The sequence below is a fragment of the Afipia sp. GW823-FHT06G09 genome (assembly GCF_058794875.1).
Genome location: NZ_JBXAHF010000004.1, coordinates 226,255 through 679,466, shown reverse-complemented (window position 1 = coordinate 679,466; position 453,212 = coordinate 226,255). Strand labels below are relative to the sequence as shown.

The following is a 453,212-nucleotide window of genomic DNA, read 5'->3' as shown; positions in this document are numbered from 1 at the left end:
AGACCATTGCTTCAGATTCCGCTGCGCAAGCTCGATCGGCTGACCCCCGAACGGACGGAGCTTGATCCTCACGAGGTGGCATCCCGCGACGAGATTCGCGCGCTTCAGCGCGAACGGCTGGCATGGTCACTGCGTCACGCCTACGAGAATGTGCCGCACTATCGCGCCAAGTTCGATGCTGCGGGAGTCCGGCCGGACTCGTTCAAGAACCTTGAGGATCTCGCGAAGTTTCCGTTCACGATCAAGACCGACCTGCGCGACAACTACCCCTTCGGAATGTTCGCCGTCCCTGAAACCAAGGTCGCGCGCATCCACGCCTCGTCCGGCACGACCGGAAAGCCAACAGTTGTCGGATACACCAAGCGCGATATCGACACGTGGAGCGACGTGGTCGCGCGCTCGATCCGTGCCGCAGGTGGCCGCGCCGGGATGAAGGTCCATATCGCCTATGGATATGGCCTGTTCACCGGCGGCCTTGGCGCGCATTACGGCGCGGAGCGCCTCGGCTGCACCGTCATTCCCATCTCCGGCGGCATGACCGAGCGTCAGGTTCAGCTCATCAACGATTTCAAGCCCGAAGTCATCATGGTGACGCCCTCCTACATGCTGGCGATCCTCGATGAATTCAGGAAACAGGGCCTCGATCCACGCAAGTCATCGTTGCGCATCGGCATTTTCGGTGCCGAGCCGTGGACCAACGCGATGCGCGAGGAAATCGAGGAAGCATTCGACCTGCACGCCGTCGACATCTATGGCCTGTCCGAGGTGATGGGCCCCGGCGTCGCCAGCGAATGCGTTGAGACGAAAGACGGTCTCCACATCTGGGAAGACCATTTCTATCCCGAAGTCATCAATCCGGTGACCGGCGAAGTGCTGCCCGACGGCGAGAAAGGCGAACTTGTCTTCACATCGCTGACCAAAGAAGCCATGCCCGTGATCCGTTACCGGACGCGTGACCTGACGCGATTGCTGCCGGGGACGGCGCGCTCGCTGCGTCGCATGGAGAAGGTCACCGGCCGCTCCGACGATATGATGATCATTCGTGGCGTCAACGTATTCCCGACGCAGATTGAGGAAAAGCTGCTCGCGATTCACGATCTGTCGCTGCACTACCAGCTCGTTCTCACCCGCGACGGCCGCATGGACAACATGGAAATCCAGGTCGAGGCGCGGCCCGACGCAAGCTTTCCCGCGCGCGAAGCAGCCACGAAGCAGTTGGCCCTGTCGGTGAAGGACACCATCGGCATCACGGCGCGCGTCACCGTACTTGATCCCGGAAGCATCGAGCGTTCGGTCGGCAAGGCCAAGCGTGTCATTGACAAACGGCCAAAGGAATAAAGCGTCTCATGGCACGCAGCCGCGCCAACGATTACGACGACAAACGACAGGCGATCCTGGATCGCTCCGCAGAGCTTTTCTCGGCGCACGGTTACGACCGTGCCTCGATGAACAAGATCGCTGAAGCCTGCGGCGTGTCCAAGGCCAATCTCTATCATTACTACAAGGACAAGGAAGGACTGCTGTTCGACGTCATTCGCTTTCATCTCGAGGAGCTGCTCGAGGTGGTCGAGACCGCGGATGATCCGGGCGCTGCGCCGGAAGCAAGACTACGTGGCCTGATAGCTGCGTTGCTGGAAGCCTACCGGGATGCCGATTCACAGCACAACGTCCAGATCAGCAGCATGCGGTTTCTCCCTGCGGAGCGACAGGCCAAGCTCAAAGCCATGGAGCGCGACCTCGTTCGAATTTTTTCCGCCGCTGTGGCCGGTGTCGCGCCTCATCTCAAAGGCACGAAGATGCTCACGCCGGTTACGATGTCGCTGTTCGGCATGGTGAACTGGCACTACCTCTGGTTCAAAAGCACAGGTTCGGTCAGCCGCGACGAGTATGCAGACATTGTCACCAGGCTGATCTCCGACGGAGCGCGCAATGTGCTCAAGCCGCCCGCCAAGACATCGAAGCGCACTGCGGCGGCTGAATAGGCCGATTATTCACCCGGTGCTGCCAGCACCCAACATCGAAGTGATCCCATGAAACTCGACAGCTACGTCAACGGACAGTGGGCCGCACCGGGCCGCGATCTTATTGAGGTGCGCAGCGCCGTCACTGGCGATGTTGTTGCCGAGGCCACCAGCGGTGGGCTCGACATGCACGGCATCCTCAGCTACGCCCGCAACACAGGCGGAAAGAACCTCCGGCGGCTGACCTTCCATCAGCGTGCCGATATGCTCAAGAAGCTCGCGCAGTATCTGACCGAGCGGAAGGATCAGCTCTACAAGCTTTCATTCCAGACCGGAGCAACGCGCACGGACAACCTCATCGATGTCGATGGCGGCATCGGCACGCTGTTCGTCTACGCCGGGAAAGGCCGGCGCGACCTCCCGAATTCGACCTTCCTGCTGGATGGTTCTGTTGAGCCCATGGGCAAAGGCGGAACGTTCGCCGGGCAACACATCATCACGTCGCTGCAGGGCGTCGCGGTACACATCAACGCCTTCAACTTCCCCTGCTGGGGTCTGCTTGAAAAGCTCGCGCCTGCGCTGTTGGCCGGCGTTCCTGTCGTGTCGAAACCAGCGACTGTCACGTCCTACGTCGCCCATGCGCTCGCACGCATGATCGCGGAATCCGGAATTCTTCCCGAAGGCGCGTTCCAGTTCATTGTCGGTTCAACCGGCGACCTGTTCGATCACCTGACCTGCCAGGATGTGGTGTCGTTCACCGGCTCAGCCGATACATCCGAAAAGCTGCAGCGGCATCCGGTAATCGCACGCGAGGCCGTGCGCTTTGTCGCCGAACGGGATTCGCTCAACGCCGCAATCCTCGCACCGGATTCCGGCCCCGGAACGCCGGAGTTCGATCTCTTCATCAAGGAAGTCGCCAAGGAAATGACGGTCAAGGCCGGACAGAAGTGCACGGCGATCCGCCGCGTGCTCGCGCCGTCGGCGTATGTCGAGCCTGTGATCGAAGCGCTGCGCGAGCGTTTGGACAAGGTCGTGATCGGCAACCCCGAGCAGGACAACGTGCGGATGGGTCCGGTAGTCGGCCTCGATCAGCGCCGCGACGTGCTCAGCCACGTCAAGACATTGCGGACTGAAGCACAGCTTGTCGCGGGTGATCCGGATAACTTCGACGTTCAGGGCGCGGATGTTGTTCGCGGTGCGTTTGTGCCACCTATCCTTCTGCACTGCGCAAACCCCATTCAGGCGACGAGGGTTCATTCGGTCGAAGCGTTTGGCCCGGTCAGCACCGTGATGGGCTACAGCGATCTCGAGGAGGCTATTGCGCTGACCAATCGCGGCGGTGGCAGTCTTGTGGCGTCGGTCTACACCCATGATCCGAAGGTGGCATCGGACCTCGTATTCGGCGTCAGCAGCTTCCACGGACGGCTTGTCATCATCGATCGCGACTGCGCGAAGGAGCAGACCGGTCACGGCTCTCCTATGCCGCAAATGGTTCATGGCGGCCCCGGACGAGCGGGTGGCGGCGAGGAACTCGGCGGCGTACGCAGCGTGCATCACTACATGCAGCGCACCGCTCTTCAGGGCTCACCCCGCATGCTGACCGGCGTAACCGGAAGCTGGACGAAGAATGCTCCGATCATCGAGAAGGACCGGCATCCGTTCCGGTTTCATTTCGAGGACCTCGATATCGGCCAAACCTTCTACTCGAAGGAACGCACGATCACGCTTGAGGACATCGAGCACTTCGCCCATTTCACCGGCGACACCTTCTACGCGCACATGGACGAGGAAGCGACCAAAGGTCACCCGTTCTTCCCGGGCCGCGTCGCGCATGGCTATCTGCTGCTGTCCTTCGCCGCGGGATTGTTCGTCGATCCGGATCCGGGTCCGGTGCTGGCGAATTACGGGCTCGACTCGCTTCGCTTCATCAAACCGATCCAGCCGGGCGAAACCATCAAGGTGAGGCTTACCGCGAAGGACAAGTCTCCGCGCAACAAGCAGTATGGCGAAGTGCGCTGGGATGTCGAAATCCTCACTGACAAGAACGAGTCCGCCGCAACCTACGAACTTCTCACCATGAACGCTGTCCGGCCAACGGCCTAAAAATAACCTCCAGGGAGAAACCCATGATCCTCGTCACCGTGATGTATCCGGCCGGAGAAGCATTCGACACCGATTACTATCTCAAGACACACATGCCGTTGGTGAAGGACCGCTGGGGCCCGCTCGGGCTCAAAAGCGCGCAGGCGATCAAAGGCGTGGCGAAGCCCGACGGCAGCGCGCCGGATTATCAGATGACCGCGCTGCTGACCTTCGGATCGATGGACGACTTCAAGGCCGCAGGCAAAGCTCACGGCAAGGAAATCTTTTCGGATATTCCGAAATTTACCAAGGCGCAGGCCGTGGTGCAGATCAACGACATCGTGTTCTAAGCCGAGGACCGCACGTGTCGGCAACGGCGCATACCGATCAACACGCCCCTCGTCCGGTTTCAGACGAGGACGCCGCAATTGCGCACGCCTTCTCCCTGAAGGACCTTCCCGACGCGTTCTACGACAATCCCTACCCGACCTATCGCGCGCTGCAATCCGCGGATCCGATCCATCAGATGCCGGACGGCTCGCTGTTCCTGACCCGGCATCGCGATCTCGAAGCGATTTACAAAGACACGACGCGCTTCAGCTCCGACAAGAAGGTGGAGTTCGCGCCGAAGTACGGCGACGGCTCGCTGCTGTTTCAGCATCACACTACGAGCCTGGTGTTCAATGATCCGCCGCTACATACCCGCGTTCGCCGCCTGATCGCCGGTGCTCTCAATCCGCGCGCCATCACGGAGATGGAGCCGGGGCTCATCTCCCTCGTCGACCGGCTGCTGGACAACATGCAGGCGCAAGGCAAGGCCGATCTCATTGAAGACTTCGCCTCCGCCATCCCGGTCGAGGTGATCGGCAACCTGCTGGCTATTCCTCACGAAGACCGCGCACCGCTGCGCGGCTGGTCGCTGGCGATCCTTGGCGCGCTGGAGCCGTTCCTCACGGAAGAAATTCAGGCACGTGGCGAACAAGCCGTCGGGGAATTTCTCGATTATCTCCGTCGCCTCGTTGCCGATCGCCGCGCGCGCCCCGGTAATGCCGAGCACGATGTTCTGACGCGCCTGATTCAGGGCGAGACAAGCGGCGACAAGCTTGGCGAAATCGAGCTTCTGCAGAACTGCATTTTCATTTTGAACGCCGGTCACGAGACCACCACCAACCTGATCGGAAATGGACTTGAATTGCTGCTGCGGTTTCCGGATCAACGGCAACGCCTGATCGATGACCCCTCACTCATCAAGACGGCGGTTGAAGAATTCCTGCGCTTTGAGAGTTCAAACCAGCTCGGCAATCGCCGCGTGGTTCGGGATGCCGAGATCGACGGCGTCACACTCCCGGAGGGAGCCCTCATTACGCTCTGCATCGGCGCGGCCAATCGCGATCCGGAGGTATTCGCCGAACCGGAGCGCCTCGACATTACCCGCGCGCCAAACCGCCATCTCGCCTTCGCATCCGGTGCACACGCCTGCGTCGGCCTCACCCTCGCCCGCCTCGAAGGCCGCATCGCGATTGGCCGTTTCCTTGCTCGCTTCCCGAACTTTACAGCCGCTGGCCCGGCGCATCGTGCAAGGCGCGTGCGGTTTCGTGGTTTCACAACGCTTCCCGTTACACTCGCCTAAACATCCAGATCAGGAATTTTGCATGACGACGTTCGACAAGACCGCCGCCCTTGAGCTTTTGAAATCAGCTCCTGCACCATGGGTGCAGGATTTGGACCTCACCGTGGAAAGCGTCACTGCCGACGAAGCAGTGCTGCGGATGCGCTTTTCGGAGAAGCTCTGTCGCGATAACGGCGTGGTCTGCGGACAGGCGCTAATGAGCTTTGCCGATACTGCGATGATCATCGCTGTCGCGTCGGCAGCCGGTGGCTATTTCCCGATGACCACGGTGGATCAGAGCATCCACTTCATGCGCCCCGCGATGCGCGCGGACGTTCTGGCGGAAGCCCGCGTGGTGAGGCTGGGCAAGACCATGGCCTTTGGCAGCATCACGCTGCGAACCGATGGCGACGAACGGCCTGTCGCGATGGCGCAGACGGCCTACGCGCTCATGCGCGACGCCAAATAAATTACATCTGGTCGTAATCGACCACGACACGACTTGAGACCGGATGGGCCTGGCAGGTGAGCACAAAGCCTGCTTCGAGCTCCCAGGGCTCGAGCGAATAGTTCACGTCCATCGTCACTTCGCCTTCGACGACCTTCGCACGGCATGTCGAGCACATGCCGCCCTTGCATGCGTAAGGCAAGTCCATGCCCGCACGCAGCGCGGCGTCGAGGATAACCTCACCCTCAGCAATCGGCACATCCTTGCGCTTACCGTCCACGATCAGTGACGCAACAGCTTTGGGAGGTGCTTCCGGCGCGACCTGAACCTTCGGCCGCGGCTTGCCGCCGAATTCCGACACAAAGCGCTCGACGTGAAGGCGTTCCTTGGGAATGCCGCAATCAAGACAGGTCGCCTCAATCTCTTCGCTCATGGCGAGGGGACCACAGACGAACACATGATCGACCGCTGCCGCAGGCACCATCGCACGCAGCAATACCTCGACTTTCTCGCGGTCGAGGCGACCATAAAGAATGGGCAGGTCCTGCTCTTCCTGCGACAGCACATGGAACACCGACAGGCGCCCCATAAAGCGATCCTTCAGCTCTTCCAGCGCTTCCCGGAATAGGATGCCATTGGTGGTCCGATTGCCGTAGAACAGAAAAAAGCGGCTGTTGGGTTCGCGCGCGAGAATGCCGCGCACAATGGACATGATCGGCGTGATGCCGGAGCCGGCGGCAAAGCCGACATGGATGCGCGCCTGATCCGGCGCATGCGCCACACCGAAGCGGCCGGTAGGTGTCATCACGTCCAGCTCGTCGCCGGACTTCAATTCATCAAGCGCCCAGCTAGAGAACGTGCCGCCATCGACCTTTTTGACGGCAATACGGAGTTCATGATCGTCAGGGCTCGAGCAAATCGAATACGAGCGCCGGACTTCCTCACCATCCATGGTCGTGCGCAGCGTCAGATATTGTCCCGGCGCGAAGGCGTAATCGCCGGCCAGTTCGCCTGGAATGGCAAACGTCATTGAGACCGCATCGGCGGTCTCGCGCCTCAGGTCCGCCACCGCCAGACGATGGAATTTCGGAACATGCGACATTACAGCCTCGCTCAATGGCATTTGAAATAGTCGAACGGCTCCCGGCAGGCCTTGCAGCGCCACAGCGCCTTGCAGGACGTCGAGCCGAATTCGGAAAGTACTTCGGTATTCACGGAGCCGCACTGCGGACAGGCGACTTCCTGCTCGCCGAATAGCGCACGGCGGCCACCACCGGCTTGCGGCGGCGCAATGCCATACTCCTTCAGCTTCCGGCGGCCCTGCTCGCTCATCCAGTCCGTCGTCCAGGCGGGCGAGAGCACTGTGCGCACCTTCGAATTGCGGATGCCTTTGCGCTCCAGCGCCAGTTCGATTTCGAGCGCGATCATGTTCATTGCCGGACAGCCGGAATAGGTCGGCGTGATGGCAACTTCGACCGTGCCGTCCGTCACCGTGACATCGCGCAGCACACCAAGATCCGCGATGGTCAAAACCGGAATCTCCGGGTCGACCACCTGCGCTGCGGCATTCCATGCCGTCTGGCGAAGATCATGGCTGGTGCTTGCGGCTACCATGTCGCGTTCGGAAAGGTTCGTTGCATCGATTGCAGTTCGCTGAGCAGATGCCCAAGGTGCTCCGTGTGATTGCCGGAGCGGCCGCCCTTCTGCATCCAGTCGCTTGACGGACGCTTGAGCGTCGCAACGCCGAGAACATTGGAAACGGTGTCGGCCCAAATACCTCGCAGGGTTTCGGGATCGATCGCAATGCCGGAGGAAATCAGTTCCGCGTCGCTCTGGTCGGCATGGAACAGTTCGCCCGTGAAAGCCCAAAGGTCATCAATCGCGGTCTGTGCGCGGCGATGGCTCTCGTCGGTGCCGTCGCCGAGGCGGATCATCCATTCCGAAGTGTGGCGCAAGTGATACGCGCTTTCCTTCTCGGACTTCGCGGCAATCGCGGCCAGCGTCGCATCTTTCGAGTTCATCATCGCGCGCCAATACGGATCGGCAAAAGCCGAATAGAAGAATTGCCGCGTGATGGTGCGCGCGAAATCACCGTTCGGTTGTTCCACAAGCAGCAGATTGCGGTACTGGCGCACATCACGCAGATAGGCGAGCCTGTCCTCGTCGTTACCCGCGTCTTCGACCTTGGCGGCGTAGGTGTAGAGTTCGCGCGCCTGCCCTATCAGGTCGAGACCCATATTGGCCAGCGCCATGTCCTCTTCCAGCATCGGGGCGTGACCGCACCATTCCGACACACGATGGCCGAGGATCAGCGCGTCGTCGGCCCGGCGCAGCGCGTAGAGGACCAATGGACTTTCAGTGACTTTGATCGAAGAAGCGGTCATGACGTAATGTCCTAGCTAAATCCGCTCGTCATTGCGAGCGAAGCGAAGCAATCCATGTATGGAGCGTCTCAAAGCTGGATTGCTTCGCTTCGCTCCTCGCAATGACGCGTGCGCCAATACGCCGTGTCACATATGGCCGACTTCGTCGGGCACGTCGTAGAACGTCGGATGGCGGTAGATCTTCGACATTGCCGGCTCGAACATCATCCCCTTCTCGGACGGGTCGGACGCAATGATCGCATTCGACGGCACGATCCAGATCGAAAGTCCCTCGCCGCGCCGTGTGTAGATATCGCGCGCCGCCTGAAGCGCCAGCGTCGCGTCAGCCGCATGCAGCGAGCCGACATGCTTGTGCGCAAGGCCGTTACGGCTGCGGATGAAAACTTCCCAAAGCTGGGTGTTCTGAGTGGTCATGACAGCCTCCAGCCGATTACGCCGCAACCGCAATGCGGCGCGCCTGTTGTTTTTTCGCATAGGCAGCCGCGGCTTCACGGACCCATGCGCCTTCGTCGTGCGCCTTGCGGCGCGCAGCCATGCGATCGCGGTTGCACGGGCCGTTACCCGACAGGACCTGCTTGAACTCGTTCCAGTCGATCTCGCCATACGCCCAGTGCTTGGTCTCCTCGTTCCACTTGAGATCGGCATCCGGAATCGTGAGACCGAGATAATGCGCCTGCGGCACGGTCGCATCGACGAACTTCTGGCGCAGATCGTCGTTCGAGAACCGCTTGATCTTCCATGCCGTCGACTGGTCGCTGTGCTGGCTAAGTTGATCCGGCGGACCGAACATCATTAGACACGGCCACCACCAGCGATCGAGCGCGCTCTGCGCCATGGCCTTCTGCTCTTCGGTGCCGCGCGACAGCGTCAGCATGATTTCGTAGCCCTGGCGCTGATGAAAGGACTCTTCCTTGCAGACGCGGATCATGGCGCGCGCATAAGGACCATACGAACAGCGGCAGAGCGGAATCTGGTTCATGATCGCCGCGCCATCGACCAGCCAGCCGATGGCGCCGATATCGGCCCAGGTCGGCGTCGGATAATTGAATATGGATGAATACTTCGCCTTCCCAGCGAGCATCGCATCGACAAGCTCTTCGCGCGAGGAGCCAAGCGTTTCAGCTGCAGCATAGAGATAGAGCCCATGACCGCACTCGTCCTGCACCTTGGCCAGCAGCGCTGCCTTGCGGCGCAGCGTCGGCGCACGGGTGATCCAGTTGCCCTCGGGCAGCATGCCGACAATTTCCGAGTGGGCGTGTTGGGAAATCTGACGCGTCAGCGTCTTGCGATACGCGGCGGGCATCCAGTCGTTCGGCTCGATCCGGTCGTCGGCATCAATGCGCGCCTGAAATTGCGCTGCACGCTCCGCGTCCTCAACGTGAATGACTTCACCTTCGGATGCATTGAGTGCTTGCGTGTACATCGCCGTTTCCTCCTAGGAGACACCAGCCAATATATAACACAAAAATAACTCATCAAGTTATTTTTGTAACATATCGCGCTGGACATCCGAAAACCTGCGGCGAAGTTCCGGCCCCGGGGAACGCAGCGGGCCGGTGGCACTTTCGCCATGGGCGTCGAGCCAGGATTCTGAAGCCGGCAGAAAGGCTTGATAGAGCCTCGCACAAAGCTGGCGCGCCTCGAGAGCCGGCCAGGCTGACGGCAACAGGCCGGCGGGGAGCAGAGGATCGCGGAGGATCACCCGCCGGTAGTGATGGATCAGAAGGATCCGCGCGAGGATGGCGTCCGCGGGAGAGATCTTGTCGGCACCGCCGATCCAGCCTTCGAGCGGCGCAAACGTCTTCACGAACTCACGATACGATTCCGCGGTCCGCTCCAGCGACCAGCTCGCGGCCGCCAGCTGCCGTCCCGTCGCGTTGTCAGCCGAAACTTCAAGCCGGATCGCACCTTCGACAACGGATGGCACGGGGGCGTCCGAGGGAGCGACCCAGACACCGGGCATCGGACTTCCAAAGCCGGCCTCGGCCAACGCCGATCGCGACGCCTCGCGGTCCGCGCCGTTTCCGATCAGCAGGAGCTCAAAGCGCCCCGCCCAATTCGACGGATGTGGATTGTAGACGTGCTCCACGGCCGTCTCGAAACGCTCACGCCCGCTCTTTGCAAGCTTGTAGAAACTCTTCCGGCCAGCCCTGTCCCGATCCAGCCAGCCGTCGGCGGCAAGACGGGACACAGCCGTACGGACCACGCCGCCGTCGGTCCCCAGCATGTCCAGGAACTGGAGCAGCGTTCCAAGCCACACCGATCCGCCGCGCGGCAGAATGGCATCGCCATAGAACGTGATGATGAGAGAACCGGTGCGCGAAGGCTCGCGTTTGAACCGGCTGACGATACGGGAAAGCGAAGGGTGACTCATGGAAACGCAGCATAGTGCATTCCATCGGGCGGGCGAGCCCCGGATGGAAGCGACTTGCGCCCGAGTCATAAAGGAAGATGAATACTCTCGCTGCTGACGACTCTTAATCCAATAAATAAGCCAGCTTATCTAAAACATTAACTACAGGCACAGGCTCATATCCGCATCGCGGAGCGCCTTTACGGCCCATCAGCCGCGTTCAGATGTGGAAATGCCAAACCAGCAGAACGACGCCCAGCACAGCGGCGCCGCTCAGCGCCCAGCTTGCTATATAAGCGGCATCCTCAAGGCCCGGGGTACCGATATGCTCGGCGGGACTTACGTGGATTTGTTGCCAGTGGTCAGCCATCGCAGCCTCCAATGAAGCCTCCCGGAAGAGACAATGGCGGGCAGGACCAAACGGTTCCGCGAGATCGCAGATTTCACGTTGCTAGTGGTGACATGGAATTAAGTGGCGCTCCCTAGCGGAATCGAACCGCTCTCTCCACCGTGAAAGGGTGGCGTCCTAACCGATAGACGAAGGGAGCATTAGTCGCGCAAAACCAACAGGTTAGCAATGTTGGGGCGAACGCCGGACCCAACCCCCGAGGAAATTTGGCCGACGCGGGGGAACGTATAATGGCGTTTCGCGGCTGCGGCAAGCCGCGAGATACCCCGCTTGAGCGCTCTCCGCAACTTCATGCACACTCGGCCGAAAGCCTGCCGGGACTGTCCGGCAAAGCCGCCGGAGCCAGACACATGACCCGCAAGCTGATCGACATTTCCGTCCCCCTCCAGAACGACGTGCCTGCGGATCCCCCCGGCGGCCATCCGACGATCCAGTACATCGATCACCAGCAGGGGTTGCCGCGCATGCTGTCCTTCTTCGACGGCCTGAAGAAGGAAGACCTCCCCGACGGTCAAGGCTGGGCGGTCGAACAGGTCAACCTCTCGACGCACAACGGCACTCATCTCGACGCGCCCTATCACTTCCATCCGACGATGAATCGCGGCGAGCGCTCATGGACCATCGATGAGGTGCCGCTGGAGTGGTGTTTCCAGCCCGGCGTCAAACTCGACTTCCGCCACCTCCCCGACGGCTATGTCGCCACCGCCGCCGATGTCGAGAACGAACTCAAGCGCATCGGGCACACCCTCAAGCCGCTGGAGATCGTCGTGGTCAACACCAGCGCCGGCGTGAAGTACGGACAGCAGGACTACGTCACTTCCGGATGCGGGATGGGATACGAAGCCACGATGTACCTGCTGGAGCGCGGCGTGCGCCTCACCGGTATCGACGGCTGGAGCTGGGATGCGCCGTTCGTTTACACCGCGAAGAAGTATGCCGAGACGAAGGACGCCAGCCTGATCTGGGAGGGCCACAAGGCCGGCCGTCACATCGGGTACTGTCACATCGAAAAACTTCACAATCTTGAGCAGTTGCCCTCGACGGGGTTCACTGTGTCCTGCTTCCCCGTGAAGATCGAACGCGCGTCCGCCGGCTGGACGAGAGCTGTAGCCATTCTGGATTGAGTGAAACGAAAGGCCCTTAACAACCAGCCCGCCGCAGGACTAGTCTTGAGCGGGCCGGTGAGACCGGATCAGGAATGGAGATCATCAATGACGATGCCTGAGGATGTCGCCCGGCTCCAATCGCAGATGAGAGAAGCAGTTAAGGCAAACTGGAAAGCCTTCCTGATCGAAGGCATCGTGCTGGTGATCCTGGGAATGGCAGCAATTGCGATCCCGCTTATCGCCAGCATCGCGGTCACGATCTTCCTGGGCTGGCTGTTCCTGATCAGCGGCGCCGTGGGTCTCTACCTGACGTTCACCACGCGCGACATGCCCGGCTTCTGGTGGTCGTTGCTCTCCGCAGTTCTTGCGCTTGCTGCCGGCATCATCCTGATCGTTCAGCCCGTAGCGGGAACGCTGACGCTCACCCTCGTGGTCAGCGCCTATTTCATTGCCGAAGGCATCACCACCATCATGTACGCCCTCGCCCACCGCAAGGAATTGTCCGGCCGCTGGGGATGGCTGCTGGTGTCCGGTCTCGTTGATCTTGTGGTGGCCGCACTGATCATTGCCGGGCTTCCCGGTTCAGCTGCATGGGCCATCGGATTGCTGGTCGGCATCAATCTCGTCTTCGGCGGCACATCCCTGATCGGAATGGCGCTCGCGGCGAAAAATATGTGATGCTCAGAGGCTGCGAATTTAGCAGCCTCTGCAAATGCTCTTGATCTTGCGATCGAGCGCCTTGTCCTCAGCGGACTCGGTGTAGTTCTTTTCCTGATTGGAGGGCACATCGCTCGCACGCGGCTGACGATGTCCGACGGGTGCCGGGGGAACGCTGCCCGAGCTCGTTGTCGCAGAGGGACCGGTCGTCGTCCCGCTTTTGCTCTGAGCCATTGCGCCTGACGCCGCTAACAGCAACGCCATCATGGCGATCGGGATGGATTTCCTCATATCACACCTCCACCAGTAACGATTCCTCAGCGTGGGTGTAGTCTACCGGGAATGAGAGGGATTTTCTATCGTTGCGCAATTACGTCTGCCCTGCGCCGCACAATCCTGTGTCTTGCGAATATCCGCCATCAATCCGAGCAGCCAAATACCTGCGGTGACCAGGACGACAAAAAAGCCGAGCATCACAGCGTTTTCAACGCCGCGATGGCCGTCATTTTCAGGAGGTTCGGGCTCGGTCATCTATTCCGGTGGCGGATAAAGGTGCACGTCGCCGCAGTAATCCACGACACGATACCGCCGGTCGTGCCCGCCTTCACCCGCCTGTGACAGATATTGTGGTCCTATCGGCGCCTTGCCATGACCGCCGGGAATATCGAGCACATAATCGGGCTGGCACAAGCCTGACACACGCCCCCGCAGCGACAGCATCAGCTTTTGCCCTTCCTCAAGCGTGGTGCGGAGGTGAGCCGTACCCGGCGCAAGATCGCCGTGATGCAGGTAATACGGCTTGATGCGGCATTCGACAAAGCTGCGCAACAGCGCCTCCAGCGTCGCAGCATTGTCGTTCACACCGCGCAGCAGCACTGACTGGCTAACCATCGGGATGCCGGCGTCGATCATTCGCGCACAGGCAGTGCGAGCATCCCCCGTCAGTTCACGCGGATGATTGGCGTGCAACGCGACCCATGTCGTCGCGCCCATCGCCTTCAGCGCATCGACAGTCTCGTCAGTGACCCGGCCGGGATCGGCGACCGGCACGCGGGTGTGAATGCGGATGATCTTGACGTGATTGATGGCGGCAAGATCCGCCATGATTTCCTTGAGCCGCCTCGCCGACAGCATCAGCGGATCGCCGCCGGTCAGAATGACTTCCCATATCTCCGAATGGGCGCGAATGTAATCCAGCGCCTTTGAATAAACATCGTCGGAAAGAGCGGTCTCCTTCCCCGGTCCCACCATTTCGCGGCGGAAGCAGAACCGGCAGTACACTGCGCAGACATGCACCAGCTTGAACAGCACGCGATCGGGATAGCGATGCACGATGCCGCCGACCGGCGAATGCGTATGGTCCCCGATCGGATCGGCGTTCTCGCTCGGAAGCGTGACCAGTTCGTCGGCGGATGGAACGTATTGGCGCGCGATAGGATCGTTCGGGTCCGACGCATCAATCAGCGCCGCGACATCCGGCGTGACCGCCACGGCGTAACGCGCGGCGACTTTGTCCAGTTCGGACAAGTTTTCGGACGGGGCAAGTCCATGCTCAATCAGGTCCGCAGCGGTTCGCAAGGTTGCAATAGCGCGACGGGTCATGCGTCACCTTCCCGCGGTGTCCACACCACCTGATCGATCCGGGTCGCACCGCTTGCGAGCATCACGAGGCGATCGAAGCCCAGCGCCACGCCGCAGGCCTCCGGCATCTGCGCCATCGCGGCGAGAAACTCCTCATCGAGCGGATAGCGTTCGCCGTAGCGGCGCTCCTTCTCGTCCATCGCCGCGGTGAAGCGCGCGCGCTGCTCCTGCGCATCGATCAGTTCGCCGAATCCGTTCGCAAGCTCCACACCGCAGGCATAAACTTCAAATCGTTCCGCGACACGCGGATCGGATGCTTTGACCCGCGCCAGGGCCGATTCCGGCGCGGGGTATTCGTAGAGGATGGTCAAGCGGCCCTGCCCCAGATGTGGTTCGACATGCTCGACCAGCACTTTGCTGAAGATATCCGACCAGGTGTCGTCATCGGTGACGCGGACATGACTCGCCGCCGCAGCGGACAGCGCCTCGCGATTGGCTCGTCCGTCAGGAATCGTTGCGAGCAGATCGATCGACGCAAAGCGCATGAACGCATCGGCGACGGTGAGCAGATCCGGTTCGGCAAACGGATCGGCCACCTTTCCCCTGAACGAAAACGTGCCGATCCCGGTGGTCTGAGCGGCATGCGCAATGGCGACCACCGTATCGGCCATCACCGCCTCATAGCCCTCGTTGGCGCGATACCATTCCAACATCGTGAATTCCGGCAGATGCAGTGGACCGCGCTCGCGATCCCGGAACACCCGGGCGAACTCCACGATCTGCTTCTCTCCCGCCGCCAGCAATTTCTTGCAGGCGAATTCAGGCGACGTCCGAAGGAAGTATCTCGACTTCTCGCCAGAGGCCGAGGTCAGATCCGCCGCGGGGGCATGGAGATGGGTCTCGTTCCCGGGCGATTTTTGAAGGATTCCGGTTTCGACCTCGACGAATCCCTCGTCCTCGAACCAGTCCCTCAGGGCGCGGGAAATCGCGCTGCGCGCCTGCAAAAACGGCTTGCGGTCCACATGGCGGCCGGGTGTCCACCAAGGGGAGGATTCCTGGTCTATACTCATGGGCGAAAAGCCCGATTCCGCAGCAAAATGCTGGCTTTACCGGTCCAAATCGGTATGTTGCGGCCCGAAACTGCCTTGCCGGACCCTGAAGCGCCGTTCCGGCGCCGCGACCGGCCCTGAACATTAGGAAACCTATCTGTGAAAGTCATCGCCAGTTCGATCCGCAAGGGCAACATCATTGAGCAGGACGGCAAGCTATATGTCGTTCTGAGTGCGGAGAACATCCATCCCGGCAAGGGAACCCCGGTCAGCCAGATCGAAATGCGCCGAATCAGCGACGGCACCAAGGTGTCCGAGCGCTACAAAACCACCGATCAGGTCGAGCGCGCATTCGTCGAAGACCGCGACTTCAATTATCTCTACGAAGACGCCGACGGCTTCCATTTCATGAACAACGAAAACTACGATCAGCTTCTGGTTCCGAAGGACGTGGTCGGCACGCAGGCACCGTACCTGCAGGAAAACATGACCGTGAAGCTTTCGATTTTCGAAGGCAATGCAGTTGCGATCGTATTGCCGCAGCGTGTCACTCTTGAGGTCGTCGAGACAGAACCGGTGACCAAGGGACAGACCGCGTCCTCCTCCTACAAGCCGGCCATTCTTTCCAACGGTATCCGCACGGGCGTTCCGCCGCACATCGGCACGGGAACGCGCATCGTGGTCCTGACGGAAGACGGTTCTTACGTCGAGCGCGCCAAGGACTAAGGGCAGATCTCGCGAGGATGTATTGAGGGCAGCGGGAGCAGTTACAGGCGGAAGAAACGCATCGGGGAAGCTCTGGTGCTTTTTTCTGTTCGTTGCCTCGCTGTACCTCCTCGCTCACCCCACTCGCGCCGCCGAATTCAAAACGCCCGCGATTTCGTTCGTCACGCCGGACTGGCCAGCGGCCGTCAATCAGCTCAGGACCGAGATCGACTCACAGCTGGTGGCTGTCGATAACTTCAACTTCCCGTCGCGAAACCAGCCGTCGCAGTTCAATGCACAGCGCATTACGGCGATCTCGCAGATCAATGCGGTCACATCGCCTATTTTCTCCGGGGTCGAACTCAGTCCCGTCCCGGTCCTGTTGCCGTTCGATAGCGCACTCTATCTTGCGGATCGCCAAGGCGGCGCAATCAACCTTCTGATCCCGCGTTATCAGGCTGGTTTCCGGGCCGCCAGCATGTTCGAGGCCGGCTTAGCCGGCTACGACGCTGTCTTCCTGCTCGACCGGGGCGCCGGCGACAACATGCCGTCTCGTGTGTATCTGGAGCCCGTCGAGGTCCAGATCACCGCATCGCTGTTGACCTATGACATCAGCGACCCTCTGGCTGGCAAAGGCGAGCAGGTAAAATCACTGGCCACGCAATATCCGAACCTTCGCCGCGTGATCCGCGAAGGCTATGTGCGTTATGCGTTTATGCGCTTCGGCGTTCCCTACGTGGTATCGATTCAATGCCTCGATAGCGTTGCGCGCAGCCGGCGTCTGTCCTGCCGTGAGGCCTCGCCGGTCGCCGAACGGTTCCTTAAGGCCTTGCGGATCGCTGGCGGCACGCCCCGCGATCCACGTTCGAACATCGCCTCATATGTCTCGGAGCGTCCGATCGAATACTCGGCGGATTTCACCTATCGCCCCCCGGGCGAGATCATCGCCAACAGCGGATATCGCGGACAGGGCGGCCACGAGGACTTTACCGTTTACTCGCAGATCCGGTTTCCCATTGAGAAGGCTCCGGCGTTCGCCAATTCGCAATCCTTCATGAACTGGGGCGACTGCAACCTCACGGGGCGGGTGTCATTCGCGCCAACGAAAGGTGATCAGTACCGCTGCAGGCGCAACGACAAGCCGCTGGTATTCGATGAATCCGCCAAGGAGAATTACAGCTACCCCTGGCAGGACAATTTTTGCGAGACGCGCGACTTCGAGGTCGGACAGTGCGCCAATGGCATGGGCCATCAGGGCCAGGATATCCGCCCCTCGTCCTGTCACCTGCGCAACGATGGCGCGGATCGCTGTATCCCCGACCTGTTTGCGACGGTCGCGGTTCGCGACGGCGTGCTGATCAGGTCGCCCAGGCAACAGGCGGCATTTCTGCTGGTCAACACGCGCAACGAACACATCCGTTTCCGTTACATGCACATGAACCCCGCCCGGCTCGATGCGGACGGCGTCCTGCATGGACGGCGCGTCAGCGAAGGCGAAAAGATCGGCGTGGTCTCGAACTATCAGGATCGCCCCGGCGGAACGACCAACCATCTCCATTTCGACGTGCAGGTGTTCACACGCGACGGCTGGCTCTGGGTCAATCCCTACGTCACGCTGATCTCATCGTACGAGCGCTTGATCGGCGGGCGTGGCCGCGAATTCATCCAGCCGCCGCCGGAGGCGCCGGCGATGGCGCATGCCTTGCCGCCCGCAGAGCTTCCGGCAGGTGCCATCAAGGAAGGCGAAGGCCGCTAGGTATCCGGTTCCGCGGCAGTTTGGCCTTTGGCCCGGCTACCAAAGCCGCGCTAGACTGGCTGCATGACGCAAAAAGATTCTCCGGGGGCGACCTCTCTGACGCGGCGAACGCTGCTTGGCTCTGCGATTGGCGCCGGCGCATTGATCGCCAATCCGCTTCGGGCTCTCGCAGCCCCGCCTGGTTTCGATCAATGGCGTGAGGGCTTTCGCGCCCGCGCGCTGGCACGCGGCATTTCCGAGGGCACCTATATTCGTTGCCTCAGCCGGGTTGAGCCGGACATGAGCGTGTTCGAGAAGATGCGCAAGCAGCCCGAGTTCAACGAGCAGCTCTGGCAGTACATCAACCGCCGCGTCTCAGACTGGCGTTTGTCCGCGGGAAAGGTCGCGCTTCAAAAATACAACGCTCTGTTCAGCCGGATCGAAAAGGACTTTGGCGTCGAACGCGGCACGCTGCTCGCGCTGTGGGGCGTCGAGACGGCGTATGGCGATCCGCTGGTGCAGCAGAACCATATGCGGCCGGTGTTTCCTTCGCTCGCCGCGCTGGCGTGGAACGAGCCTCGTCGCAAAGCCTATTGGGAAACCGAGCTCATCAACGCGCTGCGTATCGTCGACAAGCACTGGAGCACGCCGGAGGAAATGCGCGGCTCGTGGGCCGGCGCGATGGGGCACACCCAATGGATGCCGGAGGTCTGGCTCAATGTCGGATTCGACTATGACGGCGACGGGCGGGTCTCGCCCTTTGGGCGCCCAGACGACGCTCTCGGCTCCAGCGCGCGCTATCTCGTCAACCGTGGCAAATATCGACGCGGCGAGCATTGGGGCTATGAGGTGAAAGGCGCGAGCGGCGGCAGTGGCAACAAGAGTTACGCCCAATGGGCGGCGGCAGGCGTCAGCCGCGCGGATGGCAAACCGTTTCCACGTCCTACAGACATGGCGCAATTATGGGTGCCTGTGCAGGGCGGACCGTCCTTCCTGCTCGGCCCGAACTTCTACGCGGTGAAGAGCTACAACCCCTCGATGAACTATGCGCTTGCCATTGTGCATCTCGGCGACCGGATTCTCGGTGCCGGGCCATTCGTACAGCCCTTCCCCGGATCGGAGCGCGCGCTGACGCTCGCCGAGGTGCAGGAAGTCCAGACACGCCTTACCAACGCCGGGTTCGACACCGGCGGTACCGATGGCCGCGTCGGCAACGACACCATGAAGGCCGTCAAGGATTTCCAAACCAAAACGGGACTGCTGCCCGCTGACGGCTATGCCGGACTGAAAGTGCTGGCGCGGCTGCGGCAGGGGTCGTAGTTCCTGTCATTGCGAGCGAAGCGAAGCATCCACCTTTGAAGAATGGATTGCTTCGTCGCAAGCGCTCCTCGCAAACGACGAGATTATCGAATAACGTTCGGTCCCGGATCGGGTACCGCCACATCCGTCACACGCATCTGCACGCGCTCGGAGCCCTGCCAGCGGTCAACCGTGAGCGATCCCGCGACATGCAGCAACTGACCGCGATTCTCGATCAGCGCATTGCCGAGCTTCTGGCCGATCGAACGAAATGCAATCCCGTTGACGAACGCGCCGTCGCCCGACTTGAAGCGCAGACGCAGATGCGCCTGCCCGACTTCATCCGCGAAAACCAGTTGATGTGACGGCAGTGCAATCAGCGGTTCGGAATTGCCCGCCCCGAACGGACCCGCGCGGTTCATGGTGTTCACAAAATCAGTCGTCACCGCGCGAGCGCTGACGGCCCCGTCAATGAACAACTCATTTGCGTGCCGCGCATCCGCCACCGTCGCTGCGAGCGCAGTCTCGACGAAGGCGCGGAATTCCGCGAGCCGCTCCTTCTTCAGCGTCACGCCCGCCGCCATGGCGTGGCCGCCGCCTTTCAGAAGAATCCCTTCATGCACCGCCTCGCGCACCACCTTGCCGAGATCGACACCGGGAATGGAGCGGCCCGATCCGGTGCCGATCCCGCCCGGCTCCAGCGCGATGGCGAATGCGGGACGTGAAAACTTCTCTTTCAGTCGCGACGCCACAAGACCGACCACGCCCGGATGCCAGCCCTCGGACGCAGTTACAATCACCGAACCTTTGTCGTCCAGACCAAGCGACGCCAGCGCCTCGGCCTCGGCCTGCGCCTCGGCCATCTGCTCGATGACGCGGCGTTCGGTGTTGAGGCGATCGAGTTCGGCGGCAATCCGCGCCGCTTCCGAGATATCGCCTTCCAGAAGCAGCCTCACGCCGAGGTCCGCCTGCCCGATACGGCCGCCGGCATTGATGCGCGGCCCCAGCATGAAACCGAGATGCCAGGCTTCCGGCGGGCCGCTGAGCCGCGCAACGTCCATCAGCGCGGTATGACCGACATGATCGCGGCGGCGCAGGGCGATCAGCCCCTTCGCGACGAAGGCGCGGTTGAGACCAGTCAGCGCCGCCACGTCTGCGACGGTGCCTAGAGCAACGTGATGGAGCGCATCCAGCAGATTGGGTTCGGGCCGGACATCACTCCAGAAATCGCGGGCGCGCAGTTCGCGGTTCACCGCAACCAGCGTCACAAAGACAAGGCCGACTGCGGCGAGATGTCCGAGCCCCGACAGATCATCGGGGCGATTGGGATTGACCAATGCATCGACAACCGGAAGCTCGTCACCGCACTGGTGATGGTCGATCACCACCACATCCATGCCGAGACGCTTGGCTTCCGCCAGCGGTTCGATGCTCGTGGTCCCGCAATCGACCGTGACCAGCAGCGTCGCGCCCCTGCCCGCGAGACCGCGCACCGCCTCCACATTGGGGCCGTAACCTTCGAAGATGCGGTCGGGAATATGGATCAGGGGATCCAGTCCACAGTGGCGCAGATGCCATGTCAGCAGTGCCGCCGAGGTCGCGCCGTCGACGTCATAGTCACCGAAGATCGCGACCTTCTCGCCGCGCGAGGCGGCGTCGGCGATGCGCTTCGCCGCAGCTTCCATCTCGGTAACTGTGAGCGGATCAGGCAGCAGCTTGCGGATGGTCGGGTCGAGAAAATCCTCAACGGCATCGATGTCGATGCCGCGCCCGGCGATAATCCGCGCCAGCATTTCCGGCACCTGATAGCGCTGCGTAATGGCCAGCGCCTTCGCCGTGCCGCGCGGATCGAGCCGATCCCGCCACGCACGGCCGGTCGCAGACTGCCTCACGCCGAGAAAAGCGGGACTGTCCTCAACAGGCAATGCGGATGCAGGGAGCGTCATGATGCCTTCCGCAGGTAAGCACGAAGCGTCAGCGTTCAATGATTCGCCGTAATCGACCTAGCAGCCGAGCTTGTCGGCCAGATCGTTGAAATCCTTAACCACGTAATCCCAGTTTCCATCAGCCTTGAAATCGCGGTTCTGGTGCGGACCATACTCCGTCACGCGCGGCACGAATGCGGTCTTCAGGCCGAATGACTGCGCCGCCTCGAGATCGTTGTTGTGCGCGGCTACGAGCATCACCTCACCTGGCGTCAGACCCAGAATCTTCGCCGCGCCCAGATAAGCTTCTCGGTCGGGCTTGTAATGACCGAAGACCTCCGCGCTCAGCACAAGATCCCACGGCAAACCGGCGTGCTTCGCCATGTTGGTCAGAAGAGCGACGTTGCCGTTGGACAGGGGCCCGATGATGAACTTCGTCTTGAGGCGCGTCAGGCCGCCGACGCTGTCCGGCCACGGATTGAGGCTATGCCAGCCGCGGGTGAGATAGTCGAAATCGGCCGAGGTCAACCCGGTAATGCCCAGCTTCGCAGCCAGCGGTTCGATCGACTGCCGCTGCAAATCATCAAGGATCACGAAGCCGCGCTCGGGATGCTTGCGGACCTCGTCCATCGACGGCATGTACGCGGCGCGCCAGCCGTCGACCAGCGCAGTCCAGTCGCCCTTGAGGCCCTTTGCCTTGCCCCACGCGGAAAAATTATCGATCAGGCTGGTCCGCCAGTCGACTACAGTACCGAAGACATCGAACAGCAGCGCCTTGATCTCGGACATCGGACCTCTCAGAAAATCTTGCGGTACTGCATGAAGCCCGACCGGTCGGCGACTTCATCGTAGAGGATTTGTGCACGCGCATTCTCGAACTGGGTCAGCCAGTGCACCCTGCTCGCGCCGTCGGCCTTTGCCTTCTCGTAGACGGCTTCGATCAGCTTGCGGCCGACACCGTGGCCGCGTGCACCTTCGTTCACAAACAGATCCTGCAGATAACAGTAGTTGCCGACGGTCCAGCACGAACGATGGTAAAGGAAATGGACGATGCCCGTCAGCTTGCCGTCGACGAACGCGCCAAGCACATACATCGGCTCAGCGTCATCGTGAAACCGCTGCCACGTCACAGCCGTTGTCTCGGCCGGAACCGAGGCCTTGTAGAACTTGAGATAGCCGTCCCACAACGGCTCCCACGCCTCGCGCTCATCCACGCGAAGCAGCCGGATGACAACGCGCTCGGTCATGGGATTTCCCTGCTTAGTCGAGGTGGAACTTCTCGAACTGGCGATGCTCGCCCTTGATGATACGGACCGTACCGGTCACGGAGCGCATCACGACGGTCTCGGTCTCGATGACATTCTTGCGGAACTTGACGCCCGACAGCAACGAACCATCGGTCACGCCGGTTGCAGCGAACAGACAGTCGCCGCGCGCCATGTCCTCGATGCCATAGACCATGTTGTGATCCTGGATGCCCATCTTGGTCGCGCGTTCGCGCTTCTCGCCGGTATCGAGAATAAGGCGGCACTGCATCTGGCCGCCAATACAGCGCAGCGCAGCCGCAGCCAGCACGCCTTCCGGCGCGCCGCCAGTGCCCATGTAGATATCGACCCCGGTGTTGTCGGGATCCGCGGTGTGGATGACGCCGGCAACGTCGCCATCGGTAATCAGGCGAACAGCCGCACCGGTGGAGCGGATCGCATTGATGATATCGGCGTGGCGCGGACGATCCAGCACCAACGCAGTGATCGCCGACGGATGAACGTCCTTGGCACGGGCGAGACGGCGGATGTTCTCGGCTGGCGGTGCGTCGAGATCGACCACGTGTTTAGGATAACCCGGACCAACCGCAATTTTTTGCATATAGACGTCCGGCGCATTCAGAAGCGTGCCGCCCTCCGCCATCGCCATGGTCGCAATCGCGCCCGGCATGTTCTTGGCGCAAAGGGTCGTGCCCTCGAGCGGGTCGACAGCGATATCAACTTCCGGACCGGCGTCGGAGCCGACCTTTTCGCCGATGAACAGCATCGGCGCTTCGTCGCGCTCACCCTCGCCAATCACCACCGTACCCTGGATTGGAATCTTGTTGAGTTCGCGCCGCATGGCGTCCACCGCAGCCTGGTCGGCAGCCTTTTCGTTGCCGTGGCCCCGGAGCCGTGCGGCGGACACCGCAGCGCGCTCAGTCACGCGAACGATTTCGAGTGTGAGAATGCGTTCCAGCAGAAGCTGCGGCGGAACGGAAATCGTAACGGACATAGGCTAACTCCCAAGACAACAAACGTGGCGATGGACCCGGCTGACCGGACCCTATCAGTTCTTTTCGATGCGGATGACCTGCGGACGGCCGGTTATCACCCGATCTTGCTGGACGGCATGCAGGGCCTGGCGCACCGCATCTTCAGTGGTTGCGTACGTGATGAGGATGACCGGCACCGGGGATGGCTTGCCGCGTGTATTTACCGGCTCGACTGCGCCATCAGGATGACGCTGGACGATCGATTCAATGGAAATTTTCTGCTCGGCAAGACGCGTCGCGATGGTCGCGGCAGTTCCCGCAAGATCGCGCGCCATCAGGCGAATGTAATAACCGCCCTCATGGCGCTTCATCGGCGCCTTGGTCGTGGTTTTCAGTTTCTCGACCGGCCGCCCGAACGGCGCCGCGTGAATTCCTCGCGCCACATCCGCAATATCCGCAAGCACGGCAGAGGCGGTCGCAGCACCGCCGGCGCCAGGGCCCACCAGCGTGATCGGCGGAATTCCCTCGCCGTCGATGGTCACGGCGTTCGTGACGTCCATCACCTGCGCGATCGAGGATGACTTCGGCACCATGGTCGGATGCACGCGCTGTTCGATGCCGGACTCGGTGCGCACCGCGACGCCAAGCAGCTTGACGCGATAGCCAAGCTCTTCGGCGGCGCGCAGATCTTCCGGCGCAATCGATGAAATGCCTTCGACGTAGACAGCGCTCTGATTGACTTTGGTGCCGAATGCGAGGCTCGCGAGAATGGCGAGCTTCTGTGCGGTGTCGTGTCCGTCCACGTCGAACGATGGATTGGCCTCGGCGTATCCGAGCCGCTGCGCATCCTTCAGGCATTCCGCGAACGACAATCCTTCGCGTTCCATCCGCGTCAGGATGTAATTGCACGTGCCGTTGAGAATGCCGTAGACGCGATGAATGTCGGTGCCGGCAAGGCCTTCGCGCAGCGTCTTGATGACGGGAATTGCCGCGCCAACTGCGGCTTCGTAGTTCAGCGCGCCCCCGTGTTTTTCCGCCAGCGCAGCAAGGCGCGATCCGTGCTTGGCGATCAGCGCTTTGTTCGCGGTGACCACCGATTTTCCGTTCCGGAGCGCCGCTTCGATCGCCGACAGGGCCGGCTCGCCGGCCCCGCCCATCAGTTCGACGAAGCAATCGATCTTCGGATCACTGGCCAGGGCCAGCGGGTTCTTTGCCCATTCGATCCCGCGCAGATCGAGACCGCGCTTCTTTGCTTTCGAACGTGCGGATACAGCGACAACCTTGACGCCACGGCCACACCGCGTCGACAAGGCCCTGCCCTGACTTTCGATCAGGCGGACTACCTCGGCACCCACGGTGCCGAGGCCCGCAATACCCACCTTGAGTGGTGCGACCATCTTACTGAAAACCTGCCGGAAAATTATCGCCGATTGGCGAGCGGAACCACGTTGTGCAACGATTCAACGCCAGTTTCAAGGAAGCGCCGGATATTGCGGGCTGCCTGGCGAATACGCTGCTCGTTTTCCACCATCGCGATGCGGACATAGCCTTCGCCATGCTCGCCGAAGGCGACGCCGGGCGACACGACGACACCGGATTTTTCCACCATCAGCGTCGCGAACTGCATGCTGCCGACCTCGCGGAACTTCTCCGGCAGAGGCGCCCAGGCGAACATCGAAGCCGCGGGCGGCGGAATGTCCCAGCCTGCCCGGCCAAAGGTTTCCACCAGCACGTCGCGGCGCTTGCGGTAGGTGTCGCGCATTTCCTTGATGCAGTCCTGCGGACCGTTTAACGCTGCGGTCGCAGCGACCTGCACCGGCGTAAACGCACCATAGTCGAGGTACGACTTCACACGGGTCAGTGCCGCAATGATCCGCTCATTGCCGACGGCAAAGCCCATGCGCCAGCCGGCCATGGAGAATGTCTTCGACATCGAGGTAAATTCGACGGTGACGTCGATCGCGCCCGGCACCTGCAAAACCGACGGCGGCGGCACGCCTTCGAAATACAGCTCTGCATAGGCCAGATCGGACAGAATGAAGATCTCATGCTTCTTCGCGAACGCGACCAGATCCTTGTAGAAATCAAGCGACGCGACATAGGCCGTCGGATTTGACGGATAACACGCGATCATCGCGATAGGCTTGGGGATCGAGTGAATGATCGCTTTCTCGAGCGCGCTGAACAGCTCCGGCGTCGGCTCGGCAGGAACAGAGCGAACCACACCCCCCGCCATCAGAAAGCCGAAGGCGTGGATCGGATAGCTCGGGTTCGGTACCAGCACCACGTCACCCGGTGACGTGATCGCCTGCGCGACATTGGCAAAGCCTTCCTTGGAACCAAGTGTCGCGACGACCTGGGTTTCCGGATTGAGCTTCACGCCAAAACGGCGCTCGTAATAGGCGGCCTGCGCACGGCGCAGGCCGGTGATGCCCTTCGACGCCGAATACCGGTCGGTTCGCGGCTTGCCGAGGGTCTCCTTGAGCTTCTCGATCACATGCGGAGGCGTCGGGAGGTCCGGATTTCCCATGCCAAGGTCGATGATATCGGCCCCGGCGTTCCGCGCGGCCGCCTTGGCCCGGTTGACTTGCTCGAACACGTAAGGCGGCAGACGACGGATACGGTAAAACTCTTCCATGGGTTGGGCTCCGAAAGCCGGTAAAACCGGCGATAACGACGAGATCAGTAACGTGTTTTGCACCGAAGTGGAATTCGGTACGGCGGTTAGAAGACGCGGAATTTCAGCATATTAAGCGGATTCGAGCGCAATGCGGGGGACCCCGCACCAGAATTTGCATTTTTGCGATTGAATCGTGGTCTTTTTAGCACCAACCGGGGGTTGCGGCGAAGTGCAAATCTTAATTGCTGCGCCGCTGGGCGGCCTGGGCACCGGACGCCTGCCTGTCCCGGGCTGACAGCAAATCCTTCTCCAGTTTGTCCTGCTGGGCCTGATCCAGCACCCTTTCCTGCCGTGGAGCAGGAATATCATGCACGGGGAGATATTCGGCCGGGGCCGCGGGCCGCGCAGGCGTGTTGGCGGGCAGCCCAACCAGGGGCGCATCAGCGATCGTGGATGCGCAACCGCCCAGCGCAATGCCGAGCAGCATCACGCCCGCCCAAACCGGTGAGCGCCGAAGCGGATGCGTGTGGCGTCGCACAGAAATTGTCGCGTCCCCTGATTTAAATCGGCACGATTCCTGCTCTGTGAAATGCAGGCGATCTGAACTCAGCATCGGCGGAAAGCGTTAACTCCCGACCAACAGCCGCTGCGAAGCAGATCGCGTTCATGAGGCCCTAATATGACCGAAGTATTAATCATGTCGCAGCGCAGCACATGCAAATCAGCAGGCCCATCCGAACTATGCCATGATGATGTTGCGAACTCACAGCGTTCGCGGTTTGAAACAAGAGTTTAGAAGCAAGCGATGAGTGACACTCTGCTAAGCACCAAGTCCGGAGACTCCGGCGCCGCGAAAAGCTTCGATCCGGAAGCCTTCTCCGCAAATCTTGCGCGTGCTCTTGAATCAAGCGGCCGCGCCCTCTCCGCCTATCTGAAGCCTCGCGAAAACGGCGAAGCCAAAGATCGTCCGCCGGGCGAGCTGAATGAGCTGGTGAAGACGTTCACGTCCGTGGCGGAGTACTGGCTCTCCGACAAGGACCGCGCTGCCAGCGTTCAGGCGAAGCTGGGCAAGGCCTACCTGGATCTGTTGACCAGCGCCGCACGCCGCCTGTCCGGCGAGGCGACATCGCGCGCTGCCGATCCCTCGCCGCGCGACAAGCGCTTCCAGGACCCCGAGTGGAAATCGAACCAGTTTTTCGATTTCGTGATGCAGGCTTATTTGCTGACTACGCAGTGTGCCAACGATCTGGTCAAGAACGCCGACGGCCTCGATCCGCATACCCGCAAGAAGGCGGAATTTTACGTTCAGCAGGTCACAAACGCGATTTCGCCGTCTAACTTCGTGCTGACCAATCCGGAAGTGTTGCGCCAGACGCTGTCGAGCAATGCCGACAACCTCGTCCGCGGCATGACGATGCTGGCGGAGGATATCGAGGCCGGTCACGGAACGCTCAAAATCCGCCAGTCCGCGGCCAATCTGGAGATCGGCAAGGACCTCGCGCTGACGCCGGGCAAGGTGATCTATCAGAACGAGGTGATGCAGCTCATTCAGTACACGCCGACGACCGAAACCGTTCTCCGCACGCCGCTGCTTATCGTGCCGCCCTGGATCAACAAGTTCTACATTCTCGATCTGAATCGCGAGAAGTCGTTCGTTCAGTGGTGCGTCAATCAGGGCATCACGGTGTTCCTGATCTCGTGGGTCAACCCCGACAAGAAGCTCGGCGGCAAGACCTTCGAAGACTACATGCGCGAAGGCCCGCTGACGGCGATGGACGTCATCGAGAAAGCCACCGGCGAAATGCGTGTCCACACCATGGGCTACTGCGTCGGCGGCACGCTGCTCGCAACGACGCTGGCATGGCTTGCGGAAAAGCGTCAGGTGCGCGTGACCTCGGCGACCTTCCTGGCCGCGCAGGTCGATTTCACCCATGCAGGCGATCTGCTGGTGTTCGTCGACGAGAGCCAGATTTCAAATCTCGAACGCGACATGAACAGGGCTGGCGTGCTCGAAGGCAGCAAGATGGCGATGGCCTTCAACATGCTTCGTTCGAACGATCTGATCTGGTCGTACGTGGTCAGCAATTATCTGAAGGGCAAGGAGCCCGCCGCCTTCGATCTGCTGCACTGGAATTCGGATGCCACCCGCATGCCGGCGGCGAACCATTCGTTCTATCTGCGCAACTGCTATCTCGAAAACCGGCTGTCCACCGGCACGATGGCGATCGACAATACCCAGCTCGATCTCTCCAAGGTGAAGGTGCCTGTCTACAATCTCGCCACCAAGGAAGATCACATCGCGCCGGCCGAGTCCGTGCTTTACGGCTCGCAATTCTTTGGCGGCCCGGTCAAATACGTCCTCGCCGGCTCAGGTCATATCGCGGGCGTGGTCAACCCGCCGGAGATGAACAAATACCAGTACTGGACCAACGACCGCATCGGCGATGTCACCCTCGCCGACTGGATCAAGGATGCGCAGGAGCATAAGGGGTCCTGGTGGCCGGACTGGCGATCGTGGCTCGAGTCGATCGACGCCGAGCAGGTGCCCGCCCGCATTCCTGGCAGCGGACCTCTGGAAGCCATTGAAGACGCACCGGGAAGTTATGTCCGGGTCCGCGCCTGAGCATAACGTCTGCCGCGGCGTTGGCCTCGCATCGCCAATCGTCTATGACTTCACACGTTATTTGCTTCGTCGACTCGTCCCGTACCATGACGGGACGATGAATGCATTTCCACCCGCCTCCGGGCAGGTCTTGCAAGATTGGAAGGACAAACGTCGATGACACGTGAACTGTTCTGGCTGACGCTGACCGTTATTTTCACCGGCCTGCTGTGGGTGCCCTACGTTCTCAACCGCTGCCAGGTGCGCGGCCTCGGCGGCGCAATGGCCAATCCGTCGCGCAACGACAAGCCGCTCGCCGAATGGGCGAACCGTCTGCTCTTTGCACACGACAATGCCGTCGAGAACCTCGTGGTGTTCGCCCCGCTGGTCCTGATCCTCAATGCTATCGATTATTCGAGCAAATGGACCGTGCTTGCGTGCGCCGTCTACTTCTGGTCGCGCGTTGCCCATCTCATCGTGTACACGCTCGGCGTGCCTGTTCTGCGCACGCTGACATTCCTGATCGGCTTTGCAGCCCAGGCCATGCTGGCGCTCGCGATCTTCAAAATCCTCTGATCCGAATTCGACGAGACAAAAAAAGGGACGGCTCATCGCCGTCCCTTTTTTATTGCCCGCTGCGCCTCACTTACGGAAACATCGGCGGCTGATCGATGCCCATCGTCTCCGGCAAGCCGAGCACCAGATTCATGTTCTGCACCGCCTGCCCCGACGCACCCTTGGTGAGATTGTCGAGCGTCGAAACAATGATCGCCCGTCCCGCGATCCGATCCGCCGCCACGCCGATGAAGGTCATATTCGAGCCACGCACATGCCGCGAATGCGGGGTCTTGCCGAACGGCAAAACGTGAACGAACGGCTCCTTCTCGTACTGGTTCACCAGAATCTCGTGAAGGTCCTGCGCGATCTTTCCCCTGCGGCCCCGCACATAGATCGTCGAGAAGATTCCCCGGTTCATCGGGAGGAGATGCGGCGTGAACGATACGACGACCTCCTTGCCGGCGGCCTTTGAGAATTCCTGATCGAGTTCAGCCATATGCCGGTGCTGGCCGACGCCATAAGCATTGAAACCCTCGGAGACCTCCGAGAACAGCATCTCTTCCTTCGCCGAGCGCCCTGCTCCGGTCATTCCGGACTTCGCGTCGATGACGATTTCATCCGGCTCGATCGCCTTGGCTTTCAGCAGCGGGATCAGCGGCAACTGGGCGCAGGTCGTGTAGCAGCCGGGATTGGCGACCAGGCGGGCCTTCTTGATGTCGCGCCGGTAGACTTCGACAAGCCCGTAGACGGCTTCCTTCTGAATTTCGAGCGCGTGATGCTCGTGACCGTACCACTTGGCATAGGCGGCCGGATCTTCCAGCCGGAAGTCCGCCGACAGATCGACGATCTTGATATCCGGCGCCTTCGCGAAGACGTCCTTCAGTACCTTCTGCGTGGTGGCGTGCGGCAACGCGCAGAACACCAGATCAAGTCCGGCCTTGGCCCAATCGACCTCATCGATTGTCACCAGCCGCGGCAGATCATATGGCGCGAATTGCGGAAACACGTCGCCCATCATCTGCCCGGCGCGCCGGTCGGCCGTCAGGACCGCGATCTCCACGCGGGGATGACGCAGCAGCAGCCGCACGAGTTCTGCCCCGGTGTATCCGGAGGCGCCAAGGATGCCGATTTTCTTCTTCGTGCTCATGGCGCGATCCCTTCGTGCACAGTGCTTAACGTTTCGTCTTCGATGGAGGCAAAAGCCTGCGGGCGCATGGCGCGCATCGCAGCCGACAGTTTCTGCGCGCTCGCCGACTTCTGTAAGGCCAAAGCGCGTGTCACCGCAACATGGTCTGCATCCGATTTATGCTGGTTCAGTTTGAAACTGCCCTCGACATTTTCGACCGCCATAACCAGCCCCACGATCGCTTTCATCATGGCCTCGCGCCGTCCCGCCGACATCTTGTCCATGGTCCACGGCCGCTTCGGCGCAAGATCATTTTCGAACCGGGCACTGGCCTGGCTCAGATGATCGGGCAGCTGCTGTCCCGTCATTACCCGCACCGGACCTGTCATATGAACCGCTTCATAGAGCCATGTCGGCACCTGATCGGGCGAAACGTACCAGTCTGGCGACACATAGGCATCTGCATCGCTCACGGCGAACAGCCACGGCGTCACGCCATCGGCGAGACCGATCAGCGGGTTGTGGCGGGCGAGATGAAAGCAGACCAGCGGCGTACCGTCGCTGCCATACTCGATATGGAACGGCACCGGCGACGCGAGCGGCTTCCGGCCGTCGTGAGCGCAGGCCAATCCGAACCCGCGTGCGGCGGCGAACGCGAGGCAGGCAGCGCGGTCAACTCGAAAGGCGGGTGGAACATACATTGCAAACTCCTGCTTCTGCGAGGAGCCGCCTGAGATCAAACCGCGTGTTTGGGGAGCAAAGCGTGCCGCGGACTGTCTCCGGCGGCACGAGGGGTGATCTTAAACGCAATCAACCGCCCATACCGCGAGAATGCGGCGGCGGCGGGCAGCGATGATGGTTGCGCTCAAAATCATGGGCGCGGATATAGGTCCGCGCCCATTCTCCGTCAAGGAAATATCTGCCGTCAGATCGACGGGTTCCACGGGGCCGGTACCCAGCGATAGCCGGAGCCGTCCTTCTCGATGTTGGCGAGCCCCGGAAACGGATAGTGGAAGCCCTGCACACGCATCCGGTCCGCCGCGAGCATGTCATAGACCTTGCGCCGGGTGGCTTCGGCCTGGGGCCCATCCTGGTCGAACGATGCCTGCCAGCCCGGATTACGCACGAACAGGTCGGGGATGTTCGTGACATCCGACTGGATAAACACCTTGTCCGCGCCGGACGACAGCACATACGACGTGTGACCCGGCGTGTGGCCGATGGTCTCGACTGCGAGCAGGCCGGGCGCGACATCCTTGCCCCACTCATAGGGCGTGACCTTCTTTTTCAATCCGGTCTCGAAGACGCGCCGGTTGTTCTTGAACAGGCCCTCCATGCGGCCCGCCGGCGCGCGGCTCATCTCGCCGTCGTCCATCCAGAACTTCCACTCGACAGACGGAACGAGCACTTCGGCATTCGGAAATGCCGGCTGGCCGTCGGCGGTGAGCAATCCGTTCACATGGTCGCCATGGAAATGCGAAATCACCACCATGTCGATGGCCTTGGAATCGATCCCGGCGGCCGCAAGGTTGCTGGCGAACTGGCCGGCGGAGCCCCTGCTGCTTGCGAACGCAGCAGGTCCGTTGCCTGTATCGATAACCACCAGCTTGCCGCCCGTATTGATCACGAGTGGTCCGAAATAGACCGTGACGGAGTCGCGAGGGCGAAATGCTTTTTCGAGCGAGGCATTCACCTCCTCTTTCTTTGCGTTCGTCACAAAGTTGTCAGCGAGCGGAAATGTGAGGGCCCCGTCAGAAACCACCGTCACTTCGGCGTCGCCAACCTTGTAGCGGTAGAAGCTAGCGTTCTGCTTGCCGGCAACGGGTGCTGCGGCCTTCGCGGGATTGGAGGACAACAGCGGAGCCGCAGTGAGAGCAGCAGCGCCAGCCAGTGCGTGACGTCGTGTCAAATCCATCGTGTTTCTCCCGGTTCATGAAATTCAGAATGCCGCTGTTTCGCGGTCGTTAGCGTGCCGTCCTGTTGCAAATCATTCGCAGCACACCCACACACGACAACCGGCGCGTCAATTTAACACCGGTGCGCGACAGCTATTCCCGATCACGAATAGTTTTGAAATGCGCTGTCACATGAGCATTTTGACGCCCATGATTCCGGGCGCCATCAAAAGAGCGGACCACACGAACGCCGAAGTAAAATTCGCGAACTGGAAATGCCAGTATTCCATTTCCACAACGCCCGCGACCAGGGGAACGGTTGCGCGCAGAGGTCCGGAAAAACGGCCGATGAAAATACCGAGCACGCCCCATTTTTTCATGAAGCGTTCCGCGCGCGGCAGCATGTCGGGAAAGCTCGACATCGGCCACATGTGGGCAATGCGGTCGTGGAATCTCACTCCAATCCAGTACGACAGCCAATCGCCGCATGCCGCGCCGAGTCCCGCAGCGATCCAGATCGGCCAGAAGTTGATTCCGCTAACACCGATCAGCGCACCGATGGAAACCAGTGCGCCCCAAGCTGGAATGATAAGCGAGAGAAAGGCCAGCGACTCCGCAAAGGCGAGCCCGAAGACAATGGGCATTGCCCACATCTGATGGTCGCGGACAAACTCAGCGAGCCCGCGGGTCATTTCCTCGAACGTCATGCGAAATCCCAAATCCGGCTTATCGAATCTGCCGGTTCCCCCTCATTTCGAATACCACGGCGGCAGCTGCCATGTTTGGGAACCGCCTGCGTCACATTTGCCGCCCTAACCGTGGCATAGTAACAGCCAACGATTCGCTCCCCGATCACGATATATCAAGACTTAAGAAGCATGGCTAAATCACTGAATAAAAAAGAGAAAACAGACGCCGACCTGTTCGCCTCTTCAGGCAAGAAGCCGGGCGCGCCGGCGAAGGCTGCGGCCAAGCCGTCAGGCGCCGAGGCCGGGTATACCGCGCGCGACATTGAAGTTCTGGAGGGCCTTGAGCCCGTCCGCCGCCGTCCCGGCATGTATATCGGCGGCACCGACGAGAAGGCGCTGCATCACCTGTTCGCCGAAGTCATCGACAACTCGATGGACGAAGCGCTGGCCGGCCACGCGACTTTCATTGAAGTGCATCTCGGCGCTGACGGATATCTCACCGTCGTCGACAACGGACGCGGCATTCCAGTTGATCCGCACCCGAAGTTTCCGAAAAAATCCGCTCTCGAAATTATCATGTGCACGCTGCATGCCGGCGGCAAGTTCGACTCCAAGGTCTATGAGACGTCTGGCGGCCTCCACGGCGTCGGCGTGTCCGTGGTGAACGCCCTCTCCTCGCAGCTCGTGGTCGAGGTCGCGCGCAACCAGAAGCTCTACAGGATGACGTTCGAGCGCGGAAAGCCGAAGGGCAAGCTCGAAGAACTCGGCAAGATCAACAACCGCCGCGGCACCAGCATCCGCTTCAAACCCGATACGGATATTTTCGGCGCCAAGGCCGTGTTCAAGCCGCAGCGCCTGTTCAAGATGGCGCGCTCAAAGGCGTACCTGTTCGGCGGTGTCGAAATCCGCTGGCGCTGTGACAAGGAACTGCTCAAGGGCGTCGATGATGTTCCTGAGGAAGATACCTTCCATTTCCCTGGCGGCCTGAAGGACTATCTCGCGGCAGCGATCCATGCCGACACACTGGTGCACCCCGATATTTTCTCCGGCAAGTCCGGCCGCAACGGCGCTCATGGCGCCTGCGAATGGGCCGTCGCCTGGACGGCCGATGCTGACGGATTTCTGTCGTCCTACACCAACACGGTTCCGACGCCCGACGGCGGCACGCATGAAGCGGGTTTCCGCAGCGCGCTGCTGCGCGGCCTGAAGGACTACGCCGAGCGCATCGGCCAGGGTAAGAAAGCGTCTTCCATTACGTCCGAGGACGTCATGGTCGGTGCCGCCGCGATGCTGTCGGTATTCGTCCGCGAGCCTGAATTCCAGGGCCAGACCAAGGACCGTCTAGCAACCGCCGAGGCCCAGAAGATCGTCGAACAGGCCATCAAGGACCCGTTCGATCACTGGCTAACCGGCAATCCGCTGCAGGCCAACAAGCTGCTCGAATTCGTGGTGGAGCGCGCCGACGAGCGGCTGCGCCGCCGAGCCGAGAAGGAAACCTCGCGCAAGACCGCGGTGAAGAAACTGCGATTGCCGGGCAAGCTGGCGGATTGCACCAACAGCGCCACTGAGGGCTCCGAACTCTTTATCGTCGAAGGCGACTCCGCAGGCGGCAGCGCCAAGCAGGCGCGCGATCGCAAGACCCAGGCGATCCTGCCGCTGCGGGGAAAGATCCTCAACGTCGCATCCGCGACCAAGGACAAGCTCACCGCCAACGCCCAGCTCGCCGATCTCATTCAGGCGATCGGAGCGGGGATCGGCGCGCAGTATCGCGAAGAGGATTTGCGCTATTCGCGCATCATCATCATGACCGACGCCGACGTGGACGGCGCGCATATTGCCTCGCTGCTGATCACGTTCTTCTATCGGCAGATGCCGCGCCTGATCGACGAAGGCCATCTCTATCTCGCCGTGCCGCCGCTCTATCGCCTCACCCACGGCTCCAAGACGGTGTACGCACGCGACGAAGCGCATCGTGATGAACTCCTGAAAAAGGAATTCCACGCCAACGCAAAGGTCGACATCGGACGCTTCAAAGGCCTCGGCGAGATGATGCCGGCGCAGTTGAAGGAAACCACGATGGACCCCACCAAGCGCACCATGTTGCGTGTCGTGCTGCTGCCGGACGATCGTGAAGGCACCGCCGATTCCGTCGAGCGCCTGATGGGCAGCAAGGCCGAAGCCCGCTTCGCCTTCATTTCCGACAAGGCCGAGTTCGCCAGCGAGGACCTGCTGGACGTGTAAGCCCGCCAGTGCAACCAATCCGGCGCGAAGGCGTAGTGTTCATATGAAAACGCTATTCCTCATCGTCGGAACGCTGGCGCTTGTCACCGGACTGCTCTGGATCGGCCAGGGCACGGGTTACGTGAACTGGCCGCGGTCCAGTTTCATGGTCAGCCAGATGCAATGGGCTTACTATGGCGCCGCGCTTGGCATCGCCGGACTGCTGATGATTGTGATTTCGCAACGCCGCTAGGCGACATCAGTTTGGTATGATTTGATCTCCGCAAGCGACGAAGACCCGCAGCGGAGACACCATGCAAAAATCCCCCTTCGATCTCACCGGCAAGATTGCCATCGTCACCGGTGGCAATGGCGGCATCGGCCTCGGGATGGCCCTTGGCCTAGCTCGTGCGGGCGCAGGTATCGTCATCGCCGGACGCAACAAGGACAAATCCGAGGAAGCCGTGCGCGACATCGAGGCGCTTGGCGCCAGCGCGCTGGCAGTCTCCGTCGATGTGACCGACATCGCATCCGTCGGGGCCATGGTTGAAGCCACGCTCGCGCAAATGGGGCGGATCGATATCCTGATCAACAACGCGGGCATGAGTGTCCGCCAACCCGCCCACGCTCTCAGTCTGGATGACTGGCAAACCGTGATGAACACCAACCTCACGAGCGCCTTCATCTGCGCGAAGACCGTCTATCCGGCGATGAAGCAGGCCGGCGGCGGGAAGATCATCAACATCGGCTCCATGACATCGATCTTCGGCGCAGCTTACGCGCCCGCCTATGCCGCGAGCAAAGGCGGCATCGTGCAGTTCACCAAATCGATCGCGTTGTCGTGGGCCGCCGACAATATTCAGGCCAACGCCATTCTGCCCGGCTGGATCGACACCGCCCTCACCCGAACCGCGCGCGCGCAGGTTCCGGGGCTCAACGAGAATGTGCTGAACCGGACGCCCGCGAAACGCTGGGGCAACATCGACGATCTCGCCGGAGCCGCTGTGTTTCTCGCGTCGCCTGCATCCGATTTCGTCACGGGCGCCGCGATCCCGGTGGACGGCGGTTATTCAGCGCAGTAATCGCTCGCCCGCTTCGGGCGAATGCACATGTTCAGGGCGAATGCCGATGCCAAGCAGTCGTGCCGTCAGCCCCTGCAACCATGGCATTGCCGTGATCAGCCGGGCGACAAACGGCGGCTTCAAGTCCTCGCCCGACAGCGCCCGGTTGATGACGTTGTCCTGAATGACCGTCTGCATGGTCTGCGTCATTCGCGCGGGAAACAGGCGGCGTCGCTGAACCTGCTCAAGGTCTGCGAGCGAAGGCCCGCCACTCTTGCCGAATTTGTCGAACAGAAGATTTGCTGCGGCAACTGCGTCCTGCACCGCGAGATTGACGCCGACACCGCCGACGGGTGACATCGCATGCGCAGCGTCGCCAATACAAAGCAGGCCGGGCAATGCCCAGCGCGTCAGCCGGTCGATCCGAACCGTCAGCAGTTTCACGTCGTCCCAGTTCCGGACGTCGCCAATTTGCGGTCGCAGGATGGGTGCAAGAGACGCCACGTTGTCGCGGAATGCATCGAGCCCGCGCGCCTTAATCTCATCGATCTTGCCCTTTGCAATGACGTAGGCGCACTGCCAGTAGTCGTCGCGGTCGATCGTCACGATCATCTGACCGCGCTGCAACCGCGCAAAAATGCCGTCGCTATCGGCCTTCGATTTTCCCACGCGAAACCAGAGCACATCGATGGGCGCACCGATATTTTCAACCGTCAGGCCGGCCTGCTTGCGGATGATCGAATGCCGGCCATCGCATGCGACAGTGAGATCGGCCGAAATCTGAAGCGTTCCGCCCGGGACCTTGGCAACAACGCCGGTCATGCGCGAGCCGTCCCTGACCAATTCAATCGCCTCGGTATCTTTCAGGATTTGAAGCGACGGGAAACGCGCGCCCTTGGTTTCGAGAAAATTGAGGAAGTCCCACTGCGGCATCAGCGCGATGAAAGGGCACGCGGTGTCCAGCCGCGTCAGGTCTGCAATCTGGATCGGAATTTTCCCGAACATGCCTTGCATGTGCGTGAGTTGCTGATGCGGAATCTTCAGGAAATCGTAAAGGAGCCCGAGCTCCTGCATCACCTGCAATGTCGAGGGATGAACCGTGTCACCCCGAAAGTCGCGGAAGAAGTCGGCGTGCTTTTCAAGAACGACAGTCTTGATTCCTGCACGGCCCAGCAGATAGCCCAGCATCATCCCTGCCGGACCTCCTCCGACGATGCAGCACTGTACCGTCAGAAACCGTCTGGCGGGTCCACTCGCGCTTTCGAAGGACATCGACGTTCCCTTCTTACCGCCGGAAGTTCTTGATCTCCGAGAGACTGCCGTCCTGATAGGTCAGTTCGACTGAAACGGATTTCGTCGACGCTGGGATCTTCATATACGACGCGGCGTTTTCAGGGATAGCCGACGGGTCCTTGGGATTGCATGGCGGAATCTTGACCACCTGGTTCGGCACCGTCGTGTCGATGCCGATGCGCATTTCGCGGATCGCGCAGCGATACGACAAAATCTGCGAGTAGTAGACCAGCGGTCCGCTGTAGCCGCCGAACGCGAGCCAGTTATTCGATGTCATGTCCAGCAGCTTTCGATGGCTCGCGATCAGCGCGGCCTCGGGATCGAACTTGATTGGGAAAGGTCCCTGCATCTGACCGGTCGGATCGACGTAACGGACCTGAATCGTCGCAGCCGGAGCATCGTTCGGCAGTTCGATCGACGGATTCGGCATGCGGCGCCGGGTTCGCGGATCGAGCGCGTCGGTGAACCCCGTCTCCTTGAATTCGCCGCTCTCGCCTAACCGCCAGGAAATCGCCAGCGTCGGATCGGCAATGGAGAATGCAATCGACCATCCGCCATTGTGGCGCATGAAACTCGCAATCGGGGCATTGCCGTTGTCGATCGCCACCGGAGGCGTCGGCTGTACCGGCAGCGCCGCGACCTGTGTTTGCGCCTCGACTGCGATGGCACGTTCGCTGTCCTTGGCTGGCCTCAGGATGAAATCACCGACGATCTGATCGTAGTAGGCCGGGGTCTGCATCCGGCTTGCTGCCGCCGTCATCTGACGTACATCGGACTGCGTCCGTTTGGCGATCTGCACCAGATTGAGTCCGGGCTGCGCCAGTTCGCGCACAAAGCTGCGGGTAAAAACCGAGTTCGGATTCGGATCGTTATCGTTCAGACGATCAAGCGCAGTCTGCTTGGCACCCGCCGAGAAGATCACGAACACGCCTTCCGGCGGTGAAATCGGAGCCAGTCCTCCGCTTCCGCCCAGCGCACGCGTGCCTGTCGCCTCAAAAGGATTGTTGCGGCAGGCATCGAACACGAAGATCGAGGTCCTTGCACCGCGGGCCTGAAGACGCGAGATCACACGCTCGGCTGCGAACGCACCGTCGCGGATCAGTTCTTCCTGCCCCTGCGTGACCGCAGCAATGTCGGTCGGCAGCAGATAGTTCTGACCGTTGATCTCGAAGCCGTGCCCCGCGAAGAAGAAGAATGCCGTGTCTCCGGGTTCGACAACCTTGTCGAACGCCAGCATCGTTTCGCTGAAAGCCTGCCGGGTCTGGTTTTCGGCGAACAGCACGTTGAAACCGAGTTGCTTGAGCGCATCGCTCATGGTGCGCGCATCGTTCACCGCTTTCTGCAGCCGGGGCACGTTGCGGTAGTCGTTGTTGCCGATGACCAGCGCCACCCTCTTTTCGGCATGAGCAGGGGCAATAAACGCCGCCGTCAGCGCGACAAGGCCGATCAGCAGTCTCCGAATCCGATGGCTGGTCATGGTCCCTGTCCCTGGCCGCCCCACGGGCAAGGGCCCGGTTCCGGCGGTTAGTATGTCATAGTCGCCTGCTACAAGAAGGCGGTTCATATGGCCCGATTCCAGGCCTCCGAAACCCTTCAACTTGTTGTCGGATTAAGGTTTTTCGCGGTTTTTGCCCCTAAATTCATTGACTTTCACCGTTTCAGGCCTATGTTCCGCTGCAACGCGGTCAGAATCGAGACGTGGTTTCCTGGCCAGCCGCCTGTCGGCAAATATCTCCCTCCCCGTGCCCTTAAAGCGTGCCGTTCCGGGGTGAGGCGCGACAGAAATTTCCAGAGTCCGAACGGCGATTTCGACTCGAGGCTCAATGTCCTTTTCCAATCTCGGCCTGTCCGACAAGGTTCTCGCTGCTGTTGCGGCCACCGGTTATACGACCCCTACTCCCATTCAGGAAAAAGCGATCCCCCACGTTCTCGCCCGGCGCGACGTGCTCGGCATCGCCCAGACCGGCACCGGCAAGACTGCCGCTTTTGTGCTCCCGATGCTGACGCTGCTCGAAAAAGGCCGCGCACGGGCTCGCATGCCGCGCACCCTGATTCTTGAACCGACCCGCGAACTCGCGGCGCAGGTGAAGGAAAATTTCGACAAGTACGGCGCCGGCCAGAAACTGAATGTCGCGCTGCTGATCGGCGGCGTCTCGTTCGGCGACCAGGACACCAAGCTGATGCGCGGCGTCGACGTGCTGATCGCCACACCCGGCCGCCTGCTGGATCACACCGAGCGCGGTGGCCTGCTTCTCACCGGCGTCGAGCTGCTGGTAATCGACGAAGCCGACCGCATGCTCGACATGGGCTTCATTCCCGACATCGAACGTATCTGCAAGCTGGTCCCGTTCACCCGGCAGACCCTGTTCTTCACGGCGACAATGCCGCCGGAAATCCGGCGCATCACCGAGACTTTCCTTCACAATCCCGAGAAGGTCGAAGTCTCCAAACCCGCCTCCACCGCGATCACCGTGACTCAATCGCAGGTCGGCGTGGGCCGCGAACCGCACGAAAAACGCGAAATGCTCCGGCAGTTGCTGCGCGACGCCAAGGACCTCAAGAACGCGATCATCTTCTGTAACCGCAAGCGTGACGTGGCGGTTGTTTACAAATCGCTTCAGAAGCACGGCTTCAGTGTTTGCGCCCTTCACGGCGATATGGACCAGTCGGCTCGCACAGCCTCCCTCGACCAGTTCCGCAAGGGTGAACTACCGTTGCTGGTGGCCTCCGACGTCGCCGCCCGCGGCCTCGACATCCCTGAAGTCAGCCACGTCTTCAACTTCGACGTTCCCCATCACCCCGACGATTACGTCCACAGGATCGGCCGCACCGGCCGCGCCGGACGCCTCGGGACCGCGATTTCAATCGTCAGCCCGGCGGACCAGAAGTCCGTCGTAGCGATCGAAAAGCTGATCGGCCAGCCCATCGCCCGCGCCGATGTGGCCCCCGTTGCAAGCACCGAAGCCGCGCCATCGCCCGTCCGCGAACAGCAGACCGAACGTGCGCCCGACGATCGCAAGCCGCGCCGCGACTCACAGCGAAGCCGTGGCGGCCGCAACAAGTCCCGGAAGCCTGACGGCGCCGATCGCAAGCCCCATGCCGCCGAAAAGCCGGCCCAGGCCCCATCCATTGGACGCGCGATGCCTGCGGCAGCAGCCCGGGAACAGCATGCCGAGGCGGCGGACCATTCACATCTGCCCGCGTTCCTCCTGCGGCCCATCCGCGCCCGCGGCTGACCACAACCAATTGACCCGTCTGCGGATTGGAACCGTTTACGGGTCATTCATTCTCGTCCCTTAACGTGCCTCCAATACTTTTAGCCATTTCGTTAAAGGGCGGGCAGAAGCTTGCCTTGAAGGGCACGGAACGTGATTGGCCTGTTGGAAGAATATGAACGCACCATGGCGTTCGCTGAAGTTGCTTTGGGCCAGATTCGATCCCTGCGCCAGAACGCGGTGCCTCGCAACTACGAGATTTGGTACATCTACGCGACTGGTTACAATTCCGCCCTCAACAAGATCATCAACGAGACGCTGTCGCGCAACGGCAAATTGACCGAAGCCGATCTCGAGCAGATCTACGAAACCTACCTTTCCCAGAACCGGACCACCGAGCGGATCGACACGGTCGGAACACGCGTCATCAACGAAATCGACGACGTGATGAATCTCATCACGGACGCACTGGGAATGACCTCGACATTCGGACGAAGCCTCGAAGGCGCCACCCAGAAGCTATCCAGCGCCCGGGATCGCGAACAGGTCAAGATCGTGGTCGAAGCGCTCGTGGCATCGACCCGGGAGATGCAGGAAACCAATAAAGCTCTGGAAGCGCGTCTCGCAACGTCCAAGCAGCAGATCAGCAGCCTCCAGCACAGCCTCGAAGCCATCCGCACCGAGAGCCTGACCGACCCCCTCACCTCGCTGGGAAACCGCAAGTTCTTCGACCGCGCCTTAGAAGGCGCCGTAGCGCACGCGGCCGAAAGCGGCGAGCCGTTGTCCCTGCTGATGCTGGACATCGACCATTTCAAATCGTTCAACGACAATTATGGCCATCTCACCGGTGACCAGGTGCTGCGCCTCGTCGCGATGTCGCTGAAACAAACCACTAAGGGCCAGGACATCACCGCACGTTATGGCGGCGAGGAATTTGCCGTGGTGCTGCCCAACACCGCTTTGCGTCAGGCTCTGACAGTTGCCGACAACATCCGCCGTGCCGTCATGTCCAAGCAACTGAAGAAAAAGTCGACGGGCGAAATCCTCGGCCGCGTGACGATCTCGGTTGGCGTATCGATGCTTCAGCCCGGCGACGATCGCGAGCGGCTGATCGAGCGTGCGGACGCCTGCCTCTACGCAGCCAAACGCAATGGCCGCAACCGCGTCATCTGCGAGGCCGATCCCGAATTCTCTCCGGTCGACCGTATTCAGGTCGCCTAGCGCTTTTTCACGGACGACCGTTTCGAGTTCGTTTTGCGGCCCGCAGCTTTCTTCACTGCGGGCGATTTTGATTTTCTGACTGTATTCGGTTTCCGGGGGGCAGCCTTGGGCGGAGCTTTCCGCTGGCCTGGGCGCTTCTTCACACCAACTTTCCTGGCAGCAGCGCGCTTCGCTGCCCCGACAGCTTCGCGCGCCCAGACCGCCAGTTCCTCGGGATCATCGTAAAGCCGCTCTGGCAAGTGCCGGTAGGACTTCACGACGACCGTCTTGTTCCGGGTTTCATACTGGAATGGCTTTGCGCCTTCGGCCTCGTAACGCGCGACTGTCTGCTCGTCGACCCTGAAGATGATCCCGGCGCGCAGCGCCATGGCGAAGTTCACATCGTCAGCGACGATGCCGTAACCGCTGAACATCCTGCGCAGGACGACCGGCCCGAACTCAGAGAAAAGATCGATGAGATAATCGCTATCCATCGCGTCTTCCGCAAAAGCTTGCCCTCGGGCTCGACCCGAGGGTGGTATCGGTTTTGCGACCAGAATACGCGAAAACTAAAAAGCCGGACCGAATGAATTAGCCGACTTTGGCAGGCGTCAACTGAACCGACTCGCCGCAGCCGCAGGCGCTGACCTGATTGGGATTGTTGAAGATGAACTGCGCCTGCATCTTGTCGGCCTTGTAGTCCATCTCCGTGCCGAGCAAAAACAGCACGGCCTTCGGATCGACCAGAACCTTCACGCCCTTGTCTTCCACGACCTCGTCGGTCGGACGGACCTCGTGGGCATATTCGACAGTGTAGGACTGGCCGGCGCAGCCGCCGTTCTTGATGCCGACACGAAGGCCGACAATTTCCGAGTCCGCGCGCGCGGCGAGTTCCTTGACGCGCGACGCAGCCGCTTCCGTCAGACGCATCACCTGCGGACGGGGGCGCACAGCTGGCTTGGAAGGCGCGGGAGCATTTGGCATCATACCGGTCATTTGTTCATTCCTCGTGGCGGTTCAAGGCCGCCCTGAAATGCAGATAGATACTGAAGCTAACTGAGTCGTCTCAACTCACCACATATTGAGGACGAGGCGCGCCTCGTCTGACATCCGGTCGGGGGTCCAGGTCGGCTCCCAAACCACGTTGACGCTAACGGGGCCCACACCAGCAACGCTGGCCACCGCGTTCTCAACCATGGTCGGCAGCTCGCCGGCGGCGGGACAGTTCGGCGTCGTCAGCGTCATCTGTACATCGACGGAGCGGTCGTCCTTGATGTCGACCTTGTAGATCAGGCCGAGTTCGTAGATGTCCGCCGGAATTTCCGGATCGAAAACCGTCTTCAGAGCCGCCACGATGTCCGTGCCCAGACGCTCGGTTTCCTCAGGCGGAAGCGCCGACTGGGTGTCGAATTTCAGGGCCGCTGGTTCAGCGGCCTGGATGGTGTCGTTCATGCGAATAGCTCCCGCGCCTTGATGAGCGCCTGTGCCAGCTGGTCGACTTCAGCGCGCGTATTATACATGCCAAATGAGGCACGGCACGTCGCCGTCACGTTGAATCGCTCCAGAAGGGGCATGACGCAATGGGTGCCTGCCCGCACCGCAATGCCGCCCCGGTCGATTACCGTCGCCACATCATGTGGGTGCGCGCCCTTCATTTCGAAAGATATGACAGGTCCCTTCCCCTTTGCGGTGCCGATGATGCGCACCGAATTGATCTCGCGCAGCCGGTCGGTCGCATAGGTCAGCAGGTCGTGCTCGTGGGCCGCGATGCGATCCTTGCCGACCGAGTTGACGTAATCGATGGCGGCCCCGAGCCCGATGGACTCGACGATGGCCGGGGTGCCTGCCTCAAACTTGTGCGGCGGATCGCCGTAGGTCACCCAGTCCTTGGCGACCTCGCGGATCATCTCGCCGCCGCCATTGTAGGGGCGCATCGCGACCAGATGATCATATTTCGCGTACAGCACGCCGATCCCGGTCGGACCGTAAAGCTTGTGGCCAGTGAAGACGTAGAAATCGCAATCGATGTCCTGCACATCGATGTTCAGATGAACCGCGCCCTGACTGCCGTCGACCAGCACCGGAATGCCCCGCGCATGCGCGAGCTTCACGATGTCTTTGACCGGAACAACAGTCCCGAGCGCATTCGACATCTGCGTGATCGCGACCAGCTTGGTCTTGGGCGTGAGCAGCTTCTCGAACTCGTCGATCAGGAAGTTGCCCTCGTCATCGACCGGTGCCCACTTGATCACTGCGCCATGGCGCTCGCGCAGGAAATGCCACGGCACGATGTTGGAGTGATGCTCCATGATCGAGAGCACAATTTCGTCGCCGGCCTTGATGTTCGGCTCGCCCCAGGACGACGCCACGAGATTGATCGCTTCGGTGGCATTGCGTGTGAAGATGATCTCTTCATTGCGCTTTGCGTTCAGGAACTGCGCCACCTTGGTGCGGCCGCCCTCATAGGCGTCCGTCGCAGCGTTGGCAAGATAATGCAGGCCGCGATGAACATTGGCGTATTCGGACTTGTACGCCTCGGTCATGCGATCGAGAACTGCCGTCGGCTTCTGCGCCGAAGCCGCGTTGTCGAGATAGACCAGCGGCTTGCCGTAAACCTTCAGCGCAAGCGCCGGGAAATCCTGGCGGACACGCTCGACATCATATGAGCCGTTGGCAACTGCCGGATGCATGATCAGCCTCGCGTCGCCAGCCATCGCCCGGCAGCCGCGACCGCAAAGTCGCGAAGGTTATCGTCCGCGATCGACTCGATCGCTTCACCGACAAAAGCCGCGATCAGAAGCGCCTGTGCTTCTTTCTCGGGCAGGCCGCGCGCGCGCAGATAGAACAGCAGGCTCTCGTCGAGAGCACCCGCGGTTGCGCCGTGACCGCAGGTCACGTCATCCGCGAAGATTTCGAGCTCAGGCTTGTTGTCCGCCTCCGCTTCGTCCGACAGCAGTAGCGCACGGGTCATCATCTTGCCGTCGGTCTTCTGCGCGTCGGGACGCACGATGATGCGGCCCTGGAAGACCGAATGGGCCCGATCGTCCAGCACCGAGCGGAACACTTCGCGGCTGGAGCAGTGCGGCACCGCGTGATCAACCACGAGCGTAGTATCGCCATGCCGGCGCGCGCCGAGCAGATTGACACCGTTGGTGGTCAGTTCGCTGCCTTCGCCGGCGAATGTGATGAAGCCCTGATAGCGGCTGACATTGCCGCCATTGGTCAGATTGAATGTATTGAGCTTGGCCTTGGCGCCAATCGTGAAGATGCCGGTCGAGATGTTGGCGGCATCGAGCGCATCCTCCATCAGCCGGACATGCTGAAGCTCAGCCTCGTCACCGATCCAGATGACGACGGAATCGTGCGTCTGATAGGACTTCGCGCCTTCCGCGGCGACGAAGCTCTCGACGAACGTCACGTTTGCACCCTTCCCGACCTTGAGCAGCGAGCGCGTGACAAGCGACGTGCCCGAGTCCGTGGCCACATGAACGATATGAATCGGTTTTGCGAGCGCAGCGCCCTCGGCGACATCGATCACGACACCATCCGTCGCGAGCGCGGCATTCAGCGAAATCATCGCATCCGACGCCACGCTGGTTTGCAGCAGATCAGCACGGACCTTGTTGCCGTCGTCTTCCAGAACTTCACGCAGCGTTCGCAGGTGGACACCCGCTTCCAGCGCCGTCACGTCCGACAACTGCGGCGCGAACACGCCATCCACCAGCACAAGCTTCTGGGTGCTGTCGATGCCGAGCGACTTCACCGCCTTGGCCGCACGCGCGAGATCGGCCTGATCCGGCGCTGGTGCCAGCGGCGCGATCTCGCGCAGCAGTGCACGCAGATCGGTGTACTTCCATTCCTCGATGCGCCGGTGCGGAAGGCCGAGACGCGCAAAGTCTTCGAAGGCGTTTTGCCGAACCTCGGCAACCGGGCCCGACCCGGGCAGACGGCTCCGCGCCGCGGCGAACAGTTCGCCGAGCGCATGGTCCGTCGTGGGCTTAACCAGTGCAACGTTCATGATTGGACCCGCTTACGCTGCCTTGTCTTCGAACTGGGCGTAACCGGACTTCTCCAGTTCCAGCGCCAGTTCCTTGCCGCCGCTCTTGACCACGCGGCCCTTCGACATGACGTGGACGAAATCCGGCACGATGTAGTTCAGCAGACGCTGATAGTGGGTGATAACGACCATCGCGCGGTCCTTTGAGCGCAGCGCGTTGACGCCGTCAGCGGCGACACGCAGTGCGTCGATGTCGAGACCCGAATCCATCTCGTCGAGGATGCACAGGCTCGGCTGGAACAGCGCCATCTGCAGCACCTCGTTGCGCTTCTTCTCACCGCCGGAAAAGCCGACGTTGACGCCGCGCTTGAGCATATCGATCGGAACGTTGAGCGACTTGGCGATCTCGCGAACCTTTTTGAGAAATTCAGGCGCCATCAGCTCGGTCTCGCCGCGCGCCTTGCGCTGCGCATTGAGCGCCGTATGCAGGAAATTCATTGTGGTGACGCCGGGAATTTCCACCGGATACTGGAACGCGAGGAACACGCCCTTGGCGGCGCGCTCGTCGGGATCCATCTCAAGCAAATCTTCGCCCTTGAACAGGATTTCGCCAGCGGTCACGTCATAACCCGGCTTGCCGGCGATGACGTGGCTCAGCGTCGACTTGCCGGAGCCGTTCGGGCCCATGATGGCGTGAATTTCGCCCGGGTTCACGTTGAGGTCGAGACCGTGCAGAATCTCGTTATCTTCCACCTGAACCTTGAGGCCTTTGACTTCGAGTAACGCGGTCATCCAACACTTCCTTCCAGCGAGATCGAGATCAGCTTCTGCGCCTCGACCGCAAATTCCATCGGCAATTGCTGCAACACGTCCTTGACGAAGCCGTTGACGACCAGCGCCACCGCTTCTTCCTGGCTCAGTCCGCGCTGCACGCAATAGAACAGCATGTCTTCGGAAATCTTCGACGTCGTCGCCTCGTGCTCGAACAGCGCCGACGAGTTCTTGGCTTCGATATACGGCACGGTGTGCGCGCCGCACTTGTCGCCGATCAGCAGCGAATCGCACGCGGTGAAGTTGCGCGCGCCCGTCGCCTTGCGATGTGCGGTGACGAGGCCGCGATAGGTGTTCTGCGACACGCCGGCGGCGATGCCCTTCGAGATGATGCGGCTGGTCGTGTTCTTGCCCAGATGGATCATCTTGGTGCCGGAATCGACCTGCTGGTAGCCGTTCGAAATCGCGATCGAATAGAACTCGCCGCGCGAATTGTCGCCGCGCAGGATGCAGCTCGGATACTTCCAGGTGATCGCGGAGCCGGTTTCGACCTGCGTCCACGAAATCTTGGAGTTCTTGCCGCGGCAATCGCCACGCTTGGTGACGAAGTTGTAGATGCCGCCCTTGCCTTCCGAGTTGCCCGGATACCAGTTCTGCACCGTCGAGTATTTGATCTCGGCGTCGTCATGGGTGACGAGCTCTACCACGGCAGCATGCAACTGGTTCTCGTCGCGCTGCGGAGCGGTGCAGCCCTCGAGGTAAGAAACGTAAGCGCCCTTGTCGGCGATGATCAGCGTACGCTCGAACTGGCCGGTGTTGCGCTCGTTGATGCGGAAATAGGTCGACAGCTCCATCGGGCATTTCACGCCCGGCGGCACGTAAACGAACGAGCCGTCGGAGAATACGGCAGAGTTCAGCGTCGCAAAATAGTTGTCGGAGGTCGGCACCACAGTGCCGAGATACTTCTTCACCAGATCGGGGTGTTCGCGGATCGCTTCCGAGATCGGCATGAAGATCACACCGGCGGCCTTAAGTTCGGCCTGGAACGTCGTCGCGACAGACACCGAATCGAACACGGCATCGACGGCGACACGGCGCTCGCCTTCAGGGCGCACAACGCCGGCCAGCATCTCCTGCTCGCGCAGCGGAATACCGAGCTTTTCGTAGGTCTTCAGAATTTCCGGATCGACCTCGTCGAGCGAGGCCAGCGCCTTCTTCTTCGGCGCGGAATAGTAATAGAGATCTTGGTAGTCGATCTTTGGATAATCGACGCGTGCCCAGGTCGGTTCTTCCATCGTCAGCCAGCGTCGGAACGCCTCCAGACGCCACTCGAGCATCCACGCAGGTTCGTTCTTCTTGGCGGAGATGAATCGGACGGTGTCTTCGGAAAGCCCTTTCGGAGCCTTCTCGGATTCAATGATGGTCTCGAATCCATAACGATATTGGTCGACGTCGATCTGGCGAACCCGATCAACCGTCTCTTGTACGGCCGGCATTTCAATCCTCCGCTCGCGGTTTCAAGGACCGCGGTGGACCGCTTAAGTTGTATGTAGCTTGAACACACGCACTGCGCGAATGTTAGAACCGTTCAAGCCCGATTTCATGAGCTTTACCTAATACACCTGAGAGCTTTCTCCAAGCCTCTAGGCACCGATCTATGTCCGCTTCTGTGCTGTCCCAGCCCAGACTGAGGCGAATAGCTCCACGCAGAAGCGCCGGATCGACCTTCATCGCCTGGAGAACGTGCGAGGGCTGAACTTTCCCGGAGGAACAAGCCGACCCTGACGATACCGCGATGCCCTCGAGATCGAAACCAATGACCGCCGTTTCAGCTTTCAGTCCGGGGGCCGACACCAACGTGGTGTTCGGAAGCCGTGGCGCGGTATCCGAAAAGATCACGGTGTCCCGATGGTCCCTGAGGCCGCTTTCAAGGCGCGCCTGAAGGGCTTTCATGCGCGCCGCGTCAACGTCCATGGAACCGGCTGCGGCTCTCACGGCAGCTCCAAAGCCCCCTATTCCGGCGACATTCTCGGTTCCGGCCCGGCGGCCCTGCTCCTGTCCGCCGCCACGTACCAGCGCGTTCCATCCTTCCAGTCCGTCGGCGACGACAACCGCCCCGACGCCCTTGGGGCCGCCGATCTTGTGCGCAGAAACCGTGAGAATATCCGCGCCGAGCGCCTTGATATTGATTGGTATTTTTAGAAATGCCTGAACCGCATCGACATGCAGGATGCCCCCGGCCTCATGAACCAGCGCCGCGACCTGGGGAACCGGCTGGATCGCCCCGGTCTCGTTGTTCGCCAGCATGACCGAAACCAGAGCCGGCGGGCCATTCGCGAGCAAAGCTGCAAGACTCTCCAGGTCGATCACACCCGAGGGGAGTACCGGCGCACTCCCGATAGCGTTGGGTGCGAATCGTCCTCCCGCGAGTACCGACGGATGCTCGATGGCCGAGACAATCAGCCGCTGCACCGGTTCCCCACGGCCTCGGCGCAGCCCAGGCGTCAGCGCCAGCATGTTCGCCTCAGTGCCGCCGGACGTGAAGACAACATTCCGCAGATCCGCGCTGACGGCGGCAGCGACCGCTCCGCGCGCGTCCTCGATAAGCTTCCGGGCGGCACGGCCCTCGCTGTGCACGGACGACGGATTGCCGCTGACGTCTAATGCAGCCGTCATCGCCGCGCGGGCTTCCGTCCGCAGCGGCGTGGTGGCATTCCAGTCGAGATAGACGCGATCACGCATAACGTCTGACGATCCAGTCCGGTCCGAAGGGCGCTTTACCGCACAATCGCATGAAAATAATCAGCAATCCGGACCTCCTAGATAGTTCCTGCAGGCTCAATATGCTTGCTTTTTGCCCCTTGCCCCATGCTAGAACGCGGCAGCCGTTCATCGCGCGTACCGCGCGCCCTGACAACATTCGAGAGACATATCGTTGCTTAAGGCCAGCCGGCCCGCACAACGACGCTTCAAAGGAACTTTGATGCCTGAGGTCATTTTCACCGGCCCTGCCGGCCGTCTTGAAGGCCGCTACCACCCGGCGAAGCAGAAGAACGCGCCGATCGCCATGGTGCTGCATCCGCACCCGCAGTTCCAGGGCAATATGAACCACCCGATCGTGTATCAGGTTTATTACGCGTTCGTGGCGCGCGGCTTTTCGGTACTGCGTTTCAACTTTCGCGGCGTCGGCCGCAGCCAGGGACAATTCGATCACGGCACCGGCGAGTTGTCGGATGCCGCATCCGCGCTCGACTGGGCACAGACCATCAATCCCGAAGCGCGTGCCTGCTGGGTTGCCGGCTTCTCGTTCGGCGCCTGGATCGGCATGCAGCTTCTGATGCGCCGTCCCGAAGTCGAAGGCTTCATCTCGATCGCGCCGGAGCCCAATCGCTACGACTTCTCGTTCCTCGCGCCCTGCCCGTCGTCCGGGCTGATCGTCCATGGCGACAAGGACATCGTCGCTCCTGCGAAAGACGTCACGACGCTGGTCGAGAAGCTCAAGACGCAAAAGGGAATCGTGATCGATCAGCAGGTCATTCCCGGCGCCAACCATTTCTTCGTCGACAAGATGGAGCCGCTGATGGAGTCGGTGACGTCCTATCTCGACATGCGGCTCGCCAACGTCCGCTGAACATCCAGCCTCTCGATACAAAAATGGCGCGGACAGCATCCGCGCCATTTTCATTTACTGGACCTGCGCCTTTAAGCAGCAGCACGCCGGTCCAGTTGGGAAAGATACGACTTGTGCTTCTTCATGAAGGCTCGCAGCAACTGGGGATATTCGGCGCTCACGGCCCCGGCCACTGACGGACGCTCGCGCAGACTTTTGCGCCAGCGCGCAATCTTCGGCTTGTCGGCGAGAATACCGAAGTCGCCGATCTGATCGATCGTATCGAAATAGCGGAATACCGGGGCGAACACCGCATCGACCAGCGAGAACTGATCGCCATCGAACCACGGACCCGCGACAAGCCGCGCTTCAAGACGTGCGAACTTCTCGGTGGCCTGCTTCACCTTGACGTTGAACGCCGCCTCATCTGTGACCGTTTCCAGTCCCCAGATGTCGCCCAGCACCGCCGAGCCGAACTCCATCCACGCACGATGTTCGGCGCGGGTCAGCGCATCCTTCGGATGCAGCGGCTTGGGCTGGGTTTCCTCGAGATATTCGAGAATGACGGCGGATTCGAAAACCACCTTGTCGCCAACCTGAAGCACCGGCACCTTGCCGAGCGGCGAAATCTTCAGGAACCAGTCGGGCTTGTTGTCGAGATCGATATCGATCCGCTCGAACGGCACACCCTTCTCCGTCAGGGAGATCACCGCACGCTGGACGTAGGGGCAGAGCTTATGGCTGATAAGCTTGAGTTTCTCGGTCATGTCATTTTCCTCCACTCATGCGAGCATGGTGGCGGTCGGTCGCTTTCAACATCCGAGGTTGTCTGACGCATGTAGCGCCAAACGCCATCACGAATGATTTGAACTGCGAAAATAAGCTCGGCGACCAGCATCGCGATTCCCTTCCATGCACCTGCATCAAATTAAATGCGGGCGCATGAAATTGTCAAGGTCCATGCAAGTGCATGAAGTCACGGTTTCGCGAGAACACCACCCGTGAGAGGCACGGCCACTCCGGTCGTTCCCGGAAAGGTCAGCGGCAACCCTTTGAGACTGCGAACAGCCATGTAGGCGAAGGCCTGGGCCTCGATGGCATCTCCGGACCATCCGAGTTCGTGACCACGCGTGACAGCGGCGGGCGCCAGTCGCTCGTTCAGCGCCCGCATCAGGGTCGGATTGCTGGCGCCGCCGCCAACTACAATCCAGCCTGCGGGAACCTGAGGCAGCATCGGCGTGATCGCCGCGATCGAAGCCGCCGTGAAAGCGGTCAGGGTCGCCGCTCCGTCCTCCGTGCTCATACCGTCGACGGTCAGTGCGGCAAAGTCATTTCGATCGAGTGACTTCGGCGGCGGCGCAGTGAAGAACGGACGGCTTGATGCTTTTGCGATCCATGCACCATCGGGCCTCCCCTTGGCCGCAGTGCGCCCATCGCGGTCCACCGCTTCGCCTGTCCTGCGCAGCATGAAGTCGTCCAGCAGCGCATTGCCGGGGCCGGTGTCGCACGCGATCAATGTCTCGCCGTCAATGTAGGTGATGTTGGCAACGCCGCCGATGTTCACGACCACTGTCGGAGTTGAACGGCCAAGCATCCGTACCAAGGCGCTGTGATACACCGGCACCAGCGGCGCACCCTGCCCACCCGCAGCGACGTCAGCGGCACGAAGATCGAAAACGACCCGTATTCCGAGCATTTTCGCAAGCTCGTTGCCGTCGCCGATCTGCACGGTCAGTTTCTGTTCGGGACGGTGCAGAACTGTCTGCCCATGGAAACCAACGACATCGATGTCGCCGCGCGACAACTTGTTCGTTCGCAGGAAATCTTCCACCGCAGCGGCATGCGCGCGTGTCACCAATTGCTCGGCGTCAGCCAGCTTGCCGGGACGCGCGTTGCGTTGGGTAACAGAGACAGCGTCGGCGAGCGCCTGCCTCAGCAGATTCCGCTCGCCGTCGGCATAGGCGCGATAACCGGTCGGGCCGAATGCACCGATACGCTCACCGTCAGTCTCAATCAGCGCGACGTCGACCCCATCGAGGGACGTGCCGCTCATCAACCCGATCGCCTTCAGCAACGACTCACCTCCGGGCAGAAATGCCCTCATTTACGCGTATTTCCAGTCCAGGCGATGCAGACTTTGCCGAATACGCTTGGTTGAATCCAACACCGGACCTGATACACCACAGGCCCAAATAAACGCTAAATAGCTGAATCTTTAAAGAGTGCCGCCATGAGCGCCTACACGTCCGATTTCCTCAACGTCCTTCAGACCCGGGGCTTCATCCATCAGATCTCGGATGCCGCTGGTCTCGACGCGCTTGCCGCCAAGGGCGATGTGACGGCCTATATCGGATACGACTGCACGGCATCGTCCCTGCACGTCGGGCACCTGCTTTCGATCATGATGCTGCACTGGCTTCAGCAAACCGGCAACAAACCCATTGTCCTGATGGGTGGCGGTACCACACGCGTGGGCGACCCCTCCGGCCGCGACGAGACGCGCAAGCTTCTGACCTACGAGCAGATCGACGCCAACAAGGAAAGCATCAAGGGAACCTTTACGAAGCTTATCAAGTTCGGCGCGGGCAAAACCGATGCGGCGATGGCCGACAATGCGGAATGGCTGACGGCGCTCAACTACATCGAGATGCTTCGCGACGTTGGCCGGCATTTCTCCATCAATCGCATGCTGACCATGGACTCGGTGAGGATGCGGCTCGAGCGCGAGCAGGAATTGTCGTTCATCGAATTCAACTACATGATCCTGCAATCGTACGATTTCGTCGAACTGTCGCGGCGTTACGGCTGCAACCTGCAGATGGGCGGTTCCGACCAGTGGGGCAACATCGTCAACGGCATCGACCTCGGCCGCCGAATGGGCACGCATCAACTCTACGCACTGACCTGTCCGCTGCTGACAACATCATCGGGCGCCAAGATGGGGAAGACCGCCGCCGGAGCTGTCTGGCTCAATGGCGACCTTCTCAGCGACTACGACTACTGGCAGTTCTGGCGCAACACCGAGGATGGCGACGTCGAGCGCTTCCTGAAGCTGTTTACTCTCCTGCCGATGGATGAGATTGCGAAACTCGCAGCGCTCAAGGGCCAGGAAATCAACGAAGCCAAGAAAGTGCTCGCGACCGAAGCGACGGCGCTCATTCGCGGTCGCGAAGCGGCGGATGCTGCCTCCGAGACCGCGCGCAAGACCTTCGAGGAAGGCGCCATCGCCAGCGATCTGCCGACGCTGGAAATCTCGCGCGCCCAACTGGATGCCGGCGCGCCGGTGCTCGGGCTGTTCGTCAAGGCAGGCCTTGTGGCGTCCAACGGCGAAGCGCGGCGTCAGATCAAGGGCGGCGGCCTGCGTGTCAACGATGTCGCGATCGTCGATGAAAAGATGGTCCTGACACCGAAGGAGTTGACGCCGGAAGGCGTGATAAAGCTCTCGATGGGCCGCAAGAAGCATGTGCTGCTCAAGCCGGTCTAGGAATCCGGCGGGTGCCTAATCCTGGCGCTGCATCGTCATCATGGTTGCTGACATGGTGGCGATGAGTTTCTCACGTTCGTCGTCGCTGGCATAAGCATGGCCTTCCGAGACGACCAGCGTGCGCCCGGGTTTCACAACCTTGCCGACAAAGCGGAACGTTTGCCCTCTGGCGGGCGCCAGAAGGTTGATCTTGAACTCGACGGTGAGAATGTCCGCTGTTGCAGGCATGAGCGTATAGGACGCCAGCCCGCACGCAGTATCGAGCCCCGCAGAAACGATCCCGCCGTGCAGGAAACCGTTCTGCTGCGAGAATCTCATGTCATACGGCATCCGCAGCTCAAGGGTTCCCGGCCCGACCTTGAACAAGGTTATTCCAAGCGTGGTCAACGCCGGTTGACCTGCGAACGTCCTTCGGACACGCGCCTCAAAATCGGGATCCTGAACCTGAAATGCGGTCACTGCTGATGCGGCGTCGTAAAGTCGGTGGGAACACCCTGCCGGCCGGTGTTGAAATCGAAGATCTTGCGGAACACACCGGGGGCCATTGCCGAAATCGGATTGACCCGGAGAACCGGGGCTCCGGGCGTTCCTACAACTTCGTAGGTGATGCCAATCAGGCCTTCATTGCTGCCGCCGCCGAGAAACAGTCCGACGATGGGAATCTGCCCGAACATGTTGTTCAGGCCATAGAGCGGAACGAAGGTCCCACTCATCTTCACCTGATTGACCGGATAATCGATGAGACCTTCGATGGTCGCACCGATTGTCGGGCCGCGAAGCACGCCATCCTTGACCCGCAACTGACCGCTCTGACGGGTAAACTCGGCGCGCATGCCGGAGAACCCGACGCCCTGCGAATTCGCGCCCGGCGCGTTCGCGACCGCACGATCGAGCGCCGCTTCACCCTTGATCGTGAAGTCGCGGACGTTCAGCAATCCTTCCTGGGGTGACGTATCCGATGTCGGCGGATCGACCGCCACCCACATCTTGCCACCATTCATTTTTGCATAGGTGTCGGTGAAACGGAAAAACGCTCCTGCGTCGTTCGTCTCGAGATACATCACATCGCGCCCCTGCGCCCGCCCGCGCAGATCGCCGATCACGGGCGTATCGCGTCCCAGCTTGCCATTGAGCGAAAACGCTCTGATCGCTCCGCCGCGGCGCGTGAGCTTCAGGTCAATGCTGCGAACCGCCTCGCCATAGAATCCCGCGAGCGCGCCAAGCTTGGCATCGATATCGATGTCAAAATTCTTGGATTTTTCCTTGGCGTTCTGATCCCTGCCCGACATCGCGCTCTTGATGAAACCACGGCCATCGAACACTTCGCCGCGCATTGTCACCTTGAGCATTCCGTCCGGCTGGCGCTCGGCCTTCAGGCTTGCCTTGTCGCCCTCCGACGGAGCAAAGGTCGGGAAGGATGCATTGACGAGGTCGTTCTTCTCGTCGATTTCCAGCGAGCCCTTGATGGACGTGCCGTTGCCCTCGACGACGATATCCTCGAAGCGAGTGCCCTGAGGTTTCTGAACGACGTTGAAAGTCATCTTGGTGGTTTTGCCGGCGACCTTGGTCCAGCCCGGCAGCAGATTGTCGATCCGCGCCGCGGTCAGGTCCGCTTCGACGCCGAAGCGGTTGTCTCGATTGTCGCCCTCGCCGCCCGCAATCTTTCCGGTCAGCTTGATGGGAATGGCGCCGCTCAGGCTCTGTCCCAGATCGACGCCAAGGCGTGCACGCGCCGCATCGTCGAGCGTCGCCGAAACGCGCACATCGGCATCGCCTTCGTTGTTCTTGCGATAGTCGAGAGCCGCCGGCTGCCCGCCGATCTTGACGTCGCCTCTTACCCGATAACCCTGATTGTCTGCGACAACCTTGAGTGAGCTTGCTTCGAGCTTCTGGTTCATCGCAAGCTTGTCGACGGCCAGCGCGCCAAGGTCGAGATTGATCGAATAGGTGGTGTCAGCCTTGGTCAATGCGTTCTTCAAAGGCATCGCAAGCGTGACGATCGCGGACACCGTTCCCTTGCTCGAATTGGGATCGATGACCGTGTCGCCGACATCGCGCAACCGATCCGATTGCAGAATCTCGGCAGCTGCCGGAACCGGTCCATCAACGCGGAAGCGGACCTTGGTTGGTGCAGGCTTCGGCGCAAGATCCGGCACCTCGAATGTGAGATCGGAAATGTTCAACCGTCTTCCGGCCGGCGTATCGACCGCGCCCTGTCCGACATTGATGTTGACGGTGCGGCCGCTGACACGGCCCTTCATGTCGCCATCACGAACGAGCGGCAGATCGTCAACCGGGCGAATGGTGAGACCGGTCGCCAGAAAATTCACCGACAGGCCATCGTCCGGAATTGGCGGGCCACCGCGCACGAGCGTATGGACAGGCGCATTCACGGCAACATCGAGCCGCTGGACCGTCCCCCGATCCACCCGCTCCGTGATCCATTCACGCACTTCCGGCACGATCAGGACGGGCCAGATGCGCTTCAGCACGGCGACAGGCATCGGCGTCGCCGCCATGCCCAGCCTCAAACGCGCATCGCCGGAATAATCGAGGCTGCCCGATCCAGCGATGCCTATCTCGCCGTTGCTGATATCGCACTGGGTCAAGAGCACACGCCGGTTTTCAGTATCGAACCGTAGTCGGACGGCGATGCGGTTGAAGATCGAGGGCGCTTCTCCGTCGTTACCGGCAAGCAGAATGGTTCCGCCGCTCAAGCCTAGCTGCCAGTTCGGTATGCTGTCGTTGGGAGGCTCAAGATGCGCGAGCAACGTGATGCGATTGGCGCCCGAGTTCACATGAAATGGCGCGACCATGACGCGGCGCCCGGCATCCCATTCGACGCGCGCGTCTGCGTGGTCGATCATCATCGGATAGTCCGGTACGTTAAGATCGACGATCGTGCCTTTGCCGGCGACAATCTCGCCCCGGAAGTAGGTTGGGAGCCCGTCGCGGCCTATTTCGCCTTTGAACTCGCCGCTGAGCGGCATGTCCGCCGCATAGGTAAAGTCCTTCAGCCGGGCGGCGAGCAGCAGATTGTTGGTCGGGACCTTGTTTGCGCTAATATCGATCGAGCGCACACCGTTCGACGGCGCACCCACGGCCACTTTCAGTTCCCAGCCGTTCTTGCCTTCTTCCCCGACGCTGAAAGCAGCGCCACCGCCGAGCGGTCGCCGCAGGCTGAGGCTGATGTTCTTGAAATTGAGAACGCCTCCATTGCGCTGATCCTCGACGGTCAGCACACCATTGCGCAGTCCGATTTCGTTGAGGCTCTGACCGTCAAGCCCTTTGGCGCTGAGACTGTCCAGCCACTCAAGCGCGGCGAGCAGCCCCCCTGTACCATTCGAAGCAGCGGCCGATGTGGCCGGAACCGTGGACGGCGCGGGCGATGCCTGGAATGGTAGCGGCGGCGGGGCGGAAACGGCTTGAGGCTCGGGCTTAACGGGGACCTTGCCGGTCGCGAGCGGACTGTTGCTTTGACCGGTTGAAACAATCACGCGTCCGTCAGGTGTGATCCTGACGGCAAGCTCGGCTCCAACAAGACGAAGCGTCTCGGCGCGCAAACGCCCCATCAGCAGCGCCGTACCGGACAGTCTCACTTCGGCTTTTGGAGCGCTCGCAACGATATTGCTTGCCCGATCCCGCACAACGATGTCGCGCAGCCGGACTGCAATCCTGATCCGTCCGGCACGCTCGATCTGCGTGCCTCCAACTTCCACGGTGTGGTCGCGGCCGATATTCTCCTCGATCGCCGCTGCCAGCCACGGCGTGACGATATCAAGATTGACCGGACCGGCGCCAAGCCGCAGCCACAACGCTCCAAAGCCCGCGGCGAATATGAGGCCGAGCGACATCAGGACGACGGCAGTGCGTCCGATCCACACCCTGCCTGCGATCCTGCGGCGCAGTCCGCGAAACCAGTCCGTAACGCGATGAATTCCGATGCTTGGCCGATTGAGGAGCTTGATCGCCCGATCACACGCCGCATCGTCATGGTGATTCCATCCGGAATCGTCCCAATGCCGGTGCTCGTCTGCAGCCTTCGCGAAGGCTTTCTTGGGCTCTGATCTCGGCATTGCCTCTCGGTGTCGATAGTCAGCCTGGTCGAGCCGCCGGGCGTCAAAGCGTCAAATTGGAGACTCGCTCCGTCGATGTGCTGCCAGACTAAAAGCCCGGTCTTAGTTTTCTGTATCGTCCGCTATTCGGCCGCCGCCGTGGAAAGTCGTTAATTCTGTACTGGTTATTCACCATACCTCGGGGACGTCAGATTTGCCCAGCCGAAGAAGGCGGCTTTAATGATCCGATTGCGAGTCTCGCGAATCCCAAAATACCCCGCTGAAAGCGACGAAAGGAAGGCGTATGTCCAAGAAAACGCGTAAGAAATCGTCCAAATCGACATCAGGGCCCAAGGGCGGAAAAGCCAAGACCGCCAAGCGGGCCCCCTCCAGAAAGGGGGGTGCAGCCGCCACCCGGAAAGTAGCAAAGAAAGCCAAGGCGAAAACCGGGGCGGCACGACGCCCCGCGACAAAAAAGACCTCAGCCGCTGCCTCCAAGCGTTCCCGCCCGAAGCGGGCGCCTGCGAGGAAGACCGCAGCTCCCGTCGTCCGCAATGCAGGGGCCCTCGCCGAGGGGCAGCTGGCGCCGGCGTTTTCGCTGCCGCGCGACGGCGGAGGGTCCGTATCGCTCGCGGACTACAGCGGGCGCAAACTGGTGATTTTCTTCTATCCCCGCGCCGACACGCCGGGATGTACCCTTGAGGCTATTGCCTTCAGCCGGCTCGCCGATGCCTTCGCCGAAACACGGACTGCCGTTCTTGGCGTTTCGGCCGACCCGATCGCCGCACAGGAGAAGTTTCGCGACAAGCATGAACTGACAGTTCCGCTGGTGTCGGATGAAAAACTCGGAATGCTAACGGCCTATGGCGTCTGGGGCGAAAAATCGATGTATGGCAAGACGTTCATGGGGATTTCTCGGACAACGGTTCTGATTGATGGCGATAGCCGGATCGTCAAAATCTGGCGCAATGTGAAAGTCGATGGCCATGCCGACGAGGTCCTCGCGGCGGCGCGCCTCGCCTAGCAATCCCATTCCGTTTCCCGAAAATTAACCATGAACGGTTCAAATCGGTGCCTGTAATTGAGCCGTCCGGAGCAGTTTTCGGTCGGTGCGGGAGTACCGATGTCGAGCCGTTCCGCCCACTATTCCGAGCCGCAACACCACCACGGGCATGATCATGCAAGGGCGCCTCAGCGGCGTCCGGCGCATGGTCATCACCGACCCGACCGCAATGGCTACACCATTGTCCATCACGGCAAGGCCGTGCGGTTCGGACCAGTCGTGTTCTGGATCGTGGCCGGATCCATCGTCATCATGGGCGCGTGGTCGGCGGCGACGGCCACCTATTTTGCCTTCCGCGATGACGTTCTGACCCGCCTGATCGCCCGCCAGGCGGAGATGCAGTACGCCTACGAGGACCGCATTGCGGAGCTGCGTGCGCGCGTCGATCGCACCACCAGCCGTCAGCTGCTCGATCAGGAACAGTACGACCAGAAGCTCAACCAGATCATGCGGCGGCAGGCGTTGCTGGAGCAGCGTGCCGCAGCGCTCAATGCAATGCCGGATACCGCCCCTACCGGTTCGATCAAGCCGGCGGCGCGCGGACCGCAGTCGACCGACGCCGGCTCGACCACAGGAATGCCCAAACCGTCGCCGATCAACGATACGGTGATCTTCGTTACACCGCCCGACCGCGAAGCGCGGCTTGAATCCCGAACGCCACCGGCTGCCCGCCCGCGCACCGAATTTGCCAAGGCTAGCGGTGTCGACAACGTCCTGTCGAACCTGCAGACCGCACTCGACAAGGTCGAAGGACGGCAGACCGCGACCCTGAACTCCGTCGAGGAAGGTTATGAATCGCGGATGCGCCGGATGCGCAGCGTGATTACAGATCTCGGTCTCGATATGGCGCAGCTCGAGGCTGCAACTCCCAAGGGTGGAATGGGCGGACCGTTCATACCGGTGAAACCGCCGTCAACCGCCGAGGCATTTGAACGCCAGCTTTACCGCATCAACCTGACGCGTGCGCAGGTCGATAAACTCACCCGTACCCTGTCGCTTGTGCCTTATCGCAAGCCGGTTGTCGGCAATGTCGAATTCTCATCCGGATTCGGCGTGCGCAGTGATCCCTTCCTCGGTCGCCCCGCGATGCACAGCGGACTGGACTTTCGCGCTTCCACCGGTGATCCGGTTCGCGCCACTGCGAACGGCAAGGTTGTCAATGCGGGATGGAGCGGCGGTTATGGCCGCATGGTGGAGATAGATCACGGCAACGGCCTGTCGACGCGTTACGGACATCTGTCGGCTATCAACGTCAAGGTTGGCGAGCGTATCGCAATCGGCCAGGTGATTGGCGAGGTTGGCTCCACGGGGCGATCCACCGGCCCTCACCTGCATTATGAAACACGGATCGACGGCGATGCGGTGGACCCGCAGAAGTTTCTCCGTGCCGGTGTCCGCCTCAGTCAGGGATAGATCGGGCTCGATTTATCCTGACCGGCCGAACACACGGAAAACGCGCCCATCGATCACCAGCAAAGCGCTTGCGATAACAAGTGCGCCGACAATTTCGCGGGCTTCAATTCTTTCGTCGAGGAAGAAGTAACCGAGCAGGATTGCGCTGATCGGAACGAGAAGCGTCACAAGCATCACATTGCTGGCGCCCGAACGCTCGATAATCTGAAAGAAGAGAATAAACGCGAGCGCGGTAGAGAGCGACGCCAGTCCAAGAACCGCCAGCCATGTGGTCAGTCCCGGCATCTGTAACTGCCATGGCCGATCGAAGATGCTCGCCAGAACGAGCATCATCAAGGCCCCTGAAAGCAATTGAAAGGTCGCGGCTCCGATGGGCGGAGCACCGCCCAGTTTGCGCCTCGCCCACAGGGCGGAGAAACCGAAACAGGTCGTAGCACCAAGGCAGAGCGCGATGCCGATGCTCTGCCGCGAACTGATGTCGAATTCATATCCTTTCAGGATAGCAACGCCGCACAGACCGAGCAGCACTCCGGCAACACGCCGCAGGATCAGCCTCTCCTCGCCGAACGCCGCCGCTACCAGAACGGTGAAAACCGGAGTGGTGGCATTCACCACCGCCGCCATGCCACTTGGGATGTAGGTTTGGCCCATCACAAGCAGAGAAAACGGCATGACATTGTTGATCAGCGCCATCACCGCGTAAGGCCACCATCCCGCTATGCCCGCCGGAAACGGGATGCGGTTGGCCCAGAGCACGGGCAGAAGGATCAGGGTCGCGACCGACAGACGAATGAAAACCAGCGTGAGCGGCGGCAATTCCTTCAAAGCCACGCCGGTAAAGAAGAACGTGCCGCCCCAGAGAACCGACAGAAAGATCAGCCGCGACCAGTCGCGCTCATCCATCCGCAGGTCGGTTTCGGGAAGTCTTTCCTGGACCACAGCCATGGCAAAGCCATACGCAGAGGCCCGGGGCTAAACCACCCGTTTCGCGACAACCCGGTTCTGCGTTTAATCCACGTCCTCGATGGCGCCCGGCGTAGTGCCGAAGGCCTTCTGGGCCAGCGTCGCCGCCATGAAGTCATCGAGATCGCCGTCGAGCACGCCGGACGTGTCGGAGGTCTGCACACCGGTGCGCAGATCCTTCACCATCTGATACGGCTGCAGCACGTACGATCGGATCTGGTGGCCCCAGCCGATATCGGTCTTGGCAGCCTGATCGGCGGCGGCCTTCTCTTCGCGCTTCTTCAGTTCGATTTCATAAAGCCGCGCGCGCAGCATGTCCCAGGCTTGCGCCCTGTTCTTGTGTTGCGAACGGCCGGCCTGACAAACCACGGCAACGCCGGTCGGAATATGTGTCAGCCGCACCGCGGATTCGGTTTTGTTGACGTGCTGGCCGCCAGCGCCGCCCGAACGCATCGTATCGGTGCGCACGTCCGATTCCTTGATATCGATCTTGATGCTGTCATCGACCACCGGGAAAATGGCAACGCTTGAGAACGACGTGTGCCGCCGCGCATTGGAATCGAACGGCGATATCCGCACCAGCCGATGCACGCCTGCCTCGGTCTTTAGCCAGCCATAGGCATTGTGGCCGCTGATCTGGATTGTCGCGGATTTGATACCGGCTTCTTCGCCTTCGGTCTCTTCAAGGTATTCGACCTTGAACCCATGCTTCTCCGCCCAGCGCGTGTACATACGCAGCAGCATCGAGGCCCAGTCCTGGCTCTCGGTGCCGCCGGCGCCGGCGTGGACTTCGAGGTACGTATTGAATCTGTCGGCTTCACCGGACAACAGCGCTTCCAGCTCCTGCTTCGCGACGTCCTTTTTCAAAGCCTTGAGCGCGTTCTCGGCTTCCAGGACGACGCTCTCGTCCTTCTCGGACTCACCAAGCTCGATCATGCCGGTTTGGTCTTCGAGCTCCCGCTCGATCTTGCCGATGCCGGTGAGCTGATTCTCGAGCGAGGTCCGCTCCTGCATCAGCTTCTGGGCTTTCTGCGGATCGTTCCAGAGATTGGGATCTTCGGCGAGAGCGTTCAGTTCGGCGAGGCGAGCCGTGGCAGCATCAACGTCAAAGATGCCTCCTCAGCAGCCCGACTGACTGCTTGATCTCTTCAACAAGGCGTTCGATTTCAGGACGCATGACAATTCCAGCTTGCGGAAAGACCGCGATTCAAAGGACGTGAGGGATGTAACGGCTGACGGTGAGCAGCGCAACTTTATCAGGTTGCGTTAGTACAGGCCGCCGGTCCCCGGCCGGAAGATGGCCCGGTCTGCATCCGGCGAAACGCCGGGTGAGCGCCCGTCTGCGTCGGCCACGCCGATAACCGAGTAGTTGTCGGGCGGCGCTGTTCCGGGCTTGAAGGCTTCGAGGATGGTCCGGCCGCTGTCACCCGGCCCGGCGCGCATGCCGCTCTTGGCATCGACGCGGATCAGCTTGATACCGGCAGGCACGCGGAAGGGCACAGCAGGCTTGTCGGCAAGCGCCAGCTTCATGAAGTCTTTGACGACCGGCGCTGCAAGATGTCCGCCGGTGCCGCCTCGGCCGAGATTTCGCGGCTTGTCGTAGCCGATGTAGACGCCGACCACGAGATCGGGCGAGAAGCCGATGAACCAGGCATCCTTCTCGTCGTTGGTCGTGCCGGTCTTGCCGGCGATCGGCTTGCCCACTTCACGCAGGACGGTCGCGGTGCCGCTTTGCACGACGCCTTCCATCATCGACGTGATCTGATAGGCGGTCATGGAATCCAGAACCTGCTCACGGCGGTCGACCAGCGAAGGCTCTGGCTGGTTTTTCCAGCCCTCGCCGGCATCGCAGCCGCGACACTCACGCTGATCGTGCTTGAAGATGGTGTGACCATAACGATCCTGAATGCGATCGATCAGCGTCGGCTTCACGCGCTTGCCGCCGTTGGCAAACATCGAATAGGCGGTGACCATGCGCATCACCGTCGTTTCGCCTGCGCCAAGCGCGTAGGACAGATAGTTCGGCAACTCGTCATAGATGCCGAAGCGCTTGGCGTACTCGCCGATCAGCGGCATGCCGACGTCCTGCGCGAGACGCACCGTCACCGTGTTCAGCGACCGGATCAGCGCGTTCCTCAACGTGGTCGGCCCGTAGTACTTGCCGGTGGAGTAGTTTTCCGGACGCCAGACACCCGCGCCCTGCCCTTGATCGATTTCGATCGGTGCGTCCACAACGACGGTCGACGGCGTGTAGCCGTTGTCCATCGCGGTCGAATACACGATCGGCTTGAAGGACGAGCCCGGCTGGCGATACGCCTGCGTCGCGCGGTTGAACTGGCTCTGGTCGAACGAGAAGCCGCCGACCATGGCCACGACGCGGCCGGTCCACGGATCCATCGCAACCATCGCGCCGGAAACTTCAGGCACCTGACGCAGCCGGTACTGCCCTTCGACCTTGTTGCCGTCCTTGTCGAGGAGTGGATCGACATAGATCACGTCGCCGGGTGCAATTACCTGCGTCACCGCGGTCGGCGTCTTGAAGCGTGTCGGACCAGCCGCTGCCTTTGCCCACCTGACGCCGTCCAGCGAGATCAATCCGGTTTCGCGAGTCTTGGAGACCGCGCCGCCAAGCTCACGGCCGGGTTGAAAGCCGATACGGGCCGATTGGTCGCTGGTCTCAAGCACCACGGCCATCCGCCACGGCGAAATATCGGAGAGCGATTTGACCTCGGCCAGTTTCACGCCCCAGTCGCCGACGAGATCGATCTTGTGCGGTGCGCCGCGCCAGCCCTGAGCCTCGTCGAACTTGACGAGCCCGGCGACCATTGCCTTGCGCGCCATCATCTGAAGTTTGGGATCGAGCGATGTACGGACAGAGAGGCCGCCTTCATAGAGCTTCTTCTCGCCGTACCGCTCGAAGATGTCGCGGCGGACTTCTTCAGCGAAATACTCGCCCGCGAAAATATGCGCTGCGTTGGAACGCGATGTCACCACCAGCGGCTCCTTGCGGGCGGCAACGGCATCGGCCTGCTTGATCCAGCCGTTTTCGGCCAACCGGTCGATCACGTAATTGCGGCGCTCGATGGCGCGATCGCGGTTACGTACAGGATGCAGGCTCGAGGGCGCCTTCGGCAACGCTGCCAGATAGGCAGCTTCCGCGATGGTGAGTTCGTTGACCGACTTGTCGAAATAGACAAGCGATGCAGCCGCAATGCCGTAGGCGCTGAGGCCGAGATAGATTTCGTTCAGATACAGCTCGAGGATCTTGTCCTTGGTGTAGGTGCGCTCGATGCGCATCGCCAGCAAGGCTTCCTTGATCTTGCGGTTGAACGAGACTTCGTTGGTCAGAAGGAAGTTCTTCGCGACCTGCTGTGTGATGGTGGACGCACCCTGCGGGCGGCGGTTGGAACCGTAATTCTGTGCGTAGAGAACCGCCGCGCGGGCCATGCCGGTGAAGTCGATGCCGCCGTGCTCATAGAAATTCTTGTCCTCTGCCGCGAGGAACGCATTGATCACGGGTTTCGGAATCGCCTGGATCGGCAGATAAAGCCGGCGCTCCTTGGAGTATTCGCCGAGCAGCGAACCGTCTGCCGCGTGAACACGCGTCATCACCGCAGGTTCGTAGTCCTGCAACTGCGAATAATCCGGCAGGTCCTTCGAAAAGTGCCAGATCGCTCCAGCGACTGCGGCGACGCCGACAAGGAACACGATCGTTCCAGCCGCAAACAGAAAGCCCATGAACCGCAGTAGCAAGCGCATCGTCAGTATCCGTCTTTAAACATCTGGCGCGATCACCCGAGGCACACGACCGGGCTTCCAAACCGAACTATACCATCCGCTATCCGTGCGTGGATCGATTCTGGTCTCTTCCTGGCCCGATTTTCTATAGAGCCGCCGCTGTGGCCAAACTAGGGCCTCGGCAGCAATTACCCTGCGAATTCAATCTGAACGGGCTTAATTGGAAGGACCCGTGGAAACCACGCGCTTTCCGAAGAATGCGTCAACGGCTTGGGCGACGGAACCGACAGTGCGGGACCGCCAGCTTTCGGAGACCAGATGCTGGAGATCATCCTTGTTGGAGACGTAGCCGAGTTCGACCAGCACAGACGGAACGTCGTGCGCCTTCAGGACCTTGAACCCCGCTGATTTCAGCGGGTGCTTGTGCATGCGGGCGACGCTCTTCATCTCGTTTACGAGGGTACGGGCGAAGCGATTTGAAAACGTTCGAGTCTCTCGCTGGGTCAATTCGATCAGGATATCGGCCACTTCCGCCGGCTCCTCGGTCAAGTTGATGCCCGCGATGGCGTCCGCTTTGTTCTCGGCCTCGGCAAGTTTCTCGGCCTCCGCATCGGAGGCGCGCTCCGACAGCGTATAGACGGTCGCGCCCTGGGCATCGCCCTCCCGCTTGGGCAAGGCATCGGCGTGAATGGAAACAAATAACGCCGCCGTATTGGCGCGGGCGATCTTCACCCGTTCCCCGAGAGGAACGAAGGTGTCGTCGTCACGCGTCATCACGACCCGAAACTTGCCGCCCTTCTCGATCCGATCCCGCAGCGCCTTGGCGAAATCCAGCACCAGCATCTTTTCGCTTTCGCCGGTAGCTGCCTGTGTGCCGTTGTCGACGCCGCCATGGCCGGGGTCGATCACGATGACCGGACGGGAATCGGTGACCTTTGCGGCCTTGGTCGTACCTGTCGTTTCAACCGCGGCCCCACTGGCGTCGGCGACGATCGCTGGCCGCAGTTGCACCTTGTCCTCGCCCGGCGACGATGCCTTGAACGCCGATCGTTCCACCGCAGCCAGTTCGACCACGAGACGCGCAGGCTGCCCGTTCGCCGGATCGATGACGTAGGTCTTTTCAATCCTGGCTGGACCGGTCAGGTCGAAAACCACCCGCGATCCCCCCGGCATCACAAGGCCGTAGCGAAAAGCGCGGATCAAACCCCGCCCTTCCTTTCCCACACCGGCGGGGAGATTGAAGGTGACCTGCGGAATATCGACGACGACACGATACGGATCACCGAGCACAAACGCCCGGGCATCAACCTTGCGGTCGAGGTCGAGAATAAAACGGGTCTGCTTGTCGTCGCCCGCCACGCGCACGTCGGAGGCGATTGGAAAGGCGGCCGCAACCGCTGGCTGCGGCGGCTGAGATTCGACTGCGATCGCCTCGGGAATCGGCAGGCACAGGAATGCTGCGGCGCACACCTGCGCAACCACCCGAAATGCGCGATAATTCATGTGGCTCGTCAACGAATCCGCAGCCTCCGGACACCTCATACCGCAATAGAACCGCGCAGTTAACGGCTCCTTACCGAGCGGGAGACGATTACCCGAGTGTGTTGCAGCGCTGTGACGCTTCCCTTGCCAGAAACGACCATTCGACGTATGTAGGAGAGGCTGACGGTTTAAACTTGCGGTTGTGTCGCGTTCAGCTTCCCGGTGCAGCGCCAGTTCCTCGTATTCAATCAGAGGTTCCAGCGTACCTTCCGACCCTCCACAGCCAGCGCAGCGCGCGGCTGATACGGAACGGCGGTTACCAGCCCGAGCGGCTACTTTCATAACCGGCGACCGTTGCCGCAAGGCAGCGGACCATCGAGAGCCAGCGCGCGCACCTTGCGCCGCGTTTGGCACTGCCAGCAGCAAAACCGCTGGCAACGTCGGCGGCAGGATACGGCGGCGCCTTTGCCGCCACATTGAATTAGACGGGCCGACGCTTGATGCGCCAGACTCTATTGCCGAACGGGATCAGTCAGAAGATCCCATCGACGCCAGCATCGATACGACGCGAATCTTTTCCGCGTCGCGTTTCGCTGACGTTGCGATCGGCACGGTGCCTCGGGCGGCGTTTTGGCCTTCCCCTCACCCCCGAATCAGGTGGACCGTTACGTGACCCGGCTACGCGCCATGCGCTGGCCGCCGAACGCACCGTTCGCCGTCAAGAGCTCAAAAATGCCCAACAAAATGTTGATCGATGCGACCCATCCGGAAGAGACCCGGGTGGTCGTGGTCCGCGGCAATCGCGTCGAGGAATTTGATTTCGAGTCTGCCCAGCGCAAGCAGCTGCGCGGCAACATCTATCTCGCCAAGGTCACGCGCGTCGAACCGTCGCTGCAAGCCGCGTTCATCGAGTACGGCGGTAATCGCCACGGCTTTCTGGCCTTCAGCGAAATCCATCCCGACTATTATCAGATCCCGGTGGCAGACCGTCAGGCGCTGATCGAGGCCGATGAACGCGCGCACCGCGAAGCCGAAGAAGAATCGGAAAACCGTTCCAGCCGCCGGCGCTCCCGCCATCGCAACTCCCGGCGCCGCGACCGTGGCGAGCGCGTGCAGAGCGAGATCATCGAGGGCGCAAGCCCCGAGATCGACACGCAGCCGCACGCGGATGCCTCGCAGGTCGGCGATCATGCACCGGATCACGGTCACGATGACATGCATCACGATCATGACCACCAGCATGATGGCGTACATCACGCCGAACACGATCATCAGCATGGTGAGGCTCATGACGTTGCGGCCCTCCCGGCCGGAAACGAGAGTCACGACGAGCATCATGCCGACGCCGCGCCAGTCGCCGCATCGCAGGAACTTCCGGCTCAGGAATCGTCCGCGCCGGTCGCCGCTCAAGACGACCATACCCATGACGATTATTCCCACGATCACGCGCACGATGATCATGAGCACGACGATCATCAGCACGAGCACCATGCCCACGATGAGGCCCATGAGGCGCCTATCGCTCCTCACGACGACGACGAACACCACGCAGACGATGCGGATGGCGACGACGACGAAGACGGTGAGGACGCCGAAGAGGAAGTCGTCGAGTCGGTCGGCGGCGACGACGTGCTGGAAGAAGTGCCGGAACGTGCATTCCGCCCGCGCCGCCAGTACAAGATTCAGGAAGTCATCAAGCGCCGCCAGGTGATGCTGGTTCAGGTCGTGAAGGAAGAGCGTGGCAACAAGGGCGCCGCGCTGACCACCTATCTCTCGCTTGCCGGCCGCTATGCCGTGCTGATGCCCAACACCGCACGCGGCGGCGGTATCAGCCGCAAGATCACCTCGGCTCAGGATCGTTCGCGCCTGAAGGACGTGGTCCAGGATCTCGATGTGCCGGAAGGCATGGGGATCATACTGCGCACCGCCGGCGCGTCCCGCACCAAGCCGGAGATCAAGCGCGACTTCGAATACCTGATCCGGATGTGGGAAACCGTCCGCGACACCACATTAAAGTCGCAGGCTCCTACCCTCGTTTACGAGGAAGGCTCGCTGATCAAGCGCTCGCTACGCGACCTCTACAACAAGGAAATCGACGAAGTCCTTGTTGCCGGCGAGTCCGGCTTCACCGAGGCCCGCGACTTCATGAAGATGCTGATGCCGAGCAACGTTCGCGCGGTGAAACAGTATCGCGACGGCCAGCCGCTGTTCTCACGCATGGGCGTCGAGAGCCAGCTCGATGCGATGTTCTCTCCGACGGTGACGCTACGTTCCGGTGGATACATCGTCATCAATCAGACCGAAGCGCTGGTCTCCATCGACGTGAACTCCGGCCGCTCAACCCGCGAGCACCATATCGAGGATACCGCCCTCAAGACCAATCTCGAAGCCGCCGAGGAAGTTGCACGCCAGTTGCGTCTGCGCGATCTGGCGGGTCTCATCGTGATCGACTTCATCGACATGGATGAGAAGCGCAACAACCGCGCGGTCGAGCGCAAGCTGAGCGACTGCCTGCGGCAGGATCGCGCCCGCATCCAGGTCGGGCGCATCTCGCATTTCGGCCTGCTCGAGATGTCGCGCCAGCGCATCCGCGCCAGCGTGCTGGAAAGCTCCACCGAGCCCTGCCCGCATTGCGGCGGAACCGGTCATGTCCGCTCGGTCTCGTCCGTTGCGCTGCAATTGCTGCGCGGCCTCGAAGAAACCCTGATGAAGGGACCGACCCACAATCTGACGGTGCGCACGCGCACCGACGTTGCGCTCTATGTGCTCAACCACAAGCGCGGTCACCTGCGCGATCTCGAAAGCAGCTTCAAGGTCACGCTGGCGGTCATCGCCGATGCGACGATCAGCGGGCAGCAGTCTTACGTGATCGATCGCGGCGAAGCCGTTCATACGCTTGAAGCCGCCAAGGCTATCCTTGCAGCGCAGCTCGCCGCATCCCCGGCCCCGGTCGAGGACACCTACGATTACGAGGATGACGAAACCTTCGAAGCCGAGGCCGAGTTTGAAGGTGATGATGAGGACAGCGCAGAAGCGCAATCCGCCGACGCAGCTCCTGCCGCCGAAGGCGAAGAAGGTCCGCGCCGTAAGCGCCGCCGCCGCAGGCGTGGCCGTGGTGGAGAAGCGCGCGATGGCGCACAGGCCGCCGACCGCGGCGATGCGACCAACATCGCGTCGCAGGATGACGCCATCGGCGAAGCCAGCGACGGCGACGAAGGCGACGACGAGCAGGACGATCAGAACGGAGAACCGCGCGCCGAGCAGAACGCGAATGGCGAACGCCGCCCGCGCCGCCGCGGACGCCGCGGTGGACGCCGTCGGCGTGGTGGCAATGACCTGAGCGGTGCAGAAGGTGCTCAGCCGGGCGAAGGACAGGTATCGACGATTGCCGACGACCTGGGACCGCTGCCAGAATCCGAATCTGCCGAAGCTGTGGCCGATCTGTCCGCACCAGCAGAGCCGGTCCGCGAGGAGCATCCCGCACCAGTTCCGGCTCCGCAGCCTGAACCGGTAGCGCAGTACAACGCGCCGCCGGAAGAAACCGAGGCAGCTCCACGCAAGCGCTCGACCGTCCGCGAGAAAGTCAGCTTCTTCTTCGGTGAAACGCCGAAGGAGCCGGAGCCCGCTCCTGTTCAAACGCCGACATCGGCACCTTCGACTGAACCGGCGCCATCTCAACCGCAACCCGAGACCGCCCAGCCGCGCCGCGCGGGCTGGTGGTCGCGCCGCGGCGAGTAACGGCCGAATACAGGATATGAATAAACCGCCCGCTTCACAGCGGGCGGTTTTGCGTTTGGGCCCGTTGAAACCGGCCTATCAGCCCCTGGCGAGCCAGCGCGTGATGCGTGTCACGGCTTCACTGATCTCCTGCGTCGAGCGCGAATAGGAAAAACGCACAAAGGACTTTCCGTGGAACGGGTCGAAATCAACGCCCGGGGTTGCCGCGACATGCGCCTGCTGCAGCATGGTCTTGGCAAACTCGAAGCTGTCGGCGTTGAACTTCGAAACGTCGGCATAAAGATAAAACGCCCCGTCTACCGGCAAAAATTCGGTCAGCCCGACTTTCGGCAGCCCTTCAATCAGGATTCGCCGGTTCTCCTCATAACCGTGCTTGATAATATCCATTTCCGCGCAACCATCGAACGCGGCTTCAGCCGCGATCTGCGACAGCGTCGGTACGGATATCGACAGGTTCTGCTGCAACGTCTCGACCGAACGCACCAGCACTTCCGGCACAACGATCCAGCCCACGCGCCAACCGGTCATGCAGAAGTACTTCGAGAACGAATTGATGATGATCGCCTCGGACGAAAGCTCGGCGGCCGTCACCGCCGGAAACGCGTAGTCGAGCCCGTGATAGATCTCATCCGAGATGAAGCGGATGCCTGCGCTGTCCGCTGCGGCGATCAGGTCCGCCATGGCCTCACGCGTCATCATGGTGCCGGTCGGGTTTGCGGGACTGGCGACCAGCACACCCTTCAGCGGTGTCTTGCGGTGGGCCTCCAGCAACATCTCTCCGGTGAGAGCGTGCCGTGTGGCATTGGTCGTTTCGATCAGAACGGGCTCACATCCGAGGGCACGCAAAATGTGCCGATACGGCGGATAGCCGGGAGACGTGATGGCAACACGATCGCCGGGCTCGAACGCCGACAAAAACGCGAGCACAAAGGCTCCCGAAGAACCCGTGGTGATGACGATGCGCCCGGGATCGACGTCCTGCTTGTAGGTTTCGCGGTAGTGGCGTGCGATTCGCTGACGCAGCGAGGAGATGCCGACAGCGGCGGTATAATCGATCTTCCCGACATCCAGGGCTGCGCGCGCAGCCGCGATCGCGGTCTGCGGCGCGGGAGCCGCAGGCTGGCCAACCTCCATATGGATCACGTGGCCGCCTTGGGCCTCGATCCTGGCGGCGGCCGCCATCACATCCATCACCATGAACGGCGGAACATTGCCGCGGCTGGAGGGTGTCAAAAGGCTTTTTGCCTTGTCTGTAAGCGTCACATCCAGTGTCCTGAATCCGAAGTTCGCCTCGTTTGCATCACTCTCCATAGCGAACTTCGGATTCAAAAGGACACTGGAAAATTACAATTCTAGTGTGGTTTTGGTTCGCAAGTCCGCAAATGTGCGCGCTGTAGAAGTAATGCGGACTTGCGAACCACCACACTGGCATGAAATCTGCTATTCTCGGGAACCGCGGCATGCAAGGAAAGCATGCGGCAACGTGCCGTTGTACCGCCGCATTCGGCGTCTTGTTAGACCGTGTTTTTAGCACCCTACAGGCCGCCGCTCCATTGCCAAGCTCGCTGACCAAGCCATGACAAATGCCCTCTTGACCGCGCCAGCCACCCGCTCGCCGATCCGCGCCGTTCTGCGGCGCGCGACCGCAGTCGTCACTGCGGCGGCACTGCTCGCCGGGTCATGGCCGGTGCATGCACAGCAAGGGGGGCCTCCTCTTCTACGCGACGCCGAGACCGAACAGCTTCTGCGCGACTACACGCGCCCGATCCTGCGCGCGGCGGGGCTGGAGAAGCAAAACATTCAGGTCGTCATTATCAACGATCCGGCATTCAACGCCTTCGTCGCCGACGGTCGCCGTATTTTCGTGAACTACGGAGCGTTGCGCGAATCCGATACACCGAACCAGATCATTGGCGTGCTGGCCCATGAAACGGGCCACCTTGCCGGCGGACATCTTGCGAAACTGCGCGAACAGATTTCGCGAGCACAGACCCAGTTGATCATCGCCATGCTGCTTGGCCTCGGCGCCGCCGTCGCAGGCGCGCGTTCCGGTGCAGGAAGTGCCGGCGCTGCTGCAGTCGCCGCGCCTCAGGCCGCGATCATGCGCACGATGCTGTCCTACCAGAGGCAGCAGGAAGAAAACGCGGACAAGGCGGGCGTGAAATTCCTCAACGCCACCGGCCAGTCATCCAAGGGGATGTACGAAACGTTCAAGCGATTCTCCGAACAGGGCCTGTACGCTTCGCGCGGCGCCGATCCTTACAATCAGTCGCATCCGATGCCAGCCGAACGCGTCAGGGCGCTGGAGGAACTGGCGAAATCGAGTCCATATTGGGACAAGAAAGACGACCCCGCGTTGCAGCTCCGCCACGACATGATGCGCGCCAAGGTGTCCGGCTTCATGGAGCGCGCCGATACCGTCTACCGCCGCTATCCGTCATCGAACGATAGCCTTCCCGCACGTTACGCCCGCGCAATCGCTACCTATCGTCACGGCGATCTGCGCAATGCCCTCGCCCAGATCGACTCCCTGATCAAGGTCCAGCCCAACAATCCTTACTTTTACGAGTTGAAGGGTCAGGCGCTGCTTGAGGGGGCCAAGCCCAATGAGGCCATCGCGCCGCTTCGCAGGGCGGTTCAACTGTCCAACAATGCGCCGCTCATCGAGATGTTACTTGGCCAGTCCTTGGTGGCATCGGACAATAAAGCTTACGCTGAGGAAGCCATCAAGATTCTGCGGGCAGCGCTCGTGCGGGAACCGGAAGCGGCGCTCGGCTATACGCAACTCGCAATGGCTTATGGCCGCAAGGGCGACTATGCAGAAGCCGATCTCGCCTCGGCCCAGGCAGCCTATCTGCGCGGAGACCAGAAAACGGCGCGAGATCTCGCCTCGCGCGCAAAGACTCGGTTTGCCATCGGCACCCCCGGGTGGGTCAAGGCCGACGATATCGTTAATACGAAGCCGATAAAGAATTGAACGGTCCACACAGTCACGAAGGAATGCTCATGGTTTCGCTCCGCTCTCTTGCTCCGTTCGCCTTCGCGCTGGTGCTGGGTCTGCCCGCCGTGTCGTATGCGCAGTCGTTCAGCGACGCGCAGAAGAGCGAGATCCAGAAGATCATTAAGGACTATCTCGTCGCCAATCCTGAACTGCTTGAGGAGATGTCGGCCGAATTGCAGAAGCGGCAGGCGGCCGCAGAATCGGAAAAGCATCGCGCCGCTGTTCAGAAAAATGCTGACGTGATCTTCAACTCGCCGCGCGGTGTCGTTGTCGGTAACCGGGACGGCGACGTGAATTTCGTCGAGTTCTTCGATTACAACTGCGGTTATTGTAAACACGCGATGGCCGACATGCTCACCCTGATGAAGTCGGACTCGAAGCTGCGTGTCGTACTGAAGGAATTCCCCGTTCTCGGACCGGGCTCGGTGGAGGCAGCGCAGGTCGCGGTCGCGGTCCGCATGCAGGACCCGAGCGGGAAGAAGTATCTGGACTTCCATCAGAAGCTGCTGAATGGGCGCGGACAGGCCGACAAGGCGCGCGCCATGGCCGCGGCCAAGGAAGCGGGTCTCGATATGGCCAAGCTCGAAAAGGACATGGCCAGCCCGGAGGTCAACGCGACGCTGAACGAGAACTTCAAGCTCGCCGAGGAAATGGGCCTCAACGGCACCCCGAGCTATGTGATCGGAAAGGACGTCGTGGTCGGTGCTGTCGGCGCGGCGGGTCTCGCCAAGAAAATCTCGGAAGCGCGCTGCGGGAAGGCGACCTGTTAGGCCGGGCCGCCCTGAGGCGGAGCATCCGCCTGGACAATCGTTAAGATTGGTTAACCAGTGATTTCAGAGTGTTCCACCAAGCTTTTCAGGTGATTTCTGAATGATTTGGCGGGGGATGGCGAAGCCGATCAGGCTTCCCTCCCGGCCCTATGTTGCCTATAAACCGCCCCAAGCTGCGCGCACCCGCATTATTTCGCCGACATTGCTGGATTTGGTTTTCGGATGGCAAAGACGATCTATGTGCTTAACGGGCCGAACCTCAATCTGCTCGGCACCCGCGAGCCGGAGACCTATGGCCATCACACCCTCGCTGACGTGGAGAAGCTCTGCCACGACAGCGCCGCCAGCTACGGCCTGACGGCCGATTGCCGCCAGTCCAACCGCGAGGGCGAACTGATCGATTTCGTGCACGAGGCGGGTGCGAAGAAGGCCGCCGGTATCATCATCAACGCCGGCGGATATTCCCACACCTCGATCGCACTCCATGACGCGCTGGTTGCCGTCAAACTTCCAACGGTCGAAGTCCACGTCTCCAACATCTACGCGCGCGAGAGCTTTCGTCACCATTCCTTCGTCGCATCAGCTGCCGTGGCAACGCTGTGCGGCTTCGGAATCGATGGCTATCGCCTCGCAATCAGCGGCCTCGCCGCGAAGATCGGCGCCAAGGCGAAAGCCTGATACGCCTGCCTGTCATTTACTGAGAAAGCTTCGGATTACACATGGCCTCCTCGCCGAAAGAACCATCTGCCCCAAAGGAAAAACCGGCCGACGAGCGCGAACTCATTCGCGAACTGGCGATGCTGCTCGATGAAACCAATCTCACGGAAATCGAGATCGAGCGCGCTGGCTTGCGTCTGCGGGTTGCACGCAACATCAGCATCGCGGCACCGGTGTCTTATCAAGCTGCGCCTGCTGCTGCCCCGGTTGCCGCGGCAGCTCCCGTTGTAGCTGCAGCCGCTCCTGCCGATATTTCCAAGCACCCCGGCGCAGTCCCCTCGCCGATGGTCGGCACCGCCTACCGCGCTTCCGAGCCCGGCGCGAAGCCGTTCGTCGATGTCGGCAGCAAGGTGAAGGTCGGCGACACGCTCATCATCATCGAAGCGATGAAGACGATGAACCAGATCCCGTCGACACGCGCCGGCACGGTCACGCAAATCCTCGTCGAAGACGGCCAGCCGGTCGAGTTCGGCGAACCGCTCGTCATTATTGAATAATCTCACCGTCAGGCGCTGCGATGTTCGACAAGATCCTGATTGCCAATCGCGGCGAGATTGCATTGCGCGTGCTGCGCGCATGCAAGGAGCTCGGCATCGCGACCGTCGCAGTTCACTCGACTGCGGACGCGAACGCAATGCATGTCCGCCTCGCCGATGAAAGCGTCTGTATCGGACCGCCGCCCGCGAAGGACAGCTATCTGAACGTGCCAGCGCTGCTCGCTGCATGCGAGATCACCGGTGCCGACGCCGTTCACCCGGGCTACGGCTTCCTGTCAGAGAATGCGCGTTTCGCGGAAATTCTCGCCGACCACAATCTGCATTTCATCGGCCCGAAGGCCGAGCACATCCGCCTGATGGGCGACAAGATCGAGGCCAAGAAGACCGCCAAGCGCCTCGGTATTCCTGTTGTGCCCGGCTCTGACGGCGGCATCGGCCCCGGCGATGACGCCATGGGCATCGCCAAGAAGATCGGATTTCCGGTTCTGGTGAAGGCAGCGGCTGGCGGCGGCGGCCGCGGCATGAAAGTCGCGCAGACTGAAGCCGATCTGATGCTCGCCCTGTCCACCGCGAGCAACGAGGCCAAGGCCGCGTTCGGCGACGGCTCGGTCTACCTCGAAAAATATCTTGGCAAGCCGCGCCACATCGAAATCCAGATTCTTGGCGACGGCCGCGGCGGCGCGATCCACCTCGGCGAGCGCGATTGTTCGCTGCAACGCCGCCACCAGAAGGTCTGGGAAGAAGGCCCCTCGCCGATCCTTAGCGCAGCCGCACGCGCCAAGATCGGTGAAACCTGCGCCAAGGCGATGCGCGAGATGCAGTATCTCGGCGTCGGCACCATCGAATTCCTTTACGAAGACGGCGAGTTCTATTTCATCGAAATGAACACACGCATTCAGGTCGAGCATCCCGTCACCGAAATGATCACCGGGATCGATCTGGTCATCGAGCAGATTCGTGTCGCCGCAGGCGGCGACCTGCCCTGCGCGCAGGAAGATATCGTCATCAACGGCCACGCGATCGAATGCCGTGTGAACGCCGAGAACCCGGTTTCCTTCCGGCCTTCGCCCGGCAAGATCATGCAGTACCATCCGCCGGGCGGGCTTGGCGTGCGGATCGATTCAGCCGTTTATCAGGGCTATGTCATTCCGCCCTATTACGACTCCCTGGTCGGCAAGCTGATCGTTCATGGCAAGACCCGTGGCGAATGCCTGATGCGGTTGCGGCGCGCGCTCGACGAGATGGTGGTGGATGGCGTCGAAACCACATTGCCTCTGTTCCGGGGGCTGGTACGGGAACCCAGCATCATCGACGGCGACTACCACATTCATTGGCTTGAGCACTATCTGGCCGCCGGCGACACCAAGTCGTCCTGAGGTTCCGGACCTGAAATTTTGAGTTCCATCCATGGAACTAAATTCCTATTTGCGCGTGATATTTCACGTACGCTAGGAATAGGGTTTCAGGGGTAGCAATTTGAATTTTCAGCGTTTTATTTATCCCGGCAACACCGCAGGGCGAACGTGACACGGGATAAGGCCCGTCGGCGCACGCTCTGGCAGATTGCCTTGCTATCCGCGGGCTTTCTGGTGCTGGTCGCGATCAGCGTCATTTCCATCGTTCTGGTGAACAAGGCGCGCGACGACAGCCGCTGGGTGGTTCACACCGTCGAAGTCGAAAATCAGATATCGACCGTCTTGCTGGATATCCGGCGCGCAGAAAGCGCCGCCCGAGGTTACCTCCTCACGTCGCAACCGAAATTTCTGGCGGAGCACGAGGCTGCTATCCAACGCATCTTGCCGGGTGTCGAGACGCTCATAAGACAGACCAGCGACAGCCCAGTTCAGATCGAGAACAGCAAGCAATTCCGCGAATCCATCGAATTGCGTCTCACGGAATTCACCAAAGCTGTCGACTTCGTGAAAAGGAACGACATTCCGGGCGGCGTGGCAATGTTGCGCGACGGTAGTGGCACTGCCGTTCAGCGCATAACTGAGATCGCCACAGCCATGCGCGCGGAGGAAGACCGTCTTTTCCAGGCACGAACCGCCGCAGCCGACCGCAGCCAGACTCTCGCAGCGGTTGTCACAACAGCCGGTTCAGGCCTGGTGCTCCTTTTGGCTGGCGCCTCACTTTTTCTGGTGCGGCGATCGACGCGTGCGCGCGACGAAGCCGAGCGGCAACTGCGCGACAACAATCTTAACCTCGAAGCGACTGTTGAAACACGCACCGCTGATCTTCGCGAAGCGAATGAAGAGATCCAGCGCTTTGCCTACATCGTAAGTCACGATCTGCGCTCGCCGCTTGTGAATATTATGGGTTTCACAAGCGAGCTCGAAGAACTGCGCACCGACATCTTCACCCGTATCGCAAAATACAGCCGTGCCGCTGCGGCGGCGCCGTCAGTCCCCGAGCCCATCGTCGGTGTAGATCCGGCGACAGCGCCGGAGCTTCAGGCGGAAGACAAACAGCTTGCCCAGGATTTCTCAGAAGCGCTCGGATTCATCAAGTCGTCCATCGGCAAGATGGATCGTCTGATCTCCGCCATACTCAATCTGACACGCGAAGGTCGGCGCGAATTTCATCCTGTAGAGGTCGATACCAGAGAACTTATCGAGACAATCATCTCGTCCATGGCGCATCAAGCGTCTGAGGCCAATGCGCAAATCCGCGTCGAGCCGCTGCCCAATATTGTCAGCGATCGCCTCGCATTGGAACAAATCTTCTCTAACCTCGTTGACAATGCTCTCAAGTACCTCAAGCCGGGCGTGCCGGGCGACATCCTGATCAAGGGGCGCCTCAAGCTCGGTTTTGTCATCATCGAAATCACTGACAACGGACGTGGTATCGATCCAAAGGATCACCAGAGGATCTTCGACCTGTTCCGACGGGCCGGTCTTCAGGATCGTCAGGGACAAGGCATCGGTCTCGCCCACGTCCGTGCATTGGTGCGCCGCATGGGTGGCACCATCAACGTCTCCTCAGAACTTCACAAAGGCAGTACTTTCACGGTTACATTGCCTGCGAAGTGGAATTTCGGAACTCAAGGAAAAGAAGAATGAGTCTGCCAGTTAAAATCATCATGATCGAAGATGACGAGGGCCATGCCCGCCTGATTGAGCGCAATATCCGGCGCTCGGGTGTCAACAATGAGATCTTGCCGTTCACCAACGGTACAGATGCGGTGAAATACCTGTTCGGCAAGGACGGCTCAGGCGTCGATCATAAGGATCAGGCGCTTCTGATTCTGCTCGACTTGAATCTGCCCGACATGACCGGGATCGATATCCTCAAGCGGATCAAAGAAAACAGTCACGTCAAATGCGCGCCGGTTGTCGTACTGACAACCACGGACGACGAGCACGAAATCAAACGCTGCTACGAGCTGGGCTGCAACGTCTACATCACCAAGCCCGTGAATTACGAAAGCTTTGCCAACGCGATCCGCCAACTGGGATTGTTTTTTTCAGTCATCAAGGTTCCACCTGTCAAAACATGAAACCTGCAACGCCTCTTCTTTTGTACATTGACGACGATGCCGATCTTGCGCGGCTGGTCGAGCGCGGGCTGAAGCGGCAGGGTTTTGCCGTCGAGCACGCGGCTGACGGCGCGAGCGGCCTTGCGCGCATCAAGCAAGGCGGGATCGATGTCGTCGCGCTCGATCAGCACATGCCCGGTCTCGACGGTCTGGAGACGCTTGCCGAAATTCAGAAGATCCCCGATGCGCCGCCGGTCATTTTCGTGACCGCATCGCAAGACAGCAAGATCGCGGTCACCGCCCTCAAGGCAGGAGCTGCCGATTATCTGGTCAAGGATACGCAGGGAGAATTTCTCGCGCTGCTCGACGTCGCTGCACGAGGCGCTATCGAACAAGCGCTTGTGCGCAAGGCGCGCGACGATGCAGAAGCGGAAGTTCATGCTTCGCGGGACCGCTACGCGGCGCTCGCCGCCGAGCGCGAGGTCCTGCTGCGTGAAGTGAATCATCGTGTCGGCAACAGCTTGCAGATCATCGCGTCGTTGCTGCATCTTCAGGCTAACTCGAGTGCCGACGACGATGTGAAGGCCGCGCTGACCAATGCGATGGGACGCGTCGCCGCGGTCGCGCAGGTTCATCGCCGCCTCTACACGTCTCAGGACCTCAAGACGGTCATGCTGAACCAGTATCTCGAAGCCTTGCTCGAGGACCTGCGGCGTTCCGCTGAAGGCAACCGGATGTCGCGGCTGACGATGAAAGCCGACCCCGTCGAGATCGACCCGGATCGCGCCGTTGCGATCGGCATCATCGTCAACGAACTGGTGATGAACGCCGTCAAGTACGCCTATCCGGACGGTGCCGGTCCGATCCATGTCGAACTCCGGTCGTGCAACGGCGGCCTTGAACTGTCGATCACCGACGATGGCGTCGGCTTGCAGGTAAAGCAGGATCCCCGATCCACCGGCATGGGCCAGCGCATCGTGAGTGCGATGGCGCAAAAGCTCGAAACCAAGGCCGAGCGCGATCCATCCCACGCTGGAACACGTATCGTGCTGCGGCTGAAGAGCGCCGTACAGCCGCAAATCAAGCAGGTTGTCGGCGCGGCTTGACGGTCGCGGAAGGCCGCACAACCTGCTATGATTGCGCATGAGTTCTCGCGACGCCGCATCGTCCGAAATTACGCCGAGTGTGTTGCTGCGCGCGTATGCCTGCGGCATCTTCCCGATGTCCGAAAGCGCCGACGACCCTACGATTTTCTGGGTCGAGCCGGAGAAACGCGGCATCATCCCGCTGGACGGGTTCCGCGTCGCGTCGCGCCTTGCGCGTACCGTTCGCTCCGACGTCTTTCGCGTCACCGTCAATACGGCTTTCAAGCAGACCATTGCCGGATGCGCCGCGCCACAGCCTGGCCGCGACGATACGTGGATCAATGGCCGTATCCGCGACCTCTACACATCGCTGCACGAGATCGGTCATTGCCACAGCGTCGAAGCCTGGCACGGCGATCAACTGGTCGGCGGGCTATACGGCGTCAGCCTTGGCCGCGCATTCTTCGGGGAGAGCATGTTTCACACCGAGCGGGATGCGTCGAAGGTGGCGCTGGTCCATCTCGTGGCCCGCCTCGTCGCCGGCGGATTCGTTCTGCTCGATACGCAATTCGTGACAGACCATCTGCGCACCTTCGGTGCAGTCGAAGTGCCGCGGCGCAGATACCGCACCATGCTCGATGACGCGGTCACGGGACAGGCCGATTTCTTCGCGCTTCCCGCAGACAGACCCGTTACCGGCGCTGAAGCGTTGGCGTGCCTGACCTAAAGCCGATGGGCCTGAACGAGGTTACCGCTGGAATGGCGGGAATGGATTCGGCGGCGGCAGCGGCCGCTGCACGGGCGGTTGCTTCGCCGGCCGCTTGGGCTGCTGCTGGGGCGGCGGAGGTGGCGCAGCTTTCGGCGCTTCCTGTTGAGCCACCGTTGCCGACGGACCTTTACAGTCGGTCAGCCAGATATCGTAGATCGGGTGCTCGACGCCGTGCAGACCAGGGCTGGCTGCGAACATCCAACCCGAGAAGATTCGCTTCACCTCGCCCTGCAAGGTGATTTCATCGACTTCGACAAAGGCGTCGGTGTTGGCCGCCTCGGTCGATGGCCGCGTGTAGCAGGCCTGCGGCTTGACGCGCAGAGCACCGAACTGAACGGTCTCTCCGATGTCGGCGTCAAATTTGATGATGCGGCCCGTGATCTTGTCGAGACCCGCAAAAACCGCCTGCTTGTTGACGATCTTCTGGGCCGGCGGTTCGGTCACGACCTCGTCGCCCGGCTGCAATGTTGCAGCCGTTGGCGGAGCGCTGCGCGGCTGCTTCTGACCGGGCGGCAGACCCGGCAACGGGTTGACCGCAGCGTTGTTCGGCGTGCCCTGTCCGGGTACGGCGGGCTGAGATGGAGCGGCCGCCGTTCCTGGAGGTGGCGGCAGCGGCTGGGTCTGGACATTTCCCGGCAGAGGCGCGCCCTGCCCCGGGGGCAGCGGACGGTTCGGTGTCGGAAGCAGACGGCCCTGCGGAGGAAGATCGGGCACCTCTTCCTCTTCCGGCTCCTGAATGGGCTCGCCGCGCTGCTGCACATTGGCAGGCGGGCGCGGCCTGTCGGAGAAGATATTGCCGATCTGGGCGTGCACGGGCGTTGCCGGCAGCATCAACAGGGTGGCGCTCAAGGCTGCGACAGAGAATGTGGTGATGGTTCGGAGCATCTTGCGCAGCTTCACAGGAGCACGGTGCCACAGGGTGCGAAGCGATTTCCGGAAAACATCGTGCTCCACACCTGTCGGAACGATCACATTCAAGATCATAAACTGATGCGGCCCCAATATGCGATTCAACCGAATCGTGTCCCGCCATTCTACAGAAAACGGGCCGCGCGCAGATCATCGGTTAACACGCCGAATACGGCGGGGAAAGGGCGAGCCATTCACACCGCCCGCCGAACCCAGACGGCTCGTTTGCCCCGGCGTTACTGTCCGGGGGTCCAGGACTGATAATCGCCCGTGGCCTTCGGCCGGCGACCCGCAGCGAGTGTCGAGCCCGATGGGCGATAAGCTGCCGGCGTACCGGTCATGTTCGGGCGGTGCGGCTTTTCCCACTCGCGCGGCTTGTAATCGGTCTCGGTCGGCGGCGTGTCCACAGTGTGGTGCAACCATCCATGCCAAGCGGGCGGAACGCGCGTCGCTTCGGCGTACCCGTTGTAGATTACCCATCGGCGCTCGAAGCCCAGCGTCGGATCGATCTTGCCGCCACGCGTACGGTAGTAGGTGTTGCCACCCTCGTCCTGTCCGACCACCTCGCCGAACCGCCGCGTCCAGAGCAGCGTGCCGAATGTCGTGCCACTCCACCACGTGAAAAAGCGTAGGAAAAACAGCTTCATGGCGAGAATCCGAAATGGGCGCGCAGTGCGCGCGATGGCTGTTTGATGCCATCCGGGGTCCCAATTGTCCAGTGCTAACAGCAACTTGGTGCGATGCGTGAACCTCCGGGGCGCTGAAGCGTTGATAGCCCTCACCGCTCATCCCCCGCCGGAATCCTCACGATGATCGACGTCATCAAAGACGGCTATGCCGAGATCCTGAACACGCTCTGGCTGCTGCCGAACTGGCTGACGGCGTCCACACTCGTGATCGGAGGAATCCTCGTCGCGCTGATCGCCAACGCCATGATCGTTCATTCGATCAGAAGCACGCTCGGCGTACGTCATCCCAAGACCCGGTCGCTGCTCACCCGCAGCAAAGGGCCGCTTCGGCTTGCTTTGATCGTCCTCGCTCTGTCGCTCGTGGTCAGGGTTGCGCCCATTGGAGAGCGCGCCGCGATCGTCTTCAGCAACGTCCTCAACGTCGCCTTCATCGCGTTATTGGGATGGACCGCACTTATAGCAGCCCAGATCGGTTCACAGGTTTACCTGCGGCGCTTCAGCCTGGAGGCCGAAGACAATCTGCTCGCGCGCAAGCATGTCACGCAGGTGGGCATCCTCAAGCGTGCCGCCGACACCCTGATCGTGATCATGACGGTTGCGGCAGCGATGATGAGTTTCGAGCAAGTCAGGCAATACGGCGTTAGTCTGTTCGCCTCGGCAGGCGTCGCAGGTCTCGCGATCGGTATCGCCGCGCGTCCCCTGCTCGCCAACCTGATTGCCGGCGTCCAGATCGCGGTAGCGCAGCCGATCCGGCTCGACGACGTCGTCTTTCTCGAGGGCGAATACGGCACCATCGAAGAAATCACCACGACCTATGTTGTCATCAAGCTTTGGGACTGGCGCAGGATGGTGGTGCCGCTGAGCTACTTCATCGAAAAGCCATTCCAGAACTGGACCCGCGAGACCTCCGCGCTGATCGGCTCGGTGTTCCTGTATGTCGACTACACCGTGCCGGTGGAAAAACTCCGCGAAAAACTGATGGAGGTGGCCCGCGCCTCGCCGCTCTGGGACGGCCGCGTCGTCGTGCTTCAGGTCAGCGACGCCACCAGGGACAACACGGTCGAACTGCGTGCGTTGCTCAGCGCACGAAGCGCGCCTGCGGCGTGGGATTTGCGCTGCGATGTGCGCGAAAAACTCATCGCATACTTGCAGGAGGAGTACCCCGGATCGTTGCCGCGCCAGCGCCAAGAGTTCGTGTCGCGCAACGAATCGGATCAGGGCCCGCTATCGCCTCACACAATGGTATCGCATCACCGCGCAGGCTGAAGCTGCGACACCGTTTGGTCGCAATCCATTCATGCTCCATTGGGTTTGCTCGTGCGAACGTGAACCTGAGACTTTTGAAAGCCCGGAACATCTCATGTGGGCTTCCGTTCTTTCATGAAGTTCACCCGGAGTTCGAACAGATGATCAATCTCAAAGTTTTCGGTACGGCGGCTCTTCTTGCGATCACCCCTGTGATCGTCGCCTCGAGCGCTGATGCACAAGTCCGCTTCAACGGCGGCGGCGCCTCCCGTGGCGGAGCGCCTGCGATCGGTGGCGGCGGAGGTTTTCGCGGCGGTGGTGCAGGCATGGCCCGCCCAAGCTTCAGCGGCGGTGGCATGGCGGCACGCCCGAACTTCGGCGGTGGACCGCGTGTCGGCAACTCCGGCATTCGGTTCTCCGGTCCGCCTTCCGCGGTCCTCGGAAATCGCGCGATCTCGGGCCGTCCGGTCGCCCAGCTTGGAGGTGGCGGCCAGTGGAACGGCGGCCGTCATTGGCACGGGCACAGGCCTTGGCGTGGTCCCGGCTATGGCTTCGGAGCAGGCCTGGCGCTCGGCGCAATCGGCTCATCGTATTATTACAACGACCCGTATTACTACGATAACTCCTACGCATACGCGCCGGATACCTACGTAGACGATGAACAGTATGCAGCCGCTCCGGCGGCTGACGGCGATGCGGCTTACTGCGCCCAACGCTACAAGTCCTACGACCCGGCGTCAGGCACGTACCTGAACTACGACGGCAACCGCTATCCCTGCCCGTAAGCCATTGCGAAATATCCGACTTCCGGCCTCTGGGGTCGTGTTCCTGAAATGGAACCGCCCCAGAAGCGCCTGAATCCAACCCAACATTGACATTCTCTGTATGGAGCAGCGCATCCCGCGCAGCTCCCGATGCAGAGTGATCGATGCGGGCTTGGAGTGAGGAAGATGATCACCTTTAGGAATGGATGCGCAGTCGCAGCCGTTGCGCTGGCGCTTCCAATGGCCGCGATGTCATCCGGCCATGCTGCACCGCTGGCGCCGAGCCAGTTTCTCGCGGCGGCTCATGCCGGCGTCGACAATTCGCTGATTACTCAGGTTCAGTGGCGGCGGCGCGGATATTACTACGGCGGTGCTGGCCTCGGTGTCGGGCTTGCCGCCGGTGCGCTGATCGGCGGCGCTATCGCCGCCGGTGCAAATCCCTATTACGGACCGGGATACGGGTATGGCTACGGTGGCCCGGCCTATTATCCTGCGCCCGCCCCTGTGGTGGTTGCGCCGGGCTATGGCGGCGACGCGGAAGCCTACTGCATGCGGCGCTACCGGTCTTATGATCCGGCATCCGGCACGTATCTGAACTATGACGGCAACCGCTACCCCTGCCCGTAAACTTGAACAGCAGTTGATTTGAAAACGGCGATGCCATGCATCGCCGTTTCTTGTTGGTGCTGAATGATGCTGGCTGACGTCGTGCCTAAAACGAGACCTTGACGCCGCCTCGGCCCGTGATGGTCTGGCTCTGGTCGGACATCGCGGTGAATTCAGCTGCGCCGAAGACGGAGACGCCAGAAGCGTTGCGCCAGTCGAAGCCCGCCCCCGCGTAGAAGCCGACAATATTGCCCTTGCCGGGCGTCGCGAAGGCGAGGCTTTGTCCGAGCAGAACAGTGCTGATGTTGCTGTCGCCCACGCGCTGCAAGGCAATGATGCCCGCGGAGCCGCTTAACTGAAGTTGCTCGGTGGGCGTGGCATTCGTCGTATGCATCAATTTCAGTTCGCCCCGCTCTTCGAAATTGTGCGAGGTGCGCGAAGCCACCGTCAAATTCGTGCTCGACCCGCTTTCCTGATATCCGCCGAAACCGGCTGCGAGATAGCGCACGCGCGCGGACGGCGTCAGTGTCAGATTGTAGCCCAGCGATTGCTTCAGTCCGTAGGCGATTTCAGGACTGACGAACCAGCCATTGTATTTGCCCGCGGCGTATTCATAGCCGCCGGGCACAAGGTTATTGGCAATCGTGCGCTTCACGTCGTTGTTACTATAGCCACCGAGCAGCGAGAAATCCAGGAACGCGCGGCCCATCGCATAGCGGCCATAGAGCCCGCCAAAAAAGATATCGCTCGAGGTGTCGCCGGAATTCAGATCGATGGTCGACTTGATCGCGCCCCCGCCGATGAAGCCGCCGAGGCGCAGATCGGGTTGCACCGTCTTGTCGATGCCGAGCACACCGCCATAGAAGTAGCTTACAGAGCGCAGGGTCGGCGCATCGGCCTGCTGAATGCGCTGGCCGCCGAAACCCTGCGCCCAGATACTCATGCCGTCCGCCGCGGTGAAGCTTGGGTTGCTCAGAAGCACACGATCATTGCTTGCATAAGCCAGCGCAGGAATACCCGAGAACGCATCGTTGGCCATGTCCCGCGCGACGTTACCCGACGGGGCGAAACCGATCGCCGTCGTCGCGCCACCGCCATTCATCGGCGCTGGGTTTGTAAGACGGCTGGTAACCAGCGACGTGATGGTGCGCGTCACATCGACCACATTGCGATCTGCATTGGCAAAGGACGTTGGGTCGAGAACGGCAATTGTATTGCCGTTGATGACATAAGGCGCTCCCCCGGTGATGTTCACAACCGCTCCGGTGTCGGTAAGACCACCGAAGATCCCGCACCCGCAGCCCGGCCCGCCGAACGTCAGGACCGAGGAGATGTCGTGGCCGCTGAGAATGTTGACCCTGGTGCCGACGGCGAACGGATCTGTCACATCACCGTTGAGAATGATTTGGCCGACGATGCGCGAACCCGGCAGGATGTTCAGCGTTGTTGGCGTGGCGGGATCAAACTGGGTCAGATCAAGCGCAACGCCGGTTGGGCTAAGGCCATAGGTGCCATCGATCAGACCTGCGTTGCTGAACACGACCGTGCCGCCACCGCCGCCATTCGCTACATCGACTTCACCAAAAATCCGGCCTCCATTGTAACCGGTGACCGTCCCGTTGTAAGCGCCAACTCCAACGCCCAGGAAATCGGTATAAATCGTGCCGTAGTTGATGAACGTTGCGTTGCCCGTGCCGCCTGTGTTGCCGGCAAGAGTCAAAACATCTCCTCTAATCGTTCCATAGTTGATGAGGGTTGCGTTGCCGTCACCTCCACCAAGTCCCGTGGTCGTGATTACTCCGCCATTCACGTTACCGTGGTTTATCGTTGTCGCGTCACCACCCATGGCCGTCGCGTTGAAAATGCCGACCGGGGGGCCGCAGCAACTTCCGCTAAACAGCACCTTGCCGCTGTTGATGACGGTCGCGTTGCCTCCGTCGGCGGTGACGTTTGCTATCGAGTCAACCGTGCCCGAGTTGAGCGATGTCGCGTTGCCGCCACCCGAACCGGAGCCACCGTTGTTGGTCTGCGTACTGAGAAGGCCGCCGATTACGCCGGAGTTGTTGGCGGTCGCATTACCTCCGCCGTCCGCGGTGGTGGCAACACTTCCGCCGACAGTGCCGGAGTTGGTCGACGTGGCATTCCCCGCGCCGGTCAGCGTGCTGATGTACGTCCCGATGATTCCCGAATTGTTCGATGTCGCATTTCCGAGGCCGCTGGCTGAGGTATCAAGCATGTCGGCATTGATACCGGAGTTCGTCGCGGTGACATTGCCGTCAACGCTGGTCGTGGTGATGCCATTACTCAGACCCGAACTCGTTGTCGCCAGATTGAACGTGCCGAGTTGGTCCTGAAGAAACGGAACGGCTGTCGCGCCGGTATTGGTACAGGTGACGTCGCTCGCGCCGAGTGTCCCGACGCAGGCAAATTGCGCACGCGCGTCCGTCGATGGCAGGGTTGCCGCGGCCATGATCGCAGCCATGATCGCGATGACAGGCAATCGCATCGCACGCGCATTCTGCACACGCGTCTCCAACGCCCTGTCCGCAACAATCGACGCCACGCCCCAACCCCATTACCCGGCGGCAAGGTCAGCCGCCGATTGCCCGCCGGGAACCTAACAGGCTCAGGTTCCAGGGGCTGTTACATTTGGGATACAGCGCTGATTTATGAAGTATTAACGGCGCTTTCTGCGCGCATTGAGACACCACCGTCTCAGGATCGCGACGCCAGAATGACGCCCCCGATGGTGAACCCGAGCGCTGCAATCTGGGCGACACCGAGCGGCTCGCCGAGCGCCGCGGCAGACACCAGCACACCGATGACCGGCACCAGCAGAGTCCCGATGGCGGCAACCGATGCCGGCAATCGCTGGAGCGCGGCAAACCAGCAGGCGTAGGCGACGCAGAACTGGACCACGATCGAATAGCCGAACAAGGTCCAGCCAAGGGATGACAGCGCCATGAAGTGCGGCTGTTCGAGCAGGAGACCCGCCAGCCCCACCGGCAGACAGCCGATCAGGATCTGCCAGACTGCCGAGGTCAGCGGCGGCAAGCCGAGCGGCCAGCGTTTGCCAAACACCGTGCCCAGCGCGAACAGGAATGCACCGGCCAGCGCCAACACAATGCCAGGCAGCTTGACGTAACTTGCGGCAATGCCCCCGCCACCCATCAGTGCGATAAGTCCGGCGATTGCCATTGCCATGGCGACGACGCGCAATAGCGAAATCCGCTCGCCGAGAATCGGCCATGCCAGCGCCGAGGCCCAGACCGGCATTGTATAAGCCATAACCGCCGCTTCGCTGGCCGGCAGATAGACCAGCGCCAGACCCATCAGCGCCATCCATGCCGTGACGTTGAGCAATGACAGCAACACCAGACGCGGCCATTTCTCGCGCGGCACGCTCAGCGGCTGACGAAACACCCGCGCCAGCAGTGCAAGCAGAGCAGCGCCGATAATTCCCGACAATCCGCGCACCGACAGCGGCGGCAATTCCATCAACAGATGTTTGGTGACGGGCCAGTTCAATCCCCAGCCGACCGATGTCGCGACTAGTAGGAGGTAGCCGACCGTTCGCGTTCGCCGTTGCGCGGCGACTCGTTCTTCCGGGGACATTTTAGTCAGCGCTTCCGGTGGTGTGCGGCTATCCACAGGTTTGGTCCCTCAGCTCGAATTCCACACCATGTGGATGACGGGGAGAAAGACCACGCACGCGGCACGCGATCCACCCGAAATCCGCAAAATACGCGCATACCAAAGGCGCGATTTTGGAGGCCCGCGACAAACCTTGGAGGAACTCACAAAGCGGTGAGATTTCGGCTTCCGAATCCACAAGGACTCACCGATACTTCCCGCAATGCGAACCAAGCCGGCGACGATCCATTCCGCTGGAAATCCGCATTTTCCACCATATTTAGTATTTGATTCAGGTTTCGACACTAATCCTTGACGTGCCGGATGGAGTCGGCCTAGCTTTGGGACTGTTCGGCGCGGGGGTTTTCAGTCCCGCCGGGCACCTCCCGAAAAGGGTCGAGAAGGCAGCTCCGTCAGACCGGTCGAGGTCGCGGGACGTGGATTTGTCTGCCCTTTTTTCGGAGCCGGAGAGCCATCCGGGCGTAATGGCAAAACCGCGGCAAACCGCGGCGCAAAAGGCGAGTTTGGGGCGTTCGGGCAAGGCCGGTTTTGGGGACCGGATCGTGCCCGCCAGAGTTAACAGGCCGCGGCTTCGGACCCGAATACGGGACGACGTGAACGGCAAAAAACTGCGAACGAACCAGTTCGCAAATTGAAATCTCCGGCTTACCGTCAAGGGACGGGAGCGCCGGCAAAGGACGGGGCACTACCATGCGCATCGAACGCCGCTACACCAAAGCCGACCAGTCACCCTACGCCGCCATCGACTTCCGGCTGACGACGAGCGAGATCCGCAACCCCGACGGCTCGGTGGTGTTCCGCCTTGAGAACGTTGAAGTGCCGGAGTTCTGGTCGCAGGTCGCCTCCGACGTTCTCGCGCAAAAGTATTTCCGCAAAGCCGGCGTTGCCTCGCGCCTGAAGAAGGTCGAGGAAGAAACCGTTCCGTCGTGGCTGTGGCGCTCGGTGCCGGATACCGAGGCGCTCGCCCTGCTCCCCGAATCCGAGCGCATCGGCGGCGAGCATTCCGCCAAGCAGGTGTTCGACCGTCTCGCCGGCTGCTGGACCTACTGGGGCTGGAAGGGCTCGTACTTCTCGTCGGAAGAAGATGCCAAGGCCTTCTACGACGAACTGCGCTTCATGCTTGCCAAGCAGATGGTCGCGCCGAACTCGCCGCAATGGTTCAACACCGGACTGCACTGGGCCTACGGCGTCGATGGTCCCGGCCAGGGCCACTACTATGTGGATTGGAAGACCGGCAAGCTGACCAAATCCAAATCGTCCTACGAGCATCCGCAGCCGCATGCCTGCTTCATCCAGGGCGTGGACGACGATCTCGTCAACGAAGGCGGCATCATGGACCTGTGGGTCCGCGAAGCACGCCTGTTCAAGTACGGCTCCGGCACCGGCTCCAACTTCTCGCGCCTGCGCGGCGAAGGTGAAAAGCTCTCCGGCGGCGGCCGCTCAAGCGGCCTGATGTCCTTCCTCAAGATCGGCGACCGCGCAGCGGGCGCGATCAAGTCCGGCGGCACCACGCGCCGCGCGGCCAAGATGGTCGTGGTCGACGCCGACCATCCGGATATCGAGACCTACATCGACTGGAAGGTGAAGGAAGAGCAGAAGGTCGCCGCGCTCGTCACCGGCTCCAAGATCAACCAGAAGCATCTCAAGGCCATCATGAAGGCCTGCGTGAACTGCGAAGGTTCAGGCGACGACTGCTTCGATCCCGAGAAGAACCCGGCGCTGCGCCGTGAGATCAAGTTCGCGCGCCGCGCACTGGTGCAGGACAATCTGATCAAGCGCGTGATGCAGTTCGCCAAGCAGGGCTACACCGACATCTCGTTCGACACTTACGACACCGACTGGGATAGCGAAGCGTATCTCACCGTCGCCGGCCAGAACTCCAACAACTCGGTCTCGCTGAAGGACGACTTCCTGCGCGCGGTGGAAACCGACGGCGACTGGAACCTGATCGGCCGCACCAACAAGAAGGTGACCAAGACGCTCAAGGCCCGCGACCTGTGGGAAAAGATCGGCTACGCCGCCTGGGCCTCGGCCGATCCCGGCCTGCACTACAACACCACGATGAACGACTGGCACACCTGCAAGGCCAGCGGCGACATCCGCGCGTCGAATCCGTGCTCGGAATACATGTTCCTCGACGACACGGCGTGCAACCTCGCCTCCGCGAACCTCTTGACGTTCTACGACACGCAGACCCGCCGCTTCGACGTCGAAGCCTACGAGCACCTCTGCCGTCTCTGGACCGTCGTGCTCGAAATCTCCGTCATGATGGCGCAGTTCCCGTCGAAGGCGATCGCTGAACTCTCCTACGAGTTCCGCACGCTCGGCCTCGGCTACGCCAACATCGGCGGCCTGCTGATGACCATGGGCCTCTCCTATGACTCCAAGGAAGGCCGCGCGCTGTGCGGCGCGCTGACCGCCGTCATGACCGGCACCAGCTACGCGACCTCTGCCGAGATGGCGAAGGAGCTTGGCCCCTTCCCCGGCTACAAGAAGAACGCCGCGCACATGCTGCGCGTGATCCGCAACCATCGCCGCGCCGCCCATGGCGAAGCCTCCGGCTATGAAGCGCTGTCGGTCAATCCGGTGCCGCTCGATCACGCAAGCTGCCCGCAGGGCGACATCGTGACCCGCGCCAAGTTCGTCTGGGATCAGGCGCTCGAGCTCGGCCAGCAGCATGGCTACCGCAACGCGCAGACCACGGTGGTCGCGCCGACCGGCACCATCGGCCTTGTGATGGACTGCGACACCACGGGCATCGAGCCGGACTTCGCGCTGGTGAAGTTCAAGAAGCTCGCCGGCGGCGGCTACTGGAAGATCATCAACCGCGCCGTGCCGGAAGCGCTGCGCGCCCTCGGCTACCCCGAGAACGAGATCGCTGAGATCGAGGCTTACGCCGTGGGCCACGGCTCGCTCGGCCAGGCCCCCGGCATCAATCGCTCGACCCTGAAGGCCAAGGGCTTCACCGATGAAGCGCTGGACAAGGTCGAGAAGGCCCTGCCGACCGCGTTCGACATCAAGTTCGCGTTCAACAAGTGGACCTTCGGCGAAGACTTCCTGCGCAACGAACTCAAGCTCGATGCGAACGCGATCAACGCGCCCGGCTTCGACCTGCTCGCCGCGCTGGGCTTCACCAAGCGCGAGATCGAAGCCGCCAACGTGCACATCTGCGGCGCGATGACGGTGGAAGGCGCGCCGCACCTGAAGGCCGAGCACTACGCGGTGTTCGATTGCGCCAATCCCTGCGGCAAGATCGGCAAGCGCTATCTCTCGGTGGAAAGCCACATCCGCATGATGGCGGCCTCGCAGCCCTTCATCTCGGGCGCGATTTCCAAGACCATCAACATGCCGAACGACGCCACGGTGGAGGATTGCAAATCCGCCTACCTGCTGTCGTGGAAGCTCGCGCTGAAAGCCAACGCGCTCTACCGCGACGGCTCGAAGCTGAGCCAGCCGCTGAACGCGCAGCTCATCTCCGACGATGACGACGAGGACGATGCGGTCGAGGCGCTCTACGAGAAGCCGATGGCGGCACGCACCGCCCAGGTCTCGGAGAAGATCGTCGAGAAGCTGGTCGAGCGCATCGTGGTCATGCGCGAGCGCGAGAAGATGCCGGATCGCCGCAAGGGCTACACCCAGAAGGCGGTGGTCGGCGGGCACAAGGTCTATCTGCGCACCGGCGAATACGATGACGGGCGCCTCGGCGAAATCTTCATCGACATGCACAAGGAAGGCGCGGCGCTGCGCTCCTTCATCAACAACTTCGCCATCGCCGTCTCGCTGGGCCTCCAGTATGGCGTGCCGCTGGAAGAATATGTCGACGCCTTCACCTTCACCCGCTTCGAGCCTGCGGGCCCGGTGCAGGGCAACGACTCGATCAAGTTCGCGACCTCGATCCTCGACTACGTGTTCCGCGAACTGGCGGTGAGCTACATGTCGCGCTTCGATCTCGGACATGTCGATCCGAGCGACATGGGCTTTGATGCGCTGGGCAAGGGCGTCGAGGAAGGCAAGGCGCCGGAGCCGCATGGCGCGACCAAGTATCTGTCGAAGGGCCTCACCCGCTCGCGCACGGACAACCTGGTTGTGATGCGCGGCGGCGCGGCGGCGATCTCCGCCAACGACGACAGCGCACCCGCTGGCGGCGCGAAGGTGACGGCACTCTCCGGCACGCATGTGGGCGACAGCCTTGAGGGCGCAGCCGCGCTCAAGGTGGCGGAGCCCGCGCGCGACCTCTCGCCGACGGAAAAGCTGGAAGCGCAGCAGTGGAGCAAGGCCGGTTCAGCGGCAGCCGCTGCACCGACCAAGGCCGAGCGCCGCGCGGAAGCCAAGGCGCGTGGCTATGAGGGCGACATGTGCACGGAGTGCAGCAACTTCACGCTGGTGCGGAATGGCACGTGCATGAAGTGCGACACGTGCGGAAGCACGACGGGGTGTTCGTGAGGTATTGCGCGATATAATTTCGATCCCGTCGATTTATAATCGACGGGATCGCGTTATTTATAATCATTCACTTAGAGAAACCTGATGCAGTGCCCGCATTGCAGTATTCATTTTCATGAAAATTGGAACCAACAATATTTCGAACGTCATAGCTCTGTATTGCGCAGCAAAGATAATTTGTATTGGTACTACCGCTCGGCGATATGCCCAGGCTGCAAAGACATAACCATCGAAGTCGCGCGCCTAAACAAAGACGATATAGTTGTAGGCAGTTGGCGACAAATTTATCCAGTCGGCGCAAACCGAGGACCAATTTCACCTACCGTACCAAAAGAAATTGCCGATGATTATGTTGAGGCTTGCACCGTTCTGCCGCTAAGCGCCAAAGCATCAGCAGCTTTATCGCGTCGATGCTTGCAAAATATGTTGCACGCGAACGGCTACATCTCAAAAGATCTTGCAAAAGAAATAGACCTTCTCCTCGCAGAAACGGATCCGAGAAAGGCGCTCCCTCACAAATTGAGGGAAACGGTAGACGCAATACGAAACTTCGGAAATTTCTCCGCTCATCCAATTGATGATAAAACGACACTCCAAATTATCGACGTTGAGCCTCACGAGGCAGAATGGTGCCTCGAAACAATTGAAGAACTATTTGAGCACTTCTATGTAGGGCCGGCTGCTGCAAAAGAAAAAAAAGCTGCGCTAGATGCCAAATTGAAAGCAGGTGGAAAACCGCCTTCAAAATCCTAGATTCGTCATTGCGAGCGGAGCGAAGCAATCCATCTAAAATCCTCAGCTAGCAAAAGCTGGATTGCTTCGTCGCTATCGCTCCCCGCAATGACGATCTTTCACAACCTTGCCCCACGCGCCCACCATCCCCATCTACAGCGGACCGGCACACGCACGAGTCCCCCGCCTCCATGAAGAAAATCGGCTTTCTCTCCTTCGGCCACTGGTCGCCGTCGGCGCATTCGCAGACACGCTCCGCTTCCGACACGCTGCTGCAATCCATTGATCTCGCTGTCGCCGCCGAAGAGCTTGGCGCGGACGGCGCGTATTTCCGCGTGCATCATTTCGCGCGCCAGCTCGCCTCGCCCTTCCCGCTGCTGGCCGCCGTCGGCGCAAAGACCCGCACCATCGAGATCGGCACCGCCGTCATCGACATGCGCTACGAGAACCCGCTCTACATGGTCGAGGACGCGGGCGCGGCTGATCTCATCGCGGGCGGACGCCTGCAACTGGGGATCAGCCGCGGCTCGCCCGAGCAGGTGATCGATGGCTGGCGCTATTTCGGCTATCAGCCCGCAGACGGCGAAACCGACGCCGACATGGGCCGCCGCCACGGCGAGGTGTTTTACGACATGCTGCGCGGCAAGGGCTTCGCGCAGCCCAATCCGCGCCCGATGTTTCCCAATCCGCCTGGCCTCCTGCGGATCGAGCCGCATTCGGAAGGCCTGCGCGACCGCATCTGGTGGGGCGCGGCCTCCAACGCGACCGCGCAGTGGGCGGGCAAGCTCGGCATGAATCTTCAAAGCTCGACATTGAAGAAGAACGAGACCAACGAGCCTTTCCACGTGCAGCAGGCCAAGCAGATCCGCCTCTATCGCGAAGCCTACAAGGAGGCGGGCCACACCCGTACGCCCCGCGTCTCGGTGAGCCGCAGCATCTTCGCGCTGATGAACGATCGCGACCGCGACACTTTCGGAAACGGTGGCGATGCCGGCGACCAGATCGGCTTCATCGAGGCCGACATGCAGGCGATCTTCGGACGCGGTTATACGGCAGAGCCGGACAAGCTGATCAAACAGTTGAAGACGGACGAGGCCATTGCCGAGGCCGATACGCTGCTGCTGACGGTGCCCAATCAGCTCGGCGTCGATTACAATGCCCATGTCATTGAATCGATCCTGAAGCATGTGGCCCCGGCGCTGGGCTGGCGCTGAGCGGATGCGACGTCATCCCCGCATCGCTTCATGCGGGCTACGCGCGCAAACGCTTTCACCGCCTCCCGAACTTCCCTCCGCCGGCGGCAAGCCGTAACGTCCTTTCTCCGGCTTGCGCCAGATCAATTCGGGGAAGCGCGCACCGGTCTAGCCTCCGAGTCCTGCGATGATCGCAGTGATCCGGAGGATGCTATGTCCACAGCCCTTCAAGCAGCCCTGTCGTGCGCAGCCATCTTCTTTCTCGCCTTCGCCGCGATCTGGGCGTTCTGGTTCGTCGAACGGTTGCGGGGCGACTCCGCACCGAACATCGATAAACTCACCGGCGATATCGTGAAGCGCGGCAGATCGCGCGCCTGACATGGATGAAGCGAAGCGGAGTCCGGGGTCGCGCTCTCCCGCGCAGATTCCGTATTGTGCTTCGCTTCACGCCGTATCGTGCGGCCCTGCAGCAATTCCCGCACCGCACATAAACGTCCGCCGATACGTCAGCCCTGCTGCTGGAACGCCTCGGCGCTCCGCGTATTGTCATCTCCAGAGGCGAGCGGAGTGACGCGCATGCGGCTTCATCTCGGCGACGAGAAACATGAAACGCAGCTGTGTCTGGCGTTGGTGATCGCGATCATGATCCTTACGGGGTCCGCGATCCTGTACATGGGTACACACTATCAGGTGACAGCGCAGACCGTGAAGCGTACCCCGCTCGCCTCGCCTTTCTGAACCCGCCGCACGATCCTGCTGCGCGCGGCGCGGCAGTGCGCACCTTTCCATGTAGTTCCCGGCTGTGTAGCATTCGCGGATAACAAAAGCCGCGGCTGGCTCACCGGCCAGACATCGCGGATATGGAAAGGAAACGCTGAATGAAGTCCCTCGTCCGCGCGCTGGGTGCGCTTGTCGTCATTACCGCCTCTGCCAGCAGCGCATCGGCCCAAACTCAAGGCTGGCCGAACCGGCCTATCCGCATGGTCGTGCCTTATACGCCCGGCGGCTACACCGACATGATGGCGCGCCTTGTCTCGGAGAAGGTCGCAGCCTCGCTCGGGCAAAGCATCGTGATCGAAAACAAGCCGGGCGCCAACGCCGCCATCGGCACCGACACCGTCGCCAAGGCCGCGCCCGACGGGTACACCTTCGGCACTGTGATCGCGGCGCATTCGGTCAATCCCTCGCTCAAGGCCAACCTGCCCTACAACACGGAAAAGGATTTCACCTACGTCTCGCTGATGAGCGTGGCGCCGCTGATCATTGTCGCGACGCCGTCGCTGCCCGCGAAGAACATGCAGGAGCTGATCGCGCTGGCGAAGGCGAAGCCCGGCCAGCTCAATTTCGCCTCCAGCGGCATCGGCTCCGCCGCGCACCTGACCATGGAAATGCTCAAGAGCCGTGAGGGCATCAATCTCCAGCATGTGCCTTACAAAGGTACCGCAGGCGCGCTGCAGGATCTGGTCGGCGGCCAGATCAACGTAATGTTCGATATCATCGGCCCCCTGATGGAGCAGGTGCGCGCGGGCAACGCGCGGGCGCTCGGCGTCGCGGCGAAGGAGCGCGTGCCGGCGGCGGGCGACACGCCGACGCTGATCGAGCAGGGCGTGAAGGATTTCACCTCCGGCACCTGGGCCGGCATCGTCGCGCCTGCGGGCGTGCCGAAGGAGATCGTGGACCGCATGTCCGCCGAGGCCAAGAAGGCCCTCGCCGATCCCGACCTGAGGAAGAAGCTCGAGCAGCAGGGCATCGTCGCCATGGGCACCTCGCCAGAGGAGTTCAAGGCGTTCGTCGGCGAAGAGATCGCGCGCTGGAAGCAGGTCATCACCGCGGCGGATATCAAGGTAGAATAGCGGTTAAAGGGCGGCCGATGCAAATCAGCCGCCCTTTACACGTTCTATCTCTTAGCTTCGTTTAATCTCGTGCCGTGCGGTGTCGCATCTCTTGCGGCACCACGCAAACAAGCGAGACTTACTGCGTTTCCAGCTTGAGCGTGCGCGCCATTGCGCTGAACTTCTCCTGCTCCTTGCGGAAGAATGCCTGCGCTTCATCGACGGTCATCGGCGGCATCTGCCGCGAACCCTGAATGTTCACCCGGTCCATATATTCCGGGCTCGCGACCCAGACATTCGCCGCGTCGTTCATGCGCTTGATGATCGGCTCCGGCGTGTTCGGCGGCGCGAACAGTGCCGACGAAATCGTGTATTCGAAATTCTTCAGGTTCCCTCCGCTCTCGCTGATGGTCGGCACATCCGGCAATTGCGGGCTGCGCTTGTCGCCTGCGACCGCGATGGCTTTCACCTTGCCTCCCTTGATCAGTTCGAGGACAGGACCGCCCAGCGGCGCAAACGTGAGATCGAGATGCTGGCCGGTAATGTCCGCCATGACCGGCGCGACGCCCTTGTACGGAACCTCGAGGAACTTCGCATTGGTCCGCACCTGGAAGTCGGCACCGACGATATGTGCGGTCGAGCCCCTGCCCCAGTGACCGAGCGTCAGCTCCTTGTTTCCGGGCTTCGTTGAATAGGCGATCAACTCGTCAAGCGACTTGAACGAATGCGCCGAGCTGGACACGAGGATGAAATCCGACGTGCCGACCAGCCCCAGCAGCTTGAAGCTTTCCGGCTTGTATTTCGCAGACACGATCGTGAACGGCGCGGTTACAAGATCCGACACCGTCGTTCCGAGCAGCGTGTATCCATCGGCGGTGGCGTTGAGCACCGCCGTTGCGGCGATCGAACCGGCAGCGCCCGCGACGTTTTCCGTCACCATTGTCTGGCCGAGGTTACGCTCCAGAATCTGGTTCGCCGCGCGGATCGCCGCGTCGGCAGGTCCGCCCGCAGGGAAAGCGGTCTTGATCGTGACGGGGCGCGTCGGGAAGTTCTGCGCCATGGCCGCAAAGCTCAGGCAGACGGCAAACACTGCGAGCAGCAGACCGTTCGCAGAACGTCTGAAGGATTTAAGGTACATGTCAGCTATCCCTTGTTCGTGTCCTCGGGGTTCGTGCTCTTAGAATCTTGCCTTCAACTTCGTATTTGAGAAAAAATCATCATCGGGCGTCGCATGACATCCAGCGCGGAAGCTGATCAGGAGCCGTGGAATGCCGGATTGCTGCTTCCCGGCGGCCGCTCCATCTCAAACATGCGATCCTGCGTTACTTCCACATAATCGCCACCCCGCCCTGCGCGCAGGATCGGGTTCGCAAGTGCCGTTTGATAAACGCCGTCCTTGATGAGCGCCTTGTCGATGTAGACCGCGACCACCTCGCCGAGAACGAGCCACCCTTCGACCGCTTCGCCCTTCCAGTTCTTGAATTTGACGATCTCGGTCACCTTGCATTCCATCGCGGCACGGCTTTCCAGCACGCGCGGCACCTTGACGTGACGGCTGGGCGCCGTGGTCAATCCGGCGACATCAAACTCGCTGACGCCATGCGGGACCGGCGCAGACGTCTTGTTCATCTGATCGCCCAGTTCTTTCGTCACCAGATTCCAGACGAACTCGCCCGTGTCCGAGACATTTTTGACGCTGTCCTTCCAGGAGATCGATGCAAAGCCGAGGATCGGCGGATCGTAATTGAACGCATTGAAAAAGCTGTAGGGCGCCAGGTTGAGTTGTCCCTGACCGCTCAGGGACGAGATCCAGCCGATCGGGCGCGGCGCAATGATCGCGTTGAACGGATTGTGCCGCAGCCCGTGCCCCTGCGAGGGCTCGTAATAATGCATGTGATCGCTATCCACGATTGCCCCCGGATCATTCATTGAATGACAGCGGACCGCAGGCGGCCGCACGGGACATCGCAACCAGCATGGCTGGGCGAGCGTTCATATCGTTTCCTCCGTAGCCCTTATGATCCCATTCACAAGAGCCGTAAGCCGGCTCCGAGAGAGGTTTATTATAGTTTGAACGCTACAGTTCTTTTTTGGAACGTGTCAAGCTCTCCCCGCACGTCGCATCGAGCGCATGACGGGATGACGTGTCTTTCTTCGCGGAAGCCGGCTGGAAAGCTGTCCCTTACACACTATGCCGCGGCCGGGCGATCTCGCCGCGTGTCGTGGCGATGCCCATCTCGAAGCTGTCGGCGATACGGCGGGCGCGGACGATGAAGGTCTCGGCCAAATCGCTCTCGAAAATCTCGCGCGCGGTCTGCTCGAACAGCCTTAGCCAGCGATCGAAGTGTTCACCCCTGAGCGGCAACACGAGATGCGGACGCATGGGGCGGCCGTTATAGCGGCCGGTCCGCAGCACCATCGACGACCAGAAATCGCTGATCTGCGCGATGTGATGATCCCAGTCCTTTACCGCCGCATTGAAGATCGGGCCGATGAGATCGTCCTCGCGCGCGCGGCCGTAGAACGTCGCGACAAGCTTCGCGATGTTCTCTTCGGTCAGCTCAGGATGGAAGGCGTGAATGGCCGGATTGGCGGGTAAAGTCATATGCCCGATGTAAGCCGCTCCACGACCGGAGGCAACCGGCGCAACGCACACCTGCCGTTACGGAAGGGCTGCGCTACTTGCAGATCTTGTCGCGCCGCTTGTCCTGAAGCCGCCGTTCGCAATAGGTCGTGCAGTGCTTCCCGCTGATCTTGGTGCAATAGGCGACGCACTTGTCGTAGTTGCAGCCCCACGCGTCAGCGGCGCGGGCGGTGTCCGGCACGGACGCGAAAATCATCACGATAACAGAAGCAACCAGCATTCGGACGAGCGACATGTCGACCTCCGCATCAAACCTGAGAACCGGATCAAGACTATACCAGATCGGCCCCGCGCGAACTATCCAAACAGACAGCCGATACATCTACCAACCGTACTTTCCGTTTGACCGGCATTTGCTCCCGGCGGAGACTGATCCACCATTTCCTGCCGCGTGAGACTATTCATGCCCGATCCCGTGGAGAGCACACCGAGACCGAACCGCTCGTGGTGCCGAACGCTCGCGCTGTGTGCCGCAATGGCCGCCGCTGTAATCGTGACACTGTTCGCCGCCGGTGCGCCCGCATCCGCACGCAGCAAATCCAATCAGATTCAATACGAATATGTGCCACCGAAAGACCCCGCGCATCAGGCCATTTACGACCAGATGAAGCAGGGCCGCGCCCTCGAGAACTTGCAGGAGTTGCTCAGTCCGCTCCGCCTGCCCTATCCGCTGAAACTCACGGTCGCGGGCTGCGACGGCGTCCCGAACGCCTGGTACAGCAACGAGGTGGTCAAGGTCTGTTACGAATTGCTGGCGGAGTTTCTGAAGCACGCATCGAAGCAGGAGCTTCCCATGGGAATTACCCGCGCCGATACCATTCTCGGCCCGGTTCTCGATGTCTTCCTGCATGAGACCGGCCATGCCGTCTATGACATGCTGCAGATCCCCATCCTTGGCCGTCAGGAAGACGCCGCCGATCAATTCGCCGCCTATGTCATGCTCCGGCTCGGCAAGGAGGAGGCGCGCAAGCTGATCCTCGGCGCGGCCTACGGGTACAATATCCAGATGCCGCAAGGCGTGCGGGTCACCATGGAGGTGGATGCATTCTCGAACGAACACTCTCTGCCCGCGCAGCGCGCCTATAACGTCCTATGCATTGCTTACGGCGCTGACAGCAAGCTGTTTGCCGATGTGGTCGAACTGGAGTTCCTGCCAAAGAAGCGTGCCGAGCTTTGTCCCTATGAATACGAGGACCTCACCTTCGCCATGACCAAGCTGATCGGTCCGCATATCGACAAGCGGCGTGCCGCAAATTTCCACGAGGTCTGGGCGCGAACCGTCACCGAGCGGCGCGCCCGTCTCGCACGACCATAAGACAGCGACCGGACGACCGCGCCGCCACTCGCGCGCGAGAGAGAAAAATTTTCCGGGACAGATTTTCCGCCTCCGCTGTTTGAAACAGCCTTGCGGCACTTCAGCATTTGATCAGGATCAAGGGACGCGTATGGTTTGCCGTGCAAAAGCCGGTGAGCACCAAGGAGCCAACGATGTCCGCATCTGAAATCGCAAACCGTCACTTCGCGGCAGCCATTGCCGAAGCCGCAGCGTCAGGACAGGACAGTGACGGGGTGTGCCGTGCGCTGCTGGGGCTGGTCGTCTCGAAATATCTGGAAACGCGCGGCGTGGCCGATGTCCAGTCGGAGTTGCGCTTTCTTGCCGACAACTGCGATCCGGACACCGACTTCGCCTTCATGCGTCCTTAAGATGACGCGGTGGGTTTGGCCCGCCCTGACTCAGGCCTTTGCGTAGTTGTAGAAGCCTTGGCCGGTCTTGCGGCCAAGATGACCGGCGTCGACCATCTCCTTCAGCAGCGGCGCGGGCCGATACTTCGGATCGTTGAATCCGTTGTAGAACACCTCCATCACCGACAGCATGGTGTCGAGGCCGATCATGTCGGCCAGCGCCAACGGTCCGATCGGATGGTTGCAGCCGAGTTTCATGCCGGCGTCGATCTCTTCCGCAGACGCGATGCCTTCCGACAGCGCGAAGATCGCCTCGTTGATCATCGGGCACAGGATGCGGTTGACCGCAAAGCCGGGGCTGTTCTTCGCGGTGACCGCCACCTTGCCGACGCGCTGCGCGAACGCGAGTGCCTTGGCGTGGGTGTCATCGGAGGTCTGGAGGCCGCGGATCAATTCGAGCAACTGCATCACCGGCACCGGATTGAAGAAGTGCATGCCGATGAAGCGATCCGGGCGATCGGTCGCTGCCGCCAGACGCGTCACCGAAATCGACGAAGTGTTGGTCGCGACCAGTGCACGCGGCTGCAGGTTGGCGCAGAGGTCCTTCAGGATCTTGATCTTGAGGTCTTCGTTTTCGGTCGCGGCTTCGATCACCAGATCGCAGGACGACAGCCTGGACTTGTCGGTGGTGCCGTTGACCCGCTTGAGCACGGCGTCGCGGTCGGCCGCAGTCATCTTCTCCTTCTTGACGAGACGGTCGAGGCTGCCCCCGATGGTCGCGACGCCGCGCGATACGGCCGCGTCGGAAATGTCCACCATCACGACCTGAAGGCCCGCCGCCGCACAGATCTGCGCGATGCCATTGCCCATGGTGCCGGCGCCGATAATGCCAACCGTTTCAATCATATCTCGCGTCCTTTCAATGCTTCAATTCAAGGGCGCAGACTCTCAGGAACCGTCTGCGCCGTCCATGGGCCGGGTATCTACTCTGCCCCGCCCGGCGGCGCTACAGCTAACATCCCGCAGGAACGCCCGCGCTTCCTGTGATTACGTCGGCAATGGCGTCCCCGCCTGCTCGGCCACCATGAATGCGGCGTACCACTCCGGCCAGTTGGCATCATGCTGGCCGCCGGTGCGCTTCTCGTGTTCTCCATGCGCTATCGCCGCGCGGGTCAGTGCTGCCGCCAGTTCAGTTGGTGATTTGAAGACCGTGTCCCCCGCCTCCACACGGCCGGGCAGCCGCGTGGTGATTTCCTGAAACAGCCAGCCGTTGCCGTCCGGATCGTTGAACGAGGCATATGAGCCATAGCTGCTGCGATTTGGGGCCGGGCCGCTGACCCGGTGCCGCCCCGACAGGAAAGGCTCATCCGTGCCGGTGTGCCGCGCGCCGACGCCGTGAAACACCTCACTGACCTTGACGCCCCGGTCAAGCAGGTCGTTGCGAGCAGCATCGATGTCGGAGACGATCAGATACAACCCCTGCGCGGAACCGGGAGCCGCCGCAGTGACATTCTTTCCGAAGATGACCGAGCACTCCGAGCCCGGCGGCGTGAACTGGATCACGCGCCAGTCGTCACCAGCGGCGAAGTCTGCGTCCAGCCTCCATCCCAATCCGCCGTAAAAGCTTTTGGCGCGATCGACGTCCGCCACGGGAATGACGACAACCTCCAGCTTCATATCGCTGCTGCGCGTCTGGGAAGTGTTCATGTCCGGCTCCTTGGGTTTGGGTGCCTTGCGACCGGCGATACACCTGAATGCAGGAATATCCGTAAGAAGCATCGAGCCTACATGGCGGGCAGCCGCTCATGAACCCTCTTCCGCGGCCCCGCCCTGCATGGCCCCGAAAAATCAACCACAGACACCGAGCCGCCGGGAACCAAACCGCCGGCGTGCCGGTTTATCTCTGGTTATCCCGCCTGCGTTGGGGACAGCGGAGTTCCACAATGGACGATCAGGAAACCGTCATTGCGGCTGTTCAGGAGGCGCGTCGCATCCTTGGCCGCACCATTGGATCCAGCCCGCAGGATCGCGAGGCCACGATCAACGGTCTGCGATCCGTACTTGATGATGATCATGTCGTTCGTGCGCTGGAGCGGATCAGCCAGCGAAGCCGCTCCATGCCGAAGACCGTTGAAAGCCCTTGGAGTTAGTTACCCGTATCGAGCACACAGGGGAGGCCCCGATGGAGTCCACTCAGGCATTCAAGCATCTGCGCACGCTGATCAAGGCTGCATCTGAAACCGACGACCCGGTCCTGATCCACACGCAGCTGACCATGATGACTGTCATCATCGACAAGGCGGCCCCGAAACGGAAGCCTTACGTGCCCTTGTGGCTGACGGGGCCTCGCTCCATCGAGCAAACATCCGAGGACGGCACTGCCGTGAAATGACACAGCGCGGCAGATCAATGCCGCTTGAAATATTGCACCTCCCGCTCGTGCTTTTCCGCGGCGGCCCGCGACCTGAATGTGCCAAGGTTGCGCCGCTTGCCGGTCTTCGGATCGGCCTTTCGTGAATAGAGCCTGTATTCGCCCGATTTCAGTTTGCGGATCATCGGACACACCTCTCGTGAGTGCGGCAATGGTCGCTAATGCGTGACGCGCGCTGGCGTTCCATACGTTCCGCGCCGCAGCTTACCCCGTGACAGGGTTTCCCGTACAAGCGACGCATGACCAACGCTCTCCATTCTTCGTGTGACATCGCCACCGCGCAGATCCAGCCTTGCGGCAGCACTGCAGTCCGCCCCGGCCTTGTGATCGCAACCACTATCCTGGCGTCGAGCCTCGCCTTCATTGATGGCTCGGTGGTCAATGTCGGATTGCCTGCAATCGGCGCAGACTTCCACGCCGACGCCAGCCAGTTGCAGTGGGTGATCAACGCCTATCTCCTGCCGCTCAGCGCACTGCTGCTGCTCGGCGGAGCGGCGGGAGATCGGTATGGCCGCAGGCGGCTCTTGATTACAGGCGTCGCGCTGTTCGCCATTGCGTCGCTGGCATGTGCATTGGCCCCGACTCTGGGATGGCTGCTCGCCGCACGCTTCATCCAGGGCGCGAGTGCGGCAATGCTGATGCCGAACAGTCTCGCAATATTGGGACAGACATTCTCCGGCGAAGCCAAAGGCCGCGCCATCGGCATCTGGGCCGCGACGGGTGCCGCGGCCGGGGCGATCGGTCCCGTGCTCGGCGGCTGGCTGATCGATATCGGAAGCTGGCGGTTCGCATTTCTGGTCAACCTGCCGCTGGCGGTCGCCGCCATCTGGCTCGCCTCCATCGCCGTGCCCGCCGACCGCGAAGAGTCAACGAATCCGCTCGACAGCACGGGCGCTCTGCTCGCCACCCTCGGGCTCGGGCTGACCACCTGGGCCCTGACCGAAGGCTCCGCGCACGGCTGGTCGGCATTTGCCGCGGCGCTGATGGCGGCGGGGGGCGCATTCCTGATCGCGTTCGTGTGGGCGGAGCATCGCCGCGGCGACAGGGCAATGATGCCGCTGGTGCTGTTCGGCTCGCCGAGCTTCGTCGGCCTCACGTTGCTGACGTTCCTGCTCTACGGCGCGCTCGGCGGCCTGTTCGTGCTGGTGCCGTTCGTGCTCATCACGGCCGGCGGCTACTCCGCAACGCAGGCCGGTGCGGCACTGCTGCCGTTGCCGCTGGTGATCGCCGTGGCCTCCCCGCTCGCGGGCGCATTCGCGGCCAAAACCGGTCCGCGGTGGCCGTTGATCATCGGGCCTCTTGTCGTCGCGTTGGGCTTTCTGCTCGCGATGCGGATCGGCGCGGCACAGAGCTACTGGCGCGATGTGCTGCCGGCGATGATTGTCATCGCGCTCGGCATGGCAGGCGCCGTCGCACCGTTGACGACTGCGGTCCTGATGTCGGTGGACGAGCATCATGTCGGCGCGGCGTCCGGGCTGAACAGCGCGGTCGCACGCACCGGTGGCCTTGTCACAACCGCGCTGATCGGCGGAGTACTGGCTACGATGGGATCCTCCCTCCCCACCGCGTTCGTGATCGCGTGCGTTTGCGCCGCGATGCTTTGTATCGGCGCATCACTCTCGGCGTTTATGCTGATCGCGCGCGATCCCAAGCCTTAGACCAGGACTCGTTCTGTCAGCATGGCTCGCGAAATGTCGGCTTCACTCCGAAAACGACCAACATCGCAGCGAACAACATCGCCGGTCCACTGAAACTCTAGTTTGTATATTCCCAGAAATCGTCTGGAATAGAGCCTCCCATAGCGGTTCGCATGGCATCCCGGAAAAGTTTCGCTGCGGGCATCGGACGAAAAGCTATGGTGCGATCAACGATGAGTCCTTCGTCGTTTTCTTCGATAAGATCGAAACTTTCCAGCTCGTGACCCTGAATTTTTCCCTTCCATCTCAGTAAGGTTCTTCGGTCGTCCAACTTCCACTCACCTGTATAGGCACCTTCTCGTAGCGTGGTCGAGGTCGCGAAGATCTTTGCAAGAACCTCACGACCTTCAATGGTCCGTATCAACACCGGGCTGTGAAAAACAACATTCGCGGCGAGAATATTTTCGTAGTCAGCCACGGTGGCGTCGCCTGACTCACGAAGTTTTCGAATGATATGCATGGCGGATGACTCCTTCGACGGGTTAGATTCCGCGTCCGCGCCCTAATACGGCGGCGCTTTCTTCGCACGCTGGGTCTTGGCGGCCTCGACCCACCACATCAGGTCATCGGCGAAACGCGGAAACGATCTTGCGAGCGCCTCGCCGCCCGGCCCGGTCGGCTCTCCTGTCTCAGACAGCGATTGCCCGATCGGTCCGACCGCGATGGTGCTCGATGTCACCACCATGCCCATCTCCGACAGAGTTCCGTGCCAGGCCAGCGCCGCACGCGCGCCGGAGAACCGTCCGGCCGAATAACTGGCGATGGCCGCCGGCCGCCAGAACCATTCTTCCAGAAAGTGATCCGTGAGATTCTTCAGGCCCGGCTGAAGTCCCCAATTGTATTCGCCGGTGACAAACACGAAACCATCAGCCGCGATGATCTTCTGCGCCAGCTCTTCCATCGCCGCAGGTGCTTCGCCCTTCGGATATTCCTTGCGCATCCGGTCCAGCATCGGCAGGCCGACGGCCTTTGCGTCGATCAGTTCGACGTCCGCGCCGCGCTCACGCAAGCCCTTCACGATGAAATCCGCAAGGCGAATACCCATCCGGTCGGAACGGTAAGACCCGTAGAGAACGAGAATGCGGTCGGTCATGGGTCACGGCTCCTGTTGCGTCAGGATCACCGTAACCCGGACGATACATGACGCAACCGGAAGTTTTCGAGATGCTTCAGCGCAAGAAAACCACAACGGCGATGACCGCGAAGGCCGCGATAATTCCCAGATGCGCAAGGCTGCGCGCAGCGGCTTCCCTCGCTGATTTCATGTCGCCTCCCCAGGCCGTTGAACCCATGAGTCATCGATGGCCCGTCAAGGCCTTGTTGATTCAGATTTTTACGCAAGTACCCCGCATTGCGCCGACGAGTCCCCACCCTGCGGCGTACTGGAAGCGTGGCGAGATAATGAGGCCAGAGTTTGTCGTGGCTGCATTTTAAGCGCTGCGTGTCATCATCACTGCTTGGTACATGCGGTCGGCCCGCGCTTGCCATGCCGCAGAATGGTGCCGGACTTGTTCATCGTCAGCGTGATGCCGCGCCCGGTGTAGCGCGCACCCGTCAGCGTAAACCGCTTCCTCAATGCGACGGCCTTGCCATCGAGTTGCAGATGGACCTGCTTCGGATCGTATTTCAGGAAGGCTGCCGTGAAGCTCGCGCCATCCGCGCAGGTGAAGCTCTGGAAGGTCTGTGCGGCCAAGGGAGACGACTCCGCATCGACCAGAACGGCAAGCGCCGCAGCAAGACACACGACAAGCAGTTTCATGGTTCGCATCCCCGCTCCCTGTGGACAATGCCGACCGAACCACTCTAGCAGACCCACCTTTCCTGTGCATATCGCAACAGTTCCCGGGAGTTACCCCCTGCATGGCGGTAAACTGCGGCCGTCGCCGGTGCTTGCGATTTCGCAGGGGCCGTCAGACGCGTATGTCCGCCGTCCTTCGGTCAGGAAGGAGAGTTCAGATGCTCGAAAACGTGCCGCTCCGGGATGCGAAACCGGCCGTGATCGTGTGCCCGGACTGCAGGCGCCACCTCATGGAGGTGATGGACGTGCGCTGGGCGATGACCAAGCTCGAGTTCACCTATGCGTGTTCGGGCTGCGGCGCGGAGACCATCCGGGCGATCGCGGGCGACACCCCGGTGTTCGTCTCGCGGGCGTCGACGCATCTGCGCAGCCTGGAGATCTTCCGATTCAATCCCGAGCCTGCCGAGCGCACGCCACGTCCTCGCGCAACCGAAACTGCGATCAGCTCACACATCGCGCGAGAACAAAGAGCGGGCGAACGCTGACGCAACTCCGTCGCCGTCAGAAGCACAGGTTGGTGACCACCTTCCCCGACTTGTCCTTGAGCACATACGGACATTCCGCACGCTTGAGCGCCGCCTTGGCGTCCTCGTTGCCGAGCGCTGCGGATTTCTCGTAGTAGGTTTTCGCTGCGCTGGAATCCTGCGGACCGCCGCGGCCTTCCTTCGCGAACGCGCCCATCCGCTCGAGCGCGCCGGGGTGATCCTGCGCCGCCGCCTTCTCGAACAGGTTGCGCGCACCGGCGTCGTCCTTCGGACCGCCGACGCCATCCTGCAACATCAGTCCCAGTTGAAACTGCGCTTCCGCGTTGGTCTCCGCCGCCTTTGTCAGAAGACTGCGCGATCGTGCAGCGTCGGCGGGCGCTGGCGCGGCACCGCCCTTGCCCGACAGCGCGGCGAGATTGCTGACGCCGCGCGGATTGCCGCCCTGCGCCGCGCGCTCGAACAGCTTTGCTGCGGCGGCTTCGTCCTTCGCGATACCTGCGCCCGTCGCATAGGCGACGCCGAGTTCGACCATCGCCGACGTGCTGCCCTTGTCAGCGGCCTTGCGCCACGCGCCGATGGCCTCCGCGCCCTGGCGGTTCGCCGCATAGGCCCGCCCGAGCTGATACATCGCGCGCCGCGATCCGGACGCCTGTTTGCAGAATTTGATTGCGGTCGCGACATCGGCCGCCGCGACGCTGGCAACGCCTTTCACATCCGCAGGCTTGTCCGGATCGGCGGGATCGGCGGCCAGCCGATCGCACAGCACCAGATCGGCCGACTGCGCGTGCGCCGGCGCGTGATTGGCGGCGGCGATCAGCGTGAGCGCGGCGATGCTGAAAATATGTGCAATGGAAACTGCGGTCTGCTTCATCGGGAACCCGGATCACTTGATGATCTGTTATACCCCGACAACGGCCCGCACCGCTATGCCTTCAGCCAGTCCAATATCGGCGCGTTGATCTCGCGCGGATAGGTGTGGGCGAGATCGTCAATCTCGCGATAGGTCACGTTCGCGCCCGCCGCGCTCAGCGCACGCTGCGCCTGCCGCGCCACTTCGACCGGAAACATCCAGTCCAGCGCGCCATGTACCAGATAGATCGGCAGCCCCTGCATGCGCTGCGCGTCGGCCATCGAAATCAGCATCGGATGGAATGTCGCGGACACCGGCGCGAGATGCGTGAAGGGCGAGCCGCTGTCGAGCGCGCTGACATAGCAGAACGTGCCGCCGTCGCTCATGCCTGTCAGCAGCCGCCGGTCGGGATCGATATTCCATTGCGCGCTGACCTGCTCCACGATGCGCGCGAGGTTCGGCGTATCGTTGTCGTCGCCCATCAGCGCCCACGTGCTGCCCAGCGAATTGCCTGCCGATGTCGGCGCGACAAGGATCGCACCGAAGCTGCGCGCGTCGCGCAGCCAGCTCCAGAGAAAGCCACGGCCATGCCCGCTGCCGCCGTGCAGCGCGACCACAAGCGGCCACGCGCGATCAGTCGTGTAGGTTTCAGGCACGTAGAGCGAGAAGCCGCCGCGCGTGCGTGGCTCATTGTTGAAGTGCATCACGCCGGTCACGCCCTCGCGCGGCGGCTGCATACTGCGCGCAAGGACGTCGGCGTCGGAGCGCAGGGATGAATCGAGAAAGAAGCCGTTCACCGCCGGAATCATCGAGGCGAGCGGATAAAGCGCCTCCTGCGCACGCGGCAGATGGCGCAGGGCCTTGAATACGGAGCGGATGTCGCCGCCGTCCAGCGCCGCACGCAATTCTGCGAACGCCGACAGGGCTTCATCGCTTGCGGCGACAAGCCGCTTGCCGACGTCGTCCGATGTATCGGACGGCTTGAAGTCCGAATAGGCCGCACGCAACGCCGCATCCGGCGTGCCGACCGCCTCCATCACTTCACCGAAGGCCTGGGGATCGAGGTGACGCGCGATAACGCCGAGCGTCTCGAGGCACGCGAACAATGGCGGCAGGATCGTTGCAGGGTCGGATGTCATCGCCGCACGCTACCGTCCGGAGCGGCGCGCAGGCAAGGCGAGGCCCTGGACTGGCAGCCATGATTTACGATTTCAGCAGGCTGACCGGATGAAAAGCGGCCCCGCCTATTCTTCCTTCTCCGTCGTGAAGAACAGTGGATAGCCCTTGGCCTTCCCGAGCTCGGTCGCTTCCTTGGCCTTGGTCTCGGCGACATCGCGCGTATAGACCGCGATGACGCAGGCGCCTTTCTGATGCGCCGTCAGCATCACCCGGCTTGCCGTCTCCGCGCCCATACGAAACACCGCCTTGAGCACCGTGACGACGAATTCGCGCGGCGTGTAGTCGTCATTGAGCAGGATCACCTTGTAGAGCGGCGGCCGCTCCAGCTTGATCCTGGTTTTGGTGGTGGTTTTCGGTTTGACCGTGGCTGGGCTCATCAGGCGTCTCTCGGACCGATCTGTCTCGGACACATAGGCAGGCATTTGACTGGTATCGATCGTCCGCGCCCCCATATTCGCGGGGTCGGGAACTTCGAGAGCCGCATGCCGCAGGTCGCATCAAGCGTGATTTCGCGCATCGATTATAACGCGCCGGCGCGCGAGCTTCACGTCACTTTCACGAGCGGACGGTCCTACAGCTATTTCGGCGTTCCCGGCGAGGTCTACTTTCAGTTCTGCCGGGCACCCTCGAAAGGTGACTTCTTCAACACCTTGATCCGAGACCGCTACGAATTCACCGAACATCGCGACGGCGGACGGCCTCAAGCTGGTTCAACAGACCTTGACTGACCGGTCTGCCGTGTCCTTTCGCTTCGACGATGCCGTGCTTTCGCCTCCCGAGCCAGTCTCTTAGTCTAAAATTGATACTGAAAGAGCTGCATCGCGGCAATCGGCGGCCTTTATGTCGCACAAAACTCATTTCTCAGTGGATTCTTTCCGCTTGCACCGCCTTTTAGCCGAAGCTAGTTTCAAGTTCTAAAATTGAACTAATGATCCGCATCGAATGGACGGGCGGCTTACGGGAGAGAAAATCACTATGTCGAGGATATTATTCGCCGCGCTGGCCGCATCGCTCACGCTGACCACGGCTGCCGTCGCGGCGGACGCTCCGGGCGTCACCGCCACCGAGATCAAGGTCGGAGCCACCTTCCCGTTCAGCGGACCGGCCTCCTCCCTCGGCAACGCCGGCAAGGGCCTGATCGCCTACGTCAATCAGGTGAATGATCGTGGCGGCATCAACGGCCGCAAGATCAACCTCATTACCTATGACGATGCCTACAGCCCGCCGAAGGCTGTCGAACACACCCGCAAGCTGATTGAGAGCGACGAAGTCTCGTTCATGTTCGGTCAGCTCGGCACGCCATCGAATTCTGCGACGATCAAGTACCTCACCGGAAAGAAGATCCCGGACGCTTTCATCACAACAGGCGCGACCAAGTTCACGGACTCCAAGGAATATCCGCTGACCACGACCTCGCTTCCGAGCTACGACACCGAGGGCAAGGTCTACGCAAAATACTTCAAGGCGCAGCTTCCGAATGCAAAGGTCGGAATCCTTTACCAGAACGATGACCTCGGAAAGGACTTCGTCAACGCGTTCAAGCCGATCTACAAGGACGAATTCGCCTCGAAGGTGGTCGCTCTTGCCTATGAAGTCGCCGATCCGACGGTCGACTCGCAGGTCGTCAACCTGAAGGCAGCCGCTCCCGACGCGCTTCTGATCGCGGGCACTCCGAAGTTCGCAGCGCAGGCGCTGCGCAAGATGAACGAGATGGGATGGAAGCCGCTGACGCTCGTCAATTTCGTCGCGGCCTCGATCGGCAATACCTTCGTGCCGGTCGGTCTGGACAAGGTCACCGGCGTTCTGACCGCAGGCTTCCAGAAGGATGCGACCGATCCGAAGTGGAAGGACGATCAGGGCGTGAAGGATTTCACGGCCTTCGCGCAGAAGTATCTCCCTGGCGCCGATCTGTCCGACCAGAACTACCTGTTCGGATATCAGCAGGGCATGATCCTGGAGCAGCTTATCAAGCAAGCAGGCAACGATCTGTCGCGCGAAAACATCGTGAAGCAGACCAAGAACTTCAAGGACTTTGCGCTGCCGACGGTTCTGCCCGGCATCAAGATCAACACGACACCCGAGGTGAATCAGGCCTATACGCAGATGCAGATGCAGCGCTGGAACGGCAAGAGCTGGGATCAGCTCGGCGACGTCGTGAAGGCTGACTGACGCCGCGTTCGCATCAGGCTTCTGTCATGATCAGGGCGTCGCGATCACTCGCGGCGCCCTCTGCTTTTGGTCGCGGGTGACCTGCAAGTCGGCGGGAACATAGCCGCCGTGGCCGCGTTGTATCTGAGGCGGCCACGCGGGCATTCGCCGCCGGCAAAATCCCCCATCTGATGACAGAACCATGGATTCGGACCCATGACTGCGACGTATGACTCGGACCCATCGACGCCATCGTTCAAGATCAATCCGGTGTCCTTCGTCTTCCCGGACGATGGACTGGTCCCGAACAATTCGCTGCCGTTCCTGCTTTACAAGGGCGCGCTGGCCGTCGATCACGACAATCCGGAGCAGGTGGTCGAGGATACCTTCATCGCCAACGGCTGGGGCCAGACCTGGCGCAACGGCATTTTCGACTACCTCCACTATCACGCGACTGTGCACGAAGTGCTGGGCGTCGCACGTGGCCGTGCGCTGGTGCGTTTCGGCGGCGACCACGGCGAGGACTTCGAGATCAGAAAAGGCGACGTGGCGATCCTGCCGGCAGGCACAGGGCATCAGCGTCTGTCGGCCAGCGACGATTTCGTTGTGGTAGGCGCCTACCCGCCCGGCCCGCAGATGCAGATCTGGCGTCCGACCCCGGAAAACTATCGTCTCGCGATCCAGAGCATTCCGGAGGTTGCGTTGCCGGACAGCGATCCGGTCTACGGATCGCATGGGCCGCTGGTCGAGCTATGGAAAAAGCGCAGCGCTTAGGCGGCTATCAAGGGATAGCGATAGCCCGCGATGCCTGCTCGCGTCCCATCGGGACACAGGCTTTCTTGCGGCGGAGCGCACCAAGAGCGCCCGTCACCTTCAGCACCTTCCCCACGCCACAGCTGCCGTTGTCGACATAGACGACGGACCATGGCGAGAGAAAATAAGGTTCTTTTTTCAGAAAATTGGGTGACATTTCCTGCGCCAGGCAAGGCGCGGACACTGTGCAAAGAAGTGCGAGAGCGACGACGGTACGCATGACGCTGATCCAAAAGCCGACGGAACTCACAATGCGCTTTTTTGGTGAATGTTCCAAGACACGAACAGCGGCACGATGATTATTTTCACGGCATGGCACTCATGAAGGCATCGCGCGGCTGATCCGGAACGGTGCACCGCGCGATGTGTTGGGCCTCCTGTAGCAACGGAGGTTCTAATGCGACGTAAATTGCTTCTGACAACGCTGGTCGCCGCTGCGCTTGCGGCATCGACTCTTGCGGCATCTGCCCAGGTCGCCCCGCCTTCGTCGCCCGGCGGCTCGGCCGCCGGTTCGCCTGGCGTTTCTCCCGCAACCCCACCACCCGCAGCGGCTCCCGCGCCGCCGGCTACAACCGGCAGCAGTACCGGCATCAATCAGCCCGGCGTGCCGAACACATCGACGCCCGGCAGGATCGGGACTGGCGCATCCCCGAGCGGTCTGCCCGGCGATAGCACGTCCAATCCCGGCTACCCGGGTAAGGTCGGCCGATAGTCCGACCACCCCAATCGAAGTCGTCCGGCGTGCTCACACCGCGCGGACTTACTTCTTGGCTTCCTGCTTCAAGGGGACGAGCAGCCAGAGCGTCAGGAAGGTGAACAGGGAAATGACCACCGCGACGTCATAAGCGCCAAGTCCGACCGCCGCACCGGTCGCGCCCGTAGCCCACAGGCTTGCCGCCGTCGCGGTACCCCGCACGGTATTCTCGGTCTTGAGGATCGCGCCGCCGCCGATGAAGCCCATGCCGGTCATCAGGCCCTCGATGATCCGTGCCGTGCCTTCGGGGTGACCTGCGAGAATGTGTTCGGTGGCCTGCACGATGCCGCAGGTCGCCAGCGCGACAAGCGGAAAAGTACGCAAGCCAGCGCTGCGCTCTTCCTTTTCCCGGTTCCAGCCGATCGGCAACGCCAGCACGTAGGCTATCGTCAACGCGACAAGATGAGGGCCGAGCCGGAAACCGCCTGCCGCTTCAAGAAGTGATTGCATGAGATTCTCCACGGTTCACCGTAGAGGTTTTCCGGACAGGTGAACCGCGACAAAAAGCTCACGCAATCTAGAGCGGTCCCTGGAACCAGGCTCATCCAAAGGAAGGCGAGCTACTCGGTCTTGGTGGTGGCGTTGGAACTGGTCCGGGGCTTGCCGTCCTTACTGTCCTTGCTGCCGCCAGCGATGCGGACCTGATCGCCATCCGCGATGCCGTCGAGCGGCGTCACGATGATCCGGTCATCCGGCGAAAGGCCGGTGGCGATTTCGATCTCGCGGCCGAGGTCGCGTGCAATGGTGACGGTCTTGAACAGCACCTTGTCGCCAGCCGTGACGGTCGCGACACGCAAGCCGCTGTTGTTGAACACCAGCGCGCTGGCCGGAATGCTCAGGGGCTGGGCTTCGCTCGCGAGCGCCAGCTTGACGTTGGCGAAAGCGCCGGGGCGCAATTCGCCCTTGGGGTTCTCGATGGCAAGCTGCATCCGCGTCGTGCCGGATGACACGTCGACCGACTGCGATGAAGCCTCGATGGTCGCCGGGAATGTGCGCCCCGCATATTCCGGTACCGTTACCGTCGCCTTCGCGCCCATCCTGATGCCGGGCAGATAACTCTGCGGCACGTTCACATACAGACGCAGCTTCTTGACGTCGGACACCACGAACATCGCCGCGCCCGAACCTGTGCCACCGTTGATCAGCGCGCCCACGTCGGTGTTGCGTTCGGTGACGACGCCATCGAACGGCGCGGTGACGTTCTTGTAGCTCGCGAGCGCTTCAAGCCGCTGCACGTTCGCCTTCATCGCGTTGACCTGCGCTTCCTTGCTGGCGAGGTCGGCCGAACGCTCATCGATTTCCTGCTGCGAAACGAAGTTCGACGCCAGGAGCGTCTTGCGGCGGGCAAGCGTGGCAGCCGACAGCTTCGCTGCGGCCTGCGAATTCGCCAGATCCGCGCGCGCCTGCAACAACTGCTGATCGAGGTCCGGCGCTTCGATCTCGGCGAGTTTCTGTCCGGCCGTAACCTGCGCGCCGATGTCGGCATCCCAACTCTTGAGATAGCCGCTGACACGCGCGTAGATCGGCGCACGCGAATAGGCTTCCAGACGTCCCGGCAGATCGAGCGTCGCGCTGAGCGGCTTGGTGCCCGGCAGCGCAACAGCGACCGACGGAACTGCCTGCGCGTCGGTCCATTCCTTGAGATTGGCGTCGCCCTTCGAGCGGGTGATAATCCCGGTAACCACCACGGCTGCGAGCACGCCTATGGCGACGGTGCCATAGAGCCTGAGCTTGCGCGGTGAGACTTGTGTGGTCTTGTCAGGTTGCATGAACCATCTCCGGCGCCGTCGCGGATGTCGCGGGCTGCTTCTTGTGAACCATACTGAACACGACCGGCACGAACAGCAATGTGGCGGTTGTTGCGAAAATCAGGCCACCGATCACGGCGCGGCCGAGCGGCGCGTTCTGCTCGCCGCCCTCACCCATTCCGAGAGCCATCGGCGTCATGCCGATGATCATGGCGAGCGCCGTCATCAGCACAGGCCGGAACCGGACGAAGCCGGCGTCGAGCGCGGCGGCGACCGGATCGCCGAGTTCGTCAAGGCGTTCGCGGGCGAACGCGATCACCAGAACCGAGTTCGCGGTCGCGACGCCCATACACATGATGGCGCCTGTCAGCGCCGGAACCGACAGCGTGGTGTGGGTTGCGAACAACATCCAGACGATGCCTGCAAGCGCGGCAGGCAGCGCCGAGACGATCACGAACGGATCGGACCAGGACTGGAAGTTCACCACGATCAGGAGATAGATCAGCACAATCGCGCCGAGCAGGCCGAACAGCAGGCCCGCGAACGCGCTGTTCATGGTTTCCACCTGACCCATCAGGACCACGCGGCTGCCGCGCGGAAGATCCTTTGCAGTCTCCGCGATCGCCTTGTTGATGTCGGCGGCCACCGCGCCGAGATCGCGGCCCTGCGGCGTGGCGAAAATCTGCACCATGGTCTGGATGTCGTACTGCGACACCACGGCGCTCGATGTGGAGCGCTTGATGTCCGCGATGCCGCCCAGCATCGGCGCTGTGGCTATGCCGGCGGAGGAAATCGGCAAGGCCTCCAGCTTGTTCAGCGAGTCGATCTGGTACTGCGGCGTCTGCATTACAATCGAATAGGACACGCCGTTGTTCGGATCGAGAAAGAACGTCGGCGCGACCTGCGAGCTTCCGGCGAGGTTGACCACCATGCTGTTGGTGACGTCGCGCGCGGTGAGACCGACATACTGCGCGCGGGTGCGGTCCACGTTGACCTCAAAGCTCGGGCTGCTCGGCGACTGCTGGATGCGGGCGTCGGCGACCCCCGGAATGAGCTTGATCCGGCGCAACAGATCGTTGGCGTACCTGAAGTTCTCAGCCGTGTTCGCGCCGCGTACCTGGATGTCGATCGGTGCGGGAGAGCCAAAGTTGAGAATCTGGCTGACGATGTCGGCGGGAAGGAACGCGAACGAAACGCCCGGGAATTCGCGCGGCAGCTTTTCGCGCAACTCTCGGACATACTCTTCGGTCGGCTTGTGGTCTTCCTTGAGCTTGATCTGGATGTCGCCGTCCTGCGGACCGATCACGCCGGTGTTGTTGTAGGTCAGGTTGATGCCCGAGATCGGCATGCCGATGTTGTCGGCCATGGTGTCGATCTTGTCGGACGGGATCACCTGCCGGATCACCTTCTGGATGTCAGCAAGCTTGTTGGCCGTTTCCTCGACGCGGGTCCCGATCTGGGTGCGGACGTGGATCAGGATCTGGCCCGTATCCACCGCGGGGAAGAAGTTGCGGCCAAGGAACGGCACAAGCAGAAATGACAATCCGACGAAGGCGAGGAAGCCCGTGACGAACACCTTGCGGTGCGCCAGCGCCATCTGCAGCAGGCCGTAATAGCCCGCCCTGAATGTCTCGAACCGGGCTTCGAAGCCACGCTGGAAGGCAACGAGCGGGTTTCGGGTCGGCGGCTTCTCGCCTTCCTCATGATGGATGTGCTTGTGCAGCAGGTACTTCGCCATCGTCGGCACCAGCGTGCGCGAGAGGATGAACGACCAGATCATCGCGAAGATCACCGAAAGCGCCATCGGCACAAACAGGAAGCGCGAGACGCCGGTGAGGAAGAACATCGGCACGAACACGATACAGATACAGAGCAGCGACACGAAGGCCGGCGTCACGATCTGCCGCGCGCCGTCGAGGATCGATTCCTCGACCTCCTTGCCCTGCTCCAGATGCCAGTTGATGTTCTCGATGGTCACCGTTGCGTCGTCGACCAGGATGCCGACCGCCAGCGCCAGACCGCCGAGCGTCATGATGTTGAGCGTCTCGCCGATCGCCGCCAGACAGATGATCGCCCCGAGCACCGACAGCGGAATAGAGATCGCAATGATGATCGTCGAGCGCCAGCTTCCCAGGAACAGCAGGATCATGATGCTGGTGAGCGCCGCCGCCAGCACGCCTTCGAAGGCGACCCCGGCGATGGCGCCGCGCACGAAGATCGACTGGTCGCCGAGCAGATTGACCCGCAACTGCTCCGGCAACTGATCCTTGGTATCGATAATCTTCTGCTTGATGCCCGAGATGATATCGAGCGTCGATGTCGCGCCCGCCTTCAGCACCATCATCAGCACGGAGCGGGTGCCATCGACGTGAACGATGTTGGTCTGCGGCGGGTTGCCGTCGCGCACCTGCGCCACGTCGCGGATATAGACCGTCGCGCCGTTGACCACCTTGATCGGCAGGTTGCCGAGTTCCTCGATCTTGCGCGGCGCGTTGTTGAGCTGGATGTTGTATTCGAAATTGCCGATCTTCTGGGTGCCGACCGGTGTGATCAGGTTCTGCGCCGCAAGGGCGTTGGCGACGTCCTGTCCCGACAGACCGAGCGCCTGCATCGCCGTGGGATTGATGTCGAGCTGGATCTGACGCTGCTTGCCGCCGAACGGCCATGGGATCGCGGCCCCCGGCACGGTGACCAGCGGCGTTCGCAACTGGTTGGTGGCGATATCGAACATGTTCTGTTCGGTCAGCCCCTCGCCGCCGAGCGCAAGCTGGATAATCGGCACGGTCGACGCGCTGTAGTTCAGGATCAGCGGCGGCGTCGAACCGGCGGGCAATTGCCGGAGCATGGTCTGCGCGATCGCGGTGACCTGTGCGTTGGCGGTGCGGATATCGACGTTCGGCTGGAAGAAGATCTTGATGACGCCGTAGGTGTTGTAGGAATTGGCGACGATATGTTCGATGTCATTGACGGTCGTGGTCAGCGCGCGCTGGAACGGCGTCACGATGCGGCCAGACATCTGGTCAGGCGGCAGGCCGGTGTACTGCCACACCACGCCGATCACCGGGATGCGGATTTCCGGGAAGATGTCGGTCGGCGTGCGCAGAGCCGCAAGTGGCCCCACAATCAGAAGCAGGAGCGCGAGCACGACGAACGTATAGGGTCGGCTCAGGGCAATCCGGACAAGCGCATTCATCTTATGTTTTTCTCGGTCGGCAGGCGCAACGTTGCGCCTGCGGGAAAGACCAGTTGTCTTCACGCTTTCAGTCTGGGGCTGATCTAGCTGAATCTGCCGCTGCGACGCAACGCCGCTGAACTCACAGTCGCTTGTTCAGGCGGGTTCCGGCGGCATTTCCGGGCCTGTTTTAGCCGATAATTCGCTGTTCGCGGCTAATTTATCACAGGATCATCTGGGTCTGGGTCACCACGGCGACCAGCTTGCCCTCTTCTGTTTCGATACGGGTCTGCCAGACGTGAGTGCGCCGCCCGAGATGGATCGCGGTGGTGGTCGCCCGGACGGTCACGCCAGCCCTCGCCGCGCCGACGAAATTGGTCTTGCTCTCGATGGTGGTGGTGCCCTTGGCGTCGGGTGGCAGGTTGATGACGGTGGCGGCCGCCCCGACGGAGTCCGCAAAGGCCATCACCGCGCCGCCATGGATCGAATGCCCCAGGGTGCAAAGGTCCTCACGGACCACCATGGTGGCGACCACCTTGTCCTTGGCGGCCTCGACGAAGGTGACACCCATCAGGACGGCGAACGGCATCGGCCGCGACTGGATCATCTCAAGCAGGGTCACGCCGCCCCTCCCGTTGTTAATGTAAAGCTTGAAGCTGCTTTCGCGCCGGTCAGCGACTTAAAGTGACAGATGAAGCACCTGATCATGCGGTTTCCACGCCGCACCAGTTCGCGACGAACAGCGCAATGGCCCGCGTGGTCTTGCGCAGCGATTCGATTTCCACCCGTTCGTTGAAACCGTGCATCGCCTCGGCATTGGCGCCGAAGCACAGGCTCGGGATACCGGCGTTGAGGCCATAGAAGCGCGTATCGGTCAGCGCCGTGAAGGCGAGTTCCTTCATCGGGCCGCCATAGACGGTCTCGCAGGCCGAACGCAGCACGGCTTCGGATTCATCCGCACCGGTCAGTTCATAGCCTTCGGACAGGAAGCCGGACCACTCCACCACCGGCGGGTTCTTGGCCAGGAACGGATGCCGCGATGCGGCCGCTTCCACGCACGCGACGATCTCGGCCTGATGATCGGCGATCGACCAGCCGGGCAGCACCGCGATCCGGCAATCGACATCGCACCACGCCGGCACCGAGGACGCCCAGTCGCCGCCCTTGATGATGCCGGGATTGAGCGTGATCGGATGCTTCACAACCCTGAAATGCCTGTCGCTGGCGGCGCGTCTGTTCCAGTCCTCTTCCAACGCTTCAAGCGCGTGAAGCAGATGATACGCCGCCTTGATGGCGTTGGCGCCGATGCCCGCCTCGTAAACATGCGCCGGTTTGCCCCTCACCTTGAGGCGAAACCAGATCACCCCGACCTGCGAGCGCACCAGCCTGCCGCCCGTCGGCTCGGGAATGAAACAGCAGTCGGCGCGATAGCCGCGCTGCACCGTCGAGAGCGCCCCGACGCCGGTGCTCTCCTCCTCGATCACGGACTGAAAATGGATACGCGCCGTCGGCTTGAGTCCTGCCGCGCGCAGCGCATCGAGTGCGTAGAGCGCGGCGATGGTGCCGGACTTCATGTCGCCCGCGCCGCGGCCATAGAGCCAGCCGTCCCTCACCACCGGAGAGAACGGCGGCGCGTCCCACATGTCGAGCGGCCCGGCGGGCACCACATCGCAGTGACCCTGCAGGATCAGCGAACGGCCCGCCTCGCGCGCCGGACGATAGGTGCCGACCACGCTGCGCGCGCGGGAGAAGTCATGCTCAATCGGACCAAAGCCGCGCAGGTCCTTCAGGTCATCGACGTTGATATGCCAGTCATCGACCTCGTAGCCGCGTTCGCGCAACAGGTCGTGCATCATGTCCTGACACGGGCCTTCCGCGCCGCGCGTCGAAGGAATGGCCGAGAACTGTTTCGTCGTCTCAAGCTGCCGGTCGAAGGCCTCGTCCACCGCATCGAGAATGCGGCGCTGGACCTCGTTCGAGGTTGTTTTGGCGTCCATCGCGTCCGTCCCTTCATGCCCGCGTCTGCCGCGCGGATTATGGGCATGAGTGTAGCCAGTTTTAAGGGACCGTTGGAAGGGATGCGATGACCTTGGAGGTAAGCATTCCAGAGGCTGCTGGCTGCCGATTGAACCTCATTCGGCGAAGCAACGACTAATGATTTCTCCGTAGCTGCCGCTAAAGATGGGTGACGAACGGGGCGATCTGTTCCAGCCATCCTGCTCAAGACAAGCGTGACACAATGCTTCTGATGTCCGACCTATTTAAACACTCAGCCCTCGCAGCGATGCTGCTGGCGATATTGCTCGCATTCTACAAAGGACGACACGCAGTCTCTGCAAACGCCCGGTCGCTCGCCTGGACTCAAGTTCCCCTGATTGCGTTCTTGACGGTTTCTGTCGGTCCAAGCGCAATCGCCACGCTTCTCTATCTTGGCTACAAGTCTGGTCTGTTGCAGGCCGGACCATCCGGATACCGATTTTCAACATTCATTGTTCAGCTCCCCGTTGATTTCGCGGTCATGAACTGGGGATTTGTTGTTTTGTATGTGACCTGCCGGCTGGCACCGGACTTTCGGTCGGCCCGGTCTGCGATGTGGCTTTCCGCAGCCGTGATGTCCTTACTCAACGTGCCGCTGTTCTTCCTAGCTCCCGAGATGGTGTCCAACGTCTTCGATGCGGGTCAAGGCATCGGTATAGTTCAGGCCGTGCTCAGCATGCCGCTCTGGTTCGGTTCATATCCCCGCTTTCTTGATCCCGACTCCGGCATTGGTCTTCTTCTCTTTGCGCCGCTCGCACCCATACCGCTCGCGGGTTCGGTCTGCTGGATTGCCGTACAACTCATCGGAGGGACGGCCAGTTCTCCAAAAGGGAAAACTGCGCGGTCGTAGTGCACCGAAGGCATTTGTCGCCGTCGGCCGCCACACCTGATGCGGCGGATCTGCGAGGATCAATACCCGACCGTGAACCGCTGGCGGGAATGCGCGGGCTTCTCGACTTCATCCGCGAGCGCGATCGCATAGTCCGCGAACGAGATGCTGCTGCCCTTCTCCGTGGTCAGAAGCTGATCCTTGCCGAGGCGGAATGTGCCGGTACAAGGACCGTCGAAAAACAGCGCCGACGGCGAGAGAAACGTCCAGTCGAGCTCTTTCTCCTGCCGCAGCAACTTGAGAAACTCACCGCCCTTGGTGGCCTCGTCCTTGTAAGCCGCCGGAAATTCGGGCGTCGACACCAGCGCAATGCCGGGCGCAACTTCGAGACTGCCCGCGCCGCCGACCACCAGATAACGCTTCACGCCTGCCGCCTTCACCGCATCGATCAGCATCTGCGGATCGCTCTGCAGAAAGTGCACGGCGCTGATGACCACCTCGTGCCCTTTAAGCAGCGCGGCGAGCCCATCCTTGTCGAACACGTCGCCCTTCTTCGGCGTGACATTGGCCTGCGCCTGAACCTTCTCGGGATTGCGGACGATGGCCGTGACCTGATGGCCGCGGCTGGTGAGTTCCTTAAGAATGGGCGCGCCGGCCTGGCCGGTCGCGCCGATCAAAGCGATTTTCATGATTTGCGTCCCTTGCGTGATGTGGTATCCAATGGATACCAACTAACGAATGGACATCAGATGCCCGCTCGCGACGCTGCTGTGAAGAAGGCACTTTTCCGAGACATGGTCCCCTTTGAGAAACCACCCGCCAAACCTGCGCGTGGAAACAAGGCTCCGCGCGGAAACTGGCCGACGAATCCCTACGCGCAGGATTGTCCGACCCGGCTGGTGCTCGACCGCATCGCCGACAAGTGGACCGTATTGTTGCTGATCCTGCTGTCGCGCAGGCCATGGCGCTTCAACGAACTGCGCCGCGAGATCGGCGGACTGACGCAGAAGATGGCGTCGCAGACTCTGAAGGGACTGGAGCGTGACGGTCTCGTGAAGCGCAAGGTGACGCCGACCGTTCCGGTGACGGTGGAGTATTCGATTACGCCGCTGGGGCGCACATTGAGCGACACCGTTGACGGCTTGCGCATCTGGGCGGAGCAGCACATGAGCGATGTCGCAAAAGCCCAATCACAATATGACCGAACCAAGGCACAAACTGTGTAGATTTGGTCACACACGCCGAGTTTGTGCGGATGTTCTTTGTGCGTTCGCAAGAGTTGATGAGGTGTTTAGGGCTTGCGCGATAGGATGGCGCATCATCGGCGACAATCGATGACTTAATCGCCGGCGATGAAAATGAGCTCCCAAAATATAAGGAGAGCAATCATGCCAGCCTACGCACAGCATCACCGCAAGCAGCAGATATTTCATGCGGCCATGACCGTGTGTCCAAGCTGCCAGAGCCTTCCCATGGAAATCAGGGAGGTGCATCCTCACTGGGATCTGGCGAGGGTCGACTTCGTCTATGAATGCCCGGCGTGTTGCACCGAAGTCCGGGACACTGTCGCGAAGCACTAAACGCCGCCGTAAGTCCGCGGGGGGCATCCGCGCCTACCAGAATCACGGCCGCCCGACTACGATGAGGCATGACCTTCGTCTACCTCATCATCGCGATCATTCTTGAGGTGATCGGAACCTCCGCGCTGCAGGCGTCGGAGCAGTTCACCAAGCCGAAGCCGCTGATCCTGACAGCGATCGGCTACGCGGCGTCGTTTTATTTCCTGTCGCTGGTCCTGCGGACCATGCCGGTCGGGATCGCCTATGCGATCTGGTCCGGCCTCGGCATCGTGCTCATCACACTCGTCGGTCTCGTCTGGTTCGGCCAGAAGCTCGACATGCCCGCCGTGATCGGCCTCGCGCTGATCATTGCCGGCGTCGGCACCATCAATCTGTTTTCATCGACCGTTTCGCATTGACGCATTGGAGAGACCACATGGACAATCGCAATATACTCTACGCCGTCGTCGGGGCCCTCGTCATCGCGGTCGCCGTACTCGGCTACAAGGTCTATCAGGACAACAAGAAGCCGGAGGGATTGCAGATCAACGTCGGTCCGGGCGGCGTGAAGATTCAAAGCAAGTGAGGCTCGAATGACCGCGACATTCTTCCCGCGCGCGCTGTTGCTTGGCGCGATTGCCTCGGTGGCGCTGATCGGCGCCGCGTGCGCCGACATTGTCGGACGCGAATCCGACATCACCGAACTTCGGCTCGGCCAGAAGATTTATGTCGACGACGGCTCGTGCCCCGCGGGGCAGATCAAGGAAGTCAGTGGCATGCGACTGACCGCAGCGGGCGTCGAACGCTCCAAGAAATGCGTCGATCGCAAGGGCAAGAGGTAGATTTTCTATTCGTCATTGCGAGCCAACGGATCGGCGCAAAGCGCCGTCCGATGATAAATTCCGCGAAGCAATCCATTCTTCTGTCCAAGATATGGATTGCTTCGTCGCTAACGCTCCTCGCAATGACGGCCTGTGATCTTCTATAAAATCCACCTAAATCGTCCTGCCGCCGTCTACCGGCAGCACCACGCCGGTGATGAAGTCGGCATCGTCCGACGCCAGATACACACACGCCTTGGCGATATCGTCAGGCTGCGACATGCGGCCGAGCGGAATGGTCGCGATGAACTTCGCGCGGTTCTCCGGCGTGTCCGGCACGCCCATGAAGCTTTCGAGCAGCGCGGTTTCGCCCATCACCGGCGCGACGCAGTTGACCCGGATCTTGTCCGGCGCAAGTTCCACCGCCATCGCGCTCGACAGCAGGTTCACCGCGCCCTTCGAGCCGTTATACCAAGTCAGGCCCGGACGCGGCCGGATGCCGCCGGTCGAGCCGATATTGATGATGCAGCCGCCGCCCTGCTTGCGCATCAGCGGCACCGTCGCGTTGGTCATGTGAAAGATCGATTTGACGTTGACGGCGAAGACGCGGTCGAACTCGTCTTCCGTCACGTCCATGATCGGCTTGTTGCGAAACGACCAGCCCGCATTGTTGACCACGATATCGAGCCGACCGAATGTTTCGACGGCGGTCGCGACGGCCCTGTCGATGTCGTGCCGCTTCGACACATCGCCTGCCAGCGAGACAGCCCCGCCGGTATTCGCGGCAACGCGCGCCGCGCCCTCACCGTTCAGATCGACGATGACGACCTTCGCGCCTTCATCGACAAAACGACGCGCAATGGCCGCGCCAAAACCCGATGCGCCTCCCGTCACCAGCGCAACCTTTTTTTCGAGACGCATGATGTCCACCCTTTTGATTTTCGTTGTCGCTGCATCGAGCGTCGATCAACCGAAAGGCAAAGGCAAGCTGCGTCGCAAAACGCGTCTACCCCGAAATGAAGTCACCGCATTTCTGGATGGTGTCGTTGCTGCCCCACGGCATGATCGGCACGGAGGACGTCGAGTTCTTCGGCGAACCGTCGATCAGCTTGTCGGAATAGACCATGTAGACCAGTACGTTCCGCTTGGGGTCGCAGCCGCGCACGATCTGCATCTTCTTGAAGAACAGCGACCGGCGCTGCCGGAACATGTCCTCGCCCTGCGGCGCCTTGGACTTGAAGCGGATCGGCCCGATCTGGCGGCAGGCCAGCGAGATGTCGGAGACCTGTTCGGCCAGCCCGAGCCAGCCCTTGTAACCGCCCTTCTCCGGCACGGTGAAATGACAGGCCACGCCGTCAACCACCGGGTCATCGACACCGTAGGTAGCAAGTTTGTCATCCGGGCTGAGTAACTTGAACACGGTCGAGCGCCGGAAGATCAGATCCGGCTCATCGGCCGCGGCCAGTGGCGTTGTGGCCAGCCACGCGAAGGCGGTGGCCAACAGCGCGGCGGCTGTCAGTCGGGTTGGACGGAAAGGCATCGGAAAGCTCCAAGGAAGGGGTCTTCAGAACGGTTCCGGCGCGGCTGCCCCGCACCGGAACCCCTCATGTGGGGTGGCATGGCCCCCGTTGGAAGGCACGGGATTGTGACTGCGGATAAGTCGCCGTTAAGCGCTTTTGAAGGCTCAACGGCTAGCATTTCGGCACCGTGAATCACGCAGAATGCGGTATCGAGGCCGAACGGCAATGAACATTCAGCCTATTGGCGACACTAATACTGGAATCAATTGAGGAATTTCGCGTGTACCGGAATAAGCTACCTACCCTGGACCACCAGCAGAAAACGGTCAGCACCACCTCCCCTTTTGGCAGTGACATCAGTTCCCGTCCGGCCCGGTCTGTGAGCCTGCAGACCGCATGGCTCGCCGCGGCACTGACCGCAGGATTTGCGCTGCCGGCCGATGCCCAGGTCTATTGGCCCATGGATCCCGGAGCCGCTTACTACGGCGAGCCGCAGCGGCACTTCGAGCCGCGTCGCCCGCGCATCGCTCGCACCAAACAGAAACTGCCCGATGCCCCGAAGGACACCGCAAAGCCAGTCGGCCCGATCGTGGTCGCGATCTCGATCGATCGGCAGACCTTGAAGCTCTACGACCAGAACGGCCTGTTCGCGGAATCGCCGGTCTCGACCGGCATGCGCGGCCATTCGACTCCGATGGGCGTGTTCAGCGTCATCCAGAAGAACAAGTATCACCGCTCGAACATCTACAGCGGCGCGCCGATGCCTTACATGCAGCGCATCACGTGGTCAGGCGTGGCGATGCATGCAGGCGTTCTGCCCGGCTATCCGGCCTCGCACGGCTGCATCCGCATGCCAATGAATTTCGCGATGCGGATGTGGGGCTGGACCCGCATGGGCGCGCGCGTGATCATCACGCCCGGTGAAATCTCGCCTGCTGATTTTTCCCATCCGCTGCTCGCCACTCGCAAGCCGAGCACAAAGCCTTTGGCCGCCACGACGGAGCCGGAGAAGCACGCCGAGACCACGCCGAAGTCCGACCGGTCGTCAATTGTCGACGCGGCTTCCCACGACAAGCTGCAATTGCGGCTGACGTCGATCGCCGAAGACGCGCCCATTCGCACGGCTGACGCCAGCGGCGCACTGCCGCAAAAGAGCGACGCGGACAGCGTCGTTGCGCAGGCATGGGATGCCAGCCGCGGCGGCGGTTCCTGGGATGCAGGCCGTGGCGGCGTTACGCCGGAGCCCGAAGCGGCCAAGGACGGGCCTAAGGAGAATGCCAAGACTCCGTCGCCGAACGCACAGAAAGATTGCGCCGTAGCGAAGGACGATGCCGCGAAAAGCGCCGATGGAGACGCCGGTGCTTCCGACGACAAGGCAGCTGGCGACAAGTCTCCCGACGCAAAGCCTGCCGACAAAAAATCCGAGGCTCCGAAGACCGATAAGGATCAGACCCGTGTGACCGATAGCGCCGCACCAACGCCGGTCGCGGTGGCGGTTGCACCTGAGGGCTCTGCCGAATTCATCGGGCCGGTCAAGCCGCGCACAGGGCATGTCGCCGCCTTCGTCAGCGCTAAGGAAAACAAGATCTACGTCCGGCAGAATTTCGAGCCTTGGTTCGAAGCGCCGGTCACGATTGCTGCACCCGACCGCCCGCTCGGCACCCACGTCTTTACGGTCCGCGCCGACAAGGATGACGCCGAGGCTCTGCGCTGGTCCGTGGTCTCGCTCCCGGCCCCCATCCGCGCGGCGGAAGAGACTCCCCGGCGCAGGCGCGGCGAGCCGGTTGCGCCAGCGGCAGCCCCTGCCCAACCGTCATCGCCAACCGAGGCGCTCGACCGCCTGACCATCCCCAAAGAGACCATGACGCGGATCGCCTCGGCCCTCGCGCCCGGTGGATCGATCACCGTCTCGGATCGCGGTCTTGGCGACGAGACGGGACGCGGCACGGATTTCATCGTCCCGCTGCGCTAAATGGCCTCTGGAACCCGGTTGGCTTTGGGCGGCGCGTTAAGCTAGAACGCGCCGATCATGACAGCCTCATCCGATAGCCAGCCCCCCACCGCTCCCATCCCGAAAGACCAGCCGCGCGATGCGTTTTCGCGGCTGACGCCATTCGGTTGGAACGGCGGCATGGCCGTGATTTTGGTCGGCCTCGCCCTCTCATTTTTCCTCGCCGGCTATTTCGTCATCTATTGGCGTAATGCCGATATGGACTTCATGATCGTCTACAACGCGCTCGTGATGAACGATGGAAAGCCGCAGGCGTTCTTCGATCACCCGTCCTACTTCACCATCCTGTCGGTGAAGTGGTGGTTTCAGGCGATGCATTCGCTGGGGCTGCTCGATGCATGGAAACTGTCGTCGATCCCCTCGGCGCTGAACGTGCCCGCCTTCGATGCCGCGATGACGCAAGCCGTTCGCGCCGGCCGCATCGTGGCATGGCTGACCGCAACCATCTTCGTCATCGGCTTTGCGGCTCTGGCCCGGCGCATCTTTACCGACTGGCGGATCGCATTGCTCGCGACGTTCGCATTCGCATTCTCCGGCGGCATGGCCGTCCACATGCGCATCCTTCGCAGCGAACTGATCGCGGCCTGTCTCTTCACGCTCGCATTGATGCTGCTGATCGCGGTCGCGCGCCGCGCCGGCAACTGGCGGCCGCTGGCTATCGGGGCTGCGGCGGCACTGTGCGTTCTCGGATTGCAGAACAAGGTTCAGATCATCCTGCTGATCGCAGCGCTTCCTGTGATCATGCTCCCTTTTGGCAGCAGCGACAGCGCCAGCACAGCGTTCTGGCGCAGTTCGGCGGCATGGCTCGCAGTTCTGCTCTCGGCCATTGCCGGAGGCGTTCTGCTCGCCCTCGCTTGGCCGCTGATCGCTGCGGGGCTGGAGCCTGAATCGGTCGACATCGCCCAGCTTCACGCTCTGATTGCCGGCAGGTTCGGAATTTATCAGGTCGCCCTGCTCGTCTGGATCGGCGTCGGCATGATCGCATTTGCGGCGATGTGGCGCATCAGCGCCACCGAAACGTTGACGTCGATCTTCGCGGTCGCTGCCGGTGCGTCACTCGGACTGCTCACGCTGTATCTCCAATTCGATCCGCAAAACGCAGTCGCCGTGATCAATCCCATCGAAAAGATGCTGGTGTTCGCGGATGCGCCAGCCACATCGGCGACCGAAGGCGGAAAGATCTGGGCTGCAATCGCCCTGCTGTTCGACGGCGTCAAGTCCGTGCTCCAGCGCTATACGTTCGTGCTGTTCACCTCGCCGCGTCCCACCGTGTTCCTGACCTGGCTGGTCATTCCCGGCATCGTTTATGCGTGGCTGAGGGGCGAGCGGCAGGTCGCCATTCAGGCGGCCCTATTGCTGCTGTCCGCCATCGGCATCGATGCGCTCGGCGTGCGGCGCAATCTCAAGGCGGAATACTTCATTCTGACCGATCCGCTCATTATACTCGCCGGCGCATTGCTGCTGGAGAAATTGAGCGATCTGCGGTTCAGCAGATGGGCCTATCCGATCGGCGTAGCGCTGATCGTCGCCCACGTTGCGATCAGCCAGGCCGAACCGATCAAGCATGTGATGAAGCGCAGCGGCCCGGAATACATCTGCGAATGGAACGAGTATTACGAGCCGGAACTGCCGATGCCATGGTGCGACAAGCCGCCCAAGCGTCCGTGAGGATCGTCACGGGTTGTTGAAACTCCCGGCTGCGGCAATCCGTTATCTTTGAGTGAATGACCCTCAGGGAGCGCATCATGATCGACCGCCGACGAGTCATCACGGCCATGGCAGCGGGCGCAACGCTCCCGCTCACGGCGCGGTCCCTGTTCGCGCAGACGGCCATGAGCCGCATGACCGCCTACAGCTTTTCCTTCCAGAACCTCAAGGGCGGTGACATCCGTCTCGCCGATTATGCAGGCAAGCCGGTGCTGGTGGTGAACACCGCTTCGCTCTGCGGGTTCACGCCGCAATACGCCGGCCTGCAGGAACTGTGGACGCAGTTTCGCGACCGCGGCCTGATGGTGATCGGTGTCCCGTCCAACGACTTCGGTGCGCAGGAGCCGGGCGGCGCAAGCGACATCGCCCACACTGCCGAAGAGACCTATCACGTCAGCTTCCCGATCACGGCGAAGACCTCCGTGAAGGGTCCGAATGCCCATCCGTTCTACAAATGGGCGGCCACCGAACGGCCGGGCGATCTTCCGGGCTGGAACTTCCACAAGTACCTCGTGGGCCGCGACGGACACATCGCAGACGCGTTTTCCTCCCGCGTCGAGCCCACCGATACGCGCGTCGTCACCGCCGTCGCCCGCGCGCTGACCGCCTGACGGAACCCGCCCCCGGGCCGGGATTAACCCTGCCAACGCTCCTGTGGAAAATCGGTTGGCGCGATTTTCGTTGTGGGTCTAGGCTCACCATCGGGGACTACGGCGGCGTCCGGCGGACCGGACGCGGAGGATTTTGCGTTCAGGGGTTACTTCCATGCGTATCAAGGCAACTTTTTTCGCCGCCAGCGCCATTTCGGTCTGCGCTTTCACCAGTGTCTGGTCGCAGGCCCTTATCCCGCAGCGCACCACACCACCGCCAGCTCCGGCTGCAGCGCCCGCACCTGCCCCCGCAGCAACAGCTGCCCCTGCACCAGCTCCGACTGCCGCAAAAGCCAACTGCGCCAACCCGAATGCCATCGGCGTCTCACGCGTGGTGCAGATCGACACCACCGGCGGTCCGGGCTTCGGCTTCGAGCATTTCAAGCAGCTCGATTTTTTGCGCGATAAGGAAGTGGTGCTGACGTTCGATGACGGCCCATGGCCGGTCAACACGCCGTCGGTGCTCAAGACCCTCGCCGACGAATGCACCAAGGCGATTTTCTTCCCGATCGGCAAGCATGCCACCTACTATCCCGAAATTCTCAAGCATGTGGCTGCGGAGGGCCACACCATCGGCTCGCACACCTGGTCGCACGCCAATCTCAACAACAAGAAACTGACCGAGGACCAGCGCAAGGAAGAGATCGAGAAGGGTTTCAGCGCGGTCAAATGGGCGCTCGGAGCTGCGCCCTCGCCGCTGTTCCGTTTCCCTGCACTCCAGCATCCGCCGACGATGGTGACCTATCTCGGCGAGCGCAACATCTCGATCTGGTCATGCGATCTCGACTCGTTCGACTTCAAGGCCAGCACGGCGCAGAAGATCGTCGACACCGTCATGACGAAGCTCGACAAGTTCGGCAAAGGCATCGTGCTGATGCACGACTTCCAGAAACACACCGCCGAAGCCCTGCCTGAACTGATGAAGCGGCTGAAGGCCGGCGGTTACAAGGTAGTCCAGGTGAAGGCCAAGGCGCCGATGCAGACCATCGCGCAATACGACGAGGAAGTCGTCAAGGGATTGAAGCTGCCGACGGTCAGTTCGCGTCCGCTCAACAGCGTCGTGCAGACCATCTCCGAATAGCGGCAAACGCGCACTTGCGGTTGCCCCGGAAATGGCTAAACCGCACGTCATGCGTATTGAAGGCTATGTGATCGTCTCCGCCGACGGCATGCTCGCTGATGCCAGCGGCGTGATGCCCGCTTCGCTCAAGTTCGAAGCCGATCAGAGATTCTTCGAGTCCGCGCTCGATGCAGCGGATTTGATCGTTCACGGCAGGAATTCTTTCGAGGACCAGCCGCGCTCGCCCCAACGCACGCGCATCATCCTGACCCGCAGCGTCGCCGCTCTCGGCCCCGATCCATCCAATCCCAGAGCGACATTGTGGAATCCCGCAGGAGCCTCCTTCGAGGACGCCTGCCGTCATGCCGGCATAACCACCGGAACGGCAGCTGTCATCGGCGGCCCCGATGTATTCGAGATGTTCATGGACCGCTTTGAGGTGTTCTGGCTATCGCAGGCGCACGGCCTGACCATTCCCGGCGGCATGGGCGGCTTTCCGGGCGTGCCGCAACGCTCGCCGCAGGACATTCTCTCCGCTCATGGATTGAAGCCAGAGGAAACGCGCGTGCTTGACGCCGAGCGCCGCGTGGATGTCACGGCCTGGCGGCGGGGTTAGACCCCGGTGTAACGCCCGCTGTCTTCCATCGCCACCGGGCGCGGATAACCCGCGATCACCAGAAGACCGCCGATCAGCGAGAGATTCTTCAGGGCGTGGATCATGTTGTTGATGCGATCGGCGCCGGTCATGTCCCAGAAATTGTGGAAATAGAACGTCGTCACCGCGACGAACAGCACCAGCAGCCAGGCAAAGGTCCGCGTGCCGAAATTCAGCGCAATGAACAGACCGCCGACAACTTCCAGCGCGCCGGCCAGGATCGCCAGCATCTGCGCGGTCGGCATTCCCGTAATGCCCTCGAGCTGAGCCGTATATTGCGTCAGCATCGCCGGAAGGACGACCTTCTCGGTGATCGCCTGGGTGGTCGAGGCGATGTCGAACAGCTTGGAGGCGCCGGAAAACACAAACAGGACGACGAACAGAACGCGTCCGACAGTAACAATGGCTGGCATTTGGCGGCCCCGTATAAATCCCTGAGCAGGACTATACAGGAGTTACCCTCAACCGAACAGCGTCGGCTGCTGCCGCCCCGCCCGCTCCTGCGCCTCGACCGCTGCGACTGCCGTCATGTTGAGAATTCCGCGCGCAGTCACCGACGGCGTCAGGATGTGCGCCGGACGTGTGGGTCCGATCAGGATCGGCCCGACCGGCAGTGCGTCGGCGAGGATCTTGATCATCTGGTAGGCGATGTTGGCCGCGTCTAGGTTCGGCATGATCAGGATGTTGGCCGACCCTTCGAGCCGCGAATGCGGCAGCACCAGCTGGCGCGACAGCGCGGTCAGCGCGGAATCGCCCTGCATTTCGCCGTCGGCTTCGATCTCGGGGTGATCGTTCACCAGAATCTCGGTGGCGCGGCGCATCTTTTGGGCCGAACTCGAGTCGTAGCTGCCAAAATCCGAATGCGACAGGAACGCGACCTTCGGCTTGATGCCGAACCGCTGGACGTGCACGGCGGCCAGCGCCGCCATTTCCGCCAGTTCCTCTGCCGTCGGGTTCGGACGGATCTGGGTGTCGGCGATGAAGTACGCGCCCTTGCTGGTGATCACCAGCGCCAGTGCCGAATAGTCCGCGAGTCCTGGCGTCACGCCGATGATCTCGCGAATACGCCGCAGGTGACTCATGTAGCGGCCATCGACGCCGCACAGCATGGCGTCAGCCTCGCCGCGCGCCACCGCCAGCGCGGCAATGACGGTGGCATTGGTGCGCACCAGTGTCCGCGCGGCTTCCGGCGTGATGCCGTGCCGTCCGGCCAGATCAATGTAGCTCTGGACGTAGGAACGATAACGCGGATCGTCCTCGGGATTGATCAGGTCGAAATCGCTGCCCGGATTGATCGAAAGTCCGAACCGCTTGATGCGCGCGGCCACAACCGACGGACGCCCGACCAGGATGGGCCGCGCCAGCTTTTCCTCAAGCACCACCTGCACCGCGCGCAGCACGCGCTCATCTTCGCCCTCGGCGTAGATCACTCGGACCGGCTGGGTCTTGGCTTTCGCGAACACCGGCTTCATCACAAGACCGGAGCGGAACGCGAAGCGATCGAGCTGGCTGGTATAGGCATCGAAATCGGTGATGGGCCGCGTCGCGACGCCGGAGTCCATGGCGGCTTTCGCCACCGCTGGCGCAACGCGCAGGATCAGCCGGGGATCGAACGGCGACGGGATCAGCGAGCCGGGACCGAAGCCCTGCGTCTCACCGCCGTCGAAACGCACCACCACATCAGACGGCGGATCGCGCGCGAGCTGCGCCAGTGCATCCACCGCGGCGACCTTCATCGCCTCGTTGATCGCCGTGGCGCCGACATCGAGCGCGCCGCGGAAGATGAAGGGGAAGCACAGGACGTTGTTGACCTGGTTCGGGAAGTCCGAGCGGCCGGTGCAGATCATCGCATCGGGCCGCGCCTTGCGCGCCTCATCCGGCATGATCTCGGGATTCGGATTGGCGAGCGCCATCACCAGAGGCTGGTCGGCCATGGCCTTGACCATCTCGGGCTTGAGTACGCCGCCGGCTGACACGCCGAGGAAAATGTCCGCGCCGCCGATCACGTCGCCCAGCGTACGCTTGTCGGTCTTCTGCGCGTAGACGGCCTTCCATTTGTCCATCAGCGTATTGCGGCCTTCATAGACAAGACCGTCGATATCGCAGACCCAGATGTTCTTGCGCTGCGCGCCGAGCGACACCAGCAGATTGAGACAGGCGATCGCAGCGGCGCCCGCGCCCGACGCCACGATCTTGCAGTCTTCCAGCTTCTTGCCGTTGATCAGCAGCGCATTGCGGACCGCCGCGCAGACGATGATGGCCGTGCCGTGCTGGTCGTCGTGGAAGACGGGAATTTTCATTCGCGCCTTGAGCTGCTCCTCGATCTCGAAGCACTCCGGCCCCTTGATGTCTTCGAGGTTGATGCCGCCGAAGGTCGGCTCCAGCGCGGCCACCGTCTCCACCACGCGCGCGATGGTGTCGGCGGCGATCTCGATGTCGAACACATCGATGCCGGCAAACTTCTTGAACAGGACGGCCTTGCCCTCCATCACCGGCTTGGATGCCAGCGGACCGATGTTGCCGAGGCCGAGCACGGCGGTGCCGTTGCTGACGACGGCGACAAGATTGGAGCGGGTTGTCAGTGTCGCCGCCTCATGGGGATCGGCGGCAATGGCTTCGCACGCCGCAGCCACGCCCGGCGAATAGGCCAGCGCGAGGTCGCGCTGGTTGGCCAGCGGCTTGGTCGCCTGAATCTCGAGTTTGCCGGGCTTCGGAAGTCGATGATACGCCAACGCCGCGAGGCGAAGTTCTTCAGACAACGTCGACGCCATACCCGCTCCCGATATTCTCTTCGCCCCGGCCTGCGCCGGTGCTGTTTAGTCCCGTCGTGCGACGGTTATGCGATTCAGTTTTGCGGCAGATTGAGCCTGATATGCAGTTCGCGCAACTGCTTGAGCGAGACCTCCGATGGCGCGCCCATGAGCAGATCTTCAGCACGCTGGTTCATCGGGAAGAGCGAGATCTCGCGCAGGTTGTTCGTACCGCAAAGCAACATGACAATGCGATCGACACCGGCGGCCATGCCGCCGTGCGGCGGTGCGCCATACTGGAACGCGCGATACATGCCGCCGAAACGCTCGATGACCGTTTCCTCGCCATAGCCCGCGATCTCGAACGCCTTCACCATCGCCTGCGGGCGATGGTTGCGGATGCCGCCCGACGCAATCTCGTATCCGTTGCAAGCGATGTCGTACTGGAATGCCTTGATCGTGAGCGGGTCCTGCGTCTCCAGCGCTTCGAGGCCACCCTGCGGCATCGAGAACGGGTTGTGCGAGAAGTCGACCTTCTTGTCTTCCTCGTTGTACTCGTACATCGGGAAGTCGACGATCCATGCGAGCTCGAACCGGTCCTTGTCGATCAGGTTCAGCTCCTCGCCGAGCTTCGTGCGTGCGAGGCCTGCGAACTTCCAGAACTTCTGCGGATCGCCGGCAACGAAGAATGCGGCGTCGCCTTCCTTGAGGCCCAGCTGCTCGCGGATCGCGGCGGTGCGCTCGGGTCCGATGTTGTTGGCGAGCGGGCCTGCGCCCTCACCGCCTTCGCGCCACATGATGTAGCCGAGGCCCGGCTGCCCTTCGCCCTGCGCCCAGGAATTCATCCGGTCGCAGAAGGCACGCGAACCGCCGCCCGGCCCGGGGATCGCCCAGACCTGATTGGTCGCGTCTTCGAGCATGCGTGCGAACACCTTGAAGCCCGAACCGCGGAAGTGTTCGGACACATCCTGCATCACCAGAGGATTGCGCAGGTCGGGCTTGTCGGTGCCGTACTTGCGCAGGCTTTCAGCGAACGGAATGCGCGGCCACTTCTTGGTGACCGGCTTGCCGTTGGCGAATTCCTCGAACACGCCTGTGATCACCGGCTCCATCGCCGCGAACACGTCGTCCTGCGTCACAAAGCTCATTTCGAGATCGAGCTGATAGAACTCGCCGGGCAGACGATCGGCGCGCGGGTCTTCGTCGCGGAAGCACGGCGCGATCTGGAAGTAGCGGTCGAAGCCCGACATCATCAGCAGTTGCTTGTACTGCTGCGGCGCCTGCGGCAGTGCGTAGAACTTGCCGGGATGAATCCGCGACGGCACCAGGAAGTCGCGCGCGCCTTCCGGCGACGACGCAGTGAGGATCGGCGTCTGGAATTCGAAGAAGCCGGCCTTCTTCATCCGCGCACGCATCGAGTCGACGATGGCGCCGCGAGTCATGATGTTCTGGTGCAGCTTCTCGCGGCGAAGGTCGAGGAAGCGGTACTTCAGCCGGATTTCCTCGGGGTATTCCTGATCGCCGAACACAGGCATCGGCAGTTCACCTGCCTCGCCCAGCACTTCGATATCGGCGATAAACACTTCGACCGTACCGGTCGGCAGATCAGGATTGTCGGTGCCTTCGGGGCGGCGGCGAACCTTGCCGTCGATCTTCACCACCCACTCGGCGCGCAGCTTTTCGGCCAGAGAGAATGCCTTCGAATCCGGATCGATCACGCATTGCGTCATTCCGTAATGGTCGCGCAGGTCGATGAACAGCAGTCCACCATGATCGCGGATGCGGTGACACCAGCCGGACAGCCGGACCTCCTGGCCAATGTCGGAATCGCGGAGGGCGCCGCAGGTGTGGGAACGATAACGGTGCATGGAAATCCTGGAAAACGGCGTCAGAGGTCAGAATCAAGGGATACGGGCGCTGGTGCGCGCGCGCAGGGTTTACCCGAGCGCAGGGAACGCGGCAACCGGATGGTGCCGGTTACCCTTCCATAGGGCGGGAAAAAGCTTAATAAAAACAATGCCCCCGACAGCAATCTTGGAGGCCGGGCATGAAGTCTTGCTAGGCCTCGCGCTTGTCCTGCTGGATCACGATGGTCGGCACGCCAAAGGTCCCGGTCCGCACCGTGAAAACCTGCGTGCCCGGCTTGCGGCCCTCGCGCAGTTCGGAGACCTCGAGGCCCGCCTTCTCAAGCCGGGTCCGCGTTGCCGCAACGTCGGCGACACGCCATGAGACGCCGTAAATCTTGTCGGGGCCGTCGCTCCGGCCGTCCTTGAGGCGATGGATGACCTCGAACACCAGACCGCCGGTTCTGAAAAATAGAAAGCGCGTTCCTAGCGCCTCGATGGTCCGGTCGAGTTTCATATCAAGCCCGAGCCGAGCGCCGTAGAGCGCCGCGGTCCGCTCGGGATCCGGTGTCGCGATCACGAGATGATCGAGCATCTCGACCGAAGCCGGCGCGATCTCAGGCGAGCGTGCGAGCTGTTCGCCCCGCTGAAGAAAGAACAGCCGGATGCCATGGGTGGACTCCGCCGACGCGCGGGTACGCTTCCATGTCAGCGTACGGCCCGAGGCAAGGTTCGTGCTCGCGCCATCGCTGATAGCTTCAGGCGCAAGGCCAAGACGCGTCAGGCGATGATGCGCTTTCTCGATGTCGCCAACTTCAAAGGCCAGACTGGCGAGCCCCTCGCCCTGCTTCTCGAGCGCGGCACGGACGCGACCGGCAGCCTCGCCCTCGCCCGCAGGCGCCATCAGTTCAAGCGAGGTGTTGTTGAGCACAAAGATCGCAGTGGCTGCGCCGTCGCTTTGCGCGCGCCACACCGGCGCGCGGCCAAGAAGCGTCTGATAACCGGCAACGCCGGCTTCGATGTCGCGAACCAGAACGACGGCGTGATCAAGTCCAGTAATCATGATGGTGACGAAGCTCGCATGGGAAGCCGCACCTAATCATGTCATCGCGGGCAATGCAGCCCCCTTGCCGCCGTGCATGCCACCCCTGAATTTCACGTTGCGGAATGTTGCTAGCGATCCTGACGGCAGCGCCACTCACGCCGGCCTTTCTTTTTGATGCGCTCGTCTGGCCGGCAGGTTTCTGAGAGATCGATATCGTGAAACGTCCGGGCCTTCACGTCGACGTTGATCGTTGCGTTGAGATTGACGTGAGGCCGGATCGGGATGTGGGTGCCGGCGTTGACATTGAGGCTGTTCGCCAAGGCCGCGGGAACCAGCGACACGATCATGAGACCTGCGGCTGCAGCCTTGATGCGAAATCTCCCGGCCATGGCGAATCTCCCTGAAAATAGTGCATTGCGGCAATGCTCATTGGTCGCGCGGCGCATGCTTCGGGTTCAGATCGGGACGGAGATGTCCCCGCCATGCCCTACAGCCTGCCCTGACAGCCGATTTTCGCATGGAAAAATCCGCTCAAGGCGTTCATAACCCCCGCATGGAAATCATTACCACCACCGACGAACTCACCGCCGTCTGCAATCGCCTCGCCAAACACCGCGTCATCACAGTCGATACCGAGTTTTTGCGCGAAACCACCTATTATCCCCTGCTCTGTGTCGTTCAGTTGGCCAGCGCGGACGAAGCCGCCGTGGTCGATGCGCTTGCTGAGGGAATCGACCTCAAGCCGTTCTTCGACCTGATGGCCAACGAGAATGTGTTGAAGGTGTTCCACGCTGCGAGGCAGGACATCGAAATCATCTTTCACCGCGCCGGCATCATTCCGCATCCGGTTTTCGATACCCAGGTCGCCGCCATGGTTCTCGGCTATGGCGACAGCATCGCCTACGACCAGCTTGTCGAGCGCATCACCGGTCATCGTCCCGATAAAACCCATCGCTTCACCGACTGGTCGAACCGTCCGCTGACACAGGACCAGATCACCTATGCGGTCGCCGACGTCACGCATCTGCGCGATGTGTTCGCAGCGCTCGACGCCGACCTCAAGAAACGCGGCCGCAGCGAATGGGTCAGCGAGGAGATGGAAATTCTCACCTCACCGAAAACTTATGACTTCCATCCAGAGCGCGCATGGGAGCGGCTCAAGACGCGCGTGCGCAAGCCGAAAGAACTCGCGGTGCTGATGGAAGTCGCGGCATGGCGCGAGCAGGAAGCACAGAGCCGCGACGTGCCGCGCTCGCGTGTGCTGAAGGACGACGCCATCGGCGACATCGCCACCCATGCGCCCACCACACTTGAGCGGCTGGCCGGTCTGCGGTCGCTGCCGAAGGGCTTCGACAAATCGAAATGGGGCCAGGACATTCTCGCCGCGGTGAAGCGCGGAATTGCGCGCGACCTGACCAAGTTGCCGAAGCTCGACAAGCCGCGCGGCAATGCCAATGGCGGCGCGACCGTCGAATTGCTGAAAGTGCTCTTGCGCATGACCTCGGAACAGCACGCGGTCGCCAGCAAGGTGATCGCGACCGTGGACGACCTCGAACAGATCGCGGCCGACGACAACGCCGATGTCGGCGCGCTGCACGGCTGGCGCCGCGAGCTGTTCGGCGAAGCTGCGCTGGCTTTGAAGAAAGGCCGCCTCGCGCTGGCCATCGACAAGGGCCGCGTGGTGCGGGTCGATCGCGAGTAAAAGCTTCAGCATTTACAATGCGTTCGGATGCGACGCTCCCAGTATAATCCACTGCAAATAACCAGGTTATTGACTTAAGACGACCGGTCATATTATGAATTGGACATCCCCTCAGGAGGTCCAGATGCCTAAGAACCGCCAAATCCTGCTCAAGCGCCGTCCCAGTGGAATGCCGACCCTCGATGATTTCCAACTGGTCGAGAAAGAACGCCCTGAGCCGGGGCTTGGTCAGGTTCTCGTCCGCAATCAGTTGCTGTCACTTGATCCGTACATGCGCGGACGGATGGATGACGGAAAGTCCTACATGGCGCCGGTCGAGCTTGGGCAGGTGATGACGGCTCATACGGTCGGCGAAGTCGTAACGAGCAACGACCCCGCTTTCGATCCCGGCGAGAAGGTTTTCCTGACGGGAGGCTGGCAGGACTATGCGATCGCCCAAGCACCTGATGTGAGGAAGATCAATCCTGCTCTGCCCGACGCGGCGTGGCTCGGCCCAATGGGCCTGCCCGGCTGGACCGCACACTACGGCCTGTTTGAGCTTGGACATCCGGCCACAGGCGAGACGCTTGTCGTGTCTTCTGCCGCAGGCGCCGTCGGCAGTCTTGTCGGCCAGTTGGCAAAGGCTCAAGGCCTGAGAGTGGTCGGCATCGCTGGCGGGCCGGAGAAATGCGCCTACGTCGTCAACGAACTCGGTTTCGATGCATGCGTCGATTACAAGGTCTCCGAATTCGCCGCACGCCTCGCGGATGCCTGCCCCAACGGTATTGATATCGATTTCGAGAACGTCGGAGGCGACGTGCTCAATGCAATTTGGCCACTTCTCAATGCCAGCGCGCGCATCGTCGTGTGTGGACTGAGCGCACATTACAACCTTACAAAGCCCCTGCCCGGCCCCGACCTGACCAAGGTCCTGAAACAGCGCGTCAACATGCGCGGCTTCATCATCTCGGACCATCGTCTCCACATTCCAAAAGCAATCGGAGAAATGGCAACGCTGGTGGGTCAGGGCAAGCTGACAACCCGCAATGATATAACGACGGGTCTCGAGTATGCCCCGAATGCTTTCATCGGGATGTTGCAGGGAAAGAACTTCGGCAAGACGCTGGTTCAGGTCGCATGAGCACGCACCACAGCGCAGAGACGTCAAACGTCAGCTTGACGCCTCTGTGCAGGGTGGATGCACGTCTCGCCGAACCTCTCGTGCTGCCGAATACGCCGACGGGCACGAGATCAATTCTCGAGGCAGTGTCGCTCAAGATCACGGGTGTGCGCCTCTCCGCACACATGAAAGGCCACGCGACCGCCGACTGGCTGACACTGTCGGCCGACGGCACTATCGGCACGCTCGACGTGCGCGCCACGCTCGAAACTGATGACGGCGCATTGATCTTCATGCAGTACAATGGCCGCATGCAACGCCAGATCGACGGAACGCGGAAGATTTATATCGCTCCGCGTTTCGACACCGGCGATCCCCGCTATGCCTGGCTCAATGCCGTTCAGGGTGTTGGAAAGGCGCTGCTGCAGGAGGGGTCGCGCGACCTGCACTACGACATCTACGAAGTTACCTAAGGGAAGAATCAACGACGATGCCCAAACCGAATGTAAAGGACAGGATTGTCGCCGCCGGCCTTGAAGTGCTGCACCGTCAGGGCTTCAACGGCTCCGGCGTTCAGGACATCACAGATGCGGCCGGCGTGCCGAAGGGATCGTTCTACAATCACTTCGAAAGCAAGGAAGTGTTGGGGATCGCGGCGCTTGATCGCTATTGGCAAGGCGCACTGACCAAGATGCCGATCTTGCGTGATGCGAGCATTCCGCCGATCGAGCGCCTGCGGCGTTACTTCCAGTCGCTTTTCGCTATCTCTACCGAGCAGGGATACTCGAAAGGCTGCCTCATCGGCAATTTTAGTCTTGAGCTAGCCGACCACAGCCCAGCGGTGCGAGACCGGCTCGCCGAGATTTTGAAAGCCTGGACGGGCGCCATCGAAGATTGCCTTCGCGAAGCGAAGCAATCCGGTGCGCTTCGCAACGATCTCGATCCCTCCGCTGTCTCGGCATTTATGCTGAACGCATGGGAGGGAACCGTTCTGCGCGCCAAAGTCGACAAGGACGGCAGCGCTTATGCGCAATTCGATGCTGCGATCTTCGACGGGATGTTGCGATGACGGATGGCGCGACACACGTTCAGCGCGTCTTTCTAAACGTCAGATTGATCCGCTGCGCACCGAGCAACGGATGCTCGCCGTCGGCGAGCGGCATCACGCCGTGATAGGCCAGCCGCGACGGCCCACCCCATGCGACGACATCGCCATGGATCAGCCGGTAGCGCATGGTCTTGTCGGACCGGCTCTGGCCGCCGAACAGAAACGTGGCAGGCAGACCCAGCGAGACCGAAACAATCGGCGCGTCAAAATCCAGTTCGTCCTTGTCCTGATGCAGTGACAACTTTGCGCCGGGCTCGTAGCGATTGATAAGACACGCATCAGGGCGAAAACCGGCGAAGCCCGCCTTCGCTGCGGCCTGCTCCGCGATCTCCGCAAACACAGCCGGCATGGGCGGCCAAGGCCGACCGCTTTCCGGGTCGATGGGATCATAACGATAGCCAGTGCGATCGCTGACCCAGCCAACTCTTCCGCAATTGGTCATGGCTACCGACATCCGGTGTCCTCCGGGCGTCACGAGATGGCGGAACGGCGCGCGTTCGATGATTGTGTGCACCGCTTCGATCAGGGGAGCTTCCAGCGGCCGTGCAAAGCACGCAAGCAGCATCGCACCCGGCGCGAGTTGCACATCGCGCAGATCCGCAACATCGCCGTCGAACAGATCACGCATCATCAGTTCCAAGTGAACAGCGCGGCCTCGCCGCTCCTGCTCCACTTCAACCGATTCAAGGCGATGCTTCCACCCGATTCCCCGAAATTGCTGTCTATAAAAACAAACCGGGCGGAAGCTTGAACTTCCGCCCGGCGATCATTTGAACCCAATGAAATCTTAGGCCGCAGCCTTCTTCGAGGTCGGAACTTCCGAGATCGTCTTCAGGATCTGCGAAGCGATCTGGTAGGGGTCGCCCTGCGAGTTCGGGCGGCGGTCTTCCAGATAGCCCTTGTAATCGTTGTTGATGAAGGAGTGCGGGACGCGGATCGACGCGCCGCGGTCCGCCACGCCGTAGGAGAACTTGTTCCAAGGCGCGGTCTCGTGCTTGCCGGTCAGACGCTTGTCGTTGTCCGGGCCGTAGACGGCGATGTGATCCATCAGGTTCTTGTCGAACTGCTTCATCAGAGCTTCGAAGTAATCCTTGCCGCCGACCGTGCGCATGTACTCGGTCGAGAAGTTGGCGTGCATACCCGAGCCATTCCAGTCGGTGTCGCCGAGCGGCTTGCAGTGGAATTCGATATCGATGCCGTACTTCTCGGTGAGGCGGAGAAGCAGGTAACGCGCGATCCACATTTCGTCAGCGGCCTTCTTGGAGCCCTTGCCGAAGATCTGGAATTCCCACTGGCCCTTCGCCACTTCGGCGTTGATGCCTTCGTGGTTGATGCCGGCGGCGAGACACAGGTTGAGGTGCTCTTCGACGATCTCGCGGGCGACCGAGCCGACGTTCTTGTAGCCGACGCCGGTGTAGTACGGGCCCTGCGGAGCCGGATAACCTTCCGTCGGGAAGCCGAGCGGACGGCCATCCTTGTAGAAGAAGTATTCCTGCTCGAAGCCGAACCATGCGCCGGCGTCATCGAGAATGGTGGCGCGCTTGTTGGACGCGTGCGGGGTCTTGCCGTCGGGCATCATGACTTCGCACATCACCAGTGCGCCGTTGATGCGCGTCGTATCCGGGTAGACAGCAACCGGCTTCAGCACGCAATCCGAGCTGTGGCCTTCAGCCTGCTGGGTCGAGCTTCCGTCGAAGCCCCACAACGGGAGCTGCTCGAGAGTCGGAAACGCATCGAATTCCTTGATCTGGGTTTTCCCGCGAAGGTTCGGGGTCGGCGTATAGCCATCGAGCCAGATGTACTCGAGCTTGTATTTGGTCATTTCGATCTCTCGTGAGTGAACGATTGCGTTGCTAAGTTCCCGGCCGATTTAGCCGCCGGAGGGTCCGGCCGCAAACGGCTGCGCCCGTTAATAAGCATTTAACGTGCCAACTGTCTGCCCAAGGCCAGGCAGTCGGTTGCACAGCCCGCCGCCCCCATCCGGACGGCTCCCGTCAGGTGATTCGCAAGCCACGCGCCGCCCTGTGCGCGTTTTGTCATCAATTTCAATGCCTGCCTTCTTTCGCGGCGGCACGATTCAAGCCGCCGGAAACGGGAAACCCTTCAAGTGCGAGAGCGTTAAGGTTTCAGGCGCATGCTGAGTGAAGGCGCAGAATCCAAGGTGCGCAAATTGTATGCATTTGCCTGCTTTTTATAGGGCAAACCGCGCAAAAGACGTGCGTTCCTCTTACATTAGACCTCCACGCGACGAGATCGCAACGAGAGGAGACCGGAATGACACCTAATTCGACCCAGCCGACGGCCAAGATCTACCAATTCCCTGTGGGCGGCCGTGCGGCACTCAGCAGCCGGACTGAGCCCGCCAAGCCCATGCTCGACTACGCGGTCTCTGGCAGCGGCTGGTACCACGAAGCCGCCATCGAAGAGACCAAGCGCGGCAGCGAGCACTGATGGCGTCCGCCTGTACGACGCCCGGGTGGCCTGACCGCCCGGTGGAGATTTGCGAAGTCAAATAAAGGGTCGAAGCGCGCTTCGGCCCTTTTCCTTTGGGCGTGTGCCCTGCCCGTTACGCACCGAAGATCGACCAGCCCATCCGCTTGCTGAGGGTTTCAAGCGCATCGCGACCAAGCCGGGAGTTGCCGTTGGCATCGAGGCCCGGCGACCAGACCGCAATGGAAGCCTTGCCCGGCGCAATGGCCAGGATGCCCCCGCCGACACCGCTCTTTCCAGGCAGACCGACCCGATAGGCGAACTCTCCAGAGCCGTCGTAATGCCCGCATGTCAGCATCACGGCGTTGATGCGCCGCGCCCGCTCCGGCGGAACGACCAGAAATCCGGTCGACGGATTGCGACCCGAGTGCGCGAGAAACCGCCCCGCCATCGCAAGCTGGCGGCACGACATGGCGATAGCGCATTGATGGAAATAGACGCCGAGCGTCAGCTCCACAGGATTTTCGATAACCCCGAACGACTTCATGTAATTGCCGAGCGCGATATTGCGAAAACCGGTGCGCTGCTCGGATGCAGCGACGGACTCATCGATCTTGATCGAGGAGTCGCCCGAGAGGAACTGCATGAATCTGAGGATTTCGCCCAGCGTTTCCCGAGGCTGATGCCCGGACAGGATGGCATCGGTCACGGCAATCGCGCCGGCATTGATGAAAGGATTGCGCGGGATACCGCGTTCCCGCTCAAGCTGAACGATGGAGTTGAACGGGCTGCCCGACGGCTCGCGCCCCACCCGCTGCCACAGCTTGTCGCCGATCATGCCCAATGCGAGCGTGAATGTGAACACCTTGGAAATGCTTTGAATCGAAAACGACGTGTCGGCATCGCCGCCTGCCGCGACATGCCCGCTGGAATCGACCACCACCAGGCCGAACGCATTGACATCGACACCCGCCAGTTCGGGAATATAGGTCGCGACTTCTCCGCGATCCTTTCGTTCCATCATCTCGCCGGCGATTTCCTTGACGACGCGATCTAAAGTGGCATTGCTCATTTCGGCTTCGGCTTCCGATTGCGGACACACGGTCTTATCGAACGTGGTCATATGCGACAACCGTGCCAACGCGACAATCGCGCCAAAAGCGCTCACGCGCAGCCTCCCAGATCCCGTCTCTATTTTGCGTCGTGGAAAATGATGCCGACCGTATGCCGGTGCCCCGACCGGAGCTGGCTGACGCCATGGCGCAGATTAACGCGATAAGTCCCGCGCGTGCCCTGAACCGGGCGGTGATGGACCGCGAACACGACAGCATCGCCCTGCTTCAATGGCACCACCGCCGCGCGTGACTGCATGCGCGGACGCTGCTCCGTCAGCACGAACTCGCCGCCGGTGAAATCGCGCTCCGGTTCCGACAGCAGGATCGCAACCTGCAACGGAAACACATGCTCGCCGTACAGGTCCTGATGCAGGCAATTGTAGTCGCCCGCGTTGTACTGGAGCAGCAACGGCGTCGGCCGCGTCTGCCCGGCCTTGTGGCAGCGCTTGATGAAATCGCCATGCTCCGCAGGATACCGCACGTCGATTCCCATCGACTCGTTCCAGCGGTTGGCGATCGGCGCCAGTTGCGGATACAGCGCCGTCCGTAATGCGGCGATGCTATCCGGCAGAGGATAGGAAAAATACTTGTATTCGCCGCGCCCGAAGCCGTGGCGAGCCATGATGATGTGGCTGCGGAAGATACCGTCCTCGCCGTAGAGACCGGCGAGCGAACCGCATTCATCGGGTGACAGCAGCCGCGGCAGCACCGCCCAGCCGTTGCCATCGAGGCGCGTTGCGATGTCAGGCCAGTCCATCGCCTCGACACGCGCCGGCGACGCCGGAGTTGTGACTTTTGCTGCTGCGATCATGTCCGGGCTCCTGTCTAATGCCCCGAACTAGGACAACCGCAACAGGCCTTCCACCCGATTTCCGGCGGGATGGAACTACGGCTTCACGATCATGGCAGTGCGTCCAATCAGACGCGCGAGCTGCTTGAAGCGATTGGTGACGCGGTCGGCGGCAAGATCTGCGGCCCGCTTGTCGAACGCCAGGATAAGCTTGCGGTCCTGATTGCGGAAATGCGTGTGCGGCAGCACGCCGCGCTGGGCCGCGGAGATCATGAAGGCAACGCGGAAGGCAGCGCCGATCAGGCGAGCGCGATCGACCATCGCCGGAGGAATAAGCGCGCGCACGGCTTGCGGCGCCTCGTTCTCCTCGTTCAATCCGGCGTAGCGATAATAGGCCGCGAGCGCGAGAAACACCCTGCCCTCGTGAGTCACCGCGCCGAAATTTCCGTTGATGATGAAATCGAGCGATTGCTCGCCGCGATGATCCGGATGGGCCCGCCAGGCTGCGTCGGACAGCCAGCACGCCGCATGACGCAGCCGCTTCTCGTCCTCGCTCTCACGCAGGCCCGCAACCCGGAACAGCTTGTCGGTCCACACGATCAGATCGTCGGCATGGCGCGGCGAACGCGCGCGCAGTTCGTTCATGGTCTGCGCGGTTGCGATCAGGCCGTCTTTCTGCTGCTCCTTTTCAGGCAGCATCTCATAGAGCAATCCTTCGCGAACGCCGTAGGTCGAGAACACGATGTTCTTCGGCTTCGCGACGCGGATGATGTATTCGAGCACGAGCGCCGCATAGGTCAGCAGCGGCCGGCGGGCATCGGCCACGGTCTCGATGTCGGCGAGCGTATTGCTTGCGGCCAGACGGCGGAGCCGCCGTACAAAGTCCAGCGCGTCGGCCGCCGGAATGGTGTAGCCGTGCATCACGTGCAGCGGATAGCCGCTCTGGATGATGTGGATGCGTGCCAGCGCGCGCCATGTGCCGCCGACCGCATAGAACGTCCGGCCCGCGCCGGCCTTGAGCTGCGGCAATCCGGTCAGCCCGGCGGCGACGATACGCTCCGCCTTCTTCAGCGATTTCTGCGACGCATCCTGCAACGCGAGGCCGCCGAGCGGCAGTGTCGTGCCTGAGCGAATGCGCTGGCCGCGCACATCGATGAGTTCGAGCGAACCGCCGCCGAGATCGCCGACGATGCCGTCCGGCTTGTAGACGCCCGACGCGACGCCGAGCGCAGACAGCTTCGCTTCGCGCGCGCCCGAAAGGATATTGATGGGGCAGCCGCAGATGCGCTCGGCCTTGGCGATGAAGTCCGGCCCGTTGGTCGCGTCGCGGCAGGCTGCAGTGGCGATCGCGTGGACCTCGCCGACCTTCATGATCTTGCAGAGCGCCTTGAAGCGCTTCAGAGCCGCCAGCGCCTTTTCGACGGCGTCTGCCGCCAGCAATCCGGTCGACTGCACTTCGCGGCCGAGACCGCAAAGTGTTTTCTCGTTGAAGATCGGTGCGAGATTGCGCGTCTTGTCCTCGTAGACAACAAGACGGACGGAGTTCGATCCGATGTCGATGACCGCGACGCTCTTCGATGGCTTGCGCGCAGCACGAGGCCGCTCGCGAACGAGTGCCGGGCTCACGGATTCGTTCTTCGAACCACTAACGCTCCGAACGGCGCGTAAGACGGCGTGGCGAAGATTCTTTAAGCGACTTTCCACGGCCTGACAGACTCGGATTCGTCATGAAGTAATCGTGCACGTTGAAAGGTTCCTCGCCCTTCGCGGCCTTCATACGCGTTGACGACCCATCCGGCAACAACTGCCAGCTCTGCTCGTTGTCCTTGAGGTTCGCGACCATGATTTGTTCGAGAACCTGCTGATGAACCGTAGGATTTTGCAGCGGACACAGCACCTCGACGCGGCGGTCGAGATTGCGGGGCATCATGTCCGCGGACGAAATATACACAGCGGCCTTGGCGCTCGGCAGGCCGTGCCCCATGCCGAAGCAGTAGATTCGCCCGTGTTCCAGGAACCGGCCGATGATCGATTTGACCCGGATGTTCTCCGAAAGTCCGGGAACACCGGGACGCAAACAGCAAATTCCGCGGATCACCAGATCGATCGAGACACCGGCCTGCGATGCCTCATAAAGCGCGTCGATGATCTCGGGATCGACCAGCGAATTCATCTTCAGCCAGATCGCCGCCGGCTTTCCATGACGGGCGAAATTCGCCTCGCCATGAATGTGCTCGAGCATCCGCTTGCGCAGCGTGAGCGGCGACACGCCCATCTTCTCGATGTCGCGCGGCTCCGCATAGCCGGTGATGTAATTGAAGACGCGCGCCGCATCGCGCGCGATCACCGGGTCGGACGTGAAGTACGACAGGTCCGTGTAGATGCGCGCGGTGACCGGATGATAGTTGCCTGTCCCGGCATGAACATAAGTCGTCAGCCCCGTGCCTTCCCGGCGCACCACCAGCGACAGCTTGGCGTGAGTCTTGAGCTCGAGGAACCCGTAGACCACCTGCACGCCCGCGCGTTCAAGATCGCGCGCCCAGCGGATGTTGGCTTCCTCGTCGAACCGCGCCTTCAGTTCGACCAGCGCCGTCACCGACTTTCCGGCTTCGGCGGCTTCGGCAAGCGTCCGTACGATCGGTGAATCGCGTGATGTGCGATACAGCGTCTGCTTGATCGCGACGACATCGGGATCGCGCGCCGCCTGTTGCAGGAACTGCACGACGACGTCGAACGATTCATAGGGATGATGGACGACGAGATCCTTCTGGCGGATCGCGGCAAAGATATCGCCGCCATGGTCGCGAACGCGCTCGGGATGGCGCGGCACATAGGGCGTGAACTCGAGATCGGGACGATCGAGCCGCGTCAGTTGCGACAGTTCGTTCATGGCGAGCACGCCATCGACAAGCAGCACGTCATCGTCAGGTGTCGACAGTGCGCGCTGCACGAAAGCGCGGAGATCATCCGGCATGGTGGCTTCGATTTCGAGGCGGATCACCGACCCGCGGCGGCGGCGCTTCAGCGCCGACTCGAACAGGCGAACGAGATCCTCGGCCTCTTCCTCGATTTCCAGTTCGGAGTCGCGGATGATGCGGAACGCGCCCTCACCCTTGACCATATAGCCGGGGAACAGACGGCCGATGAACAGCGCCGTGGCCTGTTCAAGCGTGATGAGACGCACCGAGCCGTCCTTGCCTGCGGGCAAACGGATAAAGCGATCGATCTTACCCGGCATGCGGATCAGCGCATTCATCGCCTTGCCGTCGGACACCCGCGCCAGATGCAGCGCGATCGTGAAGCCGAGACTTGGGATGAACGGGAACGGATGCGCCGGATCGATCGCGAGCGGCGTCAGCAGCGGGAAGATGTTGTGAAGGAAGTGGTCCTCGATCCAGGCGCTTTCGGCCTTGGTGACGTCCTTCCCATCGACCAGGACGATCCCGACCTCGGACAGGCCGCCGCGCAGATCGCGCCAGATTGTCTGCTGGTCGCTTGCAAGCTTCGAGACGGTCTCGTTGATCTTGGCGAGCTGCTCGGTGGGCGTCGAGCCGTCCGGGCTGCGCTCGGTGATGCCTTCACGGATCTGTGCCTTGAGGCCCGCGACGCGGACCATGAAGAACTCATCAAGGTTATTGGCGGAAATCGACAGGAACCGGACTCGCTCCAGCATCGGGTGGTTCGGATTGACCGACTCTTCCAGCACGCGGCGGTTGAAGTGGAGCCACGACAGTTCGCGGTTGATGAAGCGCTCCGGGCTTGACCCGATCGACGACGCGGTTGAAACCTCTTCGTTTTCTTCTTTTTTAACAATAGCTTGCGCGGCGTCCATGAAGTCAGACCTCATATCGTGTCATCAGTCCGGACCTTAGGCCCGTTCCACTGAGACAATGTGCCAGTCTCATGACAGTTCGATGACATGATGAGCCAACAGGTCTTAACGACCAAGCCCTGTTCGATCAGGTCGCAGGGTCTTTGAGAAGTTCCGCGGCCAGGGCGCGGGTCACCGGCCGGCGCAGCCGCAGCGCCTCCTCGTCCAGCAATTCGACCGTCCGTCGCGCCGCCGCAAAGGATCGCTCGATACGGGTCGAGAGATAGCTGACGATCCCCTCATCCACGGTCATCTGGCGGTCGGCACAGAATTTGACGATCAGCGCCCGGAACAACAGGTCGTCCGGCGGGGTCAGCGTGACCACCGGCACGGCCCGCAGCCGGGACCGCAGATCGTGCAATGTCACTGCGAATGACGACGGCTGTACCCGTCCCGTCAGCAGGATATGGGCCCCATCTTCACGCGCCAGATTAAGAAGATGAAACAGCGCGCGCTCATCGAAGGACGCCGGGTCGAGATCATCCACGACCAGCGCGCCAGTCGCCAGTTCGCCCGGTACGTTAGCCGGCGTCAGTGTGTGGGCCGCAACCGACCGGGCACCCGCTTCGGCCGCCCAGATCGACGCAAGATGGCTTTTGCCGCTGCCCTCCGGCCCCACCAGCATCATCACGCGGTTGGGCCAGTCGGGCCACGCGTCGATCAGCGCGAGCGCCTGCGCGTTGGCCGAGCCTTCAAGGAAATTATCGCGCGTCAGGCTTTCCGCATGCGGCAAGGCAAGGGCCAACTGACGAGGACGGACGCGAGCTACCACGTAAGACTCCTGGCCGAACCGTACGCAACCTGCGGCTTGTGAAATCGTATCACGGAATCGGCGCAGTCGCGCTCATGTGCCGTGCCCACTCCACCAGATAGAAGGACACCGAAAGCAGCGTCAAGACGGTCACGAAACCGGCCAGAATGATCTCATACGGCGACGCATTGAACTGGAAACCAAGCGAGGCCAGTACCAACGCGGCGAACGACACTTGCGCCACGGTGTTCAATTTCGAGACCATCAGCGGCTTCATCGGAACCGGATTGTCGAGCAGCCAGGAGATGATCACCGCGCCGACGATCATGAAGTCACGCGACACCACGAGGATGACCAGCCAGCGCGGGATGTCGCCCGAGATTCCGAGCGTGACGTAAATCGAGACCAGCAGCGCCTTGTCGGCCACGGGATCGAGCAGCGCGCCGATCTCCGTGGTCATGTTGAACCGCTTGGCAAGGAACCCGTCGATGGCATCGCTGACCCCCGCCACCACGAAGATCACGAAGGCGATAGTCATCTGGTTCGAGGCGATGGCCCAGACGATGACCGGCACCAGCAGGATGCGGCCCAAGGTGATGATGTTCGGTAGATTCACGCGACTTTTTCCCGGCTGTTCCTGTTTTAACGAGCCCCGGACGGCTTGCAAAGGATACGGGGATGCGGCGGACCGCTCGGGGGCCTTTCTCCTAGCTATGCACAGCCTGCCCGGCGGCCATTGCGCCAAGGCAAAATCCGACGTAACCACCGGCTAACTCTCGGAATCCCCGGCATGACCGATCAAAAATCCGGCCTGACTTATTCATCCGCCGGCGTCGATATCGACGCCGGAAACCGCCTGGTCGACCTCATCAAGCCGCTGGTGCGCGCCACGGCGCGGGCGGGCGCCGATGCGGAAATCGGCGGATTTGGCGGGCTGTTCGATCTCAAGGCCGCCGGCTTCAAGGACCCCATTCTGGTCGCCGCCACCGACGGGGTCGGCACCAAGGTCAAGATCGCCATCGAGACCGGCATCCACGGCGGCATCGGCATCGACCTCGTGGCGATGTCGGTCAACGATCTCGTGGTTCAGGGCGCGGAGCCGCTCTTCTTTCTGGACTACTTCGCCTGCGGCAAGCTCGACCCCGAGGCCACCGCCTCGATCGTGGCAGGCGTCGCCGAGGGCTGCCGCGAATCCGGCTGCGCCCTGATCGGCGGCGAGACCGCAGAAATGCCCGGCCTCTACAAGGATGGCGACTACGACCTAGCAGGCTTCGCGGTGGGAGCAGCGGAGCGCGGCACCCTGCTGCCGCACAAGGACATCGGCCCCGGCGACGCGGTGATCGGCCTCGCCTCGTCCGGTGTTCACTCCAACGGCTTCTCGCTGGTACGCAAGGTGGTCGAGAAATCCGGGGTGACGTTCGACGCGCCGGCACCTTTCGCGCCCGTCATGACGCTCGGCGGCGCCCTGCTCGCCCCAACAAAGCTCTATGTGAAGTCGTGCCTCGCCGCGATCCGCCAGACCGGCGCGGTCAAGGGTCTCGCGCACATCACCGGCGGCGGCTTCACCGACAACATTCCGCGCGTGCTGCCGAAACATCTCGGCGTCCGCATCAATCTGGCCGCCGTCCCCGTTCTTCCGGTGTTCAAGTGGCTCGCGGCCGAGGGCAATATCGCCGAACTCGAATTGCTGCGCACCTTCAACTGCGGCATCGGCATGGTCGCCATCGTCAAGCGCGACCAGCTTGTCGAGGTGATGGACGTGTTCGCGCAGAACGGCGAGCGCGTGGTCGATCTCGGCGAAGTGGTCGAAACGCAAGGCGACGAGCGCGTGATCTACGACGGCCACCTCAACCTGGCGGATTGAGATGGCACGACGCCGCGTCGCCATTCTGATCTCGGGGCGCGGATCGAACATGACCGCGCTGATCGAGGCCGCGGCCGCGCAGGACTATCCGGCGCAGATCGCTCTGGTGATCTCAAACATTGCAGGCGCCGGCGGATTGGCAAAGGCAAGCGCTGCCGGGATCAAGACCGAGACCATCGAGAGCAAGCCGTTCGGCAAGGACCGCGAAGCGTTCGAGCGCGCGTTGCACGGCGTTCTGCTGGCTCACGATATCGATCTCGTCTGCCTCGCGGGATTCCTGCGCCTGCTGACACCATGGTTCGTCAAGCAGTGGGACGGCCGGATGCTCAACATCCACCCGGCCCTGTTGCCTTCCTACAAGGGACTGCACACCCACGAGCGAGCTCTGGCCGACGGCGTGAAGATTCACGGCGCGACGGTGCACTTCGTGGTGCCCGAAATGGATTCGGGGCCGATCGTCATGCAGGGCGCTGTCGGTGTGCATGACGACGATACGGCGGATACGCTGGCTGCTCGGGTGCTTGGCGTTGAGCACCGGATTTATCCGGATGCACTCCGCCTCGTCGCCAGCGGCCGCACGCGGCTGATGAGCGGGATTTGCAAGACCGGCGATGCCGGCCCCGACACTGCGCTGATCGTTCCAGCTGTCAGCTAGATAGCGCATCAAACAAAAACCCCCGGCTGGTGGCCGGGGGAGCATCACATTCCGTCGAATCGCGACGTCAGGAAACTTTCAGGTTTTCCGCAGATGACTTGCCGCGATTTTCTACCAGTTCGTACTCGATCGTCTGATTTTCATTGAGGGTCGAAAGCCCGGCGCGCTCGACCGCCGAGATGTGCACGAACACGTCCTTGTCACCGACCGCCGGTTTAATGAACCCGTAGCCTTTGGTCGGGTTGAACCACTTCACCGTACCTTTTGCCAACGTCCGTCTCCTCGTCCAGATATAAAAAAGGCGCGGTCACGCTCATCGCGTGCCACGCCGCTAGCGGGCTTCAAATGTTTTGCAGAATGTCGTGTCTTCCAAGTCCACAGCCGAACGGCCCAAATCCGATTGCAGCCACAATCCCAACACGAAAATTTCGGCTTAGCAAGACTGCAAAACACCACAAACGCCTGTGGCCGCAGCACCACAGCGGGTGCGAATGCCCCGCGGCCGGCATGGCGGTGCGTTGACGCAAGCGGCGGATTCGGGGCAAATCGCATAACGCTATTGCAACAAATCCTTTTGAGTTCCCCTTTTGATGACACTGTCAGCGAGCATGGGCCGGAAAAAGCTGCTGCACGTGACGGTGGCCGGGGTCGCCCTGTGCACAGCATCGAGCGCCAGCGCACAGTTCATCCCGCCGACCCCGGGCGTCACCGACAACAACTCCCAACTCTCCGTCAACGCCGCACAGTTCGACCTTGGCAGCAGCTTTCTGCAGCGGCTCGGACGCGAAGCGACCTACGGATATGCCGCGCGGGATAATTCCGGCGGCGGCGGCGCATCGCAAAGCACCGCCGAGCCTCAGTACCGGACATGGGCCGAAACCTACGGCATTCGCGCACGCACGGCTGCGCAAGGGACCTTTGTCGGCGACAAGCGTGGAACGCTCGGCGTGGTTGGCGGCATTGGCGCGACCGTCGCGCCCGGCCTGAACGTCGGCTTCTCCGCCGATCAGAGCCAGACATGGATCGACGTGCCGCTCGCGCTGCAAAGCGCGACGCTCGGCATGACTCAGCTCGGCGTCAACGCCTCCTACGTCAACGGACCGTGGACCGTAGCGATGGCCGCTGTTCATGGCTTTGCCAGGATCAGCTCAATCCGCGCGACGCCGCTCGGCAGCGCGTATGCCAACTATCGCGGCAGCATCGATGGCGTGCTTGGCGAGCTGAACTACACCTACTCCTTCGGCCAGAGCCGCATCGTGCCGAAGGTGGCGCTTGAATACGTCTCCGCCCGCACCGACAGATTCTCCGAATCCGGAGGGTTTCTTCCTGTGACCGTTGCCGACGGGCATGGCGAGCGTGCCCGCGTCCTGGCCGGCGCTGAATTCGGGCACTACTGGATCGTCGGCCAGCAGGCGATCGACGTGTCCGTCTATGGCAAGTTCGTCGACAACTTCACGCAGAACATCGGGACCGTGCAGGTCAGCCTCGGCAACAACGCCATCGGCGTCGCCGGCATCCGCGAAAGCCGGAACGGCGCCGACGCGGGCGCCGCCGCGTCCTGGATCCTGAGTAACACGGCAAGACTCTACGCCACCTATGATGGCAGGTTCCGCAGCGGCTTTGAATCACACCAGGGCACTGTCGGCGTCGAGCTGAAGTGGTGAGTTGCTGAGCGCGGGGATCGCGCGGCAGCAATCTGCCCCAAACGACAACGTCCCGGCTTTCACCGGGACGTTTTCATTTCTGGAACCTTGATCGTCGTTTACGCTGCTGCCGGCGCTTCCTGCTGCTCGCGCAATGCACGCTTTCGCCAGATCGAGCCGACCACCAACACCACGATCACACCGAGCACTGCGAGCGTCAGCTCACCGATCTCGCCGTTGAACTTTAGGTGCTTGGCAAAGCCGAACATGGCCGACGTGGTGTCGACGTCGAGCGCGATATGGCCGTCGAGCACGCGATGCAGCCAAGGCGCGACCGCGGGGTCGGTTGCGATCACCTCGCCCGCAATCCAGCCGAGCAGCGCGGCACCGAGCCAGACCAGAGCGGGCACGCGGTCGAGCAACGCCATGATGAGCGCGGCACCGGCGACGATCATCGGAATGCTGATGGCAAGGCCGAGGATCAGCAGGATGGCGCTGCCGTTGGCTGCCGCAGCAACCGCGATGACGTTGTCGAGGCTCATGATGATGTCGGCCACGGCAACGATACGAACCGCCGCCCAAAGATGGGCTGCGGCCTGTACACCATCCTCGTCTTCCTTTTCGGGAACGAGGAGTTTCGCGGCGATCACCAGCAGCGCGAGTCCGCCGATCAGCTTCAGGAACGGCATCGTCATCAGGGTCACGACGATGAAGGTGAAGATGATGCGCAGCAGGACTGCGACACCGGCACCCAGGATCATGCCCCACACGCGCTGCTTGGGTTGCAGCCCGCGGCACGCCAGCGCGATCACCAGTGCATTGTCGCCGGACAACAGCACGTTGATCCAAATGATCTTGGTCAGGGCGACCCAGAACTGAGGTTGCTGAATCTCATTCTCGAACTGAGTGATGAGACCGCCGATTGTGGCGGGATCGAAAATCTGAGCAATCCAGTTCACGTTAAGGCCCCCCCGACCGTTTGTTGTTACCGGTTATTCAAGTCAGCCGACGATTTCATTCCCCGAAAAGAACTGAGCGATCTCGATCACCGCAGTCTCTGCAGCGTCCGACCCGTGCACAGAGTTTTCGCCGATCGACTTGGCGTGCGCCTTGCGGATGGTGCCTTCCGCAGCCTTCGACGGATCGGTCGCGCCCATCACGTCGCGGTACTTCAGGATGGCGCCCTCGCCTTCGAGAACCTGCACAACGACCGGGCCGGAAATCATGAAGTCGACCAGTTCGCCGAAGAACGGACGCGCCTTGTGCACGGCGTAGAAAGTCTCGGCCTGCGCGCGGGTCATCAGAATGCGCTTCTGCGCGACAATGCGCAGTCCAGCCTTCTCGATGATGGCGTTGACGGCGCCGGTCAGATTACGCGCGGTCGCGTCAGGCTTGATAATCGAAAAGGTGCGCTCAATCGCCATGGTACTGTCCTTGAAAGCAGATGTTGGAAGGGTTGCCGCGCTTATAACGGCGCGGTGATGCAACGGCAAGCTGGTATACCAGCGGCCCGCCCGGGATGGACGGCATGCCGCACCCGATACCTCTGCTGCAGGTGCCTGCCAAGCCCCTCCCGAAAACTTACTGCAATTTCATCGAGATGAATGCTGCCTGACGCCGCCATGCCGATTCAGTTCAGGATCGCGCGGCTAGTTTGCCCGCGTAGGCCGGCATCGGTTGCCCACGAACATTCAGCAAGGCGTCCGGCTGCGCCTCAGATCGAATTCGAGGAGATCACCATGATCCGCAAACTCATTCTCGCATGCGCCGCAGTTGCAGCTCTTGGCGCGGCTGCGCTCACCCCGTCCGTTGCTTCTGCCCATGGCTGGCACGGCGGACATGGCTGGCACGGTGGTGGCTGGCGTGGTGGCGGTTTCCACCGCGGCTGGGGCGGCCCGCGCTTCGTCGGCGGTCCGGTCTACTTCGGCGGCGGCTATGGCGGCTGCTACGTGCGCCGTCTGGTTCCGACGCCGTGGGGCTATCGCTACCGGCTGGTGAACCGCTGCTACTGATCAAGACCTGCACGACTGCTTCCCCGAAACTTGCACCGGCCGCCACAAGCGGCCGGTTCTTTTTGTCGCACCCTTCTCCTGGATCGAACCGCGCGCGCAACCGGATCGACAGACATGCAGGGACACATCAAGGCGCCCTGCGCCAAACCGAAGGAGACTTGTCATGTTGCGCAAACTCGTTCTTGGACTGGCTGCTGTCGCTGCTCTGTCCACCACTGCCCTGCTTCCCACTGCGGCTTCGGCCAAGGGCTGGAAAGGCTGGCATCATCATCACCATCACGGCCACTGGGGCCATGGCTACGGCTTCTATGCCGGCGGTTATGGTGGCGGCTATGGCGGCTGCTACGTAAAGCGCCTGGTCAATACGCCGTACGGCCTTCGCTATCGGATCGTGAACGTTTGCTTCTAAGCGGATCGCATCCGCTCCTCCCCAGACTAGGCCCCCGGCAGTAACCCTGTTCCGGGGGCTTCTTTCATCGTGAGTTCCGGTTCCCGAACATTTAAATTTTTACCGATTTCAAACCATGCACGAAGAACGCGCGAACCTGGGCCGCGGTCTCTGCATTGTCCCGTGGTATTGATTAGAACTTGAAATAAATTGGAGCAGGCTCATGGCGACCCGATTGAACGCCCCTGACGTCCGTCTCGATCACCTTCATAGCGAAGCCGTCTGGCAGGGCATCGGCGAGAGACTGCGCGATGCGCTAAGCCGCGAGTCGCCGGACATGCCGCAGCGTCTGCGCGCGCTTATCGCGCGTCTGCCTGAACTCGACGGCGAAAAAGCTCCATCGCTCGTGCCCGACCTGGAAACGCATTAGCGCGCACCTTTCGTGAGCGGGATCGCGCACGTCGCAAGCGCCGCGATCCGTGACCAGATGGTCCGATAAAGCTGTTGCGTTCGGCGGCCTGTTCCGTAAAAGCCCGCCATGCTCTCCATCAACGATATATCCATCCGGATCGCCGGACGCCTGCTGATCGACCAGAGTACGGTGCAGGTCGTGCCGGGCGCGCGGGTCGGCTTTGTCGGCCGCAACGGCGTCGGCAAATCGACGCTGTTCCATGCCATTCGCGGCGAGTTGCCGCTTGAAGCCGGTTCGATTGCGATTCCGCCGCGCTGGCGCGTCGGCAGCCTTGCACAGGAAGCCCCGGACGGTCCGGAAAGCCTGATCGATGTCGTGCTGAAGGCCGACCTGGAGCGTGCAGCATTGCTGCATGAAGCGGAGACCGCACACGATCCGCATCGCATTGCCGATATTCAGACGCGGTTGGTCGACATCGACGCCCATTCCGCACCGGCCCGCGCCGCCGCCATCCTCTCGGGCCTTGGGTTCTCCACCGCCGATCAGGCGCGGTCCTGCTCGGAATTCTCCGGCGGCTGGCGCATGCGCGTGGCGCTGGCGGCGACGTTGTTTGCCGCGCCCGACCTCCTGTTGCTCGATGAGCCGACCAACTACCTCGACCTCGAAGGCACGCTCTGGCTTGAGGATCACCTTGCGAACTACCCGCGCACCGTGATCGTCATCAGCCACGACCGCGATTTGCTCGACACATCGGTGGATCAGATCCTGCACCTCGATCGCGGCAAGCTCACGCTTTACAAAGGTACCTACTCCTCATTCGAGGAACAGCGCGCCACCCGCGAAATGCTCGACGCCAAACACGCCAAGAAGCAGATGGACGAGCGCAAGCGGTTGCAGGCATTCGTGGACCGCTTCAAGGCCAAGGCCTCGAAAGCCAAACAGGCGCAGTCACGCGTCAAGATGCTGGAGCGGATGAAGCCGGTCACGGCTCTCGTGACGCAAGACGTCCGCGAGATCACGTTTCCGGAGCCGGACAAGATTCTCTCGCCGCCCATCATTGCGGTGGATGATGTGTCGGTCGGATACGATCCCGCAAAACCCGTGCTCAACCGCGTCACGCTGCGCATCGACAACGACGATCGAATCGCCCTGCTCGGCTCAAACGGCAACGGCAAATCGACCCTGGTGAAACTGCTGGCCGGCAAGCTGTCGCCGTTTTCCGGCAAGGTCGTGCGCGCCGACAAACTGTCGGTTGGGTACTTCGCGCAGCACCAGACCGACGAACTCGATCTCGATGGCTCGGCCTACGACCATCTGCGACGGCTGATGCCGCACGAGACGGAAACCAAAGTCCGCGCGCGCACCGGCGCCATCGGATTTTCCGGCAAGGCCGGCGACACCAAGGTAAGTTCGCTGTCCGGCGGCGAGAAGGCACGGCTGCTGCTCGGACTTGCGACGTTCTACGGCCCGAACATGATCATCCTCGACGAGCCGACCAACCATCTGGACATCGACAGCCGCGCTGCGCTCGCGGAAGCCATCAACGATTTTCCCGGCGCGATCATCATGGTCTCGCACGACCGTTACCTGATCGAGGCGTGCGCCGATCAGCTATGGGTCGTGGCGGATCGCGCCGTCACACCGTACGACGGCGATCTCGACGACTACCGGCGGTCGGTGCTGACAACGCGCGGCATGCGTGCATCGAGCCGCGAACGCAACGAGCGTAGCAACGGCAAGCCGGCGCGTGCGAAGTCCGAAAAGCGTGTTCCGCTCAAGCAGAAGATTTCAACCGCGGAAAGCGAAATCGCGCGGATCACCGGCATTATCGAGAAGATCGACGCCGCTCTGGCCCTGCCCGATCTGTTCAAGCGGGATCCCAAGCAGGCGGCGCAGCTCACCAAGGCTCGCGCAAGTGCGGCTGAGGCGTTGCAGCGCGCCGAAGATGAATGGCTGGAAGCAAGTTCGTCCTACGACGAAGCGGCGGGCTGAAAGATCAGGCTCGCTTCTTCTTCGCGCCGCGCGCGGGCTTTTCCGGCGGCGGCACGTCAACGCGCTCGATCGAGGTCAAGCGGCCTGATGTGAAGGTATAGGCGCCAGGGCGCGGTCCGGTCCGCCAGGTAATCTGCGCGACGCGGTCGCCACGCTCGTTGTTCGACAGGTTGACGTTGTCGGGGGCGACAGCAATCGCGCGGGCAACGTCACATTCGGTATGGCCCAGTGCGACGGGAGCCACGGAAACCTGGCCTTCGGAAGCATTGGCATCGGCAGGTGCCCCCGGCGCCGGCATCCCGGGACATTGACCATCGGAGCTGATGAGATCGTTCGGCGTCACCTCTTTCGACACGCTCAGCGGCGGCGTTTCGATGGTGCTGTTACCCTTAAAGATCTTGCCCGGACGAGCAAACCATTCCTGGTCCTTGAGCGAAAAGTCCGACAAAGCGCCGACGCCGCCGCAGCCACTCACCATGGGGGCCAGGATCACAAGGGCCACCAACGATCTTGTATGGATGCTTTTACGCAGGACGCTCAAATTCGATCTCACACCAACTTCAGCGCTTTTCTTGCGCGCTCGGGAACCAGGATATGTCGTAAAGCAAATGCCTAAACAATCATTTGCGCGTCTTTTGGCGGCAAGAATGGAACACCTTGCCCATAACTGCACTTACGTGGCCTTCCACCATCCCTTTGCGGCACCATGGTGGCTAAGCGCCGGTCAGGTCAACGAAAAAAGACCGTAACATTAACGGCCGTCCATTTACCGGGATCGCACATTTACGCGCGCTTCTGCCATCTGCCGCGCTCGTCGGTCTGCCAGTAGGTCAAATCGAGCCCGCGCGATTTACCGTCGGTCCAGGCCGCGCGGGCGACGCCGAGCGCTTCGTCATCGTCGCCGTTGAAGACAAAAACGATGCGGTCGTATGTTGCGCAATCCTTGGGCAGACCCGCAGCATCGACGATAAACCTGACATTGGCGTTGTTGGGATTGCCATCGTCCATCGTCAGAACGATCGGCTGGTTCATCGCATCGCTGTCGCGCCAGGTGCCATGCGGCAAAAACGAATCCTCGCGATACGTCCACAAATGCGCATCGAGCGCTTCGGCGCGCTCCTCCGATCCGGTCTGAACCGCAACGCGCCAGCCGCGCTCAACAGATTTCTCAAGCAGCGGCGGCAACACCTTCTCAAGTGTCGTGTCCTGCAAGTGATAGAACAGGATTTCGGTCATCGCCTAAGGGGAACCCCGGGAGTTCATTTCGTCATTGCGAGGAACGTTGGCGACGAAGCAATCCAATCTTGCTTACAATAAGAATGGATTGCTTCGCTTCGCTCGCAATGACGGAAAGCAACGTTACTTCTTCGTCTCGTAGTTGTCCGCCACCAGCCGGTTCAGCAGCCGCACACCATAGCCAGATCCCCAACTCCGGTTGAGATCCGATGCTGGAACCCCCATTGCCGTACCGGCAATGTCGAGATGCGCCCATGGCGTGTCGTCGACAAAGCGCTGGAGGAACTGCGCTGCAGTGATCGAGCCGCCGTTGCGGCTGCCGGTATTTTTCATATCGGCGAACTGCGAATCGATCTGCTTGTCGTATTCGGGGCCGAGCGGCATGCGCCAGACCCGCTCGCCGGTCTCCTGCCCTGCCGTGGTCAGGCGTTCCGCGAGCTTGTCGTCATTCGAGAACATGCCTGCATATTCGACGCCGAGCGCGACCATAATCGCGCCGGTCAGCGTTGCCAGATCGACCATGAATTTCGGCTTGTGCTTTTTCGCGACATACCAGAGCACGTCGGCCAGCACGAGGCGGCCTTCAGCGTCGGTGTTGATGATCTCGATGGTCTGCCCCGACATCGAGGTCACGATATCGCCGGGACGCTGGGCATTGCCGTCCGGCATGTTTTCAACGAGACCGATCGCGCCGACGACATTGACCTTCGCCTTGCGGGCAGCCAGTGCGTGCATCAGACCGACAACGCAGGCCGCACCGCCCATATCGCCCTTCATGTCTTCCATGCTGCCGGCCGGCTTGATGGAAATACCGCCGGTGTCGAAGCACACGCCCTTGCCGACAAAGGCAATCGACGCCTCGCCCGGCTTGCCGCCGTTCCAGCGCATGATGACGGTGCGTCCGTCGTGCTCCGATCCCTGCGAAACACCGAGCAGCGCGCCCATACCCAGTTTCGTCATCGCCTTTACGTCGAGAACCTCGACCTTGACGCCGAGTTTGCGCAGCTGCGTTGCACGCCGCGCGAATTCGGCGGGGAAAAGCACGTTCGGCGGCTCGTTGACGAGTTCGCGCGCGATCAGCACGCCGTCCACGACATGATTCTCTGGCGCGAATGCCTTGCGCGCGGCGGCAACATCGGCCACCGCAATCGAGAACTGCGCGCGCAGCGGCGCATTGTCACCGTCTTTCTTCGTGGTCTTGTAGCGCACGAATCGATAGGCGCGCAGCCGGATGCCGGATGCGATCAGTGCAGCCTGCGATCCCTTCATTGCGCCTGACGGCAATTCGCCGAGAACCGTCACGGCCTCGGTCCCGGCGCTGATCTTGGCCGCGACTTTGCCGCCCAGCTTGATGAAATCGCTGTCCTTGAGTGACGCGAGCTTGCCCGCACCGACGACAACGAGACGGCCAGCCTTGAGGCCTTCAGGCGCCAGAATATCCAGCACGGCACCGCTCTTTCCCTTGAACTGGTTCGCCGAGGCTGCGCGCTTGATGGCATTTACGGTCGGCCCCAGTGCCTTGTTCGTGGCAGGGCCAAATTTCAACGTATCGTCGCAGAACACCACCAGAACGCCACGTGGGGCGGCGGAAAACGGTACGAAGCCGACCTTCACGGCGTCGGTCATAGGCAAATCCTCCAGATAATCGCGGCTTGCGCAGCAAAGAGAGCGAGAATCCAGCCGGATTCTCTGCAGCGCACTATGACGCTTTCCGGCGCGCGCTGCCAAGCGCGCCAAGCATGCCTGACGTCCCGCTGCAAGAGTCACCCCAAAGTAACGATGAGGTTTTATTAACCGTACTTGAGGTGCGGCCTCAGGTCGGCCATTTTGTTGACCAATCAAAGGGATGCTATGAAATAAGAATGTGCCGGAAAACGCGATTCCGTGCCCTTGGGGAGCCTTGCAAAAGGTCTGGGCAAGTTCGCGAATACCGGATGGAGTTGGGGATACCGCTGCCCGATGGGGTCGATCGACACCACTGTTTACCGGACGACCGCGCCGTCGTCCGCTTGGCCTTTCGCGACCGCCCGGTGTGCCGGGCGGCAGGCGTTGGCATAAGGCGGTCGCGCGCATGGTGACGACAATCCTCGCACGCTATTTCGCTGGTCGTTTCGTGATCGCATCGGTCGCGACCTTTGCCGCGATCTTCGTGCTGATTATTACCGTCGACTATATCGAGCTGATGCGGCGCGCCGGCGGCCTCGCAAATGTTTCGGGCCTGTTCGTCGCGCAAACAGCGCTGTTCCGCGTGCCGCTGTCGCTCGAAAAGCTGATGCCATTCTGCATCCTGATCGGTGCGATGGTTTCGTTCCTTGCCCTGTCGCGCCGGCTCGAACTTGTGGTCGCGCGGGCCTCCGGCATCTCGGCCTGGCAGTTCACCACGCCGGCACTGATTAGCGCGCTCGTGCTCGGGACGCTCGCCACCGTCATCTACAATCCGCTGTCCGCGGAGATGCTCGAACGCGCCAAGGGCATGGAGCGGAGAATCTTCACCGATGGCGCACCAACGTTGCAGGACGGTGCCGGCTTCTGGCTCAATCAGTCCACCAGCGAAGGACAGAGCGTCATCAATGCCGCCCGAAGTCAGGGACAAGGCGCGCTCCTGACCGGCATCTCGGTGTTCCGGTATGACACGGCGGGTATTTTCCGGGAGAGAATCGAGGCGCAGGAAGCCACCCTCGAGCCCGGCCGATGGGTATTCAAACAGGTGCGCCGCTACACCCTCGATAACCCGGTGATCGAGCAGGACACCTTCACGATCGCCACCACTCTCACCTTGGCCCAGGTCCGGAACAGCTTCTCCACCCCCGAAACTGTGTCATTTTGGCAACTCCCCGACTACATCAAGTCGTCCGAGAACTCGGGACAGGCCACAGCCGGATACCGCCTGCAATACCACAAACTCATCGCGCGCCCGTTTTTATTGGCTGCAATGGTGATGCTCGCGGCCGCCGTAAGCCTGCGGTTCTTCCGCTTCGGCGGCGTGCAAAAGATGGTTTTAAGTGGCGTTGCAGCAGGGTTTCTGCTCTATGTCCTGTCGAAAGTAACTGAGGATTTAAGCAAGGCCGAGTTGATGCATCCGCTCGCTGCCGCGTGGTTGCCCGTTTGCGTGGGCGGCCTCTCGGGATTTTTGGCTTTGCTGTACCAGGAGGACGGGTAGTGGCCGTTGTCGCCGCCCTCCAAGGACGGACGCCTGCGTTCAGGCGGCGCATTCGCTTGCGCCGTCAAAGCCTGCTCATGTCTGTGGTTCTGGGGCTTGGCCTGGTGGCCGGGCTTGCGGGTCCTGTGGCAACGCCTGCGGCTGCCCAGTCCTACCGGTTCAACCAGCTTCCTCCGAAGCCGCCGAAACAGGCGCGGCCGGACAGCAACGGGCAGATGCTCGTGCAGGCGACCGAGGTCAATTACGACTATAACAACTCGCGCGTCGCGGCGGTCGGCAGCGTTCAGATCTATTACAACGGCGCGACCCTTGAAGCCGACAAGGTGATCTACGACCAGAAGACCAAGCGTCTTCATGCCGAAGGCAACGTCAGGCTGACGGACGTCGATGGCAAGATCACCTATGCCAACATGCTCGACCTGTCGGACGACTATCGCGACGGCTTTGTCGATTCGCTGCGGCTGGAGACGGCCGATCAGACCCGCATGGCCGCGACACGCGCCGACCGCACCGATGGCGATGTCACGATTTTCCAGAACGGCGTCTACACCGCCTGCGCCGCCTGTAAGGACAACCCGAAGAAGCCTCCGCTGTGGCAGGTCAAGGGCGCACGCATCATCCACAATCAGACCGAGAAGATGCTGTACTTCGAGGACGCCCGCCTCGAGTTCTTCGGTCAGCCGATCGCATACATGCCGTTCTTCTCGACGCCTGACCCGACGGTCAAGCGCAAGAGCGGCTTCCTGATTCCGAGCTACTCATCGAGCACGCGCTACGGAGTCGGCATCGAGGTGCCGTATTACTTCGCGCTCGCGCCCGACTACGACCTGACGCTGTCCCCTCGCTACACCACCAAGCAGGGCCTGCTAATGCAGGGCGAATTCCGTCAGCGCCTGATCAACGGCGCTTACGAAATCCGCGCCTACGGTATCCGCCAGGACGACCAGAAGCAGTTCAACGCCGAACCCGGCGACCGCGAGTTCCGGGGCGGCATCGATACCAAGGGTCAGTTCGCGCTCAACGACAAATGGGTCTGGGGCTGGGACGCGGTTGCGGTCTCCGACAAGTCGTTCTTCTTCGACTACGGCCTCGGCCCGTACAAGAACGCGCTCAACTCCTTCCTGCTGACACCCGATACGGGCCTGTCGCAGATCTATCTCACCGGCGTCGGTAACCGCAGCTATTTCGACGCGCGGATCATGCACTTCCTCGGCTATTCGGCGGCCGATAACCAGAGCACAATTCCGGTCGTTCACCCGGTGATCGACTATTCGAATGTGCTCAACCGCAACATTCTCGGCGGCGAGTTCAGCTACAAGGCAAACTTCACCAGCCTGAGCCGCCAGACCGCATCGTTCGACCCGATCACCACGATTGCGCTCAACAACGGCTGGTGTCTGCCCGCCTCTGCTGACCCGCGGGCCAGAACGCCATCGCAATGTCTGCTGCGCGGCGTCGCCGGCGACTACACACGCCTGACAGCCGAAGTGGAATGGCGCCGGTCGTTCACCGACTCCATCGGCCAGATCTTCACGCCGTTCGCCTCGCTGCGCGGTGACGTCATCAGCGCCAACATCGACAACCAGCCCGGCGTCTCCAACTACCTGCCGGTCGGTTCGACCCAGACCGCGCGCCTGATGCCGACGGTCGGCCTCGAGTATCGCTACCCCTTCATCAACGTGCAGCCATGGGGCACCACGACGATCGAGCCGATCGGCCAGTTGATCATCCGGCCTAATGAGCCGAACGCCGGCCGCCTCCCGAACGAAGACGCGCAGAGCTTTACGTTCGACGACAGCAACCTGTTCCGCGTCGACAAGTTCTCGGGCTACGACCGCGTCGAAGGCGGTGGCCGTGCCAATGTCGGCGTCCAGGCAACCACGCAGTTCGACCGCGGCGGGTTTGTCAATGTGCTGTTCGGGCAGTCCTATCAGCTGTTCGGACTGAATTCGTTCGCCGTGCAGGACCTCACCAACACCGGCATCGCCAGCGGTCTGGAAACCAACCGCTCCGATTACGTTGGCCGCATCGCGTATCAGCCCAACAAGATCTACAGCCTGATCGCCCGCACCCGGCTCGACGAGGCAACGGGAGCCGTGCGTCGCTTCGAACTCGAAGGCCGGGCCAATTTCGATCGCTTCCAGGTGAGCCTGCTCTATGGCAACTACGACAAGCAGCCTGAACTCGGATTCCTCACCCGCCGCGAAGGCATCGTGGGAACCGGCTCGATCAAGGTTGCGACCAACTGGATGCTGTCAGGCGGACTGCGCTACGACATCACCAACCAGACGATCAACCAGTACATCGTGGGCGCCGGCTATGTAGACGACTGCTTTATTATCGCAGCGAACTACATCACCGATTACGCCTATACATCGACAAGCTATGCGGCTCCCGTCACCGACCACCGCATCATGCTGCAAATCGGCTTGCGCACGATCGGCACCAGTTCGTTCAACGCTTCGCAGTAGTATCCCGGTAGCGGAATTTTGAAGCCCGCGCGGTTGCAGCTTCAAGGCGCATCCGGCAAGGCTACGGGAACCGCCGAAAATTCATCAAGCGCGTGCATTGACGCCGCAAACGCGAGGTAGATTTGCTAGACGCTGGACTCCCCAGCCTTCGCCAGGGACGGATTTGAAGACGGGTCTGAATATGATCGTGACTTTTTTTCTTCGCGCAGCACGAGCTGTTTCACTCGCCGCCGCTGTTCTCGTTACGCCGAGCCTCGGCTCCGCCGTCATGGCGCAATCCGTCGCGGCAATGGTGAATGGCGAGGCCATTACCAATTTCGACATCGACCAGCGCATCAAGCTCACGCAGCTTACGACGCGAAAGGCGATCTCGCGGCAGGAAGCCCTCGAAGAGCTGATCAACGACAAGCTCAAGATCAAGGAAGGCAAGCGATACGGCCTCGACATGTCGTCGTCGGATATCGACGGCGCATACGGCAACATGGCCTCGCGCATGCGCATGAGCCCCGAGCAGTTGAACAAGACGCTCGAAGGGCATGGCATCCGCCCAGAAACCCTCAAGAGCCGCATCAAGGCGGACATGACCTGGGGCAATCTGGTGCGGGGCCGGTTCCAGTCGAGCTTCCTCGTGCCGGAAAAGGATCTCGCCGGAATCGAAACCGGTAAATCGGAAGGCGAAAGCTTCGAGTATCTCGTTCGTCCGATCGTTCTGATCGTGCCGCGCGGCTCCGGCTCCGCCGCCATCGAAGCCCGCCGCAAGGAAGCGGAATTGCTTCGCAACCGCATCCAGTCCTGCGACGAGGCGCAGGAGCTGTTCCGCTCGATGCGGGACGCGGCGATCCGCGACCAGCTCACAAAAACCTCGGCGGACCTTCCGCCGAACCTGCGAGAGCTGCTCGACAAGATGCCAGTCGGCAAGCTGACCCCGCCGGAAGTCACCAAGCAGGGCGTTGAAATGGTGGCGCTGTGCAGCCGCAAGCCGACCAAGGCCGACACCCCGGCCAAGCGCGAAGCGCGCGAGAAAATCTACAACCAGAAATACGAAGCCAAGTCGAAGTCGTATCTTGAGGAAGTCCGCAAGGGCGCCATGATCGAGATGCGTAACAAATGAACCTCCGGGCGGCGCTGCGGCCATGACCAAAGCTTTGGCGCTGACGATCGGCGAACCTGCGGGCATCGGTCCTGATATCGCCATCGCGGCATGGCTGAAGCGGCGCGAACTCGATCTTCCCGCGTTCTATCTGATCGGCGACAGCGCATTCATCGCAGCCCGCGCCCGGATACTGGGCGTCAGCATTCCGACCGCCGACACGAGCGCCGAAGACGCCGCAGGCGTTTTCGCCGACGCGCTTCCAGTGGTCACAACACGCGTGGCGGCGACAGCGAAGCCGGGTCAGCCCGACGACAGCAGTGCGCCGACGGCTATCGCCTCGATCCGGCATGCGGTTGCCGACGTCATCGCCGGACGCGCCAGTGCGGTCGTCACCAATCCGATCGCCAAGAGCGTGCTCTATCGCGCAGGCTTTTCCCATCCGGGTCACACCGAATTCCTTGCGCAACTCTCCGCGGCTGTGAGCGGTGCGGTGCCTCATCCCGTGATGATGCTGTGGTCGCCTGATCTTGCCGTGGTGCCGGTAACGATCCATCTGCCGCTGCGCGACGCCATCACGCAACTGACCAGCGACCTCATCGTCAGGACCGCGCGTATCGTCGCGGCGGACTTGCAGACCCGGCTCGGTATCGCTCGCCCCCGTCTCGCGATCTCCGGACTTAATCCGCATGCCGGCGAGGATGGTTCGCTGGGCACCGAGGACCAATCGATCATCGCGCCAGCGATTGAGGCGCTGCGGCGGGACGGCATCGACGTACGCGGCCCGCTGCCAGCCGACACCATGTTTCACGCCGCTGCACGGAAAACCTATGACTGTGCGATCTGCATGTATCACGACCAGGCGCTGATCCCGATCAAGACCATCGCTTTCGACGACGGCGTCAACGTCACGCTGGGACTGCCGTTCATTCGCACCTCGCCGGATCACGGCACGGCGTTCGACATCGCGGGCACAGGCCGCGCCAACCCGTCCAGCCTGATCGCAGCGCTTCGGCTCGCCGCACGCATGGCGGCGATGAAGGAATGAGCGCCATCGACGATCTGCCGCCGCTCAGCGACGTGATCCGCCGCTTTGAACTGTCAGCGCGCAAGTCGCTGGGACAGAACTTTCTGCTCGACCTCAACCTGACGTCGCGGATCGCGCGCGCGGCTGCCCCGCTTGAGGACGCGACCATTGTTGAAATCGGCCCCGGCCCCGGCGGTCTGACGCGCGCCCTCCTCGCACAAGGCGTCAAGCGCGTGATTGCGGTGGAGCGCGACGAGCGCGCGATCCCCGCACTTGAGGAGATCGCCCAGCGCTATCCCGGCCGGCTGACCATTGTGAATGCAGACGCGACCACGTTCGATCCGCGTCCCCATCTCAATGGCGAACGCGCGAAGATCGTCGCCAACCTGCCCTACAACATCGCGACAGCCCTGCTGATCGACTGGCTCAGCGCCGAGCCATGGCCGCCATGGTACGACATGATGGTGCTGATGTTTCAGCGCGAGGTCGCCGAGCGCATTGTCGCCCGTGAAAATGACGATGCCTATGGCCGCCTCGGCGTGCTCGCCAACTGGCGGGCGGAAACCAAGATCCTGTTCGATATCTCGCCCGGCGCCTTCGTGCCGCCGCCCAAGGTGACGTCATCCGTGGTGCGGCTGATTCCGCGCGCCGCACCTCTGCCCTGCGATCGCCGCATGCTGGAGCGCGTAGCCGCGGCCGCCTTCGGCCAGCGCCGGAAAATGCTGCGGCAAAGCCTCAAGTCGCTCGGCGTCGATCCAGCGCTCCTTGCTACCGCCGCTGGCGTCGATCCAACCCGCCGGGCGGAGACCATTCCAGTGTCCGGCTTTGTTGCCATGGCCCGCGAATTGGCGGATATAACAGCCGCAAAATCAAAAACAGTGTAACGGAGAAAGCTCAATGGCTCAGATGCGCCGCCAGTCTCTCGTCAAGTTCGATGCTCCGCTCTGCGAAACCATCGTGGAGACCCCGAAGCCGCAGGGCCGGGAAGTTCTGGTGCGGATCGAGCGCTGCGGCCTGTGCCATTCGGACCTGCATATTCAGGACGGCTATGCTGATCTTGGCAATGGCAAGAAGCTCGACACCACCCGCGGCATGACCCTGCCCTTCACGCTCGGTCACGAGATCGCCGGCGTCGTCGATGAAGTCGGCCCCGATGCGGACAAATCCCTGATCGGCAAGAAGATGGCCGTCTTCCCGTGGATCGGCTGCGGTCAGTGCCGCGACTGCCTGAACGGTGACGAAAACCTTTGCGCGCGTAACCGCTTTCTCGGCGTGTCGATCGATGGCGGCTTCGCGAGCCATGTGCTGGTGCCCGACCAGAAGTATCTCATCGACTACGGCCAGGTGCCGGTCGATACGGCGGCGACACTGATGTGCTCGGGCATCACCGCTTACGGCGCACTCAAACGTCTGGTCGATCGGCCTCGCCAGCGCAATCTGCTGCTGATCGGTCTTGGCGGCGTCGGCATGATGGGCGTGTCGCTCGCGCAAGCGATGTTCAAGCAGCCCATCACGGTCGCCGATCTCAGCGCATCGGCCCGCGACGCGGCGCTCAAGAACGGCGCCTCCGCCGCTTACGATCCGACAGAAGCCGATATCGCCAAGCGCATCATCAAGGAAACCGACGGCGGCTTCGACGGGATCGTCGATTTCGCCGGTAACGAGAAGTCGATGGCGTTTGCGACCTCCGTCGTGGCGCGCGGCGGCAAGATCGTCGTGTCGGGCCTGATGGGCGGCAACTTCAATCTGCCGATGGTGCAGTGGATCTACAAGCGCATGACGGTCGAAGGCTTCATGACCGGCACACTTGCGGAGGCTCAGGAACTGATGGCGCTCGCACGCGCCGGCAAGGTCAAGCCGACGCCGATGAAGGAAGAGCCGATGGGCGACGTGCAGAAGTGGATCGACCAGTTGCGTGCCGGCAAGGTCGTCGGCCGCATCATGCTGACGAACTAAGCTCCTGCTCCGCGGCCCAGCCGGGTCGCGATCCAGATCACATGACGCGCGCCACCACGCTTGCCGTTGGCGCGCGTTTTGATTTCATCGACATCGAAACCGGCCTTGAACAGCCGCTGCGTGAAGCGTGGATCAGGACCTGACGACCATACCGCAAGTACGCCGCCCGGTCGCAGCGCTGCATGTGCGGCAGCAAGGCCACTCCTGTTGTAGAGCGCGTCATTGGCTTCGCGGCTCAGTCCCTCGGGACCATTATCGACGTCGAGCAGGATAGCGTCGTACGCCGACCGTTCGGCTCGTATCGCAGCTCCGATGTCCTTCTCACGAATGGACACCCGCGGATCGGTCAGGCTGTCGCCGAAAACCTCGGCCATCGGTCCGCGCGCCCAAGCGACCACCTCCGGCACCAGTTCGGCGACAACAATCCGCGCGTCTGTATCAAGCGCCGACAACGCCGCGCGCAGCGTAAATCCCATGCCAAGGCCGCCAATCAGCAGCCTTGGCTTCTTGCAGCCCTGCAACCTATCGCAGGTCAGCGTGGCGAGCGCCTGTTCCGAGCCGCTGAGGCGGCTGTTCATTAGTTCGTTCTGGCCGAGCTTGATGGAGAATTCGGCGCCGCGCCGCATCAGGCGCAACTCACCGCCGCCAGGGATTTGCGCCGTATCCAGCAGGGTCCAGGGGATCAACGATTATGTCCTCGACGGTTCAAGCGCAGCGCGCGGCAGCCTCTCGTTATGCCATCCGGGTTCCCGAATGCCAGCCAGAATTGAGCGAGTGGGGCCCTGCCCGTGCGCCCGAATGTTGCCCCAGCCTGTCCGGATTTGCGGCCTATTCCGACCCAACTTGTCGCGGAGAACCCGACCCGAGAATGGGTCCGTGTTGCGTAAGGGGGACAGAATGTCAAACCGCACCGCCGCAATTGCTTGTGCCGCCATCGCCGGCTGCGTTTCAATCTTCAGCATCACATCGCCGCTTATGGCGGCTCCCGCAACACCCGAGAGCGCAGCCAAGTCTGCTGACGAATGTCTCTCCGGCCCGAAGGGCGCAACGCCGGCCGGCGCGCATTGGTACTACCGCATTGAGAGAGGCACCAAGCGCAAGTGCTGGTATCTCGCGGACGAAGTCGCGAAGACAAAGAAAGCAGCAACGCCGGCAGCGGCGGCGGCAGACGCCGCTGAAGAGACGGCCCCGCCTCCGACAAAGATCACTCCCGCGCCAAAGCAGGAAGCTGCGAAGAAGCCCATTCAGAAATCAGTCGCAAACGCACGCGCGGAGCTGACGACGGGAGCACCGGACGACGATTCCTCCCTCGCGGAAACGACCTGGCCGCCGATGCCTTCGCCAGCCGCCGCGGACGTGCGCGCCGACAATCATGTGGCTGCGATGCAGCCGGCTCCTGAAACGGCGCCCAAGCAGGGCTGGAATGTCGCTACGCGATGGCCAGAACCGAATGCGGCAGCCTCTGCCAGCGATCAGCCCTCTGCCGCAACACCGGCACCTGCGCAGCCGTCCACTCCCGCTCTGACCGCCGAACGCCTCGCTACGGCAGTTGCGCCCGCACCAGCTGCCCCTCCAGTTCCGGTAATGACAGCGGCGGCTCCGGCGCAGCCGCAACAGGCGCAGCCCACGGACAGCGAAGGCCTGTCGCTCAGGGTCCTGCTGAGCATTCTCGTTTGCGTGCTGGCGCTCGCGGCGATTGTCGGCCCGCTGCTGTTCAAGTACTTCCGGCCGAGGCCGCGTGAGGATGAACGCACATATGGTCAGCGCCGTCAGATCTGGGATCTGAACGAGTCCGGCCCGGCAGTTCTGCAAGACAATCCGCCGCCGGCGTTAGCGCCGCGCTATGCGCGCGACCTGCACGCACACGCCCTGCCCGAGCCGCGCATGCTGGACGTTACCACCGATGAAATTGAGGAGTTGCTCGCGCGGGTCTCAAAGCGCTCGGCGGCATAGGATCAATGCTTAAAGCGGCGGGAGAAAACCCGCCGCTTACTTTTCGAGCTGTTTCTGAAGATCTCGCACGAAGGCTGACAATCCGGTCTGGCGTTCACGCTTCAGCCGCTCGGCCTTGAGAATGGTCACGACCTGGGAATACGCCTCGTCCAGTTCGGTGTTGGTGACCACGTAGTCGTACTCCGCCCAATGGCTCAGCTCATGACTGGCGCGGCTCATGCGTCCGGCAATCACGGCATCCGAATCCTGCGCACGGGTGTGCAGCCGCTTTTCGAGATCGGCGGCGGACGGCGGCAGGATAAACACGCTCACAACATCGGCGCGGGCCTTCTCGCGCAGCTGCTGCGTACCCTGCCAGTCGATATCGAACAACACGTCCTGCCCTGAAGACAATGCGTCCTCCACCGGCTGGCGCGGCGTACCGTACGAATTGTCGAACACGGTGGCGTGCTCGAGCAATTCGTTGCCCTTCACCATCGCGTCGAACTTCGGCTTGTCGATGAAATAGTAGTGTTCGCCGTCGACTTCGCCCGGACGTTTGGCGCGGGTGGTCACCGACACCGACATGCTCAGATCCGGCATCTTGTCGATCAGCATGCGCGCCAGAGTGGATTTCCCCGCCCCCGACGGCGACGACAGCACAAACATCAGTCCGCGCCGCTCGCCGCCCTTCAAGGTGCCCCCAGCCGCCATGGCCGCTACTCCAGATTCTGAACCTGCTCGCGAAACTGCTCGACCACGCCCTTCATCTCAAGGCCCGTGTTGGTCAGTTCGATGTCGTTCGACTTCGAACAGGTGGTGTTGACCTCGCGGTTGAACTCCTGCGCCAGGAAATCGAGCCGGCGTCCCACCGCTCCGCCCTTGCCGAGCAGTTCGCGGGCCTGCGCGATGTGCGAGACGATGCGGTCGAGTTCTTCGCGGATGTCCGCCTTAGCCGCGATCAGGATCGCTTCCTGATTGAGCCTGTCGGCATCGAAACGATCGGACGTCTCGAGCAACGCCGCGACCTGTTCGGCGAGTCGCGCCCGGATCGCCTCAGGCTTGCGGCCGGGTGCAGCCTCGGCGCGTTTCGTGAGGCTTTCGATCTCGTCCATGCGCTGCGCAAGGATCTGGCCGAGCGCAACGCCTTCGCGCTTGCGCATGTCGATCAGGCTCTGCAGTGCCTGCTCGAACGACGCCAAGACAGCCGCACGCGCGGCCTGCATTTCTGCCTCATCGCTCTCAGGCTCGGCGACTTCGATGACACCCTTGATCCCGAGCAACCCGTCGACACTCGGCGCCACCGCATCAGTGCGCGCGGAAATCTCGCTCGCGACTTTCAGGATAGATGCAAGAACGTCCTCGTTGATACGCACGATCGATGCCGCGCCGGTGCGCTTCACCGTGAGGTTGGCGTAAACGGTTCCGCGCGACAGAAGCTCAGTGGCGCGCTTGCGCGCTGTCACCTCGATGTCGTCCCAGCCGACCGGCAGCCGCAGCCGGAAATCAAAGCCCTTGGCGTTGACCGATTTCAATTCCCATTCGAACGCATAGGGTCCGCTGGTGCCGTGGCTTCGCGCAAAGCCGGTCATGCTCGACAGCGCCATCGCGAAAGTGTCTCCGTTACTGGTGGTCCAACGAGCGGACGTGCGAGCCGCCAGAGCGGCTTGGATCAACCGTCAGCTTGTCCCTGAAATCGGCCGGACTCGCAAGAGAAAGGCCGCGTTACTGCGTCTTCTCTTCTTCCGGCTCCGGCTCGGCGGGTGCGGCGGCCGGGGTGCGTTTTGCGGTGCGCTTGCGCGAGGCCGCGCCATCAGCCGCGGGTTCGTTCGCCATGATGCTGGCGGGCGCGGAAGCCTTCGGCGCGGTCGCCTTTGGAGCGGCCTTGGGCGCTGCGCTCGCGGGCGGCTTGGCGGGAGCCGCAGCTGCAGGTGCGCCTGTCGCAGGTGCGGGAACGGCGGCGACCGGCGGCTGATCGTCCGCGTCCACGGTGTCGTTCTGCTGCTGGCGCTCCATCGCGCGCAGCTTGGCAACGCCCTTCTGGTGCTGGTCGTAGGTCTCGGTGAACGAGTGGCCACCGGTGCCGTCTGCAACGAAGAACAGGTCGCGGGTGCGTGCGGGATTGGCGGTGGCTTCGAGCGAGGCGCGGCCGGGATTGGCGATCGGTCCCGGCGGCAGCCCTTCGATCACATAGGTGTTGTAGGGCGACGGCTGCGTGATTTCGCTACGCTTGATCGGCCGGCCGAGTGTGCCTTTGCCGCCGACGAGACCGTAGATGATGGTCGGATCGGACTGCAACTTGATGCGCTGACGCAGGCGGTTGGTGAAAACGGCGGCGACACGGCTGCGCTCGTCTGCGCGTCCAGTTTCCTTCTCGACGATCGAGGCCAGCGTCACGAGCTGTTCCGGCGAACGGACCGGAATGTCGGGGTTGCGACGTGCCCAGACCTCGGCGAGAACTTTCTTCTGCGCCTGCTGCATGCGGTGGATCACCTGGTCGCGCGGTGTGCCACGCGGGAAGTTATAGGTGTCAGGCAGAAGCGTGCCTTCGCGCGGCTGCTCTTTCAGCGAGCCGGAGAAGATATCGTTGTCCTGAAGCCGGGCCACGATCTGCTCCGACGTCAGACCTTCCGGAATCGTGATGGCATGCTGCACCACTTTGCCTTCAACGATGGTGTTGATGACGTCGCGCAGGCTGGCATTCTTCTGGAACAGATACTCGCCGGACTTGAGGCCGGAGCGCGCGTTCATCGCCAGCACGCTGCCGATGAATGTCCAGCGGTCGGCGTTGATCACGCCGGCGCGCTGAAGGATGTCACCGATGTCGGTCATGCCGGCGCGCGGCGGAATATTGACGACCTTGTCTTCCGCAAGCGGACCTTTGGCCTCGATCGTCTTCTTGCCATAGAAGAACGCACCACCGGCCAGCAGCATTGCGACGATCAGAAACGTGAAGATCGCATTCCCCACCACGACCAGTGTACTGCGCGCGCGCTGGGAGTGTTTCGGCGGCTGCGGCACCTGCTCGGGCTCGAGCGCCGCACGCGGGCTACGTGGCGCGATGGGGGGTCTCTGACTCATTGAGCAACCTAAAATCTTGCCGGCGTTTAGCTTGACAATTCAGCGTTATACGCGCGCCCGTGAGAGAAATTATGTCCAAATGAGGCAAAACCTTGAAGACAGTTTTGCCCGTTCCGTCAGCCCATTAACTCTTGAAACGCTCTAATTCGCCAGCCGCCGGACGACCAGCGATGCATTGGTGCCGCCAAATCCAAACGAATTCGACAGGGCCACGTTGATTTCGCGGGGCCTTGCCTTATTCGGGACCAGGTCGATCGCCGTCTCGACGGAGGGATTGTCGAGATTGATCGTCGGCGGCGCGACATTATCCCGAATCGCCAGAATGCAGAAGATTGCTTCGATCGCGCCGGCTGCGCCGAGCAGATGACCGGTCGAGGACTTGGTCGATGACATCGATACCTTCGACGCCGCATTGCCGAGCAGGCGCTGCGCTGCGCCAAGCTCAATCTCGTCGCCGAGTGGCGTCGAGGTTCCGTGGGCGTTGATGTAGTCGATATCGGAAGCCGTCACACCGGCGCGCTTCATTGCAGCGCTCATGCAGCGGTATGCGCCGTCACCGTCTTCGGCGGGAGCGGTAATGTGATAAGCATCGCCGCTCAGACCATAGCCGACGACTTCGGCATAGATCTTCGCGCCGCGCTTTTTTGCGTGCTCGTATTCCTCGAGCACCACGACACCGGCGCCCTCGCCCATGACGAAGCCGTCGCGATCCTTGTCGTAGGGCCGCGATGCGATGGTCGGATTGTCGTTGTACTTGGTGGCCATCGCGCGCAGCGCGCAGAAGCCGCCCATGGCAAGGCGATTGACGGCGGACTCCGCGCCGCCCGCCACCATGACGTCGGCATCGCCGAAGGCGATCAGGCGGCTGGCATCGCCAATGGCATGCGCGCCGGTCGAACAGGCGGTGACCACCGCATGGTTCGGGCCCTTGAGGCCATGCTTGATCGACACATAGCCCGACGCAAGGTTGATGAGACGGCCCGGAATGAAGAATGGCGACAGCTTGCGCGGGCCGCGCTCCTTCAGGATCACAGCGGCTTCGCCGATGCCTTCGATGCCGCCGATACCGGAGCCGATCATGGTGCCGGTGGCGCAGCGATCTTCTTCGGTCGTGGGGTGCCAGTTGGCGTCGTCGAGCGCCTGGCTCGCAGCCGCCATGGCGAAAATGATGAAATCGTCGACCTTGCGCTGTTCCTTCGGCTCCATCCAGTCGTCGGGATTGAATGTGCCGTTACTGCCGTCGCCACGCGGAACCATGCATGCGATCTGGCAGGTCAGATCGGAGACCTCGAACTTCTCGATGCGGGCGGCGCCGCTTTCGCCGTTGAGGATGCGTTTCCAGGTCGGCTCGACACCATTGGCGAGCGGCGAAACCATGCCCAGACCCGTGACGACAACCCTCCGCATAGTCTTCCTTTCCGGCTCAACCGGCTGAGGCCAATCGGAGCCACTATGACAGCAAGACGGCGGGTCGTTCGATCACAACCCGCCGCGTGTCATCGTGGCTGCGCGCTGGCGTCAGCTCTTGGCGTTCTTCTCGAGAAATTTCGTGGCGTCGCCCACGGTGAGAATGGTTTCAGCAGCGTCATCCGGAATTTCGCAGCCGAATTCTTCTTCAAAAGCCATGACGAGTTCGACGGTATCGAGGCTGTCGGCGCCGAGATCGTCGATGAAGCTCGCAGCATCGACAACCTTTTCGGGTTCGACACCAAGGTGCTCGACCACGATCTTCTTAACTCGCTCGCCAATCTCACTCATCGTTTAACCTCGTGCTTGTTCCATTAAACTCGACCGCAAAACGATACGAGCCCCTCGCGGTGCGAAAAAATGCGAATTCGTGCCGTCCGTACCACGCATCCCTGTCCCTTCGCCACAGGGACGAAGTCACCGAAAACGGCGGCTGGCGCCGGAACGGCAATATACGGGGTTTGGCGATCCTGCAATGGCGTTTTCCCCAACCGAGTGCCGTTCGGTTACCATACTTCCCCGGACTTGACCACACGGCCCCGGGGACCGTCCAGCAGCCATTCCGCTTGACAAAAACCCTGCGGAACAGGGCTTAAATCATGGCCATCCCGCCGTTGACATGGATGGTCTGCCCCGTCACGTAGGCCGCCTCGTTGGACGCAAGGTAAACGGCGGCGGCGGCGATGTCGTCCGGCGTCCCGAGACGCCCGGCGGGCACCTTCGAAAGCACAGCCTCGCGCTGCTTTTCGTTTAGCACGTCCGTCATCGGCGTGGCGATGAACCCGGGTGCGATGCAATTGGCTGTCACATTGCGGCGCGCATATTCCGCACCCACGGATTTCATCATTCCGATCAATCCGGCTTTAGAGGCGGCATAGTTGCCCTGCCCCGCATTGCCGGTGACGCCGACCACCGACGTGATCGCAATGATTCGTCCGAACCGCTTGCGCATCATCAGCTTCGTCGCCGCGCGCGCCAGACGGAACGTGGCGGTCAGGTTGACCCGGATCACGTCGTCGAAATCTTCGTCGCGCAATTGCACGAACAGGTTGTCGCGGGTGATGCCGGCATTGGCGACCAGGATGTCGAGTTGACCCATCGCCTTTTCCGCAGCCGGGACCAGCGCTTCGACTTCGGTCATGTCGGACAGATTGCACGGCAGCACATGCACGCGGTCCTTCAGTTCACCCGCCAGCGCGTCGAGCGCCTCACGCCGGGTGCCCGAAATCGCAACGGTTGCGCCTTGCGCATGCAGCGCCTTTGCAATCGCGCCACCAATGCCGCCGGTCGCCCCGGTGACGAGCGCGGTCCTGCCAGTCAAATCGAACATGTCGCCCCCTTGGGAACAACCCGGCAAACCCGGGCCAAATTTCGTGCTCCGTTTGCCGCAAGAAAACGCCGCTCGTCAATGACCTGTGCCTAATAAAACGGCCCCGGCCGTGCCTGCCGGTGCGGTCCCATGGCACCTCCCTTGCATATTGCTCTGCATCACAACGGAGGACGAACACATGGCTCCCACCGAAGTCGCTCCCAACCAGGTCCCGCCCCATTCCGCCGGCCTGCAAAAAGTACTCGGCCCGTTCCAACTCTGGGGCATTGCCGTGGGACTCGTCATCTCAGGAGAATATTTCGGCTGGAGCTACGGCTGGAACAGCGCGGGCACACTCGGCTTTCTGGTCGCGACGGTGCTCGTCGCGACGATGTATACAACTTTCATCTTCAGCTTTACCGAACTGTCCACCGCCATCCCGCATGCCGGCGGACCGTTTGCCTATGCACGGCGCGCGTTCGGCCCCACCGGCGGGTTCATCGCCGGCTTCGCGACTTTGGTCGAATTCGTCTTCGCGCCGCCCGCCATTTCCCTCGCCATCGGCGCCTACCTCAATGTGCAGTTTCCGGGCATCAACCCGAAATTCTTCGCGCTCGGCGCTTACATCATCTTCATCGCGCTGAACTGGATCGGCGTCGGCATCGCCGCGGCGTTCGAACTGTTCGTGACAATTTTAGCGATTGCCGAACTTTTGGTCTTCATGGGCGTGGTCGCGCCGGGCTGGTCGATGGCGAACTTCGTCGCAAACGGCTGGGCGGGCAGCAACGTGTTCAATGGCGCGGCGATTTCCGGCATCTTCGCATCGATCCCGTTCGCGATCTGGTTCTTTCTTGCCATCGAAGGCGCTGCGATGGCCGCGGAGGAAGCCAAGGACCCGCAGAAGACCATTCCGATCGCCTATGTCGCGGGCATTCTCACCCTCGTTGTGCTGGCCTTCGGTGTCATGATCTTCGCGGGCGGTGTCGGCGACTGGAGCAAGCTCTCCAACATCAACGATCCATTGCCGCAGGCGATGAAGGTCGTGGTCGGAGAGAACAGCGGCTGGCTGCACATGCTGGTCTGGATCGGCCTGTTCGGGTTGATCGCCTCGTTTCACGGCATCATCATGGGCTATTCGCGCCAGATATTCGCGCTCGCACGCGCAGGCTACCTGCCGAAGACGTTCGCGGCGCTCTCCCCGCGCTTCAACACGCCGCATCGGGCGCTGCTGGCCGGCGGCGTGATCGGCGTCATCGCGATCTTCAGCGACGAATGGGTGCAGTTCGGCGGGCAGACGCTTACCGCCAATATCGTCACCATGTCGGTGTTCGGCGCGATCATCATGTACCTGATTTCGATGGCGTCGCTGTTCAAGCTTCGCCAGAGCGAACCCGATCTGGTGCGCCCCTATCGCACACCGTTCTATCCGGCGTTCCCAGCGGTTGCGTTCGGGCTGGGTCTCGTTTGCCTGTTCGCCATGGTGTGGTTCAATGCTATGCTGACGGTGCTGTTCCTTGTGCTGATGGCGCTCGCCTACGCCTACTTCAGGATGACCGCCGGTCAGCGCGACGCCGCAGCACCCGACGAGATGCTGGCCGTCACGGCAAACACCGTGCCCGCCGAATAGGGCATTCCAACGCGAGGTGAAAAACCGTTGCGCTATCGTACCGCCATCGATCAGCAACTGTTCGCCTTCGATGACCTGAAGCAGGTGATGGCGTTCGCATCGCCTGCCCGCTCCGGCGATTATCTCGCAGGCATCGGCGCCGCCACCGCACAGGAACGGATGGCGGCCCGTCATGTGCTGGCGGAGGTACCCCTCAAGCAGTTTCTGACCGAGGCGTTGATCCCCTACGAAGAGGACAACATCACGCGCCTCATCATCGATAGCCATGATGCGAAGGCGTTCGCGCCGGTCTCGCACATGACCGTCGGCGATTTCCGCAACTGGCTTTTATCCGAGCAGGCGACGACCGAGGCGCTTGCGGCACTCGCGCGCGGGCTCACGCCGGAAATGGTCGCCGCGGTGTCCAAGATCATGCGCAATCAGGACCTGATTGCGGTGGCGCGCAAGTGCCGTGTCATCACCCGCTTCCGCGACACCATCGGGCTGGAAGGACATTTGTCGGTGCGCCTTCAGCCCAATCACCCCACCGACGATCTGCGCGGCGTGGCCGCGTCCACGCTCGATGGGTTGTTGATGGGGTCGGGCGACGCGGTGATCGGACTGAACCCTGCTTCCGACAGCATGCCGGTGCTTGGCGATCTGTTGCACATGCTCGACGAGGTGATCCAGCGTTTCGAGATTCCAACGCAAAGCTGCGTGCTGACCCATGTCACCAACACGATCCGGCTTGCGGAGAGCGGCGCGTCGGTGGATCTGGTGTTCCAGTCGATCGGCGGCACCGAAAAGACCAACCTCTCGTTCGGAGTGACGCCGGAAATTCTCGATGAAGCGCAGGACGCGGCGCTGTCGCTGAGGCGCGGCAGCATCGGCGATGACGTGATGTACTTCGAGACCGGCCAGGGCAGCGCACTATCAGCCGACGCAAATTTCGGCGTCGACCAGCAGACCTGCGAAGCGCGCGCCTATGCGCTGGCGCGGCGTTACAAGCCGCTGCTGGTGAATACCGTGGTCGGCTTCATCGGCCCCGAATATCTCTACGACGGCAAGCAGATCATCCGCGCCGGGCTCGAGGATCATTTCTGCGGCAAGCTGCTCGGCCTGCCGCTCGGCTGCGACATCTGCTACACCAATCACGCCGAAGCCGATCAGGACGACATGGACACGCTGCTGGTGCTGCTGGGCAGCGCGGGCATCAGCTTCATCATGGGCATCCCCGGCGCGGATGACGTGATGCTGAACTACCAGAGCACCTCGTTTCACGATGCGCTGTTCCTGCGCGAGACCATGAATCTCAAGCGCGCGCCGGAATTCGAGGCATGGTTGCAGCGCATGCAGATCACTGATGCCGACGGACGATTGCGCCCGCCCTCCCCCAACGCGCTGCTCGGCGGCATGGGCAATCTCAAGTCGCTGGTCGCATGACGGACAAGAACGTGACCGAGTCTCCATGGGCCGAATGGCGCAGCGTGACGCCGGCGCGGCTGGCGCTCGGGCGCGCCGGTGCGGGCATGCCGACCGACGAGGTGCTGCGCTTCGGCTGGGCCCATGCGATGGCACGCGATGCGATCCATGCCGCCCTCGATGTGACGAAACTCGAAGCGGCGCTGCACGATCAGGGCTGGACCGTGGCCCATACCCATAGCCGCGCGCCGGATCGCACCACCTATTTGCGGCGGCCTGATCTGGGCCGCGTGATCGATCCCGACGAGATTGCAAAACTGCGCACGGTGCCTCTCGTGCGCAGCGACGTCTGCATCGTGATCGGTGACGGATTGTCGTCGCTCGCGATCGACCGCCATGCCGCGCCGCTGCTCGCAGCACTGAAGCCGCTTCTCGCGAACGAACTGAAACAGGCGCCAGTGGTAATCGCCACGCAGGCGCGGGTCGCGCTGGCCGACGAGATCGCGGAACTGTTGCAGGCGAAGTTGTCGATCATGCTGATCGGCGAACGGCCGGGCCTGAGTTCGCCGGACAGTCTCGGGATCTACATCACGCACGCGCCGTTCCGTGGCCGTAACGATGCCGGACGCAACTGCATTTCCAACGTACGCCCCGAGGGGCTGAGCTACGCCGCCGCCGCGTTCAAGCTTTCGTGGCTGGTGCGCGAGGCCTTGAACCGCGGCCTGACCGGCGTTGACCTGAAGGACGAGAGCGACCTGGCGCTGGTCACGGGCGGCAACACCGCTCGCCTGCCCGGTCCGATCGCTTGACGGATTTTCGCAGAAACTGAATCAAAAAGCCGCGCTCTCAAAATCGGAGCACGGCTTTTCGATTGTATGGCCGCTTACGCAGCCGTTGCCTTGGTATTCACGCCCTTGCGAAGCGCGACGGTGTTGAGCTTGGTGTTCGCCGCCTTTTCCTCATTCAGATTTGTGGTGAGGAAGCGCACGATCTCCTCATGGCCGAGTGACTCCGCCCATGCGATGAGCGTACCGTAACGGGCGATTTCATAGTGCTCGACGGCCTGGCAGTTCGCGACAATGGCGGCATCCAGTACTGCCTTGTCCTCAATCTCGCCCGCGGTTTCGTCGGCTTCCTTGATGATGCCGTCGATCGCCGGGCACGTGGTCCCTTTCGGGTCCTGACCGAGCTTCGCAAATACCTTCTTCAAACGCTCGATCTGGTTGTTGGTTTCTTCGAGATGGCTTTTCAACCCGGCTTTGAGATCGCCGTTGGTGGCCTTGTCGATCATCTTCGGCAGCGCCTTCGTGATCTGTTGCTCAGCGTAGAAGATGTCCTGCAGGCCGTGAAGCAGGAGATCGTCAAACGTCTTAATGTCTTTCGTGAAAATGCCCATGGCACACTCCTTTGTTGTCAGCCGAGAACGCAGCAATGATTGGATCGTTCCAAATGGCGTTAGACAGTTGTGCAGAAGCCGTTGAGACAAATTGGAGCAATGAGACGCTTACTCAAATCTCTCTTCGAGATCATTCGTGCCCTCAAATATTTCCGGAACTCTCTCTGCTCTCTGTGATTGATGTGCACCTCGATCGGAGGGATTGCTGGGAGCGCCTATCATGGAAAAGACGATTGATCTGAGAACATCGGTTACCGAACTGCCTACGTCTGGCGTGTCGTGGGCGGCGATTGCGGCGGGAGCCCTCGCCGCCTTGGCATTGACCCTCGTGCTTTTGTGGTTCGGAACCGGGATGGGATTCACCGTGGTATCGCCGTGGAGCGACTCGGGTGTCTCTGCCACGACATTCAAGATTGGAACCGGGCTTTATCTCGTCGTCGTGGCAATGATCTCGTCCGCGATAGGCGGCCATATCGCCGGTCGCCTGCGAACGCCGTGGTACGGCATTCACAGCAACGAGACCTACTTCCGCGACACCGCGCAGGGCTTTCTCGCGTGGGCATTGGCATCCGTCGTGGGCGCCCTGTTGCTGGCTTCAGCAGCGACTTCCATCATCGGCAGCACAGCGGGCGGCCTCTCGCAGGGCGCGGGCACCGCAGCCGCGCAATCCTCCGGCCCGATGAGCGGTTATGTTGACCAGCTTCTCCGCCCCGACCCGGCAGCCGCAACCGTTCCGGCTGGCGACGCCAATGACATCCGCGACGAGTTGACCCGGCTGCTGACGTCCAGCTTCGGCACAGAACGCGACTTGAAGCCCGCCGATCGCACCTATGTGGCTCAGGTGGTCGCCCGCCGCACCTCGCTGAGCCAGGCCGACGCCGAGAAGCGCGTCAACGACGTCGTGACACAGGCGAAGTCCGATCTCGACAAGGCCCGCAAGGCCGCGGCGCAGTTGGCGTTCTGGATGGCTGCGTCTCTGCTGGTTGGTGCCTTCGCGGCAAGCATCGCTGCGGCTGAAGCCGGGGCATTTCGCGATCGCAACTGGGGCACCGCCCCATTCACGAGGGAGTAAAGCTCATGCCAATTCTGCTCTGGCTACTTGGAATTCCACTGCCGCTGATTTTGCTGATCATCCTGCTTCGCTGAAGCTGATCTCGGCACATAAAAAAGCCGCCAGTGTCAGAAGACACTGGCGGCAATGCCCCAGCCCAAAAGGGGCACCGCTCAAAAACTGGAGTAAATGAGCGGCCCGGCTGACCTAGCAACAATCGGGCCACGAAGGAACGCCGCCACGAGGCCCGCGCGGGCCAAGTCCGGCGGTAAGCTTAACGCGATGCTGCGATCGCGGCTTTTGCCGCCTCGATGTCGCCCGGTCCGCCCACCGACACACCGACCGCGCCATCGGCAATACGCTTGACCAGACCGGACAGCACCTTGCCCGCGCCGATTTCGAGGAAGTGCGTCACGCCCTGCGACGCCATCCACGCTACGCTCTCGCGCCAGCGCACCGTGCCGGTCACCTGCTCGACCAGCCGCTTGCGGATTTCGTCCGGGTCGGTGATCGCCGACGCCAGCACGTTGGATACCACCGGCACCTTCGGCTTGTTGATGGTCACGCCTGCAAGCGCCTGCGCCATCGCGTCCGCTGCGGGCTGCATCAGGCGGCAATGGAACGGCGCCGACACCGGCAACAGCATCGCGCGCTTGGCGCCCTTGGTCTTGGCGATCTCAAGCGCACGCTCCACGGCGGCCTTGTCTCCTGAGACGACCACCTGTCCACCGCCGTTGTCGTTGGCGGCCTGACAGACCTGTCCCTGCGCCGCCTCTTCGGCCACCGCGACTGCGGCGTCGTAATCGAGCCCGAGCAGCGCCGCCATTGCGCCGACACCCACCGGCACGGCCTTCTGCATGGCGAGGCCGCGCGTGCGCAGCAGCTTCGCGGTGTCGCTGATCGAGAAAGTGCCAGCCGCGGCCAGCGCGGAGTATTCGCCGAGCGAGTGACCGGCGACGAACGCCGCATCGCGCGCGATGTCGATCCCGGCTTCGGTCTCCAGCACGCGCAGCGTCGCCAGCGACACGGCCATCAACGCTGGCTGCGCGTTTTCGGTGAGTTGCAGCGTTTCCGCCGGCCCCTCCCAGATAATCGCCGTCAGCTTTTCGCCGAGCGCCGCATCGACCTCGTCGAACACAGCCTTTGCTGCCGGAAATGCGTCGGCGAGCGCCTTGCCCATGCCGACCGCCTGCGATCCCTGACCGGGAAAGGTGAATGCTGCTGTCATGAAAGTCCCCAAAGGTGAGCAGGCCGTAAGACACCGCCGGGGCCACGGGTGTCAAGCTGTGGTGCGGTGAACCCTATGAAACCCAGATCCGGTCGGCCACCGGACGGCTCGCCCAGCGGCCCCGCAGGCCAATGACCGAGCTGGGCGGGAACCCAGCTCCAGAGATGCGCGTTTCGTTCCTGGGGCGCCCAGTGGAGTGCGCAATATGGACGAAGACCCTCGCAAACCACAGACGCTAGCCTTGGCGCCGGTCTTGATCTTCGCGCTGGTTCTCGCCGCCGTATTTGGGGCGGCGCTGATCACCACATTTGACCGCAGCCCGATGGTCGTGACCGCCACAGATACCGCACCGCCCGGCACAACCGGCCTGGCAAAATCCCGTCCCACCACGGAGCGCAAATGATCGCGAATAGCAATTTGGATGACACAGTTGGCGGCAAACGCGCCTACCACAAGTTCCTCTGGGGCGCCGCCATAGGCGCCGTTATCCTCGGAGGCGCTTTGGGTTATTCCAGCCAGCGGATGGACGTCGGCAAGGTCTTTCCGATTGTTGGCGCCCCTTCCTTCCCGATTTCCCCTCATACGGAAGCGCCAAGGCTGGCGGACACAAAATAGGGTGACAGCCGCCTGGGTGGCTGAAAGTGTCGGTAAAACGGGCCTGTGGGGGCTTTTCTGGCCTCCATAAGCCCTGTTTTGCCTTGCAACCAGCCCCAGAATCCTTATAACCGCGCCATCCGTGGATCCCGGCCGGGAGCTGAACGGACGGTCTCACCAATCTCACCACCCTTGGCGATGTTGATGTGACAGGGCCAGTCGGTCCGTCGTCCCGTGCTTCCGCCTTCTGAGCATATCGAGTCCTTTCCGAAGGTCTCGAAGGGCTTGCCGCCGGGAACCGCGCTCACACTGGAAAGGACTCCCATGCCTCTTTACGAGCATGTTTTTCTCGCGCGTCAGGATGCGAGCGCCCAGCAGGTCGAGGAATTCACCACGCAGATTACCGGCGTGATCGAAGGTCTCGGCGGCAAGGTCACCAAGACCGAGAACTGGGGCGTGCGCTCCCTCACCTATCGCATGAACAAGAACCGCAAGGCTCACTTCATGCTGCTCAACATCGACGGCCCCGCAGCGGTGGTCTCCGAGATCGAGCGTCAGGAACGCATCAACGAAGACATCATCCGTTATCTCACCGTCCGCGTCGACGAGCTGGAGGAAGGTCCCTCCGCCATGATGCGCAAGGCCGAGCGTGACCGCGACGAGCGCGGTGGCGGCGGCTTCCGTGGCGACCGTGAAGGCGGCGGATTCCGTGGCGGCGACCGCGAAGGCGGTGGCTTCCGTGGTGACCGCGGTCCGCGCCGCTCGCGTGACGATGACGCAACTGCGTCGGTAGAGGAGTAAGAACAATGGCTGAAGCAGGTGCACGCCGTCCGTTCTTCCGTCGCCGCAAGACGTGCCCGTTCACGGGCCCGAACGCGCCGAAGATCGACTACAAGGATTCGAAGCTGCTGATGCGTTACGTGTCCGAGCGCGGCAAGATTGTGCCGAGCCGCATCACGGCCGTGTCGGCAAAGAAGCAGCGTGAACTCGCCCGCGCCATCAAGCGCTCGCGGTTCCTCGGTCTGCTGCCTTACGTGATCCGCTAACGATACAGCGAGCGCGCGGCTTTCGCGCGCTCGCTTACTTTCTCGACGTTTATTCTCATAACACTGCGGGGTCGTCCCACGGTGGATGGTTGGGGTTCAAGAAACCTCTAACTGCTCGAAAGGAGCAGGACAGCTGATGATGACAGGACTTCTCATTGCACTGGCGGCCGGCCTCGCGTCGGCGACGATGTTCGCGTCGATTGTTTCGGGCGCGCTGATTTCGCTTGTCCTGTTTTATCTCGCCCCGCTCCCGTTGATGGTCGCGGCGCTCGGCTGGGGATCGGCCACCGCACTGATCGGCGGCATCATCGCGGCCCTCGGCCTCGGCACCATCTTCGGCATCCCCTACATGGCGGCGTTCGCGCTGACCATCGCACTGCCTGCGTGGTGGCTCGGACATCTGACCCTACTGGCGCGTCCGGTCTCGAACGACCCGCAGCTCGCCAACCTGGCTCCCGCGCTCGACTGGTATCCGCTCGGCCGAATCCTCGCATGGGTGGCGGTGTTCGCCAGCATCACCACGATCAGCGCATTCCTGACATTGGGCAGCGATGCAGAAACGATCAATGCCGCCTTGCGCGGCTTCCTGATGCGCGTCATGCGTAACCGCGCCAGCATCCCCCAGGGGGAGACCGATCGCGCCGTTGACGCACTGGTCATGATCGGACCGAGTATCGCCACCATCATCGCGATGCTGACACTGACGCTCAACCTGTGGCTGTCCGCGAAAATCACCACGATGTCCGGCCGGCTGAAGCGGCCGTGGCCCGACCTGCGCACAACGACGCTGCCGAGAATCGTGCTCGGTGCGCTGCTCGTCGCCATCCTGCTCTGCTTTGTCGGCGGACTGCTGGCGATGCTGGCGCAGATCACGACCGCTGCATTGCTGATGGCCTATGCCGCCACCGGCTTCGCGGTGCTGCATACAGTCACTCAAACGTTCTCTGGCCGCACCTTCGTGCTCGGAGCCGCTTACGCCGGCACGATGCTCATCGGGTGGCCGCTGCTTGGAATGGTCGGCCTCGGTCTCGCCGACGCGATTTTTGGAATTCGACAAGCCTACTGGACGCGGCACGGGCCACCGCCCATGCCGACAACCTGACATTCAACCCGAACTCATCAACCCAACTCAGACACCGAACGGAGAAATCAAATGGAAGTCATTCTGCTGGAACGCGTGGCCAAGCTCGGCCAGATGGGCGACGTGGTCAAAGTGAAGGACGGGTTCGCCCGCAACTTCCTGCTCAAGCGCAACAAGGCACTGCGCGCGACCAAGGAAAACCGCGAGAAGTACGACGGCATGAAGGCCGACCTCGAGGCCAAGAACATCAAGGCCAAGGGTGAAGCCACCGAAGTCGCCAAGAAGATCGACGGACGTAACGTCGTCATCATCCGTCAGGCGTCGGAAACCGGCCAGCTCTACGGCTCGGTCTCGGTGCGCGACATCATGGCTGCCCTCGAGAAGGACGGCGTTGCACTGAACCGCCAGCAGGTTCTGCTCGACGCGCCGATCAAGGTCATCGGTCAGCACCAGATCACCATCGCCGTGCATCCTGAAGTCGAAGTGCATGTGTCGACGACGGTGGCCCGTTCCGAAGCCGAAGCCGAGCGCATCAACCGCGGCGAAGACGTCAACAGCCGTCAGGAAGACCGCGACGCGGCCGCAGAAGCTATCGCCGCAGCCGGCGAGTTCTTTGATCCTGAAGCGCAGCACGACGACACTGCCGAGCCGGCTGCTCCTGCCGAAGAGAAGTAAGACTCCGGCGCAAGCCAATTGCTGCAATAAGGAAAGCCCGGCCCTCATCGAGGCCGGGCTTTTTGTTTAGCTGACAACCTTCGGCGCCATCGCCTGGTCAATCATCGCAATCGATGCCAGCGCGGTGGCGGTGTGCTTCTCCGCGCCGTCGATGATGCAGAACACGTCGGCCGCGACGACCGACACCTGCCGTCCCGGCTTCACCACGCGCGCACGGCAGATCAGCCGGTCGCCCGACGCCGGTGCAAGCAGGTTCAGCTTGTATTCCGCGGTCAGCGCCGCCTGCCCCTTCACTGTCGCAGCCGCAATCGTGGTTGCGTTGTCGATCAGGAATGCGGTGACGCCGCCGTGGAAAAATCCGTTCTGCTGCAACAGCTCCGGCCGGCGATCCACCGACAGCACGCAAGTGCCTCGCGTCAGATCTGTTACCTCCGCGCCAACATGGGTCATGAATCCCTGACGCATGACGTTGCTGCGGATGTGGTCCGCGATCGGCGTGAACTCCGTATCGCTGTGAAGCATTATCGCTCTCCCCTCACCATCAAGGCACGAACGGCACATGCGATCAGCTCATCGGCATGATCGCGCGGATCGGATGGATCGCGGCCCGAGAGCCACGCGCGGCAAACGAATTGCGCGGGGCCGATGATCTGGCTGAAGAACAACGATGCCTTCATTGGCACCAGTTCGCCGCTCGCGACCAGCGGCGCGCGCCATGCCTCGACGCCTTCGGCAACGGTCGCATTCCGCGCCTTGCGCGCGTCGCGAACATCCTGCGCCCACTCACTGCGCGATATCTCGAACAGGAAGTTGGCTTCGCGGCGGTTGTTGACGACCCAATCCAGATGCGTGCGGATCAGGCGCGCGATGCCTTCCGCCGCGCCAGGCGGCGGGTCGATCACATCGAGCATGGCAATGTGATAACGGCGCAGCAGTTCGAGAAACAGCGTGCCCGCCAGTTCGCGCTTCGAATTGAAGAAATGAAAGAAGCTGCCATTGGACGCGCCCGCGCGTTCGCGGATCGCGGCCACGGTCGCGCCCTCGAAGCCATCCTGATCGAACACCGCCAAAGCCGCAGTCAGCAGATCGTCGCGTGCGCCGGCCATCCTCGCCATCCTTGTCGACTGGAGTATTGCTCTAGAGCACGACTCCAGTCAAGACGACAGCCATCGCGCGGCAACCCGCTGCGCGGCCAGATAGCGGATTAGCGGGAGATTGGCGGCGCTGGGTTTCCCGCCGGAACCGGGGGCGGACCAGCCGAAACCACGGGTTTCGGTGTCGGTGCAGGCCCGATGTCGATAGTCAGCGGACCCGACGGCGCATCCTGTTTCGGAGGAGCCACGGCCACTTCGGCAGGCTTTTCAGCCTCCTTCGGCGCAGGCGTGACCGCAGGTACCGGATCGGCACGCGTTCCGTCCACCTTGGCGGTCTCGGTCTTGTCAGAGTCCTTGGGCGGCTCGGCCTTGTCTGCCTCGGGTTTGACGTCCGGTTTGGCCGCCTCTGCGGGCTGCTCACCATGGCGAGCTTCGTTCTTGGGCGGCAAGCCGTCCTTGCCCGCTTTCGCAGCCTCTCGGGCCGCCTGTCGCGCGGCCCGCCGTTCCGCAGCGGCCTTCTGCTTTGCCGTCAGCGTTTGAGGATCGGGCTGACCACTCTGGAACCCGTCGGCATCCGGCCGGGAGGCTTCGCGCGTCGGCTTGCGGCCCTTGGCGGCATGTTCCGGACCCGGCTCCTGAGCCGGTTTCGGACCGGACTTCGCCTCTTGTCCCTGCTTGGTCAGGTTGCCTCCGCCCGGAGCAGCATTCGCGGCTCCGTTGGAAAGCACATAGGCGCTCATGGCCGCAGCCATATCGGTGCTGGTGGTGTAGTGCTGGCGCAGGAAGCCCGGCAGCGATCCGGGCGAGACGGTTTTCAGCAATCCGCGCGAACTCTTGTGGCAGAGCGAGCAGGTGCTGGAGAAAATCTGGGACGGAGGCTTGCCGGCTTCGAGATTCTGCGCGTCCGCCGGGGTCGCCCCGAAACAGCCCAACACGAAAGCCACCGCCGCCAAAATGAGCGCTCGGCTCAACATCCAAGGTCTCCAGATCTATCAGCCAGTCAAGGACGGATGGCGGTACCCCCTGCCCTCAGCCTCGGGTCACCTTTAGCGGATTATGACGCGAATGGAAGCACCGAGATTTCCCATCAAGGTAACGTTGTTGATATTGCTGAACTCCGTTCCAGTCCCGGCTGTTAGCCGAATTAGATTCCACTGCCGGGGGTGAAGCAGAACACATCTGCGCTGTACGCACGGTCTGGCCTGGGCGCGCAGAGGTGACTCCGTCCGTCGGGATTGTCTCGTTTCTGCTCGACCTTCTCAGGAGGAACACGAAGCCACCTCCCGTCTTCACGACGTCTGGCAAACCAGACGCCGCCTTCGACGCGGGCTTCGGTCGGATAGCAGTCGTGTTGACTGCAGCAGGATAAGTGGGGGTTATCCGGCCTCATCCATGTCGAATAAAACTTCTCGTGGATTTGCTCGTCTTCCGGCGGGTGTTGATGTTGCGCAGATGCGGCCCCGAACAAAAGCCCGGCAGTCATCAAGCCAACGATGCCGCGCCAAGTGATCACGAGCACCACTCCGGCCACGATCCCGGCACGACCCGGGACTCGGGAGGCAGTCTATCACCGCAGCCGCCGGAGGAAAAACGCAGATCCAAACCACGCGTGGCTCGCAGCCATCGTCAAGAAGAAATCCAATCTCGAGATACACCGGCTGATCGAATTCTGTGCAGCGCCAAGCGAGGAAGAAGTCGCCGGTATTGGACATTTCGCAACTGCGTGAGCCGGTCACAGACCGCCAAAGCCGTTCCCTTTTGGCATGCCGCCCTCCGCTCACCGGACAAAAACGCAGAGCAGCCTTCCGCGGCCGCCACCTACGGCAAATTGCGATTGAAACCGGAACAAAAATTGCCAACATTTATCTGGATGTGAGACCACTTTGGATCGTTGGACATGCGTTCGATGGATCGATTGCTGCGGTTTTTCCTGGGCCAGTTCATCCGGCGTGGCTCAGTGACGTTTGCGATGACGAGCGGAGCGACCTTCACCTGCGGCGATGGCACAGGGAAGCCGGTCGCGGTGAGGTTTCTGACGAAGGAAGCCGAACGTCACCTGTTGCTCGACCCCGAACTTGCGCTGGGCGAAATCTACACCGACGGCGACTTCGTGGTCGAAATTGGGTCGATAACCGATCTTCTGGAAATCGTACTCGGTCAGCCGGATCTGGTGCCGCGCTGGTCGCGAGCCCGCTGGTGGCTCCGCTACCTGATCCGGCACTGGCAACAGTTCAACCCGCCCGAACGTTCGAAACGCAACGTCGCCAGTCACTACGACCTCGACGGGCGGCTGTACCGGCTCTTCCTCGACGCCGACATGCAATACAGTTGCGCCTACTTCGAGACGCCGGAGTCCACGCTCGACGACGCTCAGCTCGCCAAGAAGCGCCATCTCGCCGCCAAGCTGCTGGTCAAACCGGGCCATCGTCTGCTCGACATCGGTTCGGGCTGGGGCGGCCTCGGCCTTTATCTCGCGGAAATGACCGGCGCGAACGTCACCGGCGTCACCCTCTCCGAAGAACAGCTCGGCGTCTCCAACGCACGCGCCGGCGAACTCAACCTGACCGACCGCGCACAATTCCGCTTGCAGGACTATCGCGAGACGCCCGGCCCGTTCGACCGCATCGTGTCGGTTGGCATGTTCGAGCATGTCGGTGTCGATTACTACGACACCTATTTCAAACGCTGCGCGGAACTGCTCACCGACGACGGCGTGATGATGCTGCATGCCATTGGCCGCCCGGAAGGACCCGGCATTACCAACCCGTGGGTCGCAAAGTACATTTTCCCTGGCGGGTACATTCCCGCGCTCTCGGAAGTGCTGCCGGCCATCGAGCGCTCGGGACTACTGGTCGCCGACATTGAAATCCTGCGGCTGCACTATGCCGAAACCCTGAAAGCCTGGCGCGAGCGTTTCCTCGCCCGGCGCGAGGAAGCCGCGAAGCTATACGACGAACGCTTTGTCCGGATGTGGGAATTCTATCTGGGAGCGTCAGAGATGTCGTTCCGCAAACAGAACAGCATGGTATTCCAGATCCAGCTCACCAGGAAGCAGGACACGGTTCCGATCACGCGCGATTACATCGCCCGCGAGGAAGAACGGCTGCGCGGTGTGGAGGCTACGAAGCGTCCGGCGTTGCGGCTGGCGGGCGAATAAACGCGTTTGGCTCAGGCATATAGACCGGTCAAGCCTCACACGGATGACAATCCAAGTTTCATTCGAAACAAGTTGTGTGAATCGTGCATAAGACCATATGGCGCTTTCACCCTGCCCTGCAGGGGTGCTTGATACGCGCCCCGCATTCGCCGAATTGGAAGCATACTTTCTCACGATGGCCATTACTGATTCGAACATTATCAAGCTCGCGCCGGAAGCCGGCACGCCGGCCTACCGGGTTGCGCCTCATAATATCGAGGCCGAACAGGGACTTCTCGGCGCCATCCTGGTCAACAACGACGCATTTTACCGCGTCTCCGACTTCCTCGAGCCGAAGCATTTCTTCGAGCCGATCCATCAGCTGTTTTTCGAAACCGCAGGCAGCCTGATCCGCGCCGGCAAGATCGCGACGCCGGTCACGCTGAAGACCTTCGTTCCGGCGGAAACCGACATTGGCGGCATGACGGTCGCTCAGTACCTCGCCCGCCTCGCCGCCGAGGCAACCACCATCATCAACGCCCAGGACTACGGGCGGACCGTCTATGATCTTTCGATCCGGCGCGATCTCATTCGCGTCGGCGAAGACATGGTCAATGTCGCGTTCGACGCGCCAGTGGATTTCGCGCCGCGCGCGCAGATCGAGGACGCGGAAAAGAAGCTCTACGACCTCGCCGAGTCCGGACGCTACGACGGCGGCTTCCAGAAATTCTCGCGGGCGCTGACGACCGCCGTGGACATGGCCGCCGCCGCCTACAGCCGCGACGGCAACCTGTCGGGCCTCGCCTCCGGCCTGCGCGACATGGACACCAAGATGGGCGGTCTGCAGCCGTCCGACCTGATCATCCTCGCCGGACGCCCCGCGATGGGCAAGACGGCGCTCGCGACCAACATTGCCTTCAACATCGCGCGCAACTGGCGCGGCGAAGTGCAGGCCGACGGCCAGATGAAATCGGTCGACGGCGGCATTGTCGGCTTCTTCTCGCTGGAAATGTCTGCGGAACAGCTCGCCACACGTATTCTGTCCGAGCGTACCGGTATTTCATCAAGTTCGATCCGCCGCGGCGGCATCAGCGAGCGGGATTTCGACAAGATCCGCGAGCACTCCATCGAGATGCAGAACCTGCCGTTCTATGTCGACGACAGCGGCGGCATCTCGATCTCGCAGCTCACAGCGCGTGCGCGGCGGCTGAAACGGCAGAAAGGTCTCGATCTTCTGATCATCGACTACATCCAGCTCCTGTCCGGATCGGGCAAGCGCTCCGACAACCGCGTGCAGGAAATCACCGAGATCACCACCGGCCTCAAGGCGCTGGCCAAGGAATTGAACGTCCCCATCATTGCGCTGTCGCAGTTGTCGCGTCAGGTCGAAAACCGCGACGACAAGCGCCCGCAGCTCGCGGACCTGCGCGAATCGGGATCGATCGAGCAGGACGCCGACGTGGTGCTGTTCGTGTATCGCGAGGAATACTATCTCCAGAGCAAGGAGCCGCGCCCCGGTACGCCCGAGCATGAAAAATGGATGCTCGACATGTCGCTGGTCCACGGCAAGGCCGAAGTCATCATCGGCAAACAGCGTCACGGCCCCACCGGCACCATCAACCTGCACTTCGATGCCAACGTCACGCGGTTCGGTGACCTTGCGCATGACGGCCAGGTGCCCGAACGATTTGGCTGATCGGACATACTTTCGCTCGCAAAGAGTGTGCTAGGGTGCGGTTCAACTGTTGAATCACACTGCGAACCTCCGCCCGAGCCAATGCCTCCTGCTTCCGATCTCAAGACCGCGACATCTGGCGCGACTGCGAATACCGCAGACGTGCGCATGCCTGCCAGCGCGACCGGCGTTCTGACCATCGACCTCGACGCCATCGTCGCCAACTGGCGCAAACTCGAAAGCCATGCGGTGCCTGCGGACTGCGCCGCCGTCGTGAAAGCCGACGCCTATGGCTGCGGCATCACACAGGTCACCCGCGCGCTGGCGCGGGCAGGATGCAGGACCTTCTTCGTCGCCACACTGGACGAGGCGCGCGCGGCGCGTGAAGTCACTCCCACCTCCGCTATCTACGTGCTCGATGGATTTTTTCCGGGCTCCGGCGATCAGTTTGCGAAGATCGATTGCCGCCCGGTGATCGGCGACGCCACCGAACTCGCCGAGTGGGACGCGTTCCGCAAGACCAGCGGCTGGGAAGGTCAGGCAGCGATTCACATCGACACCGGCATGAACCGTCTCGGCTTCCGCGTCATGGAAGCGCAGGCGCTGCTGCCACGGATCAAGAACGGCAATCACGGCATTTCGCTGGTGATGAGCCATCTCACCAGCGCCGAGATGCTGCACGATCCGGCCAATGGACGCCAGGTCGCGGCATTTCGGGAAATCGCGTCGCAGTTCTCCGGCGTTCCCGCCTCGCTGTCGAACTCCTCCGGCATTTTTCTGGGACCCCAATTCCATTTCGATCTGGTGCGTCCGGGCGCGGCCCTCTACGGCGTCAATCCAACGCCGGAAGCCGATACGCCGATGCTGCCGGTGGTCGATCTCAAGGTGCGCGTGGCGCAGGTGCGCAACATCGAGAAAGGCGAGCACGTCGGATACGGCGGCACCTGGACGGCGCGGCAGCCGACGCGGCTGGCGATCGTCACGGCAGGTTATGCCGACGGATATTTCCGTGCCGCAGGCAGCATCGATAACATGCGCAGCGCCGAAGTGATGGTCGCGGGCAAGCGCTGCCCGGTTGCCGGACGCATCTCGATGGACCTGATGGCGATCGACATCACTGCCCTGCCGCCCGGAGCAACGCGGCGCGGCGCGCTGGTATCGCTTCTCAACAACGAGATCACGGTCGATGAACTCGCGCACCACTTCGGCACCATCGGCTACGAGGTGCTGACCAGTCTCGGCAAGCGATATACGCGCATCTACAAGGGCGGTGAGTAAAGGGCCAGCTCAAGTCACCCGCGGCTTGCGAGTATCAGCTGTCAGCATATTCGATCGGCAGGCCAACCATTCCAGCCCCGCTGTCGAACACCACTTCCTCGACCAGGCTTGATCGCCAGGGGCACCAGTTGTTGTGCGGCAGAAATGCTCCGCCCACCTCGTCCAGGTGCTTTTCGACCTGCACAATCGAAGCCTCGCACACTTCCATCGCCTGTCCGAAAAACTCGATCGAAGCCGGATCGAGATGCCAGCTCCATGGCCTGTTGTAAGGTTTCGGCGTTTTGACGATCACGCCTCTTATGCTCGTACTCTCCGTGATCCTTCGTGACAGGATCGCGCGAGCCTTCTTTATTGTAGCTTCGTCGGTAATCTCGACCACAAAACCGCGATTGATAACTTCCTGAATGCATCTGAAAAATGCCATGCCAGAAATCCCTTGTTCAAATGTTGCAATGCTTGCATGGATGATCCTTCCACTTCAAGACTCCCCGATTCAACAATGAGATTTGAGAAAAGACCCGAAGGGAACGCCGAATGCCGGACGTGATGGAGTTCAAACCCGGAAACTACAGGTTCATCGTCTCCCCGGGCGGGCCGTTCTCCAGCGGCGTTGCCGCGATGCCCGGTTACGCCTTGCGGCGCGTCCGTTTTGCGCATCCGATCCCGATGGCCGATGGCTTCGCCTTCATCAAGGCGCATCTTGAGCGGGAGGGCCGCCCCGTCACGGCGCTGGCCGCCTGTGAACTGCGCTCGCCTGCCGCGATGACCGTTGAGCAATTTCAGGCTTTCAACGGCGAATATCTGAAGACGCTGCATCAATGGGGCTGCAAGTCCGGCGACGTCAATCCGCTGGCGCGCAGCAACCTCGCACCGATCACCGAGGTCCCAACCGAAGCGATGTTCTTCGCCTTCACCTACACCGTTCCCGAAGCAAGCGCCTCGGGTGACTTCCTGATCTCGGGCAAGCCTGAAATCCGCGACGGCGTCACCACCGACCGCATCGTCGGCGGCCGCGACGTGTCGCTCAAAGGACTAGAGACCAAGGCACGTTTTGTCATGAACGCCATGCGCGAGCGCGTCGATGCGCTGGGATGCAAGTGGGACGATGTGACTGCCGCGCAGATTTATACCGTGCACGACATCCGTCCGTTGCTCGACACGGTCTTTGCCGAAGACAAGGTGAGCCAGATCGGTCTTGCCTGGTATCCGGCCTGGCCGCCGGTGATCGGCATGGAGTTCGAGGTGGACGTACGAAGCGTGCGGACCGAACTGGTGATCGACGCGCGGTGAGAAAAGAAAGCCGTACCCCCGTCGGTCTCTCGATGACCGCTACCTCTACTTCTTGCTCCGTTTCTTCAGCACCATGTTGCCGACCAGCATGAATTTCTGCGCGCGTTTTCCGGTGTCGACCTCGGTTGTGTAAATGTTGCCTTTGGAGTCCAGCGCGAGATTGTGAATCCAGTGGAAGTCGCCGGCCATGCGGCCGTTGCGGCCGAAGCGTCCGACAATCTGTCCGTTCTCGCGCTTGAGTGTGCGGACCTCGTTGTTGGCGCCGTCGGCATTGATGAGAAATGTCTGGGCCGGATCATTCCAGATTTCGAGATCCCACACCGAGCCGTTGGCCAGTGTTTGCTTCTCGATGAACATCTCCTTGACGAAGCTGCCGTCCTTCCTGAACACCTGAATGCGGTCGTTCTGGCGATCGCACACATAAACAAGTCCGTCCTTCGCGATACGCACGCAATGGACCGGGTTGGCGAACTGCTGTGATGGCGGTGCGTCCGGATTGTAGGCCCCCATCCGTTCGTCTGTCGGCGGCTTGCCGTAGGCGCCCCACATCCGCTTGAACGCGCCGGTCTCGGAGTCGAACACGATGATGCGATGGTTGTAGTAACCGTCCGCGACATAGACCTCGTTCGCGGCAATATCGACCGTCATGTTCGCGGGACGGCCGAGGCGCGTGGTGTCGCTGCTATTGGTCTGCAGACCGGACCTGCCGATCTGCATCACGAACTTGCCCTCGCGGGTGAACTTCAGAATCTGGCCGTCGTTTTCGCCGTTGCCCGCGAGCCAGACGAAGCCCTTCGCGTCGATATAGATGCCATGCTCGTTGGTCGGCCAGTCGTAGCCCTCGCCCTTGCCACCCCACGCCGTGATCAGATTGCCTGCCTGATCGAACTCCATCACCGGCGGCGCTGGCACGCAGCATTTCGTGCGCGGCGGATTGAAGCTCGCCGCCCTCTCGTCATCGGTCAGCGTACGTGGCCGCTGCAACACCCAGACGTGATCCTGCGCATCGACCGCAACGCCCGCCGCCTGTCCCATGATCCAGTTGTTGGGCAGCGGCTTCGGCCATTGCGCATCGACCTGGAATTTCGGCGCATCGGCGGCCTGAACCGCACTCGCGAGGATGAGGCCGGCAACGGCGGCAATCCATTTCATGGCGTCACTCCCTTTGCCGCGTCTTGCCGGTAGCCGGTCAAGCGTGGTCGTTGTTTTGTTGTCCCGGCGCATGTGAGATGTCGCCTCCCGCCGGCCGCCCGAGACGATAGTCCGATCCGAAGGTAACCCGCTATCGGTCCCCGGCGCTGACATGGGTTGACTTTTTAACGCTTTATGTGAACAAAAGAGGAACACACGATTCCCGTTGCTCCGACGCTGGCAGGCCCCTCCATGGCGAAAAACGCCCTCTCCTTCGTCTGTCAGAATTGCGGAGCTGCCTACAATAAATGGCAGGGTAAATGTGAATCCTGCGGTGAGTGGAATACGCTGTCTGAAGAAGACACGACCGGCGCGACGTCCATGCCCGCGAATTTGCGCCCCAAGCGCAAGGGCCGGCCGTTCGCGCTGGAAACCCTCACCGGTTCGAGTCCCGAAGCGCCCCGCCTGTCGTCCGGAATGGGTGAACTCGATCGCGTCACCGGCGGCGGCTTCGTTCGCGGCTCGGTGCTGCTGGTCGGCGGCGATCCCGGCATCGGAAAATCGACACTGCTGACCCAGGCCACCAGCCTGATGGCGCGCGCGGGACATCGCGTGGTCTACATCTCGGGTGAAGAGGCCGTCGCGCAGGTCCGTCTTCGCGCCGCGCGTCTCGGTCTCGCCGACGCCGCGGTGCAACTGGCCGCGCAGACCTCCGTCGAAGACATCATCGCCACGCTGTCGGAAGGAACCCCGCCTCGCCTCGTGGTGATCGATTCGATCCAGACCATGTGGACCGACACCGTCGAATCCGCGCCCGGAACGGTGACGCAGGTCCGCGCATCGGCACAGGCACTGATCCGCTTCGCAAAGAAATCCGGCGCGGCCCTTATTCTGGTCGGTCACGTCACCAAGGACGGCCAGATCGCCGGCCCCCGTGTGGTCGAGCACATGGTCGATGCGGTGATGAGCTTCGAGGGCGAAGGCTCGCAGCAGTTCCGCATCCTGCGCGCGGTGAAGAACCGCTTCGGTCCTACCGACGAAATCGGTGTGTTCGAGATGACCGGTCTGGGCCTGCGCGAAGTCTCAAATCCATCCGAACTGTTCCTGTCCGAGCGCGATCTCGGCAGCCCCGGCACAGCCGTGTTCGCCGGTCTTGAAGGCACGCGCCCGGTGCTGGTCGAACTGCAGGCGCTGGTTGTGCCGACAACGCTCGGAACGCCGCGACGCGCGGTGGTGGGTTGGGAATCCAGCCGCCTTTCGATGGTGCTCGCGGTGCTGGAGGCGCATTGCGGGGTCAAGCTCTCCGGCTACGACGTCTACTTCAATGTCGCCGGCGGCCTCCGGATCAACGAGCCTGCGGCAGACATGGCGGCAGCAGCGGCGCTGGTGTCGTCGCTCGCCAACGCGCCGTTGCCGGTCGATGCGGTCTATTTCGGCGAAATCTCGCTGTCGGGTGCGGTTCGGCCGGTGGCCCAGACCTCGGCCCGTCTGAAGGAGGCCGCCAAGCTCGGCTTCGGCCGCGCCGTGCTGCCTGAAAATGCGCGCGGCGATACCGGCGGCGACGCCGGAATGTCGCTCAATACGGTGGGATCGCTGACCTCGCTGGTTGCGGACATTGCCGCGCGGGGCAGCAAAGCCACAGCCCGAGGGAAAACCGCAGCTTCAGGCTGAATTAAGCCTGTCGAGAACCAAAGGCGGCGTGACGCTGGCGTGACCGGCCGCTATATAGCCCGCGACGTTGAACGGCTGCAGATTGCGTCCGCTACGGATCGTTAACCGCAACAGGCGATCCATAAGAGCGATGCAGTTTTGCCGTTGATGTCTGGGTTTTTGCGGGTTCCCGGCCCTTGCGGGACGTGCGATATGGCCGTCAGCTATCCGGACCTGAGACAACCCGATTCGGGGTTTTGAAACTGAAAGCGGATCTGACCAGCCGATGCCGATAACGCTTCTCGACATTATCGTTCTTGCCGTGATGCTGTTGTCGGGCCTTCTGGCGATGATCCGCGGCTTCATGCGCGAGATTCTGTCGATCGCTGCCTGGGGCGCCGCTGCGCTGACCACGCTCTACGCCTATCAGAAGCTGCTGCCGACTGCGAAAACCTACTTCAACAACGAGACCGTCGCGGCGGTGGCCGTCGTCGCCGGCGTGTTCATTCTGACGCTGATCGTGGTGTCGATCATCACCGTCCGCATCTCGGACATGATCTTGGATTCGCGGATCGGCGCACTCGACCGCACCCTCGGCTTCCTGTTCGGGCTCGCGCGCGGACTTTTGATCATGGTGGTGGCATTTTTGTTCTTCGCTTGGCTGGTGCCGGACAAACAACAGCCAGATTGGGTCCGTAACGCCAAGTCGCGGGTGATGTTGCAGGGAACCGGCGATTGGCTGATGGGCCTCTTGCCGGATGATCCCGAAAACACCATCTTGAAGAGGTTCAAGAAAAAAGGCGACGAGGAGCAGCAGACTGATGCGGCTCCCGAACCGCGCACAACGGCAACGGTGGGGAACGACGGCGGGTACGGGAAAACAGCCCGTGACGGCATGAAGCAGTTGATCGAAGGCAAAGCCGCAGGACGCTAGATTCAGTTCTAGTCCTGCCTCAGACAAGGGCGCGGTGGACCATATGAAAACCCCTTCCGGCGATCACTCCACTCCTCCCTCCAAATCCGACTACGACCTGGATGACGATCTGGACAAGGATCTGAACGGCGACACGCTGCGCGAGGAGTGCGGCGTGTTCGGCATCTTCGGGCATCCCGAAGCCGCGGCGATCACCGCCCTCGGCCTCCACGCCCTTCAGCATCGCGGACAGGAAGCCGCCGGCATCGTCACTTACGACGGCCACCGCTTCCATTCCGAACGCCGCCTCGGCCTCGTCGGAGACACCTTCTCCCGCGCCGAAGTGATCGAACGCCTTCCCGGCAATATGGCCGTCGGCCATGTCCGCTACTCCACCACCGGCGGCACCATCCTGCGCAACGTGCAGCCGCTGTTCGCCGAACTCAATGCAGGCGGCTTTGCCGTCGGCCACAACGGCAATCTCACCAACGGCCTGACGCTGCGGCGCGAGCTGGTCCGCCACGGCGCAATGATGCAGTCGACCACCGACACCGAGGTGATCCTGCATCTGGTAGCGCAATCGAAGCGCGGCCGTTTCATCGAGCGCTATATCGAAGCTCTTCGCGCCATCGAGGGCGCCTATGCGCTGGTGTCGCTGACCAACAAGAAGCTGATCGGCGCGCGCGATCCGCTCGGCATCCGCCCGCTGGTGCTCGGCGAACTCGACAACTGTCCGATTCTCGCCTCCGAGACCTGCGCGCTTGACATCATCGGCGCGAAATATGTCCGCGACATCGAGCCCGGCGAAGTCATCGTGTTCGACGAGAAGGGCACGGAAATCCACAAGCCGTTCCCGCCGCAGCCGCCCCGCCCCTGCATCTTCGAATACATCTATTTCTCGCGGCCCGACTCCATCGTCGGCGGCCGCTCAGTCTACGAAGTCCGCAAGGCCTTCGGCGCGCAGCTTGCACGGGAAAGCCATGTCGATGTTGACGTGGTGGTGCCGGTGCCGGATTCCGGCGTCCCCGCCGCGGTCGGCTACAGCCAGCATTCGGGCGTGCCGTTCGAGCTTGGTATCATCCGCAACCACTATGTCGGCCGCACCTTCATTCAGCCGACGCAGAGCGTGCGCGAGCTTGGCGTGCGCATGAAGCATGCGCCCAACCGCGCCGCCATCGAAGGCAAGCGCATTATCCTGATCGACGACTCGCTGGTGCGCGGCACCACATCGAAGAAGATCGTGCGCATGATGCGCGACGCCGGCGCGAAGGAGGTTCACTTCCGCCTCGCCTCGCCGCCGATCATCAACCCGGATTACTACGGCATCGATCTGCCGGACCGTGGCGGCCTTCTGGCGGCGACCCATACGCTTGAGGAAATGCGCGACATCATCGGCGCGGACTCCCTGGCGTTCCTGTCGATCGATGGCATGTACCGCGCGATGGGATTCGCGGAGCGCGATCCGGCCAATCCGAAGTTCGCGGATCACTGCTTCACCGGCGCCTATCCGACCCACCTCACCGACCAGACCCAGGTCGAACAGCCGCAGCACCAGCTCTCGCTGCTGGCCGAAGCGAGCTAAGCCGTCTCCATCTTCGCGTGTTGTGTGCCGTAACAATCGGGACATGAGGAGAGCGGAAGCGTTTCCGCTCGCGGGTGGTCATGCGTGGCTGAGCGGTCAGCAGCTCTCGATCAAATCCGCTCCCCCAGACATCGTTCTCGTCGACTGCATGATGGTCACATCCGCCACGCGTCGCGCTTGAACTGCTGCCGGGCGCAGAGACACCGGCCGGATGATGAGGCGGTCGAGATCATTGCAATTCTGCCGCTCGACGAACCTGACCGCGAACCCGTCTGGCAGAAGCCTGACCACGCGGCCGATGCAGGATCCAACGGCCAGCGGCGTTCCGACCTCCGGTTGCAACTGGGCCGAGACTGCTGCGCCCGAAGCCGACATGTCGATCACAAAGCATTCCTGGATATTGCCGTCGGCCAGGGTCAGCGTGGAATGCGAACTCGCGGGAATAATGCGCGCATCCTTCCTTTCGTCGGAAATGCTGGGGTCCTTCTGCTTCTTCTCCAGCCAGGTGAGCTTGCTCGCAAACTTTTCACGCATCGCGCGAACCATCTCCAGCTCGACCAGAAAGCCACCCGCGATCGTGTCAGTGATGGAGCCGTCGAACGTGCCGAAGTCACGGAAATAGGATGTGACGCGGTCGCCGACCTTGCCGACCACCGGCACCTCGACCATCATCCGGAACGGTGAAACGCGGGTTGTCCGGCATGCGAAGGTGCGTAGCCGCCCCTGCGGATCATACCAGTTTGGAAGTTTATAATTACCGCCAACTATGACCTTGACGGCTCGCTGCTTGAGAAACTCTTTGACGGACAAAGCGTGATCCTCGCGATAAAGCCTGCTGGCTCTAATACGCTGAACTTTACGAGGAAATGACCCGAAAGGCGGAATTCATCTCTGCGGTTATCCGCAACCTGCAAATGAGTCTTCAATTTTCAACAAATTGCACACAATCGCCGAACAACTAGGCGGACAGCGTGCGCGCCAGCCACACCGTTAGTCCTCCGCAGGACTGATCCTCGACGACATGCTGCACGGTTGAAAAGCCGTGCGCGGCGAGCAGCGCCTCATATTCCGCCGCATCAAGGCTGGCGTGATAGAGCGCCTCGCCCTGATACGAGCCGATCGCCTCGCCGGCACGCGGCCCGCTGGTGAACATCAGCGCTGCGCCCGGACCGGCGTGATCCGCAAAAATCCTGAACATCTTGCGCTGATCGTCCGGCGTCAGATGGAAGAAGCTGTTCCAGGCCACAACGCCGCCGAAGCGGCGCGACAGAGAAACCTCGCGCATGTCGCCCGCGATCCACGTCTCACCTGGAAAGCGCGAGCGGCACAGCCCGATCAGCGTCGGCGCTGAATCGACACCGGTGACGCGATACCCTGCTTCGATCAGATAGCGTGCGACCGGCTCGCCCGACCCGCAGCCGAGATCGAGTACGTCCGCACCGTCCGGCATGACATCCCTGAAGCGCTCGAACCAGGCGCGCTCCACCAGCCGGTTGCCGCGATCCCGATCGAATGCCGTGGCGTGACGCTCATACAGCCCGCCAATTTCTTTCGACGACGCATGCCACTCGAGTGTCCGCGACATGAAGCGGGCGTCGTCGCTATAGCTGCGCAACCCGGACTCCAGTATCGGATCGTGAACGGCTTCAAATCCCTGACGTTGCCAGAAGCCTGCAGAGCCGTTGACCGCTATCAGTGACATGTCGGGCAGACCGCAGGCGGAGGCATGATCCGCGAGCCAAACGACGACGCTTGTTGCCGCGCCGGTGCCCTGCACCTCCGGCGCCAGCGCAAGATCGTGGATGTAGAACGTCGATGGCTGCGGCGGCAGTGCGCCAAGCAGCGCGTTCAGCGACGGCGGTTCCAGATGCCGCCATGGATGGCTGACGACATAGGCGACGAGACCCTGCTCGCCCTCCAGCACCCGGCAACCGTCCGGATAGAGCCGCAGCCGCTCGGCAAACACCGCTTCATCCTCCGGATAGTCCGGATGAATGCGGCTAGCGAGAGCATTGACGGCCGGAAGATCGGCCTCCGACATGGGGCGCCAGCGGCCCGCCCGGGAATGAAGCGTCGAACTCATGGCGTCCCTGTACCATGCCCTGCCCGGCTATACTCCGGTCTTTTGGCATTCCGGCCTTGTGCCACGCGACGGCGCCTTTAAAAGACTGCTCACGCTGGCCGCCCAATCCGGCCGTTACGAAAAGGATGCCTTTCGGATGCCCGTTGATCTCTCCGCCCGCATCGCCCTCGTCACCGGCGCATCGCGTGGCATCGGCTACGCCACGGCGCGCGCGCTGGCGCGAGCCGGCGCGCATGTCATTGCGGTGGCGCGAACACAAGCCGGCCTCGAGGAGCTGGACGATGCCATCCGCGCCGACGGCGGCAATGCTACGCTGGTGCCGCTCGACATGACCGACCTCAACGGTATCGCGCGCCTTGGTGCCGCACTGAACGAACGCCATGGCAAGCTTGACATTCTGATCGGCAATGCGGGCGTCGCGGGTACGTCCTCGCCGCTCGGTCACACCGATCCGAAATTCTGGGACAACATGTTCGCGGTGAACACCACCGCAAACTTCCAGCTGATCCGCTGCATGGAGCCGCTGCTGCAAAAATCCGACGCGGGGCGCGCGGTGTTCATCACCTCCGGCATCGCTCACAAGGCTACCGCCTATATGGGGCCCTATGCCGCATCGAAGGCCGCGCTCGATGCGCTCGTGCGCGTGTGGGCGAACGAGACCGCAACGACACCGATCCGCGTCAACCTGTTCAGCCCCGGACCGATCCGCACCCGCATGCGCGCCACCGTGATGCCCGGAGAGGACCCGATGATCCTCGACACACCGGAACAGGCCGCAGAATTCATTGTGCCGATGTGCGCACCGTCCTGGACCGAGACCGGAAAGTTCTTCGATTACCCGTCGAAGACGCTCAAGAACTTTCGCACGCCGGTCGAGTAACGTCCGCCACAAGGCCCCGCGGTTGACACTCCTCACGTCCCCCTGTTCAATTTGCGCAAGCCCGCACAAAGAGGCTGGCGCATATTTGAGGGGAAACGGAATGGCATTGAAAATTGCAGCCGCAATCGCTGCTCTCGCGCTCGTTAGTACATCGGCATTGGCAGGCGATCCCAGCGGCACGTGGCTGCGCGACACTGGCGCATCGAAGGTCAAGATCGGCTCGTGTGGCGGCGGCGCGTATTGCGGCTCGCTTGTGTGGCTCAAGCCGGGCGTCGAAACGCCTGCCAAGGTCGGCCAGCGCATTTTCTACGACATGAAACCGGACGGCACGGATGCGTGGAAGGGCTCCGCGTTCAATCCGGAAGACGGCAAGACCTATGCCGGCAAGATGTCACTCTCAGGCGGCACGTTGACAACAGCAGGCTGCGCCATGGGCGGAATGATCTGCAAGTCCTCGACATGGACACGGGCGAACTAAGCCGCCGGTGAATCAGAAGCGCTCCATTTTCCAGATGGCGGAGGATCGACATGGACGCGACCGACAAGCTGTTCTCGGGATCAATTCCCGAGATCTACGACAGGCTTTTTGTTCCTCTCATTTTTCAACCTTATGCAAACGACCTCGCCGAGCGGATCGCCAAGGTCGATCCCGCAAATGTGCTTGAGACCGCTGCCGGAACGGGTGTCCTGACGCGAGCCATGGTATCGCGGCTTCCCGCCCGGACCCGGATCGTGGCAACCGATCTCAATCAGCCGATGCTCGATCATGCCATGGCGAAGCAATCTCACCCCGGCCGGGTCACATGGCGGCAGGCCGACGCGCTCGCCCTGCCATTCGGAAATCAGGAGTTTGACGTCGTTGCCTGCCAGTTCGGCGCGATGTTCTTTCCCGACAAGGTCAAGGGTTTCAGCGAAGCCCGCCGCGTCCTGAAACCGGGCGGCCATTTTTTCTTCAATGTGTGGGACCGGATCGGCAACAACGAATTTGCCGATGTCGTGACCGCGTCACTGGCCACGTTATTTCCGCAAGACCCGCCGATGTTCATGGCCCGCACGCCGCACGGCTACCACGATGTTGCGAAAATACGGGGCGAGCTGGCCGCTGCGGGCTTCACCGGCATTTCCCCTGAAACCGTCAACCACAAGAGCAAAGCTGCATCACCGCGCGACGTTGCGATCGCCTACTGTCAGGGAACACCGCTCAGAAATGAAATCGAGACGCGCGATGCATCGCTGCTCGAAAAGGCGACGGAGGTCGCGGCGGACGCGCTGGCGCGCCGATTTGGAAATGGACCGATCGACGGCCTCATCCGGGCTCATGTCATCACCGCCACGAATTGATTTAGCGAACGAACGACATCATACGCCGGATCATGTAGTCGACGTTGCCATAATGATGGTGGCGGCGGCCACGTGCGCGGCGCGGCGTATCCGCGTCGTTGCGGGCGATGGCGTTTTCATCCAGGGCGCTCATCCGCTTCGGGCCGATGGCATCGAAGCTCGCCTTCTGCTCGTCGTTGAGCGATCCATAGAAACTGTCCAGCGGCGTGCGGACGGTCTTCACCGCCTGCAGCATGGTATCGAGCCGCTTGCCGACAGCCGCGAGCCGCACCGGCGGCGTGTTCGCATTCTCCGACACGCAGGATGATTTCAGCATGTCCGATGCCTTGGCTGCGGCGCTCTGGAGAGCTTCCAGTCCCTTGCGCTGATCGTCAGTCGGCTTCACCGCCTGATCGATCATCGCGCCCGGCCAATCGGTCACGCCGGGCTGTGACACATCACAGCTCGGCCGCGCCGTCGCCATGGTCTGTCCGGACCGTGCGGGCCGTTGCCGCTGCGCGAGCGCGTTGAACTTCGCCTTCTGCTCGTCGCTGAGAAGCCCGTAAAACTTCTCGAGCGGCGGCTGCACGGTTTTCACCGCTGCCACCATGGCCTCGATCCGCTGCTGCATCACCGCAAGGCGACGCGGCGCCGTCAGCGCAATGTCAGTCGGGCAAGTGGCCTTGATGTCCTGCCCGGCTTTCAGCGAAGCGTTGGCGAGATCGTCGAGCGCCGCGCGCTGCGCCGCATCAGGCGCAAGCGCTTTCTGGATCGCGTCGATCGGCAATCCGGCGATGTCGCGGCTGTCCTCGCCGCACATTTGTGTCAGGCTGACACGATCATTCGGATCGGCCGAGGCAAAGGACTCCCGGCCCCTCCCGCTCCGCGCGGCATAACCTGGCAGATAGCCGGAGTAGCCGATCAGATCGTCGTAGCCGTAAGGCGCGAAGATGCCCGCGTAGATGTCGGGATATCCATAGTCCCAGAAGGCCACGTCGTAGTCGTAGCCCCACAGCGAGTAACCGTAGATGTCATAGAAGGCGAACGGCCAGAATACCGGCCCCACCCATCCGAAACCGCCGTGACGGTGACGCCACCAGCCATGATTTCCATGCCAGCCCGCCGTCGCCAGACGTGTTGTGACGAGCGCGCGGGTTGCCGGGTTACGAAGCGCGGTGGTGTTGCGCAGGGCCCGGTTGACCGGACGGGCGTGGAACGCATTCCGCACTGCGTTTGCATTGCGGGTGTTTCGAACGTTCAGCGCTCTTGTGCTCGAGGTCCCCAGTGCGTTGCGAGCAACGGCGCCGCGAGACGAGTTGAACCGCGCGCTGCGGTTGAATTGCCGATTGTGGACGGCGTAGGACCGCCCACCCCGGTAGCTCGGCCGGGAAAATGAACGGGACATATACGGCCGGGCGTGGAAGGCATGTCCGCCGCCCATCCGGACGCCGCCGCCACGGAACGCCGCGCCACCACCGCGGAAGCCTCCGCTATGGAAGCCTCCGCCATGGAAGCCGCCCCCACGAAAACCACCGCCGCCGCCGTGGAAGCCGCCACCTCCGCCGCCCCGGAAACCTCCGCCTCCGCCGCCATGGCCGCCGCCGGGCCTTGCTGAGGCGGCGTCATAGGCCGCGAGGAAAAACAGCGCGCCGAAAACCAGCGCAAGGAGCGTAACGAATCCTGACCTGACAATCGGCATGGCACCCTCCGCTGCAACGGACAACGGGAGCCGCACATGCGGGTCCCGACGGCGCGAAACCTGGATCAATCCATTAAGTGATAAATTGTTCCGTCTGCCGGAATCTCAAGACTTCCGCTTCGCTTTATGTGCGAACGGGTTGTCCTTCTCCCGCAGCGTGATGCGGACCGGAGTGCCGGGCAGTTCGAAGTAACTGCGCATGCTGTTGATCAGGTAGCGCAGGTAGGATTCCGGGATCGCGTCCGAGCGCGAGCAGAACACCACGAAGCTCGGCGGACGCGCCTTGGCCTGTGTGATGTAGTTGAGCTTGAGCCGCCGGCCCGACACCGCCGGCGGCGGATTGGTCTGGACCGCTTGCTCAAACCAGCGATTGAGCGATGCAGTCGAGATACGCCGGTTCCAGACACCGTAGGCGTCCTCGATAGCGCTCATCAGCCTGTCGATGCCCTCGCCCATCATGCCGGACACCGCGACGATGGGCGCGCCGCGCACCTGCGGCAGCCAGTGGTCGGCATCCTCGCGCAGCCGGGCGATCTGGTTCGGCGCGCGCTCCATCAGATCCCATTTATTGACGGCAATCACGAGGGCGCGGCCTTCCCGCTCGATCAGATCGGCGAGCCGCAGGTCCTGCTCCTCGAACCTGTTCTGCGCATCCATCATCAGCACCACGACTTCCGCGAAGCGGACCGCGCGCAGTGCGTCCGAGACCGAAAGCTTTTCGAGTTTGTCCTCGATGCGCGAACGCCGCCGCAGGCCGGCGGTGTCGAACACGCGAAACTCGCGGCCCTTCCACATTACGTCGACGGCAATGGAATCGCGCGTGGTGCCGGCTTCGGGGCTGGTCAGCAGCCGTTCCTCGCCGAGCAGGTAATTGATCAGCGTTGATTTGCCCGCATTGGGTCGTCCAAGGACGGCGACGCGGATCGGGCGCGTCGACAGGTTCTCATCCTCGCCGTCCACGTTCTCGAACGAGTCCGGATCATCCTCGTTCTCATCGGTTTCGGCCGGCTCCGGCATCAGCACGCGTAGCGCGTCGTAAAGATCGCTGAGCCCTTCGCCGTGTTCGGCGGAAATCGGGATCGGATCGCCGAGCCCGAGCGCGTAGGATTCCATCGCGCCCGCTTCGCCGTGCTTCCCCTCGCTCTTGTTGGCGACCAGCACCACCGGCTTGTTGGCGCGGCGTGCGAAGTCCGCGAAGGCGCGATCGGTCGGCGTCAGTCCCGCGCGTGCATCGATCACGAACATCAGTGCGTCGGCCAGCGCGATCGCCGCTTCGGTCTGCTCCTGCATCCGCGCGGTCAGCGAGCCCTTCGGGCCTTCATCGAGACCGGCCGTGTCGATCAGGGTGAATTCGAGATCGCCCAGACGCCCGTCCCCCTCGCGGCGGTCGCGCGTCACACCCGGCTGGTCATCGACAAGCGCCAGCTTCTGCCCAACCAGCCGGTTGAACAGGGTCGACTTGCCGACATTGGGCCGGCCGATGATCGCGATGGTGAAGGACATGGGTGATCCGTTCGCCCTTTACGGACCTCGTGTCAATAAAGGGATCAAAATGCGCGGCGCAAAGGACCGCGCCGGGAGTCTAAATCAGCGCGCGAAGCCCCCGCTTGGCAGTGGCGCAGGGAATGAGGATGGCGCCTGCTGCTGGGGCGCAGCCTGCTGCGGCGCTGGCGCGGCCTGCGCTGCAGGCTCTGGATCAGGCTCCGGCGCCGTAATGCGGGTTCGCTTGGGCTTCTTCATCTTCGGCGCAGCCGCGCCGGGCTCATCCACGGGCTGCGGGAACGGTTCAGCCTCCCGCGTCGCGGACTTGCGCGATTTGGCCTTCGGCTCCGGTGCAGGCGGCGGGGTCTCGGCTACCGGCGGCGGCGGATCCTGGCGGGCGCCCTTGTACATGTCCCTTGGCACGCCCTGCTCGACGCCCGGCACGCCCTCGGGAAATACCGGCCTGCGCTCACCGGGAATCTTCTTCTTGGTGTCGAACCAGTCCATCAGATCGGTCGGATCGAAATTGCCGCTGGAGCAGCCGGCAAGCGCGAGCGACATCGTGGCAAGAATGGTGGCGGCAATCAGGCGTTGCGGACGGCGCATCGATGTCTCGCTTCAGCTTTTCGCGGCGGGCGGCAGCAAGGCCTGCAGTGCCTCGGCACGGCTGCGCATGCTTGCCGGCGTGCGCGCATCGTTGCCGATCATATCCAGCCACTGACGGGCAGCCGTCGCATCGTTGGCCCGGTAGGCCGACAGCGCCAGCAACTCGCGGGCGGTATGCCGGAAGGTCCGGCCCTCGCCGGTCGCCGGCTCAAGGCGCTGGCGCATCTCCGCGTAGGGTTCACTTTCCATCAGCAGACCGGCAGCGCGAATACGCGCGAGATCCTGCTGGGACGCAGAGACCGCGGGATCGGCCGCAATGGCGTCGTACAGCTTGGCAGCGGCCTTCGGATCGGCGGCAGCGGCATCCGCAGCGGCGCGCAGACGCGCCAGCACGCGATAGCCCTTGGAGCCGTCGGCTACGATCTTGGCGAAGGCAGCCTCGGCCTCGCTTTTTTTGCCCTCTTCGGACAGCGTGATCGCAGCCTCGAAGGCGGCCCCGGCCTCGGCGGCCTTCTTGGCCTCCAGATACTGGTATCCGCGCCAGCCGCCGACCGCCGCAATGATCAGAATCGCTCCCGCGATGATGAAGATCGAATAGCGCTCCCAGAGCTTCTTGAGCTGCTCCCGGCGCAAGTCCTCGTCGATTTCATTAAATATTTCAGACACTTAATTGTCCCGCCCGGTCTGTTTTGAAAGAGCTGTGGCCGCACCACCCGCCGCGCAGCCGCCGCGGCTTCCCCGATGTGACGCGGCGATACAGTACCGGTATGGCGACTGCAAGGCAAAGTCAGCCGGATCAAAGTGTTAACACTGTTTTGGAGGCCCCCTCGGCGGCATCGTTGCTTTGCCCCGACCGGCTGCTACAACCCGTCAACTCTCGGGAGAATCCATGACACACAGCTTTTCGATCAACGACGACGTCCATCATCAAAGTCAGGGACCCCAGGGCCGCGCCCAGAAAATCCAGTCGAACGTCTACACCATCGTCGGCTGCATGCCGATCGAGGCGGATGGACGCGTGCGATATCGCATCCGAAGCAAGACCGAGAACATCGAGCGGATCGTGACCGAAGAGCAGCTCAGCCGCTCCCAATAAGTCTGGCTGCTTCCGTGCGACAGCGTTACGCCGTCGCACTCTCCGCCGCACCCGTCACATCTCGCCCGCGCCTCAGATCGGACGGCGTACAGCCGTAGCGCTTGCGGAAGACCCGGTTGAAATAGGAAATATCGTTGAAGCCGCATTTCAGCGCGATCGCGCTGATGGACTGCGCGCGGTTGTCGGGATCGAGCAGCATCCGCGAAACATATTCGAGGCGGGTATCGAGAACGAAGGCCGTGAACCTCGTTCCTTCGGCCGCGAACAGCTTCCTGACGTAGCTCGACGAAATACCCTGATGCGCGGCGATGTCGGCGAGGCACAGCGCAGGATTATCGATCTGTGAAACGATGTACGCCTTGATCGCGCTCAACCGCGAACTGCGCATCGCAAAAGAATAGCCATCCATGAAATCCATCCACCCTTGGGGCGATGCCCGCCCAAGGGTGTGTCGCTGGATAGACACAGCCGGTTCAAATCGGGGTGCGGGTAGCGTTTAGTCCAAGAACGTGCCGCGCAGTCCAAGACTCGCTTTCTCCGCACTCCTAGGTTCGCGCCACGATGATTTGCGCCGTCGAACCGGGACTGTTCGCTGACAATGAACACAGCCCCGGACGGCTGGGCAGATGAATTCATTCAGATCATACGGAGAAAATTATGAGAAAGCTTTTTGCTGCCGCAGCGTTGATTGCAGTGACGTCGGCATCGGCATCGGCGGCCGATCTCGGACCGCGTTACACCAAGGCGCCGGTCATGGCGCCGGTGTGGAGCTGGACCGGCTTCTATATCGGCGGTCATGTCGGCGGCGGCTGGAGCGATGGCGACGCGACCGCGACTGTCTCGGGATTCGGTCCCTTTGACACCGCCAGACTGGGCGGCAACGGCAGTGGCGTCGTTGGCGGCGGCCAGATCGGCTACAACTGGCAATTCGCGCCGAACTGGGTGCTCGGCATCGAAGGCGACATTTCCGGAACGGGAATTCGCAAGTCGAGCTCAGCACCCATCACGCTCGGCGGAGCGCCGATAGGCGCAGCGTTTACGCACGAGGCTGAGCGCAACATTGACTGGATGGCAAGCGTACGCGGCCGGTTCGGCTATGCTGCGGATCGCTGGCTTGTGTATGTGACCGGCGGCGCTGCCTGGGCCGACATTAACTACCGCACCAACCTCACCGGATTCGGACTTTTCAATTCCGGCAACTTCAACACGACCAAATCGGGTTGGACTGTCGGCGGCGGCGCTGAATATGCATTTGCCAACAACTGGACCGCGCGGCTCGAATATCTCTATTACGATTTCGGCTCGGAGGCGGTGTCGAACGTGTCGGTTGTGGCCCCGCCTCTCGCGTACAACACCACTTTCAGCACAAAGGTGAATGTCGTCCGTGCAGGCGTGAACTACAAATTCTGAGTCCTTAGGTGGCGCGGCCTCACGGTTGCGCCATCAATTCTTTTCTCCAGTTTCGAAACTCAGGCCCGGTGCACTGCGCCGGGCTTTTTCATTTCGTTCGCGATGCACGCGCTATCGCGCGCACGCCCTGAATCAAGACGGGCGAACTGCGCGAAAACGCATTTCAAAATGCGCCAGTACCGCTGACCTAACCTCTTCAAATTGCTGGCGGAACGTGACTTGCGGGTAACAGCCTTTGGCTGCTTTTTGTGATGGAATTTTCTCAAGGGCATTTCCGGCTCGACTGCCAAACTCAGACATTTTTTTGGGGAGTGCATCATGCGGAAATTACTTAAGACGACGGCCTTCGCGGCCCTCACAATCAGCAGCGCATCTCTAGCCTACACAGTCAGTGCATCTGCCGCGGACATGGCTCCGCGATACAAAGCCCCTCCACCGATTGTTGCTCCTGTGTGGAGCTGGACCGGCTTCTATGCGGGCGTCCATGTCGGCGGCGGCTGGAGTGACTCCGACATCACCCAGAGAAACGATCTCTTTCCGGGATTTGATACAGCCTCATTCGGCAACGGCAACCAGGCAGGCGTCGTGGGTGGCGGCCAGATTGGTTACAACTGGCAGTTCGCACCCAACTGGCTGCTCGGCATCGAAGGCGACTTCTCCGGCACAGGCATCCGCAACAACAACACCCGTCCAATCACCGCGGGCGGCGTTCCGATCGGCCCCTTCGGCTTCAACCATGTCGCGGATCAGAACGTCAATTGGCTGGCCACCATTCGCGGCCGGCTCGGCTGGGTGTGGGATCGCTGGCTGATCTACGGCACCGGCGGCGGCGCCTTCGCCGACGTGGACTATCGCACCGACTACACCGGCTTCGCAGTGAACAACCCTCTCACAACAAGCCGAACATTATCCGGCTGGGTTGCAGGTGGCGGCGTGGAATACGCAGTCTCCAGCAACTGGATGGTGAGAGCTGAGTATCTCTACTACGACCTCGGCAACGAAACGGTTCTCAATCCAACGAGTGCGCCGGGATTCAACCTCGTGACCACCTACGACAATCGATTCCATGTCGTCCGGGCAGCCGTGAACTACAAGTTCTGAACGGTAACGGCGCGGCTTCACAGCCGCGCCGCTTTGCTATCCGAATCTCCAGTTTTCAAACTCAAGCCCGGCGCGATGCGCCGGGCTTTTTGCTAAACAACTGTTCGTACGTATCAGCCCTTGGGCTTGATGCCGTAAACATGCTCCGGCCCCGGAAACGCGCGCGAGCGCACTTCCTTCGCATAATCCTGAATCGCGGCCTCGATGCCCGGCCCGAGATTGCCGTAGCGCTTGACGAACTTCGGCACCCACGGCGAAAGCCCCAGCATGTCTTCCAGCACCAGGACCTGACCGTCGCAGGCATTGCTGGCGCCGATGCCGATGGTCGGGATCGAGACAATCTCCGTGATGCGGCGGGCCAGCGGCTCGGCCACCGCTTCCACGACAATCGAGAATGCGCCGGCCTGCGCCACCGCGCGCGCGTCATCCTGAAACGGACCGCTGCCGTTCTCGCCCGCAGCGATCTTGATCGCCTCGTCCTTGCCCTGCGACTTGAAGCTGCCAAGCGTGTTGATCGACTGCGGCGTCAGACCGATATGTCCCATAACCGGGATGCCGCGCGTGGTGAGAAACTCGATGGTCTCCGCCATGCGCACGCCGCCTTCCATCTTCACGGCGCCGCAATGGGTTTCCTTCAGAACACGCGCCGCGGAATGAAACGCCTGTTCCTTCGAGGCCTCATACGATCCGAACGGCATGTCCACTACGACGAGAGCCTCTTTCGAGCCGCGCATCACTGCACGGCCTTGAAGGATCATCATGTCGAGCGTGACGGGCACCGTCGTCTCGAATCCGTGCATCACGTTGCCGAGCGAGTCGCCGACAAGAATGACGTCGCAATAGCGGTCGACCAGCGCCGCAGTATGCGCGTGATACGACGTCAGCATCACGATCGGATCGCCGCCCTTGCGCTTGAGGATATCGGGCGCGGTCTTGCGCTTCACCGCTGTCTGCACGGACATGTCTTAAGCTCCAATCACAGGGACGCCGATTACGAGAGGATGGAATGCGAAGGCCAGCGCGGCATAGACCACGACGCCAACCGCAACCGCGATCAGATCGTTGCCGACGCCGCCAACCGGAATCGGCGGCGCACCGGGATCCTCGCGGCGCTTGAGCGAAATGCGGTCGTATACCGCCCATGCCAGAACCGACCCGAACAGGATGATTGATCCGAGATCGCCGTTCGCGAGAAGATGCAGCAGCGCCCACAGCTTCACGCCGGCCAGCATCGGGTGCTTCACCGTCGTATAGATGCGGCCACGGATATAGGATGCCACCACGAGGATCACCGCCGGCAGCATCAGCGCCAGCGCAAGGTGGCGCAGCGCGACCGGCGGATACCACACGTTGATCCACCCGGTGGCGCGATAGACGCTGAAGCCCCACGCGATCAGCGCGAGCCCTGCGAACGACACCAGCGCATAGAGAATTTTGTAACCGCCCTCGCCGAGCCGCGGGATCACAGCGGCGCGCGGACCGCGCAACGTGGTCAGCGTGTGGACGCCGAGAAACAGCGCCAATCCGGCGATGAGGATCAACAAGCCCATCTGCCCGCCCCTCCCTTTTCCGCTCTGCTCGCAGCGGTTTTCAGCACCGCCTTCCGAGACATTCCACCGCGCGCGGGACCCTGTTAATGTCCGGCGGCATCGTGCCCCGGTATCACTTTTAGGGTGCGGCGCGCAATGCCGCTTCTGCATCGCAACCCTGCTCCAAGTTCTTTCCGGCCCAATGAAATCCCTTGCAATCGCTACGCTCGCGCTGGTTCTCGCAGCGCCCGCCTTGAAGGCCCATGCGGCCGAGCCAGCCTGGCCGCCGAAAATCGTGAGAATCATTGTGCCCTATGGACCGGGTTCGACGCCGGATCTGGTGGGGCGGATTGTCGCCGACGATCTTCAGGCGCGCCATCCCGGTGCGAGTTTCATTGTCGAGAACAAGCCCGGCGCAGGCGGTAACATCGGTACTGATGCCGTCGCCAAGGCCGCGCCCGACGGCGCGACGCTCGGGATCAGTCTCGGTGGCCCGCTCGCCATCAACACCCTGCTGTTCTCGAAGCTGCCTTACGATCCCGCCAGCGACATTGCGCCGGTGACGATGCTGACTTCGCTGCCGAGCGTGCTTGTCGTGCCCACGAGTCTCAACGTCAATTCAGTGGCCGAGTTTCTGGCGATGCTCCAGCGTAAGGGAACGCCGCTGGCCTTCGGCTCGATCGGCGCGGGCTCGCTGTCGCACCTGACCATGGAAGCGATCGCGCAGCGCGCGGGCGCCTCCATGGTGCACATCCCCTATGGAGGCTCGCCGCAGGCGGTGACCGCCGTGATCCGCGGCGACGTGCAGGCCGCGTGCCTCCCCGCCATTGCGGTGACGCCGCAGCTCGCGGGCGGTCAGGTGAAGATCCTCGCGGTCGCGACCGCGCAACGCTCCCGTTTCCTGCCGGATATTCCAACGCTGAAGGAAAGCGGCATCGACGTGGAATCCGATGCATGGAATGCGCTGATCGCGCCCGCCGGCACGCCGCCCGCCTTCGTCGCGCAAATCAATGACGAAGTGCACGATGCGCTGACCAAGCCCAGCGTGCGCGAGCGGCTGGAAACGCAGCTGATCGAACCGGCGCCCTCGACGCCGGGCGCGTTGCGCGACCGGATGGACGCCGAGATCAGGCTGTGGTCCGATGTCATCAAGCGCGGTGACATCAGGATCAATTGATACCCGCAACGCAGAACAAGAAAATCCGGGAAGGAAGAACGCCATGAACGCCCCTGCCACCGTCGCCTTCGAGCGCAGCCACGACATCGTCATCAACGCGCCGGCGAAAGCAGTGTTCGATTACGTCACCAACCCGCAATCCTGGCCGGAGTGGCTGGCGGCGTCGCACCATATCGACAGCGAAAACCGTCCGCTCGATACCGGCGAGCTGTTCCACGAGAAATGGCACATCCGCTCGGGTGAAGTGTCGCTGAACTGGATCGTGCGCGCCTGTGTCAGCCCGAAGCTGTGGATCGTGCAGGCCGAGACCGACTTCATCGGCCCTATCGTCGTTCAGTACACCTGCGAGGATGTGAGCGGCGGCACGAAGTTCACCCGCACCCTGCGCAATCCCGCACGCAAAAAGCCGCCGACCGATGAGCAGATCGCCAACATGGATGCGGAAGCTGCGATCGGCTTAGGGAACATCAAGGCGAATGTGGAGAAGCGCGCAGGCAAGGCCTAGCGTGTAAACAGACGCAGCAGGATGTTGAGCCAGACAAGATCGCTGGCCGATTTCGATCCGCGCAACTTGCAGATTCCCGCCGCGCCGAGGCACATCAGCGTGCCGACTACGGCGATCAGCAGTGAGTGCTGCCATTTCGCGCCTTGCAGGGCCGCGAGCACATAACAAAGAACGAACATCAGCGGGGAAAGCTTGAGCAGCAGCACGGCAATCCGTTGCCGATGCTCGGGTGTATCCTGCTGCTCCGATGTGGTCTTCGGCTGATCGCTCATTGTCGCTCCCGTCGCCGATTGGTCCCATGCCGTGGCGGACAGGTTCAAGAGACGAGCGGACGCTCTCGCTCAGGCCTTCTTCTTCACATCCTTGACGGACGAGAACACGATGCCTTCGGCGCGCTCGCGGGTGTAACCGAGATAGAATTCGTTCTTGGCCAGGAACACCGGATCGCCATCGACGTCGTCAGCGACGCCGGAGTTGTTCGCCGTCAGGAACGCTTCCAGCTTCTTGCGATCGTCGGATGAAATCCAGCGCGCGAGCTGGAATTCGCTAATCTCGAAATCCACCGGCAGCGAGTACTCGGCGTCGAGGCGCGCTTTCAGCACGTCGAGCTGCAACATGCCCACCACGCCGACCAGCGCAGGCGCGCCGTCGCGCGGACGGAACACCTGCACGACGCCCTCCTCCGACATCTGCTGGAGGGCCTCCTTCAGCTTCTTCGCCTTCATCGCGTCGGTGAGGCGCACGCGGCGCAGGATTTCCGGCGCGAATGACGGCACGCCGACAAAGGTAATGTCCTCGCCCTCGGTCAGCGTATCGCCGATCCGCAGCGTGCCGTGATTGGGGATTCCGACCACGTCGCCCGCGAATGCCTCGTCCGCGATGGCGCGGTCCTGCGCGAAGAAGAACTGCGGTGACGACAGGCTCATGTTCTTCCCGGTCCGCACCAGCTTGGCCTTCATGCCGCGCGTCAGCTTGCCCGAGCACAGACGCGCAAACGCGATGCGGTCGCGGTGGTTGGGGTCCATGTTCGCCTGAATCTTGAACACGAACGCGCTCATCTTCGGATCGTCCGCCTCGACCTTGCGCTTGTCGGCGTCCTGCGCACGCGGCGACGGCGCGAAGCGGCCGAGACCTTCCAGCAGATCGCCGACGCCGAAATTGCGCAGTGCCGAGCCGAAATAGACCGGCGTCATATGGCCTTCGCGGAACGCCTGCAGATCGAACGGCTTCGAGGCTTCCTTCACCAGTTCGAGTTCGTCGGCGATCTCGCCGGTATCGAGATTGGCGTTGCGGCCCGCCAGATCGGAAATCTCGATTTTCTCCAGCGCGCCGGTCTTGGCGCCGCCGCCCTCCAGCAGACGGATGCCGCCGGTTTCGATGTCATAGGTGCCCATGAAATCGCGGCCGCGGCCGACCGGCCAGTTGATCGGCGAGGTGTCGAGCGCCAGCGTCTTCTCGATCTCGTCGAGCAGATCGAACACGTCGCGGCTTTCGCGATCCATCTTGTTGATGAAGGTCACGATCGGAATGTCGCGCAGGCGGCAGACCTCGATCAGCTTCAGCGTGCGCGCCTCGATGCCCTTGGCGGCGTCGATCACCATGACAGCCGAGTCGACTGCGGTCAGCGTGCGATAGGTATCTTCCGAGAAGTCCTCGTGGCCCGGCGTGTCGAGCAGGTTGAACACCAGGTTCTGGAATTCGAACGTCATCACCGAGGTGACGACGGAGATGCCGCGCTCGCGCTCGATCTTCATCCAGTCGGATCGCGTGTTGCGCCGTTCGCCCTTGGCCTTGACCTGACCCGCGAGATTGATCGCGCCGCCGAACAGCAGCAGCTTTTCGGTCAGCGTGGTCTTGCCGGCGTCAGGATGGGAAATGATCGCGAATGTGCGCCGGCGCGCCACTTCTTCGGCAAGCGGCGTCAGCGAGGCGGACTCGGCGGCAATAGCGGTGTCGGACATGATGCGAGCGTGTGGCAAAGAAACGCGGCAGGATCAAGGGTATTTGAACTCCATGCACTTGCATCTTCTTTGCCCGTGAGGCATGTTCAGGCAACGAGGACGGCCTCGATTCACTCACATATCCGCAGGGACGGCCCTGTTGTGGAGGTATTCGCCATGGCATGGACCATGCTGTTTGTTGCGGGTTTACTGGAGATCGGCTGGGCCATCGGCCTGAAATATACCGACGGATTCACAAAATTGACGCCGTCGGTCCTCACCATCGTGAGCATGATCGCCAGCGTCCTTCTGCTCGGCCTGTCGCTGAAGACGCTGCCGGTGGGCACTGCCTACGCGGTCTGGACCGGCATCGGTTCGGTCGGAACCGCCATCCTCGGCATCTGGCTGCTGGGCGATCCCGCAACCATCCTCCGCATCGTCTGCATCGGGCTGATCGTGGCGGGAATCGTCGGCCTCAAGGTCGTGGCGTAAGAAAGATCAGCGCCAGCCCGCCAGTGTCACGGCATAATAGGTGGCTGCTGCGACCAGCGCAGCGGCGGGGATCGTGAAGATCCAGGCCCAGACGATCGAACTCGCCACATTCCAGCGCACCGCCGACACGCGGCGCGCTGCGCCGACGCCGACAATTGCGCCGGTGATGGTGTGGGTGGTTGAGACCGGGACGCCCAGGAACGTCGCGGCGAACAAGGTCGCCGCCCCGCCCGTCTCGGCGCAGAATCCCTGCATCGGCGTCAGCTTGGTGATGCGCAGGCCCATGGTCCGCACAATGCGCCAGCCGCCCATCAGCGTGCCGAGCGCCATCGCCGCCTGACACGCAATCACCACCCAGAACGGTACGCTGAACTCGCCTCCGAGATAGCCCTGTGAGTACAGCAGCACCGCAATGATGCCCATGGTCTTCTGCGCATCGTTGCCGCCATGGCCGAGCGAATACAGCGAGGCCGACGCGAACTGCAAGATACGGAACGCGCGATCGACCGCGAACGGCGTCGAACGCACCGCCGCCCATGACACAATCGCCGTCAGCAACAGGGCGAGCAAAAATCCGACCAGCGGCGAGAGCACAATCGCAAGCAGCGTTTTTGACAAACCGCTCCAGACCATGACCGAAGTCCCGGCCTTGGCCATGCCGGCACCGAGCAGTCCGCCGATCAGCGCATGCGAACTGCTGGACGGCATGCCGAGGCCCCACGTCACCAGATTCCACACGATGGCGCCGATCAGCGCGGCAAAGATCACATGCGCGTCGATCACCTCGGGATGGATGATCCCGGTGCCGATGGTCTGCGCCACATGCAGGCCGAACACGGCGAAGGCGATGAAGTTGAAGAATGCCGCCCATGCCACCGCGTATTGCGGCCGCAGCACGCGGGTCGAAACAATCGTGGCGATGGAGTTGGCGGCGTCATGCAGACCGTTGAGGAAATCAAACAGCAGTGCGACGGCGATCAATCCGACCAGGATGGGGAAAGCGAGCGAGGCGTCCACTGTGCGGTCCTGACCTTAAACCTGCTCGATCACGATGCTGTTGATCTCGTTGGCCACGTCGTCGAAGCGGTCGGCGACCTTTTCCAGATGCTTGTAGATTTCCGCCCCGACCACGAAGTCCATCGTGTTGCCGTCGCGGTGCTTGAGGAAAAGCTCCTTCAAGCCGATGTCGTTGAGATCGTCGACGCGGCCTTCAAGCCGCGTGATTTCCTCGGTCAAAGCGGTCAGCGTGGTGACGTTCGCGCCCATCGCCTGCATCAGCGGCACGGCCTTGCCGACGAGATTCGCGCACTGCACGAGGATGGCGCCGATCTCGCGCATCGGCGGCTCGAAGATCCGCACTTCGAAAAGCATCACCGCCTTGGCGGTCTGCTGCATCTGGTCGATGGCGTCGTCCATCGCCGTGATCAGATTCTTGATGTCGCCGCGGTCGAACGGCGTAATGAAGGTCCGGCGGACGGCGGTCAGCACTTCGCGCGTGATCTGGTCGGCGTCGTTTTCGAACTGGTTGACGCGCTGGCAGTAAACCGGGGTCTCCTCCCCGCCGCGCATCATTCCTTCCAGCGCTTCCGCCCCCTGCACCACTGCCTGAGAATGCCGGGCGAACAGGTCAAAGAACCGCTCCTCCCGCGGCAGCAACCTACGAAACCAACCAAGCATTGATCTTTCTCCGGCACGACAGAACGCGTCACATATCTGTCATAAACCGTTTCGCAGACCAACAGGCGAAAGCCCGGCGCCCAAACGCCGGTCATCCACTGATTTATCGAGGCAAAACGCTCGTGAAATCGGGCGCTTACAGCGATCGCTTGAAATAGTGGGCGATTTCACCGATCACGCCGCGACGGAAGGTGAGCACGCAGATCACGAAGATCGCGCCCTGAATCACCGTCACCCACTGGCCGAAGCCGGCCAGATACTGCTGCATGGCGATGATCACGAAGGCGCCGACCACCGGGCCGAACACCGTTCCGAGGCCGCCGACCAGCGTCATCAGCACGACTTCGCCGGACATGGTCCAGTGCACGTCGGTCAGCGAGGCGTTCTGCGCCACGAACACCTTCACCGCCCCTGCCAGACCCGCCAGCGTGCCGGACAGGATGAACGCCAGCAGCTTGTACTGGTCGGTCTTGTAGCCGAGCGAGATCGCGCGCTGTTCGTTCTCGCGGATCGACTTGAGCACCTCGCCGAACGGCGAGTTGATGGCCCGGTAGATCACGAGGAAGCCGAGCAGGAAAATCGCCAACACCACGTAATAAAGCGTGGTTGGCTTCGACAGGTCGAACACGCCGAACATCATGCCTTGCGGAATGCCCTGGATGCCGTCTTCGCCGTGGGTGAACGGGGTTTGCAGGTAGATGAAGAACAGCAGCTGCGACAGCGCCAGCGTGATCATCGCAAAGTAGATGCCCTGGCGGCGAATGGCGATCAGGCCGGTCACGACGCTGAGCGCGGCGGATGCCGCAACACCCAGAATGATCCCGATCTCGGGCGAGACGCCCCAGACCTTCAGGGCGTGGGCGGTCACATAGCCCGCGGTGCCGAGGAACATCGCATGGCCGAACGACAGCAGGCCGCCGTAGCCGATCAGCAGGTTGAACGCGCAGGCGAACAGCGCAAAGCACAGCGCCTGCATCACGAAGTAAGGATAGAGCCCGGTCAGCGGCACGACGGCCAGCAGGACCGTCATGATGACGAACGCGATCATTTCGTCGCTGGTGCGGCCCTTCACGGGAGCGGCGTTGTCAGTAATCGTGGTCATGTCAGTTCGCCCGCCCCGTCAGTCCAGTCGGCTTTACGAGGAGCACCAGCACCATCAGTACGAAGACCACGGTGTTGGACGCCTCGGGATAGAAATACTTGGTCAGGCCTTCGATCACGCCAAGCGCGAAGCCAGTGATGATCGAGCCCATGATCGATCCCATGCCGCCGATCACAACCACGGCGAACACCACGATGATGAGATCCGCGCCCATCAGCGGACGCACCTGATTGATCGGCGCCGAGAGCACGCCGGCGAGTGCGGCCAGCCCCACGCCAAGACCGTAGGTCAGCGTGATCATGCGCGGCACGTTGATGCCGAACGCGCGCACCAGCGTCGGGTTCTCTGTGGCGGCGCGCAGATAGGCGCCGAGCCGGGTGCGCTCGATCAGGTACCAAGTCGCAAGACAGACCACGAGCGAGAATACAACGACCCAGCCGCGATAGATCGGCAGGTACATGAAGCCGAGATTGACGCCGCCTTTGAGCAGATCGGGAATGGCGTAAGGCAGTCCGGACGAGCCGAAATAGTTCTGGAACACACCCTGGATGATCAGCGCCATGCCGAAGGTCAGCAGCAGGCCGTAGAGATGATCGAGCCCGGTCAGCCATTGCAGCATGGTGCGCTCAAGCAGGATGCCGAAGCCGCCGACGATCACCGGCGCGAGGATCAGCGCCCACCAGTAGTTGACGCCGAAAAGGTTCAGCAGGAAGTAAGCAACGAACGCACCCATCATGTAGAGCGCGCCGTGCGCGAAATTGATGATGTTGAGCATTCCGAAAATAACGGCCAGCCCGAGACTCAGCAGCGCGTAAAACGAGCCGTTGATCAGTCCAACCAGAAGCTGGGCGTAGAGAGCTTGCATCGTATCGATTCTTTCGCGCGCAGTTGGAGCGATATTGAGAAATGCCCGGCGGCGCAAAGCCGCCGGGCGAATTTGCGATTACTTCTTCACCAGCGGGCAGACGCTTTCCGACAGCGGACGGAAGGCCTTGTCCATGGGCGTCGTGCCGACGAGCTTGTAGTAGTCCCACGGACCCTTCGACTCCGACGGCTTCTTTACCTCGAACAGATAGGCCGGATGAAGTGCGCGGCCGTTAGGCTCGATCAGGCCCTTGCCGAACAGCGCGTCGTCGGTCGGCATGGACTTCATCTTCTCCACGACGGCCTTGCCGTCGTGCGGGTTGCCGCCGAGTGCCTCGAGCGCCTTGAAGTAGTGCATGAGACCGGCATAGACACCCGCCTGCACCATGGTCGGCATGGCCTTGTTCTTCATGCGCTCAGAATAGCGCTTGGAGAACTGTCGCGTGCTGTCGTTCAGGTCCCAGTAGAACGTCTCGGTGAAGTTCAGGCCCTGCGCAACATTCAGGCCGAGCGAATTGACGTCGCTGATGAACATCAGCATGCCGGCCAGTTTCTGTCCGCCCTTGACGATGCCGAATTCGGCCGCCTGCTTGATCGAGTTCGTGGTGTCGCCGCCGGCGTTCGCCAGACCGACGATCTTCGCCTTCGAGGCCTGCGCCTGCAGCAGGAACGACGAGAAGTCCGACGAGTTCAGCGGATGCTTGACGCTGCCGAGAACCTTGCCGCCTGCCTTGGTCACGGCCGCAGTGGTGTCGCGCTCGAGCGCGGCGCCGAATGCGTAGTCAGCGGTGAGGAAGAACCAGGTGTCACCACCGGCCTTCACCAGCGCCGTGCCGGTGCTGTTGGCCAGCATGTAGGTGTCGTAGGTCCAGTGCACGACGTTCGGCGAGCACTGCGCGTTGGTCAGATCCGACGACGCCGCGCCGGAGTTGATCATGATGGAGTTCTTCTCGGTGACGACGTTCTTCACCGCGAGCGCAACGCCGGAATTCAGAACGTCGACGATCACGTCAACTTTCTCGACGTCGATCCACTGACGGGCCGTCGTGGTCCCGACATCAGGCTTGTTCTGGTGATCTGCCGAAATGACATCGATCTTCCAGCCCTTCTTGGCGAGGCCGGAGTCCTCGACAGCCATCTGCGCGGCAAGAGTCGAGCCCGCTCCACCCACGTCGGCGTAAAGCCCGGACATGTCGGTCAGGTTGCCGATCTTGACGACCTTGTCCTGCGCGAACGCGCTGGTTCCTGCGCCGACCATCAGCGCGGTACCCAGCATGAGTGCCGAAATCGTGTTTTTCATTATCTTTTCCTCCTGGATGCCGCTTGTTGCGGCGTTGTCGTTACTCGTGGACTTTCTGTTCTAAAAAGTTGCCGTTACACACCCAGATAGGTGTGCAGTTTCTCCATGTTGGCCTGGAGTTCGGAGTTTGCGAACGCATCGATGATCTTGCCGTGCTCGACGATGTAGTAGCGGTCGGCGACCGTCGAGGCGAAACGGAAGTTCTGCTCGACCAGAAGGATGGTGAAGCCTTCCGCCTTCAGGCGTTTGATCATGTGCCCGATCTGCTGGATGATGACCGGTGCAAGACCTTCGGTCGGCTCGTCCAGCATCAGGAAGCGCGCGCCGGTGCGCAGGATGCGGGCGATCGCCAGCATCTGCTGCTCGCCGCCGGACAATTTGGTGCCCTGGCTGCCGAGACGCTCCTTGAGATTGGGGAACAGTTCGAAAATCTGGTCGAGGGTCATGCCGCCGCCGCGGATGGTTGGCGGCAGCATCAGGTTTTCCTTGACGTCGAGGCTCGCGAAAATGCCGCGCTCCTCCGGACAGAACGCAACGCCAAGGCGCGCGATCTTGTCGGACGGCAGGCGGATCATCTCCTTGTTCTCGAACTCGACGGAGCCCGTGCGCTTGCCGATGATTCCCATCACCGATTTCAGCGTCGTGGTCTTGCCCGCGCCGTTGCGGCCGAGCAGCGTCACCACCTCGCCCGGGCGCACATCGAAGTTCATGCCGTGAAGGATGTGGGACTCGCCGTACCACGCTTCGAGATTCTTGACGGTCAGCACCGGAGCGCCCGCATTACTCATGGCCAGCTCCCAGATAGGCTTCCTTGACCTGCGGATGCTTCGTGAGCGTGGCGTAGTCGCCTTCCGCCAGCACCTTGCCGCGCGTCAGCACGGTGATCGTATCGGACAGGTTGGCGACGACGTTGAGGTTATGTTCGACCATCAGGATCGTGTACTTCTGCGAGATGCGCTTGATCAGCGCGGCGACCTTGTCGATGTCTTCATGGCCCATGCCGGCCATCGGCTCGTCGAGCAGCATCATTTCCGGATCGAGCGCCAGTGTGGTGGCAATCTCCAGCGCGCGCTTGCGGCCGTAGGGCATTTCCACCGCAGGCGTACTGGCGAATTCGCTGAGACCGACATCCTCGAGCAGTTCCCGCGCACGCCCATTGAAGCGGTCGAGCACCGACTTCGAGCGCCAGAAATCGAACGACGAGCCGTGCTGGCGCTGCAACGCGACCCGCACGTTCTCCAGCGCCGTCAGATGCGGGAACACCGCCGAGATCTGGAACGAGCGGACAAGACCCAGGCGCGCCACATCGGCCGGCGCCATCGCGGTAATGTCCTGCCCCTTATAGCGAATTTCGCCGCGCGTCGGTTTCAGGAACTTGGTCAGCAGGTTGAAGCATGTCGTCTTGCCGGCCCCGTTCGGGCCGATCAGTGCATGAATACTGCCGCGACGAACCTTCAGATTGACGTCGCTCACGGCCACAAAACCCGCGAACTCCTTGGTCAACCCAGAGGTTTCTAGAATGAACTCATCAGACAAGTAATTTCCCCCTGTCAGCCTTCACGCAGGTTTTCCGCGCGTGGCCGTTTTGGTTGCCGAGTCCCCCGGCTGTCAGAAAGCCGCCCTCGACCCGTAACTCGGCCGGGAATATGCAGCGAATTGTTAGCGATGCGCAAGCTGCAATGCTGCCCAGCGCACGATGCGTAATGCGCAAAAAGCATAATGTCCACCGCCACCTAGGGCTATTCCGGCTCTCTTTCAGGTGCCCGGAAACGCATCGTTAAGCCTAATATTCGCCCAAGTCTCCTCTTCATCAAATATTTCGACCGCAAACCGATGATTGCTGGCAAGGACTTTCCCTCAGTTGTAGCGGGGATTGCGGCCATGGATTTCGAAAGCGCAGGTCCGCCTGTCGTAAAGTCGATCAAGCAGCGCGAGCTTCTGAATTTCTGGCTGCGGCTCTATGCCAGGCATGAGCGCCTGCCGGCATTTGACGATTATCGTCCCGATCGTCTCGCCGATGAGCGCGACGACCTCGTCTACATCTTGGCCGACTGCTCCGGCGGCGCACCCCGGTTTTTCATCGAGAGCGACGGCGACCGGATGTCGATCGCATTCGGGACCGCCGGCAAGGGACGCGACCTTGAAGAATATATGGGCGCCAAACTCGCGCCGGTTGTCATGCCGATCTACCGGGAATGTGTCCGGAGGCAACTCCCGATGTTCACGATCTCGCAGGTCAGCGACCTTTACGGCCGCAAGGTCGATTACGAGCGGCTCCTGATGCCTTTCTCAGACGGTGACGGTGTCAACCGGATCATCGCCTCGCTGAAGACGATTTCCGACGACGGCGGCTTCGAGATCAGAAACCTGATGCGGGCGAACGATATGCCGCCGAACTACAAGTTGCGCGCCGTCATCGACCGGGACCTGTTCCACAAGGCTCCCGGGCGGATCGCGCCCGGCGACACCATCGAGTTCGTCTAACAATTACGACGGCTATGCACGGACGTTTTCCATCGCCTCGCCGAGTTCGATGGGATGCGCCATCGCTTCGTGCAGCTTGTCCTTGTCGAGTTCGCCTTCCCAGCGGCTGATCACCACGGTCGCAACGCCGTTGCCGATCAGATTGGTCAGCGCGCGGCACTCGCTCATGAACTTGTCGATGCCGACCAGGATCGCCAGCGACGCGATCGGAATATCCGGCACGATCGCAAGCGTGGCAGCCAGTGTGATGAAGCCAGCACCCGTTACGCCCGATGCGCCTTTCGAGGTGATGATCGCAACGCCAAGAATGCCAAGCTCCTGCCAGATCGTCAGATGCGTGTTGGTCGCCTGCGCAAGGAACAGCGTCGCCAGCGTCATGTAGATGTTGGTGCCGTCGAGATTGAAGCTGTAGCCGGTGGGGATCACGAGACCGACCACGCCGCGCGATGCACCGAGCCGCTCCATCTTCTTGATCATGTTGGGCAGCACGGTTTCGGATGAGCTGGTGCCAAGCACAATCAGAAGCTCATCCTTGATGTAGGCGATGAAGCGCAGGATGGAGAATCCCGCGAACCGCGCGATCCCGCCGAGCACCAGCAAGACGAACAGCATGCTGGTCAGGTAGAAAGTACCGATCAGCGCGACCAGATTCCACAACGCGCCGAGCCCGTAAGCGCCAACCGTAAAGGCCATCGCACCGAATGCGCCGATCGGCGCCGCACGGACGATGATGCGGATCACGCCGAAGAAGACTTTCGCGGCCATGTCGATGGCATTTGCGATCGGTTCGCCCGCGGGTCCCATGAAGGCAATCGCGAAACCCGACAGGATGGAGACCAGCAGCACCTGCAACAGATCGCCATTCGCCAGAGCGCCGATGAAACTGTTCGGGATGATCGCCATCAAGTGCGAGACGATCCCCTCTTCACTCGCCTTGTGGACGTAAGTCGCAACAGCCTTCGGATCGAGCGTCGCAGGATCGATGTTGAACCCGCTGCCGGGCTGAACGATTTCACCGACGAGCAGGCCCACCGCCAGCGCGATCGTTGAGACGACTTCGAAATACAGCAGAGCCTTAAGGCCCACGCGGCCGACGCGCTTGAGATCGCCCATCGAGGAAATGCCGTGCACCACCGTGCAGAAGATGACGGGCGCGATCATCATCTTGATCAGCGAGATGAAGCCGTCCCCGAGCGGCTTCAGCGCCTTGCCGGTGCCCGGATAGAAATGTCCGACCAGAACACCGAGTGCGATGGCAATCAGCACCTGAACATAAAGGATGGAATACCAGGGCGATTTTGTTGAGGCCGGTACTGATGGCGCGGCGGTGACTGTCATCGGAGATATCCTGAGGGAAGAGCGCGGACGGTAAAATGGCACGTCCCGCGACGGTGCGCCAGAACGTCGCACCCCTCAAGGAAAATCGGCGGATCAATAACGTTTTATCGGCAGCATCCTGACGAAGGTTCCGTGCCGCAGCTTCGCGCGGCCTACCCGACCACCGCCGCGTAGTTCTCCGGCTTGAAGCCGACCAGCAGCTTGCCGCGAACTTCAAGAACGGGACGCTTGATCATGGACGGCTGAGCAAGCATCAGTGCCATCGCCTTCTTCTCTGTGAGGTTGGCCTTGTCGGCATCCGGCAACTTCCGGAATGTGGTGCCGGCCCGGTTCAGCAAGGTTTCCCAGCCGACGGTCTTGCTCCAGCGCGCAAGGCGGTCCTTGTCGATGCCGGCGGTCTTGTAGTCGTGAAAACTGTAGTCGACACCATGCTTGTCCAGCCACGCGCGCGCTTTCTTCATCGTGTCGCAGTTCTTGATGCCGTAGATGGTGATGGGCAAGCTCAATCCCTCGCATTTCTGAAACAGGATTTAGCGCTGTAGCGGCCAGCGCGCGAGATGATTGTGCACTCCCTGGCCGACAAGGCTGTGCACGAAAACGAAATCGGTCACGGTCCAGCCGAGCGATTCAATCGGGTGCTCGTCCACCAGCCGCCTGTCGTAAAGCAACGTCATATGCGGTGTGAAATGCCGCGTCACCCACCGGCCAAGGCCAGCTCTTGTGATGGCCTCACCCACGGCGCGGTGAAGCCCCAGCAGCGGGATAACGTCCCCGCCTGCCCGCAGTACAAAGGGCCTTGCCTTTTTCCTGCTGGTGAAGCTCAGGGCACGATCAAAGCTGATCTCGAACGGCGGCATTGAAACTGCCGGTGCCGCCGCGCAAACCGTCTCCATGAGTTTCCGGGGCAAACCGTTGTATGAGCCGAGATAGTGCAGCGTGACATGGAGCCGCCTCGGCGAAAGCGGCTCGCCTCTCAATCCGTGACGGGCACGAAGCTCCGGAATCAGGTTGCTGATGCGATCAGCCATACTCGCCGGCGGCACCACGGCCAGGAACAATCCGTCCGTAGGCTCATGCAAGAGCTGATGCTCAAATCCTTGAAAAACAAGCTGTTCGGGCACGATCTGAACCTGCTTGCGCAATAGAACAAACAACGAACATTGTTGATGCCGAAGTCCGAGATGCAAGGGGATTTTCGGGCTTGACGATGAGATCTTCCCATCGTATTTAAGCATCTACTTAAATACAGGTTGAGCCATGCCAGCAGACGCTCTCGACATGACCTTCAAGGCTCTCGCCGATCCCACGCGGCGCGCGATCCTCGCCCGCCTCGCGCTTGGCGAGACCTCCGTGCAGGAACTGGCGAAGCCGTTCGACATGAGCCTCCCCGCCGTCTCCCAGCACCTGAAAGTTCTGGAGACCGCAGGCCTCGTCACGCGCGGGCGCACGGCCCAGTGGCGGCCATGCCGCCTCGAACCCAAGGCGCTGAAGGAAGCGACCGAATGGCTCGATCAATATCGGCGGTTCTGGGAGGAGAGCTTCGGCAAGCTCGATCTGTATTTGAAAGACATCCAGTCAAAGGAAACAGACTCATGACAGCGGCGACTCTCAAAGTCAGGGCAAGCTCACCGGCCGATCAGCCCACCATCACCATGGAACGCGAATTCGATGCTCCGCCGGATGTGCTGTTCCGCGCCTTCACCGAGGCCGAGGCGTTGAAGGCCTGGTACGGCCCCAATGGCTTCACCATCACGGTTCTCGCGATGGACTTTCGCGTCGGCGGCCTGTTCCGCTTCACCATGCATGGTCCGGACGGCACCGATTATCCGAACCGCATCGAGTATCGCGACATCACGCCGGCAGAACGCCTCGACTATCGCCACGGTTCGGACATCGACAACGATCCGAACGCATTCGAGGTCACGACCACCTTCAAGGCACTTGGCCCAAAGCGGACGCTGCTGACCAGGACGTCAGTCTTCCCGTCCATCGAGGCGCGCAATGCCGTCATGAAGTTCGGTGCGGTCGAACTCGGCATGCAGACGCTGGAAAAGCTGGCTGCCTATGTAAAGGGGTAACGCGGTCCCGAACAACGCCGCCGGTGACGCGCAAGCGTCATCGGCGGCGTTACGCTGTTTGAAATGCAAGACCGCGATTGCCGAATCTGGCGTAGAGTAAATCCATATATCCGCTGGGGAAGCGAAGATGGAATTTACCGCGCTATTTCTGGCCGCAGCGATCGTGATGTGTGTCGCGTGGCGCGGCTCGCGAGCGCTTGCAATGTCCCTGTTAGGCGTGCTGCTGATCGCGTGCGTCGCGACTTACCTTCATCACGCAACCGACACGCTCAAGCTGTCGTTCTGAGGCGCATCGCATGTCCCCGGAACGCGCCGTCACCCTCAACGCCCTCGGCCTCTACGGTGTTGCTGCGGTGCTCGCCGCGGCGTTTGCCGCGCAGTTCATGCTGAACGAACTGCCCTGCCCGCTGTGCCTGCTTCAGCGCATCATGTTCGCGGCACTCGCCATCGGGCCGATGCTGAACATCCGCTTCGGGCCACGGCCCAGCCACTACGCACTGTCGCTGCTGGCCGCGCTTGTCGGAGCGATGGTTTCGACGCGTCAGGTTCTGTTGCACATCATGCCCGGTGACGCCGGCTACGGCTCGGCGCTGTTCGGCTATCATTACTATACGTGGGCGCTGCTGGGATTCATTGTGGCCATCGCAATGATCGCCATCGCCCTGCTGTTCGACAGGCAGTTCGAGAAGCAGGAATCCGTGCCGCCTGCGATGACCACCTTCGCGCACACGGCGGTGTGGCTGGTCATCGGGCTGACGGCGCTGAATGTGATCTCGACACTGCTGGAATGCGGCCTCAGTGCGTGCGCCGACAACCCGGTCGTCTATGAGTTGCTGAAACGCTGACGCGGGCTCTCGCCCGCATCAGCGTTAGCTATTACTTCTCGACCTGAGACACATCGCGAACGGCGCCGCGCGACGCGTTGGTCGTCAGCGCCGCGTAAGCGCGCAACGCAGGCGACACCACGCGCTGCCGGTCGACGGGCTTCCAGGCCGCACTGCCCTTGGCTTCCATCGCCGCGCGACGAGCAGCAAGCACGGCATCGTCAAGCTCGACGCTGATGATGCGGTTCGGGATATCGATCAGGATCGGATCGCCGGTCTCCACGAGACCAATCAATCCGCCTTCAGCCGCTTCCGGCGACACGTGGCCGATCGAAAGGCCCGAGCTTCCACCCGAGAACCGGCCGTCGGTCACCAGCGCGCACACCTTGCCGAGGCCTTTCGACTTCAGATAGCTGGTCGGATACAGCATCTCCTGCATACCCGGACCACCCTTCGGGCCTTCGTAACGCACGACGACCACCTCGCCGGGCTTCACGCGGTTGCCGAGAATGCCGGACACCGCGTCATCCTGGCTTTCGAAGACATGCGCCGTGCCGCGGAACGTCAGGATCGATTCATCCACGCCGGCGGTCTTCACGATGCAACCTTCCGGCGCGATGTTGCCGAACAGCACGGCAAGTCCGCCGTCCTTCGAGAACGGATGCTCAGCCGAGCGGATGACGCCCTTCTGGCGATCGGTGTCCAGTTCGTCCCACCGCGCGGACTGGCTGAAAGCGACCTGCGTCGGCACGCCGCCGGGCGCGGCGCGGAAGAAATTACGCACCGACTCGCTGTTGGTGCGTCCGATGTCCCAGCGGTTGAGCGCATCGGCCATGGTCGGCGCATGCACGGTCGGCAGACTGGTATCGATCAGCTTGGCGCGTTCGAGTTCGCCGAGAATCGCCATCACGCCACCGGCGCGATGCACGTCTTCCATGTGAACGTCGTTCTTCGCCGGCGCGACCTTGCAGAGGCACGGCACGCGGCGCGACAGCCGGTCGATGTCGGCCATGGTGAAATCGACCTCGCCTTCCTGCGCGGCAGCCAGAAGATGCAGCACGGTGTTGGTCGAGCCGCCCATGGCGATGTCGAGGCTCATCGCGTTCTCGAATGCTGCATAGTTCGCAATCGTGCGCGGCAGTGCGCTCGCATCGTCCTGCTCGTACCAGCGGCGCGCAAGATCAACGATCACATGGCCCGCTTCCCGGAACAGCCGCTCACGATCGGCATGGGTCGCCAGCACCGAACCATTGCCCGGCAGCGACAGGCCCAGCGCTTCGGTCAAACAGTTCATCGAGTTCGCGGTGAACATGCCCGAGCACGATCCGCAGGTCGGACACGCCGAGCGCTCGACCGCCGCGACTTCCTGATCGGTGTAGCTGTCGTCGGCGGCCACGATCATCGCATCGATCAGATCGACCGAACGCTTGGCGCCTTTCACGACGACTTTGCCGGCTTCCATCGGTCCACCGGAGACGAACACGGTCGGGATGTTCAGCCGCATCGCCGCCATCAGCATGCCGGGCGTGATCTTGTCGCAGTTGGAAATGCACACCAGCGCGTCGGCGCAATGCGCGTTGACCATGTACTCGACCGCGTCGGCGATCAGTTCGCGGCTCGGCAATGAGTAGAGCATGCCGCTGTGGCCCATCGCGATGCCGTCATCGACGGCGATGGTGTTGAATTCCTTGGCGACGCCGCCCGCCGCTTCGATCTCGCCAGCCACGAGCTGCCCGAGATCCTTCAGATGCACATGGCCCGGCACGAACTGGGTGAAGCTGTTGGCGATGGCGATGATCGGCTTGCCGAAATCCGCATCCTTCATGCCCGTCGCACGCCAGAGGCCGCGGGCGCCGGCCATGTTGCGGCCGTGGGTGGAGGTTCTGGAGCGGTATGCCGGCATGGTTGTTCCCTCTTTTATTGGAACGGTTCCAATAATGGGGTTCTTTGATCCTGTAAAATATATTATTCAGGGAAAAATAGGTCACTCAGAGTATTAATAGTGGATACCCGGCAACTCAGGCATTTCGTTACCGTCGCGGACACCCTGCATTTCGGACGAGCCGCCGAGCGGCTCGGCATGACCCAGCCCCCGCTCAGCCAATCCATCATGGCCATGGAGCGCGAACTCGGCGCGCCGCTGTTCGTGCGGACCAAACGCAGCGTGGCGCTGACACCGTTCGGGGCGGAATGGCTGCCCCATGTGCGCGCCGCGCTCGATGGCGTAAACACCCTGCCCGAGATCGCGCATCAATTGCGCGACGGCACCGCCGGTCGTCTGGCGCTCTCCTTCGTCAGCACCGCCGACTACAGCATCCTGCCGCTGCTGGTGCGCCGCTATGCTTCGCTCTATCCCAACGTCGAAATCTCGCTGACGGAAGCCACCAGCAATGTGCAGATCGCAAACCTGCTCGAGGGCGACGGCCATGTCGGTCTGGTGATCCCGCCGCCGAACGCGGGGTTGCCCAAACCGCTCTCCTATCTGCCACTCGTCACCGAGCCGCTGGTCGCAGCCGTGCCGGAGAGCTGGATTGCCGATGGTACGCTGTCGCTGTCGGCGGATCGGCTCGCGCCGGAATCTGTCGTGAGCGCACCGCTCATCATCTTTCCACGGCAGAGCGCGCCGGCCTTCCACGATCTTGTCACCGAGTATTACACGGCACATGGTGGACAGGCGCGGATCGCGCAGGAGGCGATCCAGATGCAGACCATCATCAGTCTTGTCTCCGCCGGAATGGGAATCGCGCTCGTGCCTGCCTCGCTGCGCAACCTCGCGCGAACCGGCGTCCGCTATGTCGATCTGGCGGGTGACGCGCCGATCCTGGAAACCGGAATCACATGGCGCACTGGAGACACCACGCCGACCATCGAGCGCTTTGTCAGCATCGCACGCGAGATAGCGGGCGCGGTTTGATCAGATCGCCTGCGCTCCGCGATAGCGCGCGAACACGCGTTGCCCGTCGGCCGAAAAGAGAACCACATCATATGTCTCGGGCGGACTTCCCTCGACCTCCATGCCCGGAGATCCGGTCGGCATGCCGCCAACGGCCAGGCCTTTCGCCTGCGGTTTTTCGGCAAGCAGCCGTTTGATCGCATCGGCCGGCACATGCCCTTCGATGGCATAGCCGCCGATTTCGGCCGTGTGACAGGAGGAAAGCTCCAGAGGCACGCCAAGTTTTGTCTTGAGCGGTGCGACGTCGGCAGACTGGATTTCATCGACTGCAAAACCTGCCGCCTTCACATGTGCGATCCAGCCGCCGCAGCAGCCGCATGCAGGATCCCGGGTCACGGTCATCCGGGGAAGCCCTTCGGCTGCATGCGAATAACGCGTCAGCACCAGCCATGCCGCCACGGGCAATGCTCCCGCCAACACCGCGCGCCGTGTCGAAATCGTCATCAATCCATTCCTCGTCTGCCGTGGCGCGCGCCGCGCGCGATCATGCCCGCAAGAATACCGGGAACAGTCGGCATCATCCAATCAAGGATCGGTTAGGTTACCGGCCGAAGATCAGCTTCAGCCACGGCGCAAGATGGAACGCACTCATCAGCCCGTACATCGCGGCCATGCCGCCGAACGATGTGCCGTGCGCGCACATAAACGCCGGAGCGCTTTCATCGGCAACACCCGTCAGCAGCGCCATGACCGCGCAGGTCGGCGCGGCCGCAAGGCTCAGCCACTCGCCTGCCCGGAACGCGCCTGCGTTCCGGGGCGCATCCGAACAGGTCGCGCTCATGTCGCCGCACCGTTGTCTTTATTGCGGAACGCTTCCTCGCCGGCATCGGATACGGCAATCCATTTCGGATCGGGCGCGGCGCCCGGAACATAACTGTCGTTCCAGTTCCACCACTTGTAGGGCCGTTCCTGCGGATAACCTCGTGGCGAATCTTCCCACGCTTCCTGACGCCCGAGCGCGGTCATATCGAGATAGCTCCACACCGTGCCCATCGCCTCATCGCCGCGCGTGTTGATGAAGTAGGTGCGGAAGATGCGGTCGCCATCGCGAATGAAGGCGTTGTGGCCATGCCACAGATCGACACCGAAATCGGCATCGAAACTGTCGGTGATGGTCACCCACGGGATATGCTCCCAGCCCATCCGCGCTTTCAGGCGCGTGATATCGGCCTGCGGGGCACGCGAGGCATAGACGAGCGTGGTGTCGCGCGCGTTGAGATGGACCGGATTGGAAACCTGATCGGCTCCGAGCGAACAGCCGATGCAGGCATGCTCCGGCCAACCATGCACGCCGGGCTCGAAGAACGCGCGATAGACGATCAACTGGCGGCGGCCCTGAAACAGGTCGAGCAGGCTCATTTTGCCGTTCGGCCCGTCGAACGCGTATGTCTTCTCCACGGCCATCCATGGCATCCGCCGGCGCTCTGCGGCCAGCGCGTCACGGGCGCGCGTCTGGGCCTTCTCCTTGACCAGAAGCCGCTCGCGCGCAGCCTCCCATTCTTCTGCCGAAACAACAGGTGGCGTGTTCATGGCGTTCTGTCCTTCTTTCCGGGGCGTCTCAGGTGAGGTAATCGTGGTCATCGGAACCTCCGAATGGCTCGTGTCTTCGGAACGCAACGCCGTTCACCGCCGATCGTTCGTGCTCGGGGACAGACTTAAGGTCGGATGTGGAAACGGTGGGAGTGACAAGTTTGGCGGGATTCCGATGGACTCGCTGATCACGGCTGCAGCCCGCGCGCTCGCAACGGGAGATCCTCTCGGAGCACTGAACCGGGTCGCGCTGCGCAACGATCCGCCAGCCCTTGCGCTCCGGGGCCTTGCAATGGCTCAGCTCGGCGACCTCGCCAAGGCACGAACGCTTCTGCAAAGGGCCGCGCGTGCGTTCGGCCCGAAGGAGGCCGTGGCGCGCGCCAGATGTGTCGTTGCCGAGGCCGAGATCGCGCTGGTCTCGCGCGACGTGGTTTCCGGTCATCTCGGCTGGCCCGTGAAGGCGCTCGACAGCGCCCGTACGGTTCTTGAACAGCACGGCGACTGGGTCAATGCAGCCCACGCGCGGCACCTCGAGATCAGGCGTCTTCTTCTGATTGGGCGACTCGACCAGGCCGAGCACGCGATCGCCGAACTCGACCCCGCTCCCCTCCCGCCCGCATGGCGCGCGGCGCATGAACTGACCGTAGCGGGAATCGCGATGCGGAGAATTCGCACAAAAGAAGCTCGCGCAGCGCTGGTGAGAGCCGAACGCGCGGCACGCGAGGCCCACATTCCCGCGCTGCTGGCGGAAGTCGACAGCGCGTCCCGCGTGTTGAAGACGCCGGCGGCACGTATGATCGCGCATGGCGAAGAGCGTTTTCTCCTGCTCGAAGACGTCGAAAGGCTGCTCACCTCGAAAACGCTCATCGTGGATGCCGCGCGTTATGCCGTACGCAGCGCGGGCACGAGCGTCTCGCTCGCGGGGCGTCCGGTGCTGTTCGCGCTTGCCCGCGCGCTCGCTGAAGCGTGGCCGCAAGACGCCCCTCGAAGCGTGCTGCTCGCGCGCGCCTTCAGGGCGAAGCACGCCGATGACTCCCATCGTGCGAGGCTGCGCGTTGAGATCGGGCGGCTTCGCAAGGCGCTGCGGCCGCTGGCGGACATCACCGCGACCAAGGACGGGTTCGCGCTGGCGCCACTCAGCGCGCGCGATGTGGCCGTGCTGGCGACGCCGGTCGAAGAGGATCACGGATCGGTGCTGGCTTTTCTCGCCGACGGCGAGTCGTGGTCGAGTTCGGCGCTCGCCCTCGCGCTCGGCGCCAGCCAGCGCACTGTGCAGCGCGCGCTCGATGAACTCGCGGACGCCGGCAAGGTGCAATCATTCGGCCGTGCCCGCGCGCGCCGCTGGATGACCCCGCCGGTCGCCGGATTCACGACGACATTGTTACTCCCTGCAGCCCTGCCGGGTGATTAGGTTGCGATCGTCAAAGCAACGGAGATGCAGAAAATGAAACGCGCGGCAGCAGAAATCCTTCACGAATACGGCCCCTTTCCCGGCGCAGAGGACGTGCACGGCGTGACCTTCGACGGCCGGAATGTCTGGTTCGCGTCCGGCGACCGGCTGAACGCTTTTGACCCGCAGAGCGGCAAGCCTGTGCGGACCATCGACGTCCCCGCGCATGCGGGCACGGCCTTCGACGGACGCCATCTGTTCCAGATCTTCGAAAGGAACATCCGCAAGATCGACCCGGCCTCCGGGCGCGTGCTTGCGACCATCCCCGCGCCCGGCGACGGCGGCGATTCAGGAATGGCGTGGGCCGAAGGCTCACTCTGGGTCGGACAGTATCGCGAGAAGAAGATTCATCAGATCGACCCCGAGACGGGCGCCATCATCCGCACCATTGAATCGAACCGCTTTGTCACCGGCGTCACCTGGGTCGACGGCGAACTCTGGCACGGCGTGTGGGAAGGCGACGACAGCGCGCTGCGGCGGATCGATCCGCAGACCGGCGAGGTTTTCGAAGAACTCACGCTGCCGGCGGGAACGGGAGTTTCAGGCCTTGAATCCGACGGCAAGGATCAACTGTTCTGCGGCGGCGGAAAGAGCGGAAAGCTGCGCGCCGTGCGCCGGCCGAAGCGAAGCGCAGGCAAGTAAACGAGCGAAAGTTGAGCGGCGGAAATTCCGGCGCCTGCGCCTATCGCCTGATACAACTCACTCGGGCATAGCGAAACGAATTTGACGCGTTCCGATCGGAGCGCCGGTTGCACGGTCGATCGTAACGGGATCGATCTCCGTCCCGATCTCAGCATCGAAGAACCGGGTTACACCGTCCTTGTTACGGTGCTTTCGTCCCCACGCGCTGATCGCAAACAACACCGGCAGGAAGTCCCTGCCCGCCTGAGTCAGGACGTATTCATCGCGCGGCGGCCGCTCCGAATAGCGCCGCTTCTCCAGCAGTCCGTCATCCGTAAGCGCCGAAAGCCGGCGGGTCAGGATCGTGGGAGCGATCCCAAGGCTTTTGCGGAACTCATCGAAGCGCGTCAGCCCCCCATGGGCATCCCGCAGGATCAGCATGCTCCATGCGTCCCCCACCAGCGCGAGGCTGCGGGCGATCAGGCAGGGCTGGTCTGAAAGATTCTGCATATCGATATCTTTTTGATAGTGACTTACTTTCGAAATGATAGTAACTCGTTTTGCATCGATATTCCACAACAAACTGAACGCAGAGTGGAGAGCCAGCGATGACGAAGCCTGTCGGCAACCTCGGGCCGGGCGTGCGCTACGCCGACGCCCCCAACCTCTCCATCAATGTTGGGGGAACTGCTTTTGCCTATCGTGATCTCGGTCCGCGCGGCGGCATCCCTCTGGTTTTGCTCAACCATTGGGGCGCGGTTCTGGACAATTTCGACCCGAGGATCGTCGACGGACTCGCCAGCAGATATCGCGTGATTGCGACCGACTACCGGGGCATCGGCGGATCAGGCGGAACAGCGCCGGTGACTATTGATGAAATGGCGCGGGACACGATTGCCCTGATCGACGCGCTTGGCTTCAGGCAGGTCGATCTGCTGGGCTTTTCACTGGGTGGGTTCGTGGCGCAGGATGTCGCGCTGAAAGCTCCCGGCCTTGTCCGAAAACTTATCCTGACCGGCACTGGTCCGGCGGGAGGCGAAGGTATCGACAAGGTCGGATCGGTATCCTGGCCACTGATCGTCAAGGGCATGCTGACGTTCCAGGATCCGAAGTTCTACCTGTTCTTCACCTCGACAGCGAATGGCCATCGCGCCGCGAAAGCCTTTCTGGCCCGGCTGAAGGAGCGCAAGATGGAACGCGACAAGGAGCCCACTCCCCGCGCTTTCCTGCGGCAACTCAAGGCGATCAAAGGCTGGGGCCGGCAGCCGCCTCAGAATCTTGCCGCCATCAAAATCCCGGTCCTGATCGCCAACGGCGACAACGACATCATGGTTCCGACCGTGAACAGCATCGACATGGCGCGGCGCATCTCCGGGGCCGAGCTGGTGATCTACGAAGACGCCGGACATGGCGGCATCTTCCAGCATCACGAAGCCTTCGTGAAAAAGGCTCTTTCCTTCCTTGGCGCCTGACGCCGCTGCTAACTCTTAAGGAGATAACCATGAAGGCGTTCGTCGTTGAGAAGTACAAAAAGAAGGGTCCTCTGCGCCTGACCGATCGGCCGGAACCGGACGTGCGGGAGAATGATGTGCTGGTCGAGGTTCACGCCACGGCCGTGAATCTTCTGGATTCCAAAATCCGGGATGGAGAGTTCAAGCTCATCCTTCCCTATCGTCCACCTTTCATCCTCGGACACGATGTCGCCGGAACGGTTGTCAGGGCCGGATCGAAGGTCAAGCGTTTCAAGGTTGGCGACAACGTTTACGCGCGGCCACGCGATCATCGGATCGGTACGTTTGCCGAACTCATCGCCATCGACGAAGCCGACGTGGCACTGAAGCCGGCGAACGTCAGCATGGAAGAAGCCGCGTCTCTTCCGTTGGTCGGGTTGACCGCGTGGCAGGCGCTGGTTGAGGTCGGCAAGGTAAAACCGGGACAGAGAGTGTTCATCCAGGCCGGCTCCGGCGGTGTCGGAACTTTTGCCATCCAACTCGCCAAGCATCTCGGCGCGACAGTGGCGACCACGACGAGCGCGAAAAATATGGAGATGGTCAAGAGTCTGGGGGCAGACGTGGTCATCGACTACAAGACGCAGGACTTCGAGAAAATCCTGTCGGGCTACGATCTCGTCCTGAACAGTCAGGATCCAGACACGCTCGAAAAATCCCTTCGCGTGGTGAAGCCGGGTGGCCTGCTCATTTCAATTTCCGGTCCACCGGACCCTGCGTTCGCCAAGGCGCTGGGATTGAATCCGTTCCTGAAGCTGGTGCTGCGCCTGTTAAGCCGCGGCGTGAGAAGTAAAGCCAGGAAGCTCGGGATAAATTATTCCTTCCTGTTCATGCGCGCAGATGGGCAGCAGCTAGGTGAGATTACGCGTCTGATCGAATCCGGCGCGGTTCGCCCTGTCGTTGACAAGGTGTTCCCGTTTGAGAAGACCGGCGACGCGCTGGTCTACGTCGAGACCGGACGCGCAAAAGGCAAGGTGGCGATCACGGTGAAATAAACGCACCACAAACGATCGGCAAGGTGCACGTCCACCGAAACGACGCGCGAAGACCGCTAAACCGCTTCGGCCTTGATCGGCATATCTCGCTTCATTTCTTGCGTTGCGGATAAATCGTTTCGCCGCGCTTGAGCATCGCGACGAACGCCTCGATCTTTTTCTTCCGCCCGGCTTCGGTCTTCATGTTGTGAGTGCGGAACGCCAGCGCGAAGCGATTCTGCGCACTGAGTTTCGCCAGCATCGCCTTGGCTTTCGGCTCGGCGTCGATGGCTTCCTGAAGATCGGCGGGGATTTTCATCTCCTTGCCGCTCTTGTAGGCGCGATCCCAGCGCCCATCCGCTTTCGCGGCTTCGACCTGCTTCAGGCCGTGCTCGGTCATCATTCCTTCTTTGATGAGCCGTGCGACATTGTCGACATTGATCTGGCTCCAGGTGCCCTTCTTGCTGCGCGGCGAGTAGCGCTGCAGAAAGCTCAGGTCATCGAAACCCTTGCGCTGGCCGTCGATCCAGCCCCAGCACAACACGACATCGATGGCCTCTTTGGGCGTAATCGACTTGAGCCCCGAATCCACCTTGTGAATCTTGATCCAGATTTCGTCGCTCTTGTCGTGATACCTGGCGAGCCACTTGTGAAAGCTCTCGGCGTCCTTGAACGCGCGAACCTTTTCGGGATCAACGATGACTGGCGCCATGGGTTCGCCCGCTCTCCGCCGCTTATCGGCCCCTCATTCCCACTCGATCGTGCCCGGCGGTTTGCTCGTGACATCGTAGACCACGCGGTTGACGCCCTTCACCTCGTTGATGATGCGGGTCGCGGTTTCGCCCAAAAACTTCATGTCGAACGGATAGAAGTCCGCGGTCATGCCGTCGGTGGATGTCACTGCACGCAGGCCGACCACATACTCATAGGTGCGGCCGTCACCCATCACGCCGACGGTCTTCACCGGCAGCAGCACCGCGAATGCCTGCCAGATGGTGTCGTAAAGACCCGCCTTGCGGATCTGGTCGATATACACCGCATCGGCTTCGCGCAGGATATCGAGCTTCTCGCAGGTGATCTCGCCGGGGCAGCGGATCGCAAGCCCCGGACCCGGAAACGGATGGCGTCCCACGAACACGTCCGGCAGACCGAGTTCGCGGCCCAGCGCGCGCACCTCGTCCTTGAAGAGTTCGCGCAAGGGCTCGACCAGCTTCATGTTCATGCGCGCGGGCAGGCCGCCGACATTGTGATGCGACTTGATCGTCACCGACGGGCCGCCGGTGAACGAGACGCTTTCGATCACGTCGGGATAGAGCGTGCCCTGGGCCAGGAAATCCGCGCCGCCGATCTTCTTGGCTTCCTCATCGAACACATCGATGAACAGGCGGCCAATGGTCTTGCGCTTCACTTCCGGATCGGTGACGCCTTCAAGCTCTCCGAGGAAGGTCTTCGAGGCATCCACGTGAACCAGCGGAATGTTGTAATGATGCCGGAACAGATCGACGACGGTCTTGGCCTCGTCCTTGCGCAGCATGCCATGATCGACAAACACGCAGGTGAGCTGATCGCCGATGGCTTCGTGGATCAGGATCGCCGCGACGGATGAGTCCACGCCACCGGAAAGGCCGCAGATCACCCTGCCCTTGCCGACCTGCGCGCGGATCTTCTCGACCGCTTCCTCGCGGAAGGCGCGCATGGTCCAGTCGCCGGTGAGGCCAGCGACCTTACGCACGAAATTCTTGATCAGTTTCGCACCGTCCGGCGTATGTACCACCTCGGGATGAAACTGCATCGCGTAGAACTTGCGCTTGTCGTCGGCGATGACCGAGATCGGCGACCCCGGCGCTTTCGCCACGCCGCGAAAACCGTCCGGCAATTTGGTGACGCGATCACCATGGCTCATCCAGACGTAATGCTTTTCGCCGACCTTCCAGACATCCTCGAACAGCGCGCAGTTATCAGTGACTTCGATCAGCGCGCGGCCGAACTCGCGGTGATGACCGGCCTCGACAGTGCCGCCGAGCTGCTGCGCCATGGTCTGCTCGCCGTAGCAGATGCCGAGCACCGGAACGCCCGCCGTCAGGATCGACATCGGTGCCGACGGCGCATCCTGATCGAGCACCGAAGCCGGTCCGCCGGAGAGGATCACAGCTTTTGGCTTCATCTCCCTGAAGGCGGCTTCGGCCTTCTGGAACGGCACGATCTCGGAATAAACACCCTCCTCACGGACGCGCCGCGCGATGAGCTGCGTCACCTGGGAGCCGAAATCGACGATGAGAATCTTCTCGTGAGCGGCCGCCACGTCGGGCGTCGCTGGGGCGGTCTGGCTGTGTGCTGTCATGGAGAGGAAATACGCGACGGGGGGCGGAGTCGCAACCCGGCAAAGCATGCACGCCGATGCAATCCACCCATCAAAAAGCCTCCGGTTGACTTGCCGAAATATAGGTCAATAATACTGACCTAATTACAAGCCGGGAGAGAAACGTGCAAGCCTTGGAGAAGACGCTCGAACAAAGGACCGCCTTCGCGGACACCTGGATCGCCGCCTGGAACACCCGGGACCTCGACAATGTTCTCGCGCTTTACGCTGATGACAGCGAGATGGTTTCCGACAAGATCATCAAGCTCGGTCTCGACCAGAACGGCCGGCTACGCGGCAAGGAGAATCTGCGCACCTATTGGGGACGCGCCCTGCCCCTGCGTCCGAAGCTTCATTTCACGCTGATCAACGCGTTCGTCAGTCCGGACAGCCTTGTCGTGTTCTATCGCGACGAGCTTGGACACCAGATCTGCGAGTACCTGCGCGTGAATGCCGACGGCAAGATCGTTCAGGGATCAGCCAACCACATTCACGGCTGACAGGAGTTAGGTCCGGCGCGTCAGGACCGACACAAAGAACCCGTCCGTCCCGGTGCGGCGCGGGGTCATCAGCAGGCCCTCGTCCGACTGGATCGTCGCGGCGGCAAAGTCATCCGCCTTGTCCCAGAGCACGGACATCACCTGCGAAGGCGGCACCACCTCGTAATCGGGATGGCGCGTGGTGAAAGCTTTCACCTGCTCGTTGTTTTCCTGTGGCAAAACAGAACAGGTGATATAGGCGATCCGCCCGCCGGGCTTCACCAATCCCGCTGCACGATCAAGCACCTCACGCTGGTCCTTGATCCGAACCTCGAGCGCGCCGGGGCGCATCCGCCATTTCGCATCGGGGTTGCGCCGCCACGTGCCGGTACCGGTGCACGGCGCGTCGATCACCACAAGATCGGCGGATGCCTTGATGTCGGACAGCGTATCGTCCGCGCCCCTCGGCGTGCGCACATCCACATTGTGAATGCCCGCCCGCGACAGCCGCTCGTGGATCGGCGCAAGCTGCCGCTTGTCGTGATCCGTAGCAATGAGCCGGCCCTTGCCCTGCATCATCGCCGCGAGGGCCAGCGTCTTACCGCCCGCGCCGGCGCACATGTCGATCACCTGCTCGCCCGGCTTCGCGCCGGTCAGGAAGGCTGCGAGTTGCGAGCCTTCGTCCTGCACTTCGACGCCGCCCTTGATGAAAGCCTCTTCGGAATGGATGCCGGGATTGCGCGCATCGGCGCCAAGATCGATCCGCACGCCCCATGGCGACCAGGGTGTGGCTCTCGCGCCAAGATGCTTCATCGAGGCCAGCACCTTCTCGTGCTTTGCCTTCAGCGTGTTGACCCGCAGATCGAGCGGCGCGCGGCTGGCCATCGCGGTGGTTTCCTCCACACGCGTATCACCGAACACGGCGGCGAATTGAGCATCGAGCCATTCGGGGTAATCGCCCGCGACATGCGCCGGCGCATCCTTCAGCGTCCGCGATGTAAGCGCGGCGCGCTCATGATCCGTCAGCGGCTCCGGTGCGAAACGGCCGCCATCGCACAGTGCCGCGACGGCATCGGCGTTGAGTCCGCGCTCCAGCTTGAGCATGCCGAGCAGCCGCGCGCGCGGCGTGTCGGCATCCATCAGCCATGCCGACGACGCCCTGCGGCGGAGCACATCGAACACCAGTCCCGCGATGGCGGCACGGTCTCCAGATCCCGCGAAGCGATGCGCGGTGCCCCAGTCCTTCAGCGCGTTCGGCGCGGGGATGCGCTGCGCGTCGATCGCTGCGAGAATCTCAATGGCTGCGGACAGCCGCGCGGCAGGCGTCATCGTGGTCTTTCAGGCATGCAAGATCAGAGAACAGACGCCTGACCTAGCCGCGTCTCAGATGAGAAACAAGACGCGAATGGCGAAATACAGCCACATGGCCAGCAGGACCAGCGCCCCTGAGATGAAAAACAGCGATCCGCGCGCATTCGCAGTGGTGACCAGAAATCCGGCCTGAAACACCTGCAGCGCCACGAACACCCAGGCCAACAAGACCATGATCAGGTCGGCATGCCGGGTCTCGATCGCCAGCACGACCACCACATAAAACAGCGTGTGGAGATGATAACCGAACCAGTCCCCATCCACGGCAGGCCTTGACCCATCGCGCCCGCGCCAGAACAGGACAAGCAATGTCAGGCCGACCAGAACGAATGTCGGCAGCAGAATCATCTGAATCATCATTTGAAATACCCCAAAATTCAGCGCAGCCCGCGCCTGAGCAGCCTCTGCCCGCCAGGAAAATCATTCCCGGCGGACTGTGAACCTGTCCACAGACAACGACGACCAATGCTCAGAAGTTCCATTTTCAGGGTCAGACCGGGTGCTGAGATGACCGACACAACAAAGGGCATGACAACTCTCCGCAGCGTCGCCGTGCGCAGCCTCGGCGTCGTTCTCATGATCGGAGCACTGGCTGCCGGCGCCTTCAGCCTGCGCACTGCGGCGCTGACGCATCTCGGCGTCATGGCCAGGGCGCCGGCCGTGGAATTTGAAATCCGGCTGCCGCCAGCCATGGCCAGAACCGACCTGAAGCGCGATGCGCAGGTCGAACTCCTGACCGATCTCAACCAGACGCTCGCTCAGCTCGACGGCGACCTGCGTGCGACCGAAGACGGACGCGCCGTGCTCCGCGGCCACGTCCCGCTGAAGTTCCGCACCTCGGAGCGCATGGTCATCCTTAGCCTGCCCGGCGAGGCGCAGCGCGCCTTCAAGCTGCGGCTGCCGCCGAACCCCAGCCCGTCCGACGAGTTCGGCCCGTGGCACATGGTCGATCGCGTCATTTCCGGCGCGCGCTCTGAGACGGCACGAGGAATGCCGGACGACACCTTCGCTATCCGTTACCGCGTGCTGTGAGGCACCGGCGCCAGAATTTCATGACCGAAGCATTTGCACGACGATATTTTCAACTCGGACTCACTTCAATCACCTAAAAATTTTCCAATTTTCTCCGCGCGTTTTAAACGTACTGCATAAATTCATCAGCCATCTCACTGACATGCGCAGCGTGTAGTTTGCTCCACAAAGGAGTCACGCCATGTCCAGCTTAAAGCCCAGCTTCCGCCTGACCCAGATCACCGATACGCATCTCGGCGCAAGGTTTCCCGAGTTCGTCGAAAACTTTCATCGCGTAAGTCAACACATCGACGACAACCGGCCCGATCTCGTCATCAACAGCGGTGACGTCGCCTTCGACGGGCCGGATCATCCGGACGATCTCGATTTCGCAAAAGCCCTTCACGACGCACTGCCCGTCGATTGCCGGTATCTTCCGGGCAATCACGACATCGGCGACAATCCGACGATGGTCGGCGAGCAGCCGGCACAGCGCGCGTCCGAGGCTAACCGGCAGAATTTCATCGCGGCGTTCGGCGAGGATCACTGGCAGTTCGACGCCGCAGGCTGGTGCTTCATCGGATTGAACTCGCTGGTGATGAACACCTCACTATCCTGCGAGGCCGAACAGCGCGAATGGCTCGCCGGGCAATTGTCCGCAGCGCGGGGCAAGCCTGTGGCGCTGTTCATTCACAAGCCGCTGTACAAGGACTCTCCCGGCGATGAAGAGATCTCGGCGACATCGTTCCGCTATGTGCCGATGCCCGCGCGCAGCGATCTGGTGACGATGTTCGGCGGCGCAGACCTGCGGCTGGTCGCCTGCGGCCATGTCCATCAGCGCCGGGACTTCACCTTCGGCAACGTGCGGCACATCTGGGCGCCGTCGACGTCATTCGTGATCCGGTCCAACGCGAAGCAGGAACTGATCGGCATCAAGGAAACCGGGCTGGTGGAATATGTCTTCCAGCCGGACGGTTTTGAAGTTCGCCACGTTCGCGCGGCGGGACAGATCAATCTCGATCTGTTTTCGGTGCCGGAGCCCTCGACGGTGGCGTGACCTTGAATGTCTGAACTGAAATACCGCATTCGATGCACATGCGATGCAACTCCCTCTCCCGTGGGGAGAGGGTTGGGGTGAGGGCGTAGAATCTATCGAGAGAGCGTACCCCCTCACCCGGATCGCAAGAGCGATCCGACCTCTCCCCACGGGAGAGGTGAAGCCGCGTTAAACCTTGTCGGGCCCGACGCGCACGAGTTGCTTGCCGAAGTTCGCGCCCTTGAGCAGGCCCATGAACGCCTCCGGCGCGCTCTCGATACCTTCGGTGACGAACTCCTTGTGCTTGAGCTTGCCTTCCTTGAGCCACTGCGACATGTCGCGGATGAAATCCGGAAACATCGCCGCGAAGTCGCTGACGATGAAACCGCGGAATGTCAGGCGCTTCACCAAGATGGCGCGCATGATCGAATTCGCCCAGGGTGGCGTCGGCGTGTCCTTGCCGAAGATGGTGTTGTAATCGGCGATCAGTCCACACACCGGAATCCGCGCGAACGGATTCAATAGCGGAAACACCGTATCGAACACCTTGCCGCCGACGTTCTCGAAGTAAACGTCGATGCCCTTCGGACAGGCCTCCTTCAGCTTGGCCTTCAGGTCCGGATCGCGATGGTCGAGGCAGTCGTCGAAGCCGAGTTCGTTCTTGACGTAATCGCACTTGTCCTTGCCGCCCGCGATGCCGACAGCGCGCGCGCCCTTGATCTTCGCAATCTGACCAACCGCCGAACCCACCGCACCCGACGCAGCAGCGACCACCACCGTTTCGCCCGCCTTCGGCTTGCCGATTTCGAGCAGGCCGGTGTAGGCGGTCATGCCGGGCATGCCGAGCACACCCACAGCGGTCGAGATCGGCGCGATCTTCGGATCGATCTTGCGCAGCCCCTTGCCATCCGACACCGCGTACTGTTGCCAGCCCGAATGCGCGAGCACGATGTCGCCCTTGGCAAAGCCGGGATTGTTCGACGCAACCACCTCGGCCACCGTGCCGCCTTCCATCACGCCGTCGATCGGCACTGGCGCGGAGTACGACGGCCCGTCGCTCATGCGGCCGCGCATGTAAGGATCGAGAGACAGCCAGATCGTGCGCAGCAGGAGCTGCCCCTCGCCCGGTGCCGGCACCGGATAATCCTCAAGGCGAAAATCGCTCGGCTTGGGTTCGCCGACGGGACGGGACGCGAGCACGATACGCTTGGCTGACTGGGACATGTTGTTTCCTCGGTTTATGAACGTGGACGTTATTTAGCCGAGAGGACCGCGCATTGCCATGTGCACAAACGCGAGAGGAGCGGCATGGCATCCATACCGCTCCTCCCGTTTAAAACAGAATCTATATGGCGAGGCCGATGCCGTCAGGCCGTGAGCTTGGCCAGCGCCTTGTCGAACGCCGCTGCCGCGCTCGTCAGGTCCTTGAATGCGAGGCCGCTATCCGCCGCCTGCTTTTGCTTGTCCGTGGCGGTCGGGCGGATTTCGGCCACCGGCCTGCCGCCATCGAGAAATGCCTGCGGCGCGATCACATGAAATTCGTGATCTTCCGCCGGTGCATCCTTGAGGAGAAACACCCCGAGATACGCCGTGCTGTCGCCGCGGCGATAGGAAATGTAGCGCTCGATGGCGACCGATCCGTCGCGCTGCATGCCGCCGAGCTTGGCGTAGCCTTTCGAGTCCAGCAGCCGGTGCGCCTTGAAGCCTTTCACGCCTTCCGACCTCGCTTTCGCCGTCTCCTCGGACAGATCGTATTTGGCCGCCATCTCCTTGCCGACTTCGGCAAGCTGTTCCGACACCGAGTGCTCGAACTCCTTTAGCTCCGAGCGCGGCTTCGATGCCTTGCGCGGCTTGGCGGCGTTGCGCTTCTCAAGCTCAGCCTTGCACTTATCGGCGACATCCGCGACCGACCTGCGCTCAGCGTTGACCAGCAGGTTTTTCAGATCCTGATCGGAGAGCGCGGTAATCCTGTCGTCTGTCCAGTCAACCATGATGTTCTTCTTTTCTGAAATGTTGGGCACATTGCGGCCGGTCCGGCCGGTTCAATGGACGTGAGGCGTTGAAACACGTGCGTCCAGTATGCGCGCGAAGCAGCAGGACTGCCGCACGAGTGTAGCGCGTTTTGACAGGCCGATGGGGCCGAAATCAGGCGGGCTTATTTAGCTACCGCCAGGATAGTTCGGGCTTTCGCGCGTAATGGTGACGTCGTGGACATGGCTTTCACGCAGACCCGCGCCCGTGATGCGGACGAACTCCGCCTTGTCGTGGAAGTCCTGGATGTCCTTCGCGCCCACATAACCCATCGCGGCGCGCAGGCCGCCGGCGAGCTGATGCAGTACGTTGGCGACCGGCCCCTTGTAAGGCACCTGCCCTTCGATGCCTTCCGGCACGAGCTTGAGCGTGTCCTTGATGTCCTGCTGGAAGTAGCGATCGGCGGAGCCGCGCGCCATTGCACCCACCGAGCCCATGCCGCGATAGGCCTTGTAGGAACGGCCCTGCCACAGGAACACTTCGCCCGGCGTCTCGTCGGTGCCGGCCAAGAGCGAGCCGACCATCGCGACGTCCGCACCGGCGGCGAGCGCCTTGGCAAGATCGCCGGAATACTTGATGCCGCCGTCTGCGATCACCGGAATGTTCGCCTTCTTCGCAGCCTCCACCGAGTCCATGATCGCGGTGAGTTGCGGAACGCCGACGCCTGCAACGATGCGCGTGGTGCAGATGGAGCCCGGCCCGATGCCGACCTTGATGGCGTCCGCACCGGCATCGATCAACGCCTGCGTGGCTTCCGTGGTGGCGACGTTGCCGGCAATGACCTGTACGGCATTCGACAGCCGCTTGATGCGATTGACCGCTTCCAGCACACGCGACGAATGACCGTGCGCGGTATCGACGACAATGACATCGGCTCCGGCCTCGATCAGCCGTTCGGTGCGCGCAAACCCGGCATCGCCGACCGTGGTGGCGGCAGCGACGCGCAAACGCCCCTGTGCATCTTTTGAGGCGAGCGGATAGGCCACCGCCTTTTCCATATCCTTGACCGTGATAAGGCCGACGCAGCGATACTGGTCATCAACCACCAGCAGCTTTTCGATGCGGTTCTGATGCAGCATCTTCTTGGCTTCGGTCTGGCTCACGCCCTCCCTCACCGTGATGAGGTTTTGATGCGTCATCAATTCCGAAACCTTCTGCTCCGGATCGGTCGCGAAGCGGACGTCGCGATTGGTCAGAATGCCGACCAGCTTTCCCGGCTGGCCGTTGCCGCCACCGGTGACGACAGGAACGCCGGAGATGCCGTGATCCTTCATCAGGGTCAGTGCATCGACCAGCTTGGCGTCGGGGCCGATGGTAAGCGGGTTCACCACCATCCCGGATTCGAATTTCTTGACCTGACGGACCTGCGCGGCCTGGCCGTCGCCTTCGAAATTCCGATGGATCACGCCGATGCCGCCGGACTGCGCCATCGCAATCGCCATGGAAGCTTCGGTGACGGTGTCCATTGCCGAGGCGATGATCGGAATGTTGAGCGGAATGGCGCGGGTCAGATGGGTTCGCACATCGGCGTCGGACGGCAGGATGTCGGACAGACCGGGTTTCAGCAGCACATCGTCGAATGTGAATGCTTCGCGGATACCCTGACCCAACTGCTTTGCCATTGCCAACTCCGTTCGGCAGCCTGCGGCTGCGGTAAAAACCTCAGGATGTGCAAAATCGAGCGGTCCGCTAACGCGTCGCTCGAATCGAAGCCCATCAATGGGGTTGGCGGTGGTCGATAGCACGCCCCCATGACGTTTCAAAGCATTTCGCTCGAAAATCAGAGGTTTTTACGCATGGGACATCTGCAATAGCCCCTCTAACAATAGCCTTACCCGGAACGGGTCCGCGCACCGCGAGTTTATCGGCCCGCCAGACTGGCAAAAGGGGCCTATCTAGGACAAACATTCCCCTTCGTGCCCGTCGTCTCCTAAATCCTTCCAAGAAGCCGAAGAAATGCAGAAGGAACGCCTGATACCGCTGATCGTGGCCTGCGCGCTGTTCATGGAAAACATGGACTCGACGGTGATCGCGACATCGCTCCCGGCCATCGCCGCCGATATCGGCACCAGCCCGCTGACGCTGAAACTCGCGATCACATCTTATCTGCTCTCGCTCGCCGTTTTCATTCCGGCAAGCGGCTGGACCGCGGACCGCTTCGGCGCGCGGGCGGTGTTCAGCGTCGCCATCGGCGTGTTCATGGTCGGCTCGATCGGCTGCGCGCTGTCCACGTCGGTCACCGATTTTGTCATCGCGCGCATCATCCAGGGCATCGGCGGGGCGATGATGACGCCGGTCGGGCGGCTGGTGCTGCTGCGCTCCATCGACAAGCGCGCGCTGGTCAACGCGATGGCGTGGGTCACTGTGCCCGCGCTGATCGGCCCCGTGATCGGGCCACCGCTCGGCGGTTTCATCACCACCTACTTCTCGTGGCACTGGATCTTCCTGATCAACATTCCGATCGGATTGCTCGGCATCTGGATGGCGCTGAAGTACATCGACCCGATCAAGAGCGAGAATCCCGAACGCTTTGACGTGGTCGGGCTGGTCCTTGCAGGATTGGGCGTTGCCGGTCTCGCCTTCGGGCTGTCGGTCGCCGGTCTCGGCCTGCTGCCATGGCAAATCGTCGTCGGATTGATCATGGGCGGCGCGATAAGCATGGGGCTCTATCTGTATCATGCCAAGCGGACCGCATCGCCGGTGCTGGATTTCACACTGATCAGGCATCCGACGTTGCGCGCCAGCCTGACTGGCGGCTTCATGTACCGCCTTGGCATTGGCGCACTGCCGTTCCTGCTGCCGCTCCTGATGCAGGTCGGTTTCGGTCTGTCGCCGTTCAAGTCGGGTCTGGTGACATTTGCCTCCGCGGTCGGCGCGCTCGGCATGAAGACTCTTGCCGCGCGGATCATCCGCACCTTCGGCTTCCGCAACATCATGGTCATCAACGCGGTGGTGAGTTCGTTCTTCCTCGCCGCCTGCGCCCTGTTCACGCCATCGACGCCATTGCTGCTGATCATGATCATTCTGGTGGTCGGCGGCTTCTTCCGCTCGCTTCAATTCACCGCGATCAACACCATGGCCTACGCCGAAGTTACGTCCGGTGAGGTGAGCCGCGCGACCACGCTGGTCAGCGTCAACCAGCAGCTCGCGATTTCAGCGGGCGTCGCGGTCGGCGCGTTTGCGGTGGAAACGACCATGGCCGCAAACCATTCCGTCGAACTCAGCGCGAACGACTTCTGGCCCGCGTTCCTGATCGTCGCGGTGCTGTCGGCTCTGTCGGCTTACTCATTCTGGAAATTGCCCGAGGATGCCGGTCACGAAATCTCGGGACACAAGATTCCAGCGATAGAGACTCCGCAGGCGGCGGAAGCCGCGGCAGCGGAATCGACGCAGGACGCGCGCGACCATAAGCTGGGGTAAGTTTCAGAACACGTCATTCCGGGGCGATTGCAAAGCAATATCTCCCTCGTTCAGAAACTCTCTGGATTCCGGATCGGCCGTCCGGAATGACGCTTAAGCGGAAGCCGTGTTCGTCCCCCGAAATCCCAGCGCCAGCACATAGCGCTCGGATGAATCCTGCCGGCTGGCGGCGGGCTTCACATGCTTCACCGTGGCGAAGTCCCGCTTGAGCTGCGCCAGCAGATCGGCCTCGGCGCCGCTCTGAAAGACCTTGGCGAGAAAAGTCCCGCCCGGATTGAGGATTTCGCAGGCGAAGGCCGCCGCATTCTCCACCAGGCCGATGATGCGCAGCTGATCCGTCTTGCGATGACCCGTAGTGTTGGCGGCCATATCCGACATCACGACGTCCGCGCCGCCTCCGATCATGGCGCGCAGCTTGTCGGGCGCGTGCTCATCGAGAAAATCCATCTGCGCGAAAGTCACGCCGGGAAGCTCCGGCATCTCGAGAAGATCGATGGCGACGACCTTGCCCCTCCCGTTATCCTTGCCCTCTGCCGAGCCGACGCGTTTCGCCGCGATCTGGCTCCAGCCGCCGGGCGCAGCGCCGAGATCGACCACCACCTGCCCTCGCTTGAGAAAGCGGTGCTTGTCGTCGATCTCCTGCAGCTTGTACGCGGCGCGCGAGCGAAAGCCGTCGCGCTTGGCCTGCGTGACGTAGGGATCGTTCAACTGACGTTCCAGCCAGAGTTTCGACGACAGCTTGCGCTTGCCGCCGCTCTTGACCGTCACATGCAGCCGTCCGGTGGTGTCTTTCGCCATGGGAGTTGGATCGATCCGAATAAGAGCAAATGCGCTCACGCACCCCTTACGACGTTTCCGCCGCGCCGTCACGAAATCTGAACGGATTTAGCAGGCCAGGATCGCGCCGTCGGCCCGCATCATTTCCACCAGCATGCCTTCACGCAGGCCTCGGTCCGCGACGCGCAGGCGCGGCAGCGGGAACGCCTTGCGGATCGCGTCAAGGATGGCGCAACCGGCAAGGACGAGATCGGCCCGCTCGGCGCCGATGCACGCATTGCGCGCGCGGTCATGATAGGTCATGTCGAGCAGCCGCGTGATGGCGCGATCCATCTCGTCATCGTCCATCCACAAGCCGTCGACCTTGCGCCGATCGTAATGCGACAGGCCGAGATGAATACCCGCCACCGTTGTCACCGTGCCGGAGGTGCCGAGCAGATGCATGCCGGACAGATCGTGGCCGTGGCTGGCTGCGAACGGCGCAAGATGGTGCGCGACTTCGTCGACCATCGCGCCGTAGGATTCGCGGCTGACATGGGTGCCGCCGAAACGCTCCGCGAGCGTGACCACCCCGAGCGGCAGTGAAATCCACGGTCCCTTCAAGGGCGGCGCATGCGGCTCGCCGGCCGGACGCTCGATCCGCACCACTTCCGTCGAACCGCCGCCGATGTCGAACAGGATCGCGCCCTTCGCATTGGCATCGAGCAGCGGCGAACAGCCGATCACCGCCAGCGTCGACTCGGTCTCGCGATCGATCACTTCAAGCTTGATGCCGGTCTCGCGCTCGATCAGGTCGAGAAACGCATCGGCGTTGTCGGCGGCGCGGCAGGCCTCAGTGGCGATGGTGCGCAGCCGCTTTGCGCCCTTGGCGCGAATCTTGTCGCCGCAAACGCTCAAAGCGCCGACCGCGCGGGAGATGGCGGCGTCGCTAATGCGGCCCGTGGTCGAGATGCCCTCTCCGAGCCGGATGATCCGGGAGAACGAGTCGATCACGCGGAACCCGTCATTCGAGACGCGCGCAATCAGCAGGCGGCAATTGTTGGTGCCGAGATCGAGGGCGGCATAGGCCGCAGGTCCGCCCTGAACGCGGATCTGCCCACGGCCATGCGCCTCCTCGGAAACCGGTACTGGCGGGCTGACAGACGGTTCGCGACCGTCGTGCAACCGCACGTCCTCATTCATGAAAGTCCATCTCTGCGGCGCGAACGTCACGCCACGGCAATCCTGTTCAAATAAAGTTTAACAGCGTGCGTGCCCGGCGCAACCGCAGCATACCCGATCACGCATTGTGGCTGCGATTCAGGCGTCTTAAGTTTAACATGCAGCCCACACCCTACGGCCGGAGTGCGATTTTCCGTCGCCAGACCGTGTTTTCAGCGGATTTCTCATGCTCGATCACCCCTCCCGTGTCTCCTCCGAGAACGATATCGCACTGCAAAAATTTGGGATCGGGCAACCGGTCCGGCGCAAGGAAGACGATACGCTGGTGCGGGGCAAGGGAACCTACACCGACGACATCAGCCTGCCGGGCCAGGCCTATGCCTGGATCGTGCGAAGCACCCACGCCCACGGCGTCATCAAGGGCATCGACACAGAGGCGGCACGCGCCATGCCCGGCGTGCTTGGGGTGTGGACCGGCAAGGACCTCGCGAGCGCCGGATACAACCCTTTCACCGTCGGCCTGCCGATGAAAAGCCGCGACGGCTCGCCATTGATGCAAACCAACCGCCTGCCGCTGATGACTGACAAGGTGCGCTTTGTCGGCGATCCGGTTGCCTTCGTCGTGGCCGAAACATTGGCGCAGGCGCGCGACGCCGGTGAATCCGTCGTGGTCGACATCGAGCCGCTGCCGTCGGTCACCAGCGCCGAGGACGCCGCGAAACCCGGCGCACCGCTGCTCTACGATCACATACCCCGCAACGTCGTGCTCGATTATCATGCCGGTGACGACGCCGCGCTCGATGCCGCGTTCGCAAGAGCAACTCACGTCACCCGTCTCGACATCGTCAACACCCGCCTCGCCGTGGTCGCGATGGAGCCGCGCGCGGCGCTTGCCAGCTACGACAAAAAAACCGAGCGCTTCACCATCGAAATCCCGACGCAGGGCGTCGCCGGCAACCGCACGTCGCTGGCAAAAACCCTGAACGTGCCGAACGACAAGGTTCATCTGCGGACGCACCATGTCGGCGGATCGTTCGGCATGAAGAACGCGAACTATCCCGAATATATCTGCATCCTGCATGCCGCGCGGGAACTCGGCCGCGCGGTGAAGTGGACCGACGAGCGCTCGACCAGCTTTCTCTCCGACAGTCACGGCCGCGCGCAGGACGTGCATTGCGAACTCGCGCTTGCCGCCGATGGCGCATTCCTCGGCGTGCGCGTGCGCGGCTACGGCAATCTCGGCGCGTACATCACAGGCGTCGCACCATTGCCGCTGTCGCTCAACATCGCCAAGAACATCAACAGCGTCTATCGCATGCCGCTGATCGGCGTCGACATCAAATGCGTGCTGACCAACACCACGCTGATGGGCGCCTATCGCGGCGCGGGCCGCCCGGAAGCCAACTACTTCATGGAGCGGCTGATCGACCGCGCCGCCGATGAGATGGGCATCGATCGCCTTGCGATCCGCAAGCGCAATTTCATCAAGCCCGCGCAGATTCCTTACGCGGCTGCGAATGGTCTCACCTACGACAGCGGCGACTTCCCCGGTGTCTTCGGCAAGGCGGTCGAACAGGCCGATGTTGCGGGCTTCGCCAAACGCAAGAAGGAAAGTCGCAAGCGCGGCAAGCTGCGCGGCATCGCCGTCGGCTCTTATCTGGAGATCACCGCTCCGCCCAGCGCCGAACTCGGCAAGATCGTGTTCGAGCCGGATGGAACGGTCAGGCTCATCACCGGCACGCTCGACTACGGCCAGGGCCATGCGACGCCGTTCGCGCAGGTGCTCGCGGCGCAGCTTGGCGTGCCGTTCGATGCCATCAAGCTGACGCAGGGCGACAGCGACATCGTTCATTCCGGCAACGGCACCGGCGGCTCGCGTTCGATCACGGCCAGCGGCGCTGCGATCGTCGCCTCTTCGAAGCTGATCATCGAGAAAGGCAAGCAGGCCGCCGCGCATGTCCTCGAGGCCTCCGAAGGCGACATGGAATTCGCGAACGGCCGCTTTACGATTGCCGGCACCGACCGCGGCATCGGCATCATGGAACTCGCTTCGAAGCTGCGGGACTCGAAAATGCCTGAAGGGGTGCCTGCTTCGCTCGATGTCGACCACACCATAAAGGGCGTGCCCTCGACGTTTCCCAACGGTTGTCACGTCGCCGAGGTCGAAGTCGATCCCGACACCGGTAATGTGCGGATCGTCGGCTACAGCGGCGTCAACGATTTCGGCACCGTGGTCAATCCGATGATCGTCGCCGGACAGATTCACGGCGGCGTCGCGCAAGGCATCGGTCAGGCGCTGATGGAATGCGTGACTTATGATGACAACGGTCAGCCGGTGACAGGCTCTTTCATGGACTACGCGTTGCCGCGCGCGGGCGATATTCCGTCGATGACGCTAGGCAGCCATCCCTCGCCCGCCACATCGAATCCGCTCGGTACCAAGGGCTGCGGCGAAGCCGGCTGCGCCGGAAGCCTCGCGACCATCGTCAACGCCGTGCTCGATGCACTGTCGGATGAAGGCGTGACCAGCATCGACATGCCGCTGACGTCGGAAAAAGTCTGGCGCGCGATCCAGGATGGGCGCAAGGCGAAGAAGTCAGCGTAGTCAATGAAGCCGTCATCCTGAGGTGCGAGCTCTTGCGAGAGCTGGTTCAACAGACCTTGACTGACCGGTCTGCTCGAAGGATGACGGCGCATTCGTGCCTCTTAACCGTCGCCCTTCGAGGCTCGCCGCAAGTGTGGCTCACACCTCAGGATGACGAGGAAAGATTGTGCGCAAAGCCTCAATGGTAACGATCGTCATTGCGAGCGAAGCGAAGCAATCCAGCGATCTCACGCCCGGCTCTGAACCGCTCGCAAGTCGCAGACTGGATTGCTTCGTCGCTTCGCTCCTCGCAATGACGGGCTGCAACATTTCGTGATGGGGATACGTATCCCCGCGCTCCGTACCGCGCTTACGTTCGTCGTGTTCTGTTCGTGAGGGGCGCTTTCTAGAGGCGTCTTCAAGGCGGAGCAGGATGCGGCGCCTGCGCGCGTGTCTCGCACACACGCGTCCGGGAGGCTGGGGTCACCGTCCGGGCCAACTACGTGGCTCTGCCGTTCGCCGGCTGGACGCGGAGCGGACGAAGGCGGCGAAAGCCGTCCGGATCAGGGGTCGAGTACCTCCCCCGTCCGCACCCGGAAGTACGGTCCCCTCGCCCAAAATCGCCGCAATGGAGCGCCGCAAGGCGATGCGCTTTCGGAAGACCATCGCTTCGCACGCGATGCCGGAAGCGAAACGATACAAAGGTGCGCCTTGCGGCGCTCCATGCCCCTCGCTTTACAGGGGCAAAGCCAAATCTCACCTCGCGCGGTTCAGCGCGAGAGCGATTGCGCACGCCTTTCGTTGGCGCGAATGGGGCAAGCCCCACACGCGCATGCTGTTTGAAAATTGAATCTGGAAGAGCCGAAGCGAGGCACGCTGTCGCATCACACTCAGTCGTCGTCCCCGCGAAGGCGGGGACCCATAACCACCACAGGCCGTGGTGACAGCGAGAAGATTGCTCCAGCATCTCCCTCAAGTCGATGACTTAAGGAGTGTGGGTCCCCGCCTGCGCGGAAACGACGTGGAGAGAGACTACGCGATGTCTGATAGATGCCTGATGATCCTCGAACCCACGCAAGAATGAACGAACCTACGCTGCCATTGTCTCGCGCGGCTGATAGATCGCCACATGCTGGCAATGCGCGATCGGCTTTGAGCCATTCGCGACGATCACGCCATCCAGCTCGACGAACTTGTGGCCCTTGCGGTCGTAGTTGCCGGTAACCTTCGCGCGCACGGTAAGCTCGTCTTCGACTGCCGCCGTCGCCAGATAACGGATGGTGCTGCCGACATGAATCCACGGACCGAGGATGGCGTTTTCCATCAGCGCCCAGTTCATGGTCCGCAGCAGCATCCCGGTATGAACGATCTTCTCATTCGCATAGATCGGATCGGTTTCGCGAGCATCGCGCAGATACTCCGCAGAGCCTTCCGCGCCCAGCCTGAACGGCGGAATCGAAAGCCACTTGCCGGTTCGATAGGTTTGCTCGCTGGCGGGAGCAGTTTTGCCGGCGACAGCGGCGATCTGGAAATCCCCGAGCGAAATTTTCGGCGTATCGGACGGCATTGAGGCCGTGCCGGACGCGCACAGTTCGCCGCGGCTCTCCACCTTGATGGCAAGACCGTCACCGGTCTCTTCCGCCGTTACAACCGCGGTCTCGCCGTCGTAGACCGGCTTGAAGAAGCGGCCGTCCATCAACCCGCGTTCCAGAAACGGCCGGCCCCATTTCGCCACCGGCATGTGGGTCATGTAGGCGAACACATCGACGCCGGGCACCAGGCCGCCCTGAAATCCGAAGCGGCGCGCGACCTGGTCGTCGTGCATCTTGTTTTCGGAATTCTTGGCGAGATTGTAGGCGTGGACGCTGTAGGGCTTGAGCGCGGTCATCAGTTTCCTCGGATTTTCTGCGTTAATTGGAGAGATGGTACGCAATGGCCGGCCCAAGGCAAGTCGTGCCCGTGCATGCCTTGCACGACCGCCGCGCGTTCCATTCGCCATTTCGGCCAGTCTGGGCTACCAGCATCCGCCTGCCGAACTTTTGCCAATCCAAAGGGTAAGACCTGATCCCATGACCCGCATCTATGTCGATGCCGATGCCTGCCCGGTGAAGGACGAGATTTACCGCGTCGCGGAGCGGCATCGGCTGCCCGTCAGCGTGGTCGCAGGAAATTTCATCCGCGTGCCGAACCATCCGCTGATCGAGCGGATCGCCGCAGGCTCGGGGATGGATGCCGCCGACGACTGGATTGCGGAACGCGCGCAAAAAGGCGATATCGTCGTCACATCGGACATTCCGCTGGCAGCGCGATGCGTCAAAGCCGGAGCCGATGTGATCGCGCCCAACGGCAAGCCATTCTCCGAGGAATCGATCGGCATGACGCTGGCAGTGCGCAACCTGATGACCGACCTGCGCTCCAGCGGCGAAGTCACCGGCGGGCCGCGTTCGTTCTCGCCGCGCGACCGCTCGGCGTTCCTGTCGGCCCTCGACCAGACCATCCGCCGCATCCAGCGCGCGCAACAGAAGTAAGAGCACCGCGACGACATGGCGCCTCCCCTCATCCAGTTGAAAGATATCGCACTGACCTTTGGCGGCACGCCGCTGTTGTCCGGTGTCGAGCTTGCCGTCTCGGCAGGCGAGCGCGTCTGCCTGATCGGCCGCAACGGCTCCGGCAAATCGACGCTGCTGAAGATCGTCGCGGGTCTTGTGGAAGCCGATCGCGGCAGCCGGTTCGTGCAGCCCGGCGCAACGATCCGCTATCTGCCGCAAGAGCCGGACTTCGACGGCTTCAAAACCACGCTGGCCTATGTCGAAGCGGGGATGAATCCCGGCGACGACCACTATCAGGCGCAGTATCTGCTTGAGCAACTGGGCCTGACCGGCACGGAAGATCCGGCCAATCTCTCCGGCGGCGAAGCCCGGCGCGCCGCGCTTGCCCGCGTGCTGGCGCCCTCGCCCGACATCCTGCTGCTGGACGAACCCACCAACCACCTCGACCTCACCACTATCGAATGGTTAGAGGGCGAACTCGCCAGCCGCCGCAGCGCGCTGGTGATCATCAGCCATGATCGGCGCTTCCTCTCCAACCTCTCCCGCTCCACCGTCTGGCTCGACCGGGGCGAGACACGCCGCATCGAAAAGGGCTTCAGCGCGTTCGAGGAATGGCGCGACGAGGTGCTGGCGGAAGAAGAGCGCGACCAGCACAAGCTGGATCGCAAGATTGTCGCGGAAGAACACTGGCTGCGTTACGGCGTCTCCGGCCGCCGCAAGCGCAACGTCAAGCGCCTCGGCAACCTGTTCGAACTCCGGCAGCAGCGCCGCGACTATCGTGGAACCGCCGGCAAGGCGAACCTTGCCGCCGCGGAAGCCGAGACATCCGGCAAGCTGGTGATTGAGGCCAAGCACATCGGGAAGTCATACGGCGAGCGCAAGATCGTCGATGATTTCTCAACACGCGTGACGCGCGGCGATCGTATCGGCATCATCGGTCCCAACGGCGCAGGCAAGACGACGCTTATTGGGTTGCTGACGGGTGGCGATGCCCCCGACACCGGCACCATCCGCCTCGGCGCCAATATCGAAATGGCGACGCTCGACCAGCATCGCGAAAGCCTCGATCCGAAAACCACGCTGGCCGACGCACTCACCGGCGGACGCGGCGACAGCATCATGGTCAACGGCACGCCCAAGCATGTCATCGGCTATATGAAAGACTTTCTTTTCGCCAGCGAGCAGGCGCGCACCCCGCTTGAAGTCCTGTCGGGCGGTGAGCGCGGGCGGCTGATGCTGGCACGTGCGCTGGCGAAGCCTTCGAATCTGCTGGTGCTCGACGAACCCACCAACGATCTCGATCTTGAAACGCTAGATGTGTTGGAGGAAATGCTCAGCGACTATCAAGGCACGGTGATTCTCGTCAGCCACGATCGCGACTTTCTCGACCGCGTCGTCACGTCCGTCATCGCGCCGGAAGGCAACGGCAAATGGGTCGAATATGCCGGCGGCTATTCCGATATGCTGGCGCAGCGCGGCGCGGACTTGCAGGAAAAGAACATTAAGGCGGTGGCCGCCGAAACGTCAAAATCCGCGAAAAGCACCACCGCCGCACCCGTAGCGTCATCGAAACGCCGTCTCAGTTTCAATGAAAAGCACGCGCTGGAAACATTGCCGAAGACAATGGCCAAGCTGCAGGCCGAGATCGCAAAGCAACAGAAGCTGCTGGACGATCCCGAGCTCTATACGAAAGATCGCAAGGCATTCGATGCCGCGTCCGCCGCAATCGCCAAGGCGCATGGCGAACTCGACGCCGCCGAGGAAAAGTGGCTGGAGCTTGAAATGCTGCGCGAGGAAATCGAAAGCGGGGTCTAACCGTTCAGATAATTCAGCGCGCCATGCCCCGCCGCAACGCCTGTCGCGAAACACGCCTGCAACAGATAGCCGCCGGTTGGCGCTTCCCAGTCCAGCATTTCGCCGGCGACAAATACGCCGGGCAGCTTGCGCAGCATGTAGTTCGCATCGATCTCATTGAAGGAAACTCCACCTGCCGTGGAAATCGCGCGAGCGACAGCTGCGACGCCGGTGAGCTTGATGGGAACGGCGTTGATGAAGGCGGCAAGTTCCTTTGAGCTCATCGTAGACAGATTTACTCCAACTGCGATTGCTGCTTCCTGCAACAACCCGATGGCAACGGGTGAAAGACCCGCAGCTTTTCGCAAGTAAGTCGACATCGACCGCTTTTGCCGCGGCGCGCTGACGCGCGCGGTCAGATCGGACATGGCAAGGTCGGGCCGCAGTGCTACATGGAGAGCAGCCTCACCATGCGCGAGCACGGCCTCGCGCAACGGGGCCGATAGCGTATAGATCGCGCCGCCTTCAATGCCGTCGCGTGTAATCGTCGCTTCGCCGCGCACCGTCTGTCCGCCGAAGGACAAGGCAACGCCTTTCAAGGGCTGTCCCTCAAAGCGGTCGCGGAACAAATCCGACCATCCAACGCGGAAGCCGCAATTGGCAGACCGCAGCGGCGCGATCTCGATATCCCTCGCCTTGAACGAATCGATCCAGCCACCATCTGCACCTAACTTCGGCCAGCTCGCGCCGCCGAGCGCAATGACCGTCGCATCAGGTTTCAGTGACTTGAGGCCTTCGGGTGCCTCGAACTGCAACGCGTTACTTGCATCCCATCCCGTCCAGCGATGGCGAAGCGCCAACTGCACGCCGGACTGATCGAGACGCCGCAGCCATGCGCGCAGCAAGGGCGATGCTTTCATCGCTTGCGGAAACACCCGTCCGCTTGTACCCACGAAGGTCGGCTGGCCGAGGGCTTCGCTCCATGCGCGTAACGCATCGGGCGGAAACGCTTCTATGGCGGCACGCAGATGCGGCGTGGCCTCGCGATAACGGTGAAGGAACGCATCCAGCGGTTCGCTGTGGGTGAGATTGAGCCCGCCGCGTCCGGCCATCAGGAACTTGCGTCCGACCGACGGCATACGATCGTAGATCGTGACCCGCGCGCCGCCTGTCGCTAAAACTTCAGCCGCCATCAGTCCCGCAGGACCGGCACCGATGACGGCAATATTCAAGTTTAGCCGCCCATCGATGGCAGCTTGATACCCGCTGCCTTTGCGGCCTGCTCCACATATTTGAAGGTCTGGAAGAACGCGCCACCGAGATCACGCGCGGTCGACATGTCGCCGATCTTCGCGAAGTTCGCCGCGATGGCGTCCGGCGTCCACTGATCCTGCGGCAGGTTGAGACCCTCGGTCTCAACGACCTTGATGACCGCGAAAGAGCCCGCCCCTGCACCCATGATGGTTCGGGTCGGTGCATCTTCGCTCAAAAGATAAAGCACCGCCGGGGTGATCGCTTCAGGCTTCATCAGCGCCAGGATTTCCGGTCCGATCAGGCCTTCGGTCATGCGCGTCGCTGCCGTCGGTGAGATCGTGTTGACGCGAATGTTGGTCTTGCGGCCTTCCTCGGCGAGGACATTCATCAGTCCGACCATGCCGGCCTTTGCAGCAGCGTAATTCGCCTGCCCGAAGTTACCGAACAGACCCGACGATGAGGTCGTGACGACGATGCGGCCATAGTTGCGCTCACGCATGCCTTCCCACACTGCGCGGCAGCAGTTGAACGTGCCGGTCAGATGCACGGCGATAACCTTTGCGAAATCCTCCGGCTCCATCTTGGCGAAGGACTTGTCGCGCAGGATTCCGGCGTTCGCCACCATGAGATCGACGCTTCCCCATTTCATCGAGGCGCGGGCGACCATCTCCTTGACCTGCTCGAAGTTCGAGACATCCGCACCGTCGGCCATCGCCTCGCCGCCGGCCTGGCGGATTTCTTCGACCACCGCTTCTGCCGGGCTGACCGAACCACCGCTGCCATCGCGCGCCGCACCCATGTCATTGACGACAACCTTCGCGCCAAGCTTCGCCAATCCCAGCGCATGCGCGCGTCCGAGACCTGCACCTGCGCCGGTTACCACCGCAACACGTCCATCGAATCTGATTGCCATGATCGTCCCTTAACGTTCGGGGAAAGAAATACGTTATGCGAAGAAGTGCATTCCGAGCCAGTCCGCAACCAGCGCAGGCTTGGGCTCTCCCTCGATTTCCAACGTCGTGTTGGTGCGCGCCAGCAACTCCTTGGGCGACTTCATGGTCGCCTCGGAAAGCACGAAACGCGCGCGCACGCGCTTGCCCGCACGCACGGGCGTAAGAAACCTTATCTTGTCGAAGCCGTAGTTGATCGACATCGCTGCGCCATTCAGAGTCGGCATGGTCGCATACGCAAGCTTCGGCAGCACCGACAGCGACAGGAATCCGTGCGCGATGGTTCCGCCAAACGGCGTCTCGCGCTTTGCGCGTTCCGGGTCGATGTGAATGAACTGAAAGTCTTCGGTCGCATCGGCGAACGCGTCGATCTGTTTCTGATCGATCGTATGCCATTCCGAAACGCCAAGCTCTGTGCCCACGAGCTTCAGGTAATCATCAAGATTCATCGCAGCGCCCACGAACCATCTCCCGGCTGAAATTCGAACTGTGTTGGCACATTCCACAGATCAGCCGTCCGGCCAAGCAAAATTTGCTGGCCGGCACGGTTGCACGAACGGCATTAGCCCTCGTCGAGTGCGGCGTCCGTATGCCGTTTCAAACAAACTGTGCAAGGTAAATACGCCTGGAAATAGTCTCCGGCGCGTTACCGGGCCGCTCCCTGACTGCTTTGCAATTCCGGAAAATCCTCTTCCCGGAATTCCTGACCACGCAGCGGATCCCTGCGGTCGTTCTCGTGCTCCAGGCGGCGAAGCTGCACGCGGCGAATCTTGCCAGAGATCGTTTTCGGCAATTCCGTCACCAGTTCGATCCGGCGGATGCGCTTGAATGGCGCGAGGCGCGAATGGACGTACTGGAAGATTGACAGCGCGGTATCGCGGGACATGGCAGTGCCGGGAACCACCGAGACATAGGCCTTCGGAAGCGCAAGACGGATCGGGTCCGGCGTCGGCACGACTGCGGCCTCGGCCACCAGTTCGTGCTCCAGCAGCACGCTCTCCAGCTCGAACGGGCTGATGCGGTAATCCGAGGACTTGAACACATCGTCGGAGCGGCCAACGAAGGTCAGGTAGCCGTCGTCATCGAGGAACGCCACGTCGCCGGTCTGGTAGACATCCCCGTCCGCGCCCTTCGGCTTGCCGTCGTCACCCTGATAACCGAGCATCAAGCCCGCCGGAGGATCGGCACCAAGGACGAGGCGAACCTCACCCTCTTTCGCCGGGTTTCCGTCGGCATCTGCAACACGCACCGTATAGCCCGGCATCGGCCGCCCCATCGATCCGATCTTCACCGGCTGGCCGGGCGAATTACCTGCAAGCGCTGTGGTCTCGGTCTGCCCATAGCCGTCGCGGATGGTCAGCCCCCACGCCGCCTTGACCTGATCGATGACCTCTGGATTGAGCGGCTCGCCGGCGCCGCAGACCTCGCGCACCGATACCTTGTAGTCCGCCAGCCGCTCCTGAATGAACAGCCGCCACACCGTCGGCGGCGCGCACAACGTGGTCACACCGCAGCGTGCAACCGTTGCAAGCAGACCCTTCGCGTCGAAACGCGGCTGGTTGACAATGAAGATCGTCGCGCCGGCATTCCACGGCGAGAAAAAACAGCTCCACGCATGCTTGGCCCAGCCCGGCGATGAAATGTTGAGATGGACGTCACCCGGCTGGAGGCCGAGCCAATACATCGTGGACAGCGATCCAACCGGATAGCTGCGATGGCTGTGCAGGACGAGTTTCGGCTTTGCCGTCGTCCCCGACGTGAAGTAGAGCAACATCGGATCGCTGGCGTTCGTGACGCCATCCGGCGCGAACTTCTCGGAATAGTTCGCCGCATCCTCGAACTTGCGCCAGCCTTTGTGCTCTGACGTAGCGGCCACCACAATCCTGGTGAAATCGTCCTCGCCAAGGCCCTCGAATTTCGCCACTTGGTCCTGCGTGGCGACGACAACCTTCGCTTTGCCGCGGTTGAGACGGTCGCGCAATTCATCTGCGGTCAGCAGCGTGGTTGCCGGGATGACGATGACGCCGAGCTTCATGGCTGCGAGCATGGTCTCCCACAGCGGCACCACATTGCCCAGCAGCATCAGGAGATGATCGCCGCGCTTCAGGCCGAGATCGCGGAGAAAATTCGCGGTCTGGTTGGAGCGCCGTGATAATTCGGCGAACGACAGTTTCGTCTCGCTGTTCGACGCGGCGTCCACGATCCACAGCGCCGTGCGGTCGCGGCTTTCGGAGTCGCGCGCGAGTCCTGCATCGAACCAGTCGAGCGCCCAGTTGAACTGCTTTTCATCCGGCCAGCGGAAATCCGCGATGGCCTTGTCGTAGTCGGTACGATGCTTGAGCAGGAAAGCGCGCGCGTCCCGGAATGTTGTCATCAAGAGATCCTATTTCGCCAGCCCGCGAAGATGCTTGATGATCCCGGAAAAATCCACTCCACCGTGGCCAGCCTTCTCGAACGCGTCATAGATACTTTCGGCATGGGCGCCCAGCGGTGTCGCCGCTCCCGCGGCCTTTGCGGCTTCCTGCGACAGACGCAGATCCTTAAGCATTAGCGCCGCGGCGAACCCGGGCTTGTACTCGTTGTTCGCAGGCGACGCCGGAACAGGACCCGGCACAGGGCAATAGGAGGTCAGCGACCAGCACTGGCCTGACGACGTGGACGCGACATCGAACAGCGCCTGATGCGACAGGCCGAGCTTCTCGCCCAGCGCGAAAGCCTCCGAAACGCCGATCATCGAAATACCGAGGATCATGTTGTTGCAGATCTTGGCCGCCTGTCCTGCACCGGCTTCACCGCAGTGAACGACCTTCTTGCCCATGTTTTCCAGAACAGGTTTGGCAGCCGCGAAAGATGCATCGGTCCCGCCGCACATGAACGTCAGTGTGGCGCCCTTTGCCCCGCCGGTGCCGCCAGATACCGGCGCATCGATCGACGGCAGATTGTGCTCGGTGGCATGGGCATGCGCCAGACGCGCGCTTTCCACGTCGATGGTCGAGCAGTCGATCATCAGCGTGTTCTTGCCGACTGCCGGGATGATTTCCTTCCATACGCCCAAAACATGCTTGCCCGCAGGCAGCATCGTGACAACGATTTCGGCGCCCTTCACCGCGTCCAGGGCAGTCGCCGCTATGCCTACGCCGTCCGCCTTGGCAGCATCCCTGGACGCCTGCACAAGATCGAAGCCCTGCACCTTGTGCCCGGCCTTGACGAGGTTGGCCGCCATGGGTCCGCCCATGTTGCCGAGACCGATGAACGCAATGTTTGCCATTTCCTACCCTCGTTATTGTTGCTTCGGAACCAGTCAGTCCGGAAAAACCAGCGTGTATTTGCCGTTCGGCGCGAAATACTTCTCGACGATATCCGGCGTCACATCCCCGATCCGCGATGGAGACCACTTCGGGTTACGGTCCTTATCGATGATCGCGGCCCGAACACCTTCAACGAATTCCGCGCTGGTGAACACCGCCAGTGCCGAATTGTACTCGCGGACAAGACATTCCTTGAGTGATTTGGAGTTTCGCGCGCGGCGAAGCAGCTCGAGCGTGACCTTGAGCGCTGTGGGCGATTTTTCAGAAAGCGCCTTCAGCGTTGCAAGCGCGAATTCCGATCCATCGTCTTTCAGCGCAGCCACGATCTCTTCCACCGTGCCGCGAGCGAAAGCACTATCGATTAGTTCGCGATGCTTCGCGGTTGGCGCTTGCACATTTTGCACCGCAAAGCGCGCCAGTATGGCGCGAACGTCGTTGCTTTTCGCCTGCAATGGCGCATTGGTCAGCGCGTCGCGAAGCGCCGGCCAGTCTTTCGTAGCGATCAATACATCCGCGGCGCCCGCATAAACCGCGTCGGCGCCGCTCATGGTCTGGCCCGTGAGCGCGAAATAGGTACCGATCTCGCCCGGCGCGCGTGACAGCAGCCACGTTCCGCCGACATCCGGGAAGAAACCGAGGCCGACCTCCGGCATCGCCATTTTCGTCTTTTCGGTCACAACCCGATGCGCGCTGTGCGCCGAGAGCCCGACGCCGCCGCCCATGACAAGACCGTCCATGTAAGCGACATACGGCTTCGGATACTCCGGAATGCGCGCGTTCAGGATGTATTCCTCACGCCAGAACACCGGGCCGAGATCGCCGCCCGCTTTCGCGCTTTCATAGAGACCGCGGATGTCGCCGCCCGCGCACAAACCACGTTCGCCCGCGCCTTCCAGCAGCACCAGCGATACACCGGGGTCGGCCTCGAATGCATCAAGCGCGGTCACGATCTCGCGAGTCATCTCAAGCGTCAGCGCGTTGATCGTCTTGGGACGGTTGAGCCGGATGACTCCAGCGGCACCTTCCCGGCAAATGATCACATCCTTCCCGGGTGTCTCCGTCATCGCCGCATGTGCGCTCATCGCGCGCCCTCGATCAACTTGCGGGCCACAATCACACGCATGATTTCGTTGGTCCCTTCGAGAATTTGATGCACGCGCAGGTCCCTGACGATTTTCTCGATACCGTATTCCGCCAGATAGCCATATCCGCCGTGCAATTGCAGCGCCTGATTGGCGATTTCAAACCCGGCATCGGTACCGAAACGTTTGGCCATCGCGCAAAGCATACTCGCGTCGGGGTCCTTGCGGTCCAGCGATGCGGCAGCGCGCCACAGGAACGTGCGTGCGGCTTCCAGTTCAGTGGCCATGTCGGCAATGCGGAACTGCAAGGCTTGAAACTCATCGAGGCGTTGACCGAACGCCCTGCGCTCTTTCGTGTAGGCGAGCGATTTGTCCAGCGCGGACTGCGCACCGCCAAGCGAGCATGCGGCAATATTGAGACGTCCACCGTCAAGGCCCGCCATCGCGATCTTGAAGCCGATCCCCTCCTCGCCGAGACGATTGGCGACAGGAACGCGGGCGTTCTCAAAAATCACTGCACGGGTCGGCTGGGCATTCCAGCCCATCTTGCGCTCGTTCGCGCCGAACGAGACGCCCGGCGTATCGCGATCGATCACAAGCGTGGAGACGCCGCGTGCGCCCTCGCCGCCGGTACGAACCATCGCGACGTAAATGTCGCTGGTTCCGGCGCCAGAGATAAATTGCTTCTGTCCGTTGAGCACGTAGTGATCGCCGTCACGCACTGCGCGGGTCGAAAGTGCTGCGGCATCCGAGCCTGCGCCCGGCTCGGTCAGAGCGTAGCTCGCGATCAGTTCCATGGTGCACAGACGCGGCAGCCATTTCTGACGCTGCGTGTCCGAGCCATAGGCATCGATCATCCACGATGCCATGTTGTGGATCGAGATAAACGACGAAACGGTCGGGCACCCCGTCGCCAGCGCCTCGAAGATCAGCGCGGCGTCGAACCGCGTCAGCGCCGAGCCGCCGACATCGTCACGAATGTAGATGCCGCCCATGCCGAGCGCCGCCGCTTCGCGCATCACATCGACGGGGAAGAATTTTTCCTCGTCCCATTTCTGTGCAAATGGAGCGATTTTCTCGGCCGCGAATTCGCGCGCCATGTCGCGAACCGCGATTTGATCCTCGGTTAGAGCGAACTGCATTGCGCCCCCATCACGCTTTGGAAGTCTGATGATGCCGGGCAACCGCCGAGGCGGTTGCCCGGAGCACCCTTCTTTATCAGTTCATCGTTGGGATGGTGAACTCTGCGCCGTCCTTGACGCCGGAGGGCCAGCGCGAGGTGACGGTCTTGGTCTTGGTGTAGAAGCGGATCGAATCCGGTCCGTGCTGGTTGAGATCGCCGAACCCGGACTTCTTCCAGCCGCCGAAGGTATAGTAGGCGATCGGCACCGGGATCGGCACGTTGACGCCCACCATGCCGACATTGACCTTGGCCGCGAAGTCGCGCGCCGCGTCGCCGTCGCGGGTGAAGATCGCAACGCCGTTGCCGTAGTCGTGATCCGACGGCAGCGCCAGCGCCTCGCTGTAGTCATGCGCGCGCACCACCGACAGCACCGGGCCGAAGATCTCTTCCTTGTAGATCCGCATGTCCTTCGTGACGTTGTCGAACAGACAGCCGCCCATGTAGAAGCCCTTCTCATAGCCCTGCATCTTGAAGCCGCGGCCGTCGACCGCAAGCTTGGCGCCTTCCTGGATGCCGATCTCGACGTAATCCTTGACGCGATCCAGCGCGGCCTTGGTCACCAGCGGGCCGAAGTCGGCGCTTGGATCGGTCGAAGGACCGATCTTCAGGCTCTCGACCCGCGGGATCAGCTTCTCCATCAGCCGGTCCGCAGTGGTCTTGCCCACCGGCACCGCCACCGAGATCGCCATGCAGCGTTCGCCCGCCGAACCGTATCCTGCGCCGATCAGCGCATCGACGGTCTGGTCCATGTCGGCATCCGGCATGATGATGGCGTGGTTCTTGGCGCCGCCGAAGCACTGCGCCCGCTTGTTGGTCTGCGCGGCACGCTCATAGATATACTGCGCGATCGGCGAGGAGCCGACGAAGCCGACGGCCTTGATGTCCGGATCGTCGAGGATCGCGTCAACCGCTTCCTTGTCGCCGTTGACCACGTTGAGAATGCCGGCGGGCAGTCCCGCCTCCATCATCAGCGCCGCCAGCGCCATCGGCACGCCCGGATCGCGCTCCGAGGGTTTCAGGATGAAGGCGTTGCCGCAGGCGATCGCCGGGGCGAACTTCCACATCGGGATCATCGCCGGGAAGTTGAACGGGGTGATGCCGGCCACCACGCCGAGCGCCTGGCGCATCGAATAGATGTCGATGCCGGGGCCGGCGCCTTCGGTGTACTCGCCCTTCATCAGGTGCGGAATGCCGCAGGCGAACTCCACCACTTCGAGCCCGCGCTGGATGTCGCCCTTGGCGTCGGGCACCGTCTTGCCGTGCTCGCGCGCCAGCAAATCCGCCAGCTTGTCGTAGTCGCGCTGCACCAGCTCCAGGAACTTCATCATCACCCGCGCGCGGCGCTGCGGATTGGTGTTGGCCCACGCTTCCTGCGCAGCCTTCGCATTCTCGACCGCAGAGCGCACCTCCGCCTTGGTCGCCAGCGCAACCTGCGCCTGCACCTCGCCCGTCATCGGCTCGAACACGTCCCCAAAACGCCCCGACGTGCCTTTGACCTCTTTGCCGCCAATAAAATGACCGATCGTGCGCATGCGTATCCTCCAAAAGCGTGTGTTTGGAGGCTTTTAGCATCGCGACGACGGCGTTTGGAACCGGGTTCTGCGCACAGCACGGTGGCGCGCAATGCAAAGAGACGGGGTAGCTCAGTTCTCGGTTTTCGCCGCTTTGGGCTTCTTCGCGCTCGGTTTTGCTGCATTCTCGGATCGCAGGGCCGCCTGGCGACCAGCGCTGAGGATTTCGTCGGAGAATTCACTCGTACCCGCGGCACGCGCCAGAATCATCGCCCCCATCATGGTCGAGATGACGCCAATGGCTTCGCGGCGCGCTGTCTTCGCCGGCAGATCCGGGAACTGCTCGACCAGCATCGCAATCATGTCTTCAAGCTTGCTGGCAAAAGCCTTGCGGGTTTTCGGACTCGCGCGGGACACCTCGACGCCCAGCGACGGCAACGCACAGCCGTTGCCTGCATCGTCGCGGTGCTCGGTCGTGAGGTAACCATTTACGATCGCGGCGAGACGCTTGCCTTCGGGTTCCTGTTCCGCGCGTTTGCGCCACCGTCCGGTGGTCTGCTGCATCGCGTGGGCGAAAGCCTCGCTGATCAGCGCATCGCGCGACGGAAAGTGCGCGTAGAACCCTCCGTGGGTAAGACCGGCTTCCTTCATCAATTCGGCAACACCGAGGCTCGCCGCACCGCGCTCGCGCAGCCGTACGGAAGCGTTCTTCACGATCCGCGCGTGGGTCTCAGCCTTGTGATCTTTTGAATAGCGCATTGCTGCCTCATCAAATGTCCTATGTCATATAATAACACATTCCCGAGGCCGAAGCGCTTACTTTGCAACGTAAAATAGCTGCCATGCGCGATTTGACGACGAGAGAGAGATCACGCACCATTTGCGTCCCCCGCGCTGCAACGCGCAAATGTCAGGTCCATAAAAATGCAAACAATCAATGACCATTGCAACGTCGTACGCGGCGACAACGGCATCGCACAATTAACAATCTGCAATGCGGGTCCGCTGAACATCATGAACTCTGCCGTCATCCGCGGCGTTCGCGAGGGACTGGAGCATCTCGCCGGAGACACCAGCATTCGCGTGCTGGTCGTGAGGGGCTCGGGCGAGAAAAGCATGATCGGCGGCGCGGACATCAAGGAGATGGCCACGCTCGATCAGGCCTCGGCTGAAAAATTCATCACCGGCCTGCGGGACCTGTGCGAAGCGGTTCGGCAATTTCCCGCACCGGTCATCGCGCGTTTGCGCGGATTTTGCCTCGGCGGCGGACTCGAATTTGCCGCAGCGTGCGATCTGCGCATCGCATCGCAGGACGCAAAGTTCGCCATGCCCGAAGTCAAGGTCGGCATCCCGTCAGTCATCCATGCGGCATTGCTGCCGCGACTGATCGGATGGGGACGCGCCCGCTGGCTAATCCTGACGGCGGCAACCATCGATGCGCCCACTGCGCTCAACTGGGGACTGGTCGATCAGGTCGTGCCCGAGACCGAACTCGATTCAGCCATCGCAGCAACCGCTGCGACGATCGCGGAATGCGGACCCGAAGCCATGCGAAGCCAAAAGGCGCTGCTGAAGCAATGGGAAGAACTTCCCCTCACGGAATCCGTCAATCTCAGTGTCGGAGTGTTCGGCAAGTCGTTCCTGACCGGCGAGCCCCAACGCCACATGCAGGCATTTCTCGACAGACGAAAATAATTCATCTGTCGCACGAAAATATCTCATGCCAGTGGCATGCCAAGGCATGTTTTAAACGTCTGGCTGCTTGTCCGCACCTGATTCATGCTTTTATTGTCAGCACGCGGATTGCTATTTCCGCATCTTTTCATATGATGCATGTCATCTAACACGGTGCTCCGTGAACCAGGAGAGTTGCATGTCTACGTCCGATCCCGTTGTCATCGTATCCGCAGTCCGCACTCCCCTCGGCCGTTTTCAGGGCGATCTGTCCTCATTCAGCGCGCACAACCTCGGCTCGCACGCAATCGGTGCGGCGCTGGAACGCGCAAAACTTTCGCCCGACCGAATCGATGAAGTTCTCATGGGCTGCGTTCTTCCCGCCGGACAAGGTCAGGCTCCTGCCCGCCAGGCCGCACGCGGCGCCAAGCTGCCGGACGCCACCGGCGCCACCACCATCAACAAGGTGTGCGGTTCGGGCATGAAGGCCACCATGCTTGCCCACGACATCATCAATGCAGGTTCGGCAGACATCGTCGTCTCCGGCGGCATGGAGAGCATGACGAACGCTCCTTACCTGCTCCAAAAGGCGCGCGGCGGTTATCGCGTCGGCCATGACCGCATCATCGATCACATGATGATGGATGGACTTGAAGACGCCTACGAAACCGGACGTTCGATGGGCGACTTCGGCGAAGCCGCGGCGGAAGCTTACCAGTTCAGCCGCAAGGATCAGGACGACTACGCGATCGAGACGCTGACGCGGGCGCGCAATGCTGTCGAAAGCGGAGCGTTCAAAAAGGAAATCGCGCCTATCTCGGTGAAAGAGAAGGCAGGTGTTCGCGTCGTCGAAAACGACGAACATCCGCTGAAGGTCGATCCCGCCAAGATTCCGAACCTGAAGCCGGCGTTCCGGCCCAACGGCACGATCACGCCGGCGGCCTCCTCTGCCAATGCCGATGGCGCAGCCGCGCTGGTTCTGACGCGCCGCTCGATCGCCGAACGTGAGGGTCTGCCGATCCTCGCTGAAATCAAGGGACACTCGACGCACAGCCAGGCTCCGGACTGGTTCACCACTGCGCCTATCCCGGCAATTCGCAAGCTTCTGGAAAAGATCGGCTGGACCGCGAGCGACGTCGATCTCTACGAAATCAATGAAGCCTTTGCCGTGGTGCCGATGGCCGCCGCGCGCGATCTCGGGATTCCTCGCGACAAGCTCAACGTCAACGGCGGCGCTTGCGCGCTCGGCCACCCCATCGGCGCAACCGGCGCACGGCTGATCGTGACGCTGCTGCATGCGATGGAAAAGAACAACGTCCAGCGTGGCATCGCCTCGCTGTGCATCGGCGGCGGCGAAGCAACCGCCATCGCAGTCGAGCGCAAGCTCAACTGATCGCGCGTCGCGCAAACTTGTAGTGCATCGGCGGGATTTCCGCCGGTGCCATGTGCCGCACACCCGACAAGCGGGCTGCGTTGTTCCTGTGCAAGCAACCTGTGGTGAGATCGTGAAACGAAGCAGCGCGATACGACGGATTGTCGTTACTGGAATGGGCGCCGTGTCCCCGCTTGGCGCCGGTGTCGAGGCCAACTGGTCGCGGCTGATTGCCGGGCAATCCGGCATCCGGGCACTGTCCGATAATGTCGCAGCCGACCTGCCTGTGAAAGCCTGCGGCATCGTTCCTGATATCGTCGAAGATCCGGAATTCGGATTCGATCCCGATCGCGCCATTCCCAAAAAAGATCAAAAGAAAATGGACCGCTTCATCCAGTTCGCCATGATGGCGGCGGACGAGGCCATCGCGCAGGCCGGGTGGAAGCCCGAAGATGCGCGGTCACGTGAACGCACGGCAACCATTATCGCCTCTGGCGTCGGCGGATTTCCTGCCATCGTCGACGCGGTCCGCACCACCGACGAACGTGGCGTGCGGCGCCTCTCGCCCTTCACCGTGCCGTCGTTCCTCGTCAATCTTGCGGCGGGACAGGTTTCCATCAAGCATGGCTTCAAGGGAGCGCTTGGAGCGCCGGTGACCGCATGTGCGGCAGGCGTCCAGGCCATTGGCGATGCCGCGCGCCTTCTCCTTGCCGGAGAAGCGGATGTCGCCATCGCCGGCGGCGCAGAAGCCTGCATTGATCGTGTCAGTTTGGGAGGCTTCGCTGCAGCACGCGCGCTCTCGACCAACTTCAACGATGAACCACAGCGCGCGTCACGCCCGTTCGACCGCGACCGCGACGGCTTCGTCATGGGTGAAGGCGCAGGTATCGTGGTCATCGAAACACTCGACCATGCGCTGAGCCGCGGGGCAACGCCGATTGCCGAACTCGTCGGCTACGGCACGACGTCCGACGCCTATCACATGACCGCCGGCCCGGAGGACGGTGATGGCGCGCGGCGATCGATTGAAATAGCGCTGCGGCAGGCCGGCATTTCGCCGATTGAGGTTCAGCATCTCAATGCACATGCGACCTCGACACCTGTCGGCGACAACGGCGAACTTGCGGCGATCAAGTCCGTGTTCGGAACAGAAGGCCGGGTAGCGGTCAGCTCGACGAAGTCTGCAACAGGTCACCTGCTCGGTGCAGCCGGCGGACTTGAGGCGATCTTCTCCGTGCTGGCTCTGCGCGATCAGATTGCCCCTGCAACGCTCAATCTGGATCATCCGGACGCGGCGGCTGAAGGTGTGGACCTCATCCGCGGTGCTGCGCGGCCCATGGCCATGGAACATGTGCTGTCGAACGGATTCGGCTTCGGCGGCGTCAACGCGAGCGTCCTGTTCCGCGCTTGGTAAGGCGCGGCCAGCGACGTCAATCTGAAACGGACTTATTCGTCAGCCGTTTGTTCTTCGCGGTGAGGTAGTCTCGCGTAACGGCTGTTGCGCCTCGTCCGGGCTTGTACATCAATTCGTCCGAAGAAACTGCGCGCCCGGACGTGGCTTGCATAACGAGTGGTGCAATCGCCGATCCGCTGACACGATCGAACGCCACGACCGGTTCATTGCCGCGTCCCGACACCCAGCGGTCGCCCCATTGCAGAATCGCCATCAGCGCGACCTGAAACTCCTTCGCCTTCAACGTCGGAACATACTCGAACCGCGTTCCCCGCTTGCCAACGTCGATCTGCGTCAGCATTCCCTTCTCAACGAGGTGCCTGAGCCGATCGGCGAGTGTGTTTCGTGCAATGCCAAGTCCGCGCGTGAAGCCCTCGAACGTGCGGACGCCGGCAAGCGCATCTCGCAGGACCAAAAGCGACCATGAATCGCCAAGTACGGCGAGCGAACGGGCGATCGAGCAGTTTAAACGGCTGAAAGAAGGCTCCCGCATACCAGTCATTTTCCTCATTTAGTTGCCAATTAAGACTAGTTGCAATATCGAACCATCTAGAACATTTCGCATCAAGCCGCCAAGCGGTGATTATGGGAGAGCAGCATGCACAGCGTTCAGATCAACGCTTTCGGCAAGCCATGGGAAGTTGTAGAGACCGTCAGTCTCTCCGATCCCGGAGCACCGGGTGCCGGCGAGATCGTCGTCGACATGGAATTTTCTCCGATCAATCCATCCGACCTCGTGCTCATCCGGGGTCTTTACGGCGTGAAACCGAACTTGCCGGCACCAGTTGGCGCCGAAGGCGTCGCGCGCGTTGCCAAAATCGGCTCCGGCGTGACCGGAATCAAGGAAGGCGATCGTGTTCTGTTTCCGCGGGGCGCGTCGACCTGGCTCACACGCGCCAAGGTCAAGGCCGACGGTCTCTTTGCATTGCCGGCGAACGCAGACCCGCAGCAGCTTTCGATGCTGATGGTCAATCCGCCGACGGCGTATCTCATGCTGACCGAGTATGTCGCCCTCAAGAAAGGTGACTGGGTGATCCAGAGCGCGGGAAATTCCGCCGTCGGACGCGCCGTCATCGCCATCGCAAAGAAGATGGGCATTCATACCGTCAGCGTCGTACGCCGCCCCGAACTGATTGAGGAACTCAGGAAGCTTGGCGCCGATGCGGTGCTGGTCGAAGGTCCGGATCTGGCCAAGCGTGTCAGGGAAGCGACCGACAAGGCTAGGATCATGCTCGCGCTCGACAGCGTCGGCGGACCCGGCCTGATGCCGCTGAACGATTGTCTCGCCAACGGCGGCACGCTCGTCGCATACGGCGTGATGAGCGGCGGACCCGGCCCCTTCTTCACGGCTCCGAATATTTTCCGCGACCTGACGCTCAAGGGATTCTGGCTGTTGAACTGGTTTAACAAAAACTCGCCGGAACGCGCTCTCGAGGTTCAGAAGCAAGTGGCGAGCTGGATCGCGGACGGAACAATCTATACGCCGGTGGAAGCGACGTACCCGCTCAGTGAGTCCAAGGCCGCGATTTCCCACGCCGCCAAAGGCACGGGCAAAATCCTGTTCAAGGGCAGCTGAGGAAATCGCTTCAAAACCGGAAGCGAACGTTTATCGGCGCTTCGATGATGCATGGGTGGGCTCCCCTGTTCAGGGCGGCCGGACTGGCCTACAACAATCGGCACCATCGGAGTGTCCCATGACCCAACCTGCTGTCGACGCTCGCAACGCCGATCAGATTGCTTACTGGAACGGCCCAGGCGGCCGTCACTGGACCGATCGGCAGCAGCTTCAGGACGTTGTCCTCGCCCCGGTATCCAAGATCCTCATTGAGCGCGCCGCCGTAAAAGCAGGGGAAGCTGTCTTCGATATCGGCTGTGGCTGTGGAGCCACGTCCTTTGATCTTTTGACGCAGGTTGGCCCCGGCGGCCACGTCACCGGTGTCGACATTTCCGAACCGATGCTGGGCCGGGCCCGAGAGCTTGCACCGCCAAACATGCCGATCGAGTTCGTGCTGGCGGATGCAACGGTATATCCGTTCCCTCCTGCAAGTGCGGATATGCTGTTCTCGCGTTTCGGGGTCATGTTCTTCGCACAACCTTCGGATTCGTTCGCGAACATGCGCAAGGCGCTGCGGCCAGGCGGTCGCCTCGCCTTCGCCTGCTGGCGGACACCGCGCGACAATCCATGGATGATGCTCGGCCTTCAGGAGGCCTACAAATACGTGCCGAAGCTTCCTGAAATGAAACCGGACGATCCGGGCCCATTCTCATTCGCGAGCGAGGAACGGGTCCGGAGAATTCTTGGCGAGGCCGGCTTCTCGAATGTGGGAATGGACCGAGTCGACTTATTGCTCGACATCGCAACCGGCCGCGGCCTTGAAGCGGCCATCGAGACGACCCTTGCCATCGGTCCCACCAGCCGCGCGCTCGAGAATCAGCCGCCGGACAAGATCGAAGCAACCACGCAATCGATTCGCACGATGCTCGCCTCGCATCAGAAGGGCAACACCATCCCTCTCGGCGGATCGATCTGGATCGTTACAGCGACGAACCCACGCTAGTTCACGCCACACCTGAATTTCCGTCGCATCGCATCGCCCAACCGGAACATAAGCCTTCCCGCCGCTTTATTCGTACCCTGCAACCGACTGCGGAGACAATGATGGCGCGGAAGTACTCGAAGGGGGCAGCCAAAAAAGTCGCGCGTGCGATGCACAAGCGGAAAAAAGGAACATTGAAGAGCGGACGATCGGGCAAAAAGGTCACGAGCCGGAAGCAAGCCATCGCGATTGGCCTGTCCGAAGCCAGACAAGAAGGGAAAAAGGTGCCAGCGAAAAAGTCCGCATCAAAGGCACGGAAAACGAAAAAGGCAAAGAAGGCGAAGCGGTCGAAATCATAGATGCGCAGATGCGGGATGTATCGGGATTACCGCGTAATGCCTATGGCTGATGTGGTTTTCCACCGGCCCCAGCCTGCCCGCTCGACAAGGCCAAGGCGGACTTTTAGTCTGCGCGCCGAACCCCGGGGACAGGCGGAGCGATGCGATCCAAGATCTGTTGTACGCTGGCGCTTGCCGTTGCCTTGTTCGTGCAGCTTGGAGCAGCAGTCGCACAATCCGACACCAGTGTTGAGATCACCTTCTGGAATTCGGTGAAGGACTCGAGAAACCCTGCTGAAATCTCGGCCTACCTCGATAAATATCCGAACGGTACATTCGCTGCACTCGCCAGAATCCGGCTGGACGCACTGAAGCAGAAAGCCGTCCAGCCCCCTGGCGAACAATGGGCGGCCATCGGATTTGCGGCGCGCGGCGCCTGGGGCGCCGTATGGCAGAAGGCGACGCGGGACGAGGCCGAAGCGCGAGCCCTGACCCTTTGCGTCAACAACGGCGGACGTGGCTGCAAGGTTTCATCCACAACCAAATGCGGTGCGATGGCGTTCTACACCACGCGTATCCGCCGAACCCGTTACTGGGGTGCATTCACCGCCGAAGGTCCGACGCTCGGCCAAGCCATCGATGCTGCCTCGGCGCGCTGTCGCAAGGAAGGCCGCAGCCCGTCAGATTGCAACATCCGGGCTTCTTTCTGTGCAGATGGCAGCCACCGGGGGTGATCCGGGGCACTTTTATTCTACGGGGATGACGTCTACCGCCACCGCAAGCTTCTGCTTGCGCGATCCGACGATAATTCCATCGACCGGTGATACGTCGGTGTAGTCGCGTCCGACCGCCAGAACAACATGATCGTTGCCGATCACCAGATCGTTGGTGGGATCGAAACCCATCCATCCAATCTCGTCACCACACCAGACAGAAACCCATGCGTGCGTCGCGTCCGCACCCTGGAGCCGCGATCTCCCCGGTGGAGGCGTGGTCCTCAGATAGCCGCTTACATAAGCCGCCGGCAACCCGAGGCCGCGCAATCCAGCGATCATAATGTGCGCGAAATCCTGACAGACCCCTCGCCGCTTCCTGAAAACGTCCAGCAGCGGCGTCGAAATCTCCGTTGCCTTCGAGTCGTAGACGAAGTCACGATTGATCCGTCGCATCAGGTCAGCCACCGAGGAAAATATCGCGCCGCCGGTCGGAAAACACGCCGCAGCATAATCCGTAACGGATGGCTGGATTGATATGAGCGGGCTAGCGAACAGATATCCGACGGGCGAAACCGCCGCGAGCCCATTGGATGCGAAGGCAGCCTCGCGGACCTGCTCCCATCCAGGAGAGACCATGTCGCGCGGCGGAGCCGTGCGGGCAACGTCCACACGTGATCGCGCATCGATGCGCAGAACGCGATGAGGGGTCTCAATCACGATGCTTTCGGTACGGATTCCGAAAAAGTCCGTTCTCACCGTGCGATCGAGCGGTACCGGCTTGATCTCAACGCGATGAGAAATCAACTGCTGGCCATCGCCGCTTTTCGGTTCAAGCCTCAGCGAGCAGCGCGCAAAGCTGACCGGGCTCTCATAGGAGTACGTGGTGACATGACGAATGTCGTAAATCACGCAAACCCCGTCAGCTTCTCCGGTCTCAAGGCGAGACTGCCGTGCGGGAAGTAGTGCGATCCGATGGCGTCGGCCAAGTTCAGCAGATCCTGCTCAAGCAAGAACAGGGTCTTGGCATCAAACGACTCCGCCTCTCCCGCGATCATTGAGGCCTGAAGAGTCACAGCGAGACGGTGCGGAGGATCGATCAGGCCGCCTTCACGCATGCTGGGGAGACTGGCGATGTGCTCATTAAGCGCAGCGACCTGAAACGCCACCGAGCGCGGATTGAAGGCATCGAGAACAACCAGATCGCGCACCGGCGCGAGTACCGGTCCGACAAGATAACGCGAACGATAGGTGATCTGGCAATCGACTAGCGTCAACAGCAGGTCGAGGTCCTCAGCTGTCGCCTTGTCGTCGGCAAACTGGCGTGCAAAACGTGCCGTATTGATGGCGCGCTCGACCCGGCGGCCCATCTCAAGGAAGCGCCAGCCCGCGGCGCGATTCATATTCTCCTGCGCAAGGCCTGCGAACGTCGCCAGCGATTGCAGAGTCCATTCCGCGGCTTCGAGCAAGGCTTCGTCGTCCTCCGCCTTTTCCGACAGGCGTTCCACCATTCCGGTGATGACATGCCAGGCATCCGGCGAAAGCCGCTCGCGCAATGTCGTCGCGGTGCGTTGCGCCGACCTGACAAGCGCCAGTGCCGACCCGAACTTATCCTTGGCTTGCAGCGCCTGCGCTGCAGTGGTCGCAAGCTTGGCGCGGGACGATGGCGAGGTGGCGCCCCAGGCAACAAGCAGGCGCTGAATGCGCTCGATCACCGGCTGCATCGGCGACGGCCCCTTGCCGGGTTCGCGCAAGGCCCCGCCCAGTGCGCGAACCAGCCGCAAGGTCGCCTCGGCGCGTTCGAGGTAGCGGCCTAGCCAGAATAGATTGTCCGCAGCACGGCTGGGCACCCATCCGGCAATGCGTCTGATGCGTACGGCATCACTCGGCGGTAGCAACGTGGACGTTGCGACTTCCTTCTCCGACACAACCCAGACGTCAGCGGCGCGTGCGCCCTCGCCCATTGAAACCGCACGCGCATCAGGCTTGTCGGCGATGCGGCAGAACCCGCCCGGCAGGATGGTCCAGCCGCTCGGCGTGGCGGCGGCGAAAACCCGGAGAACGAACGGGCGTGGAGAGATATGCCCGTTGTCCCAAACCGGCGTCGTGGAGAGGCGCACCATCTCCTGTCCGACATAGTCGATGCCGCGTTTGCCGATAGCATCGACCAACCGCGCGCGCTCATCTGTGGACAGGGAACTGCCGACAATCGGACCACGGCCCGGGAAACCAGGCACAGACGGCCCGTAAGCACCCTCGATCGCCATGTCATCGAGGCGCGAAAGCACCTCGTCACGGGCGGATTTCTGCCCACACCACCACGTGGCGATATGCGGCATCTTCAGGTCTTCGCCGAAGAAGCGCTGGCTCAGGCTCGGCAGGAAACCGAGCAGCGTCCGGGCTTCCATCACGCCTGAACCCGGCATGTTGGCGACGGCGACACCACCCTTCCTGATGACGTCAATCAGCCCCGGAACGCCAAGCATGGAACGTGCATCAAGTTCGAGGGGATCGAGGAAGTTCGAGTCCACCCGCCGCAGCAGCACATCGAGGCGCTTCAGACCGGCAACGGTGCGTACGTGCAGCCGATCCTCGCTCACCGCAAGGTCATCGCCTTCCACCAGCAGAAATCCGAGATAGCGCGCCAGCGTGGCATGTTCCGAATAGGTTTCGCTGGAATTACCCGGCGTCAGCAAACCGATGCGCGGCTCGTCGCGATCCGCGATGGCGCGCAGGCTGTCGCGGAACGCTTCAAAAAACGGCGCAACGCGTTCGACGTTCATCGACGTGTAGAGATTTGTCAGTGCACGCGACAACACCAGCCGGTTTTCGAGTGCATAGCCCGCGCCGGACGGCGCCTGCGTACGATCGTTCAGCACCCACCAGCGCCCGTCGGGTCCACGGCCGATGTCGGCGGCATAGAGATTGAGATACTGACCGCCGGGCGGCGTCACACCGCAAACCGAACGCAGATACTCTGCACTCCCGGCAACGGCCGCTGCGGGCAATGCGCCTTCGGCAATCAGTCTGCCTTCACCGTACAGATCGCGCAGGATCTGCTCGAAAAGCTCCGCGCGCTGGGCGACCCCTTCCGATATTTGCTTCCATTCCACCTCGTCGATCAGCAGTGGCAAATGGCTAAGCGGCCAGGAACGGTCCGCAGCTTCCCCGGGGGCGCGATATGTGACGCCGGCATCGCGCATATGCTGATCCGCGGATGCGAAGCGGCGCTCGATCTCGCCGGACGAAAGCGCCGAGAACGCGTCAAAGAAACGGGTCCATACCTCGCGGGGCTGGCCCTCGGCGTCCTGAAACTCGTCCGGAATTCCGGGCAACGGCGCGTAGCCGCGGGTGCAATCCAGAAGATCGCGCTGTGCCCCTCGCTGTGCCTTTTCTCCGCTATCTGTGTCCGCCATCCGACTCGCCTTCTGCCTTTTGCGACAACTTCGCCGATTATGGCGGCGGCCTCAATGCGGGAGCGGTGTCCGAAGGTCCAGAGTCAGGGGAAATTCGAGGGTTCTTTCCTCGGGCGGCACATTTATTGGGCCCGGCGTGTGCCCATGGTCCTGAAAGCGGGCAAGCCGCCGCGCCTCGGCCTCGTAGCTGTTCACCGGCTTGGTATCGTAGCTGCGCCCACCCGGATGGGCGACATGGTAAACACAGCCGCCCAGCGAGCGGCCATTCCATGTGTCTAGGATGTCAAAGGTCAGCGGCGCATGAACCGGAATCGTCGGATGGAGACCCGACGATGGCTGCCATGCCTTGAAACGAACGCCCGCGACTGCCTCGCCTGCGCGCTCGGTGTTGGTCATCGGCAATCGGCGGCCATTGCAGGTGATCACATGCCGTCCTTCGATGAAGCCGCTAACCTTAACCTGCAAGCGCTCGACAGACGAGTCAACATAGCGCACCGTGCCGCCGCCGGCGTTTTCCTCGCCGAGCACATGCCACGGCTCCAGGGCCTGCCGCAGCTCAAGCGTCACGCCGCCATGCTGGACGCTGCCGAAAAGCGGAAAACGAAACTCAAGTTGCGCTTCGAACCATTCCGGCTCGAAATCGTAGCCAGCCTGCTTCAGGTCCGAGAGCACGCTTCTGAAATCTTCCCAGAGAAAATGCGGCAGCATGAAGCGATCATGCAACGTCGTTCCCCATCGCACGAAGCGGCCATCCTGCGGCTCACGCCAGAATTTCGCGATCAAGGCCCGGATAACCAGTTGCTGCGCGAGGCTCATGCGCGCATCGGGCGGCATCTCCAATGCACGGAATTCAACAAGACCTAGGCGGCCCGTGGGGCTGTCGGGTGAGTAAAGTTTGTCGATGCAGATTTCGGCACGATGGGTGTTGCCGGTAATGTCCACCAGCAAATGCCGGAACGTGCGATCCACCAGCCACAACGGCACCTTCTCGCCTTTCGGCGGAATCTTCGAGATCGCAATCTCCAACTCATAGAGCGCGTCATGCCGGGCTTCATCGATGCGCGGAGCCTGACTGGTCGGGCCGATGAACATGCCGGAGAACAAATACGATAGCGACGGATGGCGTTGCCAGTATAGCACCACGCTCTTGAGCAGATCGGGGCGCCGCAGAAATGGCGAGTCCGCGGGCGTGCCGCCGCCCACAACGACATGATTGCCGCCGCCAGTGCCAGTGTGACGGCCATCGATCAGGAAACGGTTCGCACCAAGGCGAACATGCGCGGCCTCCTGATAGAGACTGATGGTCGTATCGACGATTTCGCGCCAGTTCTTCGCCGGATGAATGTTGATCTCGATCACGCCTGGGTCGGGAGTGACCTTAATGACCTCGACACGCGGATCGTAAGGCGGCGCATAGCCCTCGACATGAACCTGAAGCTTCATGTCTTCTGCGGTTGCCTCCACCACCGCGATCAGTTCGAGATAGTCCTCGAGCTTCTCCACCGGCGGCATGAACGCGCAGAGAATGCCGTCGCGAATCTCGATCGACAGCGCCGTGCGGACACCGCCCTTTCCGCCAGCCTGCTGCTCCTGAATGAACTGGCGCGGCCCGCCATCTGCCAATGCTCCACCATCGAATACGGGCGGCTGAGCGACCGGCTCGGATGAAGCAGCCGTAGCATCGAACACCGGCAGCGCTTCGCGTTCTTCCGTCGGATCCTGTTCGACGATATAGGGATAGTCCTCCGGCGGAATCCATTGTAGCGAATTCATCGGCAATCGCAGACCCAGCGGTGAATCGCCCGGCATCAGGAACAGGTTTCCCCGCCGGAGATTCCATTTCTCGCTCCGCCAGCGGCTGGCGACCTTCGCATTCCAGCGCTGTACCGGCAGCACGAAGCCACGCGGCACGTTCAGCCCCTGCTGAAACACCTGCGCCATGCGCGAGCGTTCTTCCGGATCGGCCAGCTTCGAATCGCTCGGATCGACATTGCCCGGAAGGCTGTTCTCCTTCAAAAGCCAGTGCGCCTGATCCTCATAGGCCGGCAGCACATTGCCTGCATCGATGCCGAGTTTTTCTGCAATGCCCGCCGCGAATTTTTCCGCCTGCTCGATCTTCGCGGAGCGCGGCCCTTCCATCGGCGCGATCAGGTCAGGATTGCGCCAAATCGGCACGCCGTCCTTGCGCCAGTAGAGCCCGAAAGCCCAGCGCGGCAGGCTTTCACCGGGATACCACTTGCCCTGTCCGTAGTGCAGAAGGCCACCCGGAGCGAAGCGGGTGCGCAAACGGCGGATGAGATCATCGGCAATGCCACGTTTGGTCGGGCCGACTGCGGCTGTATTCCACTCGGCGGACTCCAGATCGTCCATGGAAACGAATGTCGGCTCGCCGCCCATGGTCAGCCGCACATCGTCGGCTGCGAGGTCGGCATCAACCTTCTCGCCCAACACGTCGAGACGCCGCCATGACTCATCAGAGAATGGTTTGGTGATACGCGGCGCTTCGTTGACGCGCGTCACCTTCATCTCGAAACCAAAATCGACATTGGCCGCGCTGACATTGCCGCTGATCGGCGCAGCAGTCCGGTAGTGCGGTGACGCTGCGACCGGGATATGCCCCTCTCCCGTCAGCATGCCCGACGTCACATCGAAGCCGATCCATCCGGCGCCGGGCAGATAAACCTCCGCCCAGGCATGAAGATCGGTGAAATCAGCCTCGACTTCTCGGGGCCCCTGCAACGGGTCGATGTCAGGACGCAACTGAATGAGATAGCCGGAGACGAAGCGCGCCGCCAATCCAAGATTGCGCAGCGCCTGGATCAGGAGCCAGGCGGAGTCGCGGCACGAGCCCGCGCCGCTCCGCAGCGTCTCCTCTGGCGTCTGAATCCCCGGCTCCAGACGGATGACGTAGTTGATCCTGTCGCGCAGCTTCGCGTTGAGCTCAACAAGGAAGTTTACGGTGTTGGTCGGTCCGCGCGGAATGCTCGCAAGATATTCCGCGAGCAACGGGGTGACCGGCTCGGTCTTCAGATACGGCGTAAGCTCGTCGGCAAGGTCAGCCGGATATTGAAATGGAAACGTTTCCGCGTACGGCTCGACAAAAAAATCGAACGGATTGACCACCGCCATATCGGCGATGAAGTCCACCTCGATCTTGAATTCCAACGTCGGCTCGGGAAACACGAAGCGCGCGAGCCAGTTCCCCTGCGGGTCCTGCTGCCAGTTGACGAAATGCTTCTCGGGCAAAACCTTCAGCGAATAGCTGGAAACCCGTGTGCGCGAGTGCGGTGCCGGCCGCAGCCGGATGACCTGCGGCCCGAGGCTGACGGGCTGGTCATACCTATAATGTGTGACGTGATGCAGGGCGACGGCGATGGACACTGCGCAACAACCTCAATGGCTTGTTTTTAAGCAGAACACCGGACCAAGCCTCTATCAAGCGCTAACAACGGGCAAGCCCTGCCTAACGCATTGGCGAATCGAGGTTTCGTGCCGAAATGCCGAGCGATTTGATGCGCGATGCCAAGGTGGTCGGCTTGATCGCAAGCAGTTCCGCCGCGCCGTCCTTGCCAAAAACCTTGCCGCCGGATGCCTTCAGCGCGGTCAGGATATTGTTGCGTTCGTGCTCCCGCATCTCATCGTCCGTCATGATAACTTGAGGCGCGCCATTCCTGGGACGCCGTGACGCTACGGGGAGTTCGGTTCCGGTTTGCTGAATGGGCAGATCAATCCGCAGCCGGCCGTTCTGGGCCAAAATGGCGGCGCGTTCGATCACATTCTGTAACTCGCGGACGTTGCCCGGCCAGTCGTACTGCATCAGGCGACGCACATCGCCTTCCGATAATCGAAGGTTGGATTTGAGCGATTTGCTCTCGCTGCTCAGGAAATGCTGCGCGAGTAACGGGATGTCCTCACGACGGTCACGCAGCGGCACGGTTTCAACCGGAAACACGTTGAGCCGGAAATAGAGATCCTCGCGGAATCGCCCCTGCTTCACTTCCTGCTTCAGTTCGCGATTGGTCGCGGCGATAACACGGACGTTTACGGCACGTGTCCGCTCCTCACCGACGCGCTCAAAATGCCCCTCCTGCAACACGCGCAACAGCTTGCCCTGAAGTTCCAGCGGAATTTCGCCGACCTCATCCAGAAACAGTGTCCCGCCATCGGCGAGTTCAAATCGTCCGACACGGTCGCGCAACGCGCCGGTAAACGCTCCGCGCACATGGCCGAAGAATTCGCTCTCGAACAGCTCACGCGGGATTGCCGCACAGTTGACACGGATCAGCGGACGATCGCTGCGCTGGCTCGCCTCGTGGATGGCGCGCGCGATCAACTCCTTGCCAGTGCCGGACTCGCCGGTGATCATCACGGTCGCGTCGGTCGGCGCGACGAGGCTGACCTGCCGCAGCGTCTTCTGCACCGCCGCCGTGCGGCCGATGATGCCGCGGGGATTCGTCTCGGTGCGGATTTCCTCCTGCAAATAGGCGTTTTCCTGCTCGAGACGCTCGCGCAGTTGATCGACCTCGGCGAGCGCCGCGCGAAGCTTTTCATCCGCCTCGCGGCGCTGACTGACATCGCGGAACACAATCACCGCGCCAACCACCACGCCGCGATCGCGGATCGGCGTGGACGTGTATTCGACCCAGACCGGCGTGCCGTCCTTGCGCCAGAACACCTCGTCATCCACCTGATGCACCGCGCCGTCGCGGAACGCGGCATAGATCGGACAGTCCTCGTGCGGATAATGCCTGCCGTCGTGGTGTGTATGATGCACGGTCGCGTGAATATTGGTGCCGACCAGTTCCTCCGCCGACCAGCCGAGAATGCGCTCGGCGACCGGATTGACGAATGTGGTCTTGCCTTCGGCGTTGACCCCATAGATGCCCTCGCCCGCCGCGCGCAGGATCAACTGGTTCTCGCGCTCGATATCACGGAAGACACGCTCCACGCGTTGCCAGGCAGCAATACCGCCGCGCATGTGATCCTCCGCCGTAACGTCGACAAACCGCCGGCGGCGCTGTTCGAGGTCACTCATCGCCAGCAGCACCAGCGGCGTGCCCTCCTGCGGGATGAGCGACCCGGTATATTCCAGCCGCAGCTTGTTACCCGCGGCATGACGCGGTGTCAGCGACGTGGTCCAGAATGAGCCCCTGTCGAACACTGCCTGGGTGAACACAATCAGCGCCGGCACCTGACCGGCATGCAAGGCGCTGATCTTCATCTGCCGGAGCAGTGCACGGTCGTATCCAAGCAAAGCGCACACGGCGGGATTGGCCTCCACGATGCGGTCGCCATGAGGATCCAGCAACATCGTCGGCTCGGCCGAAAAATCGAACGCGGCGCCCCACAGATCGGGGCCCCTCTCCGTTATCGGGGACAAGGAGACGTCCATAAACTCTCACTACGAAATATCGTAATTGATCTACGAATAATCGTGTAACACGAAATTTCGTAACCGGCAATATTACCGCTGCAGCGTAGGCTTATTGATAAATCGCGCGAAACGGGAATGGCACGCAGCTTGCGTAGTGGACTGAAACGCTATGCAGGAGGTTTCATGTCCACCTTCGACAATCCATTCGATCCAAACCGTCGCCTCTCCTCTTTCGGCTGCGCTTGCGGCCAGCACGCGAACGACGCGGAGCACGATGCAGCACTCCAACTCCAGACTGTTGCCTCACAGGGCGACGAGCAGCGCTATGAAGGCGTCGTCGCATCGGCCGTCATGCGCGCGATGTTTCCGCAAGACGTCGCACGCCGCGCGTTCCTGAAATCGGTCGGCGCTGCGACTGCCGTCGCCGCTGTCTCGCAGTTTTTTCCCCTGAAGACCGCCACCGAGGTTTTCGCGCAGGGCGCGCCGCTTGAAAAGAAGGACCTCAAGGTCGGATTCATTCCCATCACATGCGCCACGCCGATCATCATGGCAAAGCCGATGGGCTTCTATGAAAAGCAAGGCCTCAACGTCGAAGTGATCAAGACTGCCGGCTGGGCTGTCATCCGCGACAAGACCATCAACAAGGAATACGACGCGGCGCACATGCTCTCGCCTATGCCCATCGCCATCTCAATGGGCGCCGGCTCCAATCCGATCCCCTACACCATGCCCGCGGTTGAAAACATCAACGGTCAGGCCATCACCCTCGCCATCAAGCACAAGGATAAGCGCAACCCCAAGGACTGGAAGGGCTTCAAGTTCGCGGTGCCGTTCGACTACTCGATGCACAATTACCTGCTGCGCTACTACCTGGCGGAGCACGGCATCGATCCCGATACCGACGTTCAAATCCGCGCGGTGCCGCCGCCGGAAATGGTCGCCAATCTTCGCGCCGACAACATCGATGGCTTCCTCGGTCCAGATCCGATGAACCAGCGCGCTGTGTATGATGGCGTCGGCTTCATCCACATTCTGACGAAGGATATCTGGGAGGGCCATCCCTGCTGCGCGTTTGCGGCGTCCAAGGAATTCGTCACCACGATGCCAAATACCTACGCTGCGCTGCTGAAATCGATCATCGATGCGACGGCGTTCGCGCACAAGGCCGAGAACCGCAAGCAGATTGCCGAGGCTATCTCCCCGGCGAACTACCTCAACCAGCCGCCAATCGTGCTCGAGCAAATTCTCACCGGCACGTTCGCCGATGGACTCGGCAACATCGTGACGCAGCCGAACCGCGTCGATTTCGATCCGTTCCCTTGGCAGTCGTTCGCAGTCTGGATCATGACCCAGATGAAGCGTTGGGGACAGATCAAGGGTGACGTCGACTACGCCGGTGTCGCGAGCCAGGTCTATCTCGCCACCGATACAGCAAAACTCATGAAGGAAGTCGGTCTCATACCTCCCACAACCACCACAAAGTCCTTCAGCGTGATGGGTAAGCCTTTCGATCCGACAAAGCCTGAGGATTACCTCAAGAGCTTCAAGATCAGCAAGGCGAGCTAAGCATGACCTCGTCGCTGAAACTTCGCGCGGCCGTGCTGTCGATTGCGATCTTCCTCGCCTTCATCGGCGCGTGGCATCTTGCCACGCGCGGCAGCGGGTCGGTCGCGACCATGAGCCCGGAATACGCAAAGCTGATGGGTGTGACCGCGACCCAGGGCAAATCGGCAATGCCGGGACCGCTCGATGTCGGCGCTAAGCTCTGGCAGCATATCAAGAGCCCGTTCTACGACAACGGCCCGAATGACAAGGGCCTTGGTATCCAGCTCGGCTATTCGATTGCCCGCGTGTTGCTGGGTTACTTCCTCGCCGTGATTGTGGCGATCCCGCTCGGATTCCTGATCGGCATGTCGCCGCTGATCAGCAAGGCGCTCGATCCTTTCATTCAGGTTCTGAAGCCGATCTCTCCGCTCGCCTGGATGCCGCTGGCGCTCTACACCATCAAGGATTCCAACACCTCCGCGATCTTCGTGATCTTTATCTGCGCGATCTGGCCGATGCTGATCAACACGGCGTTCGGTGTCTCCGCCGTGCGCAAGGAATGGATCAACGTTGCACGAACGCTCGAGGTCGGATCGATGCGCCGCGCCTTCACTGTGATCCTTCCCGCCGCTGCGCCGACCATCCTGACCGGCATGCGCATCTCCATCGGCATTGCCTGGCTCGTCATCGTCGCGGCTGAAATGCTCGTCGGTGGTACAGGCATCGGTTACTTCGTCTGGAACGAGTGGAACAACCTGTCGATCACCAACGTCATCATCGCCATTCTGGTCATCGGTCTGGTCGGAATGATGTTCGACCAGATCCTTGCGCGGTTCACGCGCATGGTCACGTTCCCGGAGTGATGTAATGATCGAGAAATTCATCTCTATCGAAGGCATCGCCAAGCACTATCCGGCACCAGATGGCAGGAAGACGACCATCTTCGAGGACCTCTGGCTGTCGATGCCGCGCGGAGAGTTCGGTTGCGTGATCGGGCATTCCGGTTGCGGCAAGACCACCGTTCTCAACATCCTCGCCGGGCTGGACGAACCCTCCGAAGGCACCGTGATCGTGGACGGTCAGGCTATCGAGGGCACCAGCCTCGATCGAGCCGTGATTTTCCAGAGTCATGCTTTGTTGCCGTGGCGCACGGTGATGGGCAACGTCGCCTACGCGGTTTCATCCAAATGGCGCAAGTGGGACAAGGCGCGCGTTCGTGCCCATGCCCAGAAGTTCATCGACATTGTCGGTCTCACCGGGTCCGAGCACAAAAGGCCCTCAGAGTTGTCCGGCGGCATGAAGCAGCGCGTCGGTATCGCGCGCGCGCTGTCGATCACGCCGAAAATCATGCTGATGGATGAGCCCTTCTCCGCACTCGACGCGCTGACGCGGGGAACGTTGCAGGACGAGGTTCGCCGCATCTGCCTGGAGACCGGCCAGACCGCCTTCATGATCACGCACGACGTGGACGAAGCGATCTATCTCGCCGACAAGATCTTCCTGATGACCAACGGCCCCGGTGCGGTGCTTGCGGAGGTCTTGGAAAATCCGCTGCCGAAGGATCGGGGCCGCATCGATCTCCACCGGCACCCGCAGTATTACGCATTGCGCAATCACATCATCGACTTCCTGGTCACACGCAGCAAGACGTTCGTGGAAACCAACAAGAATCACGACCCGCGCAACGTGCCCGTTGTCCGCCCCGGATTCACGGAGCCAGCAATCGTGACCACGAACGCATCTACCGATAAGCCAGCGGCCGGCCAGATCAGCGCCGCCTGATTAACTTTCAAAACTGGAGAATTGAAATGAAGCGATCCGACCTCACCGAGAAACTGCTCGACATCAAGCGCGAGAACGGCTGGAGCTGGAAACATATCTGCGAACAGATCGGCGGCCACTCCGAAGTGCTGGTGGTTGGCGCCATCCTCGGCCAGATGAAACTGACAAAACCGCAAGCCGAGAATGCCGCCAAACTGTTCGGCCTCTCCAAGGTCGAACAGGCGATGATCAATGAGGTGCCGATGCGCGGCGAAGGAATCCAGATGCCGCCCACCGACCCGCTGATCTACCGGCTTTACGAACTGGTGATGGTAAACGGACCGGCGTGGAAAGCGCTCATCGAGGAAGAATTCGGTGACGGCATCATGTCCGCAATCGATTTCGACATGGACATGGAACGCCTCGCCAATCCAAAGGGAGATCGCGTCAAGATCACCATGTCGGGCAAATTCCTGCCGTACAAGTATTACGGCGCGACCGGCAACCAGCAAGAATACGGTTTCAAGGAAGCGTAAATTACGGCATTAGGCGGATGGCGTCGTTGAAGAAATCCGGGCCACCGAAGTTGCCGGATTTCAGCGCCGTCACCGCCTCGCCCTTGCTCCAGCCTACGCACCGCAGCACCGGTACGCCTGCGGCGATTTCTGGTCCCACCAGAAAACCCGGAATGCCAAGGCGGTCGACCACGGCGCCTGAGGTTTCGCCTCCAGCGATCACGAGGCGCCTGACGCCGGCGGCAACCAGACCTTCACTGATGGCCGCCATCGCCTGCTCGATGGCACGGCCTGCAACATCGCGGCCGTACTTTGCCTGAAGCGCGGAAACTTGATCGGGCGTCGAACTGCTCGCGATCAGAACCGGTCCCTTGCCGAGGTGTTCTCGTGACCAGCCAAGCGCGCGCTGAACCTCGGACGGCCCTGCGACGATCTTTTCAGGATCGAGCCGCAGCACCGGCATGGATTTCTCGGCATAGGCGATCTGCGTCAGCGTCGCCTGCGAACAGCTCCCGGCAAGGCAAGCGACCGGGCCACCGATCGTCTTTTGATCGGCACTCGCCGAGGCTGCCCTCACCCTGCCCGACGCGACAAGACCGCGGGCGAGCCCAAGGCCCATTCCCGACGCACCCACCGACAAACGATGATCCAGCGCAACCTGACCAATGATCTCAAGCTCAGGATCGAACACGGCATCGATGATCGCAGCCCCGACGCCTTGTTTGGCAAAATCGGTCAGCTTTGCGCGGATCGCTTCGGCGCCTTTTGCGACGGTGGCGAGGTCAACCAAACCGACTTTGGATTTACTCTGCCGCGCCAGCACCCGCACAAGATTGGAGTCGTGCATCGGATTGAGCGGATGATCCTTCAGCGGGCTTTCGTTCAACGGCACGCTACCCACGAACAGGTTGCCTTGGTAAACTGTGCGCCCCGTTCCGGGAAACGCGGGCGTCACGAGCACGATGGCATCGCCGGAATCGGTGCGCAGTGCATCCATCACCGGCCCGATGTTGCCGGCATCCGTTGAATCGAATGTCGAGCAGATCTTGAATAGGACATGGGCCGCGCCCCGCGCCCGCAGCCACTTGTCCGCGTCACGGGAGCGCGCAACCGCCTGCGACGCCTCAATGGAGCGGCTCTTCAGCGATACAACAACGGCATCGACATCGGGCAGCGCCAGCGCGTCACTCGGAACGCCGATGGTCTGCACCGTGCGCAGCCCGCAGCGGGTCAACGTGTTAGCGAGATCGGATGCGCCGGTGTAGTCGTCTGCGATACAGCCCAGAGCCAGCGTCACGCGCGCGCTCCAGTCCTGGACTTCGCATAAGGCGCGAACCAGCCGAGCCCCTCGGACGTCTCGCCTTTTGGACGGTATTCGCAGCCGACAAAGCCGCCATACCCCAGCCGGTCGAGTTCCTCGAACAGGAAAGGATAATTCAGTTCCTCGCCTGCCGGTTCGTTACGTGAAGGAACACTTGCGATCTGGATATGTCCTATCATCGGCATCATCTGCCGAAGCGCAACGGTAACATCGCCGTGCACGATCTGCCGATGATAGATATCGAACTGCAATTTCAGATTTGGCATTTTCAAGTCACTGATCACGCTAGCCGCAAAATCAAAATCGTTCAGGAAATACCCCGGAACATCGCGCGGATTGATCGGCTCCAGCATGAGATCGATCTCTTCCTTGGCGAGCGCCTCGGCAGTCCACGCCACCGAGCGGCGGAACGCGTCGACCGCTTTCGGATCGCGGCGGTCGGCAATGCCTGCCATAAGATGCAGTCGTTTAACGCCGGTAGCGGCCGCATAAGGCAACGCCCGCTGGACGCTCGCCTGTACATCCGCGAGGCGGTCTGGCAACGCGGCGAAACCGCGCTCTCCTTTGTTCCAGTCTCCGGGAAACAGATTGAACAGCGCCTGGGTCAGGCCGTTGCGGTGAAGCCGTTCACCAACCTCGTCAGGCGAATGTTCGTATGGGAACAGAAACTCAACCGCCGAAAAGCCCGCTTTTGCCGCCGCGTCGAAGCGATCGAGAAACGGCACTTCGTTGAACATCATGCTGAGATTTGCTGCAAAACGAGGCATTGGATGATTCCGTTTCTTGTTGTTGTGATCGGGCCCTACTCACCCGGCAGCTTCGTGCCTGTGACACGCGCGTACATCCGCGCCACCGACGCATCGTCGTCGCGGCCCATGCCAGCGGCCGATGTCATCAGAAACATCTGTAATGCAGCCGCCGAGACCGGAACCGGAAATTTCGCGGTTCGCGCCATGTCCTGGATGATGCCGAGGTCCTTGACGAAAATATCGACGGCGCTGCGTGGCGTGTAGTCGCCGTCCAGCACGTGAGGCATCCGATTCTCGAACATCCAGGAATTCCCGGCGGATGCTGTGATGACCTCATAAACCTTGGCGATGTCGAGACCCTGCTTTGCCGCAAACGCCATCGCTTCGCTCGCGGCCGCGATGTGCACGCCGGCCAGAAGCTGATTGATCATCTTGAAGGCCGCGCCCTGCCCAGGCTCATCGCCAAGTTCATACAACTTCGCCGACATCGCATCGAGTGCCGCCCTCGCCCTGGCAAACGCAGCCTTGCTGCCGGACGCCAGGATTGTGAGTTCACCCTGCGCGGCGCGCTGCGCACCGCCACTGATCGGCGCATCGAGATAATGCCGTCCGGTGGCTTCGAGCTGTTTTGCCAGGTGCCGCGCGACATCCGGGTCCATCGTCGCGGACGATATAAAAACCGACCCTTTGGGCAAGGTCTCCGCAACACCTTGCGGGCCGAACAGGATCGCCTCGGTCTGCACGGCGTTCACGACCACACTGACGACCGCATCGGCCTCCCGCGCCGCTTCGGCCGGCGACGCCGCGCCGCGGCCCCCCTCAGCAACCAGCCGCGCAACCGCTTCCGCCGCTACGTCGCAGCCCGCAACGTCGAAGCCGGCCCGCTTCAACGACAGCGCCATACCAAGGCCCATCGAACCGAGGCCGACAACTCCAATGCGTCCAGTGGGCATACGATCTCCCGGATTGTCGTGTGCCCGCGCATTTGGTGGCGGGCGTTGACTGCTTGGTAGCACGGCCCACGGCACGTCCAAAATGGCGTTTGAGCCTTTCTGAAAACCGTGAGAAAAGGCATGCGGAAGGGCTACGGAATGACGGAAACACGGCTTCGCGATCAGATTTGCCAGTTCGGCCGCTCGTTGTTCGAGCGCGGCCTGACCCCGGGATCCTCAGGAAACATCAGCGTCCGCCTCGATGACGGCGGCTGGCTGGTGACACCGACCAACGCCTCCCTCGGGTTTCTGGATCCGGCCAGCATCTCGCGATTGAACAGTTCGGGACGTCTGTTGTCGGGTGATGCGCCCACCAAGGAAATCCCGTTGCATGCCGCGCTCTATGAGACGCGACGCAACGCGCGCGCCGTCGTCCATCTGCATTGCGCACACTGCGTTGCCGTGTCCATGCTGCCCGATATCGATCCGCATGCAGCGCTGCCGCCACTGACGCCCTATTACGTGATGCGCTGCGGCACGACCGCGCTGCTGCCCTATTACCGCCCGGGCGACGCGGCGGTCGCCGATGCGATCCGGGGGCTTGCCGGCAAGTACTCGTGCGTGATGCTGTCCAATCATGGACCGGTGGTTGCCGGCGACACGCTAGAAGCCGCCGTGTTTGCCATGGAAGAGCTCGAAGAGACCGCAAAGCTCTATCTGATGCTGCGCGGCATGAATCCCCGTACATTGACGCCCGAGCAGGTCGCTGACCTGGCTTCAGCATTCCCGTCCGCCGCATCGACAGTCGGCGACAAGCAAGTTCCTGGCTGAGCCCCCGCGACAATACGGCACGGAAAAGACGTTTACAGTTATCGAAGTGTCACGCCGATGTAGCGGCACTGACACACAGAACACCGACAAGCAGCGCATGTCTTCAAGGAGGATTACATGCGCATTGCTACATTGTCGTTGCTCGCACTGACCGCTCTGCCCGGTCTCGCGGCGGCTCAAACATCCGGTCAAGCCTTCCCCGCCACCCTTGCCGGCCACGCCGTGATGCCTGCCGAGTCCTTTGTCGAAGCCCCCGCGGATGCCCCCGCGGACCTGAAGGTTTCAGGCAAGTTTACCACCGGCACCCGCGTCGATGCCATCGGCAGCGTCGAGGGTAAATCCTTCGACCGCCCGACTGGCGTCAAGTTGCCGTTCAAGGGCCAGCCCTTGCAGGGCCACTCCGGGATCAAGAAAGCCGCTGATGGCACGTTCTGGGTGATTTCGGACAACGGCTTCGGTAGCAAGGCGAACTCGCCGGACGCCATGCTCTTCCTGAACAACTACCGCATCGACTGGACCAAAGGCGCGGTTGAGCGTGTCTCCACCGTCTTCCTGCGCGATCCCGATAAGAAGGTGCCTTTCCGCATCGCCAACGAAGGCACGGAATCCCGCTACCTGACTGGCTCAGACTTCGATACCGAGAGCTTCCAGCCGATCGGCGACAAGATCTGGATCGGCGACGAATTCGGTCCCTATCTGATCCGTGCCGATCGCACCGGCAAGGTCGAGGCCGTGTTCGAAACCGAAATCGATGGCAAGCCCGCCCGCTCGCCCGACCACTATGCGATCACGTCGCCAGCGACCCCGACCACGCCGGTGGCCTTCAACATCCGCCGCTCGAAGGGCTACGAGGGCATGGCCGCCTCTCCGGACGGCAAGTTCCTTTATCCCCTGCTCGAAGGCCCGGCCTGGGACGCCGAGAAGAAGGACTGGGAAAAAACCGCTGACGGCAAGGAATATCTGCGCATTCTCGAGTTCGATGTCGGCGCGGGCAAGTGGACCGGCCGTCACTGGAAGTATGTGCTCGAGAGCAATGGCCTCGCTATCGGCGATTTCAACATGATCGATGCGACCACTGCGATGATCATCGAGCGCGATAACGGCGAAGGCACTGCCGACAAGGCTTGCGAGGGTCCGAAGAAGCCAGACTGCTTCCACGATCTCGCCAAGTTCAAGCGCGTCTACAAGATCGAAATGACGGACGCCAATGCAAACGGCCCGGTTCGCAAGATCGGCTATATCGACCTGATGAAGATCGCCGATCCTGACAAGAAGGCGCGCAAGCCGCTGAACAATGGCGCCCTTACCTTCCCGTTCTGGACCATCGAGAACGTCGATATCGTCGATCAGACCCACATCATCGTCGGCAACGATAACAATCTGCCATTCTCCACGAGCCGTGAGCCCAACAAGGCTGACGACAACGAGTTCGTGCTGCTGAATGTCGCGGAGTTCCTGAAGGCCCGCTGATTTCAATTTTAACAAACGCAATGAAAGGCCGCCCCGCACCGGGCGGCCTTTTTGCTTCACAACCGGTCATGCCGCGCCAACACCGCAGCTGGGCTGCAATCGCAAATCACAATCACGCGATAGAATTTTCCATGCTGCGTCGCCAGAATGATTTTACGCGCAGGTCGTCTTGCGCCGGCGCAAACCTGCGATAGGCTCTCACCCCGTAAAACGCCAAAAATGACACCCTGCCGGGAGGACAAAATCATGTTTTACGCTTTCAAACATCATGCCCTGAATTCGGTTGCTGCTGCAGCGTTTCTTTGCGCTTTGGCGATTTCGGCGTCAGCTCAATCGCCAAACAACAACCTCGACAAGCTCGGTAATTTTCAGAAAACAGGCGTTACGGAAATTCCGACTGTTCCGCAGACGGGCCGCAAGGTCGACGCGATCAAGGCGAACCTTGCCAAGATCAAACTACCGCCCGGCTTCAAGATCAGCCTGTATGCGCTCGTGCCAGACGCGCGGCATATTGCCGTAGGACCGCAAGGCGTCGTGACGTTCGTCGGGACGCGTAAAAGCAAGGTCTATGCCGTGACGGATCGCGGTAAGGCCGGCTTTGCCGAGGAAGTGAAGGAGTTTGCACCTTCAGTGAACTTCACCATTCCCAACGGTGTCTGCTTTTCCAAGGACGGTTTCCTGTTTGTGGTAGAGCAGAACCGTGTTCTTAATTTTCCGGCCGCCGAGTTTTTCTATGAAAGCCCGGACATCGCCGTCGCTGTGGTCGTTCCACAGGGCGAGTTGATTCCGAAGGAAGACGAAAGCTTCAACCACACAGCGCGCGTTTGCCGCGTCGGGGCCGACAACAAGATTTACATCTCGCTGGGACAGCCTTTCAACGTGCCGGCGAAGAACAAGCTCGATGGCTTCGCGAAGAATGGCATTGGCGGGATCATCAGAATGGATCAGGACGGCAAGAACCGCGAAGTCTATGCCACCGGCATCCGCAACTCGGTCGGCATGGATTTCAATCAAAAGAATAACCAGCTCTGGTTTACGGACAATCAGGTCGACGGAATGGGCGACAACATCCCTCCCGGCGAGTTGAACCGCATCACCCAAGCCGGGCAGAACTTCGGCTTCCCCTATTTCGGCGGCGGCAAGGTTCGCACCGTTGAATACAAGGCCGATACTCCGCCCGCCAATGTGGTCTATCCTGAAGTGGAGATGGACGCCCATGCCGCTGACCTCGGCATGATCTTCTACAACGGCAAATCGTTCCCGGCGAAGTATCGTGGCGGCATCTTCTCCGCCCAGCACGGCTCGTGGAATCGCACGGACCCGATCGGCGCACGCATCATGTTCACGTCGCTCAAACCTGACGGCAGCGCGGACAAGACCGAAGTCTTTGCTTCTGGCTGGTTGACGCCGGATGGCGAATACACCGGTCGTCCGGTAGACGTCGCAACGCTGCGCGACGGCTCACTTCTGGTGTCGGACGATCTCGCCGGCGCGCTGTATCGTATCACCTACGAAGAGAAGTAAGGGACACGTCGCCTGCCGTGAACCAGCCCTCCGGTTCACGGCAGAGCCGATCCAGCAACAAGAAAAGCAGTTCATGCAATCAAAACCGAACAAACACACCGGACCATATCTGGCCGGCCTGCTGGTTCTGCTGACGCTGAACGGGGTGGTCACAGCGCAGGCCGCGGGGGACGCCAAGGCTGGACGAAAGAAGGCGCAAATGTGCGCGGCCTGTCACGGCATCGACGGGGTTTCCAAGATGCCTATGGCCCCCAACATCGCGGGTTCACCTGCAATGTATCTGGAAAAACAACTCAAAGCCTTCCGCTCCGAAGAGCGCAAGGAAGAGAATATGAATGTTGTAGCGAAACCGCTATCGGACGCCGACATCGCAGATCTCGCTGCCTGGTATTCCGGGATAACGGTCGACGTCACGCTGCCAAACTAAGCGTGCGCGACGCGCACCCATCCTGCGTGTGAGCGAGACGAACTGTTATCCGCTAGGCGCGTGACAGCTCTTCGATGGCTGCAACGACGGCATCCCTGACCCCAGGATCGTACAGCGAGTGCCCTGCGGTCTCAACCATTCGTAGCTGGGCATCGGGCCACGCCGCAAGCAGCGCATGGGCAGTCGACGGCGGACACAGGAGGTCGTAGCGGCCTTGCACGACAACTCCCGGAATGCCCCTCAGGCGTCCGGCATTTTCCAGAAGTTGTCCGGGCTTCATGAAGCAGTCATTCTGAAAGTAATGCGCTTCCATAAACGGCGACGATGGAAGACCGCGCCCACCATTCGCCACCGCCGCAAGGTCAAGCCGTGTTTTCGACGGCTTGTGCTCTGAGAGAATGCGCTCGGTGTCGTGCCAGGCGCGGGACGCCGGTCCGTGTACGGCTGGATCGGGATCGAGAATGCGCCGCCAATAGGCGTCGAGCGGCTGGTCGCGCTCGTCCGGCGGCAGCAGGCTGAGAAAATCATCGTTCAGGTCAGGGTAGAAGCGCCGCAAGCCGCCGATGAATGTCCATTCCAGTTCATCGCGGGTGCCCAGAAAAGTCGCGCGCAGCACGATGCCGCTGACGCGCGACGGATGCACCTGCGCATAGGCGAGAGCCAACGTCGCGCCCCACGACCCGCCGACAACCAGCCACCGCTCAAAGCCCAGCATCGCGCGGATGATTTCCATGTCGGCAATCAAATGCGGCAGCGTGTTGTCCTTGCGCGATCCCTTCGGGCGGCTCCTGCCCGCCCCGCGCTGGTCGAACAGCACCGCATGAAAGCGCAGCGGATCGAACAACCGGCGATGGTCGGGCTGGCAACCGCTACCAGGGCCACCGTGCAGATAGACCACGGGGATGCCGTCGGCGCGGCCAACTGTCTCCACATAAAGCTCGTGGCCCCCACCCACCGCAAGATGCTGCACGGTCAGCGGCGTAAACCTGTCAGCCTTTTTGGACGAGGCGGTGTCAGCGGCGTCAGGCCCCATGTGGATCGGCCTCGAATGTGCCGCCTGCAAAGTTCCGGTAGATGAACCGGCGGTTGTCTCCGGCCGCCTCCGTCATAGCTGTCTTGAATATCCGCTCGTGAGCCGGCGACAACGCACAGGCCGGATCGGTGTTGCCGGCATTGCCGGTCAGCGCAAATGCCTGACAGCGGCAGCCGCCGTAATCGATCTCCTTGTATTCACAGCTTTGGCACGGCTCCGGCATCCAGCCGGTGCCGCGATAGCGATTGAATGCTTCCGAGTTCTGCCAGATCCACGTGATGGAATGGTCCCGCACAGATTCAAACGCAAGACCGGTGATCGTTTCCGCCGCGTGACATGGCAATATCTTGCCCGACGGCGAGATATTGAAGAACTGCCGCCCCCAGCCGCCCATGCATTTCTTTGGACGCAGCGCGTAGTAATCAGGGACGACGTAGTCGATAGCCAGAATGCCCTTCAGCCGCGCCTCGGCTTCCTCGACGATCCGGGAGGTCTCGTCGATCTGTTCCATCGTCGGCATCAACGCAGCGCGGTTCTTCAGCGCCCAGCCGTAATACTGCACATTGGCGACTTCCAGCCGATCGGCATCGAGATCGACCGCCATCTGGATGATATCAGCAAGCTGGAACAAATTTTGGCGATGCATCACGGCGTTGACCGTCAGCGGCAAGCCGAGTTCACGCGTCCAGCCTGCCGCATCGATCTTCCTGGCGTGCGCATCCTTCAATCCGGCGACGCGATCGGCCACACCCTGCTCGCTACCCTGAAAGCTGATCTGCACGTGACAAAGTCCGGCATCGGCCAGAGCTGCAAGCTTGTCCTTGGTCAACAGGACAGCCGAGGTGATGAGGTTCGTGTACAGGCCGACATCGGTCGCATGCTGAACCAGTTCCACCAGATCCTTCCGCGCCGTGGGTTCGCCACCGGAAAAATGAATCTGAAGCACTCCAATGGCCGCGAGTTCGCTCAGCACGCGCTTCCACTCGACAGTGGTGAGTTCCGTACCGCCGCGCTCCAGTTCCACCGGGTTCGAGCAGTACGGACACTGCAGTGGGCAGCGATGCGTCAGCTCCGCCAGAACAGCCAGGGGAATTCCAAACGTCTCCGCCTGCGATTTGCGCTGCTCCAGAACCGCCAGTCCGTCCGCCGGCCCGGCGTGAACAGGAGAAACATTGGTGAGCGTCGGACTCATGGTTTTGTGTCCCGTGCCTCCGCAAGGAAACCCTTTTCGGCGAGATCGCGCAGCATGGCGATAACGTCCGTGCCAATCGTACCACGATCGGCGGCATACTTGGCAGCGAGCACATCGATGATCTGATTCACGCTGCTTACGCCGTCACAAAGCTGCAGGATTTCAACTGCAATCTCGTCCGGTGCTAGCACCCGCTCCGGCACCAAAATGACCCAGACCTGCCGGGCCTCATCAAACTTGAGTCTGGCATGCCGGGCCAGCACAGGCCGGCTCTCTTCAGTTATGTCGATCCGGCGGCTTCGCAATGCCATCAGCCCTGCTCCGGCACGAAAGCGCCCGGCGGGATGTGGCCATCGACATATGCATGATAGAGCGCGTCGAGCTGGACCCAGAGCACGTTGGTCTTGAAAATCAGTGCATTGCAGACGGCTTCCCGTTCCTGGGGTGTAGAGGCATGGCGCTTGACGAAATCAAGCGCGAAGTTCGCGTCTCGCGGCGCCTGCTCCATTCGCCGCTTGAAGTAGCTCATAATGTTCGGGTTGATGAAATCGTAGTGCGCGAGCATTCCCGAGATTCGCTCCTCGTGCAGGTTCGGCGCGAACAGTTCGGTCAGTGACGAGGCAATCGCCTCCAGCGGCGTCTTGTCGCGAACAAAATGAACATAAGCATCGACCGCGAAACGCGTCGCTGGAAGAATGCCTTCGGCGGATTCCACATAAGCGCTGTCCAGCCCGAGACCTTCGGTCAGCTTGAGCCAGCGCTCGATGCCACCTTCGGTGCCAACATCGCCGTCGTGATCTTCGATGCGGTGCCGCCATTCGAGCCGGATGTTGCGGTCGCGAAACCGCGAGATCACCACCGCGTCCTTGATGGGAATGGAGCTTTGATAATAGTAACGGTTCAGCGCCCAGGCCTGCACCTGCCCCTTGTTCAATTTGCCGCCATGTAACAGCCGGTGAAAGGGATGCAGATTGTGATACCGCGTTGCTCCAATCTGCCGCAGCGCCGCTTCAAGATCTTCCACTGAATCGAGCGGCGTTCCTGCTTTCAATGCGAACACACTCGTTGCGATCAAACGCTGATCTCCATTCCGTCCGAAGGAATCTGCCACCCTGATTTTTCCGCCGCTTTGCGCTCCGCTGAGTCAGGAAACAGAACCGGATTCGAATTGTTGATATGCAGAAAAATCTTGCGAGCGATGCCAAGGTCCGCAAGCGCCCCGATGGCGCCGTTCTCCCCCGACATCGCCATATGCCCCATGCGCTGTCCGGTCTTTGCCCCCAGTCCGGCCGCGATCAACTCATCGTCGCGCCAGAGTGTGCCGTCGAAAAAGATCAGGGGCGCGTCTTGAAGGCGCTGCCGCAAATCGGGAGTGAGTGCTGCGCAGGCCGCCAAAAAATAAAGATATTCTCCACTTTTTTTGTCTGCGATCCGCAACCCGAGCGTATCGCCGGGCTCGTCGCTCTCAGGTTGTGGCGCACTTTCAAGATACCAAGCGCGTTTACCGGGAACGGCAAACGGCAGAATTTCGAGCCCCGACGGTGACCCGTCCGGAAGCACCGGCTCGAATGCCTTATCAAACTCGATCGGCTGGCGCTGCACCCGCTTCTCGTCGAGCACGTTAAAGATACTGTTCGACTTGAGAACGGAAAGCACGCGCTGATGCGCATAGATCGTGAATGGCCAACCCTCGCGGAGCGACAAAAGGCCGGCCACAGCATCGACCTCGCCGTTGGTCAGGATAACGCCGGCAATCGGGCTATGGCGCAGATGGCCCGCCTTGGGGTGGAGTTGTGGTGTCGCGATCACCTGCTGACGCAGATCCGGCGAAGCGTTGATCAGAAACCAGTGCTCTCCGTCGGCGCTTATGGCAATCGAGGCCTGGGTTGCCTGCAGTTCAGGTTGCGAGCTGCGGGCCGCGCGGCAGACCTCGCAATTACAATTCCATTGAGGAACACCGCCGCCCGCCGCAGCCCCAAGAACGACGACGCGCATAAACAAGCTCCGCGCTCGATCAATGTAACCGAACTTCATCGTGACGATATCTCATGTCACGGAACTCGGTGTCACAGACGCAAGAAAAACCGGCGTCGCTCAGGAATGCTCCCGATGGGAAGAATTCCTGACGCAAACCGGACAGTTCAGCTACCGAACTGATAACGATACGCGGCTTATTTCCGCGCCGCGCAAGCGTACATGTTGATTTCCATACCAACTGGCACTTCGACAATCTTTGGAGTCTTCCAGGCCATTTTCTTGGTCTCCTTCCCATTCCGGGCGGAACTTTGCGCCGCCGCCGACTCCGAGGCTAACACGGACTTTCGGGGTGGTGTCATCCATTTTCCGGAGCCTCCGGCACAAGTTTGTGACCGCAGCCTCGAGAGTGTGCGACGCACCAATTTCCGTTCCGACCGCACGACACCGATAATTTTCCAAACAATGGGCTTTACTTGGATACCTGTCCGCTTGAACCTAGGGCCAACAACGACGCCATGAACGGCGCGATTCTTTACACAAGCACCCCGATCGATGCACCTTTGGACCGAGCAACGGCGCGCTCTCCCGCATTGACCGTAGGGAGGAAACCCAAGTTGAGCCTGCCCCGCACACGCATCAAAATGTCCGATGCAGACATCGTCAGCCGTTTCGAACGCCTCGGCTACAAACTCGCAATCGAACAGATCGCATTCACAACGGAGAGCGTTGAAGATTTCTTCGATGCCCGCGAAACGCTCTGGACCGGTGTGGGCAGTGTCAAAATTTACGAGGAAGGCGGCCTGTTGCTGATCGAGAAAGCGCAGCCGCGCGCCGGCCAGCCCACCCGCGACATAGCGGTTATCAGCCTCGGACACGCGCGCGCCGTGATGGGCGTGCTTAAACCGGACAAGTCCGCGGAATTACCGCGTTATGCCGGCACCATGGCCTAGGGCTTTGCGGCCGCTGCAACACGGTCTCAGGTACGGCCGATGGCTTTCAACAGTTCGGCTGCATGGTCCTCCGCGCGGCCGATATTGTTGATCACGACATCAGCCGCCGGGGCAGCAACCGCCCTGCGGAGCCTGCCGTCGAGTTGGCCGTCGCTGGACCGTGCGCGCGCGGCAAGACGTTGTGCAAGTATCTCCGGCGGAGCCGTCACCGAGACCACCGTGACGTTGGCATACGATCTGCGCGCAAACTCGACAATGGTGCGAGACGCGTTCACGACGACGGCATGTCCGGCCCGGATGTCATCCACGATCGAGCGCGGCACGCCATAGCGCAAGCCATGCGCTTCCCACTGGAAGGCGAAGTCGCCGTGTGCAAGCATCTGGCCGAACCGCATCGGGCTGACTGCTTCGTTGTTTTCGAAGGACGACGCCTCGCGCGTCACAATCCGTTGCGGAAAGACGACATTGGAGTCGCCCGCACAGGCAGCTTGCGCCAGCCCGATCAACGTATCCTTGCCCGCTCCGCTGGGCCCTACGATCAGAACCAGCCGGCCCGGTCCGATCAAATCCGTGCCTGGCACGGACAGTGTCGCGATGTCGGTCATGCTACGCGATGTCCTTCGCGCCACACGCTGCGCACCACCGGCAGATCCTGTGCAAGATGCACGCGGATCAGATCGGCGCGTTTGCCGGCAACGATTTCACCCCGGTCGGCAAGCCCAACAGCTTCAGCTGCTGTTTTGGTAACGGTTCGCACCGCTGCTGCCAGATCAATCGCCGGCACATGCTTGGGCAACTGCATCGCCGCCATGAGAAGACTCGACGGGATATAGTCAGACGACATGATGTCGAGCAACCCCTCGCGGGCGAGATCGACCGCAGCAATATTTCCCGAGTGAGAACCGCCGCGCACGACATTCGGCGCGCCCATCAGAACGGCGATGCCTGCCTGGTGAAGCCCCCGCGCCGCTTCCATCGTGGTCGGGAATTCGGCGACCGACACCCGATCGCGGATGGCGTCGGTGACATTTTCCTCGGTGGTGTCGTCATGGCTGGCGAGCGGTATCCCGTAGCTCTGTGCGAGCGCAACGATGGCGCGCATATTCGTTTCGCCGTAGGTCTTTTGATAGACAAAACGGCGCTCAAACATCACATCGAGTTCCGCATCCGTCAGGCCGCCACTCTTGCCGCGGTAGTAGTCGCGCAGTTTACCCTCATCGCGGAACTGGCGCTGGCCGGGCGTGTGATCCATCAGCGACATGAGCCGCACGTCCGGCCGGCCAACCAGTTCCTTCGCTTCCTCGACAACGCTTGGCATCGGAATTTCACAGCGCAGATGCAGGAAATGCTCGGCCCGCAGCAGTTTCGCCTCTCGCGCCGAGGAGATAGCCCCGGCCAGAACGCCGGCCTGACCGTCCACGTCCTCAGCGCCCTCCTCGCGCCAGACGCGCAAGGAATCCAGGACCGTTGTGATACCGCTGGTTGCTAGCTGTCCATCATAAGACACCACTGCCGCCACCGGGTCCCAGAACACCTTGGGCCGCGGGACGTAGTGCGCCTCCAGGTGATCGGTATGCAATTCGATCAGCCCGGGCATCAAAAGATCGCCACCCATGTCCTCGCTACCCCTGGGCGCGTCACCCTCGCCAACCTCGGCGATTTTCCCACCAACAATCGCAACCCAGCCCTGTTCGATGACCCGGTCCTTCAGGACCACGCGCGCATTACCAAGGACGCCTTCATTCCGTTCGGAGACCATTCTTTTCCTCTTACGCTGCCGCCGCGAACGACGTGACGTCGATAATTCGATCGGCAATCAGATTTCGGACTTCGTCGTCGTGGACGATGGCGACCAGCGCCACACCGCGTATTTTCTTTTCAGCAACCAGATCGACGACAATCTTGCGATTGACACCGTCGAGCGAAGCCGTCGGCTCATCCAGCAACAGGATCGGCATATCGGAGATGAAGCCGCGTGCAATGTTGACGCGCTGCTGTTCTCCGCCGGAGAAAGTTGACGGCGGCAGGGTCCAGAGCCGTTCCGCGATATTGAGTCGGCGCAGTAGCGTTCCCGCCCGCGCACAGGCTTCGTCACGAGCGACACCATTCGCGACGAGCGGTTCGGCAACAACGTCGAGGGTTGCAACCCGGGGCACCGCGCGCAGGAACTGACTCACATAGCCGATAGTCTGCCTGCGGACCCGCAGAATATCCCGCGGCTGAGCCGTCGCGACGTCAATCATCGTCTCATTATGGCGTACCGAGATGCGGCCTTGATCGCAACGATAGTTGCCGAAAATCATTTTCAGGATAGACGATTTTCCGGCACCCGATGGGCCAGAAAGTACGACACACTCTCCGGCATTAACCTGCATGGACACTCCGGACACAACCGGCAGCCGCACACCGTTTTGCAGATGCATCGTAAATGTCTTGCTCGCGTTTGATATCTCAATCATCGGAGACATAGGACCCTCATGCCGGCAGGATCGAGGAAACAAGGAGCTGGGTGTAGGGCTCATGCGGATCGTCAAGCACCTGATCGGTCAGGCCGGTCTCGATCACCTCGCCACCCTTCATCACCATGACCCGATGCGACAACAGCCGAGCCACCGCGAGATCATGCGTCACAATAACGACCGCGAGCCCCAGTTCGTTGACCAGTCCGCGCACCAAATCGAGCAGGCGCGCCTGAACGGAGACATCAAGCCCTCCCGTCGGCTCATCCATGAAGACGAGGCGCGGCTCGGTAACCAGGTTGCGCGCGATCTGAAGCCGCTGGCGCATGCCGCCGGAATAAGTCTTGGGCGCGTCATCGATCCGATCGGTCGAGATCTCGACACGCTCCAGCCACGACGACGACGTCTCACGAATTTTACCGTAATGACCCCAGCCAACCGCCATGAGCCGTTCGCCGACATTGGCGCCTGCTGATACAGCCATCCGCAAACCCATCGCCGGGTCCTGATGGACATAGCCCCAGTCGGTGCGAAACAGAAAGCGCCGCTCCGCCTCACCTAGCGTCGCGAGATCGCGGGTGATCCCGTCACGCATGCGATACGACACACGGCCCTTGCTAGGTTGAAGCTGCGTCGACAGCATCTGCAACAACGTGGATTTCCCCGAACCGGACTCGCCGACAATGGCGAGCACTTCGCCGGGGTAGAGCTGGAATGAAACGTCCTTGCAGCCAATATGCCGGCCGTAGGACTTGCTCAGGCCTTCACAGACAAGCAGCGGCCGATCGTTGTCGCGCATCACATCACCTGATGGTCGGCGCCGAAACCGGCACCCTTATGGCCGTCCGCGCGGCGTGTTTCGCAATAGTCCGTATCGGAACACACGAACATCCGGCCGCCCTTATCGTCGACCACGACTTCATCGAGATAGGATGTCTTCGATCCGCACAATGCGCAAGGCGCGTCGAAGCGGTAGGTTTCGAACGGATGATCCTCGAAATCGAGCGATGTGACTTTGGTATGCGGCGGAATCGCATAGATGCGCTTCTCGCGTCCGGCACCAAACAATTGCAAAGCTTCACAGTCATCCATTTTCGGATTGTCGAACTTCGGCGTCGGCGATGGATCCATCACATATCGCTCGTTGACCTTCACCGGATAGGCATAGGTTGTAGCGATGTGGCCGTGGCGCGCGATGTCTTCATACAGCTTGACGTGCATCAAGCCATACTCGCCAAGCGCGTGCATGCGCCGCGTTTCGGTCTCGCGCGGTTCGAGAAACCGTAACGGTTCCGGAATCGGCACCTGGTAGACCAGAACCTGATTGTCATTGAGCGCCGTCTCAGGAATACGGTGACGCGTCTGGATCACGGTTGCGTCCGAGGTCACCGTGGTGGTCTTAACGTTCGCTGTTTTTTCAAAGAATTTTCGGATCGAGATCGCATTGGTCGTGTCGTCGGACCCCTGATCGATCACTTTCAGCGTATCGCCCTGTCCGAGGATGGCAGCTGTCACCTGCACGCCACCGGTGCCCCAGCCATACGGCATCGGCATCTCGCGGCTGGCGAACGGCACCTGATAGCCCGGAATGGCAATGGCCTTAAGGATGGCGCGGCGGATCATCCGTTTTGTTTGCTCGTCGAGATAAGCGAAGTTGTAAACGGGCGCGTTCATTCGGCGGCCTCCGCGAGCGAAACGTCACTCCCCTTCGCAGCCTCAAATTCCTTGCGCAGCTTCCGCAGCAAGCCGAGTTCGGACTGGAAATCCACATAGTGCGGGAGTTTCAAGTGCTCGACGAATCCCGTCGCCTGTACGTTGTCGGAATGCGACATCACGAACTCCTCATCCTGCGCCGGCGAGCGCGATTCTTCGCCCAACTCGCGCGCACGCAACGAACGGTCCACCAGCGCCATCGACATGGTCTTGCGTTCGCTCTGCCCAAAGGCAAGGCCGTAGCCGCGGGTGAAGCACGGTGCTTGCGTGTCCGAGCCCTTAAACTGATTGACCATCTGGCATTCGGTCAGCGTAATCGACCCGAGCGGCACCGCGAAGCCGGCATCTTCCGCGACGAACTCGACCTCAACCTCACCGAAGCGAATCTCGCCTGCGAATGGATGCGTCCGACCAAAACCGCGCTGGGTCGAATAGCCCAAGGCCAGCAGAAAGCCTTCGTCGCCTCTCGCCAGGTTTTGCAGGCGCAGGTCGCGATCCGCCGGAAAGCTCAGCGGGTCACGGGTCAGGTCTCCGACAGGTTGGTCGGTATCTGCCTCGGGTGAAGGCTCGATCAGACCGTCTGCGCCGAGAATATCGGTCACGCGCGGCATTGGCGCCTCGTCCACGTCACCCAGTGCTGGTTCCGGGATGGTCACGCCTTCGGTGAGTGATGGATCGAGCAGCCGATGGGTATAATCGAATGTCGGCCCAAGGATCTGCCCGCCGGGCACATCCTTGAATGTCGAAGAAATACGGCGTCGCACCTGCATGTTTGCGGTATCGAGCGGTTCGGTCGCACCAAAGCGCGGCAACGTCGCGCGGAATGCACGGAGCAGAAAGATCGCTTCGATCATATCGCCTCGCGCCTGCTTGATCGCCAGCGCGGCAAGTTCGCGGTCATAAAGTGAACCTTCGGTCATGACACGATCGACCGCCAGCGTGAGCTGTCCGGAAATCTGTCCTAAAGAAATATCAGGAATGGCGGGATCGCCACGCCGCTCATGCGCAAGCAGCCGATGAGCATTCTCAATCGCGCGTTCGCCGCCTTTAACAGCAACGTACATGGATCAGACCTCCTTCACAGCAACGATCGTGCTACGCGGCATCGCCACCAGTTCCGATCCGCAAACCAGCAGCAGATCGACACCCCGCGGAAACAGTGCGCGGTTGGCTCGCATCCGTCCGGGAAAGCCCGAAGGCAGCGCGCCCGCGCGCAATGTGGCCGAGCCACGAATACCGGGACCATTCAGCACCAGTTCCGGTCCTTCGGTGAGCGAATCGACCTGAACCACCAGCGTGGTCGAGCGATCCGGGTATTCCGGCGTTCCGAGCGCAAAGGTTTCAAAGTCCGGCAATGTTACGCCACCGTGAATCAATGCATAGCTCGCGTAAGATGCATCACGTGTCAGTGGCGCACCGGTGTGAAACCGCAGCCACGCATCAATTTCGGGCTCGGCAGAGAAGCGATCGTCCATCCAGATCGGCGTGTCATGATCGAACAAAGCCAGCGCAATAGCAGCCGTACCTGACATCATTGGAGATGGCGTATGGACAGGTTCGGCGATCGTGTGAACTGAACCGGGACGCGCCAGCGCATCCATCACACAGCGAAACACCGACTGCGACGACTGCACCGGATCGGCAAAGCCACCACCCGATCCGAGGCTGGCATGAAGTGTCATCGTCATCCCTCGCCTCTGACCAGAGTGTAGAAATCGACCCGCGTCGCCGCTGTCTCCGCCGCCTGACGGGATCGGGCGTCTTCGAGTTCGCGACGCAACGGCGCGATGATATTCTGTTCGACGTCGGCCTTGAATCCGGGGTTCTGGATCAGCGCATCGCACAGAGCGACCAGCCTCGCCTTTTCGCCATCCCGTCCCAGCACATAACCAAAGCCAAGTTCGCCCGAGGCCAGCCGCACCGCGGCGCGGCAAACGCTCGCCTCGCCGAGATTAAACGGGGCACCGTCGCCGCCGATCCGCCCCCGGATCATGACAAGACCGCTCTCGGGTTGCCGGGCAGCCTCGTGCGGCGGGAGATCGAATGCTTCGAGACAGGACAAAATCCGCTCTGTCGGCGTATGCGCCAGCACTGACATCGCGGCGCGACGACTGGTTTCCGATGTGACTGGCGGTTCTGTCATGTCCGGCTTGCCGATTCCAAGTTGTCTATGTTAGTAGACAACTTCGTAACGCAGCGCCATGACAAACTGGTGACATCGACATGATTTTCACAGCGTCCGGAACTGGCCGTCGAAAGACGCGGATACGTTCATGAGTTTGTCCGGAGAGCCAACGACAGGTGTCGCACTCTGGCGCCGCGTAGCGGATTCCATCGAGCAGGCCATTGCGGACGGAACCTATGCCCGCGATACGCGCCTTCCCGGTGAACTGGAGATTGCGGAAATCCATCGCGTCAACCGTCATACGGTGCGGCGTGCGCTGGCGGCGCTAGCCGAACGCGGCCTGGTCCGCGCAGAGCGCGGCAGCGGCACGTATGTGGAAGCCCCGCGCATCGCCTATCCGCTGCGCTCGCGAACGCGGTTCTCGGAAATCGTCGGCGCTGACGGGCACGAAGCCGACGGAAAGCTACTGCATTCATCGATCGAAGCTGCATCGCGGGATTTGGCGAAGCGCCTCGGCCTCAAGACCGGCGCTCCGCTGCTGCGCATCGATGCTCTGCGCACTGCGGACCGGATTCCGATTTGTGTTGGGACGAAGTGGATGAGCGCGGACCGCTTCCCCGGCGGCGCGAAAATCTACGAGAAACTGCGATCAACCACCAAGCTGGTGGCTCACTTCGGTGTGCGGGACTACCGGCGCGACTGGACCAAGATCACTGCCGCGATCGCAGAGGCCGGCGATGCCGCGCGGCTCGACCTCGCGCTGGGTCGTCCCGTACTGGTGGTAGACAGCCTCGATGTAGAACCGGACGGAAGGCCGCTGCTTACCTCACGCTCACGCTTTGCCGCCGAGCGGGTTCAGTTCGTCATCGAAAATCAATAGCTGAAGAATCAGGCCCGTACTTCGCCTGCCCGGCCAATAATGGCAAAGCGCAGCCGGCTTGAGATCAAGTCAATCACCGCGACCGCCACCAGGATCATCAGGATCAGGGTCGAAACCTTCTGCCATTCCAGTACGCGGATCTGCTCAGCCAGTTGCAGTCCGATGCCACCTGCACCGACGATGCCGATGATGGTGGCCGAGCGCGTGTTGGATTCGATGAAGTAGAGGATTTGTCCCGCAAGCACCGGAAGAACCTGCGGCATCAGGCCGAAGCGAATCTCCTGAAGCTTGTTTCCGCCTGCTGCGCGGATGCCTTCGACCTGCTTGCGGTCCGCCCCTTCAATAGCCTCGGAGAAAAGCTTTCCAAACGCGCCGAAATCCGAGGTCGCGATTGCCAGCACACCGGCAAACGGTCCGAGCCCCACAACATTGATCCATACCAGCGCCCAGATCAGTGTATCTACGCCCCGGATCGAATCCAGGAAACGCCTTACGGGAAAGCGAAGGAAAACCGACGGAATGATGTTTCGCGCCGCAAGCAGGCTCACTGGAAGCGCCAGCACCGCAGCCAGCAGTGTACCCAGAAAAGCGATGGAGAGCGTTTCCCCCATTGCCACCAAATAGGTCGGGAACGATGTGCCGGGATCGGGTGGAATCATCAGGGTGATGAACCAGCCGAGTTGCCTGAAACCGGTCACGAGACGGTCAACCGAAAACTCGAGATACCAGCAGCCGAAGAAAAACAGCGCAATCGCGGCCAGCGCGACAGCGAGGGTCTTCAGGCGGACAGTGTGCGATCCCCGGAAAAGGTCCGGATACTGAATCGCAAGCTCCTTCGGATCTCGGGTTTCGGGTGTCATGCGCGCTGATCCGATCCGAAAAGCCGCCCGCGCAACCAGCCGGTGCAGATATCGATAATAAACACCGTGATGATGATCATGATCAAAATCGCGCTGACGTCGGAGTAGAAGAACTTGCGCACCGCCACGACCAGTTCCTGGCCGATACCGCCCGCGCCGACGAAGCCCATCACTGACGCTTCGCGTACATTGATCTCGAACCGCAGCAATGTGTAACTCGCAAATCCTGGCATCACCTGCGGCAGGACCGCGAAGCGGACCGCAGACAACCAGCTCGCACCGGTGGAGCGGACACCTTCGAGCGGTTTCATGTCGATATTTTCAGCCTGCTCCGAATAAAGCTTGCCCAGCGCACCGATCGAATGAATCGCAATGGCCAGCACACCCGCCATCGGGCCGAGGCCAAAGGCAATCACGAAAATGAGCGCAAATACGATACTTGGAACCGTGCGGCAGAACTCCAGCAATCTGCGCACGACGAACCTTAGAACTGGATTCGGCGACAGGTTGGCGGCGGCGAAAAAGTTGAGCCCAAATGCGCCGAACGCGCCGATAGTGGTGCCGACATAGCTCAGCAGCAGCGTTTCCGCGAGCAGCTTCAGCCATTTCTGCCAGCCCCAGAACCATTCGGCGGGATCGGTCCAGACGCGTTTGCCAGTGTCCAGATTCAGAATGCGGTCGAAGTAACCAACAAAGTTCCCGATCTTCTCGACAAAAATTTTCGGCGCCACCTCGGCGCCAAATCCTGCGACGATCAGCAATGCGACGAATACGATAAGACCCGCTGCGAAGCGCAGACGCTTGCGCGAAATAGCTGCATTATACGCGGCCTGGAGCGCCGCGATCTGCTGGGGCGGATAGCTGGAAAGACTGATTGTCAAAACAAAACCGCTCTATGAGCGAAAGAGGAAGGGCCGAACAGGTAGGTCCGTCCGGCCCTTCATCAGTCAGGATGCCTTCTTTTTGCGAAGGCTGTCGACGAACTTGATCAGTTCGATCATGCCATCCCAATCCTTGGTGGTGGCCGGCGCAAAGTCTTTCTTCTGTCCGTCGGACAGCCGATCAAAAGCCACCTTGTCCTTGGTGGGAGCTTCAAAGAAGGCCTTCTCGATGCCTGCCTTCAGATCGGCCGGCATGTCGGTCAGAACGGCGTATGGGCCGTTCAGAATAGGTGCCGACTTGTGAACGATGCGGAAATCTTCCTTCTTCATCGCCGAACCGTCTGCATTCTTGAGCATGCCTTTGGTCAGCATTTGTGCAAGGGTCGAGTCGTTATCGGCCGTCCACTGGTTGGCGGCAACATCGACGGTCCCTTGCGAGAGCGCCAGGAGCGCATTCTCGTGACTGCCGGTGAACACCACCTTGCCGAAATAAGATTCCGCATCGGTGATCTGCATCTTGTTCAGCTCAAAGCGCGGAACGTTGTTGCCGGAAGTGGAATTCGGATCGACCAGACCGAGATTCTTTCCCTTCAAATCGTCGATGCTCTTGTAAGGGCCCTTCGCCAGAACGAAGAACATGGAGTAATAGCCGGTAGTGCCGTCGATGTTGCGATCATGGGCGAACGCATCGGTATGCACCCCGGTCAGACGCGCGCGAGCAAACGATGCCGAGCCGTAACTCGCAATGTGGATAGTTCCGGTTCGCTGCCCCTCAATCACCGCCGCGTAGTCGTTGGCGATACGGAGATTCACTTTAACGCCGAGTTCCTTGCTCAGATAGGAAATGAACGGCGCCCAGCGCTCCGTCACGCCCGATGCGTTCTCGGCTGGCACAACGGCGAACGTCAGCTCAGGATACTTGGTCTTCCAGTCCTGAGCAGACACTGCTGTGGCGCTGAGGGCGAGCGCGGCGGCGCCCGCAATGACGATACGGCGATTGATCATGGTATCCTCTGTGTGGTCGATTATCGAAGGGGTTCAGGGTCGAATTCGGTGACTCAAAGCATGACGCAGTCCGAAGACTGCTTCACGACACGGGCACGCTCATGCAACAGCGGCGGCCGGGAAAGCCGGCGCCAGTGTCCCAGGCGCAAAGTTCGGAGCCTCATCCATCACCTCGCCGGCCTCAAGGTCGTAGAGCTCGCGCGCGATCGTATCTGTGAGCGCGGCAGGAGCGCCATCGAACACCACGCGGCCCGCAGACATGCCAATCAGGCGGTCACAATATGTCCGCGCCAGATCGAGCGAGTGGAGATTACATATCACGGTGATACCGAAATGCTTGTTGATGCGCAGCAGCGCATCCATCACGATCCGCGTGTTGCGCGGATCAAGCGACGCGATCGGCTCGTCCGCCAGAATAATGTCGGGTTGCTGGACAAGTGCACGGGCGATCGCCACGCGCTGCTGCTGACCGCCAGAAAGCTGATCGGCGCGCTGCGCGGCCATCGGCATCATGTCAAACTGCTCGAGAGCAGAAATCGCAATGGCCTTGTCATCCTCCGGCCAGAGCTGGATCAGCGACCGCCACTGCGGCACGCCCGCAAGCCGCCCCATCAGAACATTGGTCAGCACATCCAACCGCCCAACCAGGTTGAACTGCTGGAAGATCATCGCCGAGCGTGCACGCCAGCGACGCAAATCGCGTCCCTGCAGGGCGGTTACATCAACGCCCTCGAACAGAATGCGCCCGCCGGTCGGCTTCTCCAGCCGATTGATCATACGCAGCAGCGTCGATTTTCCGGCTCCTGAACGACCGATCACGCCAACGAAGCATCCCGGTTCAATCGCGAAAGAGGCATTATCGACGGCCGTCTTCGCGCCAAACCGGCACGTTAATCCGTCCACCTCAAGCATGCGCCGACTCCGTCTGAATATCCTCTCACCTCGCTAGCGTGGGTTTCCTACAGTTGTGTGACATCCACGCCTGTGGCAGACGCTCTCTCCGGAAATAGAAAATGCTGTGACGAAAAGCCCATGTCATCCAACTTTCACGATGTCGTCACGAAACGTCATGAAGAGATGTTGTCCTCGCCAAGTGCACCGAACATCGCCGCGCGCAACACCCGTACCGAGAACTTCATTCATGGCCGGCAAAGAATTATCCACTGTCCCCCTCATCGATCCGACTGCGCGGCTGCATGACAGCAGCGCTGGAGCCTATTGCGAGATTGGCGCCCGCACGATTCTGCACGAGGTCACGCTCGGCGACTATTCCTACGTCGTGAATGACAGTCAGATTGCGTACGCCACCATTGGAAAGTTTTGCTCTATCGCGGCGATGACGAGGATCAACCCCGGCAATCATCCAATGCATCGCGCATCGCAGGCGCACTTTTCTTATCGCGCCAGCGCCTATTTCCCCGGCGAATCCGATGAGTCAGAATTCTTTGCCTGGCGGCGCAGTCATCACGTGGCGATCGGTCACGATGTCTGGATCGGACACGGCGCCATTGTACTGCCGGGCCGGAACATCGGCACCGGAGCTGTGATCGCGGCTGGAGCCGTCGTCACCAAGGATGTCCCGGCCTATACGATCGTTGGCGGAAACCCGGCAAAGCCGATCCGGCGGCGGTTTTCAGAACGTATCGCGGATGAACTGTTAGCGCTGTCATGGTGGGATTGGCCGCACGACCGTTTGAGGGCCGCGTTGCACGATTTCAGAAATCTCCCGGTTGAAGGCTTTGTCGAGAAATACAGATGCGTCGCATCAGTGGATCAAACATTGAAGGCAGTTGGCACATGATGGACGTACTGATTGAAGGCGGCGAAGCACTGATCGGAAGCGATCTCGTCGATGCATCCATTCATGTTGCAGATGGAAGGATTGCGGAAGTCTCGTCCCGCAGCGGATCGGCTTCCGTCCGCCTCAACAGCGATGGCCTGATCGCTCTGCCCGGTATCGTCGATATTCACGGCGACGCTTTTGAACGCCAGATGATGCCCCGTCCCGGCGTCGATTTTCCGATCGATATGGCACTGGTTGACAGCGACCGTCAGGCGATTGCGAACGGCATCACCACCGTCTTCCATGCCACCACATGGTCGTGGGAGCCCGGCCTGCGCGGAACCGAGAACGCACACCGCCTGCTCAATGCCATCGAAGACATGCAGCCTCGGCTTGCTGCCGACACGCGCTTTCATCTGCGGCAGGAGACATTCAACCTCGACGCCGAGCCCACCATCGCCGAATGGCTGGCCGCCGGACGCGTCAACCTGCTTGCCTTCAATGACCATATGCATATGACCGCCGCATCGATGAGCAATCCGAAGAAGCGCGCTCGCATGGTGGAGCGCTCCGGGCTCAGCGAAAGCGAATTCGACAAACTGGTCGAGGGGGTGATGGCCAGGGCGGGCGACGTTCCGGCCTCGATTGCAAGGCTCGCCTCGATTGCCCGGGACCATGGCGTTCCATTACTGTCGCACGATGATGAATCACCGGAGCAGCGCTATGGCTTCCGCGAGCTGGGCATCGATATCGCGGAATTCCCGATCAACGAGGAGACGGCGCGCTCGGCCATCGAGAGCGGCGATTTCACGGTGTTTGGTGCGCCAAATGTTGTGCGTGGCGGCAGCCATACAGGGTGGACCAGCGCAGCGGATATGGTGAGCAAAGGTCTCTGCTCTATTCTGGCTTCGGACTATTACTATCCGGCCCCCCTGCATGCGGCTTTCCTGCTGGCCGCGGACAACATCCTCCCACTCCAGCAAGCCTGGGCGCTGATCTCCGGTGCTCCCGCGGCCGCAACAGGCTTGCACGATCGCGGGCAGATCGCTGCCGGAAAGCGGGCCGACGTCATCCTCGTCGATGCACGGGAACCGCTCAGGCCGCGCGTGGTCGCGGCAGTGACCGGCGGGCGCGTGGTTCACCTCACCGAACCTGAGCGGATTTTGTCGGCTATACCAGCATTACGTAGGGTTGAACCGGCCTGAGCGAGCGGTTACTCAGGACTTGCATGCCGCAATATCCCCGCTACGCCATCTACTTTGTACCTTCAGCGCAAGGTGCACTTTATCGCTTTGGCGCGGACCTGCTCGGGTACGATGCGTATACAGGCAAGCCGCTGCCCTTCGCCGACGGCATCGAAGCGGAAGTCGAAGGCTGGAAACAACTCACGGCCGATCCGCGCAAATACGGCTTTCACGCCACGCTGAAGGCTCCCATAAACCTCCGCTCCGGCAAGACTGAAGACGAGCTTGCCAGAGCCTTGGAGGAATTTTCGCGCAAGCCGCGTGTCATCCCCCGGATCACGCCTGTTGTTCGCTCCATCGGGAGCTTCGTCGCCATTGTACCGCGCGACCCTTGCCCCGACCTGCAAAAACTTGCCGCTGATTGCGTCACGGCCTTCGACGACTTCCGCGCACCGCTGACGCCCGAGGACCGAGAACGGCGCAACATATCCGCGCTGACGGACGGACAGGTCCTGCACCTGGATCGCTGGGGCTATCCGTACGTGTTCGAAGACTTCCGTTTTCACATGACGCTGACGGGCTCTCTACCCTCTGAGCAGCGCGCGAAAATTCTGGCTGCCTTGCAGAAGCGTTTTGTGGCGCTGGATTTTCAATCTGTATCAGTTGATCGCCTGGCGCTGTTGCGCCAAAGCGATGCGACGTCCAACTTTACGGTCCTGTCCGATTGGCCGCTTGGTACCGCGTAATTGCGGCTAGGTTTGTATCACCGTGGCGACCAGACGCGTCTGGTAAGGGTTCATTGTTTGAAGGGCACTCGAAACCTTGCGGTGCGAGGTTTTGCCGGCGTCGACCACAACCAGAATAATTCCCACCACGGAAAGAAGGGACGCGAAGTCCTGACTGTCGATGGCTCCCCCGTCGATCAGCGTTGTTCCGTTGTAGGCAAGGGCACAGCCGTTCCGCGTCGACAACGCAGTCTGGGGCAAAGCCTCCTGGCTGCCACGCACGCCGGCAGGAAGGACGCGAAGCTCGCCGACTTCGACTTCAAGCTGATCCAAGGCAACCGGGGTTCGCATCGCGTCGAAAAAACCCGGCCTGCCTTCCAGGCCAAGCAGCTTTGAAATCTGCCTGGTCTCGGTTGCGTCGACAGTCAGGGCACGCATGCCGCGCTCGGCGAACTGTTTCGCCAGCGCCAATGTGAATGCGCTGCTTGCAGCCGGACCATCGGCTCCGACGATCAAGATCGCGCCGGGTGACTTCTCCAAAGCCTGCGTGAGGATGCCCGGCAGTTCGCCAAGTCCATCGACATGAATGGACTTTTCATTCGAAGCAGCGCGGCTTGCCGCCAAAACCGCCTTACGGGACACGGTCGCCAGATTGAATATCTCGCTGCGCTCGTGCAGGGACCTGTCTTCACCCCTGCCGCCCTCAAACTGGTTGAGGAACGCCGCGGCGAAAACTCCCGCAAGCAGTCCGATCACAAGCCCGCCTCCGACAACCAGAGTTCGGGGAACAACGTATTGGGCCGGCTGGATGGCCGCCGGGGAAATAACGCGGGAATTTGTTCGATCCAGCATTCCCTCTTCGCGAACTTCCTTGGCGCGGCGCTGCAACGTTTCATACACAACGCGCTGCGCTGCGACGTCGTTCTCAAGATCCTTCAATTTCTGAACAGGCGGTTGTCCCGACGCCGAAACCTGCCGTGCCGCTATAATCTGCCGGTTGAGTTCGCCTTCAACCGATTTTGTCCGCTGATACTCGGTTTCAAGACTCCGCTGAATTCGCGCGAGTTCGACATCGATGAGTTCGCGAATCTGCTTAACCTGCGCACGAGCCGTGATAACTGCAGGATGCAGCGGACCAAGCGATACAGCGCTGTCAGTTTCGGCCTTCTTGGCTTCAGCGTAACGCGCACGCAAATCGAACATGGTCTGGGACTGAAGCGCCTCGGCAATTGTGTCGATCGGCGGGTTATTCGCGTTGCGCTTGCGCAGAATCTCCATCCGGGCCAGCAGTTCGGCCCCGCGTATCCTCTGCGCGGAAAGCTGGTTGGTCAGATCGGTCAGTTCGCGCTCGCTCAGGAGATTTCCCTGCCCGCCGACCAGGTTGTTCTGAATGCGGTAGGTTTCGACCTGTTTCTCCGCATTCGTCAGGTTCTGACGCAACGTGCTCAAACGAGATTCCAGAGCTTTCGCCGTGCGGCTCGCAGCCTCGGTTTGCATCTGCAGTTGCACTTCGAGATAGGCCTGGGCAATTGCATCTGCGATTCGCTTCGACTTCTCTGGCGAAGACGACGTCCACACCGAAACATCGAGAACAAATGTGCGATCCGGGCGGCGAACATCGATCCGTTTGCGCAGCGTGCGGAGTACGGCTCTGGTGCGCGCATCACCCTCAGACGAATATCCTGCCGAGTCCCCGCCATCACCCGCAACAAACTCCGGATCGCTGGTCAGGTTGAGTTTGGCAATGACCTTCTCAAGCACTTCGGTCGAGGTGATGACCTGGACCTGGCTCTCGACCACTGCGAACGTTGCATCGGCAGACGCCGCAGCCGGACTGAGATCATTTGGAAGAATTTGGAGCCCGCGCGGATCGATCAAGATCTTGATCTGCGAGACATATCTCGGGGTCATGAAAAGAGCGATCACCAGCGCCAGCAACGTACATATGCCGGTGATGGCTGCGATAAGCTTCTTGCGGCGGCCAAAGGCAGTCGCAAGGCCCCGGAAATCGATGACCGCGGACGGCGCCTCGCGCATGTCGATTGTCATTGCCATGCGCACGCACCTGCTGAGCGCATCGAGAACGACGGACTTGACCGCATACGCATGGGACTACCTGAACGCAACAAGGTCACCCGAACCAACACATCGAGCTTGTAAGCACTTTGGCCCGGTTATGGTTAATATTGCTTGAAGGACCGGGTCCGGCTGGCCGTCTGATCGCTGCCCCAGAGCACATATCGGCTAGGCCGAGGCTCCATAAAGATCAATGGTTTCGATCGTGCTTGTACGATTCAGACTGTGCGGCCCGCGCCTCACGCCTCCATCCCGCAGCCGTACGGTTTTCTGTACGCTTTGCCGGACATTCTCCAGGTCCAGCAAATCGATACGGCAGAACGCCAGACCCGTGCCGTAGCCTTCCGAACAGTCCTGTGCGGGCCGCCACAGCGCGCCGTCGTGGTGAAAGAAATCGCCCGCCGGGCGGGCGCAACGATGATCGAGGAGGATCGGATTGCCGGCGTGCGGTTGCCACGGACCGATCAGTTCCGGCGCCCAAAAAACGCTGAGCGTATCCCAGTTTGAACCGCGCCAGCTTCGTGTCGCCGCGAACATCCACCACAACCCGCCGTGCTGGCAGACAGTCGCATCCGAAGCTTCGACATTTTGCAGCAGAGTCGCTTCATGAACCCAGCGATCCGGAAAGCGCTCGGCGCGATAGAGGTCGACCGTTCTCGACTGCAGGGATTCCGGGATCATCCATATTGCACCGGCATGGGCGAAGACATGCGGGTATGACAAATGTGATTGCGTTTCCAGGACAGGTTTTGGCCGCTCGAAGCCGCCGGATCCCAACACCGATGCCGAGATCAGTCCCTTTCCTGACATCTGGTCGAACTCTTCGACGAAGAGATGCGTCCGCCCATCCGCAATGAACAGAAAAGGATCGGCATAGTACCGCCCGCCGTCGTCGGCCAATCGATGGTAGGCGCCCGCACCTGGCAAAGATGTTCTCGGTTCCATTGCATCTATCTGCCGCCACGCAACAAACCACCGCGGTGCTTCATGACAGAGCCGGGCAATACGGACATTCAATTTGCTGGCAAGTGCTGTTGCGCTAAACGACAGCACTCGGCCGGAATGCATTGGGTTTTCCGTTGACGGTCTGGACAACGATTGCACACCACCCGTCAACGGCACAGTCACAGCCTTTACACACAACTGCAAAAGCGCCGAGAAAATCGTATCAAGCGCCCGCACCGCCACCGTCTTGTCTTCAACGGCCGGCAGCCCTGCGATGAGTATCCGCCGTTCCCCGTCGATAATCGTCAAGGCAGGACTGCGAGCATCCAGCACCGCCAGCAAAGCCGCATCATCCGATGCCGTTCCATCGTACAAGATCTTGAGATCCGACAAGGCATCGTTCTGGGCGTGCCCGGTCAAATCCAGCACACGACCACTGTCCGTCGCGTCCCACGTTTCCAGATAAGGCTCGAACGCATTCTCACTAAGAAGATCGCAGACATGGTCGTCGTGAAGACGAAAGGCGAACTTCTCCAGCATCAGGAGCAGGGTGAACGCGCGAGGCGGCGACGGTCCGTCGGCCAACCGAACAACCGGATTGATATCGGGGTGCCGCGCAAGACGCGTCACCAGCTCATGCTGCCACCGCCACAACCGCGCACGGTTAAGCCATATCGTCACCTTACGCCTGCCTGTTACCTCGATCATGACGGGCAGCCAGGCTTTGGAATTTGAAGGCCGAGTGCATCCAGCGTCGTACGATCCAGCCTGCGTTCATCGGCGCGGTCAACGATCGCCATTCCGCCGCTTCCATTGAGTTCCCAAATCGACCAGCGGAAATTCCGTCGCTCCGCAGCACACCGCACATCCAGCAGCCACGCCGCCCTCGCCCTCTCGCCCGCTGAGTTCGGCGCCGGATTATTGCGCGTCGCGCCAAACTCACCGAGCAGAATGCGACGGGTATCGATGTCATTCCGCAAAGCCCATGCTGCGACAGCATCGAAAGCGACATCGATCACCTTGGCGTTCCATCCTTCGCGAAAGTATGCAGTAATCGCGGCCTTTGCCGCGATGGATTGCCGGGATTTGTCGGCCACCGAGAATGCCGGATCTGCCGATATCCGATCCTGTACAATCCGGATGGCTGCGCTCTCCTCTCCCCTGATCGCCGGATATGGCAATGCCTGCATATCGCGCCAGAACCGCTCCCTCGGCTCCGATGACTCAACACCCTGATGTGTGAAGAGATGAGGCTCGTAATAGTGAAAAGAGAAAAGAACATTCTCGTCGAGAAACGGAGCAGGATCGAGAAGCGTCAACCCTCTCCAGCTGCCTCCCTGTGCGCCGGTTACCACTAGGGTCAAGCGCGGCGCCTCGCGGCGGACGGCTCGATACAAAACCTCCATCATCGCCTGCCAGCGAGCTGCCGTCGTGGCGTCGTAGCCTGCTGGTGGCTCGTTGACAGGCTCCAGCGCGATGCGAGGATCGTTCATGTCCGCAAGCAGTCGCGCCGTCCGGGAAATCGCCGCCGCATAGGCCGTAAACAGCGGCCTATCCACACTAATGAAGATCGTCTCAGGACGATATTGAGCGACCTGGGAATTGGAATGGAAATTGACAATCACACTCAGTTGTCGCGCGCGAAATCGCTGAATCGTCATCCGCAAAATGGTGTCGAGCGCATCGCGCTGCTCGCCTGTCATCTGGAGAAACGGTCCCGGATCAACGGTCAACCGGACAAAATCAAATCCCGACGCCTGAACCGCCGCGATCAATTCGTCCGAGACATAATGCTCGACCGTTGCAAACGGCGGCCACGCATACAACGCGCTGTCAAGCGGAGACACCGACGCCCAGTTAAGGGGCCGATGCACACCAACGCCTCGCCGGAACTTATCAGAGCCGTCAGCCGCGCGCGCGGTCGTCATGGTCACCACCGCGCATGTCATCACCAATATGCGCAGCAGCCACACCATCACGAAATCCAGCGCCCGGATCGAGAGGTAAAGTCACACATCGTCAACAGCGTGATCATCAGGATATCTGCCGATTTGACCGACAGTGCGTTGTTGGTGAGCGCCAAGGCGAAAAACATCACTGTGGCCAGCATGACAATCGCCGACCGCCCCTTCAGCAGCGCCCGGAACAGATTGGCAAGCAGCAATGCGAACAGAATTGCACCGATCAAACCAAACTGGACGGTGAAGACGACGAAAGAACTTTCGATGAACGGCAGGCCGAAGACGTCGAGCGCGATCCGCTGAACCCGGGCGATATCAGCACCGAACAGGAACTCCTTCCAGGTGAGATAGTCAAATACACCGTAAATGCTGACGCGCGCCAGCGAACTCTGATCAACGAAACCGCCTTCGAAGCGGCTCAACGCTCCCAAGGCAAACATGACGGCGATGATTGTGATCAGCACGATCAACCCTGCAATCCCGAGCATCATTTTCCGCTGGATCGCATCGACCCGCGATCGCGCAGGCATGGGCTCCAGAACAAGGAATAGCGCGCACGAAACGCAAGCCGCCAGGCTTGCAATACGCGCTCCGGACGCCAAAGCACCGACAAGCAGGATCACAACACCCATCAGCTTAAACGACGGCCTCCAGCGCGCAACGCTGAGAAAGCAGATGCCGACGGCGCACCATTGCCCCAGTTGCAACGGATGATCGGATAGCCCGGTCGGTCGGAACACATCTTCTCCCGCCGCATAAGGCAGCAAGCGTGTCCTGAGCGCAAACTCGGCGATGCCGACGAGTGCGCTCAGAATGAGGAACAGAAGGATCAATTCACCGAGGTTCGATCGCCATTGATTTGGCAGCGTCATCATGACGAACATTGCCATGCACGCAACGATGTAAGTGTCCAGAATGTATCCGGATGACGTGCTCTGGCCGCTGACCGAGAGCATCAGGAGCAGACCGCAAATGCCTGCCAGGAAAACGATAATTGCGCGGAGAATTCCAACGTCCTGCCCGCTCAGTTCAATGCGAAAATTAAGCAGGATTCCAAGAGCGACCAGGCCAATCCCGTAGAACGCTGGATGGATCTTCTCGATCGTGGACCCTTCCAGTGTCGTATAATTTATAAACTGGTTGAGAATGAGCGCGTTAAGTCCAATTCTCAGCAAGACAAAAAAGACGAATGACAGATACAGCATTCGCAGCAGAATACGGCTGTCGCTCGGCTCGGTGACGGCGTAACCGGAACGGATCATGGGAAGCTGCGCTATTGTGGCCAGTGAAATTAACCGTAGACAATTCGCGTTAACAGTTGGCTAACCAAACGGTGCGTATGGGTGGGTGCTGGTTTCCGCCATGTGCAACGCCGCAGCATGCGACGAATGCAAGAAACTCCGAAAATGTCCTCCGTCCGCGTTCTGTGCGTCACGCCATTCGGTCCTTCAGGAAAGGGCGGAATCGATCGGCTTTACCACTATTTCCGCGAGTTCATTGCCGACAAGAATGTGTCCGGCATTGATCTACGCTTTGCGCAGTCGCGTGGCGATGCGCGAGGCAACCGCTGGATTGCGACATTTCCGCTCATCCTGGCGAAAATCGGAGTTGAGCTGAGCCGATTCCGGCCCCACGTGGTCCATATCAACTTCGCCACCGGCGGAAGCCTGCCGCGCAAGTATGCCATACTGAAGCTCGCGAAAGCATTTGGCGCGCGGACCATTGTCCATTTCCACGGCCAGTTTATCGAAGATCAGATCACCGCGCGTACAGTGCCGGGTCGATTGTTCAGCGCGATCGCCAACCAGGCTGATTGCGTCGTCGCGCTCGGCAAGGTTCATGCCGACGCCTTCGAGCGTATTGGCGTTCAGCGCGAGCGGATTGCGATCGTTCCGAACGGAATTCCTGACTTTGCGACCGGTCTTGTGCTGCCCAAACCAGACACCGGATCGCTGGCGATTCTCTTCTCCGGCCTGCTGACTGAAAATAAAGGTATGCACGTCCTGATTCCGGCCCTCGCCCACCTGCGTCAGACGACCGATAACTGGCACTGCGTGGTCGCCGGCAACGGCGACGTCCCGCACTTCATGGATATGGCCCAAAAGGCAGGGCTTGAGGAGAAGGTGACGTTCACGGGGTGGATCGAAGCCGGCGAAATGCTCGATCACATGCGCAAAGCCGACGTGGTGGTCCTGCCCTCGCGAACCGAAGCATTGCCGCTCAGCCTGATTGAGGGTGCCTGTGCCGGCGCAGCTCTTGTTGCGACCGATGTCGGCAACGTCCGCGATATCGTGGAAGGTGGAGTTAATGGACTTCTTGTCAAACGTGAGCCTGAGCCGATTGCCTCGGCGTTGCTTGAAGTCGCCACCAACCGCTCTCGTTTGGGTGAGATGCAATCTGCCTCTCGTCAAATCTACCAACGGCATTTTACGGTGTCGGCATTCGCCGACCGACTTCGCGACCTTTATCTGCAGGTCGCCAAAGCGCCGTAGCGGCAGATATCCTGTTCAAGTCATGTGCGGGATCGTCAGCCGCTGATCGATGAACTTGCGCTTACCCCTGCCCGTCATCGGCAGTTCATCGACGATCTTCAAGTGAATTGTGAGGTCGCCTGCGGCACGTTCTGTCATTCGGGTGAGGTAATCCGAAAAATCCGGCTCCTGGCCACCTTCCGTGACCACCATGAGTTCGACTTCCCCCGGAACACGCTGACAGAATTGCACTTCACGCGTCAGATCATGCCTGTCGATCGGCACACACAGCCCGTTAAAGGGAATAAGGGACCCCGACCGGCTCACCAGATATTCGCTGCTTCGCCGCGGCGCCAGGTGGTTCAGAACGAGTCGGTATCCGTTACTCGCGCTCGGCAATTCGACGAGTTGTGCAGCATCGCGTGTGTCATACCGAATGAGCGGCATGCCTCTGAACATCAACCCGGTCGACACCACACGGCCCGTCTTGCCGGGCGTGGTGATCGGCCGGTCGTCGTCATCGACCAGTTCCGTATAGCCGTAAATCGGATCGAACTCATATGTATCCGGCTCGTTGGCGCGCTCGACCGCAAACGCAACCTTCTCACTCAATCCATAGAAGGGCACAGTGGTCGCCTGATCGAAGACCTGTGCAAAAAGATCGCGCTGATGTGGAAACAGCTTTTCCGAAATCGGGAAGATTCCGCGAATCTGCGACAACGGCGCCGCTCCGGTCCGGAGCAGATACTGTGCGAAAATCGCTATCGCGGAAGGATAGCCGTGAATGAAGCGGATGTTCTTTTCACGAATGGCGGCCAAGTATGATGCCATCGTCGTATCATCGAGATGAAAAACCGAGAACCGCAGTTCTTTAAGCGCCGGTTCGACCTCCATGTGGGAGTTCTCGCCGTCGATCAAATCAAACCCCCGGAAAACGCAGCGCCAGTCATGCGCCGTAAACCCGGTTCTTGACCATGCATCGTGAATAAAAGCGTATTCGATCGGACTGCGATTGCGATCGAGCATGATCGACAGCGGTTCACCGGACGACCCATCGGTCGATGCGCGATCAAGACGATCGAGCGGGACGGTGCACATCTCGTCGCGGTGGTCGAGTACGGTCTGCCGCGAAAGGACAGGCAATCGGGACCAGGCCTCGCTTCCCAACAGTTCGCCGGGCGCGATGTGACCGACCACGGGCTTGAGCGCGCGGGCGTAATAAGGCGCATTCCGGATCGCCAGTTGAACCACTTCGCCAAGCGCCTGCTGGCGATAGGACCGGACAAAATCTGTATCCGTTTTTGCGCGATTGATTACGCTGCGCCAATGACGATAGGTCTTGCCGAACTTGATTGAAGTTGGCACGTACCGAAGGAAGCGGCCGAGCTGGGCCCGCGTCGATAGCGGCAACCGGACATATGCACCGCGCGCGACGTCCAGAACTGTCATCGGTTTCCCCCTGATTTGGCGAACACGACTATGTACCGCAGCCAATGCTTCGCCTGCGGTAAATCGGACATTTACCTTAACCGTGCATGGTCAAATTGATGGTTATTCAATCAAAACACGTCGCGGTTTACGTACCTGCCCTGAACAGGGGCGGAGCGGAACGCGTAGCAGCCCTGCTGGCATCCGGCTTCTTCAAGGCTGGCTGGCAGACCACCCTGCTCGTTGATTTCGAAGCATCCGAGAATCGGTCGCTCATCGATCCTGGCGTGCCAATCCACGTGCTGGGAAATTCGCATGCCAGCTCCGTATTCGCCCTTACCGGCTTCCTGCGCTCGCAGAAGCCGGACATGGTCCTTGCGATCGGAGGCGCGGCAAACGTCAAGCTTTCTCTGGCGCGCCTGTTCGCGGGCGGCCAGTCTCGAATCGTACTTTCGTATCACGGACGCTCCGACGTTGGGCGCGGCCGGCTCGGCCACATGTCTTACTCGTTCGCCCCATGGCTTGGGCGGCGCGCTGCTGCAATTGTCTGTGTGTCCGACGGCTTGCTCGATCATCTCCGCGATGACTGGAATGCCCCCGAAAGCAAGCTGACGCGCATCCACAATCCGGTATCCGTTGAAAACGCCATTCCCGCCAGCCATAGCGACCTTATCCAGCGTCCACCCGTCGTGCTCGGCGTCGGCCGGCTCAATCCGGAGAAGGGATTTATTGCGCTGGTCGAGGCCCTTCCCCGTCTGCGCTCAGATGCGCGTGTCGTAATCTTTGGCGAAGGCTCCGAACGCGCCAATCTGCTGGCCCGCGCAAAACAACTGGGCGTTGAAGACAGACTAGAACTTCCCGGCTATCGCGATGACCCATGGCCCTGTTATGCGCAGGCCCGCTGTTTCGCTTTAACATCGCGCAGGGAGGCCTTCGGCAATGTGGTTGTCGAAGCTCTGGCTTCCGGACTTCCGGTCGTGTCGACACGAAGCGGAGGCCCGGATGAGATTCTGGACCATGGACGCGTCGGCACGCTCGTGGACAACGGCGACATCGAGTCGCTCGCACAGGCCATCAATCAGGCGCTGGCTGACCCTGGGGATCCGGCGCCGCGGATCGCACGGGCACGCACATTCGACGTCCAAACCGCGATCAATAGCTATCTCGACCTGTTCAATACGATACTGACTCGGCGGTAGCCGTCGGCACGGAATCTCCCCGCCAGATTTCCCATGGCCGGTCGAGCATCCGCACCAGGGCAAATCCGGACGCAGAGAGCGTTGACGCATAAACCGCGATGAACGTTGCGGTTCCGCCGAACAATATAATCAGCGGCAGCTGTCCGCCCAGAAGCACGCGCATGCCGAGGGTTGCCGCGGAGGCAAGCCCGAACGAGATCGTCAATCCCGCGATGGCCTTCCAGGGAACAGAAAACGGCAGCAGGCGCGTGGAGAGAAATGCACTGCCGGCAAGTGAAACGAGCGAGGCAAAAGCCGCGATCATGGCAGCGGCCACCGGACCGCCCTGCGGGATGAAGAGTAAACCCAGCAACAGAGAAATCACCGCAGGCGGTGCCATGCTCACAAACTGCAGCCAGTTCTTCTTCGTGATGTAAAACGCGTTGTCGAAGCAGAAATTCTTCAAACTCGCAAACAGGGTGGCAAACGCAATCCAGGGCATGATCCGCACAGCCTCAGCGCGATAAGCCTCCGGCAGCACCAGTTCTGCAAACGGCTGCGCAAGCAACGCAATGCCGGCTGCAACGGCGCCGCACAGCAGAATCAGCGTCAGAACATTGCCGCTCTGGACCCGGCCGGCTGCTTCTCGCCCTTCTGATGAGTAGCTGCGGACAAGCATCGGAAACAAATACGGATTCAGCGACCCACTGAACAGCTCAACCGGTTGCCTTGCGAGCGCATAGGCGGCCGCATAAAGCCCGACGCTCGCAGGTCCAAGCGCATGATTGAGGATAAAGCGATCGAGCCAACCGACCGTCTGCGCCAGCAGCGTGACCGATACGATCGGAACTCCGAACAGCAGGGCCGCGCGATAACCCTGACGCGGGAAATAGGGCCATGGCAGATCCCGAAAAGCCACCGCACAGGCCAGCAATCCCAGAACAAGCGTCACCAGGGAGATTCCAAGCGAGGCAGAAAAGAAAGTCGGTTCGATGACCAGGACCGCGCCTACTCCGCATGCAAGTGACAAGACTCCGCGCGCAATCTCGGTGCTGGCGTATAGCAAGTGACGTTGCTGCGTCTGCAGCAGTGTCAAACCGAGCCGCAGCACTGCGAAGGCAAGGACGTAAACCGCGACGGCAACCGTGAACCACCCGGACAGACTTGGCTGGACGATCGACAGCAGCAGCGCGCCAAGCAACGACAGCACGCAGGATACAACGGTCAGAACGAGAGCACGGCCAAGCCTACCCGCCGACGGCACGCGGTCCTTGCTCTCACTGCTCAATACAAACAACCGCACCCATCCGCCGGTCGCCATATCGAGGATTTCGCCTGTCACGACGATGAGAGCGAACATTCCGTAGTCGTCCATCGACAACAGCCGGGTCAATACCAGAAGCAGGACGAAGGTCGACAGGCGGGGCACGAGATTTGCCCCGAAATAGAGAACGACGTTCAGGCTTTTCATCGAAGACCTGCGGCCGCTAGGTTCGGGACTGGCGCCAGATCAGGCTGCAACGCAGGCGAAACCCTTTCTGTGATGGCACCAGATTGAACCTCGATCCGGGTGCTGAATTCCCGCGTTTGCAGGTCATTCGCGTGAAACACGAGGCGCGTTGCGCTTTGCATAACCCCGAACGCCGGTGAATACTCCACATTTTCAAGCGTAGCCGTTACACCTCTGGCCGAAGTGAAGCGCATCAATACCTCATCGCCACATGTGACAACGATAATTGCTCCCTCAATCCTCGCCGAGCAGTCCGGATGCAACAGGAATCCGATGTCGATCGATACCAGTGGCTTTGATGCCTCGTCTCCAGTCGCAAGCAACTTATCCGTCACCGTCAACCCGGTGGGATCGATAGTCACCGTGCGCTCACACAACAGTCCATGATCGCGGGCATATCCGTCGTGCTGCGCCGACACGTGAACGTCACTGCCAGCCTCGCGGAAACCGAGATACTTCGATACAGCCTTCCGCCGCCAGTTGAATGCACCCGAGATCTCGCTCTGATCTGCTCCATTGATGCAAATCGTGTTGTGAGCCGCAGTACCGCGCAGGCGATCGCGGACCCTGCCGCCGGAATGATACAGATATGTTCCCGCATCGACGAGTACCGGCTTTGCATCGAGATGCAGCATCAGCGACAGGGCATCAGCATGTCCATGGGCCGCGATCGACAGATAGCCGAGCGGACCATGGTCGAACACGACGAGCGCTTCGCGTCCGCTCATCTGGCTTCGTGAAACCGTATATCCGCCACGCTCAAATGTACGCGTCCCCACAAATGAAGCGGGTGCGCCGGCCGGCCGGCCGACAAGAAGATTTCGCAATTGTGGAGCACCGTAAACGGCAGCAATATCGGAACGGCCCGTCACGGCCGCGATCCCGCTCACGATTGATGCGACATAGAACGGCTCATGACCCGCTCCGGACGCTATCACGCGGCCTTCATCGTCATCACCGATACGGGGGTGATTTCCGGCACCATCAAGCACCCATCGAAGATGTTCGCCGGCGGCGGTGATGCGCGCAACGACGTCATCGGGAAACGGCGCGCCAGTGACTTCCGCAACGCGAAATGCCAGAAGATACCATTCGCACGTGAAGGCAGTGTAAGTCGGCGACTGCTCCGCACCCACGCCATCGTCGTAAATCTGACGAAATGCCTCTGCAATCAGCACGTCTCGCGCTTGTAGCGGATCGATCGCGGTTCCCTGCCAAAGGGATCCCAGAATGAAGAGGGCCGCCTCCTCCGCGATCAGATGGTTGTTCGCGGACGAATAGCGGGATGGAAAACGTTTAAGCCAGTATTCATGCGCCGCCAGACATGCGCCGATCTTGCGAGAAAGACGCCCACCTACCCGATCTCTGCCGATCAGCCCGATTGTCAGCAGGATCGAGACAACGCGCAGCGCCAGCTCAATCCCGGAAATCCAGTTGATGCCCTTGAATGGCGGATTCGCATCGATCCAGCTTTCGATCAGATCAAGAGCCGACTGAGCCAGCTCATCATCATTCTCCAGTCTGGACAGCGCCGCGATCACCGGCACGAACTGGAGGCGATTCAGTTCCCAGACAAGTTTCACATCTCCGCGGAGACGATCGTGCCGGAAGTCGATGTCGAAACAGTAAGCGCTATCCGGCCAGCGCAATCCCGACGCGGGATCAAGATGCCAGTCCATCTCCTTCGACAACTCGAAATCATGAGCGAGCGCGCGATAGACACCAGGCCGCGTCGCGGTCGGCGCAACCGATCGCCAGAGCGAACGTGTATCGGCATCGATCAACCCGAGCCCGCCGGCATCGACCGGGAGAAACGGAAGATCAGTCGCTTCCGCAGCAAACGCAGAATAGCCATAAGATCGCGTCGCTGATATGCGGCGCTTTCCAGCCTCACGCAGCCGGTGTCCCAGTTCCGGGATGCTCATGGCCCGGAGCCGATTGACGTACCATCCAAGTTTGCCGAACGAACCTGCCATATCGACAGACGATCCTAGCTTGCCTGCGGAGTCGCAGTGACCGGGTTTTTTGCCTTGGGCCGTTTGGTCTTGTTCTTGATCAGAGCAGCGTAAGCTCCGAGCAGCTTGGGCGCCTCGTGCTCCCAGGACAGATCCCTTTCGATCCGCTCACGACCGAAGGCGCCCATCGCCGCGCGACGCTCCGGATCGTCAAGGAGTTCGATAATCTTGCCCGCCATATCCCGTGGATCGTTGTGTCGCGCGTAAAGCGATGCATCGGCCGCGGAAACCCGTCCTTCCGTCAGATCGAACTGAACGATCGGCTTGCTCAGCGCCATGTACTCCATGATCTTGTTCATGGTGGACTTGTCGTTCATTTCGTCAGCCTTGTCCGGATTAACGCAGACATCCGCCGTGTTCAGCATTTCGAACAGGTCGTGGTCACTGGCGCGGCCGGTGAATGTGACGAAATCCTGCACACCGAGCGTTTTCGCCAGCGCCTTCATTTCCTCAAGTGCGGGACCTCCCCCGACAAGCCCAAAATGAATGTCCGATCGCCGGAAGTCTTCCACAATCACCTTCACGGCATTCAGCAGCAGATCAATCCCCTCCTGCGCACCCATGACGCCAACATAGCCAACCAAAAAATTCCGGCCCTTCCGCAACTGCGGATTAGGCGGAAGAATTTGAATACGATTGAGATCCGGACCGGAGCGCACGACAAAGACCTTATCATCGCGCATCCCGCCACGCGTCAGCGCAATCCTGCGATACGATTCATTCGTGGCCAGCGAAATATCCGCCGTCAGGAACGTCATCTTCTCGAGCAGCACAAGCAGCCGATAGAAGAAGTCTTTCCGGCCAAATTTCGATACGTATAGCTCCGGATTGATGTCGTGGTGATCGAATACGAACATTTTTCCAAGGAACAACTTGAAGAAGCCGCCGATCAAAAAGATCGTATCCGGCGGGTTGCACGCATGGATCACATCGAATCCCCGCGCGAAAAAAACTTTCCAGCTCAGGAAGAATTCGCAGGCCAGTGCCCAGCCATATTCGAGCGGATAACCCGAAGCACGCCTGGCTTCGAAGGGCATTCCGTGGCGATGGATGTGAACGCCATCGATGAATTCGTAGCTCTCTTGCGCGTTAAACCCTTTCGGGCAGATCACAGAGACCACGCATCCGGCTTTGGCCATGGTCTTGGCTTCCGACCATACACGCCGGTCGAAAGGTACCGAGAGGTTCTCGACAATGATCAGGACACGAAGCGGCCGTCCATCCTTGACAAGGCGCGTATCACCAGTTGATTCCGACATAACGCGCCTTCATGTCTGGAGATTCCCACAACCTGGCAAGGTCGAGAACAATCTGGTCCTCGCTGAGCATCGGCTCGATGTTGCGAAACTCAGGAGATGCGTTTCCGATGATAATGACGTCAGCCGCAACCACGGTTTTCCGCAGCGACGTCATCATGATCGAACCGATGTGAGGAATTGCCTTCTCGATGTATTGCCTGTTCACGCCGGTCAGCGCCGAGAGATTGACGCTCGGATCATAAAGCTTGAGATTGAAACCCTTTCCGATCAGGCGTTCGATCAGTTCGACCTGCGGGCTTTCGCGCAAGTCGTCCGTACCTGGCTTGAAGCTGAATCCGAGCACTGCGATATCCCGCTGACCGAACGCAACGACCTTGTTGATCGCTCTTTCGATCTGATTGCGGTTGCTGGGCAGGATATTGGAAAGGATCGGCACCTCGACGTCGAGCTGACGTGCAAGATACGTCAGCGCGCGCGCGTCCTTCGGCAGACATGAGCCACCGAACGCGTAACCGGGCTTGAGGTAGTAAGGCGAAATATTGAGCTTTGTATCTGAGCAGAACACGTTCATCAGCTCGTAGCTGTCAATGTTCAGTGCCTGGCAGATGTTCCCGATCTCGTTTCCGAAGCAAACCTTGAGCGCGTGCCACGTGTTGTCCGCATACTTGATCATTTCGCTGGCTTCGAACGACACCGTGAAAAGCGGCGCGCGAATTCCTTCATAGAGGTTCGCGACCGCAAGCGCAGCAACCGGATCATCCGCGCCGACAACGGTCTTTGGTGGTGCAAAGAAATCGGCGACAGCCGTGCTTTCCCTGAGAAACTCGGGATTGTACGCTACCGAGAGCCCCTCGCCGCAGCGGCGACCGGATTCGCGCTCCAGAATTGGAATAATCGTGTTGCGCATCGAACCCGGAATCATCGTCGAACGCACGATGACAAGGTGATCGCCCTGCTTTTCCCGAAGCGCGCGTCCGATTTCAGCAATGACGCTGCAGACGGTATCGATGTTGATGCTGCCGTTATCGCGGCTCGGCGTACCGACGCAAATCAGCGAAATATCGGTGTCGCGGATCGCCTGAACGACATCGTCGGTCGCAGTCAGACGTCCCGAACGGACGCCCTGCTGCATGAAGTCGTCAAGACCGGCCTCGACAACCGGCGGCTTTCCCTCGCGGAAGCACTGCCGCTTGATGTCATTGGTATCCAGCCCAATAACCGTGTGGCCCGTACGCGAGAAACACGCGGCCGATACAGCTCCGACGTAGCCCAGGCCAAAGATGCTGATGCGGCGTGGAGAGGAGTTGTTCGGTATGACAGGAGCAATGACCGGCAAGCGATCGGCAGCCGCCTGCGCGCTTCCCGGTGCGAGTTCGATCAGATCGGAGCTATCGAGCCATGAATTCATTTGAGCCTCGTCTTTTTTTAAAGTCGTAGGCTGGCGGAGGCGAAAGAGGAAGACAAAGCGGAATGTCATCGCTTGTTAGGCTTACCTTGCCTCAAAATGAGCGCTTCGATTAACGCTTCGTTAACCTATTGAACAAGGCATAATCGGATCTATAAAATTGGCTCTATAAGCGCGTCAGAACGCGGCTCAGACGTACAAAGCAAGGCGCATGTTCAGAACAATATTCCAAGTGCTTGCCTGGGCCTCCATCCTCGCAATCGTGATTGTTACGGACGGCCCGATCGGATTGCGGCCAGTCACTCACTTGCCAGGCAGCGTTGAAAGATTTTTCGCCCTTCTCACAGTCGCGATGCTGTTCACTCTCGCCTACCCAAACAGAATCTCAATCGTCGGGCTTTCGCTTGTGCTTGCCGTTTTTATCATTGAGTTTGCGCAGGTCGCGTCGCTGGGCCGTCACGCGCGCCTGCGTGACGCAGGCGTCAAGGTGCTAGGCGTCTTCGCCGGATTGACGCTGGGGTATTTTCTGCAAGCCGGGATGGCGTTGATACGCACGAGATTCGGGGGCAACCGAAAGGCCCTGCCGAGCGCAGCCAATCAATCCTGAAGCTCGATTGCGCTGCCCGCTAAATTTCCGCGAAATTCGCTGTTTCGCCGGCTCGGTATCCCGCACGTGATGTGACACGCTCAAGGTATGGCGCAGCGCTGTCGCAAATGCCAACTCCGTAATCGATGGCCCACGTCAGGCAAGTCGTCAGCAGTATGTCGGCCGTGGTGAACTGGGCACCCATGAGATAATCGCGACCGTCCGACAAAGCCACATCGACATGCCGAAGCTGTTCGCGGAAGTATTCGCCTGCCTTCGCAACAACATGCGGCGCATCCCCATAGATATGCGCCAGTCCCTTGTTGGTACCATGTCGCCTCATGACATAGAGACTGGTTGAGTCCAGCTCGGTCACGATGAAGAAGCACCATTCCAGCCACTTCGCATAGAGTTTTGGACAATCTGGGACGAGCCCTCCGTCTCCTGTCCGATGCTTGTTGGCGAGATATGCAACGATGGCCGCGCTCTCCCCAATGGTCAAATCGCCGTCCTGCAAAAGCGGAATCTTCTGCCTTGGATTCAGGATCGTATACTCCTCCGTCTTGGTCTCACCCGATCGCGGAAGGATGGGCCGCGACTTGTACGGAAGATTCAATTCGTGAAGTGCCCAGTGCGCGCGTATCGTGCGCGTAGTGCCGACACCCCAAAGGATAAGATCGCCTGCCATTTTTCACCAAGTCTCCACCGAGGGGCGCAGATCGAGCTCGTGAGTCCAGCCGTCTTTGGATTGATGGTGAGCAAACCAGTACGCCTCGGCAATGGACGCGGTTTTGGTCAGGCTGTCGGGCGGAATTTCGCTGGCGCTGATTCCGGTTGCCGCCTTCATGCGCTGATGAATAGCTTCGCTGTCGACGCCTGCATCGATCAGGAGATGGACGACATGAATGTTCTTCGGTCCGAGCTCACGGGCCATTGCCTGGGCGACGGCGCGCAAGCCGAACTTGGCTGCCGAAAACGCCGCAAAACCCTTTCCGCCGCGAACGCTGGCGGTTGCGCCGGTAAATAGGATGGTCCCGCGGCCCCGTACCGACATGTGTTTGGCCGCCTCGCGCCCCACAAGAAAGCCCGCATAGCACGCGAGTTCCCAGGCTTTGAAGAACAGCTTCTCTGTTGTCTCCAGCAGCGGCTTGTTGACGTTCGATCCAGCGTTGAACAGGCAGACCTCGATTGGGCCCACCTCCTTCTCGACATCCGCGAACAGTTTCTGCACCTCCTCTTCCTTGCGCGCATCGACGCTGTATGCGCGTACGTCGTACCCCTCCGCCCTCATCGAATCGACAAGTCCCTTGGACTTTTCGGCATCACGCCGCGCAATACAGACTGCGTAACCGCCCCTCCCAAACCGCTGCGCAACGGCCGCGCCGATTGCATCGCCTGCGCCAACAAGGAGTGCGACTTTCATTTTATCCGCCACTGTTCGTTCTCCAGAAACTGAAACCGTTCGTTCATTTATCCGGCCGCCCTGACCGCTTTGTCGGCGATCATTGCGTCGATAGCTGCGTCCGCGTACCCAAGTTCGCGCAGGACCGTGCGAGAGTGCTCACCCACCCGCGGCGCCGGACCGCCAATCGCAGCCTGATTGACCTCGAAGATTGCCGCGGGCTTCGGTTGCCGCACCCGGCCAACCGTCGGCTGTTCGAACTCCTCGATCAACCCGCGCGCCACCACCTGTTCGTTATCGATGATTTCAGCACGACGAAGGATCGGCGAGCATGGCACGTCGGCAGCGTCAAGTCGCTCTAGCCATTCAGCTGTGGTATGCTTGGCAATGTATTCCTGCATCGTGTTGATGCGGGCCGTCGCGTTGATGAACCGCGCGCTCGGCGTTGCAAAACGCTCGTCCTTCGCAAGCTCCGGATCGCCGGATGCCTTGCAGAAGCCTTGCCACTCTGAATCCGAGATCGTTCCACAGGTGATGTAACCATCCAGGGTCTGGAACACGAGGTCCGGCCGGTCGTTCGGATCTGTTGTCGAGGCTTCAGAGCCAACCACCGTGTACTGCATCATGCCTTCCGGCCACAGATAGGAAATCATGGCATCCAGCATCGCCACCTGGATATGGTCGCCCTTGCCCGTCTTTTCGCGGGCATAAAGGGCGGAAGACACCGCCTGCGCCGTGAAGACCGAGGTGGTTTTGTCACAGACGATGGTGCGGATCATCTGTGGACGGTTCGTGATCGGTTGCGCCTGAATGTCGGCAAAGCCTGACAGCGCCTGAACGATGGGGTCGTAAACCCGCTTCTTGACATAAGGCCCGCTGTCGCCGACGCCGCTGATAGAGACATAGATCAATCGCGGATACTTTTCGCGTAACTCTTCGTGACCGAGCCCGAGGCGCTCCATGGTACCGGGACGGAAGTTCTGCACCAGCACATCCGCCTGCGACGCCAGTTTGGCCAAGACCTCACGCCCTGCATCACTCTTGATATCGATCGACAGCGAGCGCTTGCCGCGGTTGCACGAGACGAACAGAGCCGAGAACTCACCGGCCGCATCGATCAGGTTCCGGCTGCGGCGGGTGCCATCGCCGCCGATCGGCTCGATCTTGAGCACATCCGCACCCTGATCAGCCAGAAACATCGTCGCATACGGACCCGACACCACCGCTGTCAGATCAAGGACCCGCACTCCACTTAAAGGACCAGGCATATCTTCACTTCCCGTGCTGAAAAACTCGCTTCGGCCATCGCCATCCGTGAACGTCACACACTCAGATACGTCCGCCTGATGTCTTCATTTGCGATCAATAATTGCGTGTCGCCGGCGAACTGAACCCGTCCCTGACTAATTACGTAGACATAGTCAGCCAGTTGAGTGGCGAGATGATAGTTCTGTTCAACCAGCAGAATGGGCGTTCCTGACGCCTTGATATCCTTGAGTACCGCTTCTAGTTTCTCGATAATCACCGGCGCCAGACCTTCGCTGGGTTCGTCGAGGATCATCAGATCGGGCCCGGCGACCAGCGCCCGTCCGATCGCCAGCATCTGCTGTTCGCCGCCGGACAGTTGCCCGCCAAGGCTCCTGCGCCGTTCGGCAAGGCGCGGAAATATCTCGAACACATACTCCACTGGCTTGCGCCGCGGCCGATGCTTCGATGCACCAAGAGCAATGGCAAGATGTTCCTCAACAGTCACTGTCGGGAAAATGCCGCGGTCCTCAGGCACGAAAGCGATGCCGGACTTCACAATTCGATGTGTCGGCAACCGCGTAATATCGGTTCCATTGAAAATAACGTGGCCACCTCGCGCCGGCGTCAAACCGAGGATCGAACGCAGCGTCGTTGTCTTGCCGGCACCGTTACGTCCGAGCAGCGCCACGCACTGCGCGGCAGACACGGAGAGATCGACGCCTTGCAGAATGTGGCTTTCACCATAGTAGGTGTGAAGATGTTCGACCCTAAGCATGGTGCTGCCCCAGATATGCTTCGATCACCTGGGGATTGGACTGAATCTCGTGCTTCGTCCCCGTTGCGAGCACCTTGCCGTAACTCAGCACCGTGATGATGTCGCAGATTGCAAACACGACATCCATATCGTGTTCGACCAGAACGATAGTCAGCTCACTTGACAGGCCATTGATCAGCTTGATCAAGCTGGCGCGCTCATCGGGTGACGTTCCGGCCGCCGGCTCGTCCATCAGCAGGATCTTCGGTTCGGCACAGAGTGCGATCGCCACCTCGAGTTGGCGCTTCTGTCCGTAGGACAGCTCGTTGACATTCCGATGCAGCACGGTGTCAAGGTGCATTTGCTCGGCGGCGAGACGCGCTTTGCCGACGACATCCGAAAATGACGCGCAAGAGCGAAATACGGAGCGCCGCGACGCATCAAACGCCTGGCAGGCAACGCGTAGGTTCTCGAGCACCGTAACGCTCTCGAGCAGCATGTTCTTTTGGAAAGACCGAGACAGCCCACCTCGCGTAACAAGGTCTGGTCGCCCCTGCTGCACCGGGACGCCATGAATGAGAATTTCACCGCTGGTCGGCGGCTGCCATCCCGTGATGATGTTGAACAGCGTAGTCTTTCCGGCGCCGTTCGGCCCGATTACAGCATGACGCTGGCCTGACGGCACCTTCAGATCGAGGTCACTGATGACCTGAAGCCCGCCGAAGGCCTTGCGCAAATTCCTGATTTCGAGCGCGCTCATTGTCGTTTTCCGATCAGCGCAGTGATGGCGCCAAGAACGCCGCCGCGGAAAAACGCAACCACAAGCATGAAGAAGATGCCGAAGAACAAGTTGTATTCTTCGGTGATCATGCTCAGCGCCTGCTTCACAACGACAAAGATGGCAGCCCCAACAAACGGCCCAAGGATGACATTGGCACCGCCGATGATGACCATCAGCACGCCCTCGCCGCTCATTTGCCAGCTCATCGCATCCGGATTGACGAAATAGGTATATTGCGCCTGTAAAATGCCCGCGACCGCGCAAATCACTGCGGCCAGCGCGAACGATCCGATCTTGTAGTTCGCAACCGCGTATCCCATCGACATCATGCGGCGCTCGTTTTCACGAATGCCGACCAGGACGCTGCCGAAAGGCGACGTCACGATCCGCCACAGCATCAGCAACGCCAGAACCGCAACGGCGAGAACGTAGTAGTAGAAGACGGTCGGGTTATCCGCGCTCACGCCGAGCCATGACAGATCGGGACGCGGAATTCCCGTCATGCCGTCAGACCCGTTGGTCCATCGCAATTTGATCATCGCGCCATAAAACATCTGGGAGAATGCCAGCGTGATCAGAAGAAACTCGACGCCGCGTGTCCGGGTGCAAATCGCGCCAATGGCAGCAGCAATCACGGCTACCACCACCAGCGTGACCGGCGCAGAAACCCACAGCGGCCACCCAAGCAGCGCCGTTCCGATCGCGATGCCGTATCCACCAAACCCGAGAAACATCGCCTGTCCGAGCGATACGAGGCCCGTGTACCCGGTCAGAAGATTGATGCCGGAGGCGAATACGCCCGCGATCATGACTTCGACCGCCAGAGTCATGACATAGCCGGAGGTGAACGATGGCAGCGCGCAAAGGCCGACGCCGAAGAGCGCGAACAACGCCGCGCAAGCGCGACGCGACATTGGAAGCGACAGACGCTTCACCCCGCTGGAACCGTTGTCCCGTGCAAGAATGATATCTGCGCTCATGCGACCCTCCCCACCGCGCCAAAGAGGCCCTGCGGACGGAAGATCATCACAGCGATCAGAAGCGCGTAAATCGCAAAGAGCTCAGCCTCCGGAAGGTAGGCCTGGGCAAACGTATCGGTCATACCCACGATAAGTGACGCATAGAACGACCCCCTGAGATTGCCGAGACCGCCCACCACCACGACCACGAACGTCGTCACGACGATTCCGATTCCCATGTTGGAGTAGATGCTCATGACCGGTGCGGCGACGACACCCGCAAAGCCGGCGAGAGCGGAACCGAACCCGAACACCAGCGCAAACAGAACATTGATGTTGATGCCGAGCGCCGTGACCATCTCGCGGTTGTCAACACCGGCCCGCAGCGTGGCACCGATCAGCGTACGGTCGATGACCAGGACAAGCGCGACAGCGATGGCAATGCCAACCGCGATGATGAAAAGCCGATAGAGCGGATATTCGATGCCCAGCAAGGCAACACGGCCTTTGAGGAAATCGGGCGTGGCAATGCTGTGAAATGCCGATCCGTAGATGTACTCGACGGCACCCGCGGTTGCGAACAGCAGGCCGAACGTTAGCAAGGCGAGATCGAGATGCGTCGAGCGTCCGCGCTGAGCCAGCGGTTGCAGAACGAAGAGTTGCAGCACAAAGCCTGCCAGGAACGGCAGCAGCGGGCCTATCAGCAGCGCAAGCCAGAACGAGCCTGTCTTGTTGGCAATAACCAGTCCGAAGTAAGCGCCCATCGTGAAGAACGCGCCGTGGGCCAGATTGAGGATGTTCATCAATCCGAAGATCAGCGTAAGGCCGACCGCGAGCAGGAACACCAGCATGCTTAGCTGGACGCCATTAAGAAGCTGAATCAGAAAAAGCTGCATGTTTCACACAACGTCGAGAAAGCGCGAGCTTCGCCGGAAGCGAAGTTCGCCTCGGATCAGAACGATTTCGTGCAACCCGGCAGATCGCCCGCTCCCGGAAACTGATCCAGCGACTTACGCTGCATCTTGCCGTCGGGTCCCTTGACGATCTCGATCACATAGACCTTCTCGAGCAACGCGCTGTTCTGCGCATTGAACTTGATCTTTCCACGCGGAGCGTCGAACGTCAGGTCGCGCATCGTGGAGATGAACTTGGTGCGATCTTCCGGCATCTGGCCGCCGAGCTTCTCAAGTGTCAGCATGATCGCCTTGCCGTTGTCATAGCCAAGCTCCGCGCTGACGTCGGGTTCCTGCTTGTACTTCGCGGTATAGGCCTTCACGAACTTCTGGTTCGCTTCGGTGGGGATACCCGGATAATGCGTGGCAACGTGCTGCGCATTCAGGGCCAGATCACCCAGGGCCGGCCAAAGCGCTTCGTCATAAACCCAGTGATCGCCAATCAGGGGGATCTTGGTCCGCAGTCCGAAATCGGCGTGCTGCTTGACGACCTGGATTGCTTCCGCGCCCGCATAGAAGGCGTAAATAATTTGCGCGCCGGAGTTCGAAGCCTGCGTCAGCGCGGCACTGTAATCCTTGGTCTTCTGGAACGGGGTCCAGATTTCCTCGATAACCTTGCCGCCGTTGTCCTCAAAGCCGCGCTTGAATCCGCCGATGAATGCACGCCCCGCCGAGTAATCGGGCCCCATCGTGACGGCGGTCTTCACGCCCTTGCTGGCCCAGTACTTTCCGGAAGCATATTCGAACCCGTTGGCGCTGAAAGACGTGCGGGCGATGTATGGGCTGCAAAACTTGCCGGTGATTTCGTCGGCGAATGCATTGGCGAACACCATCGGCATCTTGTTCTTGTCCGCCAGTTCGGAGACCGCGATACCGACATTGGAGCCGACGACTCCGGCGACCAGATCGACCTTGTCGGATTGCACGAACTTGTTGAATTTCTGGACCCCGACACTCGGCGTCAGTTCGTCGTCGGCGCGGATGATCTCTATGGGCCTCCCGGCGGACTTGTTGCCGTATTCCTCGAGCGCGATCTGGAAGCCCTGGTCAATATTCACCGCAAGAGGCGCATAGACGCCCTTATACGGCAGCATCAGCCCGATCTTGATCGGAGTCTTCTCCTGCGCGTACGCCGTCACGCTGGCCGATGCCGCAAGACCTATCGCCGCTGCCACACCAATGCGCGTGTATCCGTTGAAAATAGCCATCCCGCTCTCCCTATGCCGGGCGTTCCGCCCCGAAACTCCCGCTTGGCCACGGCCGAGCGGTCGCAGTCTGCGTGGATTTTTGTGGGATAGTGTTAGATCGCGAGGCTGATCCTGACTTGCAGGATAGCGACAGAACTTCCGGAAAAACGCCATTTAGTCCGGAAAAACCGGTCGGCGCATGTCAGAGAGGGTTGCTGCCTACGACAGACAGCGCTGACGGAACGCGGATGGCGTCACACCGGTCGCTTTCTTGAAGCTCGTCGAGAAATGCTGGGCGTGGCTGAAACCGGTCGCGAGGGCGACATCGACAATGCTGTCTTCCGTATCTGACAGTCGGCGCTTCGCTTCATCGATCCGGCGCGAAAGAACGTAGTTATAGGGCGTCACGCCGACGCTTTCCTGAAACGCCCGCAGGAAATGCCGCTTGCTCAGCCCCGCGATCTCCGAAAGTTCCGCAAGACAGATCGGCTGGGTCAGATTCTCCCGAACATATTCCTCAAGGCGCCGAAGACTGCGGCCAGGCAAACCGCCCCGCAACTCGCTGGACGCCTGCTGACTTCTTTCGCTGACCCGGGAAATATGGGCCAGTGCCTGAATCGACCATCCCTCCGCCATGAGGTTGAAAACGTTATCCGGCGAGGCTGCCTCACGGCAGAGTTCGGCGAGGCCGCGGGTCAATCCGTCGTGCTCAAAAGCCACTGTGGGATTCGTAATTGCCTGTTGAAGGCGCTCACCCACGAAAGACGGGTTCAGGAACACCACCGTGTAGTCGAGGGTCGGCCCGACATTCCACTCACCTTCGATCTCGATGGCGGCGGGGAAGATCGCGAGCTTCGACTTGCCCGGAAACCAGCGCTCCACCGGCCGTCCGTCAATCGTGGCTCTCAGGCGTTCGGCTCCCTTGCCGAACCAGAACAGTGACAGCTCCGGCTGGCGAAAATGCCAATGCATTCGTCCTACTGTTTCCCTGCGAAGCACTTCGATGCGCATGCTCGGCGTGTCGGTAATGACGGACGATACAAGATCGCCTCCGACCAACCGGACGTAGTTCTCGCCAACATGTGCCATCCCAAACCCCGCTTAAACGTGAGTTCCAAGATAGAATGCATCAAACACGTCAAAGAAGCGAGCCGGTTTGTTGTTGCGTCGCAACATAATCCCTCCCTGGGGACCTTTGCTTCAAGATGTTGACAAAAGCGGACGTCGATGGGCCGATGACCGCCGCGACGATGCCCGACTGCGGTGCTGGGAAGCGACACAGCAGGTGTTAAAGCGTTCACTTTCTCTGCGCTGCTCGCGAATTCCGTCATGGCCCACCACAAGCACAACGATCGCTGCAACCGGCAGGAAGTATCGCGGGTGCAAGCGATCCCGTTATCGCACTGGCGGATCGAGCAACCTCGCGCCGAAAAATGCGAGCCCTTTGGCGATGTCATCAAGGCCGGAGTGACGGCTAAAGAATCTGCGTGTGCGTGAGCGACCCCAGAACGGCTTGGCCGCCTCAAACGCACGGTAGGCAGCGGCAATCGTTGGATTCAATCGTCGCGCACACATGCATCAATGCGAGAGAAACACCGGAACCGGTGGACGCACGAGCATGCTTCTGGTGGCGCCCCCGAGAACAAATTCGCGAAAACGCGAATGACCATAGGCTCCCATCACCAGGAGATCTGCATCGCGCAACGTCAAATGCGACTCAAACACAGTGGCGATGTCGCGGCCCGCGGCATCGACTTCGTCGAGAACCACATTGATGCCGTGACGCGCCAAATATTTAGCAAGTTCCGCGCCAGAGCGCCCGCTGGTAAACACCTTCTCATTGTTCACCGTCAGTATGCAGACCAACTTCGCTTTCTTAAGGAGCGGCAAGGCGTCTGCCACCGCGCGCGTGGAATTTCGGCTGAAATCCCAAGCGACGACCACCGTGTTCAAGGCAACCGCCTTGCTCCATCTCGGTCGTTCCGGCAGAACAACCGTGGGCCGCCCAGAACCGAAGATCAGGGTTTCGGCGAGCCATCGCTCGACGGTATCGACATCTGGCATCGGGACAACGGTGAGATCCCGGAGACGCGCATAGTCGGTAACCAGATCGGGAAATTCCGGCGTCGTGCATTTTTCCAGAATGACCTCCTGAAACACACCCCTTTGCTCAGCGGCTTTCTGGAATTCAGCCAGTTCTTGCGCGGCAGCGGCCACACTTTTCTTCAGCTCGGCGCTTACGAGCGCCGGGACATTCAGCAACGCGCTTCCCAGTGGACTAGCTGGTGCCGGCACTTTCACCTCGCAAGCGATGGCAGAAATACGAGATTCGAGCGCGGCAGCGAGCGCGACAGCATCATCGATCCCGGATGGCTTTGTTCGCTCGGGATAAGTGGTCAGGGAAACCAGAATGTCCTCGAATGCCATAGCGAACTCCTTTTCAAAAAATCTCCTCCTTCGTTATCGTCGAACGCGGGCGCGCTTCTTGATTCATCGCAAACCGATCAAGATCTAGCTTGGTATTGACGCCTTAGCCTCATGACCAGTCCGCCCGGAGGCAATCTTGTCGATATGTTCGGCAATATGGGGGTCGCGGGAAATTAGCGATCTCAGGTCCGAAGCGTCGAGCACCAGAAGCCTGGAACGCGCGCAGGCGATGACAGTTGCCGATCGCGAGGTCTTTCTGAGCAGAGCGCGCTCACCGAAAAACTGCCCTGCCCCGAGCTTCACCGACTGACCGGGTCGAAGCTCGATTTCGACCTCGCCCTCCGTGACGAAGTACATCGCATGTGCGACATCACCTCGGCGAGCGATGATCTCCCCCTTTTCGACTTGCCGGGCGCGCAGCAGTTGCATCACATGGGCGATGTCGCCCGCGGTCAAATGAGAAAAGATCGGCACGCGCGCGACCATGCTCCAGGTGACGATGAAGTCGCGCCGATGGATGACGTCCGAGAATGCATTAGCGACGATGCCGACCGGAAGTGCGATCATGACAACGCCTCCAACTATGATGACCGCGGCCACCATCTTTCCGGTCGCGGTTGCCGGAACGACATCGCCATATCCAATCGTGCTGAGTGTGACGAGCGACCACCACATAGCGTCTGGTATGGTCCCGAACTTGTCGGGCTGGATCGTCCCCTCGATTGCATGCATGGCACCCGCCGATACCAGCGTGGCGCAAATCAGGATTACGAGGCAGCCGATCAGGGCTCGCCGCTCGCTCCAGAGTACATCGAGCAGGGAGTTCATCCCGGACGAATATCGGCTGAATTTCATTACGCGCAGCACCCGGAGCACGATCAGGACACGAAAATCTGCCGTTTCCAGCATCGCGCCCCAAAGGGGACCAATTGCTAGAAAATCGACGATTCCCTGCCCGCTCAGGATGTAGTTGCGACGCACGGTACGCTCACTCTGTCCCCGGTAAGGTAGATGCTCCGGGGCGACCCAGATTCGGGCGGCGTATTCGATACTGAATGCAATGAGGCTGGTGATCTCGATGGCGCGAAATAAGCTTCCATACTTGTCGTTCAAGTGCGGCACCGACTCCAGCACCGTTCCACATAGACTCACCACAACAAGGGAAGCGATGAGCCAGGTTACCAGCATTCCAGATCGCGTCTCATGCGGCGAGGCCTCCAGGATTTCGTAGAGACGCCTGCGCGCCCGCAAGGATGCAATGCGGTAGGTCATAACGCAGCCTTTCGCCGAAATGTGGCAACGGCGAGCGGATCAGCAGGCCCGTCGTATTAAGTGGCTGGATTATCTGGTACCGTGTGGGAAGCGCAGCCGATTGACCCACATCAATACCGAAACAGGCACCAGAGACGAAACGAAGCGGTTCCTGTATCGGATTACCGGGTGTCCAGCGTCAACGTGACGTCGCAAAGGTCTGGATCACCGGCTGCCGTCCTTATGCTGAATCCCAACTCGCGGCACATCTCCAGCATGGCAGTATTTTCCTGAAGAACTTCACCGGAAATCCGCTTAAGGCCTTCGGAACGAGCGTACGTAATGATTAGCTGCATCAGCGCCCATCCAAGTCCGTGTCCCTTGAGGCACGATTTCAGGAGGATTGCATATTCGCCATTGTCGTAGACTGAATCGGAATGAAGCCGGACGACCCCGATAATTTCCTTGCCCGATTGATCGAAGGCTACAAACGCCATCGCGCGCGCATAGTCGATCTGGGTCAACCTGGCGATGAACGGATGAGTGAATTCCTTTATTGCGCCGAAAAATCGCAACCGCAGATCGTGTTTGCTGACATTCTGGAGAAATTCGCGAAGTAGCGGCTCATCGGTTGGCTGGATCGGGCGAGCGAAAACCTGTGAGCCATCCTTGAGGTCAAGGTGCCGCTGCCATTCCGACGGATAGGGCCGAACTGCGAATCTCGCATTCCCGGGCCCGGCGAACTTCCGCAGGGTTGGTCCAATAGCGACCCGTGCATCGACCGCAAGTACGCCGCTGTCGTCGGCCAGCAGCGGATTGATATCAAGTTCGCGCACCTGCGGTAGATCGGCTGCCAGCTGGGCCAGCTTGACCAGCGTGAGCGCGACATCATCCCGATTGACGGCCGGCACATTTCGGTAAGCATGAAGCAGCCGCGAGATGCGTGTCCGTTCGATAAGATCGTGAGCTAATCTCAGATCCAGAGGTGGCAGCGCCAATGCCTTGTCCTTAATGACCTCAACCGCTGTTCCGCCATGCCCGAACACGATAACCGGCCCGAAGGTCGGATCGTCCGCGATTCCCAGGATCAATTCTCGCGCGTTTGGCCGCAATATCATCGGCTGCACGATAACGCCTGCTAGCTTCGCATCCGGACGCTTCGCACTCGCCCTCGCCAGAATACCCCCGGCGGCGGTACGTACGCTATCTGCATCGGAGAGATTGAGCACGACACCGCCAACATCTGACTTGTGCGTGATGTCCCGAGACAAGACCTTCACAACGACCTTCATTCGCTGCGCGAGGAAGGGTGAAGCCAGCGCGGCTGCTTGATCGGCATCGGCGGCAGCAAGCGTCGGCACCATGGGAATTTGATAGGCATCGAACAGCCGTTTCACCTCGATCGGGTCTAGCCAGGAGCGCCCCGCCGCAACGGCGTCCTCGACAACCTTGCTTGCCGTAGCGGCATCCGGGACGAACTCGGCCGGCAAGCTTGGTGGAACCTGGGCGAGTTCCTCGCGAACTTCACGATGATGCACCAGATACATGAAGCCCCGTGCGGCGTCATCCTCGGTGGAGTAGCTGGGAATCGACGCGTCATTGAATGTCTTGGCAATATCGCCATCAGCCCCGACCCAAGCCGCGAGAACAGGCTTCGATACCGAGCGCTTTTCACGGTCGGCGGCAATGACACGTACAACGCTCTTCGCAATGTCGCTTGAAGAAGCGATTGCCGTCTGCACGTTCATCACGAGGATTGCATCGTTGCCGAAATCAGCCAGCAAAACTTTCAGCGCCGCTGCATAGCGGGCCGCATCAGCATCGCCGCCAATATCGACCGGATTATCGCCGGACCATGTCGGGGGCAAAGCGGAATCAAGCTGCGCCTGCACCGATGGTGATATCTCGGCCGGAATTCCGCCGAGCTCGACCAGCCGATCAACAGCAAGAACGCCGATGCCGCCGCCATTCGTCAAAATGGCGAGCCGCTTGCCCTCTGGCTGAATGGCGCGACCGAGTGTTTCTGCGCAATCGAACAGTTCATGCAGATCGAATACCCGCAGCATGCCGGCGCGACGGAAGGCCGCATCGTAGACATCATCAGAACCGGCAAGGGCTCCGGTATGGGTCGCAGCAGCTTTCGCTCCTTGGGCCATCCGACCGGATTTGAGGACGACGACCGGCTTAACGCGCGCTGCAGCACGAGCTGCCGACATGAACTTGCGGGCATCCTTGATTGCTTCGACGTAAAGGAGAATGGCGTGCGTCCCGGGGTCGAGTGCAAAGAAATCGAGCAAATCCGCGATGTCCACGTCAAGCTGATCGCCAATCGACACGATGCCGGAAAATCCAACGTCTTCTCTGGCCGCCCAATCCACCATGCCTGCAGCAATCGCGCCCGACTGCGAGACAAGCGCCAGATGTCCCGGGGCCGGCATGCTTGCTGCGAAGCTCGCATTCAAACTGGCCCTCGGCATCATGATTCCGAGGCAGTTTGGACCGATGAGCCGCATCCCATGGACTCGCGCCGCCTGATCGGCCGCCTCCGCAAGAGAGCCAATTCCGTGACCAAGTCCAGCGCTGATGATGACGGCCCCTGCAACACCTCGTCCTCCCGCATCAGCGATAATGCCGGGCACTGCTCGCGCAGGCGCGGTTATGATGATCAGTTCGGGGACGAATGGCAGATCGGCGACAGTTGGGACCGTCGCCATCCCGCCAATTTCCGCGTGGTTCGGGTTAACGATGCCGAATTCGCCACGGAATCTCGCAGCGCGAAAGTTTTTGAGGACCGCTAATCCGACCGATCCAGGCCGTGGACTGGCCCCTATAAGCGCGACAGATCGCGGTGAAAGAAGACTGCTCAATCGGTATGTCGACATCTGCTATTCCCAAATTCATGCGAGGAAACCTCCCTTGGTTAGGCCGGCGACCGCCTATCTATCCGATTACGGTCAGAGTCCAGCTGATGAGGTCCTTTGCAATGCTGCCGAATGCTCCGCTAAAGGCGCGCAACGCCGATTCTGGGGTCAGCTCTTCCAGCTTTCTTTTTTCAGCGAAGAGCCTTGATGCAAGGACGCGGCCGTCCTTACCGAGAATCTTGGCCGAGAAGTCAATCTCAGCGACCGGCTCAGAACTCGTTCTGATCTGAAAACCGCGAATATCAATCAGAAGCTGATATTCGGCTGCAACGCCATCAATTGCGCGAAGCGGTGCATGTTCGGGATCATAATTCTCAAAACTCTGAATGATCTTTGCCTGAACAAGTTTCGGCAGGCTGTCGCTCCACTGGAAGTCGGAAAATTCGGGATGACTCCCGCCAGGCGGCATGAAAAGGATACGCTGCGTATCGAACATCAGGATCGATGTAGGATCGGAAATGACAAGCTGAGCCTTGATGTGCTTCCTGGACGACCCGAAATCCTGAGGAGCATCGAGGTCATAAATGACCTTCGGAGCGGCGGAAGCTCCTCCCCCCGTCATCCGCTCAAGACCCGCGACGATGCCATCAAGCCGGCCGGCATTTCTCGCCAACCCATCAGAGAATATCTGCAGATTGGAAATCGTGCTCTTCAGGGGCTCCGCGTTTTCAGCCAGTACGGCATCGACACGCTTGAGCGCATCACGGGCGGCCTGAGTCATGCTCTGGCCCGCACCGGGCTCGGCGATAAGCGTCGGCACCGGCCCTGAGGCTGTGAGTTGCACCCCACCCTCCAGAGCAACCACCGGAACGCCGGTCAGCCCCTGAAAGTCCAGACCAACTTTGGTGTCCGCGCGCACCGGCGTGTCCGGCATAACCGAAATTACTGCATTGACGCGACGCGGGCTGTCGGCCGCGAGGCCAAGACTGGTCACCTCCCCAACGCGAATTCCATTGAACAGCACCGCTGCTCCAACCAGCAGCCCCGGCACCGAGCCGTTGAACTGCAAGTTATACGACGTTCGCGCTCCGATCCCCCCAGTATTGTGCAACCAATAGACAAAGCCAAAAACGGCGCCGATAGCTGCCAGAATGAAGGCACCTACGATAACGAAGGGAGCACGCGTTTCCATGATCCTAAATCTTTCCCGGTTGGAGCATCTGGGAGCGCTTGCCGTGAAAATAGGCCTTAACCCACGGATGTTCGGAGCGGAGCAGTTCGCTCATTGAGCCAATCGCTACGATCTTTCCGTCCGCAAGCGCAGCGACGCGATCGCATACTGTGTTAAGACTGGCGAGATCGTGCGTGACCATGAAGACAGTCAGCCCCAGCGTTTTCTGAAGTGTCTTGATCAGAACATCGAAATCGCCCGCTGCGATTGGATCCAGTCCCGATGTCGGCTCATCAAGAAAAACGATCGGGGGGTCGAGCGCCAACGCACGGGCCAATGCGACGCGCTTGGTCATACCACCTGAAAGCTGCGACGGAAATTTGTCCCCATCCTCAGGCGCAAGCCCAACCATCTCGAGTTTCGCAGTAGCAACTTCATCCATTAATTCCTGGGAGAGATCCAACTCCTCGCGCAGCGGAAATTGAACGTTCTGGCGAACGGTCAGAGATGAAAACAGCGCCCCTTGCTGGAAGAGGATACCCCACTTGCCGGCAGCCGTGTGCGTGACATGACGTGCCTCACTTATTTCGGCACCCATGACCTCGATCCGGCCGCTCCGCCTGGGAATAAGACCGATGATCGTTCGCATCAGAACGGATTTACCGCCGCCCGAGGCACCAACAAGGCCGAGAATCTCTCCCTTGCGGACATCTAGCGTCAGGTGATCGAGCACCGTCTGCCGGCCAAAGCCAACAACGAGTTCGCTGACACGGATCGCAAACTGGTCGACCTCTTCCGCCATCGTCACATTCCGATCGACGCGAAGAACACGGCGAAGATGCCGTCGAGCACAATGACGAGGAAAATCGATTTGACCACAGATGTCGTCGTTTGCCGCCCAAGCGATTCTGCGCTTCCTTTAACCCTGAGACCTTCGCTGCAGGCAACAATACCTATTGCCAGCGCCATGAATGGCGCCTTGATGATTCCGACTTCAAAGCTGGTAACCGATACAGCATCATGCAGCCGTGCCATGAATATTGCCGGGCTCATTCCGCCGTAAAGCCAGGCGACCAGACCGCCACCATAGAGTGCCGCCATCGAGCCGATGAATGCGAGGATAGGAAGGGAGCAGATGAGTGCCAGAATTCGCGGCAGGACCAGCACCTCGACCGCATCGAGGCCCATGGTGGACAGCGCGTCGATTTCTTCACGCATTTTCATCGAACCGAGTTCGGCGGTATAAGCGCTGCCGGAACGGCCCGCCACCATGATGGCGACGATCAAGACACCAAGTTCCCGAAGGACGAGGATGCCGACCATGTCCACGACATAGGACTCCGCGCCGAATTTACGGAAATGAAAGATGCCCTGCTGGGCAATGATCGCACCGATGAGAAAAGTGATGAGGAGGATGATCGGTATGGCCTGCCAACCGACGCGATAAATCTGATAGGCAAGTGAAGTCAGCCGAAGAGACCGCGGCCGGCGTAGAACACCGAACAAAGCAAGACCCAACGCCCCCAGCATCTGAAGAAAGATGGCTACGTCTTCGGTGATACCCGCGGCGTAGCGGCCGAGCTGTTCCAGCCGAACAATGATTGGGTTTTCGGGCTTTTCCGCCGCAGGCTTGCGGCGATTGACCTGGTTCACTTCGGCAATCAATCCAGCATAACGGTCGGATATCCCAATCACGTCTGCGGGGGGGCCCAACCGCGGGGCGTGTCGCGCGATCTTCTCAAGCAGCCATGCTCCGAGCGTGTCGAGCTCGCCGACATTGGTCAGATCGACCCTTATCGCCCCTGCTCGACTGAGCTTGGGCGAGACGGTTTCGTAAAGATGCTCGAGGGCAGAGGCATGCGTCGCTGTCCACGATCCGCTCGGGCGGAGATTAAGGGCATCACCCTCACTTGCGATATTCAGGACAGGTTCGGAGCTCAAGTTGGATATCCGTTCAAGGCCATGGCTAGATATTTCCTAGGCCACTCCGGACAACACCTTTTGACCTGCCTCAATCCCCGGTAGGAATTGGCCGCTTAGGCTGTGATTGACACGGCGATGCCGAGCATCGAGCACGATGGCGAAATTGTCGCATCACAGGATATGCCCATTATGACGATACAGCACCGGACTTCGCAGGACGAAGTGCTGAAATTCCTGGCAAACCCTGCGACACACGGCGGCACATCCGTCAAACGATTCGATACCCACGCTGCTTTTGTATTTCTGTCAGGCGATCGCGCGCTGAAAATCAAGCGGGCCATCCGCTTTCCTTTCCTCGACTACTCGACATTGAGCAAGCGGAAGACAGCCTGCGAAGAAGAGATGAACGTTAACCGGAAGTTTGCGCCGCAGATCTATCGACGCGTTATTCCCATTACACGCGACAAGAATGGAAGGCTCCACATTGATGGCGAAGGGTTTCCGGTCGAATGGGCCGTCGATATGGTTCGTTTCAACGAGCGTCTGACGCTCGATCATGTCGCAGAAGCCGGGCCGATCAATCCCGGCACCGCCACAGCGGTCGCCGACGTCATCGCCAACGCCCATTCAGAATCGACCCTTGCTCCGTACGATCCATGGATCCAATCCATACCGTTGATTGTCACGCGCAACAGTGCCGCATTCCACTACCACGGCCATCTCGCGTCCAGCGAGATCGATGAACTGGAACACGCAAGCCTCCGCATTTTTGAGCGTCGTCGCGGGTTGCTGGAACAGCGCGGGCGGCTTGGATTTGTTCGGCGATGCCACGGGGATCTTCATCTGGGAAATATCGTTCTAATCGATGGCAGGCCGGTTCTTTTCGATGCGATCGAGTTCGATACGGATATCGCCTCGGTCGATGTCCTTTACGACCTCGCATTCGTGCTCATGGACCTCATCCGACACGGATCAGACGCCGCAGCGAATCGGGTCCTCAATGAATATCTTGCCAAAACGCCTGAAGACAATTTTGACGCGCTTTCACTTCTACCGCTCTTCATGTCCATGCGCGCGGCCATCCGGGCGAACGTTCTGCTCACCAGGCTCGATGATCAGGGCCATCCAAAGGACATAAGGAAGCAAGCGCAGGCTTATTATGATCTCGCGCGGCGTCTCATCTCTCCCTCGCCGCCTTGTCTTGTTGCAATCGGAGGTCTATCGGGGACCGGCAAGTCCACTCTCGGGCGCATGCTAGCCGGCGCGATCCGGCCACCGCCAGGCGCCATCCTCCTGCGCTCGGACGTGATGCGAAAGATGCTGTTTCACGTCAACGAAATCGATCCACTACCTGTTGCTGCTTACCACTCGGGAACTGCAGAGGCGGTTTACCAAATGATGGCCAACAAGGCCGTTCGCATTCTCGAACAGGGCTACTCCGTGATCGTCGATGCCGTATTTGCCCGCGAATCTGAACGATCTGCAATCCGCAGTGTTGCTGGAAACATGAATTGCAACTTTGTCGGTATCTTTCTGACGGCCGACCTCGAAACGCGGATTAAACGGGTTGGTCAGCGGTCTGGCGACGCATCCGACGCCACACCTGAAGTTGCAGCACGGCAGGAAACATATGATTTGGGAGCAGTAGACTGGACCATTGTTGATGCTTCCGGGCCGCCCGAACAGACGTTCGACCACAGTGCTGCGCTGTTCGTCTCAGATATCCAGTCGACGAAAGCCTGTTTCACGCCTTGAGCGAAAAAGTTGCACTGCGCCGAAAACTATTCCGTTGGCTGATTGAAAAAAACCTTCGAGGTTCGGTCGAGAAAACGTTGCCAGTGCTTGAAAGCCCGTTCACTGTCGCGACGGATAAAATCGGTCTGATGCTTGCCGCATTCCTCGTAAACTTGTTTGAGGCCATTTGCCGAGTGAGCCTCCGCAATCTTGGACGCGAATTCATTCGCAATCGATAACTCAGTACTGGTGCGCTCAAGCGCATCGTTTCCCACATCGATCAGTTCTTCAAGAACGGCCTTCTGAACATTAAAAAGCAGATTGATAGATCGTGCGTTCATGCCGACAAGCTGATCGGCAATCCTGTTGGTACCGTTTCCGTTCGCGGACTTTTCGACATTCTGTGCGTCAGACATCGGATGCCTCCACCATTTAGAAATCTAAAGGTACCTGTCTGCGTTAGAGACCCATTGATCCATCTCAAACATGGACTCATGCTTTCGGGCACTTTCTAAACACTGAGCGTAACGAACGGGCACGGAACTGGGGGAGTTGAGTCAATCAAAGCGCGAAGAAAGCCGTTCGACCGACAAGTACCTGCCGAACATTGATGCGATCGGCCCCATTGAGACGAGGGTGATAAGGTGAACGCTGTATGGATCAGAGCCAAATTCTCAGCCGCCTTACCATTTCGCTAGCCATCGGTCTGCTCGTGGGCCTGGAGCGCGGCTGGCGCACGCGCGACGAGCAAGATCATCAACGAGCCGCAGGGTTCCGCACGTTTGCGCTATCGGGCCTACTGGGTGGCGTGACCGGCGCCGTTGCACTTCAAACCAACGGCCTAATCATCGGAGTTGTTTTTCTCGGTCATACAGCAGCATTCGCTGCGTTCCATTGGCTGGAGGCCAAAGCTGAACGTAACCTGAGTGTGACTTCTGTCGTCGCCGGGATGCTGACATTCCTGCTTGGAACAATGTCGGTTACAGGCGATCCTCACATTGCAATCGCCTGCGCCGTTGCGATGACCAGCCTTCTGGCCTTTCGCGAATGGATTCACAGCGGGATCGCTTCGCTCACGTGGCATGAGCTTCGTGCAGTTCTCATTCTTCTCGCGATGTCGTTCTTGCTGCTGCCGATTCTACCGAACAAGACCATTGATCCCTGGAATTCTGTCAACCTCTATGAAATCTGGCTTCTCGCCATTTTGACCGCCGGGATATCCTTTGTTGGGTATGTCGCGGTCCGGACCCTTGGAGAACGTCTCGGCATTGTTACAACGGCTATCGCCGGCGGCTTGGCATCCTCGACCGTCACGACCCTGACCTTCGCCAGACTCAACCGCGAGCATCCCGGCTCTTTCAGACTCCTGAGTGCAGGCATCCTGATCGCCGGTGCCGTCATGATGGCACGCGTCGCGGTCGTCGCCGTAGCGCTAAATCGAGCGCTGTTGGATCCGCTTGTCCTTCCGCTTGGCAGCGCCGCCGCAATCCTGTCGGCGGGAGCTTTGATCCTCCTCTTGGGCAACAGCGAGCGGCACACCCCAAGACTCTTGATACAGAATCCACTGGCGTTCGGAACGGCACTCAAATCGGCGGCCTTTATCGGCGCTCTGATACTGACCGCCGAAATCACCCGCCAGACATTCGGAGGCACAGGCGTCCTGATGGTCGCCGCTCTGTCCGGTGTGGCTGACGTCGACGCCTTGACCATTTCGATGGCCCGCTTGGGCGGAGGAGATCTCGATCTAACTATAGCTGCTCGGGCAATCATGCTTGCGGTTAGTGTCAACACAATCTCGAAAGCCATGATTGCCGGGTGGACCGGAGGGCGAGACATCGGAATGCTGGTAGGCGCGATCAGTAGTCTTGCCCTTGCAACGGGGCTTGCCGCGACGACGTGGCAAATTTCCGGATGGATTTGAACGATCAGCAGACGATCACAAAGACGCGTTGGCGGACAATGCGACGGCCAGTTTGACGCAAAAAAATCGACAGTCCTCGTTCTTTTGTATCGAGTGATCGGCAGTCCTCAAAAAAGAATGTCGATTATGATCTGGATCGTGCGCATACTGCTCTATATCGCGGCTCCGATTACGGCGTTGTTCGTGGCACGCGATGCCCTCAATTTTGCACGCGTTGCGGCGCAGCTGCCATCCCAACAGCACACAATCCGGTCGAGCTTCAAACCATCCGTCTGGATATAGGACGACAATCCAAGGCCGCCCCGCGCGACCGCCTCACGCGGCCCCTTTCTTGCTCCGCGACCACCTTTCTATTGGTGACAGCCTCATCTGCGCCAAGTTTCATCATGTTCATCGGCCTTCGGCGGTCTCCTGCACCAGTTGTCACCGCGAGTCTACTTGAGTGTAAAATACTCGGCGCTATCCTTTAGCATACGGCTATTCTTTAGCGAGTGATGCTTGATTAAGATCAAGGAGAGGCCTCATCCGCCGGGCATATGCTTTTCGAACTTAACAAACTCAGAGGAGTATCTGTCATGGCGGAAGCTGCTAACAAGCTGCCCATTAAGACCGAAGAAACTCCGGTTGCTCAGGCCACCAAATTCTCAGACTGGCAACCGTTCGAAAACCTGCGCAATCAGGTAGACCGGCTGTTTCATGATTTTCAGAATGGATTCCTGCATGCGCCGTCTTACCGGCCGCTTTTGGAGCCGTTCTGGCGCCGTGATCTTGGCTTCAACATTACGCCGGCAATTGACATTGTCGAGAAGGAGAAAGCTTTCGAAGTCACGGCGGAGCTGCCGGGCCTCGACGCCAAGAATATCGAGATTCAATTGTCCGACAACGTGTTGTCGGTGAAGGGGGAGAAGCAGGAGGACAAGGAAGAGAAGACGAAGGATCGCTACGTCTCCGAGCGTCGCTACGGTTCTTTCCGCCGCTCGCTTCAGGTCCCAAGCGGCGTCGATGCCGACAAGATTGAGGCGGCGTTTAAGAACGGAGTTTTGACCATCACCCTCCCGAAATCTCCGGAAGCGCACAAGCAAAAGAAGACGATCCCCGTGAACCCGAAGTAAGAATGCTGGCCTCGCCACATCGCGCCTGATCGGCGAGGCCTCATTGTATGGTGCACTCAATACTCATAGTAGTTTGACAGCTCAGGGAAACAGTAAATAGCAAACAAAGAGATACTGCTTTTATTCGGCGGCTCGTGAGAAGGTATCGTGGGGCGCGCCCCTCCTTGCCGATGCTGTGTGTGGTACGCTGGGGCCGAAGTCAAAGTCGATCTTAATTCAAAAGGCTAGGGCGCGCCAATCGTCTGCAATGATGGCGTGACAATTGCCAAGGAATTCGACCTTCCAGAAGAAAATCTCCGCGCCCAGGCGCTTCGCCAGGCCGCGGAGACAACTGGCGACGTTGGCGGCAATGGTACCAGCACATCAACTAATACTTGCGGGCCAAATGTGGCCAATCCTGTGCCTCCTCGGCCCTGATATTGTCGTGGACAAGCAAAAAGACAGTTCGCTCAATGCTCAGTGGGACATGAGACAGCAGAGAGGGCTTGAGATCAATAGGTCACGGGTCATCCCGCCAAAGACCCATTCGTTGAGCCGGCTGTGACCGTAGGCGCCAGTCACCAGCAGGTCGGCCCCCAAGTCCTCTGCCAATCCGATAATCTGATCCGCACCCGAACCACCGACCGACAGTTCAACGCGGCGTTCAGCACTTATGCTGTGCCGCGCGAGATAATGAACGACATCGTCAACGTGAGTGCGCGCAGCGTCTATCTGATCCTTCTCACAGATCTCAATGATGGTGATGTACTTCGCTTTCTGAAGAAATGGCAGCGCATCCTGAACTGCTCGCCGTGCCTCACGGCTTTCCCTCCATCCGATCACGACATGATCGGCCGTAAGTGATTTCACTCCTGTAGGAACTACTAAAAAGGGACGGCCGGCTCCCAGAATGGCCGCACCTACATCCACAGTTCGATAGACATTATCCGACTTGCCTTTTTGCACGATAATCAAATCGGCACACCTAGCCTCACCGATCAATGTTTGTGTAGGAAACCCGATAGCCGACCGCCATTCGATCCGGCGACCAGTTCCGGCGGCAGATCGAAATCTATTTCCAGCCTCCGCCAGACTGGCCTTCATTTTTTCGATATCGAATTCCGTAGCATTGTCGACGATCACGACACCTTCGGCGACAAACGGCGGCACAATCGCAATCGCCGATAATCCGACCAGATTGGCCGAGAACTTATCTGCCACAGCGGTTGCAACTCTTGTCAGATCGCTCGAATTGCGGTCGACATTGATCGAAACCATTAGCGTTGCATAGGACATAACTGCCTCCTCGCCTGAAGGTGCATTACGTCCACGTCTCAGCAGAGACCCGTTGACCCATATCAAATCTCTGAAAGCGCAGCTCGCGACACGCATCACATTCTGGGACGTGCTTGCCTTCGGGATTATCTCAGAAAGGACGATGGTGTGTGAATCATGGTCTTAATACGAGTCGATCGTGCAGCTATGAGGCGGTAGAAAGCGTGCTTGGCGATGTCCACGATCGCAAGATACGCGAGTGTCGCGCTGATCACGAAGAAAAAGAATAGCTGCGGCGGCGCTACAAATCCAAATAATCTGCCGATCGGAGAAAACGGGAGGGAGATTGCGATAGTAATAACTCCAAGGGCCATGACGATGAGAAGCATATGCGGTGTGCTCCGAAAGAACGGTCGTCGCGTTCGGATGGCGAAAACCACTAGAACCTGGGTCGTGATCGATTCGATGAACCAGCCCGTCTGAAAGAGCGCTTCGCCAGCGCCGAATAAATACAAAAGCACATAGAATGTCAGAAAATCAAAGACAGAGCTAACCGGCCCGAATACCAGCATGAATCGCTCGATAAACTTGACGTCCCATTTCACCGGTCCTGCGATCGCCTCCTCATCCACCCGGTCGAAGGGAATCGCGATCTCAGACACATCGTAGAGAAGGTTGTTCAACAAAATCTGGATCGGGAGCATCGGCAAAAAAGGCAAGAACAACGCCGCACCGGCCATGCTGAACATATTGCCAAAATTCGAACTTGACCCCATCAGGACATACTTGGACACGTTCTGGACCGTGCTGCGCCCGCAGACCACAGCCTCACGCACAACAGAAAGATCCTGTTCGAGCAGGATCAAGTCGGCCGCCGCGCGTGCGACATCGGCGGACTCGGCGACTGATATTCCAACATCGGCCGCGTGCAACGCGGGTGCATCGTTGATTCCGTCGCCCATGAAGCCAACGACATGGCCAAGCCGTTTAAGCGCGAGCAAAATCCGAAGCTTCTGCTGCGGATTGACGCGGCAGAATAGGTTGACCTGCGAGAGCTGCCCGATTAACGCTTCGTCCGAAAGATGCATCAGTTGGTCGCCGGTCAGCACCCCAATGACCGGCACACCGATCTCCTCGAAGACGTGGCGCGTCACGCGTTCGTTATCACCGGTCAGCACCTTCACGGCAACGCCCGCTGCGGTCATAGCGCGGATAGTAGCTCCAGCACTGGTCTTTGGAGGATCAAGGAAAACAGCAAAACCGGAAAAGACAAGGTCGCTCTCGTCGCTAACCACGGCGGTCTCGTGAACCACATCAACCACGTGACTGCCGATGCCTAGGGCGCGAAATCCTTGCGCACCGAGATCATCAAGGGTGGCTTCGAAGCAACGACGTGTTTCAGGATCAAGCGGCAAAACCGTCCCGTCCGCCGCCTCGTATCGGCCCGACAACCGAAGCAGCTCCTCCGGCGCACCTTTAACTATCAGACGGCGCTCGGCACCGTGCTGCACCAGAACCGAGACGCGCCGCCGCTCGAAATCGAATGGCACTTCGTCGATCTTCTTCCAGCCGGTCATATCGAATCGACTTGCTGCAAGGATTGCCTCATCGAGCGGGCTCTTCATCCCAGTCTCAAAGCGGCTGTTCACATAGGCGTAGGCATAGACAGATGCACTCTCAGCACCGCGCCCGTCAATTGTGCGCGCAAGCTTGATCTTGGCTTCAGTCAGCGTTCCAGTCTTATCCGTGCAAAGCATGTTCATGGCGCCGAGATCGTGAATTGCGGACAGGCGCTTCACAATCACCTTTCGCTTCGACAACTCCAATGCTGAACGCGCAAGCGTGACGCTCACGATCATCGGCAACAGCTCAGGCGTCAAACCGACAGCAAGCGCCAGCGCAAACATCAAGGACTCCAGCACTGGCCGGTGAAATGAGATGTTCACCACCAGGACAAAGAGCACCATCAATATTGTAAGACGCATGATCAGCAGGCCAAACCGACGAATGCCGACCTCAAAGGCGGTGGCTGGTGGCTTTTCCCCGAGGCTTGCCGCCAGATGGCCGAGAGCCGTCTTGCCTCCAGTTCGGCAGATAACAATTGTCGCGGTGCCGCTGATCACAGAGGTGCCTGCAAATACGGCATTGGAAGCTCCGGCAGGGTTTTTGGCACCCGACGGAGCATCGCTACACTGCTTCTCGACCGGATATGCCTCCCCGGTCAAAAGCGCCTGATTGATGAAAAGATCTCGGCTTTCGAGCAGCCGCGAGTCTGCCGGCACGAGATCGCCAGCGATGAGTTCGACGATATCGCCGGGCACCAGACAATCGGTCGGCACCGGCAGGCAGGTGCCGCTGCGTCGTACCGTTGCATGTACCGCGACCGACCGGCGGAGTGCCTCGACCGCATTCTGAGCGCGAACTTCCTGAACGAAATCGATCGTCATGCTGATCAATACGATCATCACGACGATCAGGAAGCTCGCGACATCGCCGCTTGCCGCCGACAATCCGCTCGCCACGAGTAGGATAATGACCAGCGGGTTTCGAAATCGCGAAAGAAACTGGAGCCAGCGCGGCGATTGCTTGACAGTAGCGGCGTCGTTCGGCCCAAACGTCTTCAAACGTAGTTGAGCTTCTGCGGCATCAAGACCAACGGCGCTCGTCATCAGTCGCGCGAGAATTCGATCAACCGGCTCCTGCCAGATTTCCTCCGCATCGAGCTCTTTTATCGGGTTCATCTTGACGCCCTGATGAGTTCGCCATTGGCGGTAGGTCTATTTTGCGGCCTTTAGCGCCATGAAATATGCAACGAGCTCATCTATCTGATAGTCCACAAGCCGAGGATTTGGCATAGCCTCCGCAGGCCCGAGATTGCGATGATTCGAGCTGAGGAGTTCCCGTAGCGACTTTTCCGTTAATGACGGCCGCTGCGCGAGTACAGCGAAGCTCGGTGCGGGCGGCCTCAGCAGCGGGCTCTCGTCAGACCTTGACGTTACGACATGGCAGGCGCCGCAGACCATTTGTGCAAATTTGCGCCCCGCTGCGATCTGATCGGCAGACGGCTCCTCAGCCTGCGCGGGCGAAGCGAGGCTCGCAAAAAGCGCCAAACCAACCAGAGCAAACCCGCGCAATGCCATGACGAAAACTCCACTCCCCTTTGCCTATCTATGGTTTGCCCTGAACCGGGAAGACCTGATCGCTGAAAGGTGAAGCGGTTGGCACCCTTATGACGATATAGCCACGTTCCATCGACTGATGGCAGGAGTTGCACCCTGCTGTCAGTGAACCGAATGCGGTTACAAATGCTCGCGTATCCTTTGCCTGGATCGCACCGGCGACAGCCTCAATGGGATCTGCCATTGTGGTGACATTCGTCACTGGAATGCCCGGATACAGCGAAGCCGCCTCGATCAGACTCGCCCTGAATTGGCGAAGTTCATAGGCGGCGAGTTCCCAATTCGAAGACTGACCGGCAAACCACAGTTTCATATGCCGCAACTGCGTGCCGCTCATAATATCGGCCAGCCGCAGGATATGCCGCCCGTTCTCGTTGTCCTGGGCTCCAGATTTTACAATAGCGAACGGGATCAAGACGGGAAGTACAAGCAGGACTAGAATATGGAAGCGGAACCTCATTCGACCCTCCACTCACCTGCCCTTGGCGTCGCAGGGCGGTCAACACGACACGTCGCGAATTTCGCAAGCCGGCAGAGCGTGCGGCTTGCGCTTTATCAAGCCCTAGACCCGTTGCATTAATCCCGACCTTAATGCGATGGGCGAAGCAGCGGCCGCATCGATTGCGGCAATACCGCGTGCGCCTAATCCAAACTGATAAGTCCTTCTTGAGAAGCGGTCGTTAGATATCGGAAATATCTCAATCATACCGCCGGTGATTGTGCGCGACACGACGGCACCAGACCGTAGATCAATTTGCACCAGTAAGATGTTTCTCAATGTCCCAGACAGGCGAACGCGTAAGATCCTTGTTTACTTCCAGAATGATGCTGGCCCTCACGTCGGGATGAAATGCGCCTCGCAGCGCGGACAATGTTCTCGGCGGCGCGACGAGGATAAGCGCCTTCCCTTTTCCCGACCGAACCATGCGCTCTATCGAGGCGGCAATCGTTCGCGCAAACCGATGCTCTCCTATGTCGTGCCAATCGGTGGCGTCGACGGCGCTTCTGCGGCCAAGGTGAATAGCTTCATGCACCCGTCCGGGGCGATCGGTGCCTTGCTCCCGGCTTGGTGGATTTGCATTCTCGAACACCGTTTCGGTCACGAGATTTGGAAATCTCTCATCTCCTTGATTGCGAAGAAACAAGGCCTTCCGGCCATCACCAACGACTATCAAAGCATCATGCGGAATACTTGGCATGCTCCTGCATTCCTTACGTAGCGGCGCGACGGCGTCATTTTCGAGTCCCATAATCGGTCTTCCAACCTCTGGTGCCTTGATCCTGATCAAGGTGAGGACCGTTTGCGGCCGTAACATTTGTTTGGTTCAACGATGGAGAATGACATGACTGACGCTCAACTCAGGCAAGACATAGTCGACGAACTGGAATTCGATCCCAGCTTTCGCGGAGAGCATATTGGTGTGGCCGTTGACAAGAATGTCGTCACGCTCACCGGGCATGTCGGAAGTTACGCGGAGAAAGTGGCGGCAATCGCTGCCGTCCGCCGTGTAAAGGGCGTGCATGCGATCGCCGAAAACATCGAAGTACGCTATCCATTCCAGAACAAAACTGCGGACGATCAAATCGCAAAACGCGCTTCTGACATCCTGGACTGGGATGTTCTTGTTCCGAGCGGAATTGACGTCCTGGTTCAGGACGGTTGGGTGACACTCAGCGGCAGTGCCGATTGGTACTACCAAAAAACGGCAGCTGAAGATGATGTCCGCAAGCTGTCAGGCGTGCGTGGGGTGACGAACAATATCTCTATTAGCCCCCGCGTGGATGCTTCGAACGTCAAAAGCAAAATTGAATCGGCGCTCAAGCGTCATGCCGAGGTGGAGGCGAAAGCAATCCGCGTCACCGTGCAGAACGGGAACAAGATCATTCTGGAAGGCAGTGTCGACAATTGGGATGAACGGCGGGCCGTTGAGAGTGCCGCGTGGTCGGCTCCCGGCGTCGCCTCGGTCGATGACCGGCTCGTAATCGCATGATCGATCGGCCGCGCGGCGCCTCGGATGAGACGCCGCCAGTCTTCATAGACATGTTGAATTCGTCTCGGGAAGCAGCGGCATGAGCCCTAACGACAAACCTGTGGCCGATCCTGATGCTGCAACTGCCCTGCCTGCCGCGCCCACCTCGCCATTCCGCGAATTCGACCGCCGACGGATTGGCCGCTTTGGAATTCTTTCCGGCGGACAATCGCCGTGGGCGGCTACGCAGGCATGGCAGGACTGGGCGTTCCACTTGATGCTTTCGAGCGGAAAGCAGATTGAGCTTTGGGAGCTTGCTCTGGATTCGGTGACTTCTTTCTGGCACGAAATCTTCACCGGCGCCCGGAAAAATGAGGAGCAGGAAGATCCCCTCGATCGCCGCTTCCGCGATACTCGCTGGAAAACCCCACCATTTAGCCTGCTGGCTAAAGCTCAACTCGCGGCCGAAGCTCAATGGCACGCGGCCACTCGTGATATCCCGGGCATCGAACGCCATCATGCGAAGCGTGTCGAGTTCATCGGTAGTTTTCTGCTCAACTCTCTCTCGCCTGTAAATTTCGCATGGACCAATCCAACGGTTCTGGAAGCGACCATGCGTTCCTCCGGTATCAATTTTGTTGGCGGAGCGTCGCTGCTCATTGAGGACTTCTTCCGGTTGGCGCGCGGCGGAAAGCTTAAAGGCCTCGAGGCGTTCAAAGTCGGCCGCAACATGGCCGTGACGCAAGGCAAGGTCATCTTTCGGAACGAATTGATGGAGCTCATCCAGTATGCTCCGACAACACCCCAAGTCCATAAGGAGCCGATCCTCATCGTTCCAGCATGGATCATGAAATACTACATCCTCGATCTCAGCCCCCAGAACTCACTCGTCCGCTATCTGGTCGATATGGGATACACCGTCTTCATAATATCGTGGAGAAATCCCGGTCCGGAATTGCGAAATACGTCGCTTGATGACTACCGAAGCAAAGGTGTGATGACTGCGCTCGATGCCATCGGCAGAGCCGTTCCAAATCAGAAGCTCCACGCGGTAGGATACTGCCTCGGCGGCACGATTCTAGCGATTACAGCGGCCACCATGGATCGCGACCATGATGACAGACTCCTAAGCCTGAGCTTGCTCGCCGCTCAGACCGATTTTGAAGACGCTGGTGAACTGATGCTTTTCATCGACGAAAGCCAGCTCGCGTTGCTCGACGACATGATGCATGTTCAGGGTTTCTTGGATACACGGCAGATGGCGGGGGCATTCTCCGTTCTGCGTGCCAATGAAATGATTTTCTCGCAGTTTGTCGAACGGTATTTTCTCGGTCAGCCAAGGTCTCCGACCGAGCTAGATGCCTGGCTGGCCGACGCTACGCGCATGCCGGCGCGGATGCACAGTGAATACCTCCGCCAACTCTTTCTCGATAACACCTTCGCTCATGGGAAATATCTCGTCGATGGGCGTGCTGTGGCGCTGAAGGACCTGAAAGTCCCCACCTTCACTCTCGGAGCGGAAAGAGATCACATTGCTCCCTGGCGATCCGTCTACAAGACACAGCTCTATAGCTCCGCCAACACCGAGTTCGTCTTAGCCGGCGGTGGGCACAATAGTTCCGTCGTGAGTCCACCCGGAAAGACAGGTGCCTATTATCGCATCAGCACATGCAGAAATCCCAACGAATACGTTGACCCCGATACATGGCTTGCCTCAGCTTCCAAAAGACAGGGGTCATGGTGGCCCGAATGGGTGCGCTGGCTCGATTCCCGTTCTTCAGGCGAAAGGGTTAGCTTTTCCTGTCGCTCCGTTGCTGCTGACGGCTCGTCGCCGTACGAAGCGGCCCCTGGAACCTATGTGTTTCAGGCTTGAGTTGACCAATTGCATTCGGCAACTCGCTTACGCCCAGAACGGACTAGATGCGGTCAAGGGCAGTAAACGAAACGGAAGGCCAGCGGACTAAACGACACGACCGAGAACTCCATGAGAGTGACCTCATTTGACATGCGTCAAATGGGCTTACTGGGAGTTGCTGGCCCTCAACTGATTGACCTGAATCAACAACAACTATGTGGAACCACTCTATTTAGATCGAAACGTGTGGAGGTTGTGATGCTGGCTCGCGACGTCATGGTTTCTCCCGTCATCACCATAAGTCCATCTGCCAAGGTCCGGGAGGCGGCAAAGCTTCTCCTTGATAACAGAATTAGTGCCGTACCCGTCCTCGATCAAACTGGCAATCTTGTCGGTATCATTAGCGAAGGCGATTTGCTGCATCGCGTGGAGGCCGGCACGGAGCGGCGCCGGTCATGGTGGCTCACTGCCTTCGCTGCGAACGATACACTTGCAGCAGAGTTCATCAAGGCTCATGCGCAAAATGTTTCTGATGTCATGACGGACCGTGTCATCGCGGCGACACCAGATACCCCTCTGCAGGAAATTGCGGCAACGATGGAGAAACATGCAATCAAGCGGATCCCCATTGTGGAGCATGGCCAACTCGTCGGGATCGTAAGCCGTGCAAATCTTCTTCAGGCCGTCGCCAGCTCGCGTAGCTCGCTCGAATTATCACCGGGTGACCGCGACATTCGTGAACGTATCCTTTCGATGCTGAAGTCCAAGCCATGGGCCCACACGCTGTATCTAAGCGTCACAGTTGTTGATGGTGTCGTCGATCTCTGGGGAGTCGTTGATTCCGGCACGGAAAGAAAGGCTATCAACGTCGCCGCCAGTTCGGTCCCTGGCGTCGTTGCCGTCAACGACAATCTGGTGATGCGTAACTCTCATTCATGGGAGTGACTGACCAGTGGCAGATCGCGATCGATCATTCACTCGTAATCGTATGGTCTGGGTGTTGCCGTACTAAATGGCGTTGTTGAGCCAAGCGGCATCATCACCGATCAATCGCCCGCCGGCGTATCGCGGCCGAGCGCCAATTGAAAGACGCCTTGCTGAATGCCGATTGCATCGAGGTTGTACGCGTTACATCGCCCGCCCTAAAGTCCTAAAGGAAAACGCGCTATTTCCTCACAAGGTCGGGGCACTGGAAACTTCTTCCTCGGTCCGGCGCAAGCACCGCTCCAGGGCTGCTATGAGCTCGAAGCGACTGACAATACCGATCACTTGTCCGGCGGCCACCACAGGAACCTGGCCGACTTTGCTGGCATCCATGACGGTTACGACATCATCGACCGTTGCATCCTCTTCGACGCAGACAGGCGCTGGAGTCATGATTTCTTCCACTAACAGCCCACGCATCTGCCGCCGGGCAGAATCGTTCTCCTCTCTTCCAAGAAAACGCCCAAGCCAATTTCCCGCTAGAGGGATCACGCCCAATTCATTTCGGTGAAGCAGATTACCCTCAGAAACAATTCCAACCAATTCTCCTTTCTCATCAAGCACGGGCAGTCCTCTTTGATTTGTCTGCATCAGCAGTCTCGCGACCTCGATAAGGGATGTTCCGGGTTTCACCGTTGCAAAGGACTCTCGCATAATATCCGTGACACGCATGATTGGATTCCTCGGTACAAGGCCCAAGTGAGTAGGCTGCCCAGGATCAAATTACACTCCGAACGGGTTGTATCCGGAAGCTCGGCTATTTCTGCCGAATCCAGCGGCGTAACTGCCTGGGTGTCGTCAAACCACCACTCAAATAAGCTGGACGGGACGGCATGCGAAAGTAATCGCTATCTTTTGAGCCGGTGGCATCCTGTCGGCTGGGAAACCTTTGCTCCCATCAAATTCGCCGGCTCGTTAATGCGACATTAGCACCGGAACCGTCATTGTAGACAGCATTTGACGTGTCGTCCCGCCCAGCACAAATTCTCTAAATCGGGAATGCCCATAGCCGCCCATGACAATCATATTGGCAGAGCAATCGGACACATGCGACAGAACGGCATTCGTCACATCGATATCTGCTGCCGGGATTGATTCCACCCCGACTTTGATACCGTGACGCGCAAGGTGAGCGCCTATATCGACCCCCGGTATTTCACGTCCGCCAGGACTCTTCTCAGTCAACACCGTAAGCAATTCTACGGCCTGTGCCCTTCTGAGAAACGGAAGCGCGTCGTTAATGGCGCGCGCTGCCGTGCGACTGCCATCCCAACAGCAAACAATCCTTTCGAGCTTAAGCCCGTCTCTCTGCGTATACGGCACAACCATAACCGGCCGGCCGGACTCAAATAATGCCATTTCGATCAGAAAGTCATTGTTAATCCAACTATCTCGATCGGACTGCATCACGACGCTTAGGTCGAAACGCCGCGCCATGCTCGAGAACATCTCGGCTGGTCCGGAATCACTGCGGGTTACCAAATGAGGCTCTGCGGAAAGCAGGCTTCGCTTGGCTGCGGCCTCGAAACGGTCGACGGCCTCCCGGGTCTTCTTTTCGTCCTCAGCGATAATGCTGGACAGAACGTTGGAAGGAACTTCCGCCATCAGGCTTGGAGAGATGCTCCTATAGGCAAATGCGAATCCGGCAATATGAGCATCAAACTGCTCTGCAATGGAAATCGCAAAGTCACTTGCATGATCCCGCGCAGCATCTTGCTCGATATTAAGAATGACATCCTTGATCATGGAGTCCTCCGGGAAGCCGATAACGAGGAATATGCACTCTCCCCAAACCGCGGGATTGACACATATCAAGAAGTTCAATCTTGGAAGCGAGGAGCGACTGGCAACAATATTGATTTGGATCAGATGCGGTCTGACATGACATGATCTTTTGCCCGGCGCGATTGCGCGCCCAGGCTCAAGATTCGCTTCTCCAATATCGATATGGGCCGAGAAAATGTCGTGATCGTATCACGGCATTCGCATGCCCCTGCGTCCAGACGTCTTCCAGTCAGATTGAACTGCGTCGCGGAGAGAAATTCCTTCTCGACGCCCTGCTGATAACCGACGACGACGCAGTCGTACCCCACTTCGCATCAATGCGGCCCGCGAATAAACGCTTGTAATCGTTAATATAAATACCTGAAGCCATCAATCGGCTAACGCGAATTGGGTAGCTATGCCATCCGCTGTTTAGAATTGTGAGTTGAAATTTTCCCTGCCGCTGTTGAGATTAAGCCTCGTCATTGGTGTTGGGAGGCGTCATGGAACGCTTCATTCACAACGAGAATATACGGCGTTATCGAAAGCTGCTTGAGGAAGAAAAGGACGAGGAAAAGAGGAATATCATCCGCAAACTTCTCGCAGAGGAAGAAGCGAGGCAGATTCCCAATCCTGCGGTCCAAAGCGATAGGCCAAAAGGCACTGGAACGGACACCAAGCAGTCTTAAGTTCCAGTTTGGCTTGCGTGTTGTCTCATCTCGAACATCATCGAATCCATCGCCGTCTCGACGTGCGGATTATCGCCCCAGCTGAGTTCGTTCAAAGCGAGCAATCAGTCGTGGTGAATGGCTACGGAGCCTTCGTTGTCAACAACATCCGATTACAGGGACATAAGGACAACCTCGTCGATGTGATCGCGGGTGGACCAGTGTTCGATCCGCCGACCGGTTGCGAGCGCGTCGAATGGAATCCCGAAACGCGCCAGTGGCGATCTGTATGGGCCCGTAACAATGTGACCGGGACCATCATGGTCCCGTCTTCAGAGCGAGTCTTCAAAGAGGGGATTTTCAATAGACAGCCGGAGACTAGGAATTCTCGCCGCAAAAGTTCGACAATTGGAATTTTGGAGACTCATCGACGTCAAAGAAGCCCGCATTTTGCGGGCCTTTCTGGTGTCTGCGAAGGATATTCTCTGAAAGCCGGACTGGCTGGCTGGGGAACTAGGATTCGAACCTAGACAAACAGAGTCAGAGTCTGTTGTGCTACCGTTACACCATTCCCCAATCGATTGCGGACCTTGATCTGACACACGGTGTGGCACCGGCGGATCGCTGTCCAAATCAGCAAATCGATATCGCGCGCTGGATATAAAGCGGTGCTGCGCCGCGGTCTACCCCTGCCTTTCCCTATCCCCTGATCACGGCGCTCGGAAGATGACCGCCGGTCCCTGGCCGGGTGCCGGATGCCATCCATTAATCCAAGGTAAACAAAGGCTTAATCGCATTCGAGAGGCAACTGAACGGCTCGGTCTGTCAGGACGAAAATACCCCTTGAACTACGGGACCTTACCCCACCACGGGATTTCAGCGGTTGCAGCGTCTGCCGACAACCACCTTTGGGAATCGGAAGAGTTCTTCCGGACCGTTTAACATTCCTGCAACAAGCCTTTGTACAATCGGGAGAAATTCGGCCCATTAAGACAGGCTACACCTCTCTATGTTGACTTCTCCGCAGCCAGCCTCGCTCGGGCGCGTCATTTCGGTACGCGGCTCGCAGGCACGCGTCGGTCTTATGGCGACGAGCCAGATCAATGATGCCAACGTCCGCGCCACTGTCGGCCAATTTTTCGGTATCCGGACCGCTACCACTATCATCGTTGCGATGATCACCGAGGTCAGCCGCGAAAACCTGCCGGCAACCGACAATTACATCGCTATCGCCTCGGTCGACCTTTTGGGGGAAATCGGGACTGGCCCTTCCGGCCGCTTCCAGCGAGGCGTCACCAGCTACCCGACAATCGGCGACATGGTGGACGTCCTGACCAACCAGCAACTGAGGACTGTATACGCGCCGTCAAAGGCCGAGCAGATCAACATCGGCACGCTGCAACAGGATCCGTCCGTTATCGCCTATGTCGATGTCGAGGACATGCTGAGCAAGCATTTTGCGGTACTGGGCTCCACCGGCGTCGGTAAATCCAGCGGTGTCTCGTTGCTGCTGAATGAAATTCTGCGCGTACGGCCAAACCTGCGCGTGTTCCTGCTCGACGTGCATAACGAATACGGCCGATGCTTCGGCGACAAGGCGCTCGTTCTCAATCCCCGGAATCTCAAGCTGCCGTTCTGGCTTTTCAATTTCGAGGAATTCGTCGACGTCATCTTCGGCGGGCGCCCCGGCGTTCCAGAAGAACTCGAAGTTCTCATCGAACTCATTCCGGTGGCAAAGGCGACCTATACACAATACCAAAACACGGATCGCCTTGGCCTGAAACGCGTCGACGCCAAGACCGTCGGCTACACGGCCGATACGCCGGTACCATATCGGCTGGTCGATCTGATTTCGCTGATCGACGAGCGCATGGGCAAACTGGAAAACCGCTCCTCCCGTATCGTCTATCACAAGCTGATTACGCGTATCGAAACCGTCAAGAACGATCCGCGTTACGCCTTCATGTTCGAGAATGCCAACGTCGGCGGCGATACGATGGCCGAGGTTATCAGCCTCCTGTTTCGCATGCCGGCGAATGGCCGGCCAATGACGGTCATGCAGCTCGCTGGCTTCCCGGCGGAAGTCGTGGACTCTGTCGTGTCCGTGCTGTGCCGGATGGCGTTCGATTTCGGATTGTGGAGCGATGGCGCGTCACCGATGCTGTTCGTCTGTGAGGAAGCACATCGCTATGCATCCGCGGATCGCGGCGTAGGTTTCGGACCGACACGCAAGGCCGTGTCGCGCATCGCCAAGGAAGGCCGCAAATACGGCGTCTATCTTGCGCTGGTGACGCAGCGCCCCGCCGAACTCGACGCAACGATCATCTCCCAGTGCAACACGCTGTTTGCGATGCGACTTGCAAACGAGCGTGACCAGATGCTGTTGCGCTCCGCAGTTTCCGATGCCGCCGCAAACCTTCTGTCGTTCGTGCCCTCGCTCGGAACGCGCGAAGTGCTAGCGTTCGGCGAAGGCGTTGCTCTCCCGACCCGGCTGCGCTTCAAAGAGGTTCCGGCGCATCAATTGCCGCGCAGCGAAGCGACCATCGCGACCACGCCTTCGGCACTCAGTGGCCACGACATCACCTTTGTCGGCTCGGTGCTGGAGCGATGGCGCGGCGCGACATCCCATCGCGAAACGCCGAACGATCCAATATTCGACCGGGGCATCGCGGAGCGTCCCGTTCCCCGCGTACCGGAAGCGCCGATGCTGCAGCCCTCGCTCGGTCTCGATCCCGATCGCTTCTCGTTACTGAAAAAGCCCTTGCGCTGATCGCGGCCCTCCGCGGGACAGCCGTGCACAGCATCAGCTTTGCGCGAGGGTTGTCCTCGACTATGGTTGTCCCGTGACGCTCCCACTTTCTGCATCGGACCTGACATGACCATGCCTGCCATCAGCCGCTTTCCCGTTCCTGCCCTGAATTCGCTGCCCGACGACATCCGCACGCGCATTCTCGGCGTGCAGGAGAAATCGGGCTTTGTGCCGAATGTGTTTCTCGCGCTGGCCTATCGTCCGGACGAATTCCGGGCCTTTTTCGCCTACAACGATGCGGTGATGGAAAAGGACGGCGGCCTGAGCAAGGCCGAGCGCGAAATGATTGTGGTTGCGACCAGCGCCGCCAATCAGTGCCATTACTGTGTCGTCTCGCACGGCGCCGTGCTGCGCATTCGTGCGAAGAATCCATTGATCGCGGATCAGATCGCCAACAACTACCGCAAAGCCGACATCACGCCCCGGCAGCGCGCCATGCTCGATTTCGCGGTCAAGGTTTGCCTGGAATCGCAAAAAACATCGGCGCAGGACTTCGAGGTGTTGCACGGCCACGGATTTAGCGACGACGATATCTGGGACATTGCGGCGATTGCAGCGTTCTTTGCCCTGTCGAACCGGATGGCCAGCGTTACAGAGATGCGGCCCAACGACGAATTCTATATGATGGGCCGCGTGCCGAAGGCCTGATCAGCCTGTTCAGAAAGGCGACTGCGTTGCTTGACTGGTGGGACATCATTTTACGGCTCGGGGTCGCGACGGTCGCCTCCGGCGTCATTGGCCTGAACCGGGATCTGCATGGAAAGCCGATTGGCCTGCGCACGCTGAGCTTGGTGGGTCTCGCCACTGCAACCGTCGTCCTGCTCGCCAATCCGGTGGCTCTGGAAGCCGGCCGGCTATCCGATGCAACCAGCCGCGTCATCCAGGGACTACTCACCGGCATCGGCTTTCTCGGCGCAGGGGTCATCGTTCACAGCGAGCAGGCAAAGGTAAGAGGACTGACCAGCGCAGCCTGCGTGTGGTTCACGGCCTGTATTGGAATCGTGTGCGGTCTCGGACAATGGCGGCTGGTGACAATCGCCCTCGCAATTGCGCTTATCGTCCTCGCCTTTGGCGGCCCCTTCGAGCGCGCGCTCCATCGTGCTCTTCGCGGCAGCCCTGACGAACCGCCGCCGAATTAGCGGCGCGATTTCGTTGAGATCGCAGGATCCTAGTCGTCGTCCGCGGGACCGCACCAGCCCGGCAGGTAAATCGCGTCCTTGCTCTTGCCGAGAGACAGCGCCTGCTCGATTGCCTTTGCAAAATCATTGTCGACCGTCTTGCGCGACATTCTCCGGCGCAGGAAGTCCGCCCACAGGAACTCGCTGAATGGCGTTGTATCCTTTGCGAAGCCACCGGCCCGGCGCAATTCACCTGCAAGGCTTCGGAATGGATCATTCTTCAAGCCAGTCACGTCTTTCGGCAAATCCCTGTAGTTACGGCGCTCGCCTTTCGCGTCATAAGGATAAACCCACCGGTGATTGTCGAGCACGATCCAGAACGCTTTCGGATCGACCATCGTCAGGTCAGCGACCACCGAGACGAGGACTTCTTTTTCACCTTCCTCATGAAGCGCGCGTGCCAGGTGGTGATGATCGATCACATAGTTTCGCTTGTCGGGCCCGACTACGACCGGGATCATGTGGCGCCCCAGAAGCTCGGCCTTCTTCTTCGATTTGTGAGTGCGCCATCGCTTGCGCTTCTCGCCGACCTCCCGCATGCCGACGGTCATCTGGGTCGGCCGCAGGGACAGTATTGAAACGGGCTCAAGGATCGGTTCGCGTTTGTTGGCCATTGGACGGCACTCCGGTGGAGGTTCCCAGACCTTAGCCATCCCCGAGCAAAGAAGCGCGGCCCGATAACATCACTTTCGAGGCATTATTTTACAGGCCACGACCGTGCTTCGGGCCGATACTCGGCTGGATCGATTCCGGCCTATTCTTTTCGGTATCACAGGAATACCTTACTTCGCCGAAGATATAGTTGTGCGACCGACTTAGGATACCTTTGCTGATTTGGACTGTCTTTCATGACTGACGGCGATCATCGCGTGCTGAAATTCCGCCCGCGCACACGGGCACGGTCCCCGACGGCAAATCCGGCCGGCAAACTCGCGCCCGACCTGTCCCGCTACGAACGGGCGAACGAAAGTCCCGACGACTATCGTCATCGCATGATCGCGAATGCCGCTGCCATTGCCTTTACAGCAGCGTTGACGGGGGCCGGCATCTGGCTCGCCATGACCCTTGCCGATCTCCGGAACACGCAGGACTGCGTCCTGATGGGCCGACGGGATTGCGCACACATCTCAGCACAGAAAACCGATCCGATTCGCCACAACTAGGGTCGGAAACGGGTCATTTCGCTGTCACGTTGCGCCATTGAACTCGGATCATGGCTCCGATATACGGGGTTCAACCCGTCCAAAGGGGCTTGTGGCACGGTTTCGAGCCCAGCGCCCCATGCCAGAAATGGCATTTACCTCAAAAATCTCAAAGGTTTAGCATGTCGTCTACATTCGATCAGGTCGCCACGATCATTGCGGAAACGTGCGACATTCCTCGCGACACGATCACCCCGGAAAGCCACGCGATCGACGATCTGGGCATCGACAGCCTCGACTTTCTCGATATCGCCTTCGCCATCGACAAGGCCTTCGGCATCAAGCTGCCGCTGGAGAAGTGGACGCAGGAGGTCAACGACGGCAAGGCCACGACCGAGCAGTACTTTGTCCTGAAGAACCTCAGCGCGCGCATCGACGAACTGGTCGCCGCCAAGGGTGCCTGACGCCCCTGCCATGCAGCTCGAATACTTCCAGATGGTTGACCGCATCACCGACCTCGACGTCGGTAAGCGGACGATTACGGTCGAGTCGCAGGTCCCCGAAACCAGTACCGTCTTCGAGGGGCACTTCCCCGGCTATCCGCTGATGCCGGGCGTGCTGCTGACCGAGACGATGGCGCAGACGTCCGGGTGGCTCCTGATCGCGCTCCTGAAGTTCGAGCGCATGCCATTCCTTGCCAGCGTCAAGGAAGCCAAGATGCGCGACTTCGTGAAGCCTGGCGAGCTGCTAACGATCAACGCGAGCCTCGTTCATGACGGCTCGGGTTTCGCTGTCACCGACGCTAACGTCCGTATCGGTGGCAAGTTGAAATGCAACGCGACACTAACTTTCCGCCATACGCCATTCCCTCACCCGGACTTGCGCGTGCATATGGAAGCGATGGCGAAGCGTATCGGCTTTCCTCAACAGGCAATCGCTCATGACTGAGATCCCTTCATCAAAAGGCGGACCGCGCGAAGCCTGGATCACGGGCATCGGCCTCGCTACATCGCTCGGCGAAGGGCTGGATGCGCATTGGGACGCGCTTAACGCCAAGACGATCAACGTCGACGAGACAACCTTCGCGCCCTACATCGTCCATCCGATGACCAAACTGAGCTTCGACGGGCAGATCCCCAAGAAGGGTGACCAGCGCCAGATGGAAGCGTGGCAGCGCATCGGTACGTATGCAGCAGGTCTCGCACTCGACTCCGCCGGCGTGAAGGGCAATAGCGAGATCCTCTCGCGCATGGACATGATCGTTGCCGCAGGTGGTGGCGAACGCGACCTCGCGGTGGATTCCTCGATCGTCAACGCCAACATCCAGGGCAACGCCGACCCGGCCCTGCTCAACGAACGGCTGATGAACGATCTGCGCCCCACCCTGTTCCTGGCGCAACTTTCGAACCTCCTCGCCGGCAACATAGCCATCGTTCACGGCGTCACCGGATCATCCCGGACCTTCATGGGCGAGGAAGCCGCAGGCGTTGATGCGGCACGTATCGCACTGGCGCGCATCCTCGACGGACAAAGCGACATTGCCCTTGTCGGCGCTGCCCAGAACAGCGAGCGCAAGGAAATGCTGATGCTCTACGAGTTCGGCGATTTCAACCTGAAGAACAAGTTTATGCCTGTCTGGGAGCGCGACAATGGCTTCGCACTCGGTGCGGGCGGCGTGTTCCTCGTCATCGAGTCGAAAGAACACGCCCAGGCGCGCGGCGCAAAGCCTTATGCAAAGCTGACCAAGGTCGTTTCCGACCATGCACGGCGCAAGAACCCCGGTGCCGTGACGGCAGTCCTCGAGGGACTGTGGTCAAAGATCGGGGCGATCGGCGAAAACAGCGCGATTATCACAGGCGCAACCGGCGCGGCGCCCGTGACCGCGGAAGAGCGTGCATTTCTCGACAAGCACCGCAACATCCCTGCGCGCGGCACCGCCACTTCTTTCGGCCATGTCGTAGAGGCTCAGTTCCCGCTCGGTCTGGCGCTCGCGGCGCTGTCGATCTCGCGCGGTGCGCTGTTTCCGCCGAACGATAAAACCGGCGTCGAGATTGAAATGACCAAGGCGCCATCCCAGATTGTGGTAATCGGGGCCGGTCACTGGCGCGGCGAAGGCATGGCGCTGGTTGAGGCCGTCTAAGCGGGGAAAAACCATGACGACGACTCGCGACAAGTTCGGACGACCCATCGTAGTCGTCACCGGCATGGGTGTTGTCACATCCCTTGGCGCGGGCAAGTCCGACAACTGGGCCAAATTGACCGCAGGCGAGTCCGGCATCCGGACCATTACCCGTTTCCCGACCAACGGCCTCAAGACGACAATAGCCGGCACCGTCGACTTCATCCCGGTCGAACCCTTTTCGTCGACAACGCTCTCCGAGCGGCTGGCCGACGTCGCCGTCGAGGAAGCCGTTGCGCAGTCCAGCATCGGTAGCAAGGGTGACTTCCCCGGCCCGCTTTTTTTGGCGGTCGCCCCTATCGAACTCGAATGGGAACCCCGCAACGACATCGCCCGCGCGACTAGGATGAGCGCGGGTATCGATTACGACGCGCTGCTCAAGGCCAGTGGTAACGGCCGTTTCACCGGCTTGCACCGCCGCTTTCTGTTCGGCTCCGTCGCCGATCATCTGATCGAGACTTTCGGCACCAAGGGATCTCCGATTTCGCTGTCGACGGCATGTGCCTCCGGCGCGACCGCGATCCAGCTCGGTGTCGAAGCGATCCGCCGCGGCGAAACCGATGCCGCGCTGTGCGTCGCAACCGACGGGTCAGTTAACGCCGAGGCGCTTATTCGCTTCTCACTTCTGTCCGCACTGTCCACCAACAACGAACCGCCACATGCGGCGGCACGCCCGTTCTCGAAGAATCGGGACGGCTTTGTCATGGCGGAAGGCGCCGGTGCGCTGGTGCTGGAAAGCCTTGAAGCCGCCACTGCACGCGGCGCGAAGATTCTCGGCATCGTCGCTGGATGCGGTGAGCTCGCCGACTCATTCCATCGCACGCGTTCGAGCCCTGACGGCAAGCCGATCGTCGGCTGCGTCAAGAACGCACTGTCCGATGCTGGCATGGGCATCGAGCAGATCGACTATATCAATGCCCACGGCACCAGCACGCCGGAGAACGACAAGATGGAATATCTTGGCATCTCCACGGTGTTCGGCGATCGCGCACAGCAGATTCCGGTTTCGTCCAACAAGTCGATGATCGGACATACGCTTTCGGCTGCGGGCGCGGTGGAAGCCGTGTTCTCGCTGCTCACGCTGGAAAACCAGCGCATTCCGCCGACGATCAACTACGACGTGCCCGATCCGGCAATCCCGTTCGATGTGGTTCCGAACAAGGCGCGCGATGCGCGCGTGACAGCAGTGATGTCGAACTCATTCGGCTTTGGCGGTCAGAACGCGTCCCTGATCCTGGCCCGCGAGCCCGTCTAAAGGCTCCCGGCCCGGGTGTTCGGCGGTTGACGCCCTCCGTCGAACCAGCGATACCCACGTCCAAATCTGCAAGTAAATCAGCCTTTCAGGACGCCTTTATGCGTGCGCTCAGTCTTGTTGCCGACCGCCAGCTGGTGGTCGCGGATATACCCCCGCCCCCGCCGCCCGGCACAGGCGAGGTGCAGATCCGCGTCAAGGCGGTCGCCCTCAACCACATCGACGTCTGGGGCTATCGCGGCATGGCTTTCGCCAAGCGCAAGCTGCCGCTTGTGGTCGGCGCGGAAGCCTCCGGCGAGATTGTAGCCATCGGCGACGGCGTGACCCGCTTCAAGCCGGGACAGAAAGTCGTGATGTACGGCGCGCTGACCTGCGGCACCTGCCCCGCATGTCAGGCCGGCCGTGACAATCTCTGCGAGAACGTTGCCGGCATCATGGGATTTCATGTCGACGGCTTTGCGCGCGAGCTGATGAACCTCAGCGAGCGGTTGGTCATTCCCGTTCCGGATGGCGTCTCGGACCGCGACGGGGCCTGCGCTCCGATCGCCTACTCGACCGTGCAGCACATGCTGTTCGACAACGCAAAATTGCTGCCCGGCGAAACCGTGCTCGTCCATGCCGGCGGCTCGGGCATCGGCACCGTCGCAATCATGATGGCAAAAGCCATCGGCTGCACCGTCATCACCACGGTCGGCGACGACTCCAAGATTGAAGGCGTGAAAGCGCTCGGCGCGGACCATGTCATCAACTATCGCAAGGATCGCTTCGAAGGCGAGACGCGGAAGATCACCAGGAAAAAAGGTGTCGACGTGGTGTTCGAGCATGTCGGCGCAGATACCTTCAACGGCTCGCTGCTGGTCCTGAAGCGCGGCGGACGGCTGGTCACCTGCGGCTCAACCTCGGGGCCGACCACCACGATCAACCTGATGCAGCTTTTCCAGCAGCAGTACCGCATCTTCGGATCGTTCGGCGCGACCATCAAGAACATCGCCGAGAGCCTCGACAAAATGGCCGCCGGCATGAAGCCCGTCATCGACACCGAAGCGCCGATCGACGATGTTGAGACGGCGTTGAAGCGAATGGAAAGCCGGCAGGTGTTCGGCAAGATCATCGTCACACTGTGATGCGCCGCCTGTTCCTCCGCACCAGGGCTATTCTGCGCGACGCGCTCAAGCCTGTGACAGGGGCCATCGTCGGCGCGATTGCGGTCGGACTGTTGCGCGCGACCCGCTATTTCGATCCCGACAAGACCGCGAATTTCTTCGGCTCGGTCACGCGGACAATCGGTCCCTGGCTGCGGGAGCATAAGATCGGCCGCGCGAACCTGACAGCGGCCTTCCCTGAAAAATCACCGGCCGAGATCGATACGATCCTGATGGGCGTCTGGGAGAATCTCGGCCGCGTCGGCGCAGAGTTCGCGCATATCGACCACCTCTGGGATCTCAATCCAGAGAACTGGGAGAGTGGACGTATCGAGCCTGCTCCCGGCAGCATAGAGAAATTTCTTGCGCTTCGCGACGACGGCAAGGGCGCGCTGATCTTCGCGTCCCACCTCGCCAATTGGGAATTGCCGGCCCTCGCCGCTCCGGCCTACGGTCTCGAATCCGCTGTACTGTTCCGCCGCCCAAACATCGCCGCTGTCGATCGCGCGATCCAGGACATTCGTGCCGTCAACATGGGCACGATGGTCGCCACCACCCATGACGCACCGTTGCGGCTAGCACAGGCCCTGCAGAACGGCATCCACGTCGGCATGCTGGTAGACCAGCACTTCGGCCGGGGCGTCGATGTCACATTCTTTGGACGAAAGACGAAAGCCAATCCATTGCTCGCGCGCCTTGCGCGGCAGATCGAAGTACCGATCCACGGCGTGCGCATCATCCGTCTCCCAAACCATCGCTTTCGCATCGAGGTGTCAGACGAGGTGACGCCGGTACGCGATGCCGAAGGCAAGATCGACGTTCAAGCCACCACGCAGGCCATCAACAGCGTGATCGAGGGATGGGTCCGCGAACATCCCGAACAATGGCTCTGGCTCCACCGCCGGTGGCGGTGATTAGCGACCCGTCTTCACCCGCGTCCATAGCCGGTTGATGATGCGCTGGGTCGCCGGATCGCGCGCCGTGATCACAAACAAGCGGCTCAAAGTCGTTTCGTCCGGATAAACCGTCTTGTCATTCATGACCTTCGGATCGATCAGCTTCTGGCTGGCAAGATTGCCGTTGGCATAAGACAGGAAATCCGAGTTCTTGGCAGCGACATCCGGCCTGTAAAGGTAGTTGATCAACTCGTGGGCCTCGGCGACATTCTTCGCGTCCGCAGGGATCGCAAAATTATCGAAGAACATCTGCGCCCCCTCCTTCGGAATAGCATATCCGATTTCGACGCCGTTCTTGGCTTCCGCCGCGCGGCTCTGCGCCTGCTTGATATCGCCCGACCAGCCGACAACGAAACAGATTTCGCCGGTGGCCAGTGCGTTCAGATACTCTGATGAGTGAAACTTGCGCACATAAGGCCGCACCTTGCTGACAAGATCGGCAGCCTTTTCAAGATCAGCCTGCTTGGTCGAATTCGGATCGAGGCCAAGATAGTTCAGCGCGGCCGGCAGGATATCATCTGCGGAATCCAGCATGTGGATGCCGCAATCCTTGAACTTTGCAAGGTTCTCGGGAACGAAAACAGCCGACCATGAATCGATCTTGGCGTCAGCGCCGAGAATGTCCTGCACCTTCTTGACGTTGTAGCCGATGCCGGTGGTGCCCCACATGTAATTGGCGGCAAATGCGTTGCCGGGATCATAAATCGCAAGGCGTTTGGTTACTTCTGGCCATGCATTGGCAAGGTTAGGCAGCTTCGTCTTGTCGAGCTTCTGGAAAATGTTGGCCGCGATCTGACGCTGCAGGAAATACGCCGTCGGTACGACCACGTCGTAACCCGATTTGCCCGCTAGGAGCCGCGTCTCGACAGTCTCGTTGGCATCGAACGTGTCGTAAGTGACCTTGATCCCGGTTTCCTTGGTGAACTGTTCGAGGACGCCGGGCGCCATGTAGTTCGACCAGTTGTAGAAATTCACGCTGCGCTGCTGCGCCTGCGCGAGTGGCGTCCAAGCCAAAAGACCACCTGCAACGATTGCAGCAAGGATCAGCCCCCTTTTCCCACCAGCAATCACCGTATTCTCCTCAACCGTGAAGAACGTGCGTCAACCGCTCAAGCGCCGTGTCGAGCGTTTCATCTTTCTTCGAGAAGCAGAATCTCACGACCGACGTGACATGGTTCTCTTCGTAGAAGGCCGACACGGGAATGGCGGCAACCTTGTGCTCATGCACAATGCGCTTGCAGAACGCCACGTCGCTTTCATTCAATCCAAGCGGCGCAAGATCGACATTCAGAAAATAGGTCCCCTGCGATTGCAGCACCGGGAATCCAAGGCTGGCGAGACCTTTGCTCAAACGATCGCGGCTGCGCGCCAGATCCGCCCGCATTTGCAGGAAATAATCATCCGGCTTGCCGAGGCCGTAGGCGACTGCAACCTGGAGGCTGGGCGCCGTCGTGAAGGTGATGAACTGATGCGCCTTCGCAAGCACACGCAGGATATGCGGCGCGGCGCAGACGAAACCGATCTTCCAGCCGGTCAGGCCGAAAATCTTCCCGGCCGATCCGATCTTCACCGTGCGATCACGCATACCCGGAATTGAGATTAGCGGAATGTGTTCGCGGCCGTCGAACACCACATGTTCCCAGACCTCATCGCAAATGGCGATCAGGTTATGCTCCTGACAAATCCGCCCGAGCATCTCGAGGTCCTCGCGCGGATAGACCACGGCAGCCGGATTCAGCGGATTGTTGAGAATGACGTAACGCGTCTTTGGAGTAATGGCAGCGCGGATCGCCTCTTCAGGGAGCCGCCAGTGCGGCGGCTCAAGGCGCAGAAACTTGGGAATGCCACCCGCGAGCCGGATGATCGGCACATAGGAATCGTACATCGGCTGGAACAGCAGCACTTCATCGCCCGGCTGCACGAGGCCGAGGATCGATCCTGTCAGCGCCTCGGTGGCGCCCGACGTCACCATCACCTCGCTCATGGGATCGAGTTGCAAGCCGTGCCAGTGCGAATAATGGGTGGCGATGGCCTGGCGCAGTTCCGGGATCCCCATCATCGAGGGGTACTGGTTGTAGCCGTTCAGGACGGCGTCGGCGGCCTTCTCCCTAACATCGAGCGGACCAGGATCTTCCGGGAAGCCTTGGCCGAGATTGATCGCGTTGAGGTCGCGTGCAGCCTGCGACATAACGTCAAAAATGGTGTTTGGCAGGTCCGCAAAAATCCGGTTCACGAGGATCAGCCGCCTGTTTTGGACGGCAGTCCGGCAGCCTTCCACGCCAGCATGCCCCCCGCGAGATGCGAGTCGTACGGCTTGCCGCCCGCCTGAGCGGCCAATGATGCCGTTACCGAACGCTTGCCGGACCGGCAGGCAAAAACCACCGTCTTGCCCTGAGGATCGGGAATTTCGGCCGGATCGAACGTCGAGAGCGGCAGGACCACCGCGTCCGGATAGGCCTCGGCCGCGACCTCATTCGGCTCACGCACATCGATCAGGAGATAGCGCCCCTGCGCAATTCCGGCGGCCACCTCTTCCGCCGTCAAATCGTGAACTTTCTCAGCCTGTGACACATCGACCTCCACGAGGGTCATCCAAAAGATCGGCCCCCAAGATTGAGCGCGAACGGCGCACAACCTCTCTTTTTGTGACAAGAAAATCAAGCTTCGCGGGACGCCGGTTATCCCTAAATCGTGACCTGCGTGCCGACTTCCACCACACGGCCGGTCGGGATCTGAAAGTAGTCCGTGGCATCGTTCGCCGAACGGCTCATGCCGATGAACAGATGATCCTGCCAGCGCGGCATTCCGGACTGTGCAGCGGGCTTCAAGGCGCGGCGGGACAGAAAGAACGATGTCGACATGATGTCGAACTGCCAGCCGAGCTTACGGGCAATGGCGAGCGCTTTCGGAACGTTCGGCGATTCCATAAAACCGAACCTAAGCGTGACCTTGGAGAACATCTCCCCGACATCCTCTAGCCGTACCCGCTCTGCGATATCCACGCGCGGTGTCGACGCGATCTCGATGGTGAGAATGACATTCTTCTGATGCAGCACCTTGTAGTGTTTCAGACTGTGCATCAGTGCGGTCGGAGCATAATCCGGATTGCTTGTCAGAAAGACAGCCGTGCCGGGCACGCGCTGCGGCGGCTTCTTCTCCAGCATCGTAATCAGATCGGTGAGAGGAATTTCCTGCCGATGCGACTTTTCATAGAGCAGCCTGCTCCCGCGCCGCCACGTGTACATTAAAAGCATGACCGCGCCGCCAAGCGCCAGCGGCACCCAGCCGCCTTCGAAAACCTTGAGCAGGTTTGCCGTCAGGAATGTCAGGTCGATCGCTAGAAACGGCAAGATCAAAGCGGCCGCAGCGAACGGTGACCACCTCCACACTTTCCAGATGACGACGAAACCCATCATCGCCGTGACCACCATCGTGCCAGTGACCGAGATGCCGTAGGCCGACGCCAGCGAACTGGAAGAGCGAAACATCACGACCAGCATCAGAACGCCAACAAGCAGCAGCGTGTTGACACGCGGAATGTAAATCTGGCCTGAATGCGCTTCGGATGTGTGAGTGATCTCGAAACGTGGCATCAGACCAAGCTGAATGGCCTGCCGCGTCAAAGAATAAGCCCCCGTAATGACGGCCTGGCTCGCGATCACGGTCGCGACCGTGGCGAGCACAACCATCGGAACCAGCGCCCATTCAGGAAACATTAGAAAAAACGGATTTTCGATCGTGTGAGGATTGCCGATGACCAGTGCGCCCTGCCCGAGATAGTTCAGCGCCAGCGAGGGTAACACCAGAAACAGCCATGCCGTCTGGATGGGACGTTTGCCGAAATGACCAAGATCGGCATAGAGCGCTTCGGCGCCGGTCACGGCGAGGAAAACCGCACCGAGCGTGACCAGACCAATGATCCCGTGATTGAGCAGGAATGAAACCGCATATACGGGATTGAATGCGAGTAGCACGCTTGGCTGTTGTGCAATCAATGGAAGCGCCGCCATCGCCATAACGGCGAACCAGATACACATGATAGGGCCGAAGAAAGCGGCGACGCGGGCCGTGCCGCGCGACTGGACAGCAAACAATGCGACGAGAATGAGAATCGTGATAGGAACGACGTAGTGGTCGAGCGCGGACGTCACGAGCTTGATGCCTTCGACCGCAGACAACACCGACAGCGCCGGCGTGATGACCGCATCACCGTAGAAAAGCGCACCGCTGATGATGCCAAGCAGAACAACAACGCCGCCGCTGGTGCCCAGCGCGCGCTGCGCCAGCGCCATCAATGCAAGCGTTCCACCCTCGCCGTTGTTATCGGCGCGCAGCAGGATCACCACGTATTTGAGCGTGACCACGACAATAAGGGCCCATAGAATCAGCGACAATACGCCGAGCACGGCTTGCGTGCTGGCCGTCGCGGCCGTCGCGCCGGCTGCTGTCACAGCTTCCCGGAACGCGTACAGCGGGCTGGTGCCGATATCGCCGTAGACAACGCCGATACTCCCAAGCATCAGTCCCTTGAAGGACGCGGTGGAATGCGTCTCACCATGTCCGTTTGCCGCCGGCGTGTCCGCCGCGGCTGATGTCGTATCGGTCATCAGGAAAATTGCCTCGAAATTCACTGCACAATTGCAGCGCAGCAGGCCTATACCCCGCGCTTCGCGCACACGTTAAACTGTTTTCATGCCACAGGCATGTCCTAAACGCATATACCATCCAGGGCAGATCTGGATTTAACAAGACTAATCAGATAGTTACCTGAGTGCCAACTTCCACCACGCGCCCGGTCGGAATTTGGAAATAGTCGGTGGCATCGTTCGCGGACCGGCTCATGGCAATGAACAGATGGTCCTGCCACAGCGGCATACCGGATTGGGCGGAAGGCTTTAGCGAGCGTCGGGACACGAAAAACGACGTCGACATGATGTCGAACTGCCAGCCGAGCTTGCGCGCGATTGCCAGCGCCTTTGGCACGTTCGGTGACTCCATGAAGCCGAAGGTGAGCCGGACGGTCGAGAACTTGTCGCTGATCTTCTCCATCCGCACGCGGTCGGCCACGTCGACACGCGGTGTCTCGGCGGTGTGGATGGTCAATATGACGTTGTGCTCGTGCAGAACCTTGTTGTGCTTGAGGTTGTGCAGCAAGGCGGTCGGAACGTATGCGGGATCGCTGGTGAGGAAAATAGCGGTGCCCTTCACGATGTGCGGCGGCCGTTTTTCGAGACTCTTGATGAGATCGCCTAACGGCACTTCGGTGCGCCGGGTCTTGTTGATGAGGATCACGGTACCGCGGCGCCACGTCCAGACCAGACCAGCCATCAAAATCCCGAACAACACCGGCACCCAAGCGCCCTGAAGCAGCTTGAGGAGATTTGCGGTCAGGAAGGTCAGATCGACAATCACCAGAGGCACGATCAGCGCGGCCGCAGTTGCGGCGCGCCAGTTCCACAGCTTCCAGATCACGACGAAACACATCAAGCCGTCGCAAACCATGGTGGTGGACACTGCGATGCCGTAGGCCGACGCCAGATTGCTGGACGTGCGGAACAGTCCGACGAGCAACAACACGCCGATCAGCAGCATCATATTGACCCGCGGCAGATAGATCTGCCCGGCGTGGGTTTCGGACGTATAGCGAACCTCAAACCGGGGAAGCAGTCCGAGCTGAATGGCCTGACGCACCAGTGAGAATGCACCGGTGATCACCGCTTGGCTGGCGATGACGGTTGCCGCAGTCGCAAGACAGATCAGGGGCACCAGCACGCTCTCCGGCACCATGCGATAGAATGGATTTTCGATGGCTTCCGGATGCGCCAGAACCAAAGCGCCCTGGCCGAAATAATTCAGCAGCAGGCACGGCAGAACGAAATAAAACCACGCGGCCTGAATTGGCTTGCGGCCGAAGTGACCAAGGTCGGCGTACAACGCCTCGCCGCCGGTCACGGCCAGAAACACCGCACCCAAAATCACCAGCCCGATCATACCGTGTGTCAGCAAGAACTGGACGGCAAATATGGGGTTGATGGCGTGCACGATGCCGGGATCGTCGCTGATGTGCATCAGTCCCATCACGCCAAGGGTCAGGAACCAGATGATCATGACGGGACCGAAGGCGCTGGCGACCATGGCGGTTCCACGGCTTTGCAGAGCAAACAGACAGACGAGAATCACAATCGCCAGCGGGACGACATAGTGCTCAAGCGCTGGCGCGGCGATCTTCAGACCTTCGACCGCGGAAAGCACGGAAATGGCCGGCGTAATCATCGCGTCGCCAAGGAACATCGCGCCCCCGATCACGCCAAGCGCCAGGAGCACCCAACTGCGCCGTCCCAGCGCGCGCTGGCCGAGGGCCATCAGCGATAGCGTTCCACCTTCACCGTTGTTGTCGGCGCGCAGCAGGAGCAGCACGTATTTGATGGTGACGACGACGATCAGCGACCAAAGGATTAGCGACAGAACACCGAGCACGATCTCCCGCGAGACGGGGCCGCCATGGGTGGCGTTGTGGACGGCTTCGCGAAAGGCATACAAAGGCGATGTGCCGATGTCCCCGAACACCACACCAATGCTTCCAAGAGTGAGGGCCCAAAATCCGGTTGTTACCGGCACCTCTTGGGGCGTATCGGCAGATGAAACGCTGGCAGCCATGATCGAAGGAACGCCCTGACGGTGTCTTTTGATCCCGGCAAGCCCGGCGATCATTTCTGAGTGGCGCTTCTTATATCACCCACATCCGAAGTCCACTGCGACGCATCCACAGGGAACCCGCGCTGTAGCAAAGGTATAATAATACGCCCAAATCAAGGTTTCAGATTAGGAGGCAACGGCGGGTCCTCCCGCATCAACGTAATGGTCACGCGCCGGTTTGCGGCCAGCGAGGGATCGTCTGGAAACAACGGCTGGGTATCGGCCTTGCCCGCGACAGAGAACACGTGGGAGGCCGGCAAGCCTTCCTGCTCCAGGATCTGGCGAACGACGTTGGCGCGGTCCGCGGACAGATCAAACCCGTCATATCCGGACCGCGTTGGCAGGAAGCCGGCCGAGGTGTGGCCAACAATGGCGACGCGCAGCGGAGTGGCCTTGAGCGGCGCCGCTAGCTTCTGAAGCAGGCGCCGGGTCCGTTCCAGCGGCTGTTTGGACCCATCGGCGAACATCGACCGGCCGTCCTGATCGACGATTTCGAGGTTGAGCCCCTGCTTGGTCTCCTCGAACATGATGTGTTTGGACAGCTCGGAAATCTCCGGCAGATCCTGCAACGCCTGGCGCAGCGAAGCGGAGGCGAGCGCGAATTCGCGGTCGGTCTTCATGCGCGCGCCGGCCGTCTTGTTCTTGTCTTCCTGATCCGGCGTCGGATTGTTGGAAGCCTCTTCCGGCGGAATGTGCGCAACGTTCCGCATCTTGGGACGTGTCGGCAAACCATCGGACTCGATGAGGCCCGAGAAGCGCGATGCGTTCTGGACGCCGAAGGCATCCCGCATCGAACCGGCAACGATTTTGAGCTTCTGCTGATCCTGGGTTGAGAACGCGACAAGCATCACGAAGAAGCTCATCAGGAGCGCCATGAGATCGGCGAAGGTCACGAACCAGCCGTGACCTCCCCCGTGTGCTGCACCCTTCTTTTTCTTGGCCATGGCCTATGCCGCCTTACGTCAGCGCGAAAGATCAAGCCGGAACCGGCTCGCCCTCTTCATGGCGATGCTTTTCAGGCAGATAGGCCAGCAGCATTTCGCGGACCAGCGTCGGCGACTTCGCGTCGCGGATCATCAGGATTCCATCGATGATCAGGGTGCGATTGGTATCTTCGTCCGTCAGTTTGACATGCAGTTTGTCGGCGATCGGCAAACAGAACAGGTTCGCAACAAGCGCACCGTACAGCGTCGCGAGCAACGCCACCGCCATGAAAGGACCCAGCTTCGACGGATCGGACATGTTCGAGAACATCTGCACCATGCCGATCAGGGTGCCGATCATGCCGAAGGCCGGCGCGCAGTCGCCGATGGCGCGATAAATCTTTTGTCCCTCGTCGAGATGCATCAGGAAATTGTCGCGGTCGCGCTCAAGGTTGTCGCGGATAAAATCCATGTCGTAGCCGTCGGCTACGTAGCGGATTCCCTTGGCAAGGAACGGATCATCGGTTTCAACTTTTTCAAGGCCCACGGGTCCCTGCTTCCGGGCGACTTCCGCAAGTTGCGCCAGTTCGTCGACCAGTTCGCGCGATGTCGTTTGCCGCATCGTGAACGCGTACTTCAGCCCCATCGGCATGCCATGAAGAATGGCAACAAAAGGAAAACGGATCAGCGTTGCGGCAAACGAGCCACCTCCAATGATGATGATGGCGTGAATGTCGTAGAAAATCCGGAAATCGCCGCCCATCAGGATCAGGGTGACGAGAACAGCAATACCAGCGAGCAGGCCTGCCCCGGTGGCGATATCCATTTCAAACTCCGACGCAACAACACGGCGCGGCCCGTTCTGAGCGCGCATTGGAACACTAGCGTCGGTGCAATTAAGTTCGGGTAAAGGTTATCGAATTGATGCTGGCTTGCGACAAGATTGCCGTGAACACGGCAAAATCTGGCTCAAACAGCGAATATTGGAGCGATTATCCGCAGTCTGATGGATGCAATCGTGAAAAATCTCAGGAATTCGTTAACCATAAGCGCGCCCGACCAGCAGGCTTACGCTCAATTCAGCCGCGGCGGCCGGTCATCTTCAACAGGATCGGTTACGACGTTGAAATCCCCGGTCGCAGGACTTGCGTAGCGTGGTTCGCTTGTGGCCGCGACAGCAGCCTCTCGTGCGCGGCGCTCGTGCGCCCTGTAGGACGCCCATCCAAGGGGCAGACTGAGCAAATAGATCAGCGAGCCGCCGGTCAAAAGATGCCACGGATAACTGATCAAGACGGCGATGAACAACACCACCAGCACGACGACCGGCAGAACCATGTCGGGTGCGATCCTGCCGCCGATCATCTTGCCGGAGAACACCGGCAGCCGTGACACCATCAGGAATGCGATGGCCAGGGTGAACACTGCCGTAATCGGGGCCGGCAGTTGAGGCGCGCCAATGAACACCAGATACATCGGCAACAACACGCAAAGTGCGCCCAGCGGCGCCGGAACGCCGGTAAAATAGTTTCCGGCGAAGGCGGGCTTGTTCGGATCGTCCATAGTGGCATTGAACCGCGCCAGCCGCAGACCACCACTGATTGCAAAGATCATCGCGGCGATCCAGCCGACGTTCTTCAGATCGTGCAACTGCCAGAAATACAGGATGAGCGCAGGCGCAACGCCGAAGTTGACAAAGTCCGCAAGGCTGTCGAGTTCCGCACCGAACCGCGACTGGCCCTTGATCATACGCGCCACGCGGCCGTCGATGCCATCGAGCACCGCCGCGAACACGATCGCGGCAAGCGCCAGTTCGTTGCGGCCTTCGATCGACAGCCGGATCGCAGTCAGACCCGCACAGATCGCCAGCAACGTTATGACGTTGGGTACAAGCATCCGGATCGGAATCTGGCGAAACCGGCGGCGGCGCAGATCAGGCGTTCTAGGATCGGATGGCATGTCCATAAGCCCTTATATAGCAATCCCCTCAATGCTTCGCCATTGTGGCGAAACGGCAGGAGGATGATCGCGGGCTTGGTTAATCCACCCGGTAGCTGCGGCCGCCGTCGCCAAGCTTGAAGTCGGCCAGCACGGTTTCGCCCGCAATGGCCGTCTGGCCTTCCGACACCAGCGCCTTGGCGCCTTCCGGCAGGAAGACGTCAAGCCGCGAGCCAAAGCGGATCAACCCGAAACGCTCGCCCGCTCCGAGGACCTGCCCCTCCTTTACGAACGACACAATACGCCGGGCCACCAGCCCCGCGATCTGGATCACGCCGATCCGGCCAGCCGGCGTCGAGATGACCAGCGAGTTGCGCTCGTTGTCTTCGCTCGCCTTGTCGAGATCAGCATTGAGGAATTTTCCGGGACGGTAGGCGATGCGGTCGATACGGCCAGCCACCGGACTGCGGTTCACGTGGCAGTTGAACACGCTCATGAAGATCGAAATGCGCGGCAGCGGCTTGTCGCCGAGACCGAGTTCGGCCGGCGGCACAGCCTGCACAACCATCGAGACCCGGCCATCGGCCGGCGACACCACGATACCTTCACGTACCGGCGTCACCCTCACCGGATCGCGAAAGAACAGAGCGCACCAGACTGTCAATCCGGCCCCGATCCAGCCGAGCGGCGTCCAGATCCAGAACAGGATCAGGCTTGCGAAGGCAAAAGCTCCGATGAACGGGTAGCCCTCCGGATGGATCGGCGGAAGCTGGTCGCGAATGGACTTAACGACGGACATGCGTTCAAGAACCTGCGTTGAATTGGACCTAAGACTATTCGGCGGCTTCCGGCGCAGCCAGCGGATCGTCGACCGGCGGCGGCGCACGATTGGGCGCGATGTTCTCGTCGGCCATCATGGCCAGCTTTTCCCGCGCTTCCTGAGCCTCACGTTGCCTGTTCCACATGCTGGCGTAAAGGCCGTTTGCCGCCAGAAGCTGCGCGTGAGTGCCGCGCTCCGAAATGCGGCCCTGATCCAGCACGATAATTTCGTCGGCACCGACGATGGTGGATAACCGGTGCGCAATCACCAGCGACGTTCGGCCGCGCGCAACCTTCTCCAATTGATCCTGGATTTCGCGCTCCGTATGGCTGTCGAGCGCCGATGTCGCCTCGTCGAGCACCAGAATTGGCGGCCCCTTCAGGATCGTGCGCGCAATCGCGACCCGCTGCTTCTCGCCGCCGGACAGTTTCAGTCCGCGCTCGCCGACCTCGGTCTCATAACCGTCCGGCGACATGCGGATGAAGCCGTCGATCTGCGCCATCGTCGCGGCGGCCTCGACCTCTGCGTCGGTTGCATCCCACCGGCCGTAGCGGATGTTGTAACGGATGGTGTCGTTGAACAGCACGGTGTCCTGCGGCACCATGCCGATGGAGGCACGCAAGGACGATTGCGTGACGTCACGAATGTTCTGACCATCGATGGTGATCTTGCCGCCGCTGACATCGTACAACCTGAACAGCAGGCGGGAGATGGTCGACTTGCCCCCACCCGACGGCCCAACGATCGCGACGGTCTTCCCCGCGGGCACCTCGAACGAAAGACCCTTCAGAATCGGCCGGTCCGGGTCATAGGCGAACTTCACATCCTCGAAACGAACCGTGCCTGCTGAAATCTGCAACGGCTCCGCGCCGCGAACATCCTTCACTTCCGGATTGCGCGACAGCACGCCGAACATCTTTTCGATGTCGATGATCGCCTGCTTGATTTCGCGGTACACCATGCCCATGAAATTCAGCGGCTGATAAAGCTGGATCATCATGGCATTGATCATGACGAAATCGCCCACCGTATTCGTGCCGTTGCGGATTCCGAGGGCGCACATCAGCATCGTTGCGGTAAGGCCGAACGTGAAGATCACAGCCTGGCCCGTGTTGAGCACAGCGAGGGATGTGTAGGTATGAACGCTGGCGCGCTCATAGCGCTCCATGGATTTGTCGTAGCGACGCGCTTCACGCTCCTCGGCGCTGAAGTACTTCACCGTCTCGTAGTTGAGCAACGAGTCGATTGCCTTGGTGTTGGCCTCGGTGTCGGAATCGTTCATCCGCCTGCGGATCTCGATCCGCCATTCAGTCGCGTAGTAGGTGTAGAGCATGTACACGACGACGGTGACGAACGTCACAAGCACGTAACGCCAGTCGAACTGCCAGAGCAGCACGCCCATCATCAGAGCCAATTCGACAATGGTCGGCGCAAGCTGAAGGATGACCATGCGCACCATGGTCTCGATGCCGGTACGTCCTCGCTCCAGCACACGGGTCAGACCACCGGTCTTGCGCTCCAGATGAAAGCGCAGCGACAACTCGTGCATATGAACGAATGTAAGAAACGCAAGCTTGCGCACCGCATGCATCGCCACCTTGGCAAAGAGGCCGTCGCGCCACTGCGTCAGCACCATCATGACAATGCGGATGGCGCCATAACTGAGCGTCATGATGAGCGGAGACGCGATCAACCACAGCGCCCAGTTCGACGATTGCACAGGCGCGGTGTCTGCGCCGGTCAGCGCATCGACGGCCCATTTGAACGTGAAGGGGACAAACAGCGTCGCGATCTTGGCGATGAGCAACAGCACCATCGACCAGACAACGCGCATCTTCAGATCGGCACGATCGCCCGGCCAGATATACGGCCACAGATGCGCCAGCGTTCCGAACAGCGTAGCTTTCTCGGCAGTTACATCAGGGGACGGCTGGGCGTCTTTCGGCGCCTCCGCGGGTCCGGCGGGATAGAGGTCGGCCATTTTAGCGTGGGTCGCCTTGGGGCTGCCTGACGCGGCCGAGGGCGGCGCATGCCGCCATGTCGCATGGTGGAGTCATAGGCGTTATATAGAGCGTTCCCGCCCTTTTCGCACCCTGCCCGGGGGTGGTTTTCCTTAAATATCGCGATTCAAGAAACAATCGACTGTGCGCCGCAGGATACGCGTCTTGACGATGTCGCAATGCGATGCCACATCGCATAAGATGAATACTATCAAGAATGTCTGTGTTTATTGCGGTTCCGGCCCCGGCACCAATCCCGAATTCGTCAATGCAGCCACAGCTTTCGGCAAGACCCTTGCCGAAAACGGCGTTGGTCTGGTCTATGGCGGCGGCTCCATCGGCCTGATGGGTGCAGTTGCGGCCGGCGCGCTGGCTCATGGTGGCAAGGTCACCGGCATCATCCCCACCTTCCTGACGAAGCGGGAGCACGTCCTGAAGGACGCGCAAGAGCTCATCGTCACCAAGGACATGCACGAGCGCAAGCAACTGATGTTCGAGCACTCCGACGCGTTCGTCGCGTTTCCCGGTGGTGTCGGCACGCTGGAGGAGCTGGTCGAACAGATGACGTGGTCGCAGCTCGGCCGCCACAGCAAGCCGATCCTGCTCGCGAATATCGATGGATTCTGGAATCCCCTGCTCGTGCTGATCGATCACATGAAGCGGACGGAATTCATCCGCGCCAACCTGTGGGTCGATGTTCTCACCGCTGATCGCGTCGAGGACATTCTCCCGACGCTTCAGAAGGTCGCCGCGCAGGTGCCGGAAGCGGAAAAGCTGATGGACGACCAGGTCGCGAGCCGGCTGTAATCCGGCTCAGGCCGACTTATCGTCTCTGAGAAAGGTCACCGCTTCGATCCGGTTTCCGTCCGGGTCGGCAACGAAGGCGGCAAAGTATCTTACGCGATCATGCGGACGTACGCCGGGCGGACCATCGTCTGTGCCGCCTGCCCCCAGGGCTGCAGCATAAAACGTCTCGACCTCGTTTATTGTTCTGGCGCGCAGGCAGATATGCGTCCCGCTGTCCGGCGACACGCGCGTCATGTTCGGACGCAGATTGATCCAGAATTCTGGATAGCCTTTTCCGAACCCGATCGTCGCAGGCCGCACGATCAGTTTTATCAGTCCGAGTGGCGCGAGCACGGCCTCATAGAAGCGCGCTGCCCGTTCAAGATCGGCAACCCCCACCGAAACATGATCGAGCATTTGACGCTCCCTTTCCGGGCCGGATCACGCAGGTGCGTTGGATTTCACCAGCTTGTAGACGACCGAATCCATCAGGGCCTGGAATGATGCATCAATGATGTTGGGCGATACGCCCACCGTGGTCCAACGTTCGCCTGCCTCATCCTCGCTCTCGATCAGCACGCGGGTGATGGCCCCCGTGCCTCCATTGAGGATACGCACGCGATAATCGACCAGCTTCAGGCCTTCGATGTACTTCTGATATTTGCCAAGGTCCTTGCGCAAGGCGACGTCGAGCGCATTGACCGGGCCGTTGCCCTCCGCCGCCGAGATCAGCATTTCTCCCGCGACGTCGACCTTTACCACCGCCATCGCGACAGTGACATGTTGGCCCAGCGCATTGTAACGCTGCTCGACGTTCACATCGAACTGCACAACCTTGAAATAATCCGGCACCTTGCCGAGCGTGCGGCGCGCCAGCAAATCGAAGGAAGCATCCGCGGATTCGTAGGCATAGCCCGCTGCTTCCTTCTCCTTCATTTCCTCGACCAGACGGGTCAGCTTCGGATCGTTCTTGTCGAACGGAATACCGGCCCGCTCCAGTTCGGCGATGACGTTGGAGCGCCCCGCCTGATCCGAAACCAGCACCTTGCGGTGGTTGCCGACAGCCTCCGGCGTGATGTGCTCGTAAGTCTGCGGGTCCTTCAGAACCGCCGACGCGTGGATGCCTGTCTTGGTAACGAACGCGCTTTCCCCGACATAGGGCGCGTGACGATCCGGCGCGCGGTTGAGAATATCGTCCAGCGCGCGCGAAGCATGCACCAGCGTCGTGAGCTTCTCCTGCGAAACGCCGATTTCGAACCTGTCGGCAAATTCCTTCTTCAGCTTCAGCGTCGGAATCAGCGAGCAAAGATTTGCGTTGCCGCAGCGCTCCCCCAGCCCATTGAGCGTGCCCTGAATCTGCCGCGCACCCGCTCGCACCGCCGCAAGTGTGTTTGCAACCGCCTGCTCGGTGTCGTTATGGGTATGGATGCCGATGTGATCGCCGGGGATATGCTTCACCACCTCGCCGACGATGGTCTCGATTTCGTTCGGCATGGTGCCACCGTTGGTGTCGCACAGCACCACCCAGCGCGCGCCTGAATCATACGCCGCCTTGGCGCAGGCGAGCGCGAATTGCGGGTTCTCCTTGTAGCCGTCAAAGAAATGCTCGCAATCGAGCATGACCTCGCGGCCTGCCGCCTTCGCAGCGCCGACACTGTCGCGGATCGAAGCGAGGTTTTCCTCGTTGGTGGTCTCAAGCGCGACCCGCACCTGATATTCAGACGATTTCGCCACAAAGCAGATCGCATCGGCCTTGGCTTCAAGCAATCCTGCGATGCCGGGGTCATTCGACACCGAACGGCCCGGCCGGCGCGTCATGCCGAAGGCGGTGAATTTCGCATGATCGAATTTCGGCCTGGAGGAAAAAAATTCTGTATCCGATGGGTTCGCGCCTGGATAACCTCCCTCGATGTAATCGATGCCAAGATCGTCAAGCATGCTGGCGATGATCTGCTTGTCGTGCAGCGTGAAATCAACGCCATTGGTCTGCGCACCATCGCGCAGCGTCGTGTCGAACAGATAGAGGCGCTCGCGGTTCATGATGATCTTCCCGGCATCTCGCCGCGCGGCGCTTCGCCGCCCAGTGACTTCTTCATTGTGGTGTTGGCGAGCCATTCGTCGCCGACGGTGACCGTGCTGCGCTGCTGGCCCGTATAGCCACGACCGGCAAAAAAGGGCTCCGCCGTATCGCTCGCTTCGACTGTCAGGGCGGTCGCACCTCGCGCGCCGGCAAGCTTCTCGAGCGCCTCGCAGAGTGCTGTGGCGACGCCCTGCCGCGCAAAGCCCGGATGCACGTAGAGCAGATCGAGGTGGCCCTTGCCCTTCAGCGACGCAAAGCCAACAGGAGAACTCTCGATGGTTGCCACCAGCGTCAACTGCCCCGCAAGACGCTTGCCGAATTTGCTTTCGTCTTCGGCGGCGCTGGCCCAGGCCTCGCGCTGCGCATCCGAATAGTCGTCCTCGGCCAGTTCATCGATGCTCGCTACGAAGATCGCCGCGAGCACCGGTGTGTCCTCGGGAAGAAACGGCCGCAAGCCGACTTTGGGTATGGATTGGCCCATTGCCTTACCAGACGTTGACGAGTTTGAGCGCAAGCGCGATGGCGGCAACGATGAGCAGCCACTTGATCGCGATATAGTAACGCCAGTGCTTGGGAAAAGGCGTGTCAGGCTTTGTCATCGCGCAATCTCCCACGTCGTCACAGGATTGCCGGCGGCATCCTTGCCGTCCTTCAGCACGATGCCTCTGGCGGCCAGTTCGTCGCGGATGCGGTCGGATTCCTTGAAATCCTTCCGCGCCCGCGCGGCGGCGCGATCCGCAATCAGATCATCGACATTGCCCGCTTTGGAGACGGCCTTGGCGTCAGCCTTGGCAACCCATGTCTCAAACCGCGCGGCATCGAGACCAAGGAACGCAAGTGCATTGCCAAGCGCAACCGAAGCCTCGTCGCCGGAATTGCGAACCTGCTTGCGCAAGGCGTGCAATTCGGCAACCGCCTTGGGGGTATTCAGATCATCGGCCAAGGCTTCGATAACTGAAGAAGGCGGTTCTCCCGAGGTCGGAGTTGCGGCCACGCTGAAAAAATCTTTCAGAGTGTTGAAGGCATTGTCACAGGCTGCCAAAGACCAGTCGATTGGCGACCGATATTGCGTCTGCATCATCGCAAACCGCAGCGCATCGCCGGGCCAGGAGCGTCCGCGCCAGCCCGTCAGCAATTCCCTGATCGTGACGAAGTTGCCGAGACTCTTCGACATCTTCTCGCCTTCGACTTGCAGGAAGCCGTTGTGCATCCAGACGTTGGCCATGCGTTCTTTGTGAAATGCGCAGCAGGATTGTGCGAGTTCGTTCTCGTGATGCGGAAACACGAGATCGATGCCGCCGCCGTGAATATCGAATTGTTCGCCGAGGTGCTTCCATGACATCGCCGAGCACTCGATGTGCCAGCCCGGACGTCCTTGGGCTGCGATACCGCCCGGCGACGGCCACGACGGCTCACCCGGCTTCGAGGGCTTCCACAGCACGAAATCCATCGGCTCGCGCTTGTAGGGAGCGACATCGACGCGCGCACCCGCCAGCATCTCGTCGAGCGATCGCCGCGCAAGCTTTCCATAGTTCGGATCGGACGCAACATTGAACAGAACGTGATCCTGCTCGACATAGGCATTGCCGCCCGCGATCAGCTTCTCGATGATCGCACGCATCTCCGCGATATGTTCAGTCGCGCGCGGCTCAACCGTCGGCCGCAGGCAGCCGAGGGCATCGACGTCGGCATGAAACTGCTTTTCCGTCTCTTCGGTGACCTTGCGGATCGCCCCGTTCAGCGGCAGCCCCGGAAAATCCCGCGCGGCGCGATCGTTGATCTTGTCGTCCACGTCAGTGATATTGCGGACGTACTTGACGTGATCGGCGCCGTAGGTGTGCCTTAGCAGGCGAAACAGCACATCGAACACGATGACGGGGCGCGCATTGCCGATATGCGCGAAGTCGTAAACCGTCGGCCCGCACACATACATGCGCACGTTCTTCGGATCGAGCGGCCGGAACGGCTGCTTCTCCTTCGTCAGCGTGTCGTAGAGCTTAAGCTCCATGGAAATAGAATCCCTTGCCTTGCGGCCGGGTCGTCCCATGATCTCGATTGAGAAAAGACGGCTCCAGCCAGCGAATCGCTAGCTAATAATCTCGCGGCAGATGCCGAAAATGGAGAGTGAGCCGTTCATGGGCCGCACAATGGTCCAGCCGGGGGGACCGCGTCAAGGTCACACCTCATGGATTTCGGCGTCCACAGCCCCAATTGCCACGGAATTGCCGCCCTTAATCATTCTTAACCGTTCGGGTTTATTGATGGAGGCGCCTGTGCTTCTCCCGAACCGGTGCCACCATGCGATTTCTGCTCACACTGACTGCCTGCGTATGCCTGATTGCCGCGACCGAGACCCGTGCCGACAGCCGTGTTTTCATCGTCGCCAATCAATCGGACGGCTATGGCGTCGACGAGTGTCTCGCCAAGGGTGAGAAATGCGGGGCTCCAGCTGCGCGGGCTTATTGCCAGTCGCGGGATTTTGCGCAGGCCACCGGTTACCGCCGCGTCGATCCCGATGAGGTGACCGGCGCGATCCCGGCCTCCACCGGCGGCGCCAGGAACAACGGCGAATTCATCGCCATCACCTGCCAGCGCTAAGACCCCGGTTCCGGGGCTTCTTTTCGTCACGATTCTCTGCCTTATCTGCGCCCCTGAATCGACGTGACCTTGCCGCCGGAAGCTTGTATGTGAGCCCGTCGGCCGCGCCGCGGTCAGCCAGGATCGTGACAGCTTGCCGAATTCTACATTCTTGCGACGGACTTTTGCCACCGCTGCGCTTGTAAGCGCGGCGCTGTTGACCCATGGCGCGATGGGACAACAGGGTTTTCCGCCCCCACCGGCGGCCCAGCCCGGAACCGCAAATCCGATCTGCCAGCGGCTGGTTGGGCAGTTATCGGCCATCGACGGCGGCGGCGGCGACAACGCCAAGGCGGAGCAGATCCAGCGTTATGTCGAAGCGCAGACCCGGCAGCAGGCCGAACTGGAGCGCGTGCAGGATCAGGCCAAGCGGCAGGGCTGCGATAGTTCAGGATTTTTCTCGCTGTTCACCGGGCCATCCGCACAGTGCGGACCGATCAACACACGCATTCAGCAGATGCGTTCGAATCTCGACCAGATCACCGGCAACCTCGAGCGGCTGCGCGGCGGCGGATTCGGCGGCTCGGAGCGCGAGAACCAGCGCCGTTCGGTGTTGATGGCGCTGGCCCAGAACAATTGCGGCCCGCAATATGCGGCTCAACTGCGCAACAGCGGTGGCGGCGGTTTCCTCGACAATCTGTTTGGCGGCAACAACAACCCCGGTGGCGCGCCCATGGACAACGGTGCCGCGTCCGGCACCTATCGCACGGTCTGTGCGCGAAGCTGCGATGGATTCTATTTCCCGATCTCATTTGCGACAGTGCCGAGCCGCTTCGCGGACGACGAACGCACCTGCAAGGCGCTTTGCCCCGCAGCGGACGCGACGTTGTTCACCTATCGCAATCCCGGCGAAGACATGAATCAGGCGGTCTCGATCAGCGGTCAGCCCTATTCGCAATCGCCGAATGCGTTCAAATATCGCCAGGCATTCGACAAGTCGTGCAGCTGCAAGGCTGTCGGCCAGACCTGGTCCGACGCACTGAAGAACATCGACGACAAGGCGGCAGCCGCCCAGCAGGGCGACATCATCGTCACTGATGAAAGCTCGAAGAAGATGTCACAGCCGCAAAAGGCGGCTCCGGCATCGGCGCAGAAGAAATCAGGCACCGTCGCAACGCCCGCGAACGCACAACCTTTGCCAACCGGCGCGGCGCCAGAAACGCCCCCTGCTTCAGGTGACAAGCCGATCCGCTCGGTTGGGCCGACGTTTATTCCGGCCCGCTAGCCCTCAGACGGCCGCGGCGGCGGAAACCTGGTTCACCCGAAAAGCTGCCGCGGGTTGCGATTAGCCTCGGCGAAATCGACCAGCAGCTTGTTGACCTCTTCCGGCCGCTCCTGCTGAATCCAGTGTCCCGCACCGTCGATGATATGCTTGCCGGACAGATTGGGCACGTTCTCCTCCATCGACTTGACCTCTTCCGCCGCCATCAGCAGCACGCCATCGAGGGAGCCGGCGATAAAAATCGAAGGCTGGCGCAACTTGGCCTTGTCGAGAAACGGTGTCAGCAGCCAGTTGCGATCGAAGTTGCGATAGAAATTAATCGGCCCGCGAAAGCCAGATTTTCTGAATTGCGCGGCAAAGAAATCGATGTCGGCATCGGTGAGCCATGCTGGCATCTTCTCAGGGATCGCCAGGTTGTCGACCATGCGCGTGTTCTTGGGAAACGACGCGAACGTGAAGGACGCATCGCTTCGCCGGCAGTCGCCCGATGCCGAATAGAAAACGCCTAGCAGCGAACGGCGCACGTCTTCCTCCAGTTCACGCTCGACGCGTCCGGGCTGCTGGAAGTAATCCTGATAGAAATGCTTCTCGCGCGTCAGATTGAAGAACCTGACAAGCGGACGCACGGCCCGCCGTGGAAGAAACGGGACGCTCAGGTGCGCGACAGCGTGAAAGATATCCGGACGCAGCAGCGCGGTTGGCCCCGCGATGATCGAGCCCCAGTCATGACCGACCAGAATCGCCTTGTCTTCGCCCACGGCATGGACAAGCCCGACAAGATCGCTCGCGAGATGAAGAATGTCATACTCTTTGATAGAGGCTGGCGCTTCGGTATCGCCATAACCGCGCAGATCGGGGGCAATCACACGAAAACCGGCCGCGGCCAGCGCCGGAATCTGATGACGCCACGAATACCAGGATTCCGGCCATCCATGACACAGCAACACCAGCGGCCCCGTTCCCGCCTCCACGTAATGCATGCGGATGCCATTTGTGTAAGCGAACTTGTGTTGAACGGTATCGATCGTCATTTTCACCCCCGGATAATCTCGGCAACGCCGAAGTATCCGAACGATTTAAATGACGAAAATCATATGAGTCCATTGCGGCGAAGCGCATAGCCGCAATCCGGATCGATCGGAATTCTGTTTTAAACTTAGCTTCGTGCGGAAATGGCCGATCGTTATCGGCAAATCAAATGCGCGGGATTTTTCCCGCGCGCACGCATGGCTGGTCAGCCTTCGAACGCCTCGGCCGAGCCGCGGCTCGATCGCGTCACCAGCGAATGATCCGGAGCAGCAGGCGCTTTTCCGTTGTCGCGAAACTTGTTGATAATCGGATAGCGGCGATCGCGGCCGAAATTCTTGCGCGTCACCTTCACGCCGGGCGCAGCCTGACGGCGCTTGTATTCTGCGATATTAAGCAAGCGCGCGATGCGGGTCACCGTGTCGATGTCGAAGCCTTCGGCCACGATCGATGCGACCGAGTCTTCGCGCTCCACCAGCCGCACAAGAATGGCGTCCAGCACATCGTAAGGCGGCAGCGAGTCCTGATCGGTCTGGTTCTCGCGCAATTCGGCAGTCGGAGGACGCGTGATGATGTTGGGCGGAATGACTTCGCCGGACGGACCAAGCGCGCCATCGGGCTTCCATGAGTTGCGCAAGGTCGAAAGCCGGAAAACCTCGGTCTTGTAGATGTCCTTGATCGGATTGTAGCCGCCGTTCATATCGCCATAGAGCGTGGCATAGCCGACTGACATTTCCGACTTGTTGCCGGTGGTCACCACCATCGAGCCGAACTTGTTGGAAATAGCCATCAGCAGAACGCCGCGGGTGCGCGCCTGCAGGTTTTCCTCAGTGACGTCCCGCTCCCGGCCCGCAAAGACCGGCTTGAGAATGTCCTCGAAGCCATGAACCGCGGCGGCAATCGGCAATACCTCGTACTGGATGCCGAGTTGCTTCGTCAGCTTCGCCGCATCATCGAGTGATTCCTGCGCGGTGAAACGGAACGGCAGCATCACGCCGCGTACCTTGTCTGCGCCAAGCGCATCGACAGCGATGGCCGCGCACAGCGCTGAATCGATACCGCCTGAGATGCCGAGCAGCACGCCGGGAAAACCGGCCTTACCCACATAATCGCGCAGGCCGAGCACACAGGCAGCATAGTCGCCCTTGTCGCCGTCGAGCACCGGTGTCACCGGCCCCTTGCAGATCCAGCCGCCGTCGCCCTTGGTCCATCGGACGGTCGTGATGTTTTCAACAAACCCCGGCAACTGGAACGCCAGCGAGCGGTCGGCATTCAACGCGAACGACGAACCGTCAAACACCAGTTCATCCTGTCCGCCGACCTGATTGAGATAAACCAGCGGCAATCCGCTTTCGGCCACACGTGCGACCGATACCGACAGGCGCATGTCGTTCTTTTCGCGCGTATAGGGGGATCCGTTCGGCACGATCAGTATTTCCGCGCCGGTCTCAGCAAGGCATTCGACAACGTTCTCGTAGTCTTCGGACTCTTCCATCCATGTGTCTTCACAGATGGGAACGCCGACCCGCACGCCGCGGATGGTCACCGGCCCCGCAGCCGGGCCGCGCGCGAACACGCGCTTTTCGTCGAACACGCCGTAGTTCGGCAGATTGGCCTTGAAGCGCAGCGCCACTATCCGCCCCTCGTCGAGCAACGCGCAGGCGTTGTAGAGCTTGCCGTCCTCGACCCAGGGCGTGCCGATCAGCACAGCCGGACCGCCGTCGGACGTTTCGCGCGCCAGCATCTCGATCTCGGCGCGGCATGCAGCCTGGAATGCCGGTTTCAGCACCAGATCTTCCGGCGGATAGCCTGCGATGAACAGCTCAGGCAGGACCAGCAGATCAGCGCCGTCGGACACCGCCTGTTTCCGGGCAGCACGGGCCTTCGCGGCATTGCCGGTAACGTCACCAACGACGGGATTGAGCTGTGCGAGCGTGATCGTGAGCTGGGTGGCTTTGGTCATGACCGCATTTAGCCCGCTCCGCTAGAGGTCCGCAATTGCTCAATATGAGCATAAATCAGATGAGACCTATGCGCTCGGCGATGGCGAACAGCCAGACTCCTCCTGCGATCACCAGCGTGACGCCTACGGCCGCCGACCCCATGTCCTTGACCCGGCCGATTTGCTTGTCGTGGTCCGTCGTCAGGCGATCGGCCAGTTTCTCGATGGCCGTGTTCAGCAATTCGACCACCATCAGCAGCAGCACGATACAGATCAACTGGATCTTGCGTTCCGGCGAGACACCGACCAGGAAAGCCAGCGGCACGGCGATAACAAGTGCGACGACCTCTTCACGGAAAGCCTGCTCGGAACGGAAGGCAAACGCCAGTCCGTTCCGGCTGTTGATCGTGGCGCTCCACATCCGCGACAGCACCTTGCGGAGCATCAGAAGCCCGCGACGGCCGGCATTGGCTTCGATTTGCCGGAGCGATCCTGCTTGAGGAGTTCGGCAATCAGGAACGCCATATCGATGGACTGCTCGGCGTTCAGGCGCGGATCGCAGACCGTGTGATAGCGGTCATTGAGATCCTCGTCGGTGATCGCGCGCGCGCCGCCGATGCATTCGGTGACGTCCTGTCCGGTCATTTCCAGATGGACGCCGCCCGCATGGGTGCCTTCGGCTGCATGGATGGTGAAGAACGACTTCACCTCCGACAGCACGCGGTCGAACGGCCGGGTCTTGTAGCCGGACGTCGAGGTGATGGTGTTGCCGTGCATCGGATCGCACGACCAGACCACCGAGCGCCCTTCCCGCTTCACCGCACGGATGAGCTGCGGCAGATGCGCATCGACCTTGTCCGAACCGAACCGATTGATCAGCGTGAGACGGCCGGGCTCGTTGTCGGGATTGAGCACGTCGATCAGCTTGAGCAGTTCGTCCGGCTTCAGCGACGGGCCGCACTTCAGCCCGATCGGGTTCTTGATGCCGCGGAAGTATTCGATATGGCCGTGATCGAGCTGGCGCGTACGGTCGCCGATCCAGATCATATGACCCGTGGTCGCGTACCAGTCGCCGGTTGTGGAATCGACGCGCGTGAACGCCTGTTCGTAACCGAGCAGCAGCGCCTCATGGCTGGTGTAGAAGTCGGTCGAACGCAGTTCCGGATGGCTCTCGAGATCGAGACCGCAGGCGCGCATGAAGTTGAGCGCCTCGGAGATCCGGTCGGCCAGTTCCTTGTAACGGCGCGACTGCGGCGAATCCTTCAGGAAGCCGAGCATCCACTGATGCACGCTGCCAAGGTTAGCGAAGCCACCAGTTGCAAACGCGCGCAACAGATTCAGCGTCGCAGCCGACTGCCGGTATGCCATCAACTGACGTTGCGGATCGGGCGTGCGCGCTTCCTTCGTGAAGGCGTTATCGTTGACGATATCGCCGCGATAGCTGGGCAATTCGATATCGCCCTGCTTTTCCGTCGGCGATGAGCGTGGCTTGGCAAACTGACCGGCGATGCGGCCGACCTTCACCACCGGCAGCGCACCGGCATAAGTCAGCACCACCGCCATCTGAAGCAGCACGCGGAAGAAGTCGCGGATGTTGTTCGCGCCATGCTCGGCGAAGCTCTCGGCGCAATCGCCGCCCTGCAAGAGAAAAGCCTCACCGTTTGCGACTCGGGCGAGAGACTTCTTCAGATTGCGCGCCTCACCGGCAAAAACCAGCGGCGGAAACGTCGCAAGCTGCGCCTCGACATCGGCCAATGCCTTCGCATCGGGATAGTCTGGCACTTGCATCACTGGCTTCTTGCGCCAGCTGTCGGGCGTCCACCGCTCGGACATGATTGAAACTCCTCAGGAAACGGCAATCTTGTGATAGCGCCGGGTTATACACAGGTGGGTACGGTCTTGCCAGTTGCAAATCAGCATGAAGTCTCAATGACTTGCCCGGGCTGAAAGCCCGCTTCCGCTCATTGTGACGCAAGGAGCCGGCGGAGACGGCTATTCCGCGGCCTGACGGACGTGGCGCGCGCTAGGCGTGCGCAGGGTCACCAGTTCTTCCGCCGCCGTCGGATGCACGGCCATGGTCGCGTCGAAGTCGGCCTTGGTGGCCTTCATCTTGACGGCAATACCAACCACCTGGATCAGTTCACCCGCCTCCGGTCCTACGATGTGGCAGCCCAGAATCCGGTCCGTCGAGGCATCGACAATCAGCTTCATCATGATCCGGGACTCGCTTCCCGACAGGGTCGACTTCAGCGAGCGGAAATCCGTCTTGTAGATGTCGACGTGGGTGTACTGCGCCCGCGCCTCGGCTTCGTTCAGTCCCACCGTGCCGACCTCTGGCTGGGTAAAGACCGCAGTCGGAATGTCAGCGTGATCGACCCGTATCGGCCGCTTGCCGAACACCGTATCGGCGAAGGCGTGTCCCTCGCGGATGGCAACGGGCGTCAGATTGATCCGGTGCGTGACGTCGCCGACCGCATAGATGTGCGGGACGTTGGTCTGCGAAAAACCGTCGACGGCAATGCCGCCGTTGATAGGATTCAGTTCGACACCCGCCTTCTCAAGTCCGAGACCTTTGACATTCGGGTGGCGGCCGATCGCAAACATGACCTGATCGGAGGCAATGCTCGATCCGTTGGAAAGATGGGTCGCGAACGTCTCGCCGTGCTTTTCCACCTTGGTGACAATACAGCCGGTGAGCACCGTGATGCCGGACTTTTCCATTTCGCTGCGGACGTGCTTTCGCACATCCTCATCGAAACCGCGCAGAATGTTCTCGCCGCGATAGATCACTGTGACGTCGGCGCCGAGTCCGGCGAAGATGCAGGCGAATTCCAGCGCGATATAACCACCGCCCTGAATCACGATGCGCTTCGGAAACTTCGGAAGGTGAAACACCTCGTTCGACGAGATCACATGCTCGATGCCCGGGATAACTTCGCCGTGGTTCGGCGCGCCGCCGGTGGCGATCAGCACATATTTCGCTTTAACGGTTTGGCCCGTGGAAAGGCGCAGCGTGTGCGGATCTTCGAACGTCGCTCGCGCCTTCACAATTTTGGCGCCGGCCTTTTCGACGTTGAAGGTATAGGCAGCTTCAAGCCGGGCAATCTCCCGGTCCTTGTTGGCGATCAGGGTCGGCCAGTCGAAAGTCGCGGGCGGAATGGTCCAACCGAAACCCGCTGCGTCATCCAGTTCATGGCGGACGTGGGACGCGTAGACCATGAGCTTCTTGGGTACGCACCCGCGGATCACGCAGGTGCCGCCCATACGGTATTCCTCTGCGACCAGAACGCTTGCACCGTAACCAGCGGCGATCCGGGCGGCGCGTACGCCGCCGGAGCCACCGCCAATTACGAACAGATCAACGTCCAGGTCCGCCATCTGGAATTTCCGATCTTGCTTAGATGTCCTTGCCGCGCTTCTTCATTTCAGCGCGAAACTTCGCGTTGATTTCTTCGCCGAACTTCTGCGCCCACTGATCCATATATTGACGCGCAGCGTTGAATGCCACGGGCTCCTGCGCGATCACCTTGATGCCAAGCGGCGACTTGTAGAACGCAGCAAGCTCCTTCAGTTCCTGTTCGGTGAAGGCATTGGCGTAAATCCGCGCCATCTCCTCACCGATTTCCTTTTCCCGGCCGGCGAGATCCTTCGCGACCTGAACGGCGACTTCGTTGAGATCCTTCTGATAGTTCAGGTTGGACTGCAAGAGCACGTCCTTGGTTCGCTGCACAAGGCCGGGAACGGCGCCCTGATAGATCGTGCTGACATTCTTGGACGTCAGGATTTCCTTCGCATAACCGATTGCGGCGGGGGATGGCGGCTTCGGAGCCTGCGCCATCGCGCTGCCCAGCATCAGGCCCAGCACTGCGCCTGCCGCAAGCAGAACGTTCGAAAGATTCCTCATATCAATTCTCCTCAATTGCGGCGCTAGCGCCGTTCAACAACGCGAATACCCTGAGGGCCTGCGAGCACAGCTGTCCGCGCAAGACCGATAAACAAGCCGTGCTCCACCACGCCGGGAATCGAGCTCAATGCTGCCGCCAGTCTGGGGGGGTCCGGTATGCGCCCAAGATGGGCGTCGATAATCCAGTGGCCGCCATCGGTGACAAAAGCATGGCCATCCTTGGTCTTGCGGACATCCATTTGCCCTGAAACGCCATTTTCCGCGAAAACCGCCTCGATGGCCCGGCGGGTTGCGCCGAGACCGAATGGGATGACTTCGATCGGAAGCGGGAAACGCCCAAGGGTCGGGACCCATTTGGACTCGTCCGCGATCACAATCATCCGATCTGACGCTGCCGCGACGATCTTCTCGCGGAGCAACGCCCCGCCTCCGCCCTTGATGAGCGCGAGGTCAGGATCGATTTCGTCTGCGCCGTCCACGGTGAGATCGAGGTGATCAACCTCCTCCAGCGTGGTCAGCGGCACTCCACAGCGCTCCGCGTCGGCCCGCGTCGCTTCCGATGTCGGAACGCCGACGACCTTCAGACCTGCCTTCACGCGCTCGCCAAGAAGCTCAACGAAGTGCTTGGCCGTTGAGCCCGTGCCGAGTCCGAGCTTCATGCCGTCCTGCACCTGCTCGACCGCGCGCGCCGCCGCTTGCCTCTTCAGATCGTCCATCGACATCGTACCCTCGACGTTCCGTTCTCGTGGAACGCGAGGCATATAGCGCGGTTTCCGCGCCGCTGGATACGGCTTTGGGACGGAAAAACTGCCAAAAAGGACGGGCATGATACCAATCCCGACGCGGGCCTTGCATGATGCCGCCCCGCCCGCTAGCGATCCGCCATGACTCCAGCTCCCCTTATTGTTTTCGACCTCGATGGCACTCTCGTCGATACGGCCCCCGACCTGGTCGGAGCGCTGAATTTCGTACTCCAGCGCGAGGGGCTGCCGCTCGTACCGGTTGCATCCGCACGAAACATGATCGGCGCCGGAGCAAGAAAACTGATCGAGCGCGGGCTCGAACTCGAGGGCCGCGCCATGAGCGTTGCGGATATCGACCGACTGACCGGGGACTTTATCGCCTATTACAAGGACCACATCGCCGACGCTTCCAAGCCGTTTGAGGGCCTGTATGCAGCTCTCGACGAGCTGGAGGGATGCGGGTTCAAGTTCGCGGTCTGCACCAACAAGCTGGAAGGTCTCTCACGGCTTCTGCTCGAAAAACTGGATATGACGGCGCGGTTTGCCGCGATTTGCGGGGCTGACACTTTTGGAGTGGCAAAGCCGGACCCCACCATCCTGCGGCAGACCATTGCGCGGGCCGGCGGGGACATTTCCAGATCGATCATGATCGGCGATTCAGGCCCCGATGTCGGGGTTGCACGCCGGGCCGGAATTCCGGTGATTGGGGTCGACTTCGGCTACACCGAGATCCCTATCGCGGAACTGAAACCCGACATCGTCATCGGTCATATGCGGGAACTCCCGAAAGCCGTTGAAAATCTGATGACATCATCGGCAACTCACTGATGATTAATGGCTTTTTAGCTATCGCCAGATTCTTCAGCAATATTAACCTTCTCTTAACGATTGTGATGCGACCCGTTGCACGCGCGGATCGACACTCCTAAGGTCCCGCGCGGGGACTATGCGGCTATCACCGCATCACATGACGGATGCACCATGCGTATCATTGTTGTCGTCGCGGCGGGTCTTGGCCTGGCGGGTTGTTCATCGTTCTCCATGCCTGACATGTTCAAATCAACGCCGCCGAGCGCAACGATTCAGCTTGAATCGCTGCCAGCTGGCGCTGAGGCGCGTGCCTCCAGCGGCGAAACCTGCAAAACCCCCTGCTCGCTCTCGGTGGTCGCCGCTGAAAATCTTTCCGTGACCTTCTCGCTGCCGAAATATCAGCCGGAAACCGTACCGGTGCAGATCATCAGGGACCCAAGCAGCCCGGGCAGCGTCACCGTCGACCCAAATCCGGTTTACGCGGAACTGCAGCCGGCGCTTCCCACCAAGAAGGGCCGCGCAGCCCCCAAAGCGGCGCCTAAAGCCAAACGCGCCGCACCGGCCGCAGCACCGGCGGAGAACTCCCCGTTCCCGCCCCCACCTGCCCGCTGACGCCGTTCCATTAGCGCTGTCTGCCCAGCGAGATTCATTTGTAAGCACGCCTCATCGTGCCTAGATTGGGTCTGGGATACCACGGTCGGCGTAGCCGGCCGGGTGAAGCGATAAGCATGGCGCTGAATGAGCGGACCCTTTTCAAGTTCACTGGCCTCGACGTCTGCAATGACCGATCCATTCGGGCGGACGATCAGCTATCTGCGCGTCTCGGTGACGGACCGCTGCGACCTGCGCTGCTTCTATTGCATGTCCGAGGACATGACATTTCTGCCGAAATCCGACCTTCTGACGCTAGAGGAACTGGACCGGCTCTGTTCGGCATTTATCGCCAAGGGGGTCCGCAAGCTGCGCCTGACCGGCGGCGAGCCCCTGGTCCGGCGCAATGTGATGTCGCTGGTACGCTCACTCTCGCGCCATCTCGACAGCGGCGCGCTCGGTGAACTGACGCTAACAACCAACGGCTCGCTGCTCGAGAAATTCGCTGCCGAACTCAGGGATAGCGGCGTACGCCGTATCAACGTATCGCTGGATACCCTTGATGCGGCAAAGTTCCGCGCCATCACCCGCTGGGGTGACCTCGACAAGGTGCTGCGCGGCATCGAGATGGCGCGATCTGTCGGCCTCAAGGTCAAGATCAATGCGGTGGCGCTCAAGAACATGAACGAGGACGAGATCCCCTCGCTGATGGAATGGACGCATGGCAAGGACATGGACCTCACCCTCATCGAGGTCATGCCGATGGGTGATATCGGCGAAGGCCGCATTGATCAGTATCTGCCGTTGTCGCTGCTCCGTGCACGCCTTGCGGCCCGGTATACACTCACCGACCTGCCGGACGACACCGGCGGTCCCGCACGCTACGTCCGTGTCTCGGAGACCGGCGGCCGGCTGGGGTTCATCACACCGATGACCCATAATTTCTGCGAATCCTGCAATCGGGTCCGCATCACCTGCACCGGCACGCTCCATACCTGCCTCGGCCACGAGGACGCGTCCGATTTGCGCAAGCCTCTGCGGGCATCCAGCGACGATACCCTCCTCGCCGCCGCGATCGACCGTGCCATCGGACTCAAGCCGAAAGGCCACGATTTCATTATCGATCGCCGCCACAATCGCCCGAGCGTCAGCCGGCATATGAGCGTCACAGGCGGCTAGTCAGTTCCGAATATTTCCTGCCCCTCGAATTTGCTTGGCACAAATTTCCCGGTCCTTCTGTAGGCCGCAGATTCTGCCTTGGAATGAACAAACTTCCAATTGACGGCGGCATGACACGCTGATTTGGTCGGTCAGCTTTATGCGCCTCCGGCTGGAAAAGCCGGCATGCCGTCACCTCTTTGGTCCCGGTAGAGCCAAGCAACGCAGGGGCACATTCGGGAGGATGGGGTTTGCAATCGCTTCTCAAACTGAGTCGCGCGATCGACGCGTTCACGACGTTTGTCGGCCGCTGGGTGTCATGGCTGATCGTTCTCGCCGTTCTCATATCGGCGGCCAACGCTGTCATCCGGAAGGTCTTTGACATCTCGTCGAATGCCTATCTCGAGCTGCAGTGGGTTTTGTTTAGCATCGTATTCCTGCTTTGCTCACCGTGGACCCTTCTCAAAGGCGAACACATCAAGATCGACATCATCAACCATTCTCTTCCGCTCAAGGTCCGAAGCTGGATCGACATGATCGGACATGTGTTCTTCCTTGTTCCTTTCTGTGTGATCCTGATCTGGACTTCGGTCCCCTTCTTCCTCGCTTCCTTTAATCAGAACGAACAATCGTTTAGCGCAGGCGGGCTGCCGCAGTGGCCAGCCAAGGGACTGATCATGATCGGCCTTGCACTACTGCTTGTTCAGGCCGTCTCGGAAATCATCAAGCGCGCCGCCGTGATGCAGGGTCTGCTGCCCGATCCGAACGCGCATGCATTGAGCGCGCACGAGATCGCCGAACTTGAAGCCCTGAAGCTGGCTCAGGCCATTACACCCGAAAAACCATGACCGGCGTCGCCGTCACAGCGCAGAACGAGAGAGATTTCTGATGGCCGCTATGTTCATCCACTACATGGCGCCGATCATGTTCGCGTCGCTGGTGATCTTCCTGCTGCTGGGCTATCCGGTCGCCTTCTCGCTCGCCGCCAACGGCCTCCTTTTCGCGCTGATCGGCATCGAGCTAGGCCTCTTCCGCCCGGACTTCCTGCAAGCGTTGCCCGAGCGCGTTTACGGCGTCATGAACAACGAGACGCTGCTGGCGATTCCGTTCTTCACCTTCATGGGCCTGATCCTGGAACGATCAGGCATGGCGGAAGATTTGCTCGAAACAATAGGCCAGTTGTTCGGCAGCATCCGCGGCGGCATCGCCTACGCGGTGATCTTTGTCGGCGCGTTGCTGGCTGCCACCACTGGCGTCGTCGCAGCCTCCGTGATCTCGATGGGGCTGATCTCGCTACCGATCATGCTGCGCTATGGCTACGATCGCCGGGTCGCCACCGGCGTAATCGCGGCGTCGGGAACGCTGGCGCAGATTATTCCGCCGTCGCTGGTCCTCATCGTGATGGCCGACCAGCTCGGACGCTCCGTCGGCGATATGTACGAAGGCGCGTTCATTCCCGGCATTGTGCTGTCGATCCTCTATGCGCTCTACATCTTCATCGTGGCGACATTTTTCCCGCAGGCAACGCCAGGCCTTCCGCTGGAAGCGCAGACCTTGCGCGAGCCGGAAACTGCCAAGCATCCGATTATCATGCCGCTGGCAGCGATCTCGGCCGCGGCAACCGCCTATTTCTTCGTGGTGAAACTGGGCCTGTTCGACTGGACTTCACCGGTTTTCAACAAGATCTCGGAAAACCCGCTGATCCTTCACGGCTTCTGGTTCATCATCCTCACCGGACTGTTCTTCAAACCCTTCACCGGCATCATCCGAACGATGACATTGTCGCTTTTCGTTGTGCTGATCGGCGCGACGGCGATCGCACTCGAAGCCATGCGCTTCACCGACGTGAAGGCAGGCGCGGACTATGTGGTCCTCACCATGTCGATTGTGGTGGCGATGTCATTCGTGCTCGCGGTGATCAACCGCATCTCGGGCCTGAAGCTTCTGTCGAAGCTCGCCGAGCAGGTCGTGTTCGTGATGGTGCCACCGCTCGGCCTGATCTTCCTGGTGCTTGGCACGATCTTCATCGGCGTCGCGACTCCGACGGAAGGCGGTGCGATGGGTGCTGCCGGCGCGATGATCCTCGCAATCATGAAACGGCGGCTGAGCTTCGACCTGACGCGACAGGCCGCAGAGTCCACCGCCAAGCTCTCCGCCTTCGTGATCTTCATCCTGGTTGGAGCGCGCGTTTTCTCCCTCACCTTCTACGGTGTCGACGGCCACCGGTGGGTCGAGGAACTGCTGGTCTCACTCCCCGGCGGCCAGACCGGCTTCCTGATCTTCGTCAACGCCTTCGTGTTCGTTCTCGCCTTCTTCCTCGACTTCTTCGAGCTGGCGTTCATTGTCATCCCCCTGCTCGGCCCCGCGGCCGAAAAGCTCGGCATCGACCTGATCTGGTTCGGCGTGATCCTCGGCGTAAACATGCAAACCTCGTTCATGCATCCGCCGTTCGGTTTTGCGCTTTTTTATCTTCGCTCTGTAGCCCCGAAAGAAGCCTATACGGATCGCGTCAGCGGCAAGCGGATGGAGCCTGTAACCACCGGGCAGATCTACTGGGGCTCGGTGCCGTTCGTGATCATCCAAGTGATCATGGTCGGTCTCGTGATCGCCTTCCCGGCCATGGTGATGCACTACAAGGGCACACTATCGACCGTCGATCCCAACAAGGTCGATATCCAGATTCAGCAACAGGAAATGCCGGCCCTCGATTTCGGGCCGCCGGGCGGCGCCAAGTAGCGCAACGAGTTCTGCTCAACGAAAAACCGGCCTTCTCGCGAAGGCCGGCGCCTTTTGGGCGACAGTGCCGTACTCAGGTGCGTGTGCGCGACCGGATCTGGAAACTGTCGAAGCCATATTCCGCGACCTGCCACCAGGTGTACTGGTCGCTACGGAACGCAGCCATCGCCTCATACATCTTCTTGAAGTGCGGGTTGGTCGCCGACGTTTCCGCGTAGACCTCGTTGGCGGCCTTCAGGGATGCGTCCATGATCGATGCCGAGAACGGCCGCAATTGCGTTCCGCTCGCCACCAGCCGCTTCAGCGCAGGCGGATTGTAGGCGTCGTAACGCGCCTGCATGGTTTCATTGGCAAGCGAGGACGCCGATTTCAGGATCGACTTGTATCCCGCCGGCAGCGCTTCCCACTTCGCAAGGTTGACGAGGTTGTGCAGCGAGGGACCGCCTTCCCACCAGCCTGGATAGTAGTAGTACTTTGCGACCTTCTGGAATCCGAGCTTTTCATCGTCGTACGGGCCAACCCATTCGGCGGCATCGATGGTGCCCTTCTCCAGCGACGGATAGATATCGCCGCCGGCGACCTGCTGCGGCACCACGCCGAGCTTGGTCAAAACCTTGCCGGCAAAGCCGCCGATGCGCATTTTCAGGCCGCTGAGATCACTCGGCTCCTTCAGTTCTTTCCGGAACCAGCCGCCCATCTGGCAACCTGTGTTTCCAGCAAGAAGCGCGACGACGTTGTGAGGCTTCAGGAACTCGTTGAAGAGTTCTCCGCCGCCGCCGACCTGCAGCCAGGCTGTTTGCATGCGGCTGTTCAGACCGAACGGCACGGCGGTTCCGATCGCAAATGTCGGGTCCTTACCGACATAGTAGTAAGTGGCCGTATGGGCCATCTCGACCGTGCCGTTTGACGCGGCATCGAGCGCCTGAAGGCCGGGAACGATTTCGCCGGCCGCGAAGATCTGGATCTGGAACTTGTTGTCGGTGGCTTCGGCAACCGCCTTCGAGAAGACTTCGGCCGCACCATAGATGGTGTCGAGCGACTTCGGAAAGCTGGAGGTCAGACGCCATTTGATTTCCGGCGACGACTGGGCGATGGCGGGTGATGCGATCGCGGCACCGGCAGCGCCGATACCCGCGACCTTGATAAACTCGCGACGTTTCATGATAGCTCCCTGAATGTGATCGTGTGTTTTTGCCCTTCTTTTCGAGGCTTGAAGTTGGAGCATGGAACAACTGGTTACCAATATCCATGCCGAATTCTTCGACCGCACCGCAAAATAAAAGCCCGGCCTCCTTGCGGAGGCCGGGCTGGTAGCGTGCTTCAGTTGAACGAAATCAGCCGCGGGTGCGCGAGCGGATCATGAAGCTGTCGTTGGTGTATTCGGCGACCTGCCACCACAGGTACTGGTCCGAACGGTAGGCCTGCATCGCATCGATGGCCTTCTTGAAGTCGGCGTTCTTTGCCGAAATTTCAGCCCACAACTCGTTTGTCGCCTTGAGGCAGGCGTCGAGGACTTCGTTCGTGAACGGACGAAGCTGCGTGCCGCTGGCTACGAGACGCTTCAGCGCGCCCGGATTCTGCATGTCGTAACGAGCAGGCATCCAGCCGTTCACGTGAGCCGCAGCGTTGGTCAGGATCGCCTGATAGTTCTTCGGCAGAGCGTTGAACTTCTCGAGGTTGGTGAAAGCGTGGACCGTCGGCCCGCCTTCCCAGAAGCCCGGATAGTAGTAGAACTTCGCGACCTTGTTGAAGCCCAGCTTTTCGTCATCATACGGGCCGACCCACTCGGCCGCGTCGATGGTGCCCTTTTCCAGCGACGGATAGATGTCGCCGCCTGCGAGCTGCTGCGGCACGACGCCCACTTTGGCCAGCACCTGACCGGCAATACCGCCGATGCGCATCTTCAGGCCCTGAAGATCGGCAACGGTCTTGATCTCCTTGCGGAACCAGCCGCCCATCTGCGTGCCGGTGTTACCGCACGGCATGCCCACCACACCGTGCTTCTTGTAGAACTCGTTGGCGATCTCGCCGCCGCCGCCCTGCTCGAGCCACGAATTCTGCATGCGGGTATTGAGGCCGAACGGTACCGACGCGAAAATCGCGAAGGTCGGATCCTTGCCGACATAGTAGTAGGAAACCGTGTGGCACATTTCGACCGTGCCATTGGAGGTCGCGTCCAGGGCCTGCAGGCCGGGGACGATTTCGCCGGCGGCAAACACCTGAATCTGGAACTTGTTGTCGGTCATCTCAGCGACGTACTTCGACAGCTGCTCTGCGCCACCGTAGATGGTGTCAAGCGACTTCGGGAAGCTGGATGCCAGGCGCCACTTAACCTCTGGCGCGGACTGGGCGATGGCTGGCGAAGCGACCGCAGTGGCGGCGGCTCCGGCAGCAGTTACTTTCAAAAAATCACGACGCTTCATTAGGCATCTCCTTTTGGGGGGCGTTTCTTTTTGAAATCCCTCTGGGGCGGTCTCTAGCACGGAAGTTGATTGGCGGAAAACGCAGGAACAGCGCATCCGACCCCGATTAAACGAAAGTCGAATAGGACCTGAATCCGGCCGGTAAAACCGCTAGAAAGGCCGGTCAGACGGTGGCTGCCGCGCCTGCAAGCTGCTTTTTGATCTCTGCCCCGATGGCTCGATAAATCGCCGCATGGGGCCCGTCCGGCTCGCTGTCCACGACCGGTGTCCCTGCATCCGACGAGGTGCGGATCGACAGGTGTAGCGGGATTTCACCCAGGAACGGAACCTTGAGCCTCTCGGCCTCGTGCCGCGCGCCGCCATGTCCGAAGATATCCGAGCGCGTGCCGCATTCAGGGCACTGGAAGTAGCTCATGTTCTCAATGATGCCGAGCGTCGGGACGCTAACCTTGTCGAACATGGCTATACCTCTGCGGGCATCGATCAGGGCGAGGTCCTGCGGCGTCGAAACGATCACGACACCCCGCAGCGGCACCTGCTGGGCGAGCGTCAGTTGCGCGTCGCCTGTACCCGGCGGCATGTCCACCACCAGCACGTCGAGTTCACCCCAGGCGACATCCCACAGCATCTGCCGGATTGCCGACATGACCATCGGTCCGCGCCAGACCATTGCGGTCTCTTCTTCAACCAGAAAACCGATCGACATCAGCGGCAGTCCGAAGCGGACGATCGGGATCATTTTCCTGGCGTCGTTCAACGTTGGCTTTTCGCGAACCCCGGTCAGACGCGGAACTGACGGGCCGTAAATGTCGGCATCAAGCAGCCCTACCCTCAGACCGAGATCGCGCAGCGCCAGTGCAAGATTGAGCGCCGTGGTCGATTTACCGACGCCGCCCTTGCCGGACGCCACCGCGATAATGGCGCCGATGCCAGGAATGGCAGCCTGCTTGCCCATGGGAGAATCCGCGGGCGCTCCTTGAGGTCGATGCTGCGCAACAGGCCTCACCCCATGCGAATGCTGGTGCGGCGCTGAAGCAGCCGCAGCGCCGGGTTTGCGCTCTGCGGTCAGCGCGACCATCGCTGTCGTGACACCCGGTATCGCCCGAACCGCGGCCTCGGCCTTGGCGCGAACGTCTTCCCATGCCCGCGCCTCGTTGGCATCGACATTGATCGAGAAGAAAACCTTGCCGTCCGAGGCCATAATCTCGGAAAGCACGTTGGCATCGGCCAGCTGTACGCCACGCGGCGATGATACGGCGCGAAGCGCTGCGAGAACCTGGGTTTTATCGACTGCCACAACATATCTCCCGGCATTACCCCCGGGGGCCGCCGCTTGTGGCCTTCATACGCGCGTCACCTTTGCCGTCAACGGCCTTGCAAGGCTGTCCATCCTTCGCATAGCTGTTGTCATCCCACATGCCGGGAAATCCGGCCAAAACACACCAGCAATCCAAAGAGCAAGATATGGCAAAAGTCGCATTTCTCGGCCTCGGCGTCATGGGATTCCCCATGGCGGGACACCTCGCCGCCAAGGGCGGCCATGAGGTGACCGTGTACAATCGCACCGCCGCCAAATCGAAAGCATGGGCCGAGAAATTCGGCGGGCGCGCCGCCGCGACACCGAAGGCCGCTGCCGAAGGTCAGGATTTCGTGATGGCCTGCGTCGGCAATGACGACGACCTGCGCGCCGTGACCATCGGCGTCGACGGCGCGTTCTCGGGGATGAAATCCGGAGCCATATTTGTCGATCACACAACGGCATCCGCCGAAGTCGCACGTCAGCTTGATGCTGAGGCCACCAAACGTGGCTTCCAGTTTATCGATGCACCGGTTTCCGGCGGCCAGGCCGGCGCGGAAAACGGCGTTCTGACGGTCATGTGCGGCGGTGCGGAAGCCCCCTACAAAAAGGCTGAGCCCGTGATCGCGTCCTACGCCCGGATGTGCAAACTGCTCGGCCCAGCCGGCTCCGGCCAGCTCACCAAAATGGTCAACCAGATCTGCATCGCAGGTCTGGTCGAGGGGCTATCGGAGGGAATTCATTTCGCCAAGAAGTCCGGACTCGACGTCCAGGCGGTGATCGACACCATCTCCAAGGGCGCCGCACAATCCTGGCAGATGGAAAACCGTTACAAGACGATGGACGAAGGCAAGTTCGATTTCGGTTTCGCCGTGGAGTGGATGCGCAAGGATCTTTCGATCTGCCTCGCGGAAGCCCGCCGCAACGGCGCGAGCCTCCCGGTCACCGCGCTGGTCGACAACTTCTACGCCGAAGTCGAGAAAATGGGCGGCAAGCGCTGGGATACGTCGAGCCTGTTGGCACGGCTACAGCGATAACCATCGGCCTGCGTGACAACCGAGGCGGCGCGGTATCCCGTGCCGCCTTTTTTCTTTTCAACTTTGACCGGTGTGTTCGGACCTTCCTGCGACACCGAAATTCATACTTTCTTAACCCGATTAAATTGACCTTTAAGCCACCTCTTAATGATTTAGCGCCAGAAATAGCGGGCAGAAGTATGCGCGCTTGGCCCAGCGCGGCATTGGTCATTGTTCGGGATTTGTCGCGTAAAAATGAGTGAGTCCGCCGACAAAAAAGAGCTCTCCGCGACATCGGCGGAAGCACCGGCTCGCAGCCGCCGGGCAGCGGCGCAGCGCGTACGCGAAGCCCGTGACCGCCTGACCTCCACCAGCGGAACACGCCCGGCCTTCGATCATGAACTGCTGAGACAATATGCACAGACGCGCATCTCGGCCTCGCTCGTCGTTATCCTTCTCGTGGTCTCGACAGGCATCCTGGCGAGTTTCTGGATTCCTGCCGTCGCTGCGGTGATTTGGACAGCCGGGATCCTCGCGATCCACGGTATCGTCATTCGATTTTGCTCAAAGTTTCTTGCGGTCACATCCTCCTCCCCCGCCATCACGCGCAAGTGGCGCATGCGCTTTGTGGGGCTGGATCTGCTTTACGGATTGGCCTGGACTCTCGTCCTGATCCATCCGTCCGGCATCGATGTCGTCTCGAACACCCTGATGCTGTTCGTGATGCTGCTGGTCATTGCCGTTTCCAGCATGCTGGCGGCGAGCCTGCCGATTGCTGCGTTCGCTGCGACGGTCCCGGTATCGGCGGCAATCGCGGCGAATTTCATTCTTCGCGGAACTTTCGACGATTACATTCTCGCCGCACTCGCGGTTACCGCGGAAGGCTACTTCGCCCTGCTCGCCCATCGCCTGCATTCGACCACGCTTGCGACTCTGGAAGCCCGCGCCGAGAAAGACGCGCTGATCGGCGAGCTCGAACAGGCCAAGGCCATTTCGGATGAAGCGCGCTACCGGGCTGAGTCCGCCAACGTTTCTAAGTCGCGCTTCCTCGCCCAGATGAGCCACGAACTGCGCACACCGCTCAACGCCATTCTCGGATTTTCCGAAGTCATGAAGAGCGAGATTTTTGGAGCGCATGCCGTCGAGGTCTACAAGGATTACTCGGCCGACATTCATAACTCCGGTGTCCACCTCTTGAATCTCATCAATGAAATTCTCGATCTGTCGCGCATCGAGGCCGGGCGTTACGAGCTCAATGAAGAACCTGTCTCGCTGGTGCATGTCGTCGCGGACTGCCACCATTTGCTGAAGCTGCGCGCGTCAAGCCGCGGCATTACGATTCATGAAGTTTTCGAACAGGACATGCCGAAACTGTGGGGCGACGAACGCGCCACGCGTCAGGTCGTGCTCAACCTGTTGTCGAACTCGATCAAGTTCACGCCGCAGGGCGGCGAAATCTGGCTCAAGGTCGGCTGGACCGCATCGGGCGGGCAGTATCTGAGCGTCAAGGATACGGGCTCCGGCATCGCCGAGGACGAGATTCCGATCGTGCTGGCTTCATTCGGCCAGGGATCGAACTCGATCAAATCCGCCGAACAGGGCGCCGGCCTCGGCCTCCCGATCGCCAAGAGCCTGATCGACATGCATGGCGGTACGTTCACGCTCAAATCAACCCTGCGGGTGGGTACGGAGGTGATCGTCACCTATCCGCCTGAGCGCGTGATGACGGCACTGGCCCCGATGCGTGAGGACTCCCCGCCGCTCCAGCCCGACAGGTCGCCAGAGGGAATGACCGGAGACCGAAGCCGTCCGCGTTTCAAGCCGATCATGAATGCAGGAACCGGCTTGTAGAACATCTTGCGCGAGCGATGAAAATGCCCCTCAGTACCACTCATGAAACAAGAAACGCCTTGCATCGCCGTCTGCTTCATCGATCCCACGAGCAAGCTCTGCCTTGGCTGCGGACGTACCCTGCCCGAAATCGCCCGCTGGCACAAAATGGACAACAGCGAACGGCTCGACATCATGACGACGCTGCATCAACGTATGCAGGATGCTGGACTTCAGATTCCGGCGCCACGACCGGAGCGTCAGGAAAACTCTTGAGCGCGGGAGGTGCCGCATGATGCGAGCGCTCACAATTCTCGCCGTAGTGGTCTCGGCCGTCGGCTTTCTGCTGTCGATGTCCCATCCTGTTGCTTTTGCCAGCATGAAAGGGGCGTTGATCCGCGCCACAGATCAGACCCTGAATGTTAAACCGGCGCGCGCTGTTGAAATTGCCCGCAGCGACAGCGGCGAATTCTCCCTCCGCGCAAAGATCAACGGACACAGCACACCGATGGTGATCGACACCGGCGCGACTTCCGTTGTCCTGACCTATGAAACCGCGAAAGCGGCCGGTCTGCCGCTGGAGTTGCTGGACTACAACGTGGATGTCGAGACCGCAGGCGGCCGCGTCCGCGCGGCGCGCCTGACCCTCGATCGTCTGTCAGTTGGTAAACTCGTAGAACGCTCGGTGCCGGCGCTGGTGGTGCCACGCGGCCAGATGAAGTCCAACCTGCTCGGCATGAGCTTCCTCAACCGGCTGGAAAGCTGGGAAGTCCGTCCCGACAAGCTGATGCTGCGCGGCTATCCGTAACTCAATCTCAGGCGGCGATCTGCGCCGCTGAACGCGGTTCGACAATCGTGAGCGCTTCACGCAGCGACGTCGTGCCTGCTCCGGGCCTGGTGCAGACTTCCGCAAGATAGCGGCGAAATGCCCTTGCGCCCGGCATGCCGTGAAATGCACCGACCAGATGCCGCGTGATGGAATGCAGCCGTGTCCCGGCGGCAAGTTCGCGTTCGATATAGGGCATCAGCGCCTCGATAGCGTCATGCATCGTCGCGTGCGGCGCAGCTTCACCGAATAGCTCCGGATCGACACTCAGCAACCGCCAGGGCTCCTGATAAGCGGCACGTCCGAGCATCGCACCATCGACGTGATCGAGGTGCTGCTTCGCGGCCGCGATCGTTGCGATACCGCCATTGATAATGACCGGCACCTCCGGCAGCGCCGCCTTCAAACGATAGACCCGGTCATAGTCGAGCGGCGGGATATCGCGGTTTTCCTTCGGCGATAATCCGTTCAGCCATGCCTTGCGCGCGTGAACGACGAGCGCATCCGCGCCTGCTGCAATCACGGCGCGGCTCAGCGTATCCAAGGCTATTTCGGGGTCCTGATCGTCGATGCCGATGCGGCACTTCACCGTGACCGGAATTTTCACGGCTTGCTTCATGGCGGCGACACAGTCCGCAACGAGTTTCGGCTCCGCCATCAGACATGCGCCGAAATTTCCGCCCTTTACGCGATCGGACGGACAACCGACATTCATGTTGATCTCGTCGTAACCGAAGCCTTCGCCAATCCGCGCAGCTTCCGCAAGATCGCGTGGATTCGATCCGCCGAGCTGAAGCGCGACGGGATGCTCGCTGGCATCGAAACCAAGCAGCCGCTGGCGGTCGCCATGAATGATGGCGCCTGTGGTCAGCATCTCGGTGTAGAGCCGCGCACGCCGCGACAGCAGACGGTGGAACACGCGGCAATGCCGGTCCGTCCAGTCCATCATGGGCGCCACGGAAAATCGGATACTGCTGTCAATCACGCGTCAGCCTCGGTCACCGGCTATCCATGCCGATTTGTCGGTCATTTCATAGCATCGGCTGCAAGCTATACCAGCCACAAACGCTTAATATCCGATGCTCTTCACCGCGCAGGGCTGCTTCGCAGGGAGACCGCTTGACAGGTTCCTTTATGGAACTAACTTGAAACCCCATCGCCCACGGGGTTTCGGGGCCGCAACAAAACACGCGACGGATGTCAGTACATGGCCGACAAGACAATAACCGCGGAACTGGCGGGCCGGGTCATCTCATTTTCCGAGATCGGCACCCAGGTGAGCGCGGGTGACGATCTTATCCTGATCGAATCCATGAAGATGGAAATTCCGGTTGCCTCGCCTGCCAAGGGCAAGGTCAAAACCATTCTCGTCCAGATCGACGACATGGTCGATGAAGGCCAATCGCTCATGGTTCTTGAGATCTGAGCCACAACCGTGTCCGGGAGAAACACAATGCGTTCGACAGCGTGGCAGGACAAAACCGACGAAATTGACGAGCGGCGCAAGCTGGCGCTTCGGCAAGGCGGCGAGATCGCAGTCCGGAAGCAGCACGACAAAGGCCGCCTCACCATCCGCGAGCGGATCGAGCGCGTCCTCGACACGGACAGCCTAAGAGAGGTCGGTCCGATTGCAGGATCGGGCGAACGCGCGGAAGACGGCACGCTGTCGTTCACGCCAGCCAATTTCGTGCTTGGCATCGGCAAGATTGCCGGACGTCACTGCGTGGTGGCTGGCGAGGACTTCACCATGGGAGCGGGATCGCCCAACGCTGCCGGCCTACGCAAGAGCATCTACACCGAAGACCTCGCGTTGCAGTACCGGATTCCGCTGGTGCGTTTTCATGAAGGCTCGGGTGCAAGCATCACCGGCAGCGGGGGCAAGAAAGTTCAAACCCTCCCCGGCGCCGTCTACGAACGCAGCCGTTTCGAATCCATCGCGCGATGTCTGGGAACAGTGCCGGTCGCCAGCGCCGCTGTCGGGGCAGTCGCCGGATTTCCGGCCGGACGCCTTGCGGCATCGCATTACACCGTGATGACGAGAACGACATCGCAAATTCTGACCGGCGGCCCGGCGCTGGTTGAGCGCGCCCTCGGCGTCAAGCTGACCAAGGAGGAACTCGGCGGTGCGCAGGTCCACGAAAAAAGCGGTCTCGTCGATGACGTGGTGGAAGACGAAAACGCTGCCTTCGATGCCATCAAAAAGTTTCTGTCCTATATGCCGCAGAACGTATGGGAATTAACGCCACGCGGAGCCAAGGATGATCCGGTCACGCGCGAAGCTCCCGAACTGGCCGATATCATCCCGGCCAACCGCAAGCGCATCTACAACATGCGGCATGTGGTGGAAGCGATCGTCGATCACGGCTCTTTCTTTGAAATGGGGAGGAAATACGGACCGGGGCAAATTACGGGATTCGCGCGCCTGTCAGGCTATGCGGTGGGCATCTTTGCGAGCGATCCAAAACACAACGCCGGATCGCTCACCGCGGCAGGCGCGCAGAAACTGAGACGCTTTGTCGACCTGTGCCAGACCTTCCATCTTCCGATCGTGACCTTTGTCGACGAACCTGGCTTCATGATCGGCCCCGATGCAGAGCGCGACGCCACCATTCGGCACGGCGCTTCGGCGCTGATCTCAGTCGCACTCTCCACCGTTCCCTGGATGGCGGTGCTGGTGCGCAAAAGCATGGGCCTTGCCAACTACGCCCATATGCCGTCGGGCTGTCATGTGCTGGCGTGGCCTTCGGCCGAAAGCGGCGCGTTGCCCGTGGAAGGCGGGGTCGCTCTGGCGTTCCGGCACGAAATAGCAGCGGCGGCCGATCCCGCAGCGAAACGGCTCGAACTCGAAGACCAGTTCGCCGCGTTACAGTCACCCTTCCGCAAAGCCGAAGCTTTCTCGGTTCATGACCTTATCCATCCGCGCGAAACCCGCTCTCGGCTGTGCGACTGGATCGAACTGGTACAGCCGGGTCTGGCACATCAGCTCGGGCCTCCGCAGTTCTCATTCAGACCGTAGCCAAATGCTGGCGCCAAGGGTGGCACCCGCTCGGGGAAGACCTGTCGCTCCCCGTGCGTGCCGCCGGATTTTCACTCGGCGGCGGTACGCATCTCGGCACGCTCTGCCCGCACAGCGCAGAACTTGAACTCCGGAATTTTCCCGAACGGATCGAGCGCAGGGTTGGTCAGAAGGTTCGCTGCGGCCTCGGCGTAGCAGAATGGCATGAACACCATGTTCTCCGGCACGTCGCGATCGGAACGGACCTTGACCTCAATGGCGCCCCGGCGCGTTTCCAGCTTGATGAAATCTCCCGGCCACACGTTCAGCCGCCGCATGTCCTTTGGCGACATGAAGGCGACGGCTTCCGGTTCGATGCTGTCGAGCACGCCGGACCGGCGAGTCATCGACCCGGTGTGCCAGTGTTCGAGCACGCGGCCGGTCGAAAGCACCATCGGATACTCTTCGTCTGGTATTTCGTCCGGTGCGGTGACGCGCGCCGGCACGATCTTGCCGCGGCCACTCTCGGTCGGGAAACCCGTGGTGAAGATAATCTCGTTGCCGGGCTTGAAAGGATCGTCGACCGGATAGGTCACCGCGCCTTCGCGCTCCAGGCGCTCCCAGGTGATATTCTTCAGCGACGGCATCAACTGCGTCATCTCGTGGAATACATCGGCCGGACCGCTGTAATTCCAGTCCAGCCCCATCCGCTTTGCGATCTCCTGAATAATCCATAAATCCTGACGCGCGTCGCCGGGCGGCTTGACCACCTGCCGCGCGATCTGCACGCGGCGGTCCGTATTGGTGAACGAGCCGACCTTCTCGGCGAACGCGGAGGCCGGCAAGATCACGTCGGCATGAAACGCGGTCTCGGTTACGAACAGGTCTTGCACAACCAAGTGGTCGAGCATGGCCAGCGCCTGACGCGCGTGCTGTAAATCCGGATCTGACATCGCGGGATTCTCACCCTCGATATACATGCCGGTAATTTCACCGGCATGGATCGCATCCATGATTTCAACCACGGTCAACCCTCGCACCGGATCGATCTCGTGCCGCCACAGATGCTCGAACGGATCGCGCAGATCGGTACGTCCGACCGGCTGATAGTCCGGCAGGAACATCGGAATCAAACCCGCGTCCGAGGCGCCCTGCACATTGTTCTGTCCGCGCAATGGATGAAGGCCCGTACCGGGACGGCCGACCTGCCCGGTGATCAATGCCAGCGCGATCAGGCAACGCGCATTATCGGTGCCGTGGACATGCTGGCTGATGCCCATGCCCCAGAAAATGATCGACGATTTCGCCGTCGCGTACATGCGGGCGACTTCGCGCAGCGTTTCGGCGGGAACGCCGCAGATCGGCTCCATCTTCTCCGGCGGGAATTCCTTGATCTTCTCCTTGAGGTCGTCGAACCCCTCGGTATAGCCCGCGATATATTGATCGTCGGTCAGGCCTTCGGTGATGATCGTGTGCAGCATCGCATTGAGCATCGCAACATCGCTGCCGGGCTTGAACTGGAGATGCTTGGTGGCATGGCGTGACAGCGTTTGCCGGCGCGGGTCCATCACGATCAGCTTGGCGCCCTTCTTCGCCGCGTTCTTGATGAACGTCGCCGCAACGGGGTGGTTGACCGTCGGATTGGCGCCGATGACGATGATGACCTCTGCATCCGCCGCTGCGGCGAACGGCGCCGACACCGCGCCGGAGTTCAGACCTTCCATCAGCGCAGCCACTGACGAAGCATGGCAAAGCCGTGTGCAGTGATCGACGTTGTTCGAACCGAAACCGGTGCGCACCAGTTTCTGGAACAGATAGGCTTCCTCGTTGGAGCCCTTGGCCGACCCGAAACCGGCGAGTGCTTTCACGCCCTTCTCGTCGCGGATTTCGACGAGGCCGCGCGCGGCGATATCGAGCGCCTCTTCCCAACTCGCTTCGCGAAAATGCGTAAACGGATTGGCGGGATCGACCTGATCGGTCGAACTCTTCTTGGCGTTCGGCAGCCGCACCAGCGGCTTGGTGATGCGGTGCGGATGATGAATGTAGTCGAAGCCGAAGCGGCCCTTGACACAAAGCCGGTTGTGGTTGGCCGGGCCGTCGCGCCCCTCGGCATAGACGATCTCCTCGTCCTTGACCTGATACGTCACCTGACAACCGACGCCGCAGAACGGACAGAGTGAATCGACCTGCTTGTCCGGATAGACCGTACGGGTCTGGTTGGCGTCGAGGTAGGCGGACGGCATCAGCGCACCTGTGGGACAGGCCTGAACGCATTCGCCGCAGGCGACGCAGGTGGACTCTCCCATCGGATCGTCGAAATCGAACACGATCTTGGCATCGTGATTGCGGTAGGCCATGCCGATGACATCGTTGACCTGCACTTCGCGACATGCGCGCACGCACAGTCCGCACTGGATGCAGGCGTCGAGATTGACACTCATCGCCGGATGGCTGGTGTCACTCGACCAGCGCTCATTCGCCGGGAATCGGCTTTCGGTGACGTTGACCTTGTCGGCCCAATTCCAGAACTTGGAATCGGGATCGTGCGATGTCTCGCGCGCCGGCTGGTCGGCGACCAGAAGCTCCATCACCATCTTGCGGGCGGAGACGGCGCGCGCGCTCGCGGACTTTACCTTCATGCCGACGTTGGGAATGCGCTTGCAGGAGGCAGCCAGCACGCGCTCGCCCTCGATCTCCACCATGCAGGCGCGACAGTTGCCGTCGGCGCGGTAATCTGGCTCCGGCGAATAGCAAAGATGCGGAATCTCGGTACCTTCGCGCTTGGCCACCTGCCAGATCGACTCGCCCGGCTGGGCCTCGACCATTTTCCCGTCGAGCTCGAATTGAATCTTGGTCATTCTGCGGCTTCCTTGGGCGCGAATTCCTCGGGAAAATATTTGATGACGGTAGTCAGCGGATTCGAAGCCGCCTGCCCCAGACCGCAAATCGAAGCATCGCGCATCGCCTGACTCAATTCATCGAGCAAGTCACGGTTCCAGACCCGCTGTTCCATCAGTGTCGCGGCCTTCTGCGTGCCGACACGGCATGGCGTGCACTGGCCGCAACTCTCGTCCTCGAAGAACCGCATCAGGTTCAGTGCAGCGTCCTTGACCTGATCTTTGTCCGACAGGATGACCACAGCCGCCGAGCCGATGAAGCACCCGTACTTTTCCAGCGTTCCGAAATCCAGCGGGACGTTATCCATCGAGGCCGGCAGAATGCCGCCCGACGCTCCGCCCGGCAGATAAGCGTGGAAGGTATGGCCATCGGCCATGCCGCCACAGAATTCATCGATCAGTTCACGCACCGTCACGCCAGCGGGCGCAAGCTTCATGCCGGGATTTTTCACCCGGCCCGAAACGGAATAGCTGCGCAGGCCCTGACGTTCGTTACGGCCCTGCGACTTCCACCAGTCCGCGCCCTTCTCAACGATGTCACGCACCCACCACAGCGTCTCGATGTTGTTGATCAGGGTCGGCAAACCGAACAGACCAACCTGGAACGGATACGGCGGCTTGTGGCGTGGCAATCCGCGCTTGCCTTCGATGCTCTCGAGCAGCGCGGATTCTTCACCGCAGATGTACGCGCCGGCTCCCCGGCGCAGATGCAGCTTGGGACCACCCGGCGGCAGCTTCTTGATTTCGCGTTCGATGATCTCACGCGACGCCGGATATTCGTCGCGCAGATAGACATAGACATCTGGTGCTTCGACAACATGCGCGCCGATCAGCATGCCTTCGATAAAGCGATGGGGATCGGTTTCGAGATAATAGCGATCCTTGAACGTTCCCGGTTCGCCTTCGTCCCCGTTGATCGCCATCAGCCGCGGACCCGGCTCTCCCAGCACGGCGCGCCATTTGCGCCCGGTCGGAAAGCCCGCTCCGCCAAGCCCGCGCAGCGAAGCGCTATCGAGTGCCTTCAACAAATCTTCATTCGTCATCGCACCGGAGCGCAACTTGTTCAGAAGCGCGTAGCCACCCTTGGCGACGTAAGAGTCGTAGTCGATATACTTCGGCAGATGCGCATGAGTGTCGCCGCCTTTTGCCGCGGCCAGCACGCTCTCGACGCTCGCATGGTCGACGAAGTGATGCCCCACCTCGACAGCAGGCGCGGTGTCGCAGCGGCCGACGCACGGCGCCCGTACGACGCGCACGCCTGGACCAGCACCCTTCTGCAATTCGCTCAGCAGCGTCTCCGCGCCCATCATCGCGCAGGTGAGAGAATCGCAAACCCGGATTGTCAGCGGTGGGAGATCAGGCTGGCCTTCTTTGACCACATCAAAATGCGCGTAGAAGGTCGCGGTCTCGAACACTTCCGAGAAGGCCAATTGCATCTCATCCGCGAGAGCAGCCAGATGCGCCGCAGAAATCTGATGGTACTTGTCCTGAATGAGATGGAGGTGCTCGATCAACAGATCGCGCCGCCTCGGCCGGTTCCCCAGCAGAAGCTCGATCTCGTGCGCCGCCGCCGGGTCGATCTGGCGGCCCTTCGGGGTCGCCTTCGCACGCCGCCGGCCCTCGCCAGGATGCTCGAATGGCTGAACTTTTTGGGCGCTATGGCTCATTCGAATATCTCATTCCGAGGTTTTAAGGCAGGACAGGATAACCTCTGGCATTTCGTATGCCAAGAATTATTCCAATGTCTTAGCCCAGAACAACTGATCCCCTTGGGTTCTTGCAATATGAAACGGAGTTCCGATGCGGGTTGCCCCGGGAACACCTCAAATCAGTATCCGGAAGCAGTAGATGGCTATCGAACGCCCGGTTTGTCGCGATTAAGGCCCTTCGCAGCCAGATCGTCGAGATAGCTTTGAAAGCGGAGATCGGCATTGGCCCCGAGATCATGCAGGAAGGCCCAGGAATAGATCCCGGTGTTGTGCATGTCGTCGAAACCGATTCTCACCGCATAGTTTCCGACGGGATCGACGGACAGGATGGCAACGCCGCGCTTGCCGCCAACCGTTTTCCGATCAGCCTCCGAATGGCCCTGCACTTCCGCAGACGGACTGGTCACGCGAAGCAGTTCAGCTGACAGACTGAAGGTCTGGCCGTCGTCGAATGCGATGCTCAGCGAGCGCCTGTCCTTGGCTAGCCGGATTTCCACCGGCCACGGGGTGGGCTCGCTCAAGCGACCGCCCCATCCGTCTTTTCGATCATGAACACGATGCGCTTTTCCGCGTGTTCAACGATCTCGACGCGATCACCGGTTTCCCGGATCAGGTTAGGAATGTCGATGACAGAGAGCGGATCAGTACAATGGACCTCCAACCGGTCGCCTGCGGTGAGGCCCCTTAGCGCCTTTCGCGTCTTTAGCACCGGCAACGGGCACTTAAGTCCAGTCAGATCGAGCTTGGTCATGGTCATGCTTCTCAATGGCGGAGGCTCGATCTGGCGTCAACGATGACGAGCGCCATCTCTCGCAGTGCATCATTTGGGCGGGTTTATTGCAGTTTTGCTTGATCCTGACGTGCGACGAAAGCGCGACAACAGGCAGCTTGCTTTGCCGGGTTCCGAAGCACAAAATGCAGCTGGAACAGGTGATTTGCTGGGGAATGTCATGAAAATCTTTATCGTCGCATTGGTTTTCGCAGGACTCTCCGCCGCTGCGGTGTCGATGCTCCTGAACAAGTTTCAGGAGCCCGGATATGTCGCGTTCACGACGAGCGGAGCGCGCGTCGGCGATCCCGGCCATAATCTGATCGGGCCGAGCTGAGCGCCTAAATCAGACTCCCGTAATCCAGAAAACCCACCGTCTGGCCGGGCTTTATTGACGTGACCTCTTCGCCGAGTTGAACGAGACCATCGGTATCGACCAGCGACGAAAGTAGCCCTGCCCCCTCGCGCGGAAATTTCACAGCCTCCAGCACGCCGTCGGCGGCCTTGCGCAGGCTGACCCGGACATATTCGCGGCGGCCGATTTTCTTGGCGTAGGCGAAAGCCGAGCGCACCGGCATCGGTACCGGACTCTTCTGCGCGGTACCGGCAAGAGCCAGAACCGTCGGGCGGACCACGTAGGTAAAGGTCACAAAACTCGCGACAGGATTTCCCGGCAATCCGATAAACGGCGTGCCGCCGATGACCCCCATCGCAACCGGGCGTCCCGGCTTGATCGCCATCCGCCACAGTACCAGCGTGCCTACGCTTTCGATTGCTGCCTTGACGTGATCCTCCTCCCCCGTGGACACGCCACCCGATGTGATGATCAGATCGTGACAAATAGCAGCCTCTTTCAACGCCGCTGCAAGTGTGATGCGATCGTCACGCAAGATGCCAAGATCGCTCACCTCGCAGCCGAGCCTCTGCAGCAGCGCCGTCAACATGAAGCGATTAGAGTCGAACAACTGCGCGGGAGCGCGTGGGGCGCCGGGCGAGACCACTTCGTTACCCGTCGAAAACACAGCGACCCGCAGCCGCCGCCTCACCTCAACGCGCGTCAATCCAAACGCTGCGATGAGCGCGATGTCCTGGGGACGCAGCCGCCGGCCCGCCGGCAACGCGGCATGACCTTCGGCGATATCCTCGCCCACAGGCCGCACGTTCGCTCCAGCCTTGAGGCCCGGCGGCAGCACAACCTTGCCCGCTTTATCAAGGCGCACGTCTTCCTGCATGAAGACGGTGTCCGCTGCCGCTGGCATCGGCGCGCCGGTGAAAATACGGATTGCCTCTCCCGCGGCTATCGAACCCGAAGCGAACGACCCCGCCTGGACGCGGCCGGACACCGGAAAGGCTTGCTCCTTGTCGCGCGGCAAATCGGCGCTGCGCACAGCGTAGCCATCGACTGCGGAATTGGTGAACGGCGGAAGCGGAAGCGGCGCTCTGATGTCGGCGCTGAGAATTCGGCCGTCGGCTTCGGTTAATGCCACCTGCTCCGTGCCCGCCACGACCTGAACGCGGCTCGCTATCATCGAAACGGCCTCATCGACCGACATCATCGGGCCGCCGAATGCGAAGCAATCGTCCGAAAGTTGTGCCATCGGCGATCAGGCTCCCGCAGCCTCATGGGCGAGCACATCCTCGATCCGCACCGCGGCCGCCCGCATGATGCGCGAGATCGCCGGAATGTCATCAAGGTGCGCGTACGGCAGAGCCGTATTCACCGCAATATCGGCGGCGATGCCGACAATCGTTGGGTCCTGGGGAAACATCAGCGGTTTGCCGTTCGCGGAGCGATGTATTTCGATCTTGGGATGGCGATCGGCCTTGAAGCCCTCGACGATCAGCAAATCCACGCGGGACATCTTTGCCAGCAAATCCGTCAAAGGCGGCTCCGGCTCGCCTCGCAGTTCGTGCATCAATGCCCAGCGGCGGCCCGAGGAAATCAGAACTTCGGTTGCACCTGCCTGCCGATGCAGCCACGAATCCTTGCCGGGAATGTCGACGTCGAAATTGCTATGGGCGTGCTTCATTGTCGAGACACGCAGGCCCTCAGCAATAAGGTGTGGAATCAAGCGGGTCAGCAGGGTCGTCTTGCCCGCGCCGCTCCATCCCGAAAGACCAATCACCTTCATACCCTGCTCCGAAACTCAAAAGGACTGCCCGGCCATGCCGGACAGTCCTTTATATAGGTATGAGCTTTATCGATAGATGGAATTATTCGGCCGGCATGGCCCGCGGGCTGCCGGTGTCAGGGGCGCGGCCCTTGGCCTGTTCTTCCTCAACCCAGAGCGAATGATGCTCCTTGGCCCAGTTGAGGTCCACCTCGCCAGTGCCCATAGCGTCGAACGCCCCTTCCATACCGACCGTGCCGATGTAAATGTGCGCCAGAATGCCCGCGATAAACAACACGGCGATGATCGCATGAATCACCGTCCAGAACTGCAACGCAGTCACATTAGCGGGGATATACGGAAACAGCATGAGCCAGCCCGATACCGACATCAGCAAGCCGCCGAGAATGACCATCCAGAAGATCCCCTTCTGGCCGGCATTGAAGCGCTTTGCCGGCGGGTGCTCGCCGTTCTTGAGGATGCCCCCACCCTTCCTGATCCAGACGAGATCGAGCTTCCCCGGGATGTTATCCTTGACCCAGATCAGGAACATGATCACGAGGCCAAGCATGAACGGGAATGCGAGATAGTTATGCGCGATCTTGCCCCACGCGGTCAGCGTGGAGAATGCTTCCGCTCCGAATATCGGAAGGATCAGTATGCGGCCGAAGCTGATATTCAGGCCCGACAGCGCCAGAATGATGAAGCAGCTCGCCGTCAGCCAATGAGTGAACCGTTCGAAGCTCGCAAAGCGAAGAATCTTGATGCCGGACAATCCATGTTCCACCCGGATGCGGCCGCGCACCATGAGAAAGATCGCGAGCAGCACCAGCATGCCAATGATCGCGACACCGCCAATGATGGGAAGCTTGTGGCGCTGGAAATCCCGCCAATCCTTTCCGGCGGGCTGAATCAGACTCCTTGCCATCGGATCAGGAATGGTGATCCGCCCGGTAATTTTGTCACCTTCCTTCAGCGCCTTGAGAAGCTGGTCTTCATGCACAGCGTCGGCGGTGGGCTTGAACGATAGCTGCGCTGCGGCTGGCTGAGCCAGCACAAATAGCAGCGCGACGGCGGCACATATGGCCTTAAGGGTTGAGAGCGAGATCGACATCGGCACGACCTTCCAGTTTTCAATCAAGAACAACTTCGGACACGTTGTCCGAAGGCCGCTGGGGGCCTTCGGAGCTGCGCCCTAGCCTGTCGGTGAGTCGCTGTAGGCTGTCTTCCAGCCCCACATGCCCGAACCATAGCCGCGCTTCATCACGCGTTCCTTGTAGATCTCGGCAATGATGGCGCCATCGCCGGCCAGCAACGACTTGGTCGAACACATCTCGGCGCAGATCGGCAGCTTGCCCTGGGCAAGACGGTTGGCGCCGTACTTGGCGTATTCGGCCGGCGAGTTATCGGCTTCCGGACCACCCGCACAGTAGGTGCACTTGTCCATCTTGCCGCGCGAGCCGAAGTTTCCGACCTTTGGATACTGAGGCGCGCCGAACGGGCACGCGTAGAAGCAATATCCGCAACCGATGCAGAGATCCTTCGAGTGAAGGACCACGCCGTCTGCCGTGGTGTAGAAGCACGACACCGGGCAGACCGCGGCGCAAGGTGCGTCGGTGCAATGCATACAGGCCATGGAGACCGAGCGCTCACCGGGCTTGCCGTCATTAATGGTAACGACGCGGCGGCGGTTGATGCCCCAAGGGACTTCATGCTCGTTTTTGCAGGCGGTCACGCAGGCGTTGCACTCAATGCAACGGTCGGCATCACAAAGAAATTTGACGCGAGCCATTGGTTATTCTCCTCTCACGCCGATTGAATCTGGCACAGGGTCACCTTGCCCTCGTGCATACCTGTGACCGGGTCGTAGCCGTACGATGTGATCGTGTTCACGCTTTCGCCGAGCACGATCGGATCCGCACCCTTCGGATATTTCGAGCGCTGATCGACGCCCTGGAACCAGCCGGAGAAGTGGAAGGGCATGAACGCCACGCCCTTGCCGACGCGATCTGTGACGAGCGCCTTCATGCGCGCCTTCGATCCGTTTTCCGGTCCGGTAACCCAGACCCAGCCGCCATCCTTGATGCCGCGCTCGGCCGCGTCGGACGTGTTTACTTCAACGAACATGTCCTGCTGCAATTCGGCGAGCCACCGGTTCGACCGTGTTTCTTCGCCGCCGCCTTCATACTCCACGAGGCGTCCGGAGGTGAGGATGATCGGGAATTGCTTGGCAAGTCCCTTGTCCACTGCCGCCTTCTGAATCGAGAAGCCGAGGTTGGCCATGCGGAACTGACGCCCGTCGGGCCGCGTCGGATATTTCGCGACCAGCTCAGGCCGCGCCGTGTAGATCGGTTCGCGGTGAACCGGCACCGGGTCCGGCAGATTCCACGCCACCGCGCGGGCCTTGCCGTTGCCATACGCCATCACACCGTGCTCCAGCGTGACGCGGATGATGCCGCCGGACAAATCGACCGCCCAGCCCACGCCGTCCGGATTGTTGCCGCCGATCTTGTTGATGGTGGCGAGTTCGGCCTCGGTGAGATCCTTGTCCCAGCCGAGCTTCTTAAGCACGCCATAGGTGAATTCGGGATAACCATCGGTCAACTCCGAGCCCAAGCTATAGGAGCCTTCGGCCAGAAGATTGACGTTCTTCACCGAACCATCGGGTTGCTTCTCCTCGTACACCACACCGAAGCGCGCACGGAATGTGCCGCCACCATCCTTCACATGAAGGTTCGTGTTGTAGAGAGTATGCGTTCCCGGGTGCTTGATCTGGGGCGTGCCCCAGCACGGCCACGGCAGACCGTAATAGTCGCCGCCGACTTCGGGCTCGTCTTTCTTGGCGCGCAGCGTGACCAGGTCGAATTTGCCCTGGTTCTTCATGTGCGCTTTCAGCCGTTCCGGCGACTGGCCGGAATAACCGGTTGAGAAACCGCCACGATTGATTTCGCGCAGAAGGTCTTCAGGAACCGGGCGGTTGTTCTCCACCTTGATGTTCTTGAACATCAGATCGGCGAAGCCAAGCTTCTTCGAAAGCCGATAGATAATCTCGTAGTCATCCTTCGACTCGAAGATCGGCTTGACGATCTGTTCACCCCACTGCAGCGAACGATTGGATGCCGTGCGCGAGCCCGATGTCTCGAACTGCGTGCAGGCCGGCAGCAGGTAGGTGCCGTTCTTGCGTTCCGAGATCGCGGCGAACGTCGTCGGGTGCGGATCGGCGACCACGAGCAATTCGAGCGCTTCAAGGCCCTTCACCATTTCGGTCATGCGGGGGATGGTGTTGCCACCATGACCCATGATGAACACGCCCTTCACGGTATCCCGCTGATCGACGTCATCCGGTTTGGCAAGCGTCGCATCGAACCAGCGGGTCCACGGAATGCCCGGCAATTCCATGTTCTGCTTGCGCGTGCGGGCCGGACGGCCGGCCTTTGCCGGCACTTCGTCGAAACGCGCCTGCAAGTAATCGTAATCGACTTCCCAGACACGGGCCCAATGCTTCCATGCGCCTTCGACGAGACCGTAATAAAGCGGCAACGACGTGATATCGAGGCCGATATCGGTCGCGCCCTGCACGTTGCAGTGGCCGCGGAAGATGTTTGCGCCGGTCCCGTAAGAGCCGACGTTGCCGGTCGCGAGCAAAAGATTGCAGTAGGCGCGGACGTTGGCAGTGCCGACGGTGTGCTGCGTGCCGCCCATGCACCAGATGAACGTAGACGGCTTCTGTTTGGCGAACGTCTCGGCGACCTTCTTCAATTGCTCGCCGGGAATACCGCTGACGCGCTCGACTTCTTCCGGTGTCCATTTGGCAACTTCGGCGCGGATCTGATCCATGCCGTAAACGCGCTGGGCGATGAACTGCTTGTCTTCCCAGCCGTTGTTGAAGATGTGGTGCAGCATGCCCCAGATCACCGCAATGTCGGTACCGCCGCGGAATCTCACATACTCGGTCGCATGCGCTGCCGTGCGCGTGAACCGCGGATCGAGCACGAAGACGTTGGCGCGGTTGATTTCCTTGCCCGTCAGAATGTGCTGAAGCGAAACTGGATGCGCTTCGGCAGCATTCGATCCCATGAAGATGATGGTCTTCGAATTACGGATATCGTTGTAGGAGTTCGTCATCGCGCCATAGCCCCAGGTGTTTGCAACACCCGCGACCGTGGTCGAGTGACAGATGCGCGCCTGGTGGTCGATCGAATTGGTGCCCCAGAACGCCGCGAACTTGCGGAACAGGTAGCCGCCTTCGTTGGAGAACTTCGCCGATCCAAGCAGGTAGACCGAGTCGGCGCCGGACTTGGCGCGGATCTCGAGCATCTTGTCGCCGATCTCGTTGATGGCCTGATCCCATTCGATCTTCTGCCACTCGCCGTTGACCAGCTTCATCGGATACTTCAGGCGGCGATCGCCGTGCACCAGCTCGCGCACCGACGCACCCTTTGCGCAGTGCGATCCGCGATTGATCGGACTATCCCAGGCCGGTTCCTGACCGACCCAAACGCCGTTCTGCACTTCGGCGATGACCGTGCATCCGACCGAACAATGCGTGCAGATGTTCTTTTTGATCTCCGTCGGCGCACCGACGATTTTCGGCCCGGCCTGCGCCTTGCGCACCGATCCGAGTGGCATCAATCCGATAGCTGCGCCAGCGCCCGCAACGAGGCCTGAGCGGCGCAGGAAGGTTCGGCGATCGAGAACACCGGATGCGAGGCCCGCGGCAATGCCCTGCAAGCGCGCGCGGCCGGCGATTCCTTCTTTTCTCTTGATCAACATGTGCGTGCTTCCATCAATAACGGTTGACGCGATAGTAGTTTTTGACGTCCGGCGAATCGGCCTTGTAGCGAGCCTTGACGCGCTCGGCCTGCGACTCGTCCGCTTCCGCCTCGGTTGCCAGCGGCACAGCGGTAGCGGCCGCAGCGACGACGGATCCGCCCATCATGAAGAAGCGGCGACGATCCAGGCCCTTCGCATCCTGTGGCTTCTCGCGGGACACCTTGCTCTTGGACGGTTTGCTCATCGCGGTCTCCTTCCAGTCAATTTCCACAGCGGGATTTCACGTCACTCTGAAAGCGTGAAAGCCTCTGATTCCAATTCCATGAAGATGCGGCCGACGCGCCCGACAGCGCGATAGAACTTGACCGATTGCGAAATCTCGAGATCGGCGAACATCCGCGCGGCCCATGGCTTTAGATGCCGCTCGAAGAACCGCGCCTGCGCCGCGAAGTCCGTGTCGAAGTCGCCGCGCGCAAGACCGGCCATGACCTCGAGCAGAATTGCGATGTGATCTTCCGGCTCACGCGCCGGTCCAGCGCGCTCAATTCCCAGGACATCGAAATCTTCACGGACGCGCGCGAGCGGCCGCTCGTGCAGGAAGCCCGTGAGATAATACGAGGCATAGGGCAGCAACTCGCCTCGTCCCAATCCGATAAACAGATCGAAAAATTCCTTGGCGACAGCGCGCTCGTCGAAAGCCATCGCAACTGCGGCGAGTTCGATGTGCGCCATGCCGAGATCGGACGCGTCGCCTTTGAGCATCGCGACCTTGGACAACGTGTCAGCGGTGGGCGCCTTGCCCAGCAGCAACGACAACAAGCCGTACTCCGCGGCGCGAAGCTGATCGATTTCGTCGATCTCTGATTTCGCTGACATATGATCCCCGGCTGATCCGTAGAGGTCGGGGCGGAGAACGAAGCGGGGGACCTGTGTCAGAGACTCAACAGCGAGAACTCTCTCAGCCGGAATACGCGACCATGCCGAAACCGAAGGCTGTGCAATTCCAATGGCCCTCGCCAGGGAGGCGACGCCGCCTGCTGCCTTGATGGCCTGCTCTAATCCCGCGTCCCGCATGGTACGAACCGAGTTCCCCCACCCGTGCCTTCAAATCAGGCATCTGTCTTACTGGAATTATTCTAGTTCCAATTAGTACCATAGGTTCGTCCTATGCCTCAAAAACTTTTGTCTAAATCCTTGGTTTTGCAGAACCATGTCGACGCGACGGATGTTGCGACGCATTAGATCTGATTTCGTCGACAGCTTGCACAATCTCAATCCGGTCCTGCTCAGTTTGCTTGAAATCAGCGGCAACAGGCGTCGTGGTCGACGACGGGGCAGACACTCTCACCTGTTGGAGTGGCAGATCCGCTTCTGAATTTTGCAGCGCAATACCGGAATCGCCGCTCGCAGCGGCGGGTGCGTCACTATGAGGCAGGGTATCCGACGATTGCTGAGCGCTGGATGATTCCCCGCCCATGATCTGCAAAACCATTTTCGAGATATCAGTGCCGGCCGCGATCTCGCTGCTTCCCGGCACACCTCCCGGCGTGTTCCAGTCATACGCGTAATCCAACGCCGGATTGACGTAATTCCGGATCGCAGGATCCAGCGCCCAGGATTTACGTAAAGCCGCATTTCGCAAACTCTCGGGCACGCCCTTGCGCAGGAAGCCGGTTATGTCGGTGGTTTCCGTGATGTCTTCCAGCTTCGGCAAGCTCGAGAGATCAAACTCCTCATCGGCATCGCCTTCAACAACTGGCGCGGGCGCAGCATCAGCCTCTTCAGCCGATCTTTCAGCCGCGCCGTCGGTCTCTGGCTGCTTCGCAGCCTGTTTGCGCTGCGACCAGCGTGAAAGGAAACTCTTCTCGGTATCCTTCTCGTCCTGACTCATGCGCCGTCCTTACGTTCGCCGGATGGATCATCGCCGCGCCTGCGATCGATATTTGCCCGATCGCGCTTGCGCTTGTGGAATACCTGCTCAACGTGAAACTCATCGACGAAAGCAGCAATCCACGCCGCGATTTCCGGTGGCATCGGCACGGTGCCGATCACATCGGTGCCGCTTTCGAACATCGCCTCGCCTTCAGTCGGATCGGCCGTGACCTTGGTCAGTTCGAGTTCCGGTCCGCCATCCTGACGCCGCAGCGCGACCCATATGCGGGGCGACCCGTCAGCGAGATTGTCGCGGTAATTGGTCGTCTCAGCGCTGAACAGGTCGATAAATGCGGCACCAGCGTAATACAGCGTCGCACCCTCCTCCTGCGACAAGACTGTCCAGGGAGCTGTGGCAGGCACATTCTCGAGAATGGTTACAGGCGACCACATGTGGTCGATCCATGGATTCTCGATGGTGCGGCGACGAAGCACCACGCCGACTTCACGGGACGCTTCAGTCATGTCTGAACCTCCCGTTACCGGTGAATCACGCAACATTCGCCGCTGGCGCAAGGGGCAATCCCGCAACAAGATTCTGCGGCTTTAGGCGCACCACCTTGTCCGCGCCCATCGCCAGGATGAGATAAACCGGCTTGTTGCCGACGCGTTCATCCACGAACCGCGAATCCTCAAATGTCATACGCATCAGCGCCACGATCCGCTCGGCGGCATCTGCTCCTGGCGTATCTCCATTCCACAGCGCGTTGCCGATCCGGGTTCCCTCGCTGTCGAGCCCGACGAACCAGCGCCAGTCGCGGTCCTCGATAGACGCGACCGGCTCCACTTTCACAGCGACACCCAGAAGATGGGCGATCCAGCGTTCGATCACCCGGCAGAGCGCATCGCGCGCCTTCGGGTTGCCGCCCAGATTCATGACCATCGCATGCGCATCGGATCGCGACCAATAGGTCCATGCATTTTCGTCATCCATGACGTCCATCTCGCCGAAGGCCTGCGGCTGGAGCATGGCGGTCAACGGAGAGGTATGAAGATCATGCTGTGCATGATGCTGCGCCTCAACGACTTCGGCATCAGCAAGCAGCAGTGCGCCATTGTGAACCGTGGCTTTCTGGCTTCGATAGAACAATTCGGCCGCGCGCAACACATAGGGATCTTCGCAGCCTTCAAGTGCGTTGCGCAGGATCAGATGAGATAGCTGCGACAGAAAGATCGGCGGCAGATCGCCGGCGCCCTTGCGCGCCAGCGCCACATACACGGCCTCCAGCGATGGCGCCGCCATCAACCGATCGCGAAACGCCGTCATGAACGTCCAGTTTTCGCGGGCGTCAGCGTCGACCAGTGCGGCAATGTCGGCTTTCGATACCGGCCGAAGCGGGTCTGCCAGCAGGCTTGCATGCAGGCTCCGCTCGGCGGCGCATGCATCATCGGGCGGCATCAGTTCTGGCCGCGCCAGATACGCCATGATCAATTCCGGCGTCGCAATCAGCCCGCCATGATCGGCCCGGCGCGTAAGATGATGGCCTGAAGCAACCCAGAATTCTCTCATGTCCGGTCCGTCTTTGTGAGCCCAAGAAGATCGACTTCCTCGGCCGGTTCGTCACCTTCGACCTCATGAAAGGTAAAGGCGCTTGCATGGGTGTGCAATCGATCCTCGCCCGGTTCGATCGCGCGCGGCTTCAGCGTCCGAAAGCGCTCGCGGATTTCTCCGTTCTCCACACTCCGGTGCACGGCCAGCAAAGTTTGTGGCGGATGATCGCAAAGCGAAGCCGCAAACGCGACTTCTTCTTCCGCTGCGGCGCGCGCGGCCTCAATGTCCGGTGCTCCGTATTTTTCCATCAGTTGCCCTGCAAGCTGATCGACCACACCCTGCCGTTCGGCTTCGGTGGCCTCAGTTACGACGGCAAGCGTCGACCAGCCGAGACTATTGACCCCGAGAAAACCGGAACGCAGAGCCACCCGTTGCTTCTGTCCGAGGGTCGCGGGATCGCCGTCCCAGAACACGAACGCACCGGACACCGCCCATTCACCGGGCTCGGCGGCACGCTCGAACACAAATGTGTCCGAGGGGTCAAGCCTGATGGTGCGTGGCAACTTAAGCATGTAAGCCTCACGCCAGTTTCGGGGCGCGGTATTCAGGGTCATACCATGCGACCTTGGCCAGCCCATCGAGCAGGCTGTCACGCTCCGGCGGATTTTTCGCGGAGGTACTGCGAAGCAGATCGCCATTGACGTCGATTCCGCGCCTCTGGCCGGCCGCGTGCGGCGTAAGCCGCTCCAGATAATCCCGCGCAATCGGCTCGAAACCTCGCTCGTTCCATCGATCGAACGCCGTCATGAGATGGCGGGCAAAGCTGCCGACGATCGCCTCTGTCTCGACCATCTCGAACCCTTCGTTGAGCAGGGCAACACCGCCCGCCGCAACGGTTTCCTCAACATGAGCCATGTCCGCGGCGCGCAGAATGACGCCGAATACAAGCCAATCCGGAACGTCATCTTCGCGGCAGGTCTTCGGCCAGCCAAGCCGCCCACCGCCCAGCACGCCGCCATCGAACAGGATCGTATCCGGCCAAGTGAACTGTACCTCCCGCTCCGGCGGGCAATGCACCGCGATAGCGTCCCCGATCGCATTCATCCCGGCGAAGAACGCCCGGCGCGCCGACACCAGCGGCTCGTCCGGCTCGAGCACGACGGCGAACTCGACCAGGTCGTAGCGCCGGACCCAGACCAACGTTCCCGCGCCGGCTTCGGATGCAATAGTGCAGCCGTGCGCAAACGCATCGCCATACTCGCGAAGCGATACGAGTGTATACCCCGGAGGCAGATCGAGCGGCTGTTCCGCTTGCGCCGTGCGCGAAACCATCATCGTAGAAAATTTCCCTAAGCTCTTTGTATTTGGGCAGTCTATGCTATTCCGGTCAAGCCGCCGGGCGCTTGCGCGAGCCGTCATCTCGGCACCATATGGTTGAAATAGCCACTCTGAGCAGACGCCAAGGGTCAAGGTTGCAGATCATGAACAGCGCAAAGTCCCGCCTTCTGGTTTGCAGTTGCGAAAAGAGCATGCCGCTCGATGCGCAGGCAATCGGGCGCGGGTGCGCGGCGCACATGACACAGGCCAACCAGCTCTGCGGTCTGGACCTCGCCCAGTTCAAGGCGGCGCTCGCTGAAGGCCAAGCGATCACGGTCGCGTGTACGCAGGAAGCGCCACTGTTCAAGGAAGTCGCTGAGGAATTTCCCGACATTCCCCTTACCTTCGTGAATATCCGCGAAACCGGCGGATGGTCGAAGGATGCCGCGGCGGCTGGGCCGAAAGCCGCGGCGCTGATCGCCGCTGCTTCGGAAGAAATGCCGCCGATCTCGCTGGTCACGCTGGAAAGCGGCGGGGTCGCGCTGATTTACGGCCATGACGATGTTGCCATCGATGCGGCCAGGCGCCTCGCGGATCGCCTCGACATCACCGTCATTCTCACCAAACCCGGCGATATCACGCCGCGTGCTGTTAACGAATTTCCGGTACTCAAAGGCACGATCCGCAATGCGCGCGGATACCTTGGAAATTTCGAACTCTCCATCGACGACTACGCTTTGCCGGCTCCCTCCTCACGGAGCAAGCTGCTGTTCGGCGTCTCGCGCGACGGAGCGACTTCAACCTGCGATCTCATCCTCGATCTCAGCGGCGGCCTGCCGCTATTTCCGGCGCATGATCTGCGGCCCGGCTATCTGCGCGCCGATCCGCGCGACCGCGCCGCCGTTGAGCGCGCGATTGCGGAAGCCGGTAACCTTGTCGGCACGTTCGATAAACCGCGCTTCATACACTTCGAAGAATCACTCTGCGCGCATTCGCGCTCCAACATCACGGGCTGCACGCGCTGCCTCGATCTGTGCCCAACCGGCGCGATCACACCGAACGGCAACGCCGTCGCGATCGATCCCAATATCTGCGCCGGATGCGGCTCCTGCGCTTCAGCCTGCCCGACCGGCGCTGCATCCTATGCGCTCCCCAGCGCCGATGCACTGATGCGTCGCCTGCGCACGTTGCTGCAAACCTATCGCAAAGGAGGTGGCGAACACGCTGTTGTACTCTTTCATGACGGCGACCACGGCGAGCCCCTGATCGATGCGCTGGCGCGATTTGGCGACGGCTTGCCAGCTAACGTGCTTCCGGTTCGCGTCAACGAAGTCACGCAGCTCGGACCGGAATCCCTCGCAGCGGTCTTCGCCTATGGCGGCACGGGCGCCGCGCTCCTGATGCGCGCGCAGCCCCGGCACGAAACGGCCGGACTGCGGCGCGCAGCCGATATGTCAGGGATGATCGCCGCTGCGCTCGGCTTCGGCGGCGGCCTCGTCCGCGTTCTGGAAACCGACGATCCCGATCAGTTGCGCGCGATGCTCGACGCGATGCCGCATGGCGTTGCTTCATTGAATCCCGCGACCCTCATTCCGCGCGGCGCCAAGCGCGGCGTGCTGGAGACCATTTTCCGGGAGCTGCATCTCGCGGCCCCTGCTCCCGTCGATGTCGTTCCGCTCGCGGCCGGCGCGCCATTCGGCACCGTTCAGTTGAATGTCGAAGGCTGCACGCTCTGCCATGCCTGCGTCACCGCGTGCCCGACCAACGCGCTTTCCGACAATCCGGACCGGGCGATGCTGCGCTTCACCGAAAGCCTCTGCGTTCAGTGCGGGCTTTGCGAAGCAACATGTCCCGAGAAGGTTATCACACTAGAGCCGCGGCTCGATTTCCAGGCGTGGAATGCACCACTGCGCGTACTGAAAGAAGAAGAACCATTCCACTGCATCGCCTGCGGCACGCCGTTCGGCACCAGGAGCTCGATCGAGCGCGTGCTATCGAAGTTGCAGGAAAAGCACTGGATGTTCGAAGGCCCCAACGCGCGGCGGCTCGACGTCATCAAGATGTGCGCGGACTGCCGGGTCGAGGCTGTCGTCAATGAGAGTTTCGATCCCCATGCCGCACCGCAACGGCCGCCCGTGATGTCCACCGAGGATTATCTGCGCGCGCGGGAAAACAAGAAGAACGATCCTTTCGGATCGCAATGAACCGGGCGCGCCGTGAGCGCGATCGGCCGGGAGATCGAATTTGTCAGTTACCCATGCTACCCCGAACCCACCCGCCACATCGAAGGCCGCGGGCATTCCCGGCGTGAAGCACGTCGTTGCCGTGGCCTCCGGCAAGGGCGGTGTCGGCAAGTCGACGACCTCGTGCAACCTCGCCCTCGGGTTCGCGGCGCTCGGACTGAAAGTCGGTATTCTCGACGCCGATATCTATGGCCCGTCGCAGCAGAAGCTGTTCGGGCTACGCGGCAAACCACGTCTGCTCGGTCCGCGCATGCTGGAGCCGCTGGAGCGCTTCGGGGTTAAAGTCATGTCGATCGGGCTTCTGGTCGAGGAAGACAACGCCATGGTCTGGCGCGGGCCGATGGTGATTTCGGCCATCACGCAGATGCTGCGCGAGGTCGCGTGGAATGATCTCGACATTCTCGTCGTCGATCTTCCGCCGGGTACTGGCGACGCACAACTCACAATGGCGCAGCAAACGCCGCTGGCGGGTGCGGTTATCGTTTCAACGCCGCAAGATATCGCTTTGATCGATGCACGCCGCGGCATCGAGATGTTCAAGAAGGTCAACATCCCGATATTGGGCCTGATCGAGAACATGGCGAGCTTCTGCTGTCCGGCCTGCAACCATGTCACGCCGATCTTCGGCCACGGCGGAGCGCGGTTTGACGCGGAAAAGCGCGGCATCCCCTTTCTCGGCGAAATCCCGCTGGACATGGCGATACGCCAGACATCAGATGAAGGCCGTCCGATCGTTGCCACCGACCCAGAAGGCGTTCATGCGAAGCACTATATCGGCATCGCACGCCAGCTCTGGACATCCATCACCACCGGCGCCGCGGTGAGACCCGCGCCGCGTATCGTGATCGAGTAAGCCATGACGGAAACAATTCAAGCCAGGTCGGCAAATGCGAGAAAGGACCAGCCGATCCCGCGCGTGATGCCTGACCCGAAGAATCCGCGCCTCACCGAGCGCGTCATGGGGATCGACCAGACCGGTGCTCCAGTCGAAATCAGCGTGCCGGTCGAGCGACCGCTGACCCTTTATCTGAACTCGCAGGAGATCGTCACCATGATGACGATCAACGACTATCCGGAATATCTCGCGCTCGGCTATCTCCTCAACCAGAACATGCTAAAGCCCGACGACGTCGTGACCGAGGTGGTCTACGATGACGATCTTCAGGTGGTGGTGGTCTACACTGAACGCGGCACCAACTTTGAGGAAAAGCTGAAGAAGAAGACGCTCACCTCTGGCTGCGCACAGGGCACAGCATTTGGCGACCTGATGGAAGCGATCGAGGGTGCCGTCCTGCCCAAGGCGGAATTGCGCACATCGTGGCTCTATCAGATGACCCATGCTGTCAACACCGCGCCTTCGCTCTATCTCGAAGCCGGCGCCATCCACGGCTGTGTGCTGTGCAAGGAAGGCGAGCCGATCTGCTACATGGAAGACGTCGGACGGCACAACGCCGTCGACAAGATCGCGGGATGGGCCTGGCGGCACAAGGTCGATGCCGCGGACAAAATCATGTACACCACAGGACGGCTTACTTCCGAAATGGTGATCAAGACCGTGCGAATGGGCATTCCCATTCTGGTGTCGCGCTCCGGCTTCACCGCGTGGGGGGTCGAACTGGCGCGGCAGGTGGGGCTGACACTGATCGGCCGGACCAAGGGCAAGCGATTCATCGCACTGTCAGGACAGGAGCGGATCGTCTTCGACCAAAGCCTGGAATTTGTCGCCGAGGAATCCGCGCGGCACCGGCGCAAGGGCAGCGACGATGACTGAGGACCGGCCATCGACAGTCGGTGTTCTTCTCGCAGGCGGGCTGGCGCGGCGGATGGGCGGCGGCGACAAGCCGATGAAAACCATCGGCGGCCGCACCATCCTCGAGCGTGTGATCGCGCGGCTCGCGCCGCAATGCGATGGACTCATTCTCAACGCCAATGGCGACCCTGCCCGCTTCGCGGCGTTCGGGCTTCCTGTCGTCGCAGACACCGTTGAAGGATTCGCCGGCCCGCTCGCCGGCATCCTGACAGCGCTCGACTGGGCGGCCGCGCACAGGCCGGATGTCGAATGGGTGCTCAGCGCGGCAACGGACTGCCCTTTCCTGCCGCGCGATCTGGTTGCGCGATTGCAACGTGCGCGGATCGCGGAAGACGCCCAACTTGCGGTCGCAGCTTCCGGCGATCAGACCCATCCGGTCATCGGACTCTGGAACGTCGCACTGCGCAGCGAACTTCGGCACGCGCTGGTGGTGGAAGACATACGCAAGATTGATCGCTGGACGGCTCGCTACAAGCTGGCAACAGTGACCTGGCCGGACAAGCCGATTGATCCGTTCTTCAACGCCAACACCGTCGAGGACGTCGCAGAGGCCGAGCAACTCGCGGCGCTCGACGACGCTTGACCCGGCCCCACTATGCCGGACGGAATCCCACCCGCTCCAGCGCTGCCCGCGTTTCCGGCGATGTGAGCGAGTCCAGAAAAGCCCGTACGGCGGGCCGCTGCTTTCGCGCGGTCACGAGCGCAAAGTCATAGTGCTCTTCGGCAAACGGAATGAACCCCAGCCCGGCGGCGCGCGCCACCGGTGCAATGGTCATGCCCCAGTCGGCACGCTTCTGCGCCACCGCCGCCGCGACGGCATTGTGCGAGCGCGGCTGGTTCCAGTAGCCATCCGGTTTTACACCATCGAGCAAACGATCGATCAGAATGCGCGTGCCCGCGCCCTGATTGCGGTTGACCATCAGACATGACGGGTCTTTCAGCGCGGCCCGCACAGCATCTTCCGCACTGAGACTTTCGAAGCGTTCGTCTCCCACACGAAACACAATGCCTTGCATACGCCGGTAGCCCGGCACGAGTTCAAGGCCGGGGACAAGAAACGGCGTGTTGTATGTATCGGTTTTTTCATCGAAGAGATGGATCGGCGCGAGATCACACTCACCGCGCCGCGCCGCGGCCAATCCGCCGAGGCTTCCCACCGAGATCGAACGGACAGACAGTCCGGCGCGCGCCAGCGGCGCCGTGACAACATCGAGTCCCGTACAATGGCTGCCGACAATGACCAGATCGGGCACACGGACATGCGGTGTGAACAGCGTCACTTCTGTGTCGGTTCCTGCGGGCATCTGGTCCGCAAGCGCATCGATTTTCAAAAACCCGTCGGCCTGCGCGAACGACGTGATCGCGCCGGAGCCCTTGCCCGACGGATAGGCGATCAATCCATCGTCGCCCTCCACCAGCGACACCATGACGAATTCGGTACGCCCAAGCTCTGACGCAATACGCACCGGCGCCTTCGCTGTCACGCGCGCATCGTTGCGCGGCGGCAATCCCGCGAGACGGCGCAACACCGGCACGATCATGTCGTGAAATGTGAACATCGCCGACGTGGGAAACCCCGGCAGGATCACGACCGGCTTACCGTCGCACACTGCGAGGCACAACGGCTTTCCCGGCTTCAGCGCAACGCCATGCGCGACGATGCCCGGCTTTCCAAGCCGCGCGACAATGCGATGGGAAACGTCACCTTCGCCTTTCGACGTGCCACCGGACAGAAGAAGCATGTCGCTGGCCGCCAGCGCCTCGCGCATCACAGCTTCGAGCTTGTCCTCCTCGTCCGGGAATGCGCCAAGAAAGACAGCCTCGCCGCCATTTTCGGAGACAGCAGCGGCAACGATCGCGCCGTTGGTGTCGTAGATCGCAGCCGGACGCAGCGGCAGGCCGGGTTGAACAAGCTCGTCTCCGGTTGAGATGATTGCAACGCGCGGCTTCTTCGTCACCGGAACGCGTGCGATCCCCGATGCAGCAAGCATGCCGATCTCGCGCGAGCCCACCAGCGTGCCGGCGCGCAGCAAAATCTCGCCGCGCGCGATATCCGAGCCGGCATAGGAGACGAACTGCCCCGGCGAGACAGCACGCCGGATCTCGATCGCGTCATTGCGCAGCGGCTGCGTATGCTCGATCATCACCACGGCATCTGCGCCGCGCGGAATGGGACCGCCTGTGGCAATCGGCGTCGCCGAGCCTCGCACCACTTGCAATTCCGGCGCAGTGCCGCAGGCAATTGTCTCATCGTTCAACCGCAGGTGAGCTGGCGACGCCTCGCCCGCAGCCTCCAGATCGGCGGAACGAACGGCAAACCCGTCAACGTTGGAACGGTCGAACGGCGGCACGTCCATCGCTGCCACCACATCGCTCGCCAAGGCCAGACCGAGCGCATCCGAAAGCGCGCGCTCCTCAACCGCAAGATCGCGCGGAAACAGCGCAGCCTCGAATCGCGCGAGCGCCTCCTCACGCGACAGGATCGTGAGAAACTGATCCTGATCCGCGCCATCGCGGCTTGAAGCTGGCCCTGACTTGTTCATTTCACTTAACTCATGACACTTCGCGAAGGGAAAGCGCGCCGACCGGCGTTCCGGCGGCATGACCCTCGCTGTTTCCCGCCACGGCAAGCCAGGCGTCGGCGCTGATAATGGCATCGAGTGAAAACTGTCCTGCCGCAAGCGGCATCCAGGCCTGATCCGACATTTTCAGCAGCACGATTTCGGCGACACCGATAGCGGAAGAAATCTTGCGCGCAAGGGGGCGGACCATTTCCTGCCGCGGCTGTCGTGCGGTCAGCATGTCCAGCACCGGTTGAACCACCGCAAGGCAAGCGCCCAGGGCCTGATCGGGCAAGCCCGGCAGCGCGACCAACGGCGTTGCGCCGATTTTACCAACGGCTGCGGTGCGCCCCGGCTGGAGGGCAAGGCCGTGCGCTAGCAGCGTGCCGCGCTCCTTGAGCGCCAGAACTGCCGTATCCATCCGACCGCTCCCCGTTCCGCCGACCGTCAGCAGCAGATCGCATCCCTCTGCGCCGATAGCAGCAGATACGCTTGCCACGTCGCGTCCCCTCGTTTTCGACATCGTCACGCGAGCGCCTGCGGCTTTCGCGAAATCGAAAATAAACTGTGACGACGCTGTGCTGCTGTCCGCCGCCTGCACATCGATCACGCGAACTTGCGGAGATCGAACCGCCACGTGCGCAAGTCCAGCCACGCGGGCTGCGAGCACATCGAGTGAGCCGACAACCCGGCCCGCTTCAGCAATCGAGCGTCCCGGCGCAAGATCCTCTCCGGCGCGGCGGACTCCCTGACCGGGTACGGCTTCGGCCACAACCTGACACAACGGCCCGGCCTGCTCCACGAGATCGGAATCCAGCACGCAATCGCAATTGTCCGGGAGACACTCCCCCGTCTCGACCCAATGCGGCGAGTTCACAAGCTGAAGCGGCGAATAGGACGATGCGCCGACGATGTCGCTCGCGCGCAGCGCCCATCCATCTGTGGTTGCCGTGTTGAAGGCCGGGAACGCCGCCTTTAACGGAGACGTCGCGGCTGCGACACGGCCGATCACCTCCTCTAGCGGCACTTCAATGGCATCGACGGGCTTCAGGTCGCTACACAGCAACCTGAGCGCAACATCGAGCGGCGTGAGCGCCGCTGTCAAACGCTGTGTCTGAATCATGCCGAATGGTGGACCATCTGGCGGTGGCTTAGCAACCGCCAGATGAACCTGCCTCAAACACGCTTGTCAGGATGCCTTCTTTTCGGCGTTGGGGAAGAACAGCTGCTTGCCGTTGACCTGATAAGCGGCGATAGCGGCCTGCCCCTCCGGCGAAATCAGCCAGTTAATAAAACTCTGGCCAAGATCCTTTTTCACGGTGGGGTGCTTTTCGGGGTTCACGAGAATGACGCCATACTGGTTGAACAGGCGCCTGTCGCCTTCGACCACAATCGTGAGGTCGCCGGGGCTCTTGAACGACAGCCAGGTGCCCCGATCGGAAACGACGTAGGCATTCATCGCACCCGCGGTGTTGAGCGCGGCGCCCATGCCCTGCCCGATCTCGCGGTACCAAGGTCCTTTGGCGGTTTCGAGATCGACTCCGGCCTGCTTCCACAAGGCAAGCTCCGCCGAATGGGTACCTGACTTGTCGCCACGCGAGACAAATGGAGCGGCCTTTTCCTGAATGGTTTTCAGCGCAACGACAATGTCCTTGCCCTTGACGCCTGCAGGATCGGTTTTCGGGCCGATCAGGACAAAGTCATTATACATGACATCGAAGCGCTTCACGCCCTGCCCTTCGCTGACGAATTTTTCTTCCTGCGCCTTGGCATGCACGAAGACAACGTCGGCGTCGCCGCGCCGCGCCGTATCAAGCGCCTGCCCGGTGCCCTGCGCAATCACCTTCACGTCAATGCCGGTCTTGGCTTTGAACAAAGGCAGGATGTGCCCGAACAGACCGGAATCCTGGGTCGATGTCGTCGAGGCGACGACGATGGACTTGTCCTGGGCGGAGACTGGTGTCGTGAACGCCGCGGCAAGCAGTGAGGCGACGAGGGCATAAGCATATCGATGTGTCATGACATGTCCTTGTGAGGGTTCAAACGACGAGATCACCGCGCACGAAAGCCGCAGCTTCCGGTGTCGACGGGTTCCTGAGAAAGTCTTCGGCAGGTGCCTGTTCGCGGACGGTGCCGCGCACCATGAAAACAACATCACCGGCAAGCCGCCGCACCTGGCCCAGATCGTGAGATGCCATGACGATCTTGATTCCGGATTGAGCGGCGGCACGTACGATCTCCTCGACGCCGCGCGTCGCCGCTGGATCAAGACTCGCGGTCGGCTCGTCGAGCATGAGCAATTCGGGATCCCGTGCAAGCGCGCGCGCAAGGGCAACCCGCTGTTGCTCACCGCCGGAGAGACGGCGGGCCGGGCGCATCGCGAGTTCGGAGAGGCCTACGCGTTCAAGCAATTCCACCGTACGAGCGGCAACCTTCTCGCGCGGGTAATCCGCATGGGTCAGGCCGTAAGCGACATTGGCGGCAGCAGTCCGTCGTAACATGACCGGGCGCTGAAACACGAACGCGCGCCGTGTTGGCTTGATGTCGGCCCGCCCGCCCCAGGTGATTGTGCCTTCGGTTTGCACCGAAAGACCCATACAGAGCCGCAGCAGCGTACTCTTGCCCGCCCCGTTCGGCCCCACCACCACGGTCGGCGCACCGGATGCGAGCGTCAGACTCAGGCGATCGATAATCGTCGTGACGCCAGCGCGAACGGAAACTCGATCGAAGATGACAGGAAGATCGGTGACCGGCGCGCGCATGTTCACCCCGCCTGCCGTTCGGACCACATACGCGCGCCCCATGCGGCGGCGTTGATCGCAAAAACCAGAACGACGAGAATCAAACCGAGCCCTAGTGCGAGCGGCAGGTTTCCTTTCGATGTCTCCAGTGCGATCGCCGTGGTCATCGTCCGGGTGAAGCCGTCGATGTTGCCGCCGACGATCATGACGGCGCCCACTTCTGCCGCGGCCCGGCCGAAGCCGGCAAGCAATGCGGTCAGCAGACTGAAGCGCGCATCCCACAACAGCGTCGTCATGCGGCCAAGCGGCCCGACGTCCATCGCAGACAGTTCGTCGCGATATTCTGTCCAAAGATCTTCAATGGTCTGGCGTGCAAGTGCGGCGATGATCGGCACGATCAGGATCGCCTGCGCAATCACCATGGCGGACGGCGTGAACAGAATGCCGAGCTCGCCGAGCGGTCCGGAGCGCGAGAGAAGAAGATAGACCACAAGGCCGACAACGACCGGCGGAAGTCCCATGAAGGCATTCAGGAGGACCACGATGGCATTGCGTCCGGAAAAGCGTGTAAGCGCCAGGACCGCCCCGAGTGGCAGGCCAATGCAGGCCGCGAGCACGACGGCCGAAAGGCTGACAGCGAGCGACAGTTTGACGATGGCAAATAACGCTGCATCGCCGCTCACGATCAATTGCCAGGCGTTTAGCCCGTCCAGCATTCCGTTTCCTCCCCATGCGTTGTCCTGCATATTTTTCGATGGTGTCAATGAATTGAAAATATGCAGGAATAATCATATAAACGCAGAATGGAAATGCTGACGACCAGTGAGGCAGCCGATTACCTCCGCCTTGGCGAGCGCAAGCTCTACGAGCTCGTCGCGGAAGGCGCGATCCCCTGCACCAAGGTCACTGGCAAGTGGCTTTTCCCGCGCGACGAGCTCGACCGCTGGATGCTGTCAGGCCTGATGCGGCCGGCCGGAATGATGGCGGCCGATCCGCCGCTCATTGTCGGTGGAAGCCAGGACGTGCTGCTCGAATGGTGCCTGCGTGAATCCGGCTCCGGCCTCGCGACTCTTACGGAGGGGACCGAAAGCGGTGTTGGACGCGTCTTGCGCGGCGAAGCGATCGCCGCGGCCATTCATTTTCATACGGACAATGAGGTGAACGGTTCAGGCGAAGACGCGAATGTCGCCGCGGTGCGCACGTTGTCGGGCTTGCACGATGCGGCGTTGATCGGTTTCGTGCGGCGCGAACAGGGCCTCCTGCTCCAGCCGGGAAATCCGAAAGGTCTGAATGGGCTCGCGGATGTCCTCGCGCGCGGTGCAACCATGGCCCTGCGGCAGCCCGGTGCGGGCGCTCAGATGCTGCTGGAAGTTCTTTTGAAACAGCATGGCGCGAAGCCGAAAGATCTCCGCCGGCTCGAGCCGCCCTGCTTGACCGGACCCGATCTCGCAACAGCGATCCGCGCGGGCGAAGCCGATTGCGGCATTGCGACGCGGGCTGCCGCTAGAGCAGCGGGTCTCGATTTCGTGCCGTTGCTCTGGGAAAATTTCGATCTGGTGATGCGGCAGCGCTCTTACTTCAAGCCTGCACTTCAAGCATTGGTCGGCTTTATTTCAAGAAAGCCGCTCAGGCAACGCGCGACCGATCTCACCGGCTATGACGTTTCGCCCGCCGGGACGGTCCGCTTTTTTGCGTGACGTTATTTTGATTTGGTGTCCGGCGGACAATCCGGGCTCACCTGCATCGGTTTGCCATCACTCTGGACAGTTGGCGCCGCAGAATTGGCATGGCCGCTGGCTGACGGCAGGATGGCGCTCTTCTCCATCGCCATCGAGTTCGTCGACGATGAATCCGCCGCCTTGCCCGTCGTTGTGCCGGGGGCCGTGTTGCAACTGGTTTCCGGCTTGTCAGCCGACGGTGCCGGCGTCTGTGCGAAGACAGGCGTCGTGGTGAAAACGCCCACAAGAATGGCTGCGGTGATCCGGTCAATCATTTTGAGGCTCCTGTGAGCGGAAAACATCAAGCGTCCGAACGAGGCAAACGCCCGTCCGTGACCATTGTTCCGTTGCAGCCAGTGACGCGCTGACGCAGGACCGCTTGGGCAGCACTTTATTGAACAGGACTTTCATGCTTCGCTGGATAAGAAATGAAAATGGCTTTTCGAGAAGGAACCACCGGTGCAAGGCGTTGACCGTCGCAACATAAGGTACCGGTTTCGCCTTTTGCTCGCGGTCAGTGTACTCGCCGCGGCAATCGGTGCGATTCCTGCCATCGCACAGTTACGTGGCCACGGCGGCCCGGTTCGGGCGCTTGCGATTTCATCCAACGGACGAACACTGCTCTCGGGAAGCTTCGATGGCAGCGCGATTCGCTGGTCGCTTGATCGCGACGCTGCCGAACAAGTGCTGCGATTTCATGCCGATGCCGTCAATGCGACCGCCCTCCTCAGGGATGGCCGCGCAGCAACTGCGGGCGCTGATGGTCGCATCGCAATCTGGACTCCGGGCAAACAGCAGCCTGACAGCGTACTCGAAGGCCACACGGCCCCGATCGCCGCGTTAGCGCTGTCACCGGATGGGGCAATCCTCGCTTCGGCGGCGTGGGATCACACTGTGCGACTCTGGCCGCTCGCTGGCGGCCCAGCGCGTGTGCTCGAGGGCCATACGCAAAACGTCAACGGCGTCGCCTTCAGCCCCGATGGCAAATCTCTTGTCAGTGTCAGCTACGACCTCACGGTTCGCATCTGGCCGCTCGACAGCACGGCTTCGCCGGTCATTGTTGCCCTGCCCACACCGCTGAACGCGGTGGTCGTGTCCGGTGACGGCGAGATCGCCACCGCCGGCGCAGACGGGAAAATCTATTTCCTCACCGGCGCGGGAAAACCGGACGGCGAAGCTGCCGCGGGACCGATACCGGTGATTGCAATGGCGGCATCGAAAGATGGTGCATTGCTCGCGGCGGCGGATGTTCGGGGCTCGGTTGCGATCGTCGATCGCAAAGCGCGCGCACTCGCCCGCAGGCTCGTCGGACCGGGACTTCCGGTGTGGTCGGTGGCGTTCCTGCCGGACAACGGCACGCTTTTGACCGGCGGCGCCGACACCGTGATCCGGCGCTGGAACGCACGCACCGGAGAGCCGATCGGATCGACAATTCAGGACAGCCCGAACGACCCGCTCGCCGCCTTTGCGGGTGACCGCGGCGCCGAGGTTTTTAAAGCTTGTGTGGCGTGTCATACGCTCACGCCCGATCAGGGCAACAAGGCTGGCCCAACGCTCTCGGGAATTTTCGGACGCAAGATCGCAACGCTGCCGGGCTACAATTTTTCAGAGCCACTGAAAAAGCTCGACATCGTTTGGACGCCGGAAACCGTGGCGAAACTTTTCGAGATCGGCCCCGCAGCCTATACTCCGGGCACAAAAATGCCGGAGCAGCTGATCGGATCGCCCGAGGATCGTAGCGCGCTGGTCCAGTTCCTTGCTCGCGCGACAAAGAAATAAGCCCGAAAACTTTCCTGGTTCAGTTCCGCAGGCCGGGCGCCTCATGGCCGGTGCGCGCGACGTACTCCGTATAGCCGCCGCCATACTGGTGAACGCCTTCCGGCGTCAACTCGAGCACCCGGTTGGACAAGGCTGCGAGAAAGTGCCGGTCGTGCGAGACGAATAGCATGGTGCCCTCAAACTGCGAGAGCGCTTCGATGAGCATTTCCTTCGTCGCCATATCGAGATGGTTCGTCGGCTCGTCCAGCACCAGAAAATTCGGCGGATCGAACAGCATCTTCGCCATCACCAGCCTTGCTTTCTCGCCGCCTGAAAGAACCCGGCACCTTTTCTCGACGTCGTCACCCGAGAAGCCGAAGCACCCAGCCAGAGCGCGCAACGATCCCTGCCCCGCCTGAGGAAACGAATATTCCAGTTCCTCGAACACGGTGCGTTCGCCATCGAGCAGATCCATGGCGTGCTGCGCGAAGTAACCCATCTTCACGCTGCCGCCGAGACTGACCATTCCATCATCCGGCTCTGTGGAGCCAGCCACCAGCTTCAGCAGCGTGGACTTGCCCGCGCCATTGATGCCCATCACACACCAGCGTTCCCTGCGCCGTACCGAGAAGTCCAGCCCCTCGTAAATGCTCCGGCTACCATAGCCCTTGTGTACATTCTTCAAGCTCACGACGTCTTCACCGGAGCGCGGCGCTGGCAGAAACTCGAACGCCACCGTCTGGCGTCGCTTGGGCGGCTCGACGCGTTCGATCTTGTCCAGTTTCTTCACGCGGCTCTGCACCTGTGCCGCATGCGAGGCGCGCGCCTTGAACCGCTCGATGAACTTGATTTCCTTCGCCAGCATCGCCTGCTGCCGCTCGAACTGCGCCTGCTGCTGCTTTTCGGCGAGCGCACGCTGCTGCTCATAGAATTCGTAATTGCCCGAATACGACGTCAACGAACCGCCGTCGATTTCCACCACCTTGCTGACGATGCGATTCATGAACTCGCGATCGTGCGAGGTCATCAGCAGCATACCCTCATAGTTTTTGAGGAATTCTTCCAGCCAGATAAGGCTTTCCAGATCCAGATGGTTGCTCGGTTCATCCAGCAGCATCGCATCAGGCCGCATGAGCAGAATGCGGGCCAGCGCCACGCGCATTTTCCAGCCGCCCGAAAGCGCGCCGACGTCGCCATCCATCATCTCCTGACTGAAACTCAGGCCTGCGAGGACTTCACGGGCGCGGCCCTCAAGGGCGTAACCGTCCAGTTCCTCGAAGCGGTGCTGCACCTCGCCATAGCGCTCGATAATGGCGTCCATCTCGTCCGCCTTGTCGGGGTCCGCCATGGCGGCCTCGAGTTCTTTCAACTCCGCAGCCACGGAACTGACCGGCCCGGCCCCGTCCATGACCTCGGACACCGCACTGCGGCCCGACATCTCACCGACGTCCTGGCTGAAGTAGCCGATGGTCACACCGCGATCGACGGCCACCTGACCTTCATCAGGGAGTTCCTGGCCGGTGATCATCCGAAACAGCGTCGTCTTGCCTGACCCGTTCGGACCGACGAGGCCAACCTTTTCGCCTCTCTGAAGCGCTGCGGAGGCTTCGATGAAGAGAATCTGATGGCCATTCTGCTTGCTGATATTGTCGAGACGGATCATGTGCACACGAGTCAGGGGAAAAAGTTGCGCCGTCTTAGGCCATGTGGCGCGGCCACGGAAGGGTGCGTATCACCACCAGACCACGCGAATACGACCCCGGAAATTTGCTGTTTCGCAAAAACAAAATAGCTACGTCGGATCAATATTTTACGATGAATTTCTCAAGCAAGATGGACGCCAGCCGCGCAGCATCGTAGCAATGCGCTGATACGCCCTCGCTGACCGGCGGCGTCCGGTTTAGGGTGATCTGACAACAGCCGGAGATATCGATCGTGACGGAACATCTGCCGGCGGCTTCCATCGAAGCCGTCGAAACCAGCCTCGCCTCGGCCGGCTATATCGCCAGCCGCCAGATTGCGACCGCGGTCTTTCTCGCGCAGCGAATTGAAAAGCCCATCCTTGTCGAGGGCCCCGCCGGTGTCGGCAAAACCGAGCTTGCCAAGGCTCTCGCCGCCTCGCGCAACCTCTCAATGATCCGCTTGCAGTGTTATGAGGGCCTTGATGAGGCAAAGGCGCTCTACGAGTGGAAATACGCCAAGCAGCTTCTCTATACGCAGATCCTGAAAGACAAGGTCGGCGAAGTCCTCGGCGGGGCTGAAACGCTTCCCGCCGCCCTGAGCCGCTTGCACGATTTTGGCGACGTCTTCTTCTCCCGCGAGTTCGTCGAACCCCGCCCTCTTTTGCAGGCGCTGCAGCAGACCAACGGCTGCGTGTTGCTGATCGACGAAATCGACAAGGCCGACGCGGAGTTCGAGGCTCTGCTTCTGGAAATCCTGTCTGATTTCCAGATCACCATTCCCGAACTCGGAACGATCTCGGCCATCGTGCCGCCGACCGTGATTCTGACCTCGAACGGCGAACGCGACCTCGGCGACGCCCTCAAGCGGCGCTGCCTACACCTTCACATCGGATTTCCCGATCAGAAGCTGGAAGAGCGGATCATCGAAAGCCGCGTTCCGGGAATCTCGCAATCCCTGCGCAAGCAGATCGTCGGCTTCATCAACGAGGTTCGCACTCTCGATCTGAAGAAGCTGCCGTCGGTCAGCGAAACCATCGACTGGGCGCGCGTGCTCGTCCTCCTGGAAGCGCCGGAACTCGACAGCGAGACCGTCAAGGAAACGCTGAACGTTCTCCTGAAGTACGAAGCGGACATCGAAACCACGCTGCCGCAAGTCAGCGCTTTAGTGGCCAAGGGCGGCCGACAGAACGTATTCGGATAATGCAATGAGGGAAAACCTTCATCGCTTCTTTCGTGCAGCGCGCGGCGCAGGTGTTCGCATCTCGCCGTCCGAGAGCATGGATGCGATGAGGGCTGTGGCTGACATCGGTTTTTACGACCGGTCCGTTCTGCGCGACACCTTTCTCGTGACTCTCGCCAAGAGCCAGGAAGAAAAGCGGCTGCTCAGCGACTGCTTCGATGTGTTCTTCGATCATCCCGAGCTGACCCAGCCCCTCGCCGATGGCGATCCGGACGCCTCGGGCGAACAGCAAGAGGGCTCGGAATCTGGGCAGACTGAAGGCACCCCCGGCGCGCCCTCCTCCGGCCTCGGCCAACTGGCGCAGACGCTTCTTTCGCAGGACCGTGCCGAGATGGAAGCGGCCATTTCCAATGCGGCCAACGCCGCTTCGCTGTCAGACATCCGGTTTTTCACCCAGCGCGGCATCTTTTCCAGCCGGATTCTCGATCTGCTTGGAATTCAGCAACTGCGCGACGATCTCGAGCAACTGGCGCAAACCAACCCTTCCGAAGCCGAGCGGCTCGCTGCCGCGACCGAGGCCCTGCGCGAAAACGTTCGCGATCGCGTCTCACAGGCACTCCTTCTGTACGGGCGCGAAGAAACCGAAAATCTTCGCAACGAAATCCTGAAGAATGCGCCCCTCTCGCAGCTCGACCGGCGGCAGGTCGAACAGATGCGCGCGCTCATCCGCGTCATGGCGCGGCGGCTCCGCGAGCGCTACAGCAGGCCCCGCAAGCGCCAGCGGCGCGGGCATCTCGACGTGCGCCGAACCATCCGGCGCAACGCCGCGTGGGGCGGCGTTCCGTTCCTGACCACGTGGAAACGCCGCCACCGCGACAGGCCGAAAATCGTTGCTATCTGTGACGTCAGCGGCTCCGTCGCCAAGGTGTCGGATTTTTTTCTGCTGCTGATTTACAGCCTGCATGAAATTGTCTCCGATGTGCGCTCTTTCGCGTTCTCGGGTCATCTGGTGGATGTCAGCGACATTCTGGATTCAAAAACGCCCGAGGCAGCCATGGCGGACATCATGTCGCTGGTCGGCCTGGGATCGTCCGACTACGGAAAATCGCTGGCGGATTTCGAGTCACAATGGATGCGCCACGTCACACCGCAGACGACGGTCATTGTGCTCGGTGACGCGCGAACGAACAATCTCAATCCGCGGGCCGATATCCTTCGTCGTATTTCGGAGAGATCAAAGCGGCTGGTATGGCTCAATCCCGAAGGGCGCATGATCTGGGGAATGGGCGATTCCGAAATGCCGCGATACGCGACGTATTGCAGCGTCGTCCGTCAGTGTTCGACGGCCCGACAGCTTGAACGCGCCATCTCCGATATCGTTTCATCCTACCAATAAAACGGGAGAGCCCTCCCCCTGTTGGGGACAGGACCTCCTCTCGTTTCTCACCAGGTATCGATGCACGGCCGCTTGCGGTGCTCGCGCTTTGCCGGCTTCGGCACCGAGCGCAGCCCGGCCATGATCCAGCTTCGCGTTTCCGCGGGATCGATCACGTTGTCGATTTCGAACACCGACGCGATCGAAGTGGCCTTGCCGTTGGCGTATAGTTCGGCGACTTTTGCCTTGTAGTATTTCTCGCGTTCCACCGGATCGGG

General features: G+C 60.9%; 442 protein-coding genes, 2 tRNA genes and 3 pseudogenes (2 of these 447 only partly in view). 191 read left to right on the top strand and 256 right to left on the bottom strand.

What is annotated here, in order from left to right:
- The 7 genes in view from paaI to AC1Q67_RS20090 are tightly spaced (at most 48 nt apart) and all read left to right on the top strand, a layout consistent with a single transcriptional unit that may run on beyond the window.
- Position 1, top strand: partial view of a hydroxyphenylacetyl-CoA thioesterase PaaI gene (paaI, locus tag AC1Q67_RS20120; RefSeq protein ID WP_492237152.1) — a 1-nt sliver only. Its footprint begins 479 nt before the window's first position; a 1-nt sliver of its 480-nt coding sequence is all that appears in the window; its start codon lies off the left edge, out of view; only part of the stop codon is in view: it crosses the left edge, with 1 base visible at position 1.
- Positions 2–6: 5 nt separating this feature from the next.
- Complete coding sequence (gene paaK, locus AC1Q67_RS20115; protein WP_492236615.1) at positions 7–1,338, top strand: phenylacetate--CoA ligase PaaK; 1,332 nt, start codon at positions 7–9, stop codon at positions 1,336–1,338.
- A gap of 8 nt (positions 1,339–1,346) precedes the next feature.
- The gene (locus AC1Q67_RS20110; protein WP_492236616.1) at positions 1,347–1,982 is read left to right on the top strand and encodes a TetR/AcrR family transcriptional regulator; all 636 of its coding nucleotides are present in this window, start codon (positions 1,347–1,349) and stop codon (positions 1,980–1,982) included.
- Between the two features lie 48 nt (positions 1,983–2,030).
- Entirely contained in the window at positions 2,031–4,064 is a 2,034-nt protein-coding gene (paaZ, locus tag AC1Q67_RS20105; RefSeq protein WP_492236617.1) for a phenylacetic acid degradation bifunctional protein PaaZ, read from the top strand.
- A 23-nt stretch (positions 4,065–4,087) separates the two neighbouring features.
- Positions 4,088–4,393 (top strand): EthD family reductase, encoded by a 306-nt coding sequence (locus tag AC1Q67_RS20100; protein WP_492236618.1) that lies wholly within the window; start codon positions 4,088–4,090, stop codon positions 4,391–4,393.
- A gap of 14 nt (positions 4,394–4,407) precedes the next feature.
- Entirely contained in the window at positions 4,408–5,673 is a 1,266-nt protein-coding gene (locus AC1Q67_RS20095; RefSeq protein ID WP_492236619.1) for a cytochrome P450, read from the top strand.
- A gap of 22 nt (positions 5,674–5,695) precedes the next feature.
- The gene (locus AC1Q67_RS20090) at positions 5,696–6,121 is read left to right on the top strand and encodes a PaaI family thioesterase (protein ID WP_024577843.1); all 426 of its coding nucleotides are present in this window, start codon (positions 5,696–5,698) and stop codon (positions 6,119–6,121) included.
- A 1-nt stretch (position 6,122) separates the two neighbouring features.
- On the opposite strand, the gene paaE is transcribed toward AC1Q67_RS20090, so the two are convergent.
- The 8 genes from paaE to AC1Q67_RS20050 form a co-directional block, all read right to left on the bottom strand.
- Positions 6,123–7,202 (bottom strand): 1,2-phenylacetyl-CoA epoxidase subunit PaaE, encoded by a 1,080-nt coding sequence (gene paaE, locus AC1Q67_RS20085; protein WP_492236621.1) that lies wholly within the window; start codon positions 7,200–7,202, stop codon positions 6,123–6,125.
- A gap of 11 nt (positions 7,203–7,213) precedes the next feature.
- Positions 7,214–7,714: a 1,2-phenylacetyl-CoA epoxidase subunit PaaD gene (gene paaD, locus AC1Q67_RS20080; RefSeq protein WP_492236622.1), complete on the bottom strand. Its 501-nt coding sequence runs from the start codon at positions 7,712–7,714 to the stop codon at positions 7,214–7,216.
- The gene (gene paaC / locus AC1Q67_RS20075) at positions 7,708–8,484 is read right to left on the bottom strand and encodes a 1,2-phenylacetyl-CoA epoxidase subunit PaaC (protein ID WP_492236623.1); all 777 of its coding nucleotides are present in this window, start codon (positions 8,482–8,484) and stop codon (positions 7,708–7,710) included. Before paaC ends, paaD begins: the two co-directional genes overlap by 7 nt.
- A gap of 126 nt (positions 8,485–8,610) precedes the next feature.
- Positions 8,611–8,898: a 1,2-phenylacetyl-CoA epoxidase subunit PaaB gene (gene paaB, locus AC1Q67_RS20070; RefSeq protein ID WP_006020444.1), complete on the bottom strand. Its 288-nt coding sequence runs from the start codon at positions 8,896–8,898 to the stop codon at positions 8,611–8,613.
- A gap of 16 nt (positions 8,899–8,914) precedes the next feature.
- Positions 8,915–9,907, bottom strand: a complete 993-nt coding sequence (gene paaA / locus AC1Q67_RS20065; RefSeq protein WP_492236624.1) for a 1,2-phenylacetyl-CoA epoxidase subunit PaaA — start codon at positions 9,905–9,907, stop codon at positions 8,915–8,917.
- A 57-nt stretch (positions 9,908–9,964) separates the two neighbouring features.
- Positions 9,965–10,858 carry a phenylacetic acid degradation operon negative regulatory protein PaaX gene (gene paaX / locus AC1Q67_RS20060; protein WP_492236625.1) on the bottom strand — a complete coding sequence of 298 codons (894 nt, stop codon included), beginning with the start codon at positions 10,856–10,858 and terminating at the stop codon, positions 9,965–9,967.
- A 199-nt stretch (positions 10,859–11,057) separates the two neighbouring features.
- Positions 11,058–11,207, bottom strand: a complete 150-nt coding sequence (locus AC1Q67_RS20055; RefSeq protein WP_192817729.1) for a hypothetical protein — start codon at positions 11,205–11,207, stop codon at positions 11,058–11,060.
- A gap of 103 nt (positions 11,208–11,310) precedes the next feature.
- Positions 11,311–11,385, bottom strand: a tRNA-Glu gene (locus tag AC1Q67_RS20050).
- Positions 11,386–11,596: 211 nt separating this feature from the next.
- On the opposite strand from AC1Q67_RS20050, the gene AC1Q67_RS20045 reads away from it, so the two are divergent.
- On the top strand, positions 11,597–12,370 hold the full coding sequence (locus AC1Q67_RS20045; RefSeq protein ID WP_024577836.1) for a cyclase family protein: 774 nt from the start codon (positions 11,597–11,599) through the stop codon (positions 12,368–12,370).
- Positions 12,371–12,457: 87 nt separating this feature from the next.
- Positions 12,458–13,030, top strand: a complete 573-nt coding sequence (locus AC1Q67_RS20040) for an HdeD family acid-resistance protein (protein ID WP_492236626.1) — start codon at positions 12,458–12,460, stop codon at positions 13,028–13,030.
- Between the two features lie 18 nt (positions 13,031–13,048).
- Here AC1Q67_RS20040 and AC1Q67_RS20035 read toward each other — a convergent pair whose 3' ends face one another.
- Genes AC1Q67_RS20035 through epmA form a run of 4 tightly spaced genes read right to left on the bottom strand, consistent with a single transcriptional unit; the run spans position 13,049 to position 15,660 of the window.
- Positions 13,049–13,300: a hypothetical protein gene (locus AC1Q67_RS20035; protein WP_492236627.1), complete on the bottom strand. Its 252-nt coding sequence runs from the start codon at positions 13,298–13,300 to the stop codon at positions 13,049–13,051.
- A gap of 42 nt (positions 13,301–13,342) precedes the next feature.
- The gene (locus AC1Q67_RS20030; RefSeq protein WP_492236628.1) at positions 13,343–13,540 is read right to left on the bottom strand and encodes a hypothetical protein; all 198 of its coding nucleotides are present in this window, start codon (positions 13,538–13,540) and stop codon (positions 13,343–13,345) included.
- A complete protein-coding gene (locus AC1Q67_RS20025; RefSeq protein WP_492236629.1) occupies positions 13,541–14,611 on the bottom strand; it encodes a lysine-2,3-aminomutase-like protein in 1,071 nt (356 codons plus the stop codon). It abuts the gene before it with no gap.
- Positions 14,608–15,660 carry an EF-P lysine aminoacylase EpmA gene (epmA, locus tag AC1Q67_RS20020; RefSeq protein ID WP_492236630.1) on the bottom strand — a complete coding sequence of 351 codons (1,053 nt, stop codon included), beginning with the start codon at positions 15,658–15,660 and terminating at the stop codon, positions 14,608–14,610. Before epmA ends, AC1Q67_RS20025 begins: the two co-directional genes overlap by 4 nt.
- A 138-nt stretch (positions 15,661–15,798) precedes the next feature.
- Between epmA and efp the strand changes: the two genes are divergently transcribed.
- The 3 genes from efp (at position 15,799) to AC1Q67_RS20005 (ending at position 19,399) form a co-directional block, all read left to right on the top strand.
- Positions 15,799–16,365, top strand: a complete 567-nt coding sequence (gene efp / locus AC1Q67_RS20015) for an elongation factor P (protein WP_492236631.1) — start codon at positions 15,799–15,801, stop codon at positions 16,363–16,365.
- 22 nt (positions 16,366–16,387) lie between these two features.
- Entirely contained in the window at positions 16,388–18,100 is a 1,713-nt protein-coding gene (locus AC1Q67_RS20010) for a M23 family peptidase (protein WP_492236632.1), read from the top strand.
- A 63-nt stretch (positions 18,101–18,163) separates the two neighbouring features.
- Positions 18,164–19,399: a lytic murein transglycosylase gene (locus AC1Q67_RS20005; RefSeq protein WP_492236633.1), complete on the top strand. Its 1,236-nt coding sequence runs from the start codon at positions 18,164–18,166 to the stop codon at positions 19,397–19,399.
- Positions 19,400–19,482: 83 nt separating this feature from the next.
- Here AC1Q67_RS20005 and recJ read toward each other — a convergent pair whose 3' ends face one another.
- The 7 genes from recJ to AC1Q67_RS19970 all read right to left on the bottom strand — a co-directional run bounded on the left by recJ (position 19,483) and on the right by AC1Q67_RS19970 (position 26,649).
- Complete coding sequence (gene recJ, locus AC1Q67_RS20000) at positions 19,483–21,324, bottom strand: single-stranded-DNA-specific exonuclease RecJ (RefSeq protein ID WP_492236634.1); 1,842 nt, start codon at positions 21,322–21,324, stop codon at positions 19,483–19,485.
- A 57-nt stretch (positions 21,325–21,381) separates the two neighbouring features.
- Positions 21,382–22,092 (bottom strand): haloacid dehalogenase type II, encoded by a 711-nt coding sequence (locus AC1Q67_RS19995; RefSeq protein WP_492236635.1) that lies wholly within the window; start codon positions 22,090–22,092, stop codon positions 21,382–21,384.
- Positions 22,093–22,100: 8 nt separating this feature from the next.
- Positions 22,101–22,550, bottom strand: a complete 450-nt coding sequence (locus AC1Q67_RS19990) for a GNAT family N-acetyltransferase (RefSeq protein ID WP_492236636.1) — start codon at positions 22,548–22,550, stop codon at positions 22,101–22,103.
- A gap of 13 nt (positions 22,551–22,563) precedes the next feature.
- Positions 22,564–23,562 carry a class II fructose-bisphosphatase gene (gene glpX / locus AC1Q67_RS19985; RefSeq protein WP_024577825.1) on the bottom strand — a complete coding sequence of 333 codons (999 nt, stop codon included), beginning with the start codon at positions 23,560–23,562 and terminating at the stop codon, positions 22,564–22,566.
- A 54-nt stretch (positions 23,563–23,616) separates the two neighbouring features.
- On the bottom strand, positions 23,617–24,939 hold the full coding sequence (locus AC1Q67_RS19980) for a homoserine dehydrogenase (protein ID WP_492236637.1): 1,323 nt from the start codon (positions 24,937–24,939) through the stop codon (positions 23,617–23,619).
- Between the two features lie 23 nt (positions 24,940–24,962).
- The gene (locus tag AC1Q67_RS19975; protein WP_024577823.1) at positions 24,963–26,180 is read right to left on the bottom strand and encodes an LL-diaminopimelate aminotransferase; all 1,218 of its coding nucleotides are present in this window, start codon (positions 26,178–26,180) and stop codon (positions 24,963–24,965) included.
- 220 nt (positions 26,181–26,400) lie between these two features.
- Complete coding sequence (locus AC1Q67_RS19970; protein ID WP_051358566.1) at positions 26,401–26,649, bottom strand: hypothetical protein; 249 nt, start codon at positions 26,647–26,649, stop codon at positions 26,401–26,403.
- 318 nt (positions 26,650–26,967) lie between these two features.
- Here AC1Q67_RS19970 and AC1Q67_RS19965 point away from each other — a divergent pair, with 318 nt between their 5' ends.
- The gene (locus AC1Q67_RS19965) at positions 26,968–28,785 is read left to right on the top strand and encodes a PHA/PHB synthase family protein (protein ID WP_492236638.1); all 1,818 of its coding nucleotides are present in this window, start codon (positions 26,968–26,970) and stop codon (positions 28,783–28,785) included.
- Between the two features lie 156 nt (positions 28,786–28,941).
- Positions 28,942–29,340, top strand: coding sequence for an MAPEG family protein (locus AC1Q67_RS19960; protein ID WP_425994110.1), 399 nt, complete (start codon positions 28,942–28,944; stop codon positions 29,338–29,340).
- A 70-nt stretch (positions 29,341–29,410) separates the two neighbouring features.
- On the opposite strand, the gene argC is transcribed toward AC1Q67_RS19960, so the two are convergent.
- The 4 genes from argC to AC1Q67_RS19940 all read right to left on the bottom strand — a co-directional run bounded on the left by argC (position 29,411) and on the right by AC1Q67_RS19940 (position 33,050).
- On the bottom strand, positions 29,411–30,469 hold the full coding sequence (gene argC, locus AC1Q67_RS19955; protein ID WP_492236639.1) for an N-acetyl-gamma-glutamyl-phosphate reductase: 1,059 nt from the start codon (positions 30,467–30,469) through the stop codon (positions 29,411–29,413).
- The gene (locus AC1Q67_RS19950; RefSeq protein WP_024577589.1) at positions 30,466–31,149 is read right to left on the bottom strand and encodes an FMN-binding negative transcriptional regulator; all 684 of its coding nucleotides are present in this window, start codon (positions 31,147–31,149) and stop codon (positions 30,466–30,468) included. The genes argC and AC1Q67_RS19950 overlap by 4 nt, the downstream gene beginning before the upstream one ends.
- 224 nt (positions 31,150–31,373) lie before the next feature.
- Entirely contained in the window at positions 31,374–32,363 is a 990-nt protein-coding gene (locus AC1Q67_RS19945) for an MBL fold metallo-hydrolase (protein WP_492236640.1), read from the bottom strand.
- Positions 32,364–32,531: 168 nt separating this feature from the next.
- On the bottom strand, positions 32,532–33,050 hold the full coding sequence (locus tag AC1Q67_RS19940) for a DedA family protein (RefSeq protein ID WP_492236641.1): 519 nt from the start codon (positions 33,048–33,050) through the stop codon (positions 32,532–32,534).
- A gap of 171 nt (positions 33,051–33,221) precedes the next feature.
- Here AC1Q67_RS19940 and parE point away from each other — a divergent pair, with 171 nt between their 5' ends.
- From parE to AC1Q67_RS19925, 3 genes are all read left to right on the top strand, one after another.
- Entirely contained in the window at positions 33,222–35,273 is a 2,052-nt protein-coding gene (parE, locus tag AC1Q67_RS19935; RefSeq protein ID WP_492236642.1) for a DNA topoisomerase IV subunit B, read from the top strand.
- Between the two features lie 43 nt (positions 35,274–35,316).
- The gene (locus AC1Q67_RS19930) at positions 35,317–35,505 is read left to right on the top strand and encodes a hypothetical protein (RefSeq protein ID WP_492236643.1); all 189 of its coding nucleotides are present in this window, start codon (positions 35,317–35,319) and stop codon (positions 35,503–35,505) included.
- Positions 35,506–35,566: 61 nt separating this feature from the next.
- Positions 35,567–36,334 carry an SDR family NAD(P)-dependent oxidoreductase gene (locus AC1Q67_RS19925; protein ID WP_492236644.1) on the top strand — a complete coding sequence of 256 codons (768 nt, stop codon included), beginning with the start codon at positions 35,567–35,569 and terminating at the stop codon, positions 36,332–36,334.
- Here AC1Q67_RS19925 and AC1Q67_RS19920 read toward each other — a convergent pair.
- Entirely contained in the window at positions 36,323–37,585 is a 1,263-nt protein-coding gene (locus AC1Q67_RS19920; RefSeq protein WP_492236645.1) for an FAD-dependent oxidoreductase, read from the bottom strand. The genes AC1Q67_RS19925 and AC1Q67_RS19920 overlap by 12 nt on opposite strands.
- A gap of 13 nt (positions 37,586–37,598) precedes the next feature.
- Positions 37,599–39,083, bottom strand: a complete 1,485-nt coding sequence (locus AC1Q67_RS19915) for a caspase family protein (RefSeq protein WP_492236646.1) — start codon at positions 39,081–39,083, stop codon at positions 37,599–37,601.
- A gap of 346 nt (positions 39,084–39,429) precedes the next feature.
- Between AC1Q67_RS19915 and AC1Q67_RS19910 the strand changes: the two genes are divergently transcribed.
- Together AC1Q67_RS19910 and AC1Q67_RS19905 are read left to right on the top strand one after the other, a co-directional pair.
- Positions 39,430–40,842 carry a DEAD/DEAH box helicase gene (locus AC1Q67_RS19910; RefSeq protein WP_492236647.1) on the top strand — a complete coding sequence of 471 codons (1,413 nt, stop codon included), beginning with the start codon at positions 39,430–39,432 and terminating at the stop codon, positions 40,840–40,842.
- 132 nt (positions 40,843–40,974) lie between these two features.
- Positions 40,975–42,042 (top strand): GGDEF domain-containing protein, encoded by a 1,068-nt coding sequence (locus AC1Q67_RS19905; protein ID WP_024577580.1) that lies wholly within the window; start codon positions 40,975–40,977, stop codon positions 42,040–42,042.
- Here the strand turns inward: AC1Q67_RS19905 and AC1Q67_RS19900 are convergent.
- The 8 genes from AC1Q67_RS19900 to AC1Q67_RS19865 all read right to left on the bottom strand — a co-directional run bounded on the left by AC1Q67_RS19900 (position 42,039) and on the right by AC1Q67_RS19865 (position 49,531).
- A complete protein-coding gene (locus AC1Q67_RS19900) occupies positions 42,039–42,515 on the bottom strand; it encodes a TfoX/Sxy family protein (RefSeq protein ID WP_492236648.1) in 477 nt (158 codons plus the stop codon). The two genes, AC1Q67_RS19905 and AC1Q67_RS19900, sit on opposite strands and share 4 nt — an antisense overlap.
- A gap of 97 nt (positions 42,516–42,612) precedes the next feature.
- On the bottom strand, positions 42,613–43,017 hold the full coding sequence (locus AC1Q67_RS19895; protein WP_492236649.1) for a HesB/IscA family protein: 405 nt from the start codon (positions 43,015–43,017) through the stop codon (positions 42,613–42,615).
- Positions 43,018–43,092: 75 nt separating this feature from the next.
- Positions 43,093–43,473, bottom strand: a complete 381-nt coding sequence (locus AC1Q67_RS19890) for an SUF system Fe-S cluster assembly protein (RefSeq protein WP_492236650.1) — start codon at positions 43,471–43,473, stop codon at positions 43,093–43,095.
- Positions 43,470–44,711 carry a cysteine desulfurase gene (locus AC1Q67_RS19885; protein ID WP_492238164.1) on the bottom strand — a complete coding sequence of 414 codons (1,242 nt, stop codon included), beginning with the start codon at positions 44,709–44,711 and terminating at the stop codon, positions 43,470–43,472. Before AC1Q67_RS19885 ends, AC1Q67_RS19890 begins: the two co-directional genes overlap by 4 nt.
- A 2-nt stretch (positions 44,712–44,713) precedes the next feature.
- The gene (gene sufD / locus AC1Q67_RS19880) at positions 44,714–46,039 is read right to left on the bottom strand and encodes a Fe-S cluster assembly protein SufD (RefSeq protein ID WP_492236652.1); all 1,326 of its coding nucleotides are present in this window, start codon (positions 46,037–46,039) and stop codon (positions 44,714–44,716) included.
- A gap of 12 nt (positions 46,040–46,051) precedes the next feature.
- The gene (gene sufC / locus AC1Q67_RS19875; RefSeq protein WP_492236654.1) at positions 46,052–46,810 is read right to left on the bottom strand and encodes a Fe-S cluster assembly ATPase SufC; all 759 of its coding nucleotides are present in this window, start codon (positions 46,808–46,810) and stop codon (positions 46,052–46,054) included.
- The gene (gene sufB, locus AC1Q67_RS19870; RefSeq protein ID WP_492236655.1) at positions 46,807–48,285 is read right to left on the bottom strand and encodes a Fe-S cluster assembly protein SufB; all 1,479 of its coding nucleotides are present in this window, start codon (positions 48,283–48,285) and stop codon (positions 46,807–46,809) included. The genes sufC and sufB overlap by 4 nt, the downstream gene beginning before the upstream one ends.
- Positions 48,286–48,367: 82 nt before the next feature.
- Positions 48,368–49,531, bottom strand: a complete 1,164-nt coding sequence (locus AC1Q67_RS19865; protein WP_492236656.1) for a cysteine desulfurase family protein — start codon at positions 49,529–49,531, stop codon at positions 48,368–48,370.
- A 241-nt stretch (positions 49,532–49,772) separates the two neighbouring features.
- Between AC1Q67_RS19865 and AC1Q67_RS19860 the strand changes: the two genes are divergently transcribed.
- A complete protein-coding gene (locus tag AC1Q67_RS19860) occupies positions 49,773–50,420 on the top strand; it encodes an alpha/beta hydrolase (protein ID WP_006020406.1) in 648 nt (215 codons plus the stop codon).
- A 71-nt stretch (positions 50,421–50,491) separates the two neighbouring features.
- Here AC1Q67_RS19860 and AC1Q67_RS19855 read toward each other — a convergent pair whose 3' ends face one another.
- Positions 50,492–51,166, bottom strand: coding sequence for a glutathione S-transferase family protein (locus tag AC1Q67_RS19855; protein ID WP_492236657.1), 675 nt, complete (start codon positions 51,164–51,166; stop codon positions 50,492–50,494).
- A 209-nt stretch (positions 51,167–51,375) separates the two neighbouring features.
- Positions 51,376–52,473, bottom strand: coding sequence for an anhydro-N-acetylmuramic acid kinase (locus AC1Q67_RS19850; RefSeq protein WP_492237153.1), 1,098 nt, complete (start codon positions 52,471–52,473; stop codon positions 51,376–51,378).
- A 156-nt stretch (positions 52,474–52,629) separates the two neighbouring features.
- On the opposite strand from AC1Q67_RS19850, the gene tyrS reads away from it, so the two are divergent.
- On the top strand, positions 52,630–53,883 hold the full coding sequence (tyrS, locus tag AC1Q67_RS19845; protein WP_492236658.1) for a tyrosine--tRNA ligase: 1,254 nt from the start codon (positions 52,630–52,632) through the stop codon (positions 53,881–53,883).
- A 15-nt stretch (positions 53,884–53,898) separates the two neighbouring features.
- Here the strand turns inward: tyrS and AC1Q67_RS19840 are convergent, their stop codons facing one another.
- Both AC1Q67_RS19840 and AC1Q67_RS19835 read right to left on the bottom strand, forming a co-directional pair.
- Entirely contained in the window at positions 53,899–54,342 is a 444-nt protein-coding gene (locus AC1Q67_RS19840) for a PaaI family thioesterase (RefSeq protein ID WP_492236659.1), read from the bottom strand.
- The gene (locus tag AC1Q67_RS19835) at positions 54,339–57,959 is read right to left on the bottom strand and encodes a YhdP family protein (protein WP_492236660.1); all 3,621 of its coding nucleotides are present in this window, start codon (positions 57,957–57,959) and stop codon (positions 54,339–54,341) included. Before AC1Q67_RS19835 ends, AC1Q67_RS19840 begins: the two co-directional genes overlap by 4 nt.
- 283 nt (positions 57,960–58,242) lie before the next feature.
- Here AC1Q67_RS19835 and AC1Q67_RS19830 point away from each other — a divergent pair, with 283 nt between their 5' ends.
- Both AC1Q67_RS19830 and AC1Q67_RS19825 read left to right on the top strand, forming a co-directional pair.
- Complete coding sequence (locus tag AC1Q67_RS19830) at positions 58,243–58,962, top strand: peroxiredoxin (protein ID WP_492236661.1); 720 nt, start codon at positions 58,243–58,245, stop codon at positions 58,960–58,962.
- A gap of 99 nt (positions 58,963–59,061) precedes the next feature.
- Positions 59,062–60,414, top strand: coding sequence for a peptidoglycan DD-metalloendopeptidase family protein (locus AC1Q67_RS19825; RefSeq protein ID WP_492236662.1), 1,353 nt, complete (start codon positions 59,062–59,064; stop codon positions 60,412–60,414).
- A gap of 12 nt (positions 60,415–60,426) precedes the next feature.
- On the opposite strand, the gene AC1Q67_RS19820 is transcribed toward AC1Q67_RS19825, so the two are convergent.
- From AC1Q67_RS19820 to AC1Q67_RS19805, 4 genes are all read right to left on the bottom strand, one after another.
- A complete protein-coding gene (locus tag AC1Q67_RS19820) occupies positions 60,427–61,359 on the bottom strand; it encodes a DMT family transporter (protein WP_492236663.1) in 933 nt (310 codons plus the stop codon).
- A 63-nt stretch (positions 61,360–61,422) separates the two neighbouring features.
- A protein-coding gene (gene prfB / locus AC1Q67_RS19815; protein ID WP_152527601.1) for a peptide chain release factor 2 occupies positions 61,423–62,554 on the bottom strand; the annotation gives its coding sequence in 2 pieces (ribosomal slippage) (positions 61,423–62,484 and positions 62,486–62,554; 1,131 coding nt in all).
- A gap of 89 nt (positions 62,555–62,643) precedes the next feature.
- Entirely contained in the window at positions 62,644–65,136 is a 2,493-nt protein-coding gene (locus AC1Q67_RS19810) for a penicillin-binding protein 1A (protein WP_492236664.1), read from the bottom strand.
- Positions 65,137–65,331: 195 nt separating this feature from the next.
- The gene (locus tag AC1Q67_RS19805) at positions 65,332–66,618 is read right to left on the bottom strand and encodes an N-acetylmuramoyl-L-alanine amidase (RefSeq protein ID WP_492236665.1); all 1,287 of its coding nucleotides are present in this window, start codon (positions 66,616–66,618) and stop codon (positions 65,332–65,334) included.
- Between the two features lie 711 nt (positions 66,619–67,329).
- Between AC1Q67_RS19805 and AC1Q67_RS19800 the strand changes: the two genes are divergently transcribed.
- Positions 67,330–70,335, top strand: a complete 3,006-nt coding sequence (locus AC1Q67_RS19800) for an Rne/Rng family ribonuclease (RefSeq protein ID WP_492236666.1) — start codon at positions 67,330–67,332, stop codon at positions 70,333–70,335.
- A gap of 78 nt (positions 70,336–70,413) precedes the next feature.
- On the opposite strand, the gene AC1Q67_RS19795 is transcribed toward AC1Q67_RS19800, so the two are convergent.
- On the bottom strand, positions 70,414–71,532 hold the full coding sequence (locus AC1Q67_RS19795; protein WP_492237154.1) for a pyridoxal phosphate-dependent aminotransferase: 1,119 nt from the start codon (positions 71,530–71,532) through the stop codon (positions 70,414–70,416).
- Positions 71,533–71,911: 379 nt separating this feature from the next.
- On the opposite strand from AC1Q67_RS19795, the gene AC1Q67_RS19790 reads away from it, so the two are divergent.
- From AC1Q67_RS19790 to aat, 9 genes are all read left to right on the top strand, one after another.
- Positions 71,912–73,312 (top strand): M48 family metalloprotease, encoded by a 1,401-nt coding sequence (locus AC1Q67_RS19790; protein ID WP_492236667.1) that lies wholly within the window; start codon positions 71,912–71,914, stop codon positions 73,310–73,312.
- Positions 73,313–73,341: 29 nt separating this feature from the next.
- A complete protein-coding gene (locus AC1Q67_RS19785; protein WP_492236668.1) occupies positions 73,342–74,106 on the top strand; it encodes a DsbA family protein in 765 nt (254 codons plus the stop codon).
- A gap of 222 nt (positions 74,107–74,328) precedes the next feature.
- Positions 74,329–74,784, top strand: coding sequence for a type II 3-dehydroquinate dehydratase (gene aroQ / locus AC1Q67_RS19780; RefSeq protein WP_492236669.1), 456 nt, complete (start codon positions 74,329–74,331; stop codon positions 74,782–74,784).
- 41 nt (positions 74,785–74,825) lie between these two features.
- A complete protein-coding gene (gene accB, locus AC1Q67_RS19775) occupies positions 74,826–75,320 on the top strand; it encodes an acetyl-CoA carboxylase biotin carboxyl carrier protein (protein ID WP_024577555.1) in 495 nt (164 codons plus the stop codon).
- Positions 75,321–75,340: 20 nt separating this feature from the next.
- Positions 75,341–76,696 (top strand): acetyl-CoA carboxylase biotin carboxylase subunit, encoded by a 1,356-nt coding sequence (accC, locus tag AC1Q67_RS19770; RefSeq protein ID WP_492236670.1) that lies wholly within the window; start codon positions 75,341–75,343, stop codon positions 76,694–76,696.
- 147 nt (positions 76,697–76,843) lie between these two features.
- On the top strand, positions 76,844–78,382 hold the full coding sequence (locus AC1Q67_RS19765) for a sensor histidine kinase (protein ID WP_492236671.1): 1,539 nt from the start codon (positions 76,844–76,846) through the stop codon (positions 78,380–78,382).
- Positions 78,379–78,819, top strand: coding sequence for a response regulator (locus AC1Q67_RS19760; RefSeq protein WP_492236672.1), 441 nt, complete (start codon positions 78,379–78,381; stop codon positions 78,817–78,819). Before AC1Q67_RS19765 ends, AC1Q67_RS19760 begins: the two co-directional genes overlap by 4 nt.
- Positions 78,816–79,904, top strand: a complete 1,089-nt coding sequence (locus tag AC1Q67_RS19755) for a sensor histidine kinase (RefSeq protein ID WP_492236673.1) — start codon at positions 78,816–78,818, stop codon at positions 79,902–79,904. Before AC1Q67_RS19760 ends, AC1Q67_RS19755 begins: the two co-directional genes overlap by 4 nt.
- A 37-nt stretch (positions 79,905–79,941) precedes the next feature.
- Positions 79,942–80,610 carry a leucyl/phenylalanyl-tRNA--protein transferase gene (aat, locus tag AC1Q67_RS19750; RefSeq protein ID WP_492236674.1) on the top strand — a complete coding sequence of 223 codons (669 nt, stop codon included), beginning with the start codon at positions 79,942–79,944 and terminating at the stop codon, positions 80,608–80,610.
- 21 nt (positions 80,611–80,631) lie between these two features.
- Here the strand turns inward: aat and AC1Q67_RS19745 are convergent, their stop codons facing one another.
- Both AC1Q67_RS19745 and AC1Q67_RS19740 read right to left on the bottom strand, forming a co-directional pair.
- Positions 80,632–81,537, bottom strand: coding sequence for a DUF2155 domain-containing protein (locus tag AC1Q67_RS19745; protein WP_492237155.1), 906 nt, complete (start codon positions 81,535–81,537; stop codon positions 80,632–80,634).
- A gap of 260 nt (positions 81,538–81,797) precedes the next feature.
- Positions 81,798–82,208: an NADH:ubiquinone oxidoreductase subunit NDUFA12 gene (locus AC1Q67_RS19740; protein ID WP_024578183.1), complete on the bottom strand. Its 411-nt coding sequence runs from the start codon at positions 82,206–82,208 to the stop codon at positions 81,798–81,800.
- A gap of 162 nt (positions 82,209–82,370) precedes the next feature.
- Between AC1Q67_RS19740 and AC1Q67_RS19735 the strand changes: the two genes are divergently transcribed.
- The 3 genes from AC1Q67_RS19735 (at position 82,371) to AC1Q67_RS19725 (ending at position 84,886) form a co-directional block, all read left to right on the top strand.
- Positions 82,371–83,516: a mechanosensitive ion channel family protein gene (locus AC1Q67_RS19735; protein WP_492236675.1), complete on the top strand. Its 1,146-nt coding sequence runs from the start codon at positions 82,371–82,373 to the stop codon at positions 83,514–83,516.
- 140 nt (positions 83,517–83,656) lie between these two features.
- A complete protein-coding gene (locus AC1Q67_RS19730; protein WP_024577412.1) occupies positions 83,657–84,280 on the top strand; it encodes a BA14K family protein in 624 nt (207 codons plus the stop codon).
- A 165-nt stretch (positions 84,281–84,445) separates the two neighbouring features.
- Positions 84,446–84,886 carry a BA14K family protein gene (locus AC1Q67_RS19725; RefSeq protein ID WP_492236676.1) on the top strand — a complete coding sequence of 147 codons (441 nt, stop codon included), beginning with the start codon at positions 84,446–84,448 and terminating at the stop codon, positions 84,884–84,886.
- Between the two features lie 85 nt (positions 84,887–84,971).
- On the opposite strand, the gene AC1Q67_RS19720 is transcribed toward AC1Q67_RS19725, so the two are convergent.
- Both AC1Q67_RS19720 and AC1Q67_RS19715 read right to left on the bottom strand, forming a co-directional pair.
- Positions 84,972–87,428, bottom strand: coding sequence for an autotransporter outer membrane beta-barrel domain-containing protein (locus AC1Q67_RS19720; protein ID WP_492236677.1), 2,457 nt, complete (start codon positions 87,426–87,428; stop codon positions 84,972–84,974).
- A 152-nt stretch (positions 87,429–87,580) separates the two neighbouring features.
- Positions 87,581–88,480, bottom strand: a complete 900-nt coding sequence (locus tag AC1Q67_RS19715; protein ID WP_492236678.1) for a DMT family transporter — start codon at positions 88,478–88,480, stop codon at positions 87,581–87,583.
- Between the two features lie 729 nt (positions 88,481–89,209).
- On the opposite strand from AC1Q67_RS19715, the gene AC1Q67_RS19710 reads away from it, so the two are divergent.
- The 6 genes from AC1Q67_RS19710 (at position 89,210) to AC1Q67_RS19685 (ending at position 96,740) form a co-directional block, all read left to right on the top strand.
- Complete coding sequence (locus tag AC1Q67_RS19710; protein ID WP_492236679.1) at positions 89,210–92,962, top strand: vitamin B12-dependent ribonucleotide reductase; 3,753 nt, start codon at positions 89,210–89,212, stop codon at positions 92,960–92,962.
- An 84-nt stretch (positions 92,963–93,046) separates the two neighbouring features.
- Positions 93,047–93,715, top strand: coding sequence for a DUF4145 domain-containing protein (locus tag AC1Q67_RS19705; protein WP_492236680.1), 669 nt, complete (start codon positions 93,047–93,049; stop codon positions 93,713–93,715).
- Positions 93,716–93,885: 170 nt separating this feature from the next.
- Complete coding sequence (locus tag AC1Q67_RS19700) at positions 93,886–94,908, top strand: LLM class flavin-dependent oxidoreductase (RefSeq protein WP_492236681.1); 1,023 nt, start codon at positions 93,886–93,888, stop codon at positions 94,906–94,908.
- Positions 94,909–95,100: 192 nt separating this feature from the next.
- A complete protein-coding gene (locus tag AC1Q67_RS19695) occupies positions 95,101–95,265 on the top strand; it encodes a hypothetical protein (protein ID WP_192817730.1) in 165 nt (54 codons plus the stop codon).
- A gap of 198 nt (positions 95,266–95,463) precedes the next feature.
- Complete coding sequence (locus AC1Q67_RS19690; protein ID WP_492236682.1) at positions 95,464–95,625, top strand: hypothetical protein; 162 nt, start codon at positions 95,464–95,466, stop codon at positions 95,623–95,625.
- 140 nt (positions 95,626–95,765) lie between these two features.
- Positions 95,766–96,740 (top strand): tripartite tricarboxylate transporter substrate binding protein, encoded by a 975-nt coding sequence (locus tag AC1Q67_RS19685; protein WP_492236683.1) that lies wholly within the window; start codon positions 95,766–95,768, stop codon positions 96,738–96,740.
- Between the two features lie 118 nt (positions 96,741–96,858).
- Here the strand turns inward: AC1Q67_RS19685 and AC1Q67_RS19680 are convergent, their stop codons facing one another.
- From AC1Q67_RS19680 to AC1Q67_RS19665, 4 genes are all read right to left on the bottom strand, one after another.
- A complete protein-coding gene (locus AC1Q67_RS19680; protein WP_024577422.1) occupies positions 96,859–97,857 on the bottom strand; it encodes a Bug family tripartite tricarboxylate transporter substrate binding protein in 999 nt (332 codons plus the stop codon).
- A gap of 116 nt (positions 97,858–97,973) precedes the next feature.
- Positions 97,974–98,612: a flavin reductase family protein gene (locus AC1Q67_RS19675; protein ID WP_492236684.1), complete on the bottom strand. Its 639-nt coding sequence runs from the start codon at positions 98,610–98,612 to the stop codon at positions 97,974–97,976.
- Between the two features lie 289 nt (positions 98,613–98,901).
- On the bottom strand, positions 98,902–99,324 hold the full coding sequence (locus AC1Q67_RS19670; protein WP_492236685.1) for a group III truncated hemoglobin: 423 nt from the start codon (positions 99,322–99,324) through the stop codon (positions 98,902–98,904).
- Between the two features lie 73 nt (positions 99,325–99,397).
- On the bottom strand, positions 99,398–99,598 hold the full coding sequence (locus tag AC1Q67_RS19665) for a hypothetical protein (protein WP_492236686.1): 201 nt from the start codon (positions 99,596–99,598) through the stop codon (positions 99,398–99,400).
- A gap of 168 nt (positions 99,599–99,766) precedes the next feature.
- On the opposite strand from AC1Q67_RS19665, the gene AC1Q67_RS19660 reads away from it, so the two are divergent.
- Both AC1Q67_RS19660 and AC1Q67_RS19655 read left to right on the top strand, forming a co-directional pair.
- Positions 99,767–100,678, top strand: coding sequence for a DUF4344 domain-containing metallopeptidase (locus AC1Q67_RS19660; RefSeq protein ID WP_492236687.1), 912 nt, complete (start codon positions 99,767–99,769; stop codon positions 100,676–100,678).
- Between the two features lie 173 nt (positions 100,679–100,851).
- Positions 100,852–101,067: a hypothetical protein gene (locus AC1Q67_RS19655; RefSeq protein ID WP_024577427.1), complete on the top strand. Its 216-nt coding sequence runs from the start codon at positions 100,852–100,854 to the stop codon at positions 101,065–101,067.
- Positions 101,068–101,097: 30 nt separating this feature from the next.
- Here AC1Q67_RS19655 and AC1Q67_RS19650 read toward each other — a convergent pair whose 3' ends face one another.
- Together AC1Q67_RS19650 and AC1Q67_RS19645 are read right to left on the bottom strand one after the other, a co-directional pair.
- Positions 101,098–101,952 carry a 3-hydroxybutyryl-CoA dehydrogenase gene (locus AC1Q67_RS19650; protein WP_492236688.1) on the bottom strand — a complete coding sequence of 285 codons (855 nt, stop codon included), beginning with the start codon at positions 101,950–101,952 and terminating at the stop codon, positions 101,098–101,100.
- 141 nt (positions 101,953–102,093) lie between these two features.
- Entirely contained in the window at positions 102,094–102,753 is a 660-nt protein-coding gene (locus AC1Q67_RS19645; RefSeq protein ID WP_492236689.1) for a VOC family protein, read from the bottom strand.
- Positions 102,754–102,989: 236 nt separating this feature from the next.
- Between AC1Q67_RS19645 and AC1Q67_RS19640 the strand changes: the two genes are divergently transcribed.
- The gene (locus tag AC1Q67_RS19640) at positions 102,990–103,196 is read left to right on the top strand and encodes a hypothetical protein (RefSeq protein WP_492236690.1); all 207 of its coding nucleotides are present in this window, start codon (positions 102,990–102,992) and stop codon (positions 103,194–103,196) included.
- 32 nt (positions 103,197–103,228) lie between these two features.
- Positions 103,229–103,438 carry a hypothetical protein gene (locus AC1Q67_RS19635; RefSeq protein ID WP_492236691.1) on the top strand — a complete coding sequence of 70 codons (210 nt, stop codon included), beginning with the start codon at positions 103,229–103,231 and terminating at the stop codon, positions 103,436–103,438.
- 14 nt (positions 103,439–103,452) lie between these two features.
- Here AC1Q67_RS19635 and AC1Q67_RS19630 read toward each other — a convergent pair whose 3' ends face one another.
- Positions 103,453–103,602 (bottom strand): hypothetical protein, encoded by a 150-nt coding sequence (locus AC1Q67_RS19630; RefSeq protein ID WP_152527599.1) that lies wholly within the window; start codon positions 103,600–103,602, stop codon positions 103,453–103,455.
- Positions 103,603–103,716: 114 nt separating this feature from the next.
- Here AC1Q67_RS19630 and AC1Q67_RS19625 point away from each other — a divergent pair, with 114 nt between their 5' ends.
- Positions 103,717–105,135: an MFS transporter gene (locus AC1Q67_RS19625; RefSeq protein ID WP_492236692.1), complete on the top strand. Its 1,419-nt coding sequence runs from the start codon at positions 103,717–103,719 to the stop codon at positions 105,133–105,135.
- Between the two features lie 97 nt (positions 105,136–105,232).
- On the opposite strand, the gene AC1Q67_RS19620 is transcribed toward AC1Q67_RS19625, so the two are convergent.
- From AC1Q67_RS19620 to AC1Q67_RS19610, 3 genes are all read right to left on the bottom strand, one after another.
- Positions 105,233–105,634, bottom strand: coding sequence for a hypothetical protein (locus AC1Q67_RS19620; RefSeq protein WP_024577433.1), 402 nt, complete (start codon positions 105,632–105,634; stop codon positions 105,233–105,235).
- Between the two features lie 42 nt (positions 105,635–105,676).
- On the bottom strand, positions 105,677–106,267 hold the full coding sequence (locus AC1Q67_RS19615; protein ID WP_492236693.1) for an NADPH-dependent FMN reductase: 591 nt from the start codon (positions 106,265–106,267) through the stop codon (positions 105,677–105,679).
- A 357-nt stretch (positions 106,268–106,624) separates the two neighbouring features.
- The gene (locus AC1Q67_RS19610) at positions 106,625–106,933 is read right to left on the bottom strand and encodes an MliC family protein (RefSeq protein WP_492236694.1); all 309 of its coding nucleotides are present in this window, start codon (positions 106,931–106,933) and stop codon (positions 106,625–106,627) included.
- 197 nt (positions 106,934–107,130) lie between these two features.
- Between AC1Q67_RS19610 and AC1Q67_RS19605 the strand changes: the two genes are divergently transcribed.
- Positions 107,131–107,457 carry a hypothetical protein gene (locus AC1Q67_RS19605; RefSeq protein ID WP_024577436.1) on the top strand — a complete coding sequence of 109 codons (327 nt, stop codon included), beginning with the start codon at positions 107,131–107,133 and terminating at the stop codon, positions 107,455–107,457.
- 16 nt (positions 107,458–107,473) lie between these two features.
- Here AC1Q67_RS19605 and AC1Q67_RS19600 read toward each other — a convergent pair whose 3' ends face one another.
- The 3 genes from AC1Q67_RS19600 to clpS all read right to left on the bottom strand — a co-directional run bounded on the left by AC1Q67_RS19600 (position 107,474) and on the right by clpS (position 109,863).
- Positions 107,474–108,328, bottom strand: a complete 855-nt coding sequence (locus AC1Q67_RS19600) for a tetratricopeptide repeat protein (RefSeq protein WP_492236695.1) — start codon at positions 108,326–108,328, stop codon at positions 107,474–107,476.
- 53 nt (positions 108,329–108,381) lie between these two features.
- Positions 108,382–109,446 carry a carboxylesterase family protein gene (locus tag AC1Q67_RS19595; RefSeq protein WP_492236696.1) on the bottom strand — a complete coding sequence of 355 codons (1,065 nt, stop codon included), beginning with the start codon at positions 109,444–109,446 and terminating at the stop codon, positions 108,382–108,384.
- Between the two features lie 105 nt (positions 109,447–109,551).
- Complete coding sequence (gene clpS, locus AC1Q67_RS19590; protein ID WP_492236697.1) at positions 109,552–109,863, bottom strand: ATP-dependent Clp protease adapter ClpS; 312 nt, start codon at positions 109,861–109,863, stop codon at positions 109,552–109,554.
- A gap of 105 nt (positions 109,864–109,968) precedes the next feature.
- Here clpS and AC1Q67_RS19585 point away from each other — a divergent pair, with 105 nt between their 5' ends.
- From AC1Q67_RS19585 to AC1Q67_RS19575, 3 genes are all read left to right on the top strand, one after another.
- A complete protein-coding gene (locus tag AC1Q67_RS19585) occupies positions 109,969–110,214 on the top strand; it encodes a KTSC domain-containing protein (protein WP_024577443.1) in 246 nt (81 codons plus the stop codon).
- Positions 110,215–110,461: 247 nt separating this feature from the next.
- Positions 110,462–111,655: an ABC transporter substrate-binding protein gene (locus AC1Q67_RS19580; protein WP_492236698.1), complete on the top strand. Its 1,194-nt coding sequence runs from the start codon at positions 110,462–110,464 to the stop codon at positions 111,653–111,655.
- Positions 111,656–111,850: 195 nt separating this feature from the next.
- Positions 111,851–112,408, top strand: a complete 558-nt coding sequence (locus AC1Q67_RS19575) for a cupin domain-containing protein (RefSeq protein ID WP_492236699.1) — start codon at positions 111,851–111,853, stop codon at positions 112,406–112,408.
- 7 nt (positions 112,409–112,415) lie between these two features.
- Here AC1Q67_RS19575 and AC1Q67_RS19570 read toward each other — a convergent pair whose 3' ends face one another.
- The gene (locus tag AC1Q67_RS19570; protein ID WP_024577446.1) at positions 112,416–112,667 is read right to left on the bottom strand and encodes a hypothetical protein; all 252 of its coding nucleotides are present in this window, start codon (positions 112,665–112,667) and stop codon (positions 112,416–112,418) included.
- A 177-nt stretch (positions 112,668–112,844) separates the two neighbouring features.
- On the opposite strand from AC1Q67_RS19570, the gene AC1Q67_RS19565 reads away from it, so the two are divergent.
- Entirely contained in the window at positions 112,845–113,159 is a 315-nt protein-coding gene (locus AC1Q67_RS19565; RefSeq protein WP_492236700.1) for a hypothetical protein, read from the top strand.
- A 48-nt stretch (positions 113,160–113,207) separates the two neighbouring features.
- On the opposite strand, the gene AC1Q67_RS19560 is transcribed toward AC1Q67_RS19565, so the two are convergent.
- The 5 genes from AC1Q67_RS19560 to AC1Q67_RS19540 form a co-directional block, all read right to left on the bottom strand.
- Positions 113,208–113,651: an MgtC/SapB family protein gene (locus AC1Q67_RS19560; protein ID WP_024577447.1), complete on the bottom strand. Its 444-nt coding sequence runs from the start codon at positions 113,649–113,651 to the stop codon at positions 113,208–113,210.
- A gap of 110 nt (positions 113,652–113,761) precedes the next feature.
- The gene (locus tag AC1Q67_RS19555; protein WP_024577448.1) at positions 113,762–114,970 is read right to left on the bottom strand and encodes an efflux RND transporter periplasmic adaptor subunit; all 1,209 of its coding nucleotides are present in this window, start codon (positions 114,968–114,970) and stop codon (positions 113,762–113,764) included.
- Positions 114,960–118,142 (bottom strand): efflux RND transporter permease subunit, encoded by a 3,183-nt coding sequence (locus AC1Q67_RS19550; protein ID WP_492236701.1) that lies wholly within the window; start codon positions 118,140–118,142, stop codon positions 114,960–114,962. Before AC1Q67_RS19550 ends, AC1Q67_RS19555 begins: the two co-directional genes overlap by 11 nt.
- 202 nt (positions 118,143–118,344) lie before the next feature.
- On the bottom strand, positions 118,345–118,743 hold the full coding sequence (locus AC1Q67_RS19545) for a PaaI family thioesterase (RefSeq protein ID WP_492236702.1): 399 nt from the start codon (positions 118,741–118,743) through the stop codon (positions 118,345–118,347).
- 82 nt (positions 118,744–118,825) lie between these two features.
- Entirely contained in the window at positions 118,826–120,118 is a 1,293-nt protein-coding gene (locus tag AC1Q67_RS19540) for an ArgE/DapE family deacylase (protein ID WP_492236703.1), read from the bottom strand.
- A 251-nt stretch (positions 120,119–120,369) separates the two neighbouring features.
- Between AC1Q67_RS19540 and AC1Q67_RS19535 the strand changes: the two genes are divergently transcribed.
- Positions 120,370–121,008 carry a hypothetical protein gene (locus tag AC1Q67_RS19535; protein WP_492238163.1) on the top strand — a complete coding sequence of 213 codons (639 nt, stop codon included), beginning with the start codon at positions 120,370–120,372 and terminating at the stop codon, positions 121,006–121,008.
- Positions 121,009–121,067: 59 nt separating this feature from the next.
- Here AC1Q67_RS19535 and AC1Q67_RS19530 read toward each other — a convergent pair whose 3' ends face one another.
- Entirely contained in the window at positions 121,068–121,676 is a 609-nt protein-coding gene (locus AC1Q67_RS19530; RefSeq protein WP_492236705.1) for an NAD(P)-dependent oxidoreductase, read from the bottom strand.
- Positions 121,677–121,883: 207 nt separating this feature from the next.
- Here AC1Q67_RS19530 and AC1Q67_RS19525 point away from each other — a divergent pair, with 207 nt between their 5' ends.
- From AC1Q67_RS19525 to AC1Q67_RS19505, 5 genes are all read left to right on the top strand, one after another.
- The gene (locus tag AC1Q67_RS19525) at positions 121,884–122,213 is read left to right on the top strand and encodes a winged helix-turn-helix transcriptional regulator (RefSeq protein WP_244432771.1); all 330 of its coding nucleotides are present in this window, start codon (positions 121,884–121,886) and stop codon (positions 122,211–122,213) included.
- Between the two features lie 162 nt (positions 122,214–122,375).
- Complete coding sequence (locus tag AC1Q67_RS19520) at positions 122,376–122,567, top strand: hypothetical protein (RefSeq protein WP_024577455.1); 192 nt, start codon at positions 122,376–122,378, stop codon at positions 122,565–122,567.
- A 68-nt stretch (positions 122,568–122,635) separates the two neighbouring features.
- Positions 122,636–122,965, top strand: a complete 330-nt coding sequence (locus tag AC1Q67_RS19515; protein WP_006020330.1) for a DMT family transporter — start codon at positions 122,636–122,638, stop codon at positions 122,963–122,965.
- 17 nt (positions 122,966–122,982) lie between these two features.
- Complete coding sequence (locus tag AC1Q67_RS19510; RefSeq protein ID WP_192817732.1) at positions 122,983–123,132, top strand: hypothetical protein; 150 nt, start codon at positions 122,983–122,985, stop codon at positions 123,130–123,132.
- A gap of 7 nt (positions 123,133–123,139) precedes the next feature.
- Positions 123,140–123,388: a DUF6719 family protein gene (locus AC1Q67_RS19505; RefSeq protein WP_492236706.1), complete on the top strand. Its 249-nt coding sequence runs from the start codon at positions 123,140–123,142 to the stop codon at positions 123,386–123,388.
- Positions 123,389–123,541: 153 nt separating this feature from the next.
- Here the strand turns inward: AC1Q67_RS19505 and AC1Q67_RS19500 are convergent, their stop codons facing one another.
- Together AC1Q67_RS19500 and AC1Q67_RS19495 are read right to left on the bottom strand one after the other, a co-directional pair.
- Positions 123,542–124,288 (bottom strand): SDR family oxidoreductase, encoded by a 747-nt coding sequence (locus AC1Q67_RS19500; RefSeq protein WP_492236707.1) that lies wholly within the window; start codon positions 124,286–124,288, stop codon positions 123,542–123,544.
- A gap of 85 nt (positions 124,289–124,373) precedes the next feature.
- Positions 124,374–124,907, bottom strand: coding sequence for a CreA family protein (locus AC1Q67_RS19495; protein WP_492236708.1), 534 nt, complete (start codon positions 124,905–124,907; stop codon positions 124,374–124,376).
- 440 nt (positions 124,908–125,347) lie between these two features.
- On the opposite strand from AC1Q67_RS19495, the gene AC1Q67_RS19490 reads away from it, so the two are divergent.
- The 5 genes from AC1Q67_RS19490 (at position 125,348) to AC1Q67_RS19470 (ending at position 130,931) form a co-directional block, all read left to right on the top strand.
- A complete protein-coding gene (locus AC1Q67_RS19490) occupies positions 125,348–126,859 on the top strand; it encodes a L,D-transpeptidase (protein WP_492237156.1) in 1,512 nt (503 codons plus the stop codon).
- A 57-nt stretch (positions 126,860–126,916) separates the two neighbouring features.
- Positions 126,917–128,566 carry a glycosyltransferase family protein gene (locus tag AC1Q67_RS19485; protein ID WP_492236709.1) on the top strand — a complete coding sequence of 550 codons (1,650 nt, stop codon included), beginning with the start codon at positions 126,917–126,919 and terminating at the stop codon, positions 128,564–128,566.
- Between the two features lie 77 nt (positions 128,567–128,643).
- Complete coding sequence (locus AC1Q67_RS19480) at positions 128,644–129,216, top strand: glutathione peroxidase (protein WP_492236710.1); 573 nt, start codon at positions 128,644–128,646, stop codon at positions 129,214–129,216.
- Between the two features lie 154 nt (positions 129,217–129,370).
- A complete protein-coding gene (locus AC1Q67_RS19475) occupies positions 129,371–130,336 on the top strand; it encodes a polysaccharide deacetylase family protein (protein ID WP_492236711.1) in 966 nt (321 codons plus the stop codon).
- Positions 130,337–130,385: 49 nt separating this feature from the next.
- Positions 130,386–130,931 carry a dihydrofolate reductase family protein gene (locus tag AC1Q67_RS19470; RefSeq protein WP_492237157.1) on the top strand — a complete coding sequence of 182 codons (546 nt, stop codon included), beginning with the start codon at positions 130,386–130,388 and terminating at the stop codon, positions 130,929–130,931.
- Here AC1Q67_RS19470 and AC1Q67_RS19465 read toward each other — a convergent pair.
- The 5 genes from AC1Q67_RS19465 to AC1Q67_RS19445 all read right to left on the bottom strand — a co-directional run bounded on the left by AC1Q67_RS19465 (position 130,928) and on the right by AC1Q67_RS19445 (position 136,998).
- Positions 130,928–131,383 carry a DoxX family protein gene (locus AC1Q67_RS19465; RefSeq protein WP_024577464.1) on the bottom strand — a complete coding sequence of 152 codons (456 nt, stop codon included), beginning with the start codon at positions 131,381–131,383 and terminating at the stop codon, positions 130,928–130,930. The genes AC1Q67_RS19470 and AC1Q67_RS19465 overlap by 4 nt on opposite strands.
- A gap of 48 nt (positions 131,384–131,431) precedes the next feature.
- Positions 131,432–133,741: an NADP-dependent malic enzyme gene (locus tag AC1Q67_RS19460; RefSeq protein WP_492236712.1), complete on the bottom strand. Its 2,310-nt coding sequence runs from the start codon at positions 133,739–133,741 to the stop codon at positions 131,432–131,434.
- Positions 133,742–133,815: 74 nt separating this feature from the next.
- A complete protein-coding gene (gene aspS, locus AC1Q67_RS19455; protein WP_492236713.1) occupies positions 133,816–135,588 on the bottom strand; it encodes an aspartate--tRNA ligase in 1,773 nt (590 codons plus the stop codon).
- A 190-nt stretch (positions 135,589–135,778) separates the two neighbouring features.
- Positions 135,779–136,627, bottom strand: a complete 849-nt coding sequence (locus AC1Q67_RS19450) for a VOC family protein (RefSeq protein ID WP_492236714.1) — start codon at positions 136,625–136,627, stop codon at positions 135,779–135,781.
- Positions 136,628–136,737: 110 nt separating this feature from the next.
- Positions 136,738–136,998: a hypothetical protein gene (locus AC1Q67_RS19445; protein ID WP_492236715.1), complete on the bottom strand. Its 261-nt coding sequence runs from the start codon at positions 136,996–136,998 to the stop codon at positions 136,738–136,740.
- Positions 136,999–137,162: 164 nt separating this feature from the next.
- On the opposite strand from AC1Q67_RS19445, the gene rnd reads away from it, so the two are divergent.
- The 4 genes from rnd to AC1Q67_RS19425 all read left to right on the top strand — a co-directional run bounded on the left by rnd (position 137,163) and on the right by AC1Q67_RS19425 (position 140,479).
- A complete protein-coding gene (rnd, locus tag AC1Q67_RS19440) occupies positions 137,163–138,311 on the top strand; it encodes a ribonuclease D (protein WP_006020315.1) in 1,149 nt (382 codons plus the stop codon).
- A gap of 124 nt (positions 138,312–138,435) precedes the next feature.
- A complete protein-coding gene (locus tag AC1Q67_RS19435) occupies positions 138,436–139,431 on the top strand; it encodes an NADP-dependent oxidoreductase (RefSeq protein WP_492236716.1) in 996 nt (331 codons plus the stop codon).
- Entirely contained in the window at positions 139,428–139,883 is a 456-nt protein-coding gene (locus AC1Q67_RS19430; protein ID WP_492236717.1) for a DUF3237 domain-containing protein, read from the top strand. The genes AC1Q67_RS19435 and AC1Q67_RS19430 overlap by 4 nt, the downstream gene beginning before the upstream one ends.
- A gap of 17 nt (positions 139,884–139,900) precedes the next feature.
- Entirely contained in the window at positions 139,901–140,479 is a 579-nt protein-coding gene (locus tag AC1Q67_RS19425; protein WP_024577472.1) for a TetR/AcrR family transcriptional regulator, read from the top strand.
- A gap of 19 nt (positions 140,480–140,498) precedes the next feature.
- Here the strand turns inward: AC1Q67_RS19425 and alkB are convergent, their stop codons facing one another.
- Together alkB and AC1Q67_RS19415 are read right to left on the bottom strand one after the other, a co-directional pair.
- Positions 140,499–141,149, bottom strand: coding sequence for a DNA oxidative demethylase AlkB (alkB, locus tag AC1Q67_RS19420; protein WP_492236718.1), 651 nt, complete (start codon positions 141,147–141,149; stop codon positions 140,499–140,501).
- Between the two features lie 156 nt (positions 141,150–141,305).
- A complete protein-coding gene (locus tag AC1Q67_RS19415) occupies positions 141,306–142,340 on the bottom strand; it encodes a glutamine synthetase beta-grasp domain-containing protein (RefSeq protein ID WP_492236719.1) in 1,035 nt (344 codons plus the stop codon).
- Between the two features lie 452 nt (positions 142,341–142,792).
- Between AC1Q67_RS19415 and AC1Q67_RS19410 the strand changes: the two genes are divergently transcribed.
- Positions 142,793–142,969 carry a DUF2735 domain-containing protein gene (locus tag AC1Q67_RS19410; RefSeq protein WP_081710791.1) on the top strand — a complete coding sequence of 59 codons (177 nt, stop codon included), beginning with the start codon at positions 142,793–142,795 and terminating at the stop codon, positions 142,967–142,969.
- Positions 142,970–143,084: 115 nt separating this feature from the next.
- On the opposite strand, the gene AC1Q67_RS19405 is transcribed toward AC1Q67_RS19410, so the two are convergent.
- From AC1Q67_RS19405 to AC1Q67_RS19380, 6 genes are all read right to left on the bottom strand, one after another.
- Positions 143,085–144,020, bottom strand: coding sequence for a glutaminase (locus tag AC1Q67_RS19405; RefSeq protein ID WP_024577475.1), 936 nt, complete (start codon positions 144,018–144,020; stop codon positions 143,085–143,087).
- Between the two features lie 119 nt (positions 144,021–144,139).
- Positions 144,140–144,874 (bottom strand): 2OG-Fe(II) oxygenase, encoded by a 735-nt coding sequence (locus AC1Q67_RS19400; RefSeq protein WP_492236720.1) that lies wholly within the window; start codon positions 144,872–144,874, stop codon positions 144,140–144,142.
- 75 nt (positions 144,875–144,949) lie between these two features.
- Entirely contained in the window at positions 144,950–146,479 is a 1,530-nt protein-coding gene (ppx, locus tag AC1Q67_RS19395; RefSeq protein ID WP_492236721.1) for an exopolyphosphatase, read from the bottom strand.
- A gap of 19 nt (positions 146,480–146,498) precedes the next feature.
- Positions 146,499–148,685, bottom strand: coding sequence for an RNA degradosome polyphosphate kinase (locus tag AC1Q67_RS19390; RefSeq protein ID WP_492237158.1), 2,187 nt, complete (start codon positions 148,683–148,685; stop codon positions 146,499–146,501).
- A gap of 127 nt (positions 148,686–148,812) precedes the next feature.
- Entirely contained in the window at positions 148,813–149,496 is a 684-nt protein-coding gene (locus tag AC1Q67_RS19385; protein WP_492236722.1) for a P-loop NTPase family protein, read from the bottom strand.
- Between the two features lie 49 nt (positions 149,497–149,545).
- A complete protein-coding gene (locus tag AC1Q67_RS19380; RefSeq protein ID WP_024577480.1) occupies positions 149,546–150,091 on the bottom strand; it encodes a CDP-alcohol phosphatidyltransferase family protein in 546 nt (181 codons plus the stop codon).
- A 174-nt stretch (positions 150,092–150,265) separates the two neighbouring features.
- On the opposite strand from AC1Q67_RS19380, the gene purM reads away from it, so the two are divergent.
- Positions 150,266–151,339, top strand: a complete 1,074-nt coding sequence (gene purM / locus AC1Q67_RS19375) for a phosphoribosylformylglycinamidine cyclo-ligase (protein WP_024577481.1) — start codon at positions 150,266–150,268, stop codon at positions 151,337–151,339.
- 1 nt (position 151,340) lies between these two features.
- On the top strand, positions 151,341–151,994 hold the full coding sequence (purN, locus tag AC1Q67_RS19370; RefSeq protein ID WP_492236723.1) for a phosphoribosylglycinamide formyltransferase: 654 nt from the start codon (positions 151,341–151,343) through the stop codon (positions 151,992–151,994).
- A 67-nt stretch (positions 151,995–152,061) separates the two neighbouring features.
- On the opposite strand, the gene AC1Q67_RS19365 is transcribed toward purN, so the two are convergent.
- Positions 152,062–152,265: a cold-shock protein gene (locus AC1Q67_RS19365; RefSeq protein ID WP_002711511.1), complete on the bottom strand. Its 204-nt coding sequence runs from the start codon at positions 152,263–152,265 to the stop codon at positions 152,062–152,064.
- Positions 152,266–152,584: 319 nt separating this feature from the next.
- Here AC1Q67_RS19365 and AC1Q67_RS19360 point away from each other — a divergent pair, with 319 nt between their 5' ends.
- Positions 152,585–153,658: an autotransporter outer membrane beta-barrel domain-containing protein gene (locus AC1Q67_RS19360; RefSeq protein WP_492236724.1), complete on the top strand. Its 1,074-nt coding sequence runs from the start codon at positions 152,585–152,587 to the stop codon at positions 153,656–153,658.
- A 98-nt stretch (positions 153,659–153,756) separates the two neighbouring features.
- On the opposite strand, the gene AC1Q67_RS19355 is transcribed toward AC1Q67_RS19360, so the two are convergent.
- Both AC1Q67_RS19355 and ndk read right to left on the bottom strand, forming a co-directional pair.
- Positions 153,757–154,596 (bottom strand): TerC family protein, encoded by an 840-nt coding sequence (locus AC1Q67_RS19355; protein WP_492236725.1) that lies wholly within the window; start codon positions 154,594–154,596, stop codon positions 153,757–153,759.
- 42 nt (positions 154,597–154,638) lie between these two features.
- Positions 154,639–155,061: a nucleoside-diphosphate kinase gene (gene ndk, locus AC1Q67_RS19350; RefSeq protein WP_492236726.1), complete on the bottom strand. Its 423-nt coding sequence runs from the start codon at positions 155,059–155,061 to the stop codon at positions 154,639–154,641.
- Between the two features lie 315 nt (positions 155,062–155,376).
- Between ndk and AC1Q67_RS19345 the strand changes: the two genes are divergently transcribed.
- From AC1Q67_RS19345 to AC1Q67_RS19330, 4 genes are all read left to right on the top strand, one after another.
- The gene (locus AC1Q67_RS19345) at positions 155,377–155,649 is read left to right on the top strand and encodes a hypothetical protein (protein WP_024577486.1); all 273 of its coding nucleotides are present in this window, start codon (positions 155,377–155,379) and stop codon (positions 155,647–155,649) included.
- A gap of 163 nt (positions 155,650–155,812) precedes the next feature.
- The gene (locus tag AC1Q67_RS19340; protein WP_024577487.1) at positions 155,813–156,058 is read left to right on the top strand and encodes a hypothetical protein; all 246 of its coding nucleotides are present in this window, start codon (positions 155,813–155,815) and stop codon (positions 156,056–156,058) included.
- A gap of 202 nt (positions 156,059–156,260) precedes the next feature.
- Positions 156,261–156,467, top strand: a complete 207-nt coding sequence (locus AC1Q67_RS19335) for a hypothetical protein (protein ID WP_492236727.1) — start codon at positions 156,261–156,263, stop codon at positions 156,465–156,467.
- Between the two features lie 108 nt (positions 156,468–156,575).
- The gene (locus AC1Q67_RS19330) at positions 156,576–158,441 is read left to right on the top strand and encodes an ABC-F family ATP-binding cassette domain-containing protein (RefSeq protein WP_492236728.1); all 1,866 of its coding nucleotides are present in this window, start codon (positions 156,576–156,578) and stop codon (positions 158,439–158,441) included.
- Between the two features lie 4 nt (positions 158,442–158,445).
- Here AC1Q67_RS19330 and AC1Q67_RS19325 read toward each other — a convergent pair whose 3' ends face one another.
- The 3 genes from AC1Q67_RS19325 to AC1Q67_RS19315 all read right to left on the bottom strand — a co-directional run bounded on the left by AC1Q67_RS19325 (position 158,446) and on the right by AC1Q67_RS19315 (position 161,303).
- Positions 158,446–158,982, bottom strand: a complete 537-nt coding sequence (locus AC1Q67_RS19325) for a hypothetical protein (RefSeq protein WP_492236729.1) — start codon at positions 158,980–158,982, stop codon at positions 158,446–158,448.
- Between the two features lie 242 nt (positions 158,983–159,224).
- The gene (locus AC1Q67_RS19320) at positions 159,225–159,677 is read right to left on the bottom strand and encodes a DNA polymerase III subunit chi (protein ID WP_024577491.1); all 453 of its coding nucleotides are present in this window, start codon (positions 159,675–159,677) and stop codon (positions 159,225–159,227) included.
- 123 nt (positions 159,678–159,800) lie between these two features.
- The gene (locus AC1Q67_RS19315) at positions 159,801–161,303 is read right to left on the bottom strand and encodes a leucyl aminopeptidase (RefSeq protein ID WP_492236730.1); all 1,503 of its coding nucleotides are present in this window, start codon (positions 161,301–161,303) and stop codon (positions 159,801–159,803) included.
- Between the two features lie 445 nt (positions 161,304–161,748).
- On the opposite strand from AC1Q67_RS19315, the gene lptG reads away from it, so the two are divergent.
- The 6 genes from lptG (at position 161,749) to AC1Q67_RS19285 (ending at position 169,381) form a co-directional block, all read left to right on the top strand.
- Complete coding sequence (gene lptG, locus AC1Q67_RS19310) at positions 161,749–162,837, top strand: LPS export ABC transporter permease LptG (RefSeq protein WP_024577493.1); 1,089 nt, start codon at positions 161,749–161,751, stop codon at positions 162,835–162,837.
- On the top strand, positions 162,837–165,308 hold the full coding sequence (locus AC1Q67_RS19305) for an LPS-assembly protein LptD (RefSeq protein ID WP_492236731.1): 2,472 nt from the start codon (positions 162,837–162,839) through the stop codon (positions 165,306–165,308). Before lptG ends, AC1Q67_RS19305 begins: the two co-directional genes overlap by 1 nt.
- Positions 165,309–165,489: 181 nt before the next feature.
- The gene (locus tag AC1Q67_RS19300; protein WP_492236732.1) at positions 165,490–166,419 is read left to right on the top strand and encodes a peptidylprolyl isomerase; all 930 of its coding nucleotides are present in this window, start codon (positions 165,490–165,492) and stop codon (positions 166,417–166,419) included.
- 22 nt (positions 166,420–166,441) lie between these two features.
- Positions 166,442–167,446: a 4-hydroxythreonine-4-phosphate dehydrogenase PdxA gene (gene pdxA, locus AC1Q67_RS19295; RefSeq protein ID WP_492236733.1), complete on the top strand. Its 1,005-nt coding sequence runs from the start codon at positions 166,442–166,444 to the stop codon at positions 167,444–167,446.
- Positions 167,443–168,309 carry a 16S rRNA (adenine(1518)-N(6)/adenine(1519)-N(6))-dimethyltransferase RsmA gene (gene rsmA, locus AC1Q67_RS19290; RefSeq protein WP_492236734.1) on the top strand — a complete coding sequence of 289 codons (867 nt, stop codon included), beginning with the start codon at positions 167,443–167,445 and terminating at the stop codon, positions 168,307–168,309. The genes pdxA and rsmA overlap by 4 nt, the downstream gene beginning before the upstream one ends.
- Positions 168,310–168,322: 13 nt before the next feature.
- Positions 168,323–169,381 carry an alcohol dehydrogenase gene (locus tag AC1Q67_RS19285; protein ID WP_024577498.1) on the top strand — a complete coding sequence of 353 codons (1,059 nt, stop codon included), beginning with the start codon at positions 168,323–168,325 and terminating at the stop codon, positions 169,379–169,381.
- Here AC1Q67_RS19285 and AC1Q67_RS19280 read toward each other — a convergent pair.
- Positions 169,378–170,067, bottom strand: coding sequence for a spermidine synthase (locus AC1Q67_RS19280; protein WP_492236735.1), 690 nt, complete (start codon positions 170,065–170,067; stop codon positions 169,378–169,380). The two genes, AC1Q67_RS19285 and AC1Q67_RS19280, sit on opposite strands and share 4 nt — an antisense overlap.
- 211 nt (positions 170,068–170,278) lie before the next feature.
- On the opposite strand from AC1Q67_RS19280, the gene AC1Q67_RS19275 reads away from it, so the two are divergent.
- Positions 170,279–171,334, top strand: coding sequence for a hypothetical protein (locus AC1Q67_RS19275; protein ID WP_492236736.1), 1,056 nt, complete (start codon positions 170,279–170,281; stop codon positions 171,332–171,334).
- A gap of 36 nt (positions 171,335–171,370) precedes the next feature.
- Here AC1Q67_RS19275 and gmk read toward each other — a convergent pair whose 3' ends face one another.
- The 6 genes from gmk to fabG all read right to left on the bottom strand — a co-directional run bounded on the left by gmk (position 171,371) and on the right by fabG (position 177,191).
- A complete protein-coding gene (gmk, locus tag AC1Q67_RS19270) occupies positions 171,371–172,027 on the bottom strand; it encodes a guanylate kinase (RefSeq protein ID WP_492236737.1) in 657 nt (218 codons plus the stop codon).
- Positions 172,028–172,032: 5 nt separating this feature from the next.
- Positions 172,033–172,920 carry a YicC/YloC family endoribonuclease gene (locus AC1Q67_RS19265; protein WP_492236738.1) on the bottom strand — a complete coding sequence of 296 codons (888 nt, stop codon included), beginning with the start codon at positions 172,918–172,920 and terminating at the stop codon, positions 172,033–172,035.
- Between the two features lie 118 nt (positions 172,921–173,038).
- Positions 173,039–174,394: an endolytic transglycosylase MltG gene (gene mltG, locus AC1Q67_RS19260; protein WP_492236739.1), complete on the bottom strand. Its 1,356-nt coding sequence runs from the start codon at positions 174,392–174,394 to the stop codon at positions 173,039–173,041.
- 141 nt (positions 174,395–174,535) lie between these two features.
- Complete coding sequence (fabF, locus tag AC1Q67_RS19255; protein WP_024577504.1) at positions 174,536–175,801, bottom strand: beta-ketoacyl-ACP synthase II; 1,266 nt, start codon at positions 175,799–175,801, stop codon at positions 174,536–174,538.
- 111 nt (positions 175,802–175,912) lie between these two features.
- A complete protein-coding gene (locus tag AC1Q67_RS19250; RefSeq protein WP_006020277.1) occupies positions 175,913–176,152 on the bottom strand; it encodes an acyl carrier protein in 240 nt (79 codons plus the stop codon).
- 301 nt (positions 176,153–176,453) lie between these two features.
- A complete protein-coding gene (fabG, locus tag AC1Q67_RS19245) occupies positions 176,454–177,191 on the bottom strand; it encodes a 3-oxoacyl-[acyl-carrier-protein] reductase (protein ID WP_492236740.1) in 738 nt (245 codons plus the stop codon).
- Positions 177,192–177,369: 178 nt separating this feature from the next.
- Here fabG and eat point away from each other — a divergent pair, with 178 nt between their 5' ends.
- Genes eat through eutC form a run of 3 tightly spaced genes read left to right on the top strand, consistent with a single transcriptional unit; the run spans position 177,370 to position 181,007 of the window.
- Positions 177,370–178,797, top strand: coding sequence for an ethanolamine permease (eat, locus tag AC1Q67_RS19240; RefSeq protein ID WP_492236741.1), 1,428 nt, complete (start codon positions 177,370–177,372; stop codon positions 178,795–178,797).
- A gap of 27 nt (positions 178,798–178,824) precedes the next feature.
- Positions 178,825–180,219 (top strand): ethanolamine ammonia-lyase subunit EutB, encoded by a 1,395-nt coding sequence (locus AC1Q67_RS19235; protein ID WP_492236742.1) that lies wholly within the window; start codon positions 178,825–178,827, stop codon positions 180,217–180,219.
- The gene (gene eutC / locus AC1Q67_RS19230) at positions 180,216–181,007 is read left to right on the top strand and encodes an ethanolamine ammonia-lyase subunit EutC (protein ID WP_492236743.1); all 792 of its coding nucleotides are present in this window, start codon (positions 180,216–180,218) and stop codon (positions 181,005–181,007) included. The genes AC1Q67_RS19235 and eutC overlap by 4 nt, the downstream gene beginning before the upstream one ends.
- A 74-nt stretch (positions 181,008–181,081) precedes the next feature.
- On the opposite strand, the gene AC1Q67_RS19225 is transcribed toward eutC, so the two are convergent.
- Positions 181,082–181,594 carry a YciE/YciF ferroxidase family protein gene (locus AC1Q67_RS19225; RefSeq protein WP_024577509.1) on the bottom strand — a complete coding sequence of 171 codons (513 nt, stop codon included), beginning with the start codon at positions 181,592–181,594 and terminating at the stop codon, positions 181,082–181,084.
- 220 nt (positions 181,595–181,814) lie between these two features.
- Between AC1Q67_RS19225 and AC1Q67_RS19220 the strand changes: the two genes are divergently transcribed.
- Positions 181,815–182,666 (top strand): hypothetical protein, encoded by an 852-nt coding sequence (locus AC1Q67_RS19220; protein WP_492236744.1) that lies wholly within the window; start codon positions 181,815–181,817, stop codon positions 182,664–182,666.
- Between the two features lie 253 nt (positions 182,667–182,919).
- Here the strand turns inward: AC1Q67_RS19220 and fabD are convergent, their stop codons facing one another.
- Positions 182,920–183,873 (bottom strand): ACP S-malonyltransferase, encoded by a 954-nt coding sequence (fabD, locus tag AC1Q67_RS19215; protein ID WP_492236745.1) that lies wholly within the window; start codon positions 183,871–183,873, stop codon positions 182,920–182,922.
- A 205-nt stretch (positions 183,874–184,078) separates the two neighbouring features.
- On the opposite strand from fabD, the gene AC1Q67_RS19210 reads away from it, so the two are divergent.
- From AC1Q67_RS19210 to rplI, 6 genes are all read left to right on the top strand, one after another.
- Entirely contained in the window at positions 184,079–184,276 is a 198-nt protein-coding gene (locus AC1Q67_RS19210) for a hypothetical protein (protein ID WP_024577512.1), read from the top strand.
- Complete coding sequence (locus AC1Q67_RS19205; RefSeq protein WP_024577513.1) at positions 184,273–184,488, top strand: hypothetical protein; 216 nt, start codon at positions 184,273–184,275, stop codon at positions 184,486–184,488. The genes AC1Q67_RS19210 and AC1Q67_RS19205 overlap by 4 nt, the downstream gene beginning before the upstream one ends.
- Before the next feature lie 303 nt (positions 184,489–184,791).
- Entirely contained in the window at positions 184,792–185,268 is a 477-nt protein-coding gene (rpsF, locus tag AC1Q67_RS19200) for a 30S ribosomal protein S6 (protein WP_006020268.1), read from the top strand.
- A 5-nt stretch (positions 185,269–185,273) separates the two neighbouring features.
- Positions 185,274–185,513, top strand: coding sequence for a 30S ribosomal protein S18 (rpsR, locus tag AC1Q67_RS19195; RefSeq protein ID WP_002711478.1), 240 nt, complete (start codon positions 185,274–185,276; stop codon positions 185,511–185,513).
- Between the two features lie 136 nt (positions 185,514–185,649).
- A complete protein-coding gene (locus AC1Q67_RS19190) occupies positions 185,650–186,615 on the top strand; it encodes a YybS family protein (RefSeq protein ID WP_492236746.1) in 966 nt (321 codons plus the stop codon).
- A gap of 51 nt (positions 186,616–186,666) precedes the next feature.
- Complete coding sequence (gene rplI, locus AC1Q67_RS19185; protein ID WP_024577515.1) at positions 186,667–187,269, top strand: 50S ribosomal protein L9; 603 nt, start codon at positions 186,667–186,669, stop codon at positions 187,267–187,269.
- Between the two features lie 66 nt (positions 187,270–187,335).
- On the opposite strand, the gene AC1Q67_RS19180 is transcribed toward rplI, so the two are convergent.
- The 3 genes from AC1Q67_RS19180 to AC1Q67_RS19170 form a co-directional block, all read right to left on the bottom strand.
- On the bottom strand, positions 187,336–187,791 hold the full coding sequence (locus AC1Q67_RS19180; protein ID WP_492236747.1) for a PaaI family thioesterase: 456 nt from the start codon (positions 187,789–187,791) through the stop codon (positions 187,336–187,338).
- Positions 187,791–188,375 (bottom strand): TetR/AcrR family transcriptional regulator, encoded by a 585-nt coding sequence (locus AC1Q67_RS19175; RefSeq protein ID WP_492236748.1) that lies wholly within the window; start codon positions 188,373–188,375, stop codon positions 187,791–187,793. The genes AC1Q67_RS19180 and AC1Q67_RS19175 overlap by 1 nt, the downstream gene beginning before the upstream one ends.
- A 98-nt stretch (positions 188,376–188,473) precedes the next feature.
- On the bottom strand, positions 188,474–189,337 hold the full coding sequence (locus AC1Q67_RS19170) for a hypothetical protein (RefSeq protein WP_492236749.1): 864 nt from the start codon (positions 189,335–189,337) through the stop codon (positions 188,474–188,476).
- A gap of 437 nt (positions 189,338–189,774) precedes the next feature.
- Between AC1Q67_RS19170 and AC1Q67_RS19165 the strand changes: the two genes are divergently transcribed.
- The 4 genes from AC1Q67_RS19165 to alr all read left to right on the top strand — a co-directional run bounded on the left by AC1Q67_RS19165 (position 189,775) and on the right by alr (position 194,452).
- On the top strand, positions 189,775–190,239 hold the full coding sequence (locus tag AC1Q67_RS19165; protein ID WP_492236750.1) for a hypothetical protein: 465 nt from the start codon (positions 189,775–189,777) through the stop codon (positions 190,237–190,239).
- A 30-nt stretch (positions 190,240–190,269) separates the two neighbouring features.
- Positions 190,270–191,520, top strand: a complete 1,251-nt coding sequence (locus AC1Q67_RS19160; protein WP_024577520.1) for a cyclopropane fatty acid synthase — start codon at positions 190,270–190,272, stop codon at positions 191,518–191,520.
- Positions 191,521–191,695: 175 nt separating this feature from the next.
- Positions 191,696–193,195 carry a replicative DNA helicase gene (locus AC1Q67_RS19155; RefSeq protein ID WP_492236751.1) on the top strand — a complete coding sequence of 500 codons (1,500 nt, stop codon included), beginning with the start codon at positions 191,696–191,698 and terminating at the stop codon, positions 193,193–193,195.
- Positions 193,196–193,276: 81 nt separating this feature from the next.
- Positions 193,277–194,452, top strand: a complete 1,176-nt coding sequence (gene alr / locus AC1Q67_RS19150; RefSeq protein WP_492236752.1) for an alanine racemase — start codon at positions 193,277–193,279, stop codon at positions 194,450–194,452.
- Positions 194,453–194,486: 34 nt separating this feature from the next.
- On the opposite strand, the gene AC1Q67_RS19145 is transcribed toward alr, so the two are convergent.
- Positions 194,487–194,876, bottom strand: a complete 390-nt coding sequence (locus tag AC1Q67_RS19145) for a BP74-related protein (RefSeq protein ID WP_492236753.1) — start codon at positions 194,874–194,876, stop codon at positions 194,487–194,489.
- Positions 194,877–194,986: 110 nt separating this feature from the next.
- On the opposite strand from AC1Q67_RS19145, the gene cnbZ reads away from it, so the two are divergent.
- Positions 194,987–195,742, top strand: a complete 756-nt coding sequence (cnbZ, locus tag AC1Q67_RS19140; protein ID WP_492236754.1) for a 2-amino-5-chloromuconate deaminase CnbZ — start codon at positions 194,987–194,989, stop codon at positions 195,740–195,742.
- Between the two features lie 45 nt (positions 195,743–195,787).
- Here cnbZ and AC1Q67_RS19135 read toward each other — a convergent pair whose 3' ends face one another.
- Positions 195,788–196,894 carry an NHL repeat-containing protein gene (locus AC1Q67_RS19135; RefSeq protein WP_492236755.1) on the bottom strand — a complete coding sequence of 369 codons (1,107 nt, stop codon included), beginning with the start codon at positions 196,892–196,894 and terminating at the stop codon, positions 195,788–195,790.
- A gap of 231 nt (positions 196,895–197,125) precedes the next feature.
- On the opposite strand from AC1Q67_RS19135, the gene radA reads away from it, so the two are divergent.
- From radA to purF, 3 genes are all read left to right on the top strand, one after another.
- Entirely contained in the window at positions 197,126–198,544 is a 1,419-nt protein-coding gene (gene radA, locus AC1Q67_RS19130) for a DNA repair protein RadA (RefSeq protein ID WP_024920048.1), read from the top strand.
- 265 nt (positions 198,545–198,809) lie between these two features.
- Entirely contained in the window at positions 198,810–199,457 is a 648-nt protein-coding gene (locus tag AC1Q67_RS19125) for a CvpA family protein (RefSeq protein WP_006020256.1), read from the top strand.
- 43 nt (positions 199,458–199,500) lie between these two features.
- Entirely contained in the window at positions 199,501–201,018 is a 1,518-nt protein-coding gene (gene purF, locus AC1Q67_RS19120) for an amidophosphoribosyltransferase (RefSeq protein ID WP_492236756.1), read from the top strand.
- A gap of 96 nt (positions 201,019–201,114) precedes the next feature.
- Here the strand turns inward: purF and AC1Q67_RS19115 are convergent, their stop codons facing one another.
- Both AC1Q67_RS19115 and AC1Q67_RS19110 read right to left on the bottom strand, forming a co-directional pair.
- Positions 201,115–201,828 carry a PilZ domain-containing protein gene (locus AC1Q67_RS19115; protein WP_492236757.1) on the bottom strand — a complete coding sequence of 238 codons (714 nt, stop codon included), beginning with the start codon at positions 201,826–201,828 and terminating at the stop codon, positions 201,115–201,117.
- A gap of 148 nt (positions 201,829–201,976) precedes the next feature.
- Positions 201,977–203,101: a GNAT family N-acetyltransferase gene (locus AC1Q67_RS19110; RefSeq protein ID WP_492236758.1), complete on the bottom strand. Its 1,125-nt coding sequence runs from the start codon at positions 203,099–203,101 to the stop codon at positions 201,977–201,979.
- A gap of 136 nt (positions 203,102–203,237) precedes the next feature.
- Here AC1Q67_RS19110 and AC1Q67_RS19105 point away from each other — a divergent pair, with 136 nt between their 5' ends.
- From AC1Q67_RS19105 to AC1Q67_RS19095, 3 genes are all read left to right on the top strand, one after another.
- On the top strand, positions 203,238–203,981 hold the full coding sequence (locus tag AC1Q67_RS19105; RefSeq protein WP_492236759.1) for an SDR family NAD(P)-dependent oxidoreductase: 744 nt from the start codon (positions 203,238–203,240) through the stop codon (positions 203,979–203,981).
- 100 nt (positions 203,982–204,081) lie between these two features.
- A complete protein-coding gene (locus AC1Q67_RS19100) occupies positions 204,082–204,459 on the top strand; it encodes a DUF2147 domain-containing protein (RefSeq protein ID WP_024577532.1) in 378 nt (125 codons plus the stop codon).
- Positions 204,460–204,509: 50 nt separating this feature from the next.
- A complete protein-coding gene (locus AC1Q67_RS19095) occupies positions 204,510–205,322 on the top strand; it encodes a class I SAM-dependent methyltransferase (protein ID WP_024577533.1) in 813 nt (270 codons plus the stop codon).
- A 1-nt stretch (position 205,323) separates the two neighbouring features.
- Here AC1Q67_RS19095 and AC1Q67_RS19090 read toward each other — a convergent pair whose 3' ends face one another.
- The 4 genes from AC1Q67_RS19090 to AC1Q67_RS19075 all read right to left on the bottom strand — a co-directional run bounded on the left by AC1Q67_RS19090 (position 205,324) and on the right by AC1Q67_RS19075 (position 209,754).
- On the bottom strand, positions 205,324–207,000 hold the full coding sequence (locus AC1Q67_RS19090) for a Spy/CpxP family protein refolding chaperone (protein ID WP_492236760.1): 1,677 nt from the start codon (positions 206,998–207,000) through the stop codon (positions 205,324–205,326).
- A gap of 105 nt (positions 207,001–207,105) precedes the next feature.
- Positions 207,106–208,503, bottom strand: coding sequence for a ribosome biogenesis GTPase Der (gene der / locus AC1Q67_RS19085; protein WP_024577535.1), 1,398 nt, complete (start codon positions 208,501–208,503; stop codon positions 207,106–207,108).
- 84 nt (positions 208,504–208,587) lie between these two features.
- Positions 208,588–209,088, bottom strand: coding sequence for a hypothetical protein (locus tag AC1Q67_RS19080; protein WP_492236761.1), 501 nt, complete (start codon positions 209,086–209,088; stop codon positions 208,588–208,590).
- Positions 209,089–209,100: 12 nt separating this feature from the next.
- Positions 209,101–209,754 carry a tetratricopeptide repeat protein gene (locus AC1Q67_RS19075; RefSeq protein WP_024577537.1) on the bottom strand — a complete coding sequence of 218 codons (654 nt, stop codon included), beginning with the start codon at positions 209,752–209,754 and terminating at the stop codon, positions 209,101–209,103.
- Between the two features lie 223 nt (positions 209,755–209,977).
- Between AC1Q67_RS19075 and AC1Q67_RS19070 the strand changes: the two genes are divergently transcribed.
- Entirely contained in the window at positions 209,978–210,184 is a 207-nt protein-coding gene (locus AC1Q67_RS19070) for a hypothetical protein (RefSeq protein ID WP_024577538.1), read from the top strand.
- A 25-nt stretch (positions 210,185–210,209) separates the two neighbouring features.
- Here the strand turns inward: AC1Q67_RS19070 and AC1Q67_RS19065 are convergent, their stop codons facing one another.
- Positions 210,210–210,593 carry a helix-turn-helix transcriptional regulator gene (locus AC1Q67_RS19065; protein ID WP_492236762.1) on the bottom strand — a complete coding sequence of 128 codons (384 nt, stop codon included), beginning with the start codon at positions 210,591–210,593 and terminating at the stop codon, positions 210,210–210,212.
- Between the two features lie 248 nt (positions 210,594–210,841).
- On the opposite strand from AC1Q67_RS19065, the gene AC1Q67_RS19060 reads away from it, so the two are divergent.
- Positions 210,842–211,594, top strand: a complete 753-nt coding sequence (locus AC1Q67_RS19060; protein WP_492236763.1) for an outer membrane protein — start codon at positions 210,842–210,844, stop codon at positions 211,592–211,594.
- Positions 211,595–211,912: 318 nt separating this feature from the next.
- Entirely contained in the window at positions 211,913–212,695 is a 783-nt protein-coding gene (locus AC1Q67_RS19055) for an outer membrane protein (protein WP_024577542.1), read from the top strand.
- A gap of 113 nt (positions 212,696–212,808) precedes the next feature.
- Here the strand turns inward: AC1Q67_RS19055 and panB are convergent, their stop codons facing one another.
- Both panB and AC1Q67_RS19045 read right to left on the bottom strand, forming a co-directional pair.
- A complete protein-coding gene (gene panB / locus AC1Q67_RS19050; protein WP_024577543.1) occupies positions 212,809–213,657 on the bottom strand; it encodes a 3-methyl-2-oxobutanoate hydroxymethyltransferase in 849 nt (282 codons plus the stop codon).
- A 3-nt stretch (positions 213,658–213,660) separates the two neighbouring features.
- On the bottom strand, positions 213,661–214,245 hold the full coding sequence (locus tag AC1Q67_RS19045; RefSeq protein ID WP_492236764.1) for an NnrU family protein: 585 nt from the start codon (positions 214,243–214,245) through the stop codon (positions 213,661–213,663).
- Between the two features lie 181 nt (positions 214,246–214,426).
- On the opposite strand from AC1Q67_RS19045, the gene AC1Q67_RS19040 reads away from it, so the two are divergent.
- Positions 214,427–215,401 (top strand): Bug family tripartite tricarboxylate transporter substrate binding protein, encoded by a 975-nt coding sequence (locus AC1Q67_RS19040; RefSeq protein ID WP_492236765.1) that lies wholly within the window; start codon positions 214,427–214,429, stop codon positions 215,399–215,401.
- Between the two features lie 43 nt (positions 215,402–215,444).
- Entirely contained in the window at positions 215,445–215,906 is a 462-nt protein-coding gene (locus AC1Q67_RS19035) for an SRPBCC family protein (protein ID WP_492236766.1), read from the top strand.
- On the opposite strand, the gene AC1Q67_RS19030 is transcribed toward AC1Q67_RS19035, so the two are convergent.
- Positions 215,903–216,178: a hypothetical protein gene (locus tag AC1Q67_RS19030; protein WP_492236767.1), complete on the bottom strand. Its 276-nt coding sequence runs from the start codon at positions 216,176–216,178 to the stop codon at positions 215,903–215,905. The two genes, AC1Q67_RS19035 and AC1Q67_RS19030, sit on opposite strands and share 4 nt — an antisense overlap.
- A 69-nt stretch (positions 216,179–216,247) precedes the next feature.
- A complete protein-coding gene (locus AC1Q67_RS19025) occupies positions 216,248–217,867 on the bottom strand; it encodes a peptide chain release factor 3 (protein WP_492236768.1) in 1,620 nt (539 codons plus the stop codon).
- Between the two features lie 156 nt (positions 217,868–218,023).
- Between AC1Q67_RS19025 and sugE the strand changes: the two genes are divergently transcribed.
- Complete coding sequence (gene sugE, locus AC1Q67_RS19020) at positions 218,024–218,338, top strand: quaternary ammonium compound efflux SMR transporter SugE (protein ID WP_492236769.1); 315 nt, start codon at positions 218,024–218,026, stop codon at positions 218,336–218,338.
- 6 nt (positions 218,339–218,344) lie between these two features.
- On the opposite strand, the gene AC1Q67_RS19015 is transcribed toward sugE, so the two are convergent.
- From AC1Q67_RS19015 to AC1Q67_RS18985, 7 genes are all read right to left on the bottom strand, one after another.
- The gene (locus tag AC1Q67_RS19015; RefSeq protein WP_024574679.1) at positions 218,345–219,355 is read right to left on the bottom strand and encodes an inorganic phosphate transporter; all 1,011 of its coding nucleotides are present in this window, start codon (positions 219,353–219,355) and stop codon (positions 218,345–218,347) included.
- A 15-nt stretch (positions 219,356–219,370) separates the two neighbouring features.
- Positions 219,371–220,015 (bottom strand): DUF47 domain-containing protein, encoded by a 645-nt coding sequence (locus AC1Q67_RS19010; RefSeq protein ID WP_024574678.1) that lies wholly within the window; start codon positions 220,013–220,015, stop codon positions 219,371–219,373.
- Between the two features lie 136 nt (positions 220,016–220,151).
- Positions 220,152–221,117 carry a branched-chain amino acid ABC transporter permease gene (locus AC1Q67_RS19005; RefSeq protein ID WP_024574677.1) on the bottom strand — a complete coding sequence of 322 codons (966 nt, stop codon included), beginning with the start codon at positions 221,115–221,117 and terminating at the stop codon, positions 220,152–220,154.
- 1 nt (position 221,118) lies between these two features.
- Complete coding sequence (locus AC1Q67_RS19000) at positions 221,119–221,982, bottom strand: branched-chain amino acid ABC transporter permease (RefSeq protein ID WP_492236770.1); 864 nt, start codon at positions 221,980–221,982, stop codon at positions 221,119–221,121.
- A gap of 78 nt (positions 221,983–222,060) precedes the next feature.
- On the bottom strand, positions 222,061–223,281 hold the full coding sequence (locus tag AC1Q67_RS18995; RefSeq protein WP_492236771.1) for an ABC transporter substrate-binding protein: 1,221 nt from the start codon (positions 223,279–223,281) through the stop codon (positions 222,061–222,063).
- Positions 223,282–223,355: 74 nt separating this feature from the next.
- Positions 223,356–224,069, bottom strand: a complete 714-nt coding sequence (locus tag AC1Q67_RS18990; protein WP_492236772.1) for an ABC transporter ATP-binding protein — start codon at positions 224,067–224,069, stop codon at positions 223,356–223,358.
- On the bottom strand, positions 224,062–224,817 hold the full coding sequence (locus AC1Q67_RS18985; RefSeq protein ID WP_492236773.1) for an ABC transporter ATP-binding protein: 756 nt from the start codon (positions 224,815–224,817) through the stop codon (positions 224,062–224,064). Before AC1Q67_RS18985 ends, AC1Q67_RS18990 begins: the two co-directional genes overlap by 8 nt.
- Positions 224,818–225,162: 345 nt before the next feature.
- On the opposite strand from AC1Q67_RS18985, the gene AC1Q67_RS18980 reads away from it, so the two are divergent.
- Positions 225,163–225,765 (top strand): PAS domain-containing protein, encoded by a 603-nt coding sequence (locus tag AC1Q67_RS18980; protein ID WP_024574672.1) that lies wholly within the window; start codon positions 225,163–225,165, stop codon positions 225,763–225,765.
- Between the two features lie 12 nt (positions 225,766–225,777).
- Here the strand turns inward: AC1Q67_RS18980 and AC1Q67_RS18975 are convergent, their stop codons facing one another.
- From AC1Q67_RS18975 to AC1Q67_RS18965, 3 genes are all read right to left on the bottom strand, one after another.
- Positions 225,778–227,103 carry a dicarboxylate/amino acid:cation symporter gene (locus AC1Q67_RS18975; protein WP_492236774.1) on the bottom strand — a complete coding sequence of 442 codons (1,326 nt, stop codon included), beginning with the start codon at positions 227,101–227,103 and terminating at the stop codon, positions 225,778–225,780.
- Positions 227,104–227,255: 152 nt separating this feature from the next.
- A complete protein-coding gene (locus AC1Q67_RS18970) occupies positions 227,256–227,603 on the bottom strand; it encodes an ArsC family reductase (RefSeq protein WP_024574670.1) in 348 nt (115 codons plus the stop codon).
- A gap of 30 nt (positions 227,604–227,633) precedes the next feature.
- Positions 227,634–228,182: a 2'-5' RNA ligase family protein gene (locus tag AC1Q67_RS18965; protein WP_492236775.1), complete on the bottom strand. Its 549-nt coding sequence runs from the start codon at positions 228,180–228,182 to the stop codon at positions 227,634–227,636.
- Between the two features lie 178 nt (positions 228,183–228,360).
- Here AC1Q67_RS18965 and AC1Q67_RS18960 point away from each other — a divergent pair, with 178 nt between their 5' ends.
- From AC1Q67_RS18960 to AC1Q67_RS18945, 4 genes are all read left to right on the top strand, one after another.
- Positions 228,361–228,699, top strand: coding sequence for an ArsR/SmtB family transcription factor (locus AC1Q67_RS18960; protein ID WP_492236776.1), 339 nt, complete (start codon positions 228,361–228,363; stop codon positions 228,697–228,699).
- Positions 228,696–229,181 (top strand): SRPBCC family protein, encoded by a 486-nt coding sequence (locus AC1Q67_RS18955; RefSeq protein WP_492236777.1) that lies wholly within the window; start codon positions 228,696–228,698, stop codon positions 229,179–229,181. Before AC1Q67_RS18960 ends, AC1Q67_RS18955 begins: the two co-directional genes overlap by 4 nt.
- Before the next feature lie 127 nt (positions 229,182–229,308).
- Positions 229,309–229,467 carry a DUF5993 family protein gene (locus AC1Q67_RS18950; protein WP_492236778.1) on the top strand — a complete coding sequence of 53 codons (159 nt, stop codon included), beginning with the start codon at positions 229,309–229,311 and terminating at the stop codon, positions 229,465–229,467.
- A 10-nt stretch (positions 229,468–229,477) separates the two neighbouring features.
- Positions 229,478–230,026 (top strand): disulfide bond formation protein B, encoded by a 549-nt coding sequence (locus AC1Q67_RS18945; RefSeq protein WP_492236779.1) that lies wholly within the window; start codon positions 229,478–229,480, stop codon positions 230,024–230,026.
- Between the two features lie 31 nt (positions 230,027–230,057).
- Here the strand turns inward: AC1Q67_RS18945 and ilvD are convergent, their stop codons facing one another.
- Complete coding sequence (gene ilvD, locus AC1Q67_RS18940; RefSeq protein WP_492236780.1) at positions 230,058–231,908, bottom strand: dihydroxy-acid dehydratase; 1,851 nt, start codon at positions 231,906–231,908, stop codon at positions 230,058–230,060.
- A 99-nt stretch (positions 231,909–232,007) separates the two neighbouring features.
- Here ilvD and AC1Q67_RS18935 point away from each other — a divergent pair, with 99 nt between their 5' ends.
- Entirely contained in the window at positions 232,008–232,919 is a 912-nt protein-coding gene (locus tag AC1Q67_RS18935) for a LysR family transcriptional regulator (RefSeq protein WP_492236781.1), read from the top strand.
- Here AC1Q67_RS18935 and AC1Q67_RS18930 read toward each other — a convergent pair whose 3' ends face one another.
- From AC1Q67_RS18930 to AC1Q67_RS18920, 3 genes are all read right to left on the bottom strand, one after another.
- Positions 232,920–233,402: a DUF411 domain-containing protein gene (locus AC1Q67_RS18930; RefSeq protein ID WP_492236782.1), complete on the bottom strand. Its 483-nt coding sequence runs from the start codon at positions 233,400–233,402 to the stop codon at positions 232,920–232,922. It abuts the gene before it with no gap.
- A 97-nt stretch (positions 233,403–233,499) separates the two neighbouring features.
- Entirely contained in the window at positions 233,500–233,739 is a 240-nt protein-coding gene (locus tag AC1Q67_RS18925) for a hypothetical protein (RefSeq protein WP_024574662.1), read from the bottom strand.
- On the bottom strand, positions 233,736–234,539 hold the full coding sequence (locus AC1Q67_RS18920) for a DUF899 domain-containing protein (RefSeq protein WP_492236783.1): 804 nt from the start codon (positions 234,537–234,539) through the stop codon (positions 233,736–233,738). The genes AC1Q67_RS18925 and AC1Q67_RS18920 overlap by 4 nt, the downstream gene beginning before the upstream one ends.
- A 124-nt stretch (positions 234,540–234,663) precedes the next feature.
- On the opposite strand from AC1Q67_RS18920, the gene AC1Q67_RS18915 reads away from it, so the two are divergent.
- Positions 234,664–235,899 carry a helix-turn-helix domain-containing protein gene (locus AC1Q67_RS18915; RefSeq protein WP_492236784.1) on the top strand — a complete coding sequence of 412 codons (1,236 nt, stop codon included), beginning with the start codon at positions 234,664–234,666 and terminating at the stop codon, positions 235,897–235,899.
- A 33-nt stretch (positions 235,900–235,932) separates the two neighbouring features.
- A complete protein-coding gene (locus AC1Q67_RS18910) occupies positions 235,933–236,580 on the top strand; it encodes a Vgb family protein (RefSeq protein ID WP_492236785.1) in 648 nt (215 codons plus the stop codon).
- 57 nt (positions 236,581–236,637) lie between these two features.
- Here AC1Q67_RS18910 and AC1Q67_RS18905 read toward each other — a convergent pair whose 3' ends face one another.
- The gene (locus AC1Q67_RS18905) at positions 236,638–237,069 is read right to left on the bottom strand and encodes a winged helix-turn-helix transcriptional regulator (protein ID WP_024574658.1); all 432 of its coding nucleotides are present in this window, start codon (positions 237,067–237,069) and stop codon (positions 236,638–236,640) included.
- 98 nt (positions 237,070–237,167) lie between these two features.
- Between AC1Q67_RS18905 and AC1Q67_RS18900 the strand changes: the two genes are divergently transcribed.
- Both AC1Q67_RS18900 and AC1Q67_RS18895 read left to right on the top strand, forming a co-directional pair.
- Positions 237,168–238,031, top strand: coding sequence for an alpha/beta fold hydrolase (locus AC1Q67_RS18900; protein ID WP_492236786.1), 864 nt, complete (start codon positions 237,168–237,170; stop codon positions 238,029–238,031).
- 29 nt (positions 238,032–238,060) lie between these two features.
- Positions 238,061–239,062, top strand: coding sequence for an NADP-dependent oxidoreductase (locus tag AC1Q67_RS18895; protein ID WP_492236787.1), 1,002 nt, complete (start codon positions 238,061–238,063; stop codon positions 239,060–239,062).
- 91 nt (positions 239,063–239,153) lie between these two features.
- Here AC1Q67_RS18895 and AC1Q67_RS18890 read toward each other — a convergent pair whose 3' ends face one another.
- The gene (locus AC1Q67_RS18890) at positions 239,154–239,753 is read right to left on the bottom strand and encodes a YdeI/OmpD-associated family protein (RefSeq protein WP_492236788.1); all 600 of its coding nucleotides are present in this window, start codon (positions 239,751–239,753) and stop codon (positions 239,154–239,156) included.
- 33 nt (positions 239,754–239,786) lie between these two features.
- Positions 239,787–241,382: a glutamine-hydrolyzing GMP synthase gene (gene guaA / locus AC1Q67_RS18885; RefSeq protein ID WP_492236789.1), complete on the bottom strand. Its 1,596-nt coding sequence runs from the start codon at positions 241,380–241,382 to the stop codon at positions 239,787–239,789.
- Between the two features lie 143 nt (positions 241,383–241,525).
- Here guaA and AC1Q67_RS18880 point away from each other — a divergent pair, with 143 nt between their 5' ends.
- Entirely contained in the window at positions 241,526–241,900 is a 375-nt protein-coding gene (locus AC1Q67_RS18880) for a nuclear transport factor 2 family protein (protein WP_024574653.1), read from the top strand.
- A gap of 6 nt (positions 241,901–241,906) precedes the next feature.
- Here the strand turns inward: AC1Q67_RS18880 and AC1Q67_RS18875 are convergent, their stop codons facing one another.
- Both AC1Q67_RS18875 and AC1Q67_RS18870 read right to left on the bottom strand, forming a co-directional pair.
- Positions 241,907–243,208 (bottom strand): RsmB/NOP family class I SAM-dependent RNA methyltransferase, encoded by a 1,302-nt coding sequence (locus AC1Q67_RS18875; RefSeq protein WP_492236790.1) that lies wholly within the window; start codon positions 243,206–243,208, stop codon positions 241,907–241,909.
- Positions 243,209–243,262: 54 nt separating this feature from the next.
- A complete protein-coding gene (locus tag AC1Q67_RS18870; protein ID WP_492236791.1) occupies positions 243,263–243,610 on the bottom strand; it encodes a hypothetical protein in 348 nt (115 codons plus the stop codon).
- Between the two features lie 147 nt (positions 243,611–243,757).
- Here AC1Q67_RS18870 and AC1Q67_RS18865 point away from each other — a divergent pair, with 147 nt between their 5' ends.
- Positions 243,758–244,282, top strand: a complete 525-nt coding sequence (locus AC1Q67_RS18865; RefSeq protein WP_492236792.1) for a hypothetical protein — start codon at positions 243,758–243,760, stop codon at positions 244,280–244,282.
- 181 nt (positions 244,283–244,463) lie between these two features.
- Entirely contained in the window at positions 244,464–245,318 is an 855-nt protein-coding gene (locus tag AC1Q67_RS18860; RefSeq protein WP_492236793.1) for a metallophosphoesterase family protein, read from the top strand.
- Positions 245,319–245,486: 168 nt separating this feature from the next.
- Here the strand turns inward: AC1Q67_RS18860 and curA are convergent, their stop codons facing one another.
- From curA to guaB, 3 genes are all read right to left on the bottom strand, one after another.
- Positions 245,487–246,521, bottom strand: a complete 1,035-nt coding sequence (gene curA / locus AC1Q67_RS18855; protein WP_492236794.1) for an NADPH-dependent curcumin/dihydrocurcumin reductase — start codon at positions 246,519–246,521, stop codon at positions 245,487–245,489.
- A 143-nt stretch (positions 246,522–246,664) separates the two neighbouring features.
- Positions 246,665–247,288 (bottom strand): hypothetical protein, encoded by a 624-nt coding sequence (locus AC1Q67_RS18850; protein ID WP_024574647.1) that lies wholly within the window; start codon positions 247,286–247,288, stop codon positions 246,665–246,667.
- A gap of 168 nt (positions 247,289–247,456) precedes the next feature.
- The gene (gene guaB / locus AC1Q67_RS18845; protein WP_492236795.1) at positions 247,457–248,950 is read right to left on the bottom strand and encodes an IMP dehydrogenase; all 1,494 of its coding nucleotides are present in this window, start codon (positions 248,948–248,950) and stop codon (positions 247,457–247,459) included.
- 334 nt (positions 248,951–249,284) lie between these two features.
- On the opposite strand from guaB, the gene AC1Q67_RS18840 reads away from it, so the two are divergent.
- Positions 249,285–250,748 (top strand): MFS transporter, encoded by a 1,464-nt coding sequence (locus AC1Q67_RS18840; RefSeq protein WP_492236796.1) that lies wholly within the window; start codon positions 249,285–249,287, stop codon positions 250,746–250,748.
- 93 nt (positions 250,749–250,841) lie between these two features.
- On the opposite strand, the gene AC1Q67_RS18835 is transcribed toward AC1Q67_RS18840, so the two are convergent.
- Together AC1Q67_RS18835 and AC1Q67_RS18830 are read right to left on the bottom strand one after the other, a co-directional pair.
- Complete coding sequence (locus tag AC1Q67_RS18835) at positions 250,842–251,546, bottom strand: RlmE family RNA methyltransferase (RefSeq protein ID WP_024574644.1); 705 nt, start codon at positions 251,544–251,546, stop codon at positions 250,842–250,844.
- A gap of 87 nt (positions 251,547–251,633) precedes the next feature.
- Positions 251,634–252,707 (bottom strand): Ppx/GppA phosphatase family protein, encoded by a 1,074-nt coding sequence (locus AC1Q67_RS18830; RefSeq protein ID WP_492236797.1) that lies wholly within the window; start codon positions 252,705–252,707, stop codon positions 251,634–251,636.
- A 205-nt stretch (positions 252,708–252,912) separates the two neighbouring features.
- Here AC1Q67_RS18830 and AC1Q67_RS18825 point away from each other — a divergent pair, with 205 nt between their 5' ends.
- Complete coding sequence (locus AC1Q67_RS18825; RefSeq protein ID WP_492236798.1) at positions 252,913–255,291, top strand: xanthine dehydrogenase family protein molybdopterin-binding subunit; 2,379 nt, start codon at positions 252,913–252,915, stop codon at positions 255,289–255,291.
- 1,069 nt (positions 255,292–256,360) lie between these two features.
- On the opposite strand, the gene AC1Q67_RS18820 is transcribed toward AC1Q67_RS18825, so the two are convergent.
- On the bottom strand, positions 256,361–257,158 hold the full coding sequence (locus tag AC1Q67_RS18820; protein WP_492236799.1) for a hotdog fold domain-containing protein: 798 nt from the start codon (positions 257,156–257,158) through the stop codon (positions 256,361–256,363).
- Between the two features lie 181 nt (positions 257,159–257,339).
- Here AC1Q67_RS18820 and AC1Q67_RS18815 point away from each other — a divergent pair, with 181 nt between their 5' ends.
- Both AC1Q67_RS18815 and AC1Q67_RS18810 read left to right on the top strand, forming a co-directional pair.
- Positions 257,340–257,798 carry a YaiI/YqxD family protein gene (locus AC1Q67_RS18815; protein ID WP_492236800.1) on the top strand — a complete coding sequence of 153 codons (459 nt, stop codon included), beginning with the start codon at positions 257,340–257,342 and terminating at the stop codon, positions 257,796–257,798.
- A 15-nt stretch (positions 257,799–257,813) separates the two neighbouring features.
- Positions 257,814–259,634 (top strand): ABC-F family ATP-binding cassette domain-containing protein, encoded by a 1,821-nt coding sequence (locus tag AC1Q67_RS18810; RefSeq protein ID WP_492236801.1) that lies wholly within the window; start codon positions 257,814–257,816, stop codon positions 259,632–259,634.
- Here the strand turns inward: AC1Q67_RS18810 and AC1Q67_RS18805 are convergent.
- The 9 genes from AC1Q67_RS18805 to AC1Q67_RS18765 all read right to left on the bottom strand — a co-directional run bounded on the left by AC1Q67_RS18805 (position 259,631) and on the right by AC1Q67_RS18765 (position 269,660).
- Positions 259,631–260,845 carry a BaiN/RdsA family NAD(P)/FAD-dependent oxidoreductase gene (locus AC1Q67_RS18805; RefSeq protein ID WP_492236802.1) on the bottom strand — a complete coding sequence of 405 codons (1,215 nt, stop codon included), beginning with the start codon at positions 260,843–260,845 and terminating at the stop codon, positions 259,631–259,633. The genes AC1Q67_RS18810 and AC1Q67_RS18805 overlap by 4 nt on opposite strands.
- A 2-nt stretch (positions 260,846–260,847) precedes the next feature.
- A complete protein-coding gene (locus AC1Q67_RS18800) occupies positions 260,848–261,780 on the bottom strand; it encodes an SDR family NAD(P)-dependent oxidoreductase (protein WP_024574637.1) in 933 nt (310 codons plus the stop codon).
- 33 nt (positions 261,781–261,813) lie between these two features.
- On the bottom strand, positions 261,814–262,278 hold the full coding sequence (locus AC1Q67_RS18795) for a MaoC family dehydratase (RefSeq protein WP_024574636.1): 465 nt from the start codon (positions 262,276–262,278) through the stop codon (positions 261,814–261,816).
- Positions 262,279–262,463: 185 nt separating this feature from the next.
- A complete protein-coding gene (locus AC1Q67_RS18790; protein WP_492236803.1) occupies positions 262,464–264,191 on the bottom strand; it encodes an AMP-binding protein in 1,728 nt (575 codons plus the stop codon).
- 9 nt (positions 264,192–264,200) lie between these two features.
- Positions 264,201–265,085 carry a 3-hydroxyisobutyrate dehydrogenase gene (gene mmsB / locus AC1Q67_RS18785; RefSeq protein WP_492236804.1) on the bottom strand — a complete coding sequence of 295 codons (885 nt, stop codon included), beginning with the start codon at positions 265,083–265,085 and terminating at the stop codon, positions 264,201–264,203.
- 33 nt (positions 265,086–265,118) lie between these two features.
- Positions 265,119–266,207, bottom strand: coding sequence for an enoyl-CoA hydratase/isomerase family protein (locus AC1Q67_RS18780; protein ID WP_492236805.1), 1,089 nt, complete (start codon positions 266,205–266,207; stop codon positions 265,119–265,121).
- Complete coding sequence (locus AC1Q67_RS18775; RefSeq protein WP_492236806.1) at positions 266,204–267,349, bottom strand: isobutyryl-CoA dehydrogenase; 1,146 nt, start codon at positions 267,347–267,349, stop codon at positions 266,204–266,206. Before AC1Q67_RS18775 ends, AC1Q67_RS18780 begins: the two co-directional genes overlap by 4 nt.
- Before the next feature lie 76 nt (positions 267,350–267,425).
- Complete coding sequence (locus tag AC1Q67_RS18770) at positions 267,426–268,922, bottom strand: CoA-acylating methylmalonate-semialdehyde dehydrogenase (RefSeq protein ID WP_492236807.1); 1,497 nt, start codon at positions 268,920–268,922, stop codon at positions 267,426–267,428.
- 111 nt (positions 268,923–269,033) lie between these two features.
- Positions 269,034–269,660 carry a TetR/AcrR family transcriptional regulator gene (locus AC1Q67_RS18765; RefSeq protein WP_492236808.1) on the bottom strand — a complete coding sequence of 209 codons (627 nt, stop codon included), beginning with the start codon at positions 269,658–269,660 and terminating at the stop codon, positions 269,034–269,036.
- Between the two features lie 165 nt (positions 269,661–269,825).
- On the opposite strand from AC1Q67_RS18765, the gene AC1Q67_RS18760 reads away from it, so the two are divergent.
- The 3 genes from AC1Q67_RS18760 to fabF (AC1Q67_RS18750) all read left to right on the top strand — a co-directional run bounded on the left by AC1Q67_RS18760 (position 269,826) and on the right by fabF (AC1Q67_RS18750) (position 273,361).
- Positions 269,826–270,596, top strand: a complete 771-nt coding sequence (locus AC1Q67_RS18760) for an enoyl-CoA hydratase (protein ID WP_492236809.1) — start codon at positions 269,826–269,828, stop codon at positions 270,594–270,596.
- Positions 270,597–270,774: 178 nt separating this feature from the next.
- A complete protein-coding gene (locus tag AC1Q67_RS18755; RefSeq protein WP_492236810.1) occupies positions 270,775–271,968 on the top strand; it encodes an acetyl-CoA C-acyltransferase in 1,194 nt (397 codons plus the stop codon).
- A 130-nt stretch (positions 271,969–272,098) separates the two neighbouring features.
- The gene (gene fabF / locus AC1Q67_RS18750; protein ID WP_492237159.1) at positions 272,099–273,361 is read left to right on the top strand and encodes a beta-ketoacyl-ACP synthase II; all 1,263 of its coding nucleotides are present in this window, start codon (positions 272,099–272,101) and stop codon (positions 273,359–273,361) included.
- Positions 273,362–273,377: 16 nt separating this feature from the next.
- On the opposite strand, the gene AC1Q67_RS18745 is transcribed toward fabF (AC1Q67_RS18750), so the two are convergent.
- Complete coding sequence (locus AC1Q67_RS18745) at positions 273,378–273,893, bottom strand: winged helix-turn-helix transcriptional regulator (RefSeq protein WP_492236811.1); 516 nt, start codon at positions 273,891–273,893, stop codon at positions 273,378–273,380.
- A 105-nt stretch (positions 273,894–273,998) separates the two neighbouring features.
- On the opposite strand from AC1Q67_RS18745, the gene AC1Q67_RS18740 reads away from it, so the two are divergent.
- The 4 genes from AC1Q67_RS18740 (at position 273,999) to AC1Q67_RS18725 (ending at position 277,009) form a co-directional block, all read left to right on the top strand.
- Positions 273,999–274,976, top strand: coding sequence for a zinc-dependent alcohol dehydrogenase family protein (locus AC1Q67_RS18740; RefSeq protein ID WP_492236812.1), 978 nt, complete (start codon positions 273,999–274,001; stop codon positions 274,974–274,976).
- Positions 274,977–275,094: 118 nt separating this feature from the next.
- Entirely contained in the window at positions 275,095–275,958 is an 864-nt protein-coding gene (locus AC1Q67_RS18735; RefSeq protein ID WP_492236813.1) for a class I SAM-dependent methyltransferase, read from the top strand.
- 101 nt (positions 275,959–276,059) lie between these two features.
- Positions 276,060–276,296, top strand: coding sequence for a DUF6496 domain-containing protein (locus AC1Q67_RS18730; protein WP_024574623.1), 237 nt, complete (start codon positions 276,060–276,062; stop codon positions 276,294–276,296).
- Positions 276,297–276,436: 140 nt separating this feature from the next.
- Complete coding sequence (locus AC1Q67_RS18725; RefSeq protein ID WP_492236814.1) at positions 276,437–277,009, top strand: DUF4189 domain-containing protein; 573 nt, start codon at positions 276,437–276,439, stop codon at positions 277,007–277,009.
- Between the two features lie 12 nt (positions 277,010–277,021).
- Here the strand turns inward: AC1Q67_RS18725 and AC1Q67_RS18720 are convergent, their stop codons facing one another.
- From AC1Q67_RS18720 to AC1Q67_RS18705, 4 genes are all read right to left on the bottom strand, one after another.
- A complete protein-coding gene (locus AC1Q67_RS18720; protein ID WP_492236815.1) occupies positions 277,022–277,900 on the bottom strand; it encodes a transglutaminase family protein in 879 nt (292 codons plus the stop codon).
- Complete coding sequence (locus AC1Q67_RS18715; RefSeq protein WP_492236816.1) at positions 277,897–280,404, bottom strand: circularly permuted type 2 ATP-grasp protein; 2,508 nt, start codon at positions 280,402–280,404, stop codon at positions 277,897–277,899. Before AC1Q67_RS18715 ends, AC1Q67_RS18720 begins: the two co-directional genes overlap by 4 nt.
- 51 nt (positions 280,405–280,455) lie before the next feature.
- Entirely contained in the window at positions 280,456–283,785 is a 3,330-nt protein-coding gene (locus AC1Q67_RS18710; RefSeq protein ID WP_492236817.1) for a transglutaminase family protein, read from the bottom strand.
- 82 nt (positions 283,786–283,867) lie between these two features.
- A complete protein-coding gene (locus tag AC1Q67_RS18705; RefSeq protein ID WP_492236818.1) occupies positions 283,868–285,796 on the bottom strand; it encodes a sigma-54 interaction domain-containing protein in 1,929 nt (642 codons plus the stop codon).
- 165 nt (positions 285,797–285,961) lie between these two features.
- Here AC1Q67_RS18705 and AC1Q67_RS18700 point away from each other — a divergent pair, with 165 nt between their 5' ends.
- Genes AC1Q67_RS18700 through cynS form a run of 4 tightly spaced genes read left to right on the top strand, consistent with a single transcriptional unit; the run spans position 285,962 to position 289,620 of the window.
- Positions 285,962–287,344, top strand: coding sequence for a CmpA/NrtA family ABC transporter substrate-binding protein (locus tag AC1Q67_RS18700; RefSeq protein WP_492236819.1), 1,383 nt, complete (start codon positions 285,962–285,964; stop codon positions 287,342–287,344).
- Between the two features lie 2 nt (positions 287,345–287,346).
- Positions 287,347–288,186 carry a nitrate ABC transporter permease gene (ntrB, locus tag AC1Q67_RS18695; RefSeq protein ID WP_006020178.1) on the top strand — a complete coding sequence of 280 codons (840 nt, stop codon included), beginning with the start codon at positions 287,347–287,349 and terminating at the stop codon, positions 288,184–288,186.
- 4 nt (positions 288,187–288,190) lie between these two features.
- Positions 288,191–289,105 carry an ABC transporter ATP-binding protein gene (locus tag AC1Q67_RS18690; RefSeq protein WP_492236820.1) on the top strand — a complete coding sequence of 305 codons (915 nt, stop codon included), beginning with the start codon at positions 288,191–288,193 and terminating at the stop codon, positions 289,103–289,105.
- A gap of 26 nt (positions 289,106–289,131) precedes the next feature.
- Entirely contained in the window at positions 289,132–289,620 is a 489-nt protein-coding gene (gene cynS, locus AC1Q67_RS18685) for a cyanase (protein ID WP_024574614.1), read from the top strand.
- Between the two features lies 1 nt (position 289,621).
- Here the strand turns inward: cynS and otnK are convergent, their stop codons facing one another.
- From otnK to ltnD, 3 genes are read right to left on the bottom strand one after another with little or no spacing between them, the layout of a single operon-like run.
- Positions 289,622–290,896 (bottom strand): 3-oxo-tetronate kinase, encoded by a 1,275-nt coding sequence (gene otnK / locus AC1Q67_RS18680; protein ID WP_492236821.1) that lies wholly within the window; start codon positions 290,894–290,896, stop codon positions 289,622–289,624.
- Positions 290,893–291,687, bottom strand: coding sequence for a 2-oxo-tetronate isomerase (gene otnI, locus AC1Q67_RS18675; protein ID WP_492236822.1), 795 nt, complete (start codon positions 291,685–291,687; stop codon positions 290,893–290,895). Before otnI ends, otnK begins: the two co-directional genes overlap by 4 nt.
- Positions 291,688–291,722: 35 nt before the next feature.
- Positions 291,723–292,685: an L-threonate dehydrogenase gene (gene ltnD, locus AC1Q67_RS18670; RefSeq protein WP_492238162.1), complete on the bottom strand. Its 963-nt coding sequence runs from the start codon at positions 292,683–292,685 to the stop codon at positions 291,723–291,725.
- 75 nt (positions 292,686–292,760) lie between these two features.
- On the opposite strand from ltnD, the gene otnC reads away from it, so the two are divergent.
- From otnC to AC1Q67_RS18650, 4 genes are all read left to right on the top strand, one after another.
- On the top strand, positions 292,761–293,432 hold the full coding sequence (gene otnC / locus AC1Q67_RS18665) for a 3-oxo-tetronate 4-phosphate decarboxylase (protein ID WP_492237160.1): 672 nt from the start codon (positions 292,761–292,763) through the stop codon (positions 293,430–293,432).
- 117 nt (positions 293,433–293,549) lie between these two features.
- Complete coding sequence (locus AC1Q67_RS18660; protein WP_492236824.1) at positions 293,550–294,902, top strand: esterase-like activity of phytase family protein; 1,353 nt, start codon at positions 293,550–293,552, stop codon at positions 294,900–294,902.
- A gap of 246 nt (positions 294,903–295,148) precedes the next feature.
- On the top strand, positions 295,149–296,426 hold the full coding sequence (locus tag AC1Q67_RS18655; RefSeq protein WP_492236825.1) for a PQQ-dependent sugar dehydrogenase: 1,278 nt from the start codon (positions 295,149–295,151) through the stop codon (positions 296,424–296,426).
- Positions 296,427–296,499: 73 nt separating this feature from the next.
- Positions 296,500–296,853, top strand: a complete 354-nt coding sequence (locus tag AC1Q67_RS18650; protein ID WP_492236826.1) for a c-type cytochrome — start codon at positions 296,500–296,502, stop codon at positions 296,851–296,853.
- A gap of 52 nt (positions 296,854–296,905) precedes the next feature.
- Here the strand turns inward: AC1Q67_RS18650 and pip are convergent, their stop codons facing one another.
- The 6 genes from pip to pqqA all read right to left on the bottom strand — a co-directional run bounded on the left by pip (position 296,906) and on the right by pqqA (position 301,330).
- Positions 296,906–297,886 carry a prolyl aminopeptidase gene (pip, locus tag AC1Q67_RS18645; protein ID WP_492236827.1) on the bottom strand — a complete coding sequence of 327 codons (981 nt, stop codon included), beginning with the start codon at positions 297,884–297,886 and terminating at the stop codon, positions 296,906–296,908.
- Entirely contained in the window at positions 297,876–299,078 is a 1,203-nt protein-coding gene (pqqE, locus tag AC1Q67_RS18640) for a pyrroloquinoline quinone biosynthesis protein PqqE (protein WP_492236828.1), read from the bottom strand. The genes pip and pqqE overlap by 11 nt, the downstream gene beginning before the upstream one ends.
- The gene (gene pqqD, locus AC1Q67_RS18635; RefSeq protein ID WP_492237161.1) at positions 299,075–299,383 is read right to left on the bottom strand and encodes a pyrroloquinoline quinone biosynthesis peptide chaperone PqqD; all 309 of its coding nucleotides are present in this window, start codon (positions 299,381–299,383) and stop codon (positions 299,075–299,077) included. The genes pqqE and pqqD overlap by 4 nt, the downstream gene beginning before the upstream one ends.
- A gap of 5 nt (positions 299,384–299,388) precedes the next feature.
- A complete protein-coding gene (gene pqqC / locus AC1Q67_RS18630; RefSeq protein ID WP_492236829.1) occupies positions 299,389–300,153 on the bottom strand; it encodes a pyrroloquinoline-quinone synthase PqqC in 765 nt (254 codons plus the stop codon).
- On the bottom strand, positions 300,150–301,073 hold the full coding sequence (gene pqqB / locus AC1Q67_RS18625) for a pyrroloquinoline quinone biosynthesis protein PqqB (RefSeq protein ID WP_492236830.1): 924 nt from the start codon (positions 301,071–301,073) through the stop codon (positions 300,150–300,152). The genes pqqC and pqqB overlap by 4 nt, the downstream gene beginning before the upstream one ends.
- A 176-nt stretch (positions 301,074–301,249) precedes the next feature.
- Entirely contained in the window at positions 301,250–301,330 is an 81-nt protein-coding gene (gene pqqA / locus AC1Q67_RS18620; protein WP_009031067.1) for a pyrroloquinoline quinone precursor peptide PqqA, read from the bottom strand.
- Between the two features lie 240 nt (positions 301,331–301,570).
- Here pqqA and AC1Q67_RS18615 point away from each other — a divergent pair, with 240 nt between their 5' ends.
- Positions 301,571–302,005, top strand: coding sequence for a hypothetical protein (locus AC1Q67_RS18615; RefSeq protein ID WP_492236831.1), 435 nt, complete (start codon positions 301,571–301,573; stop codon positions 302,003–302,005).
- A 26-nt stretch (positions 302,006–302,031) separates the two neighbouring features.
- Here the strand turns inward: AC1Q67_RS18615 and phnN are convergent, their stop codons facing one another.
- Genes phnN through phnG form a run of 8 tightly spaced genes read right to left on the bottom strand, consistent with a single transcriptional unit; the run spans position 302,032 to position 308,320 of the window.
- Positions 302,032–302,610 carry a phosphonate metabolism protein/1,5-bisphosphokinase (PRPP-forming) PhnN gene (phnN, locus tag AC1Q67_RS18610; RefSeq protein WP_024574600.1) on the bottom strand — a complete coding sequence of 193 codons (579 nt, stop codon included), beginning with the start codon at positions 302,608–302,610 and terminating at the stop codon, positions 302,032–302,034.
- Positions 302,607–303,764 carry an alpha-D-ribose 1-methylphosphonate 5-triphosphate diphosphatase gene (locus tag AC1Q67_RS18605; RefSeq protein ID WP_492236832.1) on the bottom strand — a complete coding sequence of 386 codons (1,158 nt, stop codon included), beginning with the start codon at positions 303,762–303,764 and terminating at the stop codon, positions 302,607–302,609. The genes phnN and AC1Q67_RS18605 overlap by 4 nt, the downstream gene beginning before the upstream one ends.
- Before the next feature lie 10 nt (positions 303,765–303,774).
- Entirely contained in the window at positions 303,775–304,473 is a 699-nt protein-coding gene (phnL, locus tag AC1Q67_RS18600) for a phosphonate C-P lyase system protein PhnL (protein WP_492237162.1), read from the bottom strand.
- A gap of 7 nt (positions 304,474–304,480) precedes the next feature.
- Positions 304,481–305,263, bottom strand: coding sequence for a phosphonate C-P lyase system protein PhnK (phnK, locus tag AC1Q67_RS18595; protein WP_492236833.1), 783 nt, complete (start codon positions 305,261–305,263; stop codon positions 304,481–304,483).
- The gene (locus AC1Q67_RS18590; protein WP_492236834.1) at positions 305,263–306,138 is read right to left on the bottom strand and encodes an alpha-D-ribose 1-methylphosphonate 5-phosphate C-P-lyase PhnJ; all 876 of its coding nucleotides are present in this window, start codon (positions 306,136–306,138) and stop codon (positions 305,263–305,265) included. Before AC1Q67_RS18590 ends, phnK begins: the two co-directional genes overlap by 1 nt.
- A complete protein-coding gene (locus tag AC1Q67_RS18585) occupies positions 306,135–307,241 on the bottom strand; it encodes a carbon-phosphorus lyase complex subunit (RefSeq protein WP_492236835.1) in 1,107 nt (368 codons plus the stop codon). The genes AC1Q67_RS18590 and AC1Q67_RS18585 overlap by 4 nt, the downstream gene beginning before the upstream one ends.
- A gap of 3 nt (positions 307,242–307,244) precedes the next feature.
- On the bottom strand, positions 307,245–307,859 hold the full coding sequence (phnH, locus tag AC1Q67_RS18580) for a phosphonate C-P lyase system protein PhnH (RefSeq protein WP_492237163.1): 615 nt from the start codon (positions 307,857–307,859) through the stop codon (positions 307,245–307,247).
- 2 nt (positions 307,860–307,861) lie between these two features.
- A complete protein-coding gene (gene phnG, locus AC1Q67_RS18575; RefSeq protein ID WP_492236836.1) occupies positions 307,862–308,320 on the bottom strand; it encodes a phosphonate C-P lyase system protein PhnG in 459 nt (152 codons plus the stop codon).
- A gap of 130 nt (positions 308,321–308,450) precedes the next feature.
- Here phnG and phnF point away from each other — a divergent pair, with 130 nt between their 5' ends.
- Positions 308,451–309,182 (top strand): phosphonate metabolism transcriptional regulator PhnF, encoded by a 732-nt coding sequence (phnF, locus tag AC1Q67_RS18570; RefSeq protein ID WP_492236837.1) that lies wholly within the window; start codon positions 308,451–308,453, stop codon positions 309,180–309,182.
- 8 nt (positions 309,183–309,190) lie between these two features.
- Here phnF and phnE (AC1Q67_RS18565) read toward each other — a convergent pair whose 3' ends face one another.
- The 4 genes from phnE (AC1Q67_RS18565) to phnC form a co-directional block, all read right to left on the bottom strand.
- Positions 309,191–310,042, bottom strand: a complete 852-nt coding sequence (gene phnE, locus AC1Q67_RS18565; RefSeq protein WP_492236838.1) for a phosphonate ABC transporter, permease protein PhnE — start codon at positions 310,040–310,042, stop codon at positions 309,191–309,193.
- Complete coding sequence (gene phnE / locus AC1Q67_RS18560) at positions 310,039–310,923, bottom strand: phosphonate ABC transporter, permease protein PhnE (RefSeq protein ID WP_492236839.1); 885 nt, start codon at positions 310,921–310,923, stop codon at positions 310,039–310,041. Before phnE (AC1Q67_RS18560) ends, phnE (AC1Q67_RS18565) begins: the two co-directional genes overlap by 4 nt.
- Before the next feature lie 66 nt (positions 310,924–310,989).
- Complete coding sequence (gene phnD / locus AC1Q67_RS18555; RefSeq protein ID WP_492236840.1) at positions 310,990–311,928, bottom strand: phosphonate ABC transporter substrate-binding protein; 939 nt, start codon at positions 311,926–311,928, stop codon at positions 310,990–310,992.
- A gap of 99 nt (positions 311,929–312,027) precedes the next feature.
- Positions 312,028–312,840: a phosphonate ABC transporter ATP-binding protein gene (phnC, locus tag AC1Q67_RS18550; protein WP_492236841.1), complete on the bottom strand. Its 813-nt coding sequence runs from the start codon at positions 312,838–312,840 to the stop codon at positions 312,028–312,030.
- A gap of 229 nt (positions 312,841–313,069) precedes the next feature.
- Between phnC and AC1Q67_RS18545 the strand changes: the two genes are divergently transcribed.
- Genes AC1Q67_RS18545 through AC1Q67_RS18535 form a run of 3 tightly spaced genes read left to right on the top strand, consistent with a single transcriptional unit; the run spans position 313,070 to position 315,641 of the window.
- The gene (locus AC1Q67_RS18545) at positions 313,070–313,729 is read left to right on the top strand and encodes a DapH/DapD/GlmU-related protein (RefSeq protein ID WP_492236842.1); all 660 of its coding nucleotides are present in this window, start codon (positions 313,070–313,072) and stop codon (positions 313,727–313,729) included.
- Positions 313,726–314,916, top strand: a complete 1,191-nt coding sequence (locus AC1Q67_RS18540) for an alpha-D-ribose 1-methylphosphonate 5-triphosphate diphosphatase (protein WP_492236843.1) — start codon at positions 313,726–313,728, stop codon at positions 314,914–314,916. Before AC1Q67_RS18545 ends, AC1Q67_RS18540 begins: the two co-directional genes overlap by 4 nt.
- A 23-nt stretch (positions 314,917–314,939) precedes the next feature.
- On the top strand, positions 314,940–315,641 hold the full coding sequence (locus AC1Q67_RS18535; RefSeq protein ID WP_492236844.1) for a DUF1045 domain-containing protein: 702 nt from the start codon (positions 314,940–314,942) through the stop codon (positions 315,639–315,641).
- Positions 315,642–315,647: 6 nt separating this feature from the next.
- Here AC1Q67_RS18535 and AC1Q67_RS18530 read toward each other — a convergent pair whose 3' ends face one another.
- The 4 genes from AC1Q67_RS18530 to AC1Q67_RS18515 all read right to left on the bottom strand — a co-directional run bounded on the left by AC1Q67_RS18530 (position 315,648) and on the right by AC1Q67_RS18515 (position 321,807).
- Positions 315,648–317,675 carry a GumC family protein gene (locus tag AC1Q67_RS18530; protein ID WP_492236845.1) on the bottom strand — a complete coding sequence of 676 codons (2,028 nt, stop codon included), beginning with the start codon at positions 317,673–317,675 and terminating at the stop codon, positions 315,648–315,650.
- Between the two features lie 189 nt (positions 317,676–317,864).
- Complete coding sequence (locus AC1Q67_RS18525) at positions 317,865–319,349, bottom strand: glucosamine inositolphosphorylceramide transferase family protein (RefSeq protein ID WP_492236846.1); 1,485 nt, start codon at positions 319,347–319,349, stop codon at positions 317,865–317,867.
- On the bottom strand, positions 319,346–320,617 hold the full coding sequence (locus tag AC1Q67_RS18520; protein ID WP_492236847.1) for a glycoside hydrolase family 5 protein: 1,272 nt from the start codon (positions 320,615–320,617) through the stop codon (positions 319,346–319,348). Before AC1Q67_RS18520 ends, AC1Q67_RS18525 begins: the two co-directional genes overlap by 4 nt.
- Positions 320,617–321,807, bottom strand: a complete 1,191-nt coding sequence (locus tag AC1Q67_RS18515) for a VpsF family polysaccharide biosynthesis protein (protein ID WP_492238169.1) — start codon at positions 321,805–321,807, stop codon at positions 320,617–320,619. The genes AC1Q67_RS18520 and AC1Q67_RS18515 overlap by 1 nt, the downstream gene beginning before the upstream one ends.
- Positions 321,808–322,008: 201 nt before the next feature.
- On the opposite strand from AC1Q67_RS18515, the gene AC1Q67_RS18510 reads away from it, so the two are divergent.
- Positions 322,009–323,094, top strand: a complete 1,086-nt coding sequence (locus AC1Q67_RS18510) for a glycosyltransferase family 4 protein (protein WP_034473446.1) — start codon at positions 322,009–322,011, stop codon at positions 323,092–323,094.
- Between the two features lie 15 nt (positions 323,095–323,109).
- On the opposite strand, the gene AC1Q67_RS18505 is transcribed toward AC1Q67_RS18510, so the two are convergent.
- Entirely contained in the window at positions 323,110–324,522 is a 1,413-nt protein-coding gene (locus AC1Q67_RS18505; RefSeq protein WP_492236849.1) for a phenylacetate--CoA ligase family protein, read from the bottom strand.
- 98 nt (positions 324,523–324,620) lie between these two features.
- Here AC1Q67_RS18505 and AC1Q67_RS18500 point away from each other — a divergent pair, with 98 nt between their 5' ends.
- Positions 324,621–325,700: a glycosyltransferase gene (locus AC1Q67_RS18500; protein ID WP_492236850.1), complete on the top strand. Its 1,080-nt coding sequence runs from the start codon at positions 324,621–324,623 to the stop codon at positions 325,698–325,700.
- Here AC1Q67_RS18500 and AC1Q67_RS18495 read toward each other — a convergent pair.
- From AC1Q67_RS18495 to AC1Q67_RS18480, 4 genes are read right to left on the bottom strand one after another with little or no spacing between them, the layout of a single operon-like run.
- Complete coding sequence (locus tag AC1Q67_RS18495; protein WP_492236851.1) at positions 325,675–327,150, bottom strand: lipopolysaccharide biosynthesis protein; 1,476 nt, start codon at positions 327,148–327,150, stop codon at positions 325,675–325,677. The two genes, AC1Q67_RS18500 and AC1Q67_RS18495, sit on opposite strands and share 26 nt — an antisense overlap.
- Complete coding sequence (locus AC1Q67_RS18490) at positions 327,147–329,165, bottom strand: heparinase II/III domain-containing protein (protein ID WP_492236852.1); 2,019 nt, start codon at positions 329,163–329,165, stop codon at positions 327,147–327,149. Before AC1Q67_RS18490 ends, AC1Q67_RS18495 begins: the two co-directional genes overlap by 4 nt.
- A gap of 14 nt (positions 329,166–329,179) precedes the next feature.
- A complete protein-coding gene (locus AC1Q67_RS18485; RefSeq protein ID WP_492236853.1) occupies positions 329,180–330,463 on the bottom strand; it encodes a glycosyltransferase family 4 protein in 1,284 nt (427 codons plus the stop codon).
- The gene (locus AC1Q67_RS18480; RefSeq protein ID WP_492236854.1) at positions 330,444–331,871 is read right to left on the bottom strand and encodes a nucleotide sugar dehydrogenase; all 1,428 of its coding nucleotides are present in this window, start codon (positions 331,869–331,871) and stop codon (positions 330,444–330,446) included. The genes AC1Q67_RS18485 and AC1Q67_RS18480 overlap by 20 nt, the downstream gene beginning before the upstream one ends.
- Positions 331,872–332,100: 229 nt before the next feature.
- On the opposite strand from AC1Q67_RS18480, the gene AC1Q67_RS18475 reads away from it, so the two are divergent.
- The gene (locus AC1Q67_RS18475; RefSeq protein ID WP_051363668.1) at positions 332,101–332,475 is read left to right on the top strand and encodes a hypothetical protein; all 375 of its coding nucleotides are present in this window, start codon (positions 332,101–332,103) and stop codon (positions 332,473–332,475) included.
- 19 nt (positions 332,476–332,494) lie between these two features.
- On the opposite strand, the gene AC1Q67_RS18470 is transcribed toward AC1Q67_RS18475, so the two are convergent.
- The 9 genes from AC1Q67_RS18470 to AC1Q67_RS18430 form a co-directional block, all read right to left on the bottom strand.
- Entirely contained in the window at positions 332,495–333,142 is a 648-nt protein-coding gene (locus AC1Q67_RS18470) for a glutathione S-transferase family protein (protein WP_492236855.1), read from the bottom strand.
- A gap of 3 nt (positions 333,143–333,145) precedes the next feature.
- On the bottom strand, positions 333,146–333,877 hold the full coding sequence (locus AC1Q67_RS18465; protein ID WP_492236856.1) for an SDR family NAD(P)-dependent oxidoreductase: 732 nt from the start codon (positions 333,875–333,877) through the stop codon (positions 333,146–333,148).
- Positions 333,878–333,924: 47 nt separating this feature from the next.
- Positions 333,925–335,124 (bottom strand): CaiB/BaiF CoA transferase family protein, encoded by a 1,200-nt coding sequence (locus tag AC1Q67_RS18460; RefSeq protein ID WP_492236857.1) that lies wholly within the window; start codon positions 335,122–335,124, stop codon positions 333,925–333,927.
- A gap of 53 nt (positions 335,125–335,177) precedes the next feature.
- Positions 335,178–335,879 (bottom strand): ABC transporter ATP-binding protein, encoded by a 702-nt coding sequence (locus tag AC1Q67_RS18455; RefSeq protein WP_492236858.1) that lies wholly within the window; start codon positions 335,877–335,879, stop codon positions 335,178–335,180.
- Entirely contained in the window at positions 335,872–336,618 is a 747-nt protein-coding gene (locus tag AC1Q67_RS18450; protein ID WP_492236859.1) for an ABC transporter ATP-binding protein, read from the bottom strand. Before AC1Q67_RS18450 ends, AC1Q67_RS18455 begins: the two co-directional genes overlap by 8 nt.
- Complete coding sequence (locus AC1Q67_RS18445) at positions 336,615–337,619, bottom strand: branched-chain amino acid ABC transporter permease (RefSeq protein WP_492236860.1); 1,005 nt, start codon at positions 337,617–337,619, stop codon at positions 336,615–336,617. Before AC1Q67_RS18445 ends, AC1Q67_RS18450 begins: the two co-directional genes overlap by 4 nt.
- Positions 337,616–338,494: a branched-chain amino acid ABC transporter permease gene (locus AC1Q67_RS18440; RefSeq protein WP_024574566.1), complete on the bottom strand. Its 879-nt coding sequence runs from the start codon at positions 338,492–338,494 to the stop codon at positions 337,616–337,618. Before AC1Q67_RS18440 ends, AC1Q67_RS18445 begins: the two co-directional genes overlap by 4 nt.
- A gap of 56 nt (positions 338,495–338,550) precedes the next feature.
- A complete protein-coding gene (locus tag AC1Q67_RS18435) occupies positions 338,551–339,759 on the bottom strand; it encodes an ABC transporter substrate-binding protein (protein WP_492236861.1) in 1,209 nt (402 codons plus the stop codon).
- A 198-nt stretch (positions 339,760–339,957) separates the two neighbouring features.
- Positions 339,958–340,827 (bottom strand): AraC family transcriptional regulator, encoded by an 870-nt coding sequence (locus AC1Q67_RS18430; RefSeq protein ID WP_492236862.1) that lies wholly within the window; start codon positions 340,825–340,827, stop codon positions 339,958–339,960.
- Between the two features lie 240 nt (positions 340,828–341,067).
- Between AC1Q67_RS18430 and AC1Q67_RS18425 the strand changes: the two genes are divergently transcribed.
- Positions 341,068–341,235: a hypothetical protein gene (locus AC1Q67_RS18425; protein WP_492236863.1), complete on the top strand. Its 168-nt coding sequence runs from the start codon at positions 341,068–341,070 to the stop codon at positions 341,233–341,235.
- Between the two features lie 81 nt (positions 341,236–341,316).
- Here the strand turns inward: AC1Q67_RS18425 and AC1Q67_RS18420 are convergent, their stop codons facing one another.
- From AC1Q67_RS18420 to AC1Q67_RS18395, 6 genes are all read right to left on the bottom strand, one after another.
- On the bottom strand, positions 341,317–342,165 hold the full coding sequence (locus AC1Q67_RS18420; protein WP_492236864.1) for a universal stress protein: 849 nt from the start codon (positions 342,163–342,165) through the stop codon (positions 341,317–341,319).
- Between the two features lie 84 nt (positions 342,166–342,249).
- A complete protein-coding gene (locus AC1Q67_RS18415) occupies positions 342,250–343,437 on the bottom strand; it encodes a cyclic nucleotide-gated ion channel (protein ID WP_492236865.1) in 1,188 nt (395 codons plus the stop codon).
- 161 nt (positions 343,438–343,598) lie between these two features.
- Complete coding sequence (locus AC1Q67_RS18410) at positions 343,599–346,298, bottom strand: bifunctional acetate--CoA ligase family protein/GNAT family N-acetyltransferase (protein WP_492236866.1); 2,700 nt, start codon at positions 346,296–346,298, stop codon at positions 343,599–343,601.
- Between the two features lie 58 nt (positions 346,299–346,356).
- On the bottom strand, positions 346,357–347,469 hold the full coding sequence (locus tag AC1Q67_RS18405) for an ABC-type transport auxiliary lipoprotein family protein (protein WP_492236867.1): 1,113 nt from the start codon (positions 347,467–347,469) through the stop codon (positions 346,357–346,359).
- 4 nt (positions 347,470–347,473) lie between these two features.
- On the bottom strand, positions 347,474–348,250 hold the full coding sequence (locus tag AC1Q67_RS18400) for an ABC transporter ATP-binding protein (protein ID WP_492236868.1): 777 nt from the start codon (positions 348,248–348,250) through the stop codon (positions 347,474–347,476).
- 2 nt (positions 348,251–348,252) lie between these two features.
- Positions 348,253–349,389: an ABC transporter permease gene (locus tag AC1Q67_RS18395; protein WP_492236869.1), complete on the bottom strand. Its 1,137-nt coding sequence runs from the start codon at positions 349,387–349,389 to the stop codon at positions 348,253–348,255.
- A 117-nt stretch (positions 349,390–349,506) separates the two neighbouring features.
- Between AC1Q67_RS18395 and AC1Q67_RS18390 the strand changes: the two genes are divergently transcribed.
- Positions 349,507–351,126 carry a bifunctional aminoglycoside phosphotransferase/ATP-binding protein gene (locus AC1Q67_RS18390; protein ID WP_492236870.1) on the top strand — a complete coding sequence of 540 codons (1,620 nt, stop codon included), beginning with the start codon at positions 349,507–349,509 and terminating at the stop codon, positions 351,124–351,126.
- A gap of 26 nt (positions 351,127–351,152) precedes the next feature.
- Here the strand turns inward: AC1Q67_RS18390 and AC1Q67_RS18385 are convergent, their stop codons facing one another.
- A complete protein-coding gene (locus AC1Q67_RS18385; protein WP_492236871.1) occupies positions 351,153–351,521 on the bottom strand; it encodes a hypothetical protein in 369 nt (122 codons plus the stop codon).
- Positions 351,522–351,760: 239 nt separating this feature from the next.
- Here AC1Q67_RS18385 and AC1Q67_RS18380 point away from each other — a divergent pair, with 239 nt between their 5' ends.
- A complete protein-coding gene (locus AC1Q67_RS18380) occupies positions 351,761–353,026 on the top strand; it encodes an MgtC/SapB family protein (RefSeq protein ID WP_492236872.1) in 1,266 nt (421 codons plus the stop codon).
- A 206-nt stretch (positions 353,027–353,232) separates the two neighbouring features.
- Here the strand turns inward: AC1Q67_RS18380 and AC1Q67_RS18375 are convergent.
- Positions 353,233–353,332 (bottom strand): annotated as a pseudogene (locus AC1Q67_RS18375) (universal stress protein); the annotation flags it as partial.
- A 269-nt stretch (positions 353,333–353,601) separates the two neighbouring features.
- On the opposite strand from AC1Q67_RS18375, the gene AC1Q67_RS18370 reads away from it, so the two are divergent.
- On the top strand, positions 353,602–354,138 hold the full coding sequence (locus AC1Q67_RS18370) for an Hsp20/alpha crystallin family protein (RefSeq protein WP_492237164.1): 537 nt from the start codon (positions 353,602–353,604) through the stop codon (positions 354,136–354,138).
- Between the two features lie 106 nt (positions 354,139–354,244).
- Positions 354,245–354,507, top strand: a pseudogene (locus AC1Q67_RS18365) (TCP-1/cpn60 chaperonin family protein); the annotation flags it as partial.
- Between the two features lie 87 nt (positions 354,508–354,594).
- Here AC1Q67_RS18365 and AC1Q67_RS18360 read toward each other — a convergent pair.
- From AC1Q67_RS18360 to AC1Q67_RS18340, 5 genes are all read right to left on the bottom strand, one after another.
- Positions 354,595–355,413, bottom strand: coding sequence for a universal stress protein (locus AC1Q67_RS18360; RefSeq protein WP_492236873.1), 819 nt, complete (start codon positions 355,411–355,413; stop codon positions 354,595–354,597).
- 125 nt (positions 355,414–355,538) lie between these two features.
- Positions 355,539–358,133, bottom strand: coding sequence for a magnesium-translocating P-type ATPase (mgtA, locus tag AC1Q67_RS18355; RefSeq protein ID WP_492236874.1), 2,595 nt, complete (start codon positions 358,131–358,133; stop codon positions 355,539–355,541).
- Between the two features lie 36 nt (positions 358,134–358,169).
- Positions 358,170–358,532, bottom strand: coding sequence for a c-type cytochrome (locus AC1Q67_RS18350; RefSeq protein ID WP_492236875.1), 363 nt, complete (start codon positions 358,530–358,532; stop codon positions 358,170–358,172).
- A gap of 28 nt (positions 358,533–358,560) precedes the next feature.
- Positions 358,561–359,031 carry a hypothetical protein gene (locus AC1Q67_RS18345; RefSeq protein ID WP_492236876.1) on the bottom strand — a complete coding sequence of 157 codons (471 nt, stop codon included), beginning with the start codon at positions 359,029–359,031 and terminating at the stop codon, positions 358,561–358,563.
- A 289-nt stretch (positions 359,032–359,320) separates the two neighbouring features.
- Positions 359,321–359,821 (bottom strand): host attachment protein, encoded by a 501-nt coding sequence (locus AC1Q67_RS18340; RefSeq protein ID WP_492236877.1) that lies wholly within the window; start codon positions 359,819–359,821, stop codon positions 359,321–359,323.
- Between the two features lie 93 nt (positions 359,822–359,914).
- On the opposite strand from AC1Q67_RS18340, the gene AC1Q67_RS18335 reads away from it, so the two are divergent.
- The 3 genes from AC1Q67_RS18335 to AC1Q67_RS18325 all read left to right on the top strand — a co-directional run bounded on the left by AC1Q67_RS18335 (position 359,915) and on the right by AC1Q67_RS18325 (position 363,341).
- A complete protein-coding gene (locus AC1Q67_RS18335) occupies positions 359,915–360,562 on the top strand; it encodes a BON domain-containing protein (protein WP_492236878.1) in 648 nt (215 codons plus the stop codon).
- A 79-nt stretch (positions 360,563–360,641) separates the two neighbouring features.
- Positions 360,642–362,414, top strand: coding sequence for a PHA/PHB synthase family protein (locus AC1Q67_RS18330; protein WP_492236879.1), 1,773 nt, complete (start codon positions 360,642–360,644; stop codon positions 362,412–362,414).
- Between the two features lie 240 nt (positions 362,415–362,654).
- Positions 362,655–363,341 (top strand): CBS domain-containing protein, encoded by a 687-nt coding sequence (locus AC1Q67_RS18325; RefSeq protein ID WP_492236880.1) that lies wholly within the window; start codon positions 362,655–362,657, stop codon positions 363,339–363,341.
- A gap of 228 nt (positions 363,342–363,569) precedes the next feature.
- Here AC1Q67_RS18325 and AC1Q67_RS18320 read toward each other — a convergent pair whose 3' ends face one another.
- Together AC1Q67_RS18320 and AC1Q67_RS18315 are read right to left on the bottom strand one after the other, a co-directional pair.
- Complete coding sequence (locus tag AC1Q67_RS18320; protein WP_492236881.1) at positions 363,570–364,052, bottom strand: CBS domain-containing protein; 483 nt, start codon at positions 364,050–364,052, stop codon at positions 363,570–363,572.
- Positions 364,053–364,295: 243 nt separating this feature from the next.
- Positions 364,296–365,126: a universal stress protein gene (locus AC1Q67_RS18315; RefSeq protein WP_492236882.1), complete on the bottom strand. Its 831-nt coding sequence runs from the start codon at positions 365,124–365,126 to the stop codon at positions 364,296–364,298.
- A gap of 521 nt (positions 365,127–365,647) precedes the next feature.
- Here AC1Q67_RS18315 and AC1Q67_RS18310 point away from each other — a divergent pair.
- A complete protein-coding gene (locus AC1Q67_RS18310; RefSeq protein ID WP_492236883.1) occupies positions 365,648–365,833 on the top strand; it encodes a hypothetical protein in 186 nt (61 codons plus the stop codon).
- A 481-nt stretch (positions 365,834–366,314) separates the two neighbouring features.
- On the opposite strand, the gene AC1Q67_RS18305 is transcribed toward AC1Q67_RS18310, so the two are convergent.
- Positions 366,315–366,388 (bottom strand) — tRNA-Gln (locus AC1Q67_RS18305).
- A 433-nt stretch (positions 366,389–366,821) separates the two neighbouring features.
- On the opposite strand from AC1Q67_RS18305, the gene AC1Q67_RS18300 reads away from it, so the two are divergent.
- From AC1Q67_RS18300 to AC1Q67_RS18290, 3 genes are all read left to right on the top strand, one after another.
- Entirely contained in the window at positions 366,822–368,582 is a 1,761-nt protein-coding gene (locus tag AC1Q67_RS18300; RefSeq protein ID WP_492236884.1) for an ATP-binding protein, read from the top strand.
- Positions 368,583–368,687: 105 nt separating this feature from the next.
- Entirely contained in the window at positions 368,688–369,269 is a 582-nt protein-coding gene (locus tag AC1Q67_RS18295) for a peroxidase-related enzyme (RefSeq protein WP_492236885.1), read from the top strand.
- Between the two features lie 26 nt (positions 369,270–369,295).
- Positions 369,296–369,760: an MgtC/SapB family protein gene (locus AC1Q67_RS18290; protein ID WP_024574540.1), complete on the top strand. Its 465-nt coding sequence runs from the start codon at positions 369,296–369,298 to the stop codon at positions 369,758–369,760.
- A 29-nt stretch (positions 369,761–369,789) separates the two neighbouring features.
- Here AC1Q67_RS18290 and AC1Q67_RS18285 read toward each other — a convergent pair whose 3' ends face one another.
- A complete protein-coding gene (locus tag AC1Q67_RS18285) occupies positions 369,790–370,413 on the bottom strand; it encodes a ParB-like protein (protein WP_492236886.1) in 624 nt (207 codons plus the stop codon).
- Between the two features lie 234 nt (positions 370,414–370,647).
- Here AC1Q67_RS18285 and AC1Q67_RS18280 point away from each other — a divergent pair, with 234 nt between their 5' ends.
- The 7 genes from AC1Q67_RS18280 (at position 370,648) to AC1Q67_RS18250 (ending at position 376,428) form a co-directional block, all read left to right on the top strand.
- Entirely contained in the window at positions 370,648–370,962 is a 315-nt protein-coding gene (locus tag AC1Q67_RS18280) for a hypothetical protein (RefSeq protein WP_492236887.1), read from the top strand.
- 161 nt (positions 370,963–371,123) lie between these two features.
- Positions 371,124–371,405 carry an acyl carrier protein gene (locus AC1Q67_RS18275; RefSeq protein WP_002711294.1) on the top strand — a complete coding sequence of 94 codons (282 nt, stop codon included), beginning with the start codon at positions 371,124–371,126 and terminating at the stop codon, positions 371,403–371,405.
- Between the two features lie 10 nt (positions 371,406–371,415).
- Positions 371,416–371,889, top strand: a complete 474-nt coding sequence (locus AC1Q67_RS18270) for a 3-hydroxyacyl-ACP dehydratase FabZ family protein (RefSeq protein ID WP_492236888.1) — start codon at positions 371,416–371,418, stop codon at positions 371,887–371,889.
- Positions 371,882–373,081, top strand: coding sequence for a beta-ketoacyl-ACP synthase (locus AC1Q67_RS18265; RefSeq protein ID WP_492236889.1), 1,200 nt, complete (start codon positions 371,882–371,884; stop codon positions 373,079–373,081). The genes AC1Q67_RS18270 and AC1Q67_RS18265 overlap by 8 nt, the downstream gene beginning before the upstream one ends.
- Before the next feature lie 13 nt (positions 373,082–373,094).
- Entirely contained in the window at positions 373,095–374,375 is a 1,281-nt protein-coding gene (locus tag AC1Q67_RS18260) for a beta-ketoacyl-ACP synthase (RefSeq protein WP_492236890.1), read from the top strand.
- A gap of 98 nt (positions 374,376–374,473) precedes the next feature.
- Entirely contained in the window at positions 374,474–375,496 is a 1,023-nt protein-coding gene (locus AC1Q67_RS18255; protein WP_492236891.1) for a zinc-binding dehydrogenase, read from the top strand.
- The gene (locus AC1Q67_RS18250) at positions 375,496–376,428 is read left to right on the top strand and encodes a lipid A biosynthesis lauroyl acyltransferase (RefSeq protein ID WP_492236892.1); all 933 of its coding nucleotides are present in this window, start codon (positions 375,496–375,498) and stop codon (positions 376,426–376,428) included. Before AC1Q67_RS18255 ends, AC1Q67_RS18250 begins: the two co-directional genes overlap by 1 nt.
- On the opposite strand, the gene AC1Q67_RS18245 is transcribed toward AC1Q67_RS18250, so the two are convergent.
- The 10 genes from AC1Q67_RS18245 to AC1Q67_RS18200 all read right to left on the bottom strand — a co-directional run bounded on the left by AC1Q67_RS18245 (position 376,429) and on the right by AC1Q67_RS18200 (position 388,825).
- A complete protein-coding gene (locus tag AC1Q67_RS18245; RefSeq protein ID WP_492237165.1) occupies positions 376,429–377,514 on the bottom strand; it encodes a polyamine ABC transporter substrate-binding protein in 1,086 nt (361 codons plus the stop codon).
- Between the two features lie 37 nt (positions 377,515–377,551).
- Positions 377,552–378,703, bottom strand: coding sequence for an aminotransferase (locus AC1Q67_RS18240; RefSeq protein ID WP_492236893.1), 1,152 nt, complete (start codon positions 378,701–378,703; stop codon positions 377,552–377,554).
- A 5-nt stretch (positions 378,704–378,708) separates the two neighbouring features.
- Positions 378,709–379,062: a rhodanese-like domain-containing protein gene (locus tag AC1Q67_RS18235; protein ID WP_051358656.1), complete on the bottom strand. Its 354-nt coding sequence runs from the start codon at positions 379,060–379,062 to the stop codon at positions 378,709–378,711.
- 92 nt (positions 379,063–379,154) lie between these two features.
- Positions 379,155–381,077, bottom strand: a complete 1,923-nt coding sequence (locus AC1Q67_RS18230; protein ID WP_492236894.1) for a potassium transporter Kup — start codon at positions 381,075–381,077, stop codon at positions 379,155–379,157.
- A 148-nt stretch (positions 381,078–381,225) separates the two neighbouring features.
- Entirely contained in the window at positions 381,226–383,127 is a 1,902-nt protein-coding gene (locus AC1Q67_RS18225) for a potassium transporter Kup (protein ID WP_492236895.1), read from the bottom strand.
- A 152-nt stretch (positions 383,128–383,279) separates the two neighbouring features.
- Entirely contained in the window at positions 383,280–384,110 is an 831-nt protein-coding gene (locus AC1Q67_RS18220) for an OmpA/MotB family protein (protein WP_029659630.1), read from the bottom strand.
- Positions 384,111–384,141: 31 nt separating this feature from the next.
- Positions 384,142–384,915, bottom strand: coding sequence for a motility protein A (locus tag AC1Q67_RS18215; protein WP_024574525.1), 774 nt, complete (start codon positions 384,913–384,915; stop codon positions 384,142–384,144).
- A 248-nt stretch (positions 384,916–385,163) separates the two neighbouring features.
- Positions 385,164–386,051, bottom strand: coding sequence for a CDP-diacylglycerol--serine O-phosphatidyltransferase (pssA, locus tag AC1Q67_RS18210; RefSeq protein ID WP_492236896.1), 888 nt, complete (start codon positions 386,049–386,051; stop codon positions 385,164–385,166).
- Between the two features lie 73 nt (positions 386,052–386,124).
- The gene (locus AC1Q67_RS18205) at positions 386,125–386,880 is read right to left on the bottom strand and encodes a phosphatidylserine decarboxylase (protein WP_492237166.1); all 756 of its coding nucleotides are present in this window, start codon (positions 386,878–386,880) and stop codon (positions 386,125–386,127) included.
- Positions 386,858–388,825: an ABCB family ABC transporter ATP-binding protein/permease gene (locus tag AC1Q67_RS18200; protein ID WP_492236897.1), complete on the bottom strand. Its 1,968-nt coding sequence runs from the start codon at positions 388,823–388,825 to the stop codon at positions 386,858–386,860. Before AC1Q67_RS18200 ends, AC1Q67_RS18205 begins: the two co-directional genes overlap by 23 nt.
- A gap of 220 nt (positions 388,826–389,045) precedes the next feature.
- Between AC1Q67_RS18200 and AC1Q67_RS18195 the strand changes: the two genes are divergently transcribed.
- Positions 389,046–389,651 carry an LOG family protein gene (locus AC1Q67_RS18195; protein WP_024574521.1) on the top strand — a complete coding sequence of 202 codons (606 nt, stop codon included), beginning with the start codon at positions 389,046–389,048 and terminating at the stop codon, positions 389,649–389,651.
- 6 nt (positions 389,652–389,657) lie between these two features.
- Here AC1Q67_RS18195 and AC1Q67_RS18190 read toward each other — a convergent pair whose 3' ends face one another.
- From AC1Q67_RS18190 to cysS, 4 genes are all read right to left on the bottom strand, one after another.
- Positions 389,658–390,047 (bottom strand): VOC family protein, encoded by a 390-nt coding sequence (locus tag AC1Q67_RS18190; protein ID WP_492236898.1) that lies wholly within the window; start codon positions 390,045–390,047, stop codon positions 389,658–389,660.
- Positions 390,048–390,071: 24 nt separating this feature from the next.
- A complete protein-coding gene (gene cimA / locus AC1Q67_RS18185; RefSeq protein ID WP_492236899.1) occupies positions 390,072–391,670 on the bottom strand; it encodes a citramalate synthase in 1,599 nt (532 codons plus the stop codon).
- Positions 391,667–392,191 carry a GNAT family N-acetyltransferase gene (locus tag AC1Q67_RS18180; RefSeq protein ID WP_492236901.1) on the bottom strand — a complete coding sequence of 175 codons (525 nt, stop codon included), beginning with the start codon at positions 392,189–392,191 and terminating at the stop codon, positions 391,667–391,669. The genes cimA and AC1Q67_RS18180 overlap by 4 nt, the downstream gene beginning before the upstream one ends.
- A 114-nt stretch (positions 392,192–392,305) precedes the next feature.
- Entirely contained in the window at positions 392,306–393,718 is a 1,413-nt protein-coding gene (gene cysS, locus AC1Q67_RS18175) for a cysteine--tRNA ligase (protein WP_492236903.1), read from the bottom strand.
- Between the two features lie 290 nt (positions 393,719–394,008).
- Between cysS and AC1Q67_RS18170 the strand changes: the two genes are divergently transcribed.
- A complete protein-coding gene (locus AC1Q67_RS18170) occupies positions 394,009–394,308 on the top strand; it encodes a hypothetical protein (RefSeq protein WP_492236904.1) in 300 nt (99 codons plus the stop codon).
- A 133-nt stretch (positions 394,309–394,441) separates the two neighbouring features.
- A complete protein-coding gene (locus AC1Q67_RS18165) occupies positions 394,442–395,572 on the top strand; it encodes a DUF2865 domain-containing protein (RefSeq protein WP_492236905.1) in 1,131 nt (376 codons plus the stop codon).
- A 32-nt stretch (positions 395,573–395,604) separates the two neighbouring features.
- Here the strand turns inward: AC1Q67_RS18165 and AC1Q67_RS18160 are convergent, their stop codons facing one another.
- The 7 genes from AC1Q67_RS18160 to rpiA form a co-directional block, all read right to left on the bottom strand.
- Positions 395,605–396,600: an alpha/beta fold hydrolase gene (locus tag AC1Q67_RS18160; RefSeq protein ID WP_492236906.1), complete on the bottom strand. Its 996-nt coding sequence runs from the start codon at positions 396,598–396,600 to the stop codon at positions 395,605–395,607.
- 203 nt (positions 396,601–396,803) lie between these two features.
- The gene (locus AC1Q67_RS18155) at positions 396,804–398,558 is read right to left on the bottom strand and encodes an NAD+ synthase (RefSeq protein ID WP_492236909.1); all 1,755 of its coding nucleotides are present in this window, start codon (positions 398,556–398,558) and stop codon (positions 396,804–396,806) included.
- 55 nt (positions 398,559–398,613) lie between these two features.
- Positions 398,614–398,967 (bottom strand): diacylglycerol kinase, encoded by a 354-nt coding sequence (locus AC1Q67_RS18150; protein WP_024574512.1) that lies wholly within the window; start codon positions 398,965–398,967, stop codon positions 398,614–398,616.
- Positions 398,968–398,981: 14 nt separating this feature from the next.
- Positions 398,982–400,370 carry a class II 3-deoxy-7-phosphoheptulonate synthase gene (locus AC1Q67_RS18145; protein ID WP_024574511.1) on the bottom strand — a complete coding sequence of 463 codons (1,389 nt, stop codon included), beginning with the start codon at positions 400,368–400,370 and terminating at the stop codon, positions 398,982–398,984.
- A gap of 159 nt (positions 400,371–400,529) precedes the next feature.
- Positions 400,530–401,915: a glutathione-disulfide reductase gene (gene gor, locus AC1Q67_RS18140; protein ID WP_492236911.1), complete on the bottom strand. Its 1,386-nt coding sequence runs from the start codon at positions 401,913–401,915 to the stop codon at positions 400,530–400,532.
- Between the two features lie 19 nt (positions 401,916–401,934).
- Positions 401,935–402,441, bottom strand: coding sequence for a DUF2059 domain-containing protein (locus AC1Q67_RS18135; protein WP_024574509.1), 507 nt, complete (start codon positions 402,439–402,441; stop codon positions 401,935–401,937).
- Between the two features lie 23 nt (positions 402,442–402,464).
- On the bottom strand, positions 402,465–403,163 hold the full coding sequence (rpiA, locus tag AC1Q67_RS18130; RefSeq protein WP_492236913.1) for a ribose-5-phosphate isomerase RpiA: 699 nt from the start codon (positions 403,161–403,163) through the stop codon (positions 402,465–402,467).
- 162 nt (positions 403,164–403,325) lie between these two features.
- On the opposite strand from rpiA, the gene AC1Q67_RS18125 reads away from it, so the two are divergent.
- The 5 genes from AC1Q67_RS18125 to AC1Q67_RS18105 all read left to right on the top strand — a co-directional run bounded on the left by AC1Q67_RS18125 (position 403,326) and on the right by AC1Q67_RS18105 (position 408,479).
- The gene (locus tag AC1Q67_RS18125; protein ID WP_024574507.1) at positions 403,326–404,012 is read left to right on the top strand and encodes an HAD hydrolase-like protein; all 687 of its coding nucleotides are present in this window, start codon (positions 403,326–403,328) and stop codon (positions 404,010–404,012) included.
- 153 nt (positions 404,013–404,165) lie between these two features.
- Entirely contained in the window at positions 404,166–404,606 is a 441-nt protein-coding gene (locus AC1Q67_RS18120; protein WP_492236915.1) for a peptidase associated/transthyretin-like domain-containing protein, read from the top strand.
- 126 nt (positions 404,607–404,732) lie between these two features.
- Entirely contained in the window at positions 404,733–405,764 is a 1,032-nt protein-coding gene (gene moaA, locus AC1Q67_RS18115) for a GTP 3',8-cyclase MoaA (RefSeq protein ID WP_492236917.1), read from the top strand.
- Between the two features lie 230 nt (positions 405,765–405,994).
- Complete coding sequence (locus AC1Q67_RS18110; RefSeq protein WP_024574116.1) at positions 405,995–406,591, top strand: TRAP transporter small permease subunit; 597 nt, start codon at positions 405,995–405,997, stop codon at positions 406,589–406,591.
- Between the two features lie 40 nt (positions 406,592–406,631).
- Positions 406,632–408,479, top strand: coding sequence for a TRAP transporter large permease (locus AC1Q67_RS18105; protein ID WP_024574115.1), 1,848 nt, complete (start codon positions 406,632–406,634; stop codon positions 408,477–408,479).
- 73 nt (positions 408,480–408,552) lie between these two features.
- Here the strand turns inward: AC1Q67_RS18105 and AC1Q67_RS18100 are convergent, their stop codons facing one another.
- From AC1Q67_RS18100 to AC1Q67_RS18090, 3 genes are all read right to left on the bottom strand, one after another.
- Positions 408,553–409,641 (bottom strand): TRAP transporter substrate-binding protein, encoded by a 1,089-nt coding sequence (locus AC1Q67_RS18100; RefSeq protein ID WP_024574114.1) that lies wholly within the window; start codon positions 409,639–409,641, stop codon positions 408,553–408,555.
- A 172-nt stretch (positions 409,642–409,813) separates the two neighbouring features.
- Positions 409,814–410,902, bottom strand: coding sequence for a TRAP transporter substrate-binding protein (locus tag AC1Q67_RS18095; RefSeq protein ID WP_492236919.1), 1,089 nt, complete (start codon positions 410,900–410,902; stop codon positions 409,814–409,816).
- Positions 410,903–411,065: 163 nt separating this feature from the next.
- A complete protein-coding gene (locus tag AC1Q67_RS18090) occupies positions 411,066–412,199 on the bottom strand; it encodes an Mrp/NBP35 family ATP-binding protein (RefSeq protein WP_492236921.1) in 1,134 nt (377 codons plus the stop codon).
- Positions 412,200–412,318: 119 nt separating this feature from the next.
- Between AC1Q67_RS18090 and AC1Q67_RS18085 the strand changes: the two genes are divergently transcribed.
- From AC1Q67_RS18085 to AC1Q67_RS18070, 4 genes are all read left to right on the top strand, one after another.
- A complete protein-coding gene (locus AC1Q67_RS18085) occupies positions 412,319–413,236 on the top strand; it encodes an NAD(P)-dependent oxidoreductase (protein ID WP_492236923.1) in 918 nt (305 codons plus the stop codon).
- A 234-nt stretch (positions 413,237–413,470) separates the two neighbouring features.
- Entirely contained in the window at positions 413,471–415,066 is a 1,596-nt protein-coding gene (locus tag AC1Q67_RS18080) for a sensor histidine kinase (RefSeq protein ID WP_024574110.1), read from the top strand.
- Between the two features lie 42 nt (positions 415,067–415,108).
- The gene (locus AC1Q67_RS18075) at positions 415,109–415,321 is read left to right on the top strand and encodes a DUF1289 domain-containing protein (protein WP_024574109.1); all 213 of its coding nucleotides are present in this window, start codon (positions 415,109–415,111) and stop codon (positions 415,319–415,321) included.
- A 16-nt stretch (positions 415,322–415,337) separates the two neighbouring features.
- Positions 415,338–415,853: a TIGR02281 family clan AA aspartic protease gene (locus AC1Q67_RS18070; RefSeq protein WP_024574108.1), complete on the top strand. Its 516-nt coding sequence runs from the start codon at positions 415,338–415,340 to the stop codon at positions 415,851–415,853.
- 7 nt (positions 415,854–415,860) lie between these two features.
- On the opposite strand, the gene dusA is transcribed toward AC1Q67_RS18070, so the two are convergent.
- On the bottom strand, positions 415,861–416,853 hold the full coding sequence (dusA, locus tag AC1Q67_RS18065) for a tRNA dihydrouridine(20/20a) synthase DusA (RefSeq protein WP_492237167.1): 993 nt from the start codon (positions 416,851–416,853) through the stop codon (positions 415,861–415,863).
- A 225-nt stretch (positions 416,854–417,078) separates the two neighbouring features.
- Between dusA and AC1Q67_RS18060 the strand changes: the two genes are divergently transcribed.
- On the top strand, positions 417,079–417,297 hold the full coding sequence (locus AC1Q67_RS18060; RefSeq protein WP_024574106.1) for an acyl-CoA carboxylase biotin carboxyl carrier protein subunit: 219 nt from the start codon (positions 417,079–417,081) through the stop codon (positions 417,295–417,297).
- Between the two features lie 27 nt (positions 417,298–417,324).
- The gene (locus AC1Q67_RS18055) at positions 417,325–418,887 is read left to right on the top strand and encodes an acyl-CoA carboxylase subunit beta (protein ID WP_024574105.1); all 1,563 of its coding nucleotides are present in this window, start codon (positions 417,325–417,327) and stop codon (positions 418,885–418,887) included.
- Between the two features lie 71 nt (positions 418,888–418,958).
- On the opposite strand, the gene fdhF is transcribed toward AC1Q67_RS18055, so the two are convergent.
- The 4 genes from fdhF to AC1Q67_RS18035 form a co-directional block, all read right to left on the bottom strand.
- Positions 418,959–421,724 (bottom strand): formate dehydrogenase subunit alpha, encoded by a 2,766-nt coding sequence (fdhF, locus tag AC1Q67_RS18050; protein ID WP_492236927.1) that lies wholly within the window; start codon positions 421,722–421,724, stop codon positions 418,959–418,961.
- Positions 421,721–423,430 (bottom strand): NADH-ubiquinone oxidoreductase-F iron-sulfur binding region domain-containing protein, encoded by a 1,710-nt coding sequence (locus AC1Q67_RS18045; RefSeq protein WP_492236928.1) that lies wholly within the window; start codon positions 423,428–423,430, stop codon positions 421,721–421,723. The genes fdhF and AC1Q67_RS18045 overlap by 4 nt, the downstream gene beginning before the upstream one ends.
- 185 nt (positions 423,431–423,615) lie before the next feature.
- The gene (locus AC1Q67_RS18040) at positions 423,616–423,993 is read right to left on the bottom strand and encodes a gamma-butyrobetaine hydroxylase family protein (RefSeq protein WP_492236930.1); all 378 of its coding nucleotides are present in this window, start codon (positions 423,991–423,993) and stop codon (positions 423,616–423,618) included.
- The gene (locus AC1Q67_RS18035; RefSeq protein WP_492236932.1) at positions 423,990–424,229 is read right to left on the bottom strand and encodes a sulfurtransferase TusA family protein; all 240 of its coding nucleotides are present in this window, start codon (positions 424,227–424,229) and stop codon (positions 423,990–423,992) included. The genes AC1Q67_RS18040 and AC1Q67_RS18035 overlap by 4 nt, the downstream gene beginning before the upstream one ends.
- Positions 424,230–424,422: 193 nt before the next feature.
- On the opposite strand from AC1Q67_RS18035, the gene AC1Q67_RS18030 reads away from it, so the two are divergent.
- Positions 424,423–424,578, top strand: a complete 156-nt coding sequence (locus AC1Q67_RS18030) for a hypothetical protein (protein WP_492236933.1) — start codon at positions 424,423–424,425, stop codon at positions 424,576–424,578.
- A gap of 4 nt (positions 424,579–424,582) precedes the next feature.
- Here the strand turns inward: AC1Q67_RS18030 and AC1Q67_RS18025 are convergent, their stop codons facing one another.
- The 12 genes from AC1Q67_RS18025 to AC1Q67_RS17970 form a co-directional block, all read right to left on the bottom strand.
- A complete protein-coding gene (locus AC1Q67_RS18025) occupies positions 424,583–425,839 on the bottom strand; it encodes a molybdopterin molybdotransferase MoeA (protein ID WP_492236934.1) in 1,257 nt (418 codons plus the stop codon).
- Positions 425,840–425,845: 6 nt separating this feature from the next.
- On the bottom strand, positions 425,846–426,373 hold the full coding sequence (gene mobB / locus AC1Q67_RS18020; RefSeq protein WP_492236936.1) for a molybdopterin-guanine dinucleotide biosynthesis protein B: 528 nt from the start codon (positions 426,371–426,373) through the stop codon (positions 425,846–425,848).
- Between the two features lie 82 nt (positions 426,374–426,455).
- A complete protein-coding gene (locus AC1Q67_RS18015; protein ID WP_492237168.1) occupies positions 426,456–427,466 on the bottom strand; it encodes a formate dehydrogenase subunit gamma in 1,011 nt (336 codons plus the stop codon).
- A gap of 81 nt (positions 427,467–427,547) precedes the next feature.
- Positions 427,548–428,144, bottom strand: a complete 597-nt coding sequence (gene fdh3B, locus AC1Q67_RS18010; RefSeq protein WP_006019899.1) for a formate dehydrogenase FDH3 subunit beta — start codon at positions 428,142–428,144, stop codon at positions 427,548–427,550.
- A 14-nt stretch (positions 428,145–428,158) separates the two neighbouring features.
- Positions 428,159–431,125 (bottom strand): formate dehydrogenase subunit alpha, encoded by a 2,967-nt coding sequence (locus AC1Q67_RS18005; protein WP_492236937.1) that lies wholly within the window; start codon positions 431,123–431,125, stop codon positions 428,159–428,161.
- Positions 431,126–431,138: 13 nt separating this feature from the next.
- On the bottom strand, positions 431,139–431,369 hold the full coding sequence (locus AC1Q67_RS18000) for a hypothetical protein (protein WP_492236939.1): 231 nt from the start codon (positions 431,367–431,369) through the stop codon (positions 431,139–431,141).
- Between the two features lie 41 nt (positions 431,370–431,410).
- On the bottom strand, positions 431,411–432,199 hold the full coding sequence (locus AC1Q67_RS17995) for a Cro/CI family transcriptional regulator (RefSeq protein ID WP_492236941.1): 789 nt from the start codon (positions 432,197–432,199) through the stop codon (positions 431,411–431,413).
- Positions 432,200–432,311: 112 nt separating this feature from the next.
- Positions 432,312–433,016: a DUF3306 domain-containing protein gene (locus AC1Q67_RS17990; RefSeq protein WP_492236942.1), complete on the bottom strand. Its 705-nt coding sequence runs from the start codon at positions 433,014–433,016 to the stop codon at positions 432,312–432,314.
- Positions 433,013–433,522, bottom strand: coding sequence for a DUF3305 domain-containing protein (locus AC1Q67_RS17985; RefSeq protein ID WP_492236944.1), 510 nt, complete (start codon positions 433,520–433,522; stop codon positions 433,013–433,015). Before AC1Q67_RS17985 ends, AC1Q67_RS17990 begins: the two co-directional genes overlap by 4 nt.
- A 25-nt stretch (positions 433,523–433,547) precedes the next feature.
- Positions 433,548–434,567 carry a DUF6352 family protein gene (locus AC1Q67_RS17980; RefSeq protein ID WP_492236946.1) on the bottom strand — a complete coding sequence of 340 codons (1,020 nt, stop codon included), beginning with the start codon at positions 434,565–434,567 and terminating at the stop codon, positions 433,548–433,550.
- Positions 434,564–435,121 carry a DUF6505 family protein gene (locus tag AC1Q67_RS17975; protein WP_492236948.1) on the bottom strand — a complete coding sequence of 186 codons (558 nt, stop codon included), beginning with the start codon at positions 435,119–435,121 and terminating at the stop codon, positions 434,564–434,566. The genes AC1Q67_RS17980 and AC1Q67_RS17975 overlap by 4 nt, the downstream gene beginning before the upstream one ends.
- A 7-nt stretch (positions 435,122–435,128) precedes the next feature.
- Positions 435,129–435,884 (bottom strand): biotin/lipoate--protein ligase family protein, encoded by a 756-nt coding sequence (locus AC1Q67_RS17970; RefSeq protein WP_492236949.1) that lies wholly within the window; start codon positions 435,882–435,884, stop codon positions 435,129–435,131.
- Between the two features lie 146 nt (positions 435,885–436,030).
- On the opposite strand from AC1Q67_RS17970, the gene AC1Q67_RS17965 reads away from it, so the two are divergent.
- The 4 genes and pseudogenes from AC1Q67_RS17965 to mobA all read left to right on the top strand — a co-directional run bounded on the left by AC1Q67_RS17965 (position 436,031) and on the right by mobA (position 440,502).
- Positions 436,031–438,070 (top strand): 4Fe-4S binding protein, encoded by a 2,040-nt coding sequence (locus AC1Q67_RS17965; protein ID WP_492236951.1) that lies wholly within the window; start codon positions 436,031–436,033, stop codon positions 438,068–438,070.
- Positions 438,071–438,125: 55 nt separating this feature from the next.
- Positions 438,126–438,962, top strand: a pseudogene (locus AC1Q67_RS17960) (Mrp/NBP35 family ATP-binding protein); the annotation flags it as partial.
- A gap of 66 nt (positions 438,963–439,028) precedes the next feature.
- Positions 439,029–439,880, top strand: a complete 852-nt coding sequence (locus AC1Q67_RS17955; RefSeq protein WP_492237169.1) for a formate dehydrogenase accessory sulfurtransferase FdhD — start codon at positions 439,029–439,031, stop codon at positions 439,878–439,880.
- Positions 439,873–440,502 carry a molybdenum cofactor guanylyltransferase MobA gene (mobA, locus tag AC1Q67_RS17950; RefSeq protein WP_492236953.1) on the top strand — a complete coding sequence of 210 codons (630 nt, stop codon included), beginning with the start codon at positions 439,873–439,875 and terminating at the stop codon, positions 440,500–440,502. The genes AC1Q67_RS17955 and mobA overlap by 8 nt, the downstream gene beginning before the upstream one ends.
- 10 nt (positions 440,503–440,512) lie before the next feature.
- On the opposite strand, the gene AC1Q67_RS17945 is transcribed toward mobA, so the two are convergent.
- From AC1Q67_RS17945 to AC1Q67_RS17925, 5 genes are all read right to left on the bottom strand, one after another.
- Positions 440,513–442,462 carry a molybdopterin biosynthesis protein gene (locus tag AC1Q67_RS17945; RefSeq protein WP_492236955.1) on the bottom strand — a complete coding sequence of 650 codons (1,950 nt, stop codon included), beginning with the start codon at positions 442,460–442,462 and terminating at the stop codon, positions 440,513–440,515.
- 10 nt (positions 442,463–442,472) lie between these two features.
- Positions 442,473–443,603 (bottom strand): molybdopterin-binding protein, encoded by a 1,131-nt coding sequence (locus tag AC1Q67_RS17940; protein ID WP_492236957.1) that lies wholly within the window; start codon positions 443,601–443,603, stop codon positions 442,473–442,475.
- Between the two features lie 66 nt (positions 443,604–443,669).
- Positions 443,670–444,500: an ABC transporter substrate-binding protein gene (locus tag AC1Q67_RS17935; RefSeq protein ID WP_492236959.1), complete on the bottom strand. Its 831-nt coding sequence runs from the start codon at positions 444,498–444,500 to the stop codon at positions 443,670–443,672.
- A gap of 19 nt (positions 444,501–444,519) precedes the next feature.
- Complete coding sequence (locus tag AC1Q67_RS17930; RefSeq protein ID WP_492236961.1) at positions 444,520–445,242, bottom strand: energy-coupling factor ABC transporter ATP-binding protein; 723 nt, start codon at positions 445,240–445,242, stop codon at positions 444,520–444,522.
- Positions 445,243–445,244: 2 nt separating this feature from the next.
- Complete coding sequence (locus tag AC1Q67_RS17925) at positions 445,245–445,937, bottom strand: ABC transporter permease (RefSeq protein WP_024574082.1); 693 nt, start codon at positions 445,935–445,937, stop codon at positions 445,245–445,247.
- Between the two features lie 87 nt (positions 445,938–446,024).
- On the opposite strand from AC1Q67_RS17925, the gene AC1Q67_RS17920 reads away from it, so the two are divergent.
- Positions 446,025–446,918, top strand: a complete 894-nt coding sequence (locus tag AC1Q67_RS17920) for a substrate-binding domain-containing protein (protein WP_492236963.1) — start codon at positions 446,025–446,027, stop codon at positions 446,916–446,918.
- Between the two features lie 2 nt (positions 446,919–446,920).
- On the opposite strand, the gene AC1Q67_RS17915 is transcribed toward AC1Q67_RS17920, so the two are convergent.
- Positions 446,921–447,214, bottom strand: coding sequence for a hypothetical protein (locus AC1Q67_RS17915; RefSeq protein WP_024574080.1), 294 nt, complete (start codon positions 447,212–447,214; stop codon positions 446,921–446,923).
- Positions 447,215–447,398: 184 nt separating this feature from the next.
- Here AC1Q67_RS17915 and AC1Q67_RS17910 point away from each other — a divergent pair, with 184 nt between their 5' ends.
- Positions 447,399–448,718 carry a c-type cytochrome gene (locus AC1Q67_RS17910; protein WP_492236965.1) on the top strand — a complete coding sequence of 440 codons (1,320 nt, stop codon included), beginning with the start codon at positions 447,399–447,401 and terminating at the stop codon, positions 448,716–448,718.
- A gap of 19 nt (positions 448,719–448,737) precedes the next feature.
- Here AC1Q67_RS17910 and AC1Q67_RS17905 read toward each other — a convergent pair whose 3' ends face one another.
- Positions 448,738–450,360 carry an ABC-F family ATP-binding cassette domain-containing protein gene (locus tag AC1Q67_RS17905; RefSeq protein WP_024574078.1) on the bottom strand — a complete coding sequence of 541 codons (1,623 nt, stop codon included), beginning with the start codon at positions 450,358–450,360 and terminating at the stop codon, positions 448,738–448,740.
- Between the two features lie 272 nt (positions 450,361–450,632).
- Between AC1Q67_RS17905 and AC1Q67_RS17900 the strand changes: the two genes are divergently transcribed.
- Both AC1Q67_RS17900 and AC1Q67_RS17895 read left to right on the top strand, forming a co-directional pair.
- Complete coding sequence (locus AC1Q67_RS17900) at positions 450,633–451,580, top strand: AAA family ATPase (protein ID WP_492236967.1); 948 nt, start codon at positions 450,633–450,635, stop codon at positions 451,578–451,580.
- Positions 451,581–451,584: 4 nt separating this feature from the next.
- A complete protein-coding gene (locus AC1Q67_RS17895) occupies positions 451,585–452,955 on the top strand; it encodes a vWA domain-containing protein (protein WP_492236969.1) in 1,371 nt (456 codons plus the stop codon).
- 47 nt (positions 452,956–453,002) lie between these two features.
- Here AC1Q67_RS17895 and AC1Q67_RS17890 read toward each other — a convergent pair whose 3' ends face one another.
- A protein-coding gene (locus tag AC1Q67_RS17890; protein WP_492236971.1) for a carboxyl transferase domain-containing protein crosses the window boundary here: on the bottom strand, positions 453,003–453,212 show its end. Its footprint extends 3,108 nt past the window's final position; the window shows 210 of its 3,318 coding nt (coding positions 3,109–3,318); the start codon falls outside the window, past its right edge — the gene reads right to left on this strand; the stop codon is at positions 453,003–453,005.

Coding starts and splice junctions, on each gene's coding strand:
- AC1Q67_RS20110 (WP_492236616.1), top strand. CDS start 1,347: ATGGCACGCAGCCGCGCCAACGATTACGACGACAAACGACAGGCGATC.
- paaZ (WP_492236617.1), top strand. CDS start 2,031: ATGAAACTCGACAGCTACGTCAACGGACAGTGGGCCGCACCGGGCCGC.
- AC1Q67_RS20100 (WP_492236618.1), top strand. CDS start 4,088: ATGATCCTCGTCACCGTGATGTATCCGGCCGGAGAAGCATTCGACACC.
- AC1Q67_RS20090 (WP_024577843.1), top strand. CDS start 5,696: ATGACGACGTTCGACAAGACCGCCGCCCTTGAGCTTTTGAAATCAGCT.
- paaE (WP_492236621.1), bottom strand. CDS start 7,202: ATGTCGCATGTTCCGAAATTCCATCGTCTGGCGGTGGCGGACCTGAGG.
- paaD (WP_492236622.1), bottom strand. CDS start 7,714: ATGGTAGCCGCAAGCACCAGCCATGATCTTCGCCAGACGGCATGGAAT.
- paaC (WP_492236623.1), bottom strand. CDS start 8,484: ATGACCGCTTCTTCGATCAAAGTCACTGAAAGTCCATTGGTCCTCTAC.
- paaB (WP_006020444.1), bottom strand. CDS start 8,898: ATGACCACTCAGAACACCCAGCTTTGGGAAGTTTTCATCCGCAGCCGT.
- paaA (WP_492236624.1), bottom strand. CDS start 9,907: ATGTACACGCAAGCACTCAATGCATCCGAAGGTGAAGTCATTCACGTT.
- paaX (WP_492236625.1), bottom strand. CDS start 10,858: ATGAGTCACCCTTCGCTTTCCCGTATCGTCAGCCGGTTCAAACGCGAG.
- AC1Q67_RS20055 (WP_192817729.1), bottom strand. CDS start 11,207: ATGGCTGACCACTGGCAACAAATCCACGTAAGTCCCGCCGAGCATATC.
- AC1Q67_RS20045 (WP_024577836.1), top strand. CDS start 11,597: ATGACCCGCAAGCTGATCGACATTTCCGTCCCCCTCCAGAACGACGTG.
- AC1Q67_RS20040 (WP_492236626.1), top strand. CDS start 12,458: ATGACGATGCCTGAGGATGTCGCCCGGCTCCAATCGCAGATGAGAGAA.
- AC1Q67_RS20035 (WP_492236627.1), bottom strand. CDS start 13,300: ATGAGGAAATCCATCCCGATCGCCATGATGGCGTTGCTGTTAGCGGCG.
- AC1Q67_RS20030 (WP_492236628.1), bottom strand. CDS start 13,540: ATGACCGAGCCCGAACCTCCTGAAAATGACGGCCATCGCGGCGTTGAA.
- AC1Q67_RS20025 (WP_492236629.1), bottom strand. CDS start 14,611: ATGACCCGTCGCGCTATTGCAACCTTGCGAACCGCTGCGGACCTGATT.
- epmA (WP_492236630.1), bottom strand. CDS start 15,660: ATGAGTATAGACCAGGAATCCTCCCCTTGGTGGACACCCGGCCGCCAT.
- AC1Q67_RS20005 (WP_492236633.1), top strand. CDS start 18,164: ATGACGCAAAAAGATTCTCCGGGGGCGACCTCTCTGACGCGGCGAACG.
- recJ (WP_492236634.1), bottom strand. CDS start 21,324: ATGACGCTCCCTGCATCCGCATTGCCTGTTGAGGACAGTCCCGCTTTT.
- AC1Q67_RS19995 (WP_492236635.1), bottom strand. CDS start 22,092: ATGTCCGAGATCAAGGCGCTGCTGTTCGATGTCTTCGGTACTGTAGTC.
- AC1Q67_RS19990 (WP_492236636.1), bottom strand. CDS start 22,550: ATGACCGAGCGCGTTGTCATCCGGCTGCTTCGCGTGGATGAGCGCGAG.
- glpX (WP_024577825.1), bottom strand. CDS start 23,562: ATGTCCGTTACGATTTCCGTTCCGCCGCAGCTTCTGCTGGAACGCATT.
- AC1Q67_RS19980 (WP_492236637.1), bottom strand. CDS start 24,939: ATGGTCGCACCACTCAAGGTGGGTATTGCGGGCCTCGGCACCGTGGGT.
- AC1Q67_RS19975 (WP_024577823.1), bottom strand. CDS start 26,180: ATGGAAGAGTTTTACCGTATCCGTCGTCTGCCGCCTTACGTGTTCGAG.
- AC1Q67_RS19970 (WP_051358566.1), bottom strand. CDS start 26,649: ATGCTGCTCGGCATTGCGCTGGGCGGTTGCGCATCCACGATCGCTGAT.
- AC1Q67_RS19965 (WP_492236638.1), top strand. CDS start 26,968: ATGAGTGACACTCTGCTAAGCACCAAGTCCGGAGACTCCGGCGCCGCG.
- AC1Q67_RS19960 (WP_425994110.1), top strand. CDS start 28,942: ATGACACGTGAACTGTTCTGGCTGACGCTGACCGTTATTTTCACCGGC.
- argC (WP_492236639.1), bottom strand. CDS start 30,469: ATGAGCACGAAGAAGAAAATCGGCATCCTTGGCGCCTCCGGATACACC.
- AC1Q67_RS19950 (WP_024577589.1), bottom strand. CDS start 31,149: ATGTATGTTCCACCCGCCTTTCGAGTTGACCGCGCTGCCTGCCTCGCG.
- AC1Q67_RS19945 (WP_492236640.1), bottom strand. CDS start 32,363: ATGGATTTGACACGACGTCACGCACTGGCTGGCGCTGCTGCTCTCACT.
- AC1Q67_RS19940 (WP_492236641.1), bottom strand. CDS start 33,050: ATGACGTTCGAGGAAATGACCCGCGGGCTCGCTGAGTTTGTCCGCGAC.
- parE (WP_492236642.1), top strand. CDS start 33,222: ATGGCTAAATCACTGAATAAAAAAGAGAAAACAGACGCCGACCTGTTC.
- AC1Q67_RS19930 (WP_492236643.1), top strand. CDS start 35,317: ATGAAAACGCTATTCCTCATCGTCGGAACGCTGGCGCTTGTCACCGGA.
- AC1Q67_RS19925 (WP_492236644.1), top strand. CDS start 35,567: ATGCAAAAATCCCCCTTCGATCTCACCGGCAAGATTGCCATCGTCACC.
- AC1Q67_RS19920 (WP_492236645.1), bottom strand. CDS start 37,585: ATGTCCTTCGAAAGCGCGAGTGGACCCGCCAGACGGTTTCTGACGGTA.
- AC1Q67_RS19915 (WP_492236646.1), bottom strand. CDS start 39,083: ATGACCAGCCATCGGATTCGGAGACTGCTGATCGGCCTTGTCGCGCTG.
- AC1Q67_RS19910 (WP_492236647.1), top strand. CDS start 39,430: ATGTCCTTTTCCAATCTCGGCCTGTCCGACAAGGTTCTCGCTGCTGTT.
- AC1Q67_RS19900 (WP_492236648.1), bottom strand. CDS start 42,515: ATGGATAGCGATTATCTCATCGATCTTTTCTCTGAGTTCGGGCCGGTC.
- AC1Q67_RS19895 (WP_492236649.1), bottom strand. CDS start 43,017: ATGACCGGTATGATGCCAAATGCTCCCGCGCCTTCCAAGCCAGCTGTG.
- AC1Q67_RS19890 (WP_492236650.1), bottom strand. CDS start 43,473: ATGAACGACACCATCCAGGCCGCTGAACCAGCGGCCCTGAAATTCGAC.
- AC1Q67_RS19885 (WP_492238164.1), bottom strand. CDS start 44,711: ATGCATCCGGCAGTTGCCAACGGCTCATATGATGTCGAGCGTGTCCGC.
- sufD (WP_492236652.1), bottom strand. CDS start 46,039: ATGAACGTTGCACTGGTTAAGCCCACGACGGACCATGCGCTCGGCGAA.
- sufC (WP_492236654.1), bottom strand. CDS start 46,810: ATGACCGCGTTACTCGAAGTCAAAGGCCTCAAGGTTCAGGTGGAAGAT.
- sufB (WP_492236655.1), bottom strand. CDS start 48,285: ATGCCGGCCGTACAAGAGACGGTTGATCGGGTTCGCCAGATCGACGTC.
- AC1Q67_RS19865 (WP_492236656.1), bottom strand. CDS start 49,531: ATGCGTGATCGCGTCTATCTCGACTGGAATGCCACCACGCCGCTGCGG.
- AC1Q67_RS19860 (WP_006020406.1), top strand. CDS start 49,773: ATGCCTGAGGTCATTTTCACCGGCCCTGCCGGCCGTCTTGAAGGCCGC.
- AC1Q67_RS19855 (WP_492236657.1), bottom strand. CDS start 51,166: ATGACCGAGAAACTCAAGCTTATCAGCCATAAGCTCTGCCCCTACGTC.
- tyrS (WP_492236658.1), top strand. CDS start 52,630: ATGAGCGCCTACACGTCCGATTTCCTCAACGTCCTTCAGACCCGGGGC.
- AC1Q67_RS19835 (WP_492236660.1), bottom strand. CDS start 57,959: ATGCCGAGATCAGAGCCCAAGAAAGCCTTCGCGAAGGCTGCAGACGAG.
- AC1Q67_RS19830 (WP_492236661.1), top strand. CDS start 58,243: ATGTCCAAGAAAACGCGTAAGAAATCGTCCAAATCGACATCAGGGCCC.
- AC1Q67_RS19825 (WP_492236662.1), top strand. CDS start 59,062: ATGTCGAGCCGTTCCGCCCACTATTCCGAGCCGCAACACCACCACGGG.
- AC1Q67_RS19820 (WP_492236663.1), bottom strand. CDS start 61,359: ATGGCTGTGGTCCAGGAAAGACTTCCCGAAACCGACCTGCGGATGGAT.
- AC1Q67_RS19810 (WP_492236664.1), bottom strand. CDS start 65,136: ATGCGCTTGCTACTGCGGTTCATGGGCTTTCTGTTTGCGGCTGGAACG.
- AC1Q67_RS19805 (WP_492236665.1), bottom strand. CDS start 66,618: ATGAATTATCGCGCATTTCGGGTGGTTGCGCAGGTGTGCGCCGCAGCA.
- AC1Q67_RS19800 (WP_492236666.1), top strand. CDS start 67,330: ATGCCCAACAAAATGTTGATCGATGCGACCCATCCGGAAGAGACCCGG.
- AC1Q67_RS19795 (WP_492237154.1), bottom strand. CDS start 71,532: ATGGTGATGGATGTGATGGCGGCCGCCGCCAGGATCGAGGCCCAAGGC.
- AC1Q67_RS19790 (WP_492236667.1), top strand. CDS start 71,912: ATGACAAATGCCCTCTTGACCGCGCCAGCCACCCGCTCGCCGATCCGC.
- AC1Q67_RS19785 (WP_492236668.1), top strand. CDS start 73,342: ATGGTTTCGCTCCGCTCTCTTGCTCCGTTCGCCTTCGCGCTGGTGCTG.
- aroQ (WP_492236669.1), top strand. CDS start 74,329: ATGGCAAAGACGATCTATGTGCTTAACGGGCCGAACCTCAATCTGCTC.
- accB (WP_024577555.1), top strand. CDS start 74,826: ATGGCCTCCTCGCCGAAAGAACCATCTGCCCCAAAGGAAAAACCGGCC.
- accC (WP_492236670.1), top strand. CDS start 75,341: ATGTTCGACAAGATCCTGATTGCCAATCGCGGCGAGATTGCATTGCGC.
- AC1Q67_RS19760 (WP_492236672.1), top strand. CDS start 78,379: ATGAGTCTGCCAGTTAAAATCATCATGATCGAAGATGACGAGGGCCAT.
- AC1Q67_RS19755 (WP_492236673.1), top strand. CDS start 78,816: ATGAAACCTGCAACGCCTCTTCTTTTGTACATTGACGACGATGCCGAT.
- aat (WP_492236674.1), top strand. CDS start 79,942: ATGAGTTCTCGCGACGCCGCATCGTCCGAAATTACGCCGAGTGTGTTG.
- AC1Q67_RS19745 (WP_492237155.1), bottom strand. CDS start 81,537: ATGCTCCGAACCATCACCACATTCTCTGTCGCAGCCTTGAGCGCCACC.
- AC1Q67_RS19740 (WP_024578183.1), bottom strand. CDS start 82,208: ATGAAGCTGTTTTTCCTACGCTTTTTCACGTGGTGGAGTGGCACGACA.
- AC1Q67_RS19735 (WP_492236675.1), top strand. CDS start 82,371: ATGATCGACGTCATCAAAGACGGCTATGCCGAGATCCTGAACACGCTC.
- AC1Q67_RS19730 (WP_024577412.1), top strand. CDS start 83,657: ATGATCAATCTCAAAGTTTTCGGTACGGCGGCTCTTCTTGCGATCACC.
- AC1Q67_RS19725 (WP_492236676.1), top strand. CDS start 84,446: ATGATCACCTTTAGGAATGGATGCGCAGTCGCAGCCGTTGCGCTGGCG.
- AC1Q67_RS19715 (WP_492236678.1), bottom strand. CDS start 88,480: ATGTCCCCGGAAGAACGAGTCGCCGCGCAACGGCGAACGCGAACGGTC.
- AC1Q67_RS19710 (WP_492236679.1), top strand. CDS start 89,210: ATGCGCATCGAACGCCGCTACACCAAAGCCGACCAGTCACCCTACGCC.
- AC1Q67_RS19705 (WP_492236680.1), top strand. CDS start 93,047: ATGCAGTGCCCGCATTGCAGTATTCATTTTCATGAAAATTGGAACCAA.
- AC1Q67_RS19700 (WP_492236681.1), top strand. CDS start 93,886: ATGAAGAAAATCGGCTTTCTCTCCTTCGGCCACTGGTCGCCGTCGGCG.
- AC1Q67_RS19695 (WP_192817730.1), top strand. CDS start 95,101: ATGTCCACAGCCCTTCAAGCAGCCCTGTCGTGCGCAGCCATCTTCTTT.
- AC1Q67_RS19690 (WP_492236682.1), top strand. CDS start 95,464: ATGCGGCTTCATCTCGGCGACGAGAAACATGAAACGCAGCTGTGTCTG.
- AC1Q67_RS19685 (WP_492236683.1), top strand. CDS start 95,766: ATGAAGTCCCTCGTCCGCGCGCTGGGTGCGCTTGTCGTCATTACCGCC.
- AC1Q67_RS19680 (WP_024577422.1), bottom strand. CDS start 97,857: ATGTACCTTAAATCCTTCAGACGTTCTGCGAACGGTCTGCTGCTCGCA.
- AC1Q67_RS19675 (WP_492236684.1), bottom strand. CDS start 98,612: ATGCATTATTACGAGCCCTCGCAGGGGCACGGGCTGCGGCACAATCCG.
- AC1Q67_RS19670 (WP_492236685.1), bottom strand. CDS start 99,324: ATGACTTTACCCGCCAATCCGGCCATTCACGCCTTCCATCCTGAGCTG.
- AC1Q67_RS19665 (WP_492236686.1), bottom strand. CDS start 99,598: ATGTCGCTCGTCCGAATGCTGGTTGCTTCTGTTATCGTGATGATTTTC.
- AC1Q67_RS19660 (WP_492236687.1), top strand. CDS start 99,767: ATGCCCGATCCCGTGGAGAGCACACCGAGACCGAACCGCTCGTGGTGC.
- AC1Q67_RS19655 (WP_024577427.1), top strand. CDS start 100,852: ATGTCCGCATCTGAAATCGCAAACCGTCACTTCGCGGCAGCCATTGCC.
- AC1Q67_RS19650 (WP_492236688.1), bottom strand. CDS start 101,952: ATGATTGAAACGGTTGGCATTATCGGCGCCGGCACCATGGGCAATGGC.
- AC1Q67_RS19645 (WP_492236689.1), bottom strand. CDS start 102,753: ATGAACACTTCCCAGACGCGCAGCAGCGATATGAAGCTGGAGGTTGTC.
- AC1Q67_RS19640 (WP_492236690.1), top strand. CDS start 102,990: ATGGACGATCAGGAAACCGTCATTGCGGCTGTTCAGGAGGCGCGTCGC.
- AC1Q67_RS19635 (WP_492236691.1), top strand. CDS start 103,229: ATGGAGTCCACTCAGGCATTCAAGCATCTGCGCACGCTGATCAAGGCT.
- AC1Q67_RS19630 (WP_152527599.1), bottom strand. CDS start 103,602: ATGATCCGCAAACTGAAATCGGGCGAATACAGGCTCTATTCACGAAAG.
- AC1Q67_RS19625 (WP_492236692.1), top strand. CDS start 103,717: ATGACCAACGCTCTCCATTCTTCGTGTGACATCGCCACCGCGCAGATC.
- AC1Q67_RS19620 (WP_024577433.1), bottom strand. CDS start 105,634: ATGCATATCATTCGAAAACTTCGTGAGTCAGGCGACGCCACCGTGGCT.
- AC1Q67_RS19615 (WP_492236693.1), bottom strand. CDS start 106,267: ATGACCGACCGCATTCTCGTTCTCTACGGGTCTTACCGTTCCGACCGG.
- AC1Q67_RS19610 (WP_492236694.1), bottom strand. CDS start 106,933: ATGAAACTGCTTGTCGTGTGTCTTGCTGCGGCGCTTGCCGTTCTGGTC.
- AC1Q67_RS19605 (WP_024577436.1), top strand. CDS start 107,131: ATGCTCGAAAACGTGCCGCTCCGGGATGCGAAACCGGCCGTGATCGTG.
- AC1Q67_RS19600 (WP_492236695.1), bottom strand. CDS start 108,328: ATGAAGCAGACCGCAGTTTCCATTGCACATATTTTCAGCATCGCCGCG.
- AC1Q67_RS19595 (WP_492236696.1), bottom strand. CDS start 109,446: ATGACATCCGACCCTGCAACGATCCTGCCGCCATTGTTCGCGTGCCTC.
- clpS (WP_492236697.1), bottom strand. CDS start 109,863: ATGAGCCCAGCCACGGTCAAACCGAAAACCACCACCAAAACCAGGATC.
- AC1Q67_RS19585 (WP_024577443.1), top strand. CDS start 109,969: ATGCCGCAGGTCGCATCAAGCGTGATTTCGCGCATCGATTATAACGCG.
- AC1Q67_RS19580 (WP_492236698.1), top strand. CDS start 110,462: ATGTCGAGGATATTATTCGCCGCGCTGGCCGCATCGCTCACGCTGACC.
- AC1Q67_RS19575 (WP_492236699.1), top strand. CDS start 111,851: ATGACTGCGACGTATGACTCGGACCCATCGACGCCATCGTTCAAGATC.
- AC1Q67_RS19570 (WP_024577446.1), bottom strand. CDS start 112,667: ATGCGTACCGTCGTCGCTCTCGCACTTCTTTGCACAGTGTCCGCGCCT.
- AC1Q67_RS19565 (WP_492236700.1), top strand. CDS start 112,845: ATGCGACGTAAATTGCTTCTGACAACGCTGGTCGCCGCTGCGCTTGCG.
- AC1Q67_RS19560 (WP_024577447.1), bottom strand. CDS start 113,651: ATGCAATCACTTCTTGAAGCGGCAGGCGGTTTCCGGCTCGGCCCTCAT.
- AC1Q67_RS19555 (WP_024577448.1), bottom strand. CDS start 114,970: ATGCAACCTGACAAGACCACACAAGTCTCACCGCGCAAGCTCAGGCTC.
- AC1Q67_RS19550 (WP_492236701.1), bottom strand. CDS start 118,142: ATGAATGCGCTTGTCCGGATTGCCCTGAGCCGACCCTATACGTTCGTC.
- AC1Q67_RS19540 (WP_492236703.1), bottom strand. CDS start 120,118: ATGGACGCCAAAACAACCTCGAACGAGGTCCAGCGCCGCATTCTCGAT.
- AC1Q67_RS19535 (WP_492238163.1), top strand. CDS start 120,370: ATGTCCGACCTATTTAAACACTCAGCCCTCGCAGCGATGCTGCTGGCG.
- AC1Q67_RS19530 (WP_492236705.1), bottom strand. CDS start 121,676: ATGAAAATCGCTTTGATCGGCGCGACCGGCCAGGCCGGCGCGCCCATT.
- AC1Q67_RS19520 (WP_024577455.1), top strand. CDS start 122,376: ATGCCAGCCTACGCACAGCATCACCGCAAGCAGCAGATATTTCATGCG.
- AC1Q67_RS19515 (WP_006020330.1), top strand. CDS start 122,636: ATGACCTTCGTCTACCTCATCATCGCGATCATTCTTGAGGTGATCGGA.
- AC1Q67_RS19510 (WP_192817732.1), top strand. CDS start 122,983: ATGGACAATCGCAATATACTCTACGCCGTCGTCGGGGCCCTCGTCATC.
- AC1Q67_RS19505 (WP_492236706.1), top strand. CDS start 123,140: ATGACCGCGACATTCTTCCCGCGCGCGCTGTTGCTTGGCGCGATTGCC.
- AC1Q67_RS19500 (WP_492236707.1), bottom strand. CDS start 124,288: ATGCGTCTCGAAAAAAAGGTTGCGCTGGTGACGGGAGGCGCATCGGGT.
- AC1Q67_RS19495 (WP_492236708.1), bottom strand. CDS start 124,907: ATGCCTTTCCGTCCAACCCGACTGACAGCCGCCGCGCTGTTGGCCACC.
- AC1Q67_RS19490 (WP_492237156.1), top strand. CDS start 125,348: ATGGATCCCGGAGCCGCTTACTACGGCGAGCCGCAGCGGCACTTCGAG.
- AC1Q67_RS19485 (WP_492236709.1), top strand. CDS start 126,917: ATGACAGCCTCATCCGATAGCCAGCCCCCCACCGCTCCCATCCCGAAA.
- AC1Q67_RS19480 (WP_492236710.1), top strand. CDS start 128,644: ATGATCGACCGCCGACGAGTCATCACGGCCATGGCAGCGGGCGCAACG.
- AC1Q67_RS19475 (WP_492236711.1), top strand. CDS start 129,371: ATGCGTATCAAGGCAACTTTTTTCGCCGCCAGCGCCATTTCGGTCTGC.
- AC1Q67_RS19470 (WP_492237157.1), top strand. CDS start 130,386: ATGCGTATTGAAGGCTATGTGATCGTCTCCGCCGACGGCATGCTCGCT.
- AC1Q67_RS19465 (WP_024577464.1), bottom strand. CDS start 131,383: ATGCCAGCCATTGTTACTGTCGGACGCGTTCTGTTCGTCGTCCTGTTT.
- AC1Q67_RS19460 (WP_492236712.1), bottom strand. CDS start 133,741: ATGGCGTCGACGTTGTCTGAAGAACTTCGCCTCGCGGCGTTGGCGTAT.
- aspS (WP_492236713.1), bottom strand. CDS start 135,588: ATGCACCGTTATCGTTCCCACACCTGCGGCGCCCTCCGCGATTCCGAC.
- AC1Q67_RS19450 (WP_492236714.1), bottom strand. CDS start 136,627: ATGATTACTGGACTTGATCACGCCGTCGTTCTGGTTCGCGACATCGAA.
- AC1Q67_RS19445 (WP_492236715.1), bottom strand. CDS start 136,998: ATGGCCGGGAGATTTCGCATCAAGGCTGCAGCCGCAGGTCTCATGATC.
- rnd (WP_006020315.1), top strand. CDS start 137,163: ATGGAAATCATTACCACCACCGACGAACTCACCGCCGTCTGCAATCGC.
- AC1Q67_RS19435 (WP_492236716.1), top strand. CDS start 138,436: ATGCCTAAGAACCGCCAAATCCTGCTCAAGCGCCGTCCCAGTGGAATG.
- AC1Q67_RS19430 (WP_492236717.1), top strand. CDS start 139,428: ATGAGCACGCACCACAGCGCAGAGACGTCAAACGTCAGCTTGACGCCT.
- AC1Q67_RS19425 (WP_024577472.1), top strand. CDS start 139,901: ATGCCCAAACCGAATGTAAAGGACAGGATTGTCGCCGCCGGCCTTGAA.
- alkB (WP_492236718.1), bottom strand. CDS start 141,149: ATGATGCGTGATCTGTTCGACGGCGATGTTGCGGATCTGCGCGATGTG.
- AC1Q67_RS19415 (WP_492236719.1), bottom strand. CDS start 142,340: ATGACCAAATACAAGCTCGAGTACATCTGGCTCGATGGCTATACGCCG.
- AC1Q67_RS19410 (WP_081710791.1), top strand. CDS start 142,793: ATGACACCTAATTCGACCCAGCCGACGGCCAAGATCTACCAATTCCCT.
- AC1Q67_RS19405 (WP_024577475.1), bottom strand. CDS start 144,020: ATGAGCAATGCCACTTTAGATCGCGTCGTCAAGGAAATCGCCGGCGAG.
- AC1Q67_RS19400 (WP_492236720.1), bottom strand. CDS start 144,874: ATGATCGCAGCAGCAAAAGTCACAACTCCGGCGTCGCCGGCGCGTGTC.
- AC1Q67_RS19390 (WP_492237158.1), bottom strand. CDS start 148,685: ATGGACGCCGCGCAAGCTATTGTTAAAAAAGAAGAAAACGAAGAGGTT.
- purM (WP_024577481.1), top strand. CDS start 150,266: ATGACCGATCAAAAATCCGGCCTGACTTATTCATCCGCCGGCGTCGAT.
- purN (WP_492236723.1), top strand. CDS start 151,341: ATGGCACGACGCCGCGTCGCCATTCTGATCTCGGGGCGCGGATCGAAC.
- AC1Q67_RS19360 (WP_492236724.1), top strand. CDS start 152,585: ATGACACTGTCAGCGAGCATGGGCCGGAAAAAGCTGCTGCACGTGACG.
- ndk (WP_492236726.1), bottom strand. CDS start 155,061: ATGGCGATTGAGCGCACCTTTTCGATTATCAAGCCTGACGCGACCGCG.
- AC1Q67_RS19345 (WP_024577486.1), top strand. CDS start 155,377: ATGATCCGCAAACTCATTCTCGCATGCGCCGCAGTTGCAGCTCTTGGC.
- AC1Q67_RS19340 (WP_024577487.1), top strand. CDS start 155,813: ATGTTGCGCAAACTCGTTCTTGGACTGGCTGCTGTCGCTGCTCTGTCC.
- AC1Q67_RS19335 (WP_492236727.1), top strand. CDS start 156,261: ATGGCGACCCGATTGAACGCCCCTGACGTCCGTCTCGATCACCTTCAT.
- AC1Q67_RS19330 (WP_492236728.1), top strand. CDS start 156,576: ATGCTCTCCATCAACGATATATCCATCCGGATCGCCGGACGCCTGCTG.
- AC1Q67_RS19320 (WP_024577491.1), bottom strand. CDS start 159,677: ATGACCGAAATCCTGTTCTATCACTTGCAGGACACGACACTTGAGAAG.
- AC1Q67_RS19315 (WP_492236730.1), bottom strand. CDS start 161,303: ATGACCGACGCCGTGAAGGTCGGCTTCGTACCGTTTTCCGCCGCCCCA.
- lptG (WP_024577493.1), top strand. CDS start 161,749: ATGGTGACGACAATCCTCGCACGCTATTTCGCTGGTCGTTTCGTGATC.
- AC1Q67_RS19300 (WP_492236732.1), top strand. CDS start 165,490: ATGATCGTGACTTTTTTTCTTCGCGCAGCACGAGCTGTTTCACTCGCC.
- pdxA (WP_492236733.1), top strand. CDS start 166,442: ATGACCAAAGCTTTGGCGCTGACGATCGGCGAACCTGCGGGCATCGGT.
- rsmA (WP_492236734.1), top strand. CDS start 167,443: ATGAGCGCCATCGACGATCTGCCGCCGCTCAGCGACGTGATCCGCCGC.
- AC1Q67_RS19285 (WP_024577498.1), top strand. CDS start 168,323: ATGGCTCAGATGCGCCGCCAGTCTCTCGTCAAGTTCGATGCTCCGCTC.
- AC1Q67_RS19275 (WP_492236736.1), top strand. CDS start 170,279: ATGTCAAACCGCACCGCCGCAATTGCTTGTGCCGCCATCGCCGGCTGC.
- gmk (WP_492236737.1), bottom strand. CDS start 172,027: ATGGCGGCTGGGGGCACCTTGAAGGGCGGCGAGCGGCGCGGACTGATG.
- AC1Q67_RS19265 (WP_492236738.1), bottom strand. CDS start 172,920: ATGGCGCTGTCGAGCATGACCGGCTTTGCGCGAAGCCACGGCACCAGC.
- mltG (WP_492236739.1), bottom strand. CDS start 174,394: ATGAGTCAGAGACCCCCCATCGCGCCACGTAGCCCGCGTGCGGCGCTC.
- fabF (WP_024577504.1), bottom strand. CDS start 175,801: ATGCGGAGGGTTGTCGTCACGGGTCTGGGCATGGTTTCGCCGCTCGCC.
- AC1Q67_RS19250 (WP_006020277.1), bottom strand. CDS start 176,152: ATGAGTGAGATTGGCGAGCGAGTTAAGAAGATCGTGGTCGAGCACCTT.
- fabG (WP_492236740.1), bottom strand. CDS start 177,191: ATGTTCGATTTGACTGGCAGGACCGCGCTCGTCACCGGGGCGACCGGC.
- eat (WP_492236741.1), top strand. CDS start 177,370: ATGGCTCCCACCGAAGTCGCTCCCAACCAGGTCCCGCCCCATTCCGCC.
- eutC (WP_492236743.1), top strand. CDS start 180,216: ATGACGGACAAGAACGTGACCGAGTCTCCATGGGCCGAATGGCGCAGC.
- AC1Q67_RS19225 (WP_024577509.1), bottom strand. CDS start 181,594: ATGGGCATTTTCACGAAAGACATTAAGACGTTTGACGATCTCCTGCTT.
- AC1Q67_RS19220 (WP_492236744.1), top strand. CDS start 181,815: ATGGAAAAGACGATTGATCTGAGAACATCGGTTACCGAACTGCCTACG.
- fabD (WP_492236745.1), bottom strand. CDS start 183,873: ATGACAGCAGCATTCACCTTTCCCGGTCAGGGATCGCAGGCGGTCGGC.
- AC1Q67_RS19210 (WP_024577512.1), top strand. CDS start 184,079: ATGGACGAAGACCCTCGCAAACCACAGACGCTAGCCTTGGCGCCGGTC.
- AC1Q67_RS19205 (WP_024577513.1), top strand. CDS start 184,273: ATGATCGCGAATAGCAATTTGGATGACACAGTTGGCGGCAAACGCGCC.
- rpsF (WP_006020268.1), top strand. CDS start 184,792: ATGCCTCTTTACGAGCATGTTTTTCTCGCGCGTCAGGATGCGAGCGCC.
- rpsR (WP_002711478.1), top strand. CDS start 185,274: ATGGCTGAAGCAGGTGCACGCCGTCCGTTCTTCCGTCGCCGCAAGACG.
- AC1Q67_RS19190 (WP_492236746.1), top strand. CDS start 185,650: ATGATGACAGGACTTCTCATTGCACTGGCGGCCGGCCTCGCGTCGGCG.
- rplI (WP_024577515.1), top strand. CDS start 186,667: ATGGAAGTCATTCTGCTGGAACGCGTGGCCAAGCTCGGCCAGATGGGC.
- AC1Q67_RS19180 (WP_492236747.1), bottom strand. CDS start 187,791: ATGCTTCACAGCGATACGGAGTTCACGCCGATCGCGGACCACATCCGC.
- AC1Q67_RS19175 (WP_492236748.1), bottom strand. CDS start 188,375: ATGGCCGGCGCACGCGACGATCTGCTGACTGCGGCTTTGGCGGTGTTC.
- AC1Q67_RS19170 (WP_492236749.1), bottom strand. CDS start 189,337: ATGTTGAGCCGAGCGCTCATTTTGGCGGCGGTGGCTTTCGTGTTGGGC.
- AC1Q67_RS19160 (WP_024577520.1), top strand. CDS start 190,270: ATGGATCGATTGCTGCGGTTTTTCCTGGGCCAGTTCATCCGGCGTGGC.
- AC1Q67_RS19155 (WP_492236751.1), top strand. CDS start 191,696: ATGGCCATTACTGATTCGAACATTATCAAGCTCGCGCCGGAAGCCGGC.
- alr (WP_492236752.1), top strand. CDS start 193,277: ATGCCTCCTGCTTCCGATCTCAAGACCGCGACATCTGGCGCGACTGCG.
- AC1Q67_RS19145 (WP_492236753.1), bottom strand. CDS start 194,876: ATGGCATTTTTCAGATGCATTCAGGAAGTTATCAATCGCGGTTTTGTG.
- cnbZ (WP_492236754.1), top strand. CDS start 194,987: ATGCCGGACGTGATGGAGTTCAAACCCGGAAACTACAGGTTCATCGTC.
- AC1Q67_RS19135 (WP_492236755.1), bottom strand. CDS start 196,894: ATGAAATGGATTGCCGCCGTTGCCGGCCTCATCCTCGCGAGTGCGGTT.
- radA (WP_024920048.1), top strand. CDS start 197,126: ATGGCGAAAAACGCCCTCTCCTTCGTCTGTCAGAATTGCGGAGCTGCC.
- AC1Q67_RS19125 (WP_006020256.1), top strand. CDS start 198,810: ATGCCGATAACGCTTCTCGACATTATCGTTCTTGCCGTGATGCTGTTG.
- purF (WP_492236756.1), top strand. CDS start 199,501: ATGAAAACCCCTTCCGGCGATCACTCCACTCCTCCCTCCAAATCCGAC.
- AC1Q67_RS19110 (WP_492236758.1), bottom strand. CDS start 203,101: ATGAGTTCGACGCTTCATTCCCGGGCGGGCCGCTGGCGCCCCATGTCG.
- AC1Q67_RS19105 (WP_492236759.1), top strand. CDS start 203,238: ATGCCCGTTGATCTCTCCGCCCGCATCGCCCTCGTCACCGGCGCATCG.
- AC1Q67_RS19100 (WP_024577532.1), top strand. CDS start 204,082: ATGGCATTGAAAATTGCAGCCGCAATCGCTGCTCTCGCGCTCGTTAGT.
- AC1Q67_RS19095 (WP_024577533.1), top strand. CDS start 204,510: ATGGACGCGACCGACAAGCTGTTCTCGGGATCAATTCCCGAGATCTAC.
- AC1Q67_RS19090 (WP_492236760.1), bottom strand. CDS start 207,000: ATGCCGATTGTCAGGTCAGGATTCGTTACGCTCCTTGCGCTGGTTTTC.
- der (WP_024577535.1), bottom strand. CDS start 208,503: ATGTCCTTCACCATCGCGATCATCGGCCGGCCCAATGTCGGCAAGTCG.
- AC1Q67_RS19080 (WP_492236761.1), bottom strand. CDS start 209,088: ATGCGCCGTCCGCAACGCCTGATTGCCGCCACCATTCTTGCCACGATG.
- AC1Q67_RS19070 (WP_024577538.1), top strand. CDS start 209,978: ATGACACACAGCTTTTCGATCAACGACGACGTCCATCATCAAAGTCAG.
- AC1Q67_RS19065 (WP_492236762.1), bottom strand. CDS start 210,593: ATGGATGGCTATTCTTTTGCGATGCGCAGTTCGCGGTTGAGCGCGATC.
- AC1Q67_RS19060 (WP_492236763.1), top strand. CDS start 210,842: ATGAGAAAGCTTTTTGCTGCCGCAGCGTTGATTGCAGTGACGTCGGCA.
- AC1Q67_RS19055 (WP_024577542.1), top strand. CDS start 211,913: ATGCGGAAATTACTTAAGACGACGGCCTTCGCGGCCCTCACAATCAGC.
- panB (WP_024577543.1), bottom strand. CDS start 213,657: ATGTCCGTGCAGACAGCGGTGAAGCGCAAGACCGCGCCCGATATCCTC.
- AC1Q67_RS19045 (WP_492236764.1), bottom strand. CDS start 214,245: ATGGGCTTGTTGATCCTCATCGCCGGATTGGCGCTGTTTCTCGGCGTC.
- AC1Q67_RS19040 (WP_492236765.1), top strand. CDS start 214,427: ATGAAATCCCTTGCAATCGCTACGCTCGCGCTGGTTCTCGCAGCGCCC.
- AC1Q67_RS19035 (WP_492236766.1), top strand. CDS start 215,445: ATGAACGCCCCTGCCACCGTCGCCTTCGAGCGCAGCCACGACATCGTC.
- AC1Q67_RS19030 (WP_492236767.1), bottom strand. CDS start 216,178: ATGAGCGATCAGCCGAAGACCACATCGGAGCAGCAGGATACACCCGAG.
- AC1Q67_RS19025 (WP_492236768.1), bottom strand. CDS start 217,867: ATGTCCGACACCGCTATTGCCGCCGAGTCCGCCTCGCTGACGCCGCTT.
- sugE (WP_492236769.1), top strand. CDS start 218,024: ATGGCATGGACCATGCTGTTTGTTGCGGGTTTACTGGAGATCGGCTGG.
- AC1Q67_RS19010 (WP_024574678.1), bottom strand. CDS start 220,015: ATGCTTGGTTGGTTTCGTAGGTTGCTGCCGCGGGAGGAGCGGTTCTTT.
- AC1Q67_RS19005 (WP_024574677.1), bottom strand. CDS start 221,117: ATGACCACGATTACTGACAACGCCGCTCCCGTGAAGGGCCGCACCAGC.
- AC1Q67_RS19000 (WP_492236770.1), bottom strand. CDS start 221,982: ATGCAAGCTCTCTACGCCCAGCTTCTGGTTGGACTGATCAACGGCTCG.
- AC1Q67_RS18995 (WP_492236771.1), bottom strand. CDS start 223,281: ATGAAAAACACGATTTCGGCACTCATGCTGGGTACCGCGCTGATGGTC.
- AC1Q67_RS18990 (WP_492236772.1), bottom strand. CDS start 224,069: ATGAGTAATGCGGGCGCTCCGGTGCTGACCGTCAAGAATCTCGAAGCG.
- AC1Q67_RS18980 (WP_024574672.1), top strand. CDS start 225,163: ATGGATTTCGAAAGCGCAGGTCCGCCTGTCGTAAAGTCGATCAAGCAG.
- AC1Q67_RS18975 (WP_492236774.1), bottom strand. CDS start 227,103: ATGACAGTCACCGCCGCGCCATCAGTACCGGCCTCAACAAAATCGCCC.
- AC1Q67_RS18960 (WP_492236776.1), top strand. CDS start 228,361: ATGCCAGCAGACGCTCTCGACATGACCTTCAAGGCTCTCGCCGATCCC.
- AC1Q67_RS18955 (WP_492236777.1), top strand. CDS start 228,696: ATGACAGCGGCGACTCTCAAAGTCAGGGCAAGCTCACCGGCCGATCAG.
- AC1Q67_RS18950 (WP_492236778.1), top strand. CDS start 229,309: ATGGAATTTACCGCGCTATTTCTGGCCGCAGCGATCGTGATGTGTGTC.
- AC1Q67_RS18945 (WP_492236779.1), top strand. CDS start 229,478: ATGTCCCCGGAACGCGCCGTCACCCTCAACGCCCTCGGCCTCTACGGT.
- ilvD (WP_492236780.1), bottom strand. CDS start 231,908: ATGCCGGCATACCGCTCCAGAACCTCCACCCACGGCCGCAACATGGCC.
- AC1Q67_RS18930 (WP_492236782.1), bottom strand. CDS start 233,402: ATGACGATTTCGACACGGCGCGCGGTGTTGGCGGGAGCATTGCCCGTG.
- AC1Q67_RS18925 (WP_024574662.1), bottom strand. CDS start 233,739: ATGAGCGCGACCTGTTCGGATGCGCCCCGGAACGCAGGCGCGTTCCGG.
- AC1Q67_RS18920 (WP_492236783.1), bottom strand. CDS start 234,539: ATGACCACGATTACCTCACCTGAGACGCCCCGGAAAGAAGGACAGAAC.
- AC1Q67_RS18915 (WP_492236784.1), top strand. CDS start 234,664: ATGGACTCGCTGATCACGGCTGCAGCCCGCGCGCTCGCAACGGGAGAT.
- AC1Q67_RS18910 (WP_492236785.1), top strand. CDS start 235,933: ATGAAACGCGCGGCAGCAGAAATCCTTCACGAATACGGCCCCTTTCCC.
- AC1Q67_RS18905 (WP_024574658.1), bottom strand. CDS start 237,069: ATGCAGAATCTTTCAGACCAGCCCTGCCTGATCGCCCGCAGCCTCGCG.
- AC1Q67_RS18900 (WP_492236786.1), top strand. CDS start 237,168: ATGACGAAGCCTGTCGGCAACCTCGGGCCGGGCGTGCGCTACGCCGAC.
- AC1Q67_RS18895 (WP_492236787.1), top strand. CDS start 238,061: ATGAAGGCGTTCGTCGTTGAGAAGTACAAAAAGAAGGGTCCTCTGCGC.
- AC1Q67_RS18890 (WP_492236788.1), bottom strand. CDS start 239,753: ATGGCGCCAGTCATCGTTGATCCCGAAAAGGTTCGCGCGTTCAAGGAC.
- guaA (WP_492236789.1), bottom strand. CDS start 241,382: ATGACAGCACACAGCCAGACCGCCCCAGCGACGCCCGACGTGGCGGCC.
- AC1Q67_RS18875 (WP_492236790.1), bottom strand. CDS start 243,208: ATGACGCCTGCCGCGCGGCTGTCCGCAGCCATTGAGATTCTCGCAGCG.
- AC1Q67_RS18870 (WP_492236791.1), bottom strand. CDS start 243,610: ATGATGATTCAGATGATTCTGCTGCCGACATTCGTTCTGGTCGGCCTG.
- AC1Q67_RS18865 (WP_492236792.1), top strand. CDS start 243,758: ATGACCGACACAACAAAGGGCATGACAACTCTCCGCAGCGTCGCCGTG.
- AC1Q67_RS18860 (WP_492236793.1), top strand. CDS start 244,464: ATGTCCAGCTTAAAGCCCAGCTTCCGCCTGACCCAGATCACCGATACG.
- curA (WP_492236794.1), bottom strand. CDS start 246,521: ATGTCCCAGTCAGCCAAGCGTATCGTGCTCGCGTCCCGTCCCGTCGGC.
- AC1Q67_RS18850 (WP_024574647.1), bottom strand. CDS start 247,288: ATGGTTGACTGGACAGACGACAGGATTACCGCGCTCTCCGATCAGGAT.
- guaB (WP_492236795.1), bottom strand. CDS start 248,950: ATGGCAAAGCAGTTGGGTCAGGGTATCCGCGAAGCATTCACATTCGAC.
- AC1Q67_RS18840 (WP_492236796.1), top strand. CDS start 249,285: ATGCAGAAGGAACGCCTGATACCGCTGATCGTGGCCTGCGCGCTGTTC.
- AC1Q67_RS18835 (WP_024574644.1), bottom strand. CDS start 251,546: ATGGCGAAAGACACCACCGGACGGCTGCATGTGACGGTCAAGAGCGGC.
- AC1Q67_RS18830 (WP_492236797.1), bottom strand. CDS start 252,707: ATGAATGAGGACGTGCGGTTGCACGACGGTCGCGAACCGTCTGTCAGC.
- AC1Q67_RS18825 (WP_492236798.1), top strand. CDS start 252,913: ATGCTCGATCACCCCTCCCGTGTCTCCTCCGAGAACGATATCGCACTG.
- AC1Q67_RS18820 (WP_492236799.1), bottom strand. CDS start 257,158: ATGACCGCGCTCAAGCCCTACAGCGTCCACGCCTACAATCTCGCCAAG.
- AC1Q67_RS18815 (WP_492236800.1), top strand. CDS start 257,340: ATGACCCGCATCTATGTCGATGCCGATGCCTGCCCGGTGAAGGACGAG.
- AC1Q67_RS18810 (WP_492236801.1), top strand. CDS start 257,814: ATGGCGCCTCCCCTCATCCAGTTGAAAGATATCGCACTGACCTTTGGC.
- AC1Q67_RS18800 (WP_024574637.1), bottom strand. CDS start 261,780: ATGGCAATCAGATTCGATGGACGTGTTGCGGTGGTAACCGGCGCAGGT.
- AC1Q67_RS18790 (WP_492236803.1), bottom strand. CDS start 264,191: ATGACAACATTCCGGGACGCGCGCGCTTTCCTGCTCAAGCATCGTACC.
- mmsB (WP_492236804.1), bottom strand. CDS start 265,085: ATGGCAAACATTGCGTTCATCGGTCTCGGCAACATGGGCGGACCCATG.
- AC1Q67_RS18780 (WP_492236805.1), bottom strand. CDS start 266,207: ATGAGCGCACATGCGGCGATGACGGAGACACCCGGGAAGGATGTGATC.
- AC1Q67_RS18775 (WP_492236806.1), bottom strand. CDS start 267,349: ATGCAGTTCGCTCTAACCGAGGATCAAATCGCGGTTCGCGACATGGCG.
- AC1Q67_RS18770 (WP_492236807.1), bottom strand. CDS start 268,922: ATGCGCACGATCGGTCATTTTATTGGCGGCAAAGAGGTCAAAGGCACG.
- AC1Q67_RS18765 (WP_492236808.1), bottom strand. CDS start 269,660: ATGCGCTATTCAAAAGATCACAAGGCTGAGACCCACGCGCGGATCGTG.
- AC1Q67_RS18760 (WP_492236809.1), top strand. CDS start 269,826: ATGCAAACAATCAATGACCATTGCAACGTCGTACGCGGCGACAACGGC.
- AC1Q67_RS18755 (WP_492236810.1), top strand. CDS start 270,775: ATGTCTACGTCCGATCCCGTTGTCATCGTATCCGCAGTCCGCACTCCC.
- AC1Q67_RS18745 (WP_492236811.1), bottom strand. CDS start 273,893: ATGCGGGAGCCTTCTTTCAGCCGTTTAAACTGCTCGATCGCCCGTTCG.
- AC1Q67_RS18740 (WP_492236812.1), top strand. CDS start 273,999: ATGCACAGCGTTCAGATCAACGCTTTCGGCAAGCCATGGGAAGTTGTA.
- AC1Q67_RS18735 (WP_492236813.1), top strand. CDS start 275,095: ATGACCCAACCTGCTGTCGACGCTCGCAACGCCGATCAGATTGCTTAC.
- AC1Q67_RS18730 (WP_024574623.1), top strand. CDS start 276,060: ATGGCGCGGAAGTACTCGAAGGGGGCAGCCAAAAAAGTCGCGCGTGCG.
- AC1Q67_RS18725 (WP_492236814.1), top strand. CDS start 276,437: ATGCGATCCAAGATCTGTTGTACGCTGGCGCTTGCCGTTGCCTTGTTC.
- AC1Q67_RS18715 (WP_492236816.1), bottom strand. CDS start 280,404: ATGGCGGACACAGATAGCGGAGAAAAGGCACAGCGAGGGGCACAGCGC.
- AC1Q67_RS18705 (WP_492236818.1), bottom strand. CDS start 285,796: ATGGACGTCTCCTTGTCCCCGATAACGGAGAGGGGCCCCGATCTGTGG.
- AC1Q67_RS18700 (WP_492236819.1), top strand. CDS start 285,962: ATGTCCACCTTCGACAATCCATTCGATCCAAACCGTCGCCTCTCCTCT.
- ntrB (WP_006020178.1), top strand. CDS start 287,347: ATGACCTCGTCGCTGAAACTTCGCGCGGCCGTGCTGTCGATTGCGATC.
- AC1Q67_RS18690 (WP_492236820.1), top strand. CDS start 288,191: ATGATCGAGAAATTCATCTCTATCGAAGGCATCGCCAAGCACTATCCG.
- cynS (WP_024574614.1), top strand. CDS start 289,132: ATGAAGCGATCCGACCTCACCGAGAAACTGCTCGACATCAAGCGCGAG.
- otnI (WP_492236822.1), bottom strand. CDS start 291,687: ATGCCTCGTTTTGCAGCAAATCTCAGCATGATGTTCAACGAAGTGCCG.
- otnC (WP_492237160.1), top strand. CDS start 292,761: ATGACGGAAACACGGCTTCGCGATCAGATTTGCCAGTTCGGCCGCTCG.
- AC1Q67_RS18660 (WP_492236824.1), top strand. CDS start 293,550: ATGCGCATTGCTACATTGTCGTTGCTCGCACTGACCGCTCTGCCCGGT.
- AC1Q67_RS18655 (WP_492236825.1), top strand. CDS start 295,149: ATGTTTTACGCTTTCAAACATCATGCCCTGAATTCGGTTGCTGCTGCA.
- AC1Q67_RS18650 (WP_492236826.1), top strand. CDS start 296,500: ATGCAATCAAAACCGAACAAACACACCGGACCATATCTGGCCGGCCTG.
- pip (WP_492236827.1), bottom strand. CDS start 297,886: ATGGGGCCTGACGCCGCTGACACCGCCTCGTCCAAAAAGGCTGACAGG.
- pqqE (WP_492236828.1), bottom strand. CDS start 299,078: ATGAGTCCGACGCTCACCAATGTTTCTCCTGTTCACGCCGGGCCGGCG.
- pqqB (WP_492236830.1), bottom strand. CDS start 301,073: ATGCGCGTCGTCGTTCTTGGGGCTGCGGCGGGCGGCGGTGTTCCTCAA.
- pqqA (WP_009031067.1), bottom strand. CDS start 301,330: ATGGCCTGGAAGACTCCAAAGATTGTCGAAGTGCCAGTTGGTATGGAA.
- AC1Q67_RS18615 (WP_492236831.1), top strand. CDS start 301,571: ATGAACGGCGCGATTCTTTACACAAGCACCCCGATCGATGCACCTTTG.
- phnN (WP_024574600.1), bottom strand. CDS start 302,610: ATGACCGACATCGCGACACTGTCCGTGCCAGGCACGGATTTGATCGGA.
- AC1Q67_RS18605 (WP_492236832.1), bottom strand. CDS start 303,764: ATGGTCTCCGAACGGAATGAAGGCGTCCTTGGTAATGCGCGCGTGGTC.
- phnL (WP_492237162.1), bottom strand. CDS start 304,473: ATGTCTCCGATGATTGAGATATCAAACGCGAGCAAGACATTTACGATG.
- phnK (WP_492236833.1), bottom strand. CDS start 305,263: ATGCGCGACAACGATCGGCCGCTGCTTGTCTGTGAAGGCCTGAGCAAG.
- AC1Q67_RS18590 (WP_492236834.1), bottom strand. CDS start 306,138: ATGAACGCGCCCGTTTACAACTTCGCTTATCTCGACGAGCAAACAAAA.
- AC1Q67_RS18585 (WP_492236835.1), bottom strand. CDS start 307,241: ATGTACGTTGCTGTTAAAGGCGGCGAACGCGCGATTGAGAATGCTCAT.
- phnH (WP_492237163.1), bottom strand. CDS start 307,859: ATGACACTTCATGCCAGCCTCGGATCGGGTGGTGGCTTTGCCGATCCG.
- phnG (WP_492236836.1), bottom strand. CDS start 308,320: ATGACAGAACCGCCAGTCACATCGGAAACCAGTCGTCGCGCCGCGATG.
- phnF (WP_492236837.1), top strand. CDS start 308,451: ATGAGTTTGTCCGGAGAGCCAACGACAGGTGTCGCACTCTGGCGCCGC.
- phnE (WP_492236838.1), bottom strand. CDS start 310,042: ATGACACCCGAAACCCGAGATCCGAAGGAGCTTGCGATTCAGTATCCG.
- phnD (WP_492236840.1), bottom strand. CDS start 311,928: ATGATCAATCGCCGTATCGTCATTGCGGGCGCCGCCGCGCTCGCCCTC.
- phnC (WP_492236841.1), bottom strand. CDS start 312,840: ATGCTTGAGGTGGACGGATTAACGTGCCGGTTTGGCGCGAAGACGGCC.
- AC1Q67_RS18545 (WP_492236842.1), top strand. CDS start 313,070: ATGGCCGGCAAAGAATTATCCACTGTCCCCCTCATCGATCCGACTGCG.
- AC1Q67_RS18540 (WP_492236843.1), top strand. CDS start 313,726: ATGATGGACGTACTGATTGAAGGCGGCGAAGCACTGATCGGAAGCGAT.
- AC1Q67_RS18535 (WP_492236844.1), top strand. CDS start 314,940: ATGCCGCAATATCCCCGCTACGCCATCTACTTTGTACCTTCAGCGCAA.
- AC1Q67_RS18530 (WP_492236845.1), bottom strand. CDS start 317,675: ATGGCAATGACAATCGACATGCGCGAGGCGCCGTCCGCGGTCATCGAT.
- AC1Q67_RS18525 (WP_492236846.1), bottom strand. CDS start 319,349: ATGATCGAGGTAACAGGCAGGCGTAAGGTGACGATATGGCTTAACCGT.
- AC1Q67_RS18520 (WP_492236847.1), bottom strand. CDS start 320,617: ATGGTGTGGCTGCTGCGCATATTGGTGATGACATGCGCGGTGGTGACC.
- AC1Q67_RS18515 (WP_492238169.1), bottom strand. CDS start 321,807: ATGCTGTATCTGTCATTCGTCTTTTTTGTCTTGCTGAGAATTGGACTT.
- AC1Q67_RS18510 (WP_034473446.1), top strand. CDS start 322,009: ATGTCCTCCGTCCGCGTTCTGTGCGTCACGCCATTCGGTCCTTCAGGA.
- AC1Q67_RS18505 (WP_492236849.1), bottom strand. CDS start 324,522: ATGACAGTTCTGGACGTCGCGCGCGGTGCATATGTCCGGTTGCCGCTA.
- AC1Q67_RS18500 (WP_492236850.1), top strand. CDS start 324,621: ATGGTTATTCAATCAAAACACGTCGCGGTTTACGTACCTGCCCTGAAC.
- AC1Q67_RS18495 (WP_492236851.1), bottom strand. CDS start 327,150: ATGAAAAGCCTGAACGTCGTTCTCTATTTCGGGGCAAATCTCGTGCCC.
- AC1Q67_RS18490 (WP_492236852.1), bottom strand. CDS start 329,165: ATGGCAGGTTCGTTCGGCAAACTTGGATGGTACGTCAATCGGCTCCGG.
- AC1Q67_RS18485 (WP_492236853.1), bottom strand. CDS start 330,463: ATGTCGGAATCAACTGGTGATACGCGCCTTGTCAAGGATGGACGGCCG.
- AC1Q67_RS18480 (WP_492236854.1), bottom strand. CDS start 331,871: ATGAATTCATGGCTCGATAGCTCCGATCTGATCGAACTCGCACCGGGA.
- AC1Q67_RS18470 (WP_492236855.1), bottom strand. CDS start 333,142: ATGGCAGGCGATCTTATCCTTTGGGGTGTCGGCACTACGCGCACGATA.
- AC1Q67_RS18465 (WP_492236856.1), bottom strand. CDS start 333,877: ATGAAAGTCGCACTCCTTGTTGGCGCAGGCGATGCAATCGGCGCGGCC.
- AC1Q67_RS18460 (WP_492236857.1), bottom strand. CDS start 335,124: ATGCCTGGTCCTTTAAGTGGAGTGCGGGTCCTTGATCTGACAGCGGTG.
- AC1Q67_RS18455 (WP_492236858.1), bottom strand. CDS start 335,879: ATGCTTAGGGTCGAACATCTTCACACCTACTATGGTGAAAGCCACATT.
- AC1Q67_RS18450 (WP_492236859.1), bottom strand. CDS start 336,618: ATGAGCGCGCTCGAAATCAGGAATTTGCGCAAGGCCTTCGGCGGGCTT.
- AC1Q67_RS18445 (WP_492236860.1), bottom strand. CDS start 337,619: ATGAGCGCAGATATCATTCTTGCACGGGACAACGGTTCCAGCGGGGTG.
- AC1Q67_RS18440 (WP_024574566.1), bottom strand. CDS start 338,494: ATGCAGCTTTTTCTGATTCAGCTTCTTAATGGCGTCCAGCTAAGCATG.
- AC1Q67_RS18435 (WP_492236861.1), bottom strand. CDS start 339,759: ATGGCTATTTTCAACGGATACACGCGCATTGGTGTGGCAGCGGCGATA.
- AC1Q67_RS18430 (WP_492236862.1), bottom strand. CDS start 340,827: ATGGCACATGTTGGCGAGAACTACGTCCGGTTGGTCGGAGGCGATCTT.
- AC1Q67_RS18425 (WP_492236863.1), top strand. CDS start 341,068: ATGGCCCACCACAAGCACAACGATCGCTGCAACCGGCAGGAAGTATCG.
- AC1Q67_RS18420 (WP_492236864.1), bottom strand. CDS start 342,165: ATGGCATTCGAGGACATTCTGGTTTCCCTGACCACTTATCCCGAGCGA.
- AC1Q67_RS18415 (WP_492236865.1), bottom strand. CDS start 343,437: ATGACCTACCGCATTGCATCCTTGCGGGCGCGCAGGCGTCTCTACGAA.
- AC1Q67_RS18410 (WP_492236866.1), bottom strand. CDS start 346,298: ATGTCGACATACCGATTGAGCAGTCTTCTTTCACCGCGATCTGTCGCG.
- AC1Q67_RS18405 (WP_492236867.1), bottom strand. CDS start 347,469: ATGGAAACGCGTGCTCCCTTCGTTATCGTAGGTGCCTTCATTCTGGCA.
- AC1Q67_RS18400 (WP_492236868.1), bottom strand. CDS start 348,250: ATGGCGGAAGAGGTCGACCAGTTTGCGATCCGTGTCAGCGAACTCGTT.
- AC1Q67_RS18390 (WP_492236870.1), top strand. CDS start 349,507: ATGCCGAGCATCGAGCACGATGGCGAAATTGTCGCATCACAGGATATG.
- AC1Q67_RS18385 (WP_492236871.1), bottom strand. CDS start 351,521: ATGTCTGACGCACAGAATGTCGAAAAGTCCGCGAACGGAAACGGTACC.
- AC1Q67_RS18380 (WP_492236872.1), top strand. CDS start 351,761: ATGGATCAGAGCCAAATTCTCAGCCGCCTTACCATTTCGCTAGCCATC.
- AC1Q67_RS18370 (WP_492237164.1), top strand. CDS start 353,602: ATGGCGGAAGCTGCTAACAAGCTGCCCATTAAGACCGAAGAAACTCCG.
- AC1Q67_RS18360 (WP_492236873.1), bottom strand. CDS start 355,413: ATGTCCTATGCAACGCTAATGGTTTCGATCAATGTCGACCGCAATTCG.
- mgtA (WP_492236874.1), bottom strand. CDS start 358,133: ATGAACCCGATAAAAGAGCTCGATGCGGAGGAAATCTGGCAGGAGCCG.
- AC1Q67_RS18350 (WP_492236875.1), bottom strand. CDS start 358,532: ATGGCATTGCGCGGGTTTGCTCTGGTTGGTTTGGCGCTTTTTGCGAGC.
- AC1Q67_RS18345 (WP_492236876.1), bottom strand. CDS start 359,031: ATGAGGTTCCGCTTCCATATTCTAGTCCTGCTTGTACTTCCCGTCTTG.
- AC1Q67_RS18340 (WP_492236877.1), bottom strand. CDS start 359,821: ATGGGACTCGAAAATGACGCCGTCGCGCCGCTACGTAAGGAATGCAGG.
- AC1Q67_RS18335 (WP_492236878.1), top strand. CDS start 359,915: ATGACTGACGCTCAACTCAGGCAAGACATAGTCGACGAACTGGAATTC.
- AC1Q67_RS18330 (WP_492236879.1), top strand. CDS start 360,642: ATGAGCCCTAACGACAAACCTGTGGCCGATCCTGATGCTGCAACTGCC.
- AC1Q67_RS18325 (WP_492236880.1), top strand. CDS start 362,655: ATGCTGGCTCGCGACGTCATGGTTTCTCCCGTCATCACCATAAGTCCA.
- AC1Q67_RS18320 (WP_492236881.1), bottom strand. CDS start 364,052: ATGCGTGTCACGGATATTATGCGAGAGTCCTTTGCAACGGTGAAACCC.
- AC1Q67_RS18315 (WP_492236882.1), bottom strand. CDS start 365,126: ATGATCAAGGATGTCATTCTTAATATCGAGCAAGATGCTGCGCGGGAT.
- AC1Q67_RS18310 (WP_492236883.1), top strand. CDS start 365,648: ATGGAACGCTTCATTCACAACGAGAATATACGGCGTTATCGAAAGCTG.
- AC1Q67_RS18300 (WP_492236884.1), top strand. CDS start 366,822: ATGTTGACTTCTCCGCAGCCAGCCTCGCTCGGGCGCGTCATTTCGGTA.
- AC1Q67_RS18295 (WP_492236885.1), top strand. CDS start 368,688: ATGACCATGCCTGCCATCAGCCGCTTTCCCGTTCCTGCCCTGAATTCG.
- AC1Q67_RS18285 (WP_492236886.1), bottom strand. CDS start 370,413: ATGGCCAACAAACGCGAACCGATCCTTGAGCCCGTTTCAATACTGTCC.
- AC1Q67_RS18280 (WP_492236887.1), top strand. CDS start 370,648: ATGACTGACGGCGATCATCGCGTGCTGAAATTCCGCCCGCGCACACGG.
- AC1Q67_RS18275 (WP_002711294.1), top strand. CDS start 371,124: ATGTCGTCTACATTCGATCAGGTCGCCACGATCATTGCGGAAACGTGC.
- AC1Q67_RS18270 (WP_492236888.1), top strand. CDS start 371,416: ATGCAGCTCGAATACTTCCAGATGGTTGACCGCATCACCGACCTCGAC.
- AC1Q67_RS18265 (WP_492236889.1), top strand. CDS start 371,882: ATGACTGAGATCCCTTCATCAAAAGGCGGACCGCGCGAAGCCTGGATC.
- AC1Q67_RS18260 (WP_492236890.1), top strand. CDS start 373,095: ATGACGACGACTCGCGACAAGTTCGGACGACCCATCGTAGTCGTCACC.
- AC1Q67_RS18255 (WP_492236891.1), top strand. CDS start 374,474: ATGCGTGCGCTCAGTCTTGTTGCCGACCGCCAGCTGGTGGTCGCGGAT.
- AC1Q67_RS18250 (WP_492236892.1), top strand. CDS start 375,496: ATGCGCCGCCTGTTCCTCCGCACCAGGGCTATTCTGCGCGACGCGCTC.
- AC1Q67_RS18235 (WP_051358656.1), bottom strand. CDS start 379,062: ATGACCCTCGTGGAGGTCGATGTGTCACAGGCTGAGAAAGTTCACGAT.
- AC1Q67_RS18230 (WP_492236894.1), bottom strand. CDS start 381,077: ATGACCGATACGACATCAGCCGCGGCGGACACGCCGGCGGCAAACGGA.
- AC1Q67_RS18225 (WP_492236895.1), bottom strand. CDS start 383,127: ATGGCTGCCAGCGTTTCATCTGCCGATACGCCCCAAGAGGTGCCGGTA.
- AC1Q67_RS18220 (WP_029659630.1), bottom strand. CDS start 384,110: ATGGCCAAGAAAAAGAAGGGTGCAGCACACGGGGGAGGTCACGGCTGG.
- AC1Q67_RS18215 (WP_024574525.1), bottom strand. CDS start 384,915: ATGGATATCGCCACCGGGGCAGGCCTGCTCGCTGGTATTGCTGTTCTC.
- pssA (WP_492236896.1), bottom strand. CDS start 386,051: ATGGACATGCCATCCGATCCTAGAACGCCTGATCTGCGCCGCCGCCGG.
- AC1Q67_RS18200 (WP_492236897.1), bottom strand. CDS start 388,825: ATGGCCGACCTCTATCCCGCCGGACCCGCGGAGGCGCCGAAAGACGCC.
- AC1Q67_RS18195 (WP_024574521.1), top strand. CDS start 389,046: ATGAATACTATCAAGAATGTCTGTGTTTATTGCGGTTCCGGCCCCGGC.
- AC1Q67_RS18190 (WP_492236898.1), bottom strand. CDS start 390,047: ATGCTCGATCATGTTTCGGTGGGGGTTGCCGATCTTGAACGGGCAGCG.
- cimA (WP_492236899.1), bottom strand. CDS start 391,670: ATGAACCGCGAGCGCCTCTATCTGTTCGACACGACGCTGCGCGATGGT.
- AC1Q67_RS18180 (WP_492236901.1), bottom strand. CDS start 392,191: ATGGGCCAATCCATACCCAAAGTCGGCTTGCGGCCGTTTCTTCCCGAG.
- cysS (WP_492236903.1), bottom strand. CDS start 393,718: ATGGAGCTTAAGCTCTACGACACGCTGACGAAGGAGAAGCAGCCGTTC.
- AC1Q67_RS18170 (WP_492236904.1), top strand. CDS start 394,009: ATGCGATTTCTGCTCACACTGACTGCCTGCGTATGCCTGATTGCCGCG.
- AC1Q67_RS18160 (WP_492236906.1), bottom strand. CDS start 396,600: ATGACGATCGATACCGTTCAACACAAGTTCGCTTACACAAATGGCATC.
- AC1Q67_RS18155 (WP_492236909.1), bottom strand. CDS start 398,558: ATGACCAAAGCCACCCAGCTCACGATCACGCTCGCACAGCTCAATCCC.
- AC1Q67_RS18145 (WP_024574511.1), bottom strand. CDS start 400,370: ATGTCCGAGCGGTGGACGCCCGACAGCTGGCGCAAGAAGCCAGTGATG.
- gor (WP_492236911.1), bottom strand. CDS start 401,915: ATGGCGGACCTGGACGTTGATCTGTTCGTAATTGGCGGTGGCTCCGGC.
- AC1Q67_RS18135 (WP_024574509.1), bottom strand. CDS start 402,441: ATGAGGAATCTTTCGAACGTTCTGCTTGCGGCAGGCGCAGTGCTGGGC.
- rpiA (WP_492236913.1), bottom strand. CDS start 403,163: ATGTCGATGGACGATCTGAAGAGGCAAGCGGCGGCGCGCGCGGTCGAG.
- AC1Q67_RS18125 (WP_024574507.1), top strand. CDS start 403,326: ATGACTCCAGCTCCCCTTATTGTTTTCGACCTCGATGGCACTCTCGTC.
- AC1Q67_RS18120 (WP_492236915.1), top strand. CDS start 404,166: ATGCGTATCATTGTTGTCGTCGCGGCGGGTCTTGGCCTGGCGGGTTGT.
- moaA (WP_492236917.1), top strand. CDS start 404,733: ATGAGCGGACCCTTTTCAAGTTCACTGGCCTCGACGTCTGCAATGACC.
- AC1Q67_RS18105 (WP_024574115.1), top strand. CDS start 406,632: ATGGCCGCTATGTTCATCCACTACATGGCGCCGATCATGTTCGCGTCG.
- AC1Q67_RS18100 (WP_024574114.1), bottom strand. CDS start 409,641: ATGAAACGTCGCGAGTTTATCAAGGTCGCGGGTATCGGCGCTGCCGGT.
- AC1Q67_RS18095 (WP_492236919.1), bottom strand. CDS start 410,902: ATGAAGCGTCGTGATTTTTTGAAAGTAACTGCTGCCGGAGCCGCCGCC.
- AC1Q67_RS18085 (WP_492236923.1), top strand. CDS start 412,319: ATGCCGGGAAATCCGGCCAAAACACACCAGCAATCCAAAGAGCAAGAT.
- AC1Q67_RS18080 (WP_024574110.1), top strand. CDS start 413,471: ATGAGTGAGTCCGCCGACAAAAAAGAGCTCTCCGCGACATCGGCGGAA.
- AC1Q67_RS18075 (WP_024574109.1), top strand. CDS start 415,109: ATGAAACAAGAAACGCCTTGCATCGCCGTCTGCTTCATCGATCCCACG.
- AC1Q67_RS18070 (WP_024574108.1), top strand. CDS start 415,338: ATGATGCGAGCGCTCACAATTCTCGCCGTAGTGGTCTCGGCCGTCGGC.
- AC1Q67_RS18060 (WP_024574106.1), top strand. CDS start 417,079: ATGGCCGACAAGACAATAACCGCGGAACTGGCGGGCCGGGTCATCTCA.
- AC1Q67_RS18055 (WP_024574105.1), top strand. CDS start 417,325: ATGCGTTCGACAGCGTGGCAGGACAAAACCGACGAAATTGACGAGCGG.
- fdhF (WP_492236927.1), bottom strand. CDS start 421,724: ATGACCAAGATTCAATTCGAGCTCGACGGGAAAATGGTCGAGGCCCAG.
- AC1Q67_RS18045 (WP_492236928.1), bottom strand. CDS start 423,430: ATGAGCCATAGCGCCCAAAAAGTTCAGCCATTCGAGCATCCTGGCGAG.
- AC1Q67_RS18035 (WP_492236932.1), bottom strand. CDS start 424,229: ATGACCATGACCAAGCTCGATCTGACTGGACTTAAGTGCCCGTTGCCG.
- AC1Q67_RS18030 (WP_492236933.1), top strand. CDS start 424,423: ATGAAAATCTTTATCGTCGCATTGGTTTTCGCAGGACTCTCCGCCGCT.
- AC1Q67_RS18025 (WP_492236934.1), bottom strand. CDS start 425,839: ATGGCACAACTTTCGGACGATTGCTTCGCATTCGGCGGCCCGATGATG.
- mobB (WP_492236936.1), bottom strand. CDS start 426,373: ATGAAGGTGATTGGTCTTTCGGGATGGAGCGGCGCGGGCAAGACGACC.
- AC1Q67_RS18015 (WP_492237168.1), bottom strand. CDS start 427,466: ATGTCGATCTCGCTCTCAACCCTTAAGGCCATATGTGCCGCCGTCGCG.
- fdh3B (WP_006019899.1), bottom strand. CDS start 428,144: ATGGCTCGCGTCAAATTTCTTTGTGATGCCGACCGTTGCATTGAGTGC.
- AC1Q67_RS18005 (WP_492236937.1), bottom strand. CDS start 431,125: ATGTTGATCAAGAGAAAAGAAGGAATCGCCGGCCGCGCGCGCTTGCAG.
- AC1Q67_RS18000 (WP_492236939.1), bottom strand. CDS start 431,369: ATGAGCAAACCGTCCAAGAGCAAGGTGTCCCGCGAGAAGCCACAGGAT.
- AC1Q67_RS17995 (WP_492236941.1), bottom strand. CDS start 432,199: ATGCGGGACGCGGGATTAGAGCAGGCCATCAAGGCAGCAGGCGGCGTC.
- AC1Q67_RS17990 (WP_492236942.1), bottom strand. CDS start 433,016: ATGAGTCAGGACGAGAAGGATACCGAGAAGAGTTTCCTTTCACGCTGG.
- AC1Q67_RS17985 (WP_492236944.1), bottom strand. CDS start 433,522: ATGACTGAAGCGTCCCGTGAAGTCGGCGTGGTGCTTCGTCGCCGCACC.
- AC1Q67_RS17980 (WP_492236946.1), bottom strand. CDS start 434,567: ATGAGAGAATTCTGGGTTGCTTCAGGCCATCATCTTACGCGCCGGGCC.
- AC1Q67_RS17975 (WP_492236948.1), bottom strand. CDS start 435,121: ATGCTTAAGTTGCCACGCACCATCAGGCTTGACCCCTCGGACACATTT.
- AC1Q67_RS17970 (WP_492236949.1), bottom strand. CDS start 435,884: ATGATGGTTTCGCGCACGGCGCAAGCGGAACAGCCGCTCGATCTGCCT.
- AC1Q67_RS17965 (WP_492236951.1), top strand. CDS start 436,031: ATGAACAGCGCAAAGTCCCGCCTTCTGGTTTGCAGTTGCGAAAAGAGC.
- AC1Q67_RS17955 (WP_492237169.1), top strand. CDS start 439,029: ATGCCTGACCCGAAGAATCCGCGCCTCACCGAGCGCGTCATGGGGATC.
- mobA (WP_492236953.1), top strand. CDS start 439,873: ATGACTGAGGACCGGCCATCGACAGTCGGTGTTCTTCTCGCAGGCGGG.
- AC1Q67_RS17945 (WP_492236955.1), bottom strand. CDS start 442,462: ATGAACAAGTCAGGGCCAGCTTCAAGCCGCGATGGCGCGGATCAGGAT.
- AC1Q67_RS17940 (WP_492236957.1), bottom strand. CDS start 443,603: ATGATTCAGACACAGCGTTTGACAGCGGCGCTCACGCCGCTCGATGTT.
- AC1Q67_RS17935 (WP_492236959.1), bottom strand. CDS start 444,500: ATGACACATCGATATGCTTATGCCCTCGTCGCCTCACTGCTTGCCGCG.
- AC1Q67_RS17930 (WP_492236961.1), bottom strand. CDS start 445,242: ATGCGCGCGCCGGTCACCGATCTTCCTGTCATCTTCGATCGAGTTTCC.
- AC1Q67_RS17925 (WP_024574082.1), bottom strand. CDS start 445,937: ATGCTGGACGGGCTAAACGCCTGGCAATTGATCGTGAGCGGCGATGCA.
- AC1Q67_RS17920 (WP_492236963.1), top strand. CDS start 446,025: ATGGAAATGCTGACGACCAGTGAGGCAGCCGATTACCTCCGCCTTGGC.
- AC1Q67_RS17915 (WP_024574080.1), bottom strand. CDS start 447,214: ATGATTGACCGGATCACCGCAGCCATTCTTGTGGGCGTTTTCACCACG.
- AC1Q67_RS17905 (WP_024574078.1), bottom strand. CDS start 450,360: ATGATCCGTCTCGACAATATCAGCAAGCAGAATGGCCATCAGATTCTC.
- AC1Q67_RS17895 (WP_492236969.1), top strand. CDS start 451,585: ATGAGGGAAAACCTTCATCGCTTCTTTCGTGCAGCGCGCGGCGCAGGT.